This is a genomic window from Chryseobacterium paludis (assembly GCF_025403485.1).
GTDB lineage: Bacteria > Bacteroidota > Bacteroidia > Flavobacteriales > Weeksellaceae > Chryseobacterium > Chryseobacterium paludis.
On record NZ_CP099966.1, the window covers coordinates 461,374 to 922,746 of the forward strand.

At 35.0% G+C, this 461,373-nt stretch carries 365 protein-coding genes and 2 pseudogenes (2 of these 367 cut by a window edge); 214 read left to right on the forward strand and 153 right to left on the reverse strand.

The window, feature by feature from the left end; all coding sequences use genetic code 11:
* Positions 1-237, reverse strand: partial view of a hypothetical protein gene (locus NG806_RS01955; RefSeq protein WP_261511747.1) — the 5' portion only. Its footprint begins 576 nt before the window's first position; the window shows 237 of its 813 coding nt (coding positions 1-237); its start codon is at positions 235-237; its stop codon lies off the left edge, out of view.
* Positions 238-403: 166 nt separating this feature from the next.
* On the opposite strand from NG806_RS01955, the gene NG806_RS01960 reads away from it, so the two are divergent.
* Complete coding sequence (locus NG806_RS01960; protein ID WP_261511748.1) at positions 404-556, forward strand: hypothetical protein; 153 nt, start codon at positions 404-406, stop codon at positions 554-556.
* A gap of 160 nt (positions 557-716) precedes the next feature.
* Here NG806_RS01960 and NG806_RS01965 read toward each other — a convergent pair whose 3' ends face one another.
* Positions 717-1,895: an NUMOD4 domain-containing protein gene (locus NG806_RS01965; protein WP_261511749.1), complete on the reverse strand. Its 1,179-nt coding sequence runs from the start codon at positions 1,893-1,895 to the stop codon at positions 717-719.
* 313 nt (positions 1,896-2,208) lie between these two features.
* Here NG806_RS01965 and NG806_RS01970 point away from each other — a divergent pair, with 313 nt between their 5' ends.
* The 8 genes and pseudogenes from NG806_RS01970 (at position 2,209) to NG806_RS02000 (ending at position 13,200) form a co-directional block, all read left to right on the forward strand.
* The gene (locus tag NG806_RS01970; RefSeq protein WP_261511750.1) at positions 2,209-3,741 is read left to right on the forward strand and encodes a T9SS type A sorting domain-containing protein; all 1,533 of its coding nucleotides are present in this window, start codon (positions 2,209-2,211) and stop codon (positions 3,739-3,741) included.
* Positions 3,742-3,747: 6 nt separating this feature from the next.
* Positions 3,748-7,455 carry a DUF5977 domain-containing protein gene (locus tag NG806_RS01975; protein WP_261511751.1) on the forward strand — a complete coding sequence of 1,236 codons (3,708 nt, stop codon included), beginning with the start codon at positions 3,748-3,750 and terminating at the stop codon, positions 7,453-7,455.
* Between the two features lie 12 nt (positions 7,456-7,467).
* The gene (locus NG806_RS01980; RefSeq protein WP_261511752.1) at positions 7,468-10,911 is read left to right on the forward strand and encodes an RHS repeat-associated core domain-containing protein; all 3,444 of its coding nucleotides are present in this window, start codon (positions 7,468-7,470) and stop codon (positions 10,909-10,911) included.
* A complete protein-coding gene (locus NG806_RS01985) occupies positions 10,901-11,380 on the forward strand; it encodes a hypothetical protein (RefSeq protein ID WP_261511753.1) in 480 nt (159 codons plus the stop codon). The genes NG806_RS01980 and NG806_RS01985 overlap by 11 nt, the downstream gene beginning before the upstream one ends.
* Before the next feature lie 7 nt (positions 11,381-11,387).
* Positions 11,388-11,567, forward strand: a pseudogene (locus tag NG806_RS23040) (RHS repeat-associated core domain-containing protein); the annotation flags it as partial.
* Between the two features lie 27 nt (positions 11,568-11,594).
* Positions 11,595-12,290, forward strand: a complete 696-nt coding sequence (locus NG806_RS01990; protein ID WP_390882596.1) for a peptidoglycan recognition protein family protein — start codon at positions 11,595-11,597, stop codon at positions 12,288-12,290.
* Complete coding sequence (locus tag NG806_RS01995) at positions 12,280-12,690, forward strand: hypothetical protein (protein WP_261511755.1); 411 nt, start codon at positions 12,280-12,282, stop codon at positions 12,688-12,690. The genes NG806_RS01990 and NG806_RS01995 overlap by 11 nt, the downstream gene beginning before the upstream one ends.
* Before the next feature lie 129 nt (positions 12,691-12,819).
* Positions 12,820-13,200, forward strand: coding sequence for a hypothetical protein (locus tag NG806_RS02000; RefSeq protein WP_261511756.1), 381 nt, complete (start codon positions 12,820-12,822; stop codon positions 13,198-13,200).
* A gap of 151 nt (positions 13,201-13,351) precedes the next feature.
* On the opposite strand, the gene NG806_RS02005 is transcribed toward NG806_RS02000, so the two are convergent.
* Complete coding sequence (locus NG806_RS02005; protein ID WP_261511757.1) at positions 13,352-13,822, reverse strand: helix-turn-helix domain-containing protein; 471 nt, start codon at positions 13,820-13,822, stop codon at positions 13,352-13,354.
* Positions 13,823-14,056: 234 nt separating this feature from the next.
* Here NG806_RS02005 and NG806_RS02010 point away from each other — a divergent pair, with 234 nt between their 5' ends.
* The 4 genes from NG806_RS02010 (at position 14,057) to NG806_RS02025 (ending at position 18,879) form a co-directional block, all read left to right on the forward strand.
* Positions 14,057-14,620, forward strand: a complete 564-nt coding sequence (locus tag NG806_RS02010; RefSeq protein ID WP_261511758.1) for an RHS repeat-associated core domain-containing protein — start codon at positions 14,057-14,059, stop codon at positions 14,618-14,620.
* The gene (locus tag NG806_RS02015) at positions 14,595-15,209 is read left to right on the forward strand and encodes a hypothetical protein (protein ID WP_261511759.1); all 615 of its coding nucleotides are present in this window, start codon (positions 14,595-14,597) and stop codon (positions 15,207-15,209) included. Before NG806_RS02010 ends, NG806_RS02015 begins: the two co-directional genes overlap by 26 nt.
* Before the next feature lie 426 nt (positions 15,210-15,635).
* The gene (locus tag NG806_RS02020) at positions 15,636-16,931 is read left to right on the forward strand and encodes a DUF3945 domain-containing protein (protein WP_261511760.1); all 1,296 of its coding nucleotides are present in this window, start codon (positions 15,636-15,638) and stop codon (positions 16,929-16,931) included.
* Positions 16,932-17,406: 475 nt separating this feature from the next.
* The gene (locus NG806_RS02025; protein WP_261511761.1) at positions 17,407-18,879 is read left to right on the forward strand and encodes an SEC-C metal-binding domain-containing protein; all 1,473 of its coding nucleotides are present in this window, start codon (positions 17,407-17,409) and stop codon (positions 18,877-18,879) included.
* 131 nt (positions 18,880-19,010) lie between these two features.
* On the opposite strand, the gene NG806_RS02030 is transcribed toward NG806_RS02025, so the two are convergent.
* Positions 19,011-21,569 carry an AAA domain-containing protein gene (locus NG806_RS02030; RefSeq protein ID WP_261511762.1) on the reverse strand — a complete coding sequence of 853 codons (2,559 nt, stop codon included), beginning with the start codon at positions 21,567-21,569 and terminating at the stop codon, positions 19,011-19,013.
* Between the two features lie 567 nt (positions 21,570-22,136).
* On the opposite strand from NG806_RS02030, the gene NG806_RS02035 reads away from it, so the two are divergent.
* On the forward strand, positions 22,137-22,967 hold the full coding sequence (locus tag NG806_RS02035) for a hypothetical protein (protein WP_261511763.1): 831 nt from the start codon (positions 22,137-22,139) through the stop codon (positions 22,965-22,967).
* 170 nt (positions 22,968-23,137) lie between these two features.
* On the opposite strand, the gene NG806_RS02040 is transcribed toward NG806_RS02035, so the two are convergent.
* The 6 genes from NG806_RS02040 to NG806_RS02065 all read right to left on the reverse strand — a co-directional run bounded on the left by NG806_RS02040 (position 23,138) and on the right by NG806_RS02065 (position 30,699).
* The gene (locus NG806_RS02040) at positions 23,138-23,554 is read right to left on the reverse strand and encodes a hypothetical protein (RefSeq protein ID WP_261511764.1); all 417 of its coding nucleotides are present in this window, start codon (positions 23,552-23,554) and stop codon (positions 23,138-23,140) included.
* Positions 23,555-23,611: 57 nt separating this feature from the next.
* Positions 23,612-24,439 (reverse strand): hypothetical protein, encoded by an 828-nt coding sequence (locus NG806_RS02045; RefSeq protein ID WP_261511765.1) that lies wholly within the window; start codon positions 24,437-24,439, stop codon positions 23,612-23,614.
* Positions 24,440-24,565: 126 nt separating this feature from the next.
* Positions 24,566-26,377: a UvrD-helicase domain-containing protein gene (locus tag NG806_RS02050; RefSeq protein ID WP_261511766.1), complete on the reverse strand. Its 1,812-nt coding sequence runs from the start codon at positions 26,375-26,377 to the stop codon at positions 24,566-24,568.
* Positions 26,378-26,379: 2 nt separating this feature from the next.
* Positions 26,380-28,521: an ATP-dependent nuclease gene (locus NG806_RS02055; RefSeq protein WP_261511767.1), complete on the reverse strand. Its 2,142-nt coding sequence runs from the start codon at positions 28,519-28,521 to the stop codon at positions 26,380-26,382.
* Between the two features lie 179 nt (positions 28,522-28,700).
* Positions 28,701-29,693: a DUF2971 domain-containing protein gene (locus NG806_RS02060; RefSeq protein ID WP_261511768.1), complete on the reverse strand. Its 993-nt coding sequence runs from the start codon at positions 29,691-29,693 to the stop codon at positions 28,701-28,703.
* A 268-nt stretch (positions 29,694-29,961) separates the two neighbouring features.
* Positions 29,962-30,699, reverse strand: coding sequence for a hypothetical protein (locus NG806_RS02065; protein ID WP_261511769.1), 738 nt, complete (start codon positions 30,697-30,699; stop codon positions 29,962-29,964).
* A gap of 120 nt (positions 30,700-30,819) precedes the next feature.
* Here NG806_RS02065 and NG806_RS02070 point away from each other — a divergent pair, with 120 nt between their 5' ends.
* Positions 30,820-30,966, forward strand: coding sequence for a hypothetical protein (locus NG806_RS02070; protein WP_261511770.1), 147 nt, complete (start codon positions 30,820-30,822; stop codon positions 30,964-30,966).
* Between the two features lie 40 nt (positions 30,967-31,006).
* On the opposite strand, the gene NG806_RS02075 is transcribed toward NG806_RS02070, so the two are convergent.
* Positions 31,007-31,264 carry a helix-turn-helix domain-containing protein gene (locus NG806_RS02075; protein WP_261511771.1) on the reverse strand — a complete coding sequence of 86 codons (258 nt, stop codon included), beginning with the start codon at positions 31,262-31,264 and terminating at the stop codon, positions 31,007-31,009.
* Positions 31,265-31,901: 637 nt separating this feature from the next.
* On the opposite strand from NG806_RS02075, the gene NG806_RS02080 reads away from it, so the two are divergent.
* The 3 genes from NG806_RS02080 to NG806_RS02090 are packed head-to-tail and all read left to right on the forward strand — an operon-like array spanning position 31,902 to position 38,765.
* Positions 31,902-34,913: a SusC/RagA family TonB-linked outer membrane protein gene (locus tag NG806_RS02080; protein ID WP_261511772.1), complete on the forward strand. Its 3,012-nt coding sequence runs from the start codon at positions 31,902-31,904 to the stop codon at positions 34,911-34,913.
* Positions 34,914-34,924: 11 nt separating this feature from the next.
* Positions 34,925-36,313 (forward strand): RagB/SusD family nutrient uptake outer membrane protein, encoded by a 1,389-nt coding sequence (locus NG806_RS02085; protein WP_261511773.1) that lies wholly within the window; start codon positions 34,925-34,927, stop codon positions 36,311-36,313.
* Complete coding sequence (locus NG806_RS02090) at positions 36,300-38,765, forward strand: alpha/beta hydrolase family protein (RefSeq protein ID WP_261511774.1); 2,466 nt, start codon at positions 36,300-36,302, stop codon at positions 38,763-38,765. Before NG806_RS02085 ends, NG806_RS02090 begins: the two co-directional genes overlap by 14 nt.
* 51 nt (positions 38,766-38,816) lie before the next feature.
* Here NG806_RS02090 and NG806_RS02095 read toward each other — a convergent pair whose 3' ends face one another.
* Genes NG806_RS02095 through NG806_RS02110 form a run of 4 tightly spaced genes read right to left on the reverse strand, consistent with a single transcriptional unit; the run spans position 38,817 to position 41,024 of the window.
* Positions 38,817-39,083 carry a DUF6520 family protein gene (locus NG806_RS02095; RefSeq protein ID WP_261511775.1) on the reverse strand — a complete coding sequence of 89 codons (267 nt, stop codon included), beginning with the start codon at positions 39,081-39,083 and terminating at the stop codon, positions 38,817-38,819.
* Between the two features lie 23 nt (positions 39,084-39,106).
* On the reverse strand, positions 39,107-40,612 hold the full coding sequence (locus NG806_RS02100; RefSeq protein ID WP_261511776.1) for a MauE/DoxX family redox-associated membrane protein: 1,506 nt from the start codon (positions 40,610-40,612) through the stop codon (positions 39,107-39,109).
* 24 nt (positions 40,613-40,636) lie between these two features.
* Entirely contained in the window at positions 40,637-40,813 is a 177-nt protein-coding gene (locus NG806_RS02105) for a hypothetical protein (RefSeq protein WP_261511777.1), read from the reverse strand.
* A 4-nt stretch (positions 40,814-40,817) separates the two neighbouring features.
* Positions 40,818-41,024 carry a hypothetical protein gene (locus NG806_RS02110; protein WP_261511778.1) on the reverse strand — a complete coding sequence of 69 codons (207 nt, stop codon included), beginning with the start codon at positions 41,022-41,024 and terminating at the stop codon, positions 40,818-40,820.
* A 283-nt stretch (positions 41,025-41,307) separates the two neighbouring features.
* Between NG806_RS02110 and NG806_RS02115 the strand changes: the two genes are divergently transcribed.
* On the forward strand, positions 41,308-43,020 hold the full coding sequence (locus NG806_RS02115) for a helix-turn-helix domain-containing protein (RefSeq protein WP_261511779.1): 1,713 nt from the start codon (positions 41,308-41,310) through the stop codon (positions 43,018-43,020).
* Between the two features lie 386 nt (positions 43,021-43,406).
* On the opposite strand, the gene NG806_RS02120 is transcribed toward NG806_RS02115, so the two are convergent.
* Positions 43,407-44,234 carry a helix-turn-helix transcriptional regulator gene (locus NG806_RS02120; protein ID WP_261511780.1) on the reverse strand — a complete coding sequence of 276 codons (828 nt, stop codon included), beginning with the start codon at positions 44,232-44,234 and terminating at the stop codon, positions 43,407-43,409.
* Positions 44,206-44,844: a hypothetical protein gene (locus NG806_RS02125; protein ID WP_261511781.1), complete on the reverse strand. Its 639-nt coding sequence runs from the start codon at positions 44,842-44,844 to the stop codon at positions 44,206-44,208. Before NG806_RS02125 ends, NG806_RS02120 begins: the two co-directional genes overlap by 29 nt.
* Positions 44,845-45,262: 418 nt before the next feature.
* Here NG806_RS02125 and NG806_RS02130 point away from each other — a divergent pair, with 418 nt between their 5' ends.
* Positions 45,263-46,156 carry a C1 family peptidase gene (locus NG806_RS02130; RefSeq protein ID WP_261511782.1) on the forward strand — a complete coding sequence of 298 codons (894 nt, stop codon included), beginning with the start codon at positions 45,263-45,265 and terminating at the stop codon, positions 46,154-46,156.
* 859 nt (positions 46,157-47,015) lie between these two features.
* The gene (locus NG806_RS02135; protein WP_261511783.1) at positions 47,016-47,870 is read left to right on the forward strand and encodes a hypothetical protein; all 855 of its coding nucleotides are present in this window, start codon (positions 47,016-47,018) and stop codon (positions 47,868-47,870) included.
* A 121-nt stretch (positions 47,871-47,991) separates the two neighbouring features.
* On the opposite strand, the gene NG806_RS02140 is transcribed toward NG806_RS02135, so the two are convergent.
* Positions 47,992-49,527, reverse strand: a complete 1,536-nt coding sequence (locus NG806_RS02140; protein ID WP_261511784.1) for a tetratricopeptide repeat protein — start codon at positions 49,525-49,527, stop codon at positions 47,992-47,994.
* A 607-nt stretch (positions 49,528-50,134) separates the two neighbouring features.
* On the opposite strand from NG806_RS02140, the gene NG806_RS02145 reads away from it, so the two are divergent.
* The 7 genes from NG806_RS02145 to NG806_RS02175 all read left to right on the forward strand — a co-directional run bounded on the left by NG806_RS02145 (position 50,135) and on the right by NG806_RS02175 (position 55,763).
* The gene (locus NG806_RS02145; protein ID WP_261511785.1) at positions 50,135-50,809 is read left to right on the forward strand and encodes a hypothetical protein; all 675 of its coding nucleotides are present in this window, start codon (positions 50,135-50,137) and stop codon (positions 50,807-50,809) included.
* Positions 50,810-51,058: 249 nt separating this feature from the next.
* Positions 51,059-51,367, forward strand: a complete 309-nt coding sequence (locus NG806_RS02150) for a hypothetical protein (RefSeq protein ID WP_315941749.1) — start codon at positions 51,059-51,061, stop codon at positions 51,365-51,367.
* A 9-nt stretch (positions 51,368-51,376) separates the two neighbouring features.
* Positions 51,377-51,697: a helix-turn-helix domain-containing protein gene (locus NG806_RS02155; RefSeq protein ID WP_261511787.1), complete on the forward strand. Its 321-nt coding sequence runs from the start codon at positions 51,377-51,379 to the stop codon at positions 51,695-51,697.
* Between the two features lie 508 nt (positions 51,698-52,205).
* On the forward strand, positions 52,206-52,895 hold the full coding sequence (locus NG806_RS02160) for a type 1 glutamine amidotransferase domain-containing protein (protein WP_261511788.1): 690 nt from the start codon (positions 52,206-52,208) through the stop codon (positions 52,893-52,895).
* 156 nt (positions 52,896-53,051) lie between these two features.
* Entirely contained in the window at positions 53,052-53,882 is an 831-nt protein-coding gene (locus NG806_RS02165) for an RteC domain-containing protein (RefSeq protein WP_261511789.1), read from the forward strand.
* Positions 53,883-54,042: 160 nt separating this feature from the next.
* The gene (locus NG806_RS02170; protein ID WP_214826157.1) at positions 54,043-54,330 is read left to right on the forward strand and encodes a helix-turn-helix domain-containing protein; all 288 of its coding nucleotides are present in this window, start codon (positions 54,043-54,045) and stop codon (positions 54,328-54,330) included.
* A gap of 797 nt (positions 54,331-55,127) precedes the next feature.
* Positions 55,128-55,763, forward strand: coding sequence for a DUF4142 domain-containing protein (locus tag NG806_RS02175; protein ID WP_261511790.1), 636 nt, complete (start codon positions 55,128-55,130; stop codon positions 55,761-55,763).
* Positions 55,764-55,885: 122 nt separating this feature from the next.
* Here NG806_RS02175 and chrA (NG806_RS02180) read toward each other — a convergent pair whose 3' ends face one another.
* From chrA (NG806_RS02180) to NG806_RS02190, 3 genes are all read right to left on the reverse strand, one after another.
* A complete protein-coding gene (gene chrA / locus NG806_RS02180) occupies positions 55,886-57,241 on the reverse strand; it encodes a chromate efflux transporter (RefSeq protein ID WP_261511791.1) in 1,356 nt (451 codons plus the stop codon).
* A gap of 145 nt (positions 57,242-57,386) precedes the next feature.
* Positions 57,387-57,536 carry a hypothetical protein gene (locus NG806_RS02185; RefSeq protein ID WP_261511792.1) on the reverse strand — a complete coding sequence of 50 codons (150 nt, stop codon included), beginning with the start codon at positions 57,534-57,536 and terminating at the stop codon, positions 57,387-57,389.
* A gap of 34 nt (positions 57,537-57,570) precedes the next feature.
* Positions 57,571-57,954: a hypothetical protein gene (locus NG806_RS02190; RefSeq protein ID WP_261511793.1), complete on the reverse strand. Its 384-nt coding sequence runs from the start codon at positions 57,952-57,954 to the stop codon at positions 57,571-57,573.
* A gap of 452 nt (positions 57,955-58,406) precedes the next feature.
* On the opposite strand from NG806_RS02190, the gene NG806_RS02195 reads away from it, so the two are divergent.
* Entirely contained in the window at positions 58,407-58,583 is a 177-nt protein-coding gene (locus NG806_RS02195) for a histone H1 (protein ID WP_261511794.1), read from the forward strand.
* 64 nt (positions 58,584-58,647) lie between these two features.
* On the opposite strand, the gene NG806_RS02200 is transcribed toward NG806_RS02195, so the two are convergent.
* Positions 58,648-59,472, reverse strand: a complete 825-nt coding sequence (locus NG806_RS02200; protein ID WP_261511795.1) for a class I SAM-dependent methyltransferase — start codon at positions 59,470-59,472, stop codon at positions 58,648-58,650.
* A gap of 287 nt (positions 59,473-59,759) precedes the next feature.
* Here NG806_RS02200 and NG806_RS02205 point away from each other — a divergent pair, with 287 nt between their 5' ends.
* Positions 59,760-60,314 carry a helix-turn-helix domain-containing protein gene (locus NG806_RS02205; protein ID WP_261511796.1) on the forward strand — a complete coding sequence of 185 codons (555 nt, stop codon included), beginning with the start codon at positions 59,760-59,762 and terminating at the stop codon, positions 60,312-60,314.
* A gap of 105 nt (positions 60,315-60,419) precedes the next feature.
* Entirely contained in the window at positions 60,420-61,571 is a 1,152-nt protein-coding gene (locus NG806_RS02210) for a serine hydrolase domain-containing protein (RefSeq protein ID WP_261511797.1), read from the forward strand.
* Positions 61,572-61,690: 119 nt separating this feature from the next.
* Here NG806_RS02210 and NG806_RS02215 read toward each other — a convergent pair whose 3' ends face one another.
* The gene (locus NG806_RS02215) at positions 61,691-62,032 is read right to left on the reverse strand and encodes a YebY family protein (protein ID WP_261511798.1); all 342 of its coding nucleotides are present in this window, start codon (positions 62,030-62,032) and stop codon (positions 61,691-61,693) included.
* A gap of 254 nt (positions 62,033-62,286) precedes the next feature.
* Here NG806_RS02215 and NG806_RS02220 point away from each other — a divergent pair, with 254 nt between their 5' ends.
* A complete protein-coding gene (locus NG806_RS02220) occupies positions 62,287-63,630 on the forward strand; it encodes an exodeoxyribonuclease VII large subunit (protein ID WP_261511799.1) in 1,344 nt (447 codons plus the stop codon).
* Between the two features lie 102 nt (positions 63,631-63,732).
* On the opposite strand, the gene NG806_RS02225 is transcribed toward NG806_RS02220, so the two are convergent.
* Entirely contained in the window at positions 63,733-64,347 is a 615-nt protein-coding gene (locus NG806_RS02225) for an FMN-dependent NADH-azoreductase (RefSeq protein WP_261511800.1), read from the reverse strand.
* Positions 64,348-64,438: 91 nt separating this feature from the next.
* Between NG806_RS02225 and NG806_RS02230 the strand changes: the two genes are divergently transcribed.
* Positions 64,439-64,807, forward strand: coding sequence for a winged helix-turn-helix transcriptional regulator (locus tag NG806_RS02230; protein ID WP_261511801.1), 369 nt, complete (start codon positions 64,439-64,441; stop codon positions 64,805-64,807).
* Between the two features lie 32 nt (positions 64,808-64,839).
* Here NG806_RS02230 and NG806_RS02235 read toward each other — a convergent pair whose 3' ends face one another.
* The gene (locus NG806_RS02235; protein WP_261511802.1) at positions 64,840-65,733 is read right to left on the reverse strand and encodes a cation diffusion facilitator family transporter; all 894 of its coding nucleotides are present in this window, start codon (positions 65,731-65,733) and stop codon (positions 64,840-64,842) included.
* Positions 65,734-65,789: 56 nt separating this feature from the next.
* The gene (locus NG806_RS02240) at positions 65,790-66,122 is read right to left on the reverse strand and encodes a winged helix-turn-helix transcriptional regulator (RefSeq protein WP_261511803.1); all 333 of its coding nucleotides are present in this window, start codon (positions 66,120-66,122) and stop codon (positions 65,790-65,792) included.
* A gap of 849 nt (positions 66,123-66,971) precedes the next feature.
* Between NG806_RS02240 and NG806_RS02245 the strand changes: the two genes are divergently transcribed.
* The 7 genes from NG806_RS02245 (at position 66,972) to NG806_RS02275 (ending at position 77,611) form a co-directional block, all read left to right on the forward strand.
* On the forward strand, positions 66,972-67,724 hold the full coding sequence (locus tag NG806_RS02245; protein WP_261511804.1) for an SDR family oxidoreductase: 753 nt from the start codon (positions 66,972-66,974) through the stop codon (positions 67,722-67,724).
* Positions 67,725-67,793: 69 nt separating this feature from the next.
* Positions 67,794-68,450, forward strand: a complete 657-nt coding sequence (locus NG806_RS02250) for a DUF6766 family protein (protein WP_261511805.1) — start codon at positions 67,794-67,796, stop codon at positions 68,448-68,450.
* A 62-nt stretch (positions 68,451-68,512) separates the two neighbouring features.
* The gene (locus NG806_RS02255) at positions 68,513-68,923 is read left to right on the forward strand and encodes a low affinity iron permease family protein (protein ID WP_261511806.1); all 411 of its coding nucleotides are present in this window, start codon (positions 68,513-68,515) and stop codon (positions 68,921-68,923) included.
* Positions 68,924-69,128: 205 nt separating this feature from the next.
* The gene (locus tag NG806_RS02260; protein WP_261511807.1) at positions 69,129-69,383 is read left to right on the forward strand and encodes a hypothetical protein; all 255 of its coding nucleotides are present in this window, start codon (positions 69,129-69,131) and stop codon (positions 69,381-69,383) included.
* A gap of 763 nt (positions 69,384-70,146) precedes the next feature.
* Positions 70,147-70,614 carry a T9SS type A sorting domain-containing protein gene (locus tag NG806_RS02265; protein ID WP_261511808.1) on the forward strand — a complete coding sequence of 156 codons (468 nt, stop codon included), beginning with the start codon at positions 70,147-70,149 and terminating at the stop codon, positions 70,612-70,614.
* A 6-nt stretch (positions 70,615-70,620) separates the two neighbouring features.
* Complete coding sequence (locus NG806_RS02270) at positions 70,621-77,148, forward strand: RHS repeat-associated core domain-containing protein (RefSeq protein WP_261511809.1); 6,528 nt, start codon at positions 70,621-70,623, stop codon at positions 77,146-77,148.
* A gap of 10 nt (positions 77,149-77,158) precedes the next feature.
* Positions 77,159-77,611, forward strand: coding sequence for a hypothetical protein (locus NG806_RS02275; RefSeq protein ID WP_261511810.1), 453 nt, complete (start codon positions 77,159-77,161; stop codon positions 77,609-77,611).
* A gap of 464 nt (positions 77,612-78,075) precedes the next feature.
* On the opposite strand, the gene NG806_RS02280 is transcribed toward NG806_RS02275, so the two are convergent.
* From NG806_RS02280 to NG806_RS02305, 6 genes are all read right to left on the reverse strand, one after another.
* Positions 78,076-79,704, reverse strand: a complete 1,629-nt coding sequence (locus NG806_RS02280; RefSeq protein WP_261511811.1) for a helix-turn-helix domain-containing protein — start codon at positions 79,702-79,704, stop codon at positions 78,076-78,078.
* A 381-nt stretch (positions 79,705-80,085) separates the two neighbouring features.
* A complete protein-coding gene (locus tag NG806_RS02285; protein ID WP_261511812.1) occupies positions 80,086-80,262 on the reverse strand; it encodes a hypothetical protein in 177 nt (58 codons plus the stop codon).
* A gap of 173 nt (positions 80,263-80,435) precedes the next feature.
* Complete coding sequence (locus NG806_RS02290; RefSeq protein ID WP_261511813.1) at positions 80,436-80,750, reverse strand: helix-turn-helix domain-containing protein; 315 nt, start codon at positions 80,748-80,750, stop codon at positions 80,436-80,438.
* 348 nt (positions 80,751-81,098) lie between these two features.
* Positions 81,099-82,148, reverse strand: a complete 1,050-nt coding sequence (gene rsgA, locus NG806_RS02295) for a ribosome small subunit-dependent GTPase A (RefSeq protein WP_261511814.1) — start codon at positions 82,146-82,148, stop codon at positions 81,099-81,101.
* A gap of 487 nt (positions 82,149-82,635) precedes the next feature.
* Entirely contained in the window at positions 82,636-83,457 is an 822-nt protein-coding gene (locus NG806_RS02300) for a DUF4249 domain-containing protein (protein ID WP_214826033.1), read from the reverse strand.
* Between the two features lie 9 nt (positions 83,458-83,466).
* Positions 83,467-85,839: a TonB-dependent receptor gene (locus NG806_RS02305; protein ID WP_261511815.1), complete on the reverse strand. Its 2,373-nt coding sequence runs from the start codon at positions 85,837-85,839 to the stop codon at positions 83,467-83,469.
* A gap of 225 nt (positions 85,840-86,064) precedes the next feature.
* Between NG806_RS02305 and NG806_RS02310 the strand changes: the two genes are divergently transcribed.
* The 13 genes from NG806_RS02310 (at position 86,065) to NG806_RS02370 (ending at position 96,772) form a co-directional block, all read left to right on the forward strand.
* A complete protein-coding gene (locus NG806_RS02310) occupies positions 86,065-87,072 on the forward strand; it encodes a sensor histidine kinase (RefSeq protein WP_261511816.1) in 1,008 nt (335 codons plus the stop codon).
* An 89-nt stretch (positions 87,073-87,161) separates the two neighbouring features.
* Positions 87,162-87,884, forward strand: a complete 723-nt coding sequence (locus tag NG806_RS02315; RefSeq protein WP_261511817.1) for a LytR/AlgR family response regulator transcription factor — start codon at positions 87,162-87,164, stop codon at positions 87,882-87,884.
* A 371-nt stretch (positions 87,885-88,255) separates the two neighbouring features.
* Positions 88,256-88,681: a GNAT family N-acetyltransferase gene (locus tag NG806_RS02320; RefSeq protein WP_261511818.1), complete on the forward strand. Its 426-nt coding sequence runs from the start codon at positions 88,256-88,258 to the stop codon at positions 88,679-88,681.
* A gap of 444 nt (positions 88,682-89,125) precedes the next feature.
* Entirely contained in the window at positions 89,126-89,539 is a 414-nt protein-coding gene (locus NG806_RS02325) for a TetR/AcrR family transcriptional regulator (protein ID WP_261511819.1), read from the forward strand.
* Positions 89,491-89,715, forward strand: coding sequence for a TetR family transcriptional regulator C-terminal domain-containing protein (locus NG806_RS02330; protein WP_261511820.1), 225 nt, complete (start codon positions 89,491-89,493; stop codon positions 89,713-89,715). Before NG806_RS02325 ends, NG806_RS02330 begins: the two co-directional genes overlap by 49 nt.
* Positions 89,716-89,831: 116 nt before the next feature.
* Positions 89,832-90,560, forward strand: a complete 729-nt coding sequence (locus NG806_RS02335) for an SDR family NAD(P)-dependent oxidoreductase (protein WP_261511821.1) — start codon at positions 89,832-89,834, stop codon at positions 90,558-90,560.
* A gap of 73 nt (positions 90,561-90,633) precedes the next feature.
* Positions 90,634-91,398, forward strand: coding sequence for an SDR family oxidoreductase (locus NG806_RS02340; protein WP_214826024.1), 765 nt, complete (start codon positions 90,634-90,636; stop codon positions 91,396-91,398).
* A 13-nt stretch (positions 91,399-91,411) separates the two neighbouring features.
* Positions 91,412-92,413 (forward strand): NADP-dependent oxidoreductase, encoded by a 1,002-nt coding sequence (locus NG806_RS02345; RefSeq protein ID WP_261511822.1) that lies wholly within the window; start codon positions 91,412-91,414, stop codon positions 92,411-92,413.
* A gap of 324 nt (positions 92,414-92,737) precedes the next feature.
* Entirely contained in the window at positions 92,738-93,652 is a 915-nt protein-coding gene (locus NG806_RS02350) for an AraC family transcriptional regulator (protein ID WP_214826022.1), read from the forward strand.
* A gap of 119 nt (positions 93,653-93,771) precedes the next feature.
* Positions 93,772-94,503 (forward strand): SDR family oxidoreductase, encoded by a 732-nt coding sequence (locus tag NG806_RS02355; RefSeq protein WP_214826021.1) that lies wholly within the window; start codon positions 93,772-93,774, stop codon positions 94,501-94,503.
* Positions 94,448-94,768, forward strand: coding sequence for a DUF6616 family protein (locus NG806_RS02360; protein WP_261511823.1), 321 nt, complete (start codon positions 94,448-94,450; stop codon positions 94,766-94,768). Before NG806_RS02355 ends, NG806_RS02360 begins: the two co-directional genes overlap by 56 nt.
* 477 nt (positions 94,769-95,245) lie before the next feature.
* Positions 95,246-95,815, forward strand: a complete 570-nt coding sequence (locus NG806_RS02365) for a Crp/Fnr family transcriptional regulator (RefSeq protein ID WP_261511824.1) — start codon at positions 95,246-95,248, stop codon at positions 95,813-95,815.
* A gap of 78 nt (positions 95,816-95,893) precedes the next feature.
* On the forward strand, positions 95,894-96,772 hold the full coding sequence (locus tag NG806_RS02370) for an NAD(P)H-binding protein (RefSeq protein ID WP_261511825.1): 879 nt from the start codon (positions 95,894-95,896) through the stop codon (positions 96,770-96,772).
* A gap of 332 nt (positions 96,773-97,104) precedes the next feature.
* Here NG806_RS02370 and NG806_RS02375 read toward each other — a convergent pair whose 3' ends face one another.
* On the reverse strand, positions 97,105-97,428 hold the full coding sequence (locus NG806_RS02375; protein ID WP_214826017.1) for a nuclear transport factor 2 family protein: 324 nt from the start codon (positions 97,426-97,428) through the stop codon (positions 97,105-97,107).
* 21 nt (positions 97,429-97,449) lie between these two features.
* Positions 97,450-98,241: an SDR family oxidoreductase gene (locus NG806_RS02380; protein WP_261511826.1), complete on the reverse strand. Its 792-nt coding sequence runs from the start codon at positions 98,239-98,241 to the stop codon at positions 97,450-97,452.
* Between the two features lie 127 nt (positions 98,242-98,368).
* Between NG806_RS02380 and NG806_RS02385 the strand changes: the two genes are divergently transcribed.
* The 33 genes from NG806_RS02385 (at position 98,369) to NG806_RS02545 (ending at position 154,178) form a co-directional block, all read left to right on the forward strand.
* Positions 98,369-98,752, forward strand: coding sequence for a winged helix-turn-helix transcriptional regulator (locus NG806_RS02385; RefSeq protein ID WP_214826013.1), 384 nt, complete (start codon positions 98,369-98,371; stop codon positions 98,750-98,752).
* 323 nt (positions 98,753-99,075) lie between these two features.
* A complete protein-coding gene (locus NG806_RS02390; RefSeq protein ID WP_261511827.1) occupies positions 99,076-99,822 on the forward strand; it encodes a M17 family peptidase N-terminal domain-containing protein in 747 nt (248 codons plus the stop codon).
* An 888-nt stretch (positions 99,823-100,710) separates the two neighbouring features.
* A complete protein-coding gene (locus NG806_RS02395) occupies positions 100,711-102,423 on the forward strand; it encodes an RICIN domain-containing protein (RefSeq protein ID WP_214826009.1) in 1,713 nt (570 codons plus the stop codon).
* A 1,517-nt stretch (positions 102,424-103,940) separates the two neighbouring features.
* Positions 103,941-104,666 (forward strand): NUDIX hydrolase, encoded by a 726-nt coding sequence (locus tag NG806_RS02400; RefSeq protein WP_214826007.1) that lies wholly within the window; start codon positions 103,941-103,943, stop codon positions 104,664-104,666.
* 21 nt (positions 104,667-104,687) lie between these two features.
* The gene (locus tag NG806_RS02405) at positions 104,688-106,172 is read left to right on the forward strand and encodes a xylulokinase (RefSeq protein WP_214826006.1); all 1,485 of its coding nucleotides are present in this window, start codon (positions 104,688-104,690) and stop codon (positions 106,170-106,172) included.
* A 107-nt stretch (positions 106,173-106,279) separates the two neighbouring features.
* Positions 106,280-107,608, forward strand: a complete 1,329-nt coding sequence (xylA, locus tag NG806_RS02410) for a xylose isomerase (protein WP_261511828.1) — start codon at positions 106,280-106,282, stop codon at positions 107,606-107,608.
* Between the two features lie 91 nt (positions 107,609-107,699).
* On the forward strand, positions 107,700-110,591 hold the full coding sequence (locus tag NG806_RS02415; RefSeq protein ID WP_261511829.1) for a SusC/RagA family TonB-linked outer membrane protein: 2,892 nt from the start codon (positions 107,700-107,702) through the stop codon (positions 110,589-110,591).
* A gap of 12 nt (positions 110,592-110,603) precedes the next feature.
* Positions 110,604-112,562, forward strand: coding sequence for a RagB/SusD family nutrient uptake outer membrane protein (locus NG806_RS02420; protein WP_214826000.1), 1,959 nt, complete (start codon positions 110,604-110,606; stop codon positions 112,560-112,562).
* Between the two features lie 86 nt (positions 112,563-112,648).
* Positions 112,649-113,824 (forward strand): mannonate dehydratase, encoded by a 1,176-nt coding sequence (gene uxuA / locus NG806_RS02425; RefSeq protein WP_261511830.1) that lies wholly within the window; start codon positions 112,649-112,651, stop codon positions 113,822-113,824.
* Between the two features lie 34 nt (positions 113,825-113,858).
* Positions 113,859-114,674 (forward strand): SDR family oxidoreductase, encoded by an 816-nt coding sequence (locus NG806_RS02430; protein ID WP_261511831.1) that lies wholly within the window; start codon positions 113,859-113,861, stop codon positions 114,672-114,674.
* A gap of 85 nt (positions 114,675-114,759) precedes the next feature.
* The gene (gene uxaC / locus NG806_RS02435; RefSeq protein WP_261511832.1) at positions 114,760-116,184 is read left to right on the forward strand and encodes a glucuronate isomerase; all 1,425 of its coding nucleotides are present in this window, start codon (positions 114,760-114,762) and stop codon (positions 116,182-116,184) included.
* A 6-nt stretch (positions 116,185-116,190) separates the two neighbouring features.
* Positions 116,191-117,198 (forward strand): PfkB family carbohydrate kinase, encoded by a 1,008-nt coding sequence (locus NG806_RS02440; RefSeq protein WP_261511833.1) that lies wholly within the window; start codon positions 116,191-116,193, stop codon positions 117,196-117,198.
* On the forward strand, positions 117,195-117,830 hold the full coding sequence (locus tag NG806_RS02445; protein WP_214825991.1) for a bifunctional 4-hydroxy-2-oxoglutarate aldolase/2-dehydro-3-deoxy-phosphogluconate aldolase: 636 nt from the start codon (positions 117,195-117,197) through the stop codon (positions 117,828-117,830). Before NG806_RS02440 ends, NG806_RS02445 begins: the two co-directional genes overlap by 4 nt.
* Positions 117,831-119,114, forward strand: coding sequence for an MFS transporter (locus NG806_RS02450; protein ID WP_261511834.1), 1,284 nt, complete (start codon positions 117,831-117,833; stop codon positions 119,112-119,114).
* Positions 119,115-119,139: 25 nt separating this feature from the next.
* The gene (locus NG806_RS02455) at positions 119,140-121,614 is read left to right on the forward strand and encodes a glycoside hydrolase family 95 protein (RefSeq protein ID WP_261511835.1); all 2,475 of its coding nucleotides are present in this window, start codon (positions 119,140-119,142) and stop codon (positions 121,612-121,614) included.
* A gap of 105 nt (positions 121,615-121,719) precedes the next feature.
* On the forward strand, positions 121,720-123,438 hold the full coding sequence (locus tag NG806_RS02460; protein WP_214825985.1) for a glycoside hydrolase family 43 protein: 1,719 nt from the start codon (positions 121,720-121,722) through the stop codon (positions 123,436-123,438).
* 215 nt (positions 123,439-123,653) lie between these two features.
* On the forward strand, positions 123,654-125,273 hold the full coding sequence (locus NG806_RS02465; protein ID WP_261511836.1) for a glycoside hydrolase family 43 protein: 1,620 nt from the start codon (positions 123,654-123,656) through the stop codon (positions 125,271-125,273).
* 93 nt (positions 125,274-125,366) lie between these two features.
* Positions 125,367-126,239 (forward strand): alpha/beta hydrolase, encoded by an 873-nt coding sequence (locus NG806_RS02470; RefSeq protein WP_261511837.1) that lies wholly within the window; start codon positions 125,367-125,369, stop codon positions 126,237-126,239.
* Between the two features lie 31 nt (positions 126,240-126,270).
* Positions 126,271-128,739, forward strand: a complete 2,469-nt coding sequence (locus tag NG806_RS02475) for a glycoside hydrolase family 31 protein (protein WP_261511838.1) — start codon at positions 126,271-126,273, stop codon at positions 128,737-128,739.
* Between the two features lie 71 nt (positions 128,740-128,810).
* Complete coding sequence (locus tag NG806_RS02480; RefSeq protein ID WP_261511839.1) at positions 128,811-130,202, forward strand: glycoside hydrolase family 43 protein; 1,392 nt, start codon at positions 128,811-128,813, stop codon at positions 130,200-130,202.
* A 73-nt stretch (positions 130,203-130,275) separates the two neighbouring features.
* Complete coding sequence (locus tag NG806_RS02485; RefSeq protein WP_261511840.1) at positions 130,276-131,640, forward strand: glycoside hydrolase family 43 protein; 1,365 nt, start codon at positions 130,276-130,278, stop codon at positions 131,638-131,640.
* A gap of 6 nt (positions 131,641-131,646) precedes the next feature.
* The gene (locus NG806_RS02490; RefSeq protein WP_261511841.1) at positions 131,647-133,590 is read left to right on the forward strand and encodes a glycoside hydrolase family 97 protein; all 1,944 of its coding nucleotides are present in this window, start codon (positions 131,647-131,649) and stop codon (positions 133,588-133,590) included.
* Between the two features lie 230 nt (positions 133,591-133,820).
* Positions 133,821-136,349: a glycosyl hydrolase 115 family protein gene (locus NG806_RS02495; RefSeq protein WP_261511842.1), complete on the forward strand. Its 2,529-nt coding sequence runs from the start codon at positions 133,821-133,823 to the stop codon at positions 136,347-136,349.
* Positions 136,350-136,492: 143 nt separating this feature from the next.
* Positions 136,493-139,234 carry a T9SS type A sorting domain-containing protein gene (locus tag NG806_RS02500; RefSeq protein WP_261511843.1) on the forward strand — a complete coding sequence of 914 codons (2,742 nt, stop codon included), beginning with the start codon at positions 136,493-136,495 and terminating at the stop codon, positions 139,232-139,234.
* Between the two features lie 205 nt (positions 139,235-139,439).
* Positions 139,440-142,067, forward strand: coding sequence for a glycoside hydrolase family 3 C-terminal domain-containing protein (locus NG806_RS02505; RefSeq protein ID WP_261511844.1), 2,628 nt, complete (start codon positions 139,440-139,442; stop codon positions 142,065-142,067).
* A 234-nt stretch (positions 142,068-142,301) separates the two neighbouring features.
* Positions 142,302-144,269 carry an alpha-L-arabinofuranosidase C-terminal domain-containing protein gene (locus tag NG806_RS02510; protein ID WP_261511845.1) on the forward strand — a complete coding sequence of 656 codons (1,968 nt, stop codon included), beginning with the start codon at positions 142,302-142,304 and terminating at the stop codon, positions 144,267-144,269.
* Between the two features lie 136 nt (positions 144,270-144,405).
* Positions 144,406-146,106: a ribulokinase gene (locus NG806_RS02515; RefSeq protein ID WP_261511846.1), complete on the forward strand. Its 1,701-nt coding sequence runs from the start codon at positions 144,406-144,408 to the stop codon at positions 146,104-146,106.
* Between the two features lie 180 nt (positions 146,107-146,286).
* Positions 146,287-146,985 (forward strand): L-ribulose-5-phosphate 4-epimerase, encoded by a 699-nt coding sequence (locus NG806_RS02520; RefSeq protein ID WP_261511847.1) that lies wholly within the window; start codon positions 146,287-146,289, stop codon positions 146,983-146,985.
* Positions 146,986-147,124: 139 nt separating this feature from the next.
* Entirely contained in the window at positions 147,125-148,621 is a 1,497-nt protein-coding gene (gene araA / locus NG806_RS02525; protein ID WP_261511848.1) for an L-arabinose isomerase, read from the forward strand.
* A 20-nt stretch (positions 148,622-148,641) separates the two neighbouring features.
* Positions 148,642-149,802 carry an aldose epimerase family protein gene (locus NG806_RS02530; RefSeq protein WP_261511849.1) on the forward strand — a complete coding sequence of 387 codons (1,161 nt, stop codon included), beginning with the start codon at positions 148,642-148,644 and terminating at the stop codon, positions 149,800-149,802.
* A gap of 3 nt (positions 149,803-149,805) precedes the next feature.
* Complete coding sequence (locus NG806_RS02535) at positions 149,806-151,533, forward strand: sodium:solute symporter family transporter (RefSeq protein ID WP_214825963.1); 1,728 nt, start codon at positions 149,806-149,808, stop codon at positions 151,531-151,533.
* Between the two features lie 90 nt (positions 151,534-151,623).
* Positions 151,624-152,265, forward strand: a complete 642-nt coding sequence (locus NG806_RS02540; RefSeq protein ID WP_261511850.1) for a 3'-5' exonuclease — start codon at positions 151,624-151,626, stop codon at positions 152,263-152,265.
* A 2-nt stretch (positions 152,266-152,267) separates the two neighbouring features.
* Positions 152,268-154,178, forward strand: a complete 1,911-nt coding sequence (locus NG806_RS02545) for a DUF294 nucleotidyltransferase-like domain-containing protein (protein WP_261511851.1) — start codon at positions 152,268-152,270, stop codon at positions 154,176-154,178.
* Positions 154,179-154,180: 2 nt separating this feature from the next.
* Here the strand turns inward: NG806_RS02545 and NG806_RS02550 are convergent, their stop codons facing one another.
* Positions 154,181-154,867, reverse strand: coding sequence for an NUDIX hydrolase (locus NG806_RS02550; RefSeq protein ID WP_214825957.1), 687 nt, complete (start codon positions 154,865-154,867; stop codon positions 154,181-154,183).
* A gap of 509 nt (positions 154,868-155,376) precedes the next feature.
* Here NG806_RS02550 and NG806_RS02555 point away from each other — a divergent pair.
* The 6 genes from NG806_RS02555 (at position 155,377) to NG806_RS02580 (ending at position 165,596) form a co-directional block, all read left to right on the forward strand.
* The gene (locus NG806_RS02555; protein ID WP_261511852.1) at positions 155,377-157,752 is read left to right on the forward strand and encodes a glycoside hydrolase family 127 protein; all 2,376 of its coding nucleotides are present in this window, start codon (positions 155,377-155,379) and stop codon (positions 157,750-157,752) included.
* 37 nt (positions 157,753-157,789) lie between these two features.
* Entirely contained in the window at positions 157,790-159,697 is a 1,908-nt protein-coding gene (locus NG806_RS02560) for a sialate O-acetylesterase (RefSeq protein WP_214825953.1), read from the forward strand.
* A 33-nt stretch (positions 159,698-159,730) separates the two neighbouring features.
* Positions 159,731-161,176 (forward strand): MFS transporter, encoded by a 1,446-nt coding sequence (locus NG806_RS02565; RefSeq protein WP_214825951.1) that lies wholly within the window; start codon positions 159,731-159,733, stop codon positions 161,174-161,176.
* 205 nt (positions 161,177-161,381) lie between these two features.
* Positions 161,382-162,503 carry an endo-1,4-beta-xylanase gene (locus NG806_RS02570; protein ID WP_261511853.1) on the forward strand — a complete coding sequence of 374 codons (1,122 nt, stop codon included), beginning with the start codon at positions 161,382-161,384 and terminating at the stop codon, positions 162,501-162,503.
* Between the two features lie 28 nt (positions 162,504-162,531).
* Positions 162,532-163,500, forward strand: a complete 969-nt coding sequence (locus tag NG806_RS02575; protein ID WP_214825947.1) for a glycoside hydrolase family 43 protein — start codon at positions 162,532-162,534, stop codon at positions 163,498-163,500.
* 62 nt (positions 163,501-163,562) lie between these two features.
* A complete protein-coding gene (locus NG806_RS02580) occupies positions 163,563-165,596 on the forward strand; it encodes an alpha-glucuronidase (protein WP_261511854.1) in 2,034 nt (677 codons plus the stop codon).
* A 55-nt stretch (positions 165,597-165,651) separates the two neighbouring features.
* On the opposite strand, the gene NG806_RS02585 is transcribed toward NG806_RS02580, so the two are convergent.
* A complete protein-coding gene (locus tag NG806_RS02585; protein ID WP_214825943.1) occupies positions 165,652-166,245 on the reverse strand; it encodes a hypothetical protein in 594 nt (197 codons plus the stop codon).
* 177 nt (positions 166,246-166,422) lie between these two features.
* On the opposite strand from NG806_RS02585, the gene NG806_RS02590 reads away from it, so the two are divergent.
* The 8 genes from NG806_RS02590 (at position 166,423) to NG806_RS02625 (ending at position 173,838) form a co-directional block, all read left to right on the forward strand.
* Positions 166,423-167,295, forward strand: a complete 873-nt coding sequence (locus tag NG806_RS02590; protein WP_214825942.1) for an AraC family transcriptional regulator — start codon at positions 166,423-166,425, stop codon at positions 167,293-167,295.
* A gap of 87 nt (positions 167,296-167,382) precedes the next feature.
* Positions 167,383-168,036 carry a fructose-6-phosphate aldolase gene (gene fsa, locus NG806_RS02595; protein ID WP_261511855.1) on the forward strand — a complete coding sequence of 218 codons (654 nt, stop codon included), beginning with the start codon at positions 167,383-167,385 and terminating at the stop codon, positions 168,034-168,036.
* A 4-nt stretch (positions 168,037-168,040) separates the two neighbouring features.
* Positions 168,041-168,889 carry a transketolase gene (locus NG806_RS02600; protein ID WP_214825938.1) on the forward strand — a complete coding sequence of 283 codons (849 nt, stop codon included), beginning with the start codon at positions 168,041-168,043 and terminating at the stop codon, positions 168,887-168,889.
* A gap of 11 nt (positions 168,890-168,900) precedes the next feature.
* Positions 168,901-169,860, forward strand: a complete 960-nt coding sequence (locus NG806_RS02605) for a transketolase family protein (RefSeq protein ID WP_261511856.1) — start codon at positions 168,901-168,903, stop codon at positions 169,858-169,860.
* Between the two features lie 103 nt (positions 169,861-169,963).
* Positions 169,964-171,148 (forward strand): galactokinase, encoded by a 1,185-nt coding sequence (galK, locus tag NG806_RS02610; protein ID WP_261511857.1) that lies wholly within the window; start codon positions 169,964-169,966, stop codon positions 171,146-171,148.
* Positions 171,117-172,181: a UDP-glucose--hexose-1-phosphate uridylyltransferase gene (locus NG806_RS02615; RefSeq protein ID WP_315941750.1), complete on the forward strand. Its 1,065-nt coding sequence runs from the start codon at positions 171,117-171,119 to the stop codon at positions 172,179-172,181. Before galK ends, NG806_RS02615 begins: the two co-directional genes overlap by 32 nt.
* An 84-nt stretch (positions 172,182-172,265) precedes the next feature.
* Positions 172,266-173,063: an HAD family hydrolase gene (locus NG806_RS02620; protein ID WP_261511858.1), complete on the forward strand. Its 798-nt coding sequence runs from the start codon at positions 172,266-172,268 to the stop codon at positions 173,061-173,063.
* Positions 173,064-173,700: 637 nt separating this feature from the next.
* Positions 173,701-173,838: a hypothetical protein gene (locus NG806_RS02625; protein ID WP_261511859.1), complete on the forward strand. Its 138-nt coding sequence runs from the start codon at positions 173,701-173,703 to the stop codon at positions 173,836-173,838.
* Positions 173,839-174,786: 948 nt separating this feature from the next.
* Here the strand turns inward: NG806_RS02625 and NG806_RS02630 are convergent.
* Positions 174,787-174,948, reverse strand: a complete 162-nt coding sequence (locus NG806_RS02630) for a hypothetical protein (RefSeq protein ID WP_214825933.1) — start codon at positions 174,946-174,948, stop codon at positions 174,787-174,789.
* Positions 174,949-175,070: 122 nt separating this feature from the next.
* Positions 175,071-175,559, reverse strand: a complete 489-nt coding sequence (locus tag NG806_RS02635; RefSeq protein ID WP_214825932.1) for a hypothetical protein — start codon at positions 175,557-175,559, stop codon at positions 175,071-175,073.
* 464 nt (positions 175,560-176,023) lie between these two features.
* Here NG806_RS02635 and NG806_RS02640 point away from each other — a divergent pair, with 464 nt between their 5' ends.
* The 10 genes from NG806_RS02640 to NG806_RS02685 all read left to right on the forward strand — a co-directional run bounded on the left by NG806_RS02640 (position 176,024) and on the right by NG806_RS02685 (position 189,318).
* Entirely contained in the window at positions 176,024-177,040 is a 1,017-nt protein-coding gene (locus NG806_RS02640; RefSeq protein WP_214825930.1) for a terpene synthase family protein, read from the forward strand.
* A 59-nt stretch (positions 177,041-177,099) separates the two neighbouring features.
* Positions 177,100-178,086, forward strand: coding sequence for a terpene synthase family protein (locus NG806_RS02645; RefSeq protein ID WP_261511860.1), 987 nt, complete (start codon positions 177,100-177,102; stop codon positions 178,084-178,086).
* A 617-nt stretch (positions 178,087-178,703) separates the two neighbouring features.
* A complete protein-coding gene (locus NG806_RS02650) occupies positions 178,704-179,549 on the forward strand; it encodes a helix-turn-helix domain-containing protein (RefSeq protein WP_214825926.1) in 846 nt (281 codons plus the stop codon).
* Positions 179,550-179,697: 148 nt separating this feature from the next.
* Positions 179,698-180,483, forward strand: coding sequence for an MBL fold metallo-hydrolase (locus NG806_RS02655; protein WP_251040486.1), 786 nt, complete (start codon positions 179,698-179,700; stop codon positions 180,481-180,483).
* 236 nt (positions 180,484-180,719) lie between these two features.
* A complete protein-coding gene (locus NG806_RS02660; RefSeq protein WP_261511861.1) occupies positions 180,720-181,967 on the forward strand; it encodes an epoxide hydrolase family protein in 1,248 nt (415 codons plus the stop codon).
* A gap of 312 nt (positions 181,968-182,279) precedes the next feature.
* Positions 182,280-184,784: a PIG-L family deacetylase gene (locus NG806_RS02665; protein ID WP_261511862.1), complete on the forward strand. Its 2,505-nt coding sequence runs from the start codon at positions 182,280-182,282 to the stop codon at positions 184,782-184,784.
* A 100-nt stretch (positions 184,785-184,884) separates the two neighbouring features.
* The gene (locus NG806_RS02670; protein WP_214825921.1) at positions 184,885-186,576 is read left to right on the forward strand and encodes a sodium:solute symporter; all 1,692 of its coding nucleotides are present in this window, start codon (positions 184,885-184,887) and stop codon (positions 186,574-186,576) included.
* Positions 186,577-186,597: 21 nt separating this feature from the next.
* Complete coding sequence (locus tag NG806_RS02675; RefSeq protein WP_261511863.1) at positions 186,598-187,116, forward strand: DUF2911 domain-containing protein; 519 nt, start codon at positions 186,598-186,600, stop codon at positions 187,114-187,116.
* Between the two features lie 217 nt (positions 187,117-187,333).
* Complete coding sequence (locus tag NG806_RS02680; RefSeq protein ID WP_261511864.1) at positions 187,334-187,960, forward strand: hypothetical protein; 627 nt, start codon at positions 187,334-187,336, stop codon at positions 187,958-187,960.
* 776 nt (positions 187,961-188,736) lie between these two features.
* Positions 188,737-189,318, forward strand: coding sequence for a Crp/Fnr family transcriptional regulator (locus NG806_RS02685; RefSeq protein ID WP_214825918.1), 582 nt, complete (start codon positions 188,737-188,739; stop codon positions 189,316-189,318).
* A gap of 23 nt (positions 189,319-189,341) precedes the next feature.
* Here NG806_RS02685 and NG806_RS02690 read toward each other — a convergent pair whose 3' ends face one another.
* Complete coding sequence (locus NG806_RS02690; protein ID WP_261511865.1) at positions 189,342-189,716, reverse strand: hypothetical protein; 375 nt, start codon at positions 189,714-189,716, stop codon at positions 189,342-189,344.
* Between the two features lie 151 nt (positions 189,717-189,867).
* On the opposite strand from NG806_RS02690, the gene NG806_RS02695 reads away from it, so the two are divergent.
* Both NG806_RS02695 and NG806_RS02700 read left to right on the forward strand, forming a co-directional pair.
* Complete coding sequence (locus NG806_RS02695) at positions 189,868-190,620, forward strand: SDR family oxidoreductase (protein ID WP_261511866.1); 753 nt, start codon at positions 189,868-189,870, stop codon at positions 190,618-190,620.
* Positions 190,621-190,693: 73 nt separating this feature from the next.
* On the forward strand, positions 190,694-191,698 hold the full coding sequence (locus tag NG806_RS02700) for a bestrophin family protein (protein ID WP_261511867.1): 1,005 nt from the start codon (positions 190,694-190,696) through the stop codon (positions 191,696-191,698).
* Between the two features lie 181 nt (positions 191,699-191,879).
* On the opposite strand, the gene NG806_RS02705 is transcribed toward NG806_RS02700, so the two are convergent.
* From NG806_RS02705 to NG806_RS02740, 8 genes are all read right to left on the reverse strand, one after another.
* Positions 191,880-192,089: a hypothetical protein gene (locus NG806_RS02705; protein WP_261511868.1), complete on the reverse strand. Its 210-nt coding sequence runs from the start codon at positions 192,087-192,089 to the stop codon at positions 191,880-191,882.
* Positions 192,090-192,282: 193 nt separating this feature from the next.
* The gene (locus tag NG806_RS02710) at positions 192,283-192,705 is read right to left on the reverse strand and encodes a transposase (protein ID WP_214825910.1); all 423 of its coding nucleotides are present in this window, start codon (positions 192,703-192,705) and stop codon (positions 192,283-192,285) included.
* A gap of 242 nt (positions 192,706-192,947) precedes the next feature.
* Positions 192,948-199,148 carry a hypothetical protein gene (locus NG806_RS02715; protein ID WP_261511869.1) on the reverse strand — a complete coding sequence of 2,067 codons (6,201 nt, stop codon included), beginning with the start codon at positions 199,146-199,148 and terminating at the stop codon, positions 192,948-192,950.
* 208 nt (positions 199,149-199,356) lie between these two features.
* Positions 199,357-199,881, reverse strand: coding sequence for a hypothetical protein (locus NG806_RS02720; protein ID WP_261511870.1), 525 nt, complete (start codon positions 199,879-199,881; stop codon positions 199,357-199,359).
* Between the two features lie 245 nt (positions 199,882-200,126).
* Complete coding sequence (locus NG806_RS02725) at positions 200,127-200,702, reverse strand: hypothetical protein (RefSeq protein WP_261511871.1); 576 nt, start codon at positions 200,700-200,702, stop codon at positions 200,127-200,129.
* A gap of 609 nt (positions 200,703-201,311) precedes the next feature.
* Positions 201,312-202,940, reverse strand: coding sequence for a helix-turn-helix domain-containing protein (locus NG806_RS02730; RefSeq protein ID WP_261511872.1), 1,629 nt, complete (start codon positions 202,938-202,940; stop codon positions 201,312-201,314).
* A 382-nt stretch (positions 202,941-203,322) separates the two neighbouring features.
* Positions 203,323-205,653, reverse strand: coding sequence for a T9SS type A sorting domain-containing protein (locus NG806_RS02735; protein WP_261511873.1), 2,331 nt, complete (start codon positions 205,651-205,653; stop codon positions 203,323-203,325).
* A gap of 110 nt (positions 205,654-205,763) precedes the next feature.
* A complete protein-coding gene (locus tag NG806_RS02740) occupies positions 205,764-207,401 on the reverse strand; it encodes a tetratricopeptide repeat protein (protein ID WP_261511874.1) in 1,638 nt (545 codons plus the stop codon).
* Between the two features lie 481 nt (positions 207,402-207,882).
* Here NG806_RS02740 and pelA point away from each other — a divergent pair, with 481 nt between their 5' ends.
* The gene (gene pelA / locus NG806_RS02745) at positions 207,883-208,905 is read left to right on the forward strand and encodes a pectate lyase (RefSeq protein ID WP_261511875.1); all 1,023 of its coding nucleotides are present in this window, start codon (positions 207,883-207,885) and stop codon (positions 208,903-208,905) included.
* Positions 208,906-209,024: 119 nt separating this feature from the next.
* On the opposite strand, the gene NG806_RS02750 is transcribed toward pelA, so the two are convergent.
* From NG806_RS02750 to NG806_RS02820, 15 genes are all read right to left on the reverse strand, one after another.
* Positions 209,025-210,140, reverse strand: a complete 1,116-nt coding sequence (locus NG806_RS02750; protein WP_261511876.1) for a pectate lyase family protein — start codon at positions 210,138-210,140, stop codon at positions 209,025-209,027.
* 238 nt (positions 210,141-210,378) lie between these two features.
* A complete protein-coding gene (locus NG806_RS02755) occupies positions 210,379-212,856 on the reverse strand; it encodes a glycoside hydrolase family 95 protein (RefSeq protein WP_261511877.1) in 2,478 nt (825 codons plus the stop codon).
* A gap of 61 nt (positions 212,857-212,917) precedes the next feature.
* Entirely contained in the window at positions 212,918-213,820 is a 903-nt protein-coding gene (locus tag NG806_RS02760; protein WP_214825894.1) for an alpha/beta hydrolase, read from the reverse strand.
* 4 nt (positions 213,821-213,824) lie between these two features.
* Positions 213,825-214,166, reverse strand: coding sequence for a cupin domain-containing protein (locus tag NG806_RS02765; protein ID WP_214825892.1), 342 nt, complete (start codon positions 214,164-214,166; stop codon positions 213,825-213,827).
* Between the two features lie 70 nt (positions 214,167-214,236).
* The gene (locus tag NG806_RS02770) at positions 214,237-214,974 is read right to left on the reverse strand and encodes a rhamnogalacturonan acetylesterase (RefSeq protein WP_214825890.1); all 738 of its coding nucleotides are present in this window, start codon (positions 214,972-214,974) and stop codon (positions 214,237-214,239) included.
* An 11-nt stretch (positions 214,975-214,985) separates the two neighbouring features.
* Entirely contained in the window at positions 214,986-215,954 is a 969-nt protein-coding gene (locus tag NG806_RS02775; RefSeq protein ID WP_261511878.1) for a pectinesterase family protein, read from the reverse strand.
* A 4-nt stretch (positions 215,955-215,958) separates the two neighbouring features.
* Entirely contained in the window at positions 215,959-216,867 is a 909-nt protein-coding gene (locus tag NG806_RS02780; RefSeq protein WP_261511879.1) for an alpha/beta hydrolase, read from the reverse strand.
* 15 nt (positions 216,868-216,882) lie between these two features.
* Positions 216,883-218,550 (reverse strand): glycoside hydrolase family 28 protein, encoded by a 1,668-nt coding sequence (locus NG806_RS02785; RefSeq protein WP_261511880.1) that lies wholly within the window; start codon positions 218,548-218,550, stop codon positions 216,883-216,885.
* Between the two features lies 1 nt (position 218,551).
* The gene (locus NG806_RS02790) at positions 218,552-219,397 is read right to left on the reverse strand and encodes a rhamnogalacturonan acetylesterase (protein WP_261511881.1); all 846 of its coding nucleotides are present in this window, start codon (positions 219,395-219,397) and stop codon (positions 218,552-218,554) included.
* A gap of 3 nt (positions 219,398-219,400) precedes the next feature.
* Entirely contained in the window at positions 219,401-221,044 is a 1,644-nt protein-coding gene (locus NG806_RS02795; protein WP_261513159.1) for a glycoside hydrolase family 43 protein, read from the reverse strand.
* 39 nt (positions 221,045-221,083) lie between these two features.
* On the reverse strand, positions 221,084-222,352 hold the full coding sequence (locus NG806_RS02800) for a glycoside hydrolase family 88/105 protein (RefSeq protein WP_261511882.1): 1,269 nt from the start codon (positions 222,350-222,352) through the stop codon (positions 221,084-221,086).
* A 122-nt stretch (positions 222,353-222,474) separates the two neighbouring features.
* Positions 222,475-223,890, reverse strand: coding sequence for a pectate lyase family protein (locus NG806_RS02805; protein ID WP_261511883.1), 1,416 nt, complete (start codon positions 223,888-223,890; stop codon positions 222,475-222,477).
* A 40-nt stretch (positions 223,891-223,930) separates the two neighbouring features.
* Positions 223,931-224,950, reverse strand: coding sequence for a pectinesterase family protein (locus NG806_RS02810; RefSeq protein WP_261511884.1), 1,020 nt, complete (start codon positions 224,948-224,950; stop codon positions 223,931-223,933).
* A gap of 86 nt (positions 224,951-225,036) precedes the next feature.
* Complete coding sequence (locus tag NG806_RS02815; protein ID WP_214825878.1) at positions 225,037-226,851, reverse strand: RagB/SusD family nutrient uptake outer membrane protein; 1,815 nt, start codon at positions 226,849-226,851, stop codon at positions 225,037-225,039.
* Between the two features lie 18 nt (positions 226,852-226,869).
* Positions 226,870-229,890, reverse strand: a complete 3,021-nt coding sequence (locus NG806_RS02820) for a SusC/RagA family TonB-linked outer membrane protein (RefSeq protein WP_214825876.1) — start codon at positions 229,888-229,890, stop codon at positions 226,870-226,872.
* An 877-nt stretch (positions 229,891-230,767) separates the two neighbouring features.
* Here NG806_RS02820 and kduI point away from each other — a divergent pair.
* The 8 genes from kduI to NG806_RS02860 all read left to right on the forward strand — a co-directional run bounded on the left by kduI (position 230,768) and on the right by NG806_RS02860 (position 240,255).
* Positions 230,768-231,604, forward strand: a complete 837-nt coding sequence (gene kduI, locus NG806_RS02825) for a 5-dehydro-4-deoxy-D-glucuronate isomerase (protein ID WP_261511885.1) — start codon at positions 230,768-230,770, stop codon at positions 231,602-231,604.
* Between the two features lie 7 nt (positions 231,605-231,611).
* Positions 231,612-232,394: a gluconate 5-dehydrogenase gene (locus NG806_RS02830; RefSeq protein ID WP_261511886.1), complete on the forward strand. Its 783-nt coding sequence runs from the start codon at positions 231,612-231,614 to the stop codon at positions 232,392-232,394.
* Between the two features lie 18 nt (positions 232,395-232,412).
* Positions 232,413-233,810, forward strand: a complete 1,398-nt coding sequence (uxaC, locus tag NG806_RS02835) for a glucuronate isomerase (protein WP_214825869.1) — start codon at positions 232,413-232,415, stop codon at positions 233,808-233,810.
* A 9-nt stretch (positions 233,811-233,819) separates the two neighbouring features.
* Entirely contained in the window at positions 233,820-234,827 is a 1,008-nt protein-coding gene (locus NG806_RS02840; protein WP_261511887.1) for a sugar kinase, read from the forward strand.
* A gap of 2 nt (positions 234,828-234,829) precedes the next feature.
* Complete coding sequence (locus NG806_RS02845) at positions 234,830-235,504, forward strand: bifunctional 4-hydroxy-2-oxoglutarate aldolase/2-dehydro-3-deoxy-phosphogluconate aldolase (protein ID WP_214825860.1); 675 nt, start codon at positions 234,830-234,832, stop codon at positions 235,502-235,504.
* A gap of 135 nt (positions 235,505-235,639) precedes the next feature.
* The gene (locus NG806_RS02850; protein ID WP_261511888.1) at positions 235,640-237,169 is read left to right on the forward strand and encodes an MFS transporter; all 1,530 of its coding nucleotides are present in this window, start codon (positions 235,640-235,642) and stop codon (positions 237,167-237,169) included.
* Positions 237,169-238,635, forward strand: a complete 1,467-nt coding sequence (locus NG806_RS02855; RefSeq protein ID WP_315941753.1) for a tagaturonate reductase — start codon at positions 237,169-237,171, stop codon at positions 238,633-238,635. The genes NG806_RS02850 and NG806_RS02855 overlap by 1 nt, the downstream gene beginning before the upstream one ends.
* A gap of 6 nt (positions 238,636-238,641) precedes the next feature.
* The gene (locus NG806_RS02860; RefSeq protein ID WP_261511889.1) at positions 238,642-240,255 is read left to right on the forward strand and encodes a UxaA family hydrolase; all 1,614 of its coding nucleotides are present in this window, start codon (positions 238,642-238,644) and stop codon (positions 240,253-240,255) included.
* A gap of 87 nt (positions 240,256-240,342) precedes the next feature.
* Here NG806_RS02860 and NG806_RS02865 read toward each other — a convergent pair whose 3' ends face one another.
* The 4 genes from NG806_RS02865 to NG806_RS02880 all read right to left on the reverse strand — a co-directional run bounded on the left by NG806_RS02865 (position 240,343) and on the right by NG806_RS02880 (position 245,923).
* Positions 240,343-241,371 carry a LacI family DNA-binding transcriptional regulator gene (locus NG806_RS02865; RefSeq protein ID WP_214825857.1) on the reverse strand — a complete coding sequence of 343 codons (1,029 nt, stop codon included), beginning with the start codon at positions 241,369-241,371 and terminating at the stop codon, positions 240,343-240,345.
* 221 nt (positions 241,372-241,592) lie between these two features.
* Positions 241,593-243,014 (reverse strand): D-xylose transporter XylE, encoded by a 1,422-nt coding sequence (gene xylE, locus NG806_RS02870; protein WP_261511890.1) that lies wholly within the window; start codon positions 243,012-243,014, stop codon positions 241,593-241,595.
* A gap of 17 nt (positions 243,015-243,031) precedes the next feature.
* The gene (gene xylA, locus NG806_RS02875) at positions 243,032-244,360 is read right to left on the reverse strand and encodes a xylose isomerase (RefSeq protein WP_261511891.1); all 1,329 of its coding nucleotides are present in this window, start codon (positions 244,358-244,360) and stop codon (positions 243,032-243,034) included.
* Between the two features lie 75 nt (positions 244,361-244,435).
* Positions 244,436-245,923 carry a xylulokinase gene (locus tag NG806_RS02880; protein WP_214825851.1) on the reverse strand — a complete coding sequence of 496 codons (1,488 nt, stop codon included), beginning with the start codon at positions 245,921-245,923 and terminating at the stop codon, positions 244,436-244,438.
* Positions 245,924-246,459: 536 nt separating this feature from the next.
* Between NG806_RS02880 and NG806_RS02885 the strand changes: the two genes are divergently transcribed.
* The 13 genes from NG806_RS02885 (at position 246,460) to NG806_RS02945 (ending at position 269,418) form a co-directional block, all read left to right on the forward strand.
* The gene (locus NG806_RS02885; RefSeq protein WP_261511892.1) at positions 246,460-247,839 is read left to right on the forward strand and encodes a rhamnogalacturonidase; all 1,380 of its coding nucleotides are present in this window, start codon (positions 246,460-246,462) and stop codon (positions 247,837-247,839) included.
* A gap of 100 nt (positions 247,840-247,939) precedes the next feature.
* Complete coding sequence (locus NG806_RS02890) at positions 247,940-249,271, forward strand: rhamnogalacturonan acetylesterase (protein WP_261511893.1); 1,332 nt, start codon at positions 247,940-247,942, stop codon at positions 249,269-249,271.
* Positions 249,272-249,286: 15 nt separating this feature from the next.
* Positions 249,287-252,064: a glycosyl hydrolase gene (locus NG806_RS02895; protein ID WP_261511894.1), complete on the forward strand. Its 2,778-nt coding sequence runs from the start codon at positions 249,287-249,289 to the stop codon at positions 252,062-252,064.
* A gap of 50 nt (positions 252,065-252,114) precedes the next feature.
* Entirely contained in the window at positions 252,115-252,918 is an 804-nt protein-coding gene (locus NG806_RS02900; RefSeq protein ID WP_261511895.1) for a lacto-N-biose phosphorylase central domain-containing protein, read from the forward strand.
* 52 nt (positions 252,919-252,970) lie between these two features.
* Entirely contained in the window at positions 252,971-254,851 is a 1,881-nt protein-coding gene (locus NG806_RS02905; RefSeq protein WP_261511896.1) for a rhamnogalacturonan lyase, read from the forward strand.
* A 131-nt stretch (positions 254,852-254,982) separates the two neighbouring features.
* Positions 254,983-256,146 carry a glycoside hydrolase family 88/105 protein gene (locus NG806_RS02910; protein ID WP_261511897.1) on the forward strand — a complete coding sequence of 388 codons (1,164 nt, stop codon included), beginning with the start codon at positions 254,983-254,985 and terminating at the stop codon, positions 256,144-256,146.
* Positions 256,147-256,316: 170 nt separating this feature from the next.
* Positions 256,317-257,405, forward strand: coding sequence for an L-rhamnose/proton symporter RhaT (gene rhaT / locus NG806_RS02915; protein WP_261511898.1), 1,089 nt, complete (start codon positions 256,317-256,319; stop codon positions 257,403-257,405).
* Between the two features lie 353 nt (positions 257,406-257,758).
* On the forward strand, positions 257,759-260,800 hold the full coding sequence (locus tag NG806_RS02920; RefSeq protein ID WP_261511899.1) for a SusC/RagA family TonB-linked outer membrane protein: 3,042 nt from the start codon (positions 257,759-257,761) through the stop codon (positions 260,798-260,800).
* A 17-nt stretch (positions 260,801-260,817) separates the two neighbouring features.
* Positions 260,818-262,881 carry a RagB/SusD family nutrient uptake outer membrane protein gene (locus NG806_RS02925; protein ID WP_261511900.1) on the forward strand — a complete coding sequence of 688 codons (2,064 nt, stop codon included), beginning with the start codon at positions 260,818-260,820 and terminating at the stop codon, positions 262,879-262,881.
* 201 nt (positions 262,882-263,082) lie between these two features.
* On the forward strand, positions 263,083-265,185 hold the full coding sequence (locus NG806_RS02930; protein WP_261511901.1) for a bifunctional aldolase/short-chain dehydrogenase: 2,103 nt from the start codon (positions 263,083-263,085) through the stop codon (positions 265,183-265,185).
* 144 nt (positions 265,186-265,329) lie between these two features.
* On the forward strand, positions 265,330-266,610 hold the full coding sequence (locus tag NG806_RS02935) for a sugar isomerase (RefSeq protein ID WP_261511902.1): 1,281 nt from the start codon (positions 265,330-265,332) through the stop codon (positions 266,608-266,610).
* A gap of 271 nt (positions 266,611-266,881) precedes the next feature.
* Positions 266,882-268,267: an FGGY-family carbohydrate kinase gene (locus tag NG806_RS02940; RefSeq protein WP_261511903.1), complete on the forward strand. Its 1,386-nt coding sequence runs from the start codon at positions 266,882-266,884 to the stop codon at positions 268,265-268,267.
* Positions 268,268-268,269: 2 nt separating this feature from the next.
* Positions 268,270-269,418: an alpha-hydroxy acid oxidase gene (locus NG806_RS02945; RefSeq protein WP_261511904.1), complete on the forward strand. Its 1,149-nt coding sequence runs from the start codon at positions 268,270-268,272 to the stop codon at positions 269,416-269,418.
* 127 nt (positions 269,419-269,545) lie between these two features.
* Here the strand turns inward: NG806_RS02945 and NG806_RS02950 are convergent, their stop codons facing one another.
* The 10 genes from NG806_RS02950 to NG806_RS02995 form a co-directional block, all read right to left on the reverse strand.
* Positions 269,546-269,989: a nuclear transport factor 2 family protein gene (locus NG806_RS02950; protein ID WP_261511905.1), complete on the reverse strand. Its 444-nt coding sequence runs from the start codon at positions 269,987-269,989 to the stop codon at positions 269,546-269,548.
* A 114-nt stretch (positions 269,990-270,103) separates the two neighbouring features.
* Positions 270,104-271,150, reverse strand: coding sequence for a GntR family transcriptional regulator (locus tag NG806_RS02955; protein WP_214825825.1), 1,047 nt, complete (start codon positions 271,148-271,150; stop codon positions 270,104-270,106).
* Between the two features lie 232 nt (positions 271,151-271,382).
* Positions 271,383-272,789, reverse strand: a complete 1,407-nt coding sequence (locus NG806_RS02960; protein ID WP_261511906.1) for a pectate lyase family protein — start codon at positions 272,787-272,789, stop codon at positions 271,383-271,385.
* A gap of 239 nt (positions 272,790-273,028) precedes the next feature.
* Positions 273,029-275,164, reverse strand: a complete 2,136-nt coding sequence (locus NG806_RS02965) for a hypothetical protein (protein ID WP_261511907.1) — start codon at positions 275,162-275,164, stop codon at positions 273,029-273,031.
* A gap of 7 nt (positions 275,165-275,171) precedes the next feature.
* Positions 275,172-278,738, reverse strand: a complete 3,567-nt coding sequence (locus NG806_RS02970) for a DUF4450 domain-containing protein (RefSeq protein ID WP_261511908.1) — start codon at positions 278,736-278,738, stop codon at positions 275,172-275,174.
* Between the two features lies 1 nt (position 278,739).
* A complete protein-coding gene (locus NG806_RS02975; RefSeq protein ID WP_261511909.1) occupies positions 278,740-280,140 on the reverse strand; it encodes a glycoside hydrolase family 28 protein in 1,401 nt (466 codons plus the stop codon).
* Between the two features lie 543 nt (positions 280,141-280,683).
* Entirely contained in the window at positions 280,684-283,452 is a 2,769-nt protein-coding gene (locus NG806_RS02980; RefSeq protein WP_261511910.1) for a M4 family metallopeptidase, read from the reverse strand.
* A 607-nt stretch (positions 283,453-284,059) separates the two neighbouring features.
* Entirely contained in the window at positions 284,060-285,583 is a 1,524-nt protein-coding gene (locus NG806_RS02985) for a tetratricopeptide repeat protein (protein ID WP_261511911.1), read from the reverse strand.
* A 14-nt stretch (positions 285,584-285,597) separates the two neighbouring features.
* The gene (locus tag NG806_RS02990) at positions 285,598-287,034 is read right to left on the reverse strand and encodes a helix-turn-helix domain-containing protein (protein ID WP_214825813.1); all 1,437 of its coding nucleotides are present in this window, start codon (positions 287,032-287,034) and stop codon (positions 285,598-285,600) included.
* A gap of 474 nt (positions 287,035-287,508) precedes the next feature.
* Positions 287,509-287,958, reverse strand: coding sequence for a hypothetical protein (locus tag NG806_RS02995; protein WP_214825812.1), 450 nt, complete (start codon positions 287,956-287,958; stop codon positions 287,509-287,511).
* A gap of 252 nt (positions 287,959-288,210) precedes the next feature.
* On the opposite strand from NG806_RS02995, the gene NG806_RS03000 reads away from it, so the two are divergent.
* Together NG806_RS03000 and NG806_RS03005 are read left to right on the forward strand one after the other, a co-directional pair.
* Complete coding sequence (locus NG806_RS03000) at positions 288,211-289,839, forward strand: hypothetical protein (protein ID WP_214825811.1); 1,629 nt, start codon at positions 288,211-288,213, stop codon at positions 289,837-289,839.
* Between the two features lie 187 nt (positions 289,840-290,026).
* Complete coding sequence (locus NG806_RS03005; RefSeq protein ID WP_261511912.1) at positions 290,027-290,470, forward strand: YybH family protein; 444 nt, start codon at positions 290,027-290,029, stop codon at positions 290,468-290,470.
* A gap of 2 nt (positions 290,471-290,472) precedes the next feature.
* Here NG806_RS03005 and NG806_RS03010 read toward each other — a convergent pair whose 3' ends face one another.
* A complete protein-coding gene (locus tag NG806_RS03010) occupies positions 290,473-291,291 on the reverse strand; it encodes a helix-turn-helix domain-containing protein (protein ID WP_214825810.1) in 819 nt (272 codons plus the stop codon).
* Between the two features lie 523 nt (positions 291,292-291,814).
* Here NG806_RS03010 and NG806_RS03015 point away from each other — a divergent pair.
* Both NG806_RS03015 and NG806_RS03020 read left to right on the forward strand, forming a co-directional pair.
* Positions 291,815-292,690 (forward strand): alpha/beta fold hydrolase, encoded by an 876-nt coding sequence (locus NG806_RS03015; protein WP_261511913.1) that lies wholly within the window; start codon positions 291,815-291,817, stop codon positions 292,688-292,690.
* Between the two features lie 35 nt (positions 292,691-292,725).
* Positions 292,726-293,319, forward strand: coding sequence for a dihydrofolate reductase family protein (locus NG806_RS03020; protein WP_261511914.1), 594 nt, complete (start codon positions 292,726-292,728; stop codon positions 293,317-293,319).
* 37 nt (positions 293,320-293,356) lie between these two features.
* Here the strand turns inward: NG806_RS03020 and NG806_RS03025 are convergent, their stop codons facing one another.
* The 3 genes from NG806_RS03025 to NG806_RS03035 form a co-directional block, all read right to left on the reverse strand.
* Complete coding sequence (locus tag NG806_RS03025; protein ID WP_214825808.1) at positions 293,357-294,286, reverse strand: bifunctional helix-turn-helix transcriptional regulator/GNAT family N-acetyltransferase; 930 nt, start codon at positions 294,284-294,286, stop codon at positions 293,357-293,359.
* Between the two features lie 128 nt (positions 294,287-294,414).
* Positions 294,415-294,561 carry a bacteriocin-like protein gene (locus NG806_RS03030; RefSeq protein ID WP_261511915.1) on the reverse strand — a complete coding sequence of 49 codons (147 nt, stop codon included), beginning with the start codon at positions 294,559-294,561 and terminating at the stop codon, positions 294,415-294,417.
* 28 nt (positions 294,562-294,589) lie between these two features.
* The gene (locus NG806_RS03035) at positions 294,590-294,733 is read right to left on the reverse strand and encodes a bacteriocin-like protein (protein ID WP_261511917.1); all 144 of its coding nucleotides are present in this window, start codon (positions 294,731-294,733) and stop codon (positions 294,590-294,592) included.
* Between the two features lie 408 nt (positions 294,734-295,141).
* On the opposite strand from NG806_RS03035, the gene NG806_RS03040 reads away from it, so the two are divergent.
* Positions 295,142-296,272 carry an alpha/beta hydrolase-fold protein gene (locus NG806_RS03040; RefSeq protein ID WP_261511920.1) on the forward strand — a complete coding sequence of 377 codons (1,131 nt, stop codon included), beginning with the start codon at positions 295,142-295,144 and terminating at the stop codon, positions 296,270-296,272.
* Positions 296,273-296,304: 32 nt separating this feature from the next.
* Here the strand turns inward: NG806_RS03040 and NG806_RS03045 are convergent, their stop codons facing one another.
* The 11 genes from NG806_RS03045 to NG806_RS03095 all read right to left on the reverse strand — a co-directional run bounded on the left by NG806_RS03045 (position 296,305) and on the right by NG806_RS03095 (position 310,848).
* Positions 296,305-299,409, reverse strand: coding sequence for a non-ribosomal peptide synthetase family protein (locus NG806_RS03045; protein ID WP_261511921.1), 3,105 nt, complete (start codon positions 299,407-299,409; stop codon positions 296,305-296,307).
* A gap of 484 nt (positions 299,410-299,893) precedes the next feature.
* Positions 299,894-300,667 (reverse strand): SDR family NAD(P)-dependent oxidoreductase, encoded by a 774-nt coding sequence (locus tag NG806_RS03050; protein WP_261511923.1) that lies wholly within the window; start codon positions 300,665-300,667, stop codon positions 299,894-299,896.
* Positions 300,668-300,898: 231 nt separating this feature from the next.
* Positions 300,899-302,302 (reverse strand): mercuric reductase, encoded by a 1,404-nt coding sequence (locus tag NG806_RS03055; protein ID WP_261511925.1) that lies wholly within the window; start codon positions 302,300-302,302, stop codon positions 300,899-300,901.
* 387 nt (positions 302,303-302,689) lie between these two features.
* On the reverse strand, positions 302,690-302,911 hold the full coding sequence (locus tag NG806_RS03060) for a hypothetical protein (RefSeq protein WP_261511927.1): 222 nt from the start codon (positions 302,909-302,911) through the stop codon (positions 302,690-302,692).
* A complete protein-coding gene (locus NG806_RS03065; RefSeq protein WP_261511928.1) occupies positions 302,912-303,616 on the reverse strand; it encodes a hypothetical protein in 705 nt (234 codons plus the stop codon).
* A gap of 90 nt (positions 303,617-303,706) precedes the next feature.
* A complete protein-coding gene (locus NG806_RS03070) occupies positions 303,707-304,831 on the reverse strand; it encodes a hypothetical protein (protein WP_261511930.1) in 1,125 nt (374 codons plus the stop codon).
* A 274-nt stretch (positions 304,832-305,105) separates the two neighbouring features.
* Positions 305,106-305,720 carry a response regulator transcription factor gene (locus NG806_RS03075; protein ID WP_214825795.1) on the reverse strand — a complete coding sequence of 205 codons (615 nt, stop codon included), beginning with the start codon at positions 305,718-305,720 and terminating at the stop codon, positions 305,106-305,108.
* Complete coding sequence (locus tag NG806_RS03080; RefSeq protein ID WP_261511932.1) at positions 305,713-308,727, reverse strand: sensor histidine kinase; 3,015 nt, start codon at positions 308,725-308,727, stop codon at positions 305,713-305,715. Before NG806_RS03080 ends, NG806_RS03075 begins: the two co-directional genes overlap by 8 nt.
* Positions 308,728-308,929: 202 nt before the next feature.
* A complete protein-coding gene (locus tag NG806_RS03085) occupies positions 308,930-309,454 on the reverse strand; it encodes an NADPH-dependent FMN reductase (RefSeq protein ID WP_261511933.1) in 525 nt (174 codons plus the stop codon).
* A 78-nt stretch (positions 309,455-309,532) separates the two neighbouring features.
* Positions 309,533-310,378 carry a universal stress protein gene (locus NG806_RS03090; RefSeq protein ID WP_261511934.1) on the reverse strand — a complete coding sequence of 282 codons (846 nt, stop codon included), beginning with the start codon at positions 310,376-310,378 and terminating at the stop codon, positions 309,533-309,535.
* A 20-nt stretch (positions 310,379-310,398) separates the two neighbouring features.
* The gene (locus NG806_RS03095; protein WP_214825789.1) at positions 310,399-310,848 is read right to left on the reverse strand and encodes a MarR family winged helix-turn-helix transcriptional regulator; all 450 of its coding nucleotides are present in this window, start codon (positions 310,846-310,848) and stop codon (positions 310,399-310,401) included.
* A gap of 311 nt (positions 310,849-311,159) precedes the next feature.
* Between NG806_RS03095 and NG806_RS03100 the strand changes: the two genes are divergently transcribed.
* On the forward strand, positions 311,160-311,720 hold the full coding sequence (locus NG806_RS03100) for an OmpH family outer membrane protein (protein WP_261511936.1): 561 nt from the start codon (positions 311,160-311,162) through the stop codon (positions 311,718-311,720).
* A gap of 158 nt (positions 311,721-311,878) precedes the next feature.
* Here NG806_RS03100 and NG806_RS03105 read toward each other — a convergent pair whose 3' ends face one another.
* On the reverse strand, positions 311,879-312,964 hold the full coding sequence (locus NG806_RS03105) for a sulfatase-like hydrolase/transferase (RefSeq protein WP_261511937.1): 1,086 nt from the start codon (positions 312,962-312,964) through the stop codon (positions 311,879-311,881).
* A gap of 190 nt (positions 312,965-313,154) precedes the next feature.
* Between NG806_RS03105 and NG806_RS03110 the strand changes: the two genes are divergently transcribed.
* The gene (locus NG806_RS03110; RefSeq protein ID WP_214825786.1) at positions 313,155-313,748 is read left to right on the forward strand and encodes a TetR/AcrR family transcriptional regulator; all 594 of its coding nucleotides are present in this window, start codon (positions 313,155-313,157) and stop codon (positions 313,746-313,748) included.
* 112 nt (positions 313,749-313,860) lie between these two features.
* A complete protein-coding gene (locus NG806_RS03115; protein WP_214825784.1) occupies positions 313,861-315,135 on the forward strand; it encodes an MFS transporter in 1,275 nt (424 codons plus the stop codon).
* A gap of 72 nt (positions 315,136-315,207) precedes the next feature.
* On the opposite strand, the gene NG806_RS03120 is transcribed toward NG806_RS03115, so the two are convergent.
* The 4 genes from NG806_RS03120 to NG806_RS03135 form a co-directional block, all read right to left on the reverse strand.
* Positions 315,208-315,702: a hypothetical protein gene (locus tag NG806_RS03120; RefSeq protein WP_261511939.1), complete on the reverse strand. Its 495-nt coding sequence runs from the start codon at positions 315,700-315,702 to the stop codon at positions 315,208-315,210.
* 244 nt (positions 315,703-315,946) lie between these two features.
* Positions 315,947-316,810: a helix-turn-helix domain-containing protein gene (locus NG806_RS03125; protein ID WP_214825780.1), complete on the reverse strand. Its 864-nt coding sequence runs from the start codon at positions 316,808-316,810 to the stop codon at positions 315,947-315,949.
* 319 nt (positions 316,811-317,129) lie between these two features.
* Entirely contained in the window at positions 317,130-317,513 is a 384-nt protein-coding gene (locus tag NG806_RS03130; protein ID WP_214825778.1) for a hypothetical protein, read from the reverse strand.
* 74 nt (positions 317,514-317,587) lie between these two features.
* A complete protein-coding gene (locus tag NG806_RS03135; RefSeq protein ID WP_214825776.1) occupies positions 317,588-318,118 on the reverse strand; it encodes a Crp/Fnr family transcriptional regulator in 531 nt (176 codons plus the stop codon).
* A 271-nt stretch (positions 318,119-318,389) separates the two neighbouring features.
* Between NG806_RS03135 and NG806_RS03140 the strand changes: the two genes are divergently transcribed.
* Positions 318,390-319,448 carry a hypothetical protein gene (locus NG806_RS03140; protein WP_261511940.1) on the forward strand — a complete coding sequence of 353 codons (1,059 nt, stop codon included), beginning with the start codon at positions 318,390-318,392 and terminating at the stop codon, positions 319,446-319,448.
* Positions 319,449-319,584: 136 nt separating this feature from the next.
* On the forward strand, positions 319,585-320,712 hold the full coding sequence (locus tag NG806_RS03145; RefSeq protein ID WP_261511941.1) for a lysophospholipid acyltransferase family protein: 1,128 nt from the start codon (positions 319,585-319,587) through the stop codon (positions 320,710-320,712).
* A 52-nt stretch (positions 320,713-320,764) separates the two neighbouring features.
* Here the strand turns inward: NG806_RS03145 and NG806_RS03150 are convergent, their stop codons facing one another.
* From NG806_RS03150 to NG806_RS03170, 5 genes are all read right to left on the reverse strand, one after another.
* A complete protein-coding gene (locus NG806_RS03150) occupies positions 320,765-321,544 on the reverse strand; it encodes a helix-turn-helix domain-containing protein (RefSeq protein WP_261511942.1) in 780 nt (259 codons plus the stop codon).
* Positions 321,541-322,197 carry an NAD-dependent epimerase/dehydratase family protein gene (locus tag NG806_RS03155; RefSeq protein WP_261511943.1) on the reverse strand — a complete coding sequence of 219 codons (657 nt, stop codon included), beginning with the start codon at positions 322,195-322,197 and terminating at the stop codon, positions 321,541-321,543. Before NG806_RS03155 ends, NG806_RS03150 begins: the two co-directional genes overlap by 4 nt.
* A gap of 6 nt (positions 322,198-322,203) precedes the next feature.
* On the reverse strand, positions 322,204-323,232 hold the full coding sequence (locus NG806_RS03160; protein WP_214825766.1) for an SDR family oxidoreductase: 1,029 nt from the start codon (positions 323,230-323,232) through the stop codon (positions 322,204-322,206).
* Between the two features lie 124 nt (positions 323,233-323,356).
* On the reverse strand, positions 323,357-323,575 hold the full coding sequence (locus NG806_RS03165) for a DUF4287 domain-containing protein (protein WP_214825764.1): 219 nt from the start codon (positions 323,573-323,575) through the stop codon (positions 323,357-323,359).
* Between the two features lie 98 nt (positions 323,576-323,673).
* The gene (locus NG806_RS03170) at positions 323,674-324,303 is read right to left on the reverse strand and encodes a class I SAM-dependent methyltransferase (RefSeq protein ID WP_214825762.1); all 630 of its coding nucleotides are present in this window, start codon (positions 324,301-324,303) and stop codon (positions 323,674-323,676) included.
* A gap of 184 nt (positions 324,304-324,487) precedes the next feature.
* On the opposite strand from NG806_RS03170, the gene NG806_RS03175 reads away from it, so the two are divergent.
* Together NG806_RS03175 and NG806_RS03180 are read left to right on the forward strand one after the other, a co-directional pair.
* Positions 324,488-326,587, forward strand: a complete 2,100-nt coding sequence (locus tag NG806_RS03175; RefSeq protein ID WP_261511944.1) for a M13 family metallopeptidase — start codon at positions 324,488-324,490, stop codon at positions 326,585-326,587.
* A gap of 76 nt (positions 326,588-326,663) precedes the next feature.
* Positions 326,664-327,683: a bestrophin family protein gene (locus NG806_RS03180; RefSeq protein WP_261511945.1), complete on the forward strand. Its 1,020-nt coding sequence runs from the start codon at positions 326,664-326,666 to the stop codon at positions 327,681-327,683.
* A 112-nt stretch (positions 327,684-327,795) separates the two neighbouring features.
* On the opposite strand, the gene NG806_RS03185 is transcribed toward NG806_RS03180, so the two are convergent.
* Positions 327,796-328,701, reverse strand: coding sequence for an aldo/keto reductase (locus tag NG806_RS03185; protein WP_261511947.1), 906 nt, complete (start codon positions 328,699-328,701; stop codon positions 327,796-327,798).
* A gap of 161 nt (positions 328,702-328,862) precedes the next feature.
* On the reverse strand, positions 328,863-330,887 hold the full coding sequence (gene ppk1 / locus NG806_RS03190; RefSeq protein WP_261511948.1) for a polyphosphate kinase 1: 2,025 nt from the start codon (positions 330,885-330,887) through the stop codon (positions 328,863-328,865).
* Between the two features lie 328 nt (positions 330,888-331,215).
* Between ppk1 and NG806_RS03195 the strand changes: the two genes are divergently transcribed.
* Together NG806_RS03195 and NG806_RS03200 are read left to right on the forward strand one after the other, a co-directional pair.
* Entirely contained in the window at positions 331,216-332,076 is an 861-nt protein-coding gene (locus NG806_RS03195; RefSeq protein WP_261511949.1) for a helix-turn-helix domain-containing protein, read from the forward strand.
* Between the two features lie 95 nt (positions 332,077-332,171).
* Positions 332,172-332,954, forward strand: coding sequence for an alpha/beta hydrolase (locus NG806_RS03200; RefSeq protein WP_261511950.1), 783 nt, complete (start codon positions 332,172-332,174; stop codon positions 332,952-332,954).
* Positions 332,955-333,062: 108 nt separating this feature from the next.
* Here the strand turns inward: NG806_RS03200 and NG806_RS03205 are convergent, their stop codons facing one another.
* The 3 genes from NG806_RS03205 to NG806_RS03215 all read right to left on the reverse strand — a co-directional run bounded on the left by NG806_RS03205 (position 333,063) and on the right by NG806_RS03215 (position 335,890).
* A complete protein-coding gene (locus NG806_RS03205; protein WP_214825741.1) occupies positions 333,063-333,965 on the reverse strand; it encodes a helix-turn-helix domain-containing protein in 903 nt (300 codons plus the stop codon).
* Positions 333,966-334,031: 66 nt separating this feature from the next.
* Complete coding sequence (locus NG806_RS03210) at positions 334,032-334,847, reverse strand: SDR family oxidoreductase (RefSeq protein ID WP_214825740.1); 816 nt, start codon at positions 334,845-334,847, stop codon at positions 334,032-334,034.
* Positions 334,848-335,032: 185 nt separating this feature from the next.
* Positions 335,033-335,890: an alpha/beta hydrolase family protein gene (locus NG806_RS03215; RefSeq protein ID WP_261511951.1), complete on the reverse strand. Its 858-nt coding sequence runs from the start codon at positions 335,888-335,890 to the stop codon at positions 335,033-335,035.
* A gap of 230 nt (positions 335,891-336,120) precedes the next feature.
* Here NG806_RS03215 and NG806_RS03220 point away from each other — a divergent pair, with 230 nt between their 5' ends.
* Positions 336,121-337,704, forward strand: a complete 1,584-nt coding sequence (locus NG806_RS03220) for a Na+/H+ antiporter (RefSeq protein WP_261511953.1) — start codon at positions 336,121-336,123, stop codon at positions 337,702-337,704.
* A 42-nt stretch (positions 337,705-337,746) separates the two neighbouring features.
* On the opposite strand, the gene NG806_RS03225 is transcribed toward NG806_RS03220, so the two are convergent.
* Genes NG806_RS03225 through NG806_RS03240 form a run of 4 tightly spaced genes read right to left on the reverse strand, consistent with a single transcriptional unit; the run spans position 337,747 to position 341,871 of the window.
* A complete protein-coding gene (locus NG806_RS03225; RefSeq protein ID WP_261511954.1) occupies positions 337,747-338,301 on the reverse strand; it encodes a cysteine hydrolase family protein in 555 nt (184 codons plus the stop codon).
* Between the two features lie 36 nt (positions 338,302-338,337).
* Positions 338,338-338,682, reverse strand: coding sequence for a nuclear transport factor 2 family protein (locus tag NG806_RS03230; protein ID WP_261511955.1), 345 nt, complete (start codon positions 338,680-338,682; stop codon positions 338,338-338,340).
* 34 nt (positions 338,683-338,716) lie between these two features.
* Positions 338,717-341,053, reverse strand: coding sequence for an alpha/beta hydrolase (locus NG806_RS03235; RefSeq protein ID WP_261511956.1), 2,337 nt, complete (start codon positions 341,051-341,053; stop codon positions 338,717-338,719).
* A gap of 38 nt (positions 341,054-341,091) precedes the next feature.
* The gene (locus NG806_RS03240; protein WP_261511957.1) at positions 341,092-341,871 is read right to left on the reverse strand and encodes a Rossmann-fold NAD(P)-binding domain-containing protein; all 780 of its coding nucleotides are present in this window, start codon (positions 341,869-341,871) and stop codon (positions 341,092-341,094) included.
* Between the two features lie 425 nt (positions 341,872-342,296).
* Here NG806_RS03240 and NG806_RS03245 point away from each other — a divergent pair, with 425 nt between their 5' ends.
* Complete coding sequence (locus tag NG806_RS03245; protein ID WP_261511958.1) at positions 342,297-343,274, forward strand: T9SS type A sorting domain-containing protein; 978 nt, start codon at positions 342,297-342,299, stop codon at positions 343,272-343,274.
* A 96-nt stretch (positions 343,275-343,370) separates the two neighbouring features.
* Here the strand turns inward: NG806_RS03245 and NG806_RS03250 are convergent, their stop codons facing one another.
* From NG806_RS03250 to NG806_RS03265, 4 genes are all read right to left on the reverse strand, one after another.
* On the reverse strand, positions 343,371-344,000 hold the full coding sequence (locus NG806_RS03250) for a response regulator transcription factor (RefSeq protein WP_214825730.1): 630 nt from the start codon (positions 343,998-344,000) through the stop codon (positions 343,371-343,373).
* A 12-nt stretch (positions 344,001-344,012) separates the two neighbouring features.
* On the reverse strand, positions 344,013-346,016 hold the full coding sequence (locus NG806_RS03255; RefSeq protein WP_261511959.1) for a sensor histidine kinase: 2,004 nt from the start codon (positions 346,014-346,016) through the stop codon (positions 344,013-344,015).
* Between the two features lie 136 nt (positions 346,017-346,152).
* Entirely contained in the window at positions 346,153-346,773 is a 621-nt protein-coding gene (locus tag NG806_RS03260; RefSeq protein ID WP_261511960.1) for a DUF2306 domain-containing protein, read from the reverse strand.
* Positions 346,774-347,103: 330 nt separating this feature from the next.
* Positions 347,104-348,207: a helix-turn-helix domain-containing protein gene (locus NG806_RS03265; protein ID WP_261511961.1), complete on the reverse strand. Its 1,104-nt coding sequence runs from the start codon at positions 348,205-348,207 to the stop codon at positions 347,104-347,106.
* Between the two features lie 152 nt (positions 348,208-348,359).
* Here NG806_RS03265 and NG806_RS03270 point away from each other — a divergent pair, with 152 nt between their 5' ends.
* The 6 genes from NG806_RS03270 to NG806_RS03295 are packed head-to-tail and all read left to right on the forward strand — an operon-like array spanning position 348,360 to position 354,402.
* A complete protein-coding gene (locus tag NG806_RS03270) occupies positions 348,360-348,536 on the forward strand; it encodes a hypothetical protein (protein ID WP_261511962.1) in 177 nt (58 codons plus the stop codon).
* A gap of 33 nt (positions 348,537-348,569) precedes the next feature.
* Entirely contained in the window at positions 348,570-349,553 is a 984-nt protein-coding gene (locus tag NG806_RS03275) for an L-histidine N(alpha)-methyltransferase (RefSeq protein WP_261511963.1), read from the forward strand.
* An 18-nt stretch (positions 349,554-349,571) separates the two neighbouring features.
* Positions 349,572-350,744 carry an ergothioneine biosynthesis protein EgtB gene (gene egtB, locus NG806_RS03280; RefSeq protein ID WP_261511964.1) on the forward strand — a complete coding sequence of 391 codons (1,173 nt, stop codon included), beginning with the start codon at positions 349,572-349,574 and terminating at the stop codon, positions 350,742-350,744.
* 10 nt (positions 350,745-350,754) lie between these two features.
* The gene (locus tag NG806_RS03285; protein WP_214825715.1) at positions 350,755-351,672 is read left to right on the forward strand and encodes an ABC transporter ATP-binding protein; all 918 of its coding nucleotides are present in this window, start codon (positions 350,755-350,757) and stop codon (positions 351,670-351,672) included.
* Complete coding sequence (locus tag NG806_RS03290) at positions 351,669-353,234, forward strand: ABC transporter permease/substrate-binding protein (RefSeq protein ID WP_261511965.1); 1,566 nt, start codon at positions 351,669-351,671, stop codon at positions 353,232-353,234. Before NG806_RS03285 ends, NG806_RS03290 begins: the two co-directional genes overlap by 4 nt.
* 4 nt (positions 353,235-353,238) lie before the next feature.
* On the forward strand, positions 353,239-354,402 hold the full coding sequence (locus NG806_RS03295) for a MalY/PatB family protein (protein WP_261511966.1): 1,164 nt from the start codon (positions 353,239-353,241) through the stop codon (positions 354,400-354,402).
* 55 nt (positions 354,403-354,457) lie between these two features.
* On the opposite strand, the gene NG806_RS03300 is transcribed toward NG806_RS03295, so the two are convergent.
* From NG806_RS03300 to NG806_RS03320, 5 genes are all read right to left on the reverse strand, one after another.
* On the reverse strand, positions 354,458-354,703 hold the full coding sequence (locus NG806_RS03300; protein ID WP_214825709.1) for a redox-active disulfide protein 2: 246 nt from the start codon (positions 354,701-354,703) through the stop codon (positions 354,458-354,460).
* Position 354,704: 1 nt separating this feature from the next.
* Positions 354,705-355,301, reverse strand: a complete 597-nt coding sequence (locus NG806_RS03305) for a hypothetical protein (RefSeq protein WP_214825707.1) — start codon at positions 355,299-355,301, stop codon at positions 354,705-354,707.
* 168 nt (positions 355,302-355,469) lie between these two features.
* Positions 355,470-356,156 carry a virulence factor gene (locus NG806_RS03310; protein WP_261511968.1) on the reverse strand — a complete coding sequence of 229 codons (687 nt, stop codon included), beginning with the start codon at positions 356,154-356,156 and terminating at the stop codon, positions 355,470-355,472.
* A complete protein-coding gene (locus tag NG806_RS03315) occupies positions 356,146-358,737 on the reverse strand; it encodes a phosphatidylglycerol lysyltransferase domain-containing protein (RefSeq protein ID WP_261511972.1) in 2,592 nt (863 codons plus the stop codon). Before NG806_RS03315 ends, NG806_RS03310 begins: the two co-directional genes overlap by 11 nt.
* 116 nt (positions 358,738-358,853) lie before the next feature.
* A complete protein-coding gene (locus NG806_RS03320) occupies positions 358,854-359,240 on the reverse strand; it encodes a Fur family transcriptional regulator (RefSeq protein WP_214825701.1) in 387 nt (128 codons plus the stop codon).
* Between the two features lie 91 nt (positions 359,241-359,331).
* On the opposite strand from NG806_RS03320, the gene NG806_RS03325 reads away from it, so the two are divergent.
* The 3 genes from NG806_RS03325 (at position 359,332) to NG806_RS03335 (ending at position 362,398) form a co-directional block, all read left to right on the forward strand.
* Positions 359,332-359,670, forward strand: a complete 339-nt coding sequence (locus tag NG806_RS03325) for a MerC domain-containing protein (protein ID WP_214825699.1) — start codon at positions 359,332-359,334, stop codon at positions 359,668-359,670.
* A gap of 10 nt (positions 359,671-359,680) precedes the next feature.
* Positions 359,681-360,886 carry a GTP-binding protein gene (locus tag NG806_RS03330; RefSeq protein ID WP_261511974.1) on the forward strand — a complete coding sequence of 402 codons (1,206 nt, stop codon included), beginning with the start codon at positions 359,681-359,683 and terminating at the stop codon, positions 360,884-360,886.
* A gap of 96 nt (positions 360,887-360,982) precedes the next feature.
* Positions 360,983-362,398 (forward strand): alkaline phosphatase, encoded by a 1,416-nt coding sequence (locus tag NG806_RS03335; RefSeq protein WP_261511975.1) that lies wholly within the window; start codon positions 360,983-360,985, stop codon positions 362,396-362,398.
* 104 nt (positions 362,399-362,502) lie between these two features.
* Here NG806_RS03335 and NG806_RS03340 read toward each other — a convergent pair whose 3' ends face one another.
* From NG806_RS03340 to NG806_RS03350, 3 genes are all read right to left on the reverse strand, one after another.
* Positions 362,503-363,948 (reverse strand): serine hydrolase domain-containing protein, encoded by a 1,446-nt coding sequence (locus tag NG806_RS03340; protein ID WP_261511976.1) that lies wholly within the window; start codon positions 363,946-363,948, stop codon positions 362,503-362,505.
* A 135-nt stretch (positions 363,949-364,083) separates the two neighbouring features.
* The gene (locus tag NG806_RS03345; protein ID WP_261511977.1) at positions 364,084-365,109 is read right to left on the reverse strand and encodes a phytase; all 1,026 of its coding nucleotides are present in this window, start codon (positions 365,107-365,109) and stop codon (positions 364,084-364,086) included.
* 14 nt (positions 365,110-365,123) lie between these two features.
* Positions 365,124-367,934: a TonB-dependent receptor gene (locus NG806_RS03350; protein WP_261511978.1), complete on the reverse strand. Its 2,811-nt coding sequence runs from the start codon at positions 367,932-367,934 to the stop codon at positions 365,124-365,126.
* A gap of 337 nt (positions 367,935-368,271) precedes the next feature.
* On the opposite strand from NG806_RS03350, the gene NG806_RS03355 reads away from it, so the two are divergent.
* From NG806_RS03355 to NG806_RS03365, 3 genes and pseudogenes are all read left to right on the forward strand, one after another.
* Entirely contained in the window at positions 368,272-370,911 is a 2,640-nt protein-coding gene (locus NG806_RS03355) for a glycoside hydrolase family 2 TIM barrel-domain containing protein (protein ID WP_214825686.1), read from the forward strand.
* A gap of 345 nt (positions 370,912-371,256) precedes the next feature.
* Positions 371,257-371,988: pseudogene (locus NG806_RS03360) on the forward strand (penicillin-binding transpeptidase domain-containing protein); the annotation flags it as partial.
* 30 nt (positions 371,989-372,018) lie between these two features.
* A complete protein-coding gene (locus NG806_RS03365) occupies positions 372,019-373,338 on the forward strand; it encodes a serine hydrolase domain-containing protein (RefSeq protein WP_261511980.1) in 1,320 nt (439 codons plus the stop codon).
* 57 nt (positions 373,339-373,395) lie between these two features.
* On the opposite strand, the gene NG806_RS03370 is transcribed toward NG806_RS03365, so the two are convergent.
* Entirely contained in the window at positions 373,396-373,830 is a 435-nt protein-coding gene (locus NG806_RS03370; protein ID WP_214825681.1) for an organic hydroperoxide resistance protein, read from the reverse strand.
* Positions 373,831-374,178: 348 nt separating this feature from the next.
* Between NG806_RS03370 and NG806_RS03375 the strand changes: the two genes are divergently transcribed.
* Positions 374,179-375,459, forward strand: a complete 1,281-nt coding sequence (locus tag NG806_RS03375) for an epoxide hydrolase family protein (protein WP_261511981.1) — start codon at positions 374,179-374,181, stop codon at positions 375,457-375,459.
* Positions 375,460-375,540: 81 nt separating this feature from the next.
* On the opposite strand, the gene NG806_RS03380 is transcribed toward NG806_RS03375, so the two are convergent.
* Positions 375,541-375,945 (reverse strand): hypothetical protein, encoded by a 405-nt coding sequence (locus tag NG806_RS03380; protein WP_214825680.1) that lies wholly within the window; start codon positions 375,943-375,945, stop codon positions 375,541-375,543.
* 152 nt (positions 375,946-376,097) lie between these two features.
* Entirely contained in the window at positions 376,098-377,300 is a 1,203-nt protein-coding gene (locus tag NG806_RS03385) for an MFS transporter (RefSeq protein WP_214825679.1), read from the reverse strand.
* Between the two features lie 160 nt (positions 377,301-377,460).
* Here NG806_RS03385 and NG806_RS03390 point away from each other — a divergent pair, with 160 nt between their 5' ends.
* From NG806_RS03390 to NG806_RS03410, 5 genes are all read left to right on the forward strand, one after another.
* Positions 377,461-378,534: a sensor histidine kinase gene (locus NG806_RS03390; RefSeq protein WP_261511982.1), complete on the forward strand. Its 1,074-nt coding sequence runs from the start codon at positions 377,461-377,463 to the stop codon at positions 378,532-378,534.
* Positions 378,531-379,238, forward strand: a complete 708-nt coding sequence (locus tag NG806_RS03395; protein ID WP_261511983.1) for a LytR/AlgR family response regulator transcription factor — start codon at positions 378,531-378,533, stop codon at positions 379,236-379,238. Before NG806_RS03390 ends, NG806_RS03395 begins: the two co-directional genes overlap by 4 nt.
* Positions 379,239-379,337: 99 nt before the next feature.
* Positions 379,338-380,021 (forward strand): TapB family protein, encoded by a 684-nt coding sequence (locus NG806_RS03400; RefSeq protein WP_261511984.1) that lies wholly within the window; start codon positions 379,338-379,340, stop codon positions 380,019-380,021.
* Between the two features lie 39 nt (positions 380,022-380,060).
* On the forward strand, positions 380,061-381,476 hold the full coding sequence (locus NG806_RS03405) for a carcinine hydrolase/isopenicillin-N N-acyltransferase family protein (protein WP_261511985.1): 1,416 nt from the start codon (positions 380,061-380,063) through the stop codon (positions 381,474-381,476).
* A 138-nt stretch (positions 381,477-381,614) separates the two neighbouring features.
* Positions 381,615-383,189 (forward strand): Na+/H+ antiporter, encoded by a 1,575-nt coding sequence (locus NG806_RS03410; protein ID WP_214825670.1) that lies wholly within the window; start codon positions 381,615-381,617, stop codon positions 383,187-383,189.
* Here NG806_RS03410 and NG806_RS03415 read toward each other — a convergent pair whose 3' ends face one another.
* The gene (locus NG806_RS03415; protein WP_214825668.1) at positions 383,190-383,525 is read right to left on the reverse strand and encodes a hypothetical protein; all 336 of its coding nucleotides are present in this window, start codon (positions 383,523-383,525) and stop codon (positions 383,190-383,192) included. It lies immediately after the preceding gene.
* Positions 383,526-384,100: 575 nt separating this feature from the next.
* Here NG806_RS03415 and NG806_RS03420 point away from each other — a divergent pair.
* The 3 genes from NG806_RS03420 (at position 384,101) to NG806_RS03430 (ending at position 385,753) form a co-directional block, all read left to right on the forward strand.
* Positions 384,101-384,310 (forward strand): hypothetical protein, encoded by a 210-nt coding sequence (locus NG806_RS03420; RefSeq protein ID WP_261511986.1) that lies wholly within the window; start codon positions 384,101-384,103, stop codon positions 384,308-384,310.
* Positions 384,311-384,578: 268 nt separating this feature from the next.
* Positions 384,579-384,788, forward strand: coding sequence for a hypothetical protein (locus NG806_RS03425; RefSeq protein WP_251040463.1), 210 nt, complete (start codon positions 384,579-384,581; stop codon positions 384,786-384,788).
* 92 nt (positions 384,789-384,880) lie between these two features.
* The gene (locus NG806_RS03430) at positions 384,881-385,753 is read left to right on the forward strand and encodes a LysR substrate-binding domain-containing protein (protein ID WP_261511987.1); all 873 of its coding nucleotides are present in this window, start codon (positions 384,881-384,883) and stop codon (positions 385,751-385,753) included.
* A 65-nt stretch (positions 385,754-385,818) separates the two neighbouring features.
* Here NG806_RS03430 and NG806_RS03435 read toward each other — a convergent pair whose 3' ends face one another.
* Positions 385,819-386,466, reverse strand: coding sequence for a DUF1349 domain-containing protein (locus NG806_RS03435; protein ID WP_214825661.1), 648 nt, complete (start codon positions 386,464-386,466; stop codon positions 385,819-385,821).
* 104 nt (positions 386,467-386,570) lie between these two features.
* On the opposite strand from NG806_RS03435, the gene NG806_RS03440 reads away from it, so the two are divergent.
* The 12 genes from NG806_RS03440 (at position 386,571) to NG806_RS03495 (ending at position 398,053) form a co-directional block, all read left to right on the forward strand.
* Entirely contained in the window at positions 386,571-387,323 is a 753-nt protein-coding gene (locus tag NG806_RS03440) for a response regulator transcription factor (RefSeq protein ID WP_261511988.1), read from the forward strand.
* Between the two features lie 97 nt (positions 387,324-387,420).
* Complete coding sequence (locus NG806_RS03445) at positions 387,421-387,816, forward strand: helix-turn-helix domain-containing protein (protein ID WP_214825658.1); 396 nt, start codon at positions 387,421-387,423, stop codon at positions 387,814-387,816.
* Between the two features lie 57 nt (positions 387,817-387,873).
* The gene (locus tag NG806_RS03450; protein WP_261511989.1) at positions 387,874-388,629 is read left to right on the forward strand and encodes an SDR family oxidoreductase; all 756 of its coding nucleotides are present in this window, start codon (positions 387,874-387,876) and stop codon (positions 388,627-388,629) included.
* Between the two features lie 252 nt (positions 388,630-388,881).
* Entirely contained in the window at positions 388,882-390,138 is a 1,257-nt protein-coding gene (locus NG806_RS03455) for an aminotransferase class I/II-fold pyridoxal phosphate-dependent enzyme (RefSeq protein ID WP_214825654.1), read from the forward strand.
* Between the two features lie 6 nt (positions 390,139-390,144).
* The gene (locus NG806_RS03460) at positions 390,145-390,783 is read left to right on the forward strand and encodes a TetR/AcrR family transcriptional regulator (RefSeq protein ID WP_214825653.1); all 639 of its coding nucleotides are present in this window, start codon (positions 390,145-390,147) and stop codon (positions 390,781-390,783) included.
* A gap of 88 nt (positions 390,784-390,871) precedes the next feature.
* Positions 390,872-391,957, forward strand: a complete 1,086-nt coding sequence (dnaX, locus tag NG806_RS03465; protein ID WP_214825651.1) for a DNA polymerase III subunit gamma/tau — start codon at positions 390,872-390,874, stop codon at positions 391,955-391,957.
* A gap of 146 nt (positions 391,958-392,103) precedes the next feature.
* On the forward strand, positions 392,104-392,577 hold the full coding sequence (locus NG806_RS03470; RefSeq protein WP_261511991.1) for a hypothetical protein: 474 nt from the start codon (positions 392,104-392,106) through the stop codon (positions 392,575-392,577).
* 403 nt (positions 392,578-392,980) lie between these two features.
* Positions 392,981-394,060 (forward strand): chorismate mutase, encoded by a 1,080-nt coding sequence (locus NG806_RS03475; protein ID WP_214825649.1) that lies wholly within the window; start codon positions 392,981-392,983, stop codon positions 394,058-394,060.
* Positions 394,061-394,182: 122 nt separating this feature from the next.
* Positions 394,183-395,109 (forward strand): ribosome small subunit-dependent GTPase A, encoded by a 927-nt coding sequence (gene rsgA / locus NG806_RS03480; RefSeq protein WP_214825648.1) that lies wholly within the window; start codon positions 394,183-394,185, stop codon positions 395,107-395,109.
* 8 nt (positions 395,110-395,117) lie between these two features.
* Positions 395,118-395,939 carry a helix-turn-helix domain-containing protein gene (locus NG806_RS03485; protein ID WP_214825647.1) on the forward strand — a complete coding sequence of 274 codons (822 nt, stop codon included), beginning with the start codon at positions 395,118-395,120 and terminating at the stop codon, positions 395,937-395,939.
* A gap of 121 nt (positions 395,940-396,060) precedes the next feature.
* Positions 396,061-397,236, forward strand: a complete 1,176-nt coding sequence (locus NG806_RS03490; RefSeq protein ID WP_261511993.1) for a multidrug effflux MFS transporter — start codon at positions 396,061-396,063, stop codon at positions 397,234-397,236.
* A gap of 400 nt (positions 397,237-397,636) precedes the next feature.
* Positions 397,637-398,053, forward strand: a complete 417-nt coding sequence (locus NG806_RS03495; protein WP_076355787.1) for a nucleoside-diphosphate kinase — start codon at positions 397,637-397,639, stop codon at positions 398,051-398,053.
* 98 nt (positions 398,054-398,151) lie between these two features.
* Here the strand turns inward: NG806_RS03495 and NG806_RS03500 are convergent, their stop codons facing one another.
* Positions 398,152-399,993, reverse strand: a complete 1,842-nt coding sequence (locus NG806_RS03500) for an alpha-L-fucosidase (RefSeq protein ID WP_261511995.1) — start codon at positions 399,991-399,993, stop codon at positions 398,152-398,154.
* Between the two features lie 199 nt (positions 399,994-400,192).
* On the opposite strand from NG806_RS03500, the gene chrA (NG806_RS03505) reads away from it, so the two are divergent.
* The 3 genes from chrA (NG806_RS03505) to chrI are packed head-to-tail and all read left to right on the forward strand — an operon-like array spanning position 400,193 to position 402,039.
* Positions 400,193-400,399: an MNIO class RiPP chryseobasin precursor ChrA gene (gene chrA, locus NG806_RS03505; RefSeq protein ID WP_214825641.1), complete on the forward strand. Its 207-nt coding sequence runs from the start codon at positions 400,193-400,195 to the stop codon at positions 400,397-400,399.
* 3 nt (positions 400,400-400,402) lie between these two features.
* Entirely contained in the window at positions 400,403-401,500 is a 1,098-nt protein-coding gene (gene chrH, locus NG806_RS03510; RefSeq protein ID WP_261511996.1) for an MNIO family chryseobactin maturase, read from the forward strand.
* A gap of 50 nt (positions 401,501-401,550) precedes the next feature.
* Positions 401,551-402,039: a chryseobasin maturation helper ChrI gene (chrI, locus tag NG806_RS03515; protein ID WP_214825637.1), complete on the forward strand. Its 489-nt coding sequence runs from the start codon at positions 401,551-401,553 to the stop codon at positions 402,037-402,039.
* Between the two features lie 207 nt (positions 402,040-402,246).
* On the opposite strand, the gene rpe is transcribed toward chrI, so the two are convergent.
* The gene (gene rpe, locus NG806_RS03520) at positions 402,247-402,897 is read right to left on the reverse strand and encodes a ribulose-phosphate 3-epimerase (RefSeq protein WP_214825635.1); all 651 of its coding nucleotides are present in this window, start codon (positions 402,895-402,897) and stop codon (positions 402,247-402,249) included.
* 111 nt (positions 402,898-403,008) lie between these two features.
* On the reverse strand, positions 403,009-404,085 hold the full coding sequence (chrP, locus tag NG806_RS03525) for a chryseobasin maturation metalloprotease ChrP (RefSeq protein ID WP_214825632.1): 1,077 nt from the start codon (positions 404,083-404,085) through the stop codon (positions 403,009-403,011).
* A gap of 51 nt (positions 404,086-404,136) precedes the next feature.
* On the opposite strand from chrP, the gene NG806_RS03530 reads away from it, so the two are divergent.
* The gene (locus NG806_RS03530) at positions 404,137-404,844 is read left to right on the forward strand and encodes a DUF4294 domain-containing protein (protein ID WP_214825630.1); all 708 of its coding nucleotides are present in this window, start codon (positions 404,137-404,139) and stop codon (positions 404,842-404,844) included.
* Positions 404,845-404,862: 18 nt separating this feature from the next.
* Here the strand turns inward: NG806_RS03530 and NG806_RS03535 are convergent, their stop codons facing one another.
* Both NG806_RS03535 and mnmD read right to left on the reverse strand, forming a co-directional pair.
* Entirely contained in the window at positions 404,863-405,279 is a 417-nt protein-coding gene (locus NG806_RS03535) for an NUDIX domain-containing protein (protein WP_214825628.1), read from the reverse strand.
* Positions 405,280-405,452: 173 nt separating this feature from the next.
* Entirely contained in the window at positions 405,453-406,127 is a 675-nt protein-coding gene (gene mnmD, locus NG806_RS03540) for a tRNA (5-methylaminomethyl-2-thiouridine)(34)-methyltransferase MnmD (protein WP_214825627.1), read from the reverse strand.
* Between the two features lie 84 nt (positions 406,128-406,211).
* Here mnmD and NG806_RS03545 point away from each other — a divergent pair, with 84 nt between their 5' ends.
* From NG806_RS03545 to NG806_RS03565, 5 genes are all read left to right on the forward strand, one after another.
* Complete coding sequence (locus NG806_RS03545) at positions 406,212-407,285, forward strand: branched-chain amino acid aminotransferase (RefSeq protein ID WP_214825625.1); 1,074 nt, start codon at positions 406,212-406,214, stop codon at positions 407,283-407,285.
* 90 nt (positions 407,286-407,375) lie between these two features.
* Positions 407,376-407,885, forward strand: a complete 510-nt coding sequence (locus tag NG806_RS03550) for an FKBP-type peptidyl-prolyl cis-trans isomerase (protein ID WP_214825622.1) — start codon at positions 407,376-407,378, stop codon at positions 407,883-407,885.
* A 78-nt stretch (positions 407,886-407,963) separates the two neighbouring features.
* Entirely contained in the window at positions 407,964-409,001 is a 1,038-nt protein-coding gene (locus tag NG806_RS03555; RefSeq protein ID WP_261513163.1) for a peptidylprolyl isomerase, read from the forward strand.
* A gap of 170 nt (positions 409,002-409,171) precedes the next feature.
* Positions 409,172-410,335 carry a retropepsin-like aspartic protease gene (locus NG806_RS03560; protein ID WP_261512001.1) on the forward strand — a complete coding sequence of 388 codons (1,164 nt, stop codon included), beginning with the start codon at positions 409,172-409,174 and terminating at the stop codon, positions 410,333-410,335.
* Positions 410,336-410,351: 16 nt separating this feature from the next.
* Positions 410,352-410,681 (forward strand): hypothetical protein, encoded by a 330-nt coding sequence (locus tag NG806_RS03565; protein WP_261512002.1) that lies wholly within the window; start codon positions 410,352-410,354, stop codon positions 410,679-410,681.
* Positions 410,682-410,871: 190 nt separating this feature from the next.
* On the opposite strand, the gene NG806_RS03570 is transcribed toward NG806_RS03565, so the two are convergent.
* The 7 genes from NG806_RS03570 to NG806_RS03600 all read right to left on the reverse strand — a co-directional run bounded on the left by NG806_RS03570 (position 410,872) and on the right by NG806_RS03600 (position 418,919).
* Entirely contained in the window at positions 410,872-412,230 is a 1,359-nt protein-coding gene (locus NG806_RS03570) for a M20/M25/M40 family metallo-hydrolase (RefSeq protein ID WP_261512003.1), read from the reverse strand.
* A 2-nt stretch (positions 412,231-412,232) separates the two neighbouring features.
* Entirely contained in the window at positions 412,233-413,591 is a 1,359-nt protein-coding gene (locus NG806_RS03575) for a M28 family peptidase (RefSeq protein ID WP_261512005.1), read from the reverse strand.
* Between the two features lies 1 nt (position 413,592).
* Positions 413,593-414,780: a M28 family peptidase gene (locus tag NG806_RS03580; RefSeq protein WP_261512006.1), complete on the reverse strand. Its 1,188-nt coding sequence runs from the start codon at positions 414,778-414,780 to the stop codon at positions 413,593-413,595.
* 274 nt (positions 414,781-415,054) lie between these two features.
* Positions 415,055-416,299, reverse strand: coding sequence for a DUF1015 domain-containing protein (locus tag NG806_RS03585; protein WP_214825610.1), 1,245 nt, complete (start codon positions 416,297-416,299; stop codon positions 415,055-415,057).
* 2 nt (positions 416,300-416,301) lie between these two features.
* Complete coding sequence (locus NG806_RS03590; RefSeq protein WP_214825608.1) at positions 416,302-417,267, reverse strand: D-2-hydroxyacid dehydrogenase; 966 nt, start codon at positions 417,265-417,267, stop codon at positions 416,302-416,304.
* Positions 417,268-417,382: 115 nt separating this feature from the next.
* Positions 417,383-418,447 carry a 3-phosphoserine/phosphohydroxythreonine transaminase gene (gene serC, locus NG806_RS03595; protein WP_214825606.1) on the reverse strand — a complete coding sequence of 355 codons (1,065 nt, stop codon included), beginning with the start codon at positions 418,445-418,447 and terminating at the stop codon, positions 417,383-417,385.
* Between the two features lie 121 nt (positions 418,448-418,568).
* Positions 418,569-418,919, reverse strand: coding sequence for a 4Fe-4S binding protein (locus tag NG806_RS03600; protein WP_214825604.1), 351 nt, complete (start codon positions 418,917-418,919; stop codon positions 418,569-418,571).
* Positions 418,920-418,978: 59 nt separating this feature from the next.
* Here NG806_RS03600 and NG806_RS03605 point away from each other — a divergent pair, with 59 nt between their 5' ends.
* The 4 genes from NG806_RS03605 to NG806_RS03620 all read left to right on the forward strand — a co-directional run bounded on the left by NG806_RS03605 (position 418,979) and on the right by NG806_RS03620 (position 421,692).
* Positions 418,979-420,013 carry an acyl-CoA reductase gene (locus tag NG806_RS03605; protein ID WP_214825602.1) on the forward strand — a complete coding sequence of 345 codons (1,035 nt, stop codon included), beginning with the start codon at positions 418,979-418,981 and terminating at the stop codon, positions 420,011-420,013.
* Positions 420,014-420,037: 24 nt separating this feature from the next.
* Complete coding sequence (locus NG806_RS03610) at positions 420,038-420,493, forward strand: peptidylprolyl isomerase (RefSeq protein ID WP_214825600.1); 456 nt, start codon at positions 420,038-420,040, stop codon at positions 420,491-420,493.
* Between the two features lie 29 nt (positions 420,494-420,522).
* A complete protein-coding gene (locus NG806_RS03615) occupies positions 420,523-421,209 on the forward strand; it encodes a Bax inhibitor-1/YccA family protein (RefSeq protein ID WP_214825598.1) in 687 nt (228 codons plus the stop codon).
* A 114-nt stretch (positions 421,210-421,323) separates the two neighbouring features.
* Positions 421,324-421,692 (forward strand): VOC family protein, encoded by a 369-nt coding sequence (locus tag NG806_RS03620; protein ID WP_214825596.1) that lies wholly within the window; start codon positions 421,324-421,326, stop codon positions 421,690-421,692.
* A gap of 115 nt (positions 421,693-421,807) precedes the next feature.
* Here the strand turns inward: NG806_RS03620 and NG806_RS03625 are convergent, their stop codons facing one another.
* The 5 genes from NG806_RS03625 to NG806_RS03645 form a co-directional block, all read right to left on the reverse strand.
* Positions 421,808-422,056 carry a DUF6952 family protein gene (locus NG806_RS03625; RefSeq protein WP_027375263.1) on the reverse strand — a complete coding sequence of 83 codons (249 nt, stop codon included), beginning with the start codon at positions 422,054-422,056 and terminating at the stop codon, positions 421,808-421,810.
* Entirely contained in the window at positions 422,056-422,364 is a 309-nt protein-coding gene (locus tag NG806_RS03630; protein ID WP_214825593.1) for a thioredoxin family protein, read from the reverse strand. Before NG806_RS03630 ends, NG806_RS03625 begins: the two co-directional genes overlap by 1 nt.
* A 62-nt stretch (positions 422,365-422,426) precedes the next feature.
* Positions 422,427-423,059, reverse strand: coding sequence for a peroxiredoxin (locus tag NG806_RS03635; RefSeq protein ID WP_214825592.1), 633 nt, complete (start codon positions 423,057-423,059; stop codon positions 422,427-422,429).
* Positions 423,060-423,206: 147 nt separating this feature from the next.
* A complete protein-coding gene (locus NG806_RS03640) occupies positions 423,207-426,146 on the reverse strand; it encodes a M16 family metallopeptidase (protein ID WP_261512007.1) in 2,940 nt (979 codons plus the stop codon).
* A 13-nt stretch (positions 426,147-426,159) separates the two neighbouring features.
* Positions 426,160-427,353, reverse strand: coding sequence for a pyridoxal phosphate-dependent aminotransferase (locus NG806_RS03645; protein ID WP_261512008.1), 1,194 nt, complete (start codon positions 427,351-427,353; stop codon positions 426,160-426,162).
* Between the two features lie 126 nt (positions 427,354-427,479).
* Here NG806_RS03645 and NG806_RS03650 point away from each other — a divergent pair, with 126 nt between their 5' ends.
* The 5 genes from NG806_RS03650 to NG806_RS03670 all read left to right on the forward strand — a co-directional run bounded on the left by NG806_RS03650 (position 427,480) and on the right by NG806_RS03670 (position 433,247).
* Entirely contained in the window at positions 427,480-428,817 is a 1,338-nt protein-coding gene (locus NG806_RS03650; RefSeq protein WP_261512009.1) for a M28 family metallopeptidase, read from the forward strand.
* A gap of 97 nt (positions 428,818-428,914) precedes the next feature.
* Positions 428,915-429,550, forward strand: coding sequence for a 16S rRNA (guanine(527)-N(7))-methyltransferase RsmG (rsmG, locus tag NG806_RS03655; RefSeq protein ID WP_214825584.1), 636 nt, complete (start codon positions 428,915-428,917; stop codon positions 429,548-429,550).
* A 63-nt stretch (positions 429,551-429,613) separates the two neighbouring features.
* Positions 429,614-430,018, forward strand: coding sequence for a hypothetical protein (locus NG806_RS03660; protein ID WP_214825581.1), 405 nt, complete (start codon positions 429,614-429,616; stop codon positions 430,016-430,018).
* The gene (locus tag NG806_RS03665; protein ID WP_214825579.1) at positions 430,018-430,551 is read left to right on the forward strand and encodes a DUF922 domain-containing protein; all 534 of its coding nucleotides are present in this window, start codon (positions 430,018-430,020) and stop codon (positions 430,549-430,551) included. Before NG806_RS03660 ends, NG806_RS03665 begins: the two co-directional genes overlap by 1 nt.
* Positions 430,548-433,247, forward strand: coding sequence for a PD-(D/E)XK nuclease family protein (locus NG806_RS03670; protein WP_261512011.1), 2,700 nt, complete (start codon positions 430,548-430,550; stop codon positions 433,245-433,247). Before NG806_RS03665 ends, NG806_RS03670 begins: the two co-directional genes overlap by 4 nt.
* 145 nt (positions 433,248-433,392) lie before the next feature.
* On the opposite strand, the gene NG806_RS03675 is transcribed toward NG806_RS03670, so the two are convergent.
* The 4 genes from NG806_RS03675 to NG806_RS03690 form a co-directional block, all read right to left on the reverse strand.
* On the reverse strand, positions 433,393-435,342 hold the full coding sequence (locus NG806_RS03675) for a T9SS type A sorting domain-containing protein (RefSeq protein WP_261512012.1): 1,950 nt from the start codon (positions 435,340-435,342) through the stop codon (positions 433,393-433,395).
* Between the two features lie 161 nt (positions 435,343-435,503).
* The gene (locus NG806_RS03680; protein ID WP_214825573.1) at positions 435,504-436,682 is read right to left on the reverse strand and encodes an acyl-CoA dehydrogenase family protein; all 1,179 of its coding nucleotides are present in this window, start codon (positions 436,680-436,682) and stop codon (positions 435,504-435,506) included.
* A gap of 160 nt (positions 436,683-436,842) precedes the next feature.
* Positions 436,843-437,637, reverse strand: coding sequence for an NUDIX hydrolase (locus tag NG806_RS03685; protein WP_214825570.1), 795 nt, complete (start codon positions 437,635-437,637; stop codon positions 436,843-436,845).
* Between the two features lie 22 nt (positions 437,638-437,659).
* Positions 437,660-438,850 (reverse strand): MFS transporter, encoded by a 1,191-nt coding sequence (locus NG806_RS03690; protein ID WP_261512014.1) that lies wholly within the window; start codon positions 438,848-438,850, stop codon positions 437,660-437,662.
* Between the two features lie 177 nt (positions 438,851-439,027).
* On the opposite strand from NG806_RS03690, the gene NG806_RS03695 reads away from it, so the two are divergent.
* From NG806_RS03695 to NG806_RS03720, 6 genes are all read left to right on the forward strand, one after another.
* Entirely contained in the window at positions 439,028-441,940 is a 2,913-nt protein-coding gene (locus NG806_RS03695) for a SusC/RagA family TonB-linked outer membrane protein (protein ID WP_214825566.1), read from the forward strand.
* 11 nt (positions 441,941-441,951) lie between these two features.
* Complete coding sequence (locus NG806_RS03700; protein ID WP_214825564.1) at positions 441,952-443,487, forward strand: RagB/SusD family nutrient uptake outer membrane protein; 1,536 nt, start codon at positions 441,952-441,954, stop codon at positions 443,485-443,487.
* A gap of 2 nt (positions 443,488-443,489) precedes the next feature.
* Positions 443,490-444,920, forward strand: a complete 1,431-nt coding sequence (locus tag NG806_RS03705; protein ID WP_261512015.1) for a glycoside hydrolase family 30 protein — start codon at positions 443,490-443,492, stop codon at positions 444,918-444,920.
* Positions 444,921-444,926: 6 nt separating this feature from the next.
* Complete coding sequence (locus NG806_RS03710) at positions 444,927-447,149, forward strand: glycoside hydrolase family 3 N-terminal domain-containing protein (protein WP_261512016.1); 2,223 nt, start codon at positions 444,927-444,929, stop codon at positions 447,147-447,149.
* Between the two features lie 77 nt (positions 447,150-447,226).
* Complete coding sequence (locus tag NG806_RS03715) at positions 447,227-448,039, forward strand: glycoside hydrolase family 16 protein (RefSeq protein WP_261512017.1); 813 nt, start codon at positions 447,227-447,229, stop codon at positions 448,037-448,039.
* Between the two features lie 39 nt (positions 448,040-448,078).
* Complete coding sequence (locus NG806_RS03720; protein WP_261512018.1) at positions 448,079-449,518, forward strand: glycoside hydrolase family 30 protein; 1,440 nt, start codon at positions 448,079-448,081, stop codon at positions 449,516-449,518.
* Between the two features lie 87 nt (positions 449,519-449,605).
* Here NG806_RS03720 and NG806_RS03725 read toward each other — a convergent pair whose 3' ends face one another.
* Positions 449,606-450,415, reverse strand: a complete 810-nt coding sequence (locus NG806_RS03725) for an enoyl-ACP reductase FabI (protein WP_214825554.1) — start codon at positions 450,413-450,415, stop codon at positions 449,606-449,608.
* Between the two features lie 124 nt (positions 450,416-450,539).
* Positions 450,540-450,905 (reverse strand): YtxH domain-containing protein, encoded by a 366-nt coding sequence (locus tag NG806_RS03730; protein WP_214825552.1) that lies wholly within the window; start codon positions 450,903-450,905, stop codon positions 450,540-450,542.
* Positions 450,906-451,044: 139 nt separating this feature from the next.
* On the opposite strand from NG806_RS03730, the gene NG806_RS03735 reads away from it, so the two are divergent.
* From NG806_RS03735 to NG806_RS03745, 3 genes are all read left to right on the forward strand, one after another.
* Positions 451,045-451,602, forward strand: a complete 558-nt coding sequence (locus tag NG806_RS03735) for a DNA-3-methyladenine glycosylase I (RefSeq protein WP_214825550.1) — start codon at positions 451,045-451,047, stop codon at positions 451,600-451,602.
* 161 nt (positions 451,603-451,763) lie between these two features.
* On the forward strand, positions 451,764-452,513 hold the full coding sequence (locus NG806_RS03740; protein ID WP_214825548.1) for an SDR family NAD(P)-dependent oxidoreductase: 750 nt from the start codon (positions 451,764-451,766) through the stop codon (positions 452,511-452,513).
* Positions 452,514-452,659: 146 nt separating this feature from the next.
* A complete protein-coding gene (locus NG806_RS03745) occupies positions 452,660-453,004 on the forward strand; it encodes a winged helix-turn-helix transcriptional regulator (RefSeq protein ID WP_214825546.1) in 345 nt (114 codons plus the stop codon).
* A 46-nt stretch (positions 453,005-453,050) separates the two neighbouring features.
* Here the strand turns inward: NG806_RS03745 and NG806_RS03750 are convergent, their stop codons facing one another.
* Together NG806_RS03750 and NG806_RS03755 are read right to left on the reverse strand one after the other, a co-directional pair.
* Entirely contained in the window at positions 453,051-453,905 is an 855-nt protein-coding gene (locus tag NG806_RS03750) for a nucleoside phosphorylase (RefSeq protein ID WP_214825544.1), read from the reverse strand.
* Positions 453,906-453,912: 7 nt separating this feature from the next.
* Positions 453,913-454,380: a hypothetical protein gene (locus NG806_RS03755; RefSeq protein WP_261512019.1), complete on the reverse strand. Its 468-nt coding sequence runs from the start codon at positions 454,378-454,380 to the stop codon at positions 453,913-453,915.
* A gap of 229 nt (positions 454,381-454,609) precedes the next feature.
* Between NG806_RS03755 and NG806_RS03760 the strand changes: the two genes are divergently transcribed.
* The 3 genes from NG806_RS03760 to NG806_RS03770 all read left to right on the forward strand — a co-directional run bounded on the left by NG806_RS03760 (position 454,610) and on the right by NG806_RS03770 (position 459,819).
* Positions 454,610-456,442, forward strand: a complete 1,833-nt coding sequence (locus NG806_RS03760) for a cytochrome-c peroxidase (protein ID WP_261512020.1) — start codon at positions 454,610-454,612, stop codon at positions 456,440-456,442.
* Positions 456,443-456,715: 273 nt separating this feature from the next.
* On the forward strand, positions 456,716-458,863 hold the full coding sequence (locus tag NG806_RS03765) for an alkaline phosphatase PhoX (RefSeq protein WP_261512021.1): 2,148 nt from the start codon (positions 456,716-456,718) through the stop codon (positions 458,861-458,863).
* 56 nt (positions 458,864-458,919) lie between these two features.
* A complete protein-coding gene (locus NG806_RS03770; protein WP_261512022.1) occupies positions 458,920-459,819 on the forward strand; it encodes a leucine-rich repeat domain-containing protein in 900 nt (299 codons plus the stop codon).
* Position 459,820: 1 nt separating this feature from the next.
* Here NG806_RS03770 and NG806_RS03775 read toward each other — a convergent pair whose 3' ends face one another.
* Entirely contained in the window at positions 459,821-460,144 is a 324-nt protein-coding gene (locus NG806_RS03775; RefSeq protein WP_214825538.1) for a translation initiation factor, read from the reverse strand.
* Positions 460,145-460,458: 314 nt separating this feature from the next.
* Between NG806_RS03775 and gpmI the strand changes: the two genes are divergently transcribed.
* Positions 460,459-461,373: the 5' portion of a 2,3-bisphosphoglycerate-independent phosphoglycerate mutase gene (gene gpmI / locus NG806_RS03780; protein WP_214825537.1), read on the forward strand. 636 nt of this gene lie beyond the right edge of the window; 915 of the gene's 1,551 nt are visible here — the first part of the coding sequence; it begins with the start codon at positions 460,459-460,461; its stop codon lies beyond the right edge, outside the window.

The following is a 461,373-nucleotide window of genomic DNA, read 5'->3' on the forward strand; positions in this document are numbered from 1 at the left end:
ATTGATATGAAGTTTATTAGTAGGTGCTGTGGTACCAATACCCATGTTACCAGTGAATGTAACTGTTATGTCGTTGGCCTGCTGTGCTGCTGACGGCACTCCAGTTGATGGGTTATCTTTGGCTGCATCAATATTAAAAACTCCTTGTGGGTTTGTGGTCTGAATTCCAACTTGGCTGAATAATAAAGTACAATTACCTAGCAAAAGGATTAGGTAGTAAATGAATTTCTGTTTCATAATGAATTTTTTTTTGTTAGTATTAAAAAAATATTCTTTGAAACCGAGAAATGAGGATCTGTCTTAACATAATTGCAACTTCTAGTGAAAGAATCACTTTATGTTGAATCAAATATAAATAAAATAATGATTGAGTTTATTAAATTTTTAATTAAAAGACCAAAAAATGTTTTTTATTCAAGAAATAGATGTCTTTTATTTTATGGTTGCAGGTTATGTTGCTGGTAAGGAAAGAGAAGAATATGGATTGTTCGTTGATGAATTTTCTAAATATTTATCAAAAAAATATAATTTTAAAGAAGAAGTTCATGTAATCTAATAATCAAATCAATGTCAGTATATGATGAAATTTCTTTAGAAGTACTGAAAGAAGAGTTGTTTTATTTCTTGAATACATGCATTTGAAAAAACTGATTCCTAAAACTTTTAATTGATAAGTTACCATAAGTATCTTAACTCTTAGTACCATTTGTTTTTTATTACAGGCTTTTTCCTTTAAGTAAAGAAATTCTGGTTTTTAATTTAAGCTTTGATACATCGAGATTCCATCGAGGTTCATTTTCATTAACTATGACCAATGTTTTATCATTCATGTCAAATTCTTTTACAAAAGAGTAATAAAGCAGTCGTGATATCGATAATAGGATCTTCTGGCCTTTACGGTTTAACAGGATGTAAAAATAAGGGTTATGGCTACCATATTTATTTCTAAGATTAATGGACATGATCCTTTCTTTCCAAAAGCTTTTATTTTTGCTGGTAGTCCAGCTACCAAGGCGCTTTACCCTTCCTTTATTGGAAATTAAATATCCATTTTCAAGACCGGTTACCGGTTTCCAATGTTCCCTGGGAAGATCGTTAAGCGACAGGTTCATGCATGCTGGCGGGCTGTTCTTGTCAATGGGTGGTTTACCCAACTTTTCCCAGAGTGACTTATTGAGTAATTTACCTGAAGAATCCGACTTGCTTTCTGTGGAAATTATAAAATCTTCTTTTTTAGGGGTGTAATCTTTAAAAAACCATCTATATCCTCCTGCCGTAAGACGTTCCTTGTTTAATGCATAGAGAATGTTCCTGTCACCAATGCTAAGAGTATCATTCGCAGCACCAATATTTTCAAATGTACCTATCAATTCACCTTCAACAGTATATTGACTAATAGCCCTTTCGTGATCGTTTTGACTATTTCTAACTCTATTTTCCCTAACTCTTTTAAAGCGATCCTCGCTGATGGAGAGTTTCTCCAGATTGTCAGCATGCAGGTGAAACCGGTTGCCATCTTTAAATGAGATAAGAAAAGGCTCAATTCCCGAATCCAGTTTTTCAACAAAATGATGATACACCAAACGTGGCACTGACTTTCGGGATCTTCTTCCTTCCGATGATAACAGACAAGTGATATTATAAAAGTTCTCATTCAGATATTTGTTGAAAAATTTCATGAACTGTAACTTCATAATCCGATCCGGTGCTTTCCGCTCTTTCCCGTTTAGTGATGTAATCCAACGTTCAAGGCTTTTCACACGGCCATAGTTGGAAATCGCATAGTTTTCAAAATTTTCAATAGGCTTCCACTCTTCACCCGGAAGGTTTAGAAGGGAAATATTGTAAAGGACGTTTTTTACATATTGGTCTTCTAGTTCAATAGGTATTTTCATGAAAATTCTTTGCAAATGAATAACTATATATGTACCGTAAAGGCTATAATAGGGCAAAATTATAAAACTTTAACTATTAAAAAAAGACCTGACATTGTTTAAGGACAAGTTAGATTTTATGCGACATGTTTTGGCGCTTTGGTGTACTACTTTTGCAATGGGATAAGGAGTAGTGGTTTGTGAATGAATAATTAAGCATGATGAAATTCATATTAAATTATTTTAACATAAAATTAACAAATGCTAAAAAAAAGTTAAATTTGCAAGGTTTTAAATCAATATAAATAAAACTAAAAATATAAAACATAAACAGATGAAAAAACTCTACATGGGTGCATGTACTTTATGCATAAGCCTAGGCCTCTCAGCACAGGAGATAGTCTGGGAAAAGAATATCAAATCCAGTACTCAGGATTTTCTAAGCCAGGTTACGACAACCATAGATCAGCAGTATTTAATTACTGGAAGCGCTATTCAGGCTTCTAAAACTGAAGATAAACAAAACAATGGATACGATTTTCACTTGGTGAAACTAAACCAGCAGGGCGACCAGGTTTGGGAGAAATACTTTGCAGGAAATAATCATGATTATTTATCCTCTACAGTGACTACTCAGGATGGAGGATCGCTTTTGGGAGGTACCTCGTATTCAGGAAAAGGTCTGGATAAAAAAGAAGATTCTAAGGGTGGATCAGATATTTGGCTCATTAGAATCAATGAATTTGGTGATGAATTGTGGCAGAAAACTTTAGGAACTTCTTCTGATGAAGAAGCCAGAGCTGTTATTCAAACAACGGATTTAGGATTTTTTGTTGCTGGAAATGTTCAAAACTCAACTAAAGGTTATGGCTCAAAAGATATTTTAATCATCAAACTTGATAAAAACGGAAAAGAACTATCACAACTGGTTTTAGGCGGAAAAGGGCTGGATGAAGTTGAAAAGATGATTCCAACCCGTGACGGTGGAGCTTTGTTAGGAATCTATTCCAGAAGCAGTACTGGAGGTTCAAAACAAACTGAAAACTTTGGAGAAGGAGACTATTGGATTGTCAAATTGGACAAATCAGGAAAAGTAGAATGGGAAAAGAATTTTGGAGGAAAAGGTGATGATCATTTAAGAACACTTGCTTTAACTTCAAACGGATATATTATTGGAGGTGAAAGTCGTTCTGAACGCTCAGGAAATAAAACAGTTGGGATTGAAGAAGGAACTGATGTATGGTTAATCTCTTTAAATGAAAGAGGAGAGGAGCAGTGGCAGAAATCTTACAATTTTAAGAATAGAGATATCCTTATGGGAATGAGCGCAATTCATTCTGCGGATGATAAAACAAAAGGAATTTTATTAGGTGGCTATACCCAGGCCGAAGGAAGAATAGAAGCTGATGATGAGAAATTCTGGATGCTATATCTGGATCAAAACGGAAATGAACAGTGGAGGAAACATGTGGAAGGGAAATCCAGAAAGAGAGAGGAAAGGTTATCTGATATTAAGCTCAACAGAGATGGTTCAATCATCTTGGCAGGAACAAGTGCTGAGGAATTAGGAAAGGAGAACTGGAAGATCGTGAAATTGGGTGATAAACAATTGGATCAGTTAATAGAGAAACAAGATATCAAGATCTATCCTAACCCTGTGTCAGAGTATGCTTATGTAGAAATTGGATATGATTTCAAAGAAGCTGATATTACTTTGTATGATATGAGTGGGAGACAATTGCAGAGTTTGAAGACGAAGAATAAGGTAACAAAGATCAATACACAGCCATTGATACAGGGAGCTTATCTTATTGTTATCAAAACGGATACTAATAAAACGGCGAATGCTAAAATTATTAAAAGGTAGAAACAAATGCTCAAAATAAAAAAAACAATACTTCTAATTTCAACTTTCACTGTAATATTAGCTAATTCACAGTCAATTATACAGAATGCTGTTAATAATACAGCTGTCCAATCTCCTAATGCTGCAGCACTGTTCAGGTACTCTGAAACTCCGATTTCTTTATATACAGGAGTGCCTAATATCAGTATCCCTATTTACACAATCAAAGAAGGGGATATAGAAGTTCCAATATCTATTTCATATCACGCAGGGGGAATTAAAGTAAATGATGAAGCTTCTTCTGTTGGACTCGGATGGTCCTTGAACGCGGGAGGGCGGGTTTCTCATATTATAGCGGGAAGTAATGATTTTAGTACAAATGGATATTATAATATTTACCCTAAAAGTGCTAGTGGCTATATTGGCTCAATATCAGGATGCCCTACACCTCCTTGGAATAACAGCACTGCTGTAAGCTCTTATTATACTAATAATTTTCGTTTAATTACAGATCCAAATTATAGCACTCTATATCCTGGAGATGATTTTCAACCTGATTTGTTTTTAATCAATCTTCCGACTAAAAGCTATAAAGCATATTTAGATATGCCGAAAACAACTAAAACTGATTATCCAAAATTTGCAATAGCAGAACAGCCAAATATAGATTTTAAATTAATTCCTAGCTCAGGAAGCTTTATTCCACATTCTAATGGTGCAAACAAATTTACAGTTATTGATGAAACCGGCCTTAGTTATTATTTTGACAGTGTACAAGAAATTAGTACACCACTTACAGGAACTTACATTACCGGAGTTTCTCAATATCTATCTAAAATAGAAGACGTTAAAGGAAGAAAAATTAATTTTTATTATACAGCTAAATTGCATGCTGATAGAATAGCCGGATGTAGGACGACAAGATATAGTTATACTTATCCTCCCAATGACCCAAGTAATCCACATTTCACAAATAGCTCTCCGGGTTTGACACAATGTAATAAACAGACAATCGATGAAAGTTTTATCGAAAAAATAGAGTTTTCTAATGGTCGAATAGAATTTGTTTGGGTTGATAGAGAAGATGTTAATAAATCCAAAAAACTATCTTCTATTAAGATCTATAATAATTATAAATTAATAAAACAGTTTGATTTTAATTATGATTACTTCATTGCAACCGACAATCTAGATACAAATTCCTTAGTTACTTGGCTTGGAGCATCAAATAATAAAATATTTACACACAGACTTCGATTACTAGGTTTGACAGAGTCAATAACCAATGAAAAATATTTGTTTGATTATAATTCTACTTACAATTTACCCAATAAACTAAGCTTTTCTTCGGATTTTTGGGGATACTATAATGGCCAGGCTAATAGTGATAGCTTTATTCCTAATCCAGATAAATATATAAAAGGAAGTAGTCCTTTTACAGTTAACTCATTCAATCAAGATCAATCAGGATATTGGTACAATGCATCTGTTTATTATCCAGGACCTGTTCCAGACAATGAAATACGGCATATCAACTTTACTACTGACAATAAACATTATTTATCCGATAGAAGAGCATCACTGTATTCACTGGCAGGTCTTTTAACAAGTATAAAATATCCAACAGGCGGAAAAACAGAATTTGAATATGAACCTAATACTTTCTCTAATTATCCGATACAATCATTACTGGATAATGTAAGTCCTGGTGTTGAGCGCAATTATAGTTATGGGGGAGGTATAAGAATTAAAAGTATCAAAACAACAGAAAATGTTGGATCGAATCCCCTAATTAAGAACTATATCTATGATGAGTCTATAGATAACGGAACAAAAATTATATCGAATGGTAATTTATCTGAATTTCCAAAATTTTATGAAGTAGAGAATAGATGCTATATTGTGAAAGGAGGAAATAGTTATCAGATTTTATCCAATACAGCTTGTCCTACTGTATATATTCCCAATATTGGTGTTCCAGACCATCCTTTTAAAATTTCGGTTTTTGAAGGAGCACAATCTCAGGGAGTATCTACGCTTCCACAAGGAGGTCTTGTTGGTTATTCTAAAGTTATCGAAAAAGTAGACGGAAAAGGAAGAACAGAATCTTTTTTCACTAATACCTATAGTCCTACCTGTTTAAGTATGATACCCAGAGGTTCAGCTTTGATTATTGGAAATGGTAATCTTGTTAATGAGAGTCATTATGATAATAATAATTCTTTACTAAAAGAAACAGTTTATAATTATAAATTTAATTATCCTGATAACTTAAACACTTATTTTATCTCTGGAGCTATTTTAGAGCCTGTCACTAGATTTACACCTGAATTTGGTGGCTCACAAGATAATTATCCACCATTTGGTGGACTTATTCATAGCTATAGTGTGAATCTCTATAGATCGTTATTAGAATCTGCCACGACAAAAGAATATTTTCCCCCAGGATCTAGCAATTTTGTAAAAACGACTACCTTGAATACTTACAATAATAAATATTTGCCTAGTACACAAAAAATTACATATCCTGATAATGTCATTAAAGAAACAAGTTATAATTATGCACAAGAGGATGGCAATCAATTAATGATCAGTAAAAATATGGTAGGAATACCACTGGAAACAATTATTACACAAACAAGTAATGGAGTTACAAAAATGTTATCAAAAACAAAGAAAGTTTATCCATCCTCGTTACCTGATCCTCAAGTAGGAAATTTTGTACTACCTAAATCTATACTGTCATATGACATTTCAAACAATAATAATTCTTTTACAGAAGTAACATTAGATAAATATGATGCTACAGGAAACCTTATCCAATATACAAATAAAGAGGGAATGCCAGTTTCTATTATTTGGGGCTACAACTCAACAATGCCAATCGCAAAAATAGAAGGTACAAAATACAGTGATATTATAACTTATGTTCAGAATATTATTACATTATCAAATAGTGATGCTGCAAATCCATTAAAAGAGGCAGAACTATTGGAAGCAGGGGATAATCTAAGAAAAAATACTAATCTCAACAATTATCAAATTACAACCTACACTAATGATCCCTTAATAGGAACCACTAGTGTTACACCTCCTTCCGGAATTAGAGAATATTACAAATATGATACAACCAACAGATTGGAAAAAATTGTTGATTCAAATAATAAAATACTAAAGGAATACAAATATAGATATGGAAGTCCTTCGTCTTCCCCTATTCCAAATACTGAAAAAAGTCAAATATTTACAAGAACAAATTGCACCGGAAATACAGTTGGGGGCACTTACAATTATATAGTTCCTGCAGGTACGTATTTTTCTGATGTAAGTGAATTGGCAGCCAATCAAAAAGCATTGGATGATATAAATAGTAATGGTCAGAATGTCGCAAATCTAAATGGTCCTTGTATCCCAGTAATTTCTTGTGCATTTACATTTGTAATAAATCCTCAGTTTAGCTATAGTTCAACAAACTCAGTAGGTAATGATGTGAATTTTTATGTATCGTTTTCCAGTTACGGTATCTGGCAAAGCTGGACGAATGGCATAAATATAGGTAAAGTAGGCACAAGCTGTGTTCCTAGTGTTAATAGGGAAATAACATATGATTCAGCTGGACGCCAATGGAAAGTTTTCATAGATACATCTGGAAATTGTACTGTAAGACTAATTTCAGGAACTGTTGATGCATCATCTTCTACTTCATTAAACTTTATGTTCCAATATCAAAAGTAAAGTATATAGATAATGAAAAGACACTTAATAATAAAAGCTCTATTCGTGTTTGGCCTGTTATCTATAGCAAGTCAGACCTATGCACAGACCGGTACGCAAAATTATATCGAGTCGATAACTCACCTAGACACAATAAATATAAAAAAAATACGTACCGTACAATATTTTGATGGATTAGGGAGGTCAAAGCAGATCGTTAATGTGAAGGCTTCTCCAACAGGAAAAGACGTTGTAACTCCTATTCTATATGATGGATTTGGAAGACAGACAAGGGATTATCTTCCAGTTCCTCAACAGTCAACAACCAATGGAGCTATTTATGGACAGAACTCAGATTTGATTGATTTTCCAGTGGGTGATCCAGCTGGAATTTATCAAGGAGAAAAAGCCTTTTCAGAGAAAACGCTTGAAAACTCGCCTCTTGACAGGTTATTAGAACAAAAACAAGTTGGGACCGCTTGGAATGGTAAACCTGTAAAGTTTGAGTATGCCACAAATACCTCAACAGATATCAGAAAGTATGTTACAACCACGACTTCTATAGGAGACATAACTACTTCTGTATTAAATGTATCTAATGATTCTAATTCTTTAAATGGATTTTACAAAGCCAATCAGCTTTATAAAAACTCTGTAAAAGATGAAGATGGTAATGAAACGATAGAATTTAAAAATGGACGAGGACAAACCGTTTTGGTGAGAAAAGTAATTAATGCGACAGATAATGCAGATACCTATTATATCTATAATGAATATAGTCAACTTGCATTTGTAATTCCACCAAAGGCTTCTTTTGCCATTAAAGGTTTGGGTGTGGGATTACAGATTGCTGATACTACTTTAAACGATCTTTGTTACCAATACCGATATGATGGTAAAAATAGATTGGTGGAAAAGAAGCTTCCGGGTAAAGGTTGGGAGTATATGGTTTATGACAAAGCAGATCGGCTTATTTTGACACAAGATGCTGAGCTGCGCAAGATCAATAAATGGCTTGTAACAAAGTATGATCTATTGGGGCGTGTGGTTTATACCGGGATTTTCTCTTCTTTAGAAGGCAGACCAAGTCTTCAGAGTTTACTGAACAATTATGTAATTACTGAATATAGAAATGCGCAGGGATTTACCAAAAACGGGATGCAGATTTATTACAGTAAGGATTTTGTGGATTTAGAAACTGTCTTATCAGTTAATTACTACGATAACTATCTCACAGGTGATCCTTTTCCTACTCTGGTATTCGATCAGACTGTACTCCCTTCGGATGTACAACAATACGGGCGGAGTACAAAAGGCCTGCCTGTTTCCAGTTTCGTGAAGAATATCGAAGATGATAGCTGGACTAAAAACTATTTTTATTACGATCTTAAAGGAAGGTCTATAAGAGAATTTACGCTTAACCATTTGGGAGGATATACCAATGTAGAAAAACAATTGGATTTTTCAGGAGTAGTGAAAGAAATTTTAACCCAACATAAAAGACTCGCTACAGATACCGAAAAGACAATAAGAGAAAAATTTACTTATGACGATCAGAACAGGCTTATATCTCATAGCCATCAGGTGGGTGCTGGAGCTATTGAGTTTTTGGCAAGAAACAAATACAACGAGCTTTCCCAATTAGAATATAAAAAGGTAGGGGGTACTGTTACAGCTCCGCTTCAGCAAGTAGATTATAAATACAATATCAGAGGTTGGGTGACCCAGATCAATGATCCTAACGCCTTAGGAGGTGATTTGTTTGGATACAAAATCAAATACAATCAGGTTGAGGGACAAGAAAGTCCTAATATGGATTATTCTACTCTCAAAGTACTTCCAAAATACAATGGTAATATTGCAGAAGTAGACTGGAAAACCTCTACCATCCCTAATGATAATCTTAGAAGATATGGATACGTATATGACAATCTGAACAGACTGGTAGCTGGATTTTACCAAAAAGATACCAATCCTTCCGCGAAAGAATATTTCGAGATGATGGAATATGATCTTAATGGAAACATTACCAATCTGAAAAGATCGGCAGATGTACTTTCTGGGGATCCTAATACAAAATTAATAGATAATCTTAAGTATGATTATACAGGTAACAAACTGACAAAAGTAACAGAGCAACAACAAAACTCTACAGGTTACCCTTATTTTGTAGCTCCAAATGAAATTGGTTATGATTTAAATGGGAGTATGATCAGTTACAAGGACAAAGATTTAGAATTAATTGAATACAATTTTTTAAATCTCCCAAGTAAAATAACAGGAAAACCAGGTCAGACACAGAAAAACACCACTAACCTTTATAGAGCAGACGGTGTAAAAATTCGGAAGATTTTTTCTGCCAGCTCGGCTATGATAACTCAGACAGATTATTTGGATGGATTTCAATATAAAGATGCCGTATTACAGTTCGTTCCTTCAGCCGAAGGTTATTATGATTTTGTAAAAAATAAGTACATTTACAATTATACAGATCATTTAGGAAATGTAAGATTGAGTTATCAGAAGGGTACATCAGGATTGGAGGTTATTGAAGAAAATAATTATTATCCATTTGGATTAAAGCATGAAGGATATAATGGTTTAGCGGGTAATTCTGCTTATCAGTGGAAGTACAACGGGAAGGAGTTGCAGGAGACAGGGATGTATAATTATGGCGCAAGATTTTATATGCCGGATATCGGAAGATGGGGAGTTGTTGACCCACTGGCAGAAAAAATGACTCGTCATAGCCCATACAATTATGCTTTTAATAATCCTTTACGATTTATAGACCCTGATGGACGAGATCCTATTGATTATGTTAATGAAAATGGGAAGAAAATTGGAACTGATGGGACTGATGTTGAGGGTACTTTAATGGTTAAAAATAAAGACGATCAGAAAGCTATTACCACAGCAGAAAAGAACGGACAACATATTGGTACAGATAAGTTAAGTGAATTGAACATTGGTATGGTTGTTCCTCCTGATTCTACATTAAAAGAATCTTTAAACGTGTTAGCTAGAGGCGATGCAAATGGAGGCTTACGAGAAGAATCTTCATCAATTGCAGGAGATGGAGTGATAACACAAGGCACGACAGGGCCTTTGCCTACAGTCGATGCAAATGGTATTGGAACTGCACCAGCTTCATTACCGACTAATGCCAATACTCATACAACAATACATCTTCATCCGACTGGTATGTTTGAAGCAAATGGATTGGCGTATCCTTTTAACGCTCTAACTCCTACACAAGGAACAGATAGTGTAACCTTCTCAGGAAAAGGAACAAATATAATTGTAGGTAGATTGGAGGTCGCAAATGCAACGAACGTGACGAAAAATCCCAATGGTACTTATAATGATTATAGACCTGTAGGAGCAGCTATTTATAGGGGAGGTAATGCAACTACGCCAGCAATGGTTTTAACTAAACAAGTAATGCAAAATATAATTAATAGAAATGGAAAATAAATTTTTAAAACAATATTTTTTGTTGTCATTTTTACTTTTTTCAACACTTTTTCTCTCGCAGACAAAAAAAATAAATTTAATTATTTTAAATGATAGAGAGATTTCTAGAAGCATTTATGATGTTACGTTAAAACCTATTACTGATGATTCTTTAGCTAATCCAATTATTGGGAAGTATGTTCCTGGAGATTTAGTTTTAGAATCTAAAGATTTTGATAAACTATTATCTAGTAATAATAAAGATTTTGAAATGTCATTTACAGCAATATCAACTGTAAATCCAAATTTGGTTAAGGAAATTAATTATAATATAGTAATGCCTAAGATTTATTTAAATTATGAGTATTTAATTATAAATGTTTTTAATATGTATGATAAGGTTTCTAAGAAAAAATATAATAAATTAATAAAGAATAATAAAGAGTATTATGTGGTAATAGAAACTCCAGGTTCTATGAAGTTCGATTAGAAAGAACTATAAGTACAACGGCAAAGAGTTACAAGAGACCGGAATGTATGATTATGGTGCAAGATTTTATATGCCCGATATCGGGAGATGGGGAGTTGTTGACCCGCTGGCGGAGAAATCTAGAAGATGGTCGCCTTATACTTACGCTCTGAATAATCCGATTTATTTTACCGATCCCGATGGAATGGACGTCGTAGAATCGGCTTCAGGTACAATGTATACTGGAGCAGATGCACAATCAGCATTTTTAGCATTAAGAAATCAATTAGGAGGTGGTCCTGGACCAAAAATTATTTCTAGAAAAGAATGGGGAGCAAAATCTCCCATTTTAGGAGGTGGACGGTCATATGAAAAACTTAGTCCTAATATGAAAATGTTTGGCGCGTTTGATGTTCCAGTAGGAGGAGTTCCTATTGATTTAGCTAAATATTATAATACGATAACGGTACATCATTCAGGAAATGGAGATAATTATATGTCCATACAAGAATTACAGGAAAAAGAACAAAATGATGGTTACGCAGATATTCCATACCATTTTGCTATTGACAGTAAAGGTAATATTTATGAAGGTAGACCTATAGATGTAAAGGGCTCTCATGTTAAAGGAGGAAACACGGGAAATATAGGTATTGTTTTGCTATCTGATCTTGATACGGAAAATAAAGGATTAGGATATGTTAATAGTATAGTTGAGAGCTTAAGGGGTAATGGTGGTGCAAGTACAGCAATGCGTCAATCATTAACAGATCTTGTCTCCCACTTGAATGGTAAATATGGTATTCAATATTTAGGAGGTCATAAAGAAAAAGCAACTGATCCAAGAAATTGTCCTGGGAACGGAGGCATGAAAATAGTGGAATATTTAAGAAATAAATTACATATGTTATCCCCAAAAAATGAAAACTAAAAAACCAATTGCATTTTATTTACTAAGCTTTATATCATTAGTTTTAATCCTGTTAACTAATAAAAGTTTTCATGATGATGGGACAGAACTGTTAGATAAAATCATAATCTCAACTATAATATTTAATCTCCTATTATCTTTTTTTTCTTTTGAAAATAAAATATTGATTTATATAGTTGCTTTACAATTTTTATATACAATTTTTACAGTAAGCTATAACGATGAAATGGATAGTTATTTTTATAGAATAAGCTATGTTTTTAGCATAGGTAAAATACATAATAACTCATTATCGGCAATGATACAAAATATTTGGTTTATCTCTTTCTTACTATCAATAATCTTAGAAATTATTTTTTTGATAAAGACAGTTTATAGAAAAATAGTAAATAAACATTAACCCACTACGCAAAGGAGTTTCCCGACTTTGAGCGGATAAAATAAACCCTCGCAAAATGCGAGGCTTAGAGATCGATATGGTTACGGAAAGGGAGTGTTAAGTGATATACAAGGTGTTGGAAAATTAATTATGGATGTTCCAAGCCTCTTATCTGATTCTTTTAGTTCAATTGGCGAAGGTGAAAGTGGAGAGGAAACAGTTATTGCAACTGCAGTTTTACTAATGAATGTGAGAAAAGGCAAGTTTGGAAATGTTGCTAGAATGGGAAATTTAGGAGGTAAGTTTATGAAATTAGCCAGAACTCTTAAATTAAATATACATAGCCCTACTACAATGAGTATATTGGAAAATGCAGATAATACAGTGCAAGAATTTATATCCGCACATAGACAAGGTAGTATAAAATCTGTTTTTCCAGCAGAACATTTAAACAGTACTGTTAAAGAAGCTTTACAAAGTGGTAATACAACTGTGCGAAAATTATTAACAGATAGTAGATTTTTAAAATAATGGAAAATAAAAATACTGAAATAAACAAATTACTTATCAAAATAAGTAAAGAATCATTGCAGAATTATAAAATTGTTGATTTTTGGGAAGCAGATACTACAGCAATAGGTATTCAAATAGACGAAATTTTAATATATGTATCCACATTTAATTATGATAAAGCCCATAAATACAATGTAATTATCGAAGAATATGATACAGGCAAATTAATAGATGAAGAGAAAGAAAGTTCATATGATGAATTAGTTGAAACTATTAATAATCTGTAAAATAAAATCCCCCCGCTACGCAAGGTCATAGACTTTGCTAATCTATAATCACGGATATAAATGTCTATCAGATCGTAAAGCGTTTGTTTTTTACTTTCTTCCAGTTGTTCCAAATCCTTAATTCTTTCTACGGTTCTTTTATCAAAAGAAACCTGATTGGTCCCACCTACCAAATAATCTAAACTTACGCCAAGAGCATCTGCAATTTTTTTTGCAACATCAACAGAAGGAATCGCTTCCCCTCTTTCGTACTTGCCGATAATATCACCGGAAGTTCCAATGGTCTTTCCAAGATTACTTTGTTTTATTTTTTTCTGCTTACGAGCAAAAGCCAATCTGTCTGCAAAAGCCATAAATAGGTCGTTTTTATTAGTTATAAACTAAGAATAAATTTATTTGACATTAATTGTTTTTTTTAATTGAAATAAAAAACTTTGCGAATAAAAATCGCGCGCCGCCGAAATTTTTATTTTTCAAATGAATAAATCTGTATTTTTGAAAAGTGACAGAAAAGCGTTCAAAAAATAAACCCTCGCGCGAGGAAAAAATGAAGTAGAGAAATCCCGAAAAATACAGTAGAGTACGGTATGTATGATTACGGAGCGAGATTCTATATGCCTGATTTGGGAAGATGGGGTGTTATAGATCCATTAGCAGAAACATCTCGTCGTTGGTCTACCTATAATTATGCTCTTAATAATCCTATTCATAACATTGATCCTGATGGTAGAGCTGTAATAGGTAGTGGAGATAATATCACTTATACAGGAGAGGATGCACAGTCTGCTTTTTTACAACTCAAAAATTCAATGTCAAAACCTTCTGATGACATAACTGTTAATAATAAAGGACTTATTTCAAATATTCTTAGAAATGGTCAGCCTAATAGGTTTTTTGATCAAAGTGGAAAACAATTGTATTTCAATGACTCAAAAAATGATGATAAGTATATGCTTTCTCAAAATTTTAATATTGGAGATCGGTTATATTATCCTATTTCATATTTTGATTTAAGTTCTCAAGTGACTGGGGTTTTTCATAATAATCAGTTAATGCTTATGAATAGCTTAGATGGAATAGGAAGTAAATTTAATTCTTATTTTGATATGTTTTTAAATTCCTATAATGTTGGAGCTGGAAAAAGGCTCTGATTTTACCTATAGTTTTTTAGTTCCTGTTCTACAAAGTAACAATGTTGAAATTACGAATGAGAATTTACAGGATAAGTTCATTCCAAATGCTTTCTTTAGGTTTGGCAATGTAAATGTGGTTTATAATACTTTTGATGCTGGTAATTTTATGTGGGGAGCATGGACTAAATATACAGGTCTTTCGGCTGAAAAAGCCATGTGGGGAACTAGAATAAATGAATTTGGTAGTGATAGTTCCAGAGATCAAATGCTATATGGAGAGGGCATAGATATTTCTATAAAGGGACTTACAAAAAATGATACTATGAAAAAGAAAAGTTTTTTTTTATTACTAATTTTAATAATTTGCTTATTAGTAAGATATAGACTATACAATAATTTAATACCTAATTTTGTTTTTAACGTAGTAAATCCAAGACAATTACAGGGGATTTTTAATATAATATTTTATTTAGGTATAGTATTTCAAACAATATTAGTTATTACAATAATAGCTGATTACAAGAAAATGAAAATTCTGGATTTTATAATAGCAGGATTTTCATTACTATTTCTGATATCCTTCATTATTTTGATATTTACTATTTGACATTATATTTAGAACTAATAGATATTTCTTTTTTGATGATAACATAGAAAATATAAGAATTTCTTTCTTGATTCAGGTTATAAATCTTCTCAAGCATCTAATAATATTAATTTTAAAAGGGGAGATATATTATTATGGGAAGGACATATGATGGAAGTTGTGGGTTCAAAAGAAGGCGGGGATATATATAATTTAGAAACACCCATAATTAACATTAAAGCCACCAAATTGGTGGCTTTCTGCATTTGCAAATATAACAGCAGAGTGAGCAATTGATGAAATAGGGAGTATTGAAGGGTGTAATAAATGGGGGGATTCTTAGATCCGAAAGTAAAGGATTCTCAATGCCAAACATTACCAAATTATACTTTAATATCCTCATTATATCCTACTGCTTTATAACTTCATTCACTTATGTATGAAGAAATGAAAAAAGAAAACAACATAAATGATACGGTAGAAAAAGTAAAAGATACTTTACTGGTATTAAACAATACGATCAATACCATCAGACTTGTTCAGGGTGTTGATAAAGAAGGCAATCTCAAAGAAGTTTTACCTGAAAATACAAGCTCCCAACAAATGATCCGTATTGATGCCGATGAAGGCTCATTCACCAGTTTCTTTACGGATTTTTACAGTCAGCTTAAAAGCCCTTCTGATTTCTCATTTTTCAAAGTAACGGAATATGAGGCTACCCAGACAGCTACAGAACTACAGGAGTATGTTAAGAATGCTTCTGTAGAGGAAAGAAGGAATCTAAAACAGTATGAAGTTTCTATAGAAAGGGTAGAGGCTCATAAAACCCAATCTCCAATAAATAATACATCAACTAAAGAAGATGCCTTATACCGTTATGAGGCAGAGCAGATTGATTGGAGCACGATGGAAAAGCTGGGCCTTAACAGGGAGATGCTTGAAAAGATGAATGCGTTAGATCCATTATTAAGAGGGTTTAAAACGCCTATACTTGTTCCTGTTACCATTAATCTGGGAACAGCGGTCAGTACAATGGAGGTAAGGCTTTCCCTTCAGGTGCAGGATTCAGGAGAAGTAGGAGTGCTCCTGCATGGAGTGCGTAAAGAGCCTGATCTTAATTCGAAGTTCTTTGGGCATGAGTTTACCCGGGAAGATAAGAGAAACCTTATTGAATCCGGAAATATGGGTAGGGTGGTTAATCTTATCAATCCCAAGACTGATGAAGTGATTCCCTCTGTGATCAGCAGGGATCGGCTGACCAATGAACTGATTGCCTTAAGGGCTGAATTTATGAGGGTTCCACTGGTCATTAAAGGAGTGACATTGAATCTGGAGCAAAGGCGGACTCTTCTGGAAGGAAAACCTTTGTTTATTGAAAATATGCTTTCCAAAAGAGGAACATTATTTAATGCTACGCTTCAGTTTAATGCTGATAAAAGGTATGTGGAGTTTCAGTTTAAGAAAAATATTAAGAGCCTTTCGATGAAGGATTTGAATAGTAGAGAAAGAGCGGAGGTTCCGAGTGTATTCAGAGGGCGGAAGTTATATTCATGGCAGATGGATAAATTAAAGGCAGGAGAGACGGCGTATATCAATAGTCTTACGGATGGGAAAGGGAAGAAATACCAAGGGTATATGACGTTTAATAGGGAGGTGGGAAAGATTGAGTTTTCGTTTCGGAATCCGAGGAAGCAGTTGGGTAATACAGAGAACAAAACTATATCAAAGGGTAAAAGGATTTGATATGGTGTAGTCTCTTTAATGATATTAGTATAATCAATAGTGAGCTTATATTGAAACATTTTGTAGTTGATAGTGAACAAATGTCGAAAGTTTCAAAGTAATCAAACTTGCCTAGTGGACTTGACAGTATTATCTTCGAACACTTTTATAAATGATTTGGATTGTTTGAATCAAAATATATTAGAATTACAAAGTTCATTTTTATCAAACAATTTTCTTGTAGACTAAAACTTCTTGCAATATAATTTTAGGTATTTGAAACAATCGAAGTTGGTAGTTTGACTTTAGTTTACCTCGATTGTCTTTTAATTCAAAACTGCTATTATGTGCTGTTTATTTTTTAGTTTTTATTTATTCAGTATCTTGCTCTTTAGATCCGGATTGTAGGATTTAATCAATTTAAAAAAACAAAATTAAATCCACAGGAGATTCACTATTAATTGCTATCTTATATTCTCTCATTAATGACTAACTAATGGCAATTGAAAAATCAACAGGTTATACTGAAACAGAAAGGATTTTGGCAAATCTTTGCGACGCTACTTTCTTAAAACTATGGTCTTATCCAAATCCTTACAAAGAAGATACAAAAGAATTGTGCGATTTAATGGCTGTTTTTGACAATAAGATTTTTTTATTTTTTGATCGTGAAAGTAGGAAATTCGATAATTTGGAAGGAGATATTAATGTGCAATGGAAACGCTGGCACAAAAATGTAATTGAGAACCAAATAAGAACAGCGGAAGGAGCAAGAAGATATGTACTTGAAAATCCCAATAAAATATATTTGGACAGTAAAAAAACAATACCTTTTCCGATACTCATACCTCATGAAAATCTAACTATATATAGTATTATTATTGCCCATGGAGCTGCGGAAGCTTGTTTGTGGCATTCACCCGAAAATATTAACGGAAGTCTTGCTGTGACTTACAGTAAAATGGAAAAATTAGGGCTTGATATTCCTTTTCTCGTGGAGCTCGATAGTAATAAACCTATTCATATTTTTGATACCTTTAATTTAGAAATCATTCTTAAAGAATTAGATACTGTATACGATTTTTCTGAATATCTTTCAGAGAAAGAGAAGGCTTTAAAGCACTATGACAGTATTACTTATTGCGGAGAAGAAGATCTGTTAGCTAATTACTTTCAAAACTTTGATTCGGTAAAGCAAAAATATTTTGTTGGAATAAGAGATGAAAAAGCAACAAGTATTATGATTTCTGAAGGTGCGTGGAACTCTTTTGAAAATTCAGTTTTATACAAAAGGAGAAAAGAAGCAAATAAAATATCTGAACTGTGGGATAATTTACTTCAATATACTACTCAAAATGCCTTAGATGAAACGCTGAAAGGTAATAGTAACATCTTTAAAGGTGAAAGCGCCATTTGTGAAATGGCCAAAGAACCTAGATTTTTTAGAAGAACACTGTCTGATCTTATGATACGAGCTATAGAAGGATTTCCTGGAGATGGGACGATGCTTATGCGTAATTTATCTATTATGCCATCCTTTTATAAAAACACAGTTTATGTCTTTTTACAATTACACGATCCCAGAAATAAGGATTACGATAATGAATATAGACCTAAAAGACAAGCACTGCTTGAAATCGCCTGTGGTGTTACAAAAAATAAATTTCCTATGTATGAAAAAATAATAGGGATTGCTATTGACGCTCCTAAATTTACCCAAACTAATTCTGAGGATTTCATTCTACTTAACGCAAAGGATTGGTCCGAAGACGATATTTTATATTATTCGGATTCAAATAAAAACATTAATTTCTTAGAAACTAAAAAAATGGTTCGGGAAACATTGACTGTTAGTGATTTTCCAATTAAAAATAATTTGAGCAGTCATAAAAAAATTGGTAGAAATGATCTATGTCCTTGTGGCTCTGGAAAAAAGTATAAGAAATGCTGTATTGGTCTCAAGAAGTAATATTGTTGGTCTATAATCGTTGATACAGAGATGGTTTTTATTAAACACTTATCTATCTGTGTATTTAAGCATTATATAATTTTATCTTCCAAAAAAGAAACCGGTTTGTAACTTTTGTAAGGGGCTTACTATTAGCCCATTAATGTTTTTAGTACGCTTATCAGCTTCTCTCTTTCCCCACTTCCAGTCGTCGAAAACCTTACCAAAGGAATTTTATACTTCTCCAAGATCTTATTTTTCATGACATCTCTTTCAGCTTGTCGGCTTTCCATTTTATGGTATTCATACCCATCTACTTCTATAACTAATACAGGACTTTTTCCCAGCTTATTGAAAATAAGGAAGTCAAGATGTGCAGCGTGATGTCTGGCATATCGTTCTTCTTCAGCAGTTAATTTGGAAAAATCTAACAATAGATTTCTCAATGGATGATGCAGAATAACGTCATATTTTGAAAATTGCTCGTGAGACAATATTTCTTTGATAAGTCTATACATTAGATTCTCACTGTCGAAAATAGATTTCTTTTTTTGATCCGATAACAGCGTTCTTCTTTTTTCTTCATACCCTTTGTACAGGTAATCAAAAATAGAATGTACTTCACTGTTGATAACCTTGAAATTATTGTAATCAATATAGCGGATCAGATCTGAGATGTTCGTGTCATTATCACTTTCATTTCCGTTCACCAATAGAATCAGTTGATCTTTGGCTCTGGAAATGGCTACATTCAGGCGGTTCGGGTTGTCGGTGAATTGTGAGATTTCATTATCTACTGTGGAGAGAATGATCACATCATTTTCTCTTCCCTGGAATTTATCCACCGTATCTGCTTTGATATCTGTTCCCTGAAATGTTCTTTGTAGTGCTAAGGTCTGATTACGGTATGGCGTTACAATTCCCAGATTGACACCTTCCAACTTTTGTTGTGGAATGATCTCCTGAATAATCACATCAATCTGCCGCTGATTCTCTCTTTGCCGGGCATGATTGCCTTCAGTTGTTTTATAGACTAATAAAGGTTCTCTTTCCGTCTGTCCTTCCGAAAGAATAATCAACTGATCATGATAAAACTTACGGTTACAAAAATCAATGATTTTAGGATGGCAGCGATAATGTTCTTTTAAGAGTGTTTTAGGAACCCTCGGAAATACTTCCATCACAGAAGAAAGCAAGCTATGATTGGAATAACGATAAGGTTCCGGTATATCATAGTTTTTAAAGATCTGATCTGTATTTTCTGCTGTTTCGGAATCTACTACATTAGGAAGTTGTTTTAAATCTCCTACAATGACAGCCTGTTTTGCGCAGGATAATGCGAGCACACCCGTTGCAAGATCCACCTGTGAAGATTCATCAACAATAACATAATCGTAGACTACATTTTCAGCAAGACTTCTTCTTAATGAGTAGGTCGTACTCATAATGACAGGATAATCTTGAATAAATTCTTCTGATTTAAAACGAAGATCCCATTCGGTATATTCTGAACGTTCTTTTCCTTTATATTTTTGGTAGAGTTTGTTTTTAAACAGTTGCATCGATCCTTCAGTATATTCTTTCATTTTATCATTGAAGGAAAAATGCTGTAACGTATTTTGCAGCTCTTGCTTTCTGAGATCAAGCTCTGAAACTTTTACTTCATAGTATTTTGACTGGACAATTCTGATCATTTCTTCATACGATAAAGTATAAAAAATCTTATCTCTTATCCCATACAGAAAAGGAAATATGAGTTTGCGCCACCAGTAAAATCTCTTACCTGTTTTTTCGTACTCTTCCAACGTAACCCATAATGAAAGCAGCTGATCTGAGCTGACATTCTTTTTAAAACGAATTTCACTTGCCAAAGCGACATCATCCGTGAAATGCTGATGCTCTGTTTTGATCTTATCTATTTCCAGTTTGAGTAAAGCCAATTCATTCTTTAGTTCCAACTTATCAGTCAGTTCAGTAAAAAGAAGGACAGTAGATTGAGTAAGGGATTGCTCCTGTTCTTCCTCTAATATAAAACCGGATAAATCCGGGATTTCGGTCTGACTATCGATAAATTCTTTTTTATTCTGGCTGCTTCCTAACAAAGCTGCTATAAAAGAAACTCCATTACTTTCCAGCTTCTCAAAAACATTTTTTGTCGCCGAATTATTACTTGAAACAACAGCCACACTCTGATTATTCATCACTGCATTGGCAATAATATTTAGAATAGTCTGGGTTTTACCTGTTCCGGGAGGACCTTCTATAACACTTAGCGGATTTGAAAATGCATTATCAACTCCTGTTCTTTGGCTTAGATTAAAACCAAAAGGAAAGATTTCAATAGGAGAGGCGTGGTAATTCTTATCGCGTTCTTTCTCATTAAGGAAATTGTAGAGAATAGAAGTCTCAGGAATAAAACTGATACTCCCATAACTATTGGTAAGAATATTATTGCCTTCCTCTGTCTTCAAACCAATACTTTCTGCAATCGCCTTCAGATAAGAAAAAATATTTCCGGCTCTCTCACTCTGAATAGCAGATCTCACCATCTTAATTCTATGGTGAGGGTAAGAATATGCTTTACCACTACTTTTATACACGACTACACACTTATTGCCCTCAAAAGAATAAGATTCTATCTCCTCAGTTCTGTCTTTGCCATCAATGTAGATTGCTTCTTTTCTAAGAGGATGTGGAGTAGATTTTTGCATGGATTAATAATTACTTATAAATATAAGAAGTAATAACTAAAAATAAATTCACAAAATTAAAAGATAAAAAAGAGAGGATTAAAAAATAAGCAAGGTTAAAAACCTTGCTTAAATCTGTGTTGTCCAGGCCTCGATCTGCAATGTTGAATCACATATTCTAGACGTCCAAAACGTATTCTAGTATAAGCTCTTACAAAAACAGGTCTCCATCCGGAGCAAAAAAAACAATTTTCCATTACGGGCAATATTTAAAGTTAGCATCTTTAAAATGCCCCGTTAAATTGTTTGTTATGACAAATATAGCTAATTATGATATTAATTCAAAATTGATTCGCCTTGAATCAATTTGTTTTAAATCTTTGTAAAAAGTGATCTGAAAAATGTTTTTCATTTATTACCGATTTTAACAACGTCACATGACTTTCTTCGCGATTTATATTCTATAATCCTATTTTATTGGAATATCTATCCCGAAAACACATCATTGCTAGTAAGTTTTTTCATAGAGTTAAGTATGTTGTAAATAGGTGTAAGTTATTTAAATTGCATTTATAAAAATATCAGAAGATGACAAAAAGAGTTGAATATTACTATTTGCCTAAAAAATACTGGAAAAAGCATAGCTACTGTGAGTTTGTTATAAGTCAAATCGAAGAACTTATCATGGATGAAAGATTTATTGAACTAAAAGTACAAACATTTGAATTTTCCAAAGATATAATTGACAAAATAAATGTTTCAGATGAACATCTGTTTGATAGAATGTCAGAATTAGGATTTACTAATGAATTGACCAAGGTTGTTAGAACACAGTTGATTCTTTCTCTAATAATGGAAACCTGTTACTTTATACAAGAAAGTCTTTTATGTTCACTGAAAATGCGCATGACAGTGTGTTTTACATTGCTTAGAAAACCTTTTTTGGAAATTTTGATTCTTGTTATGAGAATTCTAAACGAATCTGATTTTATTGATAAATTCAACAACCTTGAAGGCTTTGACCCAATAAAAACTACACCAAATGAAAAAAGAGATTTAATAATAAAGACAAACTACTTGCTTAATGATTTATTTAATAATGAAGACTTGTATCAATATATTTTTGATAAAGATTTTGGAGATAGTTTATTTAACATAACGAATAATGCAATTCACTTATATACAGATAGAAATCCAGTATCAGCAACAGAGAAACAAAACTTAAATTTCATATTTGGTACTCAGGAAAATATTGATGATATGTGGGAATATATATACTATAATATTCCGATGCTTTTAACATTTTTAGCTTTTTCTATTGACTTATTAGTATTTAAATCTACTACAGTAGATGAAGGCGTTTTTTTGAAAAGACATAAAATGAGAGAAAAGCTAAGAAAAAGATATAAAGTTGATTAGATAAAACTAAGAATTAATGCTAAAAAATCCTTTGCTGATTTAAAACAAATTATTGTAATTTTTTGAAAAATAGCTACAAACTATTAAATCACAATAATTTTTTTTGTCAAAGGTGATGTTAATTCTATTACAGTTTTTTTCAATATCAATTTGTAAATCACAATTCTCTTTTATTCTGTAAAAATAAGAATACCACTTATCGCAATCTGTAGGAATAGGAAATGAAACAAATGCAATAATTCCAAAATTCGAATTAAGCTTTTTGTGTCTGATATAATAGAATTAAAATTCTTTGTTATAGGTCTTCGACAACTTTTCACATCCGGTATATTCCAATTTGTGTTTGGTGTTTTTAGTTCTACGCTGTAGAAATCATTATCTTTGAAAAAAGATAAATCATATCTATCTTTCCGTCTTTCATATGAGCTTTCAACAAAAACATCCGTGAATCCTTGTAACTCTAATTTACTGTCTAATTCAAACTTAAGCCAGCCTTCAAATTTATTTCGACTTTTTACGGCGATACTGATCACTTCAGAATTCTCAGGAATAATTTCGGTAATTAATTGTCTTATTAATTGATCCAATATTTATTATTTTTTATGATTTAATTAAAAATAAGTTTTAATTGCAGAATTTTATTATTATGATTTTTGTTCCTTTTCTATATCAATTTTTCTATATCCGAAAAAGCCAGAAATTACAAATAAAAGATCATCCGTAATTTTTTTTACTTTTTCAGGTTGTTGATCTTCTTCTTTTAACTGATCCTTTATTAATACAAATTCTTGGCTAAAAAACTGATGAAAACCAACCATAAATAGAATGCTTAAAATTAGCTGACATTGCGCTGCCAAATTATCAAGGTCTGCTTTAAATTCAGATGATTCAATTTCGATTTTTTTTGAACTATCTAAATTTTCTAAATAATCTGGGATTGGCTTCTTAATAGGGAAGCCGTCGTAATGCTTTACACAATTTGAAATCCAATTTATTTTCTCAGAAATTTTAAATGAGTTAATTGTTTTGAGTAGATCTTTATCAATTAATTTCTTTAGATATGAATTTAAGTCCAAAAAATTGTTTTCAAAATCAATCTCTTTAAAAAACTCATTTAGAATTCGTAAAAGATCTTTGAGATAACTTTCATATTTATGATATGCGCCGATATATCCTAATCTGATTGTTTCATAATAGTTTTCTTTAAGTTCCGTACTAGTGATGTTGATTAAATGTTTATATTTTGAAGCATTTAAATTCCTTTGGAAATCCTGAGAAGCTCTTTTTGCCGCTGGTAAATAATATTGGATAAACAAGTTCTTAAATGAGTTCATTTCCGAAATATGTTTAACCACAAAATTAAACATCTTATTACCAAGAGGATCATCTTGTGTTAATGAAAAATTACTTATTTGAGAAAATTGTTTTGCTAAATTTTCTACTAAAATGTCAATGGGATTATTTTTTTTCATCAGATTATTTGAGTTACGAGTTAGATCTATAACAAACTATTCCACTTGTTTTATAGCTTTAAAAATAACATCAAGTGTATGTTCAGGATAGTTGTACAGATTAATATTAATTTATTAAAGATTTTATTAGGTTATGTTTAGAAATGAATAATCATAATCATATTCTAATAGATGTGGGGTGGGACTTTTTCCGTCTGGATTATAATAGTTTATTCCTCTTGATGTTTCTGAAATCAGATGTAAATTTTTTCTCGCTCTTGAAGCTAAAACATAGAGTAGTTTTTTTGAATTTTCATACCCATTTGTGTCATTAAAATGAGGAACATAATCATCAAGCAAGGCGAAACCAATTACAGTATCATATTCTTCCCCTTTCACGCCGTGAATAGTTGAAACCGTTATGCCGTCTTTTTGCCTAAATACTTTTCGAAAATTTTCAATCTCTCCAATAAAAGGATTTCCTTCATCAATAAGCCTTTGTATACGACTTTCAGAACTCGCAAAAAATGAAGTATGGTGTTCTTCTAGTAATGGAAAATTATTAATGTTTATTTTTAATCTTTCACAAATTTGGTCAAAGAAAAACCGTAGATATGTTAAACCATCATTCTCATCTATCTCAATAGAATTACAAATTTTTAAAAATTCTTTATTTGAGAATTTTGTTATGTCAATCCCTGCAACATCAAGCTCATTTAATACTTCTTTACTCCACCTGAGCCTTCGAACATACATAAAAGGAGAAGGTTCTGTTAGAACTATTCTTGCAATTTTGAACCAAAAATTTTCAATATCACGAGAAAAGGGTGCCATTCCAGGACCATCGAAACTATAATCAGGAAGGCTAACCATCAACTTTCTGGTAATGCTTGCAATATGTACCCATTGTGGTGCCACAATACAAATTTCATTAGGACTTATGCCTGCTTCTTGTACATTAAATAAGATTAGTTTCGCAATTTCTTCTATTAAGTTATCTAAAGAAACTGAAAAATTATAAGTGATTAAACTCCTATAATCTTTATTATTTCCAAAAGCTATAATTGGCGTTGCAAAGGTTTTATAATGGTCAAAATAATTAATTACGACTTCCGATGACCTGTAATTTTTGTCTAAGATCAATTTCTTTAATTCAAATCCCAACAATTTTTCTAATTCATTTTTAGGCATTGGATAACCACCTAACGAATTATAAATTGACTGATTTGGGTCGCCAACAATTAGAGTTTTAGAGCAACCCTTATTGGCATTTAATATCTTTGTGATGATGTGATATTGTATTTCTTTAGTATCTTGATATTCATCAATTAATATAAATGGAAATAATTTACAAAGAATAGAACTGATTACAGGTTTTGTCTTTAACAAATCATAAGCATAAAAAAGAATTTGCTCAAAATCGAGCTGATTGTTTTTTTCTAAAATTGAAAAATACTCCTTAAGTATAGCTTTAATATGATTGTTTTGATTGCTGGTTTTTGAAGTGAATTCATACGTTCCATTGATGGTAGCATAATACTGAAAGTCATAAAAAGTAACCTTTGGATTACTATATTTTTTACATATCTCCGTTAAAAGCTTTTCGCTATCAAATGAATTACAGACCTTAAAACCATTTTTTAATCTATCAGAATACAAATGATAAGGCTTTAATATCCATTCCATACAAAATGAGTGGATGGTACCAATCCATAATTGAGTGGTATCTACGCCTAATAATTCAATACGGTCTTTAATCTCATCCGCAGCGTTGTTGGTATAAGTTATTGCAATGACAAACTCTCTGTCTGTTTTTAATCTGCTAAGTTCATAAGCAATTTTAAAAGTTAAGGTACGAGTTTTGCCACTACCCGGACAGGCTATGAGAAGCACACTTTTATCTTCTAAAATTGCATTTTCCTGTTCATCATTGATGCTACCTTTTTCCCAAACAAACATAATTATTTCAATTTTTCAATGATGGTTAATATTTGATCATTGGGAATTACTAAATCCAAGTCGATTATTAAATCTTCTAAAGGTATTTCTGCATTACGATATTTTAATAATTGTGCACGGCAAGTGGTAAAATCCAAGACATTATTATTCTCAAAATTTTTGGTTATCCTAAACTCAATAATGTCTGCAATGATGTGCGATGAATAGCTGTCTTTAGCAAAAAAGATTGCATCCAAAATATACTCAGGAATGATGGTTTTAAAGAATATATGTTTGCCAAGCATTATTGCAAACCAACCTTTGCCTTCTTGCTTTGCCATTGTAAGCACTCGTTTACCAGATACAGCTACATCTGCATTTTCCAAATCCAATTTTGCTTGGTCGCGAGTAGCTTTATCTACATAAACTTGTTTTATTATTCTTTGAACTTCCCAGTCATTTCCTTCAATAACAAAATCAACTTCAAAAGTATGCTTTGCATAAAATGTCTTAACCCATATATTACCTGTTTCAAACAAATCAAGTTTTGCCTTCCTTTCCAAGCCTTTTTTCTGCGATCCGGCAACTTTCTTTTTAAATTTTATGATGTCATCCGTATCGCCTGCAACTACTGTTGTATTGCAAATAGCATCATCTAAATCAGTAAGTATTGCGCATTTTCTCTTAATTCTATCACTATGGAAAAGTTGAGCTACATTTTCAAAACCGGTGCTTCGAATATTTATCAGGCTTATTCCTAATTCATCAAGTCCCACACCAAGAACTTTTTTTACCATTATTGGTATTAAAATTTCCTCGGCATCACCTTCAACTAAAATTACCCCCTTTGCAAAAAGTAGGTTAGTTCTAACCGCATCTAGATAGCGTTGTATTTGGTTAATATTTTCTGGTAATAAACCTGTTGAAGGTTGATAGACTTCAGCGTAATTGAGTTTCTTGGCAAGAATATTTATGTTCTCAACGTTACTGACTTCTGAAATTTGTGTTGAATGTGTCGAATAAATAATTTGCGTGTCGCCATAATTTAACTTGTCAAAAAGTGTCTTTTGAATGTGATTATGAATATGGGCTTCTGGCTCCTCTATAATCAGGAAATTTGCAAAAGTATCTTTAGATTTTCTATATTTAAATTCTAAAAGTTTTAGGGTAAGAAATATAAGATTTGCACCTCCTAAACTTAATTCGTGTATTCCCCCTTCGTAATCTTCTCCAGGTTCGCCGATAAAAAGTTTTAACGACTGCAGAAGCTTTTCTGCTTCATCTGGTACACTAGATTTAATGGAAAGAGACGATGGTGAGTAAGTCAATCCAACCGCGTCTTGTATAGTAGATTTAATATCTCCTCTGATGTTTTGTACATCAGGAAGTGCTTCAATATTTTCATTTAAATCGTTAACTAAATCACTTATTGGCTTATAATCAACTTCTTTAATTTCTCCACTTTTATTTTTTAATAGTGTAAGTAAAGGGTTAGTTCTATTGTTATGAAAATCACTTACAACATCTCGCAAAGCTTGAATAAATGTAAAGGAAATTTCTTTGGCAACAGATAATTGATGTGGAATTCTTGAGCCAAATTTAGAAGTATCAATCGATACAGGAAAAATTACATTTTCGAAATCACCAACAAGCTCTTTATAAACCTCAGGATCATTGAAATTGGCCATACTTTTTCCTGTGAAGAAAGTTTCATAATTATCTTGGATGGTAATGTCATCTAGTATTGCTTGCAAACTTTCTTGATCTCCTTCTTTCAGTTCAGATAATTTTTGTCTAATATCTGCTTTTGGTCGAAAAAATAAATTGTAAGTAGCTTTTTTTACATAATCTTCTTCCGCAATTCCGGCACCGTGAATAAAAAGAGATTGTATAGCCTCTTCATTATTAAGTTCATCAAATTCAATGCTAATGATTATCCAATGGCCTTTCCATTTATTTTTATCCAATTGCCTATTGAAATCTCCTTCTCCTAATTTATAAGCAAATTGCATTGAAGCATCTTCTAGAAGAAGCCGAATAGCTCTGAATACATTTGTTTTTCCAGAACCATTTTCTCCAATAACTGTGTTTATACCTTTCTGAAAGTAAAAACTTGCATTTGAAAAATTTCTATAATTGATGAGTGAAACTTTAGATATGTGCATTTAAAAAAAAATAGTATGTAATAATTATTAATTATTATTATAAATCTTTATTAAAAGTTTTCTGTACTAATATTTATACTAGCGCAGTACTGTAAAAATCAAGATTATAACTCATTGTCTTCTCATAAAATTTCTACTATATAATAACATTTGCGAACTCTTAAATCAATTTATATGTACTAAACTAGATGGGATTTTAATGTAACATATTTTTCAGTAATATCAATGACTTCATGTTTGTAATTTAATTTACTTACTATAATGTTATTCTTAACATCTCTATCAATTTGAAATAATCTATCATTATAGTTTTTAGCTATTTCTAAAAAAAACAAAAATAAATACAAACTATCACTTTTAAAATAGTATTTTTTAGAAAAATTGTTAATTACTTCAATCTTTGAGAATCTTGAATTGCTGAAAAATAAAGTAGAAACTATTACTTTTTGAATCGAATCTTTATCAAAGAAAATGTTACGATTTTGTAGATTATCGATCTCTGTGGTATTTTGTTTTTCGTCAATAATGCGAAGGGGATGTGAAACTTTCCCGAGATCATTTTTTTTGATCATCAACCGCCATTCTCTTTCATAATTCCAAATTACATCTTTAACAGAAATTGAATATATCATTGGAAGTAAAGCCTCTACAGTCATTTTACTTCCATTTAATATCCTAACTATAAACTTTTTAAATTCAATCCTTTCCAAAGGTTTATAATCTATTGGATACAATAATTTATTATCGCAAACTATTGAATCGAAAAACATTTCCTGTTTAAATTCTACGCAAAAGCCTAATTCGGAGGTGTAATGTGGCCAAAAAAGATTATTATCAAATGAATCTGTCAAGCATAAGACCCCTCGATGGGCAAAAAAATCTTCAGGAATATTTTTAGAGATATAATCAAACATGTACTGCCAATCATTTCCTGTCTCAAGTGTATATTCATCGATAAATGACTCCAAGTTCCAAAGTTGACTACTTCCTTCCATTATATCATTGAGCTTAAATGGATTCGAAAAATGCACTTTGCTTGTTATAAAGTTATTAATACTATTTTTATTAATCGAAAAATATTTATAAAGCTTATCTGGTAAAGGCTCGTGCACTTCAACTGCTAAATCATTATTATACAGGGTGAATGATTTGCGATCTAATGGTAAATTCATTTCTGATTATTAGTTAACCAAAAATACAAAAATTTTGATCTGTTTATTTTTTAAGGATGGGTTTTTATTTAAATATTAAAGAAAAATGTAGTATTTATTACACTTTATCAATATTTTAGAGAATTTTGATTAGTTTAAAATATAAATTCTTTATAGAAGAATTAAAAGAAATGTTGCAACTATTTTCGGATCTTTTCTACAAATATATCGGGTTTAAAAATCCCAACTCTTTTCAAGACCATGCCATATAGCATTTTTTCAGAAGATCTTATTTTAAATCGAGGTAAGTTAGAATAAATTTTCTTTCTGTGCTTTTGGGTATGATTGGAATTATAATTTCTCCAGTTTGCTTAAGCCTATTGTCTTTCATAGTCTTTGACGTTTTATTTTCTTTAAAATTAATTGTTATTAAAAAACCTTTCAAAAGAAAAGAATAGCAAGTTTCCGTTTCCAATTTACTTCTAAATGGTTGAACAATTAATTGATCAAATTCGGAGTTTTTATCAAGTTTCAATATATTTAATTGGAATTCTAAGTCATCGGTAAATGTATTTTCATATACAATTTTTCGAATCTTCTCATTATAAGGACCTAAATTGATGTCAGTAAATTCCTCAAACGTACAAATGTCAGCTCTAAATAAAATTGAAAGAAAGAAATTTTTAAATCTTTCATAATCTAAGTTTTCAACTTTTAGAGTTTCAATGTCTCCTGATTTTCCCTTAGTACATTTTACATCTTTATTTTTTCCTGACAATATATCAGCAAGGTAAGATTCATATTTTCCACCAATTAATCTATTTTCACAATCGCTGCATAATAGTCCTCCCTCATAAACACCTGACGAAGGTCTACTAATTTTAGGATTTTTCTTAATGATTTCTTCTGTGGATACTTTAATAATCTTATGATTTTTATCGTACAAATCTTTGTATAAAAAATCGGGGTAAATATGTGATTTCTTAACTAAAGTCTTTTCTATCTTGCATAACCTGCAGTTTTTCATAAATGATTTATTTAATTATTTTTAACCAACTGTTACATCCGCTTAAAATCAATATTAATGAAAAAACTAAGTATAGTCAAAATTTTTTAAACATTTAATAACTTTACAAAAACCACAAATATGAAAGCATTAAAAATCTACAGTATTATTTCAACTATTGCAATTATTGTATTTTCAGTTTCAGTTTACAATACAAATAAAGATGTTAGCAAAATAAAAAAAGAATTAAAAGAAACAGAAGAAGTTCTTGATCAATGTTCTGATTGATACTATCAGGAAGTTAATAAGTAAAAAAAATCCTAACTAGTTAGGATTTTATCTTTTTATACTTGCAAAAAAAATCTTCCAAAGTCATTTTCTTCTTTTGACAGATTTTAATTAAAGTTTTTAGGGACATATTGTAATCAGTCTTTGATGTTCCTAATGCAATATTTTTAATTCTTCTCACTGTACTTTCTTCTACACCGCATTTTGATGCAAAATCTCGCTGTGATTCCGCAGTTGAAATCCAGTTTTGGTAAATGTATTTACAAATAGCAATAATAACGTCTTTCTCATCGTCCATTACAACAAATTAAAAGAAAGAGCAAAAAAATAGTGCGGTTTTCTGTGCGCAATAGTGAAATATTGTTATATTTGTAAAATAGGTTACAATTAATGTAACTTTGCGATACTTCAAAGAATAATAGAAGCTATTGCTTAGAATCTCGCTTAGAAAACTGGTAATTTACGGAACGAGAGGATAAGTACTAAGCTCACGACCTAGGCGTGGGCTCTCTTATCTGTTCCAAGGTATACCAGTACCCCTAAGCTGATAACGTAGAGTCCCACGCCGTCTTTTTCCAATGCTGTTCGCTTTATCTCTACGTTACAATCTAAGCCCGCTTCCTAAAATAGTATCAGATTTACACGATACAATAGGATTGTACAACCTATTGCGGCTTTACAGCTTTCACGGGAACACAAATTTCATTCATATTCATTCATTCATTTTTTGATGGGTGCTTTGGGCAGGAGGTTTTGCTATGTCCTTAATAAAACTTCCTCCCAAGCCTCATTAAATAAATACATAACAACTAAAAACATTATCTAAGAAACAGAAAGTAACCAGTAACCATAGAAAAAAGAAAAGCCCTTTCCACAAAAGTTGACTGCTTGAGGAGGAAAGAGCAAAGTTTAACGAATTAAACCTTTTCAAAAGTATGAAAAAAAACTTTTGCAGCCTAAGCTATCTTCAAATGGCTTTTGGCTTCACATTGCTCGTCTCGGGTATTGCAATAGGGCAGGAGCGGAGTATTTCCGGTACTGTCACGGGGAATGACCGGCCTTTAAGTGATGTTTCCGTGTTTCAGGAAGGGAGCGATAAGGTCACTATGACCAACAAAAGCGGATTTTATCAGATAACAGTTTCAGGGAAAGACCCCGTCCTTATCTTCCGGTATCCGGATTATCCACAGCAAAGAATAGCGGTGGTTGATGACAAGCCCCTCGTTAATGTTTCCTTTAGTGAAAAGATTAAAGGGATTGAAGAAGTCGTGCTCAATGCAGGCTATTACAGGGTAAAAGAGAAAGAGAGTACGGGAAGTATAGCCAAGGTTTCGGCTAAGGATATAGAGAATCAGCCTGTCACTAATGTGCTTTCTGCGGTACAGGGAAGAGTGACAGGGGTAAACATTACCCAGAATTCAGGGGTTGCGGGTGGAGGCTATGATATACAGATCCGTGGGAGGAACAGCCTTCGTAACCTGACCAACAGTGTAGTGGATGGTAACCAGCCTTTGTATGTGATTGATGGCGTACCGATGGGAGGCCAGCTTAATTCAGCTTTCTCGGTAAGCATTATGCCCCTCCGAAATATAAGCCCTCTGAATGCCATCAGCCCGAATGATATTGAGAGCATTGAAATTTTAAAGGATGCTGATGCAACGGCTATTTACGGTTCAAGAGGAGCCAATGGGGTAGTGTTGGTTACAACCAAGAAAGGCAAAAGAGGTAAATTGGGAGTATTACTCAGTACCACCTATAGCATAAGCAGCGTGGGGAGTCATATGGATATGATGAACACCGAGCAGTATCTATCGATGCGAAGGCAGGCTTATGCTAATGATGGAATTACCGCATTGCCTGCTACCGCTTATGATGTCAATGGGGTATGGGATGTGGGCAGGTATACCGACTGGCAGCAGGAACTGATAGGGAAAAGGGCTACAGGAAGCATGACGCAGGCCAGTGTAAGCGGTGGGACGGATACCAATACTTTTTTAGTGAGCTTTTCCCATAATGACCAGTCTACGGTATTTCCGGGGGACTATCATTACAAGACTAATATTTTAAATTCATCATTCAGCCACTCTTCCTTAGATAAGAAGTTCAGGATTGAAGTGTCCAATATGTTTTCATCGCTTTCCAATAATGTGGTCAATACCGATCTTACTTCCAAAGCTTTAACCTTGAGTCCCAATGCTCCTATATTGTATGATTCAAATGGCGGCCTGAATTGGGAGAACAATACCTTTACCAACCCATTAGCCTCTTTAGTCAGTACCTATTCGAATAAGGTACTGCAATGGAACACTAATGTCAATACATTGTATAAGTTCTGGAAGGATTTTGTTTTTAAGACAAACGGTGGGATCAACTACCAGAACTTAGAGGAAGTTTCCCTGATGCCCAGTACGATGTACAATCCGGCCTATGGGATTACTCCGGAGAGTTCTTCTGCCTCGAAGAGCAGCAACACAGTATTCTCTTACATCATAGAGCCCCAGCTCTCATGGGCAAAGAGACTGGGTGACCATAAAATGGATATCCTTGTCGGGACTTCTTTTCAGCAGAGCACCAGCAGGCAGTCTTCCATGACGGGCGTAGGCTTTGCCAGTAATGCACTGATTAATAATATCGGTGCGGCCACTACAAAAATTATTTCGAATCAGATTACAAATCCCTATAAATATGCAGCCTTATATGCGCGGGTCAACTATCAATATAAAAACCGGTATATAATTAATATAACCGGCAGGCGTGATGCGTCCAGCAGGTTTGGACCCTACAACAGAGTTGCGGACTTTGGGGCTGCGGGCGGGGCATGGCTCTTTACCAAAGAAGTCCTGTTTGATAAAATCAAGTGGCTGAGCTCTGGTAAGCTAAGGGCAAGCTATGGGATTACGGGAAGTGATTTTATAGGGGACTACCAGTTCCTTAATACCTACACCATCGGTACTGTGAATTACAATGGGGTTACAGGATTGTATCCATCGAGGCTTTATAACCCTGCTTACAGCTGGGAGAAGACCAAAAAGCTGGAAGCGGCTCTGGAGCTGGGGTTTTTAAAAGACAGGATCACGCTGACCACTGCTTTTTACAGGAACCGCTCTTCAGATCAGTTGGTAGGGATTCCATTGCCTTCCATAACAGGCTTTTCCAGTGTTCTGGCTAATCTGGATGCTACTGTGGAGAACAGGGGCTGGGAAATGTCGCTTAATGTCAATGTTCTTAAATCCAGTGCATTGAAATGGGATTCCGGGATCAACCTGAGCATTCCTAAAAACAAGCTGATCTCATTTCCGGGGCTGGAAGGCTCTACCTATGCCAATACGTATAAAGTAGGCTATCCTACATCGATCGTAAGGGTATTCCAGTATGAGGGTATTGATCCGGTTACCGGACAGTATACCTTTAAGGATTTTAACGGGGATGGAAAGATTTCTTCCCCTGATGATGCGCAGGCCATAGAAAAAATAGGGGTTAAATATTATGGAGGCTGGCAGAACCAGGTTTCCTATAAAAATATCAGCCTTTCATTTCTTTTCTATTTCGTGAAGCAGAGAAACTGGAACTATATCCGCACCATGGCGGTTCCGGGTACAATGAACAATATGCCTGAAGAATTTGTAAACGTATGGTCCCAGAATAACCCGGGCGGAATGATCATGCCGTATTCAGCAGGCTCGAATGCGGTGGTCAACAGTCTAACCAATAACCTGAAGAACAGTACGGCTGCCATAGGGGATGCTTCATTTATCCGCCTGAAGAATGTACAGCTTAACTACCGTATAGAAAGCAAAGATAAATTCTTTAAAGATATAACGCTTTATGTGCAGGGACAGAACCTGTGGACCTGGACGAAGTATTTCGGGCTTGACCCGGAGTTCAGCGTATCGGGTTACCTGCCGCCGCTTAAAACCTTTGCTTTTGGAATGCAGTTGAACTTTTAAATATGACTATCATGAGAAACTATAAAAAAAATATATACCACATCACAGGTCTGCTGTTGATCATGCTGCTGCTCCTGCTTGGATGTGAAAAGATGGTAGAGATTGATGATCCGACCGATCAGATCAGTACGCCATCTGTTTTTGAAGACACCCATACGGCTGATGCGGCTCTGGCAAACCTGATGGCTGAGATCAGGGATAATTCCATGTTTTCAGGGGGAAGCAGGGGAATGTCTGCTTTACTGTCAAGCTACACCGATGATTTGGATGGGTACTTTATCAATAACAACAATGCTGCTATGGATATTTATCATAACCAGCAGCTGGCTGGGAATACAAGCATTGAATCGTTGTGGCGCAATGCCTATAAGGAGATCTATATCGCCAATTCGATTATGGAAGGAGTGGAAGGTTCTACCTCAATACCGGTAAAGGACCGGCAACGGATTGCTGGAGAGGCTATGCTTTTACGCTCCCTTATCTATTTTAATCTGTATCGGATATTCGGAGACATTCCTTATACCGTAACAACAGATTTCAGCATCAACAGGAATTTAAAGAGAATACCGGAAAACGAGCTTTTAGCGCATCTTGAAAATGACCTTCAAAAATCCTCCGGGATGTTAAGCGATGAGTATTCGGTAGCAGAGAGATTATACCCTAGCCGGAAAGTGGCTCAACTGGTATTGGCTGAACTGTACTTAACAGAGCATAAATGGCAGCAGGCAGAACTAATGGTAAAAGAAGTAATCGGTAGCCCTTTGTATGTTTTTGAAACGGATATCACCAAAGTATTTTTAAAATCGGGTAAACATATCCTCTGGCAGCTAAAGCCCCAGAATACAGGTGATGCTACCGCTGAGGCATTATTGTACTACTTTAATAATGCTGCGCCGCCTTCATATGCTATGTCTAATAATCTGGTATCTGCTTTTTCGGCTTCTGATCTCAGGAAGCAGAACTGGATGGTGCCTGTTACTTTTAACCAGCAGACGTGGTACAGCCCCTATAAGTACAAAAGCCTCTCACCGAATACCACAGAGCACTCGATTGTATTCAGGCTGGAACAGGCGTATTGTATTTTGGCAGAAGCCTTAGCGGAGCAGGGAAGGGTAGGAGAAGCAGTACCCTATATCAATGCTATAAGGCAGAGGGCAGGCTTAACAGCTCTGGGGCAGAATATTCCGAAAGACGCCTTTCTAAATGAACTGTTACAGGAAAAGCGCCGTGAGTTTTTTACAGAATCGGGGCAGCGGTTTTTTGATCTGAAGCGATTTAACCGATTGCAGGACCTTGCTGTGATTAAACCCAACTGGAAGTCCTACCATAAGGTGTGGCCAATCCCTTTAAGTGAACTATTACTGAATCCTAATTTAAACCCACAAAATGAAGGTTATTAAAATTATATACATCATTCTGTTATTCTTTTTTTCTCAGTTTAAAAGCCAGGCCATAAAAAAGGACAGATTGACTCCCGGACACCATAACCTTAAGTATACCATCATTTTTCAGGCGACTTCCCCGGACAGGAAATGGACGGTATTCCGGAAAGCCTACGAAGAAAACAGGGACACCATTGTTTTGGTGAATCATAAAGACCCCGGTATTGTCAAGCAATATACAGGAATTATAAAGTATTATTTTACGGGACGTTCCAATCTGCTTTTGGTAAGGAAGAATACCGCTGAACTTATTGGTCTTGGCAATAATGGGATAATTAAACGATGGGATAACCTGGTTAAAACTGAATTTTTAAAGCCTCTTAATAAATTCATTATTTTGCGTCAAAAAGAAGCATTAAAAAAGGATCTGGAATTGTGGTCTGAGGATCGTATGATTGATCGGTATGAAGATATTGACCGGTTTTTTATCAAGTCAAAGCAGATCTTCTTTACAAGAAGAGAAGATGTAAAAACACTATTGTATGAACAGACCAAGCCTGAAAACCCCATTTATTCAACTGATAAAGAAATTGTAGACTGTATGTGGTCCGGTAATGGTGAAAGTGCATGGCTGGAGAAACATAAAGAGAAAAGGGACCTGGCGTACATTAACCGGGATCACCGGGCATTCCATATCAGAAATGACATAGACTTGGACTTCAACGTTGCTCCGCTCATACCGATAGGTGATGGATCACGTTTTTTGGTAAGTTTTTCTTACACAAAAGCCATTCCCGAGCAATCAACTCATCCCGATATATGGCATGCTGGAGACCGAAAGCTGGAAATAAAATTTCATGGTGGTGAATCGGAGAAAAATGTAATCTGGGAACCGGAATTGCACCGGATTACAACAACTGATAATAAGCTTTCAGAGGCCATGGATATTGGTAATAACTCATATTTAATTAGTTTTGACCCTTACTTAAAACAGGACTACATTCGCCAAGTGCCTGATTTTGATTTTTACAGGTATAACATTAAAGAAGGCAAACACGAATTCATTGGCAATGGAGGTTATACTTTTCTTTGTGGATCGACTGGGAGGTTCTTTTTGTCAAATCCCGGCAATGAGTGGAGTTTATATGATGTTAACTCGCTTAGGGTAAAAAAATTAAAAGTTGGTGATCAAAGTAATGCCTACTTTTCCGAGGATGATCAGTTTATCCTGTTTGAAGTTGAAGGAGGGTTTTTAAGATATCAGACCAATACAGGAAAGCTTGTAAAAATTTCATTGTTAAAAGGCTTTCATCCAGGTATGATAAGTTCATCCAAAGAAAATCCCAAAAGTCATTATATGATCGCGAAAAAAAGTTCATACGATAGTAAAAAGCCCTTGCTTTTAAAAATGTATGACAGGGTTAATGATAAGACAGCAATCCTTTCTTATACCCCTCGATCCGGAAAAGTAATAACATTATTAGCTCCAACCAGACAAAGAATAGAAACGCTGGAACAGGAAAATAACCAGCTGCTGAGTTTTACAGCAGAAGATTATAACGTTCCCTCTTATATATCGGTTGTGGAGAATAAAAAAACAAAGGTTATTTATAAAAGTAACCCAGATGATAAACTGGTGTCCCGAATCCATAGTGAAAGGATCAGTTATACCAATTCGGAAGGAGTGAATCTTACAGGGATTCTCTATTATCCCGTTGATTATAAAGAAGGATCTACGTATCCGATGATCGTTAGTCTGTATGAAAGACAAAGCCATTTCGGAAACCAGTATTTACGGGATGGTTTATTTGAGCGTACGGAAGGATTAAATATCAGGTCTTATCTTGAAAATTCTTATTTTGTGTTTCTTCCGGATATTGTCTTTGGTAAGTCAGGGACGGGGTTTTCAGCTTTAGATTGCGTGAACAGGGCATTGGATGCTATATCCGGCAATAAGGCTATTGATTTCAAAAAGATGGGTTTGATCGGGCATTCACATGGTGGATATGAGGTTAATTTTATTGCTACGCATTCCGACAAGTTTGCGACCTATGCTTCAGGGGCAGGGAACAGTGATCTGATCCGGTCTTACTTTTCATACAATTACCAGTTTTTAAAACCTTTTTACTGGCAATTTGAAACCGGGCAATATGAAATGCCGGGAAGTTTTGAAGATCACAAAGAGTTATATGTTCAAAATAGCCCAATCTATAATGTGTCAAAGATTAATGCACCTATTCTTTTATGGACAGGGATGCATGATAAGAACATTGACTGGAATCAGGTGATGGAATTTTATATAGCACTAAAAAGGAATAAAAAGGATGCAATAGCATTGTTCTATCCAGATGAAGCCCATGGTTTCTGGAAACGACCCAATCAATTGGATCTGGCAAAGAAAATAAGTGATTGGTTTGATTATTACCTTAAGAATGGGAAAAAAGCGGAGTGGATGAATGATACAGAATAAGAAGTAAAATAGTAAGAAATAAAGGATGCCTTTTGGGGCATCCTTTTTGAATTATGGTCTTACAAAAAGTGAATTGGGACATGAGGTGTCACTGATCTTTTGGAACAGCTGCTCAGGACCATTTCCTAAATCTGCGGTACACATTACTGTACCCTCTGTATCACATACTACATGGCTGTCGATACATTTGATTACTTCGGCAGGACGGAATGCATAACCATTTAAGGGTACTTTCGAACTGCTTTTGTTAACATTGCTTGCAAGAGCTGATGTTGCGCCTATCATCACAATGGCGACAGGCAGAATGAACTTTTTCATAATATTAAGGTTTGTTGTTTTGCCTACTCTGTGGTAAGGTTTTCGGCTTCCCCTTTTCTGAAATCCTCAGTAATCGCCTGCGCATAACGATAACGGATGATTTCATTGCCTATGAGCGTATAGAAATATTTTGATGTTGCGAACATTTGGATCATTTTATTCTTCCCTCTGTTCTGCACATAAAAACTCCCGCTATAGCTTTTGCTATGGGTATTGTAGATGTCAATGATGGCATTGGTTTTCCACTGGTCACGGTTTTCATAACTCCCCATGAGGTTGGACTGGTTAAAAATTAAACCCTGACATGCAGTAGCCATTTTATTTACCGTAAAAGGTGGAGCGGTCATCTTAATTTTTCCGTTGGATAATACTTTGCTTTGAACTTTTGCAATGTTTGTTGTATCAATGGTGTTCTGTTCGCTGAAATTTCCTGATGCCGTGATTTTAGCGATTTTGTTACGGTAGTAATAGATGTAATAATGATCACTTGTGTCGTTGTCCGAAATGAGCTGGCCGTCCGTATCAAAAATACCATCCTTTTGTTTTTTGATGATTTCGGCGTTCAGATGATATTTTCCCGAGACGGGTTCTATCATCCCCAAGGAGCGTACCCTGGTATTGGGATTAAAGGTTCTGAAAGCCATATGGGTGGAGTCCGTTATGGCTAGCTGGTCAAAGTAGATCTTTTTATAGCTTAATGTTTTTGCTTCAGGTTTACCTGTGATGCCTCTATACATAATGGGAACACTACCGTCTGCCAGATAAAAATAAGGACTGCGGGCGTAAAGCCGGAGAAATTTAAATCCGTGATCATAATCATCCAGTTTGACACTGTACTGTCTGAAACGATTTAAAGATTCATCTACTTCGGTTATGGTGAGAGGGCTGGTGTAATTTCCCAGAATAATTCTCCCATTACTTATGCCTGCAAAATAGTAGGAATTGGCACCCAGATCAAGGCTTTTTTCTTCCATGATCGGATGGTGTGGGAAGCGGCGTATAAAATTGTTATTTTTTTTGATCATCCGTTCAGAGGAAAAAAACAGGATCAATACCAAAGAAGAGCATGAAAATAGGGTAATTATAACCAGTATAGATGTTCTCAGTAACCGGGTTTTTGATCTCTCAAGGATATATATGCTTATTATGGCGACTATTACACAGCCTATATTAAAGATCAAATGCTCTTCCCATCCTAGTTTTTCCAGTACACCACCACAAGAACAGGGCACAAATTCACTGTAATGAATAATCAGATAGATGTATATGGTGAATGAAGCCATGATGCCCAATGAACCATATAGTCCCCATAAGCGGTATTGTGGAAAAACAAGAAGGCCAACGATTAATAGCTCTGTGATGATCACTGAGTGGGAAATAATTCCTGCGTAGGCACTTAATAACGGAGATTGTGCAATCTGTACCTGGAAGTTCTCAAAATCCAGTACTTTGCTGATACTGGCATAACAGAACAAGAGAATAAAAAAATACGCGATAAAGTGGGGTAGAATAGTGACCGTTTTTTTCATGATTATATATTTGATGTGGTTGGTTTATCCGATCTGAATGAGTTTCCAGTTGACTTTTTTGCCGCAGTAGTCAGGCATTCTGGTGCCTTTTGCAATAGGACAAGTGGTCTTAAAATTCCCCATACTCTCCCAAATACCACTGGCAGGACATGGTGAACCAGTGGGGCGGATAATGGTTGATATATAGGGAATCGTTTTCATCGTTTCAGTCTATGATCTTCCAATCCTGTCCATCTTTTACGGGCGGGTCTTTTTCTGTTATAATAGAATCAGCCTTAGAAGTGTCTTTTTTAGAAGTTCTATTCAGCTTTAGATTTTGTTGTTGATTTTCTTCAGTATCGTCTCCCTGACGACAGCTGTGTGTTGCTATAAATAACAAGATGCTGATAATAAGTGGAATATACTTTTTCATGATTCATTTTATTTAATGGTTTAAAAAAGCAATCCCGGCCGGGTTTGTCTGAATTCGTATTCCAAAATTATCCCTGATTGTCATAAGAAAAAACTCATCAGTGAAGGTGTTTAAAAATTAAGACGTCCCAATTTTTAAATCATGACAAGAATATTTTTGTAATAATTCTTTATTGTTCATCTATTTTTAATGTTTGGCTGGAATTTCTGAATCGGATTCCTATTTCACTTCGTTTTGATATAAAATGTTTAAATTTGGTAGGTCTGGTTTATAATATTTCTGTATGACAATCACTAGATTACTTTCCTTCATTATTCTCTTCTCTTTTGTTGATTTTTTTCCGCAGACTACGGATGAAAATTATATGGATATTAGAAGGCGGTATGAAAACCTTCAAAAGAATAATTCCAGCGCTTTGCCATCGGTACGGCGATATATTGAAAAAGCAAAAAAGGAAAAGAATTACTCCCGGCTGGTTCAGGGGTATAAGGATGCCGTGCTTTTTTCTCCCCTGGAAAAAAATAAGATGCTATATGCTGACAGTACTATTTTAGCATCATTGAAATCAGAAAACAATGATTTGATAAGTACGGCATATCTGGGTAAGGGGATTATTTATTACTTTAATTTCAAGAAGTTTGAACTGGCTCTGGATGAATATCTTAAAGCCTATCATTATGCAAAAAATACCAGGGACGATTATCTTAAACACAAAGTAAAATACCATCTGGGTGTGGTTAAAAGCTACCTGGGGTATTATCATGAAGCTTTGGAGCTGTTTACCGACTGTCATCTTTTTTTTGAAAAAAAATCCAGGGAGAGACTGCATCCTAATGAATTGTATAATAATACAAGAGGGTATTACAATACCCTACACCAAATGATGGTTTGTTACAGAAATCTCAAGCAATTTAAAACTTCCGACAGTCTGGTCAATATAGCACTTTCAAAGACCTATGATATGGATGATTTTGCTCTTGAGCGTGGGTACTTCTTTAAGTGTAAAGGTTTAATGGAATATAATCACAAAAATTACAGGTCTGCAATATCTGATCTTAATCAGTCTTTGGATCCCATCATCAATGCACAGGATTTTGCCTGGGCGTCTGTCGTCTATTACTATTTAGGTAAAAGTTATAGAAGTACGGATGAAACAAAAAGTCTGCGATATTTTACAAAAGTCGATTCGATTTTCAATACCCATCATTTTATATTGCCGGAAGTGAGGGGGAGCTATGAAGAGCTGATTAACAGTAGCAGGAAGGGAAAAAGTCTGGAAAAAGAATTGTATTATACCAAGCAGCTGCTCAGGGTAGATAGTGTCATCAGCAAAGACTTCACTTATTTGTCTGCGAAAATTCATAAAGAATATGATACAAGAATACTTAGTGATAAGAAGGAAGAGCTGGAGAAAAAGAGTATGGGGAGATTGATCTCAACGGTTGTTTTTATCATACTTACAGCATTCTTTTTATGCCTGTTTATAGTCCGTTATTACAGGGAACGAAGGATTCAAAAAAAATACGCAGAACTCCAGCAAAAGCTAAGCTCTCCAAGTCTGAAAATGATTAAAAATTCAGAGAATAGGCAAAGTGAAACAGTGGATGAAGAAAAAAAAAGTATACTGAGTTTGGAGCAGAGAGAGGAATTATCTACTAAACTTTCAAAGTTTGAAACAGGCAATGGCTTTATCAAAAAAGGGCTTACACAAAGTAAATTGGCCTCACAGCTTGGTACAAACACTTACTATCTGTCAACATACATTAACGAAAATAAAAAAGTCAATTTTAACCGATACTTAGGTGACTTACGCATTGCATACATTACAGAGCTTCTGAATTCCAATAAAAAATACCTCAATTATACCATTGAAGCACTGGCCGAAGAATGTGGCATTTCCTCTAGGCAGAATTTCTCAGATCTCTTTTATGAAATCAACGGAATAAGGCCTAAAGACTTTATCCGGAAAAGGAAGGAAGAACTGGAAGGTCTGTAAATATGAGTCTGTGTCATTTTCTGAAGGAAGGGCTATTTATCTATATATAAAACTTTTCCGAATCAAAAAATGCCATAGTAAACATTATTTATTTTCAAATATTGAGATGGGTGCCAATTATTTAATATTTGATTATCAGTATTATAAGTTAGTGTCATATATGTGTAATAGGAAATTATTTACAATACAATTTTCATTCGTGTAATATTATAAAAGTTATTTAAAGCTGGTAAAATAGTATGTAGTATTTATTTACGTTCCAGGCAGTAAATGACAAATTATTTTTATGATTCTAAACGCACAAATGGATCAAATGTATCAATACAGGGTAATCTACCCTGTATTGAATACAAAAATTCCATTAAAATGATTTTAATGGAATGAATTTATTTTTTATTAATATTCTTCATCCAAATATTTATATCCTCATTAGATGGTATATTTAATTTTTTCCTTAATCTATTCTTTCTGGTTTGTATGGATTGAGGTTGTACAAAAGTATATGTGGCAATATCTTTAGATGAAAAATTGAGAAATAATAAGGCACAGAATTTTAATTCACTATTTTGCATCTGAGGTTCTATCTGTTGTAATGCAGGGAAAAAGTCTGGATAGACTTCAACAAATCGGGTGAGAAATTCGGAATCATTATTTTTTGCAAGCTGTACTACCTCATCAAAAGCGAGATTAAGTTTTTTACTTAGTATGTTGGTTTCTTTTTCTTTTTGCATGATTTTTTTCCGTTCCTTACGAATTTTTATTGTGATAAATAAAAGAAGAACTATCACAATCAGAATCCCGGCACAGATGTAATACATCAAATATTGAATTTTAGATTTTGCTTTTTTTTCTTTGTGTTTAACTAATTCTTTTACTGTGGATTCAGTCGAATTTTCTCTAATCTTTCGTAAGTTATCACTTAGAAACTTACGTTTTTGAATATATTCCTCAGTCAGCTTTTTATCTCCTTTTTTTTCATACGCTTCAATTATTAGTTTGTATAGGTACTCTAAGGCAAAATTGTTTTGAATCTTTTTGGTAAGGGCAATTGCTGTTTCATAATTTTTAATTGCCAGATCATATTCTTTTTTGTTACAATGAATAAGGCCTCTTACCTGGTATAATTTAAAAATCTTTTTACCTACTAATTTTTCCGGTTGGTTTTCCAGAAGCTTAAGGTCTATTTCAGCAGAATCTATTTTTTTTTTCGTCAATCTTTAATTCTATTGATTCTAATAAAAACCATACTAAATTGTTTTTCAATTCTGAATTTAGTTTTTTTTGTGATTGCAAAATATGAATGGCTTTATCGGTGTATAATGCTGCAGAATCACATTTATTATTCCGTCTATATATCAGACCCATATTATAATATGCTTCTGATTTTGATTTTATTTTTGCCTTATCATCGGTCATCTGATCAGATAACGTAATTATTTCCTCAAATTCATTAATAGCTTCTTTGTATAACCCAATATTCATATAATTATAGCTGTGAAGGGTTAAAATAGTGATTTGATTAGAGATACTATTTTGAGTATATCTTTCTTTTTCGGCCAGTTTTAAGTAAAATAAACTTTTAGAATGGTTTCCTGCAAAAAAATATCGGGTTGCCAGGTTTATACAGCTTGCAACAATACCTTTCGAATATTCTATTTTATTAGAGTTATTTAATATGATAATATTTGCTTTAATACATTCATTGGTTTTCCCATTTTTGAAGAAATTATCAGCCTTTGTAATTTCTGAGTCTATATATTGGGGTGTTATTTTTTGCTGAGCAAATAGTAGGGAAGAAAATAAAAGAAATAAAATTCTTATCATTTATAAATTATTTTTAATGTGTAAAATGTATTAATTAATAAAACTAGTTAAAATATAGATAATCGCGAATTGCTTTAATGTATTGGTAAATGATTTCGTTATTATCAATTCATTTTATAGGGAGATTAAAGTCAAAACGGTGTCAAAAGACGGCTTAAAAATATAAAATTATTGTTTATTGCTGGCTGATTTATGCAGATTACTTTTTATATGAATGGTATTTATTTGGTTGATTTTCAGGTGTTTGATTTTTTGTAATATATGTGTAATAGCATCTGACTGTATGGTTTATTTGTTTAGAATGTATAATTGCAGAGTGATCGATAACTGATTGTGATAATTAATAATAAAAAGAATAATTAAAAACCACAACCAGATTTTATGGAATCACAATTTTAATAACATAAAATATTTATTCATGAAAAATTTTAAAATCATTATTGCAGCCTTAGGGCTACTTACTTTCGCAGCATGTGAAAGATCAGAGGAAAACCTGAATTCGGCAGCTCCTTCACAGGAGGATAAAAAGAGTTTTAAGTTGGGTGCAAGATTTGTAGATGAAAATGTTTATAAAACATTTAAAACGGCAGACATGGAATATTTAAGCCTTAAATTTAAAGGTAAGAATTCAGCATCTGTTGCTGCATTGATTCCGGCATCTTATACTATTGCAAGTTCAGCTATAGGAAATCAAGGTGGTGAAGGTTCTTGCGTAGGTTGGGCGACAGCTTACGCAGCAACAAGTTCACTTGAATATAATTTTAAAGGAATATCTCAGGCCAGAAGCCCAGAATATGTGTACAATCAAATTAAAATTGGATCATGTAATGATGGCTCTTATATAAGCGATGCATTGAATCTCATTAAAAACCAAGGTGTTTGTAGCATTACTGAGATGCCATATAACGATACGAACTGCTCAGTGCAGCCAAGCGCATCTCAGAAAAATGCTGCAAGTACCCATAAATTTACAAGCTGGGCAACAGTAGATAATACTAATATTGCCAATGTGAAAACCCTATTAAGCATGAATCTTCCTATTATTATTGGCATTCCTGTAGACCAGGCTTTTTGGAATATTGGAAATACGGGATGGATTTGGAAAAAACGCTCTGGCCGGGTGGATGGAGGCCATGCTGTTTGTGTAATAGGATATGATGATAACAAGCAAGCATTTAAAGTTCAGAACTCCTGGGGTGCAGGTTGGGGATCAAATGGTTATTTTTGGATTGATTATTCATTTTTTGCAAAATCCAGATTTAATACTGCAGCAAGAGCTATAAGTGAGAGCTATGTGGCCTATGTAGAGTAATAGCCTGCCGTAGGATGTATTTACAGTTATAATTTGTTATAAAAATTACTATTTATTAATGACCGGAAGTTCCGGTCATTTTTACTAGATGCCAATAACTTAGAAGTATCATAAGTTTATTCTTTTTACTAGAAATATTTTTTTAGAATTGCCTGATCTTATCAGGAACACAAGATGAATAAGTTTTTAAATTCAATGAATATCAATTGTTTGAAATTTTGTAATAGCTATGTAATAGCCTATTATTAAATAGATGGATTATTAGGGCGTATCATTGTAGATAGAAATTAGTCATAAAACGGGATCCATCACCTTATGTATTCCAATTGTGATCATTTTCAATAAAAGTTTATATTATTTTAATGGCCGGGATTTTCTCGGTCATTTTTATTGTCTGAATATAATTAAAGACGATAGCTGGCTGATACTTTCCAAAAATGCTATTATCATTTGAATAAATTTTATAATACTCTCTATTTGTTTAGCATATAATGAATTCGGTAACCAATGCAGTGTGGATAAATGATAAGTTAATTTTTCAAGTTGTTGCTTTAAAATAGGGTTATTGGAAACAAGGGTAGTTGTTATTTAAGTGACTGAAATGTAGTTGTTTGAAATTATGTAATAGCCTTGTAATAGCCCATTGTACTATACACAGGTTATTTAAATGGTATCATTGCATCATGCAATACATAATTGGCTTCTTTTATTAATATTTTATATTCATATAGCTAATTAGAACAACATTATACATGAGTTGATCCCCATATTAGTCATTATGATAAGTGGTTCAATATAATTCGAAATACGGAATAATCTACGATGATTCAATCTCTATAACGCAAATAATAAAAATTTTATGAAAAAAAGAACAAGTATTTGTATTTCTGTACTATTTTCTGGTGCAGTATTTTCCCAGGTGGGCATTAATACAATAAACCCACAACAAGTCTTCCATATTGATGGACTAAAAAATAATCCGGCAACAGGGAGCCCAACAGTTCAGCAGCAAACAGATGATTTCGTGGTAACAGCTGATGGTAAAATAGGTGCGGGAATTACGGCACCTACTCAAAAACTGGATGTTGATGGGAAAGTAAGAATAAGAAATACCGAATTTTTAACAGAAACCCATTCTCCTTTATATGTGGATGAAAATGGGGTTTTGGGAAAGTCAAATGTTATTGAATCACAAATAGCATTTTTTACATCAAAGAATACGTTTAATTATCCTGCAGTAAGTTATAATAATGGGGATGAGCAGACTGTTCCTGTAACATTGAACGATAGTTCCCTAAATAATATTGGAGTAACTGTTCCGGCAAATGGACTGGTCAAGATAAGCAAAGGAGGAGTTTATATGATTTCAGCGTCTGTGACTCCACAATTGAATTTTGTAAATGATGGTGATGGGTACGCTTACATGGCAATAAATATTGATATTTCTACAAACGGAGGCACGGTTTGGCAATCAGTATCTGGGGGAAGACCTATTTTTCCCAGATTGGCGGTAGGCGCTGTAAGAAATTACTCATTTACAATACCTACCATAATCAGAACATTAAATACTGATGACTTACTTAGGATTAAATTTTATAGAACCATGCAAAGTGGTGGTGGATCAACAGCATTGCAGGGCTCTAGCCTCAATACTATTTCATTTGGGAGCTCATATGGTGCCCCTACCTATACTTTGTCAATAACCAAACTCTGATACCATTGTATTTATTTAATTTTAATATTAAACAGGTGTGAATAATTAACACCTGTTTTTAGTTCATAACCCCATGGTTTAGTTAAGATAGGTATGACTTTATAATCTTAATTTTACTTATTTATTTCTGTTTTTTTACTTTAATAATAGTTTTGAGTTTTTTAATAAGAGAATAGTATTTTGTGTAACTGTACATTCTGGACCGGTTTAGTGAACCGGTTAATTGATCGCTGAAATTAATATCCTTCATCCAAATATAAATGTCAATATTTGATGGGATTCTTAATTTCTTCCTTAATCTGTTCTTTTTTGTTTGTACGGACTGCGGTTGTAAAAGGGTATATTGAGCAATATCCTTACTTGAAAAATTGAGAAATAACAAGGCGCAAAACCGTAATTCACTGACAAGCATCTTGGGTTCTATTTTTAAAAGTTTTGGAAAAAAATCAGGATAAGCTTCCTGAAATCGGTTAAGAAATTCCGGATCATTGTTTTTAGCCAGCCGTACTACTTCCTCAAAATCAATATTAAGTTTTTTATTTAATAATTTTACTTCTTGATTTTTTTCATTTAAAACTTTTTGTTCTGTGCGGGCTCTTTTAAAAATATATACAGAAATAACGATTATCAATAGGATCACTACAATAATAATATTAACTAAGAAATCACTCTTGGATTTTAGTTTTTCTTCTTTTTTTGTCACTAATTCTTTTACAATATTTTCCGTTGAATGCTCAGAACTGGTATTTAAGCTGTCTTTTATGGAGGTAAGTTTCTTATAAACTTTTCTGTATGATTCTTTATCGTTGATTTTCAGATATACCTGAGATAATGACCGATTTAAATCCGATATTACATGAATGTTTTTTGTCTCTTTAGTCAGTTCCAATGCTTTTTTATAAAAACTAATGGCTGAGGCATAGTCTTTTCTCCTTTCACAGATTATACCCCTTAGTTGATACGTTTTTGCATTACTGACTAAAGTTAACTTTTTAGATTGTGCTTCTACTTCGCTTAAATATATATCTGCAGAGTCAATTTTATTTTCATCAATTTTAACTTCCACCAATGCTAAATGGGCCAAATCTGACATATTTTGCATTTTTGGGCTTCTATGGTGCGGTAATATGTTAATTGCTTTCCTAACACTTAGGGTGGCTGAATCAAATTGTCCTTTGGCCCTGTACGTTACACCGAGATCAATGAATATAGATGCTTTATTGTATATTCTTATTGAATCAACAGTGATCTTATCTGATAATTCAGCCACTTCTTTAAGCTCTGCAACGGCATCTGTATAAAGACCTATTGCAATATAATTATAACTGATAAGATGTTTTATTTTCATCTCTGTATAAACATCGTCTTTAGTATACTTCTCCGTTTTTGCCTGATTTAAATATTCCAAACTTTTTTTATAGTTCCCTTCAAAAATGGAAATATTGGAAAGATTTAAATAGCTTAACGTAATTCCTTTTGAGTAATGGATTTGTTTAGATTTTTCTAAAATATCCTCATTCCCTTTTAAATATAAATCATGTTTTCCTGTAAGTGATAAGGCATTTACTTCCGTAATTTTTGAATCAATATATTGGGGCGTGATCTTTTCCTGGGCAAACAGACAAACAGGAAATAAAAAGAAGAAAATTTTCATCATAGTTTACGGATTATAAAAAATGTTTTGGCTAATAACTGATTGTATATATCTTTTCTGATTGAATTTTTTTATTGATAAATTATGAATCCAATACATTGATAAGTGGGATGTCAGCAATATGAATTTATTCAATTGATGACGTATATAAAGCTAGGGAATATTTTAATAAAAGCATATAATTATAAAATGGGTTAATAGGTTTTATACATTTATCTTTAGTGATTAGGATTAATCATTTCCTCCGTTGTTACAATACGTAATAGTAAATCCCACTTATTGAAAGCAATATTAAGAATTTGGGTGACTTAAAACTATAAGGGACATATGACATAGGTATTACATGTTCAAATTTTTCAGAAATTTTAATAGGAGAAATTCATTTAATTTTTAGGAATCAATATTTAGGAGCATGTATAGCTTCTTTTCTTTTTAAACAAGCAAAAACTATTAACTGATTATGTGATTGGAAGCAGTTTATTTAATTGTCATATCTGTGTAATATATTTTTTTTTCTTGTGTTTGGGATAATGATATATTTTTGGGGTATTAATATGCAATATATTTGATAATCAGAATGATAGTCAGTGTGTTGCGAAAATATAATAAAATGAAAAAAATATTTTTACCTCTGATTTTACTTATCTCAGTTACTGCGTATTCGCAGGTTGGTATCAACAACACAACGCCTAGTGCGTCATTAGATGTTGTAAGTAAAGGAAATACAAATGCAACAAAAGCATTGGAAATTAATGATAATACCAATAAGGAATTGGTAAGTGTATCAGATACCGGGGTTGTACGTCTTGAAAACTATAAAAGTTACAGCTTTTTGGGAACTGATTCCAATGGTAATCTGAAAGACGGAGCTGCATTAAATATTCCAAGCATGGCAGCTATCGGGACAATAATAGGAGATTCATCTTTAGAGAACGCAAATGTTTTTTATACCATACCATTTACGATAAATAAAATAAATGCAGATAATCTTACTTATAATAATGGTATTTTTACGGTAAACAAAGCAGGATATTACTCAATCACGAGCTATAATTATATAGTACTGACAAACGGAGGCGGTAGCGCTCAATCACAAATATTTAAGAATACAAGTGTTGCTTCTTTAACATTAACCGGGCATGGTGACGGATCGACATTTGTAGGCCATACAACAAACTATACCGGATTTTATGGTGTGGGAGATCAAATAATTATAAAAGCAGATTATACAAGAACATTCAGAGTCTCATCAGGCTCACTCAGTATTGTTTACTACGGATCCTAGGATTCTTAGTGTTTTCTCAATTTTTTTCTTTTAACGATTCTAAAACACAAATGAATCAAATGGCGTCTATACAGGATGTCCCTGTCCTGTATAAGGTGCTATAATAATGCCTGCATATAAAACTTTTTGTAGATGAATTTTAAATATATACACATAGGTAATCTTATTCAGATAAAATTTCAAGAAAAGAAAATAAAAATTGACAGAGCCTGTCTTTTTTTTAAATGCACTGAACACGATATTAAATGTATGTTTAAGGAAGAAAGTATTTCTGTAGACATTCTTCTTAAGTGGTGTAAATTATTGGAATATGACTTCTTTAGGATATATTCCCAGCACTTGATCATGTATTCACCTCCTGCATCTATTAATTATAATAAGTCCACTTCTAAACTTCCATCTTTTAGGAAAAACATCTACACAAAGGAAATTATAGAATTCATTCTAAATCTGATGGCAACAGAACAAAAAACGAAAAAGCAGATCATAGAAGAATATAATATACCTAAAACGACTTTGTATAAATGGCTTATTAAGCATTCGGAATCGAAAATTTAACTATGATTTATGAAGAAATATCCTGATCATAAAAGAATTTATGAGGATATCTTAAACTCAGAGTATCCTGATAAACTAGCTGAATGTAGTGGAATTCTAAGGAAAAAAACACTTTCGACATTAGATATCATATCACTTAATGTGATAATTTTTGGTCAAAAAGACAGAGAAACTTCACTTGTTAACCAAAGACTTCGTGCTTACAGTTATGAAGCTATTGTAGATATTCTTGAATATCAAAGAAAACACAATATGACAAATTCAGAGATTGCTTTGCATTTTAAAATTAGTAGAAATAGCATTGCCAAGTGGAAGAAAAAATATGAATAATATACTTACTTTAAAAATACAGTTTTTAACCACTGCTTAGGTGATTTACATATTACATACATTTTAGAGCTTTTGAATTCCAACAAAAAACACTTCAATTATACCATTGAAGTACGCCATGGTTATACACCCGTATTTTTTCAAGAAATATACTTTCGCATCTGGCATTGAAGATTATGGTTACTTTTTTTATATAACAAACGAGGTATTGCATCTTTCGGAAAAAGAAGAAAAATCCGTCACGGATATTATCAGTAATGTTGAATAGGAAATAGATGCGAATATGGACTCCTTCAACCAGGATCTTTTGGTATCAAATCTGGATCTCTTACAGAAGTATTGTGACCGTTATCGTATATAGGTTTATCATTAGAATTCAGAACATCCTTCAGCTGATAATATATAAATTTTCTTTTGATACAGAGATTATGTTACAATTTTTCCTGATTCAGCTACTCATATTTAGCTATTTGTCATGAACTTTGCTGTACTTAATGAAAATAAGACCATGCTAAAAATCTTAATTATTGTAACCAATACAGGAATGTACGCCAGCGGTAGATTAGAGACTGGTTTATGGCTAAGTGAATTGACACATATCTATCATGCTGCCAAAGAAAAAGGCTATAAGATTACAATTGCCAGCCCAAAAGGTGGAAGCGTTCCTGTTGATCCGGAAAGCCTTAAAAGATTCACACTCGATAAGATCTCTGAAAAATATTGGACCGATAAGAGCTTTAGGGAATTGCTTGGAAATAGCCACCCATTATCCGATGTTATTCAAAAAGAATATGATTTGGTCTATTTAACTGGTGGGCACGGTACAATGTATGATTTTCCGGATGACCCAACTATACAATTCATTATTAAAAATCATTATGAAAAAGGAAAAAAAGTCGCCGCCATTTGTCATGGTGTAGGAGGCTTGCTTAATATCAAGATTTCTAATGGTGAATATTTGATAAAAGGAAAATCCATTACCGGTTTTGACTGGTTTGAAGAAAGTATTGCCAGAAGAAAGCGAGAGGTTCCATTTAATCTTGAAGCAGCGATCAAGGAACGGGGTGCAGATCTTAAGAAAGCTTTTATTCCGATGACTTCAAATGTTGTGGTGGACGGAAATCTAATTACCGGACAAAATCCATTCAGTTCCAAAGAAATGGCGAAAATAGTTATTAAAGAGCTTGATAAACAATAGTATAATCTGCGTCGGACGAGAATGAAGCTTTTGAGAATATGGGAGAAAGTAAATAGGCAAGCTGAAATTTAAGGTTAGAATTTGACATTTTATAGATATTGTCTTTGAGTTCCATAAATTCAAATCTTTGTAATTTTCTAGAAAAAGGACATGGCAATGAAAACATTTTTTAGAAAAATTGCAAAACTACAGGAAGATTTAGAGAAGGAACTGGAATTGATTCCAGAAAATACGAGCGATCTTATCAGTTCCGGAGAGATGGCTCTTTTGAAAATTGATGATGCCATCAGGAGTGTTAAAAAGTTGGTTAAAGGTACTACATTTGAGAGTATTGCCGATGAGGTATACTTTTTTAAAGATGTAAAGCCATTTTTTATCTCCAGGTATATTTTCTACTCCAATCAAATAAGAATCGAGAGCCTGAAACCCTCAGGGAGTGAAAAAGTTCTTAAGAAGTATTATACAGGCGAACTTCACAGGTTAAAATTATACTACGCTGAAAACAGTGAGCTTTATAACTACTATCGCAGAAACGCTACATATTTGGATCATAAATATTTTACAAGAAAATCATTTGATCTGAAAATGAATCTGCCCACAAGTCTTTACGATTTTGATGAAGATTTTACGACTTCTCATGATCATAAAGTCTCGGTATTACTGGGCTATGAAATGTTAGATACTTACCTTTTGGAAGCTATTAATGGTATCAGCAATCCCCCTCTCGCTGATAAGAAATTCAATATATCCTGGACCTCTTCTAAGGTTTCATTAATAGAACTGATGTATGCGCTGCACTTAACCCAATGCCTTAACGGTGGGAATATCGACTTTAGTGAAATGGTAAGATGGGCTGAAAAAGCATTTGATATTGATTTAGGAAATTTCTACAAGACTGTTGGCGAAATTAAGAGCAGAAAATATAACACGACCAAATTTTTACAGCTTCTTACAGAGAACCTTAATAAAGCATTCATTGAAGAGTGAGGGGATGGATTTTCATTATTTTTTTATGGTCTTATAAGTTGCCTTTTTAATTTAACATTAAAAGAAAATCTGTAATAATCGTTCGGTACTACCGATGAGCTACCGAAAAAGTTTCACGGTGTTTTTTAAACTTTGTCAGAGTTATTAAAAACCAAATATCATGAATATTGATAAAATAGAATTTATTGCATGGATGGAGAGGATTATGACAAGGTTTGATCTGCTCAGTGAGAAAATAAAAGAAAATAAAAACGATTTAAACAGTATTGATGGCGAACAGCTGCTCGACAACCAGGATGTTTTACAGCTATTGAAAATTAGTTCCAGATCACTACAGCGTTACCGATCGGATAAAAAATTACCATATTATACGATAAGTGGAAAGTTATATTACAAGCTTTCTGATGTGCATCAATTGATTAGAGATAGTTTTAGTAAATCATACTAAAATTTATAGGATCGTCCTTGTAACGGGAGTGCTTATATAATCATTCCGAAATATCCATGTTATTAACTACTGGTATGTTTGTATCAATGTGGTTGAACCGTGATGAATTTCGTCTGTTTTAACATAATGTTACAAATCAGGTAAACAGTACCTCTGTATCGCATTATTATTTATAATAATAAAAGAGCCTTTCAATCGTGAAAGACTCCTGGAGATAATAATAAGAATTATAAGAATTTTCAAACAAAAGCTTCCTTGAAAAGGAAGCAAATAAATTAATAATCAGATGAAATAATGTGGACAAATTTTTCGGTTCAAATTTAATAATGGTGTTTTTAATGCTTTTATGATTATAGTCATATTGATTGATATTTTTAGGTCATTATCTGAAACCTATGGCATCTAAAGATGGTGAGTCACATAGAACTCCGAATATAATAAGGAGCCTTTCAAAATCGAAAGGCTCCTGGAACTGTAAAATGTATAATGTCTAAAAAGTTCTTCAAATAAAGCTTCCCAGGAATGGGAAGCGATAGACTAATAAACTAATGAAAAATGTTGGGCAAAGTTTATATTCCAAATGTAGAAAAGACGTTTGTGTTTTTTTATGATTGGGATCATAAAAGTTATGGAAAACAAATGGATAATTTTAAATCGAACTAATTGTACAGTCTAAAGATTTAAAATAGGGACTGTTTTTGAAAGCTGATGTAACAAGGCTCATTAATATTAATTTAATATGCCTTTGTGTATTTTATCCTGATCTCAATTTTACATTAAACCATTTACATTATATTATGAAAAATTCAATCTTAGCCCTTTTAGCAACCGTTGCAATAGTGGCATGCAAAAAACAAGAAACAAAAACTGATAACTATTCCACAGACAGTACTGCTACTGCATTTCCTGTTGATTCTGCAAAAACTGACGGGGATTCTGCATTAATAAGTAGTGATTCTACTGCAGTATCGAGTGCTAACAGTGCAGCAAATTCTCTAAGTGACCAGGACAAGAAATTTGCAGATGGAGCAGCAAGGGGCGGGCTGATGGAAGTTATGATGGGAGAGCTTGCATCTACTAATGCATCTAATAAAAGTATTAAATCGTTGGGAGAAATGATGGTCAAAGATCACAGGAGTGTCAATGAGGAACTCAAAAAATGGGCATCAGCAAAAGGGTACAACCTGCCTACCGCATTGGATACTGAAAAACAGAAGTTATATGATGATCTAAAAGCAAAAAAGGGAGTTGAATTTGATCAAGCGTATGGTGATCTTATGGTTGAGGATCATAAAAAAGATATAGCAGAATTCAAAAAAGAATCTTCTGACGGAAAAGAGGCTTCCTTGAAATCATTTGCGAGCAAAACCCTGCCCACTTTGGAGCACCATTTAATGGAGTCTGAAAAGGCAAAGGCAGCGGTGAAAAAATAATATAGTACTAAGAGGCGTACATTTATGAATAATAAATTCAAATAGAAATCTTACTTAGCTATTAGACTCATACTTATTCAGGTTATAAAGCCATTGCTTTTGCAGTGGCTTTTTATATGGTCTTAAAAATTCCAAAAGCTATTTACTGTGAATAAACCAAACAATAAACCGACCAATAAACTGATCAGCACTAAGTAAATCATATTGAGTTTTAGTTTGTGCAGCAGGACCAATGAGATAATGACCCAAAGAAATGACTTCCAATTTAAGATGGTTAAACCAGTCGCATGGCCGTTAAATAAAATTTCTTCACCCAGATAAAAAGCTAAGTTGAGGATAACACCGACCACTGCTGCCGTAATTAAAGATAATACGCTTTTGATCATTTTATTTTCCTGCGTTTTTTCTATCAAAGGCGCTCCAATAAAGATGAGAATAAAGTTGGGTAAAAAAGTAAAATAAGAGGCGATGAATAATCCTATTGACCCCATGGCCAAAGAGCCCCCAAAATGATTATATCCAGTCATGAATCCAATGTAGGATAATACTATGACCAATGGTCCAGGTGTCGTTTCAGCTAAGGCAAAACCATCTATCATCTGGGCTTTACTCATCCACATCAATTTATTTGTTACCAGATTAGCAACATACGGGATAACGGTATAGGATCCGCCAATAGTTAAGAAAGCTGCTTTTGTAAATAAAATAGATGAGTCTTGCCAAAACGTCGGATCAATCAGAAAATTAGAAACATATAAAAAAGGGATTAACCATAAGATGGTAAAAGCCAAGAATTGCTTGGTAATTCTCTTTGCAGATATTTTTGGGATAGCCTGATTAGAATTTATAAAATATTCGTTTTCCACATCCAGCTTATTGTTTTCTTTATTTCGTGAATTCGGAATCAAGAATTTTGGAAAAATAAGGTAAACCACAATGCCTAAGATAATAATCCCCAATAAGAGAAAAGGCATTGAAACATGAGCGAAATAAGACAGTAAAAAAGCCATTGCGGCAATAAAGAAATGGAAAGTTGTTAACAGTGATTTCTGGCTTACTTTCCAGGTAGCAAATAAAATTATAGCCAAAACAGCAGGCTTTAATCCATTGAAGACGGCGGTCAGCAAGGGTGTATTTCCGTAAAGCGCATATGTTAAACTCAGTCCAAGCAGTATACACATGGACGGCAGTATGAAAAATAAGCCGGCTACAATACCGCCTTTTATGCCATGGAGTTTCCAGCCTATGTAAATGGCTAGCTGATGAGCTTCTGGACCTGGTAGGATCATGCAGGCATTAAGCGCGTGATAGAATTTGCTATTGCTGATCCATTTTTTTTTATCCACTAAAAAGGAATGCATTATCGTAATATGGCCGGTTGTCCCTCCAAAGCTTATCCATCCCAGGATGAACCAAAATTTTACTGCTTCAGAAAAAGAGGGTATTGGGACTTGTTTTTCGTCTATGATTTGTTGCATTAATTTTATATTTAGGAACGCTCCAGCTAATTATAAGCTCGATGTTGCTTTACATAGTTTATTCGGTAAATTCTTATGGAAATATCAAGAATGATAAACCCAAATATATGCATTTTAGATGACTTAAGAGTGGTTTAAGCAAGATTTATGAACTCAATATATCTGATGTTTTCATTGACCGGATTCTTACTTTCCCACCAGTAACCAATAAGAAACGGTCTATACCAATTAATGTCAATACAGATGAAAAAGTACTATAGATCTTATTAGAATAATGATAGTATTCTTGTTTCACTATTTGATGGTTTTATAGTTGTTTTGAGTTTAAATTATATAAGTTCTTTTCCAAATAAGAAGCAAAAAAGATTCTGGAACTGATGGACATATATGCAATCTATATTGTTTCCATAAAGTTTTAGACCCGTCATGGAGTGTCTGTCACGAAGATCAATATCATATTTTAAAGATTCCTGTCCCCTTTCAAATCTTATGATATATTTAGAATCATAGGTTTTTATAAAACCAAATTTCACTAACCAAGATTCATCAATTTTTACGGGCTTAATTGACTTTGCAGGTATACATAAAGCACTTTTGGTATTTCTTATTTTGACATAATATTCTTTGTTTTCATTTTGGAATACTTCAACAAGGGAGTATACTTGGTCCTTATATCTTACGAGATTCTCTATTTTTAAGTCTGTGATTTTCATATTATTTATTGGGTATTTAAGCTTCAATCTGAAATGCCTGGTTACGTGTTTTCATGGAAAAACATGGTCTTTTAAAGCCAGAATTGTTCAGTAGAAAACGGTTATCGCAATCTAAATCAAATATAGATTTATTATAATTTGGCACATATGATTAGGATCATAATGATTTCCTTGAAATAATAGGTGATTCCTGATGGAGTCTGGTTGCAATCACAACAACTTTTTGTAATGATATAAGCGTTAAATTTCCATTTTCTCATTTCCAGGATCTTCAATGGTCAAATGGCATTTGACAAGAGCCTTCAATTCTTGTTCCGGTTCAAATGCCTGGTAATGCATTTGGTATTATTTTACATTAAATAAAAAAATAGATCTAACTTGATCAAAATTATAAAAATAATTGCCTTTATAACCTTTATATTTGCCGTCCAATTATATTAAATTCTCACGTTATGAAAGAACTTATCGAAAAGATCAATGCAGAATTTGAAGCATTTTCATCTGAAGCAAACCAACAATTAGAAAAAGGGAACAAGGCTGCCGGTACAAGAGCAAGGAAATCAGCCTTGGAACTAAGTAAACTATTCAAAGACTTCAGAAAAGTGTCCGTTGAGGAGTCAAAAAAATAAGACTTATGTAAAAAGAACCCTGGCTGACGAGCCAGGGTTCTTTTTATTCTCTAATTTTATTTATTTACTTTTTTTGTACCGCTATCATCATATGCGGGCTGAATGACAAGAGATACTTGTCGTTTTCTGTAATTTTTATCAGTTCTGTCAAAGTTTCGCTTTTCCTTTTATCAAGCATACTGCTGAAATAATCTTTATCGAGCCAGGCCATACCTTCTACTGCGTATGTATTGAGGTAATGCAGTTCGTGATTCAAAAACTCATCTTCCAGCTGTTTGGGTTTGTGGTAATAAGCTTCTGCAAGGATCCACGGAAAATCGACAGGCTGGTGATGTATGCCATTAGTTAATTCTTCCCGGCACATTTCAAAAAACGTCTTCTTGTGAATTAATCCGCTTAAAAGGCCGGCCAAAGTGGACGCGGTGTAATTGATGGCAAAGCCTAGGATGACTCCGTTATTTTTAAGAACGCGCTTGGCTTCCAAAATGGCAAAAGACCTCTCTTTCTCACTCTGAAGATGATATAAAGGACCATGTAAAATGATCAGGTCTGCGAAATTATTTGGAAATGGTAATTTCCTGGCTTCTTCCTGATGAATGGAAAATTTATTTTTCAATTTATTATTACGATTTCGGGCAATTTTTATATGTTTTGTAACAGGTTCTACTAAATGGACTTCATGTCCCTTCTCGGCAAGCCATTCCGAGTATTTACCCGTACCGCCGCCGATGTCTATTATTTTTGATGAGGCTGCGTGGAGATATTTTTCGATCAGAACTTTTATCCTTTCAAATTCAAATATGCCCATTCCTTTATTGAGTCTTGTTTCTTCCGATGCTTGATTGTAAAAAAGTTCTATGTTTCTGCTGATAAGATGTTTACTGTTCATAAAAATCATTGTATTATAGACACAACAGATATATAAGATACCATATCAAATCTATGGCTTCAGATGTCTGATTCTTGTGTTTTGTGATTAAAGTTATTGGATGTAAGAACAATGTTTATCTGTGCATTAAAGATCAGGGATTTTAATGCCTTTCAGCCCTTATGTAGAGCTGGCCTTACGAAAGGCTCAGATAATATTTTGAATAGTATAACAGACTGCAAATATACAAATATGGATTTATTTGCAATAGCTGTTTTCCCAAATCGTTAATTTATATATTTTTGTATATGATGACTTCCAAATTGGCACATTACAGGCGTAAAACAGGATTAAGCCAGGAACAGCTTGCAGCCGTTTCGGGCGTGAGTGCCAGGACTATACAGCGCATCGAAAGCGGCAGGGTTGAAGCTCATCCGGCAACCTTGAAAATGCTGGCAGATGCACTCAAAGTACAGACCGAAGAGTTGACAGTCGATGAAAAGCTGCCATCTTTCATTGAAACTAAAAATGAAGATAAGACCAAACCTCTTTTTCATATGTTTGCTTTGATCGGACTTTGTTTCCCTGTTTTCAATATTATCCTTCCCGCGCTTTTTTGGTTCTTCAAAAAAGACGAATCTGTGGTTTATGACCTTGAAGGGAAGTCGGTGGTCAACTTTCAGATCACGATGTCAATCTTATTGGTATCATCGGTTATTTTAATGATCTTTATTTTTCCTGTTGGATTCCCTTTGGTAGTTGTCGTCTACTTTTATACATTTTTTATGTCTGTGGTCAATGTTTTCAAGAGCTTAAATAAACGGACAACATATTATCCCTTGACCTTTCTATTTTTGAAATAAACTTTCAAAATGTGCTTTCCAGAGCCAAATGGCGTTAACATGTCGTGAAAGTGTCTTGGTCAGTTATGGCATCTTACCGTTAAATTTGCCACAAATACTTTCCATATGAAAAAAATATTGATGCTTACATTTTGTATTTGGATTCTGCCACTATTAGCTCAGAAAACGATTCAGGCCAGACACCTTGACGGAAAAAAAATCGATGCTTTGATTTTAGAACAGCGTCTAGAACGTTTAGTCGATAGTGCCAGGATTTCTGGTCTGCAAGTTGTAATTGTTAACGGGAACAAAATAGTCTATTCATCCAGCTTTGGTTTTAAGGATGTTGAAAATAAACAGAAGTTGAATGACAGTACAGTAATGTATGCAGCCTCACTTACCAAACCCGTGAGTGCATATATCTTTATGCGTTTAATGGAAAAAGGAATATTCAGCCTTGACCAGCCCGTATATAAATACTTGAAAAAACCGATAGGCGAGTATCCTAAATGGAAAGACCTGGCGGATGACTCCACAGCTTTCAATAGGATTACGCCAAGAATGTTATTAAGCCACAGCTCGGGACTTCCTGTTCTGCGGCAGTTATACGATAATAAAGTGAACCTTATTGCGGAGCCTGGAAAAAAATTCTATTATTCCAATGAAGGGATCAACCTGTTGGGATTTATGATAGAGGAATTTACAGGAAGGAAACTTGAAGATATTGCAAAGGAAGAAGTTTTCGAACCGTTTCAGATGAGACATACAAGTATGATCTGGGAAAAGTCCTTCGAAAATAATTTTTCTTATGCTTATTTCAAAGACGGAAGCAAATACGGCTCAGAAAGACGGGAAAGCAGCCGTGCTGCAGGTTCAATGTCGACCACAGCAAATGACTATGCCCGGTTTATCATTAATCTGATGCAAAAGAAAGGCTTATCTGGCTCAGGCTACCGACAGATGCTTATGCCCCAGATTATGGTAAAGAGCAGTCGTGGTTTCGGACCTTTGAAGGATAGTATTACCAATAAGAATGATGGTGTTCAGCTAGCTTGGGGATTGGGCGTAGGATTGTTCAAATCACCTTTTGGTAATGCATTTTTCCATACAGGTCATGGCGAAGCCAATCAGAATTATGCGGTAGCTTATCCTAAAGCAGGTACTGCTGTTATCATTTTCAGTAACAGTGAAAATTTTGAAAAGAACAACGCACAGATCTTAAAGTTGTGCATAGGGGATGCGTATTCTCCTCTGAGATGGCTGGGGCATCTGGATTAATTTATGCAATTTGGATAAACGATCTTATTTAACTAGTGGTCTAAAAATATCATCAGGAAATCCCGCCCTTTGTCGGAGCTTTGTTTCACAGTAAATTGATTATCCTTGAATCTTCGGTTTTATTTATTCTCACAGATGGTCAGCCCTTGCGTTATAAAGTCCCCATAGGAAATCTTCAGGCCAGCCCATTTCGGGTCATCCAGCCATATCTCCTCAACCTTGCTGATAGATGGATCATTATGAGAGGCTCCTTTCGCTGATCCATTGAGGGCGTAGATCTTACCATCGTTTGTCCTTCCATAGATCTCTTTATATCCAGAACAATAGACTTCTATTTCATTGACAGAGAAGGGCCACTCCCCAATGTAATCCTGTTTGGTGAATGTAAGTGTATTTTTTTGAGAAGGTGCACTGCAGGATAAAATTAAAAGTAAGACTGAAAATAGAGTGAAGTTTTTCATAATTAAAAATGTATTTCAGCAAAAGTAATAAACCTGATAGATTATTTTTTACGGATTTCCGTAAAACGATTCAACTCATATTCATTTATTTCTTTTATTGCAATTAAGTTTCATGTGCAAAGCTTTTTGCTCCCATTACATCAGTCTCATTTTTTAATTTGCATTTATCGCTGCTATTTACCTCAACCTTTGCAGGCAATACCCAATAAGCAATATCTTTGTATCTGATCTTGATACAATGATCATCTTAATCAATGGAGGACAACGAAGTATCTTATCCGGTCTATTCGCCGGCATCTGTAATAGGAATCTTCAGTAATGCACTGAAGCTGAACGCAACGGTCAATCTGATCTATCTGAAAGGTAGATATGCTTTTGGTGGTGGCAAACCTTACGGAAACTATTATTACGATCTTTTGTTCTCAGAAGGTGATCATACTTCGATTGGCATTCGCATTTCTTCGTTGTTAAGAAGCAAGATCACCAATAATGAGATCTATACCCTCAGAGGGTTTATAGAAAAGAGCATCAAGAACTCATCCATAGAGCTGCGTTTTGTGGTAGATGAGATCGTTCAACAGGAAGAACGATCTATATCAGAGGAAGAGCTGCAAAAATATACGCTCATCCAGAAAAAACTTGAGGTTGGATCGAAGGACCTTGAGACGCTAATCAGAGATAAGATGCTCAAAGATGAAAAGATCAAGGTCGCCAATATCTATGGTAATAATGCCATCGTACAAAAAGACTTTTCAGAAGGGTTGGACGTTTCATCACCGTATTTTGATATTGATAACTACAGCTGCAACATCACATCGCCAACAGCCATCATTGCTAGACTGAAAGAAATTTCAGCTTTGGATCACGATATTGTTGCATTGGTAAGGGGAGGAGGTGACCGTCAGAGTATGGAAACCTTTAATGACCTGACCTTATCCGAATTATTCATAGAGATGAAACCGGTAACGGTGACTGCCATCGGTCATACGGTCGATGAAACATTATTGGATAAGCTGGCTGACAAACGCTTTCATCTGCCCCACGATTATGGTGCGGGATTGCATACCATTGCAGAGAAGCTATCTCACGAAAGATCCAATTCGAGGGCTCTGCTTATCGATGAGGTGAAAAAAGATGTGACGAAGCAGTTTTCAGAACAGGTGGAAACTTTGGAAAAGCAGCTTAAGAAGAAAAATGAGGAATTCACCGAGGCTCAGAAAATATATAAGGAGCAGAGCGAAGCCCACAACAAGACCTTTTCAGATCAACTTAAGGTCAGGAACGAAGAGTTTCAGAAACTTCAGTTGACATCTGCGAAACAACTTGAGGATATTCAGAAAAACTTTGAGGAACAACAGAAGCAGCGTCTTGCGGAAATGGAGAGCTACAAAAAAGAGATCGCTGTTCTGCACGAAAAGAACGTTCGGTCTGCTATCAATGAAAAAACCGCCTCCCTACAGATTAGCCTAGAAACATTGAAACAGGAAAATACCAGATTGAATCATGAGGCCAGGAACAGCAATACGGATTATGTGAAAATCATTATTGCATTTGTTCTGGCACTTATTATTGGATTTGTGTTGGCAAAGCTTTTATAATGAAATATACCAGGGTATTTTTTGCTCTTAATTTGTTCTTATTTTCTGTTAATAGGAATTAGTTTCAACCACAAGAACAAAATATAGCCTGAACTCAACACATTATAATTGATCATCGATCACCACGCTTTCAATTGCTTTAAACATAGCATTCTCAGATCCAAAAATTGCTTGCCCTTCTACACGAAAAACATTGGCGACCTCTATTCCTAGAAGGTTCAGAAAAAAACGAATGTAATTTGTTGTAAAATCGTAAGGTTCCAGTTCACCTTTAGAATAGATCCCGCCGGATGAAGTAACGATGTATGCTTTTTTATCTTTGAGCAGACCCTCTGGCAACAAGCCTTCACCAGTATATTGGAAAGTTAGTTTAGCTCGTGCTATCTGATCGAAGTATGTCTTTAACGTACTGGGAATATTCCAATTGTACATAGGAGCCTCAATCAAAATAATTTCAGCTTTTAAAAGATCTTCAATTGCCTGGTCTGACTGCTCTAAAGAATGTCTGTGTGTTTCTGTTTGAATTTCTGCAGGCGTAAAAAATGCTTCAATATGGTCTTCGTCCAAATGTGCTATTTTATTTAGTGCAAGGTCATATTCAGTAATCTGTAAATCAGAATATTTTTCTTTGATCTTTTCAATCACTATCTGACCCAATTTTCTGCTTGCAGAATTTTTAGTTTTCGGACTTGACATAATGTGCAATAACTGTTTCATTTAGATAATTTTATTTCCACAAATTTATTTTATATTTACTATTGTTTTATTAGTAGTATATAAAAGGATAGTAGTAATATTTAGGATAGTTATGGAAGCAATTGATAAACAGCTGGCTTTTACAAAAATTGAATGTGCAGACAATCTTTCAGCAGTTGAAGATGCGATCTATGTATTGGGAGGCAAATGGAAGCTTAGAATCATAGTTGCTTTGGTAAGTGGTTATCATCGTTTTAATGAGATCCAGCGTGCTGTCAAAGGGATCTCTCCAAGGGTTTTGTCAAACGAACTGAAAATATTGGAACTTAATGGTCTGGTAAAAAGAAAGGTTGATTCGGAAAATTTTCCGGTATTGGTCGAATATGTACCAACTGACTATGCAGAAACACTAAAAGAGTTGGTGTCTATGCTTGGCAATTGGGGTGTTAATCATAAAAAACGGATATCGTCGGAGATTTAAGTTTAAATTTCTGTAGATCTCAGATGTAATATTTATTCCGGCTGAATGATGACAAAATGAACCAATGGAAATTCTCTTTTTATATTTTCACGAATACGCTTAATAGCCTCAGTGATCTCTTCGGTATCAAGATGGTCTTCAAAATCGATAATGAGCATTAGTACAACTTCCTCAGGTGACTGGTAGGTAGATAATATGTTTTTTGTTTTGACAACAGCAATATCCTCTTCAGCCAATTTTGCGATTTTCTCTCTCGTTTCCGGTGCTATTCCTTCACCCATCAATAAGCTTCTGCTCTCTCTGGCCAGAATAAAAGAGACAAAAACCAGTATCAATCCTACAATGATCGAGGCAAGCCCGTCAAGTTCAGGTATTTGGAAGGTATGACTTATTCCCATCAATACCATTACTACAATTAGACCTGCCACTGCGGCACCATCTTCAAAGACTACTAGAAAGCTTGAGGGGTCTTTGCTTTTGATGATCGCATCCCACCATTTCAGCCCGTTACGGGTTTTGTTGAATTCTTTAACGGCAATATATAGAGAAGTGCCTTCGAAAATGAGTGAAAGTACCAATACGATATAATTCCAGAACGGATCTTTCATCAATTCAGGTTTCAGAATATGTAAGATTCCCTGGTAGATGGATAGTGCACCACCAAGACCAAATATCAGTATAGAAACAACAAAAGACCAAAAGTACAATTCCTTGCCGTAGCCGAAAGGGTGGTATTCATCTGCCGGCTTTTTGCTTCTTCTCAATCCATACAGCAATAGCAGTTGGTTTGTGGTATCAACAGTGGAGTGGATCCCTTCAGAGATCATGGAAGAGCTATTGGTGAAAGCACCTGCAATAAACTTTGTCAACGCGATCAAAAGGTTGGCAGCAAGTGCACTATAAATTGATTTACGATTATTGGCCATTTATGGAACTAAAATATTAGATAAGATCATTAACTTTTCAGCATATTTAGGTCATTCTACAATTTGCTTTCCATTTTTTTCTTCATTCCCGATATGATACGTTTTCGATGGATAAAGCCCCAGTCTGCGATGGTGTTCGTGAGCTGTTGAAGTGATTTTCCGTAATCAGTTATTTGATATTCCACAGCAACAGATGCCGTGTTCAGGACATGACGGTCGATCAATTCATTAATTTCCAGATCTTTCAACTCACGACTGAGCATCTTGCCGGAAATACCTTTAACCTCTTTCAGCAATTCAGAGTACCGCATCGGTTTGTAGCAAAGACAGGCAATAATGGACATTTTCCATTTCCCGTTTAAAATTTCCATTGTATCACTGATCGCCAATTTTTTTTGGCTGCAGTCTTTTACCAGATCAAATTCTTGTTCCATACCATTCACTTGGTTACCCCTTTGTCACTATAACTTTTTGTCACTTAGTTACAAAGATATATATATTGCAGATATAACTTTGCCCATTCAATATGTAAATAACAAAATGGAATTAATCAAAAACCAGAAATGCCTGGTTATGTGTTTTCATGGAAAAACATTGTCTTTTAAAGCCAGAATCGTTCAGTAGAAAACGGTTATCGCAATCTACATCAAATATAGATTTATTATAATTTGGCACATATGATTAGAATCATAATGATTTCCTTGAAATAATAGGTGATTCCTGATGGAGTCTGGTTGCAATCAGGATTAGTTTATTGGGTCTATGGAGGAAATTGTTATTATGGTTATTGTTATTAAAAAAATGAAAAATCTTATAGTATTAACATGATTCAGGTCATAAGATACAAGGTTTTTGTATTCTATCTTTGATATAATAGTTTATCATTTATAACAATTCATGGTCAAAGTGGGTCGCTCTTACAATAAAAATTAAATTTCAATATTAGTCTGAGCTTAGGGTGTAGTTCATCTGATAATTCAAGATTGATCTTGAAGAACTTCAGCAGTTGAAAGCCTATATTCCTTTCTCACAGGTTGGAATTAGGATCTTTTTCCAAGTCGTGGTATAGATTGTAAATTGATGCATGGCTGCTTAATTTTATTCAGCATTTGCACCAATAATTATTTAAATATACCAAGTATGAAAAAAGAGAATAAGAATGATCCAAAACTGCATCAATTGGATTCTTTTAATACTTAGCAGTCTATAAAAATATCTTCATACACACTATAATTGGCATGGGAGAATTAAAACTATATAATAAGTCAGTCCTCATTACAGGGGCTGATAGTGGAATTGGTAAAGCTGTTGCCTTGTTATTTGCTAAGGAAGGAGCCAATATTGCGATTATCTACCACACGGATGACAAAAATGCTGAAAAGACTAAAAATGATATCATACTTTTGGGTAGAAAATCAATTATTTTCCGCGGTGATATTAATGATTATGAATTTTGTAAAAAGACCGTTGAAAAAGTAATTTCAGAAATTGGAAGTATTGATATACTAGTCAACAACGCGGGAGTACAGTTTCCCTCAGACAGTATTGAACAATTAAAAGAGGAAAATATCAGAAAAACTTTTGATTCCAATATTGTCGGAATGATTTTATTGACAAAAGTAGTTTTTCCTTATTTAAAAGAGGGTAGTAGTGTTATCAATACTACTTCGGCGGTTGCTTACCAGGGACATGAAGAACTTTTGGATTATTCTGCGACAAAAGGTGCAATAGTATCATTTACGCGCTCTCTGGCACTACAGTCAAAATCAAAGGGAATCCGTATCAATGCAGTTGCTCCAGGCCCTGTTGCAACACCTCTTACAAAAGAAACTTTTGATGAAGAAAAAGAAGATCCCAATAAGCCGCCTTTCCAAAGAAATGCAAAGCCAGAAGAAGTCGCCGGTAGTTTTTTGTTTTTGGCAAGCCAAGATTCAGTACAAATAACCGGACAGGTTCTTCATCCAAATGGAGGACTCATTGTGAATGGATAAATAATCATGATGCTAACTGATTCTACTGTAAAAGACTTGCATAGAATTAAAATCTAAATTGAAATGGGTATGTCAAAAAATAGTTTTTTCTATCGCAATAGTTTAAGCATTGTTTTTCTTTCCTTAATGCTTATATGTCTTATTGGTCAGTTTTTCGCAGGCTGGGCCACGGAAAACAAAGAATTGGCAGATGAGGGAGGGGCTTTACTTGCTTTGGGTGATTACATTCATAGTGGGCATTTTATTCAGGCTACTTTTGAAAACTGGGAGAGTGAATTTTTACAAATGACTTTATATGTCCTGCTTACCATATCATTAAGACAAAAGGGTTCCAGCGAATCAAAATCACTGGAAAAACAAGAAGATGTTGATAAAGAGCCACGCGCTCATTCCAGGGCCCCATGGCCGGTAAAAAAAGGGGGAGTCTGGCTTACTATATATAAACATTCTTTATCACTGGCTTTTGCCATATTGTTTTTACTGAGCTTTATGCTTCATTTTTACGGAAGTCTGAAAGCTTATAATGCAGAGCAGGTTTTAAAAAACAAGCCTCTTTCTTCGGCTCAGGAATATTTGACGGAGTCAAGATTTTGGTTTGAATCCTTTCAGAACTGGCAGAGTGAATTCCTATCTGTTGCTGCAATAGTTATTCTGTCAATATGGTTGAGAGAGAAAGGATCTCCGGAATCAAAACCTGTAGACATGGCTCATGATGAAACTCCTTAAAAGGGAAGGGGTGATCATTGCTTCTAATATATGGTTAGGCTATTAATTATAAATTTATTATTATGAAAAATAATTTTTTTGACAAATTTGCTGATAAGGCTGTTTATTTCACTGGAAGTGCTGCCGCATTTATTTTAGCCAGTATCCTGGTAATCGTATGGGCAGCAACAGGTCCGTTATTTAAATTTTCAGAAACCTGGCAAATGGTCATTAATACGGGAACAACCATCGTAACTTTCCTAATGGTATTCCTGATTCAAAAAGCGCAAAATAAAGATTCAAAAGCGATTCAAATCAAACTTAATGAACTGATCTCAGCTCATGAACACGCCAGCAATCGTATAGTGGATATTGAAGATTTGACGGAAGATGAACTGGATGAATTGCATAAGTTTTATGAGAAACTGGGTAAATTTTCGAAAAAGGAATCTGACACTTCCAAATTTCAGGCAGATAAAACGCCCTTCGATTGATACAAATAATTGTTAACTTTTTCTATACAAACCTTGCATAATGGGGCTCCAAAAAGAATTATTGGACTATATCGGCCAGATCCTCCTAACGGCTAATGAAAGTATTTCCGTGTTTGAATTCACCCCTGTAATCTTCCCCGAAAACCAAAACATTTAAAAACTATATGTTTAAGAGCTAATTTTTTTAGGGAAGATTACACATCTAATGATGGAAACGTCCTATTTTATCATTATTCATAGTCAGTCTTTGTCGGAAGTCTTCCATTTTTACAGGCTTGCAAAGATATCCAGTACCAAATCAGAAAGTTGTGATTTTAACAGTAACTACTTTCAGTACAATATCAGCCCTGAAGATTTGGTTTTATTTCAACAAAAGCTTTCCCAATCCTTGTTAAGCAATGCTGAGAAAATATTTTCAGGCGCAGTTTTTAAGAAGGCCATTCATCATAAAACGGACTAAATCTTAAATGTATTATGTATTAATTATTTATCATATTCATGTAATCTTCGCCAAGTATTAGATAGTATAGATTAATGTTGATAACAAAACAACAATGCATACAGCCCCTGTATTTGTAGAATGTAAGCTTTAGGTCAATGCGACTGATTTTCCCAATAAAGAGTATAAGATTCTTCTACGAACATAGGTGAAAATTCATCTGGATTGATAATAATATTGTCTTTAAATTATAATATTTCTTATTTGTAAAAATATTTATATATTAGCAATACCTCTGTCCGATATGCCTGGTACTGTGTCTGTTGTGTTGGTCCTAAAGTACATCAGTGCTACACCGTAATATTTTATTACTATGCGACAGGATTTGGCGTTGTGGCAGTTTAATTTCGCTTTCAATACATTGACAATAAATAGACAGTCAGAGAATTTAATTCAATTTTCCATGAAAATACGGATGGCTGACTATCAAGAATAAAATAGATTTTAAAACCAAATTAACCTTGAAACACCTGTAACGATGAGAAAAAATTTATACTAAAATCTCCTGGCAAAGTGCCCAACTGGTTCGCCGGAGTCCAAAATCGGATTACTAAAAACATCACTTCGATCGCTAAAAAAGCGGAGTAGCGGAATGTAGGTGTCTCTTTATATCAAATATGAGTCTTTAATTTTGGCCTTAAAAAAATATCATAAAATTGCACCTGAATATGATGTTCCCAACATAAAAAACTAAAGCAAAATACGCTACCTAAAACTTTAACCTATGAAAAAAAAACTAACTTCCTTACTTTCCTTATTAATAGGGTTCTTTGGATTTTCCCAAACTGAAGTCTTCTTCAAATATGATGAGGCTGGCAATCAACGCTATCGGGGTCCTGATGCAAATGCAAAACAGACATCTGAAATTTTATCAAAAACTGAATCTAAAACAATTTCTTTAGCCACGGCGCAAGTCATGGATGAGAAAACATTTTGGAAACAGATACGATTGTATCCTGTTCCGGTTAATGACCTGCTTACAATAGATTGGACGGAAGAGACAGATGGACTGATAGAAGATATTTCATTGTTTCAACACAGTACCGTACACTGGAAGTTTCAACAGCAGAACATCCCAAGTCTAAACCGCCAGCTGAAAATTAATATGTCAGGTTATGATTGGGGCGTATATATCTTACGTTTTACATTGAAGGATGGAAGGATTTTTAGTAAAAACATTACAAAACGTTAATTAGCCATGAAATTTTACGCTAAAAGGATGATGGTGTTCTCATCCATTATATCCTGTATATTTATATTAGGATTTTCACAGATGCTTTCAGGACAAAGTTTCCATGACACTAAAGGAAATATTGATGTTAATGGAGCAGGACAATTGCAGTTTACTTTGCCTGTTGCCCTACCTCCGGGAGTAAAATCTGTTGCTCCACAGGTTAACTTAATGTATACAAGTGGCTCTAACAACGGAATTGCCGGATATGGTTGGAACCTGTCAGGTCTAACAGCTATTTCAAAAGTTGGAAAAACGGTCGAAAAAGATGGTGAAGCAAAAGGGGTACAATTAGATTACTCTGATTATTATAGCTTTAATGGACAAAGACTTATTCTCAAATCAGGAGAATATGGTAAGGATGGAGCAGAATATGTTACTGAGAAATATTCTAATGTGAAAATTAAGTCGGTAGGGCAAGCTTACTATATATTAGAGCCTTTGAATAGTCCTGCATATTTCGAAGTAACATTTGAAAATGGCTCACGAGCTTGGTATGGGACATGGGAAGGAGCGCCTGCATTTGATTATGCAGCCAGAACACCTATCGAATATAATATTGTAAAATGGATAGATGTACAGGGAAATGTTATCAACTACAATTATGAACAGGAAAGCAATGTGGCTGTATTAAACTCAATTTCCTGGGGTGGTAACGAAGTTCTTAACAAACCTAATTTTAATGAAATCACACTTACCTACGCTACCAGAGACCTGGTTGAACAATCTTATGTAGGCGGAAAAGATTTTACTCAAAAGAAAATATTAACAGAAATTAAGGTAACTTCAAATGGAAACCAATTTAAAAAATACATTGTTAATTACATTAAAAATGGAACGAATTACCAGGTAGTTGATAAAATAACAGAATACAATGCTGATAATATAGCAGCCAATCCGGTAAATTTTACTTATCCTAGCCCAACACAGCCGATTTTAGAATTTTCAAATAACAATGTAGATAGTTTTGATAACGTAAAACTGACGGGTGATTTTAATGGAGACTCTTATTTGGATTTCATTCTTAATAATGGTATTGTGAAACTGGGAGGGCTCAATGACACCTTTACCGATGTTTCTACGGGCAAATTTTTTAATACCGAAGCTAAAATTGTACATACTTTATTAGATGAAGAGGGGCAGGTCTATAACGGAAATGGAATTGTCCAATACGAAAGCGGTAAAGTAGTAGGTTACATTTTCAGAAATAATAATTTTGTTAAAGTTTTTGAAAAAGTCGTTTATGTTGATCCGGACTGTACTTATCAGGGCGGGGGTGTAGGATGCCGAGTGGAAAAAGCATCGTTTAATGAAGGTGATATCAACGGCGATGGTATATCGGATGTATTTGTGACGATCAATAAAGAAGAATGTCAGTTTGAACCCATTCCAGGATGCGATAATTTAAAGTCTACCTCAGCAGCAACAGGTGATGGTACTGTCAACAAACCACCTCCATGCCACGAATTAAACTGTAATACCTATTTGGTGGGAAATTATATCGTTGATTTAAAAAATCCAAGCAATCCTTTATCGAATTACACCGTTGATTCAGGAATCAATGAAAGTTCCTATTATCAACAACAGTACCTGGATGTGGATGGTGATGGGAAAGTAGATATTATTAATGTATCTAACACAGCCTATACCGTATTTGAGTTTGTTAAAACTGCTCCCAATCACTATCTTAAGAAAATAAAATTCACAGGGAATTTATCTGAAACGAAAGCATCCGATTCTCCGGTATTATTCGGAGACTTCAACGGTGACAGAAATCTCGATTTTACAATACCAACCACCGATACACAAGAAAAAGATAACTGGAGGTTTTATATGGGTACTGAAAAAGGCTTTTCTAATTTCTTAAAAACAAATTTTTTAAAATATAGAAAACCTAATGATTATCAAAACAGTAGCTACCCCACTTTTAATATTTACAGGAATTTTTATTCTGCATCAGATATCAATAAGGACGGTAAATCAGATATTGTACATATAAACTCTTTTAACAAAGCTGGCCAGGTTAATTCAAGCGGCGTCATTCTTTCAAGATACTTTGGCTATAATATTGCCACTTATACTGCTAATGGAACTCTAACAAGTGGAAGTCCGGATTTTGTAACCAGTGGTAATTATGGAGGAACTAATTATGTAACTTTTGATGTAGGTGAATTTACTTTATTCTCTCCGATCACCTCACAGGTGAAAATTAATAATAATTATTATGATGTGCTCTTATTCTGGAAACAAAGGCTACATAAACTCAAATCTCCCTCATCTGTCAGTAGATTAGCACAAGTACAATCTATTGCTCAGGGAGGCATTATGACGTCGGTAGATTATTTAGAAGCAATTCCGAATAATAACACTAATCCAAATTTTTATCAGAAGATTAAAAAAGAATACTACCCTTACTTCTCTTTAGACAGAGTAGACGAGTCCTATGCTGTATCACAGCTTAGACAGGAAGGAAGAAAACAGGATTTTCGATACAGGGGAATGACAGGGCATATGCAGGGGAAAGGTATGATGGGATATCATCAGGTTGCTAGATCCTCCTGGTATGCTGATGGATTTGAAAATACCAAAGTATGGTCTGGTGTTGAAATTGATCCGCTTTTTGATGGAGTCCCTGTAAAAGAATGGAACATTAGAACTAACAATGAAAACAGCATTTTCCCGGTAGATATTTCTGAGACCAATACGCAGTTAATGAGCTTTAAGTCTACCTTATATGAATCTTATAAATTGCTGAACGGGCAATTAGCGACCATGCCGATTTCCGATACCGATAAGCCAAAGGTAGTAACAGCTACTGTTGTAAAGGGCACAAGAATAAAGGATTTCCTAAATAGTACACTAATGAATACTTTAATTGACTATGGAGATTATTATCTTCCTAGCCAAAGTGTTACGAGTGTTAATAATGGTTATGCTACAACTACTTCCAATTTTGAATATATTCATAACTTGTCAGGGATTGGAGCAGATTACTTTGTAGGTCGTCCCCAATCTAAAACCGATATAGTACAGGCATATGGCGACAGCAAATCTTCCAAAGAAGAATACACCTATGAGAATAATCTGCCGAAAACCTTAAAAACATGGAATAAGGATAATACTGCATATGTGCTGGAAACCTATAATTATGATGGTTTTGGCAATATCATTGGAAAAACGGTCAGCAATAGTACAGACTCTCAAACCCAAACAGAGACAAGCCTGTACGAACCAAATGGTAGATTTGTTGAGAAAAAGACAGATAACTTAGGATTAGAATCAAATATAGAGTACAATGATTGGGGGCAGATAAAAAAGCATACCGATGCTTTAGGTAATATGCTCATTAATACTTATGATGGCTGGGGTAAATTATTGACTGCTGCAACCAATCTTAAAGGTACAATCACCTATCAGTACGATAAAGATAGTAATTCTAATATTACTATTACTCAGTACGACCCTGACGGTAATGTTTCTAAAAAGTATACCAACAGGTTGGGACAAGAATACAAAGTTTCCACAAAAGCATTTGGGCAGGGACAATTCGTATCGAAAGATATTCAATATGATGTATTGGGAAGAAAGATCACAGAATCCGAGACTTATTTTGAAGGGCAGAGTCCTTCCCAATGGAATACCATTGTTTATGATGATTCTGTGTTCCCTATCATGAAGGTAACAGCGACTGCATTTAACGGTAAACAGATCGAGACTATTGCTTCAGGATTGACAACTACTGTTAAGGAATCCAACCCGGCGGATTATGGAAGAATTACCTCTAAAACTGTTGATGCTTTAGGCAATGTAGTGACTACAACTGATAAAGGAGGAATAATACAATTCTTCTACAATGCAGCTGGACAGCAGATCAAATCTCAGTATGCAGAAAATATTGTTACAACCAAATATGATGTTTGGGGAAGAAAATCTGAATTTAATGATCCATCCAATGGAGTATATAAATATGAATATGATGGACTCGGACAACCGAAGAAAATTATTAGTCCAAAAGGAACAAAAGAGTATACGTACAATAATTTAGGGCAGCTCATTAATCAGGTAGAATTATCATCAGACGGGGTTTCTACCATTAAAAATATCACTTTTACATATGATAGTTTTGGCAGGAATATTTTAAAGTCAGGAACATCAAACGGAAAATCTTATAGTTCGAGTGTTGAATTTGACACATATGGTAGAATGAAATCTAACATTGAAAACAGTAATGGGCGGGTTTACGCTCAAAGCGGATTTTTCTATGATGATAAGTCAAGGGTTATATCTTATACTAAAAGTTTATCTTCTGCGGGTATTGTTACTGCTGTAACAATTATACATAAGTATAATGCCTGGAATGGTGATCTGTATCAGTTAATGGATAAAAAGACGGGTCTAATTCTTTGGGAACTTCAGAGTACCAATGCCAAAGGACAAACTTTAACCTCTAAATTGGGCGCTGCCTCTATTACTAATTCTTATGACAGTAATGGATTCTTAACCAATATCAGCCATTCCTCTGCTATTAAACCCAATATTCTTCAAATATCATATGCATTTGATGCTATAAAGAATGAGTTAAAAAGTAGAAGTACAGGAGGTGATTTTAATATTAATGAGTCATTTGATTATGATGATAATAATCGTTTGGTCAACTGGACGGATCCTGTAACTGGTGTTAAGCCGTCTGCTAACCGGAATATCTATGATATCAAAGGGAGGATTACCGAAAACGATCAGGTGGGAGTGATCAAATTTGAAAATTCATCAAAGATTTACCAGCCAACAGGTATGACTTTAAATGCAGCCGGAACGCAGAATTATAACAATGATCTGATCCAGTTCGTTACCTATAATGAAAATAATGATCCTATATTCATTGATGGGCTGAGGGGAGATGTTGATTTTGAATATGGGCTAACATCAATGCGTCAGAAAGTTTCTTATGGAGGTAATTTTGTATCCAATAAGGGTAAATTCATAAAATTATATAGTGAGGATGGAAGTTTTGAAGTAACGATTGATAATAGTACTAAATTGGAAAGACATACTCTTTATATCGGTGGAACACCCTACGAGAGTAATATTGTTTATTTGAAGAATTATAAAGAAACATCTGGTTCTTACAAATTTTTGCATAAGGATTATTTAGGAAGTATTCTTGCAATAAGCGATGCAGAAGGTAAAAAACTGGAACAAAGACATTTTGATGCTTGGGGTAACTTTACCCATTTACAGATAGGTACTGGAACTATAATTACCCAAAAATCAGGAATACAGGGAGCCATGGAAAAATTCGGCTTAATCGATCGTGGTTATACAAGCCACGAGCATTTCATGGATATTGGAATCATCCACATGAATGGCAGGTTGTATGATCCATTGCTCCGAAGATTCTTAAATGCAGATGAACACATTCAGGATCCTACCAATACCCAGAATTATAATAAATACGGGTATGTTCTCAATAATCCACTGATGTTTAATGACACGAGTGGGGAATTCTGGCAGTTTTTAGCGATCCCTATTGTGAAAGCACTTGTTTTTGCTGTTGTTTCCTATACAGCCATTACTTTGATAACCGGTGCAAAATTTAATATTCTGAACTTGTATTCTACCATTGTGATGAGTTTGATAAGTGCTGGGATAACAACTGTTATCGGAGATGTTTTTTCAACCGCTACGGCGAGTGTAGGAAATGAAGCTCTAAAAGGGCTCGTCCATGCGGGTGTACAGGGAACACTGAGTTTTATGCAGGGAGGTAACTTTTTCTCAGCTGCTGCAAGTGCTTTTTTGGCAAGTTTTGTATCTTACGGATATGGAAAAGTGGCTGGAGATGCTGCCTATAGCGGTGCAGGTACGGTGGCATTTGGAATGCTTTCAGGAGGTGTAGGTTCTGCTCTTTCAGGAGGAAATTTCTGGGATGGCGTCAAGATTGGCGGTATCGTGGCTTTATTCAATCATACAATGCATAAAATTTCTGATAATTTGTTGATTGATAAGCAAACAAGAAAAGAATTCAGGCAGTTAGTAAAAGCGAAGAATTACCAAGGTGCATTTGATTTAGTGAACTCTAAATATAACCTGGATGCTAATATTAAAGGTAAATATACCATGGAGTATGTAAAAAGTGATGAGTTCTCAGGACTAACGGGGGGAGAGGCATTTGAAACCCAGGAAGTAACCATTGCTACCCACGTTTTTAAAAGTTCTGTGGCCGTTTTTATAAGAGTTGTTCATCACGAATTTATTCATGTTTACCAACGAGGGGTAATGGGCCTTGCAGGAAATTTAAATATTTATGAAGTTAGGGAGTTTCTTGCATATCATGATACCTTATTTAATGATAAACTACCTAAGGCATCATTTTCTAATATGGAAGGATATTGGAATAAAGCCAAGCAATTCTATAATTATATGACAGCAAATCCAGCACTTATTAGAGCATACCAATCTCAGTACAATGATTTTGCAAATTCACGTTTTTTTAAATAAAAAATTTATTATGTATAAGTTTATTTTGGTTCTTTTTGTAAGTTTTGTATCTGCGCAGCAGACTTGTAAACTCTCATTTTCTAACAACTCACTGTCGGAAAATGGAGAAATAGTGTTTGTCATCAAAAATATAGAAGGCAAAAAAATAAAAGTTCCCAAGCAATATTCTGCTATATGGGCTAGACCCACAGATATACAGGTTTACAATGATGAATCAAAACAATATCTGGATACAAAATATAGTTTTGATGGAGCGAGCTGTTTAAACATTGAGAAATGTTTAGGGAAAATGACATGTCTTAAAAGTGCAGAGTCTAAGGAATACCGAATTCCAATTGTTCCCGGAAGAATTTCAAAGGCTTTCAAAGAAAAGAAAAAGTATAGATTTAAATTAGCCTTTGACACCTATTTATTTAGTGGGTGTAGCGATTATAAAACAGATTGGCTTTATTATCAAAACTAGAAGTACTTGAGTGTCATTTCCTTTAAAATAAGGGAGATTTATCAAAATAAATTAATGAAACCCTCTTGATTAAAATTCAAGAGGGTTTTTTCATTATCTTTTTCTTTAAATAAAGAAATTCTGGCTTTTAATTTAAGTTTAGTTCTTCACGATGTACACGTATATAAAAATACGGTTTATTCTTACCAGCCTTAATTATTATATTAAGGGACATAATTTGTTCTTTCCAAAAACTTTTATTTTTTACTTGTCGTCCAGCTACTAAGGTATTTTGCCCTTCCTTTGTTTGAAATGACATACCCGTTTTCAAAGCCAGGTATCGGTTTGCAATGTTCACCAAGAAGATTTTCTGCTCATTGATTGAAGCATACAAATCCCTATTTATGCTAAAAGATTGAATAGATTTTTTTTGCAAAAGTGCATTAAGGTGTATTGGTGCTATTACTTTTTCAAATTATTTTGTATTACAGTATTTCCGATTCAGTCTTCTTTTTCAGATTGTTAATAAAATCTGAGGGAGTTAGACCTGTTTCTTTTTTAAAAGCTGTCTGAAAGACCCTATGATTGGCATAGCCACATAACTCTGCTAAAGAAGTAATCTTATATTTTCTGTATACTGCATCCTCATACAGTTTCCTGGTAATGTATTCAATTCTAAGGCTGTTGATGTAATGATTGAAGTTCTTGTCCTTATAGGATTTTATGACTTCTGAAAGATATTTTGTATTGGTGCCAAAATTACTTGCCATACTGGCTATTGTAATATCACTTTTCAGATATTTCTCTGTTTTTTCAAATTTGGATATCTTAGTCAATAGTTGATTGACCGTTTCCTCAGCAATTGTTTTCGGAGCTTTTACTGCTTTTTCTCCATCCTTCTCCATTTCATTCTTTTGGTTTTCTGACTCATGCTTTATTTTGGTAATGAGTTCCTGAAATCTCTGTTGTAAGACTTTATTCCTGCTTTTCCAATAGTACCAAACACCACCACATCCCAGTATTATTATAATGAAGAACACATATAAGTAGTTTCTAAGGCTGCTGCTTTTTTCCTTTTCCTTTTCTTTTTTAATTGCTGTGGTAACTTTATTCACCGAATGTTTTTCTGCAATTTTAATACTGTCCCTGAGCTCTGTAAGAAGTTGATTGTATTTTTTTCCCTCAAGAGTATTATTTTTAGCCAAATAGGCCTCCGTTAAGATTTCGTAGAAGTTTTCCCGACTGGAAGGGGATGAAATTTTTTGCTCAAGTTCTAAGCCTTTCTGAGCATAGTGTATGGCCTTGTCATTATCTTTTTGGTCAAAGTAAAAATCACCAGCCGTTCTGTATAGGTTCATTTTATTGAGTGAACTTATTTCCCTATTTTCTGCAATCTTCAATGATTTTAAAAGATATGTCTCTGCTGTCCTTGGTTCGGTGGGCTGAATGATCCATAAATAATACAATGTCAGGTTTGCCTGTATGGAAAGAATCAAATCATATTTCTTTTTTAGTGATATACTTGATTTTTTTTCAGATATTTTTTCTGCTTCGCTTAAGCCTTTTATGAGATATAGGCGTACGGAATCAGATTGTTTTTTGCTTTGATCAAAATAACGGGAATAGTTGGAATAAAATAAGCTGCTGTAATAATGACGTACATCATTGTCCTTGATTTTTCCCAAATATCTTTTTGAAAGCTGATATGCTTTGTGGGCATCTTCCAGAAACCCCAAATCCCCCAATGAATTTGCCTTCATCTTGTACATATTGGATACTTCCTCTGGCGGTGAATCCTCATTGATGTGGTTTTCTAGATCTGTCGCAAGCTCAATGACTTTCTCCGAATTATCCAATCTTGAATATGTTCGCACCAGTTCAGTACCAATGGAGAATGTAACATTGTATTTATTTTCCTTTGCAGTTCTGTAGCTTTTTTCCAGTTGTTTTATGGTATTGCTTACGACACTTGTACTGCCGATCTTGTCTTGGATGTTGTGTAATTCGTTCTTTAATTGTTCTTCGGATATTTTCTGGCTTTTTCCTAAGGTGAATAGATGTAGGATGATAAGGAATAAAATAGATTGGTAAGCTCTCATTTGATTGGAATTCAATGGTAATTTTGTTTGAAAAGGTGTTTTTACAAATGTATGATATTTCAAGCAAGTTAGCTGTTGTAAGATGGTTGAAAAATGATGTAATATTAATAAGTAAGGGTAATGTGAAATGTATTAATATTTAGTATAAGTTGTAATTCTTAAAAAATATTGAAATGTTGGTCAGAAATCAGAAATGATTTTTAATGCTAATCTTTTTCTGAAAGACTAATAAGTAAAATTACTGTCATTATAGCTTTATTTACTCAAGCCTTAATGTGTAATGGATATTTATCTCAAACAATTTTATAATTTCAAAAACTGATTTACAGAAATCAAAATTACACCTTACTAAATAAGAGAAAAATCAGTGAGATTATACTCAGTATATAATATCGCTTATCTATTTTTTTTTAACTGACCAGGGGCATATTGTTTAGCAGATTTTGCTCCGGTTACTTTTTTCACTTGTCCAGGTGGAAGTCCATGATTTCCATTAGGTTTAAATTGTGGCGCACAAGAAAAAACAAATAATCCGGTTAGCGCTAATAAACCTAATTTTTTTATAGTATTCATAATGTTATTTTTTTATATAATAAGAATACTATGCCAATCTAAGTTGAATGCTTTTTTTAAGATCATTAAATGTTCTGTCTAATTAAGCTTCATAATGAATAATCCTGTTGAATAGAAGGATATTTAGCTACCTGACATTAAACGGATAGGATTTAATAGCAAATGATCATGCATTAATAAAAATTAGCAATCTGAGTCAATTGTTTTAAATGTAAGAGTTGTATTTTACGGCTCTTTATCAAAATAAGATGATCCTCTTTAAAATCATGAAGTATGCATGCCAATGTTTTATTTGCTGTACCTGCCATATTTGCTAAATCTGTACGGGATAAAGTTATGAATACCTTATCTTCATCCCCCATAGTATTCACTTTATATTTATTATGTAAAATTAAATGTTTAACAGGACTACCTCTCCCGCCAAGAGGGTCTTCTACAAGAAGATCCTTTTTTGTTTTTGAATTTTGGAATTGTAGACATATCTTCAATTTTTAATGATGAATGTAAATTAATTAGTAGCCAAGAATTCTTAAACTATATATGTAATTCTATTAAAAATCTCAAGGTTACTTTGTAAGTAAGAAAAATTTTCAACTTATCACGTCAGTCCCTCCAAGCAGAGCATAAATTAGGTAATGTAACTAGATAAAAGTGAGATATTACTTGCCAAGCAGTAGAAACAAAAAAACTATGTAAACTAGTTTCTTCGGCGGTCAACCGTAAAATTCTTTTAATATTCCTATATATATTAACATTCCAATAAATTTCAATGGTTACTAGAAATAATCATTAAAATAGGTGTTCCACTTTATGATGGAACACCTGTGTTAAATTGGTTATTTCTTTTTTATTCTCTTAGCTTCTTCCGAAATTTTGGCAAAAGACTTATCTCTTTTGCGCTTTTCATGTTCAGAAATAGAAAAATATAAAGATTCTTTTTGTAATTTGAGATAGCTACTGTACACCTCCAGTTCTAAAAGACCGCTGTTTACAGCTTCAATAACTTTACAGCCGGGTTCATTAACATGGGAACAATTATGAAAATGACAATATTTTGCAAGATCTGAAACATCAAATATCTCTGCTAATGTTTCAGTATTATCTGCGGCTAAACCAAATTCTCTAACGCCGGGCGTATCTATCAAAATACCACTATCCATCAATACCATTTCTCTTCGGGTTGAGGTATGTCGCCCTTTTCCTGAGGATTTACTTATCTCAGAAGTAAGAAATACTGTCCGCTCACACAGTGCGTTGATCAAAGAACTTTTTCCGACCCCTGATGATCCCACAAAGACGATCGTTTCCCCCTGCTTGATTGATTCCCGCACTGGAAATATGGTTTCGGGCGAAAGGATGCTTATGAAAAATATTGGCATTTGGCGGCTAATATGTTTCAATGATTCATCTATTTGGTGGCGGTTAAACTCCAAATCAGATTTAGTTAAGATCAATATCGGTTGAATATTTTCTTCTACTACCTGAACTATAAAACGTTCCAGCCGGCGAACGTTGAAATTGGCATCAAGGCTTTGTACGATACATGCTTTGTCAACATATGATGCAATAGCTTGCCTGTCGGATAATGTACCGGTCTTTCTTCTGTACAATGTATGTTTGCGTGGTAAAATATCGACAATTATTCCTTTGTTATCGTTAAAAGGTTGAAAGATAACCCAATCACCTGTACATGGAAGTTCAAATGATGGACTTCCATACAGTACATTACCTGATAGTTCGCACAATAGTCGATTATTCTCTGCAATAACTTCATAATTGGTTCTGTTTACTGCAGCAACACGACCATGAAAAAGATTTTTGTATTGCGAGGTTTGTTTAAGCTGGAACAAATTGTTGTTCCAACCATATAATGATAAGTTATTCACTACTGACTAGTTTAAAATGATGAAATAAATTGATTAGATCCTTTATTGTCCGAATACTTTGTTACATACAAATAACTATTGGTAATATGTTGACTACCAAGCTGATGATTTAAGAAACAAAATAGCCGGAATTAGGCAATCATTCCAATCATTAAAGTATGATATGTGAATAGTTGTTTTTGCATAAAGTACAAATATATAAAAAACTGATTCAATATTTTGGTAGCTTATTCATATGCGTTTTAAGTAGGTAAGTCTTACGCCTATTTTTGTCGATTGTACTTGTTGGGTCGGGCAAAAGTAGCATTAGAGACATTACTGAATTATTAAAATTGTATAAAGATTATAAAATGAATCATGCAGCAGCATGTTTGGATTTAGGGCTGGAGGTATGTAGATAAGAATAATAAAATAGGATAAATTAAATTTTTAATTAAAGAATAAAATTTTCGTTTTTTCACTTAAAAACATCTGTAAACCCAATTAATTACTGTATTGTATAGTCCTTTACATACACTTCTGATAATCTGAAATAACCATAAGCAAAGTTTGCGAAATGGGTCTGATTGATGATATTCCCTCTCACCGAGCCCGGTGTTGTTTGAAACGGGCCGGCACCAGCACCGGATGCTGTTAACAGTTTTCTGAAATAATCATAATATCTTCTGGAAATTCCATACAGTCTGATGTTTATCAGATCCCCGGCCTTCAGATCTTTGTCAGAAAAATATTCCTGCATTAGGTTGCCCTGACTGTTCTCGTCATCCTGGGCTTTATAATCAGGAAACATTGAAACAGGTGATACAATACGGTGGAGATAATAATTTTCTTCATTTCCATTGTCCTTATAGTAGTATTTGATTTCTACTTCATCACCTCCAAATCCGCCGGTATTATTTTGTACAATATTATTTTCAATATCCGGCACCCCGATGCAGGTTTCGGTTGCCGTATAAATTTCCTTATTTAAAACTACTTTTAATGTATAGATTTCCCCGATAACAGGATGGAAATTAGAACAGGTATATTCTCCTGTACCAGGAGTCTCTATAAAACTAAAAACAGTATTTGCTGAATTTGTTATCACTATATCAGCTCCTGAAACTGTAGGAAATAGGGTACTGTAATATCCGGTAGTGGTGGAGAGTTTGATTTTCTGTTCACTGCCGGTCGTACCCTTTATCCAATCAATCGATGCGTCAATTACCAATTTCGGTTCTGCTGTTTCTAAATCTACTTCTATTACTTTTGTGCAAGACAGAAGAAAAAAACAGAATGAAATAACCAGGTATTTAAGTTTATTTTTCATAGTATTGAATTAAAATCTGAAATTGTAAGCTACACCCGGAACTATACCGAAAATTGATATCTTCTTTGCTTCGCTCACCCCTGTTTCTCTGTTTTGCTCGAACATAATGGATGCAGCATTGCTTCTATTGTAAACATTGTAAATACTAAACACCCATTCACCTTTCCATCTTCTTTTGTTGTCAGGTTTTGGGGTGTAGGTTGCCGATAGATCCAAATGATGATAAGATGGGAGTGAATTCGCATTTCGCGCTCCGTAATTTGCAATTGTGATTCCCTGATACTGATATTTGCCGATGGGGTAGGTTGCAGCCTTCCCTGTCTGGTAGGTGAAAATGCCACCAAAACTCCATTTTTTGGTCAGTTGATAAGTAGCTGTAAGTGAAAAGTTATGCGTTTTATTGTAATTGGCACGATACCATTTGCCATTGTTAATACCGGGTTCGTCCTCATTTCTTCCCGGTGTACGTTGTTCTGCTCGAGAAAGCGTGTAAGAAAGCCACCCTGTTAGTTTTCCGGTGTTTTTCTTCAGCATTACTTCAAGTCCGTAGGCTCTAGCCTCTCCGTTTAGTAATACTTGTTCTATGGCTCTGTTAGCAATCAATTCGGCACCGTCAATATAATCCGCTTTGTTTTTGTTTTTTTTGTAAAATGCTTCTGTTTCAAGGGAATATTTTCCATTGCTGAAATTTCTGAAATAGCCCAATGCAAGCTGGTCAAGAATTTCTGGTTTCAGGTACTGGTCGCTCGGTGCCCAGATATCCAGTGGAGAGACGGAAGCCGTGTTGGAAATTAAATGAATATACTGGCTCATCCGGTTATAACTCCCTTTAACGGATTGATTGTCATCTATGACATAAGAAATGGCCAGACGAGGCTCTAAATTCCCAAAACCGATAATCTTTTTGTTTTTGTTATAATGCGTAATACCAGTTGGCGTTCCTTCCCCATAAATTTGTAAATCAGGGTTGAAAACCACTGCCTCATTATTAGTGTAATTATTTATGTTTTGTTCCCCTAATCGTAGGAAATTGCTATATCGCAGTCCGTAATTTAATGATAATTTGTCAGTGATTCTTTGTTCAGTACTAATATAAACCGCATTTTCCAAGGCATATTTTTTTTCAATCTGATCGGCATTGATAGGGGATGTTGCATCCAGAGGTTTTATAGTGCCGGGATTGAATTGGTAGTAGATGGAATTGATGCCATAATTCAAAACCAGCCTATCAGACAGATGATGCGTAAAATTGTACTTTAGATTATAATTACGGATGTCTGATACCCAGTCTATACCAACATATTTTATCTTCAGTCCATAATCGTACTTGCTGTAAATAACCGATGCGTTGGAGAAAAATTTATCGGAAAAGATATGGTTCCAACGAAGATTAAAAAATGAGTTTGAATAATTGTTGCTGAAAAAATTGTTGAAATCCATTTTATCCTTGCCAAAATAGGCTGAAAGAAAAACCCTGTTATTGTCATTGATCTTATAATTCAGTTTAGCGTTCAGATCATAAAAAGAAACGGAATTGGAATTGTCAGCAAGTTTCATAAACAAATGGGCATAAGAAGCGCGGCCAGCAACTATGAACGAACCTTTGTCCTTTATAATCGGGCCTTCCGCCGATAACCTGCTTGAAACCGCTCCGATTCCACCTGCTATGTGATATTCTTTATTGTTTCCTTCTTTTTGGTAAATATCCAAAACAGAGGATGTACGCCCGCCGAATTGAGCAGGTATTCCCCCTTTATATAATTTCAGATCTTTAATGATGTCTGCATTAAAAACGGAGAAAAAGCCAAACAGGTGCGAAGTATTGTAGACAACGGCCTCATCTAACATTACCAAATTACCGTCAACTGAACCGCCTCTAACGTTAAAGCCTGTTGCGCCTTCCTGCGCGTTGGAGACTCCCGGAAGCTGCAGAATAGCTTTCAGAATATCAACCTCACCCATTACTGCTGGCATCTTTTTAATGGTAGACACAGATAGTTTATTCACACTCATTTCCGGTGTTCGGATGTTGCTTGCTGAACCAGTATTTTTTATCACGACTTCATCTATAGTTTTGCTTTTTTCAAGCATCGAAAAATCCCTTCTGGTATTTTCCATCAAAGTGATACGTTCCTCAATATTCTCAAATCCCACATAGCTTATAATCAAATTATATTCTCTTTTGGGCAGGGTAATAGAATAAAAACCGTACGCATCTGTAACTGTTGATACCTTTGCTTCAGGAATAAAAATGTTTGCACCGTGTATTGTTTCGGTGGTTGTCTTTATGGTGATTATTCCACTCAATGTAACTTTATTCTGTGAATGAACCCCGAATGAAATGGTTATAAATAACAGTGTACAAATGATCTTGCATCTCATCTTAAAAATAGATTTAACAATTGTAGTTTGAGCACAAAACTACCCCTTTGAATAGCTGTTTTTTTGTAATTATACAAAATGTAGTTTCTTTTATAGGAAACAATGTTGGGACGCTACAAAATATAATTCCTGTTCCATACGTTTTTATAATACTTGCTGCTATTGTATAGAAGCAGATCAAACCATAGGCTTAAATGTTAAGTTTTGTTTTATACAATTTTATAAATGAATGATTTTACCCATCGACAGCTTATTAGTGAAAACCTGTTTTTTCATTTCCTGATTTCACCTGACCGCAGAATATACCGGAATCTGCTGTTCATTGCTTTTATCGGTGCCGTGTTGTATAACAGTACTTCTGTAATTGACAATCCGGTCGTGATATTTTTATATTTTATTATATTATTCTATATAAATATGTATGTGCTGGTACCAAAGCTTTTGTTCAGGAATAGAAATATTGAATATTGTTTATCCGTCATTGGTATACTGGTTATAGTAGCTATTTGTGGCTATTTTTTCAATCCTTTTAATAAAGAACATGGGGTGAACATCCCCCTTTTTTCCTTCCTTACTGCGCTGCTGCTGGCTGCTTCCTCTTCCATAAAGCTATTTCAGAAAGGGATGATGGATAAGCAATTGATCTACGATTTAGGGCAATCGAAAACTTATGCAGAATTGGAACAGCTGAAAAACCAGATCAATCCGCATTTTTTGTTTAATATGCTGAATAATGCCAATGTACTGACGAAGAAAGACCCTGAAAAAGCATCGCAGGTTTTAATGAAGCTGAGCGATTTACTTCGGTACCAACTTTATGACAGTGCAAGAGATAAAGTGTTGTTGACTTCGGATATTCATTTCTTAGAAGATTTTTTAAATTTGGAAAAAGTGAGACGAGACAGTTTTGATTTCCTGATTTCACAAGAAGGAGATTTGCGTGGCTTGCAAATTCCTCCTTTGCTGTTCATTTCGTTTGTGGAAAATGCAGTCAAGCACAACAATGATGCAACAAAGCCTTCTTATGTAAACCTATATTTCGATGTGATAAACGGTAAACTTTTCTTTAAATGCATCAACTCAAAACCTATATCTAGATGCGTTAATAATACAGGTGGATTGGGATTGGTAAATGTCAAACGAAGACTGGAGCTTTTATTTCCGGCAACACATAGTTTAAATATCGAAGATGATTCAGAACAGTATTGTGTAACCTTGACCATACAGCTATAACTTACATGGTGATAAATAAGGATCAGTGGTGAGAAGAAAATTCAAATATTGCAGACGAGTCTTTCGTTGTATGGTAAATATATAAAATTATGAATTGTATTATTTTAGATGATGAGCCTTTAGCAAGAGAAGCCATAGAGATGTTGATTAACCAAAATGATGATTTAGATTTAATAGGTTCATTCAACAGCCCTGAAGCTGTCACAAATTTTATAGAACGCAATACCGTTGAATTAATCTTTCTTGATATTCAGATGCCAGGAATTAATGGGATTGAGTTTTCCCGAACCATTCCCAAAGAAACATTTGTAATTTTTACAACTGCATATTCTGAATTTGCTACCGAAAGTTATGAAGTAGATGCGATTGATTATCTGATAAAACCCGTAAAATTAGAGCGTTTTCAAAAAGCTGTTGAAAAAGTCCGCACTTACTCCAAATTATTCAAAGCGGATTATGCTAACAATAATATTGAACAGGTTGCAGACACTTTTTTCTTTGTGAAAGCAGAGCGAAGAATTTTTAAAGTCTATTTTGATAATATACTTTTTATTCAAGGTTTAAAAGATTATGTAGTGATGCACACCGATAATCAGAAACTAATTACGGCAATAAATATCAAAACGATTTATGACCAATTACCCAAAAATATGTTTGTGAGAGTAAGCAAGTCCTATATTATCAATGTTAAGTATATCGATTCTGTAGATAATAACACGGTGTATATAGGTACAAACGAAATCCCTATCGGAAGTATTTATAAGGATTTCTTTTTCAGTGAATTTGTTACAAAAAAGATCGTGAATAGGTAATACAAGTGAGATTCAGGAAAAACAAAATAAAATAGCCTTTAGAAAGGATAACGATAAGGTGAAATAGGAGCTAAGACCAATAATTTTAATTTCTTTTTCAGAAAGGAGTTTGTATTTAACCTATTGGGTTTTTCTTCATTGTACATTAAAAAATCTTTTTCAATCCAATTACAAGAAAGATCTGACATTATAATATTGCTAGTGATTTAGCAGAGGGAGAGATTCGAACCATTTTTCTTCGAACATTTTTAAAACTTCACTTCTTCGTATATTTCAATTATTGCCATGATTAGTGTTTTTCGGTTATTGAAAAAGACAACATCAGATGAATAGAATTATTATATTTATTTAAAATTTTTATGGAATCAAATATGAATATTAGAAGAATTGAAAGGGATGATTTTGAATTTGTTTATCATTCATTATGTGATCTTGAAAATGAAATTTTAGATCGAGAAGCCTTACAGAAAATATTCTGCGAAAATATCGACAACCTTAGTTACAGTTACTTAATCGCTGAAATTGAAAATGAAAAAATTGGATTTATAACCTTGCATACTCAAAATCTTTTACATCATTGCGGGCTTGTTGGAGAAATCCAAGAGTTTTATATTACAGAGCATTTCAGAGGCAAAGGGATAGGAAGACACTTAATTCGCAGAATTATGGATTTAGCCGAAGAGAATAAACTAAAAAGTATTGAAGTTGCAACAAACAAAAAAAGGATTGAGAATATCAATATCTATGAAAATCTTGGATTTAACCTGACACATAATAAATTCACGATATATAAATAAGCTGATTTAGTTAGGGTATAATGATATTTTTATTTTTTTTCTTTTACCTATTTCCTGATTCTAGCTTTAGCATTGGTGCAGGGGGATGAAGTATTATATCATCCTACCAAGGGAACCTGACCTTTAGGGTGTGTACGCCAATTTGTTCTCGCACCAGGGAGTAAAGCTTACGCTTCCTGCTGAAATATTATTGTTTTTATCCTTTGCTACCAAAGGTTTTAGGCATGTATCTCCAGTAAATTATTCATTGAGCAAGTTGTTTAATATATAATCTTAATCTTAATTGAATGTGTTTAATGATGGTTTAATGCAATTAAATTATCTAGCTATAGATTGGTAAAATTAGAAATCAGATTTGTAATTTATTAAAATATACTAAAAAGTATATTTTGTTTGTTTCTAAAATATACTTTTTAGTATATTTGTAAAGTAAAATTAAAACCGATGCTAACAAAAGCAGAAAAAACGAAGTTATTTATCTTAGAAACAGCAAGCCCCCTTTACAATGAGAAAGGTATTTCTGGTGTGAGCATAGATGATGTTTTGGAAGCGACGAAATTAACAAAAGGTTGTATTTACGGGCATTTTAATGGAAAAGATGATCTATCCGAACAGGTTGTGGACTTTTCACTAAAAAAAATGTCACAAAAGCTGGCTGGTATTGTTTCCCAAGGTAAAACAGCAGAAGAAAAGATTTTTTTGTATCTCGATTTTCATAAGAATCCTATTGATACCTATATTGCTGGTGGTTGTCCTATCTTTAATACTGCCGTTGAAGCAGATGATCATTTTCCTTCCATTAAAAAAAAGTGGCAAAAGTTTTGGAAACCGGCCTGCAAGGTATTTCAAATATTTTAAAAGAAGGTATTGTTAATGGTGAATTTTCAGATGAGCTCAATGCGGACATTTTTGCGTTTAAAATATTATCGGCCGTGGAAGGTGGTATTGTTTTAAGTAGAACTATGGATTCGCAAAAATTAATGATCGAACTTATAATAGACCTTAAGAAAGAATTAAAGCAATATAAGCTGTAATTTTTTTTGATTCAAAATATACTAAAAAGTATATTTTAGGGAATTTTAGAAATCAATTCAAAAAATAACTGATTACATAAATAAAGTATCATTAAATATTAAATAGATTCAATCAAATGAAAACAACAGGAAATACAATATTCATTAGTGGCGGAAGTGCCGGAATAGGGTTGGCTATCGCTAAAAAATTAAATGCTGTCGGAAATAAAATTATCATCAACGGACGTAATGAAGAACGTCTTCATAAAGCTTTAGCAGAACTAAAAGATGCAGTAGCAATTCAGGGTGATTTATCAATTGAAGCCGATAGGATTCGTATTGCAGAAGACTTGAAAGCGAATCATGTGGATGTTAATATTATCATCAACAATGCAGGAACAGCTTTTGGATATCTACTGAGTGAAACAACCAATGCACATGAAAGAGCATTGATTGAAATGAACACAAACTATTTTGCAATCATCCACTTCACAGAATTAATGATTCCATACTTATTGGAAAAAGAAGAATCTGCTGTGGTGAATGTATCATCTATAGCAGTATATGGAAGTCACAAATTCTTACCAACTTATGGAGCAACTAAAGCAGCATTACATAGTTATACAACGGCTTTAAGACAAACTTATGAAGAACAGAAAAATCTCCAGATCTATGAAGTTTATCCTCCCTTGGTTAATACAGAATTTTCTGCTGAAATTGGTGGGACGGCAGGAATTCAGCCAAGTGAAGTGGCAGATGAACTGTTCATTGGATTAGAAAATAACTTATTTGATATTCCAGTAGGAGATGCAAAGACCTATGCAAACGCAATCAGTGAGGCAATGTCTAAATTAATGCATGCATAAATTTAACAATACCAATCATTTTCAATTTTTAGAATAGAGATGATGGTATATTTCATTTTTAAATTTTAAGATTATGAATTTAAGAAATAAGACAATACTGATTACGGGAGGTGCTTCTGGAATTGGTTTGGAAGCAGCAAAGAAGTTTATGACTCTCGGAAATAAGGTGATTATTACCGGACGGAATTTACTCAAGCTAGAGGAAGCAAAAAAAGAGTATCCAGAGTTAACAATCATTCAGTCGGATGCTGCAAACCCACAGAACGCAATTGCGTTATTTGAAAAAATAAAGGATCTAGGTGGCATCGACATTTTATATAATAATGCAGGTGTGGGGGTAGCTCCACTGAATTTGGGCATTTCGAGCGACAAACATTTACAAGGAGCGATTTATGAAATGGAAGTCAATTATTTTGGAGTCATACGTTTAAATAATCTTTTTATGGACATGCTAAAATCCCGAAATGAAGCTGCTATTATCAATACCACTTCAATTCTTAGTATTGTTCCTTCTGTTTTGGAAGCTACCTATTCAGCTTCAAAAACGGCGTTATCCTTTTACACCAAGTCTCTGAGATCACATTTAGAATTTATAAATAGCTCTGTGAAGGTCTTCGAATTACTTCCACCACTGGTAGATACCGATATGGTTGCAGAAAGAAAAGATAAAAAGATGTCCATCAGTCTGTTTGTTAAGGAACTTATTAAAGGTCTCGAAAAAGATACAATCACAATTCGTGTAGGTGATGCCAAATCATTATTTTTCCTTAATCGAATTGCGCCGGATAAAGCCTATCAATTGGTTAATAAGAAAAAACATTATCAATCTATCCAATAAAAATAAAATTTTTATGAAAGCATTTGTAGTTCAAAATTATGGTAAGAAAGAGGAGCTAACATTCCGTGAAGTTAGTAAACCTATACCCCGTGAAAATGAGGTCATGGTTGAAATCTATGCGGCAGGCCTAAATCAGCTGGATTCTAAAATTCTGTCCGGTGAATTCAAAATGATTTTACCCTATAAACCACCATTCATTCTCGGTCATGACCTGGCCGGTATTGTCATTGAAACAGGTTCGAGGGTAACAAAGTTCAAGATTGGAGACGAAGTTTACACCCGTCCTTCTGATCATTACATTGGTACCTTTGCTGAATACTTAGCTGTTGAAGAGACAGACCTGGCATTGAAGCCCCGAAACCTTTCTATGGAAAAGGCGGCAGGTGTTCCCCTCGTTGCTTTAACAGCTTGGCAAGCTTTGGTAGAAATAGGGAAATTAAAAAAGGGACAAAAAGTTTTTATACAGGCAGGGTCAGGAGGAGTTGGTATTATTGCTATTCAGTTAGCTAAATATTTAGGCGCTACTGTTGCCACTACAGCTGGAAAAGCAAGTTTTCCAATGCTTGAAGAATTAGGTGCTGATGTTTTAATTGATTACAAAACGCAGGATTTTGAAACAATTTTGAAGGACTACGATTTGGTATTAAATAGTCAGGATACCAAAACCTTGAAGAAATCCTTAAATGTGGTAAAAACAGGAGGTAAGATAATTTCTATTTCAGGTCCTCCTACACCAGCATTTGCACAAGAAATTGGCGCTTCATGGATCGTTCGTTCAGTATTATCACTTCTAAGTTTCGGTGTGAGGAAAAAAGCGAAAAGGCAAGGTATTGATTACGAGTTCTTGTTCATGAAATCAAGTGGAAGACAACTTGGACAAATTACTAAACTCATTGAAGATGGAACAATTAAAATTGTAGTAGAGAAGGTTTATCCATTTTCACAAACGAATGAGGCTCTAAATCACGTGGCAAGTGGAAGAGCAAAGGGAAAGGTTGTAGTAAAAATAAAGTAACAAAGCGAACAGATAAGTTGACAATATTGTCTCGGCGTCTTTGAGGATATAAATATTGAGATTTCTGGGAATTCTTTACTTTTCACTACCAACAAAATACCCTTTGGCATATATGCTATTGATGACAGCGATGCTTACTGGATTTACGTATAAAAAGACATTCTTTCTTCCACATTGGAGCAATGCTTCACCATAACTGTCAAAAAAATCCTAGTTCGTTGGGGAAATCAAACTTTCTGAATTGAACATCTGCAATGCATTTTCACACTTTTGAAGTCTCAGAAATTGTTTTTTTAAGTTAAATTAGCACTAACAAATTAGATTATGGAACTTAAATCGGACAAAACTATAGCAATTAAAAATACGGGGAATCACACATCAGAAAACGCGATGAATTTTGTTGATAATTTTGAAATTCTCGATTTAAGTAAAGTAGATAACAATCATTTTTTTTCCTTCAATTATTCCCGAAAAACCTTCTACACAGCCACCTTATTACAAGGAAAATATAGCATTGAATTTGAAGATAAAACTATTGAGATAACTGGCAATACATTACTATTTACAACTTCCAAAATTCCGTTTGGTATTCATACATTAAGTGGAGTTTATAAAGGTATAAGCTGTATTTTTAAAGAAGATTTTATAACTAAAACTAATAGTGGTCACCGTTTGTTAGAATTTCCAATATACAAACCAGGCAGACAAAATATTTACTCACTGACCGATAATCAAGCTGAAAATTTTACAAATATTTATGCTAAAATTTTCGATGAAAAGCTCGACAACGGTAATTATAAAGAAAGTCTACAACGCAACTACCTTCTCGAACTTATTTTCAATGCCCAAAAGCTTGATCCTGTAGCGTCCTATATCAAGAAAAACAATACTACTGAAGAGATAGCTTGCTCATTTATAAGATTATTGGAATCACAGTTTCCCATAGACAATTCACAAGATGTTGTTAAATTAAAAACTGCCGGCGAATTTGCAGAACATTTATCGCTACATCCCAATTATTTAAACCGACAAGTGAAGCTTTCAAAAGGAAGAACCGTTAGTGATATCATCAACGCAAGAATCGAACAGGAAGCAAAAATTCTACTAAAACTGACCAATTGGAATATTGCAGAGATTGCAAATTCATTAGGCTTTGAAGAACCTTCCCACTTTAATACATTTTTCAAAAAGCATACGAAGATAGCTCCTACGGATTATCGAAAACTAAAAAGAGATTAGTATATTAAATACACTTTTTAACCTGGAAGTTTGATTTTGGTAAGGATTGGTTTTAATTCCGCTATATACCAGTTCTTCATTAGTGCGACCTTTGTCTTATAATTTTAAAATAATTAAAAATGACAAAAATAGCATTAGTTACAGGTGGTAACAAGGGAATTGGTTTTGAAACAGTAAGACAACTTGCTAAGCAAAATATTAAAGTTCTAATAGGTGCAAGAAATGAAACCGAAGGAAAAAATGCTGAAGAAGTCCTTCGAGGTGAATCTCTGGATGTAGAATTTATAAAGCTGGACATCAGTAATTCGCAGGACATTGAAAATGCAAAAACCTACATTGAACGTGAATATGGAAAGTTGGATATTCTCATCAATAATGCCGCAGTATTTCTTGACAGTGCGTGGTTCGGCAATAATGTGGAATCTGTACCTATGAAAACACTTCGTGACACTTTTGATATCAATTACTTCGGAACAGTCGAACTTACCCAGGCACTGTTGCCGCTAATTAAAAAAAGTGACGCGGGTCGTATCGTAAATATCAGCAGTGTATCTGGTTCATTTGGAGCTCATCTCGATGAAAATCATTGGCTTTATCAATTAAAACCTTATGCGTACAGTGCTTCTAAAACGGCATTGAACCAATTTACCGTTTTCCTTGCAAATGCACTTAAGGAAACCAATATTAAAGTAAACGCTGCAAGTCCAGGATGGGTACAAACTTCTATCGGTTCAGATGAAGCGCCATTGACACCTGCACAAGGTGCCGAGACTGGGGTTGCTTTAGCCTTGATTGATGAAAAAGGGACAACAGGCACTTTCTCTCAAGCAGGCGAAAGTTTACCTTGGTAATCTGCTAACATTAAACTTAACATATGAAACTGTTTCGATTGAAAGAATTGCACTTTCATCTCAACTTCTTGTTGAGCAGGGTGGCGAGGTAGTAGTAATGAGCGAAAATGACAGTGATACTGTTCAAGGAATAAAGCACCAGTTCTTTGTCATTTGGAAATTCCCAACTGATGAATTGGCAAAAGCTTTCGAAACTTTGGGATTAGATGGGGATGGTATGAATACTTTGATCAGTTTAATCTTAAGAGGGGTAATGTTAATATAACTGAGAAATTGGTTAATTTGTAAACTAACCTTGATTGCGGAAAAGTCTTGTAACGGATTAATCTCTACAAGACTTTACTGTTATCATTTAAAAAATATAGAAAGATAACTTATGGCTCAAAGTTGCTTCCAGTCCTCGAGACAAATTATAAAAATTAATTTCAAAGAGAAAATTTCAAATTATCTTAAACAAGATACTAACGGATGGCTGGGGCTTAATTATGCAAACGGAATAGTAATGCCCAAATACTTTATCAAAATAAAAATCTTAAGTTTTTAGAAAAAATATTTTTCAATGACTCTACAATTAGTGTTGAGTTATCTGCATTTCTACAACAAGGATTGTAAAATCAAAAAACGATCATAATAAATTTTAAAGCCGTGGTAGAAATAAATTTATGAAAGTTATAAATAAGATTGATACAATGTGAAAATTTGACAGTTATCTGCTATTTTTATAAAACCTAAAACATTTAAAGTGTATAGACAATTAGAAAAATATTTTAAATCAAGAACTGAAATTGACGATAAGACACTTTCTTATATCTTTTCATATTTCAAATTTAAAAAGACCAAAAGAAACGAGTTTCTGTTGGAAGAAGGCGAAATCTGTAAACATTTCTATTTTGTAAACAAAGGTTGCATACGACTTTTTAGCGTTAATAAAGAAGGAGAGGAAGCCACAAGATATTTTCATTTTGAAGATGCTTTTGGAACTGCGCTGTCAAGCTTAATCAATCAAAAACCTTCATTCGAATTTATGCAGACTATCGAACCTTCGGAATTGTTAGTCATAAATCGTGACGACTACTTTCATTTGGTCAAGACGGTTCCACAGTTTTGCTTTATTTACAGACAAATTCTAGAATTAGCCTATATAAAATCCCAAGAACGTATTTATTGTTTTCAAGGTTTAGAAGCAATAGAAAAAGTTCGTTGGGTTTTGACAGATCAAACAAAATTGTTGACAAGACTATCAAACAAAATGGTTGCATCTTACTTAGGGCTTACCCCTCAAACATTAAGTAGATTAAAATCAAAGATTTGAAAATGTGAACATAGGACAATGTTTACAAAATATACTCTTATCATCTTTGTATTTCACTAAACAATTAAAAGTTCAATTATGATTTTAGTAACAACGCCAACAGGTAATACAGGTTCAATGATTCTGCAACAATTGGTAGAGGGGGAACAAGAGGTTAGAATTTTTGTTAGAGATCCTAAAAAAATATCAGCTGACATTTTAGAAAAAGTAGAAGTTGCCACAGGTTCTTTGCTAAATGAATATGAATTCACAAAAGCATTGCAAGGTTGTGATACCCTCTATTTTTGTGTGCCCCAGAGTAATACCCAAGAAGATGTAAATATTTATTATGAAAGCTTTGCAAAAGTGGCTTCACAAGCAATTAAAAATGCAGGTACAAAAAGAGTTGTTTATTTATCAGGCGGCGGTAAAGAAAGTAATTTGCAGGCAGGTCTTATAACAGCGTTACACAAAGGCGAAGATATAGTCAGCCAATCCGGAGCATCAGTAAGAGCATTACGTTGCCCGGTATTTTTTGAAACCCTTTTGTATCAGATTGCTTCTCTAAAAAAATCAGGAACGTTTTTCTTACCTATTGACGGAAATTACAAATCATCGCAAATAGCAGTAAAAGACATTGCATCAAAAGCAGTAGAATTTTTAATAGACAAAACCTGGGCAGGCGTTGAGGGATTTACTGTTCACGGTCCGGCAGATATAAGCTACAATGAGATTGCTCTACAAATGAGTGAATTAACGGAAAAGCCTATTCGTTTTCAACAAGTTTCAAAAGAGGACTATATAGAAGCACTATTGGTAGAACATCATACGAGTGAAGCTTTTGCAATCTCTTTAACAGAAATGTTGACAGCAATTGGCAATGGCCTTTATGACACGGAACCGAGAACAGAAGAAAGCACAACAAGTACAACCATTAGAGAGTGGTTAAAAGAAAATTTAGTTAGTAAAATCAAATAAAGCTAAGCACAGAAACAAGTGAAATGGCATTGCTTACTTGGCTTTGGGTTTTTATAATCGCTATCATTTTAGTTCCTGTTATGGGAATATTGTTGGATTTTTGTAAACATACAAAATAAAAAGAACCTCCAGAAAATAAAATGGCATTTTAACAAGGGTTTTGCAATATTGGGAGAAGAAATTTTAAATTTGAACGAATGGTTCTTGAATGTCTCAATATTGCACCCCAAAAAAACGTTACTAATAGAATATCTAAATCTCAAAAAACGATAAAAATCACTTTCAAAAAATGGTTTGCCATTCTAAAAAACGGCTAAATTTTTAGCCGTTTTTTATCCAGTAATTTTCAATGACTGTATCAATTCATCAGCTATTTCTAAATGATAACTCAACACAATAGGGCTTCCGTTAAATTTTCCTGAAGCTTCTGCCTTCAAAACGCTTCCCGTTTCTGTTTCTTCAAAGCTTACGGGCTGCATTGTAGCTTGGTATCGCTCGTTGGCATCCGCAATCCAATGTTCTATCTCTTTTCGTCCTTTGTACGTTTTACCTTCATCATAAACTACGGCTGTTTCGGAAAAACAATTTGCATAAGCAACGCTATCAAAGTTGTTTTGTGTTTTTACTAAATCTGATACTACTTTCGGTAAGTTCATTATTATTTATTTTTGAGGTTATTAAATCGTGGGTATGGTTCCACCGTCAATGACAAAATTTGTTCCTGTTAAATAATGGGCTCTTGGTGAAACAAGAAAACCAACTAATTCAGCTACTTCTTCCGGTTCGGCAGGTCTGCCATAAGGTATTCCACCAAGTGCATCCACAACACCTTGTTGAGCCTCCTCAATGGAAATATTAGAGTTTTGGGCAATCGTTTCCAGCCATACTTTGGTATTTTCTGTCCTAATCCATCCTGGTGAAACAGTAAGTACACGAACACCTTTTGGCGTAACTTCATTTGATAAACTTTTACTGTAATTGATTAATCCTGCTTTTGCAGCTGCATAAGGCAAAGTAGAATCATACAAAGGGAGCTTACCCTGTATTGATGCAATGTGAATAATAACACCGTTTTTTCGATCGATCATTTGGGGTAAAAATCCCTTGTCAAGCCTTACAGGAGCAAGTAAATTTGCTTGTAGGGTTGAAATCCAATCCTCATCATTCAATGCTGAAAAGCCACCGGCGGGCGTTGATGATGCACCAAGGTTATTTACCAGGATATCCAGCCTCCCATAGGTTGATAGTACTTCGCTGACTACTTTTTGCGCGCCTTCTGACTTACTTAAATCGGAGGGAATGAAATGCAACTTGCTGCTTTCTTTGTCCGGTGCGTTTCTTGCAGTAACAACAACTGTTGCACCAGCTTGTAAAAGCCTTTCTGCAATTGCTTTTCCGGCTCCTTTCGTACCTCCTGTTACTAAGGCAATCTTACCTGATAACTCATTGTTGAAATTAAATTGTTCCATTTTTAGAATTGTTTATAGGACAAAATTGGGGTATAAAAACAGTTTGCACAAGTACGGAATTACGATTCATATAGGGATAAATTATTCCCCTATTGTACAAATTCGAACATACGTTTAAATTTACAATATGTATGAGAGAAAAATAATACCGAACCTGAACTGCGGTCTTGATCTGATAGGTGAAGTCCTTTACGGCAAATGGAAAATACGTCTGCTTTGGTTTATTGATCAAGGGCATAAAAGACCTAGTGAATTGCAACGTAAGATACCGGATGCCACAAGAAGGGTTTTAAATATTCAGTTAAAAGAATTGGAAGATCACGAATTGATTACAAAGAAAATTTATCCGGTTGTACCTCCAAAAGTAGAATATAGTTTAACAGAATTTGGTAAAAGTTTGATTCCTGTGATTGGTGTTTTAGGCCAATGGGCGGATCAGCATGAGGATCGGTTAAGAATGTTGATTATAAAAAGAATTCAAGGATCATCTGATATAGAAAATTTCAGCTAGGTTAATCTCAAAAAACGATCAGAGGGATATCGAAATAATATAATGAATTTTAAATCAGCGGCAGAAGTAGCTTTACGAAAGTATATAAATCAGATTGACCCAATACGTAAATTTGAAGTTATTGGCAATTATAAAACGAACCGCAAAATGAAATGACAACGTTTATCAATTCAAGGATTGTCCTTCAGTTTTAAATGAATAAAAAAATATTAGTTATCTCACATCAATGCCGGGTTTCAGTTCTAAAACTATCTTTGAATAGCATAAAACAAAATTATAATCAGCCAATACAAACTGTTAAAAAACTTGAAAACATAAATATTATGAAAAATACCCCAAAAAATACCATTAGCAAATCATTATTAATCGCAGGATTAGCATTTTCAACCCTAACATTTGCACAAACCAATACAATTAGGGCTAATGTGTCTGCAAAAACCACAGCCATTGGAACATCCAAAAATTGGGGTTCAGTTGACGGAATTTCAATGATAGGATTGGTTCAGGGGCCATCTTCCGCCAATGCTCAGCTTCAGGTTGCCTGTGTTTTCGAATATACAGATAACGACATCCACAGTGCTCAGGCTTTGCCAGCAAACTTAAATGGTTTGGTACATTTGGATGAAGCTCTGAAAGGCGAATTCACGAAAATAAGACAATCAGGTCAGTTTAAAGGACATGCTTTGGAAACATTATTGATTACGCCTCCTGTAGGTTCTATGTCAGCGAAAAAACTATTGTTAATTGGTTTGGGAGATCGTAACAATTTCACTCCGGAATTGATGACTTCAGTAGCAGAGGTTGCGACAAGGGAAGCTTTGAGATTAGATGTAACCAACTTTGCCTTTGCCAGTGACTTAAAAGATGCAGGAATTGATTCTCCAACAGCTCTGGTAGCCGAAAACGTGGTTAAAGGTATCGTTTTGGCCAATCGTTCGGAGATCTATTTAAGAGAGCATAACCTTTCCAAAACAAAAAAACTGGAAAAAGTATATCTGTTGGCAGGTCCATCTTTCTTTGAAGTTGCAGGTGGTGGGATTAAGGATGCGATTGAGCTAATAAAGAAATAACATTAAAAAAATCAATGAAAAAATGGACTGTTAATTGGTTATCAATTTAAAATATAAAAAATGGTGTCCTTATCTTTAAGTGACGCCATTTTTATATGCATTTTCTATTAGGGTGAAGACTGAACACAAGTTGGGAAAGTCCTGCAGTTATGATTCTTTGCAAAGAGGTTTTAGCAGATTAGGGTATGAATTTTTGCGACTTCAAAAATGTGATAATGCTTACAAATATTCAGTTCAGCAACATTGTTTTTCTCTAAAAGTTAGTAAGTTTATGACAGTTGTGGTGAAACACCACTCCAATATAGGAAACAAATGCTCCTTACCTCATTTATTATATCAATATCTGTAAACTTTACATATCTACATCTTGACTTGAAGATGAATATTATAAAATTTCATTTTTTTTTGCGAGTTTTTTTTGAGCTAATGAATAAAATTTTAGCAAAGTAAATAGTTATTTCATCTTTTTGTGATTAACATCTTAATGAAATTTATGATAAGATCCTTTTATTTTCCCCGCTATATAAAGTATTGTGACTATTTATTAATTATTTTATTTATGATATGAGTTTTTTGTGTTAATTTTTAATAAAATATTGTTTTATATTTAATAATTTACATATTTTTATAATAAACTAATAATTGCTATTAATGAAAATTCGAATTTTCACAATCTCATGCTTACGTGTATTTTTTAGTATGCCTCCCAAGAAATTGGTGCGGTATAAGGACGTTAATTCCTCTATCCAGAATTTTCTAAGTCTGGTAATTACAACAATCCAATTAAGATTAAATTTCATATATCTGTCTAACATTCCTGCGCACGATTGGAGTCGGGCATCGATGGTAAAAAAAATAAATTATGAATCACCCTTAAATATTTAAATTATGAGAACAAACAAAATGTGGTTACTTCTGGTTTTTCTGTTAACCATTCTTTCCAACTGCTCCAGGATGGAAGAAAAAACTTTACCAGAAGAATCTGAAAGAAACCTAAGAGCCAATGCATCTGCATTGGCAGTGACACCATCCCTGCATGTCGGTGGCAGGAACCTCAAGGATCCATGCGGCAATAATGTTGTCTTACATGGGGTTGCCATAACACCCAGTCCCTGGTTCAATGGCTGTCAATATGGCGCCAATTCTGGTTACTGTACCTGGGACAATTACAATGTACAAGGAGCTTTGAATTATAACAAAGCAGTCATTGACAAGCTCAGCAGCACCGCTGATGGCTGGTATCTCAATTATATTCGCCTCCATATCGATCCTTATTGGACCAATGATCCCGGCCCATCTATCCCAGAGAACGATATCTCAAGATTCAATTATAACCGCTTGGTAACTTATACGAATCAGGTGATTATCCCACTGATCGACCATGCCCGGAGCCGAGGAATGTATGTCATCCTACGCCCACCGGGTGTATGTCCAAATCGCATTGCTGTAAACGATGCCTATCATAGTTACCTTAAAACCGTATGGACATTTTTGTCGCAACATCCGGGCTTAAAAAATGCTGACAATGTGATGTTTGAGTTGGCCAATGAACCTGTTGAAATCCTTGGCACAAATGGGGTATGGGGTACCACAGGAAACGAACATTTTGCGGCGCTTAAAAATTTCTTCCAGCCATTGGTCAATATCATTCGTAACAATGGTGCAAATAATGTCTGCTGGATACCAGGCACGGGATGGCAATCGCATTACCAAGGTTACGTTACCAATCCAATCACAGGCGGTAATATTGGCTATGCCGTTCATATCTACCCAGGTTACTGGGGTGGTGTCAACAATTATCAGTCCTTTCAAAATGGCTGGAATACCAATGTTAAACCGATTGCAGACATTGCTCCGATCGCCATTACCGAAACCGACTGGGCGCCTCAGGGATATGGTACATTCGGTATTGGCACAACCGGTACGGCAGGCGGAAACGGATTTGGTGCGAATCTAAAATATATCGCGGATCAATCAGGCAATGTGAGTTGGAACCTCCTTGCCCCGGATGATCTGCTCCACAAGGGCGACCCTAATGCTGGAACGGCCTTTAGTAACAATTGGGAAGCCTGCGCTGCCCCAAGCAAACAGTGGTTTCAACAATATGCGGCCTCCAACTATCCTGTTGCAAATTGCAATGCAACTAGTCTGGTTAATAATGGTATTTACGAGATCGAGTTTCAGACCGACGCCAATAAAGTACTTGATCTAAAATCTGGAGAGGATACCAATGGCGCAGTGTTAAGACCATGGACGAGGAATGGTGCTGCAGCGCAGCAGTGGATAGCCATTGATGCCGGCAATGGCTACTGGCGCTTTGTGTCTAAAGCCAGCGCAACAAATCGCTGTATTGATCTAGCCAGTAATAGCAATACACTGGGAACTTCAATCCGGCTCTGGCAGAACTATGGTAATGATGCGCAGGCCTGGCAGGTAGTGGCTGTAGCTAATGGCTACTACAAAATTCTATCAAAGGTGGATGCTACTCGTGGCTGGGATGTGCCCGACTGTACCATGGATGGGAATTCGAACTTGCGACTTTGGGATTATTATGGTACATCCTGTCAATTGTTCAAGTTCAAATTCATAGCGATGAACTAGGCCTTTGAAGAATATTGCTTAAATAGTACTGTTCGTACTTGATCTATTTTTGAAAAATACCAATCTGGTAAGTATTATTAAAGTAAATAAAAATGGCGTCACTTGTCTTAAGTGGCGCCATTTGGTTGTTTGTAACCAAGACGTAATTATCTTCAAGCACTTTGATAGATGATTTGCCCAATATTTTCATTAGTTTCCAGGTTTTTTATTAGCTTCCTGTTGTTTGGAAAGCTTTACTTGAGAATTTATAAAAACTATGTTATTGTCTTTTCGAGCCTTTCTGTTTAGAAGGGCTTCTTTTTTATGAAAAATCCCCGGCTGTGGCCGGGGATCAAACTATAACCATGAGACTCAATCAAAAATGAGTTTTATTTTTTCCTGAAGGCTTTTCAGGCATATCCGTCCGCTGAGTAAGGATTGTTTTAATAAGTGATAATTGGAGGATTAGGTTTTTCTATGGATTGATAATGGGTGGGTAACAGTAAATAACATTGCGTTATTCCTTAATTCTTGTCATTCATCTTCCCAATAGTTACTCGTTTTTTTTGGTTTCCCCTTAATCCAATTACTGTTTTGATTACTCATATTTAATCCAATTCTTTTTGTAAATCTTTAATTTTACAAATATCTAATCTTTCCTAAAATAGTTCCAAAAATAAACAGTTTTATTGTTAATTCAATTTACTAAATGAGCGTAAATATAAAAAAAATAGAGTAATTACAAGAGTACAACTTCCCATTTTCTCAATATAGGAAACAAAAAGAATATTTAATGAAACACACTTGAGGACTTACTCTAAAGCATCAGTGTATTGAAAACACTTCACATTGTTTGTATTGATGAAACTGTGACCATTTAATTTTAAATGTCTAAGTTATTGAGAGGGCTTTTGATCAATAGCCATACTATTGCTTGTGATTCGAATGAAAAATAATATTGAATAGGTACAAGACCAGGCTAATGTTAGAAAGACTTACTCTTAATCATATTATTAATTATGAACTTTCTTAAGCTTATCAACTAAAAATGTTTAGAAAATCATTTACAATATAAAAATCATTGACGAGACTTTTCTCATACATTATGTGGTGTATTTTAGTCTAAAAAACAATTAATTTTTTAAGTTGAATTTCCTTTTTTTATAATTATACGGAGTCTTGTATGCAGAAATGGTAAAATAAAATCGTTTTTATTGTCACTTTTTAGTATTTAAAAGTGTTGATTTTACACTTTTTTTAAAAAAAATAATCTGCCCTTTTCCAAAACTCTTATCATAATAAAAACTAAAAAAATCACCTAAGAATTTTTGTAATAGCAATTTATAATTATTTGTTTTTGTATGCTTTGGAATCTTAATAGGTGTAAATTTAATGATAACCTTATCATATTTTTTACGGTATTCTTATCATTAAAAATCGATATGTAATATGTTGATAAGCAATGCTTAGTGCAATTTTTATTTTTTTTATTCGACTGAATTTTTATATTTGTGATGTTACGTAAATGTTAACAATTAATGAGCCCAAACTTTATTCATACTTATGTTTCTGTTGATTGTGTTGTTTTCGGATTCGATTACGATAACCGACTCAACATTTTATTGGTTCAACGCCATATTGCTGAACTTCCTTTGGAAAGACAGAAAAAATTACCAGGGAGCCTGATATTTAGTGATGAAGATGTTGATGATGCAGCACAAAGAGTTCTACATGAATTAACAGGGATTAAAAAAATGGTACTTAAGCAGTTCAAATGCTTTGCAGATCCTTTACGTGCGAGCAGTAAGGATGATATAAGTTGGATGAACAAAGAATATAAATATGACATAGACAGGATAATCACCGTAGCATATTTATCTCTTTGCAAAATAGATCATAAAATAAACAGCACAAAATATAGTACAGTAGACTGGCATCCAATAGATGAGGTACCATCGCTGCCGTTTGATCATAATAAAATTATCAGCGAATCATTGATAGAAATCAGAAAATGGATAGAATCCGACTTTTCTATTATTTTTGAATTGCTGCCCAAGAAATTTACGATAAGACAGCTCTATCAACTGTATAGTGCTTTAAGTGAAAAACAGATTGATATTAAGAATTTTCATAAAAAGATTTCATCCTTCAGTTATATCATACCTCTTGAAGAGATAGAGACCAATGTTTCCCATCGGGCGGCAAGATATTACAGGTTTGATGCTAAAGTGTACAAGAAAAATAACAGTAGACTAATAAAATAATACCAATACTTTTTTTGAATTATGTATTTACTAGGATATGACATTGGCAGTTCTTCCGTAAAAGTTTGTCTCATTGAGGCATCCAGTGGAAAGATTATTGCATCAGACTTTTCTCCAAAAAAGGAGATGAAAATTATAGCTGTCAATCCGGGTTGGGCTGAACAGAATCCTTCGGATTGGTGGTTAAATTTGAAATTAGCCCACGAAGCTGTAATGCATGAATCTGGAATCAATGCAGAAGATATAAAAGGAATTGGGATTACCTGGCAAATGCATGGTTTGATTTTAGTAGATAAGGATCAAAATCTTTTGCGACCTTCTATTATTTGGTGTGATAGCCGTGCCGTTCCATACGGGGAGAAGGCATTCAAAGAAATAGGCGAAGAAAAATGCCTGTCACATCTTTTGAATTCACCAGGAAACTTTACCGCTTCAAAATTAGCCTGGGTGAAGGAAAATGAACCTGAAATTTTTGATAAAATTGATAAAATTATGCTTCCCGGAGATTATATCGCAATGAGACTTTCCAATCACATTGGAATAACAATCGAAGGTCTTTCTGAAGGAGTTTTCTGGGATTTTAAAAATCATTGCATTTCTGAAGACATAATTAACTATTATGGTATTCCAAAAAGCTTTTTTCCAGAAATTGTACCAACATTTGGTATTCAGGCAACAGTGTCTAAAGAGGCAGCTCGGGAATTAGGTCTAAAAGAAGGTACACCAATTTCATATAGGGCGGGAGATCAACCCAACAATGCCCTTTCCCTGAATGTTTTCAATCCGGGAGAAATTGCTTCTACAGCAGGAACTTCAGGTGTCGTGTATGGCGTTCTTGATCAGCTTGAGTACGATAGGTTATCCAGGGTTAATACATTTGCTCATGTTAATTATACAGCTGAGCAAATCAGACTAGGTGTTTTGCTTTGTATTAATGGAACGGGAATTTTAAATTCCTGGTTGAAACATAACTTTGCGACTTCCCTTTCTTCTTATGGAGACATGAATGACATGGCTTCCCTTTCACCAATTGGCTCAAAAGGGCTAAGCATCATTCCTTTTGGAAACGGTGCAGAGAGAGTTTTGGAAAATAAAGATACAAGTTGTTCGATTCATGGAATTAATTTCAATATACACACAAAAGGAGATATTCTGCGTGCAGCGCAGGAAGGTATTGTATTTTCTTATGAGTACGGAATGGATATCATGAGACATATTGGAATGGATATTCAGGTAATACGTGCAGGGAATGCAAATATGTTTTTGAGTTCAATTTTTCGTCAGTCACTTTCCAGTATCAGTAATGCGGTCATTGAGCTTTATGACACCGATGGAGCTGTTGGGGCTGCAAGAGCTGCAGGAATGGGAATAAATTTTTATTCAGATTCTAAAGAAGCGTTTTATTCACTTGAGAGAATAGCAGTGATAGAACCTGAACATGAAAAACAAGAACAATATTTTGAAGCTTATGCCAGATGGAAAAGTCATCTTAACGAAATAATCTAGACACTTACACCAGAGCCTTATAGGTAGGTACTCACTGAGTCTTTCTAATCAGTGAGAAGAGAATCCTTACGCCAAATTTAAAACAAATAAAAAATAATCAAATAAATATGAACACTTTAACAGAAACAAAAGAATTTTTTAAAGGTATCGAAAAGATAAAATTTGAAGGAAAAGAAAGTCGAAATCCGCTTGCATTCCGATATTATGATGAAGACAAAATAATCATGGGAAAACCTATGAAAGAATGGACACGCTTTGCAATGGCCTGGTGGCATACTTTATGTGCAAATGGAAGCGATCCGTTTGGAGGACCGACAATTCATCACCCTTGGGACATGGGAGATGATCCCCTTACAAGGGCTATGAAAAAAATGGATGCTGGCTTTGAATTTATGTCTAAAATGGGATTCAACTACTACTGTTTTCACGATATTGATTTAGTAGATCCTGCCAACAATTGGAAAGACTATGAAAAAAACCTTCAGGCCATTGTGGAATACGCAAAAGAAAAACAAAAAGAAACTGGAATTAAACTTTTATGGGGAACAGCTAATGTTTTTACACATGAAAGATATATGAATGGTGCATCTACCAATCCAAATTTTGATGTGGTAGCTTGCGCGGGAACTCAGGTTAAAAATTCTATCGATGCAACCATTGCATTAGGCGGAGAAAATTATGTTTTTTGGGGTGGGAGAGAAGGATATATGAGTCTCTTAAACACGGATATGAAGCGTGAAAAAGATCATTTAGCGCGTTTTCTTTCAATGTCAAGAGATTATGCCCGTCAGCAAGGTTTTAAAGGAACTTTTTTAATTGAACCAAAACCGATGGAACCTACCAAGCATCAGTACGATTACGATTCTGAAACAGTAATTGGCTTTTTAAGACATTATGGATTGGATAAAGATTTTAAATTAAATATTGAAGTTAACCACGCAACCCTTGCCGGACATACTTTTGAGCACGAGCTTCAGGTTGCAGTAGATGCTGGACTTTTAGGAAGCATCGATGCCAACCGAGGAGATTATCAAAATGGGTGGGATACTGATCAGTTCCCAATTGATTATTATGATATGGTTCAGGCTTGGTTGGTACTTCTTCCTGCAGGAGGACTGGGAAATGGCGGGGTAAATTTTGATGCTAAAATCAGAAGAAATTCTACAGATGCTGAAGATTTATTCATCTCCCATATTTCAGGAATGGATGTTTTTGCCAAAGGACTTTTGGCAGCAGCTGACATTCTTGAGAATTCAGATTATAACAAATTACGTACGAATCGTTATTCTTCTTTTGATAATGGAAATGGAAAGGCTTTTGAAAATGGCTCTCTTACATTGGAAGACCTTCAGAGAATTGCCCATGAAATAGGGGAACCTCAAGCAAAAAGTGGAAAACAGGAGTTGTTTGAAGCCATTGTAAATATGCATATATAATACATAATAAAAGGCTGCTAAACACTAAGGTTTTTACCACTCTAATTATTAATAGCCTTTTATTAAAACCTAACACACAAAAATAATAATTATGAGCCGATTTTATTTTGGTAGTAATAAAGCTGCACTATTTTTTGCAATGGCTTTACTACCCTCAGGCGTGGTTTATTCCCAGGTTAAAAAAGATACGGTAACAAAAGAGAAAAAGATAGATGAAGTTGTTGTTATTGGATATGGTACACAAAGAAAAGAATCTGTTACAGGATCTGTTGCTTCTGTAAAAGGAGATGTATTACGAGAGGTACCATCTGCAAATATTACCCAGGCATTACAAGGAAGAACAGCAGGTGTTGATATTTCTCAAACCTCTACCAAACCGGGAGCCGCAATGCAGATCCGCATAAGGGGAACCAGATCACTTACAGGAGATAATAACCCATTAATTGTTTTAGACGGAATTCCTTTTGTCGGATCATTAGGAGACATCAGTTCAAGTGATATTAAGAGCATTGATATTTTAAAAGATGCATCGGCAACGGCAATTTACGGATCAAGAGGTGCGAATGGTGTTATCTTAGTAACCACGAATAGGGGATCTAAAGGTCAAAAGCCCAAGTTGACCTACAATACCTTTACAGGAGTACAGACTTTGTTTTCGAAATATCCGATGATGGATGGACCAAAGTTTGCTCAGCTTCGTGCCTATGCTATTCCTGCTGGTAATACGACTCCATTATATACTAATGGTGTCGATGAGAATAACAATACCAATACAGACTGGCAGGATTTATACTATAAGCCGGCAATGATAACCAGCCACGATGTAGGTGTTTCAGGAGGTACTGAAGGGGGAAATTATAATGTGGGCTTGTCATATTTTAAACAAAATGCATTAATTCCTCTCCAAAGTTATGAGAGATTTGCCTTACGTACAGCCATTGACCAACAAGTGGGTAAAGCTTTCCGATTCGGATTTACCACTAATACCAATTATTCTGTATCAGAAGGAAATGGAGTAAATCCTGGAGCAGTTTTGGGATACTCTCCAATTGCTAGTCCTTACAGGGCTGATGGAAGTTTGAAAACTTTAATGAGCACGGCAGGAGGTATTGATCAGAGCTGGATTTATACCCGTAAGAATTTAGAAAATTTAGGTGATAAATATATTGATGAAACGAAATCTTTTGCATCGTATAATAATCTCTATGGCGAATTAAATCTGCCGGTGACTGGATTAAAATACAGATTAAATGTAGGTTTGGATTATCGTACCTCAAACAGTGGAAACTATACGGGAGTTGGAGTGTTTAATACCAATCCAGCAGGACCATCTTCTGCAGGGAGAGGAAATAATCAGACTTATCATTGGGTTTTAGAAAATCTCTTAACATATGACCGTACTTTTGGTAAGCATAAAATAAATGCCGTAGCATTGTATTCCGCTGAAGGAAATAGATATACGAGTTCTTATATGAGCGCGAAAAATGTTCCGGCGGATTTTTTTCAATATTATAATTTAGGGCAATCTCCACAGGCTGATATTACAGTGAGGCCGGAGGATCAAATATATTGGCAGACCGGCCTGCTTTCAGCGATGGGAAGAGTAATGTATACATTTAATAACAAATATATGCTGACCGCAACTCTTCGTGCTGATGGATCTTCAAGACTTGCCCCCGGTAATAAATGGCATACCTATCCTGCATTATCATTGGGATGGAACGTTACTAATGAAGCTTTCATGAAGAATATTAAAATACTTAATCTTCTTAAATTTAGAGCAGGTTGGGGCCAAACATCCAACCAGGCAGTGAATCCATATTCTACGTTAGGGGCACTTACTGTTACTCCTTACAATTTTGGGACTACAAACAGTACGGGAGTTTATGTAAGCCAGGCTCCGAATCCTAATCTTGGATGGGAATATTCAAAAACACAAAACTACGGGGTGGATTTTGGATTATTTAATAATCGCCTTACAGGTAGTGTGGAATATTACAAAACACATACTTTTGATCTTTTAACTCAGAAAAACCTTCCATCATCAACGGCTATAGGATCTATTATATCCAATGTTGCAGAGACGGAAAATAAGGGTTTCGAAATTAGTGTTAATGGTGTTATAATCGACAACCCTGACGGATTTACATGGGAAGCAGGTGCTAATTTTTATACTAACAGAAATAAAATTTTATCTCTTGCCTCCGGAACTACACGTGATGTAAATAACTTATGGTTTGTAGGACATAATATAAATTCATTGTATGATTATCAATATGTAGGTCTTTGGCAGACAGGTGATCCTTATCAGAGTATTTTGGAGCCGGGAACTTCTGGTGATGTAGTTGGCTCTATTAAGGTACTTTACACAGGAGGTTATAACCCGGATGGTACTCCTATAAGAGCAATTGGACCCGATGACAGGCAGATTTTTGACACAGCTCCGAAGTTTCAGGGAGGATTTAATATGCGCTTTGCGTACAAAAATTTCGAGCTAAGTACCGTGGGTGCTTTTCAACATGGGGGAATTCTGATAAGTTCAATATATGGATCTGCAGGTTATCTTAACAGATTAACAGGTCGTGGCAATAATGTTGATGTTGATTATTGGACAGAAAATAATACAGATGCTTATTTTCCGCGTCCTGGACGTCACTTAAGTGGGGATAATCCAAAATATTCTTCTACACTGGCAATGTTTGACGCATCTTATCTCAAACTCCGAACGATTACTTTAGGGTATAATGTCAATAAGGACTTCCTGAAAGATTTGAAAATTACCAGTTTGAGAATCTACTTTACAGTTACCAATCCGGTTGTCCTATTCTCTCCTTATCATAAATTTTCAGGAATGGATCCGGAACCTAATTCTTTGGGTAATGAAAATCAGGCTGTAAGCGGATATCAAAATCGTCAGCCAATCATAGGAACTAACAATCCTTCTACAAGAAATTACTTAATGGGACTTAACTTAACTTTTTAAAACTGTACAGTCATGATAAATTTTAACAAAAAACTGATATTAGGAGCAATCTTTTTATCATTAACATTTACAGGATGTAATGAAATTCTTGATGAACAGCCAAGATCAACATACACTGTTGACTACTTTAGTACGCCGGATGGAATCAACCAGAGTTTTACTTCCCTGTACAGACAGTTACGATTGCTCTATGGTAACGGATACTTTATGAGCAATTGTCAGAATGGAACCGATGAATCTACCTGGGCACAAAGTGCAGATGGTAACTTCAAAGAACTTGATATGTCAGGAAACGGTAATATTAATTCCAATACTTTTCCGACCAGTATGATCTGGGGATCGGTTTTTCCTTATATTAATACTGCCAATGGGATTATAGAAAAGGGACCAGGATTCGGAATTGCAGAGTCAATGATTTCTGAAGCCAGATTTTTCAGAGGGTTCGATTATTTTATGTTGGTTCAGACATATGGAGGAGTTCCATTGGATCTGGGTGCCGGGGAATTAAAGTTTAATACTTTACCTGCTACAACTTCCGCAAGAAACACTGTTACTGAAGTATATACAAAAGCTATTTTTCCTGATCTTAAAAAAGCAATTGAAACCTTGCCTGTATCACCACGGGTAACGGGAGGAGTGACACAGAACGTAGCGAGATTATTTTTGGCAAAAGCTTATCTTACTTATGGATGGTGGCTGCAGAATCCTAACAATATTCCTACTTATCCTGAAGTTTCAAGGAGTGACCCTGATGGTCATAATGCCCAATGGTATTTCCAGCAAGCGTATGATATAGCAATGGCGGGAATTACCAGCCCCGGAAGTTATGGGCTTCAGCCTACTTTTTACGATGTAAATGTGGGTTCTAATGACAGAAACAACGAATGTATGCTGTATGCAGATCACACGCAGTCAAGTACATATTATAACGAAGGAGATCCTGTAGGGTTTGGGTCAGGTTGGGCTCCGGATAATTTTGCAGCGTGGATGCAGACATGGAATTATACTGCCATAAAAAGCAGTAAAACAACAGCCTGGGCAGGGGCAGATGTTGTAAGTCCAGTGCAACGTGAAGCGGCTCAGCCCTTCGGGCGTCCATGGGTTCGTATGTGTCCTACCCTGGGGGTTATTAAAAATACATTTGCCGATAAAACCAATGACTCACGTTACGATGGTACCTTTGTTACTACATACAGAGGAAACTGGAATAAAAACGGGACCGGTCTTACGGGTGTACCAGTGTTATATAACGCAAACAATTTACCTGTACAGCCGGGGGGCGCTATCCTTAGTTTCCTTAATGATGATACGCAGACTCCTGCATATCCTTCTGGAGCGGGACAAAACGGTGTAGGAGCAGGAACTTTAGCCGGAAGAGCAGATTGGGTTATTGCTCCAAATGGGATCAGCAGAATCGTGTATCCTGGTTTATGGAAAATAGGAACTTACCGTACCGATGATCCGAACGGCTTAGGATATCCAAATGCATCTTTAACACGTCCTTTCAGTGTAGCGAAGTTTTCAGAATTCTATTTTATTGCAGCAGAATCGGCTGTGAAAGGAGCTACAGGAGCAATGACAGCCAAAGATCTTATTAATGTAATCCGTGCCCGTGCAGGCAAATGGAAATTTAACAATGCTCAGAATGCTGCTTATACGGCAGATAACAGTGCGGCAATGATTGCGGCAACACCTTCGAATATTACCATTGATTATATCCTTGCAGAAAGATCACGTGAATATTATGGTGAGTTTTACAGATGGTATGATCTTGTACGTACTCAAAAATGGAGTGAATATGCAGCCACCTATCAGATCGGCGGAGCTTCATATGGAAATCACACCCCAGAGACAGTTACCAGAACGATACTACCGTATCATTATCTCAGACCTATTCCTCAGGGACAACTTGATGCAATGGAAGTATCTGCGGATATAAAAGCTAAATATCAAAATCCAGGTTACAATTAATTTAATTTTTCACATTCATATTAAGAAGCAAAGTAGGTGTCCTTAAAAACACCTGCTTTGTTTAATGAAAATAATTTATAGAGAATATGGAAAAAACATGGCGTTGGTTCGGTAAAAAAGACAACATAAAATTAAACATGCTCCGTCAGATAGGCGTCCAGGGTATTGTTTCTGCACTTCATGATATCCCAAACGGGGAAATATGGCCGTTAGAAGCAATTAATGAGTATAAAGAATATATAGAAAGTTTCGGACTCCGTTGGTCTGTAGTTGAAAGCCTTGCTGTGAGTGAATCTATCAAATACGGAGGAGAGGACAGAGACCATTTAATAGCAAATTATATCATTAGCCTCGGAAATTTAGGAAAAGCAGGAGTTAAAACTGTTTGTTACAATTTTATGCCCGTTCTCGATTGGGCCCGTACAGACCTTTACCATAAATGGGAGGATGGTTCATCATCATTGTATTTTGATAAGGCTAAGTTCGCCTACTTTGAAATACATATCCTTGAAAGAGAAGGTGCAGAAAAAGAATATAGCTCAGAAATTCTTGATAAAGTAAGAGAACTCAAAAATACCCTTACTGATAAGGATAACAATGATTTGATTGATTCGGTCATTGTGAAAACTCAAGGCTTTGTAAATGGAAACATTAAGGAAGATGACCAGAATCCTGTAGCTATTTTTAAAAAGCTATTGTTACTATATGACGGAATTGGTAAAGATCAGCTTCGTGAAAATATGAAATACTTCCTTGAGAAAATCATGCCCGTATGTGAAGAGTACAATATTCAGATGTGTGTACATCCCGATGATCCCCCATTTTCATTATTAGGTTTACCAAGAATTATAACATGTGAAGAAGACATTGACTGGTTTTTGAACGCCGTTGACAATCCTCATAACGGGCTTACGTTTTGTACGGGTTCCTTAAGTGCAGGACTTCAGAATGACGTTCCGAAATTAGCTCAGAAATATGCTTCACGCACAAAATTTGTCCACCTGAGGAGTACCAATGTATTTCCGAATGGAGATTTTATAGAAGCAAATCACTTGGAGGGAAGAGGAAAAATCGTTGAGATTGTTCGAATATTTGAAAAAGAAAATCCGGACCTTCCAATGCGCATTGATCATGGAAAGCTTTTGACAGATGATATTGATAAAGGCTACAATCCAGGATATTCATTTTTGGGAAGAATGCTGGCCCTAGGACAGATCGAAGGGGTAATGGCAAGTGTACAGATGGAATTGGAAAAAAAATAAAGCTACAGTTTGTAATTAATTCTAAAAAGTTAAAATGAACGAAATATTTAGTATAAAAGATAAAGTAGCAGTGATCACCGGTGCCTCAGGGGTTCTGGGAAGTAGCCTTGCTAAAAGCTTTATTGAAGCCGGGGCAAAAGTGGTTGCGTTGGGAAGAAAACAGGCAACTTTAGATGCCTGCGTCAAAGAACTTCAGGAATCAGGTGGTGATGCTTTTGCTGTGGAAGCCAATGTTATGAATATCGAAAGCCTGGAAATAGCTTCAAAGAAGATCATTGAAAGATTCGGGAAGATTGACATTCTCCTTAATATAGCTGGTGGAAATATTCCAGCAGCAACTCTTTCTCCAGACCAGTCTTTTTTAGACATGAATATTGAAGGATGGAATGAGGTAACAAACCTTAATATCAACGGAACTGTTTATCCCAGCTATGTTTTCGGAAAAGTAATGGCAGAACGGAGTAGCGGAAGTATTGTCAATATTTCATCAATGGCGGCATATTCTGCAATCACAAGAGTGGCAGGATATTCCGCGGCTAAATCTGCAATTACCAATTTCACACAATGGCTGGCTTCGGATTTAGCTATAAAATATGGTGATAAAATTCGTGTAAATGCTATTGCTCCCGGATTTTTTATAGGAGACCAGAACCGTGCGATTTTATTAAATCCCGATGGATCTTTAACGGACAGGAGTAAAAATGTTATTGCTAAAACCCCAATGGGACGATTTGGAGAAGCAAAAGAGCTTAATGGTATTGTACAATTTCTCTGTTCAGATGCAGCAAGCTTTATTACAGGCGCTTTAGTTCCTGTTGATGGAGGTTTCAGTGCTTTCAGCGGAGTATAAAATATACAGTTAGTTGGCAGGGTCTTTTTGTCAATAACTATTGCTTAAGACCCTGTTTTTTTAATAGTAAATGAACTGAATAAACATGACCAATATTAAAACTGTAGATCGCAAAGATGTTTTCAGCGAATCTTTTCTTCTACGTTCTAAAACCGCAGAAAATTTATATTTTGGGTATGCGAAAGATATGCCGGTCATTGATTATCATAATCATCTGGAGCCGGATGTCATCTCAAAAAATCAAAACTTCAGATCTCCCACAGCAATCTGGCTGGATGGGGATCATTACAAATGGAGAGCGATGAGGAATTTCGGAATTGAAGAAAAATTTATTTCCGGGGATGCATCTGATCAAGAAAAATTCAGAAAATGGACAGAAGTTGTCCCTTACACACTTCGCAATCCACTGTTTCATTGGACACATATGGAGCTGAATAATCCATTTGGGATTAAAGAATACTTATCCTTAAAAAATATAGATTCCGTATATCATAAGATGAATGATAATCTCCAAATGCCTGGATTTTTACCACAATCCATCATTACAAATTTTAATGTGGAAACTCTTTGTACAACAGATGATCCTGCTGATAATCTTCAATATCATAAGACAATAAAAAATAGCTCTTTTACCACTCGGGTTCTCCCTACCTTCCGTCCGGACAGTTATATTAATATAATAAACCCTGAGAACTACCTCCGTCAGATTAAAAAATTGGAGAAGGTTAGTAAAATTGATATAAAATCGACTTCAGATTTACTGGAAGCCCTTTATTCAAGAATTCAGTACTTTCATGAAAACGGAGCTCGGATTTCCGATCATGGATTAGAATATTTTCCTGATACTAAGAAATGGAATACTGCCTTAGAAAATGAATTCAAAGAATTTTTAACTGGAAATAAAAAGTCATTTTCAGATCCAGAAGCTTTGTCTGGCCATCTTTTGAAAGAGCTTTGTAAAATGTATGCCGAAAAAAAATGGGTTCAGCAGTTTCATATAGGAGCCACACGGAATAATAACACAATAATGCTGAATACGATAGGAACTAATGCCGGTTATGATGCCATCAGTGAACAGTATTTTGCCCAAAGAATGAGCATGATGTTCGATGAACTGAATACTGCAGGGAAACTTACCCAAACGATAGTTTATAACCTTAATCCGTCTTTCAATGAAGTATTGGCAACGCTCGTTGGGAATTTTAATGAAGCCGGAATTAAATCAAAAATACAGTTAGGTGCAGCATGGTGGTTTCTAGATCAAATGGAGGGAATGAAAAAGCAAATAAACACACTTTCCAATATTGGACTTATCAGCACTTTTATTGGAATGCTCACAGATTCACGAAGTCTTCTGTCTTTTTCAAGACACGATTATTTTAGAAGATTGCTTTGCGATATCTTCGGCAGCGAAATGGAAGCCGGGCTACTTCCGGATGATGAACAATGGGTGGGAAGCATCATTCAGGATATTTGTTTTAATAATACCAAAAACTATTTTAGATTTTAAATGATTATGCAACATTCAGGGTCAGGTAAAATACTTTGTTTCGGAGAATTGCTTTTACATTTTGCTCCGGATTCTAATGGAAACTGGATGAATAACCAGTTAGTGAAAATCTTTGTGGGTGGTGCAGAATATAATGTTGCCACAGCTCTTGCGCACTGGAAAAACCCGGTAAAATTTCTCTCGGCTCTGCCTGAAAATTTCCTGGGAATCCAATTGGAATCTCAGCTGAAAAATAAAGGAATCGAGGTACTTGCCGAGAAAAGTAAAGGCAGAATCGGAACTTTTTACCTCTCTTCGGATGGTGATATGCAAAATACATCGGTAATTTACGACCGTTTTCCATCGGTTTTTACACAATCGGATTTTGACGCCTTCAATTTAGATGATGTGTTTTCAGAGGTGAAATGGATGCATATCAGTACAATTACATCTGCTTTAAGTGAAAAAGCTTACATCAAATGTCTGGATTTAATGAAGGAAGCAGCTTCAAGAAACATTCAGGTTTCTCTTGATTTAAATTATCGTGCTGCACTTTGGCAAGACAAAAATCCTTCAGATAAAATAAAACATATGATGCCTTTGGTGAATGTTCTGATGGGAAATATCTGGTCTGTTCAGCAATTTCTGAATATTCCTGTTGAATATGAATTGAATGGAAATTCTGATGATGAAAATCTTTTAAAACAAGCAGAAAAATCGGCATCGGAAATTCAGAAAATGTATCCCAATGTTGAAACGATAGCAAATACATTCCGATTCACGAGTGGCGAAGCGGTAAATTATTTTGCGACTTTATATACTGATGAAAAACTTTTGATTTCGCAACAATACCATTCAGATAAAATAGAGGAAAGAGTAGGAAGCGGTGATGCATTTATGGCAGCGTTGATTCACGGAACATTAAAAGGAAATCCTACAGAGCAAATTTTAGAAGATGCCACAAAAGTCGCTTTCAAAAAGCTCTTTATTAAAGGTGATACCATTAATGATACCATTAAAATTGAAAAATTATGAGTGTACTATTACAAAAAATAAAGGACCAGAGAATTGTCCCACTTTTTTACAACGAATCTTTTGAAGTTTCAAAAAGGATCATAAAAGCTTTGTACGAAGGGGGAATCCATGTAATAGAATATACCAATCGCGGAAATCAGGCATTGGAAAATTTTGAAAGACTGAAGGAAATTTCTTCTATAGAGTTTCCGGAACTTTTATTGGGAATAGGTACCGTAAAAAATATAAAAGAGATGGATGATTATGCTCGTGCAAAAGCAGATTTTATCATTACACCTGTCATTAGCGCAGAATTGGTAAAACATTCTGTTGAAAAAAACATCAATTTAATTCCGGGATGTTTTACCCCCTCCGATGTTAATGTAGCATTTCAGAACGGACTTCGGTTAGTGAAGATTTTCCCGGCTGATGCTTTAGGTAAAAAATATATCAAATCTATTGAGCCTGTTTTTCCGGGAATGCATTATATGCCAACCGGAGGAATCAATGCTGACTTTGATGATATTACAGAATGGCTTAAGGGTGGCGCAGTTGCTGTTGGATTGGGCAGTTCGCTTATCAACAAAGATTTTATAGCAGAACAGCTCACGGAAAAAGTTCAGAACTTATTGCAACAACTTAATCGACACTAAATGCAGGCTCCTAAAAATCGTAATATAAGATGGTTTATGCTGTCTTTGGTCTTTCTCGCCACCACGATCAACTATCTTGACCGTCAGGTAATGGGTTTGCTGAAGCCTGTTCTTGAAAAAGAATTCAGTTGGGATGAGAAAGATTACAGCTACATTGTGATGGCATTCACCACGACTTATGCTATTGGATATCTTGCGATGGGAAGGTTGATCGACAGGGTGGGAACCAAAATAGGTTATGCTGTTTCATTGATTGTCTGGAGTCTGGCTTCAATAGGGCATGGTTTTGTAAAAAGTACAATTGGATTTATCATTGCAAGAAGTACCCTCGGTATCAGTGAGGCAGGAAATTTTCCGGCAGCTATAAAATCTGTGGCAGAATGGTTTCCGAAAAAAGAAAGAGCCTTGGCAACAGGGATTTTCAACTCCGGAGCGACGGTTGGAGCCATTTTAGCACCGCTTCTTGTGCCATTCATTCTTGGGCATTACGGATGGCGGGAAACCTTTGTGTGGATTGGTGCTCTCGGATTATTATGGATTGTACTTTGGTGGCGGTTTTATAAAATTCCGGAAAAAACTAAAAAACTGAGTCAGGAAGAATTACAGTATATTAAAAGTGATCAGGATGGAAAAACACAGGAACAATCCAAAGTTCCGTTGTCAGAATTATTAAAATACAAAGTAACATGGTCTTTTGCTGTGGGAAAAATCCTTACAGATCCGATTTGGTATTTCTTTATGTTCTGGTTACCTGCTTATTTTGCAGATGTTTTTAAAATGGATTTAACGAAACCTTCCATTCCGTTGATTATTATCTATAGCGGAACCACGATTGGAAGTATTGGCGGCGGTTATCTTTCTTCATTTTTAATTAAAAAAGGCTGGGCAATCGGAAGAGCCAGAAGCTTCACTATGCTCTTGTTTGCTCTGATGGTCGTTCCGGTAATGTTCTCAAAATATGTAGACAATATGTGGTTCATTACCATAATCATTGCTTTTGCAACAGCAGCACATCAGGGTTGGGGAGCGAACCTAATGACAACGGTGGGTGATAAATTACCCAATAATTATGTAAGTTCTGTGATTGGCTTTGGCGGAATGCTGGGCTCAGCTGCAGGGATTATATTCCCGCTTTTCATCGGAATTGTCTTGGACACATTTAAAAAAGCAGGGAATATCAACGGAGGCTACAATATTATATTTTTCATTGCTGGTGTTTCTTACGTTGCGGCTTGGGGAATTATCTGGTTGATCAACAGGGAAAAAACTGAAATTTCGGTTTGAAATTAATGAAATATAAAAAGTGAAAATGAACGTAAATCATTGCATATTAATAATCTGTCTTTTCATTAGTGGATTTTCCCCTGCACAGAAAGGAGGGAAATATAAGCTTTGGTATGACAAGCCTGCAAAACATTGGGTAGAAGCATTACCTGTTGGAAATGGAAGATTGGCGGCAATGGTTTTTGGAGATCCTTCAAAAGAAAAATTTCAGTTGAACGAAGGCACATTCTGGTCAGGTGGTCCTTCCCGAAACGATAATCCTGATGGTCCCAAAGTGTTGGATTCTATTCGTTACTATCTTTTTAATGGAAATTACAAAAGAGCTGAAACCCTTTCCAATAAAGGTTTAACGGCAAAAACACTTCACGGTTCTGCGTTTCAGAATATCGGAGATTTGAATCTTGATTTTAATAATCTTGGCGATGTTAAGGATTATTATCGTGAGCTTGATATTGAAAAAGCAATAACAACAACTACGTTTTCCTCCAACGGAACTCATTATAAAAGAGAAGTCTTTGCTTCAATTCCGGATCAGGTAATTGTGATAAAACTGAGCTCAGACAAAAAAAATGTACTGAATTTCAGTGCTGGATTCAACAGCGAATTGAAAAAAAATACGAAGGCGATTGATGCCAATACTTTGCAAATGGACGGACTTTCTTCCACATTAGACGGCGTTCAGGGTCAGGTTAAGTTTAATGCGCTGGCAAAATTCATTTCCAAAGGTGGAACCATTTCAGTTTCAGGCAACGGAATTTCTATAACCAATGCAGATGAAGTAATGATTTTGATTTCAATTGCCACCAATTTCACAGACTATAAAACTCTAAATACCGACGAAGTTTCAAAAAGTAAAAAATACATTACTCAAATCAAAAATAAAAGCTTCAATACTTTATTTAAAAATCATATCAACGCTTACCAGAAATATTTCAAAAGAGTGGATTTCAGTATCGGAACTTCTCCTGCGTCACAATTTCCTACCAATATTCGTATTAAAAATTTCGCCACCAGTTATGATCCTGAGCTTGTTTCATTATATTATCAGTTTGGACGTTATCTCCTGATTTCTTCTTCACAACCGGGTGGTCAGCCAGCCAATCTTCAGGGAATTTGGAACAATTCCAACAAACCGGCGTGGGACAGCAAATATACCATCAACATCAATACGGAAATGAATTATTGGCCTGCGGAAAAAACCAATTTGCCGGAAATGCACGAACCATTAATTCAAATGGTCAAAGATTTGAGTGTAACGGGGGCAGAAACGGCAAAAGTGATGTACAAAAGCCGTGGTTGGATAGCGCATCACAACACCGACATCTGGAGAATTACTGGTGTGGTGGATTTTGCTAATGCCGGGCAATGGCCATTGGGAAGTGCCTGGCTCTCCCAGCATCTTTGGGAAAAATATTTGTACAGCGGAGACAAAAATTATCTCAAATCCATTTATCCCGTTCTAAAATCTGCCGCCTTATTTTATGAAGATTTTCTGATTGAAGAACCGACGCACAAATGGTTGGTGGTAGGTCCGTCTATATCTCCCGAAAATATTCCGCAAGGACATCAGGGAAGTGCTTTGGCGGCAGGAAATACGATGGATAACCAGTTGATGTTTGACCTGTTCAGCAAAACAAAAAAAGCAGCACAAATTTTAAATCTAGATTCAGATAAAATTCCGGTTTGGAACAATATCATTTCCAAATTACCACCGATGAAAATCGGAAGGTATGGTCAGCTCCAGGAATGGATTGAAGACTGGGACAACCCAAAAGACAATCACAGGCACGTTTCTCATCTGTATGGATTGTTTCCCGGAAATCAAATCAATCCTCTCACAACGCCAGAACTTTTTGATGCTGCGAAAACGGTTTTAATACACCGTGGTGATGTTTCTACAGGCTGGTCGATGGGCTGGAAAATTAATCTTTGGGCTAAATTATTAGAGGGAAATCACGCGAATAAATTAATAAAAGACCAGTTAACTTTAGTGGAAAAAGACGGTTGGAGCGAAAAAGGAGGAACCTATCCGAATTTATTCGATGCACATCCGCCGTTTCAGGTCGACGGAAATTTCGGCTGTACGTCAGGAATTACAGAAATGCTTTTACAGACACAAAACGGAAGCATCGACATTTTACCCGCACTTCCCGACGAATGGAAAAACGGAAATATTTCCGGACTGAAAACGTATGGTGGTTTTGAAGTCAGCATGGTTTGGAAAGACAATCAGGCAACTGAGGTCATCATCAAATCAAATCTTGGAGGAAATTGTAGAATCAGTGCACTTAATGAATTGGATTTAGAAGGAAAAAGCGTATTAAAAGCAGCATCGGAAAAAAATGAAAATCCTTATTTTGAAATTCCAATGATCAAAAAACCTTTGATTTCTCCTGAAGCTCAATTAAATCCAGTGAAAATAAAAGAAAGATTCATCTATGATTTGCGAACAGAAGCAGGAAGAACTTATATTTTAAAAATGAAAAAAGAACATCAATAGAAAGGGGCTTCAGGTTATTTATAAAATAGAATGGTACCAATTGACCTTAATCAAAATTTTAAGAAAGAATTTAAAATCAAATAACAATCACATAAAGAGAAAATAATGAACCAGAAAACAATGAATCCGATATTTTTAAAAAAGAAAACAACGTTGATGGCTGCTGTTGCCTTATTATCTTTTGCCAACGTTTCAGCACAGACTTTCTCAGACTTTTCCTATCATGGAAATGATAAAATATACACAAACAATCCTTTGAGAGAGGACGAATTTTATTCTCCGATTCTTCAGGGATGTTATCCGGATCCAAGTATTACCAGAAAAGGTGACAATTATTACCTGGTAAATTCTTCATTTTCAATGTTTCCGGGTGTTCCGATTTTCACATCCAAAGATCTGGTTAATTGGAAACAGCTAGGACACGTTCTGGACAGACCTTCACAGCTGAAAGTAGAAAAATCAGGCGTATCACAAGGAATTTATGCACCTGATATTAAATATAATAAGCATAATGATACTTTCTATATGATCACCACGCAGATTGCCGGCGGAATTGGAAATATGGTTGTGAAAACCAAAGATCCTGCAAAAGGATGGAGCGAAGTTCAAAAGCTGAATTTTGATGGCATCGATCCTTCGATTTTCTTTGATGATGATGGTAAAGCTTATATCGTTCACAATGATGCGCCACCAAAAGGAACTGAGCAGTATAACGGTCACCGTGTCATCAAGATGTGGGATTATGATCTGGAAAAAGATCAGGTAGTTGCAGGTTCAGACAAAATTATTGTAAACGGAGGTGTTGATCTTTCCCAAAAACCAATCTGGATAGAAGGTCCGCATTTATATAAAAAGAACGGAAAATATTATCTGATGTGTGCCGAAGGCGGAACAGGAGGTAATCACAGCGAAGTTATTTTTATGTCGGATTCTCCGAAAGGTCCGTTTGTTCCTGCGATGAATAATCCTATTTTGACACAGCGGTATTTTCCGAAAGACAGAAAAGATAAAGTAGATTGGGCGGGTCACGCCGATTTGGTTGAGAGCCCGGATGGTACATATTATGGTGTCTTTTTAGCGATTCGCCCCAATGTAAAGAACAGAGTAAACAGTGGTCGTGAAACTTTTATTCTTCCTGTTGACTGGAGCGGAACGTATCCTGTTTTTCAAAACGGACTGGTTCCGATGAAACCAAAATTAAAATTACCGGAAGGCGTAAAAGATCAGGCCGGACAAAACGGATTTTTCCCGAACGGAAACTTTACATATTCTGATAAACTGACTGATAAAAGTCTGGACTACCGATGGATCGCAATGCGCGGGCCACGTGAGAATTTCATTAGTATTTCCAAAAATGGAGTGAAAATAAATCCTTTTGAAACGAATATTAAAGCTCTTGCTCCAATTTCGGCATTATTTCACAGGTTGCAGCATGAAGACTTTGAAGCTTCTGTAATGCTGGATTTTAAGCCGAAATCAGAAAAAGAACTGGCAGGAATTACTTGCTATCAAAGTGAACGATTCAACTATGTATTCGGAATTACAAAAAAAGATAAAGATTATTATATCGTTTTGGAAAGAACTGAAAAAGGAGAATCAAAATTAATTGCCAGTGAAAAAATTTCACTTTCAAAAAGTGCCACATTACAGGTGATAGGTGAAAAAGACGAACATTATTTTAATTATTCCTTAGATGGCAAAAACTTTAAAAACCTTGGAGGTCCGGTTTCAGGAGATATTCTTTCTACTGATGTTGCAGGTGGGTTTACAGGAAGCTTGATTGGTTTGTACAGCACTTCATCTAACGATATTAAACCTAACTAGATTTTAAATGAGATGATGACATTTATGGCAGCTTAATCCGCCTTCCGCTCTCAATCTTTTGTCATTGCGAACAACGTGAAGCAATCTGTTGAACTTTCCATCAATCGCAATTATAAAAAGGATTTCCGCTCAAGTCGGGCTGCTTCAGGTCAACGTTCCAAACGTGTCATCCAGTGATTATTAAAAAAGTAACGCAGACATTAAATACTAAAGTTTTGAAAATTAACAAATCACTTCATATAGTTTCTTTTTATGGATTTATTGGGCTGAATCTCTTTTCGGCCCAGGTAAATCCTGCTCAAAAAGAGCAGACGACCGCCTTTACCAATCCTATTATTTGGGCTGATGCTCCGGACTTATCGGTGACCAGAAATGGTGACGATTTTTATCTCATCAGTACCACCATGCACTTAATGCCAGGAGCTCCAATAATGCATTCTAAGGATTTAGTGCATTGGGAAATGGCAAGCTATGTTTTCGATACACTGAATGATAATTCTAAGTATGATCTGCTTAACGGAACAGTGTACGGCAGGGGACAATGGGCGTCCTCTATCCGCTATCATAAAGGAAAATATTACGTTTTGTTTTCTCCGAATGATGAGCCTTTCAGATCCTATTTTTATGTAACGGACAATCCCGAAAAAGGTAACTGGAAGCTCATTACCAGAACCAGACATTTTCACGATGCTTCTTTGCTTTTTGATGATGACAACAAAGTTTATGTTTTCACTTCCAATAAAGTTTTTGAATTAAGTGCTGATTTTAAAGAGATTATCGGAAATCCAGACGGAACTGTTGTTTTTCAGAGAGATTCATCAGAAACTGGACTTCTGGAAGGTAACCAGATCATTAAAAGGAAGGGAAAATATTATATGATGATGATTTCCTGGCCTAAAGGTGAAAAACGCCGTCAGGAAGTTTACAGAGCAGATAAAGTAACCGGTCCTTATGAGAAAAAAGTGATTCTGGAAGATAATTTTCTCGGATTCTCTTACGCTGGTCAAGGCGTTTTGATTGATGATAAAAATGGCAACTGGTATTCGCTTATTTTTCAGGACAGAGGTGGAGTAGGGCGTGTCCCTATTTTGATTCCTGTCCAGTGGGAAAATGACTGGCCGGTTTTGGGGAATAACGGAAAAATCCCTTTGAACGGTGAAATTCCGCTTTCGCCTTTTAAACCTAAAAATAGCATCGTAGAAAGTGACGAGTTTTCAGATAAAAAATTGAAAATCCAATGGCAATGGAATCACAATCCTATGAATGAAGCCTGGTCTTTATCTGAAAGAAAAGGATTTATAAGACTGAAAACAAGTCGTGTGGTGGATAATCTTTATGCTGCTCCAAATACTTTAACGCAAAGAATGACCGGTCCAAAATCAAGTGCTATTGTTGCGTTAGATTTAAAAGGAATGAAGGACGGTGATATTACAGGTTTTAGTGCATTTAACGGAGATTCAGGGTTGTTATCAATTGTAAAAGAAGGCAATCAGAAATTTCTGACTTTTTCTACTAATGAAGTTAGTTTAGATAATAAAACGAAAGCGATTATAGGAGTGAAAAAGGAAGAAAAAAAGCGAATTCCTTTAGCTGCGGGTATAATTTATCTTCGTATTGAAGCAGATTTTAACCTTGGAAAAGACTTGGCAGATTTCTCTTATAGCACCGACCAGAAAAACTGGACGGTTATGGAAAAAGACTATAAAATGATTTTTGATTACAGAAGGTTATTCATGGGATCTAAATTCGCGATTTTTAATTATGCCACAAAAAGTACAGGAGGTTTTGTTGATGTTGATTTTTTCAGAATTACGGATTCTTCGCTCATACAATAAGTAGTTAGATTAAGGTTGCATAGATGATGAAATATTATTTGTATAATATTTTTTTATCTAAATTAATAAGTGTAAAAAATACAAATAAAAATTATGAATAAATCAATTGCATTAGCGTTAGGTCTTATCTTATCAGTAGTGTTTATTCCCGCACAGACTTTTGATAAAATGGCCCCTCAGGGTTTTGATGTTGAAAGGAAAGAAAGTCCTCATGGGAAAATTGATACTATAACCTATGAATCAAAAACGGTGGGAACGCAGAGAAGAGCTTTGGTATATACACCTCCAGGCTTCAAAAAAAAGATTCAATATCCTGTTTTGTATCTGCTTCACGGCATTGGTGGAGACGAAAAAGAATGGTTCAGAAACGGAACACCTCAGATTATTCTTGACAATCTTTATGCTCAGGGAAAACTAACTCCCATGATTGTCGTATTACCCAATGGAAGAGCGATGAAAGACGACAGAGCGATAGGTGATATTATGTCAAAAGACAAGGTGGAAGCTTTCGCAACATTTGAAAAAGATTTACTGAATGATCTTATACCTTTCATTGAAAAAAAATATCCTGTAAAAAAAGAGAGGGAAAACCGGGCGATAGCAGGATTGTCAATGGGTGGTGGACAAACCTTGAATTTTGGTTTAGAAAATATCGACAAATTTGCCTGGGTTGGTGGCTTTTCTTCCGCCCCCAATACCAAAGAATCTCAGGAACTGCTTCCAGAGCCCACCAAAGCTAACGAACTAAAATTGCTATGGATTTCCTGCGGAGATCAGGATAGACTGATGCCTTTCAGTAGAAGGACAAGCGATTATCTAGCTCAGAATAATATTCCTCACATTTTTTATGTAGAACCGGGCGGTCACGATTTCAAAGTCTGGAAGAATGATCTGTATCTGTTTTCTCAATTGCTTTTTAAGAATATTGATCAGCAGGCAATTTCAGCTCAGTTAAGATCTGAATAAACAAAATCAGTCTGAAAAATTAATTCAAACCATGATAACAAGAATAAATTTTAAGAAAATAAAAGCATATATCATCATGGCCCCATTAGTCTTCATAACCGGGCAATATGCGAACGCGCAATCATACAAAAAAACAGACACGGGATTAATTTTTTCTGCGGCTGATCTAAATATGGAAGTGAGATTTTACGGATCTCACACAGTACGGATCATTAAATATCCTGCAGGAAAATCATTTGTGAAAAAAAGTTGGTCAGTAACCAAGCAGGAACAAAGAATAAAATTTACTGTTGCAGAAAAGAAAGATATTTTATTAGTAAAAACGGATGCTTTAAAAATATCCATTAATACAAAAAACGGAGAGATAGATTATACCACATTATCGGGAAAACAGCTTCTGAAAGAAAAAGAGTGTGATTTTAAATCTTTTAATGATGCCGGGCAACAAACTTATTCAGTAACCCAGTCTTTTCAGTTGGAAAAAGATGAGCCTATTTATGGCTTGGGTATCCTTCAAAACGGAAAATTATCCCAACGGAATCAGGACATCAGAATGGTGCAGAACAATACCTGGGATTTTGTGCCTTTCTTCCAGTCTGTAAAAGGTTACGGCATTTTTTGGGATAATGAGTCTCCGACTCAGTTTACCGATAATATTCTGAAAACATCATTTTCTTCTGAAGTAGGAGAAGGGGTGGATTACTATTTTATGTATGGAGGAAATGCTGATGGAGTAGTTGCTTCAATGCGTGAGCTTACCGGAAATGTCTCCATGTCCCCATTATGGACATACGGTTTTTGGCAAAGTAAAGAACGCTATAAAAGTCAGAGTGAGATTGTTGATGTCGTAAAAAAATATCGTGATTTGAAAGTTCCTTTAGATGGAATTATTCAGGATTGGCAATATTGGGGAAACAATTACCAGTGGAATGCGATGGATTTTATTAGCCCGGATTTTCCTGATGCTAAAAAAATGATTACTGACATCCACGGAATGAATGCGCATTTGTCTGTTTCCATCTGGTCATCATTCGGTCCGATGACCAATCCTTACCGTGAAATGGATAAAAAAGGAATGCTTTTTAATTTCAAAACATGGCCGGAATCTGGCAGAGAAGTCTGGCCTCCTGATATGAATTATCCTTCCGGAGTGCGTGTTTACGATGCTTATAATCCGGAAGCCAGAGATATTTATTGGAAATATCTGAACAAAGGTGTTTTCAGCCTTGGCGTAGACAGCTGGTGGATGGATTCTACTGAACCGGATCATCTCAGCCAGAAGCCGGAAGATTTAGACACACAAACATATTTAGGCTCTTTCAGAAAGGTAAGAAATGCTTATCCATTAATGGCTGTTGGTGGTGTTTATGACCATCAGCGTGCTACAACAAGTGACAAAAGAGTATTCATTCTTACAAGGTCAGCATATGCAGGCCAGCAAAGATACGGAGCCAATACCTGGTCTGGGGATGTTAATTCTTCGTGGGAATCTTTACGAAATCAGGTTCCTGCGGGTCTGAATTTTACCCTCACCGGAAACCCTAATTTCAATTCGGACATCGGTGGTTTTTTTGCAGGAACATATAAAAAAGGCTGGAATGAAAGTTCAGGATCAAAAAATCCTATGTTTCAGGAATTGTATGTACGCTGGCTACAATACGGAACATTTACCCCAATGATGCGTTCACATGGAACAGATGTTCCGAGAGAAATCTATCAGTTCGGAAAAAGAGGAGAGCCTGTATATGATGCCATTGAAAAATTTATTAGATTAAGATACAGTTTACTGCCTTATATCTATTCCGTTTCGTGGGATGTTTCTAAAAATCAGTCAAGTTTTATGAGAATGCTTGCAATGGATTTTTCAGCAGATAAAAAGACTTGGAACATGAATAGTGAATATATGTTCGGGAAATCCTTCTTGGTTATTCCTATACTGAATGCACAATATACTCCCGAGAAAATTCTGAAAACCAACGAACAGAACGGCTGGGATAAAAAAGAGGAAACTAAAAAAGGACCTTCTGCTACTGATGTAGATTTCACCCAGAATAAAACTGTGAAAGTCTATCTTCCATCCGGTTCTATATGGTACGACTACTGGACCAATACAAAATACAAGGGCGGACAAGAAATCGAAAAAACAGTCACTATCCATAGCATCCCATTGTATATAAAAGATGGAAGCATTATTCCATTTGGCCCCGATGTCCAGTATGCTACAGAAAAGAAATGGGATAATTTAACCTTGAAAGTTTATCCAGGTTCAGATGCAGATTTTATCTTATATGAAGACGAATTTGACAATTATAATTACGAAAAAGGAGATTACACGGAAATACCAATGCATTGGAATAACAAATCCCATACACTTACCATAGATAGCCGCAAAGGAAAGTATAAAGGAATGATTGAAAAAAGAAACTTCAATATTATTCTTCCGGATGGCCGACAGAAAACGGTGGCTTATTCGGGTAGAAATATTAAAGTGGAGTTCTAAAATAAAATAATTAAACTCTTAAAATACCAAAATGAGGTAGATTATTAACGATTAATGAAAGATACTCAATTATGATAAAGAAAATACTTTTAAAATATACTTTAAATATCGGATTACTATTTGCCGGTTCGTGGCTTTCTGCACAAAATCCCATTATTCAGACCAAATTCACAGCTGATCCGGCCCCAATGGTTTATAAGGATACTGTTTTTCTGTACACCAGTCACGATGAAGATGATGCATTCGGATTTAAAATGAAAGACTGGCTGCTATATACTTCAACCGATATGGTCAACTGGACCGATCACGGTATTGTAGCTTCTCTAAAAGATTTTAAATGGGCTGATCCCGAAAACGGAGCGTGGGCACCTCAGGTTATAGAAAGAAATGGTAAATTTTATATGTATTGCCCGATGCCGGGACAAAGAGGAATCGGAGTTTTGGTGGCAAACAGTCCGTATGGTCCTTTTAAAGATCCTATAGGCAAACCGCTTGTAAAAAATTCAAGTGACGATATCGATCCGACCGTCCTCATTGATGAGGATGGACAGGCCTATTTGTACTGGGGAAATCCAAATTTATGGTATGTAAAACTGAATAATGACATGATTTCTATTGACGGACCAATGGTAAAGGACCCATCGATTGCTAAAGTGAAGGGTACTCCCGATCCTTTTCATTATCAGGAAGGTCCCTGGGCTTGGAAACGCAACGGAAATTATTATATGGCATATGCATCAACCTGCTGTCCTGAAGGAATCGGTTATGCAATGGGAAAGTCATCAACCGGGCCATGGGAATTCAAGGGAATGATTATGGACAGCGATAAACGATCCAACGGAAATCACCCAGGAATTATTGATTACAAAGGAAAATCTTATGTTTTCGGTTTCAATTACAATCTAGGGAAACAGACAATAAGCAAACACTATGAGCGCCGTTCCATCTGTGTAAGCGAACTGATTTACAATGCTGATGGTACCATTCAAAAGTTACCGTTTTGGAATCCGGAAGGTGTACAAAGAATGGCCGTTTTAAATCCATACAGTAGAGTTGAAGCGGAAACCATTGCTTACAGTGAAGGTTTAAAAACCGAAAAAATGACCGAATGGGAAAGGAACAATCCCTATGATACCGGTAAAAAAATAACTGATCGTCTTGTTGTTTCATGGATCAACAATGGAGATTATATCAAAGTTCAAGGGGTTGATTTTTCGAAAGGAACAAAATTCCTGGAAGTATCGGTTGCCTCAATAAGTGGCGGAAGTATAGAAATACACACTGATACTCTTGATGGACCTCTATTAGGGACTGTTGAGGTAACGGGAAAAGCCGAAGGCGATCTCTTCAAAACGATTAAATCCCCAGTAAAAAACATAAAAGGCGTTCATGATGTGTACTTTATATTTAAAGGAAACAAAGAACTTTTCTACTTCGATTGGTGGAAGTTTAGTTCAAATTAAAGTGTTCATCGTTTAGCTTAAACTAAAGTGATCTGATATTAGAAAAAATAATGGTTAAATAGAAATGTTTAAAATGAAAAATAATACCATAAAACTTATAATAAGTAGTTTGTTGACGGGTTATACAGGACTTGTAACTGCTCAAAACCCTATCGTTCAGACTGCCTATACCGCAGACCCTGCTCCGATGGTTTACAATGATCGTTTATATGTTTATACAACACATGATGAAGACGATTCTACATGGTTTACCATGAACAACTGGAAAGTGTTTTCTACCAATGATATGGTTAACTGGACAGACCACGGCGTTATCCTTTCCTACAATGATTTCGATTGGGCAAAACGTGATGCGTGGGCAGCGCAGTGCATCGAAAGAAACGGGAAGTTTTTCATGTATGTGCCGATGATCAGCAAGACAAATAATAAGGGAGCAATTGGTGTTGCTGTTGCCGATAATCCATTTGGACCATTTCATGATCCTTTGGGAAAACCGCTTGTTCAGAGTGAATGGGGTGATATAGATCCTACCGTTTTTCTTGATGATGGTCAGGCGCATATGTATTGGGGAAATCCGAAGCTTAAATATGTAAAGTTGAATGAAAATATGATTTCCTATTCCGGTGATATTGTTGAGGTTCCGATGACAGAAGAATCTTTTGGTAAAAGAGAAGGAAATCCCGAAAGACCAACAAAATATGAGGAAGGTCCGTGGCTGTACAAACGTAAAAACTTGTACTATCTTTTCTGGCCTGGAGGCCCGCTTCCAGAATTTATCGGCTATTCCACAAGCAAAAGTGCGCAGGGTCCTTGGAAATATGGCGGAACCATAATGCCTGCGGAAGGAAAATCTTTTACCAATCATCCCGGAGTTATTGATTTCAGAGGAAAAACATATTTTTTCTACCACAATGGTGCGTTGCCAGGTGGAAGTGGATTTACAAGATCGGTAAGTGTTCAGGAGCTTAATTTTAATACAGACGGTTCTATTTCACCTTTTAAAATGACCAACGGTATTACAGAAGCCATTGCAACCATTAATCCTTATTCATTTAATCAGGCGGAAATGATAGCCTGGTCAGAGAATGTAAAATCTTATCAAAACAAAACAGCGGGAGTTTTCATCAAAGCAAAGAAAAATGGTGCTTATACAAGCGTAAAAAATGTTGATTTTGGAAAAGAAGGTGCACAATCATTTTCTGCAAGAGTAGGGACTACGCATAACAGCGGTGTTACGATGGAGGTTCGTTTAGATAGTGTAAGTGGACCAATAGCCACAACCATAAAAGTTCCGCTAACAGGTGGTGACGACCGCTTTGAAACGGTCACTATTAATATATCCAGCAAAATTACAGGCATTCATAATCTTTATTTTGTGTGTAATGGCAAAGCGGAAAAAGATATAATGTTTTTCGATTATTGGATGTTTTCAAAATAAATTAAAATGAAAAAAGCAACACTCCTATTTCTGTCATTAATAATTTTCTGTCTTTTATCACAAGTTAAAGCACAGATTGCCGAGATTTCAAGTCCGGACGGCAAGCTGAAGCTGAATGTATTTTTGGAAGAGGGAAAAGCATTATACTCTGTGACTTTTCAGGAAAAAACAGGGATAGATAAATCTCCGTTGGGTTTAATTACCAACGAATCGGATTTTTCTAAAAATTTAAAATTCATCAACTATAAAATGAATTTAATTTCCAAAAAATATAACAATGAAAAAATCAAAAAATCAGAGATTCAGTATAAAGCGAATGCGTTGACTGTTAATTTTATGAATAAAGATCAGTTCGACATTTCAATTGAGTTTCAGGTCAGCGATAATAATGTTGCATTCCGTTATGAAATTCCTCCAATGAAAGACCGTTTCAGCGCTGTTGTACAATCAGAAATTACGGGATATAGATTTCCAGATCAAACGACGACCTTTCTCTCACCGATGATGAAGCCGATGACCGGATTTGCCCGAACAGCACCGAGCTATGAAAGCGGATATAAGGCGGATGCGGAATTAGGGGTTAAAGCCGATTACGGTTATGTTTTCCCTGGGCTCTTTCATGTCGGAAACGATGGCTGGGTCTTACTTTCGGAGACAGGAGTAAATAGTTTATACTGCGCTTCACACCTCAATACCACCTCAGAAAAAAATCTTTATCAGGTTGCGTATCCGCATATGGCAGAAAATAACGGTTTCGGAAGTTCGGGAGCTGCGATTTCTCTTCCTGGAAAAACACCATGGAGAACGATTACGATTGGAGATTCGTTGAAACCAATTGTGGAAACTACTGTTCCTTTTGATTTGATAGAACCGCTTTACGAGCCTTCACAAAAATATCAGTTCGGACGTTCTACCTGGAGCTGGATTCTATGGCAGGACAACAGTATGAATTACGATGATCAGACAAAATTTATTGATTTAGCGTCAACTCTTAATTATGAATTTATTCTGATTGATGCGCTATGGGATAAAAATATAGGGAAAGACAGAATGAAAGAACTTATTCAGTATGCAAAGTCTAAAAATGTGAGTGTCATGCTTTGGTACAATTCCAATGGAGCTGCCAATGATGCACCAATGGGACCGAGAAATAAGATGAGCAGCTCTGTCGAACGCAAAAAAGAAATGAAGTGGCTGCAGGAATCTGGTATAAAAGGCTTGAAGGTCGATTTCTTTGGAGGAGATAAACAGGAAACAATGCGTCTGTACGAAGATATTTTATCTGATGCCAACGATTTTGGATTAACAATTATTTTCCATGGTGCCACTTTACCGAGAGGATGGGAAGTAATGTACCCGAATTATGCCGGAAGTGAAGCCGTTCTAGCTTCGGAAATGCTTTATTTTTCGGAAGAGGTACGTAAGCAGGAAGCTTTTTTTGCCACATTACATCCCTTTATCCGAAATACGGTCGGAAGTATGGAATTTGGAGGGACATTTCTCAATAAATTTTTAACCAAATCCAACAAAGAAAAAAACAGAAGGTTGACCACGGATGGATTTCAGTTAGCCACTGCTGTCCTTTTTCAGAATCCCATTCAGATGTTTGCCATAATGCCAAATAACCTAACTGATGCGCCGAAATTCCAGCTTGATTTTATCAAAGATATTCCGACACTTTGGGATGAGACGGTTTTTATCGATGGCTATCCTGGAAAATATTCGGTGATCGCAAGAAGACATCAGAATAAATGGTATGTCGCAGGAGTGAATGCAGAAAAAAAACCTAAAAAACTTAAACTGAACCTTCCGATGTTGGCAGACAAAAAGGTTGAACTTATCAATGACAATCATTCTGAAACGACTTTTATAAAACAGATTTCCATCAATAAAAAAGGAGTATACGAAATTGAAATTCAGCCGAATGGTGGATTTGTATTGAAGAATTAATGCGGGAATAATTGGGGCAGCTTTATCTTCCTGAGTTTATCCTGAGCTTGTGGAAGGCCCCAGTCTTTTTGTTTAATCAAAACAAAAAGGATTTCCGCTCAAATCGAGGAATGAGATTCGCCGATTTTAAAAAAAATAAGAAATAGAGAGGCACTTCGGCTGCGTAAGATTCGCAACTGATCGAATTAAATTTAAACCTATAAAGTTCAATAAGATAAAAGATAGAGATTATGAACAGATTACCAATACTATTTCTCTTTGTACTATTGTTTGGTGCTTGTTGTCATCTACAGGCAACCGAACGTTTTATCACAACAGAAAAAACCAATGATGCCATTCTTCTGAAAGATAAATCAGTCAGAATCTCATTATATGCAAAGGCTCAGATGGATGCAGGAATTATGAGGGCGGTAAAAAACCTGCAAACAGATTTTCAGAAAGTAACAGGTGAACAGCCCAATATACTGAATCAGATTTCTGGGGTCAATTCTCCTTTAATTATCATCGGAACCATCGGAACAAAATCGGTGATCGATGACTTAATTAAACAAAAAAAGATCGACGGGAAATCATTAACCGGAAAAACAGAAAAATATATTATCCAAAATATCAGCAATCCATTTCCGGGAGTTTCGGAAGCCATTGTGATTGCAGGAAGCGATAAAAGAGGAACCATTTATGGCATTTACGAAGTGTCGAAGCAGATTGGCGTTTCACCATGGAATTACTGGGCTGATGTTCCGGTTGAAAAGAAAGAAAATTTATATTTCAAAAAAGGAATATACACCGATGGAGAACCTGGCGTAAAATACCGTGGAATTTTTCTGAATGATGAAGAACCTTCGCTTGGCAGTTGGGCACGAGCAACTTTTGGCGGGATTAATTCAAAATTTTATGAAAAAGTTTTTGAACTGATCCTTCGTCTGAAAGGCAATTACCTTTGGCCTGCCATGTGGGGAAAAGCATTTTACGACGATGACCCTTTGAGCGGACCTTTAGCCAATGAAATGGGAATTGTAATGGGAACTTCGCATCATGAACCGATGGCTCAGGCACAGACTGATTGGCACCGATATATCAAAAGAAATAATTTGCCTAATGTGTGGGATTATTCTAAAAACGCCAAAGTATTACAGGAATTCTGGAAAGCGGGAATCATGAGAAGTGAAAACTGGGAAAAACTCGTTACTGTTGGAATGCGCGGCGATGGTGATGAAGCAATGGGAGAGGGAACGAATATTTCTTTACTGGAAAGTATAGTAGAGGACCAGCGCAAAATCATTGCTAATGTCACTGGAAAAAAAGCTGACAAAACACCTCAGGTTTGGGCTTTGTATAAAGAAGTTCAGGATTACTATGATAAAGGAATGAGAGTTCCGGATGATGTTATTCTACTGTTTTGTGACGATAACTGGGGCAATGTGAGAAAGCTTCCGGACCTTTCGAAGCCTTTGCATAAAGGGGGTTACGGAATGTATTATCATTTCGATTATGTAGGCGGACCGAGAAATTCTAAGTGGATCAATATCAGTCCGATTCAACGGGTTTGGGAGCAGATGAATCTTTCGTACGAACATAAAGTAGATAAAGTTTGGGTGGTCAACGTGGGTGACTTAAAACCAATGGAATTTCCGATCAGCTTTTTCCTGGAAATGGCGTGGAATCCGAAACAATTTAATTCTAAAAACCTTTTGGAATATACCGAAAAATGGGCTGCACAGCAGTTTGGAGAAAAACATTCAAAGGAAATTGCCAGGATGATTAACCTGTATGCAAAATACAATCGCAGAGTAACTCCGGAAACGCTTGACAGTAAAACATTCAGTCTTGAGAATTATGATGAATTTGAAATGGTATTGAATGACTACAGAGCGTTGGCATTAGATGCATTACGTTTGAAAGACCAGATTCCGGCAGAATATCAGGATGCCTATTATCAGTTGGTTCTATACCCGATCGACGCGTGCAGCAATTTATATGAAATGTATTACGCTGTTGCCAAAAACAAGGAACTGGCAGCTAAAAAAGATATTCAGGCCAACTTCTATGCTGATAAAGTGAAAGATTGTTTTGAAAGAAATGCTTATCTCGACAATAAATATAACAATGAGATTTCCGGAGGAAAATGGACGCATATGATGGATCAAATGAAGATAGGATATAAAGCCTGGTTTGACGGAAAAATAAATATAATGCCTGAAGTGACTTATGTTTCCCAGGCAAACGTACTGAAAGAAAAAGTATTTGCAGAAAGAAGCGGGTATGTTTCTATTGAAGCGGAAAACTTTGCGAGGATGAATAATTCAGACAGGATTCATTGGGAAGTGATCCCTGATTTCGGCAAAACAAAATCAGGAATTACAACTTTTCCACAAAACGCCTATCCTCAATCCGATGAAAATATTTATCTGGAATATGATATTAATTTTGAATCCAAAGGAGAATTTGAAGTTCAGCTTTTGTTGGCACCAACTTTAAATTTTAATCATAATAAAGGATTGCGTTATGAGATTTCATTTGATGGAGAAAAACCCGAGACCGTTAATTTTAATGGACATTACCGTGGAGAATTGGGGAAATGGCAGTCGGAACAAATCATTAAATCAGTGACGAAACATCAGATTTTGCAACCAGGCAAACATACGTTGAGATTTAGGGTTCTGGAGCCGGGAATTGTTTTAGAGAAAATACTTATTGATACAGGAAGTCTTAAACCAAGTTACCTGGGAGCTCCTCAAAGTGATTATTCAGAAAAATAAAAGAAGAGCGTAATTGTTGAAAATTGATGATGGTGAATTTTATGAAGGGATAATTTTCAGAGAGAAGCTGAAATAACGACTTAACAATCATCATAATCTATTCATTAGACACATTTAACACCACAATTTAACAACTTATTACTATGAAAAAAATCTTCAAATTAATACTTGTAATGATTACAGGTATTGCAATTTCAGTACAGCTGAATGCACAAAATGTGCAGGCAAAAGTAAAAATTGATAAGAATATTGCTTATCAGAAAATTACAGGTTTCGGCGGTTTTGTTTGTAGTCCACAGTTTGGGTACAATCATATGACTACCACAGAGATCCAAAAACTCTGGGGTGCAGGGAGTGAAGGAGGGTATAATATAATGCGCCTTTATATTCCCGAGCAAAGCAGCAATTGGAGCACTGCTCTTGCAACGGCCCAGCTGGCTAAATCAATGGGTCTTACCATTTTTGCCAGTCCATGGACAATGCCGGCAGCATGGAAAACCAATAACCATGTCAATGCTGTTTATACTGATCCAAACGGTGTCCAGCAAATAGGCTATCTGAAACCTGAAAATTATCAGGATTATGCTTTGTATCTCAACAATTTTGTAACTTATATGCAAAATAATGGGGTAACATTAGATTACATATCTATACAAAATGAGCCCGATGAAATGGCACAGTATCAAGGGTGTATCTGGACTCCGACACAAATAGCCACCTTTGTTAAAAATTATGGACATCTCATCAATTGCAAGGTAATAGCACCCGAAAGTGTTGGTTTTACAGATAATTTTGCCAATGCATTTTTGGATCCTGCGGTGATGGCTAACTTTGAGGTGTACGGAGGTCATCAATATGGCTCAATGCAGTCTGTGTACAAGCAGTTTCAAAATTATAACAAAGAAATATGGCAGACAGAATATCTGATCAATTGGAACTCATCAAGTAGTTCAGCTCCACGAGATTTTGCATGGAATACGGATGGTTTCACTTTTGCAAGAAGTGTTAATAATGCATTGCTTGGAAATGTAAATGCATGGATTCATTATAGCTCTAAAAGGTACTATGGTCTTATGGGAGACGGCTCATACGGAACAGTTTCCGGGGACATGACCAAAAGAGGATATATTCTATCTCAATATGCTAAAAATACAACGGGAAAAACAAGGATAGATGCAAAATGGGAAACCTCCGGTGGAACATTGGAAGGATCTTCTTATATCTCGCTGGACGGAAACCAGATCACCCTTGTTGTTATCAATTCTTCTTCCAGCACGTATGATCTTAAAGTTGATCTGCCATTCTTTACTACTTCAGGGACACAGACAACCACATCGCAATCCTTGAATATGGCCTCATCACCTTTCTCTTTCAATACGGCGAGCTTCCGTCCGACGGTTCAGGTGAGCCCTTCTAGTGTAATGACTTTTGTTTTTAATAAAAGCGGTGACAGACCAATATCCTTAATGACGGGCGGTGATGTTCATTATAATAAAATTGAAACTCAGATTCCAACCAATTCAGCGTTTGGTATTAATTACCAGCTTAGCGGAAAGACAGTTACCTTCTATAATTCCACCCCATTGATAAGCTCAAATACAGATGCTACCAGTGGATATTTAAATCTTGATGACCGTTACAACAAGTTAGTTTTTAATATACTGAATTATACCACAACCAATTTGCCGACTTCTTCCAATACGACGCTGTATTATGTAGATGCTAATGGGACAGTAAGATCTTATAATTACGGCAGTATAGCATTTCCTGCTCCGGGCTCCGGAAGTTTCGATCTGGTATTTGATATATCAAGAACGGTTCTTCCGTATGGCTGCAAGGGAATTATTGGGCTTCGAAGCGGAAATTACAGCTCAATTCTCACCCTCACTCTTGGTGATGTTTATTTCAATGTTGGTAATGAAAGAGCTTCAAAATTTGCAGCAGCTTACTCGCTTACAGACAGCAATCTTACGGATGCTCTGGAAAATGAATATTATACATCCATTGATTTCAGAGATGTTACAGGAAACACATCGGCAGATACTTGGAACAGTGGTTCTTCCAATCGTAACAGTATTTTTTATATTAACGGAAGTGTCAGTAACAATAATATAAATGTAATTTCAGGCAATTCCTGTCAGAATCTGACTCTTTCGGATTTGGGTAAAGATTTTCAGGTGCCTTTTGGCTTTACAGCAAGTTCTGCAAAATATACTAGAACTTTCAATGGATATGGGATCGTACTTTTACCTTTTCAGGCAGCCATTCCATCGGGAGTTACAGCATATATGATGCAGCCAGGTTTCGGAAGTGTTGTTTGCACGCAGATTTCCAATGGTATCATTCCTGCCAATGTTCCTGTATTAATCAATGCTACAGGAAGCAAAACATTCACAGGATCAGGTGCTGTATTTACACCAAAAGCAATTACGATCAATCAGATAAATGGTGTTTATCAGTCTGTAAAAGTAGCTGCGGGAGGATATGTACTGAAAACAGAAAGCGGGGTTACAGGATTTTATAAAGTAACAGCTGGTAATGAACCAACAGTCGGTTCGTTTCAGGGATATCTTACTGAAAACAATGTGTACACAAATAACCTTCTCCCTTTGAGCTTTGCTACACTTAAAGTAAGCAGTGTAGTAGAAGCGAAAAATGATATTATTTTGTACCCAAATCCCGCTAGAAATGAAATTTTTGTTGATTGGAAGTCATCTGATGCCGTATATTCAATTAGTGATGCAAGAGGAGGTACAGTTTCTTATCATACAAAACTTAGCCGTGGTAAAAACAGAATTGATATTTCAAAACTTCCTTCAGGTGTATATTTTATTGAAATTTCCGGTTTAGAGGAAAGCATCAAAACTAAATTTATAAAACAATAATTTCATTCATATTTAATGAGAATATGCTTTCTCACAAAGTTACCGGTTTATTCCGGTGACTTTTTTTCTTTATCATTTATAATTAAGTGTAATATATACATTTATTCAAAATAGAATCTTATATTTGTCTTTATCGCATTGTAAAACCATATTTAAAGGTAATATTTAGCACGTTTTAATGAAAAATTGCTTTAAAATCAATCATATGAATAAAATTTTATCAACCATATCAGTCATAGTTTGTGTGTTTAGTTCTGCTCAGAATTATAAATATCCGTTTCGAAATCCAAGTCTGCCGGTTGAGCAAAGGATTGAAAACCTTCTGGGATTGTTAACAGTGGATGAAAAAATCGGAATGATGATGGATAATTCCAAAGCCGTTCCCAGATTGGAAATCCCGGCTTATGGTTGGTGGAATGAGGCACTTCATGGGGTAGCTAGGGCTGGAACCGCTACCGTTTTCCCTCAGGCGATCGGATTGGCAGCAACCTGGGATGTTCCGGAACACCTCAAAACTTTTGAAATGATTTCTGACGAAGCCCGTGCCAAATACAATAAATCTTTTGATGAGGCGAGCAAAACCGGGCGTTACGAAGGTCTTACCTTTTGGACTCCGAACATTAATATTTTCAGAGATCCGCGATGGGGAAGAGGTCAGGAGACGTACGGAGAAGATCCTTATTTAACCTCTGTTTTAGGTGTTGCTGCTGTAAAAGGTTTGCAGGGAAATGATCCTAGATATTTTAAAACCCACGCCTGTGCCAAGCATTTTGCGGTTCACAGCGGTCCGGAATGGAACAGACATTCCTACAATGCCGAAATCTCGAAAAGAGATCTTTATGAAACCTATCTGCCGGCTTTCAAAGCGTTGGTTCTGGAAGGAAATGTTAGAGAGGTGATGTGTGCGTATAATGCATTCGACGGTCAGCCTTGTTGCGCGAATAATACTTTGCTTAATGAAATTCTTCGCGGCAAATGGAAATATGATGGTATGGTGGTTTCAGATTGTTGGGCTTTGGCAGATTTTTATCAGGAAAAATACCATGGAACACACCCCGATGAAAAAACAAGCGCTGCAGATGCATTAAAACATTCAACAGATCTGGAATGCGGGGATACTTATAATAATCTTAATAAATCTCTGACAAGTGGATTAATTAAAGAAAAAGATCTTGACGTTTCTATGCGAAGAATTCTGAAAGGATGGTTTGAGTTGGGAATGCTGGATCCTAAATCTTCCGTTCACTGGAACAATATTCCTTATTCTACTATAGATTCTAAAGAACACAGAGAGCAGGCATTGAAAATGGCTCAAAAGTCTATTGTACTGATGAAAAATGAAGGAAATGTCCTTCCTTTAAATAAAAATATTAAAAGAATTGCCGTTGTAGGTCCCAATGCTGATGACGGAATTATGCAGCTTGGAAACTACAACGGAACGCCTTCTTCAACTGTTACGATTTTAAGTGGAATTAAAGCTAAATTTCCTAATGCTGAAATCATCTATGAAAAAGGAAGCGAAGTAGCAGATCCATCGTCCAGAACATCTCTTTACCAGAATTTTGTAAGCCAGAAGAATGGTGAAAAGGGAATGAAGGTAGAGTTTTTTAATAATAATGAATGGAAAGAAAAGCCAGTCAATACTTCGACTAATAAAACAGGAATTACCTACAACAGTTTTGGCGGAACCCAGCTTGCTCCGGGAGTTGCCAGAGAAAATACTTCGGCAATAATATCCGGTGTTTTTAAAAGCACTTATTCCGGTGAGGTGATATTTTCTGCTTCAACATCAGATATTTATACACTTGTGATCGATGGAAAAGAAATTGCAACAAGAAAAGGTCCCGATGCAAGGCATCCTTCGGAATTTCCGGTGAAAATGGAGAAAGGAAAAGAATATCAGGTTGAGCTTCGGCACAGCCAGAAAGGGAAATATGTTAGTATTGGTTTTGAAGTGTACCGAAAAGATCCGGTGAATTTTAATTCAGTAAAAGAAAAAGTAAAAGAGGCTGATGTAATTGTTTTTGTCGGCGGACTTTCTCCAAGCCTTGAAGGGGAAGAAATGATGGTTAATGCAGAAGGTTTTAAAGGAGGTGATAAAACTTCAATAGAGCTTCCGAAAGTTCAGCGTCAATTGCTGGCTGAGCTTAGAAAAACAGGAAAACCTGTTGTGTTCGTTCTGTGTACGGGAAGTGCGCTTGGTTTGCAACAGGACGAAAAGAATTATGATGCTCTAGTGAATGCTTGGTATGGTGGACAATCCAGCGGAACAGCAGTGGCAGATGTTCTTGCTGGAGACTATAATCCTTCCGGAAAATTACCTATTACTTTTTACAGGAATCTTGAGCAATTGGATAATGCACTTTCAACAACAAGCAAGCATCAGGGTTTTGAGAATTATGATATGAAGGGAAGAACGTATCGTTATATGACCGAAGATCCTTTATACTCATTCGGTCATGGTTTAAGCTACTCAAAATTTATTTATGGGAATGCTGAATTGAGCAAAAAAAGTATCAATTCAAATGAAAATATTACGATAACAATTCCAGTTACCAATACTTCAGAAAGAGACGGCGAAGAAGTGGTGCAGGTGTATGTGAAAAGAAATAACGATGTTTTGGCACCCATAAAAACTTTAAGAGCTTTTGAAAAAGTTTTGATTAAAGCAAAAGAAACAAAAAATATTCAGCTAAAGATCTCTGAAGAGTCTTTTAAATTTTACGATGAAAAAGCAGATGATTTAATTTTAAAATCAGGAGATTATACTGTTTTGTATGGCGGAACTTCAAAAAATTCAGAACTAAAAAGTCTTGAGTTGAAAGTCCAATAAATTTTTTTAAAAAATATGATTATCCACAATTTGAAGTAATTGAAAAGTCTTAATGAATTTTGCTGAGCAGGCCATTTTTTGTCTGTGATTTTATAAAATATAAAGGAATCAGCGAATTTCATTTGCAAGTTTAAAAGCAATTGTCATTTGAGAAAGATTTGTGCTAAAAAGCATTATTTCTAAAAATGGGCATTCAAAAAAAAATAAAATCTAATCAATTTCAAAATTATAAGAATGAGAAATAAAATTTTCACACTTCTTCTCTCAGGTTTCGTTGCATGTTCATCGGCACAGGCAACAAAATTTACTTTAGACCTGGATGGTAGTCCTACCAACATCAAAATTCAGCCGACAATGTATGGGATTTTCTTTGAGGATATCAATTTTGCAGCCGATGGCGGAATGTATGCTGAGCTTATCAAGAACCGAAGCTTTGAGTTTGATGAGCCATTAATGGGCTGGAAACAGCAAAATACACAAACCCTTTCTCATAATCTGGATTCTGGTTTTTTGACGATTTATTCTGAGCATTCCAAAACCAATAAAAACTATGCAAGAATTACCGTTTACAATGATAAAAAGTACCTATTGGAAAATGAAGGTTTTCGGGGAATAGGACTTCTTAAAGATGCTAAATATGATTTCAGCTTTGATCTGGAAAATGTATCTGGAAATATTTCTGCGGTTATTGCAAGCCTGATTGATGAAAATGGAGAAGTGATTTCCAATGTTCCAATAATTATCAAAGGAGAAGGTTGGCAAAAATATTCGGCTGTTTTTTCTGCTTCTGGGACAGTTGAAAAAGCAAAACTGCAAATCACTTTTACAGGAAACGGTGTTGTGAATGTGGATATGATTTCTCTTTTCCCGCAAGATACCTGGAAAGGACGAAAAGGTGGCTTAAGAAAAGATTTGGTTCAGAAATTATACGATTTACAGCCCGGGTTTTTACGTTTTCCAGGGGGTTGTATTGTGGAAGGCAGAACACTTGCCGAAAGATATCAATGGAAAAAAACATTGGGAAATATAGCCGACAGAGAATATCTCATCAATAAATGGAGCTCGGGGTTTGCACACCGTCTTACACCCGATTATTACCAGTCATTTGGATTAGGTTTTTATGAATATTTTCAGCTTTCGGAAGATTTGGGAGCCGAGCCTTTGCCGATTCTCAGCTGTGGAATGGCATGTCAGTTCAATACAGGGGAACTGGTTCATTTGGAAGAGTTAAATCCCTTCGTTCAGGATGCTTTGGATTTGATTGAATTTGCTAATGGAGATGTAAATACTAAGTGGGGTAAAATTCGTTCAGAAATGGGACATCCCAAAGCTTTTAATATGAAATATATCGGTGTTGGAAACGAACAGTGGGGGGAAGATTACATTGAACGTTACCAGATTTTTGAAAAAGCCATTCACGCGAAATATCCTGACATGAAAATTATTTCAGGAAGTGGACCATCGCCAGACGGAGAATTTTTCGATTATGGTTGGAAAGAGCTTAAGAAACTCAATGCCCAGATTGTAGATGAGCATTATTACAATTCTGCAAAATGGTTTCAGGAAAATGCAGCGAGATATGATAAATACGATAGAAACGGGCCTAAAGTTTTTGCTGGTGAATATGCCGTTCAGTCGGTGAAAACAGTAAGTCCAGACAATAGAAACAACTGGGAATCGGCACTCTCGGAAGCAGCTTTTATGACTGGTCTGGAAAGAAATGCAGATGTCGTAACGATGACTTCTTATGCGCCGTTATTTGCTCATGCCGATGGCTGGCAATGGACTCCGGATCTGATATGGTTTAATAATCTTCAGTCATATGCAACACCCAATTATTATGTTCAAAAATTGTTTTCAAATAATAAGGGAACTGATTTGCTAACAATTTCTCATAATAAAAATTCGGTTAGCGGCCAGGACAAGCTCTATGCAACGGCCGTAAAAGACAGCAAAAATAATCAGGTGATCATAAAAATTGTAAACACAGACCATAAGAACAGGTCAATAGAAATCAATCCTAAAAATATAAAATTAGGGCAAAAATTAATAAAAACGATCCTAACAGCTCCAGCACTTTCTGATGAAAATAATTTTGAAATGGAAAATATACAACCAGTTGAGGAGAATATTGTCATTAAAAATGGGAAATTTTCAATAGAAATTCCTGCCAGTTCTTTGCTTATTTTAAAGACAAAATAAGTCTAAAATACATTCAATAAAGGAAAAAATAAAATTAAGTGTATTTTATACATTTATTTAAAATAGAATCTTATATTTGTTTTATTCTCCGATTAAGGAAAATGTAAATATTTATTAAAACTTAATTCATTATAAAATGAAGAAATATGTTATCGGACTGGATTATGGTACGGATTCGGTACGTGCAGTGCTGATTGATACAGAAAACGGAGCAGAACTGTCTGCCTCTGTCAGCTACTACCAACGATGGAAGCAGGGAAAATTCTGTAAACCGGAAGAGAACCAGTTTCGTCAACATCCTTTGGATCATATTGAGGGTTTACAACAAACCATTTCTGATGTGGTAAAAGAAAGTGGAGTAGCACCAGAATCAATTGTCAGCATTTGTATCGATACCACAGGTTCATCACCGCTTCCTGTAAACAAAGACGGAATAGCATTGTCTTTAACACCTGGATTTGAAGAAAATCCCAATGCAATGATGGTTTTATGGAAAGACCATACTTCTATTGATGAGGCTGAAGAAATAAACCATTTGGCAAGAAACTGGGGCGGTGAAGATTATACCAAATTTGAGGGTGGAATCTATTCCTCCGAATGGTTTTGGGCGAAAATTCTTCACATCAACAGACAGGATGAGAAAGTGAGAAATTCTGCTTACAGCTGGATGGAACACTGCGATTATATTACTTTTCTGCTTTCCGATCATCAGGATTTGGCAACATTCAAAAGAAGTCGCTGCGCAGCGGGTCACAAAGCAATGTGGCACGAATCGTGGAGTGGACTGCCGTCAAAAGAGTTTCTCAATCAGTTAGATCCGTCTCTGGCTGAACTTCGTGACAGGTTATATGAAAAAACATATACTTCAGACGAAGTTGCAGGAAATCTAAATCAGGAATGGGCGGAAAAATTAGGCTTGACTACCAATACGGTCATTACAGTGGGAACTTTCGATGCCCATTCGGGAGCAGTTGGTGCAAAAGTAGAAGAAAATACACTGATCCGTATTATGGGAACCTCTACATGTGATATTATGGTAGCATCCAAAGAAATTATTCAGGAGAAAACCGTTAAAGGAATCTGTGGACAGGTCAACGGTTCCGTTATTCCGGGCTTGATTGGTCTTGAAGCCGGTCAATCTGCATTTGGTGATGTATTGGCATGGTACAAAGACATTCTGACTTGGCCTGTTCACAACATTCTGATGAATTCCAATGTGATCGATAACAATCAGAAAGAACTTTTAAAAGAAGAAATAGAAAATAATCTCATTCGTAACCTTACCTTGGAAGCTGAAAAAATTCCTCTTTCCGAAGCCTTCCCTATTGCGCTGGACTGGATTAACGGACGAAGAACGCCGGATGCCAATCAGGAACTCAAAGCTGCTATCAATAATCTTTCACTCGGTACAAAAGCACCACATATTTTCAAAGCATTGGTTAATTCCATTTGTTTTGGTTCGAAAAAAATAGTAGATCGTTTTGAAGAAGAAGGGGTAAGAATCGAAAAAGTAATCGGAATTGGTGGTGTTGCCAGAAAATCCCCGTTTATAATGCAGACATTGGCAAACGTTCTTAATATGCCCATCGTCATAGCTGCATCTGACCAGGCTCCAGCTTTGGGAGCAGCGATTTATGCAGCGGTTTCAGCAGGGATTTACCCAAATGTTAAGGAAGCAAGCCGGAAAATGGGTTCGGATTTCGAAGCAGAATATTTTCCTCAGGCAGATCAGGTGGAAAATTATGCAGAATTAATGAATCAGTATCAGGTTCTCGCCGACTTTACTGAAAACAGTATAAAACTTAAGAATAAGAAATCCAGATCATTGACCAGCTAAAAATAATTCAGATTTTTTTTTAGACAGCCATATCCGTCTTCCACACCCAATCTTTTTGCCAGCATAAAAAAGATTTCTGCTCAAGCCTGTCTGTGTGCGATTCATTGTTAAAGTAAATCAATAAGAATGGCTTAAATCATCTGTAATTTTTAAAATATTTAATTATTTAATAAAAATAAAATGAGCATCTATAAAGAACTTCAAAGAGAATGTTACGAAGCCAATATGCAATTGGATGCCTTGAAGCTTGTTGTTTATACATTCGGAAATGTAAGCGCGGTTGACCGTGAAAAAGGAATTTTTGCTATTAAACCAAGCGGTGTTCCTTATGAGATTCTAAAGCCTGAAGATATGGTGATTTTAGATTACGATGTCAATGTCGTAGAAGGAAAATTAAGGCCGTCATCCGATACCAAAACCCATGCTTACCTTTACAAAAATTGGGAAAATATTGGCGGGATTTCACACACGCATGCCATTTATTCGGTAGCCTGGGCACAGGCACAACTGGATATTCCGATTTTCGGAACCACACACGCAGACCATTTAACAACGGATATTCCCTGTGCGCCACCAATGCGTGACGATTTAATCGAAGGAAATTACGAATACAATACAGGAATCCAGATTCTTGATTGCTTCAAAGAAAAAAAACTGTCTTACGAAGAAGTTGAAATGGTTCTTATCGGAAACCACGGACCATTCACTTGGGGTAAAAATGCTGATAAAGCCGTTTACAACAGTAAAGTTCTGGAAACTATTGCAGAAATGGCCTATCGCACAAGACAGATCAACCCCGGTGCACCACGCCTGAAAGACTCACTTATCAAAAAACATTACGAACGCAAACACGGCAAAAATTCCTATTACGGACAATAATTAAAAATTAAAATTAAAAATATCATTTTGGATGAAACTCACTGTAGTGAAGAATCTCATTTAAATATAACAAATAGAGATTCCTTATTCTTCGGAATGACAAACTAAATACAGAAAACTATAAACTATCAATTAATATATGTTAACACCTCTCAATACCAAAGAAATCTGGTTCATCACCGGAAGCCAGCATTTATATGGGCCTGAAACGTTGGCTCAGGTTGCGGAACACTCGCGGAAAATTGTTGAAGCTTTTAATCAGTCTTCATTAATTCCTGTAAAAGTTATTATTAAGCCAACCGTAAAATCAACAGAAGAAATTTTTGAAACATTAACAACAGCTAATTATGCAGAAAGCTGCATAGGAGTTGTAACCTGGATGCACACGTTTTCACCTGCAAAAATGTGGATTCGCGGACTGACGGCTTTGCGAAAACCAATGTTGCATTTTCATACACAGTTCAATCAAGATATCCCTTGGTCTACAATGGATATGGATTTTATGAATCTGAATCAGGCTGCTCACGGGGATCGTGAATTTGGTTTTATGGTAAGCCGTCTTCGGAAAAACAGAAAAATAGTTGTCGGACACTGGGCTGAGGAAAGAGTACAGAAACAAATCGGAGACTGGAGTCGTGTTGCAGCAGGCTGGGAAGATTGGCAGGGAGCGAAATTTGCCCGTTTTGGAGACAACATGAGATATGTTGCCGTTACAGAAGGTGATAAAGTGGAAGCAGAAACAAAATTCGGATTTTCAGTTAACACTTGGGGAATCGGAGATTTAGTGAGCATTGTCAATTCTATTGGTGAAGGTGAGGTAAAAACTTTAATGGAAGAATATGAAGCTTCCTACAAAATGGCAGATTCTTTACTTTCGGGAGGAAGCAATAGAAAATCACTTGAAGCTGCGGCAAGAATAGAACTGGGCTTAGAAAAATTCCTCAAAGAAGGAGATTTTAAAGGTTTTTCAGACACTTTTGAAGATCTCCATGGTCTGGAGCAGCTTCCCGGGATTGCAGTTCAAAGGTTAATGGAAAAAGGTTACGGTTTTGCGGGAGAAGGTGACTGGAAAACAGCAGCATTAGTCCGTGCAATGAAAACAATGGGACAGGGTTTGGAAGGCGGAAATGCCTTTATGGAAGATTATACTTATCATCTTAATCCTGTAAATCCTTCGGTTTTAGGTTCTCATATGCTGGAAGTCGATCCTGTTTTGGCGGTTGGCAAACCATCTTGTGAAATTCATCCGTTGGGAATTGGAGGTAAGGCAGATCCGGTTCGTCTGGTTTTTAGCTCAAGAGGAAATATTGATTCTTTGAATGCTGCCTTAATGGATTTCGGAAATCATTTCAGACTGTTAATCAACAAAACAAAATCGTTGGAAATTACCGAAGAATTACCACAACTTCCTGTGGCGAGAGTCCTTTGGAAGCCACTACCTGATTTGTACACGGCAGCAGAAGCATGGATTCTGGCCGGAGGAGCACATCATACGTGCTATAGTGAAAACATCATTGCAGAACAGTTGGAAGATTTTGCTGAAATTGCAGGAATTGAATCCCTGGTAATTGATGAAGATACAAAGATTCGTGATTTTAAGAACAATCTTCGCTGGAATGAAATTTATTATCGCTAAAATTGCAAATTCCTAAGACAATGAGAAAAACAACTATCAATCTGATTATTATTTTTGCAGTTTTATGTATTTTCGGCTGCAATAAAAAAGAAAACGATCAAAAGACACAATCCCAACACATGGATAATATAAAGGTTTCAAACTACGGAGTGACGGCAAAAGGCGATTCCATAAAAAAATATACCCTAACTAATAAAAACGGGATGAAGGTGGAAGTCATCAATTTTGGAGGAATTATTACTTCACTCACGGCCCCCGACAGAAACGGGAAATATGAAGACGTCGTTTTAGGATTCACAAAACCTGAAGGGTATTTCAATGGAAATCCTTATTATTTCGGAGCTTTAATTGGTCGTTATGGGAATAGAATAGCCAATGCAAAATTCACTTTGGAAGGCAAAACTTACGAGATTGATAAAAATGATAAACCAAACAGTCTTCACGGTGGAAAAGAAGGTTTCTATACCAAATTCTGGAATATTGAACCTGTAAAAGATGCGAATTTTCCGACTCTTAAGTTAACTTACACCAGTGCAGATGGCGAAGAAGGTTACCCTGGAAAACTTTTTACAACGGTCTTATATACTTTGACAGATGACAATTCTTTGGAAATTTCCTATGAAGCAACGACAGATAAATCAACAGTTATTAATCTTACACAACATTCATATTTCAATCTTTCAGGGAATTTCACAAAAGAGGTTACCGACCACGAACTACAAATTAATGCGGATAAATTTTTACCTGTAAATGAAACATTGATACCAACGGGTGAACAGAAAGAAGTAAAAGGAAGTCCTTTTGATTTCACCGTTTCAAAACCAATCGGAAAAGATATCAATTCAGATGATGACCAGCTAAAAAAAGGAAAAGGTTATGACCACAACTGGATTTTGAACGGTAACGGAATGAGAAGCATTGCCAAAGTGTACCATCCTGGATCAGGAAGAATAATGGAAGTTCTTACAGACGAACCGGGTGTTCAGTTTTATTCCGGAAATTTTCTTGATGGAAAGTTTGATACTAAAACAGGAGGGAAAAACGAATTCCGAACTGGCTTTTGTTTAGAAACCCAACATTTTCCGGATTCTCCAAATCAATCTTCTTTCCCTTCAACAGAGCTTAAGCCGGGACAAAAATATCAGACTAAAACGATTTATAAATTCTCAGTTAAAAAATAGATTATGGGAAACTTAGCAACGATTGATATCATCATATTTCTTGTTTATTTTGTGGTGGTAGCCGGTTACGGAATTTGGATTTATAATAAGAAGAAGTCCGCTGCCACAGGTAGTAAGGATTATTTTTTGGCAGAAGGCTCACTCACCTGGTGGGCCATTGGTGCCAGTTTGATTGCATCCAATATTTCGGCTGAACAGTTTATCGGGATGAGTGGTGAAGGTTTTTTTGTGGGGATTGCTGTTGCAGCTTATGAATGGATTGCAGCAATTGCATTGATAATCATCGCCGTCTGGTTCATTCCTATTTATCTTAAAAATAAGATTTATACAATGCCTCAATTTCTGGAGACCCGTTATAACAAGTCGGTTTCGTTGATAATGGCTGTATTCTGGCTGTTTTTATATGTAATTGTAAACCTTACCTCGATTTTATATTTAGGAGCCCTGGCTATAGATACCTTACTTGGAGGAGGGCATTTGCATATTATTATGATCGGGTTGCTGTTGATGGCCTTACTTATCGGTTTAGGTGGAATGAAGGTGATAGGTTATACTGATGTAATTCAGGTGGCAGTTCTTATCATCGGAGGTTTTGCAACGGTTTACATGGCTCTTCAGATTGTTGACCAGAGAATTAACGGAGCTGATGTAGGAAATGCTTTCGCAGGATTTCAAACTTTGATGAATGAAGCACCGCAACACTTTAAGTTAATGCTTGACAAACCAACGACTACAACGACCACCTTGGCAATGCCTGAAAATCTGAATGTGCAGAAATATGTGGTTCTACCGGGCTTGGCAATGTATTTTGCAGGGCAGTGGATCGTAAACCTGAATTATTGGGGATGCAACCAGTACATCACACAACGCGCTTTGGGAGCTGATTTAAAAACAGCAAGGACCGGAATTCTGTTCGCAGGATTCTTGAAGTTATTTATGCCGATTATCGTAATGCTTCCAGGAATTGCAGCGTATGTTTTATACACAAAAGGACATTTACCTGGTTTCAACGGGGTAAAAGACGGAGCGTATTCGGCGATTTTAGGATTTTTACCTTCGGGATTGAAAGGACTTGCAGTTGCAGCACTTACCGCAGCAATCGTAGCATCTTTGGCAGGAAAAGTAAACAGTATTTCGACGATTTTCACTTTAGATATTTATAAAAAATACCTGAAAGCAGATGCTACTGAAATCCAGATGGTAAGAACGGGGCGTTGGGCAATAATTATTGCAATGGCTGTTGCTTTAGCCTTTACGTGGACTGATGTTTTGGGAATCGGAGGAGAAGGTGGTTTTACATTCATCCAGAAATATACCGGATTTATCAGTCCCGGAGTTTTTGCAATGTTCCTTTTGGGAATGTTCTGGAAAAGAACGACAGGAATAGCAGCTTTAGTCGGAGTTATTCTGGGATTCTTACTGGCTATTTTCTTCAACAGTTTTGCAGTAGATATTTTTGGGAAAGAAACTTGGCTATACACTGCTTTTACCTATGAAAAATTAGAAAATGGCGTAGTTCATACGATTACAGAAATTCCGTTTTTGATTAATATGGGCTGGTCATTCTTTATCACGGTTGCTGTTATGGTGATAATAAGTTTGGCTGGTCCGAAAGTAAATCCAAAAGCTTTCGCAATAGATGCAACCATGTTTAAAGTAGATTCCAGAACATTGGTTATGATTGTAGTAACAGTTCTTTTACTGACCGCACTTTATGTGAGATTTTGGTAATTTTAAAAAATATTTGAAAATAGGATGCCATTCTTGGCATCCTATCTTTGTTAAAAAAATACTAATGATTTTGTAATTTTAAATAAAGTTTTGAAAAAATATCTCCTTTTTATCGATACCGAAACAACAGGAATCCCGAAACGTTGGAATCTGCCTTATTCTGAAACGGACAACTGGCCTTCAGCAGTTCAGGTTTCATGGATTTTGTATGATGAAAACAGTAAAGAAATTAAAAGAGAGAATTTTTATATTAATGAAGATTTTGAAATCAGTTTACCGTCATTCAAAGTTCACAAAATTTCCAGAGAATTTTTAAGCAACAATGGAAAAGCACGAAAGTTTGTTCTACAGAAGCTTTCAAAAGATATTCAGCAATATCATCCGTTAATTACAGGACATTTTACAGAATTTGATATTCATACGCTAAGCTGTGATTTTTACAGAGCGGGTTTGGAAAATCCTTTTCCTCAAAGTCATTTTTACTGCACGATGCTAAAAAGCAAAGACTATATTTTAAATCCTCAAGTTTATTATTTTCGTTTGCCACAGCTTTACGATTTCCTTTTTAATGAAAAAATGGAAGACTCTCATGATGCTGTGATTGATGCTGAAATGACGGCAAAATGTTTTTTTGAAATTCGTTCTCGCGGAGAGATTTCTGAAGATGAACTTCAGAAAATCCATCACGAAATAGAATGTAAATTAAAATTTTTAACAGATAAAATGGAATAATCATGACAGAAGAAAAAATTATTTCACTATTAAAAATAACAGAGCCCTTTCTCCTTTTGCCCGAAACGGTTCTTGCTGAAATCTCCGAAACACTTATTAAAACCGAGTTTTCTAAAGACACGCTGGCTTATCGTCAGGAAGTGACCGAGATGGCGGGTGTAGATATTATTTCATCAGGAGAATACGAAACTTTCTTTTTCGATGCTACTGAAAATAAAAGATGTGTTACTAAACACCATTCTCCTTACTGTTTCGGCGGAATTTCGGTGGTTCTGAACAGAGTCCGTGCGCTGAAATCAGCCATTGCCAAAAAAGGAACTGTGGTTTATACTTTACCCAGAAAAGAATTTTATGAATTGTGTAATGCGTACGAAGATTTTTTTCATTATTTTACTTCAGATTTTGGTATAAAAATGCTGGATGAGGAGTTTTCACACTTTGTAAAAACACCCGCAACCTTCGAAGAAAGTTATTTTGCAGCCGATCAGCTGTATTCCCGGAAAATTGAAGGCATTGCTTATAAAAGTATTGTTTCGTGTGAGGAAAATACACCTGTTTTTGAAGCTGCCAGACTGATGGCCGCCAATAAGGTAAGCTGTATCTTTATCAAAAATTCGGAAAACAGAGAGATTATTGGTTATGCTACCGATATTACCTTAAGGGATCGTGTCATCGCCCGTTGTCTGGATTCAAGAACAGCTATTTTAGAGGTAATGGATAATCCGATTGTAAGTATTTCCAGTGATGCCTATTTATATGAAGCGATTCTGATGATGTTCCAAACCAAATCAAGGTATCTTTTAGTGAAAGATAAAGAAGGATATGTTGGTTTTTTAAGCAGAAACAGGTTGCTGAGCGAGCAGGCACAAAGTCCTTTGGTGTTTATCCAGTCAGTAAAGCAGGCAGAAAACATCGAAGAGCTCCTCAAAAAATGGAAACAGGTTCCGGATATGATCAATCAGCTTTTGGGAAGAGGAGTACATGGCGAAATTGCCAGCCAGGTCATTACCACGATTGCCGATACGATAACAGGAAAGGTAATAGAGAAAGTGATAAAAGAAATTGGAAATCCACCTGCGAAATTTGCTTTTATTGTTACGGGAAGTGAAGGACGAAAAGAACAGACCCTAAGCACAGATCAGGATAACGGAATCATCTATGAAGACAAAGGGAATGAGCAGAGAGAAATTGTAAGAGAATATTTTTTAGAATTTGCCAAACGTGTTTCAGATGATCTTAACACCATTGGTTTTGTATACTGTAAAGGCGGTTTTATGGCAAGTAATCCAAAATGGACCCATTCTCTTTCCCATTGGAAAAGAGATTATGCAAGATGGATAGATGAATCTATACCAGAAAATGCAATGAAATTTTCTACATTTTTTGATTTCCGTTTTATTTATGGTGAGGAAAATATTGTATGGGAGCTTAAAACTTTTATCAAGGAAAAACTTGTTTCACCCAACCAGCTGTTTTTTGCACACATTGCAAAAAATGCGCTTCAATATGAGCCTCCTTTGACTTTTTTCAAAAAAATAAAGACTCAAACGATTGGTAAATCAGAAGTTTTCGATATTAAAACGGCAATGTCTCCAATTGTAGATCTGGTTCGTGTATATGCATTGAAAAATCATCTGGAATTAGAAAATACTGGCGAAAGAATGAAGAGACTTACTGAAATTGGAATTTTCACACAACAGCAGTATAACGAAATTCATCAATCTTACTATTATCTGATGGCTCTGCGACTTAAAAATCAGGCTAATGAGATAAATATTGATAAGAGGCACCCTGACAATTATGTGGATATTAGTAAATTAACCAGAATAGAACGGGTGACATTGATTGAAATTTTCAAAACTATTGGCAATTTTCAGTCAGGTATCAAGATGAAATTTATTGGAAGTTTATAAACTTAGATCTTAAACATAAATCCTTCTGATAATTTTTTATTGTATTTATCTTCATCGAATCTATAAAGGAAAGATCCTTTTTTAGAAGAGTTCATATCTTTTTCATTGGTATTGACCAGAATATCCATAGCATTTATCTTGTTCGTGAAATTCCTTTTGTCGTATTTTTCATCAAAAATAGCTTCATAAAGATTCTGGATATCTTTCATTGTAAATTTTTTTGCCAGCAATTCAAAACCGATCGGTTTAGTAGTGGCTCTTCTTCTTAATCTTAAAACCGCATCTTTTACCATTTCGTTATGATCAAAAATGAGTTCTGGGCAGTTTTTGAGGTCAAACCATTTGGAACTATACTTTTCATTGATATGAATGTCATTGTCAATGTTAATAAGTGCATAATATGAAATGGATATAATTCTAGCATTTGGTTCACGATCAATTTTTGTATAAGCATTTAACTGCTCTAAATAAATGTTTTCCAGACCTGTCAAAGTATGTAGAACCCGGTTTGCTGCTTGATCAGAACTTTCATCAGAACCTATAAAACCTCCCATCAGAGACCATTCTCCTTTTTTTGGTTTGAAATTTCTTTTAACGAGAAGAATTTTTAGATTTTCTCCATCAAAACCAAAGATGATACAGTCAACTGCAACAAAATGCTGTGGATAATGTAAGTAATCTTTTAACATCAATATTATTTTCTACAAAGTTAATGTTTTTAGCGTGCTTTTTGTCGATCAAGTTGATTAAATGTTATTTTAACACTTTATTTTTGTTTTTTCTAATATCACACAGAAAATGCATAGGATAACTTATTTTGGGGATTTAATATTCAAGATTTATTACTTTTTTCCCTAAAATTCATATCGTGGTTCATAAAATAAAAGTTAAAATTATGTTAAAAAATAAAATACAACTTAATTAATTAGTTTTTCTTTGATTTACTAAAATTACGATAAGTATTCAAATCGTTAATAAAACCTTAATATAAACTTGTTGTAATTATTTTGGAAACAGTGTTTTAAATATACGGTCTGTGTAGGTGATTAGTTGGGTATTCTTATTTTTTATGATAAGCTATTGTTTTTTTTACATTTTTTGAATTTTGATAAGACCTCTGTTTTTTTGTTCTCTACAAAATTCTTTTATATCTGGATTCTTTCTGCTATTTTTATAAATGTTGAAATTACATTTAATAATGAACAGACGGGTTTTGATACTTTTTTTAGGATTTGCTTCATTTGCTTTTGGGCAGACAGAGAAGAAAATCAATTATTTTCCGCTAAATAGAGTTCATTTATCTGATAGTGATTTTCGAAAAGCAATGCAAACGGATAAAAAATATATCCTATCGATGAATGCAGACAGACTTTTGGCACCGTACCTAAAAGAAGCAGGATTGAAATTTAAAAAAGAAAATTATCCCAATTGGGAAAATACAGGACTGGATGGTCATATCGGTGGTCATTACATTTCCGCTCTGGCTCTCATGTATGCTTCAACAGATGATCGAGAAGTCAAGCAGCGTTTGGATTATATGATCGATGAACTGGAACGGTGTCAGGATTTTTCAGGAAACGGTTATCTTTCGGGAGTTCCGAATGGTAAAAAAATCTGGAAGGAGATTGCCGGGGGGAACATCCGGGCTGCAACTTTTGGTCTGAACGACCGTTGGGTTCCACTGTATAATATCCACAAAACATATTCAGGTTTGCGGGATGCTTATTGGTATGCTGATAGTGAGAAAGCAAAAAAGATACTGATAAAACTCACAGATTGGATGGTTGATGAAGTTTCCGGACTTTCCGATGCGCAGATTCAGGAGATGCTTCGTAGTGAACATGGCGGTTTGAATGAAGTATTTGCTGATGTTTACGACATCACAAAAAATCCGAAATATCTCAAACTTGCCCATCGCTTTTCACATCTTGCAATTTTAAACCCCTTATTGAATGATGAAGATAAACTAACTGGAATTCATGCTAATACACAGATTCCGAAAGTGATTGGTTTTAAACGTATTGCGGATTTAGAAAATAATAAAGAATGGAGCAATGCTGCCGATTTTTTCTGGACGAACGTTACGCAAAAACGTTCGGTAATTATCGGAGGAAACAGTGTGAGTGAGCATTTTAATCCAATTAATGATTTCGGTGGAATGATTAAAAGTGTCGAAGGTCCCGAAACCTGTAATACCTATAATATGCTGAAACTCTCCAGAGAATTATATGCAACGAATCCAAAATCATCTTATATAGATTATTACGAAAGAGCTTTATACAACCATATTCTTTCCACTCAAAATCCTGAAAAAGGTGGTTTTGTTTATTTCACACCAATGCGTCCAGGTCATTACAGGGTTTATTCTCAGCCTGAAACCAGCTTTTGGTGTTGCGTAGGCTCAGGAATGGAGAATCAGGCCAAGTATGGAGAAATGATTTATGCTTATTCAGATGAAGATCTGTATGTAAACCTTTTTATCCCTTCCATTTTAAAATGGTCTGAAAAGAAAGTGGTTCTTAGGCAGGAAAATAACTTCCCGGAATCAGCATCTACAAAACTGATTTTTGACGTCGCTTCAAAATCAAATATAAATTTGAAATTAAGAGCACCGCAATGGTCGGATGCTTCTCAGATTACCATTTCAGTAAATGGTAAAAATATTAATGTTGCTGTTGATGCTGAAGGTTACTTTAATATCAAAAGAGAATGGAAGAAAAGTGATGTTATAGAAATGAAAATGCCGATGCATCTTTCTGCAGAACAACTTCCCGATAATTCGGACTATTTTGCGTTTAAATATGGCCCGATTGTTTTAGCTGCTAAATATGGAAAAGAAAATCAGGATGGACTCTTGGCCGATGACAGCAGAGGCGGACACATCGCGCACGGTCCGCAGATTCCTTTAAATGAAATTCCTACCATTTTGGGAAGCTCAGCCTCGGTTTTAAGTCATTTGGAAAATGTTAATGGAAAAGATCTCACCTTCAGATTAAAAGGTTTGTATCCTCCGAATAAATTCGGTAATGGACTAGAACTGGTTCCGTTTTATAAAATTCAGGAAGAACGTTACATCATTTACTTTCCGCAGGCGGATCAGGATAAAATTGTAATGATTCAGAAACAGAAAGCCGAAGAAGAAGAGGACCTCAAAAAACTGAACAGCATTACATCAGATAAAATCCAGTTGGGTGAACAGCAGCCAGAATCAGACCATTTCATCGACAGCAAAGATTCCAATACCGGTTATATCGAAGACCGCCATTTCCGCGAGGCTAAAGGTTGGTTCAGTTACCAGATGAGAAATAAGAATAAAAATGCAAAATATGTTTATGTTCTTTATTTCGATGTCAATAACAACCGAATGTTGAATGTGGAAATTAATGGAGTAAAAGTGATTTCTAAAGATTTCGATGGAACATTAGGCAGCTCTCCACAATCATTATTAATTCCGATTCCTGAATCTGAAAATCGTAAGGAAGTTCTTACGATAAAATTTAAATCAGGTGAAAAATCACTTACCCCGAAGATCATTGAAGTAAGAGTACTTAATCAAATGCCAGATAAAAACTAACAGTCTTGACAAGGCTTACAAAATATTTCAATCCGATATGAACAATAAACTCAATAAAATTTTAAGCTTGCTTCTCTGCCTATTCTGTATTTTCATTGAAGCAAAAATAACACTTCCTGCGTTGGTCTCAGATGGAATGGTTTTGCAGAGAAATCAAAAACTAAATATCTGGGGAAAAGCAGATGCCGGAGAAAAAATTGAAATTAAATTCTTCAATAAGAAATACAGCACAACTTCCGACCAAACGGGGAACTGGAAAATCACGCTTCCTGAGCAGAAAGCAGGGGGGCCTTATGTTATGACCATTAATGAAGTAACATTGAGAAATATTCTCATCGGTGATGTTTGGCTGGCTTCCGGACAGTCGAATATGGAACTGCCAATGCGCAGGCTGATACCTCTTTATGCGAATGAAATTAAAAATGCAAATAACCAGAATATCAGATTTTTCACTGTTCCTCAAAAATATAATTTCAAGTCACCTCAAACTGAGCTTGACGGCGGCAAATGGGAAGTAACAAATCCACAGACTATTCTTAATTTTTCTGGAGTTGCCTATTTTTTTGCAAAGCAGTTGAGTGAAAAAAATAAAATTGCCATTGGTATTATTCACTCGAGTCTGGGTGGGGCACCAATCCAGTCGTGGATGGATGAAAATTCTCTGAAAAAATATCCTGAATATCTGGATGAAGCAAAAAAATGGCAAAATGATGAGTTAATTAAGTCTACAGAATCTACAGAACAGGCATTAAGTAAAGCATGGTATACAGAGCTTAGCCAGAGTGATATCGGATTGAATCAGCACTGGGAAAGTTTCGGCCTGGATGATTCCAGCTGGAAGACGATGCGAATTCCCGGTTCGTGGGAAGATAAAGAAGGGCCTTTCGAAGGTTCAGTTTGGTTTAGAAAAGAATTTAACTTAACTAAAAGTCAGGCAGGAAAAACAGCATTTTTAAATTTAGGAAGAATAAAAGATGCCGATGTGACGTACATTAATGGCGTAAAAGTAGGAAATGTAACCTACGAATATCCGCCTCGCTGGTACGATATTCCGGCAGGCATTTTGAAAGAAGGCAAAAATATCATTGCCACAAGGATTACGAATGGAAGCGGAAAAGGAGAGTTTATCGCCGACAAACCTTATTATATCGAAATCGATGGAAATAAAATAGATTTAAAAACAGAATGGAAATATAAGGTTGGTGCCAAGATGGAAAAAATGGCTCCCGGACAAACTTTTATTCGTTGGAAACCAGTAGGATTGTACAACGCAATGATTAATCCACTAATCAATTATAATATAAAAGGAGTAATTTGGTATCAAGGGGAAGGTAATACCGGAGAACCAAAAGAATACGGAGATCTACTGACTACGATGATTCTGGATTGGCGAAACAAATGGAATCATAAGGATATGCCGTTTTTTACCGTACAGCTGGCCAATTTTATGGACCCGAAAACTCAGCCTGTGGAAAGCAATTGGGCAGAGTTGAGAGACCAACAGCGTCGGGTTTCGTTGAAAGTTCCAAATACAGGACTTGCCGTAATTATTGATTTAGGAGAATGGAATGATATTCATCCTTTAAATAAAAAATCAGTTGGCGAAAGATTAGCTTTACAGGCATTTAAAGTGGCTTATAGAAAAAATATCATCGCAGATGGACCAGTGTATCAATCAATGAAGGTACAAGAAAATAGAATTATTCTTACTTTTAAATCTGGAACGGATAATTTTGAGCCTGTTTCTGAATTGAAAGGTTTTGCAATCAAAAGTAAGGATGGAAAATATGAGTGGGCGAAGGCGAAAATCGAAGGTAACAGAATCACTGTCTGGAATGACATTGTAAAAGAACCATTTGCTGTCCGCTATGACTGGGCAGATAATCCCGATGGAAACCTTAGAAATAAATCCGGACTTCCCGCTTCACCGTTTACTACGGAATAATCAATTATTACTTATCAATTATAAACTATTAAAATGAACAACTCATCCCAAAAAATATCTGTTATTGAGAAAATCGGCTACAGTTTAGGAGACCTAGCAGCCAATCTGGTTTTCCAGACGCTCGTAACATATTTAGCGTATTTCTATACAGATATTTATGGATTAAAACCGGAAAATGCCTCTATCATTACACTCACCGTCGGATTATTGGCTGGTTTTGTCTTCAACCCAATGATTGGTGCTTTGGCAGACCGAACACGAACAAAGTGGGGGAAGTTCCGTCCGTGGATTTTGCTGTCTGCCATTCCGTTGGGTGCAGCAGCGCTTTTAGCATTCAGTACTCCTGATTTTTCGTATAAAGGAAAAATGATTTATGCAGCAGTCACTTACTCTGTATTACTATTGCTTTACGCGGCCAATAATTTACCTTATGCTGCTTTAAGTGGTGTAATCACAGGCGATATGGGTGAGCGCAACAGTATTTCTTCTTATCGTTTTGTAGCTGTAATGTTTGCGCAATTTTTTGTTCAGGTATTTATGTTACCGATTATTTTATCTGCAGGACATGGCAATAAAGCGGCCGGAATCGAAGTGGTAATGACTTGGTTAGCGATTATAGGAACAGCAATGTTACTGATAACATTTTTCACCACCAAAGAAAGAGTGGTTCCAAAACCGGAGCAAGAATCGACTTTAGGTGCTGATTTAAAAGACTTAAAGAAAAACAAGCCCTGGATTATAATGTTGGTGGTTACGGCATTGATTTTCATTACATTGGCAATGAAGGGAGGTTCGTATGTATATTATTTTAATAACTATGTAGATGAAGCTTCTCTTCAGCAATTTATATCACCAATAACCAATTTCTTCAATTCCATTGGGATGAATTTCTTTGGTGAAGATGCACGTTCAGCAGGTTTCGGACTTTTCAATGCCGGAGGAATCATTATGATGATTGTCGGAATCACTTTCTCTAAAAAATTTGCAGACAAATATGGCAAAAGAGATGCGTTTATTGCTTCATTGTTTATATCAACTTTATTTGTAGTGGCCTTTATTTTCTATCCGCCAAAATCTGTTGGATTGATGTTTTTGTCGCAGATTTTACACGGTTTCTTTTACGGAATCGGTACACCTTTGCTTTGGGCAATGATTGCTGATGTCGCGGACTATTCCGAATGGAAAAATAACAGACGGGCAACTGCCATTATTTTTTCGGCAATGATGGTAGGCTTGAAGGTAGGTTTAAGCATCGGAAGCTCATTAGTCGCATATATTATTGGTCAGTATGGTTATATCTCCTCTGAAGGTGCGGTAAACGTGATACAGCCGGAAACAGTTTCCGCAGGTGCAAAAATGCTGGTCAGTGTATTTCCTTCCATTCCTTTCTTTTTAGCGTGTGGACTGCTGATGTTTTACGAAATCAATAAAAAGATGGAAATTAAAATCGAGCAAGAACTTAAAGAAAGAAGAAAGTAAAAAAACAAATCAGAAATGTTTTTTTTCTCGCAAAAAGAGCTCTGTTTAAGCCGGACTGCGTATGATTAGTGTTCAAAAAATATTGGCGAGATTAATAAAAAATAAGTACGAATGGGCTTTAACTCGTTCAATACAATACAAGGAAATGGCTTTAGTCAAAATTTAAAATAAGTTTCATCCAAAGCCAAATGAAAATAAAAAGCTTATGAGAAAAATAGCAGCATTATTAGGAATTTTAACCTTGACCGTATCGTGTAAGACAGCAGGCAATGCAGCTTCTGCGGTGACCCTTAAAAATGCATTCAAGAATAAATTTTACGTCGGAACAGCAATGAGCCTTCCGCAGATTGACGAAACAGAGGCCAATTCTGTTGGGATCATTAAAAAGCAGTTTAGCTCTATTGTTGCAGAAAACTGTATGAAATCTATGTTTCTGCAACCACAGGAAGGAAAATTCTTTTTTGATGATGCCGATAAATTTGTAGCTTTCGGAGAGAAAAACAAAATGTTCATTATCGGTCATACGCTGATTTGGCATTCTCAGTTGCCCAAATGGTTTTTCATTGATAAAGATGGAAAAGAGATTTCAGCAGAAGTTCTTAAACAAAGGATGAAAAATCATATCACTACGGTTGTAAGCAGATACAAAGGTCGGGTGAAAGGTTGGGATGTAGTCAATGAAGCCATCATGGAAGACGGTTCTTACCGTAAAAGTAAATTTTACGAAATCCTTGGTGAAGAATTTATTCCCTTGGCATTTCAGTATGCTCACGAAGCAGATCCAAACGCAGAATTATATTACAACGATTACAACGAATGGTACCCCGAAAAAGTTCAGACTGTTAGCAAAATGGTTAAAAAATTGAAAACCAAAGGAATTCGTATCGATGGAGTTGGTATGCAGACACACGTTGGTCTCGATACACCAAAGCTTGATGAATATGAAAAAGCAATTGTAGCCTATGCAGCAAACGGCATTAAAGTGAATGTTACCGAAATGGAGATTAGTGCACTTCCTTCACCTTGGGGAACTTCTGCCAATGTTTCAGATACCGTGGAATATCAGGCAAAAATGAATCCTTATACGACAGGTCTTCCCGAAAATATAAAGACAGAATGGGAAAACCGTTATCTGGATTTTTTCAGACTCTTCATCAAACACCAGGATAAAATAAGAAGGGTGACATTATGGGGTACTACCGATGCACAATCGTGGAAAAATGATTTTCCTGTAAAAGGAAGAACCGACTATCCGTTGCTTTTTGACCGGAATGGTCAGACAAAACCTGTGGTGGAAAAAATCATTCAGCTGACAAAAGAAAAATAATTCTAATATCTAACTTCTAATTAAAACAATGAAAAAAGCAAAATATCTATTCCCGAAGGATTATATGGCAGACCCCTCTGTACACGTTTTTGAAGGCAAATTGTACATCTACCCGTCACATGACTGGGAAAGTGGAATGGAAGAGAATGATAACGGAGATCATTTTGATATGAATGATTATCATGTTTTTTCTTTAGACGATGTGGAAAATGGTGAAATCAAAGATCATGGTGTTGTGCTTTCCGTGAAAGATATTCCCTGGTCGGGAAGGCAGTTATGGGATTGCGATGTAGCGTATAAAAAAGGAAAGTACTATATGTATTTTCCTTTAAAAGATAAAAACGATATCTTCAGAATAGGTGTTGCAGTAAGTGATAAGCCCTACGGACCATTTGTTCCGGAGAAACATCCGATGATGGGAAGTTATAGCATCGACCCCTGTGTTTTTGAAGAGGATGGAAAACATTATATGTATTTCGGCGGAATCTGGGGTGGACAATTACAACGTTACAGAAATAACAAAGCCCTTGAATCTGCTATTCTTCCCAATGATGATGAACAGGCAATTTCTTCAAAGATTGCTATTTTAAGAGAGGATATGCTGGAATTCGGAGAAGAGCCGAAAGATGTTCTTATTCTTGACGAAAACGGAAATCCTTTACTCCATGGCGACAAGCATCGTTTTTTTGAAGCTTCCTGGATGCATAAATACAATAACAAGTATTATTTTTCTTATTCTACCGGTGATACACATCTAATATGTTATGCAACAGGAAACAATCCCTATGGTCCATTTACTTTTCAGGGAGAAATTCTGACACCTGTTGTTGGATGGACGACCCATCACAGTATTGTAGAATATAACGGGAAATGGTATCTTTTCTTCCATGATTGTGTTCCGAGCGAGGGAAAAACATGGCTTAGAAGCATGAAAGTCATTGAACTCGAATACGACAGTGATGGTAAAATTAAAACCATTGAAGGACTTGATAATTAATCAATATGGATGGGTTTTTAACCCATTTAACAGTTATTTAAATAAAAAAATTAAAGAATCCAATGCGTTATTTCCGATTATACATCATATTGTTTTTAATGATTCCTTTAACGGTTTTGGCCGAGGATGGAAGTCTGCTTTGGCTTCGGTTTCCTGCAAAAAATGGAGTTTCAGCAGATAAAATTATTTCTAAAGGAAACAATCCAACTTTAGAGATTGCCAAAAAAGAATTAATGAATCATTGGCAGGGTCAGGAAATTGAACTTCGCACGGAAAAATCATTAAAAAATTTAAAAGGTGGTTATACGATAAAATCGATTCAGAACAAACTGGTTATTTCTGCCGAAAAAGAAATCGGATTGCTCTATGGGGTCTATCATATTTTACGTTTGCAGCAAACAAAGTCAGCTTTAACAAATCTTAATATTACAGAAAAACCTTCGTATGATGTGAGAATTCTCAATCATTGGGATAATCTGGATGGAACAATTGAGCGTGGTTATGCCGGACATTCTCTTTGGAAATGGGAAGATTTACCGCATTCAGTTTCTCCCAGATACGAAGAATATGCAAGAGCTAACGCTTCGATTGGAATTAATGCAACTGTTCTTAATAATGTGAATGCATCTCCAAATATGCTACGTAAAGATTATCTTGGAAAAGTTAAAGTTCTGGCAGACCTTTTCAGACCTTACGGAATCAAAGTCTATCTTTCAGTCAATTTTTCATCGCCAAAAGTTTTGGGTGGATTACAGAATTCGGATCCTTTGAACAAAGATGTTCAGGAATGGTGGAAAGATAAGGCTTCTGAAATATATAAATTAATTCCAGATTTAGGCGGGTTTTTGGTGAAAGCGAATTCCGAGGGACAACCCGGTCCACAGGATTATGGAAGAACCCATGCTGACGGAGCGAATATGATGGCAGATGTTTTGAAACCCTACGGTGGAATCGTCATGTGGAGGGCTTTTGTGTACAGTCCAAGTAAAGAAGACCGTGCAAGACAGGCTTATCTGGAATTTGTTCCTCTTGATGGAAAATTCAGAGATAATGTTATTATTCAGATCAAAAACGGACCTGTTGATTTTCAACCCCGGGAAGCATTTAATCCACTTTTTGGAGCTTTGAGAAAAACTCCTGAAATGGTTGAATTTCAAATTACTCAGGAATATTTAGGGCAGTCCAACCATCTGGTTTATCTCGCGCCCTTATTCAAGGAAACTTTAGACAGTGATACCTATTCTGACGGAACTGGTTCTACGATTGCTAAAATTACGGATGGCACTTTAAGACCTGCAAAAATTTCGGCGATCTCGGCAGTTTCTAACATTGGGGAAGATAAAAACTGGACGGGACATCATTTTGCACAGTCCAATTGGTATGCATTCGGACGTTTGGCATGGAACCGGGATCTGACCTCTGAACAGATTGCTGATGAATGGATCAAAATGACATTTACGGATAATGATAAATTCGTTAATCCTGTAAAAGAAATGATGCTCACTTCAAGGGAAACAGCAGTGGATTATATGATGCCTCTTGGCTTGCACCATATTTTTGCATCAGGACATCATTATGGCCCTGAACCTTGGGGAGATTATAAAAGTGGAAGACCTGACTGGTCGCCGGTATATTATCATCAGGCAAATGAGATGGGAATCGGTTTCGACAGAACAAAATCCGGAAGCAATGCAGTTTCTGATTATTTTCCTCCATTAAATGAAATCTATGGAAATATCAAAACCTGCCCAGAAAACTTGATTCTATGGTTTCATCATGTTCCCTGGGAGTATGAGATGAAGGATGGGAAAACTTTGTGGGAAGAATTATCATACAAATATGATACAGGGGTTAAAAATGTACGGGGGTATCAAAAAGTCTGGGATAAAATTCAGCCTTATATTGATGAAGAACGATTTACAGAAGTTCAGTCTAAATTGAAAATTCAGGCAAAAGACGCTGAGTGGTGGAAAGACGCTTGTCTGTTGTATTTTCAGACCTATTCAAAGATGCCGATTCCTTATGACATCGAACGACCGGTTCACGAACTGGAAGATTTGAAGAAGATTAAACTGAATATGGGACATCATAATTAAAAAAAGCAGCTCTTCCGAAAGGTAGAGCTGCTTTTAATATGTATGAATCTATATTTTATTTAAGAGCAATAATTTTACTGAATATATTACCGTTTTTCTCTACTGCGATGATGTAGCTTGGAGAGGTTTTGGGATCCAGTTGGAATGTTAAACTGAGTTTGCCATTTTTTGCGAATTTAGTTTCACTATAGTAGATATTATCTGAAAAATCCTGAACAGAAACGTTTACAGAACCTTTCATGTCTTGCATATTGAGTTTTACAATATTGTCGTTGATCGTAAATTCCGGCTTGATGATTTCGGTAACCGGTTTTTTTTCAACCATCAGATTTTTATTTTGGATACTGATTTTATATTTTTCAATTTTATAATCAGATTCTGCAACCAGATAATAAGTTCCGTCGGATAAAGTTTCAAGATTATATGATTTCGAAATGAAATTTTGATCTCCTATTTTCTCAGAATATATTTCTCCCTGGTTATCATTGTATACAAACAGGGAAATATTTTGCGCGTTGCTCACTTCAAAACTAAAGGTTTTAGAATTTACATTTCCGAATGATACAGAAAAGTCTCTGTCTTTACTCATTACATCTGCTGAAGTTAAAATAAACACAACAAATAGACTGATTTTTAATAGATTATTCATAATAAAAGTGTTTTATGTTTGCTGATACTGATACTGCAAATGTATAGTGTTTCTCTGTTGGATTTTAGAATGTAATTTTCATATTTATGTTCTATATTAACCTTAATTGTATATTATTTAAATATTAACAGTTAATTTTGTAAATATTATTTTATAACTTTGATTGAGAATTAAATTATGAAACACCACAGTCCCGCATTTGAAGCTGTCAATCCTAATATAGGAAGCAGTTTTACGAGCCTTAAGTTTCAGAGAAATGAGAATATCAAATCTCACGTTTGGCATTATCATCCTGAGGTTGAATTGATCCTGGTAAAAGGGGGATCCGGCAAAAGGCAGATAGGAAGTAATATCTCATACTTTACTGATGGTGATTTGGTGCTGATTGGCAGTAATTTGCCACATTGTGGTTTAACCAATGAAAATACCAATAACGATTACGAAATGGTGATTCAGTTTAAGCCTGATTTTCTGGGTGAAAAGATTTGGGAAAATCCTGAAATGGCAAAAATTCACGCAATGCTCGAAAAATCAAGAAGTGGAATGGTCTTCGGCGACGATGTCAAAAAAGCAATGAGAAAAAAAATTTCGCAGATGCATCAGTCAGAATCTTTAGAAAAGCTGTTGAAATTTTTTGAAATTCTACACGAGCTTTCTGCCACGGATAATTACAGAATTCTTAATGCAGGAAAATATTACCTGCAAACTCAGGTTGAGGATAATGAAAGGATCAATCATATCTTCAATTATGTGAAAGATCATTTTAAAGAGCAGATAACTTTGAAAGAAATTGCAGATTTGGCGAATATGAAAGTGCCTTCTTTCTGCCGTTATTTCAAGAAAATCACCAACAAAACCTTTACCCAATTTGTAAATGAATACCGGATTACACATTCTCTGAAACTGCTCGCTGAAAAACCATTAAGCATAACAGACGTTTGTTTTGAAAGCGGTTTTAATAATTTCAGCTATTTTAACAAAACTTTTAAGGAATATATAAAGAAAAGTCCTTCTCAATATCGTAAAGAGTTTAATTATGTCATGCAATGATGCTTTTCTTCAAAATAAATTAAACTAAAATTGTTTATTTCATTTGTTAAGTGTATTTTTAACACTTAAAAGATTAAACAACATTTTATGAAATTTTTTATAGACACTGCCAATCTTTCTATGATTGAAGAAGCCCATGCTTTGGGTGTTTTAGACGGCGTTACAACCAATCCTTCTTTAATGGCTAAAGAAGGGATTTCCGGAAAAGAAGATATTCTTAACCATTATCTTAAAATTTGCGATATTGTAGATGGTGATGTAAGTGCCGAAGTTATAGGAATTACTTATGACGAAATGGTTAAAGAAGGAGAGGAATTGGCAGCACTGCATCCTCAGATTGTGGTAAAAGTTCCCATCATCAAAGACGGTATCAAAGCCATTAAATATTTTTCCCAAAAAGGAATCCGAACCAATTGTACCTTGATTTTTTCTTCAGGACAGGCTCTTCTGGCTGCAAAAGCCGGAGCAACGTATGTTTCGCCTTTTTTAGGCAGGCTGGATGATGTTTCTACAGATGGCTTAAATTTAATTGAAGAAATCAGAACCATTTATGATAATTACGGTTTTGAAACACAGATACTAGCAGCTTCTGTAAGACACAGTATGCACATTATCAATTGTGCAAAAATAGGTGCTGATGTTGTTACCTGTCCTTTGCCTCCCATTTTGTCATTGCTGAAACATCCTTTAACAGACAGTGGGTTGGATCAGTTTATCAAAGATTCAAAAAAAATGAAATAATTATATGCAGCACGATCTTTTAAAACTCAAAAATATCGCTTCCCAGGTGAGAAGGGATATAGTAAGAATGGTTCATGCTTGTCAATCGGGTCATCCCGGAGGTTCGCTGGGATGTGCAGACTTTTTGGTCGCTCTGTATTTTGATGTGATGAAAAGAAATGAAGGATTTAATATGAGTGGAAAAGGGGAAGATGTATTTTATCTTTCCAATGGCCATATTTCTCCGGTTTTTTATAGTGTTTTGGCACACGCAGGATATTTCGATAAATCAGAATTGGCAACTTTCAGAAAGCTAAATTCAAGATTGCAGGGACATCCTACCACACATGAGCACCTTCCCGGTGTTCGGGTAGCATCAGGCTCTCTAGGGCAAGGCTTGTCGGTAGCAATCGGCCATGCAGTGGGTAAAAAACTAAACAAAGATGAAAATTTAGTATTTACCCTTCACGGCGACGGCGAATTGCAGGAAGGACAAAACTGGGAAGCCATCATGTACGCTTCTCACAATAAGGTAGATAATCTGATTGCAACTGTAGATTATAACGGTCAACAGATTGACGGACCGACTTCAAAAGTACTTTCTTTAGGTAATCTTAAATCCAAATTTGAAGCCTTTGACTGGAATGTGCTGGAAGTAGAAAATGGAAATGATATGGAGGAAATTCTTATTGCTTTAGATGAGGCCAGATCGTTGACAGGAAAAGGCCAGCCGATTTGTATTCTCCTGAAAACAGGAATGGGTTACGGTGTAGATTATATGATGGGAAGTCACGCCTGGCATGGAAAAGCACCTAACGATGAGCAATTGGCAAAAGCATTAGATCAGCTTGAAGAAACTTTGGGGGATTATTAAACAGATATCAAATGAAAAAATATACTTACACAGAAAAAAAAGATACCAGAAGTGGTTTTGGAGCTGGTCTTGCTGAACTAGCAGACAAAAATCCTGAGGTTGTGGCTCTTTGCGCTGACCTTATCGGTTCATTGAAAATGGAAAAATTCATAGAAAAAGCACCAGAGCGTTTTTTCCAGATCGGGATTGCGGAAGCGAATATGATTGGTATTGCCGCAGGTTTGGCAACGGAAGGTAAAATTCCGTTTACAGGAACATTTGCCAACTTTTCTACGGGAAGAGTGTACGACCAGGTTCGTCAGTCTGTTGCCTATTCCGATAAGAATGTGAAAATCTGTGCTTCACACGCAGGTCTTACTTTAGGCGAAGACGGTGCAACGCATCAGATTCTGGAAGATATCGGTTTGATGAAAATGCTTCCGGGGATGACTGTTATCAATACTTGCGACTACAATCAGACCAAAGCAGCAACTATTGCTATTGCAGATTATGAGGGTCCGGTTTATCTGCGTTTCGGAAGACCTGTAATTCCTGTTTTTACGGATGAGAATCAAAACTTTGAGATTGGGAAAGCTTGGATGGTGAATGAAGGAAAAGATGTTACCATCGTTGCGACCGGTCATTTGGTTTGGGAAGCAATAAAAGCGGGAGAACTCCTGGAAGAACAGGGAATTGATGCTGAAATTATCAATATCCATACTATAAAGCCTTTGGATGCTGCTGCTATTTTAAATTCAGTAAAAAAAACGCGGTGTGTTGTTACTGCCGAAGAGCATAACAGATTAGGAGGTTTAGGTGACAGTATTGCTCACCTTTTGATCACAGAATATCTTGCCCCTCAGGAATATGTTGCGGTAAATGACAGTTTTGGAGAAAGTGGAACACCTGATCAACTGATGGAAAAATATGGGCTTACAGCCGGTGACATCGTGGAAGCTGCAAAAAAAGCAATGAAAAGGAAAATTCATTAATTTAAAAATACCTGCTTTTCTTTTTTAAATATTTCTGGCAAAAAGCTAGAATTAAATTTTAAGGCTCAATTCATTTAAAAAAAGAAAATTGCAGTCATTGATAATGGAGAAATTAATCAATTATACAATAGAAGCATTCCAATCGGTATTCGAGTCCGAGCCGGAAAGTATTTTTCTGGCTCCGGGACGAATTAATATCATCGGTGAGCACGTAGATTATAGCGATGGTTTCGTACTTCCTGCTGCTATTGACAAATATATCTGCTTTGCTGTAAGAAAAGTTGATAATTCGGAAAATTGCACCTTTTTTGCTAAAGACTTTGACGATTCTTTTAGTTTTAATATCACCCAAAAGCAAAGTCCGGTTTCACAGATGTGGGTTAATTATTTATTGGGTGTATTTAATGTTATTCAGGAAAGCGGAAAAAAGATCGGAGGTTTACAAATTGCCTTTAGCAGTACCATTCCAATGGGTTCCGGTTTATCGTCGTCAGCAGCTCTAGAATGCGGATTTGCTTTTATTCTCAACGAACTTTTTGATTTAAATTTAACAAAGAAAGATTTAGCTCTCATTGGTCAGAAATCCGAACACACCTTTGTCGGTGTGAAGTGTGGAATTATGGATCAGTTCGCATCCGTTTTTGGAAAAGAACATCAAGTGATAATGCTGGATTGCAATTCCCTGGAGCATCAGTATTTCGAAGCCAATATAGAAGGTTATAGTCTGGTGCTTTTCGACAGTTGTGTAAAACATACACATCTTACTTCCGGCTACAATGACAGGAGAAAGGATGTTGATAAAGCTAAAAAGATATTATGGAAGAAGTTTCCTGAAGTTGAGAAATTCAGAGACTTCAGTTTTTCAATGCTGGATGAAGTGAGAGCAGAAATAGGAGAGACCTCCTACAAAAGAAGTCTTTATCTTTTAAAGGAAATCAAAAGAGTTGAAAAAGCTGCCAAAGCTTTGTCAGAAGGTAACATAAAATATCTGGGTACACTTCTTAGTGAAACGCATTCCGGACTTTCCACTGAATTTGAAGTGAGTTGCAAAGAACTTGATTTTATGGTAGAGGAGACTTTAAAGGAAGAAGGTGTCTTAGGCGCAAGAATAATGGGCGGCGGTTTTGGAGGATGCAGTATCAATCTTATTAAAAGTGAGAATGTAGATGATGTGATTGAAAAAATAACCCAAAAATACAAGGTAGATTTTGGTATCGAAATGAAAGTGTACCGCGTGAAAATATCGGATGGAATCAATGAATACGAAAGAAATGAATTTATCATTTAATCAGAAAAAACATCCTCATAGAAGATACAACCCTCTTTTGGGTGAATGGATCCTGGTGTCTCCACAAAGAGCAAGCCGCCCCTGGCAAGGACAAACCGAAAAAGTTTTCGAAGAAAAACTTCCTATTCACGACCCAAATTGCTACCTGTGTTCAGGAAATCTGCGTGTTAATGGTGAAAGAAATCCTGATTATAAAGGCGTCTATGTTTTTGATAACGATTTTGGTTCATTGATGAAAGATGATGTTGAATTTACTGAAGAACAATCTGATCTTTTTTTATTAAAGCCAGAACGAGGGATTAACAGGGTCATTTGTTTTTCTGAAAATCACAGTCTTACTTTACCGCAAATGGAAGTAAACGATATAAAAAAAGTGGTTGATGTATGGCAACAGCAATATGAGGAATTGGGAGCTGAAGATTATATTAATCATGTTCAGATTTTTGAGAACAAAGGCAATGTAATGGGATGTAGCAATCCCCATCCACATGGGCAGATATGGGCACAGTCTTCAATTCCTTCTTCAGTTTTGAAGACGATGGAAAATTTTAAAAAGTATTTTAATAAAAATAAAAAATCACTTTTAGAAGTCTATCTCAAAAAAGAATTAGAGCTTAAAGAAAGAATCGTTCTGGAAAACAAACATTTTGTAGCATTAGTTCCATTTTGGGCGATCTGGCCATACGAAACGATGATCATCAGCAAACAAAAAATTGAAAATATCCTGCAGTTTTCTGAACCTGAAAAGCATGCTCTGGCAGAGATTATTAGCCTTATGACGACCAAATATGATAATCTTTTTGAAATTTCTTTCCCGTATTCAGCAGGAATTCACCAGTCACCAACTGATGGAAAACCACATCCGGAATGGCATTTCCACATGCATTTTTATCCGCCCTTGCTGCGAAGCCGTGAAGTGAAAAAATTTATGGTTGGTTACGAAATGCTGGCAGAATCACAGCGAGATATCACACCAGAACAGAGTGCTGAAATATTACAAAATCTTTCCATTGTGCATTACAAAAATCTATAATTAAAAGTGTTTAACTTTGCACTGTAAATTTAATTGAATTATAATCAAGAAGTCCAATTTGATTTTCTTGTAAAGAATATTATTATGACAGATATTAAACTGATTGTCACAGATATGGATGGCACGTTTCTCAATTCAGATTACAAAGTAAGTCCTAACTTTCCTACCATCTTCGAAGAACTAAAAAAAAGAAATATATTGTTTGTCCCTGCGAGCGGCAGACAAATGCCCGGTATTACCCAATATTTTGAAGACATTAAAAATGATATCGGCTTTATTGCAGAAAATGGAGGATATGTAGTTTATAAAAATAAAGAACTTTTCGCTGATAAATTAGATTATAAATTTATTGTTGATATTGTAACGGCTATACGTCAAATTCCTGGTGCCAGAGCAGTTTTGTCTGCAAAAAAGAAAGCCTACTATGAAAGTGATGATCAGCAATTTATTGATTATTTTACAAAATATTATACTGAAAATCAAAAAGTAAATAACTTGACAGAAGAGGTAGATGATGACGCATTCAAAATCGCAGTTTATCATCCCGGGGGTTCCGAAAAGAATCTTTATCCTTTCCTGAAAAAATTCGAAGAGGACAATCTGGAAGTCGTTATATCCGGAAAATATTGGTTGGATATAATGAATAAAGACATCAACAAAGGCAATGCATTAGAAAAATTACAGAATCTTCTTAATATTTTGCCCTCCCAGACAATGTCTTTCGGAGACTATATGAATGATATTACTATGCTGGAAAAATCAAAATATTCTTACGCAATGGAAAACGCTCATCCTTCTGTAAAGAATGCTGCTCGTTTTTCTACACTTTCAAACGACGATTTTGGTGTGTTAGAAACAATTAGTGAGTATTTGAAAATTTAGTTCACACCTGAAGGTCAGAGGGACTTTCAGTTTTAAAAATTGTAGCATTAATAGTATATAAATTTCGTCTCTAGAATAATTGCAATTCCATGACTTATGTCCTTTATGTTCACCTGGTAATTTGACTGTATCTCAGATTAAAACTCTTTACCTCGTTTTATTGCACAGCCTTCTCATAGCAATTGAAAACTTCTTTACGGAAACGAACAGCCCCGACAAGCTCGTATTTTTTCTTTGTATATTATTAACAACTATTGCAATCACATACAGCAGTTAAAATCTTTCATACTGATTTGATTAGAGAAGCTCGGCATACATATGCCGAGCTTCTTTGTTGAGATAAAATCTCAGTTTGAAAATGTTTTTTTCATGGTTTTTAGAATCATACCAAATATAATAAAATATTTTCACTATTGAGTGTTATATTTAATTAAAATTGCATATAATTCATTATTTATTAATTAAATGTAACATATTGTTAAAATTAGCGGTTACCATAGGAGTGTCTTTAAATAATGTTTACAGACATTAGCCTGTCACCTGGTTACTTTTTTCAATGAGGTACAATCTGTATTAAAAGACGAGGCCACCGACAGTATTTATTACAATATTGTAAGTACTCCAACATGAGAATCAGATGTCTCTGAAAGAAGCCTGCCTTGAAGATCTTCGCCTTCATAATGAAGACCTGAAAGAGTTTATAGAAGTTTTTATGGTAAGAATGATGTTTATTTTATACAATTCGATTTATGATTCGGTGAAGAACCGGGAGTAACAAAAATCCATTAAAATAAACTATTTGACATCTATAATTCAAATTTATGAAAAAAGAAAAAAAATTTAAAATTCATCCAAAAGATTTTTTTCCTGTAAGTAATGGAACATTATGTAATGTTCCTGGATAATACTTTGGTCGAGATGTAAACAACTGTCAGGTTTAATTTCATCATAGTTAACATTTTGATTTAGTAGAACAATTATTCAATGTTATTTAGAAGGGTGAGAAGAGGTACTAAGTGTTCGACAGAGGACTCTCTCTCCCCGCTATAAGTGAGAGTATACTCAAACAAATGCTTAAAAAAGCTAATAAAGCCTGCAATTTTTTAAAATTGCAGGCTTTTTTTTTGAGGAAATCCCAAAAATTGCAAAAGCCTCATAATTTATAGCTGTAGTTGGATTCACTTCTTTAGTGATGAAAGAAAATTTTTAGAATCATTTGGAACAAGCTCTGATATGTTTACAACGGTAAAAGAGCAAGTAGAAATTTTAGATGAAATGCTACATTTCAATGATGTTGCAAAAACTGAATATGCGAAAATAGTTACTAATTATTCTGAGAGAATTTAATTTTGATTAACTGTAGTCTAAAATTTTGACCCAAGTCGTGAAGTGGTGTAATTTTCACTTCATTAGTTAAGATATTAATATACAAACAATCAATAATTAACAAATAAGCCACCTACAGGGTAGCTTATTTAGCTACAGGTAATGTGACAAGAAGGAGTAAGAGAAAGATGTGTTACGAGAGAGTGTTAGCGCGATGAAATTAGAAGCCATGTACATTGGACAAGTGGAGGATCCAGAGTGTTGAGGTAAATGGTCAGAAGTTAGTGAGATTAATAATGTCGTATGGACGAACGGAATAAAAGAAAAAGGTGTAACGTTTTAGCTACACCTTTATATTGTTTATTTACTCTTTGAAGATATAAAATAATTCAATTTATTACTCCTCATTTTTTGGCTTAAAGCTTCTACCTGCTCCTTGTCTTAGGAATGTAATTTTCCCTTGTGTTTGCTTAGCTTTTTCAAGAACTTCCAAAGCTCTTGTTCGTTCGTTCATTTTTCCTGCATGTGTTATGCTGTGCTGACTTTCACTTTTTTTCATATATCAATATAGTGAAAATAATTGACAAAAACAAATATTAAATATTCCGGCTTACTGGCAGCGGTTGGTTGCTGATTTTCAGAATTAATTTATTGTGTTAAATCTCTTGTTAGTTGAAATAACTAAGGTTTAACAAGCATTGCATAGCTGATTGGATAATTTTCTTTTTCCACACTGAGAAGAATGCCTCTTCGTTTACTACTGAACTGCGAATAATGAAGAGAAATTGTATCACCTACTTCAACAGGGTATGTTATATTTGCATACGTGACGTCAAATCTCTCCGGACCGAAAAAAAAGATCATTTCCTCTCCAGGAGGCTCCTTTCGGGTGATTTTACCTGTTAATACAGTTTTTTGATTATTTAATGAGACTTCATGTTTATTAATACTGTAAAAAGCAGAAATATTATAGGCAAGGACGACAGCAAGGAAAATGAGAAAATACACTAATCCCCAAAAATAAATTAAGACTAACAGCGGCAGTAACAGAACATTTATCTGGTAATGATTTTTTATCGTCTTTTCAATTACTAGTTTGTCTTTTTCCGTTAAAGGCAGAAGAACAGTGGTGTATAAATTATTTGCGTTTTCGTAAAGCTGATCATGCATAATGTAATTGCCAGTTTAGTTTATTAAAATTAATTATTTTTCGATCACCCATCTTTTTTTATTCTGATTTTAAACAAAAAAGCTGATGCGGGACTTGGTGGGTTAAATTGGATCTATATAAAAATAATAATTGAAAAAATATCTACCAAATATCCAAAGTTTGATTTATTCATAGTAGAAAACTATAAAGCAAATTAATAAAGCCCAGTTGCAGGGCTTTAAATCTAGAACTCTTCTTTCAAAGTTTTTTAGCTAAAAAAAGATGCGAAAATCACTAAAAACAAGCAAATACATTTAAAATTTTATACTACAATTACATTTATTATGTGTACATAATCATGCATTAATAATGTAATATTAGAATATAATGATGTTAAATGTCAATATTATGTGAAATAAATTACTTGTGTAATTAAATTTAATTATATATTAGTCTCAAACTAAAAACCAAAAAACATCACAAAATGAGCACTGAAAATTTCAGTACCCTTGAACTGCTACGCAAACAGTTCAGGTACCCCTTCCCTACATTAAAAAACCCCAACGCCGAACAGTTACAGGAACTTACAGAAAATCAATGGATTGATGGGGAGTATCTGTGGCTTTATCAGCAGAACCCTGATCTTCGGAAAAAGTACAAAAAAACGAAAACGGCACATATTGCTGCTCAATGGTTTCCTACCGCATCTCCAGACCGGTTTAAACCCATATGCCGGCTAATGCTATGGACGCTGTACAATGATGATCTTTACGAAGAAAGCGAGCCCGATGACATAGGACATGTGCATGCCCAATCGATTGCGATACTGAACGGTGAGATAACCGCCGAAGATTCAGGAATACCTTTAGGTCCTATGCTGGCATCATTAAGAGAGGAACTTTTACAGTTTATTCCACAGGAATCAGTTTTCCGTTTCACAAAAATGATCAGCAGGTATTTTAATGGATTAGAAGCTGAGTTAAGGTATAAGAAAAACAAAACCTATCCCACGGTAACGGAATGTATTGCTCTGCGTGAAAATTCAATCTGCCTCTATCCCTTTCTCCAGCTTACAGAAATAGAAACGGGTGTTGTTCTGCCCCCAGAAATACATGAGCATCCGGTGATCATTCGTTTACAGACATTGGCATGTCACCTGGTTACTTTTTTCAATGAAGTACAATCTGTATTAAAAGACGAGGCCACCGACAGTATTTATTACAATATTGTAAAAGTACTCCAACATGAGAATCAGATGTCTCTGAAAGAAGCCTGTCTCGAGGATCTTCGCCTTCATAATGAAGACCTGAAAGAGTTTATAGCACTTCAGTCCTCCCTTCCTGATTTTGGAATATGGCAAGACGCTGTTGTCAACTGGGTGCATTACATGAGTATGGTTCTGAGTGGATGGAAAAACATCTCTACGAAGCTGGATCGTTATAACGGAATGGAATTTCCAGATGCAGCTGAACTCAAAGAAAAACTGAACCAGATGCGATAAGCCGACAAGAATAAACCAGTACCATTCTATGATATTACAAAAATTAAAACTTAAACAAAATGAAACCCGAAGAATATAATTCAAAAGATTACCTGCCTCTTGGCCATTATCCCTGGCCTGATCTTATCAATCCTCATGCAGAACAAATGGGGAAAGATATGGATGGATGGATTGATAATGACTATACTTTTCTGACAGAAAAACAGCGGAAAATATACAAAAAAATGAAGCTCCATATGTGTACTGCACGTATGTGGCCTGATTTAACCTATGAGCAGAGTATTCCCTGTAATAGGTTCATGCTCCAGTATGTCGCTCTTGATGATCAGGTGGAGCATTCTTCCCTAGAGGAAATCCAACAGTTACGGATTCGTTGTGTAGATATTCTTAAGGGAGCGCAACCAAGGCCGGAAGAAAATGCACTCTATCAACATATGGCTTTAATAAGGGATGAATTCCGTGCATTGATGCCTGATATGTGGGTTGAGCGTTTTATTTACTATTTCTATCAATCCTTCAGATACGGAATCGAATTGGAATATCCTTACAAAATAGCGCAGCGTCCACCGTCTCTCACTCTTTTCAAAACCATTCGTGAGTATTCTGTTCTTATGCGTCCATATCTGATTTTTGGTGAAATTGAATCGGGACTTGTACTGCCAGAACATATTTTTGAGCATATTGTCTTTCAAAAGATGATATCTCATATGACCCTAGTTGTCGCTTGGCAAAACGACATTCATTCCCTACCAAAAGAAATGGCGAAGGGAACGGAAGTTTTTAACCTGGTTTTTGTACTGCAACAAGAATATAATTTTTCACTGGAGGATGCCTGTGCAGAGGCATTTCGTATTCATAATGAAGAATTGGCAGCTGCACTCGCCTTACATGCTGAGTATCGTGAGTTTGGTGAATATCAGGAGTATGTAGATAAATTTGTTTATTATGCAGGAGTTGGTCTGCAGGGTGTAAATTCTTTTTATTTGGAGACAGAAAGATACCAGCATGGAGGAGTAGGCTTTGCCTGGCCTGAAATTAATAAATAATATAAACTTAAATACTTAATTTACACTATAACCTCTTTTTCCCTTAGTGTCTGAAAGGACAATAGGGGTGATCAAACAGTATCCAAAGCTTAGAGATGTATATCTAAGTTTTGGATTTTATTGGTAAGAATGATGTTTATTTTATACAATTCGATTTAACAAAAATCCATTAAAATAACTATTTGACATCTATAATTCAAATTTATGAAAAAAGGAAAAAATTTTAAAATTCATCCAAAAGATTTTTTTCCTGTAAGTAATGGAACATTATGTAATGTTCCTGGATAATACTTTGGTCGAGATGTAAACAACGGTCAGGTTTAATTTCATCATAGTTAAATAATTCAAGAGCAATTTTAGTTTATATCTTTGTCAAGTATACTGTACATGGGAGTGATTTTGAAATGATTATGTTTTGCAATACAAATTACGACATCCCTTTCTTATTTGAAGAATAAGTTTAAATCACTTCATATTCAATTTTCATTTTTAATATATTTGTTAAAACTTTAGTTTATGAAAAGGTATGTAAAATGTAATCATGGAAGTTTTTTTAAGGACAAAACAATTACCTTAGGATATCTGGCGCTTTCAAAAGCGGAGCTATATATTTAACCATGGTTTTCGAAAATGACTCGAAGGAGTTTCTCAGTCTTACTGAACTTGATAGTGAAAATCAGGATAGTGTTTTTCATGCTCAGAAAATGGACAAGACTTTTATCTGGAATACGGCAGACAGTTTAGCAATAACCATTGATAATGTTCCCTATCAATTTTCAAGAAATGAGATTATCTTTTTAACTGAATTTCACAAAATTGATCATGTACAACTCTTTAGCGCCCGCATGATTAGGTTCAATAAATCTTTTTTTTGCATGATTGATCAGGATAGCCAAGTAGGGAGCAAAGGTCTGTTGTTTTATAGTACAACACACGTTCCAAGGTTGGTTTTAAATGAAAGTGAAGCCGAAGATTTTGAGATCTCATGGAAAATTTTCTGTAAAGAAATGCAAAAGGAAAATCTCCTGAAAAAAGAAATGTTGGAAACAATGCTTAAGAGAATGCTAATTCTCTCTGTTAGGATTTTAAGTAAATCCACTTATTTAAAAAGCTTGGAGAAAAAGCAATTGGATATCATCAGGGAATTTAACTATCTGGTCGATTCCTACTTTTTCAAACATCATGACGTTGCTTTTTATGCATCAAAATTAAACAAGTCACCAAAAACACTGGCCAATTTATTTTCAACGGTCTTAAAACGTACTCCTCGTGAAATTATTCATGATAGGATTATGATTCATGCCAGAAGGCAGATCAACTACAGCAATTCTTCAATCAAGGAAATTGCTTATCAATTAGGCTACAATGATATTCAGACATTTAGTCGGTTTTTTCGTAATAGAGAAGGTATATCTCCCATTCAATATCGTGATAAATTTGCATCGCAGCAGAAGTCCCACTAAAATTACTATAGTATTCCTCTTTACCCAGCGCAGGAAGAATTGCTAACTGTTAAGGAACATTTGCCTATCAATGGTCTCTTTTTTACTTGCACATTTGTCTTGTCAATAAAAAATGAGAAAAATTATGGATAATAAAGAAAAAGTTAGGATGCGTAGGCTGGGGTGGGCCGGGGTGGAAATCGAATGTGCAGGAGAAACACTTTTGATAGACTATGTTCAGGATATTTCGCCGTTGGCTGTGATACGCAATCCTGAGGAGCAATTTTTGGCATCTTCTAAAACTGGCGTGGCCTCAGTCGCGTTATTAACACATTTACACAGTGACCACGCAGATCCTAAAGCATTAAGTGTGGCACTTAGCAAAGATGCGATAGTTTTTAGGCCAATTGAGGCTAGAGGGAGCGATGCGGATATGGTATTGACGAAGGATGCCGAGATCGAACTTAAAAAATATGAGCTCAGGACTGAAATAGTCAGAGAGTGGGAAGAAAGAAAAGTCGGGCCATATCGGATTTTTTCGGTGCCTGCTGTTGATGGTTTCGGAGATCCTCAGTTGAGCTGGATTGTAGAGTTTGGAGGATTTAGAATTTTTCATGCCGGAGATACCTTGTATCATGGCTTTTGGTGGAAAATTTTTCACAGATTTGGTCCCTTCAATATTGCATTCCTACCGATAAATGCGCCAATTGTAGATTTTCCATCACTTAGGCCAATGAGTCCCGTTGAAGCTGTAATGACTCCGGAACAGGCTGCTGCAGCTGCAAATATCCTTAGAGCTGACTTTGTGGTTCCAATACATTATGGTACCATGCATCAACCACCTATCTATATCGAGACTCCACATGCATTAGAGCGATTGAGTGCCAGCTTAGCGGATCTAGATACAGGTATTATGATTAAAGAACCTGGTGATTGGTTTGAACTTTTAAAATAATCAGAAAATGCCTCAAGGTAGCCCAGTTGATTCTTGAGGCTGCAAAATCATCCGAATAAATTGACCCCAGGGACTATTCAATAGGTATGTAAACTTTAAAAATTTGGAATCAAATTAAAGTTCAGATTATCAATTTTTTATCAAGTAATCATTGGGGATTTCTAATTGACACCGCTACGGCTTTTAGGGGAAGGGTTACGGTTGAAAACTAGCAATTTCTGATTAAATTTATAACAATGAATCTTCTAACCAGACGAGAATTAATTAAAAAGAGTAGTTTAGCTTTAATGGGTATTTCGTTACCTTTAATCACAAAAATAAATCATTCATTTATGGAGATGCCAACACCTCGCAATATGATTAAACCATTTTCAGTCAAGGTTCCACAACAAGTTCTGGACGATCTAAAATTAAGGTTAAATCTAACCAGATGGCCTGATCAGATAATAGGATCCGATTGGAATTATGGTACTGATCTTTCTTATTTGAAAGAATTGACAACATATTGGCAGGAAACATTTGATTGGCGAAAAGTTGAAACTGAAATCAATTCTTATCCCAATTTCATGGCTGATATTGATGGATATCAGATTCATTTTATGCATATTAAAGGAAAGGGTAAACGATCAGTACCATTGATAATTACCCATGGATGGCCAGGATCATTTCTGGAAATGATGAAACTTATACCTCTATTGACTGAAGATCCTTATTTTTCTTTTGACTTAGTTATCCCGTCTGTTCCGGGATTTGGCTTTTCTGGTAAAATTACTGATCCCGGTTGCAACAGTGAGTTTGTTGCCGACATTTGGCATCAGTTAATGATGGAACTTGGGTATCAACGTTATGGAGCACAAGGTGGTGATATAGGTTCTGGGATCAGCACATGGTTGTCTTTAAAATATCCATCTCATATTATTGGTTTGCACCTCAACTATATCTCTGGTTCTTATAAGCCCTATATAGCAGATGGTGAACAGCTTTCTGAAGAAGTATTAGCTTTTCAGAAGACCGCAGCTGATTGGTCTGCCAGGGAAGGGGCATATGCTTATATACATGCTACGAAACCACTGACAGTTGCATACGGGCTAAATGATTCTCCTGTTGGATTATGTGCATGGATCATTGAAAAATTTAAGGGCTGGAGTGATAATAATGGAAATATTGAAAATAGTTTTACCAAAGATGAGCTGCTTGCCAATATCACCTTATACTGGATAACACAAACCATACATTCCTCTATGCGGATTTATAAAGAAAACAGCAAAAAACCACTAGTATTTAAAAAGAATGAGTTCGTAACGATACCAGTTGGCTTTGCTAAATTTCCAAAAGAATTGCCCACTCCACCCCGGTCATATATTGAAAGAGGTTTTAATATCCGATCTTGGACAACAATGTCTGCTGGTGGGCACTTTGCTGCAGTGGAACAACCGGAATTACTTTCTGAAGATATTACAGATTTTTTCTCAAAATTGAGCTAAACAACGTAATAAAAGATTGTGTAACAATAACTGTATGTTATCAAAAGCAAAAACAAATTTTAGCTTATAGCTTTAGATCGCGAAACATATTGTAACCCTTAAAACGTTAATTATTGTTAGAGTAAAGGTACGGGCTGAATTTCTTTCTTAAAAGTTCCAAAACAAATTACAATTGAAAAAGTTGATTTACATTAGAATCAGCGTGGATGGAGTATCGAAAAAATCTCCCACAAAAAGAAAATGAGAAGCTCTTAGATGTTAAGGTTGAAAGAAAGATGATTTACTTATATTTGCCCTGCAAAGCAAATTAAAATGTTCAAAAAAGTAAGCACTGTATTTATTCTTGGCTTTTATACGATTTTTTGTTCGGCCCAACAGGTTCGGCCTTCAAAATCATCTGAAATTTACCGCGAACTTAAGACACTTAAACACTTACCTAAAGTTTTATATCTTGCTGCTCATCCCGATGATGAAAATACAGGATTACTCTCCTGGCTAATAAACGACCAAAATGTAGAAACGGGCTATTTGTCTTTAACCAGAGGTGATGGTGGTCAGAATTTATTAGGCACAGAGCAGGGTGCTGCATTGGGTTTAATCAGAACGCATGAGCTCTTGGAAGCAAGAAAGTTAGACGGCGCCCAACAGTTTTTTACCCGGGCGATTGATTTCGGGTTCTCTAAAAACACTACTGATACCTTTAAACAATGGGATGCAGACAGCATTACAGCGGATGTAGTTTGGGCAATCCGCAAATTCCGTCCTGATGTTATCATTTGTCGTTTTCCACCTACTGCAGCGGCAGGCCACGGACAACATGCGGCTTCGGCTGTGGTTGCAGAAAAAGCTTTTAAGCTGGCAGGCGATAAAACTGCTTTTCCAGATCAACTAAAATATGTTAAGGTATGGCAACCCAAACGCGTATTATGGAATACTTTCCGCTTTGGTGCAGTCAATACAACAGCTGAAAATCAACTGAAAGTTACCGTTGGGCAATATGATGCGCAACTGGGAATGGGCTATGGTGAATTGGCAGGATTAAGCAGAAGTTTACATAAAAGCCAGGGTGCAGGAACACAGTCTGTGGCCGGGATCAGAACCGAATATTTTACTCACGTTATTGGTGAACCTGCAAAAGCAACACTTTTTGATGGGGTAGTTAAAACATGGACCACAAAAGGAAACGCTGATATTGACCAATCATTAGATAAAATTATTTCCGCTTTCAATTTCAACGAGCCAGACCTTAGCTTACCTGCTTTGCTTGTTTTACGAAAAAAGTTTATGGCGCTAAATGATATAGACCTAAAAAAGGATAAAATTAAAGCACTCGATAATATCATTTTAAGCTGTGTGGGCTTCATGGGTGAGGCAGTTACCAATCAAGCTGAAGCTGTTGCCGGAGATCACTACAATTTTAAGTTGAATCTGATTTCAAGAGCTGCAAATCCAGTCGTTTTAGAAGATGTAAAATGGTTAAGTAAGTCAGAAAGCTTCAATAGAAAACTATCAAAAGATTCTTTAATTACTATTGAACATAAAATTCAGATTCCTGCTGATGCAGCACTCACAGAACCTTACTGGTTGGAAAGACCAGCCACGAATGCGGCAACTTTCTCTGTTACAAATGATACTTTAATCGGTTTGCCTGAGGCAGAATCACCACTGAATATCTTACTTGGTTTAAGAATAGGTTCGGACAAGTTGCAGGTTAAACTTCCTTTATCTTTCAAGAAATTAGACCCTGTGCGCGGTGATGTGGTCGAAGCCTTACGCATTGTTCCTGCACTGGAACTGAAATTTACACAACCCCTTTATTTGGTCAAAGAAAATGAAGATTTACATTTGAGTTTAAATTTTAAGGTTAATTCTAACAAACAATACAGTAACGGTAATCTGAACCTGATGTATAACGGAGAACGGTTAGGCGGCACTGATGTAAGTTCAATCAATGGAAAAGATACTACCGTCGATTACGTTATTCCAAAAACTAAGCTTGCCTCAATACATTCGGATCGTTTTCAACTGGATGCAAATTATGTTGCAGATGGAGTAACTTACAATAAAAAAAAGGTGTTAATTCAATACCCGCATTTACCGTCATTACAATATTTTGCGCCTGCAACTGTAATCGTAATGAAAGGCGATATTCAGTCGAAAGTTAGAAAAGTTGGTTACATAGAAGGTGCAGGCGATTTCATTCCTGAGTTCCTACACATTGCAGGTATTCAGGTAGAAGTCCTGAAAGACGAAGATTTTTATGGAAACCTAGATGAATCTGGCGGAAAAGTTAATCAAAACAAGCTATTGCAATATGATGCAATCATACTTGGTGTTCGTGCCAATAACACAGAGAAGAAGTTGGGTCGCTGGATGCCTTTTTTATGGTCTTATGTAAAAGGCGGGGGTAATTTGGTAATGCAGTATAACACCAATCAGGATACAGCAGTTGATAAATTGGGGATGTACAATTTCAGTATTACCAATAAGAGGGTTACCGAAGAAAATGCTGCGGTTACGTTTTTAAATCCCAATCATAAGTTACTGAACTTTCCGAACAAAATCACTGCGGATGATTTTAATGGTTGGGTACAGGAGCGTGGCGCCTATTTCCCTGCTCAATGGGATTCGGCTTATGAACCGCTTTTTGAAATGCACGATTCAGATGAAGAGCCTCTGCAGGGATCAACTTTATATGCTAAGTATGGTAAGGGTAATTTTATTTATACACCTTTGGCATTTTTCAGACAGTTGCCTGCGGGAAATGTTGGTGCGGCACGTTTATTTTTAAACTTTTTATCTGCACAGAAAAACTGATGAACAAACAACTTAAAAATTGGAATACCTGGTACATATTATTAGCAATTGCATTAGTATTTCAGATCGCATTTTATTATTTGTTTACTAAATTCTGGGCATGAGTAATATAGATTGGACCGTTCTCATTTTTACACTTGTTGCTGTGGTTGTTTACGGCGTATTTATCGGTCGTGGACAAAAAAGCAATGAATCATACCTGAAAGCAGATAATAAAATGCCTTGGTACATTGTGCTTATAGGTATTATGGCCACGCAGGCAAGTGCAATTACTTTTCTTTCAGCACCAGGTCAGGCTTATACAGACGGAATGCGTTTCGTTCAGTATTACTTTGGTTTGCCTTTGGCGATGATTGTTATCTGTATCACTTTCATCCCGATTTTTCAGCGTTTAAATGTTTACACGGCCTATGAATATTTAGAAAACCGTTTTGACAAAAAAACAAGGGTACTTACTTCACTGCTTTTTCTTTTTTCCAGAGGTTTATCAACAGGAATCAGCATTTACGCTCCGAGTATCATCTTATCAAGCGTTTTAAACTGGAATATTTATTTAACCAATGTTTTAACAGGTGGTATTCTGATGATTTACACCTATGTTGGTGGTGCAAAAGCTATCGCTCACACCCAAAAATTACAGTTTCTTATTATTCTGGGAACAATGGCTTTTGCAGGTTATTTGCTTATCCAAAATATGCCGAATGGAGTTGGTTTTAAGGATGCACTTTATCTGGCTGGGAAATCCGGAAAGCTGAATGTAATCACCACAGAATTTGATTGGAAAGATAAATACAATATTTGGAGCGGGTTAATTGGCGGTTTTTTCCTGGCACTTTCTTACTTCGGTACTGACCAGAGTCAGGTCGGGAGGTATATTACAGCGAAAGACAATACCAATGCAAAAATGGGCTTGCTGTTGAATGGATTGGTTAAAATTCCGATGCAATTTGCTATTCTCCTGATCGGAGCTTTGCTTTTCGCTTTCTTTTCTCTAAAACCTGCTCCGATTTATTTTAACGAACGTTCTTACCAATATTTAAAGGAAACAAAACCTGAACAGGCACATGTCTTTGAAAAAGAGCATCAGAATTTGCAAATAAAATTTAATGCAGAATCGAAAGAAATTCTTAGGTTGAAAGAAACTCATTCTCCCCAACTCACAAAAACAATTCAGGATTTTAAAAATACACAAACCCAGGTAAAAGCACTTCACGGCAGAGTAGAAGAAGCGATCAATAATTCAAACTATAATGCGGAGAAAACGGATACAAATTACATTTTCCTGTATTTCGTAAAAAATACCTTGCCTGTAGGGATGATTGGTTTATTATTTGCCGTTATTTTTCTGGCCAGTTGGGGTTCAATTTCGGCAGCGCTGAATTCTCTTGCCGCTTGCTCATTAAAAGATGTTCATTTAATATTTAGTAAAGAAATTCCTGATGAGAAAACCGAATTGAAGTACAGTCGCCTGCACACTTTAGCGTGGGGTATTTTCTCAATCGGCGTAGCCATGTTTGCAACTCAAATGGGTTCCCTTATTGAAGCGGTTAATGTACTAGGTTCTCTTTTCTACGGCCCGATATTGGGGATTTTTCTTGTCGCTTTTTACTATAAAAAAATTACCGGTTCAAATGTATTTATTTCTGCAATTTTATCAGAAATCGCGGTTATTGCCGTTTATCAGCTCGATATCGTTTCTTTCCTTTGGCTTAATGTAATTGGGGCAGCGGCAGTAATTATATTTTCTGCAATCGGGTTATTGTTTTATAAGCCGAAAGCAGTAAATTCGTAGGCACAAACAAACAAAAATATTATGAAAACAATGATTAAATCTGTCACCGTACTTTTTGCTGCAATGACGCTTTCAGTGAATGCCTTTGCACAGGATACTAAAAAACCTGCCAGCCCTCCGGCTACTGCTACGGGAAAAATTAAAGATGCAACCATTACCATAGCCTATAGCAGTCCTTCTGTTAAAGGACGTACAATTTGGGGTGGTTTAGAAGCTTATAATAAAGTTTGGCGTGCTGGTGCCAATGAAGCAACAACTTTCGAAACAGATAAAAATATTACCGTTCAGGGTAAACCGCTGCCCGCAGGTAAATATAGCTTTTTCCTGATCCCTAAAGAAGGCGGAACCTGGACTGCGATTTTTAATAAAGAGTCAAAACAATGGGGAGCTTATAAGTACGAAGAAGCAAAAGATGCTCTACGTGTTGATGTAAAAACAAAAGCTTTACCAGCAACACAGGAAACTTTAGTTTATAAAATAAACAGTAATGGATTCACAATGGATTGGGATAAAATCTCAGTTCCTGTAGAGATCAAATAAATCTAAATATGACAAATTAAAATCCCGTTAATCCGGGATTTTTTTGTTTAAAATTTTGATATTGTATCAAAGATTACGATTCTTGTGAAAGAGTACCAATATTAAAATTAGATGAGGTGCCACCCTATGTTTATTTTAAATTATTTTTGAAATATCCATTATCTTTCTTAAAATAAAACATGATCATTATTTAGAATCAGATCTATCAAAATAAATTATGATTTTTCTTAATAAGCGAACGTTGCTAAAGAGAAAATTCCATAATATTAATCAGGGAATTAGCGCTGGCTATGAAGAAAATAAAGCAGACTATAAGTATTATAAGATACCCAAAAACATCAATACCAAAAACCAAATTAATATGACATCTAAAACATTATTTATAACAGCAGTAATTGCAGGAACATTATCAACAGCCACCTCATGCTCATATTTTGAAAGTGGTAAAAACCTTGAAAAAGGAACACCAATGGAATCGTCGAAGACGGCAGTACAAAAAATTTTAGCTGATAAAGAGACGAATGAAGGGAAACGTTTTTCTATCACAGGCTATTTGAATTATTCTGCAGGAATGACGGTTTATGTTGACAGACCCCAATCAGTATATGTAAATACAGCACCGGGTGATGACGGAGAAACTATTACTCCAATAGAGCTGAAGTGGGAAGAAAATGGAAATAACAGCGTTTTTGTCCCTGAAGATGCGGGACGGGGATCGGATAAAACAATATTTTATGATAATGAAGGAAAACCACTAACAACGAATGATAAGGTAGAAGTATCATTTGAGGTTGATAAAGCATCAATTTATCCAGTTAAAATAAGAGTAGATAAAGTAAAATAATACAGAGAGCGAGCTGCAGCGTTTAATGAATTTTTTATAATAAATAAACTGAAATAAGTAAAAAAAGTAGAGCAATTGTAGCTGAAGAACCTGATAACACATCACTAAATTTAAAATTATTATGCAGGTAAATTATTTTATACTCATATTTACAGGTCTTTTTTTAATGGGCACATACATTAATTACAGGTATACTCAAAAGAAAGGGATGGTATTCAGGTACAAACCTGTTTTTTTAATTATTGTAGTTATTTTATTTTTGGTTTCCTTGTATGGAATTATTTTTGGAAAGCCATATAATGAAATTCTACCTTTTATAAGGTAAAAACAAATTACTTTTGAGTATACTTGAAGAGGATCACAAATTGGATTAACCTATTCTGGCTGAATAATTATAAACCAGACTAATTCATTAGGAATGAATTAAATTAAATAATTTTATGGTCAATTATACGAGGTTTTGTGATTTCATTGACTGTGAATGTCACGATTTATTATCACTCTAAGCAAAAGAAGTAATACACCATTAAATAGACAAGAGAGCCTACCAACATAGGCTCTCTTATTTTGTATATTGTTAGGCTTTCAATGGAAAACATGATAACTATAACTTAGTATTAGTGGCTTATTATCACCATTTTCTGCATCTAATGTGAATAATTTAATTTAAATTCAAAGAATATATTTTTTAAAAATTAATTTTGTTAGTATTATTTATAAAGTCTAAAATATCCCAAAAGCTAAGAGTGATTATAACTTCAAACTTCAACAAGATTATGACCAAAAAATTAATAAGCCATTTTAGAAAGTATGTTGAAATAGACCCTAACGATGAGCCTTTAATTTTATCATATTTCGAACCTTTAGTTTTTGCAAAAAAGGAAAATTTAACACCTGACAATTCTCAATGCAAGTTTCATTATTTTGTAGAAAATGGTTGTCTGCGTATGTTTTTTATTTGCGATAAAGGTATTGAACAAACTATTCAATTTGCGATCGAGAACTGGTGGATTACTGACTATCTCGCGTTTGAAAAACAAGCTCAAACAGAATTTATTATACAAGCGGTTGAAAAAACAGAGGTTTTAGCAATTAGTTATAAAAATCAGGAAAAACTTCTCAAGAAGTACCCTCAGCTTGAACACTATTTCAGACTGATTTACCAGAGAGCTTATGCTGCAACCCAACATCGTTCTAAATATTTGCATACTCTTTCCAGTGAACAACTTTATCATCTTTTTAATAATAAATTCCCAGAATTTACCAGGAGAGTTCCTCAACATATCCTTGCATCCTACCTTAATATGACCCCTGAGTACCTAAGCGAGATAAAAGCGAAGAAGCGTTCTACCTCTTAAACTCAAATTTTGGTAAGACATATTTAATTAATTACAAGATAGGATTCTTTGACCACCTGCCATCTTTCTGATGAATATTCCCAAATCAATGTAAAGAATTTAGGGTCAGATTTTCCATTCAATTCCAAATCGCGGGTCATCACTACCATACCCATATTACCATCACAAACAGCATAGTGAATTTCTGCCTTGGTTGAGAAGGGGGTAACTTTTGCATCGCTGTTGCTTTGAACAAAACCAACAAGCTGTTCTTTGTTCATAGTATCTACCGTTCCATTCTTTTCAACCTTAACAATCAGTAAATTTTCCGCATAGATTTGCTTTACATAAGATACATTGAAATGTGTTGCTTCATAAATTAGTTCTCTTGTTAGTTTAATTAAATTTTCGCTGTTCATTTTTTTAAATTTTTTTAATTGATACAAATGTTATGATATACTTGGATACAAAAGTGAAAATAGTTCCATTGTAAAATCTTAAACTGGTTTAAGATTATACTTTTTTTTTATCCTCAATTTTGTTTTTATTAATAGCTAAAACAAAAATCAAATGAAAATTGTAATTATTGGAGGTACCGGACTTATCGGTAGCCAAGTGGCAAACATGTTGAAAAATGAACACGAAGTAATTGCTGCCTCACCTAATACAGGAGTAAACACGATCACGGGAGAAGGTCTTGAAGAAGCCATTAAAAACGCGAATGTTGTCATTGATGTTTCTAACTCACCATCATTCGATGATGGTCCTGTAATGGATTTCTTTAAAACATCAAATCAAAATCTACTGCCTGCGGAAAAGAGGGCAGGGGTACAACATCACATTGCCTTGTCAGTTGTCGGAACGGATAAATTACAGGATAGCGGATATTTTCGTGCCAAGCAGATCCAGGAAAATTTAATCAAAGAATCTGGTATACCCTTTACTATTGTACATGCCACACAATTTTTTGAGTTTGCAGGCGGTATTGTTGCAATGAGCACATCCGAAGGAAAAGTTAAACTTTCGGATGCATTTATTCAACCCATTGCAAGTGCTGATGTTGCAACATTTCTTGTAAAAGTAGCAGTAGAAATCCCAGCAAATAAGATTCTGGAAATTGGCGGCCCCGAACAGTTCAGAATTGATGAGTGGATAAAGCAGTATCTCTCATCAACAGAAAAGACTTTGGAGATTGAAACTAATAGTAATGCGCCATATTCAGGTGTTGTACTCGAAAGGAAAACACTTATTCCTCAGAATCCTGTGTATATAGGAACTAATGAATACAAAAATTGGATAGCTAAGCCCGAAAACAAACGTTGATATTTGCGACTGGTTAAAGACGTCTTTGTATCAGTGGAGAACTTGATAATTAAAATAGATAAATAATTGAAATATGTATATTGGCAAATCATACAACCTTTTTGAATTTGTGATATGGACTAAAGGGAAAATATATATGTTGCTCCTCTTAAGTGCTATCCCTGTCATCTTATATGATGTACTCGAAATAAAATGGATAGCAATTCCCTGGTCAGTTATCGCAATGTTAGGGACAGCTACAGCGTTTATTTTAGGGTTTAAAAATAACTTAAGCTATAAACGTTCTCTAGATGCTCAAGACGTTTGGACATCAATTTTATCAAATAGTAGGGCTTGGGGGTTAGTAAGCAGAGATTATTTAAATAGTGAGATTTCAAAAGACCTTATTTATAGGCATATAGCTTGGGTTACTGCTTTACGTTATGGAATGAGAACACTCAAAACATGGGAGTCAACAAATGAAACAAATAATGTAGCATATCGTAAATTATTTAAGATTCCTGAACAAGAAACAAACCTTGAGGAGGAATTGGCAAAATATCTTATAGCCAGTGAGTTGCAAGCCGTTTTAAAATCTAAAAACATTTCAACCCATATTTTAAGTTTACAAAGTAAAACTTTGAAATCTCTTTATGACAAACAAGAAATTACAGTTTTACAATTTGTTGATATGGAAAAATCAATAAAAGACTTTTATAATTTACAAGGAAAAAGTGAACAGATAAAGAATTCACCATTTCCAGGCCAGTATAATACTATTAATAATTTGTTAGTCCGGTCTTTTACATTTTTGTTGCCTTATGGAATGTTGAATGACTTTGATAAGCTCAATGAAGGTATGGCTGGATTTATGAAGGGAAATATGATTTGGCTAATTATTCCTTTCAGCTTTTTAATTTCATGGCTATACTTTTCTATAGTTCAAGTGGGGGAAAATACTGAAAATCCATTTGAAGGAGGTGCGAATGATGTTCCAATATCTCAAATTAGTTTCCAATTAGAAATCGAATTAAGGCAAATGATCGGAGAAATTAATTTACCAGAATTTAGCATGCCTCAAAACAACATTATTTTATAAAAATCATGAGTACTCAGAAGAACATATTTAAAATCCGGCAAAGTCTAAGGTAACCCTGGATGAGAGCAAGTTTGTGAATGTTATTTTCATAAAAAAAATCACTTAAATATCTCTCAATGTACATTTTTTTAGATTATTCAAAAATCAAAATCTTTTTTTCCACTTAAGGATATCAACCTCTTTACTGAAACATCCTTCGCCATTTGGTCATTGTATTTCTACTTAATCCAAAGTGTTCGGCTACCTGAAGATTGTTCATTCTATGATTCTTCTGGTAATCAAGGATACGCATTATATCTGTTTCATTGTAGGAGCGAAGTTTTTGATTTATCTTTTTTGCATCTTTATTTTTGGTGCCAAAAATTCTGTTATTCAGGTCCGTAATGTCCATGGCAGAAAGTATTTTTTTGCCCAATATCTTTTCGCACTCGGCTTTCTTATGAGGAAATCGTTGGTCAATGATGTCTGAATATATTCGTTTATAATTAGGTTGATTTTGTTTTTTCATTATATTATTTTAAAGATCCAGATAAAGTGATCCAATTATGGATGTTTCTAACTTTTCATTGCTAGATGTCTTTTGATCATTTATTATGTTTTGCTATCCATTTACATAGAGTGGTATAAGGTATCCCATACTCATTCGTAATTTGACGTTTGGTTTTTTCTTGTTTCTGTATCAGCTCCAAAATGAAATCTATTATCTCCTGAGTATAGATACTCTTCCTGAAACGAGGCAGCTTTGAAGAATCCTGCTCTTTTATTGGGGCTGAAGGAGGGGCGTAGAGTATCAAATGCTGAGAATATAGTCTGAAGAAATCATATTCAAGCAATTTACTCCATCTCAATAAAATATTGGTGGGTAGGTTTTCCTGTATGTACATTTCATTGATTTCTTCATCTGTACATTTCATGAAGTTGCAGATACGTAATAAGTCAATATTGCTTTCTTTAACCCGAAGGTGGATGAATTTCCCAATATGAATATTCCTGAAATTTGAATTCATAACTTATATTTCTTTTAAAAGAGACGATATTATGGTATTAATATTTTGATCGCAGTTGACAAATACCCAATAATATGGTAAATACATTGAGGCTTTGTTGGACGATGTTGAAACGTTTTTTATCATCGTATTGTTTTTCTTTATTTTAAATGTTGGTTTATTTTTTAATTGATAGTCTTAGCCCCGTTCCGTACAATACTTTCCGGAGCTAAGTTTCTATCAATTATCAAATCTGTACTTTTCTAATCAGGACAAGTTTGTGTGGAGATACAGTGCCAATTCATGGTTGCATCACCTTCCTTAAGGGTGTACATCTTCATACATTTGTTGGTAATATCATACACCATCATACCCTCTACAGGTGTTGTAATAACAGGAGTTATCCCATCAGCGGCAACAGGTTGGTTTGATGTATTAAACTTGACTCTGTTTGGAATAAAACCTTTGGTTTTTGCTTCCAACACCAGCCAGCCACCTTTTCTTACCATTGGCCAGTTGTCTGTACTTCCTGCTCCAGCTCTTCCAAGAGAGGTAACTCCTACTTTTGTAGGTAATGCTGGATTGCCAGTTGTAGCAATAGCACCTGGCTTATAGCAGTAAGCCTTTCCTTCAGCAAACGTGATGTACCTTATGGTATTATCTGCATTGAAGTCATTCATGAATACCCATTTACCGCCTGCGAATATTCCAGTGATTGTTTTTACATTTGTTGTGAAAGTTGCATCATCTGCTACAATCATCTGAATGTTGTTTCCAGCTGAGAAAATAGCTCCATAAGCTGAGAGGTCTGCCTCAAAGTATAGGCTTCCAGAAGTATTTGAACGTTGAGATAGCCATGTTCTCTGGATTCTCTGCAGTGTAGTTCCGGCAATTGTGATGTTAACAAGCGGTGTTGCCGTAACATTGTTATCTCCAACCAGGAAGTATGTTTTATCATTCGTAAATCCTGTTCGCGTTGCAAGTTGGTTCGGAGAAGCAAAATCATTGATCGTGGCAACAGTGAGAATTGTTCCTGCATTGACACTTTTCGATACCTTTTGTTCTAACATTTCAATATCGTCACGAGATATTCCAAAAATGTTATTGTTGAACGTAATATTGGCTGCTCCGTTCCATACTGTGTTTCCATCTGTATTCAGATAATGGTCAGTATTTACTTGTCCCAGCGTAATACCATATTTAATAGCAAGATAGGAATCCACTCTTCTACGTTCAGCGGTGGTAAGGTTACCTTCTCCATAAACAATTGTTTCTCCCAGATTTCCAACAAAACCTCCATTATCACTTCCATTGGAGCCTATTTGTGTAGAACCGAAGGTATGCCCTCCGTTTAGAAAGCCTATGGAAGTATGTGCTCCAGTCATCGAAACAACACCTCCGTTGATTCCTTTACCAGTAGTGGTATTTAATAGATTGTGATATACAATGCTTGGAATCGTCGTTGACCTTATTCCTCCAGGATTAGCAAGAAATCTATACCCTTCATCAGCTCTTACTCTTTCTGTTCTATTGTCATACATATCGCCAAAACCATCCCAATAGTTGATGCTACCACTTAATTTAGAATTATCCAATAAAGAGCTAAATATCCTTCCATTTCCGCCAGGGTTTGATAACCCATCTTTTGTCAAGATAAAGATATCATAGGTATTGTTGCCAAAGGTTCTTACTGATGTATTTCCAATCGTTTGAGTATTTGCAGTAAAATTGACACCTGGATTGAAGTTAAAGTAATTGGCCGCACCCATCTTGAATTTTGGCAGGGCATTGGTTCCCAATTGTGCTGATGTAGTTCCTGAGAACTGATCAGTCCATGCTGTAATATCTGTCCCATCTCCTGTATTTGCAGCATCTTTATCAGCCCGGTACCAATAGGAAAGATTATTCACAACTCCACCCGGAGCAAGTCCAAAACCTGCAAAAGTGAAGAACTGCCCATCGGTTAATGTTACATTAGCTGTTTTGTAGATCTCACCGTTTATAGTTACTTCGGTCACCATTGGAGTGAAGGTAGAAGTTAGGTCAAATACAGGACCTGCAGACTGCACCAGGTATAGATTTTTTATTCCTTTAGGCCAGGCAACTGTTACAGTTCCTACACTATTGGTATTCTGTACCTTCCAGATGGCTTCAAAACGATAGTTCGTTTCCCCATTCGCTCCTGCAGTGTAAACTAGTGGAGTAGTCATTGATTGTTTAAGCCCATTGTCTCCTATGATCAGGAATTGTCCTTCCGTCAAAGAATTGGTATTGCCAATATTGGTATTGGCCAATGAATTTCCTACTCCAATTATTAGTTTTTGACCATCATTTACACTTCGTGATTGTTTTTGATGTAAAGCTGATGTATTATCTCTTGCTATACCCAAAATATTATTGTAATAGTTATTGGATGATCCATTCCAAACCACATTGCCTGCAGAGCTTAAATAATTTCTGCTTTGTTCTTTGCTCAGCGTTTGTCCATATTTAATAGCAAGATAAGATTCTACCTTATTTACCTCCAGATCAGTTAGCTTATCAGCAAAAACAATCATTTCATTTTCTTGCCCAATCAATTGTGCCCCGGCATCTGCTTTTCCTACCATTAAGGCACTACGGCTTACATCGGTATTTACATTTGAAATATTGATGTCGAAGGTCTGATGGAATCCGTTTAATGTGATGCTTACTGCATTGTTTCCTCCCGTTCCTGCGCCATTCTCCCAGGTACCGCCACCAATATAAGATCCATTGATCGTGTAGGTACTTTGAGGGGCATATTCACCTATTACAGGATAGAACAAAAATTTATTTCCTGTAAAGCTATATAAACCAGGGTCATCCATTGCATTTCCGGAACCGGCTGTTCCAAATCCCAGTAATGAAGAGGTTGCACTTGTTGTGTTTCCAGCTGAGAACAATGCTCCTTTGCTTCTATTCAACAGGTACCCTTGAGCATCTACCGGAGCATATTGCATCCATTTTTGAGTTCCATCGTAAATTACCGTTGGGTTGAAATTTGCTAAAGTAGTATTAGAAAACTTCGGACGATAGCCTGTTGTTGACTGTAAAAGAGGGAAAGGTTTGTTATTAAATTCGTTCCATTGCTGAACAGTAGCATTATCTACAGCGATCGTAGTTCCGGCGTCTGAGAATAGGTTTGAAGCAGCATCAGCACGATACCACGCAGCGGAAAATACTCCACCCGGTGCATATGCAAAACCGGCAAAGGTAAAATATTGACCGTTCGTTAATGTTGCGGTAGCTGTGTTATATACAATTCCGTTTACAGTAACCTCAGTAACCATTGGGGTAAAGTTGTCATTGCCATCAATTGCAGCATCTGAAGACTGAACTAAGTACATATTGTTCACTCCTTTAGGCCAAGCAACCGTTATGGTACCCACATTTCCTGAGTTTTGTACTTTCCAGATAGATTCAAAACGGTAGTTAACCACACCATTAGAGCCTGTAGTGTAAGAAAATGGTGTTTTAAGGCTTTGCTCCAAACCATTATCTCCTGTCATCAGGAATTGCATGTCATTAGCTAAGCCTGTACTGTTGGCTGCATTACTATCTGCAAATCCTGTTGTAGAAATGACAAGCTTCTGTCCGCTATTTGTACTTCCCGATTGCTTTTGATGTAATAAGGTGAGATCATCTTTGGCAATACCGAAAATATTATTGTTGTAGCCCGTATTAATGGTTCTGTCCCATATCACATTGCTGGTTGTTGAAAGATAATTCTCGCTCAATGTAGCCCCATTCTTGACAGCCAGATAGGAATTTATCCTCGACTGTTCATTCGCTGTTAAGGCACGTTTGAACCATAAAATTTCCATAATATCTCCAGGGAAAGCACCTGGTGCATCCCAGCCGGCCTGGCCTACTCTTAGATTACGACCATATAACTGAAATTTATTAGATCCGGTAAATGAAGTTGTTTCATAAGTACCATTCAGACCCAATCTTTTTTCTCCTCCGGATGAAGCCGAAGATCCTCCGTTGGCAACAGAATTATTAGCTATTACCGAGAACACGTTGGATGAACCGATATTGAAATTTGTAGAGAAATCTGTTGAGGTAGTAACATTATAATATTCATAATGTCTTGGCTTCCCATTGGCAATTGATGCTGCAGGTTCAGAAGCATAGGTTGCATCATCATCAATCCCTATAATGCGTCCGGTTCCCGAAGTGCTGGGTCTTACTGCAGAGAAAATGGAATGGGATATATTAGGCAGTTCACCATTGGTAGGGTTCATTACAGAAGCCGTATTATAAAAGAATTTAGAAGTGGTATAACCGGTAGTATAAGGATTGAAATTATGGCTTCTGTCTGCAGGAGATAATGTTACCCCTCCCACATTCGGTATATTATCTGCATTTAAGGAATGATCCTTCCATGCCGTAGCAATACTTCCGGCATCATCCGATTTTACCCAAAATTCGATTCCCTGCACTCCACCGGGGCCAGGAGCTGTAATGGTAACGGTAAGATCGCTGGTACTTGTACAGGTACCGGTGGTAACAGTCCATCTGAAAGTATATGTCCCTGAACTGGTAAGTCCTGTAACATTGGTATTATATAGGGATGGATTGGTGATTATAGGATTTGGAGCTCCGGCTGGTTTTGAAATCACGGTCCATAAACCTGTAGATGATGCTCCTGGATTATTCCCATTGAGAGAGGTTTGTGAAGCTCCTATTCCCAAGATTTGATTGGATCCTGCATTGGCATTTACCTGTGGGGATACGAATATTGAAAATGTACCCTCCGGAGAAGTTCCCGAGCATGCATATTCTTTATCCAGAAATCTGGAATCCACTCCACCTGCATTAGGAACAGCCCTTATCTTGAATACATACTCTCCCTGCTTATCTAAATTACTTATCGTGGTAGAAGTATTTGTCAATGTCCTGAGATTACTGGATTCGTAAGCAGGATTGGCAGCTCCGGCTGGCTTGGAAACCAGAGTAAAGTTATATACACCAGAAAATTCCTGAAGGTAGCTAGCGTTGACTACTCCTTGATATACAGCAGGTAAAGGAATCGTTGCCGTTACAATACCTGATCCTGTATAACATATTGTAGTATTTGGGACAGCCACATTCGGGCGGCTACCGTCTGAAATATGAATATAATAATCCTGACTATTACCGCAGGTGCCATTTTTAACTGCTAAATTAACAATGTAAGTTCCCACTCGCCAACCTCCGGCAGGTGGTGTTACCACTACGTTCCTGTTCATCATCCCGGCTCCGTTCAAAACTAAAGTGGGATTTCCTCCGGAAGGAACAATACCCGAATTACCAACTGTCGTGGTAAGTGTTGCTGGGTCTGAGGGATCAATTTTGAAATAGATGGTAATAGGTGCCGTTGTACCTGCCTTATTACAATACACGGCACCCCCGCTACCGGTTGCACCATAGTACTGCATTTGTTCAGGATAAGAGGAATCGATAAAACTTACTAGTTTGGGATCTGTTCCATTATAGTTATAGGTTATCTGAGGAGTTGTGTATGTTCCATTGGCATTGGTAACGGTGATGGTGAACACATAGGCTCCTGTAACATTTACACCATTGAAGTAGATAGAACTATTTCTTATTTGATAAAATGAAATATTTCCACCTGCTGGTTGGCTGATGGCATTTATGGTAACTGTTGTCCCAAATGCCTGGTTTCCAGATGAGTTTGGCGTATTGGTTGCCAACATAGGAGAGGTTCCGCTCAAACTGATATACCGGTTGGTGTCTGTCGATGGATAGCATCTGTTATGGGTTGCGGGAAGACTTATTTGTGGATTAGGGATGAACCTGATGATTGCATCATCTTCGTACCAACAGTTTGGATTGTTGATAGATGTTATCCTTAATACTGCACGATAAGCTGGGTCAATGTCATGATTAGCTTTCTTTGTAAGGGTTAGGGTAGGGGTTGCGGTTGTCGTATTAGACATCGTTGCATTCGTGGTGGTGGTCTGATTATAATATTCTTTATTATAAATGTTATAATAGGTCCACGATGCGGTATACCCTGCAGGAATTACTGCATTTAAGGTTGCAGTACCGGTAATGGCAGAAACATTGGTGATGTCAGGTCCTGCGGTAAAAGATGAAACCTCTCCTGGGGCAGTAATGGTTATTTGTGAGGTTGCCGTGCCTGTAGTACAGTTCTGGGCAATCTGAAACACATAATTTCCAGGAGAGGTCATTCCTGTGACATTGGTATTATAACCTGAAGGGGTTACAATAATTGGGTTTGGGGCACCGGAAGGTTTGGATATCAGTGTCCACACTGGATTTCCAGCTGAGCTTCCCCCGGAGCTTCCCGATAAATTGGCAGACGTGCCACAAATGACGGCATTGGCTCCTGCATTGATGTTGCAGCTTTGTGCCAAAATCATCATATTACCCATAATGAGGAATATGAAGAAAAAGACGATTTGTTTTTTCATAATATATTAGTTTTTAGCCGGATTTCCGGTATGTGCGTTTTTATACTGTGATTTTTTATAAATATGACGATGTGTTTTATGAATTGAACTTTATAGAGATATCCAATATGATCTTTGAACACTTGATATTAATACCTACTTGAGTAGAGACAGTCATGTTTATAAAAAATGCGCTAATAAAAGTGTATTTCTTCCATATTTCATTCATTTAAGGTTTCCAGAAAGTCCAGACTTTGCCGTTGTATATGGCAAGTTGTCGTTTAACAGTGTCATAAGCCATCATTCCAGGAGCAGGGTCGATGATGTTAAGGTGTGGACTGGCTACTTTGGGTAATATCATTGCCTTGTTGGTGTCGGATAAAACCAACATACCAGGTGTACTGTCTGTGGCAGCTGCTGATCCGATGACTGATTTTGCGGTCGTAGATTCCGTTTTATTGGTCTGGATCAAAATATCCGCTGTTCCGGTGTTGTCAACACTTAAATCAGTCCATGTTCCGGAGTCCTTCAGGTATTTTACTTTGTGGTCGGTCGTATCATAAATGATGGTACCGTTGTCTGTAATTCCTGTTTTTGTTTCTACATAGGGAAGTACGAATCCCCGATTTTCTGTATCTGCAAATTCCAAAGATACCGAAGCATTGGTTACTGTCGGTTTTCCTATGGCAATCTGAGATTTTACAGTACCCGTTACAGCAAGTAAAATTGCTATGGGTAGAAGTTGTTTTTTCATGATTTTTAATTAGGTTTTATTTGAATTGATTGTTTTATTTCCAAAAAAGACGCCTGAAAAGAAAATAGTCGTTGACTGTATTCAGCCCAGGATTATCAGTAGCCTTTGGTTGTTGCCAATGATGGTTTCTTCTCCTTTTTTGTTTGAGTCAAAAAAACGACGTTATCTGTTCACATCGGACAAACCGGCGAATATGGATACATATGTTGAAATTTTCGTTTAATAAAGAGCTATCCGATGATTTGTTAAGCGATAGCCATACATAGAAATGGGGGAGGTCGGTTGAAATTTCTAAAGAATTCCAAATTTGAAACCCCACGGTTTTTATAGTTTTTTTTCAGGAAAGTATCTGGTAAATGGATTAGAATAGGCATCCTGTTTTCGGACCCAAAAAAAAGAAATTTCATCGTTCGTTGATTGGGTCTTATGATTTGCTTATCATTGTCGGAAACAGCCAGTAAAGATTTCTCTGATTGTGTATTTCCACTGAAAATTAATGTGGATCTATTGCTGTTTTTAACGATTTGAGAAATAGCCTGTCTTTTTTTGTATTTCCTTTTATTGGATACAAGTGTATTTTTTCCTTTGAGAATTTTCTTTATTTTATCCTTTTTCGGATGGGAAACATATATTCGTTCCATACCTGAAACGATAGTACCCTCTGATACAACTATAGCAGTTGATGCATGAAGAGTATCTGATGAAGGAGCTTCGTTACGTATACAAACAGCCTGTATGATCTGAAAGTTGATTAACAACAAGATGAATAAGAAAAACCTCCTCCCTCCAAGTGAATGCAGAGAGAAGATTTGGTTCATCATGTTATTTTCAGAATCGGTTGTCATTTTGATGCAATATTATGAATGCCACAATGCCTGTACAAGGCTGATGCATGAATAATTCGGAAAGTTTCATGTGTTGTTTGATTGATTTTACAATTTTCATATACTGAAAATCAGTTTGTTGAAAAATATCAAGGTATTTGTTTAAAATTTTAGAAATCCCAAATAGGTATTTGATTTTTGGGATATATGTTAAATATTAGTACTGAAGTTTACGAAAGATTTCCACAGCAAATGAACTCTGATTTGAATTTTAGCTTAGATTGAGATAATCAGAGAGAGGCTTTAGAAATGGATATCCAACTGAAGGGGTAAAATACTTCCAGACCAATAATTTGTACATTTCAGTTCAACCAGATGATAGTATAAATTTTTAAGGAGCTATAGTACAATGACTTTTCTTTTACAGAATGTAACATCCTTCAAGAGCTTGGAATGGTATCCAGCTAAAGTAATATTTGCCGCTATAGGAACGGTTGTATTGTGCTCATGGATTTAATTGAGAAAATCCCTATATATGCTCATGGATTGAATAGACTTTTTTTGCAAAGGTATATTGATGCTATTCCTTTTTAAAATTATTTTGTATTACAGTATTTCCAGTTCAGTCTTCTTTTTCAGATTGTTAATAAAATCTGAGGGAGTTAGACCTGTTTCTTTTTTAAAAGCTGTCTGAAAGACCCTATGATTGGCATAGCCACATAACTCTGCCAAAGAAGTAATCTTATATTTTCTGTATACTGCATCCTCATACAGTTTCCTGGTAATGTATTCAATTCTAAGGCTGTTGATGTAATGATTGAAGTTCTTGTCCTTATAGGATTTTATGACTTCTGAAAGATATTTTGTATTGGTGCCAAAATTACTTGCCATACTGGCTATTGTAATATCACTTTTCAGGTATTTCTCTGTTTTTTCAAATTTGGATATCTTAGTCAATAGTTGATTGACCGTTTCCTCAGCAATTGTTTTCGGAGCTTTTACTGCTTTTTCTCCATCCTTCTCCATTTCATTCTTTTGGTTTTCTGACTCATGCTTTATTTTGGTAATGAGTTCCTGAAATCTCTGTTGTAAGACTTTATTCCTGCTTTTCCAATAGTACCAAACACCACCACATCCCAGCATTATTATAATGAAGAACACATATAAGTAGTTTCTAAGGCTGCTGCTTTTTTCCTTTTCCTTTTCTTTTTTAATTGCTGTGGTAACTTTATTCACCGAATGTTTTTCTGCAATTTTAATACTGTCCCTGAGCTTTGTAAGAAGTTGATTGTATTTTTTTCCCTCAAGAGTATTATTTTTAGCCAAATAGGCCTCCGTCATGATTTCGTAGAAAATTTCCCGACTGGAAGGGGATGAAATTTTTTGCTCAAGTTCTAAGCCTTTCTGAGCATAGTGTATGGCCTTGTCGTTATCTTTTTGGTCAAAGTAAAAATCACCAGCCGTTCTGTATAGGTTCATTTTATTGAGTGAACTTATTTCCCTATTTTCTGCAATCTTCAATGATTTTAAAAGATATGTCTCTGCTGTCCTTGGTTCGGTGGGCTGAATGATCCATAAATAATACAATGTCAGGTTTGCCTGTATGGAAAGAATCAAATCATATTTCTTTTTTAGTGATATACTTGATTTTTTTTCAGATATTTTTTCTGCTTCGCTTAAGCCTTTTATGAGATATAGGCGTACGGAATCAGGTTGTTTTTTGCTTTGATCAAAATAACCGGAATAGTTAGAATAAAATAAGCTGCTGTAATAATGACGCACATCATTGTCCTTGATTTTTGCCAAATATCTTTTTGAAAGCTGATAAGCTTTGTGGGAATCTTCCAGAAACCCCAAATCCCCCAATGAACCTGCTTTCATCTTGTACATATTGGACACTTCCTGTGGCGATGAATCTTCATTGATGTGGTTTTCCAGGTCTGTTGCAACCTCAATAACTTTCTCCGAATTATCCAATGTTGAATATGTTCGTATCAGTTCAGTACCAATGGAGAATGCAACATTGTATTTATTTTCCTTTGCAGTTCTGTAGCTTTTTTCCAGTTGTTTTATGGTATTGCTTACGATACTTGTACTGCCAATCTTGTGTTGTATGTCGTGTAATTCGTCCTTTAATTGTTCTTCGGATATTTTCTGGCTTTTTCCTAAGGTGAATAGATGTAGGATGATAAGGAATAAAATGGATTGGTAAGCTCTCATTTGACTGGAATTCAATGGTAATTTTGTTTGAAAAAGTGTTTTTACAAATGTATGATATTTCAAGCAAGTTAGCTGTTGTAAGATGGTTGAAAATGATATAATATTAATAAGTAAGGGTAATTTGAAATATTTTTAATGCTAATCTTTTTCTGAAATACGAATAAGTAAAATTACTGTCATTATAGCTTGATTTACTGCATGGATAAGCGGTTTTATACAAATTATAGGCACTTATATGGAGTATGGACTTGTAAAAGAGTAGCCAGTAGATAACAGATTGGATGTTAGGGGAATTTAGAAAGAATATTTAAGAAAATGTTCAGATAGCTTTTAAAAATGGATGAAAATAAAAAACCGCCCTTGGGAGACGGTTTAAGGATGATAATACCTGATAAAGTTAATTTTTGATAAATTTTTTAATTATAGTAGTTGCATTTTTCTGATCCACCTTCAGAAGATAGACCCCTTTTGTAAGACCGGAAATGTCAATGCTAGTTTTATTTTCTGATGTTGAAACTAGCTGCCCTGTTGTGTTGTAAATCGTTACTTTAAGTTTAGATGTATTTTTAACTAATTTGATATTGATCACATCCTGAGCAGGATTGGGATAAATACTGATATCATCTTTTACGATAACAGGATTTGAAGTTCCTAACGTTGAGAAGTCTATAACGTCTTTCAGGATGCCTAATGAATTTGTCATCAAATAGACTTCTGCTGTAGTAGGGCTTACAAAACGCATTGTACCATCGATAACTACTGTGTTAAAATAGTTGGATGCCGTTCTTACCTGCCAGTTTGTTCCGTTATTATTCGTGTAAATCACTTTTGGAAGCGTAGCTAAATATGAATTTCCAATACCTATAATTTGTCCGTTTTGTTTTGTGGAATGTTCAACTTTATGAACCATTTCGTTATAAATTCTAGACCATGTATTTCCTCCATCTAAAGAAGTATATATTCCGTTTGATGCTGCCATTGTATATTGGTTTGCATTCAATGGGTTTTGAACTAAACTTAACGAGATGTTTGGAAGGATTAAATCTTGCAAGCCGACTGTGATTTCCGTCCATGTTGTTCCTCCGTTTGTTGTTTTAAATAATCTGTTTCCAACAGTTACTAATACTTCATTAGAATTACTCTGATTTACTTTGATTCCAAAAATATAATCACCATCATAAGGCAGGGTTATGACATCGTTTATTACATTATTGATATTGGTGAAATCAGACCTGATCAGGCTTGCATTTACCCCATTAAAAGTGGCAATCCATGCTATGTTTTGGTTGGTAGGATCTGTTTCGGCAGCAGTAAAACCAGTGTCAAAAGTATTATAAATTGACGTTGATGTTGCACCATAATCATCACTTACCTTAACATTATTTCCCATCCCAAAAGATTCTTCATAACTGTAAGTTCTTCCCGGTTTTTTTTTATCTGCATACATAAGCGGAATTTGCTGACCCACCGGAAACTCGCTAAGAGGATAAACATTAATAGGAGTTTCTTGATTATTGACTAGGTTTTTGACTGTATAACCATATTGCACTCCATATATCAATTTGTCTGTACCATTATCATCTATAAGATTTATTTTACCCATCCCCATAAAAAACGGGTTTGCAATAGAGGTAAGTGTTATTCCTTTATCTGTTGAGAATTTTGCATAACGATTATTTGAAATTAAAACATGGTTTAAGTTATTAGGATTAAAGGCTGCATCTATCCCGTAGAAATAGGAATGACCATCTATCAAACCATTATGAAAAGTTGTAGTCCACGTACTCCCAGCATTGGTGGTTACGGCAATTCTATCATCACCCATTACAATAACATGGTTGGTGTTATTGGGATTTATCTGAATTTTAGGAACATTTCTTAATCCCTGTGTACTTGTTGACCAGGTAATTCCTGTTTGTTCATTCCACGTAGTTCCTCCATCTGTTGATTTATAGACAGCCTGATGTTGGTTAAGATATGACCAAAGAATACCACTTCCGGCATAAAGAATATTGGTGTTTTCAGGATCAATTGCTATTGACTGTAAAATAAGACCGTTTAATGTTTCTGTCCACGTAGCTCCAGCGTTAGTGGATTTGAGTAAGCCACCGTCAATATTTCCAGGACCTCCATTACGCACAATGTATAATGTTTGAGGATTCTGAGGATCCATGACAGCATCATTTAAAAGTACATCTTCATGATCCTGCCCATCATAAATTTTCGTCCATGTCGTACCACCGTTTGTTGTATAAAAAAATTTATTACTACCACCATTAGTAAGCATTGTGGCAGTAGTCATGTTTCCATTATCATAAATAGAATAGTTGGTGATAGCTTCTATAGACTGATTTGAAGGAAAATTAAATTCTTTTACAACATTTAATGTTTGCAGATTCAGTACAATAATTTTGTTTAATGGACTGCCTAGGCCAAAATGCTGAATAAAACTTACAGCAGTGCCATTGTTGGTAAGATGCATCTCTTTTATATCCGCAGTATAAGCGGGATAAGGAAGAGTGTATAGTATTTCCCAATGTGTGCCATTGTCGTTGGAAACCACAATGTGTTTATCAACATAAGTAGTTGCATAGATTCTGTTGGGAACATTTTTGTCATAAACAAAATTTCGCAGCTGTCCATATTGCGGGTCTCCAGCAAAGCTCACTTGCGCGAAAGCAAGCTGCAGAAACATAATAAAAAATAAAGTAAATACAGTTTTCTTCATAATACTTGTTTAGTTGTTAAGGAATACAAATTTATTTTTTGAAGAAAACTTTCAATACAATGAAAAGGGAAATAGTGAGACTGAAAATGGAAAAAACGTGACTTTTTTATTTAAACATTTGATATATAGCTATATAAGTCATTTGAATTTTGAAGGTTTAATCTTTTTGAAACCCTTTCTTTTCTTTTTCTACATGCTTCAATGGTAATATTAAATATTGATGAAATTTCTTTAGTAGAAAGATTCATGTAGATATAACTGATGTATCGAATGTCATTCAGTGTAAGATCAGGATGTTTCTCTTTAAGGTTACTAATGAACTTGCTGTTGATTTTTTCAAAATGAGATAAAAAGTCGTCGTTATTTTCCTCTTTAGTGAGTATTAATTTCAATTGATCCAATTGTTGAGAGAGCTGATCATTTTTGATCATTTCAGGGTTTCTTTTTAATTGAAGAATGTATTGTTCTATTTTATCATTTCTCTGTGCGATATGGATAGCATTGGCAGCTAATTTTCTGTTTCTGTTTTCCAATTCGTTTCTGAGCTTTTCTTTTTCTAAAAGAGTTTCGGTCTCTTTTTCCTTGATTTGTTTTTCTAATAAGAGATTGTCGGTTTCTTTATTTTTTAATTCTAAGGAAATAATCTGCTCGTTTCTTTCAGCAATAGTTCTTTTTTGTCTGTTCTTTAAATAAAGAGTTCTGAATAATAAGCTTAGTAATCCGAGAATCAAGATGCAGAATCCTGCGATGTAAAATTTTAATCTTTTTTCACTTTTAAGTTCTTTTTCTGAATCCTGAAGTTTTAGTTTGATTTCGCTGTTTTGATACATTGCCTGATTTTTAATGGCACTAAGGGAATCTTTAACAATAATTACCGAATCTTTATATTGTAAAGCCCTGGTATGATCTCCCATGCTGAAGTAAAGGCTTGAAAACTGATTGTAAATGTCTTTATTATTGCTGTAATTCAGATTCTCTTGCTGGGATTTTTTTATATAGTAGAGCGCTTTTTCGTTTTGGTTCTGGCCTTGATATGCCTGAGAAAGAATCAGTAATATTAAAATTCTATGATCCATGGATTCTTTACTTCTTAGTGTGTTTAGTAAAGGTTCAAGAATAGTTAGAACTTTATTATATTCTTTTCTTTCAAGGAAATTCTTGGCTTCTACAATAGATAGATCAATGGTAATTCTCGGATTATTTTCTATAGATAAAGCGGTTCTGGAAATTTTTACATACTCTAAAGCACGGTCTAATTGATGGGTGATATTATAAAGATCAGCTAAGTTGGCAGAGTATATCCCGATCCCGATATAGTCCTTATTGGCAACTGCTAACTCATAAGCTCTTTTTTGGTGCTTTTCAGACTCTTTATATTTTCCCTGTTGTAAATAGACGAGTGCTACATTATTTAATACCGTCATTTCGCGGTCACTTTTCAAATGTTTAATAGCGATAGAGTAGGCCTCCAAATAATAATCGAGTGCTGTGCTGTAATCATACATCTGATAATAATTGAGCCCGATACAGTTGGTCGCAATAAATTGCTGCTCATATAGTTTATTTTGTTCTGCAATTTTTTTTGCTTCTGCAAATGTTTCTAATGAAGTGCTGTGATTTTTTTTGTACAATGCATCAATCCCGTTTTTGATTAAATTGTTACAATATTCTGTGGAGTTAATTTTTTGAGCAGTAATAGTAACTGATGATAGAATAAACAAGAATAACAAAATAAGATGTTTCATCATATAGAATGTATCTAAAAAATAGTTTAATTAACATTAAGTCCTAAATGTTATTAAATGTACATAAAAGCTGGAAAATAGATGCAAATATTAACTGTAATATTCAAAATTAAAGAGAAATAAAAAAAAACATCTGCTGTGAACATAGGATTTCTGTACCTGCTTTCTACCAATGGAAGCAGAAGCATGTAGGAATGAAATCAATTATAAAAGATCCATTTATTTTCATAGGTAATTTTAGTTCCTTTGGCCATTCCATCGGAATAGATAGGTTGGGGGATTTTTGTTGTAAAGCTCTATGATCATTAAATAATTCTTCTAAATAGAATTTGTATTTTTTTGATCAATAAATTACATTTTTTTTGGTATTTTTGATAATAATAAATGGTGCTTTTGTTAATTATATTTATATGAGTAATCGATTGCATATTGAGAATTTATTGTATTAATTGCATTATTTTATTAGAAAAAATAAATTAAAAAAATGAAAACGAAACTGTATATTTTAGCGTTAGTTTTGACTGGTTTTAATGGTTTTAGTCAGGTGAAAGATACTTTAGCCGAGAAAATATTGATTTATCAGCTTCCAATAGGTGGCTGGGGAAAGCAACTTGATGATAAATCAGTTGTTAATTATAATTTACCGATTGATGAGGTACTTTTAAAGAGAATAAAAAAGACCGGAAATGATCATGCTACAATAGATAATAATGCGACTTCAAAAGAAATTAATGCATTAATAAAAGCTTTTAAAATCACAAAGAATCCCGATTATCTTAAGTCTGCAGAAAAAGGGATAAAGTACCTCCTATTAATGCAGTATAAAAACGGAGGCTTTCCACAATATTATCCAAATACGGGACTTTATAGAAAGCAAATTACTTATAATGACAACGCTATGATTAATGCTTTAATGGTTTTGTATAATGTGGCAGCGGGTAAAAATGATTTTGATGTTATTGTTGATTATCATATAAAACAACAATCAAAAATTGCTGTTCAAAAAGGTATTGAATGTATTTTAAAAACCCAGGTTTTGCAGAAAGGTATTCTTTCTATTTGGGCTGATCAATACAATGAAATAACCTTGCAACCTGATAAAGCAAGAGCTTTTGAACCTATTTCTTTAGCAACAGGAGAGTCGGTTGGAATCGTAAGGTTTTTAATGATGCAGCCCATTACTCCCGAGATTGAAAAGTCGATACGGTCAGCAATAAAATGGTTTCAAGAGAATAAATTAAATGGCTACAGCTACAACGTAGCAAAACAAAACGGTAAAGCAGTAAGAATTTTGGCTGAAGATAAAAGTTCTGTGATCTGGGCAAGATTTTATGATATTAATAATAACAAACCTCTTTTTGGTGACCGGGACGGAAGTGTAAAATACAATTATAATGAGGTTTCAGAGGAAAGGAGAAATGGCTATAGCTGGTTTGGTGATGCACCTGCAAAACTGATAGATAAAGAATATTCTAAATGGATTGGCGAAAACAACCTGCCAGAATAATGAATTGAAACATTAAACAGATAGGTTATAAGATCGAAATTGAGATGATTAATCTATTAATGATAAAAAGACCGAGATTCCTCCCGGTCTTTTTATCTTAGTATTGTAATTCCCTGTAGTTATAATGTATTACAAACATTCCCCGATAATGTGGCTCCTGCGTTTGCTGTAACATCAGATTTTACTGAAGAAACAGATAAAGTTGAAATAGAATACGGAGGTGTGAATGCTGTTCCACTTCCTGAAGTATTTCCGGTGACATTTGTAAATGTATTTCCTGTTGCTGTAACGGCTGTATACCCGCTCATCAGGTTGATTGGTTCTTTTACGTTTTCAAAAACATTTTTGTCGACAAGGATATTTGCCTGAACTCCAGCTGCAATGCATTTATTGCTCGATGAACTGTTAAAATAACTGTTGACAATATGGATTTTACCAAATCTTACCCTCGGCATACGTTCTCTGCATCCCGGAGCCCACCAGCAACGAACAAAGGTCACATTCAATTTTCCTGCATCAGCAGTTGCTCCATCGCTTGAACCGATAAGGTTTGAAAATCTGTGATCATCGGTTCCTCCTGAACCACCTGGTTTTGGAGCCTTTAAATAATGGAATTTCGTGTAAGAAACAGTGACAAAATCTGATTTGTTTTTAATGTCAAAATTTCCGTCAACACCATCTCTGAATTCACAATGGTCTATCCAAACATTTCTGCAGTCATCCAAAATAGCATTATCCCAACCATCTGTGTCATAAGCTCCAGGTCCTTCGAAAATCAAATTTCTGATAACGATATTGTTACATCTTTTAATATTGATAATGCCAGATCCATCCTTTGTCTGATCGGTTGAAACCAGTTTTGCACCGCTTGCGCCATAAATTGTTTTTCCGGTTTGATCCTGAAATGATAACCGGGTGGTAATGGTAATAGTTCCTGTGACTTTAATAACTTTTACAGCTGTGTTTTCAATAGCTGCTTTTAATTGTGCATAGGTTGTTACTGTAGTTTCAGCAGCAGTTCCTCCACCTGCTGTTCCTCCGTTTTGAGAAGCCCATCCAGGAGCAACACAACTGGCTAATGGGACAACAGCATTTAGCATAATTGCATTTTTAAGATTGAGTTCGTTAGGGTTTCCTGATAACTCGGTCTTGATGTCTTCCTGACCGCAACCAGTTAATGTAAAAGCTGAGCTTAGAGCTACCGCAAATAGGGTGGCTTTGATTTTTGTTTTCATAGTTTATATTTAGTGGTTTGTTCTTTTGTAAAATTATATATTTAATATTAAATTATTTTATATTTTAATATATTCATGTTTATATAATTATAATGTTAAATATTTATTTAATTCAATCGGTTGCACTTTAGTATATGGATAATTTGTTTGAATATCTGTTTTTCCGGATAGGAAATCAGTGTAAGGGAAAATGAAATACCTTCTATGTAGGCTTTGTAAGTTTGCTCTTTACGATCCTTTAGAATGATCTTACTTCAAAAGAGTATATCCTATTCTTTTCTGTATTAAAATCAAAAACTTGTGTTTCGGGGATAGGAAATCCTTTTAACTGTGCTTTCTCCGAAATTAGCGGCGTTTTAATAGTATTTACCTGATAATATTCATTTGGATTTTCTCCTTTTGAAAGCTTGAATTGCGTTTGAGATTTTAGCTCAGTATTTTTTGCAATTCTGATTCTACAATTTCCTCCTAAAGCTGATTTAATTACCAGTTTAGTGAGCTTGGTATCTTTCCATTCAATATCTACTTCAAAACCACCTCGTGCTTTTAAACCTTTAACAGAACCGTTAGGTAGAGCATCGGGAAGAGCGGGTAAAATATAAATATAGCCATCATAACTTTGTAAAAGCATTTCTGCAATTCCGGAAGTACAACCGAAATTTCCATCAATTTGGAAAGGAGGATGAGCATCCAACAGGTTGGGATAAGTTCCTCCTGATTGCCCTTTCTGTTCCATTGAAGCAGGTGCTAATTGATCTGAAATTAATTTAAAAGCTTGATTTCCATTCAGTAATCTTGCCCACCAATTGACTTTCCAACCCATCGACCAACCTGTGGATTTGTCACCTCTATATATCATAGAATTTCTGGCGGCTTCTGTCAGATTGGGATTTCTGAAAGGTGAAATCTGTCCTGAAGGAAATAGTCCGTATAAATGCGAGATATGTCTATGTTTATCACCAGTTTGATCCATATCTTGTAACCATTCCTGTAATTGTGTATGCTGACCGATCTGCATTGGTGGAAGTTTACTTAAGGCTGTTTTCACTTCATCTGAGAGATTTTGTTCCGTATCAAGAGCTTTTGAAGCATTGATGAAATTATTAAAAAGATCAAAAACCAATTGATTATCCATTGTTGTTCCTGCCGTAATTCCTACGTTTTTTATATAAGTATTTTCCGGTGACATAGAAGGAGAGACAACCAGATATTTTTTAGAAGCATCCTGTCGAAGAATATCTAAATAAAATAATGCAGCTCCTCTTAAAGCTGAATAATATTGTTTCAAAAATACCTTATCTCCGGTGTATAAATAATGATTCCAAAGATGTTGTGTCAACCAAGCCCCACCCATAGGCCACATCCCATAGAAGCCACCGTCGACAATTCCTGTGATTCTCCACAAATCAGTATTGTGATGCATGTTCCAACCTCTGGCGTGATACATTTCCTTTGCCGATTCTTGTCCGGTCAATGATAAATCCTGAATCATATCAAACAATGGCTCATGCATTTCACTCAAGTTCGTGCTTTCGGCAGGCCAGTAATTCATCTCAGTATTAATGTTGACTGTATATTTGCTATCCCACGCTGGATTCAATTGATAATTCCAGATACCCTGAAGATTGGCTGGCTGGGTTCCTTGTTGAGACGAAGAAATCAAAAGATAACGGCCAAATTGAAAATACAACGCTACCAAATCTGGGTCTTTCGAACTACCAAATTCTCTAATTCTTACATCTGTTGTTTTTTTCGCTTGTTGAGTGGTTCCAAAATTAAGACTGACACGCTTAAAATATTTCTGATATTTTTCAATATGTGCTTTTAATTCGTCAGTATAGCTTTTGTTTAAAGCAGAATTTAAATATTGTAAAACCCCAGTATCAGGATTTCCTGAAATATCATTGTATTTTTTGAAGTTCGTAGCAATAGATACATAAATAACAACTTCATCTGCTTCTGAAATAGTCAATTGATTTTCAGTGGTGGTTAATTTTCCGCCTGTTAAAATTGGAACTGTAACTGTTTTGAAATTTATTCTTCCTATTTTATTGTCAACAGAGCTGCTTGTTCCGTTAATAATCAATTGATTTTTCTCCGTAAAAATTGAATTTTTTAAATGTGGAGTAGAGGCATTAATAGAGAAATTTAAGCTTCTTTTTTTGTTGGAAGACAGTTTGATTACAATAACATTATCTACGAATGAAGAGAAAATCTCACGCTTGAAAATTACACCATTAACTTCATAAGAAATGGTAGTTATGGCTTTTTCAATATCTAAAGTCCTGCTGTAATTTTTAATATTTTTATGATCTTTAAAATTCAGAAATAGATCACCCATTGTCTGATATGGCATTCCATAGTTCAAATCTTTCGGAGCAGCTCTCGGATAGGTAGTATTTGATAAATTCTGAGCTTTCTCAAATTTACCTTCATTTAAAAGTTTTCTGATTTTCTGAATACTGTCGAAGGTGTTTTTGGGAACATTGTTTCCCGGTTCTCCTGCCCATATCGTTTCTTCATTAAGTTGAAGATGCTCTTGTGAAGATCCTCCAAAAACCATTGCTCCTAGTCTTCCGTTTCCGATAGGCAATGCTTCGTTCCAGTTTTCTGCGGGTTTATCGTAAGTTAGTTTTAAATTTTGTTGAGCATGAAGGGTAATGGAGATTGTTGCTCCAAAAAGCAATGCGAAGATTTTATTTTGATTGATTTTCAATATTTTATATTTTATTAAAGTGATTTGCGTCGGCGATGATCCAAAAATGTTTAATTGTCAATTACGGAATACTAATACTTTTCAGCCAATCTGAACATAGTTTTTTCCAGTTGTCAGTCAATTCGTTTTTATTGTTAATTCCGATTTTATGCTGACCTTCAGGGAAAATAAACAATGCGCCTTTTACTTTATTTTTAATCATTTCCTGATAATAAAGAATGCTGTTCATCACAGGAACAGTCCGATCATTTTGTGCATGAAATAATATCGTGGGCGGGGTTTTTTCAGTGACACGGTTTTGCATAGAATATTCTTTGATTTTTTCCCTGGAAGCATTTTCGCCGAGCAAGCTATTGCGGCTGTCTACATGTGCAAACTCTCCCAAATCAATGACTGGAGAAACAAGAATGGCGAAATCAGGAACAGTGGAAAAATTCTCCCAATCTCCTTTTAATGCTGTGTAATCTGTGGTTATATTGCTTGCCATTGCAGCTAAATGCCCTCCTGCAGAGGTTCCTAGAACTCCAATCTGGTCTGGTGAAATTCCCCATTGTAAAGCATTTTTTCTGATATATTTTATTGAGGCCTGAATATCTTGTAGAGGAGCGAGTTCTTTTTGTTTTAAATCTGGTGAGGTGGGTAACCTATAGTTTAAAACAAAAGCAGATATTCCAAGGGTATTGAACCATTTTGCAATTTGAAAACCATTTAGGTCGTAGGTGAGTTTATAATATCCACCACCGGGAATGACGATGACAGCCATCTGCTTTCTTTCTTCTTTTGGAGGTAAAAAAGCAAAAAGTTCAGTTTCCTGAATTTGGATAATTCTTCCCTCTTTTTCTTCGGTTTTTAATTCCAGTCCTTTAGAATTAGGCATTTGTCCTTTTGGCCAGACCATCAGTTTTTCCTGAGTTAAAAGATGATTGTAGAGGAAAATTACTAATATGAAAGCAAATTTTTTCATTCAATTATGATTTTAGAAAATCCTCTCTGAACGGAGTGAATGCATCAATTAATTGTCCTTCTTCCAAACATTTTACACCATGGAAAATATTGGGCTGAGCAAAAAAACCATCACCCTTCTGTAAGATTTTTATCTCACCATCCACGGTTACTTCAAATGATCCTGATGCAACATAGGTGATCTGTGAATGAAAATGTTGATGTAGAGCTCCTATCGCATCTTTTTCAAACTTTACGATCACCATCATCACCTGAGAATTGTAGCCCACAAACTGTCTGGAAACGCCATTTCCTAAATCTTCCCATTCGGAATTTCCATCAAAGAATGGTTCTTTTTTGAATTTCATTTTTATTTTTTTAAATGATTAAAAAATTTCGGTTAGTTTATTACTATGAATAAAACGCATAAAGCTTTGATTATTTAATATACTTTTCCAAACCGGTTTTTAAATTTCTCAAAGAATTCAGTGCTAATTTCGCAACAGATTCAGCACCGAATTTTGATAAATGCGTATCATCAGATTTTCCTTTAGGATAATATTCAACATCGCCTTCTTTGTAATGCAGATGAAGCTGTTTTGATTTTTCTGGACCATAAGAAATCTCCATTTGTTCGGTTAATAACTGTAAATCAACGAATGGAACTTTAAGATCATTGGCAACCATTCTTACCACCAAAGGATATTCTTTGTGAGTGTCTACTAAAACACCATTCTCAGTAAAGTTTCTTCTTACTATTGAAGTCATCAGAATTGGTGTTGCACCTTTTGCTCTGGTTTCATTAACGTATCTTTCAAGGTTGGCTCTGTATTGAGTATAAGGGTTGGTAAATTTTGAAGAATCCTTCACCTTCTGATCGTTATGACCAAATTGGATAATTACAAAATCACCTTTTTTAAGTTGTTTTTCAACTTTATCCCATCTTCCTTCTGTTCTGAAGCTTTTTGAGCTTCTTCCATTCATTGCATGATTCTGAATTTCAATTCCGGTTGTAAGAAATAATGGAAGCACCTGACCCCAACCGTGTTCAGGATTTTTATCAGGATTTTCCTTATTGGCCATCGTGGAATCGCCGATTAGGAATAGAGTAGGTTTCTGCTGGGCAACAATAATTGCAGAGATAAAAATGTAAAGAGTTAAAAATAGTTTTTTCATAATTAGGATCTTCATAGATTAGGTTTCCAGCCATCAAAAATTTTTTCAAGAGTATAATTTTTCATATCTTTTTTTGTAAGTTGGTGTGACCAGCTTACACGATCTATTGTATTTCCACCTTCGCCGCTACTTCCAAATTCTCCGTAGAAAGCGGTTTTTTCTTTGTCAGGAAACATTTTGTCTCCTTTCCAAGGATTCCAACCTTCCGGAAGAATATGCTTTCCCATTTCGGTATTTAAAAAAATTGTTTTTGCAAACGGCCTCCAAGGTCTTCCCAGGTATACTTTTGTCACACCTTCTTTAGCAATTAATTTACAGTCAAGAAATACAAAACCATATTTTCTGTCAGCTTCTGTTGCAGCTGCAGTGATATAAGAATCGGCTAAACTTTTTATAGTACAATTCTTAAAAACAACGGTCGCCTGTCCGAAAATGAAATCTGTAGTTCCTTCAATACTACAGTTTTCAAAATATTGCCTGCTGTGGTTGGTTGCTGAATAAAGAGTGTCCTGGCAACCCAGAATTTTTGAATTTTTAATGATAAAACGGTCGCCTTCCACATGGAGGGAAACTGCCTGTCCTTCGTTACAAGAGCTGTTTCGAATCGTTAAATTACTAATTGTAATATCATCACCCATTACCAATAAAGTATAGGAATTGAAAGTTGTCATTTTTTCATTAAACACGTCTGGTTTTCCTGAATAATCATTATTAATGATAATTGTATTCTCCTTATTTTCACCTTCTAATATAATTTTATGTTTTGAAGAAGGGATTGTGATTTTTTCATTGTAAGTCCCTGATTTAATAGTGATCAATGCTTCTGAAGGACCAAGGTCTCTTACTGAATTAATAGCCTTTTGAATAGAAGTAAAATCTCCCTTTCCGTCTTTGCTGACGGTAATTTTTATATAGGGTGAGTTTCCTGCCAAAAGAAAATTGGCAGCCGAGATAAATAGAATTAAGAATAATTTTTTCATGAAGTTATTTTAAAACATTATTTAAAAAATCTAAAGTATAATGTAATGTTTCTGTGAACCAGGGTTCAGCACTCCAGAATGAATGTGGTGTATCTTTAATTTCATGAGATTCTGTAAATATATTGTAGCTTCTCAATTGATTCATCATATCATCTCTTCCAGCATGAAAACGAGGTTGTGAGCTGTTAATGAAAAGAATAGGCGGCGTATTTTTATTAATATATTCCAAGGGAGAGGCTTCGGTCCAGTTTTTAAGATTTACATTTCTATCTCCACCCAGCCAATAAGAAGCATAAATACTTTCTTCAGCTTCCGGATGAATAAAGGAAACGATTCCATCAATATTTACAATTGCTTTAATTTTATTATGTAATTGTACCCCAACCAGAGTGGCCATCTGTGCACCTGCCGATTCACCCAAAACGGCGACTTTATTTTGATCTAAAGAGTACTTTTTTCTTTTTTTCTTGAACCATTTAATAGCTGTTTTAACATCTTCTATGCCAGCTGGATATTTTGCCACATCCGCAAGACGATAACCAACTGCCATTGCTATATATCCTTTTGAAGCCAGTTCCATAGCCATATATCTTTCATTTTCCTTACTTCCTGAAACCCATCCACCACCGTGAACCATGGCGATTCCCGGATGTTTTTTGGATTTATCCAGGGGATAATAAATATCAGCTTTTAATGAAAGTCCATCAATATTAGAATATTCTACATCTTTATCGATGCCTATATTTTGCGGAACAGGCCTTTCCAAAGGGGTGATGAAAGGATATTTTTTCTTTAATTTATCATAAGTTCCCTCATTAGTATAAGGAGTAGCATTCGGTCGTGGAACTTGACCGAATGCTGATATTACTCCTACTAAAAAAAAGGAAATATAAGTAAGTTTGTTAATGATCATTCGCTTGTAGAATTTTTATTTAACTGAATCTTCAGCAACTTCTGTTGAAATAGAAAGAGCTGCTTTATCAGTAGAAATTTCTTTTGGTAACAATACAGCTCCGGTTTTATGGCCTAAAATTTTAATGAAAGGTTTATTTACTGATTCAAATTTTACAGTAGACAGGTCAATTTTTTTGCTGTTGTATATTGTCGCTCCTGTTCCTTCAGAATATTTAAGTTTAACATTTTTCAACTGGATTCCATCGGCATCTACTATCGTTAAAGCTTTTTTTGTGTCAAACTGTGAATCTTCAATTACAATATTTTTAAGATTCATTTCGGCTAATCCGAACAGGGTAATCGCTTCGTAAGAATTAATAGCATTAATGTTTTTAAAGAAAATATTTCTGAAAATCGGAGTTTCCTCTGTCACTGGATAAAGTTTTTCGGGTGCTTTATTTCCTTCCTTTTTCTGACCGTCTTCTAAAACCGGCGAGGCTCCTTCATAAAACATATTGAAGCCAATAACCTGTGTTGGAATATTAATCATATTGATGTTTTTGATGTAAATGTTTTCAACAATTCCGCCTCTTCCACGTGTTGTTTTAAAACGAAGACCGATATCGGTTCCAATGAACGTACAGTCAGAAACGTGAATATTTCTTGCTCCTCCTGACATTTCACTTCCGACAACAAAACCTCCGTGACCATGATAAACGATATTGTTTTTTATGATCACATTTTCAGTAGGCATATTTCTTTTTCTTCCGTCTTCATTTTTCCCGGATTTAATACAAATCGCATCATCACCCACATCAAAAGTATTATCGTAGATCAAAACATTTTTACAGGATTCCAAATCTACACCATCGCCATTTTGAGAAAACCAGGGATTTCTTACCGTAAGGTTTCTTAAAATCACATTGGAACACATCAATGGGTGAAGATTCCAGGCCGGTGAATTCTGAAAGGTAGGACCATCTAAAAGAACTTTATCACAACCTATCAGACTTACCATTACCGGACGAAGGAAATCTTTAACCGTCTTAAGCTCTTCTTTAGAAATTTTATCAGGAACATTGAAGCTTGAACTGCTTTCAAATCCTTTTTTATAGCTTTCTGAAGGGTACCACGTTTTTCCGTCAGAAGATAATATTCCACCTGAGGAAATGATTTCTTTCCATTCAGATTCTGCCACTTTACCTTTTTTGATGGCTCTCCACGCATCTCCGCTTCCGTCGATTACTCCTTTTCCGGTAATAGCGATATTATTTGCATTTTTTGCAGAGATCGGTGATTGACAACGGATGGTATTTAACCCTTCAAAACTTACATCTACTAATGGATAGTCATTTTTATCTTTGCTGAATATAATGAAAGCTCCTTCTTCTAAATGAAGATTGATATTGCTTTTCAGTTCGATAGGACCTGTTAACCACATTCCGCGTGGAACGATCAGTCTGCCACCTCCTTTTTTGGTGAGACTTTCAATTGCTTTTTTGAAAGCTTCTGTATTTTTTACATTTCCCCCCGCAACACCTCCATATTGTGTGATGGAAACTGTATTTGCAGGAAAAGAAGTTTCCACAACCTGAGGCATTTTAAACTCAATATTTTTATAAATATCCAGATTCTGAGCATATATCTGCCCTGAAATCATCATTGCTGCTACTGAACCAATAATTTTGATAAACTTCTTCATTCTATTTTTTTTGAGTTTTAAGTATATTTTTAAATTCTTTATAAACAATCGCTGCAATTACTTTTGCCCCTTCGGGCTGGAAATGGGTATTGTCTCTTTGACCGCCAGGATAAGCCTCATACATTCCAGCAGGAAGATTCATAAAATAGTGACTGCTGGTAAAATCCTGCCCTTTTTTTGTGAAATATTCCATAGACAGTTTATTTAAATCAATGTACGGAACACTCATTTCTTTAGCAATATCGATTGGTGCCAGCCAGTAATCTCCATGAATATTTTCAAGTTTTCCCTCTTTCCATGGATAGTTTCTTGCAACTGGTGTTACAATAATCGGATTTCCGCCCTTTTGTCTGGTTTGCGTAATGAATAATCTTAAAAATTCTTTATATCCATCAATATTTACATATCGTTCTGTATGCTTTTCTGAACCGTCATTATGTCCAAACTGCATGATTACATAATCGTTTGGTTTCAAATGCTCGTAAACATATCTCCATCGTCCTTCCTGGAAGAAAGTTCTGGTGCTTCTTCCGCCATAAGCTCTGTCGATGATTGTAACAGAATCAGTGGTAATTCCCGGCCTTAAAGAATATAAACTGTCTTTTAGGAAAAATGGCTGAAAAACCTGTCCCCAACCTGTAATAGGGTAGCGGACTTTCATGTAATCTTTACCGGGTTCATAATTTCCTGTGTAATCTGCCATCGTGGAATCACCGATGAGATAAATATGTGTGATATTTTTATTCTGTTTGGCAGATGTATTCCTTGTAAGCTTTTGTGATTGGCAAGATGATAAAAACAGGATTATTAGTAAAGCAAAAGATGTTTTATAGGATACTTTTCTCATGATTTATTTTTTTGTCATTCTAAACCAGTCAAAATCTGCATATCCACCGCGGGATGCTTTTGCTGTACTTATACTATATAAACCGATTTTAGCCCCAATCCATTTTCCCGGTTTTGACTGAAAAACGTCACCGGCTTTTATGAAATCTTTACCATTTTCACTATAGCTGAATTGGCATAGACCATTAGGTTCGTTAACATTTACTTTTAAGAATACTTCGTTTGCTTTCAATTTAGTTTCAAATATTACTTTTTCCTCACCACCTTTATCTGCTTTTTCAGCTTTTCTTAATTGAAGGTAATATCCGTCCGGTTTATTGGTGATAACGATCGATTCATGGTCTAATCCCATTACCAAAAGACCTGCTGTTTTACCCTCTTTGGCATCCTCAGGGGTTAATTTAACTTTAGTTGATGCTACAAAATTCGGAGCAGGGAATTTTTGGGTTAGTAAATTTGGGACGTTCCATAGATTTTTTTCATCTTCAGGAACTTTCATTGAAAACAATCTTAGAAATTTCTGTCCTGAAAGTTTTGAAGACCATACGATATTTTCGTTGGCGCTCCATTGCCACTGAATACCCAATCTATCGCCATCAAATTCATCTGTTTCAGGAGGTGTAACGATGGGGTAGGATTGTCCTACATCAGGTTTTTTAGAAGTTAAAACAGGTTCGCCGATTCCATTTTTATTGGTGTCGATTCCGATAATAGGCCAGTCTTTTTCCCATTTCATAGGTTGAAGATGAACGATTCTTCCGTAGGCGTCAACATCCTGAAAATGATAAAACCAATCTTCACCAGAAGGTGTATCTACCCAGGCTCCCTGATGAGGCCCGTTTATTTTTGTTGAACCTTGTTCAAGAACAATTTTCTCTTCGTAAGGGCCATATATATTTTTTGATCTTAATACCAATTGCCATCCTGTAGCAACACCTCCTGCAGGAGCGAAAATGTAATAAAAGCCATTTCTTTTATATAATTTGGGACCTTCAACTGTTGGATGGGCATCATGCCCGTCAAAAACATGAACTCCTTTATCCAAAACTTTTGTTCCCTCAGGATTCATTCTATTAATGGAAAGCAAACTTTTTACACCAGCACGGCTTCCAGCCCAGCCATGGACTAAATATGCATTTCCATCCTCATCCCAAAACGGACAGGAATCAATGAGACCTTTTCCTTCCATCACCAAAACAGGTTTCTCCCAAGCTCCAAGTGGATCTTTAGTCTTTATCATGTAAATTCCGAAGTCAGGATCTCCCCAGTAAATGTAGAATTCACCCTTATGGAATCTCATACTCGGAGCCCAAACTCCGTCGCCTCTTTTAGGAGTAGAAAAATGTTCAAAAGGAAGAACGTCAGGAAGAGCATAATTCACTAATTGCCAGTTCACCATATCTTTTGAATGAAGAATAGGTAAGCCGGGAGCTTCATTAAAACTTGAAGAGGTCATATAAAAATCATTTCCAACACGAATCACATCCGGATCTGAATAATCTGAATACAAAATAGGGTTTCTGAAATTTTTCCCCTGATCTGCAGTCCATACTTCAGAAACATATGGTTTTTCCTGAGCGTTTATATATGTTGAAGCAACTGCTAGAGTTGTAACTGTTGCTATTCTTAAAATATTTTTTATCCTCATAAAGATCAAATTCATTGTTTTGTGATCAGAATTCCTGCTTTAATTTTTAGAGTTTTCAAATTCTAAACTTGCCAGGATAAATGGGCCAGTTCCTTTTGCATCGTTAGAGCGGATTTCTTCGTTTACGTAATATTCATAAGACCCATCTCTGTAAGGCGTTCCACCTAATCCTGCAACAGCACAGCATTTATTAAGATTTACAATACCGTTTTCATCTACAGAAATAAGATTTTTGATGATTCCATTATACCCTTTTTGAGCAGCTTTTTTATATGATTTTGGAAGGTAACCGTTGTTAACTGATTTTATCATTGTATATACAAACATTGAGGAAGCTGTTGCTTCGGTATAGTTTCCTTTTTCACCCGATTTATCCAAAACCTGATACCAAAGTCCACTATCTTTGTCTTGAACTTTAATTACGGCATCGCTGTACGATTTTAAGTACGAAATTAATTTCGCTCTTCCAGGATGATATTTTGGAAGAAAATCAAGAACATCTACCATTGCCATTCCATACCAACCCATTGCTCTTCCCCAGAAATTAGGTGATTGGCCGGTTTGTTTATCTGCCCATTTCTGTTCGCGACTTTCATCCCAGGCGTGATAAAGCAGACCTGTTTTTTTGTCCAGAAGGTTTTTCTGAATAAGATCAAATTGGTTTATAATATCGTCATAAGCTTTTATAGCCTCTTCACCGTTCACAAAATCTTTGGTATAATGTGCATAAAACGGTTGACCCATATACAAACCATCGAGCCACATCTGGTTCGGATAGATTTTTTTATGCCAGAAACCGCCTTCTTTAGTTCGTGGTTGTCCGTCGATTTGGGAACGAAGCATCTGCAAGGCTTTTAGATACTTTTCTTTTTTCTCTTTTTCATAAAGATAAAGAAGTACATTTCCACTATTCAGAAGATCGATATTATATTTTTCCCGTTCATAAGTAAGGATGCTGCCATCTTCTTTTATCAACTTTTCACCAAAGCTGCTTACATAATTGTAATATTCTTTTTTGCCTGTTTTTTGGTACAGTTTTTCAGCGCCGTCTAAAACTATTGCTGAAGGATAGGTCCATTTTGGACTTTTGCTGAAATCGAGCATCCAGGACTCTGGAAAACGGTTCATTTCAGAAAGTAACATTCTTTCAGACCAATTCAAATTTGTTGGAACAACTTTTCCAGACTGTGAAGCTGCATTTGATGATTTTAAGGCTGGTGTCGTTTTTGTTTGAGCACAGGCCAGGAACATTCCTGAGCCTAAAATTGCAACTGCATATATTTTTATCTTTTGATTAATAAAATTCATTGTAATTAAATTTTAAAGTTGATTGTTATTAAATGCTTCTTCCATAGTCAAACTATTTATGATAAACTGAATCTTATAATACTTTTTACATAGCCGAATTTAACAAAGAGTTTTCATGGTTATTAGTTTTGTCCTTCGGTTATTTTTTGTACAATATCATTCATGTAAATTTCAATATTATCGTAATTTTTATCTAAATCCCGTCCATTGGCATTGGCAATTTTAGGATTTATTTTATTTTTAATTTCCCATTCATCAGGCATTCCATCATTGTCTGAATCTGATAAATATTTTCCGGGTTTTAGATCTGGAAACCCACCCACATCGGTTTGAGAATCAATAATACCGTTAGTACTTCCTTTTGAACCCTTATAAGTAAAACTTCCATTTTTTATATCTTGCAAAACATGACGATCAATGGCATCTCTAACTAAACTCGCTCCTCCAAACTGCAGTGTTTTTTCGTAAGCTTCTTTTGCAGAATGGGTTTTTATATTATTCTCAATATCGTGTGGCTGATTGATTTTAATTGAATTTTTATCTTTATCCGTTAAATTGTAAGTAGGTTTCATTTGGGCAAAAACGCCTTCGGTCCAATTGTCTTTGGTAATTTCTGGATTCCCTTCCATTACATTTCCATTGATGTAGTATTTTCCCCAGATGTTATAAACTTCGGTCTGCGGTTTCTCGTTTTTATCGATGGCAGTAATTCGTTGCCTGGTCATTGTAGCAGGACCGGGTTTGTAGTAATTATTGATGAGATTCACGTTCATTCCTTCACCACCATAGATATTGTTGTGACCCCAATTGTAAATAACATTATTTCTGAAATCTGTAAGATCCGTTAGCGCAAATTTACTTCCGGCATATTCTCCTAATCTTGGATTTCTGCTATCATGATGTGCATAAATATTGTGATGAAAAGAAGCGAATTTTCCTCCTGCAATTCCACCATATCCATGTGCGCCTTTCTGATGAACAGAGTTTCTTAGGCTTTCTGCGATCAAACACCATTGGAGTGTTGTCTTTTCGTTGACGTAAATGGAAACTGTCTCATCCGTTGACCAGCTCATCGAGCAGTGATCTACGATTAGATTCTTTATGAATCTTGCTCCAAAAGCATCTCCTTCAAATTTCTTCTGATCACCCATCCTGAATCTCATGTACCGTATAATGACATTGTCTGCAGCTACAAAAGTTTCATAATTGGCTATAGTAATTCCATCTCCGGGAGCCGTTTGTCCTGCAATAGTAACATTACCTTCTTTTATTCTGAGTGGAGATTGAAGATAAATGGTTCCTCCGGTTTTAAAAACAATATATTTTGGACCTTTCTGATTCAATGCATATCGCAAAGTTCCATCTGATCCGTCATCAGTCGTCTTAGTCACAAAATATACTTTTCCACCACGACCCCCAGTTGTATATTGTCCGAAACCTTCTGCTCCGGGGAAACTCAATACATTTTGAGCATCAACTAAAATCTGAATACTACATACAATTCCTATCGTCAATATTTTTGTTAAATGCTTTTTCATGATCGAAAGATTTCTTTGGGGTTGATGGTTTGGTTTAAAATTATTTGAGATCCTTTTGCACTCTCCAGTTATCCTTTCCTTTGAGAACATAGTCTCTTGTATAGTTTTTTCTTTCAGCTTTGGTCAGCTGATGAGACCACGAAACTCTTTTTGAAGCATTTGCTCCATTTCCTTTAGAATTATATTCTGCATAAAAAGTTGTTTTCTCTGCCTCCGGTTTATTCCAATTATGCCAACCTTCTGGTTTTATGGTTGAATCAATTGTACAATCGATATAGACAGTCTTAGCAAAGGGTCTCCATGGTCTACCCAGATATACTGAATGTTCTACTGCATGACCAGTTATTTTGCAGTTGATGAAAACGAAGCCATAAGCATTTTCCTGTGGAGTAGAGGCAGCGGTTACATAGCTGGCACTTTCTTTTGAATAGATTGTACAATTTTCAAAAACAGCTGTTCCTGCACCGAAAATATAGTCTGTTGTACCTTCGATATAACAGTTTTTAAAATAATTTCGGGAAATTTTTCCCTTGGCACCCGCTGGTACATCCTGCATTCCTTTAAGATAGAGCGTATCCTGAAATCCTAAAAATTTACAGTTTTCAAAAGTAATTCGGTCACCACCTGTCAGAACTGCCACTGCCTGACCTACTTTTCCTGAGCTGTTTTCAAAAGAAATACTTTTTGCTGTAAAGTCATTGGAAAAAATAAAAATCGTAGAAGAACCGGTAGTTCCTATCTCTTTACCTTCAGAATTCTTTTTTGAGGCATAATCATTATATGTTATAATGGTATTTTCCGGGTTTTCTCCCTCCATTACGATTGCTCCTTTGGTTTCCGGAATGATAATTTTCTCTTTGTAAATTCCTGGTTTGAGAATGATTACAGTCTTAGCAGATAATAGATTTGAAGTGGCGTCAACTGCTTCTTGTATGGTCGTGAAATCACCCTTTCCGTCCTTTGAAACCACAAACGTCTGATGAGTGGTTTTGAAAGAAAGAAAGCATATTAAAACTATTAAAACCAATATTAGTTTTATATTTCGCTGACAATTAAACATTTTCATATCTATTTTACATTTAAAAATACAGACTCGCTTCCGGAGAAGAAAGCCTGTACTCCTGTTAATATAAATGTATATTGTTACTAGTACCCATAATCCTGGGTAAGATTGTAGTTTGATTGAATGATATCACTGTAGATAGGCAGTAGTTCTCTTTTATTAGGTTGGAAATACTGCGCAAAACCTTTTACGGGATCACTTATATAAGTCTGCAGAACGGAAGCTCTCCATGCAATTTTTGTATATCCTGCAGGAGTTGCATCCTGTGAAGGAATGTAAAAAACTTCTGATTTATCCGATACTGTAGAATAAATATCAATATCAGTGATATTTTGCTGAGCCGTTTTGGTAGGATCATAAGGAGATTTCTTATAATACATGTTTAAAGGAACATTAGCATAAGCTCCGGTTCCATTCATAAAGTCAGTAAGTTTCTGTCTGGTCTCCGTAATTTTAGCATCTAAAAGATTCCAGCGGATGAGATCATACTTTCTGATTCCTTCACAACCCAATTCCAATAATCTTTCTTTTACAATAGCATTAAAAAATCCTGCTTTATCGGTAGGTATAGCTCCCACCTGATCTAAGTTCCCTGCATAGGCTCTGTTTCTAACCAGCTTTAAAGCATTTAGAGCTTCTTGTGAAGGAGCGCCGTGAATTTCATTGTCTGCCTCAGCAAACATTAATAATACATCTGAAAAACGGATCATAGGCCAGTCTATAGCTAAATTTTGAGAAGGGCCGGTCACGTTAGTCCATGACTTTCTGTATTTTGAATCCGTAAACGAAATTGCTGTTACCAATTCTGCCTGGTTGGAGTTATTTACTTTAAAAATTCCCACATTCATATCCCTTCTTAAATCATATTTACTGAATTCGTAGAAGTATACGGGAAGGGCGTTGATCCCGCCGCCACCTTTCCATGAGGAATTATCATCATGCTTCAAACCATTATAGTATCCAATTTTACTATCTGTTCTCGCGTTACCTCCAAATGCCCCAACAGCGAAGATTACTTCATTGGTAGCATCCTGAGTGTTATTGTGTAGAGCTTTGAAAACAGCTTGATAGCTTGGGTTTAAACTATGTTCTCCCGTATGGTTCATAATATCTCTACACTCATCATAAGCAATCTGATAGTATTTTTGAGGGTTAGAACCTTGTGCCATCTGCTGGGGATTTCTTCTTAAAGAATATCCGGCCCTTGCCAGCGCAATTCTTGCTCTAAGACCTTTTACAGCTCCCTTAGAAATTCTTGCTGAATTTGTACCTTCTTCGGATCTCCATGGTACTAAATTACCTGCTTTGGCAAGGTCATCAATGATTCTTTCATATATAACATCTCTATCAGTCTTTGCAAGATAAATACTTTCCATATCTGCAGAAGGCTTATCCTGGAAAGGAACATCACCCCAGTTTTTGATCAGGTCATAGTAGAACTGTGCTCTGAGAGTGAGAGCTTCGCCAAGATAACGATCCATTTGTTTTTTCTCGGCAACTGATCCTGTTTTATAAACAGGAGATAAGGGAATGTTTTTAATACAAAGATTAGCACGCTCTATTCCTGAGTATAATTTTAAGAATGGTTTATTAAGTTCTGAATTTGTGGTACATGCTCCAAATGTAGCAATCCCTCTTCTGTCATTACAGTTATAGTCTCCCGATGTTCGGAAATCATCACTGGAATGAGGATAAATTAGTGCTAATCTCTGCCCATAACCATCATCACCTGCTAATTGACTATACGCTCCAACCAAAGCAGTGAATGTATCTGCAGTACTGTCAAACTGTTGCGCTTCAGATACACTTGAGAGGTTTTCGGCATCCAGAAAATCGTCGCATGAATTAAAAGTAAGTGAGGCAACGACACAACTTAAAATTAATATTGTTTTTTTCATGTCTATTTTTTTATTCAATTAAAAGGTGATATCAACTCCCGTTAAAATAAATCTGCTGCGAGGATAAGCGGCATAATCTACACCCGGAGTCAGAGGATTTCTCCTCGTACTTGCTTCAGGGTCATATCCTGAATATCCTGTAATGGTAAATACATTATTAACAGTGGCATAAATTCTTAGATTTTTAATAAATGCGCTTTCCAGTGCCCCTTTTGGAAGGGTATATCCGATCGTAAGGTTATTTAATCTTAAGAAAGAGCCATCTTCAATAGCATAAGAATGCAGAATATAGTTACCGGATGGGGGAGTCCACATTGTTGTATTGGCATTCAATGCAGCTAATGCAGCAGGATCTGTAACTTTTACACCGTCTGGCCCAAACCATTTCCATCGGTCAGCCACTTCAGCAAGCATATTGTTATCTCTATATTGAAACTGTGTTGAAAACTCAATTTTATTGGCATTATACACTTTATTTCCTACAGAGAAATTAAAGAATAAACTCATATCCCAGTTTTTGTACCGGAAAGTCTGATTGAACCCTCCAAAGAACTTAGGCTGGGAACTGCCCAAATCAGTCTGGTCATCTGTAGTGATCTGACCGTCACCGTTAATATCTCTAAGTTTCAAGTCACCTGGCTGTACTGCTTTAGAACCTAGTGCAATAGCACTGTTACTTGGGATTCCAGCTTTTAATGTATATACATGAGTTGAAGGGTTATAGTCGAAATCATTGAGCTCATATCTTCCTTCCGTTACATATCCGTAATAAGTTCCGATAGGGTTACCCACCTTTACGATAAAGTCATATAAACTGTTTACCCATCCTGAAGCAGCAAGATAATAACTATTACTTGCAGAGGCGTTGGAACCTAAACTTTTGATCACATTTCTATTGGCAGAAATGTTGAAGTCTGTTTTCCATGAGAAGTTTTCTTTATTAATGAGAATTCCTCCCATGGTAAATTCAATACCTTTATTCTGAGTTTTCCCTGAATTCTGATACTGATATTCATATCCTGAGGTCTGAGGAATTTTAGCTAAGATTAAAAGATCTTTAGTGTCTGTAATATATGCATCCACACTACCATATAATCTGCCCTTGAAAAAACCAAAGTCAATACCTATGTTTTTAGATACCGTTGCCTCCCATTTTACATTTTGATTTTTCAACGTATTTCCTGTCGTTGCTCCTGGAGTTACACCACTTCCGAAAGTGTATCCATAATCAGTAGAAGTGGTAAAGAATGTATCATACAGGAATGCGGGAATTCTGTTGTTTCCTGCTAAACCATATCCAAAACGCAGCTTAAGTTCTTCCAGCCACTCTTTATCCTTAAGGAAATTTTCCTGTTTAAGCTTCCATGCTAATGAGAGGGCAGGAAAGGTTCCCCATCTGTTTTTTGGGGCAAAGACGTTTGTTCCGTCTGTTCTTATGGAAAGGGTGGCTATATATTTATTATCGAAAATATAGTTGGCCCGTCCAAAAAATGAAACCAATCGGTCTGGTGCCAGCGCAGCTGTTCTAGGGGCATCCTGAATCATTCCTGATGGTGGGATGGCGGACTGGATGTTAGCAAATGCTTCATTAGGCAAAATAGAACTCGGTAGCCATTTTACATATGTATTGGAAGATTCACCGTCTGTCTGAACAGTTTCTTCACCCAATAGTAAATCGATTTTATGATTTCCGAATTTTTTTGTGTAATTTAATGTATTGGTGTTCGTGATTCTCCTGGTTTGAGATCTGGTTAACTGTACAATAGGCTGGTTATTATTAGCTCTTGCATCGTTTGTAATGCTTCCCCAGAATTGATCAACAGCATTGTCTTTTTGTACATATCCTATGACCGATCGGAAGGTAAGATCTTTTGTAATATTATAATTAAAGTAAGCGTTTAACAATAAGTCGTTTGTGCTGTTATTTCTTACTTCACTGTCATTAAGAAGAAGAGGATTAACAAGATTGGTATTTGTTGCATAATTAGGATCAAAGTCATCTACAGGAACATTGCTTCCGCCCTCAAAAGGCTGGTATCTTACTGCATTTCTCAATCTGTTGGTTCCTTGTGACCCGGATGCTGAAGTTCCTGCACCCGAAATTAGGGATCGGCTGTATCTGGTGTTAAATCCTATCTTAACCTTCTTACTTACATCATAATCATATTTAAAATTGGCCATGCTTCTTCTAAAACCTGAATTAAGCATAATTCCGTCTTCTTCTACATGATTTAACGTTAATGAAAATGCTGATTTATCAGAACCGCCTGTAATATTGATATTGTGGGTAAAGTTGAAGGCTTCTTTTCCAAAAAGTTCTTTTTGCCAATCTCTTTTTTTGATGGAGCCATACTTATCCGCAAGTTGGTCATAGGTTCCATATCTTGCGTCAAAAATGTCTTTGTCACTCTGAATATCTCCTTTATAATAAAGTTCATACTGATACATTACAAAGTCCTGTGGGCTTAATACAGGAATTTGATTCATAATCTTTCTAACTCCAGTATATCCACTGTAGTTAATAGAGGTTGCTGCTCTTTTACGACCACCTTTTGTGGTGATCAGAACAACACCATTGGCACCTCTGGCTCCATAGATCGAAGTGGAAGCAGCATCTTTCAGTACCTCAATTGATTCGATTTCTTTAGGAGATAGAATAGACAATGCATTATCCATCTGGATTCCATCTACGATATATAAAGGAGAATTGCTTTGTGTAATAGAAGTTCCACCTCTTACCTTGATATCTACCTCTGCTCCTGGTGAACCCTCACTTGCCGTAATCTGTACACCAGCTACTCTTCCCTGAATGGCCTCTGCAGCATTGTTTACAGGCATATCCTTCATATCTTCAGCCTTTACTGAGCCTACAGCATTGGTAACGTCTTTCTTAGAAACTTTGGTATATCCTACCAAAACCACTTCATCGATTTTGGTTTCCTTTTCTTTATTCTTTTCTTTTTCTTGAGCCAGACCAAGGACCGGAAGTAGAAAAACAGTTAAATATAACCACTTTATAGATTGTACTCTTTTATCCATTTTGTATCCTTATAGTTTTAATTCTTGGTTGAAATTCTTTTCAATCTTTTGTTTGTTTGGATTTTTTGTAAGTATTCTATAAATGAAGTGACCGATATTTTAATAAACATACGCTTTAAGGAGTGCAATCGATTGCGTAATTATTTATTAAAAATATCTAGGCTCCTAAACTAATATTATTTTCCAATATGCAAAGAAAAAAATATTATTTTTCTGTTAAATTCTTTTTTTTAATTGTTAATATTAATTATAATAATGCATAAATTACGTAATTAAATGATTGATTATTAGTAATTTAAATATTATATATTATTTCGATTAAAATTTAGGGTAAGTGAAATTCAGGCAGTATTTTTCTATTTAAATTTTATTATTTCTTTAAAGAATACTTCATTTTAGACAGTAGAAATTTCCCAAAAATGATGCTTAGAAGTTGTTTTTTTTCCATTTTTCTGATTTTTATCACATTTTTTTGAACCATACAAAACGAGTTTTTGCTTAATAATAAATAAATCACGAAATAGTCGTACTATTATTATATAAATGCTATTATTATTGGTAATTTAATATTGTAAGTTAATCATTATTATAATACACCGTTTGGCTTAAAAATTAAAATAGGATTCTATTTTAGGGAATTGAAATCATTGGATTATAGTAATTTGCCTAATGATTTTATTGGAATAATTGTTTTTATATTGTTGATTTACAGATGTTTTTTAATTAAATGTATTTTTTTGTTTACTAATTAAATAATAATTATATATTTATCGACAAGTATTTCTATCAAATGTAAGTGTAATTTAATGCAATCGATTACGCAATGTTTAACTGGTTTTATTAAAACCGTAAAAAGAAAGTATAAAAAAAAGAAAGTATGACGCAATCAGAATTTCGATATGCCCACCATCCTGAAGATGTTAAAAAGTACACAACTGAAGATTTAAGGAGGGAGTTTTTAATCGATGATTTATTTAATGAAGATCAGATAAAATTAGTCTATTCTATGTATGACAGACTGATTGTAGGTGGAATACTACCTTTATCGAAGTCCTTAAAACTTGAGCCAACAGATGATTTGAAAGCAGAATATTTTCTTGACAGAAGAGAGTTAGGAATTATCAATGTTGGCGGAACAGGAAAAGTAACAGTAGATGGTGAGGTATATGAGCTTATGAATAAAGAAGCCTTGTATGTTGGGAAAGGGGCAAAAGAAGTGGTTTTTGAAAAATCGGGTGATGAACAACCTTATTTTTATATCAACTCTGCTCCCGCACATCATTCGTATATGACAAGAAAAATAACGAAGAGCGAGGCTGAGATTGTGGAACTAGGGGAGGAAAAATATGCTAACAGACGTACGATAAACAAACTGATTGTTAATAGCGTCCTTCAAACATGTCAGCTTCAAATGGGAATGACTGAACTTCACGCTGGAAGTGTTTGGAATACAATGCCTGCACATACTCATACCAGAAGAATGGAAGCATATTTCTATTTCGATCTGCAGGAAGATCAAAGCATAAGTCATTTCATGGGGCAACCTGATGAGACACGTCATATTTTTATGAAAAACCGTCAGGCTGTTTTATCCCCGGAATGGTCTATTCATTCTGGAGTTGGAACTTCTAATTATACTTTTATCTGGGGTATGGCAGGTGAGAATATGGACTATGGCGATATGGATGGTATCAAAACTAATGAACTAAAGTAATTTTCCAATGAATTTATTTGATTTATCCGGTAAGGTAGCAGTCGTTACAGGGGCTACTCACGGATTGGGAATGGCAATGGCTGAAGGCTTAGCTTCTGCAGGGGCGGAACTGGCCATCACAAGTACAACGCCTTCAAAGTTAGAGGAAGCTTTAAATTATTATCGCGAAAAAGGATATCATGCAACGGGTTATCTTTTTGATGTAACAGACAAACTTGAGGCTGCTCAGAAGGTAGCGCTTATGATTGCTACACATGGGAAGATTGATATCCTTGTGAATAATGCAGGAATCATCAAACGTACTCCGGCGATTGATATGGATATTGAAGATTTTAGAAAGGTAATCGATGTAGATCTTACAGGTCCTTTTATCATGTCACAACTCGTTGGTAAGCATATGATCAAAAGGAAATCAGGAAAGATCATTAATATATGCTCAATGATGAGTGAGCTTGGCCGGGATAATGTAGTGGCGTATGCTTCAGCAAAAGGAGGGCTTAAAATGCTTACAAAAAATCTGGCAACAGAATGGGCGAAGCACAATATTCAGGTAAATGGAATTGGCCCGGGATATTTTGCAACATCACAGACAGAGCCAATCAGAGAAGACGGGCATCCTTTCAATGATTTTATCATTAGCAGAACTCCGGACGGAAGATGGGGAAACCCTGAAGACCTTGCAGGGACAGCTATTTTCTTAGCTTCCGATGCGAGCAGATTTATCAACGGGCAGATCATTTATGTGGACGGTGGTATTCTGGCGACTATCGGGAAACCTGCAAATGAGTAATAACAGAATTAAACGACAATGAAATCCTTTATAACAGATCAATTTTTACTACAAAATAAATACGCTGAAGAGTTATATTTTAACTATGCAGAAAAGTTACCGATCATCGATTATCATAATCACCTGATCCCTAAAGATATTGCAGAAAACACTGCGTTTGAGAATATTTCTAAAGTCTGGATTGCCGGAGACCATTATAAATGGAGAGCTATGCGTACCATGGGAGTGAATGAAAAGTTCATTACAGGAGATGCTTCTGACAAAGAAAAATTTGAAGCATGGGCAAAAACAGTGCCTTACACATTAAGAAATCCATTGTATCACTGGACACATCTGGAATTGAAACGTTATTTTGGGATCGATGAACTTCTTAACGAAGATAATGCAGGTGAAATTTATGAAAACGTTACCGCACAATTACAGACTCCTGAAAAATCAACAAGAGGTCTGTTAAAAATGATGAATGTAGAATCTTTATGTACAACCGAAGATCCTACAGATATTTTAAATTACCATCAGGAAATAGCAAAAACCGATTTCAGTATTAAAGTAAGTACAGCCTTTCGTCCTGACAAAGCTATTTTGATTGAAAACCACAATTTCGCGGACTATCTGGCCAAACTCGGACAATCGGCAGGAATTACAATCGATTCCTATCAAAGCCTTTGTGATGCTTTATTAAAAAGAATTGAATACTTCCACGCAAATGGTTGCAGATTATGTGATCACGGATTGAATAATATTTCTTTTGAAGAATTTACAGATGCTGAGATCAATACAATTTTCAGTGATAAGTTATCAGGAAAAGTGATTGCCGGAAAGCAGGTTAATCAATTCAAAACAGCGATCTTATTATTTTTAGGTGAAACCTATCATCAATTCGGATGGGTTCAACAGTTCCACCTTGGTGCTTTGAGGAATAATAACGAACGTATGCACAGGGTTTTAGGACCTGATACAGGCTGGGATTCTATCGGAGATTTCGTTCAGGCTGAAGCACTGTCTAAATTCCTGAATACGCTGGATGGAAAAGATAAGCTGGCTAAAACGATTCTTTATAATCTAAATCCTGCCGATAATGAAATTTTTGCAACAATGATCGGAAATTTCAATGATGGCAGTGTGAAAGGAAAGGTACAATTCGGTTCCGGATGGTGGTTTCTGGATCAGAAAGATGGAATGGTAAAGCAGATGAATGCCCTTTCAAATATGGGACTTATAAGCTGTTTTGTAGGAATGCTTACAGACTCGAGAAGTTTTCTTTCTTATCCGAGACACGAATATTTCAGAAGGGTATTGTGTAATCTTTTCGGCGAAGAAATGAAGAACGGTGAATTGCCGGATGATATTGAGCTTATTGGAAGAACGGTTTCAGATATCTGCTATCATAACGCTAAAAATTATTTTGATTTTTAAAGTGAAATTATGAGCAGTAAAATAGTCACATTCGGTGAAGTAATCATGAGACTTTCACCTCCCGGAAATAAAACTATGAAGCAGAGCTCTGAAATGGAATTCTATTTCGGAGGTACGGAGCTTAATGTTGCTTCATCACTGGCAACTTTAGGTTGTGATGTAAAGCATATCAGCAATGTTTCTGATGATTTTGTGGGTGAATCTGCAATTTCTTTCATTAAAAGTTTTGGGATTGATACTTCGTTTATCAATACAAACGAGCATCCTCTGGGATTATATTTTCTTGAAGTAGGCTCGTCGGTTCGTGCAAGTAGAATTACTTACAATAGACTCCATGGTTCTTTTTCTCATATAAAACCAGAACAGGTTGACTGGAAAAAAGCCTTGGAAAGCTGTGAATTTTTTCACTGGACGGGTATTAGTCCTGGGATTTCTGAAGGAGCGTATGAAACTTTGAAAGAAGGTTTAAAACTAGCCAGGGAAATGGGTATTCAGATCACAACCGATCCAGCCTATCGCTCAAACCTTTGGAAATACGGCAAAAATGGAAATGAAATTTTAAAGGAGCTGGTTTCCTATTCCACGATTTTTATTGGTGGTGTAAATGAAATCAACGAAATTTTAGACACTCAGTTTTCAACAGATCAGAAAGGCTTCATTGAAGCTTGTAAAGAATTAAAAAAACAAATTCCTTCTATTCATAGGATTTTCGATAAAGTAAGAATCGGTGTTACGGCAAGCTCTCAGCAAACGCAGGGAAGAGCCTGGGTTGAAGAAACTTATTTTGAAACTGAACTTTTAGAAGTAAGCCCGGTGGTTGACAGAATAGGAACCGGAGATGCTTTTGCAGCAGGCCTGATTTACGGATTGTTAAATTTCGATGATGAAAAGGCATTGAAATTTGCCAATGCAGCCTGTGCTATCAAGCATACTATTTTGGGAGATACCAATTACTGCAGTGCAGAAGATATTTTGGAAGTAATGAACGGAAATTCTGGTGGAAGAATAAAAAGATAATTATGGCAAGATTTACACGTATAGACGTTGCGTTAAAAGCTAGAGAAACGGGAGTTGTTCCTGTCTTTTATCATGCTGATGCCGAGATAGGCAAGAAAATTTTAAAAGCATGCTACGATGGTGGAGCGCGTGTTTTTGAATTTACGAACAGGGGGGATTATGCACACGAAGTTTTTACCGAACTTACAAAATATGCAGCCAAAGAACTTCCTGAGATGATTTTAGGGGTAGGTTCAGTGGTAGATGCCGGAACAGCCTCGCTGTATATTCAGTCCGGAACCAACTTCATTGTTTCCCCTTTATTGAATGTAGATATAGCAAAAGTATGTAACAGGAGAAAAATTTCCTGGATGCCAGGCTGCGGGTCAGTTTCTGAAATTTCCTATGCTGAAGAGTTGGGTGCTGAAATTATTAAAATATTTCCTGCATCCCAGGTGGGAGGACCGGAATTCATCAAAGCAGTAAAAGGACCGATGCCGTGGTCAAATATTATGCCTACAGGTGGAGTTCTTCCGACAAAGGAAAACCTTACAGAATGGATATCTGCCGGAGCGTATTGCGTGGGTCTGGGTTCACAGTTGTTTGTAAAAAATAATGACGGAACGTATGATTACGGGAAAATTACAGACGTTGTAAAAAGCTCAATTGAACTCATCAAAGAATTAAGATCGTTTTAAAACAATTCTTAATACCGGTTTAAACGGAAAAGGTTTAATCGAATAAAAATTCTTAGTTAAAAATAGCTTGGAAGGGTATTTTATACCCATTTTGTTTTTAAAATTAATAAAAAATCAATACTATTAAAGATTGATATGAAAAAAGAAGTATCCTCTAAACCTACTGGTTTTAGATGGACAATATGTTTTTTATTGTTCATTGCCACTACCATTAATTATATGGATAGGCAGGTATTATCATTAACTTGGAAAGATTTTATCGCTCCGGAATTTCATTGGAACAATAATGATTACGGAAATATCACCGCATTATTCTCCATTTTCTATGCAGGAAGTATGCTTTTTGCAGGAAAATTTGTTGATTGGATGGATACGAAAAAAGGCTTCCTTTGGGCAATTGCTATTTGGTCTGTAGGTGCTTGTTTACATGCATTTTGTGGGATTGCCACATCCGGTATTCTTACCGGAAGCTGGTTCGTAGGATTTAGAGAATCTAAAGAAATTATAGGAACAGTAGATAATGTCTCAACTGTAATCAGTACCAGCGTAACCTTATTTATTTTTGCACGTTTTGTATTAGCAGTTGGAGAAGCAGGAAATTTTCCAGCGGCAATTAAAACAACGGCAGAATATTTTCCTAAAAAAGACAGGGCTTTAGCGACAAGTATATTCAATGCAGGAGCGACAGTGGGAGCTTTAGCTGCACCCATTACTATTCCTTTTATAGCAAAATCGATGGGCTGGGAGTGGGCATTTATTATCATCGGAGCTTTAGGTTTTTTATGGATGGGATTGTGGATATTCTATTATAAAAAACCCCATGAGCATCATAAGGTTAATGAACATGAACTAGTGTATATCCAGCAGGATCAGGATGATGAATCCAATGTGGATTCAAATATTCCTGAAAAGATATTTTCTTTTAAAGAATGTTTCAGTTATAGACAAACCTGGGCATTTGCTTTCGGAAAATTTATGACTGACGGAATCTGGTGGTTCTTCTTATTTTGGACACCTGCTTATCTAAGCTCTGTCTATAAAATGGACAGTACCCAAAGTGCATTGCCCCTGTTTGTATTATACATGATTACACTGTTTTCAATTATTGGCGGGTGGCTTCCTAAATATTTCGTGGAAAAAAGAGGGATGAATGCTTACACAGGAAGAATGAAAGCCATGCTAATTTTTGCATTTTTCCCTCTGCTGGCGCTTTTTGCTCAACCTCTGGGCTCTATAACCTATTGGATTCCGGTTGTGATTATCGGGATAGCAGGTGCGGCTCATCAGGCCTGGTCAGCAAATATCTTCTCGACAGTAGGCGATATGTTTCCCAAAAAAGCCATTGCTACAATTACCGGAATAGGTGGAATGGCAGGTGGTATTGGTTCATTTTTAATTAATAAATCTTCTGGGGTACTGTTCGATCATGCTCATAAGGCATGGACAACCATTAATGGAACTCCATTACTGGAACTATATCCGGAATACGTCAATCAACGTTTACCGGAAGGTTTTTTTGAACAGTTGGAAAAGTCAGGAGCCATTGTATCAGACGGAATAGATAAAGGATATATGATTATTTTTTCAGTATGTGCAGTAGCTTATCTGATTGCATGGAGTGTAATGAAAGCATTGGTTCCTAAATATAAAGTAATAAGTAAATAATGATGGAAAGACAGTTAAAACAAAAATTAAACCGTGAATTGCTGGATTCTCAAGAAAAACTTCCTATAAAAATTGTACAGTTTGGAGGTGGAAATTTCATGCGGGGATTTACAGATTACGTAATTGATAAGTTAAATAAAGAGAAAGGTTTTAATGCTGGAATAGTAAATGTTCAGCCCACAGTGGGGGGGGCTGTTCATAAACTGGAAGAACAGGGTAATTTATATACACTTTTCTCAAGAGGAGTAAAAAAAGGAAAAATTATTGATACCAAACAGGTGGTTTCGGCGATTCAAAAATCAATCAATCCTTATACAAATTATGATGAATTCTTAGCACTGGCAAAAGAAGAAGAATTAGAATTTATTTTTTCAAATACAACAGAGACAGGAATCACATATGATGAATCGGAAACCGGTTATCAAGGACCACACAAGAATTTTCCCGCAAAATTAACCGTTTTACTTCATGAAAGATTTAAATATTTCAATGGAGATACAGAAAAAGGACTTCGGATTATTCCTTGCGAACTGATTGAAGATAATGCATTTGCTTTAAAAAAAATTGTTTTAAAGTATGCTGATCTATGGAATTTAGGAGAAGGTTTTATAAAATGGATTGAACAAAATAATTATTTTCACAATACATTGGTGGACCGAATTGTTCCAGGATATCCAAAGGATGATTTAGAAACTTACGAAAGTCAATTGGATTATGAAGATCAGATGATGGTGGTCTCAGAAATATTTTTGCTTTGGGTGATCCAGGATGCTGGAAATTTGAAGGAGAGAATTCCTTTTGATAAAATTGACGAACAGATATTGGTGGTAGATGATATCCAGCCATACCGTTTAAGAAAAGTCAGGATACTGAACGGAGGCCACAGTTTGATGTTAGCTCCAGCTATTTTATCTGGCAAGGAGACGGTAAAAGAATCTATAGATGATGAGTTTATAGGCAGATTTTTAACCAAAACTATATCAAATGAAGTTAATCCTACTTTAGGGTTAGATGAAATTGAATTGAAAGAATTTGCAGAAGAGGTTTTCGACCGGTTCAGAAATCCTTTCATCAAGCATTATCAGGCAAGTATCGCTTTATATTTTGTTTCTAAATTTAAAGTGAGAATTGTTCCGAGTATCTTAAAATATTTTGAGATCAATAGCAGATTACCGTTGAACCTAATTTTTTCTTTAGCGAGTTTAATCAGATTCTATCAGGGAAGTTATGGTGAAAAAACACTGCCGTTGAACGATGAGGAATTCATTATAAACAGATTCAAAGAAATCTGGAAAAATGAAGATTATGAGATAGTTGCTGAATTGGCACTTAGTGAAACTCATTTCTGGGATATTGATCTTACTAAAGTTCAGGGTTTAAAATCAGCGGTAGCAAAAGCATTATGGGAAATCGATCATAATGATATTGAAACTGCTTATAAAAACTTTATCAAATTTAATTCTTAAGAAATTATGCAAAAGAAAGTACTGAAAGTAAATCCCGTGGATAATGTAGCAGTGGCGTTGGTAGATTTAACAGAGGGGGAAACTGTTACTTTGGGTAATCTTACTTATGATATTGTAAAAAATACAAAGGCAAAACATAAATTCGTGACCGAAGATCTTGCAATTGGAGATGCGATCATTATGTATGGTGTTCTTGTGGGAAAAGCCAACCTTCCTATTCAGAAAGGTGAAGTTATCACTACGGAAAATGTAAAACATCAAAGTGCAAAAGTTGAAGGGAAAACGGAAATAACTCCATGGACCGTTCCGGATATTGAAAAATGGAAAGACAAAACATTCAATGGTTATCATAGAGAAGACGGACAGGTTGGAACATCTAATGTATGGCTTTTCTTTCCACTGGTTTTTTGTGAAAACAGAAATATCGAAATCTTAAAGGAAGTTTTTGAAAAAGAGCTTTTGTTTGAAAAAGTAACAAAGCATCAGTTATTATTAAGATCATTGGTGAATAACTCTGAAACTGAAACTGCTATTGAAGATGAAAAGGACTCGCGGATTTTTAAAAATATTGATGTTAAATTTATCACCCATCAGGGTGGTTGTGGTGGTATTCGTCAGGATGCAGAAGCTTTGGGGCGACTATTGGCAGGCTATGTTAAAAATCCGAACGTAGCCGGAGCTACCGTTTTGAGTCTTGGGTGCCAGAATTTACAGGTTGATCTATTTAAAGAAGCTTTAGAAAAAATAAGTCCGGATAACAAAAAGCCTATTATTGTTTACGAACAACAAAAATCAGGAACTATAGATGAAATGCTGAATGGTATCATCAAAGATTCTTATGAAGCAATAAAACAGGCCAATGAAATCCAAAGGTTGCCCGCACCTCTTTCAAAACTTGTTCTGGGATTGGAATGTGGCGGCTCAGATGGTTTCTCAGGGATTTCCGCGAATCCGGTTTTAGGACAATTATCAGATTTAATGGCCGGAATCGGTGGTTCCACCATTCTTTCCGAATTTCCCGAACTGTGTGGAGTAGAGCAGGAGCTGGTTAACCGTTGTGTGAATGAAAAAGATGCTGAAAGATTTTTAACATTAATGCAGGATTTTGAAAAATCAGTTGTTGCTGCAGGATCAGGCTTTGATATGAATCCTTCACCTGGAAATATTAAAGATGGATTGATAACAGATGCTATGAAATCAGCAGGAGCAGCTAAAAAAGGAGGTTCATCTCCGATTCAGGATGTTCTTGATTTCACAGAGTATATTGAAAAACCGGGGCTGAATTTATTATGTACTCCCGGAAATGATGTAGAATGTACCACAGCACTTGTGGGATCCGGTTCAAATATGGTTTTATTTACTACAGGTCTCGGAACGCCTACTGGAAACCCTGTTGTACCTGTTGTTAAAATTTCTTCCAATACATCACTTTCTGAAAGGATGCCCGATATCATCGACTTTAACACCGGAGACATAATTACCGGTGAAAAAACAATTGATGAAAAAGCTGAAGAATTATTAGAATTTATAATTGAAGTAGCCAGTGGTGAAGTAAAAACAAAAGCTGCTATTTTAAATCAGAATGATTTTATTCCCTGGAGAAGGGGAGTTTCTTTATAAAATTTTAATTGTAAATAATAGATAACAAAAGAGTTCAATATAGTATTGAACTCTTTTGTTATTTTGGGGAAAATAGAGGCTTTAAAGCTATTTCCTTTTAGAAGATTTTCTGATATAGAGCTGAGGTGCTAAAACCACCTTTTTTTCTATGGAAACACCTGATCCATTTTCTTTTACACTTTCAATAAATACCTGTCCTGCCATTTTTCCCATTATGAGTGGAGTTTGGTCTACGGAACTCATTGGAAGCTCCATAAACTGAGTAAAGGGCTCATTAGAAAATCCTATAACCGCAACTTCTTCAGGAATTTTTATTTTGCGTTTTTTTAATTCCTGACAGGCTCCCAATGCAGCAAAGTCACTGGAAGAAAAGATAGCATCTGGAACCGACTTTTTGTCCCATAGTTTTTTAATAGCATCAATTCCTGCATCAATTGCACTTCCGGTAGAAATGATATTATCTTCTTTTATTTGGAACTTATGGTCAATTAATGCCTGTTTATAACCGTTAAGACGGTTTTGATAGATCTCAAGGTTAAGATCTCCGGCAAAATGACAAATATTTTTATATCCTTCTTTGATCAGATGTTCTGTCGCCATATAACCACCACGGTAGTCATCAATTGTTACCGTACTTATTCCCGGAATATCTTTTTTCCTGTCAAAGAATATAATCGGCGTATTGCTGGTATCTAAAATACTCTGAATATGCTCCGTATTAATGGTTGTTTTTGAAACAGACATAAATATTCCATCTACCTGGGCATTCAATAAAGTATTGAGATGTCTTTTTTCAATAGTAACATCTTCATGACTCTGACAGATGATTACATGGTAACCATGTGGAGAAAGTTCTTCTTCAATGCCGCGAATTACAGATGAGAAAAAATTAGTATTGATATAAGGAACAATAATCCCTACGTTTTTTGTTTCTCCGCTTTTAAGAGCTTTGGCAAGATTATTCTGCTTATAATTCATTTCTTTAGCGGTTTTCTTTACCAAATCTTTTGTTGCCTGGCTGATTCTCGGATGATCATTAAGTGCTCTGGAAACAGTAGCCACACTCACATTAAGCTTCTTTGAAATGTCATATATTGTGGCACTTTTTTTATTCATAAATGTTTTTTTTCTGCTGTTTTTTCTATATCAAAATGATATACATCGTTGACGTAAATTTAATCAAATTATGTCTAATCACTAGGAAATAAAATGTATTTTATACTTAAAATAAAATTAAACTATTCCATAGACTATCATGGATTAAATAATCATATTATAATAATTTTGTTAAAAACAAAGAAGTAGAAAATTGTAATTAAAAAAATGTCTAGCAAAGTTTATTTTTGCCATATTTTCTCTATTTCTTCTAGCGATTTACTCTTGGTTTCCGGGACCCATTTCCAAACGAAAAGAAGAGAAAGAACACTCATTACTCCATAAAATCCATAAGTAAAAGCTCCGCTGAACTCCATCATAAAAGGATAGGTAGATGAAATAAGATAGTTAGCTGCCCATTGTGCCGCTACGGCAATAGCTATTGCACTTCCCCTTATTTTATTCGGAAAAATCTCAGAAATCAGAACCCAGCATATCGGCCCCCACGACATCATAAAAGAAGCAGTATAAACAATGATAAATATCAAAGTGGCAATACCAATGATATGGAAATAGGAAAAAATAGCAATCGCAAACATGCCTATGGCCATACCTACTGATCCAATAATGAGAAGAGGTTTTCTTCCCCATTGATCGACGGTAAAAATTGCAATAACTGTAAAAACTACATTCACCAGTCCCATCACTACAGTCTGCAGCATAGAGGCATCCTTATGAACACCCATGCTTTCGAAAATACGGGGTGCATAATAAAGAGCTACATTAATCCCTACAAACTGCTGAAAAACGGAAAGTAAAATTCCAATAATGATTACTGTTTTTCCAAAAGAAAAAATGTCACTTTTATGTTCTGCAACAGTCCCTTTTATTTCCGAAAATATTTCTTTTCCACGTTCCTGGCCGTTTATTTTTGTTAAAATTTTAAGTGCCTCCTCGTCTTTATTGATAAAAGTGAGATAGCGTGGCGTTTCCGGAACAAGAAATAATAAAATTCCAAATAAGGCAGCCGGGATGGTTAGTGATAAAAACATATATCTCCAACCGATCTGGTTGATCCATTCAATACTTTTCCCGTCAGCAATTCCCCAATTGACAAAATACACAACAAGCATTCCGAAAATGATGGCAAACTGATTTAAAGAAACCAGTCTTCCACGAATTTCAGCTGGTGCAATTTCCCCAATATACATTGGACATACTGCTGAAGCAAGACCGACTCCAATCCCACCTATAATTCTGTAAAGATTGAAAGCCAATAAAACACCCATCGAAGTTTCTCCTTTCTTAAAGAATAAAAACTCTGGATAGGCAGCTCCCAAAGCACTTATAAAAAACAGAAATGCAGCAAGCATTAAAGCTTTCTTCCTGCCTAACCGTGTGGAGATAAGTCCTGAAATTGCTCCTCCGATTATACATCCGATTAAAGCACTGGAAATGGTGGCTCCATGTGCCAATGAGCTTAATCCCAGAGGAGTAACTAAATGTTCTTGTATTGATTTTTCTGCTCCTGAAATCACTGCCGTATCATAACCAAACAAAAGCCCGCCCAAAGTGGCTACTAGTGTAAGCATAGTAACATACACCATATTGATTTCCGCCTTAGATCCTGAAGAATATTGCGGACCGGAATCTATTATTTGCATAATTTCATTAGTTTTAATTATAAATATTGATTAATCAAGCTCTCCAGATATTCCTGTTTACCACTTTCTCTGCCTACTTCTCCAAGTCCTTCAGCATGTGAAGCCAGATCGGCAAGTGATAATTTTCCTTCTTCAAAATCTTTCCCTTTACCGCCATCGAATGATGAATATCTATTTTTTCTGATTTCGGAATACTTTGATTTTTCTAAAATAGTATCGGCTGCCATAAAAGCTCTTGCAAAATTGTCCATTCCACTGATATGAGCGATGAAAATATCTTCCAGATCCGTAGAATTTCTTCTGATCTTAGCATCGAAATTTACACCTCCCCCCTGAAGACCTCCAGCCTGTATGATCACCAACATCGCCTGAGTCATTTCATATAAATCAACAGGAAATTGGTCTGTATCCCAGCCGTTCTGATAATCTCCGCGATTGGCGTCAATGCTTCCCAGTACATTGTTATCTGCAGCAACCTGCAGCTCATGTTCGAATGTATGTTGTGCTAAAGTAGCATGGTTCACTTCAATATTCAGTTTAAAGTCAGCCAACAGATCATATTGACGAAGGAAATTTAAACATGTTGCTGCATCAAAATCATATTGGTGTTTTGTAGGTTCCATTGGTTTGGGTTCGATGAAAAATGTTCCTTTAAATCCTTGGGAACGAGCATAATCTTTTGCCATATGTAAAAATTTTGCCATATGCTCCTGCTCACGTTTCATATTGGTATTCAATAATGACATATAGCCTTCGCGACCACCCCAAAAAACGTAATTTTCACCACTTAATTTAATAGTTGCATCCAAAGCATTTTTTACCTGTCCTCCAGCGTAGGCTAACACATCAAAAGAAGGATTTGTTGCAGCACCATTCATGAATCTGGGGTTAGAAAAACAGTTCGAAGTTCCCCATAATAATTTTACCCCTGAAGCTGATTGCTTTTCTTTGGCATAATCTGTTATAAATTCTAATCTTTTTGTTGACTCTTTGAAATTTCCTGCCTCATCAATTAAATCATAATCATGGAAACAGTAGTAAGGAACACCTAATTTTGTGAAAAATTCGAAGGCTGCATCCATTTTTTCGACAGCTCTTTGTTTTGCATCTGATGCTGTGAGCCAGTCAAAATGTTGCGTTCCCACACCAAAAGGATCTCCTCCTGTGGCACAGAATGTATGCCAATAAGCTGTAGCAAATTTGAAATATTCTTTCATGGTCTTTCCACGAACTACTTTGTTTTCATTATAATATTTAAATGCCAGGGGATTATCAGATTCCTTTCCTTCAAACTGGATTTTTCCGATTCCTTTAAAATACTCTTTGTTGCCTGTTGTAATTGCCATTGATCTGTTTTTTAGTTTAAAATTTATTGTATTCATTTAATGCAATCGATTGCATTAAATAAATCAAGAATTTAATTAATTATTTAAAATTTGTAATAATTTTGTTTTCCATCTTTCATAGCTTTCTTTATATTGATCATAATAGATGTGCTCAGGATAATAGCTTTTTAAAATATCTTTATTACTAAGTATATCATCAAAACTATCAAATGCTCCAGCTCCCATAGCAGCAGCTCTGGCTGCACCAGTAGACCCTGTAGAATCAATAATCCTGATTTCAGTATTCAGTAACGAAGAAATCGACTGTGTAAATAAGGATGAACGGAATAAATTATCCCCACCAGCTTTAATAATTCCATTTTGCAACCCATCCGATAATAGAATATTTGTTCCATACACAAAAGAATAAGCGATACCTTCCAAACCTGCTCTGAATAAGTGCTCACTTTTATGACGGTTAAAATTGAGATTAAAAACAGATGCACCGATATCCCTATTATTTAACACCCTTTCGGCACCATTCCCAAAAGGGAGTACAATAATTCCATCTGATCCTATAGGAATTTCAGAGGCAATTGCATTCAGATCATGATAAGAATGTCTTTTCTGATCCACCTGGTGGCGAAGCCAGCTATATTGAATACCTGCACCGTTTAAACAAAGCATTTTTCCAATTCTTGGGGTTTCTTTGGTGTGATTGATATGCGCAAAATTATTGACACGCACGGGTTCGTTGGATTGTATTGTGTCTGTAACACCATATACAACTCCGGATGTTCCTCCTGTAGCAGCTATCTCGCCTGGATTCATCACATTAAGTGCTAATGCATTATTGGGTTGATCTCCTGCACGGTAAAAAATAGGAATTCCTACAGGTAAGCCACTTTCCTCAGCACCTTGCTGCGAAACAGTACACTGTATTTTGAAGTTTTCAACTACATCAGAAACCAGCGATTGATCAATGCCTAAGTGAGTAAGCATTGTTTTGGAAACTTCATTTCTCTCAAAGTCCCAAAGAATGCTTTCGGAAAGCCCGGTGATGGAAGTGGTGGCCTCTCCACTTAATTTAAGAGCGATAAAATCTCCCGGAAGCATAAATTTCCAGATTTTTTCATAGACTTCAGGCTCATTTTCCTGTACCCACTTTAACTTTGAAGCGGTAAAATTTCCAGGAGAATTTAGTAATTCTTTCATACATATTTCTTTACCAATTTCCTGAAAAACGGAATCACCAACTTCAACTGCACGACTGTCGCACCAGATTATAGAGGGCCGGAGAACCTTCCTGTTATTATCCACCAATACGAGGCCATGCATCTGGTACGAAATTCCAATGCCTTTGATTTCATTTTTGTCGATATGGCTCTCTGCAATTATCTTTTGAGTCAGTATCCGTAAATTCTGCCACCATTCTTCAGGATTTTGTTCTGCCCAACCAATTTTTGGTGAATCAATAGACATCTCATTTTCCGGATATTTGGCATGAGCAATTAATCTACCTTTGTTATCTACGATAGAAGCTTTTATTGATGAGCTTCCGACATCATATCCTATAAATTTCATTGTAGTTAATAATTGTAGGGATTTAAAAATAGTAATTTTATACAATATTTGATTTATTTTTGAAAATTTAATAAATTATATGGTTTCGGATATTTGAGTGCTTCAATATCAGTTATTTACGGATTTAATCTCTTATTATAAACATGGATTTTCTATAAGCATGACTGATAAATTTATTCTATATTGCTCCCAAAATTGATTCGTAAAGTTGAATTTGAGCAATCGATTGCATAAATTTGTTTTTTTTGTTTGAAATAAACAGAGATTATAAAAAGAATTAAAATTATAAGATGAGTTAACATGAAAGAGCAGGATACCGTAAGCTCCTAAAATGTATATTTTTATGAAGATGAAATTCAGGATAGTTTTGTTACTGTCTTACTGAAGAAGAGGAATTGATTTAAGAGGAAATTAATGTTGAGGTTCTATATTATCAATCAAATGGGTTGCAGAACCCGGTTTCATTACACTAAAACGAATATATTTTTGTTAATAGCTATAAAAATCAAAAATTATATAGCAAGAAAGAATAAATTATGAAATTTCAAAATACATCAGTTTTTTATTGGTTTCTGTTGATAATGCTTTTCTCTTCATCGGGAGTAAAAAGTCAGGATCTGTTCCCGGATGGAACCCGGATTCCGGAATGGTTTAAAGAAAACAAACCTACGGACATTAATACATTAGGTAAAAAATATATCCTTACAGATTTTGGAGTTGTGAATGACAGTACCATTCTTCAGACAAAGAAGATCCAAGCCATTATTGACCAGGCTGCTAAAAGTGGCGGTGGTGTCATTATAGTGCCTAAGGGAACATTCCTGATAAGTTCTATCTTTTTTAAACAAGGTACCCATTTGCATCTAGAGAAAGGGGCTGTCTTAAAAGGGAGTGATGATATAAGCAATTATCCGGTAATGAAAACCAGGATGGAGGGACAGACTGTCAATTACTTTCCAGCCCTTATTAATGCAGACGGATTGGATGGTTTTACCATTTCAGGTATAGGAACTCTAAATGGAAATGGACTAAGGTTTTGGAAAGCATTTTGGAAAAGACGGGAGTGGAATCCTAAGTGTACGAATATGGATGAAATGAGACCCCGTATCATCTATATATCAAATTCAAAAAATATTCAGATTGAAGATATTACCGTAAAAAATTCTCCTTTCTGGAGTACCCATTATTATAAATGTGAATTTGTGAAACTTCTGCATTTAACGATTTTGGCTCCGAAAGAACCTGTAAAAGCACCAAGTACAGATGCCGTTGATATTGATGCATGCAAGAATTTTTTAATTAAAAACTGTTACCTATCCGTGAATGACGATGCTATAGCTCTGAAAGGAGGAAAAGGTCCGAATGCCGATAAAGATGCTCAAAATGGTGAAAACAGAAACATCATCATTGAAGATAACAGTTTTGGATTTTGTCACAGCGTGCTTACTTGTGGCAGCGAATCTATTCATAATTATAATATTGTTTTACGAAATTCTAAGGTGAAAGATGCCTCCAGACTCCTGCATCTTAAAATGCGACCTGATACACCACAGCATTACGAATATATTACCGTCGAAAATATAACAGGAAATGTTAAAACTTTTCTATACGTAAAACCCTGGAATCAGTTTTTTGATCTAAAAGGTGAGGTAGGGCCAAAAATGTCACATGCCCATAACATTCTTCTGAAAAATATAAATATAAGTTGTGAAACTGCTTTTTCGGTAGATCCGTCCGATCAGTATCAATTATCAGACTTCACATTCGAAAATCTTACCATAAAAGCAATGAAGCCCGATCTGGAAAAACTAAACTTCATTAAAAATTTAAAGAAAATAAAAGTAAACGTAGCAAAAGTAGAGTCACCTGACAAACTGTATGATAAAAAGGACGATTCTGATGAAGCTCGGAAATAAAGCTTTCTTCTGACAGTACAGAGTGATCGAAATTACATAGGGAACCGTTTTGGACAATCATCAGTTTATGATGGAATGTGAATATTTTAACCGATTGATTATGAAAAATTGGATAATCATTATGACAGTATTTATCTGTTCATCTATTTCTGCACAACAAACTACTTTCAAATTTGATTTTGGAGGAAGCAGAACGCAGGACGGTTTTATTCCCATCACAGAACATTCTAAATTTGACAGAAAGACAGGTTATGGATTTATGGATATTTCCAATATAAAATCAGTTGACAGAGGAGGAAATGCTTTGAAAGGAGATTTTATCACAAGTGACCGACCTTTTTATTTTTCAGTTATATTATCTGAAGGGAATTATGACATACAATTGACATTGGGGGATAGTAAAGGAAGTTCTGAAACAACAGTACGCGTAGAGAATCGCCGTTTACTATTGGATGACGTGAAAACAAAAGCTGGTGATGTTGTAGAAAAATTAATAACCGTCCATGTTAAAGACAGTATCATCCGTAATCAAAATGGAAATGAGATTGGGATTGTGAAATTAAAACCGAGAGAAAAAAAATATTTACACTGGGATAATTTGCTGACTATCGAATTTAATGATAAAGCTCCAAAAGTTTGTGCTGTAGTAATCCAACCCAATAAAGTCGCAAAAACGATTTATCTCACAGGAGATTCTACGGTAGTAGATCAGCTATATGAACCTTGGGCATCATGGGGACAGATGTTTCCTTATTTTTTAATTCCGCATCAGGTTGTTGTGGCTAACTATGCGGAAAGTGGAGAAACGCTGAAAGCATTTGAAGGCCGTCACCGTATTGATAAAATCTGGAACAGGATAAAACCTGGGGATTATCTGTTTATTGAGTTTGGACATAATGATCAAAAGCCGGGAAACAGCCATCTGGAAGCAAATTCCGGGTATAAAGAAAAATTAAAAGAATGGATTCATAAAGCCCGGCAATTAGAAGCTATTCCGGTTTTGGTAACTTCAGTAAATCGTCATGTTTTTGATGGAAACAAAAAAATTGTCAATACACTCGGTGATTATCCTTCCGCAATGCGGGAAGTAGCAAAAGAAGAAAATGTTTTTTTAATCGATTTAAATGCAATGAGTAAAACACTGTTCGAAGCCATGGGACCTGAGCTCTCTAAAAAAGCATTTGTTTACTATCCGGCAAACTCTTATCCCAGTCAGGCAGAAGCTTTGTCTGATGATACTCATTTCAATACTTATGGCGCTTATGAATTGGCAAAATGTGTTGTAAAAAGTATTACTGAACAAAACTTGCCTTTGCAGCAATTTATTTCAAAAAATTACCGGAATTTTGATCCGGAAAAACCTGATGATGCTGAAAAGTTCCATTGGCCTGAAAGTATTTTTATGGAAGCCTTGAAACCCGATGGAAACTAAATAAAGAATGGGAAAATGAATATTCAATCTATTATCAAGTTAAGTGTATTTTGTTTGGCGTTTGGAAATCTTTCTGCACAAAATCCGTGGCCGGAAATGACGAATACTGCTAAACCATGGACACGGTGGTGGTGGATGGGAAATGCAGTTGATGAAAAAGGATTGGATAAGCAATTGACAACGCTCAGTAACGCTGGTTTTGGAGGCGTGGAAGTCGTTCCTATTTACGGGGCAAAAGGATTTGAAAATCGATATATATCTTATCTCAGTCCGGAATGGATGAAGATGCTGCAGTTTACTGTGAATAAAGCAAAAAGCTTACAGATGGGTGTTGATATGGCTGTCGGAACCGGGTGGCCGATAGGTGGACCTCAGGTAAATGAAGAGGATGCGGCCACAAAAATGATCGTTCAGAAGTATGCACTTTTATCAGGTGAAAAATTAGCCGAAAAGATATTCCTTAAAGACGAAAAACTTAAAAACTTACAGACTGTAAAATTAGATATTGTAACGGCGTACAACGAAAAAAATGAGGCGGTTGTCTTAACAGATAAAGTTACAAATGACGGTGTTCTCAATTGGAAACCGGACTCCGGGAAATGGACAATATATGCAGTTTTTACTGGTAAAACACTTCAGAAGGTAAAAAGGGCCGCTCCCGGAGGGGAAGGATTTACATTAAACCATTTTTCAGGTGCTGCAACGGTTGATTATTTTAAAACATTTGATAAGGCATTTGGCAATTCCAATTATGGCGTCCGTTCTTTTTTTAATGATAGCTATGAGGTCTATAATGCAGACTGGACCCCTGACTTTAAGAATGAATTTTTAAAAAGAAGGGGATATGATATTAGTCCTTACATCAAATATCTGATCAACGATGAGGAAAACAGGACTACGAGAAGGGTAAAATCAGATTATAGAGAAACCCTTAGTGAATTGATATTATACAATTTTACTGATCAGTTTACAAGCTGGGCGCATTCCAAGAACTCTAAAAATACAAATCAGGCGCACGGTTCACCCGGAAACTTACTGGATCTGTATGCAGCAGTAGATATTCCGGAATCAGAAACATTCGGAAGTACTGTTTTTGATATTCCGGGTTTACGAAGAGACAGCCTGGATGTGCAAAAAGCAGATCATCCGGATATAAATATGTTGAAGTTTGCCTCATCGGCGGCCAATGCTAAAGGGAAGCAATTGATTTCAAATGAAACTTTTACCTGGCTTACTGAACATTTTAAAACTTCCTGGTCGCAGGCCAAACCAGAAGTTGAGCAGGTTTTTTTATCTGGGATCAATCATGTTTTTTATCATGGTACAACCTATACGCCTGCTGATGTCCCTTTTCCAGGGTGGTTATTTTATGCTTCGGTTAATTTTGTTCCAGAAAATAGTTTATGGCCTCATATAAGTGGCCTCAATTCCTTTGTTATGCGTTCTCAAAGTATTTTGCAGAGCGGGAAATCTGATAATGAATTGCTGATATATTGGCCGGTTTATGATTCTTGGGCATCAGCAAAAGGGAAAGATGTTGCCTTTAAAGTTCATAACGTTGAAAAATGGCTGCAGCCAACTCCGTTTTATGAAGATCTAACCAAACTAGATAAAATGGGATATTCTTTTGACATGACCTCGGATAAAATGATTGGTGAAGCAAAATCCTACAATAATAAAATTCAAATTGCAAAAGAAGGATCTTCCTATCAGGTTTTGATCGTTCCCGAATTAACGTATTTACCAGAAACAACGTTGAATAATATTCTGGAATTAGCGAGAAATGGTGCTTCAGTTATTTTTCAGAATGAACCAAAAGATATTCCGGGTTACTTTGAGGTTGAAAAAAGAAGAAACCTTTTAAAATCTTTGTGGTCTCAAATTCTATTTAATAATCGGGGTGAAAATCTAAAAACGGCAGAATTTGGAAAAGGAAAGATTATTTTGAGTTCCGATGTTTCAAAAGCGCTTGAATATCTGAAAATAGAAAGAGAAAAACTAACAGAAACGGGATTGAAATTTGTAAGAAGACAGTTTGAGGGTGGAAAATACTACTATATTGTTAATCATACTTCAAAAGAAATCAATCAATTTCTTCCCATAAATTATACAGGAAAGCAGACCATTATTATGAATCCGGAAAACGGAGATTTCGGAATGGCACAAATACAGAATAATTCTGCAAGAATTCAGTTGAAATCAGGACAGTCTTTAATTCTGAAAAGTAGTAAAACTATTGATTCATCCGTACAGAAATGGAATTATACTGAAAAGACAGGGACTCCGATTATTTTAGATCAACCCTGGCAGTTAACCTTTAAAGAAGGTGGTCCCGAACTTCCCAAATCACGACAACTAAAGAAACCTCAACCATGGACCAGCTTTTCAGAAGATCCTGCAACACAAAGTTTTTCGGGAACAGGTGTGTACACTACTTCACTGGATCTGAGGAAAAAGAATGCAGATGATTATGTCTTAAAACTGGATAAACTCTATGAAAGTGCGAAAGTGATTGTAAATGGCCAAGATGCCGGTATTGTCTGGAGCATCCCTTTTGAAATCAGCATTGGTAAATATTTAAAAAAGGGTACAAATACCATTCAAATTGAAGTTTGTAATCTGATGGCCAATAGAATACGGTATATGGATCAGAAAAAAATACAGTGGCGTAACTACCATGAGATTAACTTTGTAAATATTGATTACAAATCCTTTGATGCCTCCGGTTGGAAGGTTCAACCCTCTGGTTTGGATGGGCAGATTCAATTGATTCCAATCATATATTCAAAATAAAAATTTAAAAATAACATCGAAGCTTAACAAATATTGTAAAAATAAAAGTTATGAGTAAACATAAAATAGTAAAGTCATTAGCAGTTGGAACCTTCATGTTGACATTCGGATTTTCGTATTCACAGAAAAAACCAAAAGTAGTTTTAGATAATTTTTTCAACAATGAAAAAAAAGAAAACAAAGAAACGAAGGAAATAGAATCCTGGCATTACACGTGGAATGATAAGACCAATGGTGGGTTTTCATTATTAGGAGAAATCTTTATAAAACAGGGTGCATCAATCAGTTCTCTTAAAAATGCTCCTACACAGGCAGACCTGAAAAACGCAGATATTTACATTATTGTAGATGCAGATATTGACAAAGAAGCTTTTGAAGGAAAGGCCAATTTAATAGATCCTACGACCATTAAAAATGTGGTAAAATGGGTAAAAGCAGGTGGGGTATTGGTTTTGTTAAGTAATGATCATGGCAATTCTGAATTTGAACACTTTAACCAGCTGGCGGGAGAGTTTGGGATTCATTTTAATGACGATAGCTACAATAGAGTTCAAGGGAAAGAATTTGAACAGGGTGCAGTACATGTTCGAGAGGGAAATGAAGTTTTTTCTGCACAAAAATTATACATGAAAGAAGTGAGTTCAATCACTGTAAAAGAGCCTGCAAAAACTTTATTATCTGCGGAAGGTAAAAACATTGCAGCCATTGCGAAGTTTGGAAAAGGAACCGTTTTCGCTCTGGGAGATCCGTGGTGTTACAACGAATATACGGACGGTAAAAAATTACCTGCCGATTTCACCAATTTCCAGGGAGCTGAAGAGTTTGTGAAATGGCTGATCAAACAAAGTAAATAAATCAAAATATGCAATCGATTGCCTTATCTATATTTAAAACAATACTGGAATTATGAACTTAAAATTTAATTTTATCTTAATTACAGTTCTTTTTTCACAAGTACTCTCAGCACAAAGACAAATGGAGTATTTGAAAAGAGGAATTATAGCCATACCTGCAGAATCAGGGATTTTTGTCAGCTGGAGGTTATTAGGTTCGGAGCCTCAAAACACTCAGTTTGACCTATATCGTGTTGAAAATAACAAGAGCAAAAAATTGAATGAAAAGATATTGCTCAACGAAACAAATTTTTTAGATAAAACGGCAGATAAAGCAAAGAATTATACTTATTTCGTGAAATCCAATACCCCAGATAAAACCTTGGATATGGACTCTGCCCGATATGTTGCTTCTCAAAAGCCCTATTTTTCCATTCCTTTAAAAACACCAGCCGGCTATACACCAAATGATATATCTGTAGCAGATCTGGATGGAGACGGTGCTTATGAAATCATCCTTCATCAAACCGGACAATCCCGTGATAATAGTCAGAAAGGCTTTACAGATCCTCCGGTTATTCAGGCATATAAGTTAAACGGTGATTTGTTATGGGAAATTAATTTAGGTAAAAACATCAGGGAAGGGGCTCATTATACTCAGTTTCTGGTATACGATTTAGATCAGGACGGTAAAGCGGAGATCGTGATGAAAACGGCAGATGGTACCAAAGACAGCAGAGGGAAATATATTGGTGATCCCAAAAAAGATTGGCGAAATGAAAATGGATTTATACTTTCAGGACCTGAGTATATGACTGTTTTCGATGGTCAGACTGGTGAGGAAATAAATACAGTAGACTATGTCGTCCCAAGGTTTCCGAACAATCTGAATCCATCTCCGGAACAGCTTACAGAGACTTGGGGCGATGCAAAAGGCAATCGTGTAGATCGATTTCTGGGTGCAGTGGGTTATTTAGATGGTAAGCATCCGAGTGTTATTATGTCGAGAGGTTACTATACCCGTACAGCGATGGCAGCCTGGGACTACAAAAATAAGAAGTTGAGTTTACGATGGTTATTCGATACAGAAAGTTCAGAAGAAAATAAAAAATTCAGAGGACAGGGAAACCATAACCTGAGTATTGCAGATGTTGATAATGATGGAAAAGATGAAATTATTTTTGGCGCAATGACTATCGATGACAACGGAACGGTATTGAACAGTACCGGATATGGTCATGGAGATGCTCTGCATGTCGGGGATTTGGATCCCTCTCATCCCGGATTGGAAATTTTTGATATTCAGGAAAGGTTTGATGATGCCGGTGCACATTTCAGAGATGGGGCAACAGGAAAAGTATTATGGAAATTGCCATCCTTGATATACAGTAAACAGGGCAAATTTCAGGGTCCCGGGAGAGGATTGTCTCTGAATATAGATCCCCGGCATGAAGGTTCTGAGTGTTGGGCCGCAGGAGCTGGAGTTAAAGGTCTTTATGATGCCAAAGGAAATAAAATCAGTGATAAAAATCCAGCCTGTAATATGGGTGTCTATTGGGATGGAGATTTTTTAAGCGAAATTTTAGACGGTACTGTAGTGTCAAAATGGGATTGGAAGAAAGAGAATACAAATATTATATTTGACGCCAAAGATTTCCAATGTGAATCAAATAACGGAACGAAAAAAAATCCATCTTTAGTTGCAGATTTATTCGGTGACTGGCGGGAAGAATTAATATACAGAACGTCAGACAATCAGGAACTCCGGATCTTCAGTTCAACACTTCCAACACATCACCGTTTGTATACCCTGATGCACAATCCACAATACCGGTTGAGTATCGTATGGCAGAATGTAGGCTATAATCAGCCTCCACATACTGATTATTATCTGGATGAATCTGTTTCAAAAATTCCAAATCCAAACATCATTACTGTAAAAACTAAAAATTAACAAACTTTAAATCAGTAGAGAAAAACTTTAACTAATACTTAAAAGTTTGATTTGATTAAATACATCTGATCGATCTTCAATCTATTGTTTGACGTTAAATTAGAAAATTAATAAAAAATAACTTACCAATTATGAAAATGATAGTAATGAGAAGTGCCTTTTGTATATTGGCTTTTGGACTTTTATCCTCATGTTCAGTTCAAAAGCAAACAGCTGCTAAAAATGTTGATCTTCCAAATAAAAAAGAGGTTCTGGAAGTTTCGCGACGGGCCAACCAATATTTCATGAACAAATGGCCGGATACCGGAAAAGAAATTGTTGGTAAAAAGGTATGGCCAAGTAATTTATGGACCCGTGCTGTTTACTATGAAGGATTAATAGCACTCTATAAGATAGATCCCAAAAAAGAATATTATGAGTATGCCATTTCCTGGTCAGAAAAACACAATTGGAACATGATGCGTGATACCTATACTCGTAATGCAGACAATCAGGCTTGTGGACAAACATACTTAGACCTTTATGAACTCGATGGCAGAAAGAATCCTGAGCGAATAAAATTGGTAAAAGCATCGATAGATAGTATGATTGCTTCCAATAAAGTAGATGAATGGTGGTGGATTGATGCACTCCAAATGGGAATGCCTATTTTCACAAAACTGGGTAAAATTACAGGTGACAAAAAGTATTTCGATAAAAATTACGAAATGTATGCCTATACGAAATACAAACATGGAGATCATGGTTTATATAATCCTAAAGACAAGCTTTGGTGGAGAGACAAAAGTTTTGTTCCACCTTATAAAGAACCAAACGGTGAAGATTCCTACTGGAGTCGCGGAAACGGATGGGTAGTTGCTGCTTTAGCACGTACCCTGGAAGATACACCCAAATCAGATCCCCATTATAAAGAATATTTACAGGATTACAGAGATTTATTATCAGCCTTACTTCCTGTTCAGAGAGAAGATGGTTTTTGGAATGTAAGTCTGCATGATCCCAATAATTTTGGTGGAAAAGAAATGACAGGAACAGCCCTGTTTGTTTACGGAATGGCGTATGGAATCAATAATGGACTAATTGATAGAGAAACTTATTTGCCGGCTGTCGTAAAGGCTTGGAATGCTATTGTAAAAGACTCTGTTCAGCCAAATGGATTTTTAGGTTGGGTACAGGGAACAGGAAAAGAACCTAAAGATGGTCAGCCTCTCGCTGTTGATAAAGAACCTGATTTTGAAGACTATGGTTTAGGATGTCTGTTGCTCGCAGGGAGTGAGGTTTATAAGTTGAATTAAATTATAAAGAAGAGCAGAGTCACAAAATTGTTTATAAAAATAAAAAAGGTTAATGGTATTGGATACTGCAGAAATGCTTATTTTCTGACATATTGAAGACATGACACTACAAGATGCGCAATCGATACCATATTATTAATTTTCAAATTCAATATCAATAAGATAAAATTATGAATGCATTATTAGGAGTTTTTTTTCATTTCCTAGGAGGATTCTCTTCAGGTAGTTTTTATCTACCTTATAAAAAAGTAAAAGGATGGTCCTGGGAAACATATTGGCTGATAGGAGGGGTGTTTTCATGGATCATTGTTCCGCCACTTGCTGCATTTATTACCATTCCAGGGTTTTGGGAAATCATACAGAATGAAAGTTCTTCTATATTGGGATTGACGTTTTTGTTCGGTGCTTTGTGGGGAATTGGAGGGTTTACTTATGGTTTAGGGGTAAGATATTTAGGAGTAGCACTTGGAAGCAGCATAATTCTTGGGCTCTGTATGGTTTTTGGTTCGCTGTTTCCATCTGTATATTATGAATTTTCTCCACATACGGGAAAGGACAATATTGGGTTAATGCTTTCCAGTACATGGGGACAGATGGTTTTATTGGGACTTTTAGTTTGTATCATCGGAATCATCATTAGTGGGAAAGCGGGAATGATGAAAGAAAAAGAACTGCAAACTGAATCTACAGATCCACACGGTATACAGGTGAAAACAGAGTACAAGTTTAGGTTGGGCTTAATTGTTTCCATTATATCAGGAGTTTTAAGTGCCTGCTTTAACTTTGGGTTGGAAGCTGGAAAACCGATGGCAGTCGTAGCAAATGAATTGTGGAAAAATGCAAATCCGGGACAGGGAGAATTCCTTTTTCAAAATAATGTAACCTATGTCGTTGTACTTTGGGGTGGAATGGCAGTAAATCTTATAGGCTGTTTATATTTAGCTATTAAAAATAAATCGTATACAGATTATACAAAAAGAAAAGTACCGGTTGTACGTAACATCGTTTTTTGTGCACTTGCCGGGACGATGTGGTTTTTACAGTTCTTCTTTTATGGTATGGGAGAAAGTAAAATGGGAAATGGCCCTAGTTCATGGATATTACATATGGCGTTTATCATTTTAATTGCCAATCTGTGGGGCGTTATCATTAAGGAATGGAAAGGAGTTTCTAAAAAAACTATTTCTACCATTCTTATGGGAATGGTTGTGATGTTCATTTCTATTTTAATTGTAGGATATGGAAATTCTTTGAGATAGAGTCTTTCTTATCATAATTAAAAATTTTTCTTCATCATTCATATTCAATATACAGTTTAGTTTTTGTAAGGCACTGATTTTTTCAGTGTCTTTTTTTGTATTCATGGATATCCGACTTTCCCGATAAATATATTCGCAAACAATTCATAGAGTGATTTGGGTTTCAGATTTCAGAGTTTATTTAAAGATATTTAAGCAAATTAATAATATTTATAAAATTTGAACTAAGTATAATTATACATTATTAGGATGGGTTAAGTATTTTATAATTAATGCAGGATATTGCAGGATGCTAAAAATTTGGTAACTGTGTAGATTGGGACATAATAATTAATGTTACTAAAATTTAATATATGTCTTTGATAATTAAACACAAGAATATAAAGCGAATAGTGTTTCCCGCATTTATGCTTTCAACAAGTTTTGTCTGGGGGCAAAAGACTGTAAATGATACTGTGAAAAGCACAAAAGATATTGAAGAAGTAGTGGTTATTGGTTATGGTAAAGTTAAGAAATCAGATTTAACAGGATCGGTGGCTTCAGTATCTGCAAAGGATTTAGCAGCTACACCAGCAATGAATGCATTACAAGCCTTGCAGGGAAGGGCTTCAGGATTAAATATCGTTACTGCAGGTGGTGCTCCGGGAGCAGGTGCCAACATTACGATTCGTGGTGGTGCTTCTATTACTCAGGGTACAGAACCGCTTTACATTGTAGACGGTTTCCAGCTGGATAATGCATTAAACATCATTAATCCTAATGATATCGAGAGTATTGATGTATTGAAAGGAGCTTCTGCCATTGCCATTTATGGTGCCCGTGGTTCCAACGGTATTATCGTTATTAAGACAAAAACCGGAAAAAAAGGAAGAGTAACCATCAACTATAATTCTTTCATGTCTTTTGATATGCTTTCAAAGAAGTTGGATATGGTTTCCAATGCAGAACAATATGTGAAATATCAGTATGAGTTAGCTCAATTAGGAGGAAATGCAACAAAATGGAGTAATGTATTTGATAATAGTTTAGGAACAGATTCTCCGGGATTTTATACAGGTGCATTTAATAGGATCGGCAACCGGTATGGATCAGCACCAGTATTAGACTGGCAGGAAAAAATGCTTGGTGGAACAGGACTTACGCAGAATCAAAATGTGAGCGTTTCGGCAGGTAATGATAAAACACAGGCATTTATCAGCTACAACTACAACAAACAGGAAGGTTTATTACAAAACTTTAATGAGACCAGAAACTCATTACGAGCTAATATTAATTCAGAACTGTATAAAGGAATACGTTTAGACTTCAGTTCAATGTTTACTTCAAATTCTACAAACGGAGGTGGGGCCTATTCAGGAATGAAAAAGATATTGCTTCAACCTATTACAGGAGGAACATTATTTACACAGGATCAGTTATTTAATACTCAGACTTTCCCAGATTACTCTGCATTGGATTCGAGTTTTGATACAGAAAACCCATATATAGAAACGGCAGCATCTACTCAAAACAAACGGGCAAGAACATTTTTAGCTAATGTAGGTCTTGAATTTGATTTGTTGAAAGATTTTACATTCAGAACTGCAGGATCTTATAACTGGACGAACACTAAAGCAACTTCATTTTCAGATAAAAATTCCCGTGCATATCTTACAGATCCTATTAATACAGGAATCAACGGAAGTATTGGGAATTCTGAAGCATACCGATATCAGATCACAAATACATTGACCTATAATAAGGCTTTAGGTGAAAAGCATAAACTTACTGCTTTAATTGGTAATGAAATAATCTATCAGGAAACTGAAAGTAACAACATAACATTGATAAAGTTTCCTTCCATCTTAAATTATGGATTAGATGATATATCTAATGCTACCATTGCCGATAAAGATACAGACAGATCTTCACTCAGCTTACTTTCATACTTTGCCCGTGTAAATTACAATTACGATAATCGTTATTTATTAACAGGTACTATTCGTCGTGATGGATCCTCAAAATTCGGTCCTGATAACAGATGGGGTGTATTTCCATCAGTAGCTGCTGCATGGAGGGTTTCAGAAGAAGGCTTCTGGAAAAATTCTAAAATCAAAAATTATATCAATGATCTGAAGTTCAGATTCGAATATGGGATCGTAGGGAATAACAGTATACCAAATAACGTGTTCAGAACCAATGTGGTAGGGACCGATTATCCTTTGAATAATACAGTTGGTAATCTTGCTCTGGTAACAAGTAGTGTTTTGGGTAATCGTATTGTACAATGGGAAGAAATGAGATCTACCAACATTGGGGTAGATTTGGCTTTATTTAATAATAGAATAAAATTAACTTCTGAATTTTATAATAACAATGTAAGCAGTATGTTACTGGAAACTGTACTTCCTGCCTCTACGGGATATAAAAGCAAGTTTGTAAATATCGGTTCCATGAAAAACACCGGTATGGAGTTCACGTTAAACTCAATAAATTTAAAAACTGAAAACTTCAGATGGTCTACCGATGCCAATATAGGTTTTAACAAGTCAAAAGTATTGTCTCTTGACGAGGGAAGAACCTTTAGAACATTCAGTGTAGGCAGCAACAGAGCAGGTATGGTAACATATTATGCCACAGTTGGAGAAGAATTAGGGGATATGTATGGATATGTTTACCAGGGAATTTACACGACTGATGACTTTAACCAGGATGCAAACGGAACATTGACCTTAAAACCAGGCGTTGTGAAACCAGCATCGGGAACTCCTAAACCTGGAGATATGAAATTTGCCGCAGATAATGAGGCTGGAGATCAGTTTACAAGAAAGCTGGTGAAAATAGGTAACGGTACGCCTGACTTTATTGGAGGTATCAGTAATAACTTCTCTTACAAAGGTTTTGATCTTGCAGTATTTCTGAAGTTCAGCGTAGGTGGTGATATTTATAACGCAACTAAACAAAGTTTGAGTCCCTACGGGATGTATCAGAATGTTCCTTCAGAATTCGGAAACAACTATTATCATTTGATCGATCCCAATACGGGACAGGCAACAACGAATTTGGTGAGATTAAAAGAACTTAATCCTAATGAAGATTCAAACTTGTGGAGTTTAAGTAATACAAATACTGCTAACATAACGTATCCTTCTTCATATTACGTGGAAGATGGCTCATATCTAAGGATTTCCATGGTAACTTTGGGTTATTCTTTTCCCAAAGAATTTTTGAACCATATTAAATTGACTAATGCGCGTATCTATGCTACAGTTAATAATTTAGCAACTATTACAGGTTATTCCGGATTTGACCCTGAAGTTTCAGCGGCAAGCGGCGTTACAGTTTCTCCTGGATATGATAATTCTTCATTCCCAAGATCTAGAAGCTATGTTTTAGGGATCAATCTTACTTTCTAATATTTAAATGTTCCATCATGAAAAATATATTCAATAATCATAGTTTTATTAAAAAACTAATCATCGTTCCATCAATCTTAATTGCAGGATTGGGTGTCAATTCCTGCAGCGAGGAGTTTTTAGATCAGCCTGCTTATAATTCATCTGATACAGAATCGGTGTTTACAAATTTAGACACCGCAGACGCTTTCGTTCAGGGTCTTTATAGAGGTCTTGTTCCTACCGAAATGTTTTACCAATTGGGAGCAGGAGATACGGTTACTCATTCTGCTGAAGACGGAACAACTAATAATTCCAAATACAACATCTGCAACTATCAGTATGATGCCTATACTCCGAATACTGTTACAGGAATATATTCTGCAATGTATGCGGTTATTGAGAGAACCAATATTGCTATCGACAGGCTAGGTGAGATGGCTGTAAGTCCAAAGCGTGATGCCTTACTGGCAGAATCAAAAGCAATTCGTGCATTTTGCTACTACAACCTAATCAGAGTGTATGGCGATGTACCAGCCATTTGGATTCCTTTAGAAGATGCAGATCCCAATGATCCGAATACATTTTACCCGAAACGGTCTTCCCGAGACGGAATATATGACCGCATCATCACCGATATTCAGGAGTCAGTAAACAGTTTACCGGCTTCGAATGGATCACCGGAGAGATTAAACAAGCAGTCAACCAATGCTCTTTTAGCAAGAATTGCCCTGTATGCTGCAGGATATTCTCTTCGTTGGGACTTGAATACCGGATCTGCGGGTACAATGTCTCGTCGTCCCGATAATAACAGGGTTCAACAACTGTATCAAATTGCAGATCAAGCAGCAGCTTCTGTAATTAATGGAGGTACTAATAGCTTGGTACAGGCTCAGGGAGGGAAAGGTGGTTTCGAAGCATTGTGGTTTAATTTTGACAGAAGAAATTTTGCAGCTGTAAATCAGGAGATGCTTTGGCACATTGCTGAATACGGTCCAAATACCAACTCGGCATTCGGAATATATGCACATCCAGGTTCCAGAGGGGGTACCTATGGTTCTCGTAAAGCTTTACAGTTTTTACTTCCAAGTTATTATCTTTCTTTTAATAAGACAGATAAACGTAGAGATGTGGCTTGTACTTCTTACAGTATTTATTTCTTAAAAACAGGTTCTGCAACCGATACTTGGGTAGATGTAGGAACTACATATTCTTGTATTATGCCGGGCAAGTTCAGAATTAGCTGGTGTGTGGAGCCACAAGCTGCAGATGCACGTAACTTGAATATTCCTATTATTCGATATGCTGATGTATTATTGATGTATGCAGAAACACAAAATTATTTAAATGGAGGACCAACTGCTGCAGGTATTACAGCTTTAATGCAGGTAAGAAATCGTGCCGGAATTGGATCATTACCTGTTCCAAGTGGTCAACAGGCTTTTGAATCAGCAATTGTTCAGGAGCGTAAGTGGGAATTTTCGGATGAATTTATGCTTCGTACCGATTTAATCAGGATGAATCGTATTGCTAGTGAAATTGATGCTACAAGACAGGCAATGAAAAACTTATCTGATCGTACAGGTCAATTCGCATCAACACCAATTTACAGGCTTTACAAATATCACAAGAATGCACAGGTTTATGGAGATCCGTTCTTAGCTGTTACTTATATAGATTTAACAGATCCTGCGCAGATTGCACAAGTGCAGGCTGTGCCTACCAATTCATCAGGATATGAAGCCTATCAGACGACTCTGAAGAATATAGCATTAGCGAACGGGGAAGCTTCAACAGCAGAAGACAAATGGTATCCTGCCAATATGTTCCAGGCATATACGAGTACCTTTAACGGTAATGCAAGAAAAGCGGTAGGTTTTGTTGAAGGTTTTAATCAGCTTCAAATCGGAAATATCATCTACACAAAACCAACTGGTTCATTTGAAAACGGAGGAGCATATCCAAACTGGATCGAGGGCGGAGGCGAAGGTCTTTTCTATGGATTTGTACCTAATAAAACGGAATTACTTCCGCTTGCAGCGCAGTCTGCCGGTCATCCGCTGGTTGATAATCCTAATCTTACTCAACTTCCTGGATACTAGTGAATAACAACATAATCATTGAAAATAAATTTATAAATAAACTCAACGGGATTGTATATCAGTTGTAAAGATGAATTGAGTTACAATGGAATTTAAGTGTTAAAATATCTTTAAATAAGGTGTTCATCAGTATAGTACGGGATACTGAAAAAAATATAACAATCTAATTTTGAGTTAAAATTCAGAAACAAAAGAAAACAAATGGAAAATGTAAAAACATTTAAATACGTAGATTATTTATGGGATGAAAACAAAGCAGCATCTTTAAAAGATGATCAGGTCGCTTTATTTTTATACCGTTCAAACATATTAGGGGCAGATTTAAGAATCACGAATTACGGAGGTGGTAATACGAGCTGCAAAACAATTGAAAAAGACCCCTTGACGAACGAAGAAGTTGAGGTAATGTGGGTAAAAGGTTCAGGTGGTGACATTGGAACATTAACACGTAAAGGAATAGCCGGATTGTACACAGAGAGATTGAGAAACTTAAAAAATGTTTACCAGGGTCTGGCAGATGAAGACAGAATGGTGGGATTATTCAATCACTGTATTTTTGACCTTGACAGTAAAGCTCCCTCCATAGATACACCATTACATGGCTTACTTCCATTCAAACATATTGATCACCTTCATCCTGACGCTTTAATTGCTGTCGCTGCAGCAAGGGACAGCGAAAAAATTACCAAAGAAATATGGGGTGATACAATGGGTTGGGTTCCATGGCAGCGTCCGGGTTTTGATCTGGGACTGCAGTTGGAAAAATGTTTAGATGACAATCCGGGAATCCGCGGGATCATTTTAGGGAGCCATGGATTATTTACATGGGGAGATACTTCCTATGAATGCTATATTAATAGCTTAGAAGTCATCGAAATGGCTTCCGAATATATTGCTAAAAAAATAGAAGAAGACGGGCAGGTTTTCGGTGGACAGAAAATTGAATCCCTGCAGGCTGATGAGCGTAAGAATAAAGCGGCTCAACTCATGCCGTTATTACGTGGTCTGGCTTCGTCTGAAAATAGAATGATAGGTCATTTTACTGACAGTGATGCCGTATTGGAATATATAAACAGCAATGATCTGGAGCGTCTGGCACCAATGGGAACATCTTGTCCGGATCACTTTTTACGTACCAAAATTCAGCCATTGATTCTTAATCTTTCGACCAACGAGGATCTTACGGATTCTGCGGCTATTCTTGCTAAATTAAATCCTCTGTTTGAAAAATACAGAGAAGAATACAAGGAATATTACGAAACCTGCAAGCATCCAAACAGTCCCGCAATGCGTGATCCAAACCCGGTGATCATTATTTATCCGGGGGTAGGGATGTTTAGTTTCTCTAAAGATAAACAGACCACCCGTGTGGCAAGTGAATTTTATGTAAACGCGATCAATGTGATGCGTGGAGCAGAAGCCATTTCTGAGTATACTTCTTTACCAAGACAGGAAGCATTTGATATTGAATACTGGTTGCTTGAAGAAGCAAAATTGCAGAGAATGCCTAAAGAAAAACCTCTTTCCCGGAAAATAGCTGTTGTTACAGGAGCTGGTGGTGGAATAGGACAGGCAATTGCAGACAAAATGGTTCAGGAAGGTGGAGTAGTTGTTTTTACAGATTTGAATCAGGAAGCATTAGATTCTGTTACGGCAAAATACAGCAAAGATCAGGCGGTAGCTGTTCCGTGCGATGTAACCAGTGAAGATGCTATTGCAAATGCTTTTAAAGAAGCAGTTCTGGCATTTGGAGGAGTAGATATTATTGTTCATTCGGCAGGTTTGGCAATTTCTAAATCTCTGGAAGATACCACAACAAAAGACTGGGATCTCCTGGAAAATGTTTTGGTAAAAGGTCAGTTTTTAATGGCAAAAAATGGTGTTGAAATAATGAAGAAACAGGGATTAGGGGGTGATATTGTAAATATTGCAAGTAAAAATGGCCTGGTTGCCGGACCTAATAATGTGGCGTATGGAACTGCTAAAGCGGCTCAACAGCATATGACCCGACTATTGGCAGCGGAATTGGCAACGGATAAAATTCGTGTCAATGTCGTTAATCCGGACGGAGTTATTGTAGGAAGTAAGATATGGGAAGGTTCGTGGGCAGAAGGTCGTGCTAAAGCGAATGGAATTTCTGTAGAAGAACTGCCTGCATTTTATGCAAAGCGTAATTTATTAAACGAAATCATTCTTCCTGAAGATATTGCAAACGGTGTTTTTGTATGTGTAGCTATTTTAGATAAAACGACAGGAAACATTATTAATGTAGACGGAGGGATGGCAAATGCATTTCCTAGGTAAATATTATTCTCAAAAGTATATAATTTGGTAAATTTAGAGCCAGTTTTACTGGATCTGCAATGAATTAATTTAATCTTTTGGTTTGAATAATAGTAAACCTTAAAAGTTTAAATGTTTCAATTAAAAAGTTTTAAAAATCAAATCATGATTATAGGAAAAGATATCATTGAACAAAATAATAAAGGAGAAATTGAAAATTTCAATTCAGATTTTGATTTTCTACAAAATAAATTAACAAAATCAGGGCTAAATGTTGCAGAGGTAGTCAATAAGATTGCCGATTTTCAGGTGGCAATTCCAAGCTGGGCTTTAGGAGCAGGCGGAACCCGTTTCGGAAGGTTTTCTTATGGTGGTGAACCGTCTACTTTAGAACAGAAATTGGATGATGTAGGCTTGATTCACGCTTTAACGCATTCTGCAGGAGCTGTTTCACTGCATATTCCCTGGGATATTCCGGGTGACGTAAAAGCAATAAAGGAAGTCGCGGCTTCTCACAATCTTGTATTTGACGCAATGAATTCCAACACTTTTCAGGATCAGCCGGGAGCACAAAAATCATATAAATTTGGTTCTCTGAACAGCGTGAATGAAGATTCCCGTGCTTATGCAGTGGAACATAATAAAGAAGTTATCAGAATTGGAAAAGAACTGGGTTCTAAAAGTTTAACCGTTTGGTTGGCAGATGGCTCTAGCTTTCCAGGTCAGTTAAACTTCCAGACTGCCTTGTCTAAAACTGAGCAAAGTCTAAAAGAAATTTATGGCGGTTTGCCTGAAGACTGGAAACTGTTCATCGAGTATAAGCCTTATGAACCTAACTTTTATTCTACAACGATTCAGGATTGGGGAACCTCTTTGATGTTGGCAAATGCCTGTGGAGAAAGAGCTTACACTTTAGTGGATTTGGGACATCATTTACCAAATACCAATATTGAACAGATCGTTGCTACTTTAATGTACCAAGGGAAACTAGGAGGCTTCCACTTTAACGACAGCAAATATGGAGATGATGATTTAACCGTAGGATCGATCAAACCTTATGCATTGTTCTTAATTTTCAATGAGCTGGTATATGGAATTGAAAACAATCCTCAAAATCCTTATCCGGCATGGATGATCGATGCTAGTCATAATATAAAAGATCCTTTAGAGGATTTAATACAATCTCTTGACGCTATTTTAATTGCGTATGCCCAGGCACTTCTTGTAGATCAAAAAGCATTAAAAACAGCACAATTGGAAAATGATGTCGTGCTCTCTCAGGAGATTTTACAGAATGCATACAGAACCGATGTACGACCATTGTTAAAAGCTGCAAGGTTGCAGACTGGTGCAGCTCTGGATCCGATAGCTGCTTACAGAAAACTAAAGGTAAGACAGCGTTTAATTACCGAAAGAGGTTTAGAAACAAAAGCAACCGGATTATAAGACTTATTTAAATTTTGATAATTTCAACTTTCAGGTGCAATCGAAAGTTTAATTATATGTATCCTTATTTTTTACCGTTAAGGTAGAGTGTTTAGTATTAAGCGAAACTTCATTTATTAAGAAAATTATTGGATTTTTTTCTTATTCTTCCTTACTTGCTAAACACTCCTTAATGGTCTTTAAAAGAATATTTAATAAAATTTAAAAAAGCGTGCACAGATCTTAAAAAACTGATTTGTCCTATAAATACATAATTTAATCCATCTCGAGAATGTCCAAAAAAAAGGTAACCATAGTATTTGATATTGGAAAGACCAATAAAAAGTTCTTTTTATTTGATAAAAATTATAAAGAAGTTGTTCGTGAGTATACAGAACTACCGCTCACCACAGATGAAGATGATTATCCTACAGAAGATCTGGCAGCACTGCAAAACTGGATCAAAGATAATTTTAATGCCATTCTCGACGATGAAAATTTTGAAGTAAAAGCGATTAATTTCTCCAGTTATGGAGCAAGTTTGGTGCATTTGGATCACAAAGGAAATGTTTTGGCTCCACTGTACAATTATACCAAACCCATGGATCAGGAAATACTGGATTTGTTTTATGAAAAACATGGGAGCAAAATGAAAATTGCACGCGAAACAGCATCACCGCAATCAGGTATGCTCAACTCAGGGATGCAGTTGTTTTGGCTCAAGTACAAGCATCCGGAAACATTCAGAAAGATCAGGTACAGTCTTCACTTGCCTCAATATTTATCTTATCTGTTTACAGGAATTTGTGTGTCGGAATTTACTTCAATAGGTTGTCATACCAATTTATGGAACTATGATAAATCCGATTATCATGACTGGGTGTATGAAGAAGGGATCGATGTTTTACTGGCACCCATCGTTCCAACTTCAGCAAGCATAAATACTTCCTACAGAAACAAAAAAATTAAAATAGGTGTTGGAATTCATGACAGTTCTTCAGCATTATTGCCTTACATTTTAAGTAAAAAAGAACCTTTTTTATTGCTGTCAACAGGAACGTGGAGTATTTCTTTAAATCCATTTAATGACGAAAGTCTTACCGATGAGGATATCGAGAACAATTGTCTGAATTATATGCGGATCGATGGTAAACGCGTAAAAGCTTCCCGCTTTTTTATGGGAAATGAATATAAGATTCAGGTAGAAAAATTATGCGCTTATTATGGAAAAGAATATGGTTTCCATAGAGAAGTACATTTTGATCAGGATGTGTATTTGCGTTTGATGAAAAATAAGAATATTTATTTTCGGTTTGAAGGAATTATTTTAAAACGAAAAATGATCACTGAAACAGATCTAAAATCATTTGCAACTTTTGAAGAAGCCTATCATCAATTGATGATAGAATTAATGGATCTGCAGATTCATACCATTAAAAATGCAATAGGAAATTCAGAAATTGAAACAATCTACATTGATGGCGGATTTACGGATAATGATGTATTTATGAAACTGATGTCTCATCATTTCCACCACTACAGCGTGATGTCAACGCATTCACCACTAGGCTCTGCATTGGGAGCTTCTATGGTAATTTCTAACAAGAAAATAGATGAAACCTTTTTACAACAGCATTATCAGATGAAAGTGCTTCAACCTTTAATTCTTAATTTATAATCATGTCATTTCCATTCGATACCCGATATGCTTCCCTTGAGCTTCTGATTGAAAGGGCAAAAAAAAGAATGCCCCGTTTCGCTTTTGAATATCTGGACGGAGGCTGCAATGAAAACATAAACAGAGACCGGAATACATCTGAGCTGAGAGAAGTTCTTCTTCGTCCACGCTATCTGAATAATTACAGTGAAACCAGTATGGAGACCGAATTATTCGGTGTGAAATATTCTGCGCCTTTTGGAATCTCACCTGTCGGTTTACAAGGATTGATGTGGCCTAATGCTCCGGAAATTTTAGCAAAAGCAGCTTTCAAACATAATATTCCTTTTATTTTAAGTACGGTAACGACCAGCAGTATTGAAAGAATTGCAGAATTAACGGAAGGAAAAGCCTGGTATCAATTATACCATCCAAGGGAAGAATGGCTGCGTGATGATATTCTCAACCGTTGTGAAGCTTCCGGATATGACGTACTCGTTGTTTTAGCAGATGTTCCTACTTTTGGTTACCGGGCCAAAGAAATCCGAAATGGTTTGGCAATGCCGCCTCAGATTAATTTTAGAAATGTTTCTCAGGCTTTGGTAAAACCACAATGGGTAATGGAAATGGTAAAGCATGGTGTTCCCCGTTTTGCAACCTTGGATAAATACATAGATAAGAGTATGGGCGTAAAGCAGTTGGGGCAATTTATGAACTCTACTTTTTCCGGCAGGCTGAATGCAGACAGGCTAAAAGTGATCCGTGATCAATGGAAAGGTAAATTAGTGATTAAAGGAGTTGCGTCTGATGAAGATGCTGCTGAAGCAGTACGTCTGGGATTTGATGGAATGATTATCTCCAATCATGGCGGAAGACAGCTGGATGCCGGGGAATCTACCATTGCGGTAGTGAAGGAAATTAGTGAAAAATATAAAAATCAGATAAAAATAATGATGGACAGTGGTGTAAGAACAGGTCCGGATGTTGTCCGTGCTCTCAGCTGTGGTGCTGAATTTACATTTATGGGAAGAACATTTATGTATGCAGTGGGTGCTTTGGGTGAAAAAGGGGGCGATCACATCATTGAAATGCTTAAAATGCAGTTCAGACAGGTAATGGAACAGCTTTGCTGTGAAAAACCGGAAGATCTGCAAAATTTTAGAGTGAAATAAAATCTTTAAGTCTTATTAATGCTCAATAAAAAAAACTAAATGGGCTTTAACCAAAACTTAGAATAAATTCTAAATAAAAAATTCGCAAAGCTATCTTTGCGAATTTTGTTTATCATAATCTTGATACTTATTTTTTCTTTTCAGATTTTACTGCCTGTCTGGCCAGTAATCTCCAGTCGTTTTTGGTTTTTACCCAAACCAGTAATACATCCAACGTTACATCACCCGGAGTTTTTCCAAAGTCAGCAGTTGTTGCATAAAAATGGTGACGGACAATCGCTGTGTTACCAACAAGGTCGATGCTTTGATTGGTAATATCAATGGTTACAAAATCTGATTTTTTACTGACTAATTTTTCAACAAATTCCACTGCATCGTCGATATGGCCTCCTGAATGTCCATAAGTTAATCCAGGTAAGATCAATGATTCTAACGTTGGTCTGTCACCGCTTATCATGGCCGATCTTAGCTTTTCAGCGGCTTCAGTAACAGCGTCTTTATCATTCTTTTTCTGTCCTGACACAGCAAGTACAATGAAGAAAGCCATGGCGAAAATTAATTTTTTAATCATAGTTAAATAAATATTTTTTAGTGGGTTTTAAATGCTGTCTATAATTTAATTGTTATAGGTGTTAGTCTAATGACAAGCGCAATCGATTGCATTATTTTAAAAAAATAAATGACTTTATAAAGAATCCCTTTGAATAAATTTAAAGACATTGTTGACCTGTTCCCTTTTATTTTTCAGGATCATGTAGGCAGCAGATTCTCCCATTGCTTTAAAATCTGTAGTAATCACTGTGATTCCCAGCAATTCTTTAAGAGGAGTTTCATTGTAGGAAATAATTCCGATGTCTTTGCCCAGTTCAAGATTTTTCTGTCTGATCTGCTTCACCAAATTAACAAGATCCCGTTCGCGGATTGTGATGAAAATATCTTTTTCCTGTAATTCCATATCAGGATAAATTTCATCAAGGATTTCATAATCAAGTTTAAAATCTTTGCAGAAATTCTCAAAACCGCGTACAATACGGAAAGGATAGGGGTGGATTGATTTATCAGGATAGACTAAGATGATTTTCTCATATTTCTTTATCTTGTCTAAACCTTCCAGAAGGGCATTGTAAATATCATGTTCGAAATCCTGAAAAATAGTACCATATTCTCCTGAAACATTGGGTTTGGTATTGTCCAGCAACAGCAGTTTATTTTTTGGTATTTTTTCAATCATGTCAATCACTTCCTTTGTAGAACTGGTATGTTTAGACTGTTCGTCCCGAAAGTGAGGCATAATGACATAGTAATCAAATCCGCCCAGATTCTTTTTCAAAGAATTAATGAAAAGTGTTTCATCACAATGGTAAATATACATCTCAACATTGCCTTTGGTACCGATTGCATTGACGAAGTAATTATAGATCATCATTTTATAGGTACTCGGTTTGTTGATCAGAAAAAAGATATTAATAATATCATTTTTATTGATACGTGAAATATAATATCCTTTACCTTTTACGGATTCTATGATCTGTCTTTTCCTCAATTCCTTATATGCTTTTTCCACAGTATCTCTCGAGAGAAAGCAGGATTCGCTGAGCTCGTTGATGGAAGGAATCTTCTCTCCAATCTGAATTTCTCCACCATCTATTCCATTCAGAATAGAATCAACAATCTGCTTATATTTAGGAACTCTGGAGTGTTCATTGATCTGTATTTCAAATGTTTCTGCCATGTTTTTCAGATAGGATCGGTTAAAACGGTTTAAAGAAACTAATTTATAAAAATTAACCAATGATCGTAAATAAGTCGTAAAATTTATGTCAATAAATCTATATTTATTTTTAATTAATTATAATAAGTCTATATATATGAATATTTTACTAAAAAATCTTCATTCTGAATCATGTTGAAACAGAATGAAGACGAAAATATAAGTATTTAGATGTGAATAGTAAAGGTGATTCTTACTTCATAATGTTGTTCAAGTAAATTTCAATATTTAAATAATTTTTACAAAATTTACTAACCTTCAGGGCATCTGTTGAGTCTCGCGGATTAAGTCCCATATGAACTTCAACAGCATCTGGTATTCCATCTTTATCGCTGTCCTGAATGCTTTGATAAGCAGGGTAGTCTCCTAAACCACCGTTAGCAAGAGGAAGATTGTTTTCAGTGTACACATAGAGTCCCTGAGTTCCTTTGGAACTCACTTCAGAAATGATCAAGTTATCGACATCATCACGATGAGGAAAATTAGCTCCTGAATTTTGTATAACATGATAAAATGCTTGAGTAGCAGACAGGTTAGTTGCATTGAAAGGGTATGCAAATGGGCTGTTCATAAATTGAACCGGTGTATTTCCGGGAAATGCCGTTGTATTCTGAGGAACCAGATTTCCGTCCAAAACCCCGTTTTTATTAGAGTCGTAATAATTTCCCGATTGATATAAATGGAATGTGCTGGTACCTCTGCTGAATGGTGTCGATTGATTATCCACATTTAAAGGACCGGCAACAAAATAATTATTGATAATATTCACTTCCGAAATTCCTGCTGAATCACCCATAATATAGCCATCTCCAGAAACGGTATGCCCATAAGTATTTCCCAGGTTACCATAATTGTATATGACATTATTTACAAATTCATTCTTCCCTTTTACTTTAGGATTTCTTGTTTTGTTACTTTCATACAGAGATTTTAAAATACTGATATGGCCGTCGGTTGTCTGGATCAGGCCACCTGCAGAATGGTTGTGACGATGCAGACCCTGTGCTATAATAGAATTCTGTATGGTTATACTGTCGGGTTCAAACCCTTTATTATCCCAGTTGATGGAAAAAACTTCGTCGAGACCCCACGAAAAAGACATGTGGTCCAGCATAATATTTTTACCATTTGCTACTCCTGAAGCATCTGTATTCTTGGATAATCCGTTTACATTCCCCAGTCGGATTCTGAAGTATCTTGCAATGGTGTTATTTGCGCCCGTAAAGGATACTTTCTGGCCATAGAGAACGATTCCCTTCCCGGGAGCTGACTGGCCAGCTATGGTAAGATTTGGTGACATCGCTAAGGAAGATTGCAAATTGATAATACCACTTACAGAAAATACGATAAACCTGCCGGGCTGACTCACAGCGTCCCGAAAGGAACCCGGACCACTGTCATTCAGATTACTGACAATATAAACGCTGGGATTCGTCACCCCTCGTGCTCCTTTAGAAAATTTTCCAAAACCTTCCGCTTCAGGAAAAGCCAAAGCCCTTTCAGAATTGCAGCTTTCAGTAGTTGGTGGATTGCTGTGATCATCATGATTACACGATAACAGAAATAAAGAAAACAAAAGTGTTGTAGAAATTTTTTTCATGTTTAATAAGTTTTGATTTTTTGATTGTATTAAATTAAAAGCTTAACACCATAAAATCATCCTGCACTATGCTGTATTGTTAGTTTTATTGTTATTATCTTAAATATTATAATACAATTACGAATAAGGATTGATTAATGTTTCTTTTTTGTGTTTGAATATTGACGAAAATATAATTTTAAGCATAAAAAAAAGCCTGCCGTTTCCGGACAGACTTCACTATATATGAATGTGAGTTTTTAAGGCATTTTTTTGAAACCTTCTGCTTTTATTTTCCAGGATCCATCTTTTGGAAAACCGGGAAATTCACCTTTTGAATTATCCCAACCTTCGAGCATCATAGCAACAGTAGTTAAAACACCTCCGTTTCCGGGAAGATAGATACGCAGACGTTTATCCTGGTAGTTATGGCCGTTTTTCAAATAGGTATTGGTCTGAATGTTCATAAAAAGAGCATCCAAAGCTTTTGATGGAAGACCTAATCTTGCTGCATTCATGGCAGTCATCGGGAAATCCCAGCCCCAGGTATGTTCCCAATTCCATTTTTTCCAAACGGTATCCAACGTATTTTTCATAATTTTTTTGTCCAGTTTTGGAGATTCCGGAACCATTCCCAAGGCTCCGAGAACAGCTGGATGATCGGTCATCCATTTTTGAAAAGTATACGAATCTTTTGCAGATTCTGTAGCCAGATAAACACCATCCTGAACTGGAAGCGGAGATAATTTTGAAATGACGTCATCCCATTTTTTATCTCTCGGTTCTCCCAATCTTTCTTTCCATTGCTGTGCTGTTTTTAGTGCCCAATCCCAATAGGCTACTTCATAAGTTGGGTTGTAAGTATCCTTAGCCGGGAAAACTTCTTGAGCAGGGATCACTCCTTTGCCTAGATTATAACGGTTTTTTTCTTTATCATAGGTTGCAAAATCCGCCATAAAATCTGCCGTTGCAAAAATCAGGTCTTTATATTTTTCCAATACTTTTTTATCCTTTTTATCCCGATACAGCAGTTCCGTCATATAAATGATATGCGGTTGTTCCCAGATTAAAAAGGCAGCCACAGAAGAAGGACTTTCATTACCCTCATTATCAGACATTTTAATCCATCGAACACCTTTATATCCCTGTCTTTCAGCTAAAGCCTTTGCTTTTTCAAAAGACCTGAAATAATAATCCAGTTGCTTTTCTAAAATTTCGGGTCTTCCCCATAAAGCGTAATGTACACCATGCCACCAATGCATTTCTGTATGTGGTTTTCCATACCAGCTGTTAAAGGTTAAACCGGTTTCCTGTGGTGGATTGCTTCCTCCACACTGTACTTTGGTTAAATATTCTGAGAGAACAATTCTGCGTTCAAGTTCGTTTGCTCTCGGATCTGTGCTTCCATCAAAATCAACGGCTGCACCGCTTTCCCAGAACGATTTCCATCCTAAGGTACTTTCGCTTTCTGCATCAGTAAACAGACTTTTACTGCTTTTCGGATCTTTAGCAGAAAATTCAATACTCAATTCTATTTTTTTTGTTTTAGAAGAGGGTTCATACACGAAATAATGTTTTCCGGCTTCACGTAATATTCCTTCTGAAAAATAAAACTGAGTGTAATAATCGGAACTCTGTAACTGATGATGGATCAGTCCGGATGTTGGCTGTGATGATAGAATTTTTGTTGTGTGATCATTTTCATTACCATAAAAAGCGGCATCATCTAAAAATTGACCGGTAGGAGAGGGATAACGTGTAAAAACCTTAAGCCTTTTTTGCGTGATCAGATCAGATTCAATTTTAACTCCGATTTTATCGGAATTCTGAAAAGAAGCGGTCTGTACTTTTACCACTGTTCCTTCCAGAGAAAATTCACTTTCTATAATTCCTGTCCAAAGATTAAGGGTTTGATGAATATTTTTGAGATCAGCTATTTTTGCTTTCTGACCGTCTTTTTTGTATAATTCAATACCCACATTTCCCAATTGCAATCGGTGTTGGTTTACACGATAATAATCAACGGCTTCTTTATTTCGTTCGGGTTCTTTAAGCTGTACACTGTATAGTGCCTTACGTCCGTCATTGTTAAAGTCATAAGCTTTCAGGGTTTCATCAAATTTATAATTTTGAGGATTTGGAAAACTGTTCCATCCCCATTCAGACTGTGTGCCTAGGGAAACTCCATTCTTATAAAATTCAGGAAATGACTGCATCCCGGTAATATCTACAGTATAAGCAAATTTTCCGTTGCCAACAGTCAAAGTAGATAATGTATCAATTTTTGTATTGATAATATTATGACGCCCGACAACCTTTTTACGATCAATTTTTTGAGCGTGTAATGAGGAGAATCCCATCAAAAACAGACCAAGATATACGACTAATTTTTTCATTATATTTTTATTTAAGGACAGTAGCACTCATCATTCCGATTACAACATCATTGCTCACTGCTGTTAATTTAATTGATTTCAATTCCTTTTTGGGGTCAATTGGCAGATCAAGAATGGTGGCTGCACCACCTTCGACTGCCCGATTGGTAAGTCCTTTTATTTCTGAATATTTCGTTGAACTTCCACCTTTATACAATAGGCCGGTTTTTAACTGTACCCGGTAGGGGATTTTATCATCCGGGATTTCAAAAGCAAAATTATCATCAAACAGATCCTGCTCAATCGGCCACCAGTTGACGGGGTTTTTTAGCTCCAAATTGGTGTACGAACCATCGGAATAATTAATTGTAATCATTCCATTTACAATCTGCGACTGCATTGGATTAGTAGAACCTGACAAAAGAAAATAGATCTTTTTACCCTTTCCTTTCAGTGGTATTTCAACGGATTTTGGATAATTATCCCATTGACTCGTAAAAACAATATTTTTTTCTTCGTTATTGATTAAAAAAGGAATTCCTAAAAACGTAAGCTTTTCATTTTTCCGAATGGCCATCAATCCGGTATCATCAATTTGAGTGGTAGACAATGGATAGCACCAGTTTCCAATTCCCTGCCATGGAAGCTGAAGAGTAGGAACTGTTGGTCGGGGTGAAAGGTATTTTTGGTTAAAAATGTGGGTCACCCGATCATTATATTGTGACTGCAGTGAAATGGGATTAAACTCTCCTTTATTTTCAATCTCCCAATCTGTTATTTCTAAATTTTGTTTGATTCCATTGTATTCAAGTTCAACAGAATTAGTTCCTTTACTTAAAGCATTTGTCGGAATTTCAATGAATTTCATCTCATCTTTTTTAATAGAAAAAGTATGGAAAAAATCATTAATTTTCAATTTTCCACTAATCTGAATTGATGATTGTGATTGAATTTGCAGACCTTTCATTCTCCAATTAATTTCTAAAGGATATTGAATGTCAACATTTACAGGTTGCCACCATTTTGTTCCATTTTGCTCGAGTTGAACGAAAAAAGTTCCTTTCCGTTCTTCTTTTACTAAGTCAAATTGATTTCCGTTTCTGAATTTTATTAATTCCTGTGGATCGTAAATCTGCTGAATCTTCTTTTTAGAATCTACATTAAGTTGAAGACTTTCAGAAATATAATTTATATAATCAGTCTTCTCATTTTTTAATTCTTCTCCTGAGTAGGTAATTTCAATGGCAAAATCTTTTCCTTTTGCTGTCTCCAGCTTTACAACAGGTTGTGAAATAGAATTCGGTTGTATGCTCCAATGTATTTTTTTACCATTTACTTTTACAGATTTTATTTGGGTATGATTTATCGGAATTAACAAATCGAGTGAAACCACATTGGCAAAGTTTGATTTAAACCAATAATTCGTTTTTTTAGAATTTCTGCTAAATTTAAATTCCCAATCCGGAAGTTTCAATTCTGCAAAATTCCAGTCTTTTGGAAATCCCGGTTTTATGTTAATTTTATTTTCCAACAATTTTGGATAGACACCAAACAGGCCTTCTGTTAAAGTTCTTGCCGCAACTCCGATCGGATCTGCAAAATCCCGGTACAATTCACCACGAAAGGCATCATAATGGGATAACTGTTCAAAATTTCCAGGGCTGATTCCATAATACATACTTTCCATCAAATTACCTTTCCAAAGTTGGAATGCATCTTCGTTTCTTCCGGATTGCCAGTAAGCTAATGCGGTCTGCAGATTTTCTGCCAAGGCGACATTGTTGATAGACCAGGTGTATGGTTGCCAGTTTGTGGTTGCTAAAGTATAATAGTTTTTGGAAGCTTCACCTTTCACTGTTACCGGAATGTGTGGTATATAATTCCTGATATATTGAGTATTCTGATAATCTTCAAATTCATTTAAAATAAAAGCATCTGAAACGTGATAAATTGACCAGACTCCCGGTTTATCATGAAGGATTTTGTTACCCAAAGCATCTTTAAATTCAGCAAAATAACCATTCTTTTTTATCCAGAGTTGATCTTTCATTGCATTCAGAATTATATCAGCTTCTTTTTCATAAGGCGTTGGATCTGCACCTACTATTTTCGCTAATTTCGCCATTTCACGGTTGGCTCTATAATTATAGGCAGAAGTATGAGTGACACCACCACCAGAATATTGTAAGGCATCACTTGCCCAAATCGCTGCATAGGCATCGTAAAGGTTATTTCGTTTAAAATTTCGTTTTTCCCAATCCATATGGCGGACCATTGTCGGCCACATTTTCTTTAAAAACTCAACATCACCTGTATAGTTAAAATGAGAAAATATCTGGTCAAAGAAAACGAGATTCATATCATAATGATGGGGTTTGGAATTGTCATTGGGATTCCTTGAAATATATCCACTTGAAAATACTGAAGTTCCCATATTTTCTGCATGTCGAGCCAAATGTAAAAGGGTATCCATCTTAACAGGTGCTTTTTCAGGAACCAAAACCTGAGAGTTTGCATAACTTTCAAAATGCTCTTTTGCCCGGTCGTGCCAGCTGAGAACGTCTGCTGCATAAGCACCGCGCCATGCATTTAACCTCATTCTCCAGGCTATTGCTCCGTGGAGAAATGTAGGGCTTTCCCAAATGCCATCCGCAGCTATAGCAAGGGTAGCTCCAAAGCTATTCAAATCAAAATCCGGTGTTTTTAACTGAATCCGATTGGCCAATGCGGATCGGGCTTGTTCAGCTTCATCAAAAATAGCTGTAAAATGTTCTTCTGTGGTCGTTTCAGAAATTGATTCTCCTTTTGTAATCTGAATGTAAACAGGTTTTTTTTGTGCTGAATAGGTTGTGTAAATTACAGGAGATCGTTCAACCTTATTTTGAGTAAGGTCAGAAAGATTTTGCAGTGTTTTAGCATCAGCTAATTGTAATAAGTTGGTATTAGAAAAACTTCCATTAACAACTTGAGTTTCCTTTTTTTTGTTAAAGTAAGAGAGTTGGAACTGGTTTTTATTAATTTGAAATTTATTATCGATACAGTATTCAGGAAGTAAATAGAATCCTGATTCCGGATCAGCACCAATATCACCATTTCTACTGAAGGCTTTTCCGCTTGCTCCCCCATAAACAGCATAGATCTTGGTATCAGTATCTATATGATCCATTTCCATTTTTAAAATCAAACCTTCCTGCTTTGATTGAGCTAAAACAGTTAATTTTAAACTTCCATTCCCAAAAAGCGGATCTTTGATGGTATAAAGCATTGTTCCGGGGCGGTAGCGGGTTTCAATTTTTTCTGCCTGAATTAATTTTTTAATGGAACTTCCTTTCTGAATAACAAACTGAAGATTGCCACCCATTCCGGGGAAATACAAGGCAAATTCCGGCAAGTCACCAGCTTCTATGCGGGAAGCCAAGTGGTTTCCATAAAGTGCACGATTGAATCTGTATTTTCCATTGACCAATAAAAAATCACCGTTGTCTTCTTTATAATGCAGTTTCCGCTCACTTTTCTGCCAGTGTTTTGATTGGGAAAAAGAAAGTAAAAAAGCAGATAAGACGATAAAGCAGGCCAGAATTGATCTTTTTCGCATCTTATTTAAAATTGGTTACAGGTTGGCCATTCACAATGACATTTTTTAAAGTCACATTTTTTAAGAAATCAACTTTATAAGGAATTTCAACACCATTGATTTTAGCATTGATCATGGTGAAATCCGTTACAGGAAAAGTTTCATAAGCATCAGAAAGGACAGCATATTTTCCCCCTCCTTTTACCTCTAAGTTTTCTACCCATATATTTCGAATCGTCGGAATAAAATTGCCGGGTTTTTCATAATGCATATTGAAACGGACGGCTGCTTCTTTATAAGAGCCAACTTTTGTGTTATAAAAAAATACATTTTCAATAATTCCACCACGGCTCGAACTGGTTTTAATACGAAGTGCTCTTTCAAGATTTTTACTGTCCATTACATTTCCTACTGCATAGATGTTTTTGGCACCACCTGCAATTTCACTTCCGATCACAACGCCACCATGTCCGTCTTTCATTTCGCAATTTTCAATGATATGATTTTCTGCAGGTTTTCCGATATCTCTTCCATCTTCATCTCTTCCGGATTTTATGGCAATACAATCATCTCCGGTATCGAAATAGGAATCTTTAATCCAAACATTTTTACATGCCTCCGGATCGAAACCGTCATTATTGGGACCATGACTTATTATTCTTACTCTTTCGATCAGAACGTTTTCACAAAGTACCGGATTGAGGTTCCACATCGGGGAATTTTTTACATGAACATCTGCCATCCAGAAATTTTTACTTTTGTAAGGCTGAACGAGATTAGGTCTTAAGTAATATCCATCTCCAAACACTCTTTCTCTAGGATCTTTTTTTTCAGCCATATATTGATGGAGCTTTGTACGTGCAGGTGTTTGCTTTCCGGGACGTGACTCATTCCAACCGTATTTTCTTGCACCACACCAAAACCACCAATGATCTTCATCTGCATTTCCATCTAATGTTCCTTTTCCTGTAATGGCGATATTTTCTTCCTCGTAAGCGTATATCAGTGATGAATAATTCATACATTCCATTCCTTCCCATCTTGTGAATACAATAGGATAATCATTACTGTCCTGACTGAACAAAATAGTTGCTCCCTCACTTACATGAAGATTCACATTACTTTTTAAATAAATGGCACCCGTCAAAAAAATTCCTTCTGGAACTACAACTCTTCCTCCTCCTTCAGAATTGCATCTTTCAATAGTTTTTCTAAATGCTTCAGTATTTTTTGTTTTTCCATCTCCAATGGCACCAAAATCAGTAATGAGATAATCTTTTTTTCTGAAGTTGGGTTTTATAATTTGTTTTTTTAATGCCTGAATTTCTTTTAGTGGCTCCTGTGCTGAAGTCCAGGCTTTATATTGAGCCGAGATCTGGATTGATAATAACAGTGCAAAAAGGAATAAAGCATACTTTTTCATAATATTATAAGATTGTTTAGTTTTAAATAGGAATGCTATTCTATAGTTTTCTTTTCTTTTATCGCAATCTAAAATAATTGCAATTAGAAATTATCCTGCACTGTCGGCGTAACTGATTTCTAATTTTTTCTGAAATATATAATTTTTTATGTAATCGATTGCATTAATAAATAAAGAGAAATTAGATTTACCCAAATTAAACCATATGTAAAAACTCAAAATGTACTTTTTATAATGATTAATAAAGAATAAAAGAAATTTCAAAGGTCTGTTTTTTTAAATAGATAGAAGTTAAAATATTTATTTGTCCTACAAACTTTATCGGAAGTATTAATTTGCAATCTTTGGAATTTAAAACAGGGTTTGATAAAGATTAATTCTCTTTATTAAATGTTTTCATGTAAAAAAGGCAAAAATAAATGCAAAGAGTTTACTGAACAGTCATTACCTATAAGTTTAAAAAAAACAGCTGTGAAATTAATTTCACAACTGTTTACATCATTTTACCTGTTTAATCCTACAGGATTTTTTAAAAATCAGTGATTAATTTTTAATAATTTTTTGTGTGGTTTTTTCTTTACCATTATCTAATGATAGAATATAAACTCCTGAAAGCAATGATTCTACATTAATGGATTGAGATCTTGTTTCTCCTGATAATACCACTTTTCCAAGAGCATCAATAAGCTGATATTTGAACTCCGAACCGGAAGCAGATTTAATTTTAATTATTTCTTTTACCGGATTTGGATAAATACTGATGGTATTATTATCTGCTAAAGATTCAGAAACCAATGAGCTGATACCAGCAGATGAAGCTATTCTTAATGTATAATCTTCAACCTGACCGTAATCAAATGTTCCACATGATGAAGTTGGCAATGAATTGTATCTCATAATAACTCTCATTCTTGTATCACCTGTAATAGCTGTTGTTGGAATTGTTATATTTCCTGAAACAGGAGATGTTGTGCTGCCTGTTTTAGACCATGCTAATTCCCCAACATCAGTAAAGTCGCCGTCACCGTTATAATCAATATAAACAGCATAAGCTTCACTAAACTTATAAAATGACCAATATGGAGTTATAGTAATGGAATAGGTATTTCCTTTTGCAACATTTCCTATAGAAGAAGTAAAGTTTTCATATCCCGTTGTTCCTGTTGAAGCTTGGTTGATATTCGCAAATTTAACATTAGCAATGCGTTCATCTGAAGTAGAGTTTGCAGAAGAAGAACAGTAAGTTGTTGTCGTTCCACCTGATTGGGTAGTTACATTTACTGTATTGCTAGCTGGAGAAACATTCCCTGCAGCATCTTTTGCTTTTACCGTAAAGCTATATGCTGTAGAAGGCGAAAGTCCTGTCACCGAATATGTTGTCGCTGTAGTAGTAGAACCTAAAAGACTTGTTCCTCTATAAACATCATATCCCGTTACGGCAACATTATCCGTAGATCCGCTCCATGATAATGCAGTGGAATTCTGTGTAGTAGAAGACGCTGTCAACTGAGGCGCAGTAGGAGCCTGAGTATCTGTTGTCGGGTTTCCACCTCCAGTATATGCCTGTCCTAGACCTACTGCATAAAATGCATTTTGAGTCGCTATATGTTCTGCCGAATCAGCACCAAAAAGATCTTTAACTGCTTGGATTCCATAGGTTAAAGCATTATTATAAGTGGAGTTGGATGTAAGATAAGAAGTCTCCAATCTATACACAATTTTCGCAGCTTTTTCAAATCCTATTCCCGTAACATTAAAGCTATTTCCAATATCATTGGTACCTGTACCACCCATTACCAAAAGATAAAACCAATAGTTCAGGACACCACTGTTGTAATGAACACCACAATTATCATTGGTGTTGGGGTTAGGAATACAATTGTTACTTGCATCTTTCCAATAGGTTCCTTTATAAGTGTCCGGTTGTTTTGATAATCCTGAGTTTGGATTACTAAGTGATCTTAAATAACTAGGAGATACTTTGGTAATATCTTCTCCAATTAAAAAGTTCTGTTTATCCGGTGCATATGTATTTTCAACCACGGAACCCCAGATGTCAGAAAGTCCCTCGTTTATAGCTCCTGATTCTCTTTGGTATACTAAATTGGCAGTTGTTTGACATACTGCATGTCCTAATTCGTGAGCTGTAACATCAAATGCACCAAGTGGTTTGAATGTACTTGCGCCATCACCATATACCATTTCGCTTCCTGTCCAAGCTGCATTTTCCCAAGAATTTAATACATGAACATAACTGTCAAGTACAGCACCCTGATTATCATAACTATTTCTATTGAAAGCTGTTTTGAAATAATCATACGTTTTTTCTACTCCCCAGTGTACATCCAGTGCCACATCATTACCGGTAGAAGAATGTTCTGCAGTGGTCCAGTTATTATCTGTATCCGTGATATTGTTTTTTACAAGGTTGGTATAATTCGCATTATTGTTATTATAAGTATTTACTCCACCACCTCTTGTGTTATCTTTTAATACATATTTATTATTCAAAAGAGTGGTTTCAATAGACTTTGATCCACTGTATTTTGTTTGGGCTGTTCCTGCAACAAAAATTGATGCAAAATCCTGTTTTGCCTGATTTTCTACTCCAATAATTGGGATGCTACTCAATTCTTTTCCATGGGCATTTTCTCCCGCATGTTTCATGATGGGATCATTAAGTATTATTGCTCCGGATTTTGCATCTACATAAACATGAGATCTTAAAAATGGTTCAGCTGAAAAAATATCAAACTTATATGATAATAAAAGTCTATACTTTCCATTAGAAGCCTCAACAGGGATTAAAACAAGTTCTCCTTTTGGCTGATACCCAATTTCTTTTCCATGCTCAGTTCCTGTCATTAAAGTTTTTGCACCCAGATGTTTTATGGCTTTTTGAAGTGCCACAGATTCTGAAAAATCGGGTTGGGTATTCACATTGTCAGTATCATACATTTCACCGTTCATGCTTACCAGATTGCCTTTTATATAATGCAATATGTACTTGGCAAATTCAACTTTAATCCCATTGTGATAAAGCTGGTATTTTTCGTCCGAAAAATCACTGAACAGTTTTGCAGATTCCGTTTTAACCATTTCAGATCCTGCAGGGAGGTTTAAAAGCTCTGAGAAAAACTTTTTGTTGTCCGATAAGGCCAGGTCTTTAGCGGCTGTTCCTGAATTGAACTTAATGAATGATGATCTGCCATCATCACTATTGATCTTTTGCTCAACATATCTTTGAGCTTGTAGAGAAATACCACTTACTAAAAGTGGAATAAAAAACGCAAAAATTAATTTGTTTTTCATAAATAAAATCTTTTGTTTGGTTTGTTTATTAAAATTCAACAGTTAGAGTAAAAGTTATGTTTTTCACAATTCACTTTACAATGACCATTGATTTCACAAGTATACAATCCAAACCATTATACGCTGTAATTTGAGGATATTACATAGATATAACACGTATTTAAGTTGTTGTAAATCAGTTGTTTAAAGTTGTTTGTAAATCTGGGAGATGATGCAATATTATTATTTTAATAAAATTAAAGCAGATATAAAATCTATATTTTTCAATTTTAACATGCATTTTGTATACTATTTTCCAGATATGAAGTATTAAAAATTGGTAATCTGCAATTATAGATTCTGAAAAGAATATCATTTATACAAATCAACTCCATTATATTCTCGTTGTAACAGATCTATTTTTTGGTTTAGGAAATCTGATATTTATTGCTATTATTTTCTCTTTTTTGAATATTTATTGTGATACCAATAATAAAGAAAACTTAAAATGAAATACCAAAATCGGGATGTTATGTCTCCGTAGGAAATGTTTTTCCTTGTGATTATTAATTAATGTTGAATGTAGTGAGGTTCTAAGGTTCTGTTGATTCCTATTTTTACTCATACTTTATCTTTTAATTAAGGTGCTTAATTTTTTTATTATACAATTGTATTTACTGTAACTGTAAAGTTTATGTTGAATAGTTGAATCGGCTGTTTTATTATTTTGATTGACATTCTTCATCCAGATGTAGATATCAACGTTTGATGGGATCCCCAATTTTTTTCTTAATCTATGCTTTCTTATTTGTATGGATTGTGGTTGTACAAGCGTATATTGAGCAATATCTTTAGTTGAAAAGTTAAGGAATAATAAAGCACAAAATCGTAATTCGTTGATGAGCATATTAGGTTCTATTTCTAAAAGTCCTGGAAATAAATCAGGATATACCTCTTGAAAGCGGTTTAAAAATTCCGAATCATTGTTTTTAGCTAATCTTACTATTTCTTCAAAATCAGTATTTAGCTTTTTGTTTAATAATTTAGTTTCTTGATTTTTTTTATTTAAAATCTTTCGCTCTTTACGGATCTTTGTAAAAATGTATATAAAAAAAGCTATAACCAATATAGCGATTATACATATAATATAAATTAAGGATCTGGTTTTGGACTTCAATTTCTCCTCTTTTTTGATAACCAACTCTTTTACAATGCTTTCCGTTGAGTCTTGAGAGCTCGTATTTAAACTATTATTGGTAGAATTATATTTCTGGAGAAATGTTTTGTATAACTCTTTATTATTAATTTTTAAATAGGCCTGAGAAATTAATTGATAAAGATCTGACATGACATGTATATTCTTAGTTTCCTTAGCTAATTCTAACGCCTTTTGATAGTTGTTAATAGCTAATGAATATTTTTTCTTTCTGTCATAAATTTTGCCTTTAACCTGATATAATTTGACATTACAGCTACCTACTAAAATTCTTTTTTGTACTTTCAATAATTTAAAATATATATCTGCCGAATCAATTTTATTTTCGTCAATTTTAACTTCTATCAATGTTAAATGAGCCCAAGCTGATATTGTTTGTAATCTTTGATTTTTTTTCTTCTGTAATAGAGCAATTGCTTTTTCGAGATAGAAAGTAGCAGAGTCAAATTGTTTTTTACCTCTATACACGACACCAGTATCAATGAATGCCGATGCTTTAGTATATATTTTTATTGAATCAACAGGTATTTTATCTGATAATACAGCTATTTCTTTAAGTTCAATTATGGCATCTTTATAAAGGCCTATAGCAATATAATTATAACTGGTAAGTTGTTTTATTTTCATCTGAGTACAGAGATCGTTTTTAGCATAGTTCTCTGTTTTTGCCAAATTCAGATACTTTAGACTTTTTTTATAATTCGCTTCAAAAATAAAAGTATTGGATAGATTTAAATAAATCAACGTAATTCCTTTAGAATAGCTGATTTTTTTTGCTTCTTTCAAGACCAACATATTTTCTCTTATATATTGATCATGTTTTCCATTTAGTCCTAAAGTACTTAGCCTTTTAAGTTTCGAATCAATATATTGAGAAGTGATCTTTTCCTGGGCAAATATAAAAGTTGAAAATAAAAAGAATAGAATTTTTAGCATAGATTAATGAATTATTAAATAGCATTATTAATGTTCTTCATCCAATTGTAAATATCTTGATCAGAAGTAATGTTGAGTTTCTTTCTCAATCTGTTTTTTCGTGTTTGTATGGATTGAGGTTTTACGAAAGTATATGTCGCTATGTCTTTGGTAGAAAAATCGAGAAATAGCAAAGCACAAAACTTTAACTCACTGTGAAGAAGCATGGGATCAATATTTAAAAGGCTTGAAAAGAAATCAGGGTATACTTCTTGAAACCTGGTTAGAAATTCTGAATTATTATTTTTCGCCATTTGTATGATCTCTTCATAAGCAATGGGAAGTTTTTCATTTAATAATGTAGTTTCTTCATCTTTTAGATTAAATTTTTTTTTCTTTTTATCTCTCTTTCTTATCATGAAAAACATAAAAATAAGCAAACAGAAAGTACATAAAATCAAACTGCCTAGTAAAAGTTGGTTTGTGGTCTCTATTTTACTTTCTTTTTGTATAATTAATTCTTGTACTATTTTTTCAATTTCCGGTTGCTTTGTCCGTATTAATTTCTCATTTATAGCAGCCGACATTTTAGAGTATTTTTGAGCGGAATTATTATCCCCTTTCTGCTTGTAAATTTCAGACATAGCATGATATAGCCATTGTAATTGTACTATATTATGGGTGTTTTTAACCAGTTCAATTGCCTTTTGATAATTTATAATGGCAAAATCATATTCTTTTTTATAGCAATTGATTAAGCCTTTTACTTTGTATAGCCTAAAATTATTGTTTCCAAGAATTTTTTTTGATGGAATTTCTATCGCCTGGAGCAGTATAGTTGCTGAATCTATTTTTTTTTCAGTGATATTTACTTCGATCAAACCCATAGAATACCATAATAAAATTGCCTGAAGTCTGGGAGTTAATTTTTTTTGATTTTTTAGAATATTAAGTCCTTTTCCTAAATATAGTTTACAAGAATCTAATTGCTTTTGGTTCTTATAAATAGCTGCTATATCACAGTATGCTGAAGATTTAGTATATACCCTGAGAGTATCAGCTGACATATCATCAGCTAAAACTATTACCTCTTTAAGCTCATTAATAGCTTCCCGATAAAGTCCAATATTAGAGTAGTTAAAGCCCAGAAATCTTTTAAAGTTGACTTGAAAATCAAAATTATCTTTAGCATATTCTGCATTTTTAGCAAGTTGTAAATATTGGAAGCTTTTTTTGTAGTTTCTGGAGTATGAATATCCATAAGAAAGATTCAAATAGCTCAGTGCAATGCCTTTAGAATAATTGATCCGTTTAGAGCTTTTCAATACCGACATATTTCTGGACATAAACTGATTGTAGTTACCTTTTCTAGCTAAATTTTCTATATTTTGAAATTCTGAATCTATATATTTAGGTGTTATATCTTGATGATTAAATATGAAAATAGCGATGAATAATGTGAGAATTTTCATTTTGTACTAGTTATTTTGCGAATTGTGGTGTGTAAAACTAGGGAATATTTTGATATTTTACATTAATTAATGAATTAATTACTGAAGATATTAAATGAGTGCTTTAACTAAGTAATTAAAATAAATTACTTAGTTCTCGGCGTTTGAATTAATATTGATTATGATTATGTGCGGCAATAATAAGAATTTGTATTACATAATCCTTTAATGAATGTATGACATAGGTATTACATGTTGAATTTAAATGGAATTATTCCAGGAAAAACAACTAATTCAGTTTATAAAAATAAATGAATACAAAGTGTACTTGTATGTGTTAAGAAAATGAATAAATAGAACGATGTCATTCTATATTTTAGAAATTTTTTTATTGCTTAAAGTTTAAGTGTAATTGAATAAATAATGAATTCTTATGTGGTTTAAGTCGTTCTTCATTATTCGTTCTTTATTCTCTGTTATTATCTCTAATATAGCCTATTTTAAGATTTTAATTGTTGATTGAGAAAAATTGAAATAGAATATTTTGTTATATATCCTATCAACGTTATTTTTTTTCACAAATTTCTCACTACCAATCAAATCTTTTGAAAAGAAGCTTTCTACAACAATCACAAACCACAGTTCTTCGATCTTTAACTGATTTTTTAAATTCTGTAAATTACTTATTTGATACATCCATTTGTCAATAGAGTATTGTATGTTATAAAGGAGATCACAGAAGTAGATTCCTTTTCGTATACCATTTTCTTCAATGACATTAATTTTATGCTCATAATCGATTATTTGCAATGATTGATTGTATATATCAATAAAATGACAAAGATCAAAAACCTGGATCATTTTTTCCTCTTGCTGTATCCCTGACAAATGGGGTTCATCCATGATGTGAGTCGTATATTGCTGAAGTCTATTTAATAAATTCATCGTATTACAAAAGAAATTATAATCGGGCGGTTATTTTTCTTTATTATACAAGAAGACATATTTTTTATACTAAATAATCTTCTAGTAGAGTTTGTATAAAATAAGGTACTGTTAGTATAATTTCTCATTATTAGAAATGCGGATGCTTTATATTTGTTAGATACTGCTAACCCAAAAGATAAAATAAAACATAAAATATTGTTGCAACCTAACAAACCTCAGAGATCAAAAACAGATAAATTTTAATGGATTATGAAATTACGTATGTCCATTGGTATTATCTTAGTATTTCTAGCAATCCCCGGTCAAAGTTTCGCCTATTTATATGGGGAACATAAAAAGATCGGGGATGCTGCTTTTAAACGGTTCAGGTTTATGCATTTGGATCAACCTGGAGGTGGATTCTTTTTTAAAGCGATACTAAGTGGAGAAGATCCTGAAAATTTTGGGTTTTTGTCTTCTGGCGGCAATAAAATCAGTTATGGTATATTAAACGGGCTTAATGGAGACCATGAAATAGATCCGGTATTGCTTGAAGAGCAATTGCGTAATAAAGAATCCGTGATCCAACAGATCATCACTATGCACCAATTGTATATTGATCAGGGACAATTGGCAGCACCCGATGCAAAGCTGGCTGGGCTCGATATGCGATATGCGCTGTTAGCAGTAGCTAATATGTCGCATTTTTATCTGTATGGTAAAGACCTACGCTCGCAGCTTAATGCTTTTACACCGGTTTGGGTACAGGATGCACAGAATAAAACCAAAGTGAAAGCTGTATTTCAAAAGTTGAAAAAGACAAATGCACTGACAATGTATGTGACGGTGCACTTAATAGCCATGGATCTTGCTGCAAAAGCTGGTAAGCTTAAGGAATTTGATCAGGAACGTGCAGAAACATGGTTACAACAGGCTATATTGTTTAACAGTTTTGCAGACCATTTTCTGGAAGATGCTTTTTCATCAGGGCATCTTGTGGTAAACAGGAGTCCATTGGCATCTTTTACCAATAATAAAGCATTGCATGATTTTTATTCGATGAAAGGAAGTATGGTGGTCAATAGGCGAGGTGAGGTATGGAAAGCTTATGGTGATGGATCATTGGAAAAGAGTGGCGCTGACAGGATAATTGAGGCCGTTCAGGTTTCGCTTTCAGAAGTATTTGATGCATATTCAGGGAAGTTAATTGGAAGTATGAAGGCTGATGATTTGTTAGATTCTATTAAACCTCTATGGCTGATACCGATCCCCTATAATACCGATTTAAACAATCTCCTTCCTGACAGCCTGATTACAGTAGAGGCCAGGAAGGCGAGTCAGATATTACCAGACCGAAACTTCATCAGGAGTAGGATTGGAAATTCTATAGTCTTTGGTTTTAATTCGAGAGCATTTAAAAGTGCTAATTTGGAAAGCGGTGAATTCAGGTTGAAGTTTGGGCTTTTCTCAAAACGGTATGAGTATAATGAATTGGGAACAAAAAGAGGAATGTTGGATTATTTTAATGGTTATACGCTGAGTTATGGATTTGGGAGTATTGGCCAATTCGGTTCTGAATTGCCCCGGCAAAGAGTTTATTTGTTAAAAGGAGGTGTCAGGAGCAATTATGATTATTGGATCACGGATAAAAAGTTTTTGGGTTTTATCAGTTATATGGAAGGTGGGGTTGAATTTCAGGAAGGAAAAGCTTCTATTGTATTTGTACCCTCTGTGGGCATACAGCTAGGGCCACTTTTTAATATCAATTATTACAATATGCCCTTGTGGTTAAGGATTCCGGCACAGATGATATTACCTTTAGAGGTTAGATTAGGGAGTGTGATTGGTAAAGGAGAACCGGTAATGTTTTCAGGGCTTGATCTTAATTATGTTTTTTAAAAGTCCTTCAACAAAATTGGCACATATAAGCTTCTGTCAATTTTTATAGGAAAGCAATCTCTCGTTCTTTTCAAAATAGATTTTTGCTGGAAATTGATTTATTTATATATTTTGTATCCATATAATTTGTTCGCTATTTTACAATTTTTAGTGAGTAAAGATGATTTACTTTGAATAAAAAATTGAAATGAAAAAAATACTTGTTTTAAGTGGATTGCTGACATTAGCTTTTTGGTGTAATGCTCAAACCAGTGATGCCTTTAGTTCTGTGAGAAAGACAATTGAAGCGAGCAATGCTATCTACGCTGACCTTGCTAATAAAAATGATGGATCCATCCTGACCCGATATACCGATGATGCCTGTCTCTTTCCTCCAAACGCTACACCAGTATGTGGGAGCAAAGAAATAGGAATATTCTTTAAGTCCGGACCTAAAGTACATGTTAAATTTTCTATCCAGAACCTTTATGGAGACGGTAAAACATATGTAACAGAGGAAAGTTATTATGAGATGACAGATCTGGAGGGTAAGAAACTGGATGATGGAAAAGTAATTGTTATCTGGAAAAATACAAACGAAGGTTGGAAGATGCATCGCGATATGTTCAGCAGTAACCACCTGGTGAAATAGATTCAGAAACCGATGTTGACGGCTTGTTGAAATTCAGCATCATTTTTTATCAGTGAGTTCCTGGATGCAAATGGAGTAATAGCTGTAAATTTTCTGAACTCCTTAATGAAATGTGCCTGATCGTAATATCCACATGCATAAGCTATTTCAGTAAGTGATGCTGCTGTATTCAGTACCATCTGTAAACTCTTATTAAACCGTATTACTCCAGAAAAGGCTGATGGACTAATACCCATATTCATCATATAAAGCTTTTGGATATATCTTTCAGACAGTCCTGAGTTCTGCGCAATAGTAGAGAGGGCTAATGGTTGGTGATCGAGAAAAAACTGTTGGCTGAGGGTCTGGATAATTGAAATTTTCTTTAACCGCGTTTCGTTTTTTTTCAGTTGCTTAAGAAAGTGAGTTTCCAAAATACTGATTTTAGAGATGAGTCCTTCTGTCAGCATTATGCGATCATATAATTCCTTGTTTTCTGCATTGGCCACATCATACATATCTGTGGCATAGTTAGTGAATTCGGATAAAGGGGCTGAAAAGAATAATGATGCAGCATACGGGTAAATACGAGCAATAAGAATAGATGTATATTTTTTTACTGTAAGCCTGGTGGGAAGGGTAAGATGTCCCAACAATTCTATATCTGGAGTGTTCTTCCGTTTACCATTGATAATAGTGGCGGCTGCCCCTCCAGATAAATTAATGATTAAATCTACATATCCACTTGGATAAAATACCTCATTATCAATATCCCTGTCAATCGTAACAACAGTAAAGTTCTTTATGTAGGGTGCTAAAATTGTGGAAGGTAAAATCTGCATATGATGATTTTATTAAAACTTATAATATATCTTTTTGCAACTTATCTGACTCCGGTTACAATTGGTGATTGACATTATCTATTTTCCGGAAATTAATACCCGGTTTTACTTATGTTCCTATATATCAAAATGGTAACTACTTACAAATGTAAAGTAATTTTCAAAATATTTTTAATAAATACTTTTAACGGTGAAAAGAAAAGGATTGATGTTGAGAGAGAAGAATACAGAAAAATCAAAGAAAAGGGTTTGATAAAGAATGTATATTTTGATAAAGTAAACATTTCTATGAAGCAATGAATTCTGGCAGTAAAATGGGAATAATACATTTTTTTAATTATTAATGGTAGGATATATGGTGGAACTGGATAATAAAAAACATGTTTAATTTTTTCTTTTTTTTTAATATAGAAAGATCTGCTTTTCTTAGGTCCTTTATAGCTTCAAAATAAAATCTTGCCTTATGGCAAGTTAATTTTCATGATAGATTACTAATTTTGGTTAAACAAAATCAAATATAATTATGAAAAATCTATTAAATTCCTGTAAGTTCCTTACGCCATTAGTAATGGTTGTTATTATGATGTTTACAGCATCGCAATTATATGGGCAACAAATAATGCCTTCTAACAGTGGCTACGTACCGGTTAATGGTATTAAAGTTTATTATGAAGTATATGGTGAGGGTAGACCCATTGTTCTATTGCATGGCGCTTTTATGACCATTGACACAAACTGGGGGCAGTTAATTCCAGAGCTGTCAAAAACAAGGAAAGTCATTGCAATTGAATTGCAGGGACATGGACATACAGCATTTTCAGATAGAAAATTGTCTCATGCTACCTTAGCAAGTGATGTAGTTGGAGTCATGGATTATCTGAAAATTGAAAGTGCCGATGTAGTAGGGTATAGCTTTGGAGGTGCTATAGCATACGAATTTGCTATCCAAAGTCCTAAACGACTTAAGAACCTGGTAATCATTTCTGCGACCTATAAAAGTAGTGGTTGGCTACCTGAGATAAACAATGCTTTTAAGAACATGAAGCCAGAACTTTTTGCAAACAGCCCTATGCAGACTGCGTATGATGCAGTAGCACCTGATAAAACAAAATGGACAAAATTCTTAGAGCAGATGATTGCTTCCGCTGGAGTTCCATATGACTTTGGAGACAATAATATTTCGAAAATTTCTTCACCTGTATTAATTATTTCTGGAGATAATGACGGACTGGATAAAGTAGAGCTGGCAAAAACATATAAATTGTTGGGAGGTGGTATTTCTGCAGATTTTAAACCAATGCCAAAATCTCAATTAGCCATCGTTCCAGGACAGAGCCATGTCAGCCTTATGATGCAGACTTCAATTATTTTGGGTTATTTGAACAGTTTTTTAAAGTAATTAAATTCAGATTTAGACTACAAAAAAATAATAAGATGAGGAAAATAACTGTTTTATCAATGATGACATTGGATGGTGTTATGCAGGCTCCTGGTGGACCTCAGGAAGACGTATCCGGAGACTTCAAATATGGTGGATGGACGGTGTCTTACGGGGATGAGCTTTTCGGCGAGATCATGAAAGAAGAAATGAAGCCATCGGATTATCTTTTGGGTAGGAAAACCTTTGATATTTTTTCATCCTATTGGCCTCAGCATGCTGACTTCTGGCCAGGTATCAATGATGGTAATAAATACATTCTGTCTCACACCGTGGAAGAATCAGATTGGGGAAACACCACTTTTATTAAAAGTCTTGAAGACATCAAAATGCTCAAGAATTCGGAAGGTGCTGATATTCAGGTTTGGGGCAGCAGTAAGCTTGTCCAATTGCTGCTAAAACATGATCTCGTTGATGAAATGCGGCTCAAAATTTACCCCTTAATCCTTGGTGAAGGGAAAAAGCTATTTGAAAATAATATGATCCCGGCGGCATTTACATTAACGGAAAATCCGGTAACATCAAAAGGAGTTATTATAGCCACTTACAAACGTGATGGAAAAGTGATAACTGGTGATGTTGAAATTTAGATTTTGATTTTAAGATTATTAACTTTTCTGTCATTTTCTAATCGATACTTTTCAACATATGAATTGTTGTAGCGTAATGTCCTGAATTACCGAGTGAGTCATCTAAATGTTTGTAACCCAGTTTTTCATATAAAGATACTGCACCTTGAAATACCTCGAAGGATTCCAGGTAGAGTTGATGGTAACCAGCTTTTTTTGCTCTTTCTTCAATCATATTAAGAAGATATAAGCCAATACCATTTCCCCTTAATTTATCTGAAAGGTAGAACTTGACAATCTCCGCACATGATGAAGGTAGTCCTGGGGTTGGATAAAAGCCACACCCTCCTAAAATTGTATGATTACATTCTACTACCCAATATTCAGCAGAAGGATGTAGAAAATGTTGATATAATATATCTGTCTGGGGATCATCATATACGCTTCCTTTTTTAGAAGCATTGAATTCATCAAATACCTGACGAATAAGAGCCGCTAATTGCTCATTGTCCTTTTCTTCAATCGGACGAATAATGATAGGGTCAACTGGGTCATGATCATCCTTTTGGTGAAGAAGTGAATCGATGGTATTCATACATCGAATGATGGTTTTCAATTTCTCTTTGGAAAAGTCAGTAAATAAATTTTCTATCTGATTGTCCGAATCAAGATTTATTTTTTCATACGTCATACGACCTACATCTGTAAGATTAATAATATTTGAGCGATGGTCTTCTCCAGATTTCTTTTTAATAGTGAGACCCAATTTTTCAAAACGTTTAAGTATCCGGCTTAAGAAACCTTTATCTAATTCAAGAGTACTGGCGATTTGTGTTGGTGTTATATCAGAATTGAAATAAATTTCACGCATAACCCTAACCTCCGAAATGCCAAGGTCTCCATCCAGGATACCTTTGTTAAGCAACCCCAGTACCTGCGTATAATTCCTGTTAAAGGATCTTATTTGGTCAATATATTCTTGTTTCATAATGTAAAAATACACAATAGTTGACTAAGTCAACTATTTTTAGTGGAAATATTATTTCATTATTATTTTACATTAAAAAAAAGCTGCCCAAAAGGACAGCTTTTATATGATCTAAAAACTTGTAGTATTTAGCTCAATATCTCACATGGTGCAAAACAATACACCCAAGGACATCTTTTTGTTCCTGGAGGAGGACAACATGCTTCAGAGCACGTCACGGCACCACCATTAATATTCTTCAGGTGATCTCTTGAAATTTTCTTAAAATTTTTCATAATAAAGTAATTTGGTTGAACTTAAGAATTACGGTTGATTTCCGCCACCACATCCGTCATATGGCATACACTGCCATTTTCCGTTGATCAAACACAGTTGTCCACCCATGCAGTTAATGCCGCCCTGGATGGTTTTCATTTCTTGTCTGTTGATTTTTTTTAAATTTTTCATAAGAATTTAATTTTATAATTTGCTATTCTGCTTTAGTTTTGCAGATTACGTTTAGTTCATTCTAAATTAATCAATTTTGGTTAATTGAAGTGAAATTATTATTAAAATATTAATATTCAATTAGTTTACTTATGGAATGTAGGTTTTGAAGTATTATTTTATCTGTAATTTGATTAATCATTGTTAAGTTCTAAGTATTTATATTCTTGATTTTCATTTATTTTTTGATTTTAAATTAAACTTCGATAATTTTTGAAAATTCTGTCTTTGACTATTTTTCTATAAATATTTCCTTAATATTGAAATGAAATTACCTGATGTTAACTTAAAGACTGATTTAAGACCTTTCTTAAAAATGGTGTCTTGTGATGAATGATTATGATTTTCTTATTTTTTAAAACTAAAATAATGCAGTACCTACAAAAGATATTTCTTAGTTTCATTTTATTTTCTTCAATAGCATTTTCCCAAACCTATACAATTACTTCTACAGCCTTGCCTGGAAAAGCATTTCCTAAAATAGATGCAGAGAGGAAAGCGAAATTTCGTGTTTATTTTCCAGATGCAAAATCGGTGACCTTAGATGGTGGTGATGGAATGAAAAGTATAAAATCCCTTGTTTCAAAAGATAAAGATGGCTTTTGGAATATCTCAACAACACCGTTGGAAATAGGGTTTCATTATTACTGGTTGAATGTGGATGGCAAACGGGTAAATGATCCAAATACACAGCTGTATTTTGGCTATGGCCAACCTACCAGTGGTATTGAAGTTCCCTCAGGAGAAGATTTTTTTATGGAGAAAAATGTAAAACACGGGGAAATAGTTGATGACAGCTTAAATTCGAATATAACACAGGGTAAAAGAAATTTTAAAGTATATCTTCCCCCGAATTACGGATCGGAGAAGCTACCTGTTCTGTACTTATATCATGGTACAGGAGAAGATATTACAGGATGGGAAAAACAAGGTTTTATCCGCCAAATTCTTGATAACCTTTTTGCAGAGAAAAAAGCTAAGGAAATGATCGTGGTTATGGATTATGGAGTTGCATTAAATCCAGAAGAAGAAAAGATGGCAGATGATTATCCAAGAACTGTTCTTTCTTCCAAAAACCTTAACAAAAACCTTACTCAGGAACTGATTCCCTATATTGAAAAGAAATATAAAACGACTGATAAAAAAGCTATTGCCGGACTTTCTCGCGGAAGTTATCAGGCCATGCTTATCGGAGCTAGTCATCCTGAGATGTTTTCAGCAATTGGGGTATTTAGCCCAGTGATTTATGAAGGTACCGAATCCGACCCTTTTAAAGAACTTCCAATCGGAAACTTATTAAAATCAAAGAAAAAGCCTTACTTTTTTATTGGAATCGGGGAAAAAGAAGAGGCAAGGTTTTTTGAATTTAATAAAACATTGAATGATTTTTTTAGCCAAAATAAGTATTCTTACACTTTATACAGTTCTGCAGGCACTTATCATGAATGGCTTACCTGGAGAAGATCTCTATATCAGTTTGCTCAGAAGATTTTCAAATAAAATCCCCGGCCAGAACCAGGGATAAACCATAACTAAGAATGCAGGCCAAGATACTTTAAATAAGAATCGAGGAGTGGTTTGTCGAACACAGGTTCTTTAATATCAGAATCTTTGAGGAACTCCTGTACATTTGAACAGTCCCAAATGTAAGTATGCTGATAAAGTTCCACCGTAGACAAACCTTCGTGCATATTATCTTTAAACAAACTTGTCAATGGATATAATCTGTTTTTGCTGTCATTCTCCCAATGTTTTCGCCATTCTTTATAGGGAAGGGGGCTAAGCTGGTAGGGGTAATTTTTTTTAAGCAGGTCAAAGAAACCTTCCAAGGTCAGATTGGTCTCCGGGTTGGCAATCAGATTGAATTTCTTTCCGATGGCATTTTTATTTTTTGTAATATGAGCCATTGATTTAGTCATATAGTCAACTGTTATCAAACCTTCTCTTAACTCTGTTAATGCAGGATAAGACTTAAATTCAATACAGTTTTTCACCAGACCCGACCACCACTGATAGGGCGCACTTGCTCCGGATTCACTATGGCACATTGCATATCCCAGACGATAAGTAATTAATGGGAGACCTTCTTTTGCAGCCAGATCGGCTATGGCTTCCATTACGTACTTACTTCTGACATAGCCGATATCTTTACTTACTGATACAATGTTTTGTTCAATATCATCAGATTCCAGCATTACTTTTTTTCCGGTAAACACATGTCCCCAACTGTAAACAGAAATAGTAGATAACAAAGCAAGGCATTTTGTTCTTTGAGCTCCTGCAAGTCTTATAATTTCTCTGAGCCCATCAACATTGGGAGCTTTCATATAAGAATAAGGCTCAATAAAGTTTACGGAACTACCGGAATGATAAATCAGATCAATAGTTGTTGCCAGCATATTAAATATTTCCTCTGATAATCCGAGCGAAGGTGCTGCCAGATCACCTAAAACAGGGATAATTCTTGATCGCTGTTCATGGTTTTGAGGGACATGAAATTGAATAAAACACTTTTCTATTTTTTCCATTGCATGAAATTCATCCTGGGCTCTTACCAGACAATAAATATCTGCGGTAGTTGTATCTAAAAGTTCCTGTAAAAGATGAATTCCTACAAATCCTGTGGCACCGGTCAATAATATTGCTGATGGATCTTCAATTTTTTTTGGATCAAAATTATCCTCAAAATAGGTTCCGGAATTCAGATAGACATCTTGCTGTAATTCAACATAAGGCTCCACATCTTCGAGAGGAATTGCCTCCCTTGCTTCCTTAGCACGGGCTATCAGTACATTGGCGAGATTTCGTAAGACAGGATATTGATAAATATCGCGTAGGTATACTTTTACATTTAATTTTTCCTGTAATGCAACAGCTACAATAGCTACTAAAAGAGAATTTCCGCCAATATCAAAGAACTGATCTGTCATATTAATGATGGGAAGTTCTAGTTCTGATGACCAAATATCTGCGATAATTCTTTCGGTCTCATTTGTTGGTGGTTCGTGGGAGATAAGTTCCTTAGCTTCCTTATCAGCTAAGCTCTGTAAAAGATCAGTATTTGTTTTTCCATTGGCCGTTAATGGTATTTTATCAATAGCAATAATCTGTGCGGGAATCATATACCCTGGCAATTCCTCTTTGAGCTGATTTCTGATCAGTGCAATGTTTTTTTCCACATTAGGTTTTAAAACAATAAAAGCAGTTAGGTATTTGTTATCTCCTGAAGTGTTTTTTGTGATTACTATTGCTTCCTGTATTCCCTCCAACCGGTCAAAGGTGCGTTCTATTTCTCCTAATTCAACACGGAATCCTCTAATTTTCACCTGATTATCAATTCTTCCAAGAAATTGAATATCTCCCTCTGAAGTCCATCTGGCAAGATCTCCTGTACGATACAGTTTTTCAGTTTCCATAAAAGGATTAACAATGAACTTTGAAGAGGTGAGTTCTTCATTATTAAGATATCCTTTAGCTAATAAAATTCCACTAATATACAGTTCTCCAGTTGCACCTATCGGCAATAGTTCCATTTGGTTTCCCAGAATATAAGCTTTAGCATTGGCTATTGGTTTACCAATTGAAGAAACATATTCTCCATTAATATCTTTTACCTTTTTAAAAGTAGCATAAACTGTACATTCTGTAGGTCCGTAATAATCAACAAGCTCATAGCTTAATCCGTTGGTAAGTACCGGTTTAAGTTTTTCACCTCCTGTGAAAAGATATTGCAGTGCAAGGTCACCGTAATTTTTAGTCTGTGCTACAACTGCCGGAGCTAAAACAGTAGGTACGAAACCGTGAGTAATTCTGTTCTTGTGATAAAAGTTAACCAATGCTGAAGCGGCAGTCCTTTCTTCACTATCTGTTATAAAAAGAGTTGCACCCGCAGTAAGGGCTGACCAGGTTTCCCATACTGATATATCAAATGCTAATCCTGCAACCAGAGTTAGATGAGAAGTATGATCTACATTAAAATGACTGTTATGCCAGGATACTAAATGCTGGATGCTTTCATGAGTAATCATTACTCCTTTAGGATTTCCTGTTGAGCCAGAGGTATAAATTGTATAAGCAAGGGCATTGTAATGGGGGATAACCTCCGGTTGTTGAACGGATAAATTTGTGAGATCTTCTTTTTGATCGAGATAAAAAATCTGGCAGATTTTACTTCCTGCAAATGATTGGCTGAGGGTATGATTGGTAATAATGATTTCTGCTTTAGTATCATTAAGAATATATTCTACACGTTTTACAGGATACGCCGGATCTATAGGTACATAAGCTGCACCTGTTTTTAAAACTCCGAGAATGGCAATGATCCATTCCAGTGAGCGGTCGAGCCAGACGGGAACAAACATACCTTCTGTTACTCCTTTTGCGATCAGGATATTGGCAAGCTGATTGCTTTTCTGATCCAGCTCGCGGTAGGTTATTTGTTGATTCTGATAGATGGCTGCTGTATGATCTGCATGAAGACTGACTTGTTTTTGGAAAAGAGAAACCAAAGTTTGTTCTTTCTGGAAGCTCCAACTGGTGTCATTAAACTCATTTAGAAGTTTATATCTGTCTTCCGGAGATAGGGAAACTGAGGTTAAATTTTTTTGTGTTTCTGATGTTGAATTGATGTTTGACATATTAGTTTTTTTGATTTGGTTAAAAGTTTAATATTGTTTTTTTTATTTGTTAAAATTCATGAAGTGTCTGATGATAATTTATTCATAATGCAATATGTTTAGTAATGGAATAATAAATTTAAAATAATAAATTGAATAGAGTATGTTCTAAATGTTAAATTTTCACATCAGAGAGAATTAAATATTCATTGCAAAGCTGCTTTTGTAATGAAAGAAGAAGTAATACCTTCCTGTATTGATCTCCTGTATGTTTTGATTAGTAGGTATTGAAACAGTTTTGGAGTCAATAATAGAGACAAAGGAAATTTGTATTTTTAACTCATATTTAAAGCACGCAGAAATTGTAAAAAGAAATGGAATCAGTCACGAAAATTAAAATCTATCATTTAACCGGATCAATTTATCGTCTTTATTTTTCATTACATAAATTTGTAAAAAAACTTATGACAAATTGATTACTATAAGTTTTTGGTTTAATGAATTCCTACCACGGAAGACTGTTGTTTACTCCCGAAAAATTGCTGGGTCCTGTAAAGCTTCCTGTTGGGATATCTTCTGCCAATGCCACTCTTATTGGTTCAACCGATCCTTCTTCCACTGTATCTGTTCCCTGAAAATTATTGAGTGCCGTAGCGGTAAAACCAGGACTTACAAGATGGACTTTGATGTTGGTGTTTTCCAATTCTATGGCTAGAGAAAGAAAAATCCCATTGAGTGCTGTTTTAGAAGCTCCATAAACCGCATCAAATGCCGAACGGTAAGGGTTTTCCGGATTTGAATTCAATACGAGAGATCCCAATGCACTGGAAACCGTCACAATACGCGCAGCAGGTGCATTTTGTAATAAAGGCAAAAAGGCTTGCGTGATTTCTAAAGTACCGAATACATTTGTCTTCCAAACGGTTTCTATTTCGTTGATAGGTACAATGCTTGCCCGTTGTGCTCCCAATACTTCTTCCATTGTACGTCCGGAATGGCCAGCATGTGAGATGGCTGCGTTATTCACTAACAATGTAAGGTACCCAAATTCATTTTCTATTATTTTTACTGCCGCATTGATGGAATTGGAATCAGTGATATCTAATTGAATAGCTTTTGCTTGACCGCCAATCTCTGCGACAGCTGTCATGCCCTTTTGAAGATTACGGGAACCTACATAAACTGCGTATCCATTATTGGTGAGGGCCTTAGCAATTTGAAAACCTATCCCAGTATTCGCACCTGAAACCAATGCTACTTTTTGTTCATTTGTCTGCATAATTTTAAATGATTTAAATTAATACAGCAAATTTGGATATTAAAATAGCAGGATTTGTAGTTAAATCGAGACTGTTTGAAGCCATATTGAGGATAGACTTTCTATAGTCATCTTTTTTTGTCGAGAGGCAAGAATTATAGTTTCAGTATTTCGAAATTTTATTTTAATATTAATGAACTTTAATGATTACCTTGAAAGAGAGGCACTGATGCTTACTATTTTAAAAATTTATCATGATGAAATGCCTGGTTTTAGATGGGCTGGATTAAAGAGATTGTTAATTGCCTCGGCATAGGTAGGATGGGCGAACATGGTATCGCGTAATTGGTCATAAGTCAACCCGCCCAACATAGCGATCTGCAATATAGACATGAACTCACCACCTCCCGCACATAGTGCTGCAACTCCCAAAATCTTCTTAGTATTATGGTCCACAATCGCCTTTACGAAACCTATTGTTTCGTCAGTTTCTACAGCCCTTGCTATAGAGGATGCATCCATTTTAGCTACAGAAAAATTCAGATTTCTTTCACGGGCTTCTTTTTCCGTGATCCCAATTCTTCCAAGCTCAGGATCAATAAAAACACAGTAGGGAATCAATCGATCGCGAATAGTAGAAGTTTTTTTGCCAAATAAATGGTCGGCCACAACAAGATAGTCATGATATGACACGTGAGTAAATGCAGGTCCACCCTTTACATCTCCAAGAGCATAGATGCCCGCTTCCGTTGTTTCCAGATAATCGTTAACAGGAATAAATCCCCTTCCGTCAATTGGAATATTTGATTTTGATAGATTGAGTGTTTCAGTATTGGGTACTCTACCGGTAGCGACTAAAACGTGGGTGCCTGATATTGTAAAAGGTTTCTCTCCTGATGACAGTTCTATTTGAATGGATTCATCTGCATTTGAGGATACACTATTAACCACTGCATCCGTGATAATTTTTACCCCTTCTGCTGTAAGAATCTGTGTGATCATAGATCCAACATCATCATCTTCTTTAGGTAATAATTTGGCTGACTGCTCTATAATCGTGACCTGACTGCCCAATCGACTGAAAATCTGTGAAAATTCAAGCGCAACATAACCACCTCCAATAATAAGTAACTTTTTGGGCAGGTGTTCAAGGGTTAAAAGAGTCTTTGATGTAAGGTAATTTACGCCTGTTAATCCCTTTATTTCAGGAATCCGGTCTCTTGTTCCCGTATTAATAAATATCAACGATGCTGTAATAAAAATATCACTTGAATCTGCAAATTCTACTCGTATCTGTTTATGTCCTGAAAAGCTACCTTTTCCATGAAAAAAATTAATATTGGGATCTTCAAAAAGTGATTTTTCCAAACCTTCCCGGGAATGAGTTACAACCTTGTTCTTCTGCTGATTAATTAGTTGAAAATCGGGTGCATTATTATTTAATGTAATGCCATATTTTGTGGCATTTTGGGACTGAAAGATGACTTTGGCTGATCCTACTAATGTCTTGGTGGGTGTACATCCGTAGTTCACACATGTCCCACCAACAAAATCTGACTCGACAAGTGCAATACGCTTACCTTCTTTAGATAACCTTTTTGCAAGTGGAGTTCCTGCCTGTCCTGAACCAATAATAATTACGTCAAATTTTTCCATAATGATTTTGTTTGATTAAATACAGTTTATGGCTTTATTGCTAGACTAAAAATAATGAAATAAATGGTATATAAAATTAAAATTCAGAGTTTTTGTTTTATAAAAACGCTCGAAATAAATTAATAGGGAGTATTTTAAATTAGCTTTTTAACATTTTAAAAAAAATGAAACATAGCAGTTCTTTGGCCTTACTCCTCCGTCAAAATGTTTGAATACTTACCTATGTTTTGTGAATTTTTAAAAACAAAGTGGCTGCCCTTTAAGACAGCCACTTGTTAAACCTTGTAAAATGAGGGATTTCTACATGTTTGAGTTTCCATTGTGTTATTAGAATCTATAAACGATGAATAGCATATCTATGAATGATTCTCCTAGTATGATATATTATTAATTAGCGATTTTATAACCATATAAAGAGCTTACAACCACTTGGTAGACATTACCACTTGTTACTGCAGCTGCTGCTGCCATGCTTACTGTTTCACCTGCATTTAAATAGGCAATACAAGAGACATTTTTACCTATTAATGTGCCTGGATTAGGATGATAAGACTGAACTAATATGTTATTGGGATTTGTACTGTAATTCTTTATAAGATATAAAACCACCTAGGCAAAATTGGGAGCACCTGGAACAGAGCCATTATCGAACTGTGTAGATCCGTAGAACATATAATATCCATTGGTAGGTGCTGTGAATTTTCCATTTACAGTGTTAAGAACATTTCCCGTATTTATTACCGTTCCTTCAGGATAATGTATTTCAGATGTAATATAAGGGCCTGTGCTTGCTGTAAGGTTTTGCCTGGTTGCAGTACTTACCGTTGAAAAGGGATAGGTAGAAGCTGCTACCGGTAAATTATCAGAACTCGACAGTAAAATAAGTTCCCATGTTGTTCCTGTGATCGTTCCTTTGCTAATAAAAAATGCATAGTAACCAGGAGGTACATTTACTGTTGTTATACCAGTTCCACTTTGATTGTCAATTAATTCAGTTCCATTGGCGGTGATGGAAAGTTGGGCAGTTCCTGTATTTTTAAAATGGTAGGTCCTACCCATAAAATTTCCGGATCCATTTATGGCTGCGGGCAGAGTTAAAGTTCCATTACTGTTACCATTATAAGCTATATAGTAATCTTTGGGATCTACAGTTCCACTTGTCGTAACCGATCTATACGTGGCTGCAAATGATCCGCTCACCGTTAAAGTACTACCGGGAGTAGTGGTATTAATGCCTACATTTCCAGCTTGTGAGTAGATTAGAATACTATTTAAAATTAGTAATAAGGTAAGGAAAATTGAATTTCTTCTCATATAAAATTGTTGTTTTTAAATGGTATTTAGATCATTAGTATCTAAATAATTTCTGTTGTTCATTTTTATGAACTGAAAGTTTATATTATATTAATTTTGGAACTTTACAAAATCTAAGTAAAAAGAAGGGTTTCCACCATTAAATCCCGTCGGAACTACTAAATTCGTTTTGTGAGCAACTATAGGATAAATTCCGGGAGCTGCAAAGTATAATACTCTGGTCTGATCTCTTGGTACAAAATTAATAGGATCAGGGCTGCCGGTTCCACAATATGCTTTCCATACTTCTCCTATACCACCTATGTAAAACCAGTAATCATTACAAGTAGATGTGATTGTAATTCCAGAACGGAAAAAATACCATCCTTTGGCAGGAATGTTTACGGATATTCCTGTGGCTAGATTATCTCCACCTGCATTTCCGGTGAAAGGATTGATCAATGTTCCTGTATAAGATGTCCAGTTATTGGCAAAAGCGGTGGTAACTGTAGATGACCACGTCGCTAATCCATTGGAATCACTGGTTAATACATATCCTAATTGTTGTGTACCATCTTTAATTTGTAATGCTCCGTTTGTTGTTCCATTATCAATAACTATTTTCGCATTGGCAGCTCCTGCCGGAACTGTATTTGTACCTAATAAAACTTTACCTGTACCGGTTACACTTAAATTGTTTCCTGTGGTAGCAATATCTGTAGCCTGGGAAAGAGCGCCTCCTAATTTTACATCATTACCCGAAAGCGTAAGTCCATTACTGGCAGTAGTTGCACTACTATTGGCTGTTGTAGCCTCCCATGTGCTCGTTGCTCCCGTTAGTCCTGTATTGATCAACTGTACGCTTTGATTGGCAGGTACTGAAACGTTTGTATTTCCGTTAATTGTTTCTGGAGCTGCAGAGTTTACTGTTATTGTGAAATTGGTATTATTCTTAATCGTATAGATACGTCCTTTGAAGTTTCCAACTCCATTAATTGCCGGGGGAAGACTGAATACCGCATTAGCAGTGCCATTATATGAAACATGGAAATCGGTTGCGGTCAAATTGTAAGATGTTGCACTAACTGCCCTGTAACTGGCAGCTACAGATCCATTGATATCTATTGTCGATCCTGGGGTTACCGTATTTATTCCAACATTTCCTGTTTGTGCAAAAGTGACTGTTGAAATGAATAATCCTATTGTTTTCAATAGTGGTGTAAAATTTCTACGCATTTATTAAATATTTTAATGGTTATGATGCTTTTAAAAGTCCTTCATTACTAGAAAATAAGCAGGTACATTTATATTTCATTTGTTGGTGTAAAATTATAGGAAATACTGCTACAAGGGATCTTATAGTATGTAGAATGAAGTAAAGAATGATGTAGAAAATTTTCTACATCATTCTTTTTAAGTTGATAATTTTAAATAGTGTATTTTATAACTGCAAAAGAAGAGTTATTTAATGAATAGCAAAAAAAGAATACCATTATGGAAAAGCTTTATTCTAGGATATATAGGTTTGGTAAAGCTTAATCAGGTCAGCAAGGTGGTTGGTTTTTAGCTTGTTATGGATTCTTTTTTTGTAAGTACTGATTGTACTCATCTGAATATTCAGTTCATTTGAGATTTCTAAATTCCCATATCCCTTTACCATGAGAATAAAAATTTCATATTCCCTTTCTGAGAGATTTTTTATAGAATCTAAAGGGGAAAACTTTAATAGTTGGTGGACAATACTGGATGGATAATAGTAGCCTTCTGAAAATATTCTATTCACTGCTTCTGAAATCTCATCAACTTTACTCAGCTTACTAAGATATCCATTGGCTCCTTCTTTTATATATTGTACCGCTATTTCTTCCTCATAGGCTGAGAATATAAGAATTTTTATATCGGGATCAAGCTCTTTAATTTCAGGGATCATTTTTTTATTTTTAGTCTCTGGCATATTGATATCCAAAATAATAAGATCGTATTTTTGTTTTGAGATCTTATCTAAAGCTTCCGGATAGTCTTCGGCCTGATCAATTGCTATATTGGGTATCCTTGATTCCAGTATCAGGCTTGTTCCTGTTAGTACGACATGGTGATCATCAGCTATAAGAATGTTTCTAATCATCTTTTTTATTTTTTAAAATCAATTGGCAGGAGGTTCCACCGGAGTCATTTTTTTTGAAGATAATTTTACTTTCTATCATTTGTAATAATTGCAGTACCAGATGCAGGCCCATGCCATATTTTTGAAGTAACAATTTTTCACTTTCAATATTATTCTGTAGCCTTGTATAGTATTTTATTTTTTGCTCGTCCATTCCGATGCCAGTGTCACTTATACGTAAAATAATATTCCTATCATCCATATGGCTATCTATTGTTATCTCACCATTTTTTGTGTATTTCACCGCATTATCTAAAAGATTGTGAACAATGGCAGCAAGTATATTTTTACTGATCTGTGTCATTATATTCTCTTCAACAAGATTGCTAATAGATGTGTTATTATTTTCGGCTATGGCATGGAAAAGCACTTTTTTTTCTTCAATTAGCTTATATAAAGAATAGACCTCTGTTTTATCTGATCGGTAATGACTGTATATATCTGCATATTCTTTTAATGTGACTGTAAAATTGTACAGTTGATCTGATGACTTGTAAATGGAATCAAGTATTTTTTCAGTCCTCTGTTGATCGAATTCTTTTTGACTCAGTATTTCCTTTGCTGTTAGGGCAATGAATTTTACCGGAGTTGTTATGTCATGGGTAATTGTACCGATGAGTTTTTTTTGTTGTTCAATTTCCTTATGAAGCTGTGTTTTTGTTATTTCTAATTTTTCTACAGTCGTAGAAAGGCTTTTAGTACGGATATTAATAATTTCTTCCAGATCATGATTTTTCTTTTGTAGAAAATTGATTCTCCATTTTACCAAAAGGAATAATAGGAGTAAGAACATTGAAAAAGTAAGAATCTTAAACCATAGCGTCTGGTAAAAATAAGGCTGGATAATTATATTAATTTTTTTATAAATGTATTTTCCATCATCAGAAACAAGCATTTTTGCAATCAGTGAATATTTTCCGTATCCAAGATTGGAAATAGAAAATTTTCTGTCTTTTCCGATAGATTCCCATTTTGCATTTTGTATGCCCATTATTTTTGCTTCTATAACAATATTGTCAGGATTAGCATAATAGGGGACATCGATAAATAGATCGATCCTGTTAGATTTTTGCTCCAGATGCAGATCATTTTTAAAGCATTGCTCCTTATTATCAATCAGAGCTCTTTCGATGTATATATTCTTCGGATAATAACTTCGGATCTTTAATGGATTAAAAAAAACAAGACCATTCAAAGAAGGAATGACAAAATCACCATTGTCTAATTGATTACCACATACATTACTGCCGCCATTAAATTCATTGGTATTGAAACCTGAATCTTTTGAAAATCTATAATAATTTACTTTAGAGCTTTTATTTTGAGCATATTGCAATAGCTGACTTTCTAAAACCCTGTATAATCCATTATTGGTAGGAATCCAAAAAAAACCTTTCATATCTTCCAAAATAGTATGAGAAGAAGAAATGTTATTATTAAGATCATAAGGCATTTTAATTAGCCGGTTATTTCTTAATAAATAAAACCCCTTTCCTAAAGTAGTGACCCAGAAATTACCGTCTTTTGATTTTATAATACTACGGATTGATAATTCCTTATCTCCGGTAATGTTGTATATTCTGTTTGTTTCTGTCTGTATCCTGTATAATCCTTTTATAGTACCGACTAAGATATTGTTCTGATCAAGTGGTATTAATTTTGTCGGTTCATTATCAAATAAAAATCTCTTTTTTAAAGATCTGAATGACCGATCTCTGTATATTTCAAATACGCCGCTAAAGTCGGGAGTGCCATTTTTTTTTGGTTTTGAACGTAATACATAATATTTTTCCCCGTCAAAGAAAAAGTCCTTTAAAGAAAAATCTTTTACAGTAGTGTAATCGGTATAGGATGTTGTTTCTGTATATATGTTTAAATCGTCATCCTTTCTTACTATAATATTTCCAGATGGATCATACGCCATAAAAAAAGGAACCGTGTTTCTGAAATTTTTGTTTTTTACAATGCCATTTCGATTATAGATCTCTCCATATGTATTCATGACCGAAGAGCTGTCATAAGGTAAAGTAGCATAAAAAACCGACTCTGGTTTTAATGGTGGTCTTTTTATGGTAACGAAATCTGAAAAATTTATAATTTGTAAACCTTCCGTACTTCCTCCAAGATAAAGCCTTTTGTAAAATTGGTCATAGTAAACACTAATAAAACTGTCACCTTTTACTTTATCTATCTGAATGATCTTAGATATTTTTAGCTGCTCATTTTCATAAGTGCAGCTATAGAAAATATTTTTGTTTTGAATCAGAACCTGGTTATTTATTCTGCTCCAGAAAACTTTACTATGAATATCAGTTAATAGTGGCGCATCATATGAATCTATAATCTTTCCTTTTTTTATTTTAAGTACCTTTTTTGAACTGAAGTCTATATAAAATAAGTCTTCATCTATAGTGAAAATTCTAGGTATATTTTTGTAGATAGATCTGATCTTTAGATTTTCTTCATTTTTTGAGTGGAAGTCAATAAATGTTAAATTATTTTCCTTTATGTAGTATCTCCCATCTTTAAAATTCATATAAAAATATACACCTGGAGATTTTGAGTAACTATAATTAGAACCATACAAAAAGTAATTGATATTATCTTTAAGTATCAAATTAGGAAACCGTTTTGATGGAGCAGTGACTTTTGGAAATTTTTTGTGTATAAGTATAACTCTTCCATAATCTCCGGCAGTAAAAATACTGTCTTTATCCGTGTTTCCAGAGAAAAAGGTAAAACGCTGACTGTTTAATGGGAAGTTTTTATAGACCAGGAATTTAGCACCATCATATCTTACAATTCCGTTTTCGGTGGTCAACCATATAAATCCATACTTATCTTTTATAATATCCTTAACGCTGTTTTGTGGAAGCCCATTATCAGTATTATATAACTGAATGTTATATTTCTGACTGCTGACTTTGAAAAAGATGAATAAGAGGATTAAAAGTATATTTTTAGGCAAATCTCATTGTTTTAAGAATGAGACAAAGATATAACGGAATAAATAATAATAAAATAATGATAATTAAATTTACATTACTTTTTATTTGTCATGAAATATAAATTTTGCATTTATTTCACGTAGTATATTTGCTGAATGTTTAAAGATTAAAGTAGTGGAATAGGGCTAAATAATGATTTGTTCTGCCGTCCGCAAATGGGATTCAGGAAACAAGTTTCTCAAATGCACTGACAAATCTTTCCAGATCAGTTTTAGTTAGGCTATCGGTTATATCTCCCTGTTCATTTATTTTTCCTTTTATACCCTGAATTAAAAGTGTCGTATCAGTAGTGAATTTTGCCATTAAAGTATTCATTATCAGCTGTAATTCTTCATGTCCTTTTTCACCACTTGCAGAAGCTGTAATAAGTCCTGTGGGTTTTTCAGATAATATTGTTGTCACTACACACCATTCAATAGCATTTTTAAGTCCGCTTGGAATGCTGAAAACATATTCAGGCGTACAGATTAAAATTCCATCTGCGGTTTCAATTTCTTGTCTGAAATCTAAGATTGCCTTTGGTGTCTTATCTATGGAAAGTTCAGGGTCAAAATGCGGAAGTGCCTTAAGTGCATTAAAAACTTTTAGATTAAAAAAATCTTTTGTCAGAATCGCGAAATTATCTATAAGCCTCTGATTTGCTGAGGTATTGCTTGCACTACCGTTTATTACAAAAATTCTTTTCATGAGTTTTATTAATGAAATAATTTTAAATCAGTTATAAATGACTTTGAAAAACCCGCTTGATATTTATTTGAATAGATCTTACTTTAATATCAAAACTGGCTGGTTGACATTTTGATAAATTCCCTCAGAAATACTCCTGTTTGCCAGATAATACAGGAAACTATGTCTTCCCGGTAAAGCAATGATCAGATCCGTTTCATTAGATGCTGCGAAAGTCAGGATTCCGTTGATGATATTTTCATCATTATAATAATGAATACTGCTAGGGATTTTAGTAAGATATTGACGGATATATTCTTCGAGCTCTTTCTTTTTATCATCATCACCATCAGCTCCTTCTTTTGTAATATTTAAAAACATCAGCCGAACATCCTGTTTTTCAATAACGGATTTGTGATGAAATAACCGGTCTAATTTTGTTATACCATTTACATCGCATGGAATCAGGATGTTTTTTATTGTACTGTATATATAGCCATTAGGAACTATTAAGGCCTTGACAGGACTTGTTCTGGCAATGCTAATAATATTCTCTGAAACAAAACTGTCACTGGAAGAGGCCTTATCATCACTTCCCAAAATAAGAAGTTCTATAGAAGGCTGATTCTTTACAAGATCATGGATACTTCTGGTCAGTGTCCATTCACTTACGGCTTTTAAAACTTTTAAATCAGGTGCTTTTTCAACTATGATATCCACTAAGTTATTAAGGAGTTGTTCTGTACTTTCGATCAGGCTATTTACATTTTCCTCATTAACTAATACATGTCCTTCTGAGATATGCAGGTAGTCGAATTCAGATTCCTGTGAGGTTTTTAAAAGAATAATATGGGTGTATTGATATTGTTTTGCCCATTCTGCAGCAAGCTTTACTGCATTTTCGGTAGTTGATGTAAAGTCAACCGGTACAAGTATGGTTCTCATATTGATTAATTTAAGCTTAGTTATTCGAGATTCGCTGTCATTTTTTTTACTAGGAAAAGTGCATTTTTTATAGCATCTTTACTAATATCATCAGCCGCTTTTTTATAAAGTTCCAATGCCCAGGGATAAACGATTTCTACAATTTCCTTTCCTTTTACAGTAAGGAAGATCTGTTTGTTTCTTCGGTCATTTGTATATTCCACTCTTTCAACTAACTCCCTTTTTACAAGATTGTTAATCAGGTAGGTTACGCTTGATTTATCCTTGCTTATTTTATTACTTATTTCCTGTTGGTTTATTCCGTCATTACGGGAAAGTAGGCCAAGTATTTCAATAAGTTCAAAAGAAAGATCAGGGTCATATTCATTAACTTTCGTTTGGATCTTTTGCCGTAGACGATTTTTCATTTCACCCATTGCCAGACCTAGTTCTAAAGCTAATTCGGATATGTTATTTTGTTTTTCAGACATATGTAATGATTAACTAATTGTAGGTGAGGATAGATCATGAAGTTTATTTAAAATCTTTAAGTCATCACTTGTATAACAAATATAGTAAAAATTAGTTTGAATTAAAACTAATTTGTCATAAAAAGATATCCTCTTTAAAGGAAATTTTATTTTAATTTTTAATAATTCTTTAATACAGCAATTTTAGATGATAAAAACCGTTTAAAATTAATATTTTTACACCAAAACGTACAACAGTTGATCAGGCATGTAAACATACTTAGATCATTTTCAGGTTCGTTTTGCAAAATGATTAGAACATATATTTAATAATGAAAAATTTTAAAATTGCGGTTATATTTGGATTATTCTTACTTTTTGGCTTTACTAATGCCCAGAAGATAGGGGTTATAGACACCAGAGCAATATTGGATAAAATGCCTCAATATAAAGAAGCTGAAGCGAGACTTAACGCACAGATAGATACCTGGAAGTCTGAACTTCTGGCTATACAGACGGAATATGCAAAGAAGAAATCAGCTTTGGATAACGAAAGAGTATTATTAGTAGGAGATCAGCTAAAGCAGAGAGAAAAAGAAGTAGCTGATTTGGATAAAAATATTAAAACCACTACCAGCTTAAGATTCGGAAATAATGGTGAAGTCAGTCAACTGAAAAAAAACCTGGCTGTACCTTTTGAGGAGCAGATACACAATGCTGTTATGACAGTTTCTGAAAAAAACGGATTGGGAACCATTATCGATAAAAAAGACAGTAATGTCCTTTACCATGAGAAGAAATTCGATTATACAGAAAAAGTATTGGATATTCTCTTAAATAGAACACCTGAACCTGAAAAAAAGGATAGCCCGACTAAAAAAAGTAAAAGATAATTCCATCTAATCTTATTTGAACTATTAAAAGGGATAATGAAAGAGCCAAAAGTATTTTAGCTGACCTTTTTTTATAAGTAATTGAATCATTTCCTTTAAAAAAATAAAGCCTTGATCAATGATGATCGAGGCTTTAAGTTTATATATGCAATTCAAGTTTATTTTCCAACAACAGATTTTATAGGCTCCCCAACGGAATGATTAGCCTTAAAAGTAAATCCAAGTAAACTGGCAATGGTTTGAGCAATCTGATCCTGATAGATCTGTGAAGTATTTTTCATTTCTCCCGATGGGGGAGTATCAGGTCCTAGTGCAATCAACCATGTTTCGTTAGAATGCTCTGATGATGATCCATGACTTGTCCACTGACTTTCTAAACCTCTTCCATGGTCGGGACAAATAATAAAAGTGGTATTGTCTTTATAAAAAGGATCCGCCTGCATTGCCGCCCAGAGATTTCCAATCATAGCATCCAGATAATGTGCGGAATCCAAATAGTAATCATATTGTCCAGCATGGCCAAGATCGTCAGGATCAGCGAAATCAATATAAACCATTTTAGGATGATTGGCGGCAATATATGTTTTAGCAATAGCATAAGTACCCACGTCCCAACGTACAGATCTGCCAAAATAATTAGGAAGGTAATTTTGTATTTCATTAGCCAGTTTCTGGGCTTCAGTTAGGTTTTTACCTTCTGCATTTTCAAACGGATTGATTACAGGCATATGATTCCGATCACGGTTTACAATTTTTGATACAGCATCCCAGCCAGCAATTATAACTACCTTACCCTGATAGTCTTTCTGTTTATTTATAAACTCCAGTACATTTTCGTTCGGGTTATTTGGATATGAATTAGAATTTATCTTTTCATCATAAAAACCGGTTACTGTTTCACTTCTTCCGGGGTAAGAGAACCAGTATTTATTTTTTACATTCACCGGGCTGCTTAGGTTCCTGTTGCCATATAATTGTCCTTTTTTTGAAATTACATTCCAGAAGAAAGGCATTAATTTTTTTCTACGTTCATCTTCTGTTTCAGCCCAGAATTTTTTATACACCTCAGTAGAATCCTGCTGACGGAATTTTTTATTTTGTAAAAGAGAAGAATCAGCTCCTTTAAAGATTTCCTGCCAGCGGTAACCATCAATAGAAATCAATACGATATTCTTGGTTTTTGTATTTTGCGCACCGGCCAATTGTGCAAACAGCATGAATATCAGGAAAAATTTAGTTTTCATAGAACAAAGACAAATTTATTGGTTAACAAAACTAAACTTTGTTTAAAAATAAATCAACAAACTCTTATTAACTCTTTGTTAATCTTAGAGTAGTGATGTTTTTGTATTACAGAAAATTAAGAGAAAATAATTTCTATAATTAATAAATATTCATTAATTTTACGCCTTGAAATTTTAGAACATTTGAAAAATGCGCATAAAAGACACTGATAAAAGGGAACTGATTCAGACAGAAGCAATTAAGATGATCATAAAAGATGGATTGGAAGGATTCAGTATGAACAAGCTGGCTAAAGCCTGCAAAATTTCTGTTGCAACTCCCTACATCTATTACAAAGACAGGGACGATTTAATTTTAACGATTGCGAAAGAAGTAGGGCAAAAAATGTCTGATGCCATTCTTAAAGATTTTGATCCGGACGCACATTTTGAAGAAGGGTTGAGAGTCCAATGGAAAAACCGATATAGTTATATAACAACAAATCAGGATAAACATCTGTTCTTTGAACAATTGAGAAATTCAAGTTATCAGGAAGAATTTCTTCATCATTTTTTACGCGGATTTAAGGAAATTCTAGGAAGGTTTTTAGAAAATGCTGTTAAGAGAGGTGAATTAGACCAGATGCCTTTTGAAGTGTACTGGTCGGTTGCTTTTTCGCCTATGTACTCTTTAGCACGTTTTCATAACGAAGGAAAAAGCCTTGGTGGAAAAGTGTTTAAAATGACTGATGAGATTTTATGGCAAACATTTGATCTGGTAGTCAAGGCGCTTAAGAAGACCTAATTAGAAATTTCAGTCACATTTTATTTACAACAGAAACTGATTAAAACAACTTGAATGGTCAGTTTAAATTAAAAAATAACGGCGATAACCGCTGTAAATTAATTTTAAAATTATGGAAAAACAACAACCTTTGCCCTTTACGGGCTATCAAAAGTTTGTCATATTTATTTTAGCTATTACGCAGTTTACGGTAATATTAGATTTTATGGTGATGTCTCCGCTTGGCGACATGCTGATGAAATCACTTAGTCTTAAACCGTCGGCTTTTGGTTTTGCGGTTTCAGCTTATGCTTTCAGCGCAGGTATCTCAGGTTTGCTAACTGCGGGCTTTGCCGATAGGTTTGACCGGAAGAAGCTTTTACTTTTCTTTTACATCGGATTTATAGCTGGAACCATCTTTTGTGGAATGGCACAATCTTATCCGGTATTAGTTGCTGCCAGAATCATTACCGGTCTTTTTGGTGGAGTAATAGGTTCTATTTCTATGGCCATTATTACCGATTTATTCGCCCTTCAGCAGAGGGGTAGAGTGATGGGATTTATTCAGATGGGATTTGGTGGCAGCCAGGTTTTGGGTGTACCTATTGGTCTTTATTTAGCTAATCAGTGGGGTTGGGAGGCTCCTTTCTGGATGGTAGCAGCTTTGAGTATCATTATTGCTGTTTTAATTTTTATGAAACTGCAGCCTGTAGTAAAACATCTTTCTGTACAAAGGGATAAATCTGCCTTCCAGCATTTATGGCATACCATTGCAAAAGGCAATTACCGGGTAGGTTTTACAGCAACAGCTTTACTTTCCATTGGTGGTTTTATGATGATGCCTTTTGGAAGTGCCTTTGCGATCAATAATCTGGGGCTTACAAACGAGCAACTTCCTATGTTATTTATGGTGTCCGGGGTAAGCTCACTCGTGATCATGCCATTAATAGGAAAATTAAGTGATAAGATCGATAAGTTTAAAATATTTGCCGTTGCCTCTTTGTGGATGGTGGTCATGTGTGTGCTGTATACCAATTTATCTATAACACCGCTATGGTTGGTTATGATATTCAATATCCTGATGATGATCGGAATTATGAGTAGGATGATTCCTTCTTCAGCTCTGACAAGTGCCATACCGGATTTACAGGATAGGGGAGCTTTTATGAGTATCAACTCTTCATTACAACAAATTGCAGGTGGAGTTGCAGCAGCTGTTGCTGGTGTCATTGTTACCCAAAAAAGCAAAGGAGCACCTCTAGAACATTATGATATAGTTGGTTATGTGATTGTTGTCATCTCTTTTATCAGTATATTTTTAATGTGGCGGGTTAGCAATTTAGCTAAAAAAAAGGCAGCTGCTGACATGACTTCCGTTGAAGAGCCTGTTGTCCCTTTAGCAGAGTAAATAAAATAGAAATTCAATAAAAAAAATGTTCGGACCTCCGAACATTTTTTTATAAAGAAAAAATTTAAGAGTTTAAAGTGACCCTTGTTTATTTGCTTTTCGCTGGGTTATATACTGATAAACAGAACCTGCAATAAAAAGAATAAAAAGAACAAGGAGGGTTTTACCTATAATTGGATCAGTGATGTCTTTAGCCAAAGGATGCCCTAGTGGAACACGGGTGAATGTTTCATTAACTGTTGGAACAAGGGAAAGGAAAAAGCTAAAGGAAAGTGAGAAGTTTTCAAAATAGCGGGCTCTTTTACTTTTTTGCTTTTTTGAAAAAAGGAAATAGGCCACGGATACCAAAATGATGATAAAGATCGAAAAAGCATGCCCTGGATTAAAGCCACCATGTTTTGAGATACCCAATGCGGTGAGTGATGTAACAAGGGTTCCATAGAAATATACTTTGCCATATGGTTCACTCAGATTAATCCTTCCATATTTAATAAACGATACTAATGCGCCTATTATAGCAGCTATACCTATAATTGTGTGAAAAATTCCTAAACTTGATAGTCCCATTTTATATTATTTTATGTTATAAATTCTATTGTTTTAAAGACGACAGGTTGATAAAAAGTCATCTGTCCGCTTTATTGTTTCTCTAAGAGGAACACTGCAAAATTGCAATAGAAAAGAAAAAATAACTTTGTGATTTCGTTCAATTATTTGGGATTTTGGTTCATAAAAAAAGCATTCTTAAATTAGCTTTAAGAACGCCCGATCCTGTTGGGGAATATTGTAAGAATTATCGAGTAATAGAATATTATTTTAAATGTTTATTTTTCAGTTCCTGACGATAATTTGTAGGACTTAAGTTATATTTATCACCAAAGCTTTTTGTAAAATTTGCCAGATCATTAAATCCACAATCAAAAGCAATATCGGTGATTCGCTGATCCGAAACCAGAAGTAGCTCAGCTGCTTTTTCGAGTTTCTTGTTTTTAATGTAGTTGGCGGGAGTATCATTGTATAGTTTGGCAAATTCTCTTTTAAAAGAAGATACACTTAGATTATTTTGTTCTGCGAGCTGTTCAATTGTTAATTGTGAAAACAAATTAGCTTCAATGATCTGCTTAAAAGTATAAGTTATTGGAGAAAAGAGCTGCGATAATATAACCTGTATCGCTTCTGCATTTTGTGTTTGAGCTAACAACAGTATGATTTCCTTTAGCTTCAGGATCAGGATATCCTCATTAATCAAAGATGGATTCTCAAAATAAAATAATAAGCCTTCAATGTATTTTTGAATTAAAAATTCATTATTTATTTTTTTATTTGACTGATTTGAAATGATATTCCTTGGTGGATGAAGCAATGATGGGAGTTCCCGGTCATAAATTTTCTTTAATATATCCGGATAAAAAGTAACAATTACAATTTCACAATTGCTTTCGGGGTGTGAATTATGTATTTGCTTTCCAGAGCTTATACAATTCAGGAACAATGAATAATTTGTAGGAATATTAATATCCTCGTTATCAATCTGATATTGGAATTCACCTTTTAGAACATATAGAAAACAGGCCTGTTCAGTAACAGGGAAATCAAAATTAAAAGGTGGTGTCAATGCAATTTTTTGCATTAAGGTCTTTCCAAAAAGATCATACTTTTTATAGTCATTTACCATACATTCTATTTATTTGGCCTCTCAGCAGGATTTCAGTAACGGATCCTTCTACTAAGATAGTTTGTTCTTTGCAATTAATAACCTTATTGTTTTTGATTTTAAAACTTGTAAAACTTTCTGCTTACTTTAAAGGCACTTTCTGTAATTGAAACCTATTTGAAGAATTGATGCTTGCCTTCAGGGAGCTGTAATTTTAGGGTTGACGAATTGATCAATAAAAGAAAATGAGGTAGAATTTATATCTACCTCATTTTTGTTTACATTTCTCATTTTCAAATAATAAAAGGGAGATTTACCCTTCTGCATATTTTAGCAGAGCTTAAATTTCTGAGCCGAGTTTTTTTTCTGAAGCAGAGCCTTCTAATAAGGTAGTCAACTCATCACAATATATTACCTTATTGTTTTTAATAGTAAATTCCGCGAAGACCTTATGTTTTACAATTTCCCCATTTTTGAGAACGCTTGTGACAAAATGTTTGGTAAATACTGAAGTTTCATTACTTGCTATATTTTCGAATACCACATTTTGCTGATCTGCTTTTTCTTTTAATTTCTGAATATGCTTTTTAAAAGAATTAAAATCCAAGGTTACATTGTCTACGCTCTGTATATAATCTTCACTAAAGTATTTATTGATCAATGATTCATCGTAGTTTTTATTTTCAATGACATCGGTAAATACTGCTTTTATTAATTTTTCCATTGTTGATATTATTTTCAACAAAAGTACTTAGCATCCGGGTGGCCAATCGATAACAATTGTAAAGAAATATACACTCAACGATTTCTGATTCTACTTAAGCTTACCGGAGTAATACCCAGATAGGATGCAACTAAATGTTGAGGAATACGAAGAATAATTTCAGGATTTGCTTCAAGCAGTTTTTTGTATCGTACCTCCGGTTTGTCCTGTATTTTTGATATCAGTAGTTGCTGATAATCATTGATTCTGCTGATCAGGTATTTATTGAATAAATTTAAGAAATCATTGTTTTCTGATAATTTGTCTATTACCGTTTTTTCTATTGATAATACTGTACAGTTTTCAATTGTTTCAATGGTGTAAGAACTTGGTCTGTTATAAAAAAAACTTTCAGAGGAGCAGAAAATATGATCTTCGAAAAGAAATTGGAAAGAGATTTCTTTACCATCGTAATTTGTCCATCCTCTAAGGATTCCCTTTTTCAGATAATAAAATTTTTTTGAAATGATACCTTCTTCAATAATAATTGTTTTGGGTTTATATTTTTCTTCTTTCCCTGATTTAAATAAAATATCAATTAACTGATTTAATTCCTGATTTTTCATAAGATACAAATAATGATTGGCCTTTTATTGAGGAAAAACGAACTTTTAATTTTACACTGTAAAAAGCCCTTTATAAAAGATGCTTAAAAATACAAATGCAAATAAATTCACAAGCATTTCAAATTTAAAAATAATCCACAAACATACAAAAGCCAATCAAATCCTTCGGTATAGATATTGCTCATTAATTTCTAAGCTAGGTGAGTTAAGATTGTTAAATACTATTTGAGATCGAAAAGCCGAGCCAAACTAACCAATCACACACATTAAAATGAAATTACACTATCGTAGTCTAATAACGGTTTCTATATTAGCTTTATCTTTAGTTAGTTGCGACAGAGATAAATCCGATTCTTCAGATCCTGGTGATGCAGAGATACCTGAAATACCGGTCTCTGAAATCTATGTCTCTGGTTATGAAAGCGGAGATGCAAAATATTGGAAAAATGGTACTGTTACCAATCTTACCAGTGCATCGAGCAGTGGCGGATATGCAACAGGAATAACGGTTGCAGGCAACGATGTATACGTAGCCGGATGGGACGATATTCCTGGCGGAAGAAAGCTCCAATATTGGAAAAACGGTGTTCCAACACAACTTGCTGTTGGCGATCATAACACATTAACAGGCGGCATTGCTGTAAGTGGTAACGATGTTTATGTCACAGGAGCACAAACTGACAGTAATGGAACTAAAGTTGGAAAATGCTGGAAAAATGGTGTGGCTACGAATCTCTCCGACGGTACACCTGGTCATCATACCAATGCTGGTGGAATAGTGGTGGTAGGAAACGATGTTTATATAGCCGGTGGTGAATTTAACGGAAGCCGGGGTGTTGCCAAATATTGGAAAAACGGAGTAGCCGTACCTCTTACCGATGGCACCAAATCAGCACATGCTTATGCCATTGCAGTTGATGGAAGTGATATTTATGTTGCAGGATATGAAGCTAAAACAACTGACGGTGGAAGTCTTCCTATTGCCAAATACTGGAAAAACGGAGTCGCTGTGTCACTCACTGATGGCGCCAATTATAATATTGCAACCGACATTGCCATTTTGGGGAAAAACGTATACGTTTGCGGATATCAAAATAATGGCAGTACCGGAAATACCGCGAAATATTGGAAAAATGGTGTCGCCAGAGATCTTACAAACGGATCACAAGGAGGATCCCAAGCGAATGCTATTGCTCTTTCGGGAGGTGCAGTATATATTGCGGGATATGAAGGGAATTTTGTAACCTATTGGAAAAATGGTGTAGCAACACATCTTTCTAATGGAGGCAGCAGCAGTTCTTCGGGGCTTGCAATCTTTTTGAAAAAATAGAATTATAATTAAAAAGCCTCTTATTAAAATCTTTTTTTTGTATTCTATTTACAAAATAGCAATTATGACATGAATCATCAGATGTAGTCAATAATTTTTTGTTCTTTTGCAAAGCGTTTAATTTTTAAATAAAAGAATGTCGAAATTTGATGATATAAGGCCTTTTTACGACCATGAAGTAAATGATGCATTGCAAAGTATTGCTAAGCATCCTATGATGAAGGCATTGATGCGTTTTACTTTTCCCGATCATGATGAAGAGTTTTGGCTTAAAGAATTTACAAATATCCATTCAATAAGTGATTTTCAACATCATTTTATCTCACAAACTGTCCGCCAGATTCTGAAACAGAGTTCCGAAGGATTAAGTACATCGGGATTTGATCAGTTGGATAAAGATGCTGCGTATTTGTTCGTATCCAGTCACAGAGACATTGTTTTAGATACCTCTCTGCTTAATTTAGTATTGCTGGATCAAGGACTGATTATGACCTCTTCAGCCATTGGTGATAATCTTGTACATAAGAAATTTCTGCATATACTTGCAAAACTCAATCGTAACTTTTTAGTTCAAAGAGGATTACCTATTCGCGAACAGCTGAACAGCTCAAAGGTGATGTCTGAGTATATTTACGATTTATTAACGAAAGAAAACCGTTCAGTCTGGATTGCACAACGTGAGGGCCGAACCAAAGATGGCAACGATGCTACCCAGCAGGGTGTCTTAAAAATGCTTGCTATGGCGGCAGGTGACCAACCGTTAAATGATTTTTTTAAGACATTGAAGATAGTTCCTCTTTCCATTTCATATGAATATGATCCTACAGATGTTCTTAAAATGCCACAACTTATGGCAAAATCAAGAAATGAATTATATGTAAAAGAGAAAGATGAAGACTTTATGACTATGCTCAGTGGAGTATTGGGACAAAAAAAACGTATTCACCTGCATGCAGGTCAAGTTCTTAATACGGAATTTGATGAGATTGTTTCAAAATTCGACAATAAAAATAAACAACTGCAAGCGATCGCTCAGGTCATTGATAATTCCATTATAGAAAATTATAAACTTTGGCCGACCAACTTTATAGCTTATGATTTACTAAATGGAACAAATAAATATTCCGATTACTATACAGAAGATGAGAAAATGCTTTTTGGAAGAAGAATGGAAATGCGTATCGATATTTCTGATTCGGTTCTGAAACAGAGCTTCCTGGCTATGTACGCTAATCCTGTGATCAATAAAATGAAATATTTATAAAGTTTGTTCGCTTCTAAGTAGCCAGGTCTATAATATTGTAGATTTTAATCCGCTACAAGCTACTTGCTGATACACCGAATTCTTTTTTAAATGCAAAAGAGAAATGCGACAGATCCTCAAAGCCTAAATCAAGATATATATCTGTTGGCCTTTGTCTTTTTTGCTCTATAAGAAATCTTGCTTCCTGCAATCGTCTCCTCGTTAGCCAACGATTAGGTGTTTCATTGAAGATGGTTTTAAAATCCCTTTTAAAAGCTGACAAGCTGCGCCCGGTAAGGAAAGCGAAACGTTCCATACTTACATTGAACCTGTAATTTTTTTGCATAAATTCTTCAAGGTCCACACGCCCAGGGAAACCAAAATCAAATAACACATCTGATAATTCGGGATGCAACTGCAACAGGATAAGAAGTAATTCTTCTCTTTTTAAATCAGAGAATGTTTTACTGATGTCTCCAGAACCATTATAATAGGGTTCTAATGAAAGAAGGAAGCTATTGATAAGGTTATCTTTTCTGAGTCTGATAAATGTGTCCTTTGATTCATGATTAAGAAAGCTAATGCTATGCTTCTTTTGAAAATCTCTCAGAAAAATTTCATCGAAGAAAAAGATAATTTTTTCAAATTCATTATTCACTCTCACTTTATTGTATCGTGCCAGTCTATTTTTACGGACAACACAGCTTTCGCCGATTTTGAGTGTATAATGCTTGTTTCCATCATAGCCATTCATGTTGCCTTTTACCAGGAATAAAAAGAAATGTTCGGTGATGAATTCTTCTGCTGAAATGGCAGGACCTACGATACAGGATTTTATTTCTGATATTTTCATGATTTTGCTTGTGATTTTATGTCTTTTACTTCCAAAATAGGAGCCTTATATCCTTTGGATACGCAATTGATCATTGCCAGACCGACTTCCCGCATTGTACAGATCCAATTAGGGAAAAGCAAGTACCATAAAGGAGATAGTACTTCAAAAATACGGTAAACAGATCTTACATTTTTTTGACCTTTTACCGGTTTCATAAAACCGGGACGAAAATTATATACTGCTTTAAAAGATAATTTAAGCAAAGCATTTTCGGTTCGTCCTTTTACTCTGGCCCACATCGCTTTTCCTTTTTCTGTACTATCAGTACGGTTGCCAGAAACATATATAAATGTCATGGCAGGGTTAATTTGAGATAGTATCTCAGCAAATGGAACGACAAAGCCAAATGTTTTTCTGGTAAATGATTCCTCATTTTCACCAACAGCACTTGCTCCTGCGCAAAAAAAGCACCCATCATAGTTTTCCAGATCTTGACGGTAGTTTTTGATGGTTGCAAAATCTTCTACGATCAGTTCTTTTAATTTTTCATGTGTGAGAGTAAGAGGTTTCCTGCTTATGATGAGGACCTCTTTTACCACTTGATTTTCCAGGCAAACAAGCAAAACGCCTTCACCTACTAATCCTGTAGCTCCGGTAATAATTATTTTCATCTATGTTTATTTTACAATATCAAATTTAATCAAACTATTGGCTGTCGCTACAATAGCTTCTTCGGTAGAACGTGGTTTCCATCCTAACACTTTGATGGCCTTTTCACTACTTGCATTCTTTATCATTCCTAAATAAGGAGCAACTGATTTCAATTTAGGATTGAATATGGCCAAAACTTTAATGAACCAGTTGGGTAATTCTTTGGTTGGCACTTTTGATGCTTTTTCACCCAGGTTTTTTCTAAGGACATTTGCTGTATCTATCAGAGAAAAACCTTTCCCTGCAACCGCTATAAAACGTTGGCCATTGGCCTGAGGCATTGTCATCGCCTTAAAGTGCAAATCAGCAACATCACGGACATCCACATATCCAGAAATTATTTTGGGACAGGCTTTCATATCTCCATTAAGCATTTGCTTGATGTTTTGAATAGAATGTGAAAAGTCATCTCCTAATACAGGGCCCAAAACTCCGGTGGGATTTACCACAGACAATTCCATTCCTTTGCCTTCATTTTTTATAAAATCCCAAGCTGCTTTTTCAGAAATTGTTTTCGATTTTTGATAAGGGAATACTGTTTCATTAAGTACTGTCCAGTCTTCTTCTGTATATGGAGTGGTTTTTACAGTACCAAATCCTACAGCACCAAAAGCTGAAGTAAGAACAACTCTTTTTACACCTGCCTTTTTTGCCGCTCGTAATACAAATAGAACACCATTTTTAGCAGGAATTACAAAATCATCTTCAGTCTTTGCATCAGTATGAGGAGTTGGTGATGCAACATGAATGACGTACTGGCATCCTTCGGTTGCTTTTTCCCAACTTGATTCATTCTGTAAATCCGCTTCTACAAATGATAAATCTTCGAATGAATGAAGACCGGCTTCTTTTAACATTTGTTTTACCAATTGTGATTTTTTTAGTGAACGGAGCGTGGCTTTTACTTTGTAGCCATTTTTAAGTAAAGTAATAATGCAGTAAGAAGCTATGAAGCCTGAACCGCCAGTTACCAATACTGTTTCTTTATTTTTCATTTTTGAAAGTTTTGATAGGACAAAGTTCCATCATAAAATGAAGAATAAATTTGTTCAAAAGTCCAAAATTAATTTGTTCAAAAGCTCAGATGTTTTTACAATATCTCCTTTAACTTATAATCTATTATTCACGTTTGCCTTTAAGATAGGCATACATTGCTGTTGCATGTCCGTGCCCTAAATCAAAATCTTCCTTTAACCAGTTGATAATTTCAGTCGCTTTGATATTTGTATTAATAGCACCGTTTTTAGTGAAACCTTTTTCATCTGCAAGAAGTTGGAAGTCTTCCGGTGATTTGCCGGTTTTTTCTTCAATGTTTTTCATGTAAGTTGTAAATGACATAATTATTTGTTTTTAATATTCATAAAATGTTTTTAGCGATGATTATTGATTATGAAACTTCTTCAATATAAGTAATTACAAGGAGAAATACGAATCAATCAAATCAACTTTCCGATCAATACCAAATCTGTAATCGTGGCGCCATCCTTATCAGTAGATTTAAAACGTTTTGTTTGAATAACCTCAAAGTTATTTTCCTGAAATGCTTTGGTTAAATAATCTGCCTGATGATAATAAAGATACACCTGGTCACCTAAACTGGATGTGATTAATCCCGATTTATTGTAGTCATCCTCCATAGTGCTTAGATAAAATACACCACCAGGTTGTAATAATCCGGAGACATTTGCGATTAACTCAACAGCTTCCTCACGAGATAAATAAGGAAGGCAAAAGCCGCAGATGATTCCATTAAATCTCTTTTCAATCTGATTTATTTCCCGACAGTCCATAAGCTGAAATTGTGCAGTAGGATTATTGATCTGGGCAAGATCGAGCATTTTTGATGATAAATCAATTCCCAATATATCGTAATCGGGTTTTCTATCCAACAGGTATTTTGTAATATTTCCAGGACCACAGGCGATATCCAGAATGTCTGCATGATCGGCTGTTATATGATCGCAGAACAAATTAAAAGTGTCAGCAAAGGAACTGACATCCATAAACTTATCCTGGTATATTTTTGCCGCTTTGTCAAATGCTTCAACGGGTTTTAATATTTTCATAATGTGATATTTAGGTATTTAAATGATACTAATTTAACAAATTATAAGTATTCCCAGCTAAATTTTAATAATGAAGAAATAAAGATGTCATGATAAATTAAACTAAAAAAAGCTTCTTATTGACATTTATATAATCAAAATTCAAAATCTAGAAGTAACTTGGAGGCATTACAATGGATACCCAATGAATTATAGAAACTGCCTCTCAATCCTCTCCATAACATCTCAACTTCAGAAATTGGAAGTGAAAATTATTACGACTATTATAGTATCTGCAACTTTTCCCTGTTACATTGGTGCACAGACAACGGAATTTAGTAAAGATAAAGCTGCTTTTGGTAATTGGGGTGTTGAAACTCAGTTTATAAGCAAGTCAATATTGCCGGGCAATGATTTTTATGCTTATGTTAATGACGGATGGTTAAAATCAAAAACCATTCCGACAGGATCCTCGGGGCTAAGTAACTATAGTGAAGTGGGCAATCAGGTTAATGAGAGAATAGCCAAGGTGATTCATGAAGGATCAGACGCAAAAAGTGGGGCAGATAATTCCCAAAAACAAATAGGTGCACTTTACTTAGGTTATCTGGATACTGAAAATATGGATAAACTGGGTATTAAACCAATTCAAAAGGATTTAGAACAGATATTTGCCTTAAGTAGCTATAAGGATGTTGCTAAATGGATGGCAAATCCAAAATCTTTCTCCATTATAGGAATTCGGACGGGACCTGATTTAAATGACAGAAGCAGGTTTCTTGTTACATTAAGTGAAAGTGGTATTGGTTTGCCCGCACCTGAGTGGTATCAAAAACAAGATGGACCTTATCCGGGTTATCGCAAAGCTTATAAAGATTATATTATTCATACTTTCCAGCTTGCAGGTATAAAAAATGCTGATAAAAGAGCCAATGATATTCTGGAGCTTGAAACTAAATTAGCATCAATGCAATGGACACCAGCACAAATACGTGATAGTAAGATTAATTCACATCTGTTGTCTACTTCAGAACTGAATAGGTATGCTCCGGGTTTCCCTTGGAAGACCTTTCTGGCAAGCAGACGGGTAGATCATGTAAGTGAAGTGATATTGCAGGCAGATTCAGCGATAAAAGCAAAAGCTGCTCTATTTGCAAAAACTCCTGTCGAAGTGTGGTCATCTTATTTAGCATTTCATTGGATCGTTAATCATTCTACTATTTTATCAGAAGACTTTCGCAAAAGTCAGTTTGATTTTTATTCTACTGCTTTAAATGGGATTTCAAAGGATATTTCAAGGGAACAGAAATCAATTCGATATGTTAATAATAGGTTGGGGCAAATAGTAGGGAAGTTATATGTAGAAAGGTATTTTCCTCGCGAAACGCTTAAAAGAATCGAGGATTTAGTTGGATATATCCGTAAAGCATTTGCAGTCAGACTTGACAATCTGGATTGGCTCGATGAAAGCAGTAGAAAGGAAGCAAAAGCTAAATTAGATGCAGTAACTGTAAGGATAGGGTATCCTGAAGTTTGGCGGGATTACTCATCAATCAAATTTGACGCTAAAGATCCTATTGGTAATGAGCAACTTATTGCAAAAGCCAACTGGGATTATGAACGTTCACTCCTTCAAAAAGTCTTTACTAGTAAAGATTGGTATCAGGTTCCGCAAACTGTTGATGCAACCAGTAGTAAATTATATAATTCCATAGAATTTCCTGCAGGTATCTTACAACCACCGTTTTTTGATCCATTTGCTGATCCGGCTGTAAACTTTGGCGCCATTGGTGCTATAATAGGACATGAATTGGGACACTGTTTTGATGATGAAGGGTCAAGATTTGATGGACAGGGACTGGTTCATGATTGGTGGACTAATCAGACCCGAAAACAATTCGAAGAGCGAACTAAACTACTTATAGAACAGTATGATTCATTTTCACCTTTAGATGGAATCCATATCAATGGAAAACAAACGCTAGGAGAGAATATTGGGGATCTTACTGGGGCTGAAGTTGCCTATGAAGCTTATCAACTGTATTGTAAAGATTATGCCGATCAACAACGTGTTTTAAATGGATATACTGGTGATCAGCGCTATTTTCTATCTTTCGCTCAGGTTAATCGTAGCCTTTATACTCCGGAAGCCTATCGGATGAACGTATCACAGAACTATCATGCGCCTGCAGAGTACCGTGTAAATGGCGTTGTAAGAAATATGAATGCATGGTATAAGGCTTTCAATATAAATCCAGAAGACAAGTTATACCTATCGCCTGAAAAGAGGGTGCGTATTTGGTAATTCTTACTAGTGTGGGCAGTATAAGTTGTAATAAACATAAATGTTTTGTTATATTGTACGTGAAAAACACACAAAGATGCTTGTTAAAAAAAACATTACTCTAAAAAAATTATTCGAATTTGCAGGACACCATTTATGGTGGCTGGTCCTGTATATGCTTTTTATTGCATTCCTATACGATATTTTGGATTGGAAATGGATTTCTATCCCATCGTTGCCATTATCACTTATTGGAACTGCGGTAGCTTTTTACGTAGGATTTAAAAATAATCAGTCCTATGACAGAGTTTGGGAAGCCCGTAAAATATGGGGAGCTATTGTTAACAGCAGTCGAAGCTGGGGAGTACTGGTGAATGCTTATGTAGGTCATAGCCAACTTTCATCTAGTGAACACAGGAACATAAAAACCAAACTAATATATCAGCATATTGCGTGGCTGTATATTTTAAGAGAACAATTATTGGTACCTACCCAGTGGGAGCATGCCAGTTTGAAATGGTTGTTTGGTAAAGTTGGAGTAAAGCGAAGAGAATTGTATGGGATTGGAATGTATAAGGACTATTTAAATGAAAAACAAAAATTAGATTATTTTTCAACTGCTGACCAATGGAAGGATGCTGCTAATGCTGCCACACAAATTATAAATCTACAATCGCAGTATTTGGCAGAACAGGAAGAGAAAGAACATCTGCACATGAGGAGACAACTTGATATGCAGAAGGTTCTTTGTGATTTTTATGAGCATCAAGGTAGGGCAGAACGCATAAAAAAGTTTCCTTTACCCCGGCAGTATGCCAGTTTAAGCTTTATCTTTATCTGTATTTTTATTTTTTTACTACCTCTTGGTATTGTAGCTGAATTTGAAAAACTGGGTGAGGCTGGTATTTGGTTGATGGTTCCATTTGGAACGGTTGTGGGCTGGGTTTATGTAATGATGGAACTGATAGGTGATTATTCTGAAAATCCATTCGAAGGATTAGCAACCGATATACCCATGCTTTCTATTTGCAGGACCATTGAGATCGATCTGCTGCAGATGTTAGGAGAAACCGAGCTTCCTAAGCCCATACAGCCAATCGATGGTATATTGATGTAGAAAAAATAATAATACCTGAAAAAAGGTTATGCTAAAAAAAGGAAATAAAATTTATTGTCTGAAAAACAGTGAATTTTAGAACCATTTAGTTTTTATTTTTTTTATTTTCAGCTTAATCAACCCTTGCAATAAAACCAGGAACTCCGGTTTTCACAACCTGATTATATCTTTGTCGGATCTGAATGCTGTTAATCTCATCAAAAGCATCTTGTGGCAGGAAATCCACATCAAAATTCTCCTGTGCACGAGCCTTAGTTTTTGGTGTGGTAAGCAAAGCTGTTCCACGTTGGGCTGCCCAACCTAATAATACCTGTGCTGGCGTTTTTCCAATTCGAACAGCAATCTTTAAGATGGTAGGATCTTCAAGTAACCCAGGTCTTATTCCATGACCTAATGGTGCAAAAGCCAAGAACACAATATCATTTTCTTTGCAGAAATTTAGAAGTTCTGTTTCCGGTAAATAGGGGTGTGATTCGATCTGAACTACAGTGGGTTTGATTCTTGCTGATTGGTAAATAGAGGAAAGTATTTCCAAGCTGACATCAGACAATCCGATATGGCGGACTTTACCATCGTCTACAAGATTTTCCATAGTCCTCCAGGTGTCTGATAACGTGATTTCATGGTCATAAATTGTATGGCCATTTTCATCCCGTGGATCCTGATCATCTCCCGGTTGAAAAGCAAATGGAGTGTGAATAAGATAGGCATCCATATAATCAAGACCCAATCGTTCCAAGCTTGCTTCAAATGCGGCCTCAACGCGATCGGGACGATGGTTGGTATTCCATAACTTTCCTGTAACAAAGATCTCTTCACGTTTAATACCTGCTGTCGCAAGTCCTTCACGTAACGCTTTCCCTACTTCGCGTTCATTTTGATATCGCTCGGCACAGTCGAAGTGTCGAAATCCAGCTTCTAAAGCATCTATAGTTGCACTTACCGTAAGAACGGGATCAGGAATTAATGTTCCAAATCCGAGTACAGGCATACCAATTTTATTATTTATTGTTTCCATTTTATAAAATGTATGATGGTTAATTAAGGCTTCAAATTTTTCACCTCTTTCTCATACAAATGTCAACAGAATTAATAAGATAGTTATGTGACCCACATCACATAAATAGAAATGTGGTAGACTTTATGACCAACTGAGTAATGATGCTGTTTGCCAGATTTTCATTCCTTTTTTAGCTTTTCTTCTTTCTTTTTATACCAAAGATAAGTTTCCTTTTGGGATGCGTTTTGTAATTGCTCGGGCTGATATTGTGAGATACTTTGACCTTTGTTATTTAATATCCTCTTTTTGGTGTTATCATTAAGTTGCATTTTTATGATCGTATCGATCTCTTGCATCATTTTTTTATCTGTAATCGGAAAAGCGACTTCTATCCTACGGTTCAGGTTTCTGCTGAGCATATCTGCAGAAGAAAGATAAATTTTTTCTTCACCATCGTTATGAAATTTATAAATACGTGAATGCTCCAGAAAACGGTCTACGATCCTGTAAATTTTGATGTTTTCGGTATATCCCTTGATTCCGGGTAATAATGTACAGATACCTCTTACAATAAGGGTAATTTCAACTTTTGAATTATTGGCTTCAATTAATTTACTGATAATATCTTTGTCATTCAATCCGTTAACCTTTAGAAATATAGCCGCTTTCTTACCATTTTCAGCGTTTTGGATCTCAATATCAATATGTTTTAGAATATTTTCTTTCAGATTAAATCCTGCCACCCATAAATTAGAAATAATGTATTTTTTCTCTTTGGTTCTAAAAAAACGAAATACCTGTTTTAAGTCTTCTGTATATTCTTTTTCAGAGGTGAAAAGACCAAAATCAGTGTATGTTTCTGCAGTGTTTTCATTGAAGTTTCCTGTGGAAAGGTAGGCGTAATTTTTTGTTTTTTTTTCGTTTTTCAAAGTAAACAATGCTACTTTCGCGTGTACCTTCAGGTTGGGCATGCTGTAAATGATTTTAATTCCTGCCTTTTGCATCTCATTAGCCCAGAACAGATTGTTGTTTTCATCAAATCGTGCTTTTACTTCTACAAAAACAGTTACTTTTTTTCCGTTTTTTGCAGCACTGATAAGGGCATTGGCGATGAGTGATTGTGAGGATATTCTGTATAACGTTACCTTTATTTCCGTGATGTCTTTATGAATAGCAGCTTCATTAAAGAACTGTAGAACATAATGATAAGATTGATAAGGAAAATGAATCAGTTGGTTTTCATTATCAATAATGTCAAACATTGATCTTTTACTTTCAAAAGGGATATGTTTTGCCGGTGGAAAGTTCTCATTTTGAAGATTTGGAAAATTGGGATTCGGGAATTTAAACAAATCAAAAAAATTATGATGGGTCCCACCCACAATCATTTCATCCTCTTTAAGATTAAAGGATTTTTTACAAAGAATCAATAGATCCTCAGGCATATTGAAATCATATAAAAAACGTGTTGATGAACCTGATTTTCGCTCAAGAACCTTCTTTTTTATTTTAGATACTAGATTTCCGCTTGCTTCGTCATCGATCTGGTAATTTTCATCCCTGTTGAGTTTAATGGCAAAGGCTGTGATAATTTCCTGATCGGTAAATATGTAGTGCAGACACCGTTTGATAATGGTATCTATAGAGATGATATAACTTTTTCCTTTATGACTGCTTAATATTTTGTATCGGTTCAGTTTATCTGAAGGAATATTGATATAGCAATATCTGATTTCACCATTTTTTGCCTTTAATTTAATAAGTAAATAAAGCTGCCGGTTATTTAAAAAATATTCCTGCTTTTCGTCTTCAGAGAGATAAACGATCTGTATGTAAGAAAGAATGGTTGTTTTAAAATAACTTTCAATCTCATCCGAATGCAAAGGAAGTAATGGTTGCTTTTCGTAATAGATAATTTTGCTATCCTCTAATTCCGGAACGATTTGTTCCTTCCATATGGAACCAAATTTATTCTGTTGACGGTTTATTTCCTTTTTCACTTTTTCAAACAATGTGATCTTTTCAGGAATTGAATGCAGATCACTGATCTTTACACGATAAAATTCATCCAGATTAGAGGAATGAATGGCAAGAAATTTTATTCTTTCGTATAAAGGATTTGTTTTATCAGCGGCTTCCTGTAAAACACAGTCATTAAAAGATAACCAGGATAATTCAGATGGTAGGATATATTTTTTAGGCATTTTGTACTAGTTGGATTGAAACACAAATAAAGATAGAAGTCAATAACTTCTAAGCTTATAAAGTTGTCTTTTTTTAACCTTTCTTAAGCTATATTTTAATGTGAAATTAGCATAATTTTTTCTATCGAAACGATAATTAACGGATACTTTGCAAAATGTTAACAATAGAGAATGATATTTTCATAACGGTATTCTTTAATAATTATAAACCCAAATTAGTAAAAACACCAATATTTCAAATAATGAATAAAAAATGAACACAGTAACTGGATTTCTTTTTTGAGTTCCTCTTATGGTTTTGTATTTTTAAGGTCAGAATATATAAACCATGAAACTTAAAATAAAGGAAGAAAATACGGGTGGCGAATTAATGTTCTTTAGAGACGAACCTGGTTTTGACCGGTTGTTTTTTACCAGAGACAGGTTTAATAAATACTTTACTATTGCCTGGAATCCTGGAAAAAGTCAGCAGGTTAAAGTTGATGGAAAGGAATACGAATTTCCTTCCCATTCTTTGCTGACCCTTTTGTTTAATCAGACTTTCAGTTTTGAAGACTCTTCAAATATTATTGTATGGCAGTTTAATCGGGAATTCTATTGTATTATTGATCATGATAGTGAGGTGAGTTGTGTTGGATTTTTATTCAGCAGTACAGATCATATGCTTGTAAAACTGGATGAATCTGCTCAGAAAAAATTACAGTTGTTATCGGATATTTTCATTGAAGAATTCGGGACTTCTGATCTTATTCAAAATGAGATGCTGCTCGTGTTACTGAAGCGACTGATCATTTATGTGACAGGGCTGGCTAAATCAGAGTATATCCCGGTTCTGAAAAGTCAGGAAGACCGGTTTCATATTGTGAGGAAATTTAACCTATTGGTAGAAGCGAATTTTAAAGAAGAGCATTCAGTAAGTTTTTATGCAGAACAACTTTTTAAATCCCCTAAAACCTTATCTAACCTATTTGCAATATACAATCAAAAAACACCTTCACAGATCATCCAAACGAGGATCATCCTGGAAGCTAAAAGACTTTTACTGTATACCGATAGATCTGTAAAGAATATCACTTTTGAACTTGGCTTTGAAGATGTATCTTATTTTTCCAATTTCTTTAAGAAAAATGCCGGTGTATCTCCTTCTGACTTCAGAAATTCACTTGAAATATCAAAAGAAGGGAAATAACTACAACTAACCGGGGAATATGCCCACAGGTTGCACCTCTTTTTCAGCGCATCTTTGTGGTGTTGATTCGAACAAAAACTTCAACAACTAAAGAAATGAAAAAGCAAACTTTTATGAGTACATTAAAAAGCGGTATCATAGCATTGGCAACCGTTCTTTTTTCCACCACTGCATTAGTAAATGCACAGACTATAAAAAATGTAGTATTGGTACATGGTGCCTTCGCTGATGGTTCCGGGTATAAAGGTGTTTATGACGTACTTACAAAACAGGGTTACCACGTTACTGTAGTACAAAATCCATTATCCTCTCTGGAAGATGATGTAAAAGCAACAAAGCTGGCACTGGACGCTCAGGACGGACCAACGATTCTTGCTGGGCACTCATGGGGTGGAGCAGTTATTACTCAGGCTGGAAATCATCCAAAAGTAGCTGGACTGGTTTATATTGCAGCATTCCAACCTGACAACGGAGAAACGGCCTTACAATGGTTTCAGACCATGAAACCTGCCCCTGAAAATGGAGTATTGCCTCCGGATGAAAAAGGGATTGTTTATTATGATAAGGCAAAATTTCATGCAGGCTTTTGTGCAGATGTCAGCAATGAATTAGCTGATTTTATGTATGCTTCACAAGGTGCATTCAATGGCCAGTGTTTTGTAACACCAATTACAGATGCAGCATGGAGAAATAAACCAACTTACGGGATAATAGCTACTGAAGATAAAAGTATTCATCCGGACATCCAACGTAATATGTACAAACGTTCTAATACTAAAGTTACAGAGATCAAAGGAAGTCATGCTGTTTTTATCTCTCAACCTCAAAAAGTGGCTGCAGTAATTATGAAGGCCGCGAAAGAAATAGCAGAAAAATAATTAAGGACACTGATATAATTTTACAAAGTTCTTGTCTGATTTTAAACAAAAACCGGGTGTATATACCCGGTTTTTTAGATAAAAAGATTTAGATGATGTGATTTTTCTTTAATTTAATAATCTAAATGCTTTTGGTGAAACACCCGTTTTTGTTTTAAACAATTTGGTGAAATGAGACTGGTGCTCAAATCCTAAGTCATAAGCGATTTCACTGATGGATCTGTCCGAACCCCATAACAAGGTCTTTGCTCTGTCAACCAGTTGCAAGTGAATATGTTCCATAGTACTTTTTCCTGTATATTTGCTTAATAGATCCGACAGATAATTGGTGGAGAGATTTAATTTTGAAGCAAAATAACTAACAGATGGTAATCCTGTCTCAATAAGACTTTCTACAGAAAAATATTCTATAAGTAATGCCTCAAATTTCTGTACGATATCTTTGCTTACCTTCTCTCTTGTTATAAACTGGCGGTCGTAATAGCGATTGCAATAATTCAATAACAATTCCAGATTGTTTACAATTAGAGATTGGGTATGCTTATCTATATTTTGTGAATACTCTTTTTCAATTTTTAAAAAACAATCTTTCAAATCCAGTTTTTCATTTTCTGATACATGAAGGGCTTCGTTTATATCATAATTAAAAAAAGAATACGTATTGATCTGTTTGCCCAGATTTGTTGAGTGGATCAAATCCGGATGAAAGAAAAGTCCCCAGCCTTCCTCGCAATTAATATCAGGATCTGGTGATATTGCCTGATTTGGTGCCGTAAACATCAATGATCCTTCGTCAAAATCGTAGTGGCCTTTGCCGTAATTTAAAATACCTCTGAAGGTCTTACAATAGATAGTATAAAAACCTAATGTATAAAAGATATCCTTACTTCGGTAGCCTCTGGTGACATTTTTGGAAAGTTCAAAAACAGAAATTAACGGATGTCTTGGTGGAGATAATCCTATTAATTGATGTGCCTCGCTAATGCTTGCTATGTTTTTGTATGTTGGCATATGAATAATATCAATATAAAGGTACAATAAACAGATAACTCCAACAATAATCAAATTGGTTGATTATCATAAACCTATATGGCTCATCATCATTTTTTTGAAGTCTATATCTCCAGATTCTTCTTTTGCCCGGATAAGCTGTAGTGCATCGGCTCCTACAGGATACCGAAGCTTATCTGTACGGTCTGTTGCCGCTTCATAAATAGCTTCAGCTACTTCATTGATGTTTTTGTTCCCCCGATCCGGAGTACTTGCAAACGCGGTTAATTTATCAAAACCTGGTTTGTAATCCTCAAGTCCGTCAATTCCGAACATGGCTAGAGAACGGTTACCAAAATCAGTTCTGTAACTGCCAGGTTCAATAAGCTTTAGTTTAATGCCTAATGGGTTGAGTTCATATTGCATGGCTTCTGTAAGTCCTTCCACAGCAAACTTTGTAGCATGATACAAGGAACCAAATGGAAATGTTATTTTGCCGCCCATAGATGATATGTTGATGATAACGCCCTCTTTGTTTTGGCGCATAAAAGGTAAAACAGCTTTTGTTACATCGATAAGCCCAAACAGATTTACATCGAATTGTTGTTTGATCAGTTCATCTGTTGCCGCTTCAATAGCACCAATAGCACCATATCCGGCATTATTAAGCAGGATATCAATTTTTCCAAACTGACTAATTCCTGCATTTACAGCTTCCTGAATACTTTGTTTATTTGTTACATCAAGTTGGGTAACAAAAACATTATTAAGTTTATTTAGCTCATTTTCCTTTTCAGGTGACCGCATGGAAGCAATAACATTCCATCCGTTTTTTTGAAATAGCTTTGTTGTTTCTCTGCCGAAGCCAGATGAGGCTCCCGTGATTAATATGGTCTTTTGCATTGTGATATTTTTTAAATTCTATACAAAATTCCTAAAAACGAGAGGATATTATTTATACATTTCAAGGAGCTTCTTATACATTTCTCTGAAAAGGTAAATTGTTGTCTTTCATATAATATGATGAACCTGTATGCTCCTTTGCCAGACTTATCATTCCTTTTGTTGGTATATTAATGAATAGAATATTATATATCCTGATTTTCGCTGAAGTCTGTTTCTTTTAAAAGCAACAGCCAGATATTGTCTTTAAATTTTTCCCTGAAGATTCCAAAATGTCCAATATCATTGGTATTAAAATCTTTTGAAGCAAGATGAATTCTTGTAATATCTGCATCTTCATATCTTGCCGTTAGCCAGTCTACTGCTGCAACAGGAGCGAAATAATCATTTTCAATGCTGATAGAAGTCAGAGATACCTTTATGTTTTTAAAGAACAAGTCTTCTTCTGCTGTGTTTTCAAAAAGATATTCTGGAGATAAACACCATTTCATCCATTGTTTTGCAACATTTTTAGGAAGATTTTCCATTCCGCTGATTCTCTTTGAGGGTAAATAGCCAAAAACTTTAATAAGGACTGGAAAGAGAATCGTCCAATAGGTCCATAATTTATATCTTTCAAATCCATTCCAAAATTTCCAGTATCCACTTTGTGCGGCAACGAGGATGATTTTATGAGTTTTTGAAGCTGATTTTGATAATCCAATCAGTTGCCCACCTATACTGTGTCCCAATAAAGTGATCTTAGAATCCGGGTAATTTTTTTCTGAAAACTCTATAACAGAGGTCAAGTCTGTATTACCCCAGTCGACAGCATTATTGTTTAAATTTTTAAGAGGTTTTTTAAGAGATTTTCCAATTCCTAAATAGTCAAACGTAATAACTGAAATTCCTTTTTCGCATATGAATTGGGCAAATTTTTTATAATAGGATTGTTTTACTCCGGTAGCAGAAGATATGATGAGGATGGTAGTGTTTCCTGGAGAATCAAAGATATTTGCAGAAATAGAATGGCCTTTATCAGTAAGAATTTCTACTGTTTTCATCGTATTGAAAATATTTTATCAGAATAAATAATAATCTTTTTCTTCTCATTTTTTGTAAAAGAATAATACATAATGTTTTATAAATGTAAGGTTTTATTTTTTTGACAAAAGAGAATAAAAGCTATTTAAAGAGGGATACATAATTTTTCTTGAAAGTAATCTGTTAAAACCTTATTTTTAGTATCTGCTTAGTCTTATATTGTTTTATTCAAATAACTTTTTTCAAAAATATGCACGAATTATTACCTTTCATGTTGGCACTTATTGTGTTAATTGTATTGATCGAAATGCTGGCAGGAAAACTAAAGATTGCCTATCCTATACTTCTTGTTGTTGTAGGATTACTGATCAGTTTCATTCCGGGATTACCAACGATACAGATAGATCCGAATTTGATTTTTTTCATTTTTTTACCCCCACTTTTATTTGAAGCAGCATGGAGTATTTCTTTTAAGGAAATGAAAAAGTGGTGGCGTATTATCAGTAGTTTTGCTTTTGTCGTTGTCTTTTTTTCGGCACTCACTGTTGCTTTACTTACCAATTATTTCATTCCTGGTTTTACATTAGCATTAGGATTCTTACTGGGTGGGATTGTATCACCTCCTGATGCTGTGAGTACTGGAGCCATTATGAAATTTGTAAAAATTCCTAAGGCAACATCGGCTATATTAGAAGGGGAGAGTTTGCTTAATGACGCCTCATCACTTATTATTGTTAGGTTTGCCTTAGTGGCTGTAGGTACCGGACAGTTTATTTTTCAGACCGCAATTGTTGAGTTTTCATGGATGGTAATTGGTGGTATTGGTATTGGTCTTATTGGTGGTTGGTTATTTATACAAGCACATAAAAGGTTACCTACAGATGCACCTTCTGATATTGTATTTACCCTTGTTGAACCTTATTTACTTTATTGGGCCGCTGAACAGGTACACAGTTCCGGTGTACTGGCGGTTGTAGCGGGCGGTTTACTTTTATCCGGTAATAGGCTTTCTTTTTTAAGCAGCTCCAGCAGGATTAAGGGCTTTAGCTTCTGGGAGGCTTTAATATTTATTCTAAATGGAATCGTATTTATGATTATTGGTTTAGCCCTTCCTGAAATTGTGAAAGGATTACGGGCTGATGGAATACCTTTAAGTAAAGCTATTTTTTATGGCGGCTTGGTTACTGCTATTTTAATTGCCACCAGAATGATTTCATCTTATGGAGCAATGATCGCTACAATCTTATTTAGGCCAAGTGTAACTCCTGGAAGAGGCTTAAGCAGGCGCAGAAGACTTGGGATGCCTTTATTGCTGGGTTGGACAGGAATGAGGGGAGTGGTATCTTTGGCTGCTGCCTTATCTATTCCTTTGGCTTTGCCTAATGGGGAGCCTTTCCCACACCGAAACCTTATTTTATTTATCACATTTACCGTTATCTTACTGACTCTTTTAATTCAGGGGCTTACGCTTCCGTATTTTATTAAACGTTCCAAACTCTTTGATTATGGCAGGGAACTGTCTGAAGATGATGCAAAGATGAAAGTAAAAAACCACCTTGTGGTAGAAACGATACGGGTGCTGAAAGAGAAACAAAAAAAAGGTCTCTATAACGATCCTCATCTGCAAAAAATGATTGATCAGTGGGAATATAAAATAAGTCAACCTGAGCATTTGAGAATGACAGAATCTGCCAAACAAAATTATTTAGAACTATTGGAAGGTCAACGCCAGTTCGTAGCAGGCCTCAAGGATGATCCTGAATTACACGAAGAATATATAAACTGGCAAATCTATCAGATCGATTTAGAAGAAGAACGGATAAGACTTTTATAATAGAATATCCAATCATTGATTGGATATTTTGGTTTATCGTTATTAAATTTCATTTAAATATTCATCCGTGTTTTTAACCGTAGAATAAAAGTAGCTTAATGCTGCCAGGAAAGATTTGTGTACTTCGCCAGCCGCGACATTTTGCCCTTGGATCTCGAGATCTTTTGTTGCACAGGCATCACCAATTAACGTACAGGTAAAATCAAAATCTTTTGCTGCTCTGGTCGTTGAATCAACACACATATGTGTCATCATACCGCAAATGACCAATTCTATGATCTCATTTGTTCTGAGATACTCGAGCAAGTCTGTTTGATGAAAGCTGTTAGGGTAATTTTTAACAATTATTTTCTCTCCATCTATTGGGGTTACATTTTCATGGATCTCGACACCTTTAGTATGGGGGATGAAAAATGTCGAGCCGGCTCTGGTTGAAAAATGTTGAACATGAATAACAGGAAGTGATTTCCTCCTGAAATTCTCCAATAATTTTTTAGCATTTACACTCGCTTCAAGGCTTCCCTGTAAAGCGTTGGCACCGCCCTCAAAATAATCATTTTGAAGGTCTATGATAAGTAATGCTTTTTTATCTTCCATTTTGTTAATCGTATTTTTTATTAGATATGTGTATTGCTAGTCTGTATAAAATGCAAACATTTTATTTACTTTCCCTTCTTCATTTAAAAACATAACCTCCATTGCTTTTTTATTCATGATTGATTGATAATAGAGTGCAATAGAATTAATCCCGTACGTTACTTCATAAAGCTCAAAATGCAAGTCCGGCACTTTTTCCAGGGCTTTCTCCCAATACCTTTTAACAGCTTCTTTTCCTTTCAACGTATCCTCACCAGAAGTAAATGTTTTGATCATGGGCGTTGTGATCTCAATATCATCAGCGTAATGACTTAGTATATCCTCCAAATCATGAGAGTTCCAGGAATTAATCCACTGAGCGGCAAAGTTCTTAATATCCATTATAAGGTTTTTTAATAGATGTGATTTTAATTGACTAATTTGAAGGACCAGAAAGTTTAACAAAGCTTACATCATCTAAAATAATCGCTCCTTCAGGACTCTTATCAAAAATAAAAGAAATAGACTTCAGACTGTTTAAATCCATTGTTGGATATTTTTTTTGAAGGATATCAAGATCAAAATAGAAATAATCCGGAATTGATTCTGCATCTCCATTATCATTAAAAAAGCTAAACTTGGTCAGGTTCTTTTTCAGCTGAGGTTGCAATGGAGCGCATTCACTCAAAAGAAAACGAACATGTGTGCCTTTTTGATCTGTAAGCTCAATACTAAAGTCGATCGCCTGTTTTTGCTGATCTCCTTTTACAGGATTTTCCTTTTTATCTTTTTTGTTCTTTTGTTCCTTTTTAGGTGCTACAGAAGGCTCATCACTTTCTGCCAGATTGAATGCCAATGCTCGTCCTTTTAAATCCTGACCAATATTTTCATTAAAATTAAAGGTATATCTGCCCGGTTTATTTGATGTTTCTTTATGATTCCAGCCGATATAGGCTGCCCTGGAAATCTCACTATTCCAGATCAGCTTCTGTTGTGCTTCTCTCCATAAGGTTAGATTTTCTATGTTAATGCTTACACCCTGTAAGGTTGTAGTAGATAAATTAAGATCTTCCTCATAACGGGCAACAAATAGAGTCTCACTATTTTCAAATTGATTGAAATAAATATGATTGGGAAGCCATTTACGACCATAACGGTAATCAACAAAAAGAGGTTTATATACCATTTCTCCTTTTAGATTCACATCTAAAAATGCACTGATATAGACTTTGGCAATCTGTTGCTGTTCCTTTTCAGGCATCAGATGGGTCATATTAAATTGATTAATATATGGACTGCTTGAATCATAACTTCCCCAGGAAGTATTGAATTGGCCATGGTTAGCCTGATTGACATATAAGCCAGCTTTAAATCCTTGGTAATCTGATGAATATTGAATTCGTTTGTAAGTAGCGAGGCCACCGTAAGATTGCATATCCATATCATGAACGCCCTGAATAACGAAATAATTAATGTCCTTTAAAGGCGCTAATATAGATGCGGGTTGGTATTGTCCATCAACCGGAGCAATAGCTACATATGCTTTTATATTGAAATTAAAATCAAATACTTCATTAGCGTTATCTGGAAAGTAAGGAAGCTTATTAAATAAAGCAGCATGCGACATCGCTTCACCACCTCTGGAATGCCCAATCAAAGCAATCTGATCCATATTGATACGGTTAAAAAATGGATTTGCCGGGTCTTTACTCCATTTTCGCCAGAGTTCAAGGTGTTTAAGCATAAGCCAGCCACGCGCACCATTTTCATCCTTAAAGCCTTTTTGATCCAGATCAGTAATGCTGGTATTTAAGAAATTTTCGTCTACAGAAGCAACAATATAGCCTTTACTTGCCAGTAGTTTCCCCAGATAATCATATCCTTCTTCTGACCAATCCTGTGCTAGATGATTGCCGTGAACAATTAATACTAAAGGAGCCTGCCCTTTAAAATTTTCAGGATACCATACCATTGCATTTAACGGCAATTGGGTCTTGTCGAATCCAAAATATCGGGTACGTAGTTTACCTGAAATACCATCCCATGATTTAAGAAGAAGTGACCCGTCAACAGAAGGTGTTATAATACGTGCCTCTTGGCCATAAATTGCCCGATGTTTATCTTTTCCTGATCCATAGGTTAAAAAAGCAACCTTATATTTACCTGGAAGCGCTGGATTAACAGCTTCAATAGGTGTTGGAAGTTTGCCGGACATTTTATAATTTTTTATAACAGGCTGTACACTTCCGGCGTATAAATAAAGATAACCGCCTATACTTAATCCTAAAATTCCAATTAAAAGTGAAAGGCTAGTGGTTATTTTCTGGCTCAAAGACCATGATGTTTTAGATTTTGATTTTGATTTCCAGTAAAATAATGCTCCAAAAGTGAGTGCAGGAAATAGGATAAGAAAAATGACAAGCACCCAACGGAAAGTAGTAGTGATTAGAATTAAATAAAAGAAAAAGAATAATAAAAAACCTATAGCCTGCCTGAAGTTTGGGGGTGTTTTGCCGATTAAACCGGCTATCCAGCTAAGTATACAGCCTATAAAATAACTTACTAAAAAGGAAATCAGTATAAACAAAATGAAATTACCAAAACCTATAGCCGGTAAAAATTTGTCAGCCGATACCAAAATAAAAAAGATGACTGAACTGATAAGAATGCCAAAGCCAGCGGCTTTTAATGTTGCTCGGTTAGGAGTTACTGAAGCTTTTAATGGTTGAAGCCATTTTTTTAATTTTTTCCATAGTTGATTGTCTTCGTTCATGATATATGGTGATTGGTGTTTAGATTTAATCCTTCTTGCTATTCTTTTGAACTTAATTCATGGAAATATCTGGGATCCGGATATTTAAATACGAAATCCAATTCTGAAATTAATTTAGAAGATGAGATTTTTTTCCCTATGGGCTCTCCGATTTCTTTTATACTGTCAATGCTTTTTTGAGCGTTGATCACTTCTGATTTTGCAGGATGGAGTGGTGCAACTACATTGTAAATTTTGGATTGTGATTCCTGCTCGATCATTTTTTCAATTACCGAACATACATCAACATAATGAATATGATTAGCAAAAAACTCTAAGTTCGACACATGATACTTGCTTAAAAGTCTGTCACCTCCCATCAGCCCCGCTAATCTTAGAATGTTAACCTGTGGATATCTGTTTTTTATCGTTCTTTCACCTGAAATATCATCAGGAGATATATTTTCTTCTGTAAATTCCTGGAAAAGATCAGGATAAACACCGGTTGAGCTCATGAGGAATATCTGGCCACTAAAATCCCCGATAAAAGAAAGCAAATTTTGAATCCTATTGTACAATGAGCTGGGGCAGCAGCTTTTTCCAGAAAGTGGAATGGTAATAATTAATACCTCAAGATCATTAATAACCTGCCATTGTCTGTGTTTTTCAGTCAGTAGATAATCAGGGAAGTTTATAATATGAGGATGGAAGCCTCTTGATATCAATAGTTCTGCTTTATCCGGAGTCGTCGTAGTAGTATAAATTTCAAAGTTTTCTGAGAGTACTTCGGCAATCTTTGAACCTAACCAACCACAACCAATAATTCCTGCTTTTTTCATCTATTTAAATAGTTTGAAGTAATAATAATTTGTTTACAACTGATACAACTTTGAATATTTTGCCAATCCTTTTATCAGTTAAATTTTTGATAAAGGTATCATAAACGAATTATTTTTAGAAGAGTGAAAGTAATAAATTTATTTAGTATACAGATATCAATGAAAAGTATTTAACTAGACAGAATTAATTATAAAATGTGTAAACTATTGTCTGTCAGTTTGTTAAAAATTTATTTTTTCACGACTACCTGATATCAGGTAAAGAATTATACACTGCTACAGGTATTGGATCGCGGTCTTTATCGGGATAAATTTGTCCTATAACTTATGAAACAGTAAGTAACATCAGAACCTGTTCCTATTTTAAATTTTTAGAATAATTCAGGATATAAAGTTATCTAATAGAACACCAAAATAAATACATAATGAAAAAATTAATCTTTACTTCTTTAATATTAATGGGAATTGGGACTGCTGCACAGCCTACTGTAACCAGGCTTGCTCTTGATAAAATTAATGTTACCACTAATGTTTATCATGCTGATGTTTCTACAGGCACATTAAGTCCTGGACCATCGGGAGCTGGACAGACATGGAATTTTTCTTCTTATGTAGGAACTCCTGTCATAACAACAAAAATTTATCCATGTCCAGGGCAGACAAATTGTTCAAGATTTCCAACTGCTAACAGACTTTCTGAACTTGTGGGAAGCGATACTTACGACTATTTACTTAATAGCGATGCCGAAGCAACTACGATCGGTAATTTTAGTGGAATGGGAAATGTAACCATGACGTATTCAGATCCTTTGATCAACTATAAGTTTCCTGTAAATTATCTGCAGGAGTTTACAGATACCTATCAGTTTAGCACACCAGGAACAACTGAAACAGGACAGCAAAGTTTTAAAGTGGATGGTTATGGTACCGTTATCACTCCAAATGGAACCTTTCCCAATGCGCTTAGAATAAAAAGAATAAGAAATGGATCTCAAGCCAGTGGCGGAGCAACATTTAACTATGTTAATGAGTCCTATCAATGGGTTACTGAAAGTAATGGTCCCGTTCTTACTGTCGCATTTAACACCTTTACAATTAATGGTCAGACCACCACTCAACCATCTTTAGCTTATTTTACATCTTCCTCTACGCTATCTACTGTAGATTTGGATAGCACAAAAGATGAGATTGTTATTTATCCTAATCCGGCAACACAATCTATAACCATAAAATCAAATGAAGACATCAAAAATATTAACATTATAAGTCTTGATGGAAAAGTTGTTCGAAAAACACCAAATCACAAAATAATTGATGTGGCAAACCTTCCCAATGGAATATACATTGTGCAAGGAGAGCTTAAAAACGGAAAAACTATTTCGAAAAAAATCAGTAAACAGTAATTGTTTTTATTTATGGTGGTGAAGTACTATCCCTTGGATAGTACTTTTTTGTTATATATTCTGTGAAATAGAGTAGTGGCCTTGGTAACTGCAGAGTTACAACCCATTATCTTTAGCGAATTTTAAAAGCTCAACAACATTCCTAACTCCATACTTATTCAGTAAGTTTCTTCTGTGTGTCTGTACGGTGAGATAGCTTAAAAATAGAATGTCAGATATTTCCTGAGTTGATTTTCCTTCCGCTAAAAGCTGTAGGATTTCCTTTTCCCTTTGGGTCAATCTGGGAACAGTCTTTAGATCATAGATACTGGTCTTTTCAATTATTTTTTCAACCTCATCACTGAATGCTAATTGTCCGGATGCAGCCTTATTGATGCAGTCTTTAAATTCTTCCATTGAGGCGCTTTTCAACAGATATCCCTGAGCTCCGTTTTTTATCATTTGCAAAATAATACTGCGCTCTGACTGGCTGCTTATTGCTAAAATAATAGTTTTAGGATGTAATTTTTTAATTTTCAGACACAGATCGATGCCATTGATATCAGGAAGAAATATATCCAGCAGGATAATATCAATTTTATTTAGATTGTCATATTTTAAAAGCGCTTCACCAGTTTTAAAACTTTTGACGATCTCTATATCTTCTGAGTTTGAAAAAAGCAGCTGTAGCCCTTCAGTAATTATGGGATGATCATCAACGATTATTGTTTTATATGGTTTTGTCATAGTCATCGGAATTTAAATAGATAGTTCAATATTAAAGATCGTGCTGTTTTTCTGTGAAGAATGAATATCCATTTTTCCACTAAGCAACTCCACTCTGTTTTTAAGATTTTTTAAACCCTGTCCAGTAAAGTCATTGATCTGTGTGGTATCGAATCCAATACCATTATCTTCAACAGTAATATAAAACTGAGATTCATTCTGGCTACAATCTACCAGAATTTCTGTACACGAAGAATGTTTCAAAGCGTTATTAAGCAGCTCCTGAACGATCCTGTAAATCATGATCTGAATGTTTTCAGGGATATTGTTCTTGATTTCATTAGACTGGAAGTAGATGTGGATCTCATCTGTTTCCAGCATATGGCATAAATCACTTAATGCATGTTCAAGTCCCAATTTAAGAAGTGTCTCTGGAATAAGATTAAAAGAAATCTGTCGTAATTCTGTAATGGAATTGTTCAAAAGGTTATTTATGTTTTCAATTTCGATAGGTGGGGCAGGTTCTGAGGATTTACTTACCTTCAGAAAACGAATCTTCAATGAGGAAAGCATACTTCCAATACCATCATGAAGGTCTCGCGCTATTCTTTTACGCTCATCCTCTTCTCCCCGGATCATTGCCTGCATTACATCTATTTCTTTCTGATTTTTCAGAGACTCTATATTCTGGGTATAATTTTGAGACTGCTGGGCAGCTATTTTTTTCTGATTTTTTGAATTGATCCATAGGAAAATGACCAATAACAGCAATATCACTAAAATAGCAAACAATAAACTATAGTATAGTTTGTTGTTTTGGGCTACCAAGCGGTCACGTTCACGCTGTGCCTCGAGCATACTGATTTTTTTTTCGTTTTCAACTTTGTTGAATTTAGCTTCCAGTGCTGCTATTTTCCCCTTTGATTCACTAATATTCAAACTGTCATTAATTGCAGTGTATTTTGAAAGATATTTATAGGCATTTTTAGTATCTCCCAGACCTTCATAAATAAATGCCAGCTCTTTAGTAAAGTTTCTCTGATCAATAGCAAAATTAGTTGTAGTTCCAATAAGATCGAGCAAAAGATCTTTAGCATCCTCCAGTCTGTTCATTGCTTTCAGAGGCAGATATTTGGAAAACTTTAAACGGTTAGTTAGAAGTACATCCTTATGAAGGGTACTGTTAACAATACCTTTATCATAACTTTTTAGAGAATTGTTAAATTGTCCTGTCTTATAAAAATAATAACCTTCAGCAGTATAATAACTTCCACTTAGATTTGAATTAGGATGTTTTTTTATAATGTTATATGCCTTATCAAGTGATTTTTTTGCTTCGGCTGTCATGGTAAGAAAACAAAGATTTTCAACGTCTACGATATAGATGTCTGCCTTAGTTTCCAGATAGCTGTAAGAAGAGGTGTTTGCTTGCTCGATATATTCTTTAGCTGTTTTCAAATAGCTGTTAGCTTTAACCCTTTCCTCACTATTCATAAAAATAACGGCAACGGATTTGTATAAAATACTTAGAACCTCCAGATCACCGCCTTTTTTTGCCAAAGGAATAGCCTCATTAACCAAAACTTTCATTCCTTCCACCTCATTATTTTGAAGGACATAGACAAGGGATAGATTTTTTAGGATGAATGCCCGCAAGACATACGAGTCCTTGGTTTTATATTTCTTAAGCTCACTATCAGCCAGTTTCAATTGCTTTGCATAGTTGTCAAAATCACCCTTACTTACTAATCCTGCCGCATTATAATATATGGCAACGGCTTTTAAAAAAGGATATTTTGGGGCGATCTTGTTGGCCATAAGAAGATACTGATCTGATAATTCATTTTTCTTACTTCTTCTGAACAGGTCAGCCAGCTTGAAGCTGCTAATTCCCCTTATGCTATCTGACTTTGTTGATTTTATTACCTGTGTAAGACTATCAATATATGGACCGTCGTCATCAAGAGTATAAAACCTTTGGGCATGTAATCCATAAGAGAAAAATAGTATAAGCAGTAGGCAAAGCTTCTTTTTCATAATTGTAAAATATTAACTCAAATATGACAAAAACATAAAATTCAATGGATACAAATATACATTTATAAGGCTTAAATTTGTTACTATCGGATTGTAATCCAGATACTTTATATTAAAGTTTCCTCTACGAATTTTTTTATTCAAGAATAGCACTTTTGTACGAACGTTTTCTATTGATATAGTAAGCAAACATCAGATTGGGAATCCAACATAACCAGGCAACGATATGATATGACAGTCCCGGAGTTTCTATGGCTAATTTTAATAATGGTGATAATATCCTTAATGTTACAGCCGCAAAAGTGCAGGCGTAACTGTAGGTCATAAAATTCTGATGTTGCCTGACATCTCCATTTTTAATTTTTAAAAATGCAATAACAGTGGTTATAAACCAAACGATTCCCAGGCTAACAAATCCCATTGATGAAACAATTCCTCCATGGGCAAAAATGCCAATATAAATTCCTGATAATGAACTTATAATAACCGATAGTATATATGTTTTGCCAATTAATCGGTGTAGTGAAAGATGCTTATTTCGAAATTTAGCCCCAAACTGTCTCCATCCAATGAAAAGGGATACAGCACCAAAGATGATGTGACAAAAAAATGAAAATCTCCATACCGGGTTGTTTAGAATTTCTAAAGGTTTAGAGCCTAAAAAGGTATGTTTGTGATCAACAAATACATAAATAAGAGGGTATGCACCTACTAACAATGCGCAAATAACGAGAATAATAAATAAGAGGTTTTTCATGACAAAAAGTAATTTAAATGATTCAACTTCAGGGCTTTTAACAGATTAAAGTTTTAGCAAAAATGAAGAATATTTAAAAGGTACATGCTCCAAAACGTAAGGTGGAACTAATTTTATAAAAAAAAAAGACTAATTTCTATAGACTTGTTCCTTCCATAGTTAAAATAAGAATTCTTAATTGGTAAGATTGATGGTAAAAGAAAAAAATGATTCCTATGTTGATATCAAAAAAGAAAAACGATGTGATGATGGAAAGGAAAAGTATCAGAATGGAAGTTGATACTAAAGTAACAGTACAGCAGAAAAAATCCCTTAGTGGATGGAAATTAATTATTCCATATCTAAATTTTGTTCCTTTAAAAAATCACGGGGTGAACATTTTACATATTTTTTAAAGTTTCTATTAAAAGAAGTCTTAGAATTGAATCCACTTTCCAAAGCTAAAGAAAGAATAGTGAATTTTTGATTCTCGGGCAAAACCGCTATTCTTTTGAATTCTTCAATTCTTTGTGTGTTGATGTAATCATAGAAGTTTTTATTTTCAATAGAATTGATGACCTGGGAAAGAATGTTGGGATGGATTTCGAGTGTAGATGCAATCGTATTTAAGTTGAGTTCCGGATCTTTAAAAAGCTTTTCAGATTTCATTTTATAAGCCAGATTCTCATAGATCATCCGTATCGCCTCCTCACTTAATGAGGATTTTTGATATTTAACAGAAATCTCATTTTCTTCAGGAATGTTTTCTGTTTCTATATTGGTTTTTATCTCAGGTAAATTCAGAATACCTGCTTTACTAATTCCAAAATAAGCAGCAAGCAGTACAAAGACAACTACTGATGTAAAGGTAATGGTATCATCTTTTAGAATAATTAAGATCCAGACTACTGAAATTCCTATAATAAGATAATATACCCAGTTTAAATTGATCTTTTCAATATTTGAATACTGTTTTGCAATGTTCTTTTTATATTTCTGCAATGAAAAAATACTTAAGCAGATGTATAAAAATCCTGATAAATAAATTAATACATTAATGTTCTTTCTTAACTCCTGATACATAAGACCTCCATTCTGATAAACTGAAATTTTTTCTTTTGGAGGAAGTCTGAAAAAATCCCATAAAATAAGATAAATAGCCAGCACAGGTAAAAAATGTAAACTCCAAAGATATCTATGGGGTCTCTGTTTTGTCAGACTCAAAATGTAAACATATAAAATAGGCCCATGAATCAAAGGTAGGGGTATTTCCAAACCAAGTAGATAAGGAATCTGTATATATTTTCCGGAGAAAATTAAAAAAAATAAAGTCAGATGGATACCAATAATTAAGAACCATAATGATAATATATAATCGGCACTTACTTTCTTTTTCTTCCCTAAAATGAGAAAAGAAGAAAAATAAGCAATAAAGATTCCCGCTAAATAGAACATGCTATAAATATATAAGAATTGTGCATCGAATTATAGCGCTAAAAGTAAAATATTAAAACGATATTTTAAATGTATATACTGTTTTTATTTTAGAACCTTATTTAGGAGCTCATAATACTGTTTTCTAGATAATTATTTTTCAAAAAGGTAAGATGAATAATACTGTTTTTGCAGGCTTTACTTTTATGATTGATATTTTAAATTTTCATGATTTTCTTAAAAAGACTAAAAACGGAATTGCTAAATCAAAAAATATGTATACATTTAATTATAATGATATAATTCAAGCACAAACTTTTATGAGGAGTAATGTAGATAGCGGTAAATAAGTAGTGCTTACCGAACTATAATGAAAACGTAAAATGAATTTAAACACCAATTCTCAAATAAAAAATAATCACAATAAGACCGAAAACTTTTTCCTCGATGTAAAAAAAGGACTGGAAAGTGATCCTAAGAGATTATCTTCAAAGTACTTTTATGATGAAATTGGGGATCATCTTTTCCAGAAAATAATGGCAATGCCGGAATATTATCTTACCCAATGTGAACTGGATATATTTCAAAATAAAACATCGGATATTGCTGATCTTATTGCCTTTGATGATCAACCATTCGATCTTATTGAACTTGGTGCCGGTGATGCCATGAAATCAACGCACCTCTTGAAATACATGGTAAAAAAAGGCTTGGATTTTACCTATATGCCTATTGATATTTCAGGTAATATCCTTTCAATTCTGGATCAGAAATTAAATGAAAGTCTACCGGAATTAAAAGTAGTCTGCTTAGAAGGTGAGTATTTCGAAATGTTAAATAAAGCAGCTTCACTTTCCTCAAGAAGGAAGGTGATATTGTTTTTAGGTGGTAATATCGGAAATATGGAACTTGATGAGGCCCATTCATTTTGTTCAGGTCTAAAACAACATCTTGCATCAGGAGATCGGGTATTGGTAGGTTTTGATCTAAAGAAAAATCCACATACTATTTTAAATGCCTATAATGATAAGACTGGTATAACAGCGTCATTTAATCTTAATCTTCTTACCCGCATTAATCGTGAACTTGATGCCGATTTTGACCTTAAGCAATTTCAGCATTATCAGACATATGACCCTGTTAGTGGGGCATGCCGAAGTTATCTTGTAAGTCTTATCGATCAGGTTGTAACCATTGATCATGCAGTAATATCGTTTAAAGAAAATGAGCTGATTGATATGGAAGTTTCACAAAAGTTTTCAGAAACAGATATCAAAGAATTAGCAGAAAAAGCGGGTTTTGAGATCAAGGGAGAAATAAGAGACTCAAAAAAATGGTTTATAGATTCCGTTTGGAAAGTGAAATAATAATTAAAATCTAAAAAGATGATAGCAAATCCTAAGATTATTGATGTAGTAAAGAAATATACGGATGTTCGAAACCATTCCGTAGCAATTTGTGCCCCATTGGAAATTGAAGACTTTGTGGTGCAGCCTATTGTAGATGTTAGCCCGCCAAAATGGCATTTAGGACATACCACCTGGTTTTTTGAAACTTTTATATTGTCACCCAATTTTCCAGGTTATGAGGTTTTTGATCCCCAATATAATTTTGTTTTCAACAGTTATTATGAAACCATCGGAGCACGTGTTATCAGGACCGATCGAGGTAATCTTAGCCGTCCCTCAGTTGCTGATGTTTACCAATACAGAGAATATGTTGATCAGCAAATGAAAGCTTTCCTTCAAAGTGAATCAATGAGTAAATCTATTGAGTCCCTTTTAGAACTTGGATTAAATCATGAACAGCAACATCAGGAACTTTTGCTTACCGATATCAAATATATTCTTGGACATAATCCTTTATTTCCTGCTTATAGAAAAGATTCAGGTGTAAAACAGGAAAACCTACGTATAGGGAAAATGATCCATTTTAATGAAGGGATCTATGAAATTGGTTTTAATGGTAATGGTTTTTGTTTCGATAATGAGTTAGGGAGACATAAAGTTTATCTTCAGGATTTTGAAATAAGTGATCGGGCAGTTACCAATGGTGAATACTTGGAATTTATAAATGATAGCGGGTATACTGATTTCAGGCATTGGCATGCTGAAGGTTGGGACTGGGTAAAACAAAATAATATAAAATCTCCTTTGTATTGGCATTTTATTGAAGGCCAATGGATGTATTATACTTTAGATGGTTTACAGGAATTAGATCACGGAGAAGCGGTCTGTCACATTAATTTCTACGAAGCCGCAGCTTATGCTGCCTGGAAAGGAATGCGTTTACCTACCGAAGCCGAGTGGGAAGTCGCTTCTGAAGAATTTCCGTGGGGAAACCGTTGGGAATGGACTGGAAGTGCCTATTTACCTTACCCGGGATTTAAAAAAGAAGCTGGTGCAGTAGGGGAATACAATGGAAAATTTATGGTAAACCAAATGGTCTTACGAGGTGGCTCAGAAGCAACACCAAAGGGGCACAGTAGAAATACATATCGTAATTTCTTTCATGCGAATCTACGCTGGCAGTTCACAGGAATCAGATTGGCGAAATAAGTCTTAAACTATGATTAAAGTAGAATCAGTAACTAAAAATTTTGACGAACGAACTGCTGTCGACCGCATTTCTTTTCAAGCGAATGACAAGGAAATATTAGTACTTCTGGGAACCAGTGGTTGCGGAAAAACAACGACTCTAAAAATGATCAATCGTCTGATAGAAGCTGATTCTGGTAATATATTTATTAACGGAGAAAATATTCGCGATAAGAAGGTTGAAGAACTCCGGATGCATATAGGTTTCGTTATGCAGCATTCAGGGTTGTTTCCCCATTATACGATTCGACAGAATATAGCTGTAGTTCCGGAGTTGCTGAAATGGGAGAAAAAAAAGATCCAGAGCAGAACCGGGGAGTTAATACATAAGCTTCATTTACCCGAAGATCTTTTAACTCGTTTTCCTCAGGAATTAAGTGGGGGACAGCAACAGCGTGTTGGCATTGCCAGAGCTTTAATTGCAGATACTCCCATACTATTAATGGATGAGCCTTTTGGTGCATTGGATAATATAACAAAAGCAGACATTCATTCTGAATTTAAATCACTTGAAGAGCTTAAAAATAAAACCATCATTCTTGTTACTCACGACGTGCAGGAAGCGTTTGAACTGGGGCATAGGATTTGTTTGATGGATAAAGGGCAAATTATTCAAATAGGAACTCCGATGGAAATGCTTTATCGCCCTGAGAACGATTTTGTAAAAGATTTTTTTGCAGAAAACAGGCTTTTACTGGAGTATAAAGTAGCCAGCTTAGAGAATGTCCGACCCTTTCTTGCCGATTCTCAAATACTAAATGGAAGGTTTAATAAAACTGAAAACGTATGGAATATTTTACAAAAGCTAAGTGCTGATAAAAGCTATACAGAACAGTATGAAAAATTAACAGAAGCATTCAATATTTATAGAAAAGTGCAGACCGAATGACGCAACAAAGTCTATGGCAATTTATTGTCGAACAACAAGATAAACTCCTGATTCAAATTGTACAACATCTTGGATTGACTTTTGTGTCATTACTATTGGCGATCGTAGTTGGAGTTCCCCTGGGAATATTGATAGCAAGGAAGAGATTATTTGCCAATCCTGTTCTTGGAACTGCAGGTATCTTACAAACTGTTCCCAGTATTGCTTTGCTTGGATTTATGATTCCTGCTTTTGGGATAGGAGCAACCCCGGCAATTGTAGCTTTACTGATCTATGCGCTTTTACCAATTATCAGAAATACTTACACAGGAATTACGGGAGTTGACCCTGCAGTTATTGAAGCGGCGAAAGCAATGGGAATGAATAGGAAACAGCTTCTTTTCAAAGTTGAACTTCCTTTAGCAATGCCCGTTATCATTGCAGGAATACGGACCGCTGCTGTTATCAATGTTGGAGTGGCTACATTAGCTTCATTTGTTGCGGCAGGAGGATTAGGTGAATTTATATTCGGTGGTATTTCACTGAATAATACCAATATGATCCTTGCAGGTGCCATTCCAGCGGCTTTACTTGCTATTATATTAGATCAGCTGATTGCTGTTTTACAAAAGACAGGTTACCGAAGACTTCGTAAGATCTTATTTATCATTCCCTTAATACTGATTGTCGTTGTTGGATTCTATGTACTAACTTCAAATTCCGGGAACAAACTTAAAGCAGGTTTTACGCCGGAGTTTATGGGACGACAGGATGGAGATATCGGTTTGAGATCAGTGTATGGACTGAATGCGAAGCCTACCATTGTAAGCGATGCTATTATGTACAAAGCTGCTTATGATAAAGAACTGGATGTTATCAGTGGTTATTCTACAGATGGCAGAATTAAGGCTTTTGATCTCTATGTTTTAAATGATGATAAAAAAATATTTCCACCTTATTTTGCAGCACCAATCATCAAAACAAAAACATTACAAAAATTTCCCCAATTGAAAGAAGTTTTAAATTTGTTGGCTGGAAAATTTAATGATTCCGTTATGACGGATCTTAATTACAGATCGGACTATTTACACCAGACGCCGGAAAAAATTGCTAAAGATTTTCTAAGAAAAAATAGATTATTAAAGACCCCAAGAAAAGGTAGCGGCGGAACCATAAGGATCGGATCAAAAATTTTTGGCGAGCAGTATATTCTTACAGAAATGTATAAAATGCTTATTGAAGGCTATACCGATTATAAGGTTGAAACGAAGACCGGATTGGGAGGAACTAAAATATGTTTCGATGCTCTGACGAATGATGCGATCGATTTTTATCCTGAATATACAGGCACCGGACTTTTAGTGCTTCTAAAGCCAACGGAATCAACCATTAAAAATGTAAGTCAGAGTGCGGAAAAAACCTATGATTATGTCAATTCAGAATTTAAAAAACAATATGGAATTGAATGGCTGAAACCTTTGGGTTTTAATAATTCTTATGCTTTAATGATGCGAAGAGAACAGTCTCAGAAATTAAAAATAAAAACTATTTCAGATCTTAAAAACTATTTAGACACTCCTTAATTACATGAACTATAATTTTGACGAAATAATACCAAGACGAGGAACGAACTCTATAAAATGGGATAAGGTTGCGGATGAAAATGTATTGCCAATGTGGGTAGCTGATATGGATTTTAAAACGCCTCCTGAAGTTATAAAAGCTCTTTCAAGGAAGGTTGAACAAGGAATATTTGGTTACAGTATTATTCCTTCAGCATTTTATGATTCTATTATCAATTGGTGGGAAATAAGCCATCAGCTGATCTTGAAAAAAGAGTGGCTGTTACCAGTTCCCGGAATGATCCCCGCACTTTCAGCTATTATCAGAGCCCATCTTCAACCGGGGGATAATATTATTGTTCAATCACCTGTCTACAATCATTTCTTTACGCTTATAGAAAACTGTGAATGCAATACGGTTGAGAACCATTTGATCTATGAAAATGGAAATTATCAAATAGATTTTGTTGATTTGGAATTGAAAGCTTCAGATCCACAAACTAAAATGCTGTTAATCTGCAGTCCTCATAACCCTGTGGGTAGAGTTTGGGTACGTGAAGAACTGGAGAAAATAGCTTCCATATGCACAAAACATCAAGTAATGGTAGTTTCAGATGAAATCCATGCTGATCTGGTTTATAAAAATCATCGGCATATTCCGTTTGTTTCTGTTGCAGGAAATTATGATCTGGTTTCTGTTACCTGTGGTTCGCCCTGTAAGACATTTAATCTATCCAGCCTGCCTGTATCTTATGTTATCTCCAAAGATCAGGAGATCTTAAAACGGATTGAGAAAATACTTACAATACAGGAAACAACTACCATTAATCCATTCGCCGTTGAAGCTTTAATAGCAGCTTATAATCAGGGTAGAAATTGGATGGAAGAACTAAAAGAATATGTATATGCCAACTATTTATATCTAAAATATTTTTGCAAGGAATATCTGCCAAATGTATTGGTTAGTGACTTACAGGCGACTTATCTTGTATGGCTGGATTGTCATACTTTAGGTAAAGGATCAGATGAACTTTCCAAGTTTTTATTTAAAGAAGAAAAGCTTTGGTTAAATTCAGGCACCATGTACGGAAGCTCTGGAGAAGGTTTTTTACGCATAAATATCGCCTGTCCAAGACAAGTTTTGGAGGAAGGTTTACAACGATTGGAAAAATATGTACATAAAAAATAATATTGATCCGGTATTTCTTTAATACCTCTTATAATTCTGGACGGCTTTTTATCTTTTATAAATTTCTATTCGCCTTTTCTTTTTTTAATTGATTCCACTTGTTAATATTTAGGATTAAAATAGGAAGCAGGGCGATAGGAATTACAGTGAGAGCAGTAAATCCATTTTTGAATATTAAAAACATATTACTTAAGAATAATATCGGGATTGAAACCATCAGCAAGGTGGTTACTGCTTTACTTTTCTTTTCATTGTTGATGAGTTCCTCGTTTGTGTATTCGGTTATAGGTTTATTTTTCATTTTATTTTTTTTTGATGACTTCAAGGTTATTAATTTTTCCGACAGGAGCTATTTTGATTTGTTGATCTCCTTTTGTTACATAAAAATAGTAAGTACTATTAATGTCGATCATATAGATGTCAGTCGGTTCACTGGATTCAGAAGTGATTGTATAATTGTATTTTAGGTTTTGGGCTTCTATTCTTTTTTTAATAATGCTGCCTTGTCCTATTCCCAATCCAACGAATAAGGCAAGAAGTTCAATGGCTACAAGTATAGAAAAGATCGGAATCATGGTTTTCTGCAACTCTTTTTTATCACTTTCAGGATTTATTTTATAGCTTCCTAGTAGCTTCTTGCTCCAGTTTTTATCTCTGTTCCTGATCAGGACTACCTGAAATAAAAAGAAAAAAAGGACGACAGAAATTATTATTATAATCAATATAGGACTTGATGTCATATCAGCAATCGGACTGATGAGGATATCTGTAATAGATGAGTATTTTAAAATATTTATTCCCAATTGATAAAAAAGAATACTTTCTTTTAAAAGTCCAAGAATAATAAGATATAAATACCCTAATGGTAATAATCCTTGAATTTTTTCTAAATATTTCATTCAACTAAGATATTATTTTTCTCTCAATTTTTTGATCACTTAAACAAAATACCATATGTTCAGCTATTCATAAGTTCTTATGAATAGTAATAAATTAAATTTTAGATTATAGTATCCAGAAAGATATATTAAGTAGAGGCTCAGGATTTAGCTTCAGTATTATGCAAGTTATAAATTACTCTTGATGAAATTCGCCAGCATTTTGGTATTATTTCCATAATGATGATTTCCAGCTATATGTTTCATCCTGTAATTGGCTCCCAGGGTTATTGTCCGGTAGGGAAAACGGGTAAATTCAAAATCACTTAAGACAACCATTACGGGAACTGTGCCCATTTTATTGATTTCAGGGATCACCTGGAGGCTGCCTTTAGGTTCAAATCCGAAGTACTCATCAAGATGGATCTTGAAATCATTACTTTTTGAAGGCCCCATAATAAAAACTTTTTGAATCTTCTCTTTTAAGCTGGTGGTAAAACGGTTGTATACAAAGGGAGTAACATCAGCACCAAATGAAAACCCTAATAAAACGACGTGTTGATTTTTTCGTCCCTGTAACTTCTCCTTAATACAATTCTCAATGTCTAAAGAGGTTTGTCCCGGAGTTTTTTTGTTCCAGAAATAAGATTTTGTATCTAAAGCAAATACATCATAACCCAGTGTATGAAGATTCGTCCCTAAGCTCTTTGTGAACGTATTAAAACCAGCATCCCCACTTATAAAAAAGATGATGGGCTTATTGGTATTGGAGTCCCATTCCGTGATCCTAAAATCATTATCTTTCTGACAGCCGAAAAAAAAGGCTAATGTCAATACAGATAAAATTCTTATCAGTTTTTGCAGCTTATTCTTCATTTTTTTGCGGTTTCATCACTTTACTTAATGTCGTCGGGATTTGAAGTAATTCAAAATCATTGTTGTACACCAGATACTTGTTTTCCCAGATATCAGCATACTTTTCTTTAAAGTTTCTCAGTGTTTGATAATGCTTAAAACTTCCTACTCTTTGATAGGCAAATTTCATAATATCTTCAGCCGTATTGTTGGTCTGTTCTATTCCTGCCATTGGGGTCATTCCCATATTGACAAACTTTAGATTTTTACTTTTAGCATATTCTATAAGTTTCACAATTAAAACATCTACACTGCCATTCGGCGCATTTTCAGTTTTTCTGATCATATCATAACTGCATTCATCAGGGGCACAATGTGGAATGATATTTAAAAATGCAACACACATACCATCGGCATCAAAAATGGTAATAAGATCTTGATTTTTTACAACTTCGCGATCAAACATCCCTTCAGCGAATACGATTTCTTTTTTATCAAACTCTCTTAACCATTTATCGGAAACCCTTTGAATATGATCTATCATATCCTCATTATGAGGAGCATAGCGTATTGTTGTGGTATAACCTGATTTTTCAACAGCATTAATTCCATTTCTAATCGTTTTTCTGTCTTTCCCACTCAGACTAAACTTTTCTGTATCTACAATTGCATCCTGACCAATAAATAATTTTTGTTTTTTTAAAGGATTAAAATAAACGATTCCATTTTCACCTACTCTGTAATAACAGGTCTTTAGGTTATTATTCTTACAGTATTGATCAAATTCATTAATCAGATCTGTCTTATTTTGCTCAGCACAAACAGGATCTTCTAATACGACAGCGAATCCGTTTGCTGTCCGGAAGGATACCATGCCATTGATTTCTTCTGAAAAGTAAAACTGTTTTTCCTTGGTCAGTTTAAAATAGTCCAATGAAGAAGCTCCAAACTCTTCTACAAGATGTTGGGCATTCATATGGCTCTCTTTGTCATCTTTTTCAATGCGGGAGTGGGTCCTGTAAAATGAAAAGATAAGTACCAACCAGGAAATAACCCCAAGAATATAGTTGAGGTTCTGAAAATCCCTTGCAAACCCTGTAAGCGGGGTAAGTCCGGAATCTTTGAATAATAAAAATGTATGTAATGTGTAATACAGAGCCTCTTCTTTTGTAAAATCTATACCGAAATGAGATTTGCTTATAAAGTAGAAGCTAAAATAATTGAAAATTAAAATGACGGTAAAGATCCCTAAAAACCAGCTAAATCCTTTTTGTAAAGAAACGATTTTAGTCGTGAAAATATATTCTTTTCTGGTATATAACAACAGGCCTAAAGTGAATGCTGAAAACAAGGCTTCTTCATAATCCAGAGCTTTTGATAAATTAAAAACAATAGAGAAGATGGTAAGGATCACAGCAAAATACCAAGCTCTTTTATAACCTCTAAAAAGATTGGCAGAAGTCGCCAAAAGCAATACTCCTGAAATAAGTGTGATCATCTTGGAAATATGGATCAATTCCCAGGGTAAATAGTTTTTCAGAATATGAAGACGATCTGTTAATGCTGGTGTAATTACAGAAAGGATATTAATAATACCTAATAAAAAGATCATGATTACAGGTAAAATACGAGCAAATAGTTTTCTTCCACCCCATAGGTAAGCTACTATTCCCAGAATCAAAGGGATCCAAAATTCAAAAAACCGATAAAGCAATGTAATTCCTAAACCATCGGCATGCTTATATCCGAAATTGGCAAGGATATAGGTGAGAGAAAATTCCACAGCCCCCAAACCACGAAGAAAAGGAGATACGATCATTAATAAAATTGAAACAACATACGATATTGCTGCCGCAGAAAATGAAGCAGGAACTCCAAATGCATACATAGCGATCAGAAGGTGGAAAACACCACAAAATTCAATAAAAATAGAAACCAGAATAGTAATCCAAAAGTACTTTTTATCGATTTCATTGCTAAATATTTCATCAACTGTGCTGATAAATTTTGGGAATTTCTTATCAAGGAATTGGTAGAAGGAATTTTTCTTCCGGAAAGAAAGGAAAATGAGATAACTTCCGATAAGTATTGCCACTAAAACTAAAATACCAACCCAGCTGTCATTAAAGTTTTTATTGATCAAAACTGCATAAGCGATTAATGGAATCCCAACCAGTACTACTGTCAGTAAGCCTACAAATCCATATATGGCACTGGCCTGATGGATTTTCGAAGACTTATAACCTTTCGTTCTGATGTTTCGGGGAAGATAAGCAAGTGAACTGACGCCACCGGCAGGAAGAAATACACTTAGGAAGTTTCGTTTTAAAAATAAACTTGTAGCATCTGATATACTTACATTTAATTTTGTAGCGCGAAAACTCGTTACATACATTAAACCTTGAAGAAGAACATAAATGAAGGCTAATAATACTCCAATTAAGATCCAACCTAATTTTGCATTTTGAAGCTCAGGACCAATAGTAGCCAGCTCATGTCTTTCACTTCGGAAAAATACAAATGCCAGTAATAAGATAGCAACTGCTAAAACTTCCTTCCAGCGAACCAACTTGAAGATTTTTGAAAAATTTATTTTTTTCATATTTGTGACTGCCATACTTTTCGGGTACTTTCTGTACTGAAATGCTTTAAATCAAAAATAGATAAAAAAATCTTTAACAGCTGATAGATATTTTACTTTATTTACGTTATCAAAGGTTAATTTTGATAACATTTCGGACAAATTCCGCTTACTACGAAATTGTAACTTTTTGCAACAAAATGCTTAGGTAGTGTTATTTCCGGAACTATATTTTCTATACAGGTAACCGACTGGCATTTTTCACAATTGAAATGGATATGATTATGGGAGTGATCATTCTCTGTACAATGATGACATTTGGCATAATTCACAACACCATCTACATTCACAATCTTATGTATTTTCCCTTCCTCTTCCAAACGGTCCAATACTCGATAAGTAGTAACACGATTGCATAGATCCCCAACTTTCTCCTGAATAGCAGTGTGGGATAATGCGCTTTCTGAGTTATTTATAATGTTTAATATCTCAGTTTTGGCCTGGGTATTTCTAACTTGCTTCATAATTTTATTGCAACAATGTTGCATTAATTAGATTTAATATTTACATTTGCAACAAAGTTACGATAAGTATTTTAAACTTAAATATCCATTTATGAAATCAAAAATTTTAGATGCAGTAGGAATTTCAGCAGCAGTTTTATGTTTGATCCATTGTATTATTTTTCCTTTATTAATGATTGTTCCTCTGGGGATCTCTCATAATCCTTATGTTGATCTTGCTTTTCTTTTCATTGGAGGAGTGGTTGTGTACAGAGTAACGAAAAAGGTTTCAAAACTCTGGTTGAAATCGTTGTTCTGGATCTCAATTCTATTAATCTCTATATCGGTATTGGTTGATCTCATTTATGAAATCCATATTCCATTGATCTATGTAGGAGCTGTAGGATTAATTACCGGTCATATTCTCAATTTTAAAAATCATAAACATTAATTCTATTATCATGACAAAGGAAAAACTTCCTGTAACTGTACTCAGTGGTTTTCTTGGTGCAGGGAAGACCACATTACTTAACCATATTCTGCATAATAAAGAAGGTTTAAAAGTAGCTGTAATCGTTAATGATATGAGCGAAATAAACATTGATGCACGTCTTGTGGAAAATCAAAATACACTGTCCAGAACAGAAGAAAAACTGGTGGAAATGAGTAATGGCTGTATTTGTTGCACACTTCGCGAAGACTTAATGATAGAAGTAGAAAGGTTAGCGCGTGAAAAAAGATTTGATTATCTGTTAATTGAAAGTACGGGGATCAGTGAGCCAGTTCCTGTGGCACAGACTTTTAGTTTTATAGATGAAGAAAGTGGAATTGACCTTTCATCCTTTAGCTATGTGGATACGATGGTAACGGTAGTAGACTGCTTTAATTTTTTTAAAGACTTTGGTTCCAACGAACGATTAATGGATCGTGATCTCACCGACATGGAAGGAGATTTCCGTACCATTGTAAACCTTCTGACCGATCAGATAGAATTTGCCAACGTTATTATCCTGAACAAAACGGATATGGTAAATACGGAAACTGTTAATTTTTTGAAAGCAACAATCCGGAAATTAAATCCTGTTGCAAAACTGATCACTTCTGAATTTGGAAAGGTACAACCCAAAGAAATTATGAATACGGGATTATTTGATTTTGATGAAGCTCAACAGTCGGCAGGATGGCAAAAAGAACTGCAAGCTGAACATCATACACCGGAAACTGAAGAATATGGAATTGGTTCATTTGTGTTCAGAAATAAAAAACCTTTTCATCCAATGAGGTTATGGAAATATCTCAATGTACAGTATCCAGAAGGTGCATTACGTGCTAAGGGGCTGTTCTGGCTCGCTTCCCGTCCTGATGATGCCCTTAATTTTTCCCAGGCAGGTGGATCTTTTAGATTGGAAAAAGCTGGAGTATGGTGGTCGAGTATGCCAATGAGTAATCGTGTACAATATCCTTCATTTATAGAAAATCAGGAATTCATAGAAAGCCGGTGGGATAGAAGTTGGGGTGACAGGATCAATGAACTGGTTTTTATTGGAAAGAATTTAGATCAGAAAAAAATGATGAATGATCTTGAAAATTGCCTGATCACGGTAGAGGAAAAGATAATATTCGATGAGTCAATAGTTTTTCAGGACCCTTTCCCCGAGAATATCTGATAGTTTCCATTTAAACTAAATTCATAATTATTTAATGCAACATTGTTTCATTATTGGTTTTTATTATTTATATTGCAAAGCGAAATTTTAATACAGATGGATAGACGTAAGTTTCTAAAAGGATCAGCATTACTTTCCGGGTTGTTAACAATTAATCCGGTAGATTTACTGGCAAATCAAACCCTGATAAATCCCAAATCCAATAAGAAGGCCAAAAACATCATTTTTATGGTAAGTGATGGGATGAGTTCCGGAACGTTGGCAATGGCTAATCTGTATTCTGAGAACATTCTTGGTAAAACTGGAAACTGGGTTAATCTGTATAAAGAGAATAAAGTATCGAGAGCATTAATGGATACTGCTTCGGCGAGTTCTATTGTTACAGATTCTGCAGCAGCCAGTTCATCATTTGGAGGTGGATTCCGGGTAAAAAATGGAGTTTTGAATGTAGGAGCGAATGGTGAGAGGTATGTTCCGATCTGGCAAAAATTTAAAAAGGCTGGTAAGAAAGCCGGATGTGTAACCACTGTAACAATCACACATGCTACTCCTGCTGGTTTTTGCGTGAATTCTGACAGTAGAAATGCCGAACCTGAAATAGCCGAAATGTACGCTGAAATAGGCTTTGATGTAATGATGGGTGGGGGAGATGAATTCTTCAATCCTTCAAAAAGAAAAGATAAGAAAGATGTATATGGTTTGTATCAGCAAAAAGGATATCAAATTTTAAGAGACCGTTCCGATTTGCAGAAGATTGAAAAAAGTAAACAGGTTTTAGGGGTTTTTAATACGGGAGCACTACCATATACGATAGATCGGGAAAATACAACTGCTTTACAAAACACACCAACACTTGCAGAAATGGCAAAAGCGGCTATCGATCAGATGAAGGATCATAAAGAAGGTTTTGTCCTTCAGATCGAAGGTGGGAAGGTGGATTGGTCAGCTCATGCTAATGATGTTGCTGCACTTATCCATGATCAGCTTGCTTTTGAAGATGCTGTAAAAGTGGCGATTGACTTTGCCGAAAAAGATAAAAATACATTGGTAATCATCACAACGGATCATGGAAATGCTAACCCAGGAACGATTTATGGAGCTGATGCCACTAAAAATTTCAATAGTATCGCCAATTATAAATTTACTAATGAATATATACTTAATGCTATTCATCCTGATTTCAACCTTCAGCAGACGAAAGACTGGATCTATGAAACCAATCAAGTAAGTCTGGCAGATGATGAAGCAAAAAGTCTTTTGGGTTTCTACACCAGCCTTGAAAAAGAAGGTGGGTTATATAATTATAAAAAGCTCCCATTTAAGCTCTATTCAGAAATTCAGAAAAAGCATAATTCTGTTGGCTGGATCAGTATGGATCATTCTGGCGATTATGTTGAACTTGCAATGTTCGGTCCGGGAAGTGAATTGCTAAAACCTTTTGTGAAAAACACAGACTTACATTATATAATGCTCGAAGCAGCAGAACTTTCAACTAATACTAATAGAAACTGATATTATTAGTATTTCAAATTTTTGAATAAATATTTTTTCATATTTATATCTTTTGGTGGAAAGAAGCCTTTACTTAATAGTAGAGGCTTCTTGTTTGTTTATAATTAATGGGCGAGTTTTTCGTATTTTATTCTTGCATCCTGGTCAGTAGGTTCCTTCTCTAAATAGCACTTTAAATAGGCGATAGCTTCTTTTTTTTGCCCGGAAATTCTATAGGCTTCACTTAAGTTATAATAGCCGTAGCTGGAATCGGGAAATTGGGAAATGTTAGTTATAAATAAATCTATAGCCAGTTGATTTTTCCTTTCAAATAGTGATTTGTAACCATATCTTTCTATCAGGTTTTCTTTTAACACATGCTTACCGGAATCATCTGATATCATTTTCTTGCCAGACTCATATCCGTGATCAGAAATCTGCCTGATCACTTTTCTGGTGTAAAAAAAGTTATCCAATGCAGGTGTTGTACCAGCCAATTGTTGTTTAATGAAATTACCTGCTTCCCAATAGTTTTCGACTTCTCCGTTGGTCAGTATTACCACGGTGTATCCCATATCTGTAAAGATCATCAGTTCATTGGCAATGCCATAATGTCCTCCAGTATGTCCTATAATGCGATGACCATTGATATCGCTTTCAATGATTCCATAGGCGTACCTGGCATCACGGTATTTTAAAGAACCTTTGGTGTAGATTTCGGTATTTTTTTTATTGAGTAAAACATTATTCTGTAACGCATCCGCAAATTTGAGTAGATCTTCAGCAGTTGAAAATCCACCTCCTGCTGGAGTTCCTTTGATAACATTTAAAAAGGTATTATTTTTCCATTGACCGGGCTTTTCCACTGACATCGTATATCCTGTTGCCATATTGAGGATGGCATCATCGAGTTCATAAGCGTCTGTATCATACATTTTTAATGGGACAAAGATCTTTTCTTTTACATAATCAGAATAATTTTTTCCGGTTAGTTTTTCTATAATGAGTCCCAATATCATATATCCCGTATTACTGTAAAGCATTTGTGTTCCGGGTTTAAAAACCGGTTTTTTATCAACAAATAAGGGGCGGTAATCGGAAGTATTTCTAAACTTTTCCTTCGCGAGTTTAGCGTGTTCATCCCAAAAACTTTCCAGCCCTGAAGTATGTGTCAATAACTGATGAATGGTCACTGAATCATGAACAGTCTTATTAGGATAATCTGTGAGGTACTTGCCTACATAATCCTGAACTGATATTTTACCTTCCTGTACCAATTGCATAACAGCCATTGCCGTGAACATTTTATTCATGGATGCCAGATTGAATTTTGTATTGATTTTGTTGGGAATATGATCTGCAATATTTGCCATCCCATAGGCTTGTTTAAAAATAGGTTTACCATTTTTAGCGATCAATACGACTCCGCTTAAATTATTTTCTTTCTCAAGTACAGCCAATTGTTTTTCTATATTTTTAACCGCATTACTGTTTTCTTGAGCAAGAGCAAAAGAGATATTAAAGAATATCAGGATCATTAAGATCTTTATTTTAAGGTACTTTTTGAACATGAAATGTGATTGTTTTTACAACGTGTAAAGTAAAATGTTCGCAAGGTTTAGAAATTGTAAATATGGAAACTTTATAAAAAAACCACTGCAACTAAGTTACAATGGTTTACAAGATTAAAAAAAATGTAGATTAATTTATTTCATGGTGGTCTTGATCTTTTCTTCCAGTGTTCTCCAGTCATAAATATGAAATACTTTACCATTGCTCATCGCTACAAATATCCCTTTTGGAAATTTTGGTCCCAGGTTCACATTTGTTACCTCTGAACCATCACTTTCACTGGTTGATACAGGGACTTCTGCAATTTTTCCTTTTGAAGGGTTTTCTCTCAGGTAAACGTTGAATGTGTCTTTCTGTTGATTCGAGACCAGTATGTATCCTGTTGTTGGAGAGGTGGCATAAATAGAAATTCCTTCTACATCGGATTTAAAATCTCCTTTTCCAAAAACCAAAAGCTCTTCATTGCCTTTTGAAGGGTCAGCATAATACTGATGGACACCAAATAACTCATCAGAATAATAAATGTATCCTAATTGATCATCTACAGCAATACTTTCTATTTCTTTCAGTCCACTGTATTTTCCAAATTTCCGTACAACTTCTCCGGTAATTTTCCCTTCTTTTTCTGTTAATTTATATTGCCAGAGATAACCGTCACTAGGCCCTGACTTTCTTCCAACAATAGCAAATATTTCATCTGTTGCAGGGTTCTTATAAATAGAAATTCCCATTGGAGACCGTTCTGTTTCACCATCAAAAACAGTGAATGAGCCCACTTCCTTGAGATCAGGAAGTGAATAAAGTTTTACACTATTGGTTTCTCTTTCCGTAACGGCAGCAAAATCTATTTTACTTCCATTTAAAGATAAACCATATTCAAGATCTACATTATTTGGACGCTTTAATCCCAGAATTTTATTGATGATCTTTCCATTCAGATCAAAAGCATATAATCCACCATTAGAATCTTTATCAGTTCCTATGATAATGCTTTTTGACGCATCCTGATGATTGATCCATATGGCAGGATCATCGGTATCATAACCTACCTGCTCTGTGATAGCAGTAGGCACTATTTCTTTTCCTAACTGATTTTGCCCAATGCAGTTGATCAGTAAAGGGAAAGTTAATATAGCTATACTCTTATTTATTTTTGTCATTTTTTCTTTAATCATTAAAAATCAAACTTTACACCCATTGTAAATCTGGGTCTGTAATACTCAACCTGAGTTGTTCTGCTTTGAATTCCCTGGTAGTATCTCAACGGCTGATTAGTTAAATTATTAGCTTCTGCAAAAACTCTCAGCTGGCTGGTAATTTTATAGGAAGCATTAGCATCAAGGAACAACTGCTTATCATAGTAACGGTCATCAAATGAGGTGCCACCCAATTCGTCGATATAAGAAGATGCATAGTTCATAGAAACTCTGGCTGAGAAACGTTTATTTTCCCATGAAAGAGATCCGTTGAACATATGGGGAGCAGCTCCCGGTAATCCTACATCTGTTCTCTCAACGCCTTCTTCATTAGTGATTCCTTTAGCTTTTGATTTGGTATAAGTATAATTAACATAAACACCCAGGCCTTTCCAAAATGCCCCCGGAATAAAATCCAATTGTCTTTGTAAGGCAACCTCAAAACCGTAAATATCTACATTATCACCATTCCTTTGCTGGGTAAATCTCCAATTGCCTTCTCCCTCAGAAATAGGATTGGTCTGACCCGCAAAATCTCCCGCAAAATCAGCAGCAGTATAATTTTTTCTTGAATACGTATAAATAAAATCTTTCAAGTTTTTGTAAAATACACCACCGGAAAGAATACCCACAGATTTGAAATACTTTTCGGCCATGAAGTCAAAGTTATAGGAGTAAGTAGCTTTCAGATTGGGATTTCCTGCTGAGATCAGTTCATCTGCTGAGATGACACTTAGAAAAGGAACCAATGCATAGTAATTAGGACGGGCTAAAGCTGTAGTAAAGGCAGCACGAAGAACAAGGTTTTGTTCAGGAACATACTTAAAGGAAACATTCGGTAGAATATTCGTATAGGTATTCGTATTATTGATTTTTCCTACAAGATCGTCTTCATCCATCACATAATTTCCTGTATAATCTATTGTTGTAGTCTCAATTCGAGCTCCTGCGATCATAGAGAATTTATCACTAAAATCCTGATCCCATCTGATATATCCTGCATAGATATGTTCTTTTGCACTGTAATTATTGGAAAGAAACTCTTCAGGTTTAAGTTCTCCTTTAAACAAATTAGGATTGAAGAGGTCAAGACCTCCCATATAGGCTGCACTGGCAAAAGTTCCCGGAACATAATTGCCCGCCTGAAAGTTGTGTCCATCGAAATAAGAAGTAGGAACTGTTAAAAGGCTTCCCATACTATTTACCGGTTCAAAAGCATAGTAATCATTGTTTCTTTCTTTTTCTTTCAGACGTAATCTCGCTCCTACACGCAATCTTCCTTTTTGATCCTCAATTACTGAAAAAGGAAAACGAAGGTTCACTTTTGCGCCAAATTCTTTTTCCTGAGTGAAACTATTTGCATCTGAAAGATCACTTAGTTTGTAGCCGCCCAGGTTATCTGCTGTTGTCGGTGTGATCATTGGCCTTTCAGGGTCACTCAGATCACTTAGAAAGTTTACGTTTTTACGTTCAAATTCTATATACCGTTCATGAGGTTTTTCTTCACTTGCCATTGCATAATTCATGGACCAGTCAAGATCGATCTTAGAGCCTAATACATGTTCACCTCTCAAAGCATAATTCTGAACTTTTTGTTTTTCAAGACGGGTATTATCATTCTCGGCATCTCCACCTTTGTCCTGTCTTGTAATACTTCCCGTCCAGCCTGTGATTTCTGTTTCATCCGTATTATAAACCGGTTTTATTTTATAACCTAAAGCATATCGGTTTTCCTTATCATTCCTGAAATTATACATTGCTGAAGCATAGATCTTATTTTTTGAATTGAATTCGTAATCCATATTCAAATCAAAGCTGTGTCTGATGCGATGTTCATTATAATAACGAACACCCATCTTACTTATATATGCTGTTTTTGCTACATCATCCGCAAGACTCCAGGTAGGCTCAATATTATCTGATCCAAAATTGTTATTGTTATAAGAAAAACTGAAAACAGCGCCCAGTTTTTTATTAAGAAAACGGTTTCCATAAACGAAACCTGCAGTATAATTTCCTTTTTCACGGATCGGATTATAACCACCTGCCAGCGTTGCAGAAAGCCTTTGTCCGTTTGGAGAAGCTCTTGTAATGAGATTGACAGATCCTCCAATAGCATCAGCATCCATATCCGGAGTCAGTGTTTTGTTGACTTCAATAGTTGCTATCATATCAGAAGGAATTAAATCCATCTGAACATTTCTGTTATCTCCTTCCGCAGATGGAATACGGTCACCATTTAAGGTTACCGAATTTAAATTAGGAGCCAATCCCCGGATAATCAGATTTCTGGCTTCACCCTGGTCATTTTGTATGGTTACTCCAGGAACACGTTTTAGTGCATCTCCAATGTTAGCGTCCGGAAAACGTCCGATCTGATCAGAAGAGATCACATTTGTAATATTGGCATTGTTCTTTTGTTTGTTTAAAGCTCTGGCCTGATTACGAAGGGTAGCTCCTGTTACTACAACTTCTTGGATTTCTGTTTCCTTTCTTGTGAAAACAATATTTTGCTTTGTATTTTTATCAGCTTCAACAAGAACATTGTATTCGTTGCTTCCATAGCCGATGTAATCTACTTTCATCGTATAGTTTCCTGCGGGAACATTCAGGAATATAAAGTTTCCATGTTCATCTGATGTAGTATAAATATTTCCTGGAGTCAGGGAGATCTTAGCTCCGGGTAATGTAATTTTTGAATCATCATTGATATTTCCGGAAACAGTTCCCGATTGTGCATAAAAATAGATCGATGCACACAATAAAACAGATGTAAAAATTTTCTTCACTTTAGTATATTAAATTTCAGCGTAAAAATAATGGTTGACACGATGGAAGGCATCAAATTAAGATTAAGGTTGTTTTAAAAAAATATGAACAAATTGTCAATTATGAGAGAAAATTTTAATGAATATATAAAGTATTTAAGTTGCTTTTTAATTTATATAAGCTCACGATTTGAAAGAAACTTTTGTTGAAACAACGTATAGCTGTAATCATAAGCATTTTATCTTTTTCTTTTAAATTATTTAAACGAAGGAAAATTTTATAATACCCAATTATTTCAATTAAATTTGTTTTTGTCTCTTTTTGAGATATTATGTCTTTCATAAATCTTTTAATACCATGAATCAGTTAAAAAATATCATTATACCTGCATTATTACTACTACCAGTTCTGCTATTTTCGCAGCGCATCAAACAAAGCATGAATACTTCATGGCAGTTTCACAAAGGAACAGGTGGAAGCGAAAGTGATAAAGACTATTGGAAAGATATTAATATTCCTCATACATGGAATGCCGAAGATGTAATGGATGATGAAGCTGGATATTATCGGGGAATTGGCTGGTACCAAAAAGAAATTTACATTCCCCAGGGCTGGAAAGAGAAAAGTATCTATCTGTATTTTGAAGGGGCGAGCCAGGTTGCAGAAGTATTCGTAAACGGGATAAGTGTGGGAACTCATTTAGGCGGTTATCTGGCTTTTAGTTTTAATATCACTAAAGCTTTACATGAAGGTAAAAATGAAATTAAAGTAAAACTTGATAACAGTCATAATTCCGATATTCCCCCACTAGGAGGTGATTTTAGCGTTTATGGAGGTATTTATCGTGATGTTTATCTTATTGCCGTCGATAAAAATCATTTTGATATGGATAATTATGCGACTAATGGTGTATTTATCAGTACTCCGAGTGTTAATGAAGAATCAGCTGTAATACAGATAAAGGGAAAGATAATCAGTGATAAAAAGATCAGAATTAAAACTTCAGTTTATGATAAGGAGGGAAGAAAAATAGCGTTTTCAGAAAGCAAACCTGATAAAAATGGAAACTTTACTACACAGATAAAAAATATCAAAAAACCCGATCTGTGGAGTCCGGAAGATCCTAATCTATATAAGGTTGTCAGCGAATTAGCAGATGAATCAAATAATGTAGTTTATGATGAAGTCGTTAATCCACTAGGTTTCAGATGGTACCATTTTAATGTGGAAAAGGGATTTTATCTCAATGGAAAACCCTATAAAATTATGGGAGCGAGCAGGCATCAGGATTTTAAAGGAATGGGTTCTGCTCTTACTGATGCTTTGCATATCAATGATGTGCAATGGCTTAAAGATATGGGCGGAAACTTTTTAAGAGTTTCACATTATCCACAGGATCCGGCTATTATGGAAGCTTGTGATCGTTTGGGAATATTAACAGCAGTAGAAACACCAGGTAATAATCAGATTACTGAAAGTGAAAATTATACCCGTAATATGCTGGACATGCAACGTGAAATGATTCGCCAGAATTATAACCATCCCAGTGTAATAATGTGGAGCTATATGAATGAGGCCCTTATCCAACCGCTGTATAAAGATAAAACGCCTGAAAGAGAAAAGTATTGGGGAAATCTTTATGAGCTCGCCCAGAAGATGGAGGCTTTATGCAGAGCTGAAGATGGTGAAAGATATACCATGATTGCATTTCATGGCGATTTTGATATATATAAAAGGATAGGTCTCATCGATATTCCAAAAATTGCAGGATGGAATTTATATCAGGGTTGGTATGGTGGAAAGTTTGAAGATTTTGAGACTTTTGTTTTAAAACATCATAAAGAATATCCCCTAAGACCTTTGATCATTTCAGAATTTGGCGCTGATTCAGATTATCGTCTTCATAATTTTAAACCTACAATTTTCGATAAAACCCAGGAATACGCGAATCTCTATCATGAAGCATATATTAGAACAATTAAAAAATATCCTTTCATTGCAGGGGCAATCGTTTGGAATCTTGCAGAATTTGGGAATGAAAGCCGTCAGGAAGCCGTTCCGCATATTAATAACAAGGGTTTGCTAACTACCGACCGCAAACCCAAAGACAGTTACTTTATTTATAAGGCTTTACTGGCAAAGGAACCTTTTGTAAAAATCGGAGGGTCGGACTGGTTATATCGTGCTCAGCAGGCAGATCAGGGAAGTGATACGTATGCAACACAGCCAGTCACAGTATATACCAATCAGAAAGAAGTAAAACTCTGGCTTAATGGACAGTTGATAGGTGCAGAAAGTATGAATGAAGGTAAAGCTGTTTTTACCTGTATTTTCAAAAATGGAAATAATACACTTAAAGCTATAACCAATGATGGCCAGGAAGATTTTGTTAATATTGATTTCCATGTTATAGCCAATCAGTTAAAAAGCAAAGAAAATTCTTTTTCTACTTTAAATGTAAGCATGGGAGATCAAAGAATGTTTGAAGATGATTTGACAAAAGAAGCCTGGGTACCGGAAAAAGAATATGAAGCAGGAAGTTGGGGATATATCGGTGGGAAAATATATAAAGAAGATGAAAAGGGTGAGCGTTACGGTTCAAGGAGAAATATATTTGGAACTTCATATGATGCGATGTACGAAACACAACGTATAGGTTTGAAGACCTTTAAGGCTGATGTTCCTGATGGATTTTATGAATTAACATTACACTTTGCTGAACTTCTTAGCGCGGAGCAACAGGAAAAACTGGTCTATAATCTGGAAAACAATGCCAATCAGAATACCAAAACCGGAATAGGACGCAGGTTTGATGTAGCAGTGAATGGACTTACCATCCTTGAAGATCTTTCTGATGATAATTACCTGAAACCAATAACAGCATATAATACTAAGATAACATTGTTGGTGAAAGAAGGACAGGGTATAACGATAAATTTTATTCCTAAACAGGGCGAGCCTATCCTAAATGGTCTGCAAATAAGAAAACTTTATTAGATAGAATAAATAAAAAGCCCGGATTGTGATCTGGGCTTTTTCATACCCCTCTTTACTATTGAGAGGTCAATTCTTTTTTGTATAAAAAAACGAAGTATATGTATAAAAAGTAAGCAGGACTTATTTTTGAGTATATATATTTGATCATACAAGATGGGCTGATAAAAAAGATTTTGTCCTATTTGTATAACTTCGAATTTTTATCGATACTTTTCAAATATGAATAAAATTTTCGTAGTACTGAGTTTGTTTTTAAGTTTAACCTGCGTTGGACAAAATCAAAAAAATATCATAACGGCTGATGATGCTGATTTGTGGAAGAATAATGATAAAATTATTCTGACGAAAAATTATTTTAAAGACTGTGGTATTGATGGATCTATTGTAATTTTTGATAACCAGAAAAAGAAGTGGTTTGCTTCTGATACAATGAGTGTCCGTAAAGAAACATTGCCGGCTTCCACATTTAAAATCATCAATTTGTTGATTGCTCTGGAAACCAAAACGATTAAAGATGAGAACCAAGTAGTGAAATGGATTGGAAAAACCGATACACTAAAGTATGGTTACAGGCCGGATATCTATCATGATATGAGTGTAAAAGAAGCTTTTGAAGTATCAGCAGGTTGGGTATTTGTAGAATTGGCAAAGAAAATAGGTAAGGAGAAATATAAAAAATACCTGGCACTCAGCCATTATGGGAATGGAGATCTGTCACAAAAGGATGCTGATTTCTGGAATTTTGGAGCATTCGAAATTTCAACCGTTAATCAGGTAGAGTTTTTAAAGAAGCTCTATGATGAACAGCTTCCTTTCTCAGAAAGGAATATACAGATTGTAAAAAAAGTAATGATCACAGAAAAAAAAGACAACTACATCATTCGTTCAAAAACAGGATGGACCAGAGATAAAGGAATAAATACCGGTTGGTGGGTAGGCTTCGTAGAAAATCCAAAGGGAGTTTATTTTTTTGCAACTCGTCTTTTGCAGGATAGAAAATTTAATAACCCTGATTTTGGAAAATGCCGTAAAGAAATTACTAAAAATGTTCTTCGGGATCTGGAGGTCATTAATTAAAAAAATGAAATTTATATAAAACAAATAATTATGAAATATCAACTTGCATTGATGCTTTTTACATTTTTGTATTTGTTTGGCTTCGGCCAGGAGCAGCAGCTTTCTGTCGATAAGACAAAATATGAAATAAAACAGAAAACAAATGAGTATTTTTCAGCATTAACAAGCTTAAAACAGTTTAATGGAAATGTGATCATTGCAAAGGATGGAGACATTATTCTTAAAAAAACCTACAACTTATCCGGTGGACCAAAAGGTTTAAAGGTGAAGAAGAATAGTAGATTTATTATAGCATCTGTATCTAAAGTATTTGTAAAATATGGAATACTGAAGCTTGTTGAAGAAAAGAAAGTATCTTTAGATGATCCACTGTCTAAGTTTATTCCCGATTTCCCCGAAGGAAATAAAATCACCATAAATCATTTAATACACCATCAGTCAGGACTGCCTAGAGAAATTAAGGATTATGAAAAATTTGATAAACTAACCGGTGAACAAATCATTGAACTGGCGAAAAAAGAAAAACTTTTATTTGAACCGGGAACTAAAACACTATATTCAAATATTGGTTTTTTAATCCTCCATTATATTATTGGTAAAACGGCACCTAACGGATATCTGGCATTTATAAAAAAGGAAATATTTGATCCTATTGGTCTAAAGAGTACAAATGAATACAATAGTAAAAAGCTTTCCAAAAAATTTGTACGGGGATTTGATAATGAAGATGGTAAAATAGTAATGGCTTCAGCAAAAGATCTTGATCGGTTTGAAACAGGTAATTACGTTTCAACAATTAATGATCTGTACCTTTTTTCTAAAAAAGGTTTTAACGGGAAACATCTTCAGAAGGCTCTTATTAAAGAACTATTTGATGAAAATGAAGTATTGGCTCAAGCAGGAGGCCGGCCAGGATATAGAGCTTATTTTTATAAAAATAGGAAAACGGGCTTCGACTTTCTTTTTGTCAGTAACTACACCGGAATTCCAATTCAGCAGGTTACAGAAGATATTGTGAAGATATTTGATGGAAAGCCATATCAGGTTCCCACTGCAATAAAAAGAGTAAAGATCAACCTTTCAGAAGCAATAATGAAAAGATATGAGGGTAAATATATCTTAGAGGTCGACCAAACTCAATATCTGATCATTAATGTAAAAGACGGAAAATTATACATTACAGATAAAAATGGTGGGGTGACTGAAGGGGTTCCTGATTCTGAAACCACTTTCTTCTTTGATCCGGCTTCAAATGATGGACTGATATTTACTTTGAATAAAGATACAGGAGTTTACGAGCTCGAGATGATATCAGATGGACTTCACCTGAAAACTAAAAAGGTAAATTAATAGAAATTCAAGGAAAAGAAAAATCCACAGCATTGAAGTTGTGGATTTTTTTTTGGACTAAATAATAGTGGTCGTTACATTAATATTCCCATAGATTGCCTTGGAATAAGGACAGGTCTGATGCGCAAGATCTGTTAATTGCTCTGCAATATTTCTATCTAAACCTGGTAGACTAACAGTGAGGCGAGCCTGTAAAAGAAAATCTCCACCATTCATTCCCAGATCAACCTCCGCATCAACGTGAGTATCAGAAGGAATGGCTGTGCCTAATTTTTTAGCAGCTAATCCTAGTGCCCCAATGTAGCATGCTGACCAGCCTGCGGCAAAAAGCTGTTCTGGATTGGTTCCTGGAATGCTTGATCCCGGAGGAGATAGTAGGAGATCTAAATTTCCGTCATCACTTTTGGAATTTCCCTGTCTCCCTCCTGTAGTGTGTGTTTTTGCAGTGTATAATACTTTTTCTATTCCTGCCGTTTTTTGATCGTTGTTCATTACTGTAAATTTTAGTTAATAATACATTTAAAATGCTTTGCAAAGGAAGCCTTAATCCTAAATGAAAACCAGATGAGGTGGTCATTTTAAAAGGTGAAACAGACAATTGGAAACGGCAATGTTTTAAAAGATAATTTCAGACAATTATTTCTAATAATGGTAATGCTAAACAAGATAGATATTCTTCATCATAATCATTAAAAAGAGCTCTGTAGATTTTAAGTTTTGAAATGACCGGTTCAATGTCTATTTAGTCTGATTGAAGTAAGAGGTGATTGATTAGTGCTCGTAAGCAAAATACATTTGCCGAAGAAATAATTCTAAATCAACTTATTTAAAATCAAAACAATGGAAACAAAAAGAAACAACCTAAAAACAACACTTACAACAGGTGTATTTTTATTATTATCAGTAACCGGCTTTGCGCAGAATACAACAAAAGATGCTGATGCCATTCGCCCTTATCATGTTAGTATTCCTGAGGCCGCTATTAAAGAACTCCGTCAGCGGATCAATGCCACAAGATGGCCGGAAAAGGAAACCGTTGCGGATCAGTCACAAGGTGTAAAGCTACAGCAAATTCAAGACCTGGTACAGTATTGGGGAAGCACCTACGATTGGCATAAAGCTGAAAACAAACTGAATTCATTGCCGCAATTTATTACTAAAATAGATGGTTTGGATATTCATTTTATCCATGTCCGTTCAAAACATAAAAATGCGATGCCTTTGATCATTACTCATGGATGGCCGGGATCGGTATTTGAAGTTTTAAAAGCAATCGATCCTCTTACAGATCCAACGAAATACGGTGGAAAAGCTGAAGATGCCTTTGATGTTGTTATACCATCCATGCCGGGTTATGGTTTTTCTGAAAAGCCAAAAGGAACAGGGTGGGGTGTGGAAAAAATAGGAAAAAGCTGGGATGTATTGATGAAACGTTTGGGGTATCATCATTATGTATCACAAGGAGGTGACTGGGGTGCTGTAATTGCTGATGCTATGGGACGTCAGGCTCCGGATGGCCTTTTAGGAATTCATGTAAATATGCCCGCAACAGTACCGGCGGAAATCGCAGATGTTTTAAAAGCAGGTGGTCCTGCTCCGGAAGGCTTATCCGATAAAGAAAAAGCAGCTTTCATTTCATTGAATAAATTATATACCCGTGGTGGTGGTTATGCAGGAATGATGGTTACCCGTCCTCAGACGCTGGGATATGGACTTACAGATTCACCGGTTGGGCTTGCTTCTTTCTTCCTTGATAAGTTTAATGAATGGACTTATAGCGGTGGGAATGCTGAAAAGTCACTTACAAAAGACGAAATGTTAGATGATATCAGTTTATATTGGTTTACAGATACTGCCGTTTCCTCTGCACAGCTGTATTGGGAAAATAATAATAACAATTTCAACGTGGTAGAACAGAAAACAAGAGAAATAAAAGTACCAGTTGCCATTACAGTATTTCCTGGGGAGATCTATCAGGCGCCAAAGACTTGGGCAGAAAAAGCTTATCCAACCCTTACTTATTTTAATGAAGTCACAAAAGGTGGACATTTTGCTTCATGGGAAGAGCCTCAGATCTATGCCAGGGAACTTCGCGCAGCATTTAAATCTTTAAGAAAATAAAAAGATTTTAAATTTTAAAAATTAATAAACCCACAACTTTTTGAAGTTGTGGGTTTATTATAGTTGTCCTTGTAATCCAATTTATTGATGAATCTGAATTCGTGTGAAGGCTTCTTTTCCAAATAAACATGAGAATATATTTTGAAACTCGTGGATATATTTACATCGGATAGAATTACCATAAATTTTTAGTCCCTCAACAATCTTCTTCGGACTCAAGTCAATATCATACTTGATAAACTCTTCCGGTCGTTCGTAACGAATCCGTTGTTCCGAACTGTATGTTCTTGAAAATCCAAATTGCTCCAACCACTCTTCAGTGATCTGGATAGGGTTGATGGCATCTGCCGGAGCAGAAATACTATGAATATCATTTTCAATTTTTACAAAATAATCTTTCGTATTATTTTGAAATATCTCTGTGATAGTGAAAATTTGATTTTTGTACTCTACTAAATTTCTAATCTTAAGGTCTGCAACGTTCATAATATTTAGTGTTAAGGAGGTTATTAAAAATGATGTGGTAGTGAATACAGTTGCAAATACTATGCCTTACAGAATATATTTTATTTAAATATTTGTTAATATATAGGGTTAATTTTTATGGATTATTAAATATAGCTTAAAATAAATCGTTTTTAGGGTTGAATTTTGTTGATTATGCTAAATTTCAGTGATGTTAATGAATATGCCGCAAGTATTGCAATGATAAGAAATATAATAAAATAACTCCAAGAAGTAGCATGGAGTAGGTAGCCTGTACCACTTCCTAAGATACTAGACCCAAAATAATAAAAAAGCCAGTACATTGAAGTAGCAGAAGATTTTCCATCCTTGGCACGAAGTGCCGTCATCTGACTGGCCATAGTATGGGCAGCGAAAAATGACAATGTAAATAATCCCAGTCCAAAAATTACGATATATATATTTTCAGAAAGTAATAATAAAATTCCCGCAACCATAAATAGAATTGACGCTTTTAATATACTTTTCTGTTCCATCCTTTTTGATAAGCGACTGGTGATCATCGTTCCAAAAACGCCAAAAGTATACATCAGAAAGATAAATGCAATATAAAAATGATTAAGAGAAAAAGGAGCTGCCTCTAAACGAAATGTGAGATAGTTGTATACACTTACAAAAGCTCCCATCAGAAGAGCTGCAACAAAATACAATCGACGCATATAAGGATCTGTAAGGAATTTCTTCATCTGTTTTATTTTCAAATGGTAGTCAACCTTTTGTGGGTTAAAGAATTTTGATCCCGGAAATAATTTCCAGAATATTAATCCCAGAATAAGGCTTTCAATCCCGATGATAAGTACAGCATTCTGCCAGCCCAGCTCTCCGGCAAGAAGTGTGGCGAATATTCTTCCACTCATGCCGCCAATCGTATTTCCACTCAGGTACATACTGATAGCAAGAGCCACAACAGAAGCATGAACTTCCTCTGTAAGATAGGCAAGGGCTACCGCAGAAACACCCGAAATAACAAAACCTTTTAAAATACCAATTGCAATCAACAGACTCAGACTGGGAATCCATGCCGAAATAATGGTCAGTAAGGCAGAACATAGCAGTGAAAATGCCATAAGCCCCTTTCTTGAATAGCGATCTGCATTAAAGGCAAAGAAAAAAAGACCGGCAGCCATTCCTATTGTAGATGATGAGACAAGTAAAGAGCTATCTCCAACAGTAGTATGAAAATGATCTGCTACAAGAGGAAGAAGAGGTTGAAAAAGGTAGAGTTGAGCAAATACAGATAATCCGGATAGAAAAATACATAATTTGATATATTGAAAACGTTTGTCTTTTTTATGTGCTTTTTCAGGTAGGTTCATAAGTCTAATATCCTTTTGATTAATGTCTGTAAAGGGTTATACAAATTTCCTGATAATTTTTTAATCTATAAAACGTTTATTTTCGATAATATTGATCGTTGAAACCGATCAACTGTAAAGATTCGGAATTTTCGTAGTTTTGAGTTTATTAATTATACAAATGGAGGAAACCCTTATAGAAACTGGTGGTGATCTTGGAAAACAAAAGTTGTGGCGGTTATTTTTGTTATCGAAGAAATACCGTATTTTAAGACATGCGCTTCTATTTACTATTTTTCTTTTACTGTATGTTATCAATCCGCAAGACCGTGGATATACGGCTGAAGTTAATTTCTACGCAGGTATTGTTGATTTTATTTACATTATGCTTGTTTTCTACTTTAATATTTATTTCCTTGTTCCGAAGCTTTTATTAAAGGGGAAAGTATATCAATATGTCCTTGCTGTACTTATGATAGGTGCTATTACATTTTTAATCATTTGCTCTGCAGAGATTTTACTCTCTGACTACAGGGTTTCAAAAGATTCAACTTTAGGCCAAAATTGGTTGTCAGGACTGATCTATTTCTTAACCACTTTTATCATTTTAATTTCTTTTACAACGGCCATAAAAGTTTTTCAATATCTGATCATACACCTTGAAAAACTAAATCAGATTCAGAAGCTTAATTTTCAAAATGAACTTTCGATACTTAAAAATCAGATTTCACCGCATTTTTTATTCAATACCCTGAACAATATTAATATTCTCACAGATACTAATCCCAAACTCGCCTCCAAGCTCATTATCAATTTATCTGACTTATTAAGATATCAGATTTACGATGGGGTTGAAGATTCTATTTTACTAAGTGCTGACGTTACTTTTATAAAGAATTTTCTTTTTGTAGAATCATTGAGGAAGGATAATTTCAAATATGATATTTCATTTACGGGATCACAAAAAGACATCTTTCTTCCACCTTTGCTTTTTATTCCTTTTGTAGAAAATTCTGTAAAGCATATCGATAATGAAAACCCTCTTGTAAAGGTAAATTTCCATCTTGAAAATAATAATTTGAAGTTTGTATGTATCAATTCCACAAATTCAGATACTAATCAAAAACAAAAGAATGAAGGTATTGGACTTACGAATATCAAAAAAAGACTACAATTGCTTTTTCCCCAGAAGCATGATCTTAAGATAGAGAACAAAGATAATGTCTTTAAAGTGGAATTAAACTTAACATTATGAACTGTATTATTGTAGATGACGAACCTATCGCAAGACAGGGAATACTGAATTTAATTGCTAAGGTTCCCGATCTCATTGTGAAAGGACATTTTAAGAATTCTAATGAAGCTAAATTATACATGGAAAATAATTTAGTTGACCTGGTTTTTCTGGATATCGAAATGCCTGGAACAAATGGAATTGATTTTGCGAAGAGTATTCCAAAAAAAACACTGGTTATCTTTACCACAGCTCATGCCCAATATGCTTTAGAAAGCTATGAAATTGATGCTGTAGATTATCTCTTGAAGCCTATTAAAGAAGATCGATTTTTAAAAGCGGTGGCTAAGGCAATTGAATTTAGTTATTTTCTTTCCGAAGATTATGAAAAAAGCAGCTTTGAATCTATTGAAGAAAACAGTATTATTATAAGAGCTGACCGCAGAATTTACAAAATACTACATAAAGATATTCTCTTTATTGAAGGGATGAAGGATTATTCTGTCATCAACAGTAAGGATAATAAAATTATAACTGCAATGAATCTTAAAACAATACTTTCTAATCTTCCGCCACAGTTTTTTAAAAGGATCAGCAAATCATATATTGTCAATTATCACCATGTAACTTCTGTCTCTTCACATAATGTTCATCTTAATGGAATTGAACTGCCTTTAGGAACTACCTATCGAAATGAATTTATAAATAATTTCATCAATAAATAATACCTCTCGGTTTTGTATAAAAAATAGCGGCCTAAGTATAAAATGAGCTCTCAGTTTTGATGTCAATTGATATTTTTGTTCAAGAACCAAAACGATGTCATGAAAATTTTCGGAGGTTATATTTTATTTATTATGCTGGGAAATACCTGCTTTTCTGCACAAAATTGTTCTGCTTTTTATTATTTCAGAAAAGATGGAGTAGTCACATTTATACAATATGATTCTAAAGGAAATATCTTAGGAAAGAATATAGAGATTATAAAAAATGTAAGCTTAGGAAAAGGTATTGCCTTATCTGATAATTCGATTGTCAATTATAATCCTGAGGGTAATGTAAAAGAAGAATTGCCAAATCGTACTTTATGCATCAGAAACAATCTTAAAATTAATGTTCCTATTTCTACCCTGCCTGGTATTGAAACTTATCTATCCTATCCTTCAGATATGAAAATCGGGCAGAAACTTGGTGAAGATATTAACAAATCATTTGAAATAAGTGTTAGTGAGAGAAAAATCGAGATTTTCTATAGCATTATTGATAGAAAAGTGATCGGGCAGGAGATCATTAAAACTTCCACCGGAGATTATAAGACGGAGAAAATACAATATAATTTAAATGTAAAATACAATATAGCAGGGATTTCAATACCTTTAAATAAGAAAATAATAGAATGGTTTACACCTGGATACGGTATTGTAAAAAAAGAATCTTATAGTAAGGGAGGAGTGCTGGAAGAATACGCTGTTCTATCTTCAATAGAGGGAGAGAATGAGCAAAAGTGAAAAATAAAAGATGTAAATTAACATGTACAGATAGTAAACATGAATACCATCAGAACCCGAATTTATATTATATTTTCTTTATTTTTTTTCAGTGTTTCGTTTTTGAAGGCCTGTACCATTTTTATGGCTAATGATGGAAAACAGGTATGGATAGGAAACAATGAAGACGAAAGCCCCGATATGAATTATAGGTTTTGGTATTTCCCTGAAGAAAATAATTCATTTGGATATATGCTTTGGTCCGAAAAACATGAAGGATATGATCCTGTAATGTGGCAATATCCGCAGGGAGGACTTAATGAGTATGGACTCTTCCTTGATTATACAGCAATTGATAATATTCCTGTTATTGCTGATCCCTCAAAAAAGACACGAGAGCAGGAGGTAGTCAACGATATTTTGAAAACCTGTAAGACTGTTAAAGAAGCATTAATGTTTATCAATCAGTTTAATCTTATCAAACTTTCCGGAGCTCAGCTTTTTATTGGTGATGCTACTGGAAACTATGCTACCGTTCATGGTAATTACGTGATTAAAAAGACAGACCGAAATTTTACATTAACAAATTACTGTATCGCTAACGGACATAAAGAAGCTTGCTGGAGAAGAGAAACAGCGTACTCGAAATTAGATACTTTCAAACACTACAATAAAAATAATATTTCCGACATTCTTAAAGAATCTTCTCAAAAGTGGCCTGGCGATGTGGTCACCAATTATTCAATGGTCGTTAACTTAAAAAACAGGGAAATGATCCTGTATTATAAAAATGATTTTAAAACCCCCAGGATCATTAATCTTACTGAAGAACTTAAAAAAGGAAAACATTCTAAAGATATAACAGCTTATTTCCCTCTAGGGCTATCCAAAATATTGAAGGATCAGTACGAACAAAAAGGAATCACAGGCGCTATTAATGAATATAATGAACTGAGAAAAAGCGCATACAAAGCTTATAATTTCAAAAATAATGAGGCAGTACAGTTTGGTGTCAATTTATTGAAAGAAAACAAAACAGATGATGCTATTCAGTTTTTTTCTAATCTACAGAAATATGAGAAAAAAAGTGTTGACATCAGCAACTGGTTAGGAATTGCATATAAGTCCAGACATGATTTTTCCATCAGTAATTCTTACTTTGATACAGTTCTTAAACATCATAAGGATGATTATCTTGCCAATCTGTTTTATAAAAGACAAGATCAAAAGGTGATATTTAAAATCAATGAATGGAGTGGAGCACAAAATGTAAAGCTTATCGGCGATTTTACAGACTGGCTTAAAAGTCCTGTAAAGATGGAAAAGAAAAATGGATACTGGTATTGCGAAGTTGATATACCTGAAGGAATTCATCAATATAAATTTTTAGTAGATGATGTGTATTACCTTCCAGATCCAGTTAATTACTTGTATACTTGGAAAGGAGATCACATTAATTCTCTTTTATTCCTTTAAAATATTCATTTTAAAATCGATTAGAAGATTAAAATTAATCTATTGTGTAAATTCGTAGTAATTTTGCAAAATGTAAAGATTTTTTTGGATTAAAAGTCTGCAAATCATTATCATTGCAATACTGAAAACATAACACAAATGATAGAAAATTTCCCATTTTACTTATCACTAATTGTAGCCATTATATTGCTGATTATGTTGGCTAACAAAATAAAAGTTGCCTATCCGGTACTTTTAGTGATTGCTGGATTATTAATTAGTTTTATTCCTGGCATTCCGGCTATAAAGATTGATCCTGAACTGATCTTTATTATATTTCTTCCTCCTTTATTATATGAAGCAGCATGGTCCATTTCATGGAAAGAATTATGGAAATGGCGACGGGTTATTGGAAGTTTTGCTTTTATTGTTGTCTTTCTTACAGCAATTACCGTCGCTTTTGTTGCTAATTACTTTATACCCGGATTTTCTTTGGCTCTTGGTTTTTTATTAGGAGGAATTGTCTCTCCTCCGGATGCTGTAAGTGCAGGTGCTATTCTGAAATTTGTGAAAGTTCCTAAAAGGATGTCATCTATTTTAGAGGGTGAAAGTCTTTTGAATGATGCATCATCACTTATAATTCTTCGGTTTGCAATGATTGCTGTCGCTACCGGACAGTTTATTTGGCATGAAGCAGCATTAAGTTTTTCCTGGATGGTTATTGGTGGAGTGGGAATTGGTTTACTGATAGGATGGGTTTTTATGAAAGGTCATAAGTATCTTCCTACAGATGCCAATATGGATACTATCCTTACGATTGTTGCTCCGTATATCATGTATATCGGTGCTGAGGAAGTACACAGCTCCGGAGTTTTGGCTGTAGTAAGTGGTGGTTTACTTTTATCTAACCATAGACATCGTATTTTAAGCGCCTCATCACGGTTACGGGGAATCAATGTATGGGAAAGCTTTGCTTTTGTACTGAACGGTTTGGTGTTTATGTTGATAGGATTAGATCTACCTGAAATTACTTCAGGATTAGAAGGGGTAAGTCTTTCTGCTGCAATTGGATATGGATTATTAATTACCGGGGTTTTGATCTTTGTGAGAATTTTGTCTGCTTATGGAGCTGTAATCATCACTTTAATTGCCCGTAATTATATCACGGTAGCTGATGCCAGTCCCGGTTTTAAAGCTCCAATTATTTTGGGATGGACCGGAATGCGTGGGGTAGTATCTTTAGCTGCAGCACTTTCGATTCCAATTCATTTATATCCGGGTGGGCCAGATTTTCCACAAAGAAACCTGATCTTATTTATTACCTTCATTGTTATATTAACGACCCTGTTACTCCAGGGACTTACTTTGCCTTATATAATTAAAAAAGTGAATATGCCATCTTTTAATGATCACCTACCCGATGAAGAAGCTGATGAATTGATCAAAAGGAATATGGCTCAATATACTTTAGAACACATTACTAAAAATTACGGTGAGATGCTTGCTATAAGTCCGTTCTTACAGAATATCCATGATAAATGGCAAGGGAAGATTGGTGATGATGCTCAGATCAAAGTTTCTCCGGAAGTTAAACTTGCATATTTGGATATCCTAAATCAGCAAAGGATGTGGCTTGTTGATCAGAATCATGGTGATAAGTATGATGAAGATGTCATCAGAAAACATTTAATGAGAATAGATCTGGAGGAAGAAAGAATAAAATACACCCATTAATCAATCCATATTGATGATTGATAAAAGTCTTTGTAGATATTCATTTTCTTTTAAAACTTTATTGTAAGATTGTCTCGCATAGGCAGGAGACAGTTTATAAGTTTCAGGTACTGCATTGAGGTCTTCATTTTCTATGTATTGATTTAAATGCTGCGTGTAATCTTTAATATACTTATCAATTATTTTTTTCTTTAATTCACATAATGTACAATTCTTTATCTTTTGTAAAGAATTTAATATTAATGATTTATCTCCGTGAAAATTAATAATATTTTTTACAAACGATAAATTATGTTTGTCCTGCAATACTGAATGTGATTCGTCTTCAAAAATCATAATTTGGCAATAGTTTTTAGTTATTAATAATTTTTTCTAACAGATAATTATATATTACTTTAATTTTTAGACTTCAAAAAGTTAACCAAAATACTTAAATAATTTAAAAGATGTTATTTTTTTGAAAAATTCTTGTTGAATCACTACCAATGAACTAGCAAATTTCAAATAAAAACTATCCTTTATGTAGAACTATTTCTACCTGTTGTGATTTTTATTCTATAGAAATAATTTTCTTCTATAGCCTTATCATTATACTTTTGTATTATTGCTTCTGCTATTAAAACAATGTCATTTTAGAGGGATGGTATATTAATAAAAAAGCAAATCACTTAGATACACTTTTCTAGAAGTACAAATGTTTAAGGCTGAAAATTACTTAGTTCCCCATCGAAATTTTTCAGCCTTACTTTTTATTCAATAAAAAATTGATTTTGAGTAAAATAATTCATCCATAATATTTAATAAAAGTAAAAAATTAATTATTTAAGAATGAAGTATTTATTGTCGAATTGAGAGGTGATGTCGTATTTATTTTGGTCTCTTTTTTGATAATGATTGGCAAACACACAACAATGATGAGAGAAAAGTTCAAGCATTTGCTTGGAAAGACACGTAATGAAATTACCCAAGAAATAGGAGACGGCTTTAATTTTCCAGCTAATGAAATCTGGACTTATGAAGTTGGAAAAACATGGATAGGAAGAAGAATTATTCTATCCATTAAATTCAAGGAAAAAAAAGCTTCGGAAATAACATTTTTTAAAAGTTTCAAAAAATGTTAAACGTTTTATTTTGATGTAATCTACAATTATCAAAATTTATTTTCTAAAATATGTTAAAATAAGTCTAGGTAAAAACATCGTCCAAAATGACCAATAATACACACTTTTAACAATTTATATCTTTTTTAATTTATTTTTTTTTAACATTTTTATAAAAAGGTTAATCAACTGTTTTTTAGTAATTTAATTTTAAAAAAATTATTATAAAAACTGGTATGTTATGCCCTGTTGTGGTCTGTGTTTTGATGATCCAAGGCAAAACACTATGATGAAAAAAGAACTATTTATTAATTTAATTGGTATGACCCGTTATGAAGTTGGACAAGAAATGGGGTATGGTTTGAATCGTTTTGAGGAGGATGTCTGGAACTATGAAGTTGGAAAAACCTGGTTAGGGAAAAGAATTATTTTAACACTTACATTTAAAGACGATAAAGCTTCAGAACTATCACTTTCCAAGAGTTTTAAAAAACGCTAATTGTTTTATTTTAATGAAATAGATTTGTAAGCTGTCTATTTTCTAAATTTGTAATTCTTTCTTAGAAATATTCATTCTAAAATCAATTGTAAATGGAACTTAGACAGCTACGATATTTTTTAAAAGCTAAAGAACTACTTAATTTCACGGAAGCTGCTAATCATTTATATATCAGCCAAAGTACTCTTTCACAACAGATCAAACAGCTGGAAGAAGAATTAGGAACTCCATTATTCAACAGAATTGGAAAACGGATTACACTTACAGAGGCGGGTAAGGTTTTTGGAGTATATGCTCAAAAATCTCTTTTAAAGTCTCAGGAGGGCTTATTGGCACTGCGGGATCTGGAAGAATTGAAAAGCGGAAAGCTGACGATTGGCGTTACTTATGGTCTGCGGTCAATTTTGATTAAAGCACTGATTCGTTTTTCAGATACATATCCCCATGTTAAAATTAACATCGTATTCGGAACTACTTCGGAACTCATGGAAAAGCTTCATCATGTGGAGCTTGACTTTGCCCTTACTTTTGCGAAAGGGACAAGAGAACAGCTCTTCAGTTATATACCCCTTTTTACTTCACCAATGACTTTGGTTGTTTCTAAAAATTCTGCTCTCGCAAATAAAGAAAACGTGACCCTTAAAGAAATTGTAGGCCTTCCTCTTGCTATGCCAACAAATGGATATAGTACCACAAAGTTTGTAATGAAAGCATTTGAAAGTAATGAACTTAAACCTGATGTTTTAATGGAAATAAATGATGTTGCGGCTTTATTAGAGGTTGTTAAAAGTGGAAATTGGCATACTATTTTAGCAGAAACTACTGCAATAGATCAGGATCAACTGGTTACCATTCCCATTAAAGGAAAAAATATGATACGGACTGCTATGTTTGTATCCTTAAAAGATGCCTATACAAAAAAGGCAGCAAAAGTATTTTATGATTTCTTAAAGGCAGATCAATAAAAAACCTCCCAAAAAGAGAGGTAATTAAAAAAAAATTGACTGTATATTGAAGTGTAATTCAATCGTTATTTATTGTTCTCAAGCCATTTTAAACGACGCTCATCAGGCAAATGTTTTACCTTGAAATTTTCAAATGTAGCGTTGAAACCTGTTCCGTCCGGGCATGCAGCCATGAGTCCTACCATAACAGGGATATTGTCCTGAAGGTGGGCATTACGCATCAGGATGTAATTTTTATCATCAAAAGAATAAAAGATTTCTACAGCATCCAGTCTTCTTACTGCTTTTATCCAGACTGCTGATGGTGTTTTGTCTAAAGTGATCACACTCCAGTCACTGGTTGTATGAGTTACCACAGTACTTAAATTATATTTTCCGTCTACAAATTCAATTCCCGCTTTGATATAGTTTTCTTTATCTATTCTAAGCATCAGGCCCATCTGATCAAACCTTGCTTTATAATTTCCGCTGATCTTTACCTTAGCCTCAAATTCTCCACCATAGGTTGTATAATAAAAGGGAGCATCATCTACTGTGAAACCGTAGTGAGAAATCCTCCAGTAATCACTTTGTGGAGTAACAAACATTGATAGAGTATTGTTTTTAACTTCCCATTTTTCAGGTTCATTAAACCATGTCATTTTTTCTAATGTCTGAGCGAAACTCTTATTTATAAGAAGTACTGCACAAAAACTTAAAATTATTCTCTTCATCTTTACAAATATCTATTGTTATAAGTATAACTGGATGTAAATTATTAATTTAGCAAAAGTATAACTTAACCATATTATCATCAATACTGATAAATAACCATTTTATGAAGATTGTAGAAACGTTGAATGAAAAATTGCTGAACAAAGATCTAAATAAAAGCAATGAATGTTTATTGGGTATTGATACTTACAAGAATACTGCTCTGATGTATTCTCAAATCGAAAATGCAATTTCAGTATTAAGCGACATGCAGGCTAATAAGAGCTATGTTTATAAATCCAATACAGCTTTCGAATTAGGTTTAAATGTGGATGAAAATCCTATGCTCATCGATTCCATTTGGGAAGAGGAGATATTAAAAAAAATACATCCTGATGATAAGCTTAAAAAATACATTCACGAATTAAGATTTTTCAAACTCATGGATTCATTGAAACCTAAAGCACGACAGGATTATAGTGTTTTGTCGAGAATACGGATAAAAGACAAAAATGAGGAATATAAATTTGTTCAGCATAGGATGTTCTATGTGTATTCACCATACAACGGAAAACTTAGATTTGCATTATGTCTGTATAGTATCTCCATAGATCAGTCAATTCTTTTACCTTCAGATTTTCTCATTGTAAACTCTGTAAAAGGAGAAGTAGTAGTAGAGGATAAACTTAACTACAGGAATATTTTGTCGCAAAGGGAATTAGAGATTTTGAAATTTGTAGGCGAGGGTTTTACCAGTAAGGAGATTGCAGAATTCCTATTTATAAGCGTTAATACAGTTAGCCGCCATAGACAGAATATTCTTGAAAAACTGAAAGTAAAAAATTCAATAAAGGCCTTTAATGAAAGCTTTCATTAATTAATAGAGTGTTCTGATCTTCATAAAAGTTCACCATATATATTCGGTATATTTTTTTTTAATTCGTACTTTTAGTAAAAGACATAAAGCTACGTATATGAAGAAAAAAGAAAAAAATGTAAAGAGAGGAGAGGAAATTACCAATAAGTATCTGGCATTCTTAGATGAGCATATTCAGAATGTTATTTCTGGTAATACTTCTGAATTTATGGAACTTAACGAAATAGCTGTACATCTTGCGATTTCTCATACACACCTTACCGATACGGTTAAAAAAGAAAAAGGAAATCATCCTTGTCATTTTTACGATACTAAAATTATTGAACAGGTTCAGATCATGCTGTCAGAAACTGATCGGTCCATTGCAGAAATAGCCAGAATATTTACTTATGATCCTTCCAATTTTTCCAAATTCTTCAAAAAATGGACGAATCTGACTCCAGGAGAGTATAGAAACATAAATCAGAATAAATTACCGAAAAGTTCACCATAGAAACATCATCGCTAATAATCATATTTGTAAGACATACTAATTAAAAAATACATAATTATGTCGAAAAATGACCTAACAGGAAAGGTGGTATTAATAGCTGGTGGTGGAAAGAACCTTGGTGGCTTGCTAAGCAGAGATTTTGCCAGAAAAGGAGCAAAGCTTGCTATTCATTACAACAGTGAAAGTTCAAAACAGGAAAGTGAGAAAACGTTAGCGGAGGTCAAAGCTTTAGGAGCTGAAGCTTTTCTTTTTCAGGGAGATCTTACAAAAGTTGATAATATCACTAAATTATTTGATGAAACGGTAAAAACCTACGGTGGGATTGATATTGCCATCAATACAGTTGGAATGGTTCTTAAGAAACCCTTTGTAGAAACTACTGAAGCAGAATATGACTCCATGTTTAATATTAATTCTAAAGTGGCATACTTCTTTATTCAGGAAGCCGGTAAAAAATTAAATGACAATGGTAAGATATGTACAATTGTAACATCATTATTAGCTGCTTACACAGGGTTGTACTCAACATATGCAGGAGCAAAAGCACCTGTAGAACATTTTACTAGAATGGCTTCCAAAGAATTTGGTGATCGTGGGATCTCCGTAACAGCCGTAGCACCCGGACCAATGGATACTCCTTTCTTTTACGGACAAGAAAATAATGATGCTGTAAACTATCATAAATCTGCTTCTGCATTAGGAGGCTTAACTGATATAAAAGATATAGCACCATTAATAGAATTTTTAGTAAGTGATGGCTGGTGGATTACAGGCCAAACCATATTTGCAAATGGAGGATATACCACCAGATAAGTGACCAAAAAATGATGAAAAAAGCGATTGTGAAAACTGTCGCTTTTTTTATTATACCTGTTTAAATGCCCCTGGATAGACCTCAATAGCTGTTAATATAAATTAATATAAATAGGTTATGTTGTTAAATTATTTGATTTTCAATGAATAAGGTTAAAATGTTATATACATAATATATTTTCGATGAAAATTAAAAGTAATCGATGTGAAATATTTATATATTTGTTTACTAAACAACTAATAATTTAAAGGATGAATATTAATTTTGCAACAGCAACTTTTAAGGATTTTGAGAACATTCCAGATTACGATATTAATCAAAGAGCAGAGTATTTTTATGAATTTCTAGATCATATGAAGTCCAGAGGACACATGAATTACAGATTGAAAAATACGTCGGGAACCAATGCAACATTAAATATAAATATTGCCAACCAAAATAAGGAGTATGTAAGCTTTGTTTCCAGTGACTATTTAGGGTTTACACAACACCCGAAAATAAAGCAGGCTGCTATTGAAGGGATTGAAAAATATGGAACAGGCACAGGAGCCACACCGCTTATTGGTGGGTACTTCGATTACCACTATGCTTTAGAAAAAAGAATTTCTAGTTTTTTTGGGAGAAATGAAGATGAAGCAGTATTATTTACGACCGGGTATACGGCGAATAGTGCAACTTTACAGATTTTAATGCAGAAAGAAGATATTGCAATTTTAGATATGGCTGTACATGCCAGCGTTCATGAAGGATGTGCTTTTACAAATAAAAAAACATTTCCACACAATAATTTAGAAGCTTTGGAACACATTTTGAAGATATCTGAAAATATGTACCGTACGAAGCTTGTTGTTGTGGATGGTGTCTATTCACAAGATGGTGATACTTCTCGCATCAATGAGATATATGATCTTGTGAAAAAGTATAACGCCTATATCATGGTAGATGATGTACATGGTGTTGGAATTTTAGGAGAAACAGGAAGAGGTACCCTTGAGCAGGCAGGTTTGCTGGATAAAGTAGATTTTATAACTGGTACATTTAGTAAAACTTTCGGTAACCTTGGAGGATTTGTGATCGCTAATAAAAAAATAGCATCATTTCTTAAATTTCAATCCCGACAGCAAATTTTTTCCGCAACAGCACCGCCTTCTTCAGCAGGAATAGTTAAAGCTATTGATTTGATAGATGAAGAACCGATTTGGAGAGAAAAACTTTGGAATAATATCAATTATTTTAAAAAAGGACTCGATGATTTGGGATTGGATACCGGAATTACCTGCTCAGCTATTATTCCTGTGAAAATAGGAGATCAAAGTAAAATGTGGGATATCGGTAGAATATTAATTGAAAAAGGAGTTTATACGAATCCTATTATGTATCCCGCTGTGCCGAGGAAAGATGCACGTATCCGAATGAGTGTAACGGCAAGACATGAAAAAGAACATCTAGATAAAACACTCAATGTATTTGATGATATTAATAAAAAATTGCATATTGCGAAAAAATAAATAATTATGCCTAGAAAAGTGGTGCAAGGTCCCATTAGGGACAAAGAGAAAACAAAACAAAAACTGCTTGCAGCAGTTGGTAAAATTTTGAGAGTAAAAGGTTATTCAGGCCTGAAAGTAAGTAAAATTGCAGCTGTAGCCGGATTTGATAAAAAACTGATCTATGAGTATTTTGGTAGTACTGATAAACTTATTGATGAATATATAAAGTCTCAGGATTATTGGAGCAAGTTTAGCCCCAATATAGAAGAAGAAAAAGCTACTACTATTGGTAAAGAGGCTTTAACACAAGGGATTCTTACTCAGTTTGAGAGCTTAAAGAAAAATAAAGAACTTCAGAAAATCATCCTTTGGGAGCTTTCAGAAAGTAAACCGATCCTTCGAAAACTAGTACAGGAAAGAGAAGATGTAGGAGCTAATTTATTCGAAAATGTTACAGATCCTTATTTTGGAAAAAATGCAAAGAGATTTAGAGCAATTATGGCTTTGATTGTTTCAGGAGCTTATTATTTAAATCTATATCCTGCATATAATGCAACTGAATTTTGTGGACTTAATATGAAGACCGATGAAGGAAGATCTGAAATTGAGAAAGCTATTGTTGATATTATAGATTTTGCTTACCAGAAAAAAGATGATCAATAAGATTTACCGGTTTGATTAAAAATAAATTTGTGGATAATTTGAAAACTTTTGGCTTTCAGATTAGAAGTATATTTCTTATTTTTGACCAATGGAAAATTTCATAGTATCTGCAAGAAAATATCGCCCACAAGAGTTTGACACTGTTGTTGGGCAGTCCCACATTACAGATACTTTAGAACATGCAATTGAAGAGAACCAATTAGCGCAGGCTTTGCTATTTTGCGGGCCTCGTGGTGTTGGTAAGACTACATGTGCCAGAATCCTGGCCAGAAAGATCAACGAAAAAGATGGTTCCGTTTCAGAAGATGGTTTTGCTTATAACATTTATGAGCTTGATGCTGCCTCTAATAACTCAGTTGATGATATTCGTGAACTGATCGATCAGGTTCGTTTTGCACCTCAGGTTGGCCAGTATAAGGTATATATTATTGATGAGGTACATATGCTGTCTTCTGCAGCCTTCAATGCTTTTCTTAAAACACTTGAAGAGCCTCCTGCACATGCAATTTTTATTCTGGCAACCACGGAAAAGCATAAGATCATTCCTACGATTTTATCCCGTTGTCAGATTTATGATTTTAAAAGGATCGTTATAGAAGATATTCAAGGGCATTTGAGGACTATTGCCCAAAAAGAGAATATTCAATATGAAGACGATGCTTTATATCTTATTGCACAAAAGGCAGATGGTGCGTTAAGAGATGCCCTTTCTATTTTTGATAGACTTTCTACATTTTCTCAAAAGAACATTACACTTGCTAAAGCAGCAGAAGTACTTAATATTCTGGACTATGACCAATATCTGAATATTTTAGATCTTGCTAAAGAAAATAAAATTCCAGAAGTCCTTTTTGCATTTAATGAAATTGTAAAGAAAGGCTTTGACCCTCATATATTCATTGCAGGATTAGGAAATCACTGCAGAGATCTTATGATGGCTCAGAATACTTCAACAATCGACTTAATTGAGGTAGGTGAAAAAACAAAGATTAAATTTGTTGAGCAAAGCCAGAAATGGAATGCACAACAATTGATTGATGCTATTGAGATCTGCAACCATGCGGATATTAATTATAAAAATTCTAAAAATCCCAGACTTACTGTAGAAATTGCATTAATGCAATTGTCTTCTCTGACGGCTCAAGGAGACGTTGCTAAAAAAAAAAGTTTATAATATTAGCTCCATTTCTTAGTGAAAAACAGGAAATAAAACTTCCTCAGAAAGAGAAGCCACAGCCAATTAAAGAAGAAAAAACTGAACAACCTTCTGGTTCAGGTGATATTCCTCAGGAAATTGTTGTTAAAAAAACATCCAAACCCTTGTCAAAGCAAGGTTTTTCATCTGGATTCAGTATTAATTCCTTCATTAATAAAGAGGAAAAAGAAAAGAAAGAAGAAACGGTTGTTACTAAAACAGATAATCTGCCACAACATCATTTTACGGAAACAGATCTGCTAATGGAATGGAATTTGTTCTTGAAACAAATCCAATTCAAACAAGCCGTTGTTTATAATGCTGTTAAATCATTTAAACTGGTTAAAATTGACGAGAGTAATGTTCAGGTTTTATACCCCTCGGACTCCGCAAAAGTTGAATTTGATAAAATAAGTGGCGAATTTTTCAATCATTTTAAAAGAAAAGTACTTAATTATTCTATTGAAATTGATTATAAAAAAGACATTCAAAATCTTAAGATAGAGGTTGTTACGAAGAAAAAGATATTTGAAAAGTTTATAGAGAAAAATCCTTTACTAAAAGATCTTGATGATTTAATGAAGTTTGATTTGTCATAATTTTATATCTTTGTCAAATATTTTTGTTTAAAATAAGTTTTTGACAAAAACAAATTATTAATTGTAAAGCTAGAAATAGACGATTCACAGTATAAAGTGGAAAAATTATTTATCCCATATCTGTCTACTTTAAACCTTTTTGGTTTTATATCCGCTGATTATTTTAGCGGCTATTTTAGCTTTTCGGCTACTTATTATAGAAATTTTAGAAGTTATTACCGATTTTATTGGTATTACTAATTAAATTTCTTTCCAAAAAATAGGAATAAAAGGTCTTCTCATTTTAATTCCTGATCCCATTAAAAATTTTTAAACGGCATTTTTTGAAAAGAATTATAAAGTAAATTTTATAAGGGAAGAACTATTTGTGTATAATATTAAAAATAAAAAATAAATTAACAATATGACTTTAAAAGATTTAAAAAACGATTGGATTAATGAGTTTTCACAACCATTAATGATTGCTGGACCTTGTAGTGCTGAAAGTGAAGCTCAAATGTTGGAGACGGCAAAAAGAATTAGAGAAACAAATGCTCAGGTTCCTATTTTCCGCGCTGGTATCTGGAAACCCCGCACCAAACCCAATGGTTTTGAAGGAGTAGGAGTGATCGGATTAAACTGGTTGAAAAAAGTAAAAGAAGAATATGGCTTTAAAACCGCTACAGAAGTTGCTAATGCACATCACGTTTTTGCAGCATTAGAAGCAGATGTAGATATTCTTTGGATCGGAGCACGTTCTACTGTAAATCCATTCACAGTTCAGGAAATTGCAATGGCCTTGAGAGGAACTGAGAAGACAGTATTGGTTAAAAACCCGGTAAATCCAGATTTAGCTTTGTGGATAGGAGCCTTAGAAAGACTATTAGGACAAGGAATTCAAAATCTTGGTGCTATTCATAGAGGTTTCTCAACATACCAAAAAACTAAATACAGAAATAATCCTAACTGGCAGATTGCTTTAGATTTTAAAAGTCAGTTTCCAAATATTCCAATGTTAATTGACCCTTCTCATATCTGTGGAAACAGAACAGGATTAGCAGATGTTACCCAGGAAGCTATGAATGTTGGTTACCAGGGAGCTATTATCGAGAGTCACTGTAATCCTGACGAAGCATGGAGCGATGCTTCACAGCAAATTACTCCGGAAGTTTTAGCGGAATTAATAGGTAATTTGAAAATAAGAAACTCTGGATTAGCAGGATTTGATGGAGAAATGGGTAGACACAGAACATTAATTTCTGATCTCGATTTTCAATTAATCGAACTGCTTTCTCAAAGAATGAAAGTTTCTGAAAAGATTGGTAAACTTAAAAAAGAAAATGATATCGCTATTTTCCAGCCTGAACGGTGGAAAGTAATTACTGAATATGCTACTCAGAAAGCTAAAGAAACAGGAATGTCTCAGGAATTTATTGAGAAAGTTTTCAAAGCGATTCACGAAGAATCTATTGAAGTACAGAATAATATTATGATCGACAGATAATTAGAAACAGGATTAATATTTTTAGGGCTTAGGAACTAGGGATGGAAAATAATAGTATTATATGTTATATTTCTAAACCTGAATCCTAAGCCCTAATTCCTTATATTTGCAGTCAATAAAATATGAAAGGAAAAATAATTAAATCTACAGGAAGTTGGTATCAGGTTTTGGAAATGGAAACCGGTAGAATTTTCGAGGCCAGAATTCGCGGAAAATTCAAACTGATAAAAACCCGTCTTACCAATCCACTTGCTGTAGGAGATTATGTGGAATTTCAACTTGAACAGGATGATATCGCATGGATTACTAAAATAGAACCACGTAAAAACTACCTGATCAGAAAATCTGTTAACCTTTCAAAAGAAGCTCATATTATTGCATCCAATATTGATATGGCATGCTTTATCTTTACACTTAAGCATCCTGAAACATCCCTGGGGTTTTTAGATAGATTTCTGGCATGTTGTGAAGCTTATAATATAACACCATTAATTTTATTCAATAAAATAGATGTCTTAAATGAAGAGGAAATAGAGATCGTAAAAGATATCGAATTTACTTATCAGGAAATTGGATATGATTCATTAGAAATTTCTTCTTATTCAAGGCTTAATTTAGAAGATTTAGAGGAGATTTTAAAAGATAAAACATCGGTGTTTTTTGGGCATTCAGGATGTGGGAAATCTACCTTAGTGAATGCTTTACAACCAGGACTGAATTTAAAAACTTCTGAAATATCAGATTCTCATCTTAAAGGAAAACATACTACCACCTTTGCTCAAATGCATTTTTGGGCTTTTGGCGGGAATGTAATAGATACACCAGGCGTGAGAGAGTTTGCGATGATTGATATCCAGAAAGAAGAAGTACAGCATTATTTTCCTGAAATTTTTAGAAAAAGAAAAGAATGTAAATTTCACAATTGCATGCATGTTAATGAACCAAAATGTGCCGTTCTTGATGCGATTGAAACTGGAGAGATTCAGTATTCAAGATATTCTACATATATAAAACTGATGGATGAAGCAGAAGAAGCTTCTCAAAAATAATCTTCTTCATGAGCCAGGAAAAACATATTCCTATCCATAATCTAACATATCAGGAATTTCAGCTGACAACCCTGGAAGGGGGACATCCCGAAAATTTTGATGATATTCACCGGCATAACTTTTTTGAAATCCTCTGGTTCAATAAGGTTAAAGAAGACAGCCAGCTGGAGTTGGATTTTGAGCACTACACGATCAAAAACAATCAGATATGCATTATAGCTCCGGGGCAGGTATTTAATATGAAGCTTCGTGGTGAGAAAGGCTATGTTTTTGCCATCAGTAGAGAAATTTTTCAGGAAATTTGTGAGATAGAGGTTATTTTAACCAGTGGCACGCAGCCTTTCTTTTTAGATACAGCAAGTCAAAAGACCTGTCATGGTCTGATAAAACTCCTTGAGCAGGAATATCATGGAAGTTCCCGTATGAATTTGATCAAAGCTTATCTTAAAGCTTTTTGCATCATTATTACTGAAGATCTTACCTCGCAGGAATCTTTAGTGAATGATAAACTGCGCATTCAAAACCTGATTGTTCTGATTGAAGAATATTATATCACAGAAAGGGAAACCAAGTTTTACGCAGAAAAACTTAATGTAAGCACTCATCATCTTAATGATATTGTTCGTATTTCAAGGGCAACTACAGTGAAAAAGATGATTGCCCAACGGATTTTACTGGAAGCTAAAAGAGAACTAAGCTTTGGAGCTTTAACGATAAAAGAAGTTGCTTTTAAATTAGGATTTAATGAAGCTTCTTATTTTTCAAGGTTTTTTAAAAAGCAAACAGGATATAATCCGGAACATTTTAAAAGTATAAAAGATCAATTCTAAGGAAATCTTCAGTTTGTGCTGGTATCCCCTCAGTTGTTTTATTGGGTCTTCCTTTTTTTTATAAGAATTTTGCACATCGTAGAAGTCATAATGTTGGCGAATAATGATTTAAAAATTCTTTATGAAAAACCTGAGTATTATTGTATTTATTTTAGCTCTTTTGAACACCCTTGAGTCCTTGAGTATCGATTTATATTTACCTGCTTTTCCAAGTATGGCAAAAATCTTTCAGACAGATATTGGCCACATACAAATTTCTATTTCCATTTTTTTTGCAGGTTTTGCTATTGGACAGCTGTTGTGGGGACCATTATCCGATAAAAAAGGAAGAAAGCCAATGCTTTATTGTGGTTTAATTCTTTTCATTGTGGGAGCAGTTGCTATTATTTTCACTGAAAATATTTATGTATTGTGGATGATGCGTTTTCTTCAGGCCTTTGGAGGAAGTGCGGGTATCGTTATTGGCAGAGCAATTGTGATCGATTTATATGACAAAGAAAAGGCAGTAACTATTTTTTCTAAACAATCGCAGATAAGTGGGATCGCACCCATTGTAGCGCCGCTTTTGGGAAGTATATTTCTTAGATTCTGGGGGTGGAACAGTGCATTCAGTTTCTTAAGTATTTTAGGAGCTTTAACCTTATTACTGGTCGCTAAGTATGTGCCGGAAACCAATTCAAGGATAACATCGCCTGAAACTAAATTAAAACATCAGTTAAAAATTATCATTTCAAATGGAGATTTTATAAGCAATACCATCATTGGAAGTATCGCTTTTGCTTCATTGATTATTTATATTTCCAATGCTCCGTTACTATTTATGGAAATTCATGGGTTCTCCAGTGAAGTATTCAGCTTTATATTTGCTTTTAATTCGATGGCGTTGATATTTGCTGCATATATAACACCGAAATTAACGCAAAGGATAAGGGATACGAAAATTTTATTATCTGCAGCAATTTTGCTTCTTTCTATGAGTTGCCTACATTTGATAGTATCAATAGTGCAGTTGAATGTAGGTTTGGAAGTAGCAGTCTTATTTTCCTCCCTTATAGCAATAGGTCTTCTGTTTCCTATTACTACGGCACATGCATTGTCTCCTTTTAAAGAAGGACGTGGAACAGCTGCGGCATTAATGGGGTTTATGCAGTTGATGGTTACTTTCTTAATGTCAGCATTAGTTGGTCTTTTAGAATCTAAATCGGTCATGCCAATGATTATTGCGCGTATTTTACTTGCAGCAATTGCAGTATATTTTGCTTATTATACTTTTTCCCGGAAAAAAGTTTTGGCATAATACATAAATATTAATTCAAAATGAATAATTTATGACAAAATTGAGTAATTCTGAATGAAATTATGCCATTTATGCTATCATATTTGAGAGCATTTTTTGAACAATAAATTATTGATTTTTACCTTTTTTGGATTTTAGGCGAAGATTTTGGGGATTTTTTCGCAAAGGTTAGTAGGAAATTTTATGAGTATTCATAATAAAAAACCCAGCCGAAGCTGGGTAAAAACTAATAACCATGAAAACTCAAATTAAACATGAGAATCGCAATAAAATAAACAATTACTGTGCCAAGATTTATTTCGCATTTCTTAATAAAAGTTATTTTTATGTTAAAAAAAAATTAAAATAGAAGTAAGAATATTTTTTTGTAATTTTGCGCCATTAAAAAAAATATACATTTATGTCTAACATTACATTCACTATGATTAAGCCTGACGCAGTAGCAGATGGACATATCGGTGCTATATTAGGTAAAATTGCAGAAGGAGGTTTTAAAATCAAAGCTTTAAAATTAACTCAACTTACTGTTGCTGATGCAAAAAAATTCTACGAAGTACATGCTGAAAGACCATTCTATGGGGAATTAGTAGAGTTTATGAGTTCAGGTCCAATCGTAGCAGCTGTTTTAGAAAAAGACAATGCTGTTGAAGATTTCAGAACTCTAATTGGTGCTACTAACCCAGCTGAGGCTGCAGAAGGTACTATTAGAAAAATGTTCGCAAGAAGCATTGGAGAGAACGCGGTTCACGGTTCAGATTCTAATGAAAATGCTCTTATTGAAGCACAATTCCATTTTTCTGGAAGAGAGATTTTTTAAGATAAAAGATTTTTTCAAAATATAAAATCCGGGGATTATTCTCCGGATTTCTGTTTTACAAAAAGGTAGGGTGTGGATAGCCTCAGCCAGCAATGTTGTTACAGGTTACTTTCGATAGCACCTACTTTTTCCCTGTATAACTCAATAGGTTTATCAAGTAATACGGCAATAATAGTCATATTCCTATCCAATCTTTCTTTTGGAGCATCAATATAAATAATTCCCGGTCTGTCACTCCAATATAATTTATTAAAAATATGATGGCTGATCATAGAACCTTCACCAACAATTCTTATTCTTGAGATCCCATTTTTAATTCCCTTCAGGGCAATAGGTCCGCTGGGAATTCCTTCTACAAAAAGATAAAGGGTTTGTTTATCCTTCGAAAGGGTGCTCATTCCTGAATAGTGGCCACCTGGTAATCCTTTGCCGGTATCGAAAAGAGCTTCAGCATGTTTACTGATCCATGATAAAACTTCAGGGTTTGTATTTGGAGTTTTTGGAATGGTCATATCCATACCATCATTAGTAAGTCCAGAATGATCTAATACATTGTTTCCATCATTTATTTGGTTGGCAATGTTATAAATTGTCTCTTTTGTATTTTTATTGTTTATTACATCTGAGAGTGATTTTTTTTCTAGTGGGAAATCTTTTAATATTTTAAGTGGATCATTAAATGTTAATTGAACTACTGTTACATCCTCATCAAATTGCGTATTTGAAAGATTAAGGGTTAAAGTATTGTTTTTACTAAGATCAAAGTTTATTTTTGCTTTATTATCTCCGATGATTTTTGCAGAAATAGGTTTAGTTTTTATACCATAGATTTTCATGAGATCTTTGGCTTCCTCCAGATACAAAAAGAGGGATTTTCCATCAGCAGAAAGTGCTGATTTTCCTTTATAATTTTCAAAAGGTAATCCGCGTCGGGTAGCATAAATGGCTTCAGGGTATTTTGAAATCCATCGTCCCATATTCTTTAGAATTTTAACCTGTTCTTCAGAAACACTTCCATCAGCTTTCGGACCTATATCAAGTAGAAGGTTTCCACCCATACTTATTACATCTGCCAAAGTTCTTATCAGCATATTCGGGGTTTTATAATGAGTATCAAAAGGCTGATATCCCCATGAATCATTCATAGTATAACATAATTCCCAATATTTATTTTGTGGAGCAATTACGGGAATACCCTGTTCAGGAGTTTCATAATCTCCATGATTGTTTAATCTTGAATTAATGATAATATTCGGATTGAACTTTCTTAGATTTTCCAGCGTCTGTGAAGCTTGCCATTCTTCCGAAGTATGTTCCCAATCCCCATCAAACCATAATAAATCCGGCTTATACTGATTTGAAAGTTCATCTAATTGACTTTGGTAATACTGAATAAAACTTTGCCAGCGTTTAGGATCATTTTTAATTTCATACCTTTTTTTAATTCTTGTATTGATATCATAATAGGGATGACTCCAATCCGGAAGAGAATAGTAGAGTCCCGTTTTTATTCCTGATTTTTTAAGTTCAGTGACAAAAGGTGTTAAGACATCCTTTTTTGCTAAAGAATTTTCAGGAATGGTAATGGATTTTTCAGCTTTAGAATCCCAGAGTGAAACGCCATCATGATGTTTTGTAGTTATCACAGAATATTTAGCTCCGGATTCCTTAATTAGCTTTGCCCAATATTCAGGATCAAATTTCGATGCAGAAAACCCATTAAGCTGCTTCATGTAGTTTTCATGGTTAATATAATTATTAAAAAAGGACCATGATTCCGAAATTCCATCTACAGAATAAATTCCCCAATGGATAAAAATTCCAAGTTTAGCATCCTGAAACCATTCCATTTTCTTATTTTCAGTTGATAGGGATTGGGCATTCATATGGGCAGCTAATGACAATCCTAACAGGAACAATCCGGTAAATCTGCATTTCATGTTTTTTATTTTAATCTCAAAAATAGGAAAAAGTGTCTTACAAAACCCCTATTGATAAAGTGCTAATATGTTTTTCTCAATAAAAAAGTTTCAACTATAATCTTATCATAAAATAGATGGGAAAATTTTGTTTTTATTATAGTATTTTTGATATAATGCAATGGAATAATTCTTGTAACCATTCATTAAAATATAGATTATGAAAATACCAGCATTATTGATGGCAGGTTTAGTAACGGTAAGTTTATCTGCACAGACTACTACACCTACTGTAAAGAAAACTAAAAAGCCAATAAAGAAAGTAAGAAAAGCAGAGGTTCCTAAAAGTAATACAAGACCTATTGCTAAAAAAGATACTATTTTAAGAGGAAAGAACTATCCTTGCGTAGCATGTGGTATGGGTTAACTTATGAAAAAACCGCTATTAGGATTATCAATGATGGCTGAGGCAGATTTTGTTTCAGCTATTTTGCCTTTATTTGAAAACAACCAAATAGAAATTTTAGAATGGTCTTTTGATACTTTTTATGATGTAGAAGAACCTGAATGGCTAAAAGGTTTACTGGATTTTTATTCTCAAAATAACCGTTTGATCGGTCATGGTGTCTATTATTCCCTTTTTGATGCGAAATGGACAGAAAGACAGGAAGAGTGGCTTAATAATCTAAAAACTGAAACTGAAAAGCGCCATTATAATCATATAACTGAGCATTTTGGTTTTATGAATACAGAAAACTTTCATCAAGGTATTCCTTTGCCGGTTTCCTTGAACTCCAAAACACTACAAATAGGAAAGGACAGACTTTTAAGGCTGCAAGATGTTGTAAATGTTCCAATAGGAATTGAAAACTTAGCTTTCTCTTTTTCTATAGAAGATGTAAAACAACAAGGACAGTTTCTTGATCAGCTGATTACGGATATTGATGGTTTTTTAATTCTGGATCTTCATAATATCTATTGCCAGGCCTATAATTTTGACGTTCAGCTCGAGGAAATTATTAGTGCTTATCCTTTAGAAAAAGTTAAGGAAATACATCTCTCCGGAGGAAGCTGGAATCAAAGTATTTACACTAAAAATAAACTAATTCGCAGAGATACCCATGATGATGCTATTCCTGAAGAAATATTAAATATTCTTCCTTTTGTACTTCCAAAGTGTGAAAACCTGCAATATATTATTATTGAAAGACTGGGGTGTACCATAAAAACAAAAGATGAAAAAGAAGCATTTTTTGATGATTTTAGAAGAGTCAGAGAGATTATCGATAGCATTGAATATCATGAAAATAATTATCCGGCGATCTGGGAGAAAAAAAATGTTAATTTAGTTTCACCGCTCGAGGATCTACAATTATATGAAGATCAGACACGCTTAACACAGTTGCTGTTTGATGATAAACCGGAATTGATTAAAAGTCAAACATTTCACTATTTTAAAACAGATGATTGGGATATAGAGATGATTAATACTGCTAAGAGTATTATAAAAAAATGGAATCCTTATTAAAGGCGTTACTCATATATCGACATTAGAACCATAAAATAAAAACTATGAAAATGACAACAATTCTATTAATTTTAACTGCTGTATTAACGGCTCTTATAGGTGGCCTTTTTTATGCATATTCCTGCTCGGTGGTATTAGGCCTGGGGAAATTATCAGATGCAGAATATCTGAAAGCAATGCAGTCTATTAACAGGGAAATTCTAAATCCTGTATTCTTCCTGAGTTTTATGGGGACAGCAGCGATGCTTCCCATTTCTACTTTTTTATATAGGGCACAAAACCCTGTATTCATGTTATTGTTATTGGCAACAATAATCTATCTCATTGGGGTTTTTGGAGTTACGATAGTGGGAAATGTTCCTCTAAATGATCAGTTGGATCAGTTTAATATAGTAGATTCTACAGCAGAAGGATTAAAGAAGATGCGTGACGTTTTTGAAAACAGATGGAATTTTCTAAATACCATACGTGCTATATGCTCAACCTTGAGTATACTCTTGGTTATATGTGCCTGTGTCTGGACTAAAGCAGAATCATAGATTCAGTATAAATACTTATTGCAAATTCAGTATTTATACGGATGCACCGTTTTGTATTTATTGAGATCTTTACTTCAGCATAGAACAAAGAAAATTTAAGCATTAAAGTCTAAAAGACTGAAACTAATAACCATCGTAAGCTCAGATTTTCAAAGAAGAAAGGCAGCCTAACAGCTGCCTTTTGATATGATATAGTAATTTCTATATTTAAATTTTTAAAAGCTCTATTGTTCTTTCAGGACTTTCAGATGAGAAAACAGCGTTTCCGGCTACTAAAACATCAGCTCCGGCTTCAAATAATTTCGACGCATTATCCAAGTTAACACCTCCATCCACTTCAATTAACGCAGTAGAGTTGTTGCTTAAAATTAAATCTTTAGTTTCAGCAATCTTCTTATAGGTATTTTCAATAAATTTTTGTCCTCCAAATCCTGGATTTACACTCATTAATAACACCAAATCAACATCCGCAATAATATCTTCCAGCATTAAAACCGGAGTAGAAGGATTAAGCACAACTCCTGCTTTAGCTCCTCTGCTTTGAATAAGGTGGATCGTTCGGTGTAAATGCGTACAAGCCTCATAGTGGATAGAAATTAAATCAGCTCCGTGATCAATAAATTCTTCAACATACTTTTCAGGTTCAACGATCATCAAATGAACATCAACAAATTTTTTAGCATGTTGCTGAACAGTCTTCATCACAGGAAAACCAAATGAAATGTTTGGAACAAATCTCCCATCCATGACATCGATATGGAACCAGTCGGCCTGAGAATTGTTCAACATTTCAATGTCTCTTTGCAGATTCCCAAAGTCTGCGGATAATAGGGAAGGAGCAATTAGCTTAGTTTTCATTTTTACTTTTATATTAGATTTACTAAAGGTGTCAGACGTAAGATACCCGATGTCAGACTTGGTTCTTTTCCCAAAAGTCTGATATCTGACATCTGTTATCGAGTATCTTTATTAATGATATTTCAGTTTCATTTCCGGTTTTATCTTCAAAATCGTTTCGTAGATTAATGAGATAACGTTTCCGACATCTTCTTTTGAAACCATTTCTACCGTTGTATGCATGTAGCGCAAAGGTAGAGAAATCAAAGCGCTTGGAACACCGCCATTAGAATGTGCGAAAGCATCTGTATCCGTTCCTGTTGCTCTGCTGGCAGCCGCTCTTTGATAAGGGATCTTTTTAGTTTTTGCCGTATCAATGATTAATTCTCTGATCGTGTGATGAACACTAGGGGCAAAGAAAATTACAGGCCCGTCACCACATTTTTGGTCACCTTCTTTTTTCTTCTCGATCATAGGTGTTGTAGTGTCATGGGTAACATCAGTTACAATAGCGATATTTGGTTTTATCGTATCAGCAATCATGTCTGCTCCATATAAACCTACTTCTTCCTGAACGGAGTTTGTAATGTATAGACCAAAAGGAATCGTTTTTTTATTTTCCTTTAAAAGTCTTGCTACCTCTGCGATCATAAATCCACCAATCCTGTTGTCTAAAGCTCTGCAGACAAAATAACGGTTATTCATTTCAAAGAATTCGTCTGGATAAGTGATCATACAACCTACGTAAATACCCATTTCTTCAACTTCTTTTTTGGTAGTGGCTCCGCAGTCGATGAAGATATTTTCGATTTTTGGTGTTGGTTCGTTTTGATTAGCGCTTCGGGTGTGAATGGCTGGCCATCCGAAAACTCCTTTTACGATGCCATTTTCTCCATGAATGTGAACAACCTTTGATGGAGCGATCGTTTGATCTGAACCTCCATTTCGGATCACATAAATTAATCCGTCATCCGTAATATAATTAACGTACCAGGAGATTTCATCCGCATGTGCTTCGATAACCACTTTGAACTCTGCTTCAGGATTAATAATTCCATAGCAGGTTCCATAATGATCGACTTCAATTTTGTCTACATATGGCCGAATATAATCCATCCAGATTTCTTGTCCTTTATGCTCGTAACCGGTCGGTGAGGATGTATTTAAGTATTTTTCTAAAAATTTTAAAGATTTCTTTTCAAATTTCATAAAAAGGAATGATTTTTGCGTTCAATTTTTACTCTAATACGCGTAAAAATAATGAATTTTAGCAAGATTATTTGTCTTTTTCTTTTCTTTTTTGGGATTGGTGTTTTTGGACAAACAGATTCTATTATTGCTAAACCCCTGAGTCAGTACCCTCCGGAGGAGCTAAAAGTAGATGAATTTGGAAATAAATATTATTATGATGAAAGACAGAAAGCCAAGTTCTATGAAATAAATGGAGAAACAGTAGTTGTGATGGATGAGTTGATATTACTCAACAAGCCAAAATTCAATAACCAACTGGACAGAAATTATTACTATTTTCTTAATAAAAAACTTTACAGGGTATATCCTTTATTTGTAGCTGCTTTACAACAGTACAGAGATATTCAGAAAGAGATGACTAATCTGGATAGTAAAGCAAAAAGGAAATATGTGAGAGACCGGCAGAATATGTTAGCCGATCAATACGAAAAGCAGTTACGTGATCTTACTACGACAGAAGGTCAGGTTTTTGCAAAGCTCATGAACAGAGCGACCGGAAAGAATGTATTTGAGATCATTAAAGAATTAAGAGGTGGATGGAGTGCTTTCTGGTGGAATGTAAAGGGAAAAATGGCAAGTATAGATCTTAAAGATCAGTATGATCCTCATAGAAACAGAACGGATGAATTTTTAGAATCACTATTGCAGTCAAATTGGAACTCTGGTTATCTTCAGCCATATCCGGGAGCTGGTGATTTTAAAGTAAAGAAAAAATAAAAAAATACCTGTAAGCAATTACAGGTATTTTTCTTTTAGTTTATCAAATACAATCTGATCTATAGGTAAAGGAAAAGGATTGTCTGGTCTGTCGATTGCTATCCATTCCGTTTTTTCAATACAAGGATCAAGAATAAGGAAATCTTCTTCATTAATTATATTGACTATATAATATATGGTAAGGAGTTGTTCATTTTCGCGGAAACGCGAAACTAAAAAATTCTCCTGCGTATAAAAATGTTCTACAACATCAATTTTTACATTAAGCTCTTCATCAAATTCACGATGAAGACATTCTAATAAACCTTCCCCATATTCTAAACCACCACCAGGAAATTTTATTAACTGATCTCCGGCATATTCTTCAAATAAGGTTAGAACTTTTTTATCCTTCACAGCACAGGCATAAACTCTAACGTTGATGTTGTCTATCATATATACTATTTTGTATAGCTAAAATAAGGAAATTTGTTAGAAATTAGAAATTAGAAGTTAGAAGTTAAAAGTTGGTGGTGAATAATAAAACAATTTAATTTTAAAAATTTTAACCAAATACATCATATATAATATAGTATATCAAAGTTTATTTTTCTAATCTCTTAGATCAACTATAATTTAACTGCATTAAGCATTTCTCTCTTACCCGGTGGACCCTGTTTCTTTTCTACTTTGAAATTCAGTTCCTGAAGAATTCTTCTTACACTCCCTTTAGAAGAGTAGGTTGTTAATAATCCGTTAATATTCATTTTGTCAGAAACCATCTCAAACAGGGGTTTTTCCCAAAGATCTGGTTGTACACGCGCACCGAAGCAATCGTAATAAACTAGGTTTATTTTAGGTAAATCGAGATCTTTTAGTTCAAAAAAATCACATTTAATCTTTTTTAGATTAAAATTATTAATGATTTCAACTGGTTTTTCCCATTCTGCTTGATGAATTTTATGATAAATTTCTTTGAATTCTATGTTATCAAAAAGTTCAAAATAGGCTAAATTTTTGATTTCTGATTCATTTATGGGATATTTTTCTAGTGAAAAATAATTAATAACATGATTTTTGTCAGTTTTTAAATATTCATTAATTGTAACCAAAACATTCAAACCTGTTCCAAAACCGAGTTCTAAAATATTAATTTCGTAATCATTTATTAAATTTAGTCCATTTTTGATAAACACATGTTCCGCTTCTTGTAAGGCTCCATGGTGAGAATGGTAGTTTTCATTTAATTCATTGATAAACAGTGTTTTACTTCCGTCATTAGTGGTCTTTATTTCTCTTTTCACCCTTTTTTTTGTCAAATTTAGTGTAAAATTTTTATATTTAGAAAATTATGTTAAATTTGTAGAACATCATAAAAAATTTTAGAAATGATAATTCAAAAAACTGAGAATTCCAGACTTTCTTCATTCGACCCAAATAATTTTTCTTTTGGGAATACTTTCATAGATCATATGGTGATATGTGAGTATGAGAATGGAAAGTGGGGGGACGTAAAATTGGTGCCTTATGGTCCTTTGGCATTTACGCCTGCAATGATGGGTGTAAATTACGGGCAGGCTTGTTTCGAGGGAATGAAAGCTTATAAAGACGAAGATGGTCAAGTTTTCCTTTTCAGGCCTGAAAAGAATTTTGAACGTATCAATAAGTCGGCTGCGCGTCTTGCTATGCCTGAGGTAACGGAAGAAATGTTTTTAGATGGTTTGAAAGCGTTAGTAGATATCGACAGAAACTGGATTCCTCAGGGAGAAGGAATGTCTTTATATATCAGACCTTTGATTTTTGCTACAGAAGAAGCTTTAAAAGCGAGAGTATCTGAAAAATATATGTTTGCAATTGTTGCAACGCCAGCGAAAAGTTATTATACAGAACCTGTTTCTGTAAAAATCTCTGATCATTATTCAAGAGCTGCTAACGGAGGTGTTGGTTCAGCTAAAGCTGCAGGAAACTATGCTGCATCTTTTTATCCTACTCAATTAGCAATGGCGGAAGGATATGATCAAATTATCTGGACAGATGATTCTACTCACGAATATTTTGAAGAAAGTGGAACAATGAACGTTTTCGTTAGAATTAATGATACGGTTTATACACCACCAACTTCAGAAAAAATCTTAGATGGAGTAACAAGAGACAGTTTCATCCAATTGGCTAAGAAAAGAGGAATTGAAGTTAAAGTTGAGCCAATTGCAGTAAAAACTGTTGTAGAAGCTCAGAAGAACGGGACATTAAAAGAAGTTTGGGGTGTAGGAACAGCGGTTGTAACCACTATTTTCCAGGCATTAGGATATCAGGGAGAGAAATTAGACTTACCTAAATTATCTGATGAGGAAAGTTTTGCTGCAATTCTTAAAAATGATTTAGTTGATCTACAAACTAATCATTCTGATGATTCTTTCGGATGGAGAGTACTGGTTGAGAAAAATGTATTGGAAACGGTTTAATTCCAACTTAAGAATTTATATAAAAGCCAAGACATTCTTGGCTTTTTTTGTTTTTTATATCCTGTGAAATGCTTATTTTCGCAAAAGTTTATGAAAAAAATACTCTTCATATCAGTATTGGGGCTGTTGAGCTGTAACAGAAATACACAGACACATCCACCTCTAGGTGGGGTTTTGAGCCAAAAAGATCTTGATGTTTCTAAAGCAAGGATGAAAAATCTTAATGCTTCGGAAAGAATGCATATTCAGGAATGGATCAATGGGCAGTCTGTGAAATTTTATCCAACACAGCTTAATTACTGGGTAGATACTGAAGGTTTTGATACAAGAGAAAGAAGACCGGATAATTCCCTGATTTCTTATTCTTATGATCTTTATGATTTCGATCAGACGAAGATCTATGATGAGCCTTTTGAAAGGAGAGATGCCAAATTCGGGCACTTTGATGAATTAAAAGCGGTAGAAAATGCTTTGCGTTTTATACGTGATGGTGAGGAAGTTACGATTTTGGTTCCATCTTCTCTTGCTTATGGCACCTATGGAGACGAGAAAAAAATAAATAACGATATCCCATTAATCATAAAATTAAAAGCTCTATAAATGAAATTGTTTAACAAGAATATAATTCTGGCAGCGGCAAGTATTTCGCTGATGAGTTGTACACCAATTTATAAAAAAATGAACGTAGACAAAGAAACTTACGAAGGTCTTAAAGACGGACTTTATGCTAATCTTCAAACATCTAAAGGAAATCTTATTGTAAAGTTTGAAGACAAAAAATCGCCTGTTACTGTAGCTAACTTTGTTGGTCTTGCAGAAGGGAAAATTGATAACAAATCTAAAGCAAAGGGAGTTCCTTTTTATGACGGAACTATTTTCCATAGAGTGATCAAAGATTTCATGATCCAGGGGGGAGATCCTCAGGGAACAGGAATGGGAGATCCTGGATATAAATTCGAGGACGAAAAAAATGACCTTCAACACACTGGGAAGGGAACTTTATCAATGGCTAACTCTGGACCAAATACCAATGGTTCTCAGTTTTTCATTACTGAAGTAGCTACTCCTTGGTTAGACGGAAGACACACTATTTTCGGAAAAGTAGTAAAAGGAGATGATGTGATTGATGCAATCGCTAATGTTGAGAAAGGTGCTCAGGATAAGCCTAAAACAGATGTTGTTTTAGAAAAAGTAAGCATTTTCAGCAAAGGAGATGAATTCAAAAACTATGATGCTGCAAAAACTTTCAATGAAGGGAAAGCTAAAATCCAGGAAAACAACAAAGCTTATTTAGCAAAAGAAGAAGCTGAGAAAAAGAAAAAAGAAGAAGAATTCAAAGCAAACCAGGAGAAGTTAGTAGAAAACTTAAAAGCTGGAATGCAGAAAACCGAATCTGGTTTATACTATAAAATCACAAAAACTACTGACGGAAAAGCTCCAAAATCTGGAGATAATGTATCGGTACACTATGCTGGTAAATTAGTAGACGGAACCGAATTCGATTCTTCTTTCAAAAGAAATGAACCTATCGATATTCCTATCGGAATGGGGAGAGTGATCAAAGGATGGGATGAAGGTATCCTATTGTTAAAAGAAGGTGAAACAGCTACTTTATTGATTCCATCTTCAATGGGTTACGGAGAAAGAGGAGCAGGAGGAGTAATTCCACCAAACGCTTGGTTGATCTTCGATGTTGAACTTGTAAAAGTGAAATAATCCAAATTTTATTATACAGAGAGCCGGCTTTTAAGCCGGCTTTTTTTTGTAATTTAAAGCTATGTTAAGCATGATTTTAAAGAGGATACAATATCATTTACTCATTTAGGAAGACTGCATTTTATTTCTTAATCAATCACAAAATCCCTATTTTAGCCCAAAATAAATTCATGAAGAAGATTTCATCCCTATTATTTCTATTTTTATTAATTATATCTCCAGCTCAGGGAAAACGCTTCTTCGAAACCGGAGAAGTCGAATTAACCAATCCTATTGAGAAGATCAACTTAAATTTCACTAATGATCTGCCTCTTGTAAAAGTGAGTATCGACGGTAAATTATATAATTTTCTGTTTGATTCCGGTGCTCCTACGGTTATTTCTAATGCGATCTATACTGAGCTTAATCTTCAGAAAGAACATACAAGTAAAGTAAAAGATTCCCAGAAAAATAAACAGGAACAGATCTTTACCAAATTGCCGGAGATGACTGTTGATCATGTTATTTTTAAAAATATTGGCGCAATAGTAATGGATCTGAGTGCTTCCGAGTTGGGATGTTTTAAAATTGATGGTATTCTTGGCGCCAATCAGATGGCAAAACTATTCTGGAGAGTGAATTACTCAGAAAATTCTTTAGAAGCAACAAAAGATCTGTTGAATTTTAAGTTTGATGATTATGAAACAGTTGTTCCATTTGATCCGCAAACTCAGAAAACTCCTGTTATAGAAACTAAAATTTTAGATAAAAAAATTAAACTTACTTTTGATACTGGATTTACAGGGAGAATTAAAATATCAGATAGCGATTATGACCCTAAAAAAGTAAAACAAACTGTTGAAACATTTGGAATAAGTTCTGTAGGAGCTTTTGGTGCTGGAAAACCGGTTTCAGGTTTTATTTTTAAAATTTCTGAGCTGGGATTTGGAAATAAGGCATTTGGAAACGAAATGATCATGACAGGAAATTCAAGACTGATTGGAAATGATTTCTTTAAAGATTTTACGTTTATTATGGATTGGCAAAATAAAAAGATCTATATGAAGAAGATTAAAAATAATCCACCTACATTAGAATCTTTTGGGTTTGGATACCGTTTTATTGATGCGAAACCAGTGGTAGCATTTGTATTTAAAGAAAGGGATTCTCCTTTAGAAATAGGAGATTCTATTCTAAGTATTAATGATGTGGATTTGGATCATTTGAATCAGGAATCTGCTTGTCATTATATGATGAATAGGGTAGAAAGGGATTATAAAACAATCGGAATCAGAATAAAAAGAGCGGGTAAAGTAATGGATTTAAGACTTGATAAAAAAGAATATCTGAATTAATTGAAAAAGACTTTTCATGTCTAAGCAAACATTTGAAAATGATTTGAAAAAATCTTTAGCTGATCTACTTAAATTAGTAGAAAAGTTCTGTTGGAATAAAATATCTCAAAATTGCTTGTACATTGTATCAGATTATAATGAGTTTGATTCTCCTGACCACAAAGACTATCGTAAAATCAGAAAGACAATTAACAATAAAAAAGCTCCACAAGACTTACAATTGGCCGTAAAAGAATTATATAAAAAATGTAATGATCTGTATGACATTACGCTTTATGCATTCAAAGTAAAGAGAAATTTGACCATCATTGAAATCCAATACTTTAGGAAATCTAATAAAGGATAATCCTCCCATGTTTCATACAAAGATTTCACGTCCAATATATATTGGAGATCAAGACATAAAGTTTGATGTAAATTGGGAATCCATGAATATAAGGCATAATCTCAATCTATTGATACATCGATGGAAATACCGAAAAATAATAAAGCAATTTAAAAAATAAAAACCGCCTATCAGGCGGTTTTATTATATTTTACCAATTCTTATCAATCATATAAATAAGTTGTGTCATCGCAACTGCTCCTAAAAGAAGCTCTCTTCGATTAACCTTTTCAAAAGTATCTTCATTTGTATGATGGATATCAAAATATCTTTGAGAATCCGGAACCAGTTCGGCAGTAGGAACACCCAGATCATGAAGGGGATAAATATCCGTTCCAGAATATTTTCCTTCAAAATTGTAGACCCCATAAGGAATAAATAAGTTAGCCCAGCTTTGGATCTGTTTTCTTTTTGAATCATCCATTTCCAGAGAAATTCCTCTGGGAGAAAAACCTCCGGCATCGGATTCTATAGCAAACAGGTGTTTTTCATTCTTTTCTTTAGCAGTCTTTCCATATTGTATACCGCCTTTTACTCCGTTTTCTTCATTAGCAAAACAGACAACTCTGATCGTGTGGTTATTTTGGATACCCAGTTTTTTAAAAGTTCTTAACACTTCTATACTTTGAACAATTCCGGCTCCGTCGTCATGAGCTCCTTCACCTACATCCCAGGAATCCAGGTGTCCGCCTACAACGATAACACTTTTATCTTTCTTACCTGTAATCTCTCCGATCACAGAGTGGGAGAGCTTTTCGCCTTTCATGCCACAGTTAGAATTCAAAGTGGCCAGGACTTTTTGGGTTTTTAAAAGTTGTTCCAGTTCATCTGCAGTTGTATTCCCCACAGCAACGGCTGGTATTTTGTCAACATTATCTTCATATCGCATAGCCCCTGTGTGAGGTACGTCATCAAATGCTGACGAAAGGGAACGGATAATGGCAAATTTACCTCCTTTTTTAGCTGTTAAAGCTGCTGCAGTAACTCTATACTTGGCTGCATCACTGTATCCTTTGAAAGTCTCTATAAAAGACTGGCTGAAAGGGTAGTTGAAGAATACAATTTTATCTTTTACCTTTTCTGCCGGAAGACGGTAATATTCTTCCATTGATTTAACCATAATGACCTCCCCGGAAACATCTTTTCCGCCAGTACCTTCAGAATTCCCCAGAGAAAGCATTTTCAAGGTCTTCCATCTTCCGCTGTTTGCAGTGATTTTTAAAGATTCTTTTCCTCTTTCCCAGACTGGAACCATCACTTCCTGAAGCCATACTTTATCAGCTCCAGCTTCACGGAGTTCTTTAGCTGCCCATTGTGTGGCCTTTTCATAGGCGGGAGAGCCACTTAAACGATGTCCTATATTTTTAGTTAAATCTTTTAATTCAATATATCCTTTTCCATTATTAAGAATCTCCTTCGAGATTGTATTGAATTGTATAGAATCTTCTTTAGCCTGGCCAAATGAAGCCATACTGAGAAGTAGTAATAAAGTGCTTGTTATTTTTTTCATATTTACCAATTTTTATCGATCATATAAATAAGTTGTGTCATTACTGTAGAACCTAAAAGTAATTCTCTTCTATTTACTTTTTCAAAAGTATCTTCTGCTGTGTGATGGATATCGAAATAACGTTGTGGATCAGGAACTAATTCAGCGGTAGGAACTCCCATTTCATGAAGTGGAGCAATATCCGATCCTGAATATTTTCCATCGAAATTATAAACTCCATATGGCAAAAACAGATTAACCCAACTTTGGATCTGTTTTCTGTTTTGTTCATTCATTTCCAGAGAAATTCCCCTTGGAGAAAAACCTCCTGCATCAGATTCTATAGCAAAAAGATGCTTTTCATTAGTGTCTTTTGCTGTTTTTCCGTACTGTTTTCCCCCTTTAGTCCCATTCTCTTCATTTGCAAAACAAACTGCTCTTATGGTATGATTATTTTGAATTCCTAATTTTTTAAATGTTCTTAAGACCTCAATACTTTGAACAATTCCAGATCCGTCATCATGGGCACCCTCACCAACATCCCAGGAGTCGAGGTGTCCACCCACAACAATAACACTTTTATCTTTTTTACCAGTAATTTCTCCGATTACAGAGTGGGAGAGTTTTTCACCCCTCATTCCACAATTGGAATTAAGTGTTGCAATTACTTTTTGGGTTTTTAAAAGTTTTTCGAGATCATCAGCTGTAGTATTTCCAATACAGACTGCAGGAACTTTAGCTATATTGTCTTCATACTTCATTACACCGGTATGTGGAACATCATCAAACGCAGATGATAATGAACGAATGATGGCATATTTACCGCCTTTTTTGGCGGTTAGAGAAGCTGCCGTACGTCTGTAAGCTCCCCCTTCCCTATATGCAATGAAAGTTTGTGCATAACTCTGATCAAAAGGATGGTTAAAGAAGACAATTTTACCTTTTACTTGCTCAGCAGGAAGACGGTCATATTCTTCCAGTGATTTTACCATAATAATTTCTCCACTGACATCTTTTCCACCTGTTCCTTCAGAATTTCCAAGAGAAAGCATCTTCAGGGTTTTTGATTGCCCATTGTTGGTTTTGATCTGTAAAGATTCTTTTCCTCTTTCCCAGACCGGGATAATTACTTCCTGAAGCCAGACTTTATCAGCTCCTGCTTCACGAAGCTGTTTAGCTGCCCATTGTACTGATTTTTCATAGGCTTCAGAACCACTTAAACGCTTCCCAATGTTTTTGGTCAGATCTCTGAGTTCTTCGTAACCTTTTCCATTATTTAAAATTTCTGTAGAAATCTTATTAAACTGTATTGAATCTTCTTTGGACTGTCCAGATATGGTGATACCCAGAAGAATTAGCGAGCTGTATACCAATTTTTTCATATTACCAATTTTTATCGATCATAAAAATCATTTGTGTCATCACTACGGCACCCAATAAAAGCTCTCTTTTATTGACTTTGTCAAAAGTATCTTCAGAAGAGTGGTGGTAATCAAAGTATCTTTGAGTATCAACAACCAATTCTGCTAACGGAATATCGAGTTTCTTTAAAGGAGAGATGTCCTGTATTGCGTAAGTTTGGTCAAAATCATAAACTCCGTAAGGAAGGAAATAACTTTTCCAGTCAAAGATCAGCCTTCGCCTTTGAGGGGCCATATCTAATGAAAATCCTCTGGGAGAATAACCACCGGAATCAGTTCCCAGGGCAAAAATATGTTTCTCATCTTTCTTTTTAACATAAGCTGCATAGCTTTCCCGTCCCTGGCCGCCATTTTCACTGTTAGCATAAAGAACAACTCTTATCGTATGGTTATTATTGATATCTAAAGCTTTAATAGCTCTCAATACCTCAAGACATTGTACGACTCCCGATCCATCATCATGAGCACCCTCTGCGAAATCCCAGGAATCCAGCTGTGCTCCCAAAACAATCACCTTGGAATCTTTCTTTCCGGGAATTTCCCCAATAATATTATGGTTAATAGCATCTCCTTTTGATTCAGCAGACATATTCAATCTCGCCTTGACGGTCTGTTTTTTCAAAAGCTTTTCTAATTCATTAGCTGATTTTGCACCTATTGTTACGGCAGGTATTTTTATTCGGTCATCAGGTTCATAGTAAATCATTTTGGCATGTGGAATATCATCAGAAGCGGTTGTCAGTGATCTGATAATTAAACCTTTTGCTCCTTTTTTGCCAATTACAGATGCGGATAGTAATTTTGATTTTGCTGTAATTAAGTAGGAATCCACTGTATTGATGATTTTTTGATCTATAGGGGAGTTCACAAAAATAATTTTATCTTTTACCTGAGCGGAAGTCAGTGTGTTAAGCTCAGGAATATCTTTAACCAATAAAATATCTGCTGTAAGGTCTTTCCCGCCTGTTCCTTCAGAATTTCCAAAAGATAACATTCTAATATTCTTCCAATCACCATTACCCGTTTTTATCTGTAGAGATTCTCGTCCTCTTATCCAAACAGGGACTCTGACGTCCTGTTTCCAGATGTTTTCAGCGCCGGCTTCCTTAAGTTTTCTTTCTGCCCATTCCGTTGCCTTAGCATAACCCAAAGTGGCACTAAAACGAGGGCCAATGCCTTTGGTTAGTTCTTCTAAATTTTCGTATGCGGTACCGTTGGTTAAAATTTCATCAGAAATCTGTTTAAATTCATCATGATAGTTGAATTTTGCTGTCGTCGATTTTTTCTGAGGCTTCTTTTGAGTTTTTTTTGAGAAAATAAAAATCCACTCAAAAAGAGTGGAAGTATGATAATGAATATTTTTTTCATTTTTTGATTTACCTTTTCTTTTCCGTCTATAAAAGTAGGAAAAAAATAGAAATAATCTAAGGTTTCATGTCGTACATTAATAGTGCTGTAACTAATTTAGGCTCAATAAATGTACATTTCGGAGGCATGCTTAATTTGAGATCTGAAATTTTAATCATATCATTAAAACTTACAGGATAGATCCCGAAACCTACACGACCTTCGCCATTGTCGATTTTTTCTTTTAATAGACTGATTCCTTCAAGATTAGAAGTCCCTTTAATATAAGAAATTTTATCTGAGCTATCAGGATCTTCAATTTTCAAAATATCCTTAAATATATATTTATCCAAAAGATGGTGATCAAGATTGTCTAATGACATCTCCTGAGAACGAAGATCATGCTTTACGTGTAAAGAGTAGAATTTACCATCCAGATACATCGACATGTGGAATTTTTGCGAAGGATAGTAAGCCGTTTCTTCTTTTTCATGAATTAGAAAATAATGTTCAAGCTGCTTTAAGAAGTCGGCAGTCGATAAACCATTAATATCAGCTACAATTCTATTGTAATCATGAATTTTAATAGACTGATTGGAAACGATAAAACTAAATACAAAATTGTATGCTTCAGTACCGTTATGTCTTTTATTTTTATCCTTATGATGCTTGGCATTCAATGCAGTAGAGCCAATTCTGTGGTGACCATCAGCAATGTAGAAAGAATCGATCTGTTCGATCACTTCCTTAAACTGCTGTAGTTTTAGACGGTTATCAATTCTCCAGATTTTATGTCTGATTCCTTTAGAATCGACATGATTGAAAATAGGTACATTTTTCTCCTCGTGATTCATCAGTAGCTCAACTTTCGAATTTGATGGATAGGTAAGGAGTACAGGCTCAGCCTGTAGGTTTACTTTTTCAAGATAATGGGCCAGTTTTTCTTTTTTCTGAGGAATGGTACTTTCATGTCTTTTAATCTTCCCATTCCAGAAATCTTCAAGACTGGTTAGACCAAGCAATCCTCTGAAAACCTGTTTGCTGGGGTAGATCTGCTCATAAAGATAGTATGCTGAACTGTCCTGGACAAGTTTTTTCTCGTCCATAAGTTCTTCAAAAGTAGAACGGATCTTTCTTAAATTCCGGTCAATATCTTTAGATTTACTTACAACATAAGGTTTTATCATATTAATGTAAGTGTTCTCAACCTGAGCTTTTTCGGCAATTTCCTCTTGAGTGAAATTGTCTAATGGATGTGTTGGAAAAGTCTGCTCAAAGTCTTTATGAGGTCTAATTCCGCGAAATGGTTTAAAAACAGGCATATTTATTTTATAGTTTCTTTTTGTAGCTTGATAATTTGTTCTGCAAGTTCAACTCCGATTTTTTCCTGAGCATCTACTGTATTTCCACCAATATGGGGAGAAAGAGATAATGATGGGTTCATCAATAAAGTCAGTTCAGGGCTCGGTTCGTTTTCAAAAACGTCCAATGCTGCGCCTGCTACCTTACCGGATTCGATAAAATCGAGTAGTGAAACTTCATTAATTACACCGCCCCTTGCAGTATTTACAATATAAACACCATCTTTCATCTTTTCAAATTGTGCGGTGTCTATGATATATTCATTTGTCTTAGGCGTATTAATGCTTATAAAATCAGTATCCTTGTAGAAAGCATCTGTATCGTTTGTGGATTCAATTTCAAAGTTCACTGTTTGTCCGTCAAAAAATGATAAAGAAAGCGTTTTTGTTTTAGGTTTTCGGGTTAAAACTTTCACCTTCATTCCTAAAGATATTCCCATCTTTACAACCTCCTGGCCTATGCTTCCGAAACCAATTACTCCCAATGTTTTTCCTGAAAGTTCATACGCATTACTGAACGATTTTTTCATCGCATCGAAATGAGTTTCTCCTTCCAAAGGCATCAGTCTATTGGATTCGTGTAAGAATCGGGCTAAAGAAAAGAAGTGAGCAAATACCAATTCGGCAACAGATTTTGAAGATGCTGTTGGTGTATTGATTACCTGGATGCCCTTGCTTTTAGCATAATCAACATCAATATTATCCATTCCGATGCCACCTCTTCCTATGATCTGAAGACCAGGACAGGCATCAATAAGATCTTGTCTTACTTTAGTGGCACTTCTAACCAAAAGAACATCAACATTATTTTCGTTAATGAAATTAATGACGTGATCCTGTGCAACACGGTTATTCAGAATCTCAATTCCTGCTTCTTTTAAAGCTAATTCTCCCGCTTTGGAAATTCCATCGTTAGCTAAGACTTTCATACTTTCTTTTTATTTAAAAAATTTAAAGATTGAAGAATTTAAATATTTAAAATTGGTTTGCAAATTAATAAAATTATTATTAGCACTACAATCTTTTAATTCTTTAATGTTTGAATTACTTGATAGATTTCATTACATCAACCAAAACCTGAACGCTTTCGATAGGGAGTGCGTTGTATAAACTGGCTCTGTAACCTCCTAAACTTCTGTGTCCGTTTAATCCATTAATTCCTGCTGCTTTCCATGCATTGTCAAAAGCTTCTTTTTTTGTTTCGTCTAATAATTTGAAAGAAACGTTCATTAGAGAGCGATCTTCTTTTACACAGAACGTTTCAAATAGGGGATTGTTGTCTATTTCGTCATAAAGAAGTTTGGCTTTTGCCTCATTTCTTTGCTCTGCAGCTGCAATTCCACCATTTCTTTCAAGATATTGAAGCGTTAATAAAGACGCATAAACAGGGAAAACCGGTGGAGTGTTATACATTGATTCTTTATTGATATGCTGTTCATAATCAAAATAAGAAGGCATATTTTCTCTTCCCGTTTTTCCAAGAATATCTTTTTTTACAACAACCAATGTTACTCCTGCAGGTCCCATATTCTTCTGAGCTCCAGCATAAATCAAATCAAATTTACTGAAATCAAGCTGTCTTGAGAAAATATCAGAACTCATATCACAAACCATTAAAGTATCTACTTCTGGAAATGACTTCATTTGAGTTCCATAAATGGTATTATTTGATGTGCAATGGAAATAATCATAATCTGAAGAAACTGTATAATCTTTTGGAATGAAAGAATAATTCTCTTCTTTTGAAGAACCTAAAACATCTACAGTTCCAACTTTTTTCGCTTCTTTAATAGCTCCTGCAGCCCAAGTTCCGGTATCTAGATAAGCAGCTTTTCCGCCCACTTTCATCAGGTTGTAAGGAACCATTGCAAACTGTAAGCTAGCACCACCGCCTAAATATAATACTTCATAATCATCACCAAGGTTCATCAGTCTTTTTACAATGGCACGCGCTTCATCCATTACAGCAACAAAATCTTTGCTTCTGTGAGAAATTTCAAGGATCGATAATCCGATACCATTGAAATCAAGAATAGCCTCTGCTGATTTTTGAAATACCTCTTCTGGTAAGATACATGGTCCTGCGCTGAAATTGTGCTTTTTGCTCATATTTTTATTTTTTTGGTTGTTACAGGCTTTTGAAAACCTGTGGTTTCACTTTTAATATTTTTAATAGATCTTTCAATTTATAATTAAAAAAACCGTCCCATAATTGATGAGACGGCATTTTTTATTCACCGTGTAAGAACGCTTTTTTATTAAGTAAAGCTTCTTCAGACTCTACATGATCCTCATCTGGGACACAGCAATCTACAGGACAAACTGCGGCACATTGTGGTTCTTCATGGAATCCTTTACACTCTGTACATTTATCAGTAACAATAAAATAAACATCATCACTTACAGGTTCCTGAGGTGAATCTGCATCCACTGTTAGTCCTGATGGCAATGTTATAGTACCTTTTAATTCAGTACCTTCGGAAGCTTTCCAATCTACGGCTCCTTCATATATTGCAGTATTTGGGCACTCTGGTTCGCAGGCTCCACAATTAATGCATTCATCAGTTATTTTAATAGCCATCGCTAATTTTTTTTAAATTTGCACAAAATTACAAAATATTCCCCAATTTTACAGTAATTATGAATATCGAAAATCAAGTTTTAGGACTTATTAAACTAAGTGATTATATAAGAGCGTATTTAGCAAAAAGTACGGAAGAATTTAATGAAGATGATTCTGAATTTGAATTATTATTAAAGAAGTCTGAAATAGAGAACCCATGGTTTACTATTGATAATCAGAAATTTGCTTTCAAACAATGGGCAGATTTACTGAGGGAAGAGAATATAAAGAATTGGCTTAAAGATTATTCTGCTTCCAAAACTCCAAAAAGAGTAGGGTTAATCTTAGCTGGAAATATTCCGTTAGTTGGATGGCATGATGTGATTTCTGTAGTTTTAAGCAATCATATTCCGGTGATCAAACTATCTTCAAAAGATAAATACACGGTTCCTTTTTTATTAAAGAAATGGAAAGAGTTTTCAAATGACCAAGTGGAGTATGAGTTTGTTGAGAGACTGGAAAATTTCGACGCCGTTATTGCTACAGGAAGTAACAACACAGCAAGGTATCTTGAATATTATTTTAAAAATCATTTGAATATCATTCGTAAAAACAGGACTTCTGTTGCTGTTTTAAAAGGTGACGAGACAGAAGCCGAATTACAACTTTTAGCAAAAGATATTTTCCAATATTTTGGATTAGGCTGTAGAAATGTAACCCGGATTTTTATTCCTGAAGATTTTTTAATTGACAGGCTGTTTGAGAGCTTTTTAGAATACCAGGATATTATCAACCATCATAAATATGCCAATAATTACGACTATAACAAAGCGGTTTATCTTTTGAACAGAGATCTGTTTTGGGATAATAATTTTGTCATGTTAAAAGAGGATGATAAATTATTCAGTCCACTTTCGGTTATTAATTTTAGCAGATATTCTTCTTTAGATGACGTGAAAAATTTTATTACAGAAAATGAAGAAGACATTCAGTGTATTGTAGCTAAGGATGAATTGGGATTTGATTCTATTCATTTTGGGGAAGCACAAAATCCGGGCTTAGATACTTATGCGGATAATGTGGATACTATGAAGTTTCTAGAAATAGTCTAACTTTATAGAACCAAATCTCATTATATGAAAAAAATATTTTTAGCAGTAACACTTTTTTTAGCTCAATTTTTCTTTTCTCAGAAAGTTGTGGATGTAAAGGTTGAGAACAATGATAAAAAGGAAGCAGCTGTAGAAGTAAGTAAAGAGAAGATCGCCCTATACAATGAAAAGTACTTTGCATTTATAAAGGCTTTAAAGACTCCTACTGATCGTAAGGCAATTGATGATCTAATTTCTGAAAAGGTAAAAACTCTGGTTACGGATAAAGTTCTGGAAAAATTATCGAATGGTATTCAATTGGATAGAAAAATGGAAGTTTTTAAATCAGATCATCAAACACTAATGGATGGGGTTAGTTATCCTATGATCCAATATAAATATTCGGATGACAAATCCTCTCTACCAAAAGATCTCGTTAACGTTTTATTTGAGGACGATGGCAAGATTATTGGAGTAAAACCGGAAGAGAAAAATAAATAATTTCGTTATATTTAAAGAAAATATAAACTATGACTAAAGATATTTTAGTAGCTCAATCTACGGACGTAGAAAAAGCTGATTTTTACAAGAAAACGTATTTACACGTTGCACTTTCGATCCTTGCATTTATCGGGGTTGAAACTATTTTATTGAAAACCGTTCCTGCTGAGTTAATCTATATGATGTTTGCTCAGAAATACGCATGGTTACTGATCATCGGGGTTTTCTGGATTGCCTCTATTTTAGCTTCCAAATGGTCATTATCACAAAGCAAATCAACTCAATACTTAGGACTTGGATTTTATGTATTGTTGGAAGCTGTTATTTTCCTGCCACTGATTTATATTGCGATGGTATATTCCGGCCCCAATGTTATCTTTCAGGCCGCTACTTTAACTGTTGCTATGTTTGCCGGGATATCAGCTGTTGCATTTACTTCTAAAAGAGATTTTTCATTCCTGAGAAATATCATCGTAATTGGTGGATTTGTTTCAATAGGTCTTATTGTAGCGGGAATGATCTTTGGATTTAACCTTGGACTTTGGTTCTCTGTTGGAATGGTAATTCTGGCTTCTGCCACCATTTTATATCAAACAAGCAAACTTAAAGATTCTTATGGTACAGATCAGTATGTGGGAGCAGCTCTTCAGCTTTTTGCTTCGATCATGCTTTTATTCTGGTATATCTTAAGCATCCTGATGAGCAGAAGAAGCTAATCAAGATACTAAACAAGTAATGATAAATATAATCCCGGTGAAATTTCATCGGGATTTTTAATTTCTGTTCAATTTGTGTAATTTGGAAAACACTTTAAAAACAAAAACTTAATTATGGAAGCAAAATTTGAAGGCGGACTTAATATTGCCATAAAGATCCCTAAAAATAAATACGAACAGACGGTATCTTTTTATAAGGATATTCTAAAGCTGGAAGTAGAAGAAAAGCCGATCAGTAATCCAACAGTATCAAGAACTCATGAAGTGAAGTTTGGTGGTAATACGGTCTGGTTGGATTGTGTTGATAATTATACCCATTCTGAAACATGGTTAGAACTGAACGTACCTGATGTAGCTGCTGCAATATCTCATCTTAAAGATAACAAAGTAGAGACCTGTGATGAATTTGAAAAAATTCCTGATAATATGCATTGGATCACAGATCCTGCCGGTACCGTTTTTATTGTTAAGCAGCGGGATTGATAAAGTAATTTCTAAAAAACAAAAAAATCCTGATGTAAGATCATCGGGATTTTTTTATTATTTAAGTCTCAGATTTTAAATCTTTACTTTGAGTTTTGAATCTTACGATTCAATATTATTTATCTATAGATCCTAAAACCTTTTGTGCAAAAGAGTTTAAAGCATCTTTTTCGCTCATTCCGTTTTGAACATTAGCATGAACTTCTAAAGCCCCACAGATGTTGGTGATTAATTCTCCGGCAACATTTAAGTCCTCTTCACTTGTTCCTCTGAATTCACTGAAGCTTTCTAAAACTTCTAATGTTTTTTCAAGGTTTTCAGGGGTCTGATTTTGATAAAATTGTCTGATTACAGGTAACTTCATTATGCTAATTCATTAAAAAGGTTAATTAGACTTTCAGCCTGATTAGATTGAACCTGATTCACCAATTCTCCATTTTTGAAAATGGCAAAAGTAGGTAAGTTATCAACTTTAGCTAATTTTCTACTTTCTGGTAATTTTTCTGCATCTACATATAAGAATGGAATCGCGTCATTTTCAGAAGCTAATTTTTTGAATTTAGGTTTCATAATTCTACAGTTCCCACACCATGTAGCGCCATATTGAACGACTACTTTTTCATTGTCATTAACGATATTTTGTAACGTATCTTCTGTTAATTCTGTATACATAATTGTTGTGATTTTTAATTAAAAAAAATAGGGTCTGAAAAATTCAAACCCCATTGTTATTTTTAGTTTTTAGCTAAATATTCAGCGGTTGAATTTCTGTCAGCTTTCATAGCTTCTTTACCTTCTTCCCAGTTTGCCGGACAAACTTCTCCATGCTTCTGAACGTGAGTATAAGCATCAATTAATCTTAAATATTCTTTTACGTTTCTTCCAAGAGGCATATCGTTTACAGACTCGTGGAAAATCTTTCCTGTTTCATCGATAAGATATGTTGCTCTGTAAGTTACGTTAGATCCTGTAAAGCTTTCATTTCCTTCATCATCATAATCGAAATCCTGATCTACAATTCCTAAGATATTTGCTAATTGTCTGTGAGTATCAGCTAAAAGTGGGTAAGTTACTCCTTCAATACCTCCATTATCTTTTGCAGTATTTAACCATGCAAAATGTACTTCGTTAGTATCACATGAAGCTCCGATTACTTTAGTGTTTCTTTTTTCGAATTCACCTAAAGCATCTTGAAAAGCGTGAAGCTCTGTAGGGCAAACAAAAGTGAAATCTTTTGGATACCAGAATAAGATAACTTTCTCTTGATTTTTAGTTGTTTGTTCTAAAATGTTGATTCTTAAATCATCACCCATTTCAGACATCGCATCGATTGTTAGATTCGGGAATTTTTTTCCTACTAAAGACATAATTTTCTGTTTTTATATTTAATTTTCTGTTGCAAATATATGAATGATTTATCTATCAAACAAACGTATTTCGATAAATAAAATCTATAATTGTTTTCATTTCGATAGAAAGAAAAAAGCCCTGAATTCAGGGCTTTTTTCTTATTTTTAGTAACCGAATATTTCAGTTAAGTTGAGTTTTTTCACCTCGCCTAACTTTTGCATATCGGCTTCATTTACTTTGTCTTGAGAAGCGACCAGACAATAGGTATAATTTTTACCTTTCATTTCCTTATCGTGGAAACTGTTGATGTCGGTAAATGCTAATTTTGGAGCCTGTTCATATACATTCCTTCTTATATCACTCATATTACCAAGCTTTTGAGCTCTTAAATAGGTGAAGATGATCCCGTCCTGAGTGATTCTTTCAGAAGCAATGGATTTCTTCAATCCACTTTTAGCAGTTTCAAATAATTGCTGAGACTGTGGCAGAGTAGTAAGAAGTTCATTCATTGCAGTAGTAGACTCATTGAATTTATCTGCCTGTGTTCCTACATAAGCTGTTATAATATCTTTATCTTCTTTTTTGCTTGGAAGAGAGAAATAGCTATAAGTAGAATATGCTAAAGCTTTAGATTCTCTGATTGTTTGAAATACAATAGAACCCATTCCACCACCAAAGTAGTTATTGAATAAGCTTACGGTAGGTGTAATTGCTGAATTGTAGGCATCTCCATTTCTTACCCAGAAAACTTCAGCCTGAACCATATCGTAATGAGCAAACAATACTTTGTTCTTATCTGTTGCAATCTGTGCAAATGTTTTAGACTTCGGCATCTCTTTTAAAGTAGCAGGAAGTTTGTGGATCGGGTTCAGAGATGCAACTGCCTCACTTCCTGATTTTGGACCGTAATAAAGCACTTTATGCTTGTAATTAAACAGGTCATGAAGTATTTTGATAAGATCTTCAGCCTTTAAAGCGTCAAGCTCTGCATCACTTAGTACATTGTTGAAAGGGTTTTGAGCTCCATACTGTGCGTAACTTCTTAAGCCGGACATAATAGTTCCCTTATTTTGTTTAGCATTCGCTCTTGACTTTTTCAATCTTGCTTTATAAGAATCTAAAGCACTTTGATCGGCCTCACAGTTTTTAATTAAATCCTCAAACAACGCAGCTGTTTTGTCAAAGTTTTCATTTAAACCTTCTAATGTAACGTATGTTTCTTCATTACCGGCACCAACACTGAAACTTGATGCTAATTTGTAAAATTCTTTACTGATTGCCTCAGAAGATTTATTTTTTGTTCCTAAATACTGCAGATATTCCGCAGCTAAAGGAAGCATCTTGTTATTCCATTTTCCGGAATCAAAATAATAATAAAGTCTGAACAGCTCATTATCAGTATTTTTTACCGAAAGAACATCGACACCTCCTAATTTATTCTTGGCAATATCTTTGTCGAAATTCAGCCAAACCGGAGAGATAGCCGCTTCAGGCATCTCGTTGATTTTTTTTACAAAATCAGATTGATCATCTCTGTTTACAGATACCGGAGTAATTGTAGGTTTATCAACTTTTACAATATTTTTATCTTCTCCTTTTCTTTTATAAACAGCAACATAATTGTTGTCCTGAAGATATTTTGAAGTGAAATCCATAATATCTTTTTTCGTAAGCTTGGATATTTCCTCCACATATTCCAAAGCTGCCTTATGATCAATATCAGAAGTGAATTCATCCATTAATGTACTCGCTCTGGAAGAATATTTTTCGTTATTCTGAATGATATTTTTTCTTTCGTTATTTACAATGGACTGAATAAGATCATCAGAGAATTCTCCTTTTCTTAGTTTATCAATTTCCTGAAGTAATAAAGCTTTAACCTGATCCAAAGATTGCCCTTCCGTAGGGTTTCCCTGTAAGAAAAGAACAGAATAATCTTTTAAAACATATGGAAAAGCATATGCTCCCAACAGTTTTTGTTTTTTTATCAGATCCAGATCGATAAGACCTGCTTGTCCGTTTGTTAGCATACTTCCTATTAGATTAAGAAGTCTGGCATCTTTTGTAGTAGCACCCGGAAATCTGAAACCTATTGTTATGTTTTCAGGATTCGGTCCAAAAACCTCTTTCGTAATAGGCGCTGTAATTGGTTTTTCCTGACCAATATTATATACTGGGATTGCTTTAGACTTCATATAAGAGAAGTCCTTATCAATTTTTGTAATCATTTCGTCGGGATTAAAGTCTCCGGACATGATGATTCCCATATTGTTAGGTACATAGTAATTATCGAAATACTCTCTGATCGCTTTTAAAGATGGATTTTTTAAATGCTCAACAGTTCCTATTGTTGTTTGTTTTCCATAATTGTTATTAGGGAAAATAGCAGCAAACATTGCTTCAGAAACTTTTCTTGAATCACTGTCCAGTCCTCTGTTTTTTTCCTCATAAACAGCTTCAAGCTCAGTATGGAAAAGTCTTAAAACCGGTTGTCTGAATCTTTCAGCCTGAACGGCTAAGAATTTATCTGTAACATTCGCTGGAATGTCTTCAGTATATACTGTTTGTTCAAAAGAAGTAAAGGCATTGGTTCCGTCAGCTCCCATTCCGGACATCAATTTATCATACTCATTGGCAATGGCATATTTTGCTGCTTCTCCGGAAACTTTATCTATTTCTTTGTAGATTTCCTTTCTCTTGGATTCATCTTTAGTCTGATTGTATTTTTCATAAAGAGCATCAATTTGATCTAACAAAGGTTTTTCTTTTGCCCAGTCTTTAGAACCAAACCTGTCAGTTCCTTTGAAAAGCATGTGTTCCAGATAATGAGCAAGACCTGTATGATCCGCCGGGTCTGTTTTACTTCCTGCTTTGGTAGCAATATAAGCCTGGATTCTCGGATCTTTAGTCGTAGGGCTTAAAATAACTGTTAACCCGTTTTTTAATGTATAATATCTTGCTGAAGTAGGATCGTTGGTTACATACCGATAGGTATAACCTTTGGATGTAGCTTCCTTCCATTGGAAATCCTGTCCGAAAGCATAACCACTAAAACTTGCAGCAGCAATACTGGATGCAATGGTAATTCTTTTGAAAAAATTCATTTTATGGTGTTTATTAGTTAAATTTCTGTAATAACTCTTTAATCCTTCTCATCGCTTCCCTTAAATCATCTTCTGATGCAGCATACGAGAATCTGATGCATTCCGGACTTCCGAATGAAACACCACCTACACAACCTACATGGGCATTTTCTAAAATGAACATCGCAAAATCATCGGCATCTTTGATTTCATTTCCATCTAAGGTTTTACCAATATAATGGGAGATATCAGGAAAGAAATAAAACGCTGCTTTTGGTAAAAGAACTTTGAATCCCGGAATTTCAGTAATTAGACCATACACAAGATCCCTTCTTTTTTTGAAAGCATCGATCATGTATCTGTATTCTGAAGGGTCGGTTTTTAATGCTGTTATAGAGGCTCTTTGTGCCATTGTATTAGCTCCACTGGTCATCTGTCCCTGAACTTTTTCACAAGCTTTTGCAAGCCATTCCGGGCATGCAGAATATCCGATTCTCCAGCCTGTCATTGCAAAAGCTTTTGACATACCATTGATCACGGCAGTTTGTTCATATATCTCAAGAAACTGAGCAATAGATGCTGTTTTAGTTTCATAATTGATGAACTCATAGATCTCATCAGAAATTACTGTAACCTGTGGATATTTTGCAATAACCTGCGCTAAAGATTTCAGTTCGTCATAAGTGTAATAACCTCCAGAAGGATTACAAGGTGAGCTGAATAGGATAGCCTTGGTTTTATCAGTAATGGCCTCTTCTAATTGTTCGGCAGTGATTTTAAAATCAGTGACATACGAAGTGGATACCATCACAGAATTTCCACCCATCATTTTTACCATTTCATCATAGCTTACCCAGTATGGCGTTGGAAGAATAACTTCATCTCCATCATTGATAATAGCTGCCAAAACATTTAAAATAGCTTGTTTTGCACCATTGGAAACACAAATTTGGGTAGGCTTGTATTCTATATTGTTATCTCTCTTTAATTTGTAAGCAATCGCTTCACGAAGTTCCAAAAAGCCGGGAACGGGAGAGTAGTGACTGAAATTTTGATTAATAGCGTCGAATGCCGCTTGTTTTATGTTGTCGGGAACATCAAAATCCGGTTCGCCGAGAGTTAAACTGATAACGTCTATTCCGTTGGCTTTCATTTCTCTGGCCTTATTAGACATTACGAAAGTTTGGGAGTAACCTAATCTTTTTACTCTATCTGAAAGTTTGTCCATGTAGTCTTTTTCTATTGTAACAAATATATAATAAAAACTTAATGTGACTGAGGTGTGAAATAAAAAACTGCATTCAAAAAAGAGATTTAGTATATTTGGATTGATCGGCTTAAAAGATTTTTGATTATGAAATATTTTCTTTTTTTAATGTTGGCTCCATCTGTTATTTTTTCACAGGTTAGTTCAAAAGATAGTGAAATAAAAAAATACGTTTCTGAGGTGAGCTCGGATTCTCTAAAAAGTTATATCAACAAACTTGTCGGTTTTAATACGAGACATACACTAAGCGCCATTGATGATCAGAATAAAGGAATAGGAGCAGCGAGGAATTGGGTTCTTGGTAAATTCACAGACTATGCGAAAAATTCTGAAGGAAGAATGGATGTGTATTTACAACAGCAGGACATTCAGCCAGACGGAAAACGGGTAGATCAAATAACGAATCTTGGTAATCCTATTGCTTATTTAAAAGGAACAGATTCTAATGATAAAAGAATCTTTTTGATTTCAGGACATCTGGATTCACGGGTTACGGATGTTATGAATAGAACATCATTTGCTCCCGGGGCAAATGATGATGGCAGTGGAGTAAGTGCGGTAATAGAAGCCGCAAGGATTTTGAGCAGATCCAAATTTCCGGCATCTGTTATTTTTGTTGCTTTTTCCGGAGAAGAGCAGTCTTTACTCGGGTCTAAACTATTAGCAGAAAAAGCTAAGAATGAAAACATGCAGATCGAGGCTGTATTAAATAATGACATGATAGGAAATGCTAAGGCTGGAGAGACCAATGAGATCAATAATAACACCTTGCGCGTGTTTAGTGAAGGTTTGCCTTATTTAGATTTAGATAAAAAGGCAATGGGAATAAGAAACTTAGGGTTGGAAAATGACGGTGAATCCAGGCAATTAGCCAGATACATTAAAGAAACTGCAGAAAAATATGTAAAGAAACTTGAGGTTAAATTGATCTATAGAAATGATAGATTTTTGCGTGGCGGAGATCATTCAAGTTTTGTTAATTATGGATTTCCTTCCGTAAGGCTGACTGAATATTATGAGAACTATGACCATCAGCATCAGGATGTAAGAATGGAAAATGGAAAACAATATGGTGACCTTCCTGAATTTATTGATTATAACTACCTGAAAAAGAATGTAGCTGCAAATATTGCGGTGTTGGCCAGTCTTGCTAAATCTACGGCAAAGCCCGAGAATGTGGAAATAGAGGTTAAAGCGCTTACAAATTCTACCACATTGCATTGGAAAAAGCCAAAATCTGGGCTCCCAATTGGATATTATGTGCTTGTAAGAGAAACGGATAGTCCGGCGTGGCAGAAAAAAATATTTACCAAGGATCTTTCTATTAAAGTTCCATTGTCAAAGGATAATTATATTTTTGCAGTACAGGCAGTTAACCAAACTGGAAATTTAAGTATCCCTGTTATTCCAGTTATTGCCAGATGATCAGAGTTGTGATTGTTTAAATTAAAACCCTGATTTGAGCGACTTAATTTGAATACAATGTTAAATAAACTTATTTTTGCAAATTATAATAATTCTTATGTCTATATCGTTACTATTAAAATACTTTCCCGATCTTACAGAAAATCAGATACAACAGTTCACTCAGTTAGAAAATCTCTATACAGAATGGAATGAAAAGATTAATGTAATTTCCAGAAAAGATATGGAATCTTTGTACGAAAAGCATATTCTACACTCATTGGGAATTGCTAAAGTAATGGAATTTACACCAGGAACCAGAGTTTTAGATATTGGAACAGGTGGTGGTTTTCCAGGAATTCCTTTAGCTATTTTATTTCCGGAATCACAATTTACTTTAATTGATTCTATAGGAAAAAAGATAAGTGTTGTGAATGCTGTTGCAGAAGGGGTGGGATTGAAAAACGTAACTGCCATTCATGGAAGAGCTGAGAAGCTTAAAGAAAAATTCCATTTTGTGGTGAGTAGAGCAGTAACACAAATGCCGGAATTTTTAAAATGGTTAAAAGGGAAATTTGAAAAAGAGCAGTTTAATGCCAAACATAATGGAGTTTTATACTTAAAAGGTGGAGATCTGGCTGAAGAGCTGGGTGGCATTAAATCTGAAATCTTTAATCTTAAAAATTATTTCGAAGGAGAGTTTTTTGATACTAAAAAAGTGGTTTATGTATCAAAAGGTAATTTTAATTCTTAATTTATCTTAATTAAGGAATAGTTTTTGCTAATTATTTGTTAATAATCGAAATTCTATTGTGTTATGAAAAGACTTTTAAATATTGGGTTTTCTGCAATAATATTAGGAGTAGTACTTACTTCTTGTAATGATGATGATTATGAAACAATACAATCTGTTGATAAAGTAAAAATAGATAGTGTAAGAATTACTAATGATACTATGAATGTTTTTGATATTCAGCATATTAAAACCTATTCTTCCTACCTTTCGCAATGTGAAGGTTTTTATGGCTACGACTACATACATAACGATAATTTAACCAGAACTGTGACTGCATATAAATTTCGTACTGATGCCGCTTGTGCACAGTCTACACATCAAGGCATGAATCAGATTAATTTTAATCCACAGCAGACGGGAACATATACTTTTAAATTCTGGACAGGTACCAATAGTTGGATTACAAAAACAATTGTAGTAGAATAATGAGATGGAGCGTCATTTGTCTTTTGGTCTCCATTCAGTTATTTAGTCAGAAAATAATATGGAAAGAAGACCAAAAACTAACATGGAATGATTTTAAAAGTTCTGTAAACAGGAAAAATAATAAAGATGTAGTAGCCTATACCCATTGTGGATGGGAATATTCTGTTATAACATCCTCTAATCCTTCATCCCCAGTGAAAATTGAAATTTTGACTATTTTTAATAAGGATAAGTCATGGAAGGATGTAAAGAGGATTAGTGACTATGTGCTGCTCCATGAGCAAAAGCACTTTGATATTGCTGAAATTTATGCCAGAAAGCTTCGAAAAGAAGTATTGGAAAATATTAAAACTTCCAGTGATTTCGATAAAAAATTTAAAGCTATTTATTCCCGGATTTTAAATGAATATAGAGACTTCCAGATGGCTTATGACAGAGATACACAAAATGGGATGGATAAAGAAAAACAGGCTCAATATAATACCATTATATCTGAAGCATTAGAAAACCTAAATAGCTATAAAAAGTCTTGAAATTTCTCAATAAAATTATTCACGAACTCTTAGCTCAAAATACAGATTTATCGGTATTTAATATTGTTATTCCCGGTAAACGACCTATTGTTTTCATCAGACAAATTCTTGAAGAAAATAATTATTCAGGGTTTCTGCCTAACTTTTTTACCATTGAAGAACTTATTGATAAAATAGCTGATAAACAGCCAATTCAGGGGATCTCTCTATGGTTATTTGCATTTGATGTATACAAAAGCCTTAATCTGATTCCCAACGATAGTTTTTCGGATTTCCTGAAATGGTTTCCTACTTTACAAAAAGATTGGGATGATATTTTAAAGTTTTCTGAAAGCGATGAAATCGTTTTGCAATACATGTTTGATGAAGAGAGGATTAAAGACTGGGCCCAGAATTTAGGTGAAGATGATGATGTTCCAAGAAAGAAATTTCTGAACTTCTGGAGAAATATGAATATTTTCCTTCCGGTATTAAAAAAGAAATTACAGGAAAAAAATTGGGCTACCTCAGGAATGATTCATGAAACGGCTAAAGCAAAAATAATTGATTTCGCTAAAGCTACCTCTGAACAGTTTGTTTTTTGTGGATTCAATGCCTTTACACCCGTAGAAGAAAAATTAGTTAGAGGCTTGCTGCAGTGGAATAAAGGACAGTGTTTTTTTCAGGCTGATCATTATTATTTTGATGATGAAAGGCAAGAGGCGGGAAAATTTCTCAGAAATCATAAATTATGGAAGGAGTTTAATGATAGTCGCGCCTTCCAGTGGATTGAAGATGATTTCAATCAACCAAAAAATATAAAAGTATACGAGGTTTCCGGGAATGTAACTCAAACTAAAATATTGCCTGAAATCTTTAATGAAATAGATAATAAAACCTATTCAAATACAGCACTCGTTTTATTGGATGAAAATTTGCTTCCTGCAAGTTTAGATGTAATGCATGGGATTGATAACCTAAATATTACGATGGGTTTTCCTCTGAAGAATTTATCTTTTTCAAATGCCATAAAACAATTATTTTATCTGCAGAAGCAATTAGAAAAGAATAAATCTTCTTACTATTACAGAGATTTATTTCCTATCCTCGAAGAACTTCCGAAGTCAGCTGAAGATCAAGAGGTTATCAATCGATTTAAGTCTAAAATAGAAGAGCGTAATATTGTTTATATATCCAAAAAGTTGCTTTATGAACTTTTAAATGATCTGTCTTATTTTCATCTGCTTCAAAAAGCTGACTCTACAAGCATCTACCTCGATATGCTTATCGCGTTCTGTCAGCAGATCAAGTGGCTGGAAATAGATGATATTCAGTACGAAAATATCTCGCATTTTGAAAGTGCTTTTAAGATTATTAAAAATCAGGTTACTCCCTATGATTTTGAGATCAAGATGGAAACTCTGGAAATTCTTATCAATCAGCATATTAATTCTGAGAGTATTGACTTTCAGGGTGAGCCATTGAGGGGATTGCAAATTATGGGACTTTTGGAAACCAGGCTTTTAAACTTTGAAAATGTGATCCTGTTATCCGTAAATGAAGGGAAGCTGCCATTAGGAAACTCACAAAATACCTATATTCCTTTTGATATAAGGAAATTCTTCGATTTACATACTTTTCTGGAAAATGACAGTATTTATGCGTACCATTTCTATCGATTGATCCAGGATTCCCAGAATGTTCATCTGCTTTTTAACGCTTTAAGTTCAGGCGTAAACAGCGGTGAGAAAAGTAGATTTATTACCCAGATAGAAATGGAGAGTTCTCATATTATTGAACACCTGATTATCGAGAATTCTTCTGAGCCTATTATAACACAACCTATTGAAATTTTCAAGACTGATATTGTTCTGGAAAGACTTGAAAAATGGAAAGAAAAAGTTTCAGCTTCACACCTTACGAGCTATCTTTATAATCCCATTGATTTTTACTTATCAAAGATTTTAAATACGTCTGAAGCAGATGAAATTGAAGAGGAATTATCTGTGAAAAATTATGGAAATCTTGTTCATTATTCACTTCAAGAAGTATATGAAGTATTAAAAGGTAAAGTTTTAAAGGAAAATGATTTAAAGGATTCAATTAAAGCAATAGATTACTATATTAATGTTGCTATTGAAAAGCTAAAACATCAGCCGGAGTTTTATGAGAAAGGGATGAATTTTATTCATCGGGCAATTGCGAAAAAGGTAATTGAAAATATTTTAAATCATGATCTTGATCTTGTAAAAAGAGGAAATAAACTGGAGATCATTGCCATTGAAAGGAGGTTTGAAAATGTTGATTTTTATCTTGACGAAGCTGCTAAAGACAGGATCTCTTTTTTTGGTTTTATAGACCGCATAGACCGTCTGAATGGTACAGTAAGAATCATTGATTACAAAACGGCAAAAATAAAGAATCTTGTTGTAAAAATAGACGCTGATAATGTAGATGGATATTTCCATAATAGTGATAGGAAACAGGCACTTCAGCTTTGCATCTATCAATACGTTATTCAAAGTCTTCCGGAATTCTGGGGGCTTCCCGTGGAAACTGGAATCTGGAGTTTTGCAGAAGCTAAAAAAGGTGTTGTTTCTCTTCAGTTTGAAAAAGGAAGTATTAATGAAGCAATGCAGTCTGTTCGAAGCCTTATCCTTGAAATTTTAAATCCAGATATTAGTTTTATTGAAAACATTAAGTCTTTTGTAAGCTAATAATTATGGGAAGCCATCTCGTACGTAGTAGAAATTTTATAACTTTAGTATTGGTGGCTGAAACTCTTGAAGCTATCATAAAAAAGGTTGTCCTTGCTATAAGACAACCTTCCAATTAATATAATTGATATGAAGAAAGTTATTGTTATAATTTTACTTTTTTATTAATTATTTTTCCATCGCTTAGTATGACTTGTGTTACATAAATTCCTGATTCTAAAGGTTTAGATTCAAAATTAGAGGCGTTAATTTCTTGTTTTTGTATCAAAGCTCCGGAAATGGAATAGATATCTATAGTTTTAATATTATCCTTTGACTTCACTTTAACCTGGTTGTTTTGAGTAAATATATCTACGTTGTTCTCTGAACCATTATTAATTTCAATACTTCTATTAAACTGTAGATTATAAAATTCAGTAACGATTTCAAATGTATGGGTTTGGTTTCCAATGTTATTTAAATTAATTCCACCTTCTTTTATATATTCCTTTTGTGATATAGTTTTAACCAGATTTTTATTTTCATCAAATATATTGATGGATAACAATTCATCCTGATTAACTTTTAAGCTTAAAATATTGTTGTTTTCTGAAGCAATAATCTCATTTTCTGCAATAAGAGTTGGGGTGTTTTTAATATAAGGAATAAGCTTGTTTTCATTATTCTGTAAAACTTTCAACAAATAAACACCATCTTTTAAAGAACTCAAATTGTTACTGGCTACTGACCTGGTGGCTGTATCTTCTTTATTAAAATCTTTTATTTCAACGAGTTGCATAGAACCCAGATTTGGTTTTATTTGAGATGAATAAAGAGAAGTAATTTTAGGTTGTTCGTTTGTGGATTGTTTTGAGGTCAACATTGCCCATTCATTCAGTAAACCACCGCTTCGCAGGGTATTAAATTTAGCATTAGATGCTAAAACAAAAGGAACTATACCACCAATATGCCCAAGAGGCCCCCAGTAAAAAGATTGTAGCTTGAATTTATCTAAATTCCACCATGGATAATATGCCCTTTGTACATCAATCGTTTTCGAAGTGTTTTCCGGTGGAATAGCCAGATCCACTGTGGAATGACCCAATGTCATTGGGGTCTTATTGTACCAATCATACACATCATTTGATTTTAAACAAAGTCTGAGTTTATTACTGGTATTATTGGTTACATCGCTAATAAAATTATTGGTCAAAAGCTTTCTCCAGATAAGAGGTCCCCATAGTAATCCGCCATTATCCTGTAGAACATGATAATTGTATTTATCCATATACTCTGCAGAAATAACCTCTGAAATATTATTGTTGTACGTTTTGTAACCTGTATTGTTACAGGTATTGATTACATTGGCAAGGAAAGAAGTAAATGGATAAACGTCTTTTTCCAAAACTCCTTTTTGAAGGGTAACTCCTGAAAAATCATACGGACCATCACCCATGTAAGCATATTTGAATTTCAATTGTGTGGGATTGGAAATATTTAATTTTTTGAGTGTGGACATGGCTGCGTGAGCACCTTGGGAATAACCTGTTAAAAAGTATTCATCATATCTTTTTATCCCTAACTGTGCGATAACTGTGTTAGCGGCAGTAATAAAATCGATAGTTGCGCCAGATTCTGTAGGGTAGTGTACATAAGGATGAACTCCATCGCCACCACCCATCCCCACATAATCAGGTGCCATCAGGATATAGCCGTTCAATACATAGGATAATTCAACAACAAACCCGGCATATAAGACACCTTTTAAATTAGAGGGAACATTACTTCTGCTGTCTGTTGTTCCATGATCAGAAACTACCGTTGACAGTTTGTAATTGACATTAGGATACATAATAAGCCCTGTTGCTTTAACCAGTGTATTATTTTCATTTTTAGTATAATACGTTATCTTATATGCTTTTATACCAACATTAAAGCCATTTAGATAATTAACAAAATCAGGAGTATTCTGGTCTCCCAGATTGTTAGATATGAAATTGATAACACCTTGCGGAGTTAAATCGAGCTTTTGCTCAAAATTTACAACATCTCCTGCCTGCTGGGAAAAGTAAAAAGGCGCAGAGAGGCCAAGTAAAAAAAGAGTAATTTTTTTCATAATGGTAATTTTTTGTGGAGTTAAGATAGAATTTTTTAATATTAAATTCACTCTATTGAGATATTAATAATTATTCAATGAATAGTACTCTATTGATTTAACGCAAAATAAAAGCGTCTGGTCAACTGACCAGACGCTTTGTATATTTATCTGCTTATGGATTAGAATGCGTTGATACCAGTAATATCCATACCTGTAATTAACAAATGAACATCATGTGTTCCTTCATACGTAATTACAGATTCTAGATTAGCGGCATGTCTCATCATCGGGAATTCACCCATGATTCCCATTCCACCAAGGATCTGGCGGGATTCTCTTGCAATATCAATTGCCATTTTTACATTGTTTCTTTTTGCCATTGAAATTTGAGCCGGAGTAGCTTTATGATCATTTTTAAGACTTCCTAGCTGAAGACAAAGCAACTGAGCTTTGGTAATTTCAGTTAAAAATTCTGCTAATTTTTTCTGTTGCAACTGATAAGAACCAATTGGATTTCCAAACTGCTTTCTTTCTTTAGAGTATTGAACAGCAGTACAGTAACAATCAATAGCGGCTCCAATTACTCCCCACGAAATTCCGTATCTGGCAGAATTAAGGCAAGAAAGAGGTCCTTTCAATCCAGTAACTCCCGGAAGAAGATTCTCTTTTGGAACTTTTACATTATTAAATACCAATTCTCCTGTTTTAGAAGCTCTTAAGCTCCATTTGTTATGAGTTTCAGGAGTGGTAAACCCTTCCATTCCCCTTTCAACAATCAGTCCTTGTATTTTTCCTTCTTCATTTTTTCCCCAAACAACAGCAATATCACATAAAGGAGAATTTGTGATCCACATTTTTGCACCATTTAAAAGATAATGATCGCCCATGTCTTTAAAATAAGTCTCCATAGAGCTTGGATCAGAACCATGGTTAGGCTCCGTTAATCCAAAAGATCCGATCATTTCTCCGGAAGCTAATTGCGGAAGATATTTCTTTTTTTGCTCCTCAGATCCGAATTCATTAATAGGAAACATAACCAAAGAACTTTGTACAGAAGCTGCAGAACGTACAGCAGAATCTCCTCTTTCCAGTTCCTGCATAATAAGACCATAAGAGATCTGATCCAATCCTGAACCACCATATTCTACCGGAATATAAGGACCAAGAGCTCCGATTTTCCCTAATTCTTTCATTAAACCAGGTAAATCCGTATGATTTTGTGCAGCATGATCTATTTGAGGCATTACAAAACTTTCAACCCAATCTCTTACAGATTGGCGAATTAGCTTGTGTTCTTCGGTAAGTAAGGCATCAATTCCGTAATAGTCAGGAATACTTGTAAGAGGATAATATGACATTTTTATAATTTTCCTAAAAATAGCACTTTTCGTGATTTCAGAAAAATTTTTTTGCCTGCCTTTTTAAATAATATTTTTTTTGATGTATAAAGCTGATATGGAGAATTAAGCTATCTTTTTTATGGATAGAATATAAAGATCACTTTATGAGGATTTGGTATTACAGTTCTTCTTCCTCCTCATTGGATATTGGGTAATGATTCGCCGAATTATGAATTTTATTTTTGAATTTATAGAGGTAAGGCGCTTTGTTCGCAGATCCATCATACAACTTTTCCAGTCTTTCGAGGATATTTAAGCTTAAAATTTTTCGCTGAAAATTATTTCTTCTGAATTTCTGACCTAAAATTGTTTCATATAAGGATTGCAGATCCTTCATCGTGAATTTTATAGGAAGTAAATTACTGGCAGCTACTTCCGTATTAATATTCATTCGAAGATACTCTAATCCGGTTTCTATAACTTTATCATGATCAAAAGCTGTTTTTGGCAGATTATTCACTTCAAACCACTCACAGGTTTCATTGAAAGCATCGGGAAAAGTATTTGCAATAGAAAAATCAATAAGGCTGCAATAGCCTACCGTCACAAATCGCTGAAAGATCCAGTGGTTTTTAGGAACTTCTATTCCTTTGTTTTTAAGTAATATCTGATGTACATTGTTTTCTGTACGGTCTATTCTTCCAAATGTATGAAATTGTTTAAGGAAAATATCTTTAAGGTGTGTTCTTTCATACAGGACACGCGCAGCAGCTTCTCTAAGGTCTTCATCATTAAAGACAAATCCCCCGGGAAGTGACCAAAGATCTAAATCATGGTATTTTAATAATAAAACCTTCAGTATATTATTGTGAAAACCAAATATCGTGCAGTCCACTGAAAGATGGGCTACAAAGTCTTTGGTGTCTATAAGTTCCTGAAGTGTTTCTTTGTTTTTTGAATCCTTGATTTCCATGGGAGTAAAAATAAAATTATTTTCAATATGTTTTTTTAATAAGCTTAAAATAAATTAAACTTATTGAAAAAAGGACAGTTACAATAAATAAGATGTATAATGGGTAATATCTTAGTAATTGATTTTCAAATAGTAGTGAGATAATAATTGAACTTACTGAACTTCCCAACGACGAAAAAATAACGATCAGGGAGGTAAAAAGGTTTGTTTTTTCTTTATCAATCTGTACAATCATCTTGGAATTAATAACCGGATAGAGTGGTGACAAGAAGAAACCAATGATCGGGAATAAAAATAAAATGGCTTTTGAATCCTCCGATTCAAAATATTGGATTCCCAGAATAATACCTAATACGAGAATAATAGCCGATAAGCAGTATACATAATATTTTGAAAGTGGAAACCTATGAATAATGTGGGCTGTTATCGTTCTTCCTACATATGAAAAAAGGGCTAAGAAAGATGAAGCCTGCAAGGCGAAAAAGGAGTTAACTTTTAAATGGTTTTTATAAAATGACGGTAACCAGGAATTGAAACTCTGTTCAACAAACACAATGGAAAAAACAACAGCCAGAAATATGATAATTGATGGATTGACAAATCCCGACAAATCTGAAAGAAGATCTTTCTTTTGATCAGTCTTTTTGGGTTCAGCTATTTCCAATCTTGAAAACAGGAATATTGTAATTAAAGAAAGAACTGAAATTGCAATAAATCCAAATTTCCAATATTCTGAGTATTTACTGGAAATTAACCATCCGAAAATGGTATTGACCACAAAAATTCCAATCATAAAAGAGGCTTCTACATTACTCATGGTCTTGGTAAGGGATTTTTCATCTGATATATTATTCCGGATAATTCCGAAAACGCATATTTTCCCTATAGCGAAACAAGTCCCAATAATAGCAAACCAAAGCTTATAAAACCAAAATACTTTTACAAAAGGGAGGATAGATGAACAAATCCCAACAATTATTAATGCAAAAATTAATGCCTTTTTTGTCCCAATCCGACCAATAAAATTAACCGCAAAAAGAGATATAAATGCAATAGGTAAATCTTTGAAAGATTCTAAAAGTCCGAGTTTTTCATAGGTGATATTTGCCTCCGAAAGTTGCAATATTACAATGCCCATGCAGTTTAGAACCATGGAAAAAATTAAGAAGGTCAGTTTTAATGGAAGTGAAATATTACGAAGCTTACTCGACATTTTGGGGATTGATTTTATTAATTTTTTATGAGTTTTTATGAAATTTTAGTCAAAAAAAAGGGCTTTCAACCCCCAAAAATAAAAGAAATATTAAAATATTTATTAATATAATGTTAACTATTTAAAAAAAAATATATTTTTATTGTCTCAAAATGAGAATTAAAAAACTAACTGTATATGAATATTAGAATATCAAGAGGTTTGGGAATGGTTGCTGTACTTTATTTTACAGCTAATTTCAGTGCCCAAAAAACAGCCAATGATACTCTTCCAAAAGAACAAAAAATTGAGGAAGTGGTAATGATTGGTTATGGTACTCAGAAAAAGAGTAATGTGACTGGAGCAATATCAAGCATCAAGGCATCTGATATTGAAAATTCTCCTACTGCGGGAAGACCTGAGCAAATTATGCAGGGTCGAGCTGCTGGTATCAGTGTAATATCAAATTCGGGGCAACCTGGGACTGCAGCTACTGTGAGGGTGCGTGGTATTACCAGTTTTGGTGCCGGAAGTAATGATCCTTTATGGGTAGTCGATGGAATCGTAGTTGATAACATTGGTTGGTTGAATCAGTCTGACATTGAAGGAATGGAGATTCTTAAAGATGGTGCTTCGGCAGCAATTTATGGAGTTTCTGCAGCAAAAGGTGTTATTTTGATTACGACTAAAAAAGGGACGAAAGGAAGGTTAAATCTTTCATACAATGGTTTCTTTGGAGTTGGAAGTGCCGCAAAAAAGCTTGATCTTTTAAATGGATCGGAGTACGCTACAATTATGAATGAGGCATATACCAATGAAGGTAAAACACCAGTATTGGGAAATCCTGCATCTTATGGAGTAGGTACGGATTGGCAAAAACAAATTTTCAATAGTGCACAACGTCAATCTCATGAATTCAGCATCAATGGGGGAAGTGATAAGTCTACTTATTATGCTTCTTTCGGATATTATGATCAACAAGGTATTGTATTGAGAGACATTTCTAATTATAAAAGAGTTAATGCCAGATTAAATTCAACACATAAAGTATTTGATTTCTTAACGGTAGGACAAACTTTTGCTTATACGCATACAAAATCTCAAGGGGTTACTGATAACGGAGAATTCGGAGGCCCGTTAAGTTCTGCTATCAATCTGGATCCATTGACCCCTGTTATAGTAACCAATGGTATTGCTAATCAACCTAATGCAAATGATTATATTAATAACCCTAATTATGTAAGAGATCCAAATGGGAATCCCTATGGACTTTCACGTTTTGTAAGTAAAGAAATGACAAATCCACTGGCTTTCAGACAAGTTCAGTTGGGTAGATATAAATGGTCAGATGATCTTATAGCAAATGTATTTGCTGAATTGAAAATTAATAAAAATATCAGTTTTAAATCTAGTATAAACGGAAAGCTTTCCTACTGGGGAAATCAGGCCTTTACTCCTACTAACTATTTGAGTACAGCAAATAAAAATGATTTTAATAGTTTATTCAGACAAACTGATAAAAAATTTGAATGGAGTACTGAAAATACCGCTACTTATCAAAATAAGTTTGGACTGCATAACCTAAATGTTTTATTAGGACAGGGGTACTATGAGTATAATATTTCTTCAGGCCAAAGTACTACATTTACAAACTTACCAGTTAATAACTGGGAAGATGCATCTTTTAATTTCGATATTTCTCCGGAAAATAAAAAAGGTGATGCATGGGATGGAAAACAAACTCACAAAGCTTCTTACTTTGCCAGAGTAGTATACGATTATGATAACCGATACTTATTTACAGGAACAATTCGTAGAGATGGTTCTTCCAAATTTGGAAGTAATAACCATTGGGGAAACTTTCCAGCAATGTCTTTGGGTTGGAATGTTTCAAATGAAAGTTTCTGGCCGCAAAATAATATTATAAGCAGCGTTAAGTTAAGAGGTGGATATGGTGTATTAGGAAATGATGGTATTACAGAATTTCAGTTTGCCAACTTTTTAACTGCAGGAAGTAATTATACTTTTGGAGATAATATAATCCGTGTTGGATATGCACCAAGCACACTAGAAAATCCCGATCTTAAATGGGAAAGAACATCACAGTTCAATATCGCCGCAGACCTTAAGATTCTCAAGAACTTTGATTTAAGTGTTGATGTTTATAGAAAGAAAAGTACAGATATCTTAAGACAAGTCGAAGTTCCTGGTTATTTAGGATTGATTAATAACCCGTGGAGAAATATTGGAGATATGAACAATGATGGAATTGAAATAAGTTTAGGTTATAAAAAGAATTGGGGTGACTTTGGGTTTTCTGCAAATGGTAATGTTGCTTATTTAAAAAATGAAATTACAAGATTAGAAGGTAATAAACCATATGTGAATTTTGCTTCTTACCAAACTTTGGGTACCGTATCGAGATTGCAAGTTGGTGAATCATATGGCTCTTTTTATGGTTTCCAAAATATGGGAATTTTCCAGAATCAAGCTGAAATTGATGCGTATAGAAATACAAATGGAGGGCTAATTCAACCCAATGCTAAACCTGGAGATTTTAAACGATTAGATGCTAATGGTGATGGGAAAATTGATGAGAAGGATTTTGTGAATTTAGGGAATTCAGTACCAAAATATACATTTGGTTTAACATTGAACATGAATTACAAAAACTTTGATTTGATGGTATTCGCACAGGGACAGGCAGGAAATAAAATTTTCCAGGGGCTAAGAAGATTGGATATTCAGGAAGCGAATTACCAGACTTCTATTTTAGACCGTTGGACTGGTGAAGGGACATCAAATACTGTAGCAAGGGTTACAAGAGATGATCTTAATCAGAATTATACCAGAATGTCTGATTACTATCTTCAAAAAGGAGACTATTTACGTATAAAATTGGTACAGGTAGGATATACACTTCCAAAAAATATTTCTGAAACTATAGGAGCAAGCAAAGTAAGATTTTATGTTACAGCAGAGAACTTAGTTACTTTTACAAAATATACTGGTTATGATCCTGAAATTGCAGGAGCAGATACTTTTGGTATAGACAGAGCTTTCTATCCCCAAGCAAGAACTTTCCTTTTCGGTGCTAATGTTCAATTTTAATTAAAGAAAAAATGAAAAATAAAAGATTAATATATAAAAGTTTATCTGTTTTATTATTAGCAGGTATTAGTTTTGGAGCTGTATCTTGTGATAAAGGTGATCTTGAGAATGTAAAGAATACAGGTACTTTTGATGCAAGTAATTACTTTCAAAATGAAGAACAGTCTTTTACAGGATTGGTAGCAACATACGATATGTTGAGAAAATATTCTGGAGGATTTGAAAATATGGTAACCTTCTTTAATGGTGCTTCTGATGATTTCTATTCAGGAGGTGGAAATTCTTCAGATGGTGCAGGAATCCAGGGGTTCTCAAATTATACCATTAATCCGATTATCATGCCTGCTAGTTACTGGAAAAATTACTATCAGGGAATTGCAAGTGCAAATCTTCTATTAGAAAGAATCCCTAATGCAAATATGAATGAACAGACAAGAAAGAGATTTATTGCTGAAGCTAAAGTTTTAAGGTCACTGTATTATTTTGAATTGTTAAAAATGTTCAAAAATATTCCGCTTATTTTAAAGCCTGTTTTAGCTACAGATGATTATTACAATATTCCACAAGAAGATCCGGCAAAAGTATATACCCAAATAGAAGGTGATATTGTTTCTGCACTTCCAGATCTTATGATGGTAGCTTCTGGAGCATCTGAAAAAGGAAGAATTACGCAAGGTACTGCTCATGCTATTTTAGGAAAGATTTATCTATATGATAAAAAGAATACCGAAGCTGCTGCTCAGTTTGAAATGGTGAACGGTACACCAGGGCAAACGAGCCAGTATGGTTATAAGTTAGTTAGTAACTTTGCAGATCTGTGGAAAGTAGATAATAAATTTACCACAGAGTCCATTCTTGAAGTAATGCATACTAATAAAAGTAATGCGGATTGGCCATTTTGGGGTTCCGGAAAAGATGAAGGAAATTCAATTAATGTGATGCTTGGTATTATATCTTATGGCCGTACGACAGTACCTAATAATGACGCGCCCGATATTTATGCAAGTTGGGGCTTTAATCCAATGACGGATGATCTTTTTAATTTCATGCAGGGAGATCCTCGTTTAGACGCTACAGTACTTAATTGTAAAAAATTAAAACAAGAAGGTAAGATTACTTATTCTCCAGGCTTTAAAGACACTGGATATTTCTTAAACAAATATGCACCAAGAAATGCAGATAAAAGTAATTTGCCAGGTCCTACTGAATTAAACTTCCGTCAAAACTATATTGCCATCAGATTAGCTGATACCTACTTGATGGAAGCAGAAGCACTAGGTGGTGCGGGAGCAAGAGCTCAGGCATTACTGGATGCGGTAAGATCGAGAGTAGGATTAGGTTCAGTTCCGGTTTCTATGCAGGCGATTAAAGATGAAAGAAGAAGAGAATTGGCAGGAGAAGGTCACAGATGGTTTGACCTGGTAAGATGGGGCGATGCTCCGGCTAAATTAGGGGCAAGAGGATTTGTAGCAGGTAAGAATGAAATTTTACCAATTCCTTTCAACGAATTAGTAAATACTGCTTTAAAACAAAACCCTGGCTATTAAAAATGAAGTTTCACAGTTTATATAGTTTCTTTTTTAGAAGTATCGCACCACTTTGTGGTGTGGTACTTTTATCTTTATCAGCGTGTAAGTCGAGTTCAGCAAATAATAGGAACGAAGTTCAGGTATGGCTTACCAAAGGTGATGAGAGCATAAAATTACAGCAGCAACCTTCAATCAATTTTACGAACAATCCTGATAACGGTCAGAATATTGAAATTGACGATACTCAAAAGTTTCAATATATTGATGGTTTCGGATATACATTGACAGGGGGAAGTGTGGAAGTAATTAACAGACTTTCAGAAGCAAAAAGAAAAGCTTTATTAAATGAACTTTTTGGAAATAATACAAACTCAATTTCTGTCAGCTACCTTAGATTAAGTGTAGGAGCCTCTGATCTTGATGGTGAGGTATTTTCTTATGATGACCTACCTGAAGGAAAAACAGATATTTCACTGGAATATTTCAGTTTAGCAAGAGATAAAGATCTGATTGCTATGTTAAAAGAGATTTTAGCGATCAATCCGAAGATTAAGATTATTTCTGCTCCATGGTCAGCTCCGGTTTGGATGAAAGATAATGGAAAGTCAAAAGGAGGAAGTCTAAAACCTGAATATTACGGGGTATATGCGAATTATTTTGTGAAATATATTCAGGGAATGAAAAAAGAGGGTATTAATATTGATGCTATTACACCTCAGAATGAACCGCTGCATCCGGGAAATAATCCAAGTTTGTATATGGCCTCTGATCAGCAAAAAGATTTTATTAAAAATCATTTAGGTCCGGTTTTCCAATCTAATGGGATTAAAACTAAAATTGTCGTATATGATCACAATTGTAACAAACCAGAATATGCTACCAATATTTTAAGCGATCCTGAAGCTTATAAATATGTTGATGGTTCTGCATTTCATTTATATGAAGGAGACATTTCTGCATTAAGTACCGTTCATAATGCGTATCCAAATAAAAATCTTTATTTTACAGAGCAGTGGACAGGAGCTAAAAGCAACTTTAATGAAGATCTTAATTGGCATACTAAAAATGTGATCATTGGTTCCATGAGAAATTGGAGTAAAATAGCTTTAGAATGGAATCTGGCTAATGATCCACAGTATAAACCTCATACTGATGGTGGTTGTACGGAGTGCAAAGGAGCGATTACTATTTCTGACAAGGAAAATTTTACCAGAAATGTTTCTTATTATATTGTTGCACATGCAGCAAAATTTATTCCTGCTAACTCGCAGCGAATTGGTTCTTCTCAAACAAACAATCTATCTTCTGTAGCTTTTAAAACTCCAAAGGGAAAAACTGTTTTAATAGTACAGAACAACAGTAAAACGGAAGAGGTCTTTACTCTTAAGTATAACCAGAAAACAGCTCCTGTAAGTATATCAGGAAATTCTGTAGCAACCTATATTTTCTAATTAATTATGAAAAAAGCTTATTTCTTATTAGCATTTGCAGCATTTGGATTGAATACATACGGACAAAAGACAATTGATCAAAAAGTTTCTGATCTTTTGTCTAAAATGACATTGGAAGAAAAAGTGGGACAATTGATGCAATACAGTGGCTTTGCATATGCTACAGGACCCCAGAATTCCAATTCAGCAACCGTTCTTGAAGAAATAAAAAAAGGTAAAGTGGGCTCTATGCTAAATGTAGCTGGCGTAGAAGAAACAAAATCTTTTCAAAAATTAGCTTTAGAATCAAGATTAAAAATACCGTTATTATTTGGACAGGATGTTATTCACGGATACCGAACCACCTTTCCTGTTAATCTTGGACAGGCAGCAAGCTGGGATTTAGCATTAATTGAAAAATCTGAAAGAATAGCTGCTACGGAAGCTTCAGCATATGGAATTCACTGGACTTTTGCTCCAATGGTAGATATTGCCAGGGATCCAAGATGGGGGAGAGTAATGGAAGGCTCTGGTGAAGATACTTACTTAGGAACACTGATCGGTTTGGCAAGGATTAAAGGATTCCAGGGAAAAGGTCTTGGAAACCTCGATGCAATAATGGCTTGTGCGAAACATTTTGCGGCGTATGGCGCAGCAGTAGGTGGAAGAGACTATAATTCTGTAGATATGAGCCTCAGACAACTGAATGAAACCTATTTACCTCCTTTCAAAGCTGCGGCAGAAGCAGGCGTTGCAACATTCATGAATTCTTTTAATGATATTAATGGGGTTCCCGCGACTGCTAATAAATACATTCTTAGAGACTTGTTAAAAGGAAAGTGGAACTACAATGGTTTTGTGGTTTCAGATTGGGGAAGCATTGGTGAAATAGTTAACCATGGTTATACGAAAGATAAAGCGGAAGCCGCTGAAAAAGCTATTTTGGCAGGAAGTGATATGGATATGGAAAGTCACGTTTATATGACGGAACTTCCAAAACTGGTTAAAGAAGGAAAAGTAGATCCAAAATTCATTGACGATGCGGCAAGACGAATTTTAATCAAAAAGTTTGAAATGGGATTATTTGATGATCCTTATAGATTCAGTAATGAGAAAAGAGAAAAAGAGCAGACCAATAACTTGGAGAACAGAAAATTCGGAAGGGAATTCGGGTCAAAAAGTATTGTTCTTTTAAAAAATCAAAATAATATTTTACCACTTTCAAAATCTACGAAGACGGTAGCTTTAATAGGACCTTTTGGAAAAGAAACGGTAGCCAATCATGGATTCTGGTCTGTTGCTTTTAAAGATGACAACCAAAGGATCATTTCTCAGTTTGACGGAATTAAGAATCAGTTGGATAAAAATTCAACTTTATTATATGCTAAAGGTTGTAATGCTGATGATCAGGATAAATCAATGTTTGCTGAAGCAGTAGAAACGGCAAAGAAAGCTGATGTTGTTATTATGACTTTAGGGGAAGGACATGCAATGAGTGGGGAAGCGAAAAGCCGGAGTAATATCCATTTTTCTGGTGTTCAGGAAGAACTGTTAAAAGAAATTGCAAAAACCGGAAAACCTATTGTATTGATGATCAACGCGGGCAGACCTCTCGTCTTTGATTGGGCAGCGGATAATATTCCTGCGATTCTGTATACGTGGTGGCTAGGAACGGAAGCAGGAAACTCAATAGCTGATGTTCTTTTTGGAACTGTAAATCCGGGAGGTAAACTTCCCATGACTTTTCCAAGAACCGAAGGTCAGATTCCTGTTTACTATAATCATTATAATACAGGAAGACCCGCAAAAACGAATAAAGAACGAAGTTATGTTTCTGCTTATATCGATCTAGATAACGATCCTAAATTTCCTTTTGGATATGGATTAAGTTATACTCAGTTTAAATATTCTGATATGACGCTAAGCTCAACAAGTCTAAAAGGAAATCAAGCTTTAAATATTAAAGTGAATGTTTCTAACAACGGAAATTATGACGGTGAAGAAGTAGTGCAGTTATATATCAGAGACTCATTCGGAAAAGTGGTAAGACCTGTAAAAGAATTAAAAGGTTTCCAAAAAATACTTCTGAAAAAAGGAGAAACTAAAACAGTAAACTTTACACTAACTCCAGAAAATTTGAAATTCTATGATGACCAATTAAATTATGATTGGGAAGGTGGAGAGTTTGAAATTATGGTAGGAACCAATTCTCAGGATGTTCAGACAAAAAAAATTAATTGGATTAAATAATTAGATCAAGAGGAGCGGGTTTTAACCCGCTTTTAATAAAACGGAATAATTGCCGGTTCACTAAACCACCATATTGTATGAAAATTAATATCCGAAGACATTTTTATTTATTAATAACAGGGGGGATTTTATCTCTTTCTATATCAAACTGCACAGCTCAGAAATCTGATTCCAATAGAAATCTAATCTGGAGTGATGAATTTAATGGGAAAGGATTGCCAGATTCTTCAAAATGGAATTATGATGTTGGCGGAGATGGTTATGGAAATAAAGAAGCCCAGTTTTATACTAAAGAACGTCTGGAAAATGTAAGGATGGAAAATGGGAATTTAATCATTGAAGCGAGAAAGGAAAACTGGGAGAAAAATAAATATACTTCAGCAAGGCTTTTAACCAAGGGAAAATTTTCTTTTCAGTATGGAACAATTGAGGTAAGGGCAAAATTACCGAAAGGACGTGGAACATGGCCTGCCATCTGGATGATGAGTGAAGATATGAAGAAATGGCCTGATGATGGCGAGCTGGATATTATGGAGCATGTTGGGTTTAATCCCGGGTATATCCATGCTTCCGTACACACCAAAAAATACAACCATATTCAGGGAACACAGAAAACAGATACTTTAATCATCAGTGATGCAAGTGATCGGTACCATGTATATAAAGCAGATTGGACACCAGAGAAAATAGATGTTTATATTGATGATAGGAAGTTCTTCACGTATGAGAATAAAGAAAAAAACTATGAAGCATGGCCTTTTGATCAGCCTTATTTTATCATTTTAAATCTGGCTGTTGGTGGATTTTGGGGTGGAAAGGAAGGAATAGATGATTCCATTTTTCCACAAAAATATTATATAGACTATGTACGGGTTTATCAGAATAAATAATGAAGGGAATAAAACCTCCATAAAACAGGAAGTAATACAATGAAAAAACTAATCGTAAGTTGTTTTGTTATAGGGATGGCTTGTAATGCTCATGCACAAAACTACTGGAAGAAAAATGCCGGAAAATCAGCAAAAGTTATTGTTACCAATTCTAAAACCAATGAGAAAATGGTTGACAAAGGAATGGTAAAATTTGAAAAATTTGATCAGCCTAAAGAAAATGAAGCCTGTGTTTTCGTAGATCCGGATTTTAAATATCAGAAATTAATAGGAATTGGTGGAGCAATTACAGATGCTGCAGCAGAAACTTTTTATAAATTACCGAAGGACAAACAGAAGGAAATTATTGAAGCCTATTATGGGAAGAATGGTTTAGGTTATACCATAGTTCGAACCAATATGAATTCCTGTGATTTTTCAAGTGATTCTTATACTTATGTAGATGATAATGATGCGTCATTAAAGTCGTTTTCGGTTGCCCATGATGAAAAGTATAAGATCCCAATGATTCAGGAGGCTCAAAAATCTATAGGAAATCAATTTAAGCTTTATTTTTCTCCATGGAGCCCACCAGCGTGGATGAAATCTAATAAAGATATGCTGAACGGTGGAAGGCTGGAAAATCAATATTATCAGACCTGGGCAGATTATTATATCAAGTTTATTAAAGAATATGAAAAAAGAGGGATGAAGATCTGGGGATTAACGGTTCAGAATGAGGCAATGGCAAAACAAAAATGGGAGTCCTGCCTTTATACTGCGGAGGAGGAAGGTGCATTTTTGAAAAATAATCTTGGTCCAACCTTGTGGAAGAATGGATATAAAGATAAAAAAGTAATGATCTGGGATCATAATAGAGATTTGATCTTTCAAAGAGCAACCACGACATTAGGTGATCCTGAAGTTTCAAAATATACATCTGGTATTGCCTATCACTGGTATGAAACGTGGCACAACAAAACACAGTTATTTGATAATGTTGGAGAAACACATAGGGCATTTCCAGATAAATTCCTGGCTTTTACAGAAGGATGTAAAGAGGTATTTAATATGTCAAGGATCAATGATGTCAGTTTAGGGGAGCTGTATGGTAAAAATATGATCAACGATTTTAATCGTGGAACTTCTTTATGGACGGACTGGAATGTACTTCTGGATGAAACAGGAGGTCCCAATCATGTTGGAAATTTATGTTTTGCACCAATCATTGCCGATACAAAAACAGGAGAGGTACATTATACTTATGAATACTATTATGTTGGGCATGTTTCAAAATATATAAAACCTAATGCTCAGAGAGTTGGAAGCTCTACAAATACATCAGGTTTAATTTCTACTTCATTTATGAATGAAAATGGAGAACTTGTGACTGTAATTATGAATAATTCGGATGATGATATAGATACTCATCTTTGGATTGAAGGAATGGCGGCCAAACTTTCAGCGCCTGCACATTCCATACAGACTGTAATTTTATAAACACTTCATATTAATATTTTTTTATTAAAATAGGCTGTCTCTAGAGACAGCCTATTTATTTTTATCATCGAAAGTTTGTTAAACAAATTATTCAACATCATATTTTCTGATTACCTTCTGAGTTACTCCAGAGCTGCTGAAACCTCCATCATGGAAAAGGTTCTGCATGGTTACTTTTTTCGTAAGATCAGAGAAAAGGGTCACACAATAATCTGCACACTCAAGAGCTGTAGCATTTCCAAGAGGAGACATATCTTCAGCATATCCAAGGAAACCTCCGAAACCTTTCACTCCGCTACCTGCAGTAGTTACTGTAGGAGACTGAGAAACCGTGTTTACACGTACTTTTCTCTCACCCCAATAATTTCCGAAAGTTCTTGCAATACTTTCCAAATAAGCTTTGTTGTCAGACATATCATTATAATCCGGGAACGTTCTTTGAGCAGCAATATAAGTAAGTGCTAAAATACTTCCCCACTCATTCATACAGTCTTTTTCCCAAGCCACACGCATTACTTTATGGAAAGAAACAGAAGAGATATCCCAGCCTTTTTCTAACCAATCGTAATTCATTTCTGTATAATGTTTTCCTTTTCTTACATTTACGGACATTCCTATAGAATGAAGGATGAAATCGATTTTTCCAAATTTTGCGATGGCAGTATCAAAAAGCTTTTCAAGATCTTCAATAGAAGTAGCATCTGCACCAACAACTTCAGAACCTGTTTTTTCAGCTAAACCATTAAGTTCTCCCATTCTCAAAGCAATAGGAGCATTAGATAAGATAAATTCAGCACCTTCTTCATGGCATCTTTCAGCAACTTTCCATGCGATCGATTGTTCATTAAGGGCCCCAAAAATAATTCCCTTTTTGCCTTTAAGTAAACCGTATGACATAATTTTTTAATGTTTATTAATATACATACAAATGTAACGATAATTTGTGTTCAGAACATAATAAAAAACAGAGCCTTTATAAAAAGACCCTGTTTTTTTTGAAAATATTTATATAACTGAAATTCTAATTGGTTTTTTTATTCCATTCTGCTTTTACATCTTCAGCGGCATCATTCGCCTTATCTTTCACATCTTTTGCAGCATCCGTTGCTTTATCTTTTGCATCTTCGGCAATGTCTTTCGTTTTTTCCCATGCATCACCCGCTTTATCTTTAATATCTTCCCAAGCATCAGAAATATTAGCTTTTACCCTGTCTAACCAATCTTCCTGGCTAGCTTCCTGGTCGTTGTTTCTCTTTTCATTAATATAATCCCTAGCTTTATCTGCTAAATCGTTGATTTTCCATTTTGCATCGTTAGCTGCATTTTTTAAAGAATTTTCTGTGTTATTTACAGCGTCTTCCGCTTTGTTGTAATCTGAATTATTCATAAGATTTATTATTTAGTGATATTTGTAGTAAAACAATAACCATTCCTAAAGCCGGGATACGCTGTTAAATTTTTCATAATCTTTTGTTATAGTTTTCCAAATCAGTTTTATCTTTAAAGCTAAATAAAAATGAATATTTATGGAAAAGATACGCTGTGGATGGTGTGAAAGAGATGATCTGTACAGAAAATATCATGATAAAGAATGGGGGAGTCCTGTTTATGATGATGAAACTATTTTTGAATTTCTGATATTGGAAAGTTTCCAGGCTGGCCTAAGCTGGTATACCATTTTAAGTAAAAGAGACAATTTTAGGAAAGCATTTGATCATTTTAATTATAAAAAGATTGCAAAATATACCGATGATAAGGTGGTGGAACTTATGGCAGATTCTGGGATCATAAGGAATAAACTTAAAATTTTAGCGACCATCACTAATGCACAGCGATTTATGGAAGTTCAAAAAGAGTTTGGCTCTTTTTCAAAATATATCTGGAGCTTTGTAGATGGAAAACCTATCGATAACAAACCAGAGACTTTAAAAGATATTCCTGCTACTACCGATATTTCTGATGCTTTGTCAAAAGATTTGAAAAAGAGGGGTTTTAAATTTATGGGCTCTACTGTAGTATATGCACATATGCAGGCAACAGGTATGATGAATGATCATATCAAGGATTGTTTTACCAGACAGTGAATATTTGTCTTACTCTATGCTATAATATAATAGTATGATCATTAAATATCTATTATCAGATACATTTCCTTAGAAAACCAGTAACACGCATGTTACTGCATTCGTTTTTTGGAAGTTTTGAAACATAATTTTGTTAAGAATTTAAAACAAAAAATAAAATTATGTCCATATTAAAAGGAAAAACGGCTTTTGTAACCGGAGGAACAAGAGGAATGGGAGAAGCCATTGTAAGACGTTATATTCAGGAAGGAGCAGAGGTAGCATTTACCTATGTAAATTCTGATGAAAAAGCAGAAGCACTTGTTGCTGAGATTGCAAGATCAGGAGGAGTTGCCTATGCAATAAAAGCGGATGCTTCGATTTCTGGAAATACAGAAAAAGCGATCATAGAAGCTGCTGACAAATTTGGTAAAATAGATATTTTAGTAAATAATGCTGCCATATCAATTGCCGGTCCTGTAGAGCAGGCTCATACACAGGCAGATGATTACAACAGACAAATTGATGTAAACATAAGGGCAGTAACGGAGGCTGTGCGTACAGCTTTAAGATTTATGCCCGACGGAGGACGCATTATCACTATTGGTTCAGTTGGAGCAAAACGCATAGGAGGACCTACTATGAGTGAGTATATTGCTACAAAAGCTGCTGTTGGCGCTTACAGTCGTGGATTAGCATGGGATCTGGGATTAAGAAATATTACAATAAATACAATAGAGCCTGGAGTTATTGATACAGATATGTTGAAAAAAGCAGATAATGCTACCAGGGAATTTTATATGAATGCTATGGCATTAAAAAGGTTAGGAACACCGGAAGATGTAGCTGGTTTGGCAAATTTTCTGGCAGGTCCCGATGCAGCTTACATTACTGGAAGCAGTATCGTTATTGATGGCGGTTTCTCTGCTTAAATCCTTTAATATAAATATCAGATTGATGATCCACTCTGTTTTCAAAACAGGAGTGGATTTCTTTATCACTGCCTTGTTGGCATAGAATTCCTTTGGTATTATTATTGATTTTTTCTAATCATTAAAAACCTAATTTTTTACGAACCATGAAAAAATGCGTTGTTATAGATCATACTGAGGAAAACCTGCGTGCATTACAGGATACCATATATGTTATTGGTGGTAAATGGAAACTTCCTATCCTTTTTGCATTGGGTAATGGCAAAAAACGGTTTCTTGATATTAAACGCGATATTTCCGGTATTTCTACACGAATGCTTTCCCTCAATTTAAAAGAAATGGAAATTAATAAATTAGTAAAAAGGTCAGCTTGTGAAGATACCAGAGAGGTAATCGAATATGAATGTACCGAATATGCTAAAGACTATGCAAAATTAATGAAAGATATGATAGAATGGGGGAAAGAGCACCGAAGAGTTATTATAGCATAAAAAAGAAACCGTCATAGTAGACGGTTTCTCTTTTTATTTAAAATTGTTATTTAATAATTCTTTCCAATACCCATTCGATAAGGTTCTTTTCTGAGGCATGGTGATCAGAGGAGAATTCTCCACGTCTTCTGTTAGCAATAACGTTATTTACAGTAATCGCTTTATGTCCCAATAATTTTGAGAATGCATAAATGGCAGAAGTTTCCATTTCAAAATTGGTGATCCCAAGATCATTTAATGTTTCCAGGAATTTGTCATCTAGAGCTTTTAAACGAAGCTGTCTTCCCTGCGGAGCGTAGAACCCTGGAAAGGTCGCAGTATTTCCGTGATATTTGGCATCTTTATAATAATCTGCCATATCTTCAGCCCATTCCGCGAAATAAAGCATCGGCTTAATCTTATCATAAGGGAATCTTTCTAAAAAGCTTTTAGAAAACTCATTTTCGAAATGATAATCCTGATAAAAATGCATTAGGCCATCTAAACCTACAACATTCTGAGTGACCAACATATTGTCAACCTGCACATCAGGGTTTACACTGCCACATGTTCCCATACGGAAAAGTTCAAGTGTTTTATGTTCTGTTTTAAGTTCTTTGTTTTTAAGATCGATATTCACTAAAGCATCAAGCTCATTCATTACAATATCAATATTCTCTGTACCGATCCCTGTAGACATTACAGTAACTCTTTCACCTCGTAATGTTCCGGTATGTGTATAGAACTCTCTTTTGTTTTTTTTGATTTCTACTTTATCAAAATATTGAGATACTTTTGGTACCCTGTCAGGATCACCAACAAGGATGATTTTATCAGCAATATCTTCAGGTAAAAGGTTTAAGTGGTAAACACTTCCGTCTTCATTTAATACAAGCTCTGAGGCTGCAAGTTTATTTAGCATAATATGTTTATTTTTTTGTGTCGATGAATATAGCATCTTTATAAGGAGTAGGCATAAGTTCTATAAGTGAACCATATTCTTCTACAATTCTTTTTTGATTGTTTACAACCTCATATACAGTAATGGTTGTTTTTTCGAAATTTTTAGGATCCTTTCTTTGAGAAGTGATTTCATAAAAATGATTATCCTTTTTCATGACAGAAACCAATTCTTCTTTGGTCGAATTATTGGATGTCATCATTCCTGGAAAGTCCATTACGATTTCTTTTAATTCTGTATAATTCTTATAAGGCTTTATCAGTCCATTTGAGTAAACGTAAACTTTAGGTACCTCTACACCTTCTGCCAAACGAATCAGATAGTAGTCATTTCCTTTTTTTTCCGCATAAACAGCCATTTCCTGAGTTGATTTTTGTGCAAAAGAATTTAATGAAAAAAGACCTGCTATAAAAGTCAGAAATAATTTTGTTTTCATAATAATATTTTGTTTTGATTTGTTGAAAAATAGTTTTAAAATCCTCTTCCCATCATTCCTTCATCATTTTTTTTAAAAGAACCGGATCTGTATTCGGATTTTCAGTATAGTGAATTTGGTTTCGGGGTTTAAAATTAATAAAATTCTATGAATTAAAATATAAACATTATTTAATCCAGATTTAAAACTGGGATAACATCGGAGTTGTAGCTTTGCAGCTAAAAATTTCATGAGATATTCTCTATCATTTATTATCATCTTATTATTCGGTTTTGCAATAATGTCATTTAATCCAACTGACAAAGGCGTAGAAAAAGAAAATACTGTCATAAACAAAGGATTAACTGATTTCAAAAATAAACTCGAACAATTAAAAACAGACGTATATCTGTTTGATGATGATAAAATATCTCTTGAAGATCTACAAAAATCATTAAGAAGTACAAGAAATTCTTTTAAAGAAATAGAATTCTATATTGCTTATCATTACCCCGAATTCACCAAAACCCATCTTAACGCAGCGCCACTGTTTCATATAGAAGCGGCAGGAACTTCTGCATACACCTTGCCTCCTGAAGGGTTACAGGTATTGGATGAATTGATCTTTTCTGAAGAGGCTGGTGAACAAAAGGAAAAGATAAAATCCATTACCGATTTCTTGTATAATAGTTATGCGAACTTTTATTTAAGTTCAATTAAAAATGGATTGAGTAAAGGAACCAATAAAACCTTACCTCTTCGAATAGAATTAATCAGAATTTACAGTTTAGGAGTAACAGGATTTGATACCCCAGGTTCATTAAATATATCAGAAGAAGCTGGTTATGCACTTTTGGGAATTAAAAAATACATCAATGATGATCCTTATTTTAAAAATTATAATATTCAAAAAGTAAATACAATCCTTTCTGCAGCTGGTGAGTATCTATCAGAACATAAAGATTTTGAAACATTTGACCGTATAGAATTTTATAAAAAATATGTACAACCTTTATATGAAGAATTTGGTTCTTGGGACGGAAGATCAGATGATCTCAAAGAGTTTTCAGGATGGAATGTGGGTAATAAAAACTTCTTTAGCAGTGATTTTCTGGATCCTTATTTTTATACATTACTACAATCATCGGAAGATAGCCCTGAGCTTAGAGAACTTGGAAAAGATATTTTCTATGATCAAAGTGTAAGCGATAACACAAAGATGAGTTGTGCAACATGTCATTTACCTGAAAATGCTTTTACAGATTTAAAAGTAAAATCACCTAGCAATGTAGTAGGAAAGACAGTATTGAGAAACTCGCCTTCTCTATACAATGCTGTATTTGCAAAAAGATTTTTCTATGATATGCGCGCATTCTATATCGAACAACAGGCGGAACATGTTATCTATAATGAACAGGAATTTAATACGAGCTACGAAAGTATCATCAAAAAATTAAAAACAAAACCTGAATATAAAAAAGCCTTCCGTTCGGCATTCAAAGATGGTAAGATCAATAAAGAGAACTTCTCCAAGGCATTAAGTTCTTATGTCGCTTCTTTGTATTCTTTTGAAAGTGATTTTGACCGCTTTATGAGGAATGAAAAAGAAATTTCAGATGATGCTAAAAAAGGTTTCAATTTATTTATGGGAAAAGCCAATTGTGCAACATGTCATTTTGCACCTCATTTTTCCGGTCTGGTTCCTCCTTTCTATAACGAAAATGAATCTGAAGTATTAGGAGTTACAAAGGCACCTATCAATAAACTGCCTTTGGAATTAGATTCAGATCCGGGTAGGATAAAAAGTCCTGTGAAAAAAGAAAATTCATGGATCTATGAAAACTCTTTTAAAACAGTAACGGTGAGAAATATTGCCCTTACCAAGCCTTATTTCCATAATGGAGCTTTCAGTACTTTAGATGAGGTTCTGGATTTCTATAATGAAGGTGGTGGAGAAGGATTAGGCTTGAAAATGAATAACCAGACTTTACCTGCGGATAAACTCAACCTCACCAAACCGGAAATCAAGCAGATCATTGCATTTCTAAACACACTTACTGATATTAGCCGAGCAAAGAAGTAATAAGTGTTGTGAGTTTCGAGATGTGGGTTGAGGTTGAGACACGAGGTTATGGAATTTGGCTTTCAGGATTGGAAACATCAATATTGCTTCCAATAACTTTCAACTTCAATTGTCAACCCACACAAATCCCACATCATAATTTAACAATAACTTAATTCCCTTAATATTGGGTTTTTAATTTTGTAACATTGGATGATGTTTATTTAAAACTGTATTAATAGAGGGCTCGTGATTATAAAATAGTTTTGCAACATCTAATAAATCGAAACTATTATGAAGAAAAAACTACTTACAATTGCAGCTCTTGCATTAGTATCAAGTTCTGTATTTCAAGCACAGACTTTTGTTTTCAATAAGAATGCCTCATGGAGGTATAAAGACAACAACCAGGCGCAGGTTGCTCAATGGAAGGATACCAACTTCGATATTACTTCTTGGTCAACAGGAAATGGTCCTCTTGGATATGGTGATCCTGTAACTACAACGATCAGTTCAGGTCTTACAGCTGCTTATTTTGCAAAAGATTTCACTGTAAATTTAGCCGATCTTTCTGATGCAATGGAATTAGGTATTATGAGAGATGATGGTATTGTAGTATATCTGAATGGAGTAGAAGTTGTAAGAGATAATATGCCAACAGGAGCTATTGCTTTTAATACACCGTCTGTTAACACTATTGATGGTGCTGCGGAAAGTGTTTACAATATTTTCTCGATTCCAAAATCAAAATTTGTAAATGGGAACAATAGAATATCTATTGAATTGCATAACAGAACAGGGCAAAGCTCAGATTTAAGAATTGACGCCTATCTTAAAACAACGACCACTCCAACCAATCCGGTTAGCTGTAATATTGCTCATATCAGCTGTTTTACTTCTATCGTTCCAACATCGCAAACGAATAAGCTTATTATCCCAACAGAACATAAATATCAGCTTATTTTAAAAGAAGGTGATAACTATACACAGGGAGGTGGATTAGTAGGAGGTCAGAATGACTTTACAGCTTATGTACCTAAAAACGGAAGTGCTACTAATGGATATCTTTCTGTAAACCATGAAACAAACCCTGGTGGAGTTACCATGGCTGAAATCAACTATAATGCTTCATCGAAACTTTGGCAATTGACAAAGTCGAGAGCTGTAGATTTTTCAACACCTAGTTTAGTACAAACGATCAGAAACTGTTCTGGAGGTATTACACCTTGGGGAACAGTAATAACTGCTGAAGAATCGGTAACATCAAGTGATGTAAATGCTGATGGATATAAAGATTATGGATGGTTGGTAGAAATTGATCCTGCAACCGCTCAGGTGATCTCTCAAAATACAGATGGTTCTAAAGGTAAGCTATGGCAAATGGGTATTATGAATCACGAAAACGTAGTGGTTAATAATGCAGGAACTACCGCTTATTATGGTGAAGATGGTGGAACACATTTGGTTTATAAATATGTAATGGATACCCCAAATAATCTGTCTTCAGGTAACCTTTATGTATTGAAATTAGATCAGGGACTAAGCAGTGGTGGAGATCCTGTAGGAACTACTGCAACATGGATTCAGGTTCCTAATAAATTTAAAGCTGACCAGAATAATACCAATAATTTGGCATCCTCATTAGGGGGAACTTCATTTAATGGAGTAGAAGATGTTGATATCAGTCCATTAGATGGGAAAATTTATTTTACAGCTAAAGGTTTAAATAAAGTATATCGTTTACAGGATAACGGAACAACTGCTTCATCAGTAGAAACTTTTGTAGGTGGACTTTCTACCGTATATTCTTTCAATACCGCACAAGGAATGAAATCTGAAGTTTGGGGAGATGGTAATGACAACCTTACCTTCGATGAACTAGGAAATCTTTGGGTATTGCAAGACGGGGGTAAAAATTATATTTGGGTAGTGGCACCAGATCACACGGCGGCAAATCCTAAAGTAAGACTTTTCGCTTCCATGCCTACAGGATCTGAGCCCACAGGACTTACATTTACGCCAGATCATAAATTTGGATTCTTCTCTATTCAGCATCCGGATGGTACGATCTCTACAGATGTTGATGCAACAGGAAATGTGATTGATTACCGTGGAAAATCTGCAACGATTGTTGTAGCGCTTAAAGATAATTTAGGACAAAACGGAACTTTAGGAACTATTGATGCTAAGGCAGAAAATACAGTTACTATAGCACCAAACCCTACTTCAGGAATTGTGAAAATTAATTCTCCTAAAGGTCTGAAGGATATTTCAGTAACAGCTTACAGTATCGATGGTAAGATTGTTTACACAAAGAAATTCACAGGTTCTAATACTACATTGGATTTAGATTTTACATCACAACTTGAAGCATCTGGAGTGTTGATCTTGAATATTGAAGCTGTAGGTTTCCAGAAAACCGTAAAACTTCTTAAAAAATAATTTATTAATATTTTATAGCTGTCGGTAATTTTATTATCGACAGCTTTTCTCTTTCTATGAAAAAGCTATCTCTACTTCTTATTTTGTTTTCTATCAGCTTTGCTAAGGCACAGATCGATCCCGTAAAATATCCTACTTATACCAATGTAGAAGACGCATTGAAAAGTGATAAACCGGTTTATAGTATGAGCTTTAGAGGTAAGGGAATGTTTAATGTTCCCTCTGAAATTAAGAAACTAAATTCTTTGTTTTTTTTAAATATTATGGGGAATAATTTAGAAAGGATGGATCAGGAACTATTTTTATTAAAAGATCTTGAAATTTTAAATGCCAACGAGAACAGCATTAAATTTATTCCTGATGAGATAGGGGAGCTTACAAAATTGAAAACACTTTCCATAAATCTGAATAGTTTAACATCTGTTAATCCAAATATTGCTAAACTACAGCAGTTGAAGGCAATCCATCTTGATGCCAATAATCTGAATGTTTTCCCGGAAGCATTAACTCAAATTCCAACCCTTGAAGAAATTAACCTTCAGGGTAATCAGATCAGTTTTATTTCAGGTCATTTAAAACAAATTAAAAATTTAAAATATCTGAACCTTGCTGCCAATCAAATCAATGACCTGGGAAGCCTTGAGTTTCCAAAGGATCTGAAATATCTTGAGCTGCAACAGAATGCTATTTCAAAACTGCCTGAAACATTATTTCAATCAAGAAATCTTGAATTCCTTAATCTTAGTCAAAACAACATTAAAGAAATTTCAACTAAAGTAAAAGGATTAAAAAGTGTAGTAAGTATGAACCTTGCTAACAATGACTTAAAGGATCTTCCCATAGAAATTTCAAAATTGAAAAATCTTAAAACATTGATACTGACAGGAAATCCTATGGATAAAGCAACAGTTGAAAAACTTAAAAGCCTGTTACCGAAAGCGCAAATTTATTTCTAAATTATCCACCGACTCTTTTAGTTTTATAACCCATATCTTTAAGAATTTCCATGATCTTATCACGGTTGTCACCCTGAATGATGATCGTTCCATCTTTTTCCGATCCCCCAATTCCTAAAGTTGTTTTAATCTTTTTAGAGATTTTTTTCAAATCTTCTTCAGTTCCTTCCCAGCCTTCAATCACAGTGACAGGCTTTCCATTTCTTCCTTTTTTCTCAAACTTACATACTAAAGGCTCTTTCTGCTTGAATTTTTCTTCAGGCATTTCAAAATCCTGTTCTTCGTGCCCAGGAAAAAGGTTCTTCAATTGATCTCGTAAATCCATAGAGCAAAATTAAAAATAATAATTAATTCTTCACAGTGGTGGTAGAAAATATGTTCAATTTATTCTATAGTCCTCGGCAGGTCTTGCAGATAGTATAGGTTTTTCATCGTTATAAGAGAGCTAACCTAAGTATAGAATGAGATTTTAGAAATGTAATTAAGATGGCGTAATCTGTGATAACAAAAAAAGTATTTGCTTTAGAATTTTCTTCATTTAAAAAGGAAATAAATAAATTCTTTAATAAAAATTTAAGTGTTTGAGATTATTAGTTTCATTGGAAAATAGGTAAATTTGTATAATAAAAGTTACAGAAAATGTCGAAAAAAGCAATACTGGCAATACTTGATGGATGGGGATTGGGAAAGAATCCTGAAGTTTCAGCCTTAGATAGTGCCAATACACCATTTATAGATAGTTGTTTTCATAAATATCCACATACAACCCTTGAGGCAAGTGGAACAGCAGTAGGGCTTCCTGCCGGACAGATGGGAAATTCTGAAGTTGGACATATGAACCTGGGAGCCGGAAGAGTGGTATATCAGAATCTTGTAAAACTGAATATGGCCGTTGAAAACGGGACTCTGGGTGAAGAAAAGGTTATTCAGGAGGCTTTTGAATATGCCAAAAGAGAAAATAAAAAAGTACACTTCATAGGATTGGTTTCCAATGGTGGAGTACATTCACATATCAACCATTTAAAAGGTTTATTAACAGCCGCGAAGAATTTCGGATTGAATGACAATGTATTTGTTCACGCTTTTACTGATGGTAGAGATTGTGATCCACATTCAGGATTAGGCTTTATTAAAGAATTGGAAGACCATATGCATTCAACGACTGGAAAATTAGCAACTGTTGTTGGAAGGTATTACGCGATGGACAGAGATAAAAGATGGGAGCGTGTGAAATTAGCTTACGATGCATTAACAGAAGGAGTAGGACTTCAAACAACAGATGCATTAGCAGCTATTCAAGAGTCTTATGACAATAATGTGACAGATGAGTTTTTAAAACCAATTATTTTAATACATACAACAGAAACTGGAAATGTAGTACCTGTTGCTAAAATTGTAGATAATGATGTGGTGATCTGCTTTAATTTCCGTACTGACAGAGGAAGAGAAATTACAGAAGTTCTTTCTCAACAGGATTTACCCGATTACTTCATGCGTAAATTGAATTTGTATTATGTTACACTGACCAATTATGACAAAACCTTTAATAATGTT

Coding starts and splice junctions, on each gene's coding strand:
- NG806_RS02030 (WP_261511762.1), bottom strand. CDS start 21,569: ATGCAAAAATCTACTCCACATCCTCTTAGAAAAGAAGCAATCTACATT.
- NG806_RS02440 (WP_261511833.1), top strand. CDS start 116,191: ATGCAACATTCAGGGTCAGGTAAAATACTTTGTTTCGGAGAATTGCTT.
- NG806_RS03195 (WP_261511949.1), top strand. CDS start 331,216: ATGAAACTTAAAATAAAGGAAGAAAATACGGGTGGCGAATTAATGTTC.
- NG806_RS03665 (WP_214825579.1), top strand. CDS start 430,018: ATGAGATGGAGCGTCATTTGTCTTTTGGTCTCCATTCAGTTATTTAGT.
- NG806_RS03070 (WP_261511930.1), bottom strand. CDS start 304,831: ATGCGTAGAAATTTTACACCACTATTGAAAACAATAGGATTATTCATT.
- NG806_RS03530 (WP_214825630.1), top strand. CDS start 404,137: ATGAATTTTAGCAAGATTATTTGTCTTTTTCTTTTCTTTTTTGGGATT.
- NG806_RS02195 (WP_261511794.1), top strand. CDS start 58,407: ATGAAAGAACTTATCGAAAAGATCAATGCAGAATTTGAAGCATTTTCA.
- NG806_RS03635 (WP_214825592.1), bottom strand. CDS start 423,059: ATGTCTTTAGTAGGAAAAAAATTCCCGAATCTAACAATCGATGCGATG.
- NG806_RS03175 (WP_261511944.1), top strand. CDS start 324,488: ATGAATTATAGAAACTGCCTCTCAATCCTCTCCATAACATCTCAACTT.
- NG806_RS03710 (WP_261512016.1), top strand. CDS start 444,927: ATGAAAAAAGCTTATTTCTTATTAGCATTTGCAGCATTTGGATTGAAT.
- NG806_RS02815 (WP_214825878.1), bottom strand. CDS start 226,851: ATGAAAAAAACAATATTAATTTTAAGTTGTGTCGTTGCCTCACTTACT.
- NG806_RS02315 (WP_261511817.1), top strand. CDS start 87,162: ATGAATTGTATTATTTTAGATGATGAGCCTTTAGCAAGAGAAGCCATA.
- NG806_RS03145 (WP_261511941.1), top strand. CDS start 319,585: ATGTCGAAATTTGATGATATAAGGCCTTTTTACGACCATGAAGTAAAT.
- NG806_RS02250 (WP_261511805.1), top strand. CDS start 67,794: ATGTCAAAAAATAGTTTTTTCTATCGCAATAGTTTAAGCATTGTTTTT.
- NG806_RS02615 (WP_315941750.1), top strand. CDS start 171,117: ATGAATACGAAAGAAATGAATTTATCATTTAATCAGAAAAAACATCCT.
- NG806_RS02255 (WP_261511806.1), top strand. CDS start 68,513: ATGAAAAATAATTTTTTTGACAAATTTGCTGATAAGGCTGTTTATTTC.
- NG806_RS02400 (WP_214826007.1), top strand. CDS start 103,941: ATGAGCCCAAACTTTATTCATACTTATGTTTCTGTTGATTGTGTTGTT.
- NG806_RS03095 (WP_214825789.1), bottom strand. CDS start 310,848: ATGTCTGAAAAACAAAATAACATATCCGAATTAGCTTTAGAACTAGGT.
- NG806_RS02310 (WP_261511816.1), top strand. CDS start 86,065: ATGAATGATTTTACCCATCGACAGCTTATTAGTGAAAACCTGTTTTTT.
- NG806_RS03500 (WP_261511995.1), bottom strand. CDS start 399,993: ATGAAATGCAGATTTACCGGATTGTTCCTGTTAGGATTGTCATTAGCT.
- NG806_RS02560 (WP_214825953.1), top strand. CDS start 157,790: ATGAACAATAAACTCAATAAAATTTTAAGCTTGCTTCTCTGCCTATTC.
- NG806_RS02015 (WP_261511759.1), top strand. CDS start 14,595: ATGTTGGAGCTGGAAAAAGGCTCTGATTTTACCTATAGTTTTTTAGTT.
- NG806_RS03225 (WP_261511954.1), bottom strand. CDS start 338,301: ATGGAAGATAAAAAAGCATTACTTATCATAGACCTTCAAAATGATTAT.
- NG806_RS03165 (WP_214825764.1), bottom strand. CDS start 323,575: ATGTCATTTACAACTTACATGAAAAACATTGAAGAAAAAACCGGCAAA.
- NG806_RS03135 (WP_214825776.1), bottom strand. CDS start 318,118: ATGAAAAATCAGGAATTAAATCAGTTAATTGATATTTTATTTAAATCA.
- ppk1 (WP_261511948.1), bottom strand. CDS start 330,887: ATGCCTAAAAAATATATCCTACCATCTGAATTATCCTGGTTATCTTTT.
- xylE (WP_261511890.1), bottom strand. CDS start 243,014: ATGCAAATAATAGATTCCGGTCCGCAATATTCTTCAGGATCTAAGGCG.
- NG806_RS02070 (WP_261511770.1), top strand. CDS start 30,820: ATGAAAGCATTAAAAATCTACAGTATTATTTCAACTATTGCAATTATT.
- NG806_RS02800 (WP_261511882.1), bottom strand. CDS start 222,352: ATGAATTTTATTAATCAAAAGATAAAAATATATGCAGTTGCAATTTTA.
- NG806_RS02520 (WP_261511847.1), top strand. CDS start 146,287: ATGAGCATCTATAAAGAACTTCAAAGAGAATGTTACGAAGCCAATATG.
- NG806_RS03395 (WP_261511983.1), top strand. CDS start 378,531: ATGAACTGTATTATTGTAGATGACGAACCTATCGCAAGACAGGGAATA.
- NG806_RS02710 (WP_214825910.1), bottom strand. CDS start 192,705: ATGAATTCAAATTTCAGGAATATTCATATTGGGAAATTCATCCACCTT.
- NG806_RS02470 (WP_261511837.1), top strand. CDS start 125,367: ATGAATAAATCAATTGCATTAGCGTTAGGTCTTATCTTATCAGTAGTG.
- NG806_RS02640 (WP_214825930.1), top strand. CDS start 176,024: ATGAGCACTGAAAATTTCAGTACCCTTGAACTGCTACGCAAACAGTTC.
- NG806_RS02100 (WP_261511776.1), bottom strand. CDS start 40,612: ATGAAAAAAACGGTCACTATTCTACCCCACTTTATCGCGTATTTTTTT.
- NG806_RS03675 (WP_261512012.1), bottom strand. CDS start 435,342: ATGAAAAAAATTACTCTTTTTTTACTTGGCCTCTCTGCGCCTTTTTAC.
- NG806_RS03460 (WP_214825653.1), top strand. CDS start 390,145: ATGCCTAGAAAAGTGGTGCAAGGTCCCATTAGGGACAAAGAGAAAACA.
- NG806_RS03725 (WP_214825554.1), bottom strand. CDS start 450,415: ATGTCATACGGTTTACTTAAAGGCAAAAAGGGAATTATTTTTGGGGCC.
- NG806_RS02680 (WP_261511864.1), top strand. CDS start 187,334: ATGATTTTTCTTAATAAGCGAACGTTGCTAAAGAGAAAATTCCATAAT.
- NG806_RS02480 (WP_261511839.1), top strand. CDS start 128,811: ATGATAAAGAAAATACTTTTAAAATATACTTTAAATATCGGATTACTA.
- NG806_RS02175 (WP_261511790.1), top strand. CDS start 55,128: ATGAAAAATTCAATCTTAGCCCTTTTAGCAACCGTTGCAATAGTGGCA.
- NG806_RS03415 (WP_214825668.1), bottom strand. CDS start 383,525: ATGATTTTTGAAGACGAATCACATTCAGTATTGCAGGACAAACATAAT.
- NG806_RS02165 (WP_261511789.1), top strand. CDS start 53,052: ATGAAAACATTTTTTAGAAAAATTGCAAAACTACAGGAAGATTTAGAG.
- chrP (WP_214825632.1), bottom strand. CDS start 404,085: ATGAAATTTGAAAAGAAATCTTTAAAATTTTTAGAAAAATACTTAAAT.
- NG806_RS03375 (WP_261511981.1), top strand. CDS start 374,179: ATGGAAACAAAAAGAAACAACCTAAAAACAACACTTACAACAGGTGTA.
- NG806_RS02140 (WP_261511784.1), bottom strand. CDS start 49,527: ATGATGAAAATTTTCTTCTTTTTATTTCCTGTTTGTCTGTTTGCCCAG.
- NG806_RS03475 (WP_214825649.1), top strand. CDS start 392,981: ATGACTTTAAAAGATTTAAAAAACGATTGGATTAATGAGTTTTCACAA.
- NG806_RS02950 (WP_261511905.1), bottom strand. CDS start 269,989: ATGATTAAAAAATTAATTTTCGCCATGGCTTTCTTCATTGTACTTGCT.
- NG806_RS03115 (WP_214825784.1), top strand. CDS start 313,861: ATGGAAAAACAACAACCTTTGCCCTTTACGGGCTATCAAAAGTTTGTC.
- NG806_RS03495 (WP_076355787.1), top strand. CDS start 397,637: ATGTCTAACATTACATTCACTATGATTAAGCCTGACGCAGTAGCAGAT.
- NG806_RS03065 (WP_261511928.1), bottom strand. CDS start 303,616: ATGAGAAGAAATTCAATTTTCCTTACCTTATTACTAATTTTAAATAGT.
- galK (WP_261511857.1), top strand. CDS start 169,964: ATGGAGAAATTAATCAATTATACAATAGAAGCATTCCAATCGGTATTC.
- NG806_RS02325 (WP_261511819.1), top strand. CDS start 89,126: ATGCTAACAAAAGCAGAAAAAACGAAGTTATTTATCTTAGAAACAGCA.
- NG806_RS03320 (WP_214825701.1), bottom strand. CDS start 359,240: ATGAAGCAAGTTAGAAATACCCAGGCCAAAACTGAGATATTAAACATT.
- NG806_RS02660 (WP_261511861.1), top strand. CDS start 180,720: ATGAATCTTCTAACCAGACGAGAATTAATTAAAAAGAGTAGTTTAGCT.
- NG806_RS02750 (WP_261511876.1), bottom strand. CDS start 210,140: ATGAAAACAAAAATCAAAGCCACCCTATTTGCGGTAGCTCTAAGCTCA.
- NG806_RS03020 (WP_261511914.1), top strand. CDS start 292,726: ATGAGGAAAATAACTGTTTTATCAATGATGACATTGGATGGTGTTATG.
- NG806_RS02940 (WP_261511903.1), top strand. CDS start 266,882: ATGTCCAAAAAAAAGGTAACCATAGTATTTGATATTGGAAAGACCAAT.
- NG806_RS02490 (WP_261511841.1), top strand. CDS start 131,647: ATGAAAAAAGCAACACTCCTATTTCTGTCATTAATAATTTTCTGTCTT.
- fsa (WP_261511855.1), top strand. CDS start 167,383: ATGAAATTTTTTATAGACACTGCCAATCTTTCTATGATTGAAGAAGCC.
- NG806_RS02850 (WP_261511888.1), top strand. CDS start 235,640: ATGAAAAAAGAAGTATCCTCTAAACCTACTGGTTTTAGATGGACAATA.
- NG806_RS03610 (WP_214825600.1), top strand. CDS start 420,038: ATGAAAAAAATATTTTTAGCAGTAACACTTTTTTTAGCTCAATTTTTC.
- NG806_RS02960 (WP_261511906.1), bottom strand. CDS start 272,789: ATGAAAAAAATTTCTACAACACTTTTGTTTTCTTTATTTCTGTTATCG.
- uxaC (WP_261511832.1), top strand. CDS start 114,760: ATGACCAATATTAAAACTGTAGATCGCAAAGATGTTTTCAGCGAATCT.
- NG806_RS03305 (WP_214825707.1), bottom strand. CDS start 355,301: ATGAAATATTTAGAAAAAATTCAAGGATTATTACCATTAGGGTATTTA.
- NG806_RS02090 (WP_261511774.1), top strand. CDS start 36,300: ATGAAGGTTATTAAAATTATATACATCATTCTGTTATTCTTTTTTTCT.
- NG806_RS02665 (WP_261511862.1), top strand. CDS start 182,280: ATGTTCAAAAAAGTAAGCACTGTATTTATTCTTGGCTTTTATACGATT.
- NG806_RS02620 (WP_261511858.1), top strand. CDS start 172,266: ATGACAGATATTAAACTGATTGTCACAGATATGGATGGCACGTTTCTC.
- NG806_RS03055 (WP_261511925.1), bottom strand. CDS start 302,302: ATGGAAAAATTTGACGTAATTATTATTGGTTCAGGACAGGCAGGAACT.
- NG806_RS02190 (WP_261511793.1), bottom strand. CDS start 57,954: ATGAAAATCACAGACTTAAAAATAGAGAATCTCGTAAGATATAAGGAC.
- NG806_RS02010 (WP_261511758.1), top strand. CDS start 14,057: ATGTATGATTACGGAGCGAGATTCTATATGCCTGATTTGGGAAGATGG.
- NG806_RS03430 (WP_261511987.1), top strand. CDS start 384,881: ATGGAACTTAGACAGCTACGATATTTTTTAAAAGCTAAAGAACTACTT.
- NG806_RS03585 (WP_214825610.1), bottom strand. CDS start 416,299: ATGCCTGTTTTTAAACCATTTCGCGGAATTAGACCTCATAAAGACTTT.
- NG806_RS02820 (WP_214825876.1), bottom strand. CDS start 229,890: ATGGATAAAAGAGTACAATCTATAAAGTGGTTATATTTAACTGTTTTT.
- NG806_RS03275 (WP_261511963.1), top strand. CDS start 348,570: ATGAATTTAAACACCAATTCTCAAATAAAAAATAATCACAATAAGACC.
- NG806_RS03240 (WP_261511957.1), bottom strand. CDS start 341,871: ATGAAAAAAGCAGGAATTATTGGTTGTGGTTGGTTAGGTTCAAAGATT.
- NG806_RS03455 (WP_214825654.1), top strand. CDS start 388,882: ATGAATATTAATTTTGCAACAGCAACTTTTAAGGATTTTGAGAACATT.
- NG806_RS02535 (WP_214825963.1), top strand. CDS start 149,806: ATGGGAAACTTAGCAACGATTGATATCATCATATTTCTTGTTTATTTT.
- NG806_RS02135 (WP_261511783.1), top strand. CDS start 47,016: ATGAAAAAAAGAACAAGTATTTGTATTTCTGTACTATTTTCTGGTGCA.
- NG806_RS03315 (WP_261511972.1), bottom strand. CDS start 358,737: ATGAAAAAAATAAATTTTTCAAAAATCTTCAAGTTGGTTCGCTGGAAG.
- NG806_RS03775 (WP_214825538.1), bottom strand. CDS start 460,144: ATGGATTTACGAGATCAATTGAAGAACCTTTTTCCTGGGCACGAAGAA.
- NG806_RS02945 (WP_261511904.1), top strand. CDS start 268,270: ATGTCATTTCCATTCGATACCCGATATGCTTCCCTTGAGCTTCTGATT.
- NG806_RS03555 (WP_261513163.1), top strand. CDS start 407,964: ATGAACGTAGACAAAGAAACTTACGAAGGTCTTAAAGACGGACTTTAT.
- NG806_RS02060 (WP_261511768.1), bottom strand. CDS start 29,693: ATGAATTTACCATTAGATCGCAAATCATTCACCCTGTATAATAATGAT.
- NG806_RS03265 (WP_261511961.1), bottom strand. CDS start 348,207: ATGTTCTATTTAGCGGGAATCTTTATTGCTTATTTTTCTTCTTTTCTC.
- rsgA (WP_214825648.1), top strand. CDS start 394,183: ATGAAAGGAAAAATAATTAAATCTACAGGAAGTTGGTATCAGGTTTTG.
- NG806_RS02345 (WP_261511822.1), top strand. CDS start 91,412: ATGAAAGCATTTGTAGTTCAAAATTATGGTAAGAAAGAGGAGCTAACA.
- NG806_RS02160 (WP_261511788.1), top strand. CDS start 52,206: ATGCTAAAAATCTTAATTATTGTAACCAATACAGGAATGTACGCCAGC.
- NG806_RS02065 (WP_261511769.1), bottom strand. CDS start 30,699: ATGAAAAACTGCAGGTTATGCAAGATAGAAAAGACTTTAGTTAAGAAA.
- NG806_RS02740 (WP_261511874.1), bottom strand. CDS start 207,401: ATGATGAAACATCTTATTTTGTTATTCTTGTTTATTCTATCATCAGTT.
- NG806_RS02925 (WP_261511900.1), top strand. CDS start 260,818: ATGAAAAATATATTCAATAATCATAGTTTTATTAAAAAACTAATCATC.
- uxaC (WP_214825869.1), top strand. CDS start 232,413: ATGAAATCCTTTATAACAGATCAATTTTTACTACAAAATAAATACGCT.
- NG806_RS02575 (WP_214825947.1), top strand. CDS start 162,532: ATGAAAAAAGCAAAATATCTATTCCCGAAGGATTATATGGCAGACCCC.
- NG806_RS03310 (WP_261511968.1), bottom strand. CDS start 356,156: ATGAAGAATAAGCTGCAAAAACTGATAAGAATTTTATCTGTATTGACA.
- NG806_RS03295 (WP_261511966.1), top strand. CDS start 353,239: ATGAACTATAATTTTGACGAAATAATACCAAGACGAGGAACGAACTCT.
- NG806_RS02510 (WP_261511845.1), top strand. CDS start 142,302: ATGAGAAATAAAATTTTCACACTTCTTCTCTCAGGTTTCGTTGCATGT.
- NG806_RS02420 (WP_214826000.1), top strand. CDS start 110,604: ATGATAAATTTTAACAAAAAACTGATATTAGGAGCAATCTTTTTATCA.
- NG806_RS02025 (WP_261511761.1), top strand. CDS start 17,407: ATGGCAATTGAAAAATCAACAGGTTATACTGAAACAGAAAGGATTTTG.
- NG806_RS02735 (WP_261511873.1), bottom strand. CDS start 205,653: ATGAAGAAAACTGTATTTACTTTATTTTTTATTATGTTTCTGCAGCTT.
- NG806_RS02495 (WP_261511842.1), top strand. CDS start 133,821: ATGAACAGATTACCAATACTATTTCTCTTTGTACTATTGTTTGGTGCT.
- NG806_RS02655 (WP_251040486.1), top strand. CDS start 179,698: ATGCGTAGGCTGGGGTGGGCCGGGGTGGAAATCGAATGTGCAGGAGAA.
- NG806_RS02395 (WP_214826009.1), top strand. CDS start 100,711: ATGAGAACAAACAAAATGTGGTTACTTCTGGTTTTTCTGTTAACCATT.
- NG806_RS02005 (WP_261511757.1), bottom strand. CDS start 13,822: ATGGCTTTTGCAGACAGATTGGCTTTTGCTCGTAAGCAGAAAAAAATA.
- NG806_RS02930 (WP_261511901.1), top strand. CDS start 263,083: ATGGAAAATGTAAAAACATTTAAATACGTAGATTATTTATGGGATGAA.
- NG806_RS03660 (WP_214825581.1), top strand. CDS start 429,614: ATGAAAAGACTTTTAAATATTGGGTTTTCTGCAATAATATTAGGAGTA.
- NG806_RS02000 (WP_261511756.1), top strand. CDS start 12,820: ATGGATGTTCCAAGCCTCTTATCTGATTCTTTTAGTTCAATTGGCGAA.
- xylA (WP_261511891.1), bottom strand. CDS start 244,360: ATGGCAATTACAACAGGCAACAAAGAGTATTTTAAAGGAATCGGAAAA.
- NG806_RS02105 (WP_261511777.1), bottom strand. CDS start 40,813: ATGAAAACGATTCCCTATATATCAACCATTATCCGCCCCACTGGTTCA.
- NG806_RS03270 (WP_261511962.1), top strand. CDS start 348,360: ATGAATAATACTGTTTTTGCAGGCTTTACTTTTATGATTGATATTTTA.
- NG806_RS03450 (WP_261511989.1), top strand. CDS start 387,874: ATGTCGAAAAATGACCTAACAGGAAAGGTGGTATTAATAGCTGGTGGT.
- NG806_RS02905 (WP_261511896.1), top strand. CDS start 252,971: ATGAACTTAAAATTTAATTTTATCTTAATTACAGTTCTTTTTTCACAA.
- NG806_RS03030 (WP_261511915.1), bottom strand. CDS start 294,561: ATGAAAAATTTTAAGAAAATTTCAAGAGATCACCTGAAGAATATTAAT.
- NG806_RS02035 (WP_261511763.1), top strand. CDS start 22,137: ATGACAAAAAGAGTTGAATATTACTATTTGCCTAAAAAATACTGGAAA.
- NG806_RS02275 (WP_261511810.1), top strand. CDS start 77,159: ATGTATAAGTTTATTTTGGTTCTTTTTGTAAGTTTTGTATCTGCGCAG.
- NG806_RS02145 (WP_261511785.1), top strand. CDS start 50,135: ATGAAAAAAATATTTTTACCTCTGATTTTACTTATCTCAGTTACTGCG.
- NG806_RS02810 (WP_261511884.1), bottom strand. CDS start 224,950: ATGTTTAATTGTCAGCGAAATATAAAACTAATATTGGTTTTAATAGTT.
- NG806_RS02285 (WP_261511812.1), bottom strand. CDS start 80,262: ATGAATACTATAAAAAAATTAGGTTTATTAGCGCTAACCGGATTATTT.
- NG806_RS03345 (WP_261511977.1), bottom strand. CDS start 365,109: ATGACAAAAATAAATAAGAGTATAGCTATATTAACTTTCCCTTTACTG.
- NG806_RS01985 (WP_261511753.1), top strand. CDS start 10,901: ATGGAAAATAAATTTTTAAAACAATATTTTTTGTTGTCATTTTTACTT.
- NG806_RS03220 (WP_261511953.1), top strand. CDS start 336,121: ATGCACGAATTATTACCTTTCATGTTGGCACTTATTGTGTTAATTGTA.
- NG806_RS03000 (WP_214825811.1), top strand. CDS start 288,211: ATGAAATTACGTATGTCCATTGGTATTATCTTAGTATTTCTAGCAATC.
- NG806_RS03160 (WP_214825766.1), bottom strand. CDS start 323,232: ATGAAAAATAAAGAAACAGTATTGGTAACTGGCGGTTCAGGCTTCATA.
- NG806_RS03570 (WP_261512003.1), bottom strand. CDS start 412,230: ATGAAAAAAATAACAAGCACTTTATTACTACTTCTCAGTATGGCTTCA.
- NG806_RS02020 (WP_261511760.1), top strand. CDS start 15,636: ATGAAAAAAGAAAACAACATAAATGATACGGTAGAAAAAGTAAAAGAT.
- NG806_RS02725 (WP_261511871.1), bottom strand. CDS start 200,702: ATGATGAACCAAATCTTCTCTCTGCATTCACTTGGAGGGAGGAGGTTT.
- NG806_RS03605 (WP_214825602.1), top strand. CDS start 418,979: ATGAATATCGAAAATCAAGTTTTAGGACTTATTAAACTAAGTGATTAT.
- NG806_RS02335 (WP_261511821.1), top strand. CDS start 89,832: ATGAAAACAACAGGAAATACAATATTCATTAGTGGCGGAAGTGCCGGA.
- NG806_RS03325 (WP_214825699.1), top strand. CDS start 359,332: ATGAAATCAAAAATTTTAGATGCAGTAGGAATTTCAGCAGCAGTTTTA.
- NG806_RS02920 (WP_261511899.1), top strand. CDS start 257,759: ATGTCTTTGATAATTAAACACAAGAATATAAAGCGAATAGTGTTTCCC.
- NG806_RS03170 (WP_214825762.1), bottom strand. CDS start 324,303: ATGAAAATATTAAAACCCGTTGAAGCATTTGACAAAGCGGCAAAAATA.
- NG806_RS02840 (WP_261511887.1), top strand. CDS start 233,820: ATGAGCAGTAAAATAGTCACATTCGGTGAAGTAATCATGAGACTTTCA.
- NG806_RS03125 (WP_214825780.1), bottom strand. CDS start 316,810: ATGGTAAATGACTATAAAAAGTATGATCTTTTTGGAAAGACCTTAATG.
- NG806_RS03200 (WP_261511950.1), top strand. CDS start 332,172: ATGAAAAAGCAAACTTTTATGAGTACATTAAAAAGCGGTATCATAGCA.
- NG806_RS02910 (WP_261511897.1), top strand. CDS start 254,983: ATGAAAATGATAGTAATGAGAAGTGCCTTTTGTATATTGGCTTTTGGA.
- NG806_RS03365 (WP_261511980.1), top strand. CDS start 372,019: ATGAAATATCAACTTGCATTGATGCTTTTTACATTTTTGTATTTGTTT.
- NG806_RS02860 (WP_261511889.1), top strand. CDS start 238,642: ATGCAAAAGAAAGTACTGAAAGTAAATCCCGTGGATAATGTAGCAGTG.
- NG806_RS03650 (WP_261512009.1), top strand. CDS start 427,480: ATGAAATATTTTCTTTTTTTAATGTTGGCTCCATCTGTTATTTTTTCA.
- NG806_RS03405 (WP_261511985.1), top strand. CDS start 380,061: ATGAATACCATCAGAACCCGAATTTATATTATATTTTCTTTATTTTTT.
- NG806_RS02530 (WP_261511849.1), top strand. CDS start 148,642: ATGAGAAAAACAACTATCAATCTGATTATTATTTTTGCAGTTTTATGT.
- NG806_RS02305 (WP_261511815.1), bottom strand. CDS start 85,839: ATGAGATGCAAGATCATTTGTACACTGTTATTTATAACCATTTCATTC.
- NG806_RS02220 (WP_261511799.1), top strand. CDS start 62,287: ATGGAGGACAACGAAGTATCTTATCCGGTCTATTCGCCGGCATCTGTA.
- NG806_RS02790 (WP_261511881.1), bottom strand. CDS start 219,397: ATGAGAAAAGTATCCTATAAAACATCTTTTGCTTTACTAATAATCCTG.
- NG806_RS02935 (WP_261511902.1), top strand. CDS start 265,330: ATGATTATAGGAAAAGATATCATTGAACAAAATAATAAAGGAGAAATT.
- NG806_RS01975 (WP_261511751.1), top strand. CDS start 3,748: ATGCTCAAAATAAAAAAAACAATACTTCTAATTTCAACTTTCACTGTA.
- NG806_RS02895 (WP_261511894.1), top strand. CDS start 249,287: ATGAATATTCAATCTATTATCAAGTTAAGTGTATTTTGTTTGGCGTTT.
- NG806_RS03620 (WP_214825596.1), top strand. CDS start 421,324: ATGGAAGCAAAATTTGAAGGCGGACTTAATATTGCCATAAAGATCCCT.
- NG806_RS03440 (WP_261511988.1), top strand. CDS start 386,571: ATGAAGATTGTAGAAACGTTGAATGAAAAATTGCTGAACAAAGATCTA.
- uxuA (WP_261511830.1), top strand. CDS start 112,649: ATGGAAAAAACATGGCGTTGGTTCGGTAAAAAAGACAACATAAAATTA.
- NG806_RS02080 (WP_261511772.1), top strand. CDS start 31,902: ATGAAAAAAAACTTTTGCAGCCTAAGCTATCTTCAAATGGCTTTTGGC.
- NG806_RS03355 (WP_214825686.1), top strand. CDS start 368,272: ATGAATCAGTTAAAAAATATCATTATACCTGCATTATTACTACTACCA.
- NG806_RS03435 (WP_214825661.1), bottom strand. CDS start 386,466: ATGAAGAGAATAATTTTAAGTTTTTGTGCAGTACTTCTTATAAATAAG.
- NG806_RS03485 (WP_214825647.1), top strand. CDS start 395,118: ATGAGCCAGGAAAAACATATTCCTATCCATAATCTAACATATCAGGAA.
- NG806_RS02980 (WP_261511910.1), bottom strand. CDS start 283,452: ATGAAAAACAAATTAATTTTTGCGTTTTTTATTCCACTTTTAGTAAGT.
- NG806_RS03560 (WP_261512001.1), top strand. CDS start 409,172: ATGAAGAAGATTTCATCCCTATTATTTCTATTTTTATTAATTATATCT.
- NG806_RS02415 (WP_261511829.1), top strand. CDS start 107,700: ATGAGCCGATTTTATTTTGGTAGTAATAAAGCTGCACTATTTTTTGCA.
- rsmG (WP_214825584.1), top strand. CDS start 428,915: ATGTCTATATCGTTACTATTAAAATACTTTCCCGATCTTACAGAAAAT.
- NG806_RS02235 (WP_261511802.1), bottom strand. CDS start 65,733: ATGGCCAATAATCGTAAATCAATTTATAGTGCACTTGCTGCCAACCTT.
- NG806_RS02475 (WP_261511838.1), top strand. CDS start 126,271: ATGATAACAAGAATAAATTTTAAGAAAATAAAAGCATATATCATCATG.
- NG806_RS03235 (WP_261511956.1), bottom strand. CDS start 341,053: ATGAACGAAGACAATCAACTATGGAAAAAATTAAAAAAATGGCTTCAA.
- NG806_RS02110 (WP_261511778.1), bottom strand. CDS start 41,024: ATGAAAAAGTATATTCCACTTATTATCAGCATCTTGTTATTTATAGCA.
- NG806_RS03075 (WP_214825795.1), bottom strand. CDS start 305,720: ATGATTAGAAACATTCTTATAGCTGATGATCACCATGTCGTACTAACA.
- NG806_RS02230 (WP_261511801.1), top strand. CDS start 64,439: ATGGAAGCAATTGATAAACAGCTGGCTTTTACAAAAATTGAATGTGCA.
- NG806_RS03140 (WP_261511940.1), top strand. CDS start 318,390: ATGAAATTACACTATCGTAGTCTAATAACGGTTTCTATATTAGCTTTA.
- NG806_RS02565 (WP_214825951.1), top strand. CDS start 159,731: ATGAACAACTCATCCCAAAAAATATCTGTTATTGAGAAAATCGGCTAC.
- NG806_RS03615 (WP_214825598.1), top strand. CDS start 420,523: ATGACTAAAGATATTTTAGTAGCTCAATCTACGGACGTAGAAAAAGCT.
- NG806_RS03705 (WP_261512015.1), top strand. CDS start 443,490: ATGAAGTTTCACAGTTTATATAGTTTCTTTTTTAGAAGTATCGCACCA.
- NG806_RS02125 (WP_261511781.1), bottom strand. CDS start 44,844: ATGATAAGAATTTTATTTCTTTTATTTTCTTCCCTACTATTTGCTCAG.
- NG806_RS03185 (WP_261511947.1), bottom strand. CDS start 328,701: ATGGAAACAATAAATAATAAAATTGGTATGCCTGTACTCGGATTTGGA.
- NG806_RS02450 (WP_261511834.1), top strand. CDS start 117,831: ATGCAGGCTCCTAAAAATCGTAATATAAGATGGTTTATGCTGTCTTTG.
- NG806_RS02390 (WP_261511827.1), top strand. CDS start 99,076: ATGAAAAATACCCCAAAAAATACCATTAGCAAATCATTATTAATCGCA.
- NG806_RS02775 (WP_261511878.1), bottom strand. CDS start 215,954: ATGAAAAAATTATTCTTAATTCTATTTATCTCGGCTGCCAATTTTCTT.
- NG806_RS03120 (WP_261511939.1), bottom strand. CDS start 315,702: ATGGGACTATCAAGTTTAGGAATTTTTCACACAATTATAGGTATAGCT.
- NG806_RS02995 (WP_214825812.1), bottom strand. CDS start 287,958: ATGAATTTATTAAATAGACTTCAGCAATATACGACTCACATCATGGAT.
- NG806_RS02095 (WP_261511775.1), bottom strand. CDS start 39,083: ATGAAAAAGTTCATTCTGCCTGTCGCCATTGTGATGATAGGCGCAACA.
- NG806_RS03640 (WP_261512007.1), bottom strand. CDS start 426,146: ATGAATTTTTTCAAAAGAATTACCATTGCATCCAGTATTGCTGCTGCA.
- NG806_RS02585 (WP_214825943.1), bottom strand. CDS start 166,245: ATGAATAATCTATTAAAAATCAGTCTATTTGTTGTGTTTATTTTAACT.
- NG806_RS02555 (WP_261511852.1), top strand. CDS start 155,377: ATGAACAGACGGGTTTTGATACTTTTTTTAGGATTTGCTTCATTTGCT.
- NG806_RS02865 (WP_214825857.1), bottom strand. CDS start 241,371: ATGAATAAAAAAAGTGCCACAATATATGACATTTCAAAGAAGCTTAAT.
- NG806_RS02985 (WP_261511911.1), bottom strand. CDS start 285,583: ATGCTAAAAATTCTATTCTTTTTATTTTCAACTTTTATATTTGCCCAG.
- NG806_RS02645 (WP_261511860.1), top strand. CDS start 177,100: ATGAAACCCGAAGAATATAATTCAAAAGATTACCTGCCTCTTGGCCAT.
- NG806_RS03250 (WP_214825730.1), bottom strand. CDS start 344,000: ATGACAAAACCATATAAAACAATAATCGTTGATGATCATCCCATAATT.
- NG806_RS02785 (WP_261511880.1), bottom strand. CDS start 218,550: ATGAAGAAGTTTATCAAAATTATTGGTTCAGTAGCAGCAATGATGATT.
- NG806_RS02990 (WP_214825813.1), bottom strand. CDS start 287,034: ATGAAAATTCTCACATTATTCATCGCTATTTTCATATTTAATCATCAA.
- NG806_RS02370 (WP_261511825.1), top strand. CDS start 95,894: ATGATTTTAGTAACAACGCCAACAGGTAATACAGGTTCAATGATTCTG.
- NG806_RS02355 (WP_214826021.1), top strand. CDS start 93,772: ATGACAAAAATAGCATTAGTTACAGGTGGTAACAAGGGAATTGGTTTT.
- rhaT (WP_261511898.1), top strand. CDS start 256,317: ATGAATGCATTATTAGGAGTTTTTTTTCATTTCCTAGGAGGATTCTCT.
- NG806_RS03205 (WP_214825741.1), bottom strand. CDS start 333,965: ATGCCAACATACAAAAACATAGCAAGCATTAGCGAGGCACATCAATTA.
- NG806_RS02900 (WP_261511895.1), top strand. CDS start 252,115: ATGAGTAAACATAAAATAGTAAAGTCATTAGCAGTTGGAACCTTCATG.
- NG806_RS02130 (WP_261511782.1), top strand. CDS start 45,263: ATGAAAAATTTTAAAATCATTATTGCAGCCTTAGGGCTACTTACTTTC.
- NG806_RS02210 (WP_261511797.1), top strand. CDS start 60,420: ATGAAAAAAATATTGATGCTTACATTTTGTATTTGGATTCTGCCACTA.
- NG806_RS01970 (WP_261511750.1), top strand. CDS start 2,209: ATGAAAAAACTCTACATGGGTGCATGTACTTTATGCATAAGCCTAGGC.
- NG806_RS02205 (WP_261511796.1), top strand. CDS start 59,760: ATGATGACTTCCAAATTGGCACATTACAGGCGTAAAACAGGATTAAGC.
- NG806_RS03255 (WP_261511959.1), bottom strand. CDS start 346,016: ATGAAAAAGAAGCTTTGCCTACTGCTTATACTATTTTTCTCTTATGGA.
- NG806_RS01990 (WP_390882596.1), top strand. CDS start 11,595: ATGTATACTGGAGCAGATGCACAATCAGCATTTTTAGCATTAAGAAAT.
- NG806_RS02770 (WP_214825890.1), bottom strand. CDS start 214,974: ATGAAAAAACTATTTTTAACTCTTTACATTTTTATCTCTGCAATTATT.
- NG806_RS03720 (WP_261512018.1), top strand. CDS start 448,079: ATGAAAAAACTAATCGTAAGTTGTTTTGTTATAGGGATGGCTTGTAAT.
- NG806_RS02880 (WP_214825851.1), bottom strand. CDS start 245,923: ATGAAATTTATAGGATATGATGTCGGAAGCTCATCAATAAAAGCTTCT.
- NG806_RS02890 (WP_261511893.1), top strand. CDS start 247,940: ATGAAAAATTGGATAATCATTATGACAGTATTTATCTGTTCATCTATT.
- NG806_RS01980 (WP_261511752.1), top strand. CDS start 7,468: ATGAAAAGACACTTAATAATAAAAGCTCTATTCGTGTTTGGCCTGTTA.
- NG806_RS02360 (WP_261511823.1), top strand. CDS start 94,448: ATGAAAAAGGGACAACAGGCACTTTCTCTCAAGCAGGCGAAAGTTTAC.
- NG806_RS01965 (WP_261511749.1), bottom strand. CDS start 1,895: ATGAAAATACCTATTGAACTAGAAGACCAATATGTAAAAAACGTCCTT.
- NG806_RS02515 (WP_261511846.1), top strand. CDS start 144,406: ATGAAGAAATATGTTATCGGACTGGATTATGGTACGGATTCGGTACGT.
- araA (WP_261511848.1), top strand. CDS start 147,125: ATGTTAACACCTCTCAATACCAAAGAAATCTGGTTCATCACCGGAAGC.
- NG806_RS02385 (WP_214826013.1), top strand. CDS start 98,369: ATGTATGAGAGAAAAATAATACCGAACCTGAACTGCGGTCTTGATCTG.
- NG806_RS02975 (WP_261511909.1), bottom strand. CDS start 280,140: ATGAAAAAGTATGCTTTATTCCTTTTTGCACTGTTATTATCAATCCAG.
- NG806_RS03425 (WP_251040463.1), top strand. CDS start 384,579: ATGAAAAAAGAACTATTTATTAATTTAATTGGTATGACCCGTTATGAA.
- NG806_RS03410 (WP_214825670.1), top strand. CDS start 381,615: ATGATAGAAAATTTCCCATTTTACTTATCACTAATTGTAGCCATTATA.
- NG806_RS03245 (WP_261511958.1), top strand. CDS start 342,297: ATGAAAAAATTAATCTTTACTTCTTTAATATTAATGGGAATTGGGACT.
- NG806_RS02270 (WP_261511809.1), top strand. CDS start 70,621: ATGAAATTTTACGCTAAAAGGATGATGGTGTTCTCATCCATTATATCC.
- NG806_RS02760 (WP_214825894.1), bottom strand. CDS start 213,820: ATGAAAAAATTTGCTTTCATATTAGTAATTTTCCTCTACAATCATCTT.
- NG806_RS02605 (WP_261511856.1), top strand. CDS start 168,901: ATGAAAAAATATACTTACACAGAAAAAAAAGATACCAGAAGTGGTTTT.
- NG806_RS02715 (WP_261511869.1), bottom strand. CDS start 199,148: ATGAAAAAACAAATCGTCTTTTTCTTCATATTCCTCATTATGGGTAAT.
- NG806_RS02720 (WP_261511870.1), bottom strand. CDS start 199,881: ATGAAAAAACAACTTCTACCCATAGCAATTTTACTTGCTGTAACGGGT.
- NG806_RS02170 (WP_214826157.1), top strand. CDS start 54,043: ATGAATATTGATAAAATAGAATTTATTGCATGGATGGAGAGGATTATG.
- NG806_RS03770 (WP_261512022.1), top strand. CDS start 458,920: ATGAAAAAGCTATCTCTACTTCTTATTTTGTTTTCTATCAGCTTTGCT.
- NG806_RS03490 (WP_261511993.1), top strand. CDS start 396,061: ATGAAAAACCTGAGTATTATTGTATTTATTTTAGCTCTTTTGAACACC.
- NG806_RS02855 (WP_315941753.1), top strand. CDS start 237,169: ATGATGGAAAGACAGTTAAAACAAAAATTAAACCGTGAATTGCTGGAT.
- NG806_RS03730 (WP_214825552.1), bottom strand. CDS start 450,905: ATGAATAATTCAGATTACAACAAAGCGGAAGACGCTGTAAATAACACA.
- NG806_RS03625 (WP_027375263.1), bottom strand. CDS start 422,056: ATGAAGTTACCTGTAATCAGACAATTTTATCAAAATCAGACCCCTGAA.
- NG806_RS03285 (WP_214825715.1), top strand. CDS start 350,755: ATGATTAAAGTAGAATCAGTAACTAAAAATTTTGACGAACGAACTGCT.
- NG806_RS02780 (WP_261511879.1), bottom strand. CDS start 216,867: ATGATCATTAACAAACTTACTTATATTTCCTTTTTTTTAGTAGGAGTA.
- NG806_RS03400 (WP_261511984.1), top strand. CDS start 379,338: ATGAAAATTTTCGGAGGTTATATTTTATTTATTATGCTGGGAAATACC.
- NG806_RS02340 (WP_214826024.1), top strand. CDS start 90,634: ATGAATTTAAGAAATAAGACAATACTGATTACGGGAGGTGCTTCTGGA.
- NG806_RS02545 (WP_261511851.1), top strand. CDS start 152,268: ATGACAGAAGAAAAAATTATTTCACTATTAAAAATAACAGAGCCCTTT.
- NG806_RS01995 (WP_261511755.1), top strand. CDS start 12,280: ATGAAAACTAAAAAACCAATTGCATTTTATTTACTAAGCTTTATATCA.
- NG806_RS02300 (WP_214826033.1), bottom strand. CDS start 83,457: ATGAAAAATAAACTTAAATACCTGGTTATTTCATTCTGTTTTTTTCTT.
- NG806_RS02695 (WP_261511866.1), top strand. CDS start 189,868: ATGAAAATTGTAATTATTGGAGGTACCGGACTTATCGGTAGCCAAGTG.
- NG806_RS02795 (WP_261513159.1), bottom strand. CDS start 221,044: ATGAGGATAAAAAATATTTTAAGAATAGCAACAGTTACAACTCTAGCA.
- NG806_RS03700 (WP_214825564.1), top strand. CDS start 441,952: ATGAAAAATAAAAGATTAATATATAAAAGTTTATCTGTTTTATTATTA.
- NG806_RS02650 (WP_214825926.1), top strand. CDS start 178,704: ATGGTTTTCGAAAATGACTCGAAGGAGTTTCTCAGTCTTACTGAACTT.
- NG806_RS03300 (WP_214825709.1), bottom strand. CDS start 354,703: ATGAAAAATAAACCTATAACCGAATACACAAACGAGGAACTCATCAAC.
- NG806_RS02075 (WP_261511771.1), bottom strand. CDS start 31,264: ATGGACGATGAGAAAGACGTTATTATTGCTATTTGTAAATACATTTAC.
- NG806_RS03330 (WP_261511974.1), top strand. CDS start 359,681: ATGACAAAGGAAAAACTTCCTGTAACTGTACTCAGTGGTTTTCTTGGT.
- NG806_RS03010 (WP_214825810.1), bottom strand. CDS start 291,291: ATGCAGATTTTACCTTCCACAATTTTAGCACCCTACATAAAGAACTTT.
- NG806_RS03715 (WP_261512017.1), top strand. CDS start 447,227: ATGAAAATTAATATCCGAAGACATTTTTATTTATTAATAACAGGGGGG.
- NG806_RS02200 (WP_261511795.1), bottom strand. CDS start 59,472: ATGAACAGTAAACATCTTATCAGCAGAAACATAGAACTTTTTTACAAT.
- NG806_RS02115 (WP_261511779.1), top strand. CDS start 41,308: ATGACAATCACTAGATTACTTTCCTTCATTATTCTCTTCTCTTTTGTT.
- NG806_RS03085 (WP_261511933.1), bottom strand. CDS start 309,454: ATGAAAAGAATTTTTGTAATAAACGGTAGTGCAAGCAATACCTCAGCA.
- NG806_RS03575 (WP_261512005.1), bottom strand. CDS start 413,591: ATGAAAAAATTGGTATACAGCTCGCTAATTCTTCTGGGTATCACCATA.
- rpe (WP_214825635.1), bottom strand. CDS start 402,897: ATGAAAACTAAGCTAATTGCTCCTTCCCTATTATCCGCAGACTTTGGG.
- NG806_RS02670 (WP_214825921.1), top strand. CDS start 184,885: ATGAGTAATATAGATTGGACCGTTCTCATTTTTACACTTGTTGCTGTG.
- kduI (WP_261511885.1), top strand. CDS start 230,768: ATGACGCAATCAGAATTTCGATATGCCCACCATCCTGAAGATGTTAAA.
- NG806_RS03215 (WP_261511951.1), bottom strand. CDS start 335,890: ATGAAAACAGTAGAAATTCTTACTGATAAAGGCCATTCTATTTCTGCA.
- NG806_RS03260 (WP_261511960.1), bottom strand. CDS start 346,773: ATGAAAAACCTCTTATTTATTATTCTCGTTATTTGCGCATTGTTAGTA.
- NG806_RS02050 (WP_261511766.1), bottom strand. CDS start 26,377: ATGTTTGTTTGGGAAAAAGGTAGCATCAATGATGAACAGGAAAATGCA.
- NG806_RS03370 (WP_214825681.1), bottom strand. CDS start 373,830: ATGAACAACGATCAAAAAACGGCAGGAATAGAAAAAGTATTATACACT.
- NG806_RS02085 (WP_261511773.1), top strand. CDS start 34,925: ATGAGAAACTATAAAAAAAATATATACCACATCACAGGTCTGCTGTTG.
- NG806_RS02215 (WP_261511798.1), bottom strand. CDS start 62,032: ATGAAAAACTTCACTCTATTTTCAGTCTTACTTTTAATTTTATCCTGC.
- NG806_RS03690 (WP_261512014.1), bottom strand. CDS start 438,850: ATGTCGAGTAAGCTTCGTAATATTTCACTTCCATTAAAACTGACCTTC.
- NG806_RS02570 (WP_261511853.1), top strand. CDS start 161,382: ATGAGAAAAATAGCAGCATTATTAGGAATTTTAACCTTGACCGTATCG.
- NG806_RS02630 (WP_214825933.1), bottom strand. CDS start 174,948: ATGAAAAAAAGTGAAAGTCAGCACAGCATAACACATGCAGGAAAAATG.
- NG806_RS03535 (WP_214825628.1), bottom strand. CDS start 405,279: ATGATAGACAACATCAACGTTAGAGTTTATGCCTGTGCTGTGAAGGAT.
- NG806_RS02350 (WP_214826022.1), top strand. CDS start 92,738: ATGGAACTTAAATCGGACAAAACTATAGCAATTAAAAATACGGGGAAT.
- NG806_RS03110 (WP_214825786.1), top strand. CDS start 313,155: ATGCGCATAAAAGACACTGATAAAAGGGAACTGATTCAGACAGAAGCA.
- NG806_RS02430 (WP_261511831.1), top strand. CDS start 113,859: ATGAACGAAATATTTAGTATAAAAGATAAAGTAGCAGTGATCACCGGT.
- NG806_RS03545 (WP_214825625.1), top strand. CDS start 406,212: ATGATAATTCAAAAAACTGAGAATTCCAGACTTTCTTCATTCGACCCA.
- NG806_RS03230 (WP_261511955.1), bottom strand. CDS start 338,682: ATGGATATTAAGAACTTTGCCGCTCAGTGGATTAATTCCTGGAACTCT.
- NG806_RS03750 (WP_214825544.1), bottom strand. CDS start 453,905: ATGCTAAATAAACTTGCAGCCTCAGAGCTTGTATTAAATGAAGACGGA.
- NG806_RS02550 (WP_214825957.1), bottom strand. CDS start 154,867: ATGTTAAAAGATTACTTACATTATCCACAGCATTTTGTTGCAGTTGAC.
- NG806_RS02260 (WP_261511807.1), top strand. CDS start 69,129: ATGATGGAAACGTCCTATTTTATCATTATTCATAGTCAGTCTTTGTCG.
- NG806_RS02685 (WP_214825918.1), top strand. CDS start 188,737: ATGACCAAAAAATTAATAAGCCATTTTAGAAAGTATGTTGAAATAGAC.
- NG806_RS01960 (WP_261511748.1), top strand. CDS start 404: ATGTTTTTTATTCAAGAAATAGATGTCTTTTATTTTATGGTTGCAGGT.
- NG806_RS03745 (WP_214825546.1), top strand. CDS start 452,660: ATGAAAAAATGCGTTGTTATAGATCATACTGAGGAAAACCTGCGTGCA.
- NG806_RS03130 (WP_214825778.1), bottom strand. CDS start 317,513: ATGGAAAAATTAATAAAAGCAGTATTTACCGATGTCATTGAAAATAAA.
- NG806_RS03035 (WP_261511917.1), bottom strand. CDS start 294,733: ATGAAAAATTTAAAAAAAATCAACAGACAAGAAATGAAAACCATCCAG.
- NG806_RS03740 (WP_214825548.1), top strand. CDS start 451,764: ATGTCCATATTAAAAGGAAAAACGGCTTTTGTAACCGGAGGAACAAGA.
- NG806_RS03680 (WP_214825573.1), bottom strand. CDS start 436,682: ATGTCATATTATCCTCTTACAAGTATTCCTGACTATTACGGAATTGAT.
- NG806_RS03550 (WP_214825622.1), top strand. CDS start 407,376: ATGAAAAAAATACTCTTCATATCAGTATTGGGGCTGTTGAGCTGTAAC.
- NG806_RS02955 (WP_214825825.1), bottom strand. CDS start 271,150: ATGGCAGAAACATTTGAAATACAGATCAATGAACACTCCAGAGTTCCT.
- NG806_RS03210 (WP_214825740.1), bottom strand. CDS start 334,847: ATGCAAAAGACCATATTAATCACGGGAGCCTCATCTGGCTTCGGCAGA.
- NG806_RS03735 (WP_214825550.1), top strand. CDS start 451,045: ATGGAAAAGATACGCTGTGGATGGTGTGAAAGAGATGATCTGTACAGA.
- NG806_RS02055 (WP_261511767.1), bottom strand. CDS start 28,521: ATGCACATATCTAAAGTTTCACTCATCAATTATAGAAATTTTTCAAAT.
- NG806_RS03340 (WP_261511976.1), bottom strand. CDS start 363,948: ATGTTCAAAAAGTACCTTAAAATAAAGATCTTAATGATCCTGATATTC.
- NG806_RS03335 (WP_261511975.1), top strand. CDS start 360,983: ATGGATAGACGTAAGTTTCTAAAAGGATCAGCATTACTTTCCGGGTTG.
- NG806_RS03645 (WP_261512008.1), bottom strand. CDS start 427,353: ATGGACAAACTTTCAGATAGAGTAAAAAGATTAGGTTACTCCCAAACT.
- NG806_RS03025 (WP_214825808.1), bottom strand. CDS start 294,286: ATGAAACAAGAATATATTGACCAAATAAGATCCTTTAACAGGAATTAT.
- NG806_RS03040 (WP_261511920.1), top strand. CDS start 295,142: ATGCAGTACCTACAAAAGATATTTCTTAGTTTCATTTTATTTTCTTCA.
- NG806_RS03005 (WP_261511912.1), top strand. CDS start 290,027: ATGAAAAAAATACTTGTTTTAAGTGGATTGCTGACATTAGCTTTTTGG.
- NG806_RS02405 (WP_214826006.1), top strand. CDS start 104,688: ATGTATTTACTAGGATATGACATTGGCAGTTCTTCCGTAAAAGTTTGT.
- NG806_RS03290 (WP_261511965.1), top strand. CDS start 351,669: ATGACGCAACAAAGTCTATGGCAATTTATTGTCGAACAACAAGATAAA.
- serC (WP_214825606.1), bottom strand. CDS start 418,447: ATGAGCAAAAAGCACAATTTCAGCGCAGGACCATGTATCTTACCAGAA.
- NG806_RS02830 (WP_261511886.1), top strand. CDS start 231,612: ATGAATTTATTTGATTTATCCGGTAAGGTAGCAGTCGTTACAGGGGCT.
- NG806_RS02500 (WP_261511843.1), top strand. CDS start 136,493: ATGAAAAAAATCTTCAAATTAATACTTGTAATGATTACAGGTATTGCA.
- egtB (WP_261511964.1), top strand. CDS start 349,572: ATGATAGCAAATCCTAAGATTATTGATGTAGTAAAGAAATATACGGAT.
- NG806_RS02970 (WP_261511908.1), bottom strand. CDS start 278,738: ATGCGAAAAAGATCAATTCTGGCCTGCTTTATCGTCTTATCTGCTTTT.
- NG806_RS02885 (WP_261511892.1), top strand. CDS start 246,460: ATGAAATTTCAAAATACATCAGTTTTTTATTGGTTTCTGTTGATAATG.
- NG806_RS03105 (WP_261511937.1), bottom strand. CDS start 312,964: ATGAAAACTAAATTTTTCCTGATATTCATGCTGTTTGCACAATTGGCC.
- NG806_RS02600 (WP_214825938.1), top strand. CDS start 168,041: ATGCAGCACGATCTTTTAAAACTCAAAAATATCGCTTCCCAGGTGAGA.
- NG806_RS03590 (WP_214825608.1), bottom strand. CDS start 417,267: ATGAAAGTCTTAGCTAACGATGGAATTTCCAAAGCGGGAGAATTAGCT.
- NG806_RS03155 (WP_261511943.1), bottom strand. CDS start 322,197: ATGAAAATAATTATTACCGGAGCTACAGGATTAGTAGGTGAAGGCGTT.
- NG806_RS03180 (WP_261511945.1), top strand. CDS start 326,664: ATGCTTGTTAAAAAAAACATTACTCTAAAAAAATTATTCGAATTTGCA.
- NG806_RS02965 (WP_261511907.1), bottom strand. CDS start 275,164: ATGAAAAAATTAGTCGTATATCTTGGTCTGTTTTTGATGGGATTCTCC.
- NG806_RS03380 (WP_214825680.1), bottom strand. CDS start 375,945: ATGAACGTTGCAGACCTTAAGATTAGAAATTTAGTAGAGTACAAAAAT.
- NG806_RS03765 (WP_261512021.1), top strand. CDS start 456,716: ATGAAGAAAAAACTACTTACAATTGCAGCTCTTGCATTAGTATCAAGT.
- NG806_RS03050 (WP_261511923.1), bottom strand. CDS start 300,667: ATGCAGACAAATGAACAAAAAGTAGCATTGGTTTCAGGTGCGAATACT.
- NG806_RS03150 (WP_261511942.1), bottom strand. CDS start 321,544: ATGAAAATATCAGAAATAAAATCCTGTATCGTAGGTCCTGCCATTTCA.
- NG806_RS03390 (WP_261511982.1), top strand. CDS start 377,461: ATGGAGGAAACCCTTATAGAAACTGGTGGTGATCTTGGAAAACAAAAG.
- NG806_RS03090 (WP_261511934.1), bottom strand. CDS start 310,378: ATGAGAACCATACTTGTACCGGTTGACTTTACATCAACTACCGAAAAT.
- NG806_RS03755 (WP_261512019.1), bottom strand. CDS start 454,380: ATGAAAACAAAATTATTTCTGACTTTTATAGCAGGTCTTTTTTCATTA.
- chrA (WP_261511791.1), bottom strand. CDS start 57,241: ATGCAACAAATCATAGACGAAAAACAAGTCCCAATACCCTCTTTTTCT.
- NG806_RS02150 (WP_315941749.1), top strand. CDS start 51,059: ATGTTTAAGGAAGAAAGTATTTCTGTAGACATTCTTCTTAAGTGGTGT.
- NG806_RS02485 (WP_261511840.1), top strand. CDS start 130,276: ATGAAAAATAATACCATAAAACTTATAATAAGTAGTTTGTTGACGGGT.
- NG806_RS02635 (WP_214825932.1), bottom strand. CDS start 175,559: ATGCATGATCAGCTTTACGAAAACGCAAATAATTTATACACCACTGTT.
- NG806_RS02700 (WP_261511867.1), top strand. CDS start 190,694: ATGTATATTGGCAAATCATACAACCTTTTTGAATTTGTGATATGGACT.
- NG806_RS03015 (WP_261511913.1), top strand. CDS start 291,815: ATGAAAAATCTATTAAATTCCTGTAAGTTCCTTACGCCATTAGTAATG.
- dnaX (WP_214825651.1), top strand. CDS start 390,872: ATGGAAAATTTCATAGTATCTGCAAGAAAATATCGCCCACAAGAGTTT.
- NG806_RS02245 (WP_261511804.1), top strand. CDS start 66,972: ATGGGAGAATTAAAACTATATAATAAGTCAGTCCTCATTACAGGGGCT.
- NG806_RS02460 (WP_214825985.1), top strand. CDS start 121,720: ATGAACCAGAAAACAATGAATCCGATATTTTTAAAAAAGAAAACAACG.
- NG806_RS02265 (WP_261511808.1), top strand. CDS start 70,147: ATGAAAAAAAAACTAACTTCCTTACTTTCCTTATTAATAGGGTTCTTT.
- NG806_RS03100 (WP_261511936.1), top strand. CDS start 311,160: ATGAAAAATTTTAAAATTGCGGTTATATTTGGATTATTCTTACTTTTT.
- NG806_RS03760 (WP_261512020.1), top strand. CDS start 454,610: ATGAGATATTCTCTATCATTTATTATCATCTTATTATTCGGTTTTGCA.
- pelA (WP_261511875.1), top strand. CDS start 207,883: ATGAAAACGAAACTGTATATTTTAGCGTTAGTTTTGACTGGTTTTAAT.
- NG806_RS02705 (WP_261511868.1), bottom strand. CDS start 192,089: ATGGACATTACGGACCTGAATAACAGAATTTTTGGCACCAAAAATAAA.
- NG806_RS03630 (WP_214825593.1), bottom strand. CDS start 422,364: ATGTATACAGAATTAACAGAAGATACGTTACAAAATATCGTTAATGAC.
- NG806_RS03385 (WP_214825679.1), bottom strand. CDS start 377,300: ATGAACCTACCTGAAAAAGCACATAAAAAAGACAAACGTTTTCAATAT.
- NG806_RS02155 (WP_261511787.1), top strand. CDS start 51,377: ATGAAGAAATATCCTGATCATAAAAGAATTTATGAGGATATCTTAAAC.
- NG806_RS02505 (WP_261511844.1), top strand. CDS start 139,440: ATGAATAAAATTTTATCAACCATATCAGTCATAGTTTGTGTGTTTAGT.
- NG806_RS03445 (WP_214825658.1), top strand. CDS start 387,421: ATGAAGAAAAAAGAAAAAAATGTAAAGAGAGGAGAGGAAATTACCAAT.
- NG806_RS02690 (WP_261511865.1), bottom strand. CDS start 189,716: ATGAACAGCGAAAATTTAATTAAACTAACAAGAGAACTAATTTATGAA.
- chrH (WP_261511996.1), top strand. CDS start 400,403: ATGAAAAAACCGCTATTAGGATTATCAATGATGGCTGAGGCAGATTTT.
- NG806_RS02045 (WP_261511765.1), bottom strand. CDS start 24,439: ATGAAAAAAAATAATCCCATTGACATTTTAGTAGAAAATTTAGCAAAA.
- NG806_RS02625 (WP_261511859.1), top strand. CDS start 173,701: ATGTCTCTGAAAGAAGCCTGCCTTGAAGATCTTCGCCTTCATAATGAA.
- NG806_RS03420 (WP_261511986.1), top strand. CDS start 384,101: ATGATGAGAGAAAAGTTCAAGCATTTGCTTGGAAAGACACGTAATGAA.
- NG806_RS02675 (WP_261511863.1), top strand. CDS start 186,598: ATGAAAACAATGATTAAATCTGTCACCGTACTTTTTGCTGCAATGACG.
- NG806_RS02590 (WP_214825942.1), top strand. CDS start 166,423: ATGAAACACCACAGTCCCGCATTTGAAGCTGTCAATCCTAATATAGGA.
- NG806_RS02445 (WP_214825991.1), top strand. CDS start 117,195: ATGAGTGTACTATTACAAAAAATAAAGGACCAGAGAATTGTCCCACTT.
- chrA (WP_214825641.1), top strand. CDS start 400,193: ATGAAAATACCAGCATTATTGATGGCAGGTTTAGTAACGGTAAGTTTA.
- NG806_RS03565 (WP_261512002.1), top strand. CDS start 410,352: ATGTCTAAGCAAACATTTGAAAATGATTTGAAAAAATCTTTAGCTGAT.
- NG806_RS03045 (WP_261511921.1), bottom strand. CDS start 299,409: ATGTCAAACATCAATTCAACATCAGAAACACAAAAAAATTTAACCTCA.
- NG806_RS03685 (WP_214825570.1), bottom strand. CDS start 437,637: ATGGAAATCAAGGATTCAAAAAACAAAGAAACACTTCAGGAACTTATA.
- NG806_RS02845 (WP_214825860.1), top strand. CDS start 234,830: ATGGCAAGATTTACACGTATAGACGTTGCGTTAAAAGCTAGAGAAACG.
- NG806_RS02805 (WP_261511883.1), bottom strand. CDS start 223,890: ATGAAAAAGCATTTAACAAAAATATTGACGATAGGAATTGTATGTAGT.
- NG806_RS03600 (WP_214825604.1), bottom strand. CDS start 418,919: ATGGCTATTAAAATAACTGATGAATGCATTAATTGTGGAGCCTGCGAA.
- chrI (WP_214825637.1), top strand. CDS start 401,551: ATGACAACAATTCTATTAATTTTAACTGCTGTATTAACGGCTCTTATA.
- NG806_RS02455 (WP_261511835.1), top strand. CDS start 119,140: ATGAACGTAAATCATTGCATATTAATAATCTGTCTTTTCATTAGTGGA.
- NG806_RS02320 (WP_261511818.1), top strand. CDS start 88,256: ATGAATATTAGAAGAATTGAAAGGGATGATTTTGAATTTGTTTATCAT.
- NG806_RS02380 (WP_261511826.1), bottom strand. CDS start 98,241: ATGGAACAATTTAATTTCAACAATGAGTTATCAGGTAAGATTGCCTTA.
- NG806_RS03695 (WP_214825566.1), top strand. CDS start 439,028: ATGAATATTAGAATATCAAGAGGTTTGGGAATGGTTGCTGTACTTTAT.
- NG806_RS02580 (WP_261511854.1), top strand. CDS start 163,563: ATGCGTTATTTCCGATTATACATCATATTGTTTTTAATGATTCCTTTA.
- xylA (WP_261511828.1), top strand. CDS start 106,280: ATGAACACTTTAACAGAAACAAAAGAATTTTTTAAAGGTATCGAAAAG.
- NG806_RS02375 (WP_214826017.1), bottom strand. CDS start 97,428: ATGAACTTACCGAAAGTAGTATCAGATTTAGTAAAAACACAAAACAAC.
- NG806_RS02765 (WP_214825892.1), bottom strand. CDS start 214,166: ATGAAATTCAAAAAAGAACCATTCTTTGATGGAAATTCCGAATGGGAA.
- NG806_RS02225 (WP_261511800.1), bottom strand. CDS start 64,347: ATGAAACAGTTATTGCACATTATGTCAAGTCCGAAAACTAAAAATTCT.